Here is a 446,044-nt window from a genome sequence, read left to right as displayed (position 1 = left end):
GCCTTGATGAAGGCGAAGGAGATGCCGCTTGCCTTGGCCGCCGGCCAGTCAACCGAGGTCTGGTATTTGGAGACATCGGTGCCATGTACCGCATAGTTCCACGGCGCGCCGCTGTCCCATTCATGCGGCTTGGAATCCTCGAAACGGGGTGCACGCATCGCGATTGTCGGGTTGCTGGACGAGGATGGCGACAGCGGCGAGAGATCGTCCACGGTCGAGCAGGCGCCCAACAGCGTCAGCATGATGAGAGCCGCGAGACGGCGCATCTCTCTACTCCTGAGCCGGGTTCAGCCGGCCGCTGATGGGTCGTTTCTGCTGGTGCCCCTTCGATCTGGCCCCGCCGGACGATCACCCCACAGGATCGTCCGCCTTCCTCATGTGATCGCCGAACATGGTTGATATCAGGTTGACGGCGCTCGACAAGAACAGAGATTTTGCCGAAGCAATGTCGGCAAATCGATGACATAAATCGAGCGCGAAAACACCGGGGGATGAAAAAGATGCGGATCGTCGTCAAGATCGTTAAATGGCTGCTCAGCCTGATCGTGCTGGCGGTAGGCGCCCTGTTTGCCTGGCTCTATATCGCGCCGCCGGAATTGATCCGCGTCGGTTCGGGCTATTCGGCCAAGATCGTCTGCTCGAACGTCTTCATTGCCGGGCGCGACGCCAATGAAGTGCTCGCCGTCGACGTGCAAGCGCCGGGCCATCCGCTGCTCAGGCTGATGAAGGTGCAGGTCGACAAGGAACGCGGGATGGTTTCGGCAGGCTTGTTCGGTGTGCTCGGCAGAAGTGTCGCCGTTGCGCGTGACGGACTGGGCTGCGCGTCGGTTCCGGATGGCAACACCGGCAAAGCGAGGCAGGCGGTGACCTATGCCGAACCCGCCACCAGGCAGGATGCGCTGTGGCCGGAAGGCGAGCGAGTCGACGCCTCGCAGGCACCGGAAATCGCGAAAATACTGGACGACGCGGCCATGGTCGGCACCGGCATGCGGGCGGTGGTGGTGGTCAAGAACGGCCGCATTGTCGGCGAGCGCTATGGCGACGGCTTTTCGCAAAAGACGCCGCTGCTCGGCTGGTCGATGACCAAGACGGTCAACGCTGCGATCCTCGGCACGCTGGTCAAGGACGGCAAGATGGCGGTGACCAGCCAGGGCCTGTTCGAGCCGTGGAAAGCCGATGGCCGCGCTGCCATCAGCCTCGCCGACATGATGGCGATGTCGAGCGGGCTGGAGTTCAACGAGGACTATGGTGACGTCGCCGATGTGACGCGCATGCTCTATCTGGAACCGGACATGGCGGGCTTTGCTGAATCGAAGCCGCTAGCCGGTGAAGTGGGCAAGGTGTTCTCCTATTCGAGCGGCACCGCGGTGATGCTGTCGCGCCTCTGGCAGGATGCAGTTGGCGACAAGGACACTGCGCTGACCTGGCCGAGAACGGCACTGTTCGAGCCGCTCGGCATGCATAGCGCGGTGCTCGAAACCGACGAGCAGGGCACTTTCGTCGGCTCGTCTTATCTCTATGCCACGGCGCATGACTGGCGCGTTTCGGCCAGTTCCTGCTGCAGGGCGGGGTCTGGAACGGCAAGGACATCCTGCCGACCGGTTTCGTCGACTGGATGCGGGAGCCTGCACCGGCCTCGAAGGTCTATGGCAGGGGCCAAGTGTGGATCGAGGCACCGGGCGATGAGGAAAACCCCGGCGCCGGCGTCGCGACCGGCCTGCCCAAGGATACCTACTGGATGGAAGGGCATGACGGGCAGACCGTCGCCATCGTTCCCTCAGAACAGCTGGTGGTGGTGCGGCTCGGGCTGACGCCTGCCAAGCTCGGCTATCGACCGCAGACGATGCTGGGGGCGCTGGTCAAGGCGCTTCACTAGCCTTTTGGCTGCCGGATCACGGCGAGCCATGCGTAGCCGCGATAAAGCGTGCGAAAACGGAAGGTTGAATCGGTTCGTTCGGACTCCGATTCCAGGACGTCGCGCAGGGATTCGCGCGGCGCGACGTGGAATTTCCTCAGCCAGCCGCGCAACAAGGTCCGGAACCAGCCAGGCAGGCCTTCCTGCTGACCGAAATCGACGACGTGCAGCGAACCGCCAGGTGAAAGGGCGGCGAGTGCTGCCGACACTGTCTTCTCCCAGCCGGGGATCATCGACAGCGAATAGGACACGAAGATGCGGTCGAAACTCTCGATGCCGAACAGCGCCCTGGCGTCGAAATCGGTAGCGTCGCCCCGCGCCAGTGCGACGCAGTCGGACAGGCCTTCGCGGGCGATGGCTGCTGTGGCTGTTTCCAGCATCTCGGCCGAAATATCGAGGCCGAAGAAGCGGGCGTCGGGATAGCGGCGGGCGGCCAGCACGATGTTGCGGCCGGTGCCGCAGCCGAGTTCGAGCACCGTGCCAGCGGGCGGCACGTCCAGCCCTGCTATCAGCCGGTCGCGGCCGAGCAGATAGTATTTGCGGGTCAGGTCGTAGATATGGCGCTGCCAGCGATAGACGCCGTCCATCAGTTCGGCATGGTTGGCCGGCAGCTCGCTCGCGCTCATGCGGGCCGCTTCACATAGAGGTGGAAGCCGCCATAGATGGCCGAGCGGTCACGGGTCGAGAATTCGCGCGAGGCCTCGTCCTCGTAGCTCCACCGGTCGAGCAGCGAATTGGAGACGCGGCCAGGCAGCAGGCTGGGCTCGGCGGCGGTGCGGAATATGACGCGGGCGCCGATCGATGCCGTGCGCGTGATCTCGGCCCACAGCGCATTGAGCTGGTCGTCCGTCATCCAGTCCTGCGCATCGAGCAGGATGAAACGGTCGACCGTGCCGGCATCCTTGCCTGCAAGGAATTCGATCAGGTTGGCGTGGTGGATGGCGACACGATCGACATTGTTGCGGATCGTCGTGTAGTTGCGCTTTTCGAGATAGGCGGGAAGGGCGGCTTCCCCGGGCTCGGGATAGCGGCGGGCAAAGGCCTGCCAGGCGAAATAGTTGGTGTTCAGTGGAAAATCGCAGGCGAGCTTTTCCAGCCGGGCTTTCAGGACGCTCGCCATGGTGCCATCGCCGGAGGTGATCAACGAATCGTATTGCGCCGGCGGAATGCCCAGGCCGAACAGCGAGGCTTTTCGCGACGTCGCCCATTTCAGCAGCGGCTTTTCGAAGACCGGCGCCAGCTCCTCGTTGAAGAAGCGGCGCTGCTCGCCGATGTTCCTGGCCTGCATAATGCCAGCCGGGTCGACGCCGAAGAATTTGCCGACGCGGTGGCCCATGGCGATGAACAGGCCGAGCAGGCCGGTCTGGTAGAAATTGTGGTCGAAGACGGCAATGCGGCGGCGCCCGCGCCAGTTGCGGCGCTCCCAGTAGTGGCGGCTGACCGGATCGAGATGCGGCGCGATGAAACGGTCGTAGGCTTCCGAATTGTGACTGGTGTCGGCGGCGCCGAAGAAGCGGAACAGGTCGCCCTGCGACGGCAAATGCCGCACCGCCTCGAGCTTCATGTGGTTCAGCGCGATGTGGGCGGCGTTGAGGTCGACGGCATCGATCCGCTCTGGCGAGCGTGTGAGATAGGCCAGGATATTGCAGCCGCCGGACGCGATGGTGACGACGCGATGGCCGTGGCCAAGCTGCATGGCCTCCATGTCGACATCGGGGTCTTCCCAGATCTGCGGGTAGACGAGGCCGGAGAAGAGGAAAGCGAAGAGCCGCTCGGAAAGGCCGGCCTTCGACAGCGGGCGGTTCTGGTAGACGGCTTTTCCAACTTCCTTGCCGCGGCGAAAAACCAGATCTCCGGAAACGTCCGTCATGGCAAGGTGATTCCCCATTTGCGTTGGCGCAAGCGGGTAGCGCAGCGTCATGACAGCGCCGTGACAGGCTGTTGACGCCAAATCAGGCCTTGCCGAACCCGCCCGGCGTCGGCGTCGTCAGGACGACGGCCTCGCCGGCGTCGAGCACGGTCTGGTCGCAGGCCTTCAGCACCTCGACCGAGCCGTTGTTGCGGCGGACCTTGGTCGAGCCGGGCTCGCCGTCGCTACCGCCGTCCAAGCCTTGTGGCGGGCGGTTGCGGTGCGAGGACAGGATTGCGCATTCCATCTTTTCGAGGAAGCGGATGGTGCGCTTGGTACCGTCGCCGGCACCCCATTTGCCCTTGCCGCCGGAACCCTCGCGGATGTGAAAATCCTCGAGCAGGACGGGAAAGCGCAATTCCAGCACTTCCGGATCGGTGAGGCGCGAATTGGTCATATGGGTGTGGACGCCTGACGTGCCAGCGAAACCGCGGCCGGAATTCATCCGGCCAGCCGGCGAGCCGGAGCAGATCGTCTCGTAGTACTGATACTGCTTGTTGCCGAAGGTGAGGTTGTTCATCGTGCCCTGCGCGTTGGCCATCGCGCCCATGGCGCCGAACAACGCGTTGGTGACATGCTGCGAGGTCTCGACATTGCCGGCGACGACGGCAGCGGGGTAGGTGGGCTTCAGCATGCAGCCGTCTGGGATGATGATGTTGATGGGCCTCAGGCACCCGGCATTCATCGGGATCATGTCCTCGACCATGACGCGGAAGGCATAGAGCACGGCGGCGCGGGCGACCGGCTCCGGCGCATTGAAATTGTTCTTCATCACCGGCGATGTGCCGGTGAAGTCGACCGTCGCTTCGCGCTTTTGCCGGTCGACCGTGATCTTCACCTTGATCACCTGGCCGGTGTCGGTCGTGTATTCGTATCCGGAACTGTCGGGCAGCCGCTCCAGCACGCGGCGCACGCTCTCGGCCGCATTGTCCTGGACGTGGCCCATATAGGCCTCGACGACGTCAAGGTCGAAATGCGCGACCATCTTGCGCAGTTCGGCGACGCCCTTTTCGTTGGCGGCGATCTGCGCCTTGAGATCGGCGATGTTTTGGTGCGGATTGCGGGCCGGGTAGGGGTGGTCGGTGAGCAGCGTTTCCAACTCGGTCTCGCGGAATTTTCCGCGATCGACGATGCGGAGATTGTCGAACAGCACGCCTTCCTCGTCGACCGTTGTAGCGAGCGGCGTCATCGAGCCGGGAGCGGTGCCGCCGACATCGGCATGGTGGCCGCGCGACGCCGCCCAGAACAGGATTTCCTTCTTCGCGTCGTCGAACACCGGCGTCACCACCGTGATATCGGGCAGATGCGTGCCGCCATTGTAGGGCGCGTTGAGGGCGAAGACGTCGCCGGGGTGGATGTCGCCCGAGTTCAGGCGGATGATCGTTTCGACCGAGCGGTCCATGGAACCGAGATGCACCGGCATGTGCGGCGCATTGGCGACCAGCGCGCCATGGCGGTCGAACACCGCGCATGAAAAGTCCAGCCGCTCCTTGATGTTGACGGAATAGGCGGTGTTCTGCAGCGTCACGCCCATCTGCTCGGCGATCGACATGAAGAGGTTGTTGAAGACCTCCAGCATGACCGGATCGGCGGCGGTGCCGAGCGCCGCCTGGCGGCGCTTCTTCTCGATACGGCGCAACAGTACATGGTTCCTTGCGGTGATTTCGGCCTGCCAGCCGGGCTCGACGACGATGGTCTGGTTAGGCTCGATGACCAAGGCCGGGCCGGAAACCCTGTTGCCCGGCTTGAACACCTCGCGGCGGAAGACGCCGGTGTCGCGCCATTCGCCCTCGGCGAAGATCTTGCGGGTCTCGGAAGGACTTACGACAAGATCTTCCGTTTCTGATTCACCTTCATCGCGGCCGCCGCCGCCGGTATCGGTGCCTTCGACGCCAACGGACTCCACGATCATCGGCTTGTCCTCGTAGACGAAGCCGAACTGACCCTTGTGGGCCGCCTCGAAATCGCTTCTGGCTCGCGCAATCGAGCCGTGTTCGAAGTTCACCGGCAATGCCGTGTCGGTGCCGTCATAGCGGATCTGCAGTACCGGCTTCGAGGCGACGGCGTCTTCACCAATGCCTTGCGCGGCGAGCTCTTCGATGACGGCTTTTCGCAATGTCGCGATGAGGTCGTCGATAGCCGGCAGGGATTCTTCCGCCAGAGGCTGCAGCAGCGCCTGCTGGCGCGAGGCAAAGACTGACGACAGGCCGATGCCGTAGGCCGAGAGCAGTCCGGAGAAGGGATGCATCAGCACCGCCTCCATGCCGAGCGCGTCGGCGACGAGGCAGGCATGCTGGCCGCCGGCGCCGCCGAAGCAGTTCAACAGATATTCGGTGACGTCATAGCCGCGTTGAACGGAAATCTTCTTGATGGCGTTGGCCATGTTCTCGACGGCAATGATGACGAAGCCTTCGGCGACGGCTTCCGGCGAGCGGCCGTCGCCGATTTCGGCAGCGAGCGTGGTGAATCTTTTGCGCACGGTCTCGACGTCGAGCGGCTCGATCTGGCCAGGCCCGAAGATCGCCGGGAAGAAGTCGGGCTGCAGCTTGCCGAGCATCACATTGGCGTCGGTAACGGCGAGCGGACCGCCGCGCCGGTAGGCGGCGGGACCGGGATTGGCGCCGGCCGAATCCGGCCCGGCGCGGAAGCGACCGGCCTCATAGTGCAGGATCGAGCCGCCGCCGGCGGCTACGGTGTGGATGCGCATCATCGGCGCACGGATGCGTACACCGGCAACCTCGGTGTCGAAGGCGCGTTCGTACTCGCCGTCATAATGAGCGACGTCGGTCGAGGTGCCGCCCATGTCGAAGCCGATGACTTTTTCAAAGCCGGCGAGCTTCGCCGTCTCAACCATGCCGACAACACCGCCGGCCGGACCGGAGAGAAGCGCGTCCTTGCCCTGGAACATGTCGGCGGCGGTGAGACCGCCGGACGACATCATGAACATCAGGCGAGGGCCAGCGCCGAGTTCCCCCGCCACCCTTTGCACATACCTCGACAGGATTGGCGACAGATAGGCGTCGACGACAGCGGTGTCGCCGCGGCCGACCAGCTTGATCAGCGGCGACACCTCATGGCTGACCGAGACTTGGCCGAAGCCGAGCTTGCGGCAGACTTTTGCCACCGCCTTCTCGTGGTCGGGGTACTTCCAGGCATGCATGAAGACGATGGCCACTGCATCGATGCCATCGGCCTTCGCCTGCACGATGGCCGGGCGGCAAGCGGCAACATCGAGCAGTCGTTCTACGCGGCCATCGGCACGCACGCGCTCGTCGATCTCGATGACGCGCTCGTAGAGTTGTTCGGGAAGGATAATCTCCTTGGCGAAGATGTCCGGCCGCGCCTGGTAGGCGATCCTCAGCGCGTCGCGAAAGCCCTTGGTAATGAGCAGCAGAACACGGTCGCCCTTGCGCTCCAGAAGCGCATTGGTGGCAACCGTGGTGCCCATCTTGATGTCGCCGACCAGCCCCGACGGTATAGGTGCACCGGATTTCAGCCCGAGCAGGTCGCGAATGCCCTGGATGGCTGCATCGGCATAGGCTTCGGGGTTTTCCGAGAGGAGTTTTCTGGGATGCAGCCCGCCTTGCGGGTCACGGCCGATGACATCGGTGAAAGTGCCGCCGCGGTCGATCCAAAAGTCCCATTTTTCGGTCATCGCAGCTCCCGGCATTTCTCTTGTTTATCTGTTAGTTCGCCATTCGTCGGACGGCAATCACCAAGCTACCTGAAGATGTTACATGCGGAAACGCAACGTTACGAAACTCATGGCCAGCTGATGCATTCTCTCTTCGACCGCTCACAGGAACGTGAGCGTTTGGTGAAGGAGAGATGTGATGAAGAAACTCATTCTTGCGTCGCTTTCGGCGCTTGCCCTGCTTGGGGTGGCAGCGTGCAGCGACAGCGGCACAGACAACACCACAACGCAGAGCACAAATCCGCCGGCAGCCGAGCAGCCGATGCAGCCTGCCGCCCCGGCAGCTCCTGACGCTACGAAGCCTGCCGAACCGGCTCCGGCAGCACCTGCGCAGTAGTATGAGATGAGCGGAAAGGCCGGCATCAAGCCGGCCTTTTCCTGCCAGAATATCCGCATTGCGAGCGAGGGCGATAGCGCCCGGTTGCATGGCAAGGGTTGGGTTGTTTCGTCAGGCGTCCCGCAAATCGATCGGGCCTGCGGCACTGTCTTCGCTTGATAGCGGTGGGCGGTTCGCACTAAGAAGCCCTTATGTCGATTTGGGACCGCCTCGGCGACTTCATCACACGCGTTTCGTCTTCAGCGTCGTCAGGCGTCGCCGATGTCGTGGAGGCGGTGCGGACCGTTTTCTCCGGTGACCCGGATCTGCGGCGCCGCGTCGCCTTTTCGGTGGCGATGATCGCCCTGTCGGCCAAGATGGCCAAAGCCGACGGTATCGTCACCCAGAACGAGGTGCGCGCCTTCCAGGAAATATTCGAGGTTCCGCCGAAGGAGACGCGCAACGTGGCGCGTCTTTACGATCTGGCCAAGCGGGACGTCGCCGGGTTCGAAATCTACGCTGCGCGCATGGCGCAGTTGTGCGGCTCGGGCCATGCGAACTGCATGATGCTTGAGGACATACTCGACGGCCTCTTCCACATAGCCAAGGCCGACGGGCTGATCCACGAACGCGAAGGCCTGTTCCTGCACCGCATCGCCCAGATTTTCCGGATCGACGAGGCACATTACCAGAGTATCCTGGCGCGGCACGTCGATCTCGGTGCAGCCGATCCGTATGTCGTGCTCGGCATCGAGCGCGGAAAACCATTCGAGGAGATCAGGAAACGCTACCGCAAGCTGGTTTCCGACAATCATCCCGACCGGCTGATCGCACGCGGACTGCCGCAGGAATTCATCAAGATCGCCACGACCAGGGTCGCGGCGATCAACGCCGCCTATGAGATGATCGAGCGGGGTCTACGGCACGTATGAGCGGTTTCCTGCCCGACGAGCCGAGCGCCGAGGTCAGGGTATCGCCGAATTTCGGCCTGCGGCGCGACACGCTCAAGCCCGACATGATCGTGCTGCACTATACCGGCATGGCGACGGGGGCCGGTGCCGAGGCATGGCTGTGCGATCCGTCGAGCGAGGTTTCCGCGCACTATCTCGTCCATGAGGATGGCCGCGTCGTCCAGATGGTGAGGGAAGGAGACCGCGCATGGCATGCCGGCAAGAGCTCGTGGTTCGGGCGCACCGACATCAACTCCTGTTCGGTCGGCATCGAGATCGTCAATCCCGGCCATTCACTCGGCTATCCCGCTTTCCCAAAGCGGCAGATCACAGCCGTAACCGGCCTGTGCGCCGGGATCGTCCAGCGCCATTCCATTCCGGCGCAAAGGGTGCTGGCCCATTCCGACGTCGCGCCGGGGCGCAAGATCGATCCGGGTGAAAAATTCCCCTGGAGAGCCCTGTTCGCGGACGGTGTCGGCCACCTCGTCCCTGCGGCGCCGGTCAGGCGGGGTACAGTGCTCAAGGCAGGCGATAAGGGCCCGGAAGTCGAGGTGCTGCAGTCGATGCTGGCGGTCTATGGCTACGGGGTCGAGATATCAGGTGCGTTCGACCGGCAGACCGAGATCGTGGTCGAAGCCTTTCAGCGGCATTTCCGCCCGCGCCTTGTCGACGGCGTGGCCGACGGCTCGACGATCCGCACGCTGCAAAGGCTGCTGGCTTCCGCTAAGGCAATGCCGTCGAAGTAATCCTTTTTGAGTCGATAAGTTACAATCTGTCACGCAAAGTGACTTGCACCGCCTTCTTTGCCGCCAATTCGGCCCTCAAAGGCGAACCGTGCAAATTGTCGGACCTCTATCCCCCCGGATGTACCGATATTGATTGGTGTAGCCGCGTGAAGTTCTTCGCGCGGTTCAAACAGAACAGGACCCCATGCAGAAATTGACCGTTTTAACGGCAGCTGTTGCTGCCGGTGTAATGACTTTTGCCATCGGTGCGGCGAATGGCGCACCACTGAGCCAGAGGGCAGACCAGGGATTCTCCGCCGTACCCGCCAAGACTGCCCTGCCGAAAGCGGCTCAGGCAGCAAAAGCCAAGAGGACGGCCACTGCGAAGGTCGAAAAGGCAGCTGCGGTGAAGGCTCGAAAGTCGAAGGCCAAGCGGCATGTGAAGCGCAACAGGAAGAGCATCGACCTGACGACGACGGCATCGATCCGCCCGCAGAATGTCGCGGTGACTGCAGCGGCACCAGCCGAGACCGGCCAGTATTCGGCGATCATCGCCCGCTATGCGGCGGCCGAAGGCGTGCCGATGTCGCTGGCCAAGGCCGTGATCAAGATCGAGAGCAACTACCGGCCGAACATTGTCGGCGGCGCCGGCGAGATCGGCCTGATGCAGATCAAGCCGGCGACGGCGCGCATGATGGGCTATACCGGCTCGGTCAAGGGGCTGTTCAACCCCGACACCAACATCAAATACGGCATGAAGTACCTTGCCATGGCGCGGGGCCTCGGTGGCGGTACCACTTGCGGCACGATCCTGAAATACAATGCCGGTCACGCCGCCAAACGCATGAACCCGGTGTCGGCGGCCTATTGCAGCAAGGTGAAGGTGCAGATGGCCGCGCTTGGGACACCTGCGTGACCGGCCAGGCATAAGCTGCTTTTTTCGTTTGCGTTTTCAGGCGTGAACCCCTTTATACGCTCTGCCAGCTGGCCGGGCGGCCGCACCCGCGAAGCCGAAAGGCTGCGGGTGAGGAAAGTCCGGGCTCCATGGAGACACGGTGCCGGTTAATGGCCGGCGGGGGCGACCCCAGGGAAAGTGCCACAGAAAGCAAACCGCCACGGCATCCGGTGTCCGCAAGGCCACCGGGATCCGCGGCAAGGGTGAAAGGGTGGGGTAAGAGCCCACCGCGCGACTGGCAACAGGAGCGGCACGGTAAACCCCACCGGGAGCAAGACCGAATAGGGGCGGTGCGAGGGGAAACCCTCGAGGGCTGTTTCCGGCTCACCGTCCGGGTAGGTTGCGTGAGGCGCATGGCAACATGCGCCCAAGATGAATGGCCGCCACGTTCTCGCGCCGCAAGGCGCGAGGGCCATACAGAACCCGGCTTACAGGCCAGCTGGCAATTTCTCCGCAATTTCTTGGTTCAAACGAAATCCTTTTGATTTCGGTGGCTTGCGCCTTCGGGCGCAGCTGTCGCTACGTCGAAGCCGATGACGTCGGCTCGTAGTGGATTTGTCAATCGCGGATCCTGTCCAGCGATGCTTCGATCGCCTGCCAAAGCTCCTCCACCGGCTCGCAGCCGACCGACAGGCGCACGAAACCGGGAGGCACGGCGTCTCCGCGTTTGGCGCGCCGTTCGGCGGAGGTGTGAACGCCGCCGAAGGAGGTCGCCGCCTCAATCAGCGGGCAGTTGTTGATGAATGCCTCGGCCTTCTCGTCCGAGGCCAGTTCGAACGAGACGAGAAAGCCGAAGCGTTCCATCTGGGCGCGGGCAAGATTGTGCGACGGATCGCCTTCCAGCCCAGGAAAGCGCAGCCCGCTTACGGCGCGATGATCCTTCAGCCTTTGCGCGATGATCTCCGCCGAAGAACACATGCGGTCGAAACGCACGTCCAGCGTTTCGAGGCCGCGATGCACCAGCCACGCCTCGAACGGTCCAGGGATGGCGCCTGACATCTCTCGCCAGTTGGTCACGGCAGCGATGATGTCGTCGCTGCGGCTGGCGACGTGGCCGAACAGCACGTCGGAATGGCCGTTGGTCGCTTTGGTGTCGGCGGAGACGACGATGTCGGCGCCGAGGTCGAGCGGGCGCTGGCCGAAGGGCGTCATCGCCGTGTTGTCGGCAACGAGGATCGCGCCGGCTTCGTGGGCGGCCTTGGCGACAGCGGCGATATCGCAAATATCCAGTTGCGGGTTCGAAGGGGTCTCGACGAAAGCCAGGCGATAGCCGGCGAAGCCACCGTCGAGAAAGGTCGATGTCGGCCGCAGGTCATAGGCAACACCGAATGGCTTGAGGAAGCCTTCGGCCAGCGCTCGCGTGGCGTGATAGCCGTCCGATGGCAAAAGCACGCGGTCGCCGGACTTCAGAAGCGCGAAAAAAATCGCCGAGATCGCGGCCATTCCGGACGGGAAGCCGATGCATCGGGCGTTTTCCAGATGACCAAGGGCGTGCTCGACGGCATCCCACGTCGGATTGCTGTAGCGGCCATACTCATTGAAACCGGTCGCATCCCCTGGCGTGTGAAAGATGGCGGCCATGGTCAGCGGCAAGGGGATCGGGTCGCCCGTAGCGAATCCGCTGTTGCGCAAATGGGCAAGCGCCGCGGCGCGCGACCTGGCTGTTTCGGACATCGATCTCACACCTTGCTGCCGATGGAAGAAGACCGGGTGACGCTATGCGTGCCAACGGGTTGCAGCAAGCGCCCTCCAGTTGGGCCACGGGGCTCTAAACCCTTCGTTAGGCTTAATAGAGGATAAAGACGGGAGTGCCGTCACAGCTGCGTTCCCAGGGTGTCGCGCGCACGTTTGTGAAGCCTGTTCCCGTTGACGCCCATAGTGCCCCATGATATCCCATTTCGATACCAAAGCCTTCGTTCCGCGTCAGGGTGAAGCGTACGCCAATCGGGCAGCCGCTGCGGCTGCGCGTTTGCGGTTTTTTGCCTCGGTGGACGGAGCGAGTTTTCGGAAGGGACCGCGCTGCGGCGGTGCGGGCGAAACGATGGAGAGGGGTGCGGCGGCGGAAGCGGCTGTAGCGCGTAATGGATCGGTTTCTGTCAAGCGCGGTGAACAGGATCGATGCGAAGGGACGGGTCTCCGTTCCGGCGCATTTCCGCTCGGTCGTGCAGAAACGCGGCTATTCGGACCTCTATGCGTTGCGCTGCCTGGATATCCCGGCCATGGATGTCGGCGGCCTCGACCTGCTCGACCGCTACGAGCAGCGCATCGCGCAGGAGGATCCCTTCCTGCCGACCGCGGACGACATGTCCTTCTTCTGCCATGGCGACGGGTCGTTCCTGAAACTGGACCAAGACGGCCGTATCACGATGACCGATTTCATCCGCGAGCATACCGGCATTTCGGCGGAAGTGGCCTTTGTCGGTCGCGGCAACTTCTTCCAGATCTGGGAGCCGGGGCGGCTTGCCGCCTATGGAGCGCAGGCGCGCGCCCGGCTTTTGCAGCTTCGGCAGGGGACGAAGCCTGGGGAGCGACCGGAATGATGGTGGGCGACGGCGATGATCCTCACGCCGTTGGCGGACCAGTCCGTCACATTCCGGTCCTCCTTGCCGAAGTGCTGGAGGCGCTTTCGCCCAAAGCGGGCGACATGGTCGTCGACGGCACGTTCGGCGCCGGCGGCTACACCAAAGCCATTCTTGCGACCGGTGCCTCGGTCGTGGCCATCGACCGCGATCCCGATGCCATCGCGGCTGGTCGTGTTCTCGAACAGCAATCGGGTGGCCGGCTGCGGCTGGTGCAGGCGCCGTTCTCGACACTCGACGACCAAATCGAAAGCGCCGACGGCGTTGTCCTTGATATTGGCGTCTCTTCCATGCAACTCGACCAGGCCGAGCGCGGCTTCTCGTTCCGCAACGATGGGCCACTCGACATGCGCATGGCGCAGGCTGGGCTGAGCGCGGCAAACGTCGTCAATAGCTTCAAGGCCGGTGACCTTGCGCGCATCTTCGGCTTTCTGGGCGAGGAGCGTCACGCCGGCCGCATCGCCCGCATGATCGAGAGCCGCCGCGAAAAGCGGCCGTTCGAGCGCACGCTCGACCTCGCCGACGCCATCGAGACGCATATCGGCCGGGCGCCGAAGGACAAGATCCATCCGGCGACACGCGTCTTCCAGGCGTTGCGCATCTTCGTCAATGACGAGCTTGGCGAACTGGCCAAGGCGCTTTTTGCGGCCGAGCGTGCGCTTAAGCCCGGCGGGCGGCTGGCGGTGGTGACGTTCCATTCGCTGGAGGACCGCATCGTCAAGCGCTTCATCGCCGACCGCTCCGATGCGGCGAGCGGCTCGCGCCACATGCCGGAGGCGCAGGTGCGCCTGGCGACGTTTCGCAAGGCCGGCGGCGGCGTGACGGCGGGCGATGCCGAGATCGCAGCCAACCCGCGAGCACGTTCGGCCAGGCTGCGCGCGGCAATCCGCACCGAGGCGCCGGCGCGCGGCGACGATTTTTCGATTTTCGGCCTTCCAAAGCTTCCCGGCATCGACCTGCCGGGAGAGAGGTGAGCACGTGTTTCGTACCAGCGACATAGTCCTTATCGCGGTCATGGTCTCGGCGGCCGCTCTGACCTACAAGACCAAGCGCGAGGCCGAGGAACAATTGGCCGCGGTGCAGAAGATCCAGGCGCAGATCCACTATGAGGAGGACACGATCGACCTTCTGAAGGCGGACTGGAGCCTGCTCACCCAACCGTCGCGCCTGCAGAAGCTGGCCGAAATCTACAAGTCGCAGCTGGGACTCGAGCCGGTCAATGCGCGCCAGATCGTCGGCCTCGACGATCTTCCGGCAAAGCCGGTCAATATCGAGGACCTGTCGTCACAGCGGCTGGGTGGCTTGGCCGACAATTCCGGCAAAGGACCTTCCGGCGGCAAGGATCCCGTGGTGACCGGAGGCATCGTCCAATGATCGCCAGACTTCCAGCAATGGGCAAACTTCCAAGGATCGGCGGACTGCTGAAGCGTCGCGCCAGGCCCAGCGAAGACGGCTCGATCGTCGTCGAAGGTGCCCGCAAGTCGACCGGCGGCAAGGCCAGGACGCGCATCGTGATGACGATGGCGGTGTTCTTCGGCATCTATTCGGCCATCGCCGGCAGGCTGGTCTATCTCGGTTTCCAGAACCCCGACATGTCGGGTGGGCCGCAGAGCCGGGTGACTGCGTCGCGGCCCGATATCGTCGATCGCAACGGCGAAGTGCTGGCGACCGACATCAAGACGGCCTCGCTGTTTGCCGAGCCGCGCCGCATCGTCGACGCCGACGAGGCGATCGAGAAGCTGTCGACTGTGCTTCCTGAGATCGATTACGAACAGACCTATCACAAGCTGAAGAGCGGCGCCGGCTTCGTCTGGCTGCAACGGCAGCTGACACCGAAGCAGCAGGCCGACATCATGCAGCTCGGCATCCCCGGCTTTGGCTTCCGCACCGAAAAACGCCGCTTCTATCCTGCCGGCGAGACCTCGTCCTACATCGTCGGTCTCACCAACATCGACAACCAGGGTATCTCCGGCATGGAGAAATATGTCGACGAGCAGGGTCTGACCGACCTTCAGGCGTCGGGGCTGGCTGTGGCCAGGGACCTGAAGCCGGTGCAGCTCTCGATAGACCTGCGCGTCCAGCACATCGTGCGCGACGAGGTCGCCACCGGCATGGAACGCTTCCACGCCATCGCCGCCGGCGCCGTCGTGCTCAACGTCAAGACTGGCGAAGTGCTGGCGATGGCTTCGGTGCCGGACTTCGACCCCAACAATCCCTACAATGCCCAGGACAAGGACCGCTTGAACCGCATGTCAGCGGGTCTCTACGAGATGGGTTCGACGTTCAAGAGCTTCACCACCGCCATGGCGCTGGATTCGGGCAAGGTGACCCTGGAGAGCCGGTTCGACGCCTCGCGCCCGATCAGGATCGGCCATCAGACCATTCATGACTTCCACGGCAAGGGCCGCGTGCTGTCTGTGCCGGAGGTGTTCATTTACTCCTCCAACATCGGTTCGGCCAAGGAGGCCGAAGCGGTGGGCATCGAAGGGCATCGCGAATTCCTGCATCGCCTCGGCATTCTCGAGAAGATGCAGACCGAACTCCCCGAAGTCGCGCGTCCGACCGAGCCCAAGGTGTGGAAACAGGTCAATTCGATTACCATCGCCTTCGGCCACGGCGTGTCGACGACCCCGCTGCAGACCGCCGTCGGCTGCGCCGCGCTGATGAATGGCGGCTACCTTATCGAGCCGACATTCCTGCCGCGCACGCAGGAGGAAGCGATGACGGTGGCCAAGAAAGTGGTCAGCGAAAAGACCGTCGAGGGCATGCGCTATCTCTATGCGCTCAACGCCGAGAAGGGCTCGGGCAAAAGCGCCAGGGTCCCGGGCTATCGCGTTGGCGGCAAGACCGGAACGGCGGAGAAGGTCGTCAACGGCCGCTACTCGAAGGACAAGAATTTCAATGCCTTCGTCGCCGCTTTCCCGATGGACGATCCGCAATACATCGTGCTGACGATCGCCGACGAGCCGAAGCCGGAAAAGCCCGGCATGGGCGCCACCGCGGGCTCGAATGCGGGCATCATGGCGGGCAATATCATCCGGCGCGCGGCTTCAATGCTTGGCGTGAAGCCAGATTTCAGCCATGAAAATGGTGCAACGCTGGTTTCCTATCAGTGATTCTCGGGGCGCGCCGGCAACTGCGCGCTATTTTGTTGCGATGAACGGGTTTCGATGCAGCTGAAAGAACTAGCCGGTATCCTGCCTGTCGAGGGAACAGCTTCCCTCGACCTGGAGGTGACCGGGATCTCCTCGGATTCCCGCCAGGTAGAACCGGGCGTCGTTTTTTTCGCGCTCACCGGTACCAAGGCGGATGGCGCGGCCTATGCCGAGGATGCCGCGAAGCGCGGCGCAGCAGTGATCGTGGCGGCCAAATCCAGCGCCATTGCCGGGCTGTCGGTCCCGGTTCTTGCCGTCGACGACCCGCGCTTGGCGCTGGCGCTGAGTGCCGCCCGCTTCTTTGGCAGGCAGCCGGAGACCATGGTGGCGGTGACGGGCACCAGCGGCAAGACGTCGGTCGCCGCCTTCACGCGGCAGATCTGGGAGCAGGCCGGCCTTGCCGCCGCTTCGATCGGCACCACCGGCGTGGTGGCGCCCGGCCGCAACGACTATGGTTCGCTGACCACGCCCGACCCGGTGGCGCTTCACCAGCTGTTGCACGAACTTGCGGATGCCGGCGTCACCCACGCGTCGATGGAAGCCTCCAGCCATGGCCTTGACCAGCGCCGGCTGGACGGCGTCAAGCTCGCCGCCGGCGGCTTCACCAATCTCGGCCGTGACCACATGGACTATCACCCGACCGTCGAGGAGTATCACCAGGCGAAATTGCGCCTGTTCGACACGCTGCTGCCCAAGGGTGCGCCGGCGGTCATCTTCGCCGATGACCCGTGGTCGGCGCCGACGATTCATGCGGCGCGGGCGGCCGGGCTCGAGGTGCTGACGGTGGGTCGCCACGGCGATTTCCTCAGGCTGAAGCGGGTCGAGCATGAGCGCCATCGCCAGCGCGCCGAAGTCGAGGTCGACGGCGTACTGCACGAAATCGACCTGCCGCTGGCCGGCGATTTCCAGATCGCGAACGCGCTGGTTTCTGCGGGTCTGGCCATTTCTACTGGAACCCCGACCGCCAAGGCTCTGATCGCATTGGAGAAATTGAAGGGGGCCCCGGGCCGGCTCGATCTCGTCGGTACCACCGCCAATGGCGCACCTGTCTATGTCGACTACGCCCACAAGCCGGATGCGCTGGAGAACGTGCTCGCTTCGGTGCGGCCGTTCACCACCGGCCGCGTCATCGTGGTCTTCGGCTGCGGCGGTGATCGCGACCGGGGCAAGCGGCCGATCATGGGCGAGATCGCCACTCGCCTGGCCGATGTCGTCATCGTCACCGACGACAATCCGCGTTCGGAAGTCCCGGAAACGATCCGCGCCGCGATCCTGGCAGCCGCGCCCGGCGCCATCGAGATTGGCGACCGCCGCAAGGCGATCCACGAGGCGGTGGCGATGCTGCACGCCGGCGATACGCTGATCGTGGCCGGCAAGGGACATGAGGAAGGCCAGACCATCGGCACCGAGACGTTGCATTTCTCCGACCATGAGGAAGTCCGCTCGGCGCTGCGGGAGCGCGCCGCATGACTTTCCTGTGGTCCTCCGAAGCGCTGGTCGATGCCATGGGCGGCCGGCCGATCGGCCCGATGCCGGAGGGCATATCCGGCATTTCGATCGACAGCCGCAGCCTGCAGCCGGGAGACGCCTTCTTCGCCATCAAGGGCGAGGCGATGGATGGCCATGATTTCGCGACAGCCGCCGTCAAGGCCGGCGCCGGCGTGCTGGTCGTCGCCGAGGGCAAATTGCCGTCGCTGGGGCGCCTGACCGCGCCGATGATCGTCGTCCAGGACGTGCTTGCCGCGCTGGAAAAGCTTGGCATCGCGGCGCGCGCGCGCTCCAACGCCAGGATCATCGCGGTGACCGGCTCTGCCGGCAAGACGACCACCAAGGAAGCGCTGCGCCACGTGCTGTCGGCGGTCGGCAAGGTGCATGCCTCGGCGCAGTCGTTCAACAACCATTGGGGCGTGCCGCTGACGCTGGCGCGGATGCCCGCCGATTGCGATTATGCCGTGTTCGAGATCGGCATGAACCATCCGGACGAAATCCGGCCGCTGGTCAAGATGGTCCGCCCGCATGTCGCCATCGTCACGCTGATCGCGGCGGCGCATCTCGGCTTCTTCAAGAATCTCGACGAAATCGCCAAGGCAAAGGCCGAGATCTTCGAGGGGCAGGAACCGGACGGCGCCGCCCTGCTCAACCGCGACGACGGGCGCTGGAAACTGCTGGACAAGATGGCAAGGGCCGCCGGTGTCGAGCATGTCTTCGGCTTCGGCGAAAACGCCCGCTCGACCTTCAGACTGATCAAATGCGAACTGCATGCCGACCATTCCATGATCACCGCCAGGATCGGCGGGCAGGACGTCGCCGCCCGCATCGGTGCGCCCGGCCGCCACATGGTGCAGAACGTGCTGGCCGCGCTGGGCGCGGCGCAACTGGTCGGCGCCGATATCGGCACGGTGGCCTCGGCGCTGGCCAACCTCTCGGCTGAGCGCGGCCGCGGCAAGCGCCACATATTGCGCCATCCGAAAGGGCCGATCACGCTGATCGACGAAAGTTACAACGCCAATCCGGCCTCGATGCAGGCGGCGATGGCGCTGCTCAACGCAACGCCTGTGACGGGCGAGGGCAGGCGCATCGCCGTGCTCGGCGACATGCTCGAGCTCGGCGACCATTCGGCGAAGCTGCACGCAGCCCTTGCCGATCTGATCGTCGGCACCGAAACGCGCACGGTCTTTCTCGGCGGCCCTGAAATGCGGGCATTGGCGGACATCTTGCCCGACGATATCGAAACGGAGTATCGCGCCGGCGCCGAGGAGTTGAAGCCGCTGCTGCTGTCGGCGTTGAAGCCTGGCGACGTGGTGATGGTCAAATCGTCGAAAGGCATCGGTTTTTCAAAGCTGGTCGAGGCATTGCTCGGCAAATTTCCGGCGCAAGCCACAACCATTGAACAGACCTAAGGCCGGCCCGGGGGACGGAGTTTCATGTTCACATTGCTCGTCGATTTCGCGGACAAGATCTCGGTCTTCAACGTCTTCCGCTACATCACCTTCCGCACCGGCGGGGCGCTGATCACCTCGGCGCTGATCGTCTTCATCTTCGGGCCGACCATCATCAATTCGCTGCGCCTTCGGCAGGGCAAGGGCCAGCCAATCCGCGCCGACGGGCCGCAGACGCACTTCAAGAAAGCCGGCACGCCGACCATGGGCGGGCTGATGATCCTTTGCGGCATCATCGGCTCATCGCTTTTGTGGGCGAACCTCTCCAGCATCTATGTCTGGGTGGTGATGCTGGTGACGCTCGGCTTCGGCTCGATCGGTTTCTACGACGACTATCTGAAGGTGACCAAGCAGTCGCATCTGGGCTTTTCCGGCAAAGCAAGGCTGGCGCTCGAATTCATCATCGCCGGCATCGCCGCCTGGGTGATCATGCATAATGGCCAGGCGCCGTTCTCGTCGTCGCTGACCTTCCCCTTCGCCAAGGAATTCATCGTCAATCTCGGCTGGTTCTTCGTTCCGTTCTCCTGCTTCGTCATCGTCGGCGCCGGCAATGCGGTGAACCTGACCGATGGACTCGACGGACTGGCAATCGTGCCGATCATGATCGCGGCGGCCTCCTTCGGCGTCATCGCCTATCTCTCCGGCAATGCGGTGTTCGCCGAATATCTGCAGATCCATTTTGTCCCCGGCACCGGCGAACTGGCGGTCGTGCTCGGCGCGGTGATCGGCGCCGGCCTCGGCTTCCTGTGGTTCAACGCCCCGCCGGCGGCGATCTTCATGGGCGACACCGGCTCGCTGGCGATGGGCGGCCTGATCGGCACCGTCGCGGTGGCGACCAAGCACGAGATCGTCCTGGTCATCGTCGGCGGCCTGTTCGTGGTGGAGATCCTGTCTGTCATCATCCAGGTCGGCTACTTCAAGATGACCGGCAAGCGCGTGTTCCTAATGGCGCCGATCCATCACCATTTCGAAAAGCTAGGCTGGACCGAAAGCCAGGTGGTGATCCGTTTCTGGATCATCGCGGTGATCCTGGCGCTGGTCGGCCTGTCGACCCTCAAGCTCAGATAGGACGCCGCTTGATCCCCGCCTCATTTTTCGCAGGCAAGCGTGTCTCGCTCTTCGGGCTCGGCGGTTCGGGGATCGCCACCGCGCATGCGCTGATCGCCGGCGGGGCCGAGATCCTTGCCTGGGACGACAATCCGGACAGCGTCGCCAAGGCAGCGGCGGTGGGTATCGCGACGAAAGACCTGCGTGGCGCCAACTGGGTCGGGTTTTCCGCCTTCGTGCTGTCGCCCGGTGTGCCGTTGACGCATCCGAAGCCGCACTGGACAGTGGAGCTCGCACGCGGTGCAGGCGTCGAGGTGATCGGCGACATCGAGCTGTTCTGCCGCGAGCGGATTTTGCGTGCGCCTGAGGCACCGTTCATTGCCATCACCGGCACGAACGGCAAGTCGACGACGACGGCGCTGACGGCGCATATCCTGAAATCAGCCGGACGGGACACGCAGATGGGCGGCAATATCGGCCGTGCCATCATGACGCTCGATCCGCCAGGGGCGGGCCGGCATTACGTTGTGGAATGCTCGTCCTACCAGATCGACCTCGCGCCCTCAATCAATCCGACGGCCGGCATCCTGCTCAATTTGACGCCGGACCATCTCGACCGGCACGGCACCATGCAGCACTACGCCTCGATCAAGGAGCGGCTGGTGGCCGGCAGCGAGACCGCGATCGTCGGCGTAGACGATTCCTGGTGCGCCCAGATCGCCGACCGGCTGGAGCGGGCGGGCAGGCAGGTCATCCGCATTTCCAAGCGCCTGCCGCTGACCGACGGCTATTTCGCCGACGGCGGCAATCTGATGGAAGCAATGAATGGCCGCTACAGCCGCGTCGCCTTCCTCGACGGCATCGGCTCGCTGCGCGGCCAGCATAACGCGCAGAATGCACTGGCCGCAGTCGCGGCCTGCCTGAAGGTCGGACTGGAGCTGGGCGAGATCCAGGCCGGGCTGGAGAGTTTTCCCGGGCTGGCGCACCGCATGGAGCAGGTCGGCCGCAAGGGCCATGTGCTGTTCATCAACGATTCCAAGGCGACCAACGCCGATGCGGCCGCACCGGCACTGTCGAGTTTCTCGCGCATCTACTGGATTGCCGGCGGACTGCCCAAGGAAGGCGGCATCGAGCCGCTGCGCGGCTTCTTTCCGCGCATCGCCAAGGCCTACCTGATCGGCGAGGCAGCACCGGCCTTCTCGGCGACGCTCGGCGAGGCCGTGCCTTACGAGATTTCTGGCACGCTGGCGGCCGCGGTCGCGCATGCGGCCAACGACGCCGCGCGCGACGACGGCGGCGAGGCGGTGGTGCTTTTGTCGCCGGCTTGCGCCAGTTTCGACCAGTTCAAGAATTTCGAAGTGCGCGGCGAAGCCTTCAGGCAAGCTGCGAGCGCTATAGATGGTGTGAAACCCATCGGAGGGTCACGATAATGCAAAGCCGTCTCGACAAAAGTCCGGTTGCGACCTGGTGGTGGACGATCGATCGCTGGTTCCTGGCGGCGTTCCTGTCACTGATGGGGCTGGGCATCGTGCTGTCCTTCGCGGCAAGCCCAGCGGTGGCCGAGCGCATCGGCCTCGACAGCTTCCACTTCGCCACCAGGCAGATCATCTTCACCGTGCCGGCGCTGGGTGTGATGCTGGCCGTCTCCTTTCTGGAATCGAGGCAGATCCGGCGCACGGCGCTGGCGATGCTGTGCATCATGCTCGTGCTGATGGTCGTGGTGCTCTACATCGGCGTCGAGGTGAAGGGAGCCCGGCGCTGGATATCGCTTGCCGGGCTGTCGATCCAGCCGTCGGAATTCCTGAAGCCGGCCTTCGTCATCGTCTGTGCCTGGTTGTTCGCCGAACACAAGCGCCAGCCGGACATTCCCGGCAATCTGTTTGCCATGCTGCTGCTGATCCTGGTCATCTCGCTTCTGGTCGCCCAGCCGGATCTCGGTCAGACCATGCTGGTGACCGGCACCTGGGGCGTCATGTTCTTCATGGCAGGCCTGCCATGGATGTGGATCATTGCGCTTGGCGTCACCGGCGCCAGCGGTCTGTTTGCCGCCTACACCGTGTTCCCGCACGTCGCCGCCCGCATCGACAAATTCTTGACCGGCGAGGGCGATACTTTCCAGGTCGACATGGGGCGCGAGGCGCTGATCAATGGCGGCTGGTTCGGCGTCGGCCCGGGTGAGGGCACAGTCAAGCGGGTCATTCCCGACAGCCATGCCGACTTCGTCTTTTCGGTCGCCGGCGAGGAGTTCGGGCTGATCATGTGCTTCTTCATCATGTCGATCTTCGCCTTCATCGTGCTGCGCGGCCTCAACACGGCGCTGAAGGAACAGGACGATTTCACGCGCTATGCCGTCGGTGGACTGGTCACCGTCTTTGGCCTGCAGTCGGTCATCAACATGTGCGTCAACCTGCAGCTCATGCCGGCCAAGGGCATGACGCTGCCGTTCATCTCCTATGGCGGCTCCTCGCAGATCGCCATCGCGATCTCGATGGGCATGGTGCTGGCTTTGACGCGCAAGCGGCCGGAAAAGCGTAAGCAGATGGGCTTTGCCTTCTCTCAGCGCGCCATGCCGGCGGAGTGAGATGTCGAGGGGTGTGATCCTTCTGGCGGCCGGCGGCACGGGTGGTCATCTCTTCCCGGCCGAGGCGTTGGCGCACGAGCTGAACGAGCGCGGCTGGACGGTGCATCTGGCCACCGACCATCGTGTCGAGCGTTTTTCCAGCCATTTTCCGGGCGCCGTCCACCCGATCCAGTCGGCGACCCTGGGTTCGAAGAATCCCATCGCGGTCATCGGCGCCTTCTGGAAGATCTGGCGCGGGGTGCGGCAGGCTTCCGCCATCATCGCCCGGTTCAAGCCGGAAGCCGTCGTCGGCTTTGGCGGCTATCCGACGCTGCCGCCGCTCTATGCGGCGACAAGGCGCAAGGTGCCGACGCTGATCCATGAGCAGAACGCGGTGATGGGCCGCGCCAACCGGGCGCTGGCCGCCCGTGTCGACGCCATCGCCGGCGGCTTCCTGCGCGAGGACGAAAGTGCAGCGGGTGCCAAGACGGTGACCACGGGCAACCCGGTCAGGCCGCAAGTGCTGGAGGCAGCAAGGACGCCCTACATCGCCTCGGCTGGCGAACAACTCTTCCGGCTCCTGGTGTTCGGCGGCAGCCAGGGCGCGCAGTTCTTCTCCGATGCGGTGCCGGCGGCCATCGGGCTGCTGACGGAGCCTCAGCGCAAGCGGCTGGCGATAACCCAGCAGGCGCGCGCGGAGGATGTGGCGCGGGTCAAGTCGGCCTACGCCGCCCTTGGGGTCGACGCGCAGGTCTTGCCGTTCTTCACCGACATGGCGGCGCGGATGGCGGCGGCGCATCTGGTGATGTCACGCTCGGGTGCCTCCACGGTCTCGGAAATCGCCGTCATCGGCCGGCCGGCGCTGCTGGTGCCCTATCCGCACGCGCTTGACCATGACCAGGCGGCCAATGCGGCGGCCCTTGCGGCTGCAGGCGGGGCCGAGGTGCATCCGCAATCCACGCTTTCGCCCGACAGCATCGCTGCGCTCGTTGGCGGGCTGATGGACGATCCCGACAGGCTGACGGCCATGGCCGCGGCCGCCAGATCGGCCGGAAAACCGGACGCGGCGCGGTTGCTCGCCGATCTGACAGAGGCTATTGCGTCCAGGAAAACCGTTTCGGATTTCAGGAAGGGGACGCAAGCATGAAGATGCCGCAGACGATCGGCCTTGTGCATTTCATCGGCATTGGCGGCATCGGCATGAGCGGCATCGCCGAGGTGCTGCACAATCTCGGCTACAGGGTGCAGGGGTCCGACCAGGCCGACAGCGCCAATGTACAACGGCTGCGCGACAAGGGCATCGAATGCTTCGTCGGCCACAGGGAAGAAAACCTCGGCGACGCCGAAGTGGTGGTCGTCTCGACCGCGATCAAGAAATCCAACCCGGAGCTGAAGGCGGCGCGCGAGAAGCTGCTGCCCGTCGTGCGGCGCGCCGAGATGCTGGCCGAACTGATGCGCTTCCGTCAGGCGGTGGCGATCGGCGGCACCCATGGCAAGACGACGACGACGTCGATGGTGGCGACGCTGCTCGAAGCCGGCGGGCTCGACCCGACGGTCATCAATGGCGGCATCATCAATGCCTATGGCACCAATGCCCGCATGGGCGACGGCGAGTGGATGGTGGTCGAGGCCGACGAGAGCGACGGCACCTTCCTCAAGCTGCCGGCCGAGATTGCCGTCGTCACCAACATCGATCCCGAACATCTCGACCACTATGGCAGTTTCGACAAGGTGCGCGAGGCGTTTCGCCAGTTCGTCGAGAACGTGCCGTTCTACGGCTTTGGCGTGATGTGCACCGACCATCCGGAAGTGCAGGCGCTGGTGGGCAGCATCGAGGACCGGCGCGTCATCACCTATGGCGAGAATGCACAGGCCGACGTTCGCTTCACCAACCACCGCATGGCCGGCGCCATATCGGAGTTCGATGTGGTGATCCGCGACCGCAAAGGCCGCGGCCAGACGACGATATCAGGCCTGCGCCTGCCGATGCCCGGCCGCCACAATGTTTCCAACGCGACGGCGGCGATCGCGGTCGCGCATGAGCTCGGCCTGTCGGCAGAGGCGATCAAGAAGGGCCTGTCGTCCTTCGCCGGCGTCAAGCGGCGCTTCACCCATACCGGTTCGTGGAACGGCGTCGAGGTGTTCGACGATTACGGCCACCACCCGGTCGAGATCACCGCGGTGCTGAAGGCGGCGCGCAGCGCCACCGCTGGCCGCGTCATCGCCATTGCCCAGCCGCATCGCTTCACCCGGCTGCACGATCTGTTCAACGAGTTCTCGGTCTGCTTCAACGATGCCGATACGGTCATGGTGGCGCCGGTCTATGCGGCGGGCGAGGAGCCGATCGACGGCGTGACCTCGGAGGCGCTGGTGTCGCGCATTCGCGCCGGCGGCCATCGCGATGCGCGCTACATCGAAGGCCCTGCCGCCATAGCGCCGGTCATCCGCGAACTGGCCAAGCCGGGCGACTTCGTCGTCTTCCTCGGCGCCGGCAATATCACCCAATGGGCTTATACGTTGCCCAAGGAACTTGGCGGGACAGTCACATGATGCGCGGCCAGGCGTTGATCGATAAGCTTGGCGACCGGCTTGCCGGCCTGCGCGGCCGCATCACGCCCAATGCCGAGATGGACAAGATCACCTGGTTCCGCGCCGGCGGGCTTGCGGAGGCTCTGTTCCAGCCGGCCGACGAAGAGGATCTCGCTGAGTTCCTGCGGGCGGTTCCCGAAGACATTCCGCTGATGGTCGTCGGCGTCGGCTCGAACCTCCTGGTGCGCGACGGCGGCATTCCCGGCTTCGTCGTCCGTCTTTCGGCGAAAGGGTTCGGCGAGGCCGAAGTCATCGGGCCAACCTCCATCAAGGCAGGCGCAGCGACGCCGGACAAGCGGGTCGCCGCCGTCGCTTATGAGGCTGGCATTGGCGGCTTTCATTTCTATCACGGCATTCCCGGCGCCGTAGGCGGGGCACTCAGGATGAACGCAGGCGCCAATGGCGTCGAGACGCGCGAGCGCGTCGTCGAGGTGCGGGCGCTCGACCGCAAGGGCAATGTCCATACGCTCAGCAATGCCGACATGGGCTATGCCTACCGCCAGTCGTCGGCGCCTTCGGGCCTGATCTTCACTTCGGCGACTTTCGAAGGAACCTTGCAGGACCAGGCGGTGATCAAGGCGGCGATGGATGCCGTGCAGAACCATCGCGAGACGGTGCAGCCGATCCGCGAGAAGACCGGCGGCTCGACCTTCAAGAATCCGGAGGGCACTTCGGCCTGGAAGGAGATCGACAAGGCCGGCTGCCGTGGGCTGATGATCGGCGGCGCGCAGATGTCGCCGATGCACTGCAACTTCATGATCAACACCGGAACCGCCACCGGCTACGACCTCGAATATCTCGGCGAAACGGTGCGGGCGCGCGTGCTTGAAAATTCGGGCATCCGGCTGCAGTGGGAAATCAAACGCCTCGGCGATTTCCGGCCGGGCCATGCCGTGCAGGAATTTCTCGGGCAGCTGCTTTAAGGTGCATTAGCGCGAGCTGAAGTTCATGTGATGCATTAACTTCATGCGGCCCGAAATACCCGCGCAACCGTTGCCCTAAAGACTCACAACACGGTTTTCGCTGCCGTTTTCGCGGAAAGTGAATCTCTCGGATTCATAAGCACTTGCCAGCGAATCAACTCTCTGATTCTCTGCCCTAAAGCGTTTCCTGATTTGAGTCGTTCGACGCGTCACCCGCGTTTTCCGTCTGGGGGGCAACCTGCCGGGAGACTCGGACTCAATGTTGCGGAAATATTGGTTGCGGACCCGCCGTGGGAGGGGATGACGGGAAATGAAAAGTAAGCATGTGGCCGTCCTCCTGGGTGGATTCTCGTCGGAGCGGCCCGTGTCTCTGTCCTCGGGGAAAGCGTGTGCCGATGCGCTTGAGAAGGAAGGTTACGAGGTCACCTGCGTCGATGTCGCGCGCGATGTCGGTGCCGTGCTTGCTGCGCTCAAGCCCGATGTCGTCTTCAACGCGCTGCATGGTCCATTCGGCGAGGACGGCACCATCCAGGGTATCCTCGAATATCTGGCCATTCCCTACACCCATTCCGGCGTGCTCGCCTCGGCGCTTGCCATGAACAAGGAACTGGCCAAGAAGGTCGCCAAGGCGGCTGGCGTTCCGGTGGCGGAATCGAAAGTGACCAGCCGCTTCGCCATCCAGAACAAGCATCCGATGAAGCCGCCCTATGTGGTCAAGCCGGTCAATGAAGGATCGAGCTTCGGCGTCGTCATCGTGCATGAGGGGCAGTCGCATCCGCCGCAGGTCATCGGCTCGTCCGAATGGAAGTACGGCGATACCGTCATGGTCGAGCGCTACGTGCATGGGCGTGAGCTGACCTGCGCGGTGATGGGCGACGTGGCGCTCGGCGTCTGCGAGATCATCCCGACCGGCCATTCCTTCTATGACTACGATTCAAAATACGTCGCGGGCGGATCAAAACACGAAACCCCTGCTAAAATTTCACCGAATATTTACCAAAAAATACAGACACTGGCGCTCAAGGCTCACCAAGCTATCGGTTGCCGGGGCGTCTCCCGGTCGGACTTCCGTTACGACGACCGTCACTCCGAGAACGGCGAGGTTGTCTGGCTCGAGGTCAACACCCAGCCGGGCATGACGCCGACGTCTCTGGTGCCCGAAATCGCCGCGCATGCGGGGCATTCGTTCGGCGATTTGTTGAGTTGGATGGTGGAGGACGCTTCGTGTCTGCGTTGAGGTGGGGCCAGGGCAAGGGGGCGGGCGCGGCTGGGCCGACGCTGTTCGGCGTGCCGCTGTCGTTCGACCATTTCGTGCTGCCGCGGCTGCTTCGCCGGCCGGTGCGCGTACTTGCGCGCCTGGGCGAGGGCGAGTTCACTGTGTCGCCTTTCGCCGCCGCCATCCTGTCGGCCGTGCTTATCGGATCGGGCAGCGCTTACGGCGCCTATCTTGGCGGCTACACCGACAGCATCGTCCAGGGCATCACTGCCCGCACGGGCTTCGCCGTCGACCAGATCAAGGTGGTCGGCAATCGCGAAACCTCCGAGATCGACATACTGGACCGGCTTCAGCTCGATGGCTGGACCTCGCTGATCGGCTTCGACGCCGAAGCCGCGCGCGAGCGTATCGCGACGCTGCCCTGGGTCGAGGTCGCCGCGGTGCGCAAGGTCTATCCGCATACGCTGGAAGTGCGCATCGAGGAGCGTGAGCCGTTCGCGCTCTGGCAGCAGGGCAATACGCTTTCGGTCATCGAGCGGTCCGGCGAAGTGATTGCGCCGTACTCGGGCGGCAAGCAGGCCTTGCTGCCGCTGATCATCGGCACCGGCGCGCCGGCAAAGGCCCCGGATTTCCTGGCCAAGATCAAGAAGTATCCAGAACTGGCGGCACGGGTCAAAGGCTATATCCGTATCGGCGAACGGCGCTGGGACCTGAAGCTCGAGAACGGCATCACGATCAAGCTGCCGGAGGATGGCGAGGATCAGGCGATCGCCGATCTGGTCAGGATGGACCATGACAACGGGCTTTTGACGCGCGACATCGCCGCCGTCGACATGCGCCTGTCCGACCGTCTCGTCGTGCAGCTGACGCCGGAAGCGGCGACGCAGCGCGAAGCGGCGCTGAACGAAAAGCCGCAAAAGCTGAAGCGCAAGCCGGAGACGAAGATATGAGCTGGCTTGGCGGCAACAATGATGCCTCCTCGCGCCGCTCCGGCACATTGACGGTGCTGGATGTCGGTTCGAGCAAGGTTTGCTGCGTGGTGGCGAAGCTGAAGCCGCGCGACGACGGCAAGCTGTTGCGTGGGCGTTCGCACCGCATCCAGGTGATCGGCATCGGCCACCAGAAATCGCAAGGCGTGAAGTCGGGTGTCGTCGTCGATCTCGATCGCGCCGAGCATGCCATCCGTCTCGCCGTCGACGCCGCCGAGCGCATGGCGGGGCTAACGGTGGATTCGCTGATCGTCAACATGACGGCCGGCCGGCTGAAGAGCGAGGCCTTCTCGGCCACCATCAACCTTGGCGGCCATCAGGCCGACGAGGCCGATATCAAGCGCGTGCTGGCCGCCGGCGCCAAGCAGGCGCTCAAGACCGAGCGCGAGGTGATCCATTCGCTTCCCGTCGGCTTCTCGCTGGATTCCGAGCGCGGCGTGCGCGATCCGCGCGGCATGGTCGGTGAATCGCTCGGCGTCGACATGCATGTGCTGACCGGCGATGCGGCACCGCTGCGCAATCTGGAACTCTGCATCAACCGCTCGCATCTGTCGGTCGAGCGCATGGTGGCGACGCCCTATGCCAGCGGGCTTGCCGCCCTGGTCGACGACGAGCTCGAAATGGGCGCTGCCTGTATCGACATGGGCGGCGGCACGACGACGATCTCGGTGTTCTCTGAAGGCAAGTTCGTCCATGGCGACGCCATCGCCATCGGCGGCAACCATGTGACGCTGGATATGGCCAAGGGCCTGTCGACCTCGCTCGACGCGGCCGAGCGGCTCAAGGTGATGCATGGCTCGGCGCTGCCCGGCAGTGCCGACGACCGCGACCTGGTTTCGATCCAGCCGATCGGCGAGGAGGGCGAGATACCGCTGCAGGTGCCGCGTTCGATGATGACGCGCATCATCCGCGCCCGCATCGACGAAACGCTCGAGCTTTTGCGCGACCGGCTGAACAAGTCCGGCTACGGCAACGCCGTCGGCAAGCGCGTTGTGCTCACCGGCGGCGCCAGCCAGCTTTCCGGCCTGCCGGAAGCGGCGCGCCGCATTCTCGGGCGCAATGTGCGCATCGGCCGCCCGCTCGGCGTGGCGGGCCTGCCGGAAGCGGCGAAGGGGCCGGCATTCTCGACCCCGGTCGGGCTTCTGATCTATCCGCAGATGGCGAGCTTCGAGAGCCATCCTGCGAAAGGAATTTCCGGTCTCAGGATGACCGGGACGGGCGGAAAACTGCATCGCATGAGTCAGTGGTTGAGAGACAGTTTCTAAATTGACGGGGACAGCCCCATAGGCGGCCGCAGCGGCGAAGCGGCGGGAAAGGCAAAGGACGGAGACAATGACGATCAATCTGCAAAAGCCGGACATCACCGAGCTGAAGCCACGCATCACCGTGTTCGGTGTCGGCGGCGGCGGCGGCAATGCGGTCAACAACATGATCACCGCCGGCTTGCGCGGTGTCGAGTTCGTGGTGGCCAACACCGACGCCCAGGCATTGACCATGTCGAAGGCGGAGCGGCTGATCCAGCTCGGCGCGCATGTCACCGAGGGGCTCGGTGCCGGATCGCAGCCGGAAGTCGGACGCGCGGCGGCCGAGGAATGCATCGACGAGATCATCGATCATCTCTCCAACACCCATATGTGCTTCGTCACCGCCGGCATGGGCGGCGGCACCGGCACGGGTGCTGCTCCGGTGGTTGCACGAGCCGCGCGCGAAAAGGGCATCCTCACCGTCGGTGTCGTCACCAAGCCGTTCTATTTCGAAGGCCAGCGCCGCATGAAGACGGCCGACCTGGGCATCGAGGAACTGCAGAAATGCGTCGATACGCTGATCGTCATCCCCAACCAGAACCTGTTCCGGCTGGCCAATGACAAGACCACCTTCGCCGATGCCTTCGCCATGGCCGACCAGGTGCTCTACTCCGGCGTTGCCTGCATCACCGACCTGATGGTCAAGGAAGGCCTGATCAATCTCGATTTCGCCGACGTCCGTTCGGTGATGCGCGAGATGGGCAAGGCGATGATGGGCACGGGCGAAGCTTCGGGCGAGGGCCGCGCCATGGCGGCCGCCGAGGCGGCGATCGCCAACCCGCTGCTCGACGAGACCTCGATGAAGGGCGCCAAGGGCCTGCTGATCTCGATCACCGGCGGTCGCGACCTGACGCTGTTCGAGGTCGACGAGGCCGCGACCCGCATCCGCGAAGAGGTCGACCAGGACGCCAACATCATCCTCGGCGCCACGTTCGACGAAGAGCTCGAAGGCGTGATCCGCGTCTCGGTGGTGGCCACCGGCATCGACAAGTCGGCGGCCGAAATCGCCGCGGCGCCGATCTCGATCCGCGCTGCGCCGCAAAAGCCGGTCAGCCGCCCGGCAGCCGCGATCGCGGAAAGCCGTCCTGCGCCTGTCCAGCAGGCTGCCTACGAGCCGCGCGCGGTGGATCCGGTCGCCGAGGCCATCCAGCTTGCCGAGGCCAATGCGGCCGCCATGGCGCAGGCGCGCCCGGCGCCGATGGCGCATGCGGAAGATTTCCGTCCGCAGAGCAAGATCTTCCAGGCGCCGCCTGCCCAGCCGCAGCCGGTGGTTCAGCAGCAGATCGTGCAGCCCGCACCGCTGCGGGAAATGCCGCAGCCGGTTGCCGCCGCACCGCAGCGCATGCCGCGCGTCGAGGACTTTCCGCCGGTGGTGAAGGCGGAAGTGGAAGCCAAGAGTCGCCCGGCCGACCATGAGAATGGCGGACCGATGGGCCTGCTCAAGCGTCTGACCAACGGGCTGACACGTCGCGAGGAAGAGCCTGCACGGTTGCAGCCGGCGCAGCCGCGCGAGCCGAAGCTGCGCCAGGCGGCACCGGAAGTGCGCCGTCTTGCCAGCCAGGATCCGCAGCTCTACGCGCCGCGCCGCGGGCAGCTGGACGACCAGGGCCGGCTGACGCCGCAGAGCCGGGCTGTGCAGGAAGACGACCAGCTGGAGATTCCGGCTTTCCTGCGCCGTCAGGCGAACTGACCTGTTAACGGTCCGTAACAATTGTTAACAGGCAGACAAGCGATTGTTTGCCTGTTAACGCAAAAAGAAGTTGTAAAACAGAGTGTTACGAGAGGTGTCTCGCTCCAGGTCGCGGTTACAGCAGGAAAGAAACCGTGATTTGGAGTCTCCCAGCCGGACCACTATCTTCGCCCGGATTACCTTCGGTTTGCCGGGATTCGGGGAGTTGGCCCTGCCTGCCGATCACTTCAAGAGCCGCGCGCCCTCAGGGCTGATGAAGCGGACGACGGCAGTTTGGGCTTATGGGGTTTGTCTTGCAAGACTATCAGACGACACTTAAATCGCGTGCAACGCTTACGGGTACCGGCGTTCACAGCGGCAAGCCCGTTACCGTTCATTTCCTGCCCGCGGACGCCGACACAGGCATCCTCTTCCAGCTTACAAATGGCGGCGAGAGCCGCGAGTTCCGCGCCCTTGTCTCCGAAGTCGGCGCGACCGACCTCTGCACGATGCTGGGTGATCCGGCGGGTGAGCATATCGGCACCGTCGAGCATCTGATGGCGACGGTCTTCGGTCTTGGCCTCGACAATCTCATCATCGAGATCGACGGCCCAGAAGTCCCGATCCTCGACGGCAGCGCGATCGCGTTCGTGGAAGCCTTCGATCAGGCCGGCGTCGAAACGCTCCCGGTCAAGCGCCGCTATATAAGGGTGGTCAAGCCGGTTCGCATCGAGAACGGCGCGTCCTGGGCGGAGTTCCGGCCCTATGACGGCACCCGCTTCGAGATCGAGATCGATTTCGAAAGCCCGGCGATCGGTCGCCAGTTGTTCGCGTCCGACATCAACCCCGACATTTTCCGCCGCGACATCGCGCGCGCCCGCACCTTCGGCTTCATGAAGGATGTCGAGCGGCTGTGGGCGGCCGGCTATGCGCTCGGCTCGTCGCTCGAAAACTCGCTGGTGATCGGCGACGACAACCGCGTAATCAACATGGGCGGCTTGCGCTATCCCAATGAGTTCGCGCGCCACAAGACGCTGGATGCGATGGGCGACCTGGCGCTGGCCGGCGCCCGCTTCATCGGCTGCTTCCGCTCCTATCGCGGCGGCCACAGGATGAATGCGGCGGCTTTGCGGCGGCTTTTGTCCGACCGTTCGGCGTTCGAGATCGTCGAGACGACACGCCGCGAACGCGGCCGGAGCGCCGAGATGAGCGCCGTCAGCGCGCCCGTCTATGCGCCCTGGATGATCTGATTCTTAACGATTTTCTGGCTTGCTGGTGGCCAGCCTGTGTTGCATGGATGCATCACGGGTTGGTGAAATCATACGATCACGGGCCTACCGCCAAACCGCCACAAAAATGTGCGATTGGCCGGAGATAGCGTTGCCGGGCAAGGCGGTTATGGTTTATGGCTGCTGCCCCAGACCCGAAATGACGACTGAAATGACGCCGAAAGGGCGGAATCCGATCATGTTCTTCAAGCGAGTTGGTCAATCGAAAGCGCCGCATAGGGCTGTTTTCCTGGCGCTTTCGGTGGTTGTCCCATCGCTCTTCCTGTCGGCCTGCATGTCGTCCGAGAAAGACGTCGACCTGTCGACCTATGTCGATCAGACCGAACCGGCCGACGTTCTCTATAATCAGGGCCTGGCCAATCTGAACGCCGGCCGTCTGGACGAGGCGAGCAAGAAGTTCGACGCCGTCGACCGCCAGCACCCCTATTCGGAATTCGCCCGCAAATCGATGGTGATGGGCGCCTTCGCCGACTACCGCGCAGGCCACTATGACGAGGCGATCGGCTCGGCCAAGCGCTATCTGACGCTCTACCCGTCGACCGACGATGCGGCTTACGCGCAGTACATCATCGGGCTCAGCTACTACCGGCAGATCAAGGACGTCACCCAGGACCAGAAGGAAGCGCGGCAGACCGTGCAGACCATGCAGGATCTGGTGACGCGCTGGCCGACGTCCGAATATGTCGACGATGCCAAGGAAAAGATCCGCTTCGCCACCGACCAGCTGGCCGGCAAGGAGATGCAGATCGGCCGCTATTATCTCGAGCGCCGCGAGTACATCGCCGCCGTCAAGCGGTTCCGCAATGTGGTCGAGAACTATTCCAATACGCGCCATGTCGAGGAAGCGCTGGCACGCCTGACCGAGAGCTACTATGCGATGGGGCTGACGTCGGAAGCGCAGACCGCGGCGGCAGTGCTCGGCACCAACTATCCCGACAGCCAGTGGTACAAGGATTCCTACAAGCTCCTGCAGAGCAACGGGCTTCAGCCGCGTGAGAATGCCGGGTCGTGGATCTCCAAGGCCGGGAAGCTGATCACCGGCGCCTGATGCTTTCCAGGCTGTCGATCCGCGATATCGTTCTGATCGAGAAGCTGGACATCGACTTCCTGCCCGGCCTCTCCGTGCTGACGGGCGAAACCGGCGCCGGAAAATCCATCCTGCTCGACGCGTTGTCGCTGGCGCTTGGCGCCCGCGGCGATGCTTCGCTGGTTCGCCACGGCGCGGCACAGGGCCAGGTCATCGCGGTGTTCGACGTGCCGCGCAACCATCCGGCCCGCGCGCTGCTCGCCGAAAACGCCATTGAGGACGACGGCGACATCATCCTGCGCCGGGTGCAGACGGCCGATGGCCGCACGCGCGTCTTTGTCAACGACCAGCCGTCCAGCGTCACCCTGATGCGCGACATCGGCCATGCGCTGGTCGAGATCCACGGCCAGCATGACGAACGGGCGCTGGTCGATCCAGGCGCGCATCGCGACTTGCTGGACAGTTTCGGCGGCCATCTCGGTGCCGCCCGAGCGACGGGCGAGGCGTGGCGGTACTGGCGAAGCTGCGAGCAGGACTTTGCCAGGCACCGCGCCAAGGTCGAGGCGGCGGCGCGCGAGGCTGACTATCTGCGCGCCTCGGTCGCCGAACTGGCCAGGCTCGATCCCCAGCCCGGCGAAGAGACCGAGCTGGCGGAACTGCGCGCCACGATGATGCGGGCGGAGAAGATCGCCTCGGAAATCCATGATGCGCAGGACGTGCTGTCAGGGCCGTCCTCACCGCTGCCGCAACTGGCGAGCCTTCTGCGGCGGCTGCAGCGCAAGGTGAGCGAAGCGCCCGGCCTGCTCGACGATGTGGTCAAGTCGCTCGACGAGGCAATGCTGTCGCTCGACGCGGCGCAGTCGGGTGTTGAGGCAGCACTGCGCGCCACCGAATATGACCCGCAGCGGCTGGAGAAGGCGGAGGAGCGGCTGTTTTCGCTGCGTGCCGCCTCGCGCAAGCACAGCGTGGCGGTCGACGATCTGGCGCAGCTGCGTGACACGATGGCCGCCGACCTCGCGGATCTCGATGCCGGCGAAGAACGCCTGCATGGGCTGGAGAAGCAGGCCGCCGCCGCACGCGAGGCCTACGACATTTCCGCCGCACAGCTGTCCTCGCTTCGTCATGCCGCGGCGTCCGGGCTGACCAAGGCGGTGATGGCCGAATTGCCGGCGCTGAAGCTCGAACGGGCCGAGTTCATCGTCTCGATGGCCAGCGACGCCGAAAGCCGCATGGAAGAGGGCATCGACCAGGTCGAGTTCTGGGTGCGCACCAACCCCGGCACAAGGCCCGGCCCGATGATGAAGGTCGCTTCCGGCGGCGAGCTTTCGCGCTTCCTTTTGGCGCTGAAGGTGGCGCTGGCCGATCGCGGCTCGGCGCCGACGCTGGTCTTCGACGAGATCGACACCGGTGTCGGCGGTGCCGTGGCGGATGCGATCGGCCAACGACTGGCGCGGCTGTCGACGCGCGTTCAGGTGCTGTCCGTGACCCATGCGCCGCAAGTGGCGGCGCGCGCGGCGACGCATTTCCTGATCTCCAAATCCGGCGGCACCGACAAGGTTGCCACCGGCATCGCCGAAATGGACCGGGCGGCGCGCCAGGAGGAGATCGCGCGCATGCTGGCGGGCGCCACCATCACCGACGAGGCCCGCGCGGCGGCCGAGCGGCTGCTGCGCGAGAATACAGCCGCGGCTTAGCGAAGCGTAAAGTCCGGCACTCCGGACATGAGTCAGGATATGGCTCCATCCCGCTGTTCAGGAATGATTTTCCGTGCCTGGTCTCTCCCTCCTGGGAGAATCCTGTTCTATTGTGTCGCGCCACGTTCAGGGAAGAAAAACATGTCGGAAAAACCTGTCGATTCGCTCAGCGAAAGCGAGGCCGCCAGTGAGCTGGAGCGGCTTGCGGCGGAGATCGCCGAGCACGATCGGCGCTATCACACCGAGGACGCGCCGACGATCTCGGACGCCGAGTATGATGCGCTGGCGCGGCGCAACCTCGCCATCGAGGAACGGTTCCCCGGTCTAGTGCGCGAGGATTCACCATCGCGCAGGGTGGGCGCGCCGCCGGCGGAGGGCTTCGCCAAGGTGCGCCATGCGGTGCCGATGCTCAGCCTCGCCAAGGCCTACACCGACGAGGACGTCACCGACTTCATCGAACGCGGCCGGCGATTCTTCGACCGCGACAAGGATCTGGACATCGCCTTCACGGCTGAACCGAAGATCGACGGGCTGTCGGCTTCGCTGCGTTATGAAGGCGGCGTGTTCGTGCAGGGCGCAACGCGCGGCGACGGCGCCGTCGGCGAGGATATTACCGCCAATCTCAAGACGATCGCCGACATCCCCAAGACGCTAAAGGGCTCGGGCTGGCCTGAGACGATCGAAATACGTGGCGAGGTCTATATGACCTATGCGGAGTTCGAGGCGCTGAAGCAACGTTCGGCTGCGGCCGGTGGCCAGGACTACGTCAATCCGCGCAACACGGCGGCCGGGTCGCTGCGCCAGAAGGATGCTTCTGTTACAGCCAGCCGCAACCTCAAATTCTTCGCCTACGCCTGGGGCTATACGTCCGAGGATCCGGCTCCGACCCAGTATGGGTCGGTGCAAAAGTTCGCTGATTGGGGCTTCAAGGTCAGCCCGCTGATGGTGCGGGCAAAATCGGTCGAGGAGCTGGTCGCGCACTACCATTTGATCGAGGAGCAGCGCTCATCGCTCGGCTACGACATAGATGGCGTCGTCTACAAGGTCGACCAGCTGGAGCTGCAGCGCAGATGGGGTTTCGTCACCGGCGAACCGCGCTGGGCCGTCGCGCACAAATTCCCGGCCGAACAGGCAATGACGACCGTGCAGAAGATCGACATCCAGGTCGGCCGTACCGGCACGCTGGCGCCGGTTGCGCGACTTGCCCCCGTCACGGTCGGCGGCGTGGTGGTCGAAAACGTCACGCTTCACAATGAAGACTACATCAAGGGCCTGGATAGCACCGGCCAGCCGATCCGTGACGGCATCGATATACGCATCGGCGACACGGTGGTGATTCAGCGGGCGGGGGATGTCATCCCGCAAATCGTCAGCGTCGTTATCGACAAACGTCCGCCTGATGCCGAGCCTTACGAATTCCCGCATGTCTGTCCGATCTGCGGCTCACCCGCGACGCGCGAGATCAACGAGAAGACCGGCAAGGAAGATTCGCGCCGGCGCTGCACCGGCGAGTTGATCTGCGCCGCGCAGGCCGTGGAAGGATTGCGCCACTTCGTGTCACGCGGCGCCATGGATATAGAAGGGCTGGGCGCCGAGAACATCGACACCTTCTTCAACGCGGGATTGATCAAGACGGCCGCCGATATCTTCACGCTCAAGGATCGCCGTCCCGCCGTCACCAAGGCGCTGGCCGAGCGGCGCGAGGAGCAGGCAAGGCAGCGCGAGGCCGCGTCGGGCAAGACGCGCAAGAATGTGCGCAGCGTCGAGGACCGCAACTACGAAGGCCTCGACAAGCTCTTTGCAGCCATCGACTCCCGCCGCGAGCCGGAGTTCGACCGTTTCATCTTCGCGCTGGGCATCCGCCACATCGGCGATACGACGGCGTCCGTGCTTGCCCGGACCTTTTCGACCATCGAGGAGCTGATCCGCATCGGCAAGGAGACGGCAAAGGCTGACGATCCGCACAGCGTCTTCCCATCGATCAACGGCATCGGCGACACGGTGATCGGCGCGCTCCGCGATTTCTTCGGCAATGAACGCAATGACGAGGTGCTTGATGCGCTGCTCAAGCAGGTCAAGCCGAAACCGTACGTCGTGGATGTCTCGGCCGGCAGCGAAGTCGCCGGCAAGACGATCGTGTTCACCGGCACGCTGGAAAAGGTGACGCGCTCCGAAGCCAAGGCGATGGCCGAACGCCTCGGCGCCAAGGTCGCGGGCTCGGTTTCCGCGAAGACCGACCTGGTGGTGGCGGGCCCAGGCGCCGGCTCCAAGCTGAAGGTTGCCACCGATCTGGGCATCGAGGTGATCGACGAGGATACCTGGTTGCAACGGATCGGCAGGGGCGCCTGATGGCCGGCGCATTCAAGGGGTTCGGGCAGAAAGCTATTCCGTTCCTGAAGGCGCTCGATTTCCACCAGAGCCGGGAATGGTTCCAGGAGAACCGGGCGCTCTACGAAAGCGAACTCCACGAGCCGTTCTGCGATCTCGTCGAGACGCTCTCCGAGCGTTTCCTGGCGGCGGGGCTGGGTCTGCGCGGCGACCGCAAGAAATCGCTGTTCAGGATCAACCGCGATGTGCGCTTCTCCAAGGACAAGCGGCCCTACAACCAGCACCTTTCCGCGATCCTGTCGCCCGACGGCACCAAGATGGAGCAGGGCGTGTTCTTCGTCTATATAGGGCTCGACCGCTGCTTTGCCGGCGTTGCATGGTGGCAGCCCGGGCCGGAGCTGCTCCAGGCGATGCGCAAGGCCATCACGACGAAGCCGGCCGCATTCCGCGCCCTGGTGGCGGCGCTGAAGACGAACCGTCTCGAGATCGACACGGAAGGCTGCCTGAAACGCGCTCCGCGTGGGTTCGAGGATGTCACCGAAGCCGATCTTGCCCAGGCGATCCGCAACCGGCATTTCGCCGTTCGGCACAATTTCGATCCCGCGACGATCCATACGCCGGCGCTGGTCGACAACCTCGTCGATTTCACCTTGCGCGCCAAGCCGCTGCTCGACTGGGGCAGGGCGATCCAGGGCAAAGCTGGATAACACCACCACGCCCCGGCGATCATTTCCGCTGATCGTTTGGCTCAAGCGAATTGGTGTGACAAGGAAGCCGGCGCTCCCTACATACGGCCCTTCGGGAAGGAGTGGCCTATGGCTGTGGAAGCGATCTCCGAGGGCAGCGCGAAGAGCGAATTCTGGGACGGTGTGCGGCTGAGCATGCCGGTCGTGGTCGCGTCGGCGCCGTTTGCCGTGTTGTTCGGGGCGATTGCCGTCGACAACGGATTTTCCGTGCTGGAAGCCTTCCTGATGAGCGCCCTGGTCTTCGGCGGCGCCAGCCAGATGGTTGGCATCGAACTGTTCGGCCAGCATGTCGCACCCTGGCTGATCGTGCTGTCGATCTTCGCCGTCAATTTCCGCCATGTGCTCTATTCCGCCGGCCTTGGCAGACGCATCTCGCATTGGCCTGTCATCCAGCAGGCACTCGGCTATTTCATCATGACCGATCCGCAGTACGCCGTGGCCGAGGCGAGGGCGGCGTCAGGCAAGACGGTCAGCTTCGTCTGGTATCTGGGGCTCGGCCTGCCGGTCTATGTGTTCTGGGTGGTCGAAAGCGCGCTCGGCGCGGTGTTCGGCAAGCTAATCCCCGACACGCATGCGCTGGGCATCGATTTCCTGCTGCCGATCTATTTCCTCGGCCTGGTCATGGGCTTCCGCAAGCGGCCGCTCTGGCTGCCTGTGGTCATGGCCAGCGCCGTCGCCTCTATCATCGCCTACAAGACGGTGGGTTCGCCCTGGCACGTTTCGATCGGCGCGATCGCCGGCGTGCTTTTGGCGGTCATCCTGCCGCCGCACCATAGCGGCGTGGGGGAACGGCCATGAGCACCACCTTGTGGATCATCATCGCCGGCGCGATCGCGACTTATCTCACCCGCGTCGGCGGCCACCTCGTCATCTCGCGCTTCGAGAACGTTCATCCGCGCGTCGAGGCGGGCTTGAACGCCGTGCCCGCGGCGGTGCTGACGACATTGGTCGCGCCGGCGGCACTTGGCGCCGGGCCGGCTGAATGGGCGGCGCTGGTCGTCACCGCATTGGCGTCGCTGCGCGGCGGTCTGATGGCGATGTTCCTTGCCGGCGCCGCCGTGCTGATCCTGGCGCGGCAATTCGTCGGGTAGACATCAGATCTTCGCGTCGTGCGGCAGCGGTGCCGTAACCTTCTCCAGCCAGGCCAGCGTCTCACCCTCGAGCATCGGTCCGATCTCGGCCAGCACGCGCGCGTGGTACTCGTCGAGCCAGTGCAGTTCGTCGCGCGTCAAAAGGTCGGTGCGGATCAATCGCTTGTCGATCGGCGCCAGCGTCAGCGTCTCGAAATCGTGCATGGCGATGTCGCCGCCGTCTATCGGCGTGGCCGCGGTCACCAGCACGAGATTCTCGATGCGGATGCCGTAAGAACCTTGCTTGTAATAGCCGGGCTCGTTGGAGAGCATCATGCCGGCGAGCAGCTTTTCGGTCCCGGTGCGGGCGATGCGTTGCGGGCCCTCGTGCACGGCGAGATAAGAGCCGACGCCGTGGCCGGTGCCGTGGGCGAAGTCGCAGCCATGTTTCCACAGCGCCATGCGCGCCACCGCGTCAATCTCGGAGCCGCGCGTGCCGGCGGGGAAGCGCAGCATGGAAATGCCGATCATGCCCTTCAGCACCAGCGTGAAGCGCTCGCGCATCTCTTCGGTCGGCGTGCCGATCGGCACGGTGCGGGTGATGTCGGTGGTGCCGTCCTGGTACTGGCCACCGGAATCGAGCAGGAACAGCTCGCCATCGGCGAGTTTGCGGCTGGTGGCGTGGGACACGCGGTAATGCATGATGGCGCCGTTCGGGCCGGCGCCCGAGATGGTGTCGAAGGAGACGTCGCGCAGTGGCATCTGCGTTTCCTCGCCGGTCTGCCGGCGTGTCTCCTCCAGCCTGGTGACGACGGCGATCTCGTCGAGCGTGCCCGGCTTCTGGCGATCGAGCCAGCAGAGCAGCTTGGCGATGGCGGCGCCGTCGCGGCGGTGCGCGGCGCGGCTGCCATTGATCTCGGCCTGGTTCTTGGTGGCACGCGGAATGCGGGCGGGATCGGGCGCGGCAACGACAGTGCCGCCATTGCCCTCGACCAGCATCTTCAGCTTCTCCGCCGCCAGCACCGGGTCGAGCGCGATTTTTGCACCACCCTTGGCAAGGGCTGCGATCGCCGCTTCGAACTCGCCGGGTTCGTGCAGGTCGGCAAGCTGGGTCAGGTAGGCGGCGACGGTGCGCGAGAATTTGCGCTGGTCCATGAACAGCTGGTGCGAGCCATCGCCGGCAAGCACGGCAAAGCCGAGCGCCAGCGGCGTGTGCGGCACGTCGCCGCCACGAATGTTGAAGGCCCAGGCGATCGAGGAGGGATCGGTCAGCACCGCGTGCGTGGCGCCATCCTTGCCGATCGCAGCCGCCAACCGCACCAGCTTGTCCTTGGCCAGTTCGCCGGCAAAGCCGATCGGGTGGATCTCAACCGGCGCTCGCGGTGGTTCGGGCTGGTCCTTCCAGATGACGTCGATCGGGTTCTCCTCGAGCGGCACCAGAACCGCGCCGGATTGCTCAGCCGAGGTTTTCAGCGCCTTGACCTCGCTCAGCGTATGCAGCCAGGGGTCGAAGCCGAGCCTGGCACCCTTGCCGAGATTGTCCTTGATCCAGCTGGCGGGCGGGTTGTCGACGAGGCTCTCGATCGCAAAAATGTCGAGATCGACCTCGCTGCGCACCTGCAAGGTGTAGCGCCCGTCGACGAACATGAGGGCGCGGGCGGCAAGCACGATGGCGACGCCGGCCGAACCGCTGAAGCCGGTCAGCCATTTCAGCCGCGCCGAGCGGTCGGCGACATATTCGCCCTGGTGCTCGTCGGCGCGAGGCACGATGAAACCGTCCAGGCCATTGGCCGCCAGCCATTGGCGCAGCAGCGCCACACGCGGCTTGCCGACAGCCGGATCGCCAGCGGAATCAAAGGTCTGGAACATGGTGGCGTCTCCGTCGAATGCTTACCGCGACCGTAGCGCATAGGCCCGGAAACCGGAATCGATTTCAGCAGGGCCAGATGGGTCGGATCGGGTTGGATTACCGCTTGAGGTGGATCGTCACCCACCCTTCGCGGTGCAAGGTCCTGACGTGGCGGAACTGCTGCCCGACATAGGCCGAGACCACCGCGTCGCGCTGGCGGTCGAGAATGCCGGAGAGCACGATCGAGCCGCCCAGTGATATATGCCTGGCCATTTCCGGCGCCAGCCGCATCAGCGGCCGCGCCAATATGTTGGCGACGATGAGGTCGAAGGGCGCGCGCGCACCAAAGATCGGGTGGTGGAAGCCAGGCGCCGCCACCGTTTCGACCAGCGCCTTGACGTGGTTGAGGCGGGCATTGGCGGCGGCGACTTTGACGGCGACCGGATCGATATCGGTCGCCAGCACCGGAATATGCGCAAGTTTTGCCAGCGCGATCGCCAGCACGGCGCTGCCGGTGCCGAGGTCGAGCGCATTCGCCGGATGCTCGCGGCGCACGACCTTTTCGAGCATTTCCAGGCAGCCGGATGTGGTGCCGTGATGGCCGGTGCCGAAGGCAAGGCCGGCCTCGATCTCGATGGCGAGGTCGCCGCTGCGGCGCTTGTCGCGGTCATGCGCGCCATGGACGAAGAAACGCCCGGCGCGCACCGGCTTCAGCCCTTCCAGGGAGCGCGCCACCCAGTCGACATCAGGCAGCGTTTCGCGCTCGATCGGTTTTGTCAGGGCGAGCCCGGCAAGAATGTTTTTCACCCTTGCCTCGACCGCGTCGACGTCGCTGTCGGCATAGAGCGACACTTCGTGGATGTCGCGATCCTCGTCGACCTCGAGCACGGCGATTGGCAGGCCCTCATCTTCGAAGGTGGCGCCGAGCGCCGCGAAGATACGCTCGGCCTCGATCTTGCCGGTGGTGAAGTAGAGCCGCGTCTGCGTCATGACGTTGTTTCTTGCTTGAGCATGATCTTTTCCGAAAACCGGTTCCCACTTTTCGCTGACGCGGTCCTTCGGTTCGGGATCATGCTCTAGCCCGCCGCCAGCCGCTTCAGCTTGGCGATTGCCGTGTCCGGGCTTTCGCCATAGGCGATGGTACCGGAGAATTCACCCTTGGCATTCAGCAGCAGCACCGAGGCGGTGTGGTCCATCGTGTAGTCGCCGCCGCCGGTGTCGACCTTCTTCCAGTAGATGCTGAAGCCCTTGGCCATGGCATGGACCTTGTCCGGATCGCCGGTGATTCCGACGATGCGATCGGAGAAATTGCTGACATAGGTGTTCATCACCTCGGGCGTGTCGCGCTCCGGGTCGACTGTCACGAAATAGGCATTCAGGTTCTTGCCGCTGTCGCCCATCGTCTTCAGCCAGCCGGCCAGCTCAAAGAGCGTGGTCGGGCACACTTCCGGGCAATGGGTGAAACCGAAGAAGACGACGCTGGGATGGCCCCTGAACGCGGCTTCGGTGATCGGGGCGCCCTTCTGGTCGACCAGCGTGAACGGCGTCCCGAACGGCTCGCCGCCATAGTGGCCGCGATACCAGTCGAAGGTGAGCCAGCCGATGCCCGCCGCCATCAGGACGAGAATGCCGACCAGGATTGAACGCATCATCAATGGGTGTCCGTCGTGATTGTCGTGGCAGGCGCCGGATCGGCGCGGAAAGCCCTTGTTCGGTGAACAGTCTTAACGGTTTGGTGTGGCGCACGCAAAGATGTCTCGTTGCCGCAACCGGGCAAGAGGCGTGGAGACGATCTGCTTGCAAAGTCCCGCCGCCCGTCCCACCTGAGGTCGGCAAAACGCGAACCGCAGGAGGCTCATTTGCGAAAACTGATCGGCGGCGCCCTGGCCGCATGCCTTGTCCTTGGCGCCGGTGTGGCGGCTGCGGACGAAGTGGGCAAGGTCGGCGTCGACTGGCTCGGCAACGACATCATCGTCGAGGCGATCAAGGATCCGAAGGTGGAGGGCGTCACCTGTCACGTCTCCTATTTCGATCGCGGCGTCATCGACCGCCTGCAGAAGGGCAACTGGTTCGAAGATCCGTCCGATTCCTCGATCTCCTGCCGCCAGACTGGACCGATCACCATCGGCGACATCGACATGAGCGAGGGCGGCGAGGAAGTCTTCAAGCAAGGCATCAGCCTGATCTGGAAGAAGCAGGTGGTGAACCGCATCTACGACAAGGCGAACGAGACGCTGATCTATCTGTCGCATTCGCGCCAGGTCCAGGACGGTTCGGCGAAGATGTCCGTCACCACGGTGCCGCTCTACGGCCAGAACGTGGTGTGGACCAAAGGCAAGCCGAAATAGGCTCTGGCAACAGCTGACGGACGATTGGTCCCGCTTGCGGGACCAATCGTCCGGGCGTAAAGCCGCCGGTATGGACCGTGCCGAAAACGTCGTGCTGAAGGATCCCGAGCCGCGCATTCATCCGACCGCGGAGCTGAAGGCGTGCAAGCTCGGACGCTACGCCTCGATCGGCGAACGGGTCGTGCTGCGCGAGGTGACGGTCGGCGACTTCTCGTATTTCGAGCGCCATGCGGAAGCGATCTACACGACGATCGGCAAGTTCTGCTCGATTGCCGCCAACAGCCGCATCAATGCACTGGAACATCCAATCGAGCGGCTGACACAGCACAAGGTCAGCTACCGGCCGAACGAGTATTTCCGCTGGCTGGGCGTCGACGCGGGCTTCCGTGAGCGGCGGCAGGCAAAGTCAGTCAGCATCGGCCACGATGTCTGGATCGGCCACGGCGCGGTGATCATGCCGGGAGTGACGATCGGCAATGGCGCCATTGTCGGCGCCAACGCGGTGGTGACGCGCGATGTGCCGGCCTATGCGATCGTCGCAGGCGTTCCGGCGAAACCGCTGCGCCAGCGCTTCGCCCCCGGCATTGCGGCGCGGATCGAACGCCTGGCATGGTGGGACTGGGCGCCGGAGAGGCTCGCCCGGGCCGTGCCCGACATGCAGGTTTTGCCGATCGAGGCCTTCCTCGACCGCTGGGAAAACGACGCGCCTTGATGCTGGGGAATTAAACCCCTTCCGCCATGCGGGGGTGGCGCAGCGGAAGGGGCAGGAGGTAAACCCGCCGTAAGGCGGAAGGAACAGGCTTGCGACCTGCACCGGCACTATGGCAACAAACCCATAAGGTGGTTTTTCCCGGAGCCACGCTTTGCGCGTGTATCCGATTGTGGCCGGCGAAATGGCGCTGGGTGGGAACCGGAACAGCCGCCGTTAGTTTCTGATTGCGCAATGAATTCCGTCTCCAGCCGAACTCATGTCGCCAATCGTCGAGGTCTTTGGATGATCGAGAAGCTTTTCACCCGGATCGCCAACACGGTCGCGCATCTTGCCGGGCTGCCGCTGACATTTGCCGCCTGCTGCCTGATCATCGTCGCCTGGGCGGTGACCGGGCCGATCTTCGGCTTTTCCGACACCTGGCAGCTGATCATCAACACCGGCACCACGATCATCACCTTCCTGATGGTGTTCCTGATCCAGAACACCCAGAACCGCGACGGCGCGGCGATCCAGGCCAAGCTTGACGAACTGATCCGGGTCGGCCGGGCTCACAACACCTTCATCGGTATCGAGCATCTGACCGAATCGGAGGTCGAGGAAATCCGCGCCAAATGCGAACAGGCGGCAAAGCGGCATGACCGCAAAATCGCCGACATGGCCGCCAAGAAGGCGGTGGCCCAGAAGCGCGGCGCCAAAAGCCAGGCGGCGTGAACGTCAATCGTTCATGAATGCCGCGAAGGCGTCCTTGTGATCCGGGTGCCAGCGCGACAGAGCGGGGCGGTTTTCGATGATGTCGCCGATCGCCCAGGCCATGCGCTTTTCATCCGTCGGCCGCGCGACTTCGTTGTCGGGACAGAGGATGTAAAAGTCGCCGCGCTTGAGCGATGCCAGCATGAAATCGATGACCTGCTCGCCGGTCCAGGCGCCGGCCGGTTTTTCCACCGCGCCTTCGGTCAGGCCGGTAAAAGTAAAGCCGGGGATGAGCAGATGGGCCGAGAGCTTGGCGCCCGACTCATTGCGCAAGGCATGCGCGACGCCCTCGGTGAAAGTCTTCAGGCCTGATTTGGAGACGTTGTAGGCGAGGTTGCCGGGCGGCGTGGTTATGCCCTGTTTGGAGCCGGTGTTGACGATCAGGCCAGGCTTGCCCGATGCCAGCATGGTCGGCGCAAATGCCTCGACGCCATGGACGACGCCCCAGAAATTGATGTCGAGCAGCCGCTTCCAGGCATCGCGGTTTTCCCAGGGTTTTCCCGGATTGTCGCCGACGCCGGCATTGTTCATCAACAGCGACACGCCGCCGAAGACATCGAGCGCCTTCTGCGCCAGCCGGTCGACCTCGTCCGCCTTCGCGACGTCGGTGGCGACGGCGAGCACGGCATCCGCGCCGGCGATCGCGGCAACCGCGCGGGCGGCAGCGTCGAGGCGAGCGCCGCCGATGTCGGCCAGCACGATCTTCATGCCCATCGACGCCAGCCGCTTGGCCGCGGCAAGGCCGATGCCGCTGGCACTGCCGGTGATGACGGCGACATTGCCGGAGGCGAGGGCGGGCAAAGCGGTTTGGATTTCGGCGTCGCTGGTCATGATTTTGTCCTTGTTCGGGGTTGCGCCGAACTTAGCGTCCGATGCGGCCCAGGCAAGCCTTTTGCGGCGTCTTCGGGTTGACCACATCGGCACGCGCTGCGCATGTTGCGCGAACTGAGGAAGGATTTGCCGATTGACCGACTGGATCGAGATCCTGAAGGAGCAGACCGCCACCGGCGACCAGATGGGCCGCGAAGTGCCGCAGATGCTTGCCAATCCCGACATCAGCGAGGCGCAGGTGAAGACGCTGTTTTCGGCGCTGGAAAAACAGGCCGAGTTCGTCGAAAAACTGCGCATGGCGCTGGAAAAATTCGGCCATGATTTCCCGATCATCAAGGCGGCCGAACGGCTGGAGGAGCGCTATGCCGATCTTGCCGCGTCGGTCGCCGAAAAGCTGAAGGCGATGCGAAAATAGCGGCGGCTATTTTTCGATCAGCCTTTCGAAGCGCCTGTCCGGCACGAACCAGATCACCGCCACCGCCACGTAGATGGCGACGCCGATCCATTGATTGACGAAGGTAAGCAGCACGCCGGCGATGTAGAGCGCCAGCGAGATCTTGCCCTTGCTGTCGTGGCCGACTGCTTTTGCGAAGGTCGTATCGGCGCCGTGCAGGTGGCGCAGCTTGATGACGAGAATGGTGTAGGCGACCGCACAAAGCGCAAGGTCGAGGCCATAGACGGCGACAGGCACCGGCGCGAAGTGGTTCTCGCCCATGAACGCCGTCGTCACCGGCATCAGCGACAGCCAGAACAGAAGGTTGAGATTGGCCCACAGCACAAGGCCATCGACGCGCTGCACGGTGTGGAACATGTTGTGCAGGTTGTTCCAGTAGATGCCGACATTGATGAAGGACAGCACATAGCTGAAGAAGACAGGCCACAAAGGCGCCAGGACGGAGAAATCCTCGCCATGCGGCACCTTCAGCTCCAGCACCATGATGGTGATGATGATGGCGACGACGCCATCGGTGAACGCTTCGACTCGTCCCTTGCCCATGATTCCTCCCCTGCAGACTGGCGGAAGTTACGAGAGGATTTGGCCGAGCGCCATACTGCCAAAATTGTCAGGAGCGCGTTCGGCAACCGGAACGGCCATCCCCAAATAGGCGTTAGGCGAGTATCCCCCAAAAAGCAAAAGTAGAGGTCGAAATGACCATCGACGCTGAAACCATGACGAGAGACAACGAACTCGGCGGTGGCGCTGCAATCGCCGCTGTCGCTGCAATGATCGCGGTGCTTTTCGCTGGCAGCACGGCACTGACGCCGCTTTACGTCATCTACAAGCAAGCCTTCGGTTTCTCGCAGATCACGCTGACGCTGGTTTACGCCGTCTATGTGGTCGGCAATCTCGGAGCACTGCTGATGTTCGGACGATTGTCCGACGTCATTGGCCGCCGTCCTGCCGCGCTGGCGTCAATGGCGATTGCGGTGGTCAGCGCATCGTTGTTTTTGTTCGCCGAGAATGTCGCCTGGCTCGATGTGGCCCGGATCCTGAGCGGCCTCGGCGTAGGCATCGGCGCAGGAACCGGCACTGCCTGGCTCGCCGAGATGGTCGAAAGCGAGGACAAGTCGCGCGCCGCCATCATTGCTACCAGCACCAATTTCGTCGGGCTCGGGCTTGGCGCGCTGGTATCGGGCTTGCTGGCCGAATACGCACCCTGGCCACTGCGGCTGACATTCGCCGTCTATCTCGCCGTGCTTGTCGTGGTCTCGGCGCTGATCTGGCGCACGCGCGAGACCGTGGCGCGGCCGGGTCGGCTGGCCGATGTTTCGATGCGGCCTCGACTTTCCATCCCTGGTGATTTCCGCGCGGCTTTCGTGGCGCCCGCCGTGACCGGCTTCGGCGCCATGGCGTTGGTCGGCTTCTACGCGGCGTTGGCGCCTAGTATCCTGGCGCAGCAACTGCATGTGACCAGCCACGCGGAAGCCGGCGCGCTGTTCTTCGAATTGTCGATCGTGACCGCCGCGACCATTGTGGCGACGGCGCGGCTGCCGAGCCGCGCCAGCATGCTGGCGGCCCTGGTGCTGATGGTGCCGACGGTTGTGCTGGTGGTGGCGGCGCAGATACTTGCTTCCATGGCTGTGATGATCGCCGGAACCGCCCTGTGCGGCGTGGCGGCAGCGCTCGGCTATCGGGGCGGCCTGCAAGTGGTGAACCAGATCGCGCCGGCCGACCGTCGCGCCGAAGTGGTGTCGGCCTTCTTCGTCTGCTGCTTCTGCGGCAACGCATTGCCGGTCATCGGCATCGGCCTTCTGTCAAGCTGGACAAGTTCCACGACGGCAAGCCTCGCCTTCGCAGGCATGATCACCCTCTTCTCATTGGTGGCGTTGGGGTTTGGCGCAAAATACGCACGCTGAGCATCAACCGTTCGGCGTCTCTGGTGCCATGTTTGCGCGCTGGCGCGGCACGCCGAGGCCGGTGTCCGGCGGTTCGCCAGCGGCCGGCCTGTTCTCGATCATGTGCATGGTGCGCCAGCCGCCGAAGCGGTAATAGGCGGCGGCGAGCGCCAGCGAGGTGATCGAGCCGGCCGGAAAGCTCCACCACAGCGCTTCCTCGCCGATCACGCTTCGGAAGAAGTAGGCAAAGCCGGTGCGCACGATCAGCACCGAGATCACCAGGATGATCAGCGGCGGCATCACCGCACCGGTGGCGCGCACGGTGGCGAACAGCACGATGGTGACGCCGAAAAGGATGAACGACCAGGACGCGACATTGTTGATGTGGGCGGCGATGTCGATGGCCGCGCTGTCGGTGCTGAGGAACAGGCCGAGGATCGAGCGGTCGAACAGGAACAGCAGGTAGACCAGCGCGCCGGTCAGCACGAGGTTGAAGCCGACGCCGGAGGCGGCGATCCGGCCGATGCGATCCCAGCGCCCGGCGCCGACATTTTGCGCCGCCATCGAAGACACGGCGGCGCCGATGGCCAAAGCCGGCATCTGGATATAGGTCCAGAGCTGCGCGGCGATACCGTAGGCGGCGGCAACCCGCGAGCCGTATGAATTGACGATGCCCATCACTGTCAGCGCGGCGGCCGAGATAACGATCATCTGCAGGCCCATCGGCACGCCCTTGAAGACGACGATCCTGAGCAGCGCCGGATCCGGCCGTAGCAAAGCGAGGTTGGCGCCGGCGAGTCTCAGCGGATGCTTGCGGGCATAGAGCACGACGAGGATGGCGATCACGCTCACCGTCTGGCCGATCAGCGTCGCCGTGGCCGAGCCGGCGATGCCGAGTTCGGGGAGGGGGCCGATGCCGCGGATGAGCAGCGGGTTCAAGACGATGTCGAGCACGACGGCCAGCACCATGAAGAAGAACGGCGTGCGCGAATCGCCGGCGCCGCGCAGCACCGTAATGACGAAGGACAAGAGGTTCATCATCGGCACGGCAACGAAGATGATGCGCAGGTAGGATCGGGCGAGCGGCAGGGCGTCGGCCGGCGTGCCCAGCGTGTTGAGGATAGCGTCGACCCAGATCCAGCCGCAGACAGCTAACAGCACCGAGACGAGGAAGAAGAAGGTGGCGCTGGTGCCGACAATGCGCCGCGCTTCAGGCAGGTCGCGGGCGCCGACCGATTGCGCGACCAGGATGGTCGCCGCCATGCCGATGCCGAACACGGTGCCGAGGATCAGGAACAGCACCAGATTGGCATTGGAGGTGGCGGTCAGCGCCGCTTCGCCGAGGAAGCGGCCGACCCAGACGGCGTTGATCGAGCCGTTGAGCGATTGCAGCACGTTGGAGCCGAGCACCGGCAGGGCGAACAAGAGCAGCGTGCGCGGGATCGGGCCGCTGGTGAGATCGGCAGGGCGCCGGCGCGTGGGTATTTTTTCGTCCATGGCTGGCAACTCGGCGAAGGCATATCAGGGGCCGGTCCGCGACGATTGCCGATTCAACGGGACAGGTCGATGGGGCGCCGGAAAAGGTTGGCCTAAGGTCTTCTGGCGTGCCTCGATCTAATCATGTTCTCAAAGCTTCCGGAATGGGATACTGATCCTTGTGGCGTGGGGCCGCATCCTTACCAGACGTTATGGATAAGCCGGGGGGGTCATGTCCGAAAGTCCGCAGTTTTTTGAGTGCCTGAACCGGCGCTCGTTTCTCGGTGCATCCGCTTTGGGCGCGGCCTCCGTGGCTCTTTCGGCGTGCACCACGACGGACGTGGTCACGCCGCCAGTGCCAGCGGCGCCGCCGCCGAGCGACTCGGCTTTCGGCGCTGCCACAAACATGTATGCGGCGCGCGTCGACGAGGGCTATCAACTGCCGGCGATCCCGGTGGCCAAGCTCGATCCGAAGTTCGTGCGCCAGATCGTGCCCGACCCGACCGGAGAAAAACCCGGCACGATCGTCGTCGATACCTCCGAGCATTTTCTCTATCTGGTGCGCGATGGCGGCACGGCGATCCGCTACGGCGTCAGCCTCGGCAAGGCCGGTTTCGGATGGACCGGCAGTGCCGTGGTTCAGGCGAGGAAGAAGTGGCCGGTCTGGACGCCGCCGCCGGAAATGATCCAGCGCCGACCGGAACTGGCGAAATACAAGGACGGCATGCCGCCTGGCCCGCAGAGCCCGCTGGGCGCGCGTGCGCTGTATCTGTTCCGCGACGGCAAGGACACGATGTACCGGCTGCACGGCACGCCGGAGTGGGATTCCATCGGCAAGAACGCCTCGTCCGGCTGTGTGCGCTTCATGAACCAGGACATCATCGACCTCTACAGCCGGGTCAACGGCGTCGCGCAGGTCTACGTGCGCCCGAACCTGTCGGCCGCCGGGAAGATGACGGCAGTGTCGAACAGGACGGCCGAGCCGATCGATGCCGGTGTGCCAAGGGACGCGGAGATATTGAAGTAGGTGCCTTCACAGCATTGCCGACGTCGACAAACGACTTGAAGGCGGACGCGCTGATCGCGTCCGCCTTCAAGGATGCAGCTAGTTCGTGGCGAGGTTCGGCAGCGTGACCTGATAAACCAGGAACATGGTGTCGACGTCGGCGCCGTCCTCGGCCTTGTAGGGCGCGCCGACCTGGAAGCCGTCCTGGGTCATGAAGTCGTTGTCGTTGGCGACGAACAGGAAATAGTCGTCGGGCAGCTTTGGATCGAGAACGCTGACCAGCGACATCGCCTCCCACTTTTCCGAGAGGTTGTTCTTGTCGTTGGGCTTGCCATTGTGCAGGCCGAAGCGGCCGAGCTCGGCCTTGTCGTTCAGGTCGATGAACGGCGTCAGCTTGGCCGGCGTCACCGACGGGTCGAGCACGCCCTTGGGCGCCACCGGCTTGTCGGCGGCGTCGAACGGGCCGCCGGCGATGTCGGTTGCCGCCGAAAGATCGACGACATTGATCCTGCGCAGAAGCGACTCATCGCCCTTCACGCCCTGGCCGTTGCCGCTGTCGCGCGTCAGCATCAGGAAGGTCTTGTCCGACAGCGCGACGATCTCGCTCTGCGCCGCCACCTTGGTCTTGTCCTTGGCGTCCTTGAACACCGGCAGCGGCACGATGTATTCGTGCGCCAGCTTGAGGTGGGCGAGGTCGGAGGCGTCATAGACCAGCGCCCTGGTGTTCTGGCGCGTCGAACCGGAATCGCCGCCATCCTGGCGCGGCGCGGACTGCAGCACGGCGATCAGGAACTTGCCGTCCGGCGTCATCGCCATGCCTTCGAGGCCCTGGTTGTTCTGGCGGCCGGTCTCGGGATCCTTCGGATCGGGCTCGGCGGCACCAGGGCCGGGATTGTCCGAGGCGAAATTCGGCGCGCCGTGACGCATCGGCACGAGTGCGGCGGGCGGCTGCGTCGCCGATAGCAGATGGCCGTCGGCCGAGAAGCGGTAGATGTTCGGGCCGTATTCGTCGGAGATGAACATGGTGCCGTCGGGCAGGTGCACGATCGCTTCATTGTCCAGCGCCAGCTTGCCATTGTCGGCCTGCGGCAGGATCGGCATGTCGCCGGCGGCGGGACGCACGCCGTTAAGCGGGTCGAGGCCGGTGGCATCGGCGCCCTTGTCGTCGGTCAGCAGCATCGAGTCGGCGAGCGTCGCCTTGACGCCGGACTGTTCCTGGCCGGCGGCAGGTGCCGCGCCGGGTGCGGTCGGGGCAAGCTCGATGGAAATGGTGTTGAGGCGTGGCCGGTAGTCGGTGGTGCCGACGACGTTGTAGCCGCGGTCCGGCAGCAGCCAGAGCGAACCCTTGTAGCCGGTCGCGTCATGGGTCCAGCCCTTGACGTCGATCGACATGCCGGAGCCGGAGCCGAAGGTCTCGCCGAACTTGTCCTTCAGGTTGGCCGGCATGCGGCCGACGCCGACCAAGCCCTTGTTGACATAGGCGACGCCTTCGGCGAGCGCCGGCGTCAAGGCGGTGAACAGAGCGAGTGCCGCGCCGAGCGCGACGGTTCGGTTGAGATGTTTCATGGATATCCCCTTGTGACAAAGCAGCCCGGAGCAGGCGTCGCATCGGCGCCAGCACCTTTCCGCCAAGCGGTCTAGGACGCGAACATGATACTTGCGTGACAGGGCGGGGGCGCGCCTCTTCCTTCTCGCACAGAAGAAAGAGGCGTCCAGTTAGTCACTCTCCCGCGCAATCAACTCCAGCGGCCAGACCTCGCGCATGATGCGTGGGCCTTCCTCACCGGCGAAGGCGGGGAGCGAGGCCAGCAGCATTTCGGCCAGCCTTTGTCCCATCGGCTCCAGCGACGGGCGGAAGCCGGTCAGCGCCGGTGAGAAATAGCGGCAGAGCGGGGTGTCGACGATGACGATCACGGCGATGTCGTGGCCGGGCCTGATGCCCATCTCGGCCATCGCCTTGCAGCCGCCGAGCGCCATGGCGTCATTGTTGAAGATGATGGCGGTGGGCCGGTCCTTTGCGAGCATCACGCGCGGCGTCACCGAATAGCCGCCGGCCTCGTTGATGAAGCCGTCGGCGATCAGGTTGGGATCGACCTCGATGCCGTGCCGGCGCAAGGCCTTGCGGTAGCCGGCGAGGAACAAATGGCCGAAATTGAGGTCGAGGGACGGGCGGATGGCGGCGATGCGGCGGTGGCCGCGCGCGACCAGCCGGTCGACGGCATCGGCGCCGGCCTTTTCGAAGTCGAGGTCGAGCGAGGGATAGGCCGTGCCGCCGGAGCGGCTGCGCCCGAGCGTGGCGAACGGGAAGCCGGCCTCGGTCAGATAGTCGATGCGCTCGTCCTCACGCCGCGTCCAGGCCAGCACCACCGCGTCGGCACGGCGTGTCTCGACGACGCGGCGCAGACGCTCCTGCTGATAGTCGCCCGGCGCGCCCATCACCACGATGAGGTCGAGGCCGCTCTCGGCGAGCCTGGCCTGCAGGCCGGTGAGGAACGGAATGAAGAAGGGCTCGCCATACTGCTGGTCGCCCGGATGCGGCTGCAGCATGAAGGCAATCGAATGAGTCGAGCCGCGGCGCAGACTGCGGCCGGACTGGTTCGGCGAATAGTTCAGCTTCTTGGCCGCTTCGAGCACGCGCTGGCGCGTGTCGGCATTGACGTCGGCGCGGCCGTTGAGTGCTCGCGACACGGTGCCGATCGAAATGTTCAGGTGACGTGCAAGGTCGTGGATGCTGGACGCCAAAGACTTTCTCCCCCGACCTTCGCTAGCATTGGCCGGTGCTGAGGCCAAGGCGATAAGACTATTTTCGCGAGCGGCCAATTGACATTCTACTCCATCGGGTGTGTTGTCGTAAACGTTTACGGAAAAACGTTTACGGTGATGTCGTGGATGCCGTGGCTTCGGTCAGGAGGGACCGAACGGGAGGAGGAGCGCTGGATGATGAATGTCGTCCTCGTCGGCTGTGGCGCGATGAGCAAGCACTGGCTCGATGCCGTAGGGCAGATCGACGGGCTCGCGATTGTCGGCCTTGTCGATCTCGACGCCGAGCGGGCGAAGGCGAGGGCGCGCGAGTACGAACTCACCGGTGCCGTCATCGGGATCAGCCTCGACGCTGTGCTCGATCAGACCAGGCCCGACGCGGTGTTCGACGTCGTGGTACCCGCTGCCCGGCGCGAGGTTGCGCTATCCGCCTTTGCGCATAATTGCCATCTCTTGACCGAAAAGCCGCTGGCCGACAGCCCGGAGAATGCGCGCGCCATCGTCGAGGCCGCGCGCCGCGCTGGGCGTGTCCATGCCGTCGTGCAGAACCGTCGCTATGTCGCCAATGTCAGGCGCATCAGGCGCTTTCTGGACTCTGGCGCCATTGGGGCCGCGACCAGCATCCACGCCGACTTTTTCGTCGCACCGCATTTCGGCGGCTTTCGCGAGGAGATGGCGCATGTCCTGCTTTTAGACATGGCGATCCACACATTCGACGCCGCCCGCTACATGGTCGGCGGCGAGCCGGCCAGTGTCTTTTGCCAGGAATGGGAGCCGGCCAATTCCTGGTACCGGCAGGGGTCGTCGGCCAATGCCGTCTTCGACCTCGGCGGCGGCAAGGTCTTTACCTATGCCGGTTCCTGGTGCGCCGCAGGTTTCCGCACCAGTTGGGAGGGCAGCTGGCGCATCGTCGCCGAGCACGGCAGCCTGCTCTGGGACGGTCACGACGCGCTGACGGCGGAACTTGTGCTGCCTGTCCGCGACGGCCTTTTCGACAAAACCGAGCCGGTTGAAGTGCCGCCGCTCGACCCCGCTGACCGCGTCGACGGCCATCTCGGCATCATCAGGGATTTCATGCACGCCATTGAGACCGGCACCGAGCCGGAAACGCGGGGCGCAGACAACATCAAGAGCCTGGCCATGGTCTTCGGCGCGATAGAAAGCGCCGAAACCGGAGGCCGCGTGGCAATCACACAGGAAGCACAATGATGCCAAACCCGCTTCTCGACATCCGCATCGGCACCATGGTGCGGGCCAATCTCGACGACCCCGCGGCCTACATCAGAGAGATCCTGCCACTCGGTTTCGAGAGCATCCAGCCGTTCTTCTGGCAGACGCTGGGCGGCAAGGATCTGCCGCGGCTGGCCGGCCAGATCCGCGAGGCGATCGGCGAGGCCGACGCCACCGTGTCCTCGATCGGCGTGTTCGGCAATCCGCTGGAGAGCGGCGATGTCGATCTCGGTGTGCTGAAGGCCTGGGAAACGGTCATTGACAATGCGCATCTGTTCGGCACTTCCACGGTCAGCGGCTTCACCGGCCGCCTCCGCGGCAAGCCGCTGACGGACAGCCTGCCGCGCTACCGCGAAGTGTGGGGGCCGCTGGCCAAGCGTGCCGCCGACAAGGGCGTGCGCATCGCTTTCGAGAATTGCGCCATGGATGGCAACTGGGCTAGCGGCGACTGGAACATCGCCCACAATCCGGATGCCTGGGAGTTGATGTTCAACGAATTGCCAGACGACAATCTCGGCCTCGAATGGGAGCCCTGCCACCAGCTCGTCTATCTCATCGATCCGATGCCGCAGATCCGCAAATGGGCGCCGCGCATTTTCCATGTCCACGGCAAGGACGCGACGGTGCGCTGGGACGTGATCCGCGAGCATGGCGTGTTCGGCCGCCTGCCGTTCGTGCAGATGCGCACGCCGGGCTTCGGCGACAGCGACTGGACCAGGGTAATCAGCGAATTGCGGCTGGCCGGGTACAAGGGCGCCATCGACATCGAGGGCTGGCACGACCCGGTCTATCGCGGCGATCTGGAGATCACCGGGCAGGTCCGCGCGCTGGAATACCTCCAGCAATGCAGGGGAGGTGTCAGCTACCTGCCAAATCCAATGTGAGGATTGGTCGGCGGGAGGAGCCGGCCGGCCAGGAACTGCGGCGCCAAGCCGAAGCCATCGTCGAAAACCCCTCGGCTTGCGAGGGACCAAAAGGGAGGAACGTGCATGAGCATCGCGATGAGAACGACACTTCTGCGCTCGACCGTTGTGGCTGCCGCCACGGCGCTCGCCGCTGCAATCTCGACCTTGCCCGCGCAGGCGCTCGACGCCAAATGGTGCAAGGACGTCCACATCCGCTTCTTCGTCGGCGGCGCCGAGGGCGACGCTTTCGGCACCATCGTCTACAATGGCGCCAAGCAGGCCGAGGCCGATCTCGGGCCGAAGGTCGACTACATCTTCTCCGGCTGGGACGTCGAAAAGATGGTGCAGCAATTGCGCGAAGCGGTCGCGGTCAAGCCTGGTGGTATCGCCATGATGGGTCATCCGGGCGACGCCGCCATCATGCCGCTCGCCGAACAGGCGCATAAGGATGGCATCAAGATGATGTATCAGAACGTGCCGGTGCCGACGGTGACGGCGGCGTTCGGCGGCGGCTATGTCGGCGCCCAGCAGGAGCAGCAGGGCCGTGCGCTCGGCGCCGAGGCGTTCAAACTGGCCGGGCTGAAGGCCGGCGACAAGGCGATCATGATCGGCCCGTTCGAAAACGAGAGTCGGGGCGCACGCGAGCGTGGGACAGTCGCCGCACTGAAAGAGGCCGGCATCGAGGTCGTTCAAATCAATTCTCAAACCGAGTGGGCAGCCGATCCGAATCTCGCGATCCCGGTGATCACCGCCGCGCTGCTCAACAATCCCGCTGTCAAGGCCGTCGGTTATCCCGGCGGGCAGATGCTGGGCAACGTGCCGACATACATGCAGGCCGCAGGAAGGAAGCCCGGCGACATCTTCAACTTCGGCTTCGACACCAGCCCGCAGATCGTCGAGGCCTTCAAGGGCGGCTGGGTGCAACTGACGGCCGACCAGCAGCCGTTCCTGCAAGGCTATCTGCCGATCCTCAGCCTCTGCCAGCAAGTGGTGCTGGGCCTGGCGCCGATGAATGTCGACACCGGTGCCGGCTTCGTCACGCCGCAGAACTACGAGATCGTCTCCGAGCTCGCCAAGCAGGCGCTGCGCTGACCCGTAACCTCGGCATGCCGGTCGGATAGGCCCGACCGGCAGCCGGAACCAAGCGAGGACCGCCATGGCCGAACGCATCATCGAACTGCGCGACATCAGCAAATCCTACGGCCAGGTCTATGCGCTTGGTGGGGTCAATCTTAGCGTCGACCGCGGCGAGGTGGTCGGCCTGATCGGCGACAACGGCGCCGGCAAGTCGACGCTGATCAAGATCCTGTCCGGCGTGGTCAAGCCGACCAGCGGCGAAATCCTCGTCCGCGGCAAGCCGGTGACCGGATGGAGTGCCGCGCGCTCGCGCGACGCCGGCATCGAAACGGTGTTCCAGGACCGGGCACTGGCCGTGCAGCAGACCATCGTGCGCAACATCTTCATGGGCCGCGAACTCACCGGCTTTCTCGGTTGGCTGAAGGTCAACAAGGAGATCGAGGAGGCGAGCCGGCTGATGCGCGAGATCGGCTTCACCTCGAAAGTATTCACGCCGCATTCGATCGTCGGCCAGCTTTCGGGCGGCGAGCGCCAGGGTGTGGCGATCGCGCGCGCCATCTACAAGCAGGCGGAGCTGATCATCCTCGACGAGCCGACAACGGCGCTGTCGCTGACCGAAACCGCCAAGGTGTTTCACTTCGTGCGCCAGGTGCGGGCCAGCGGCCGCTCGATCCTGTTCATCGGCCACAACATCCATCATGTCTTCGACATCGCCGACCGTTTCGTGGTGCTCGATCGCGGCAAGGTGGCGCTGACCGCCGATCGCAGTGAGGTCAAGTCGGCCGAGGATCTGATCAACTTCATGGAAGACGTGGCACACCCAGGCGGGCTGGCGGGGCTGCATGACGCCGGCGAAACGGAGCAGCGAGTGCGATGAGCAAGACCATGGAACCCGATCTGCAGAATCCTCTCGGCCTGTCTCGCGGCGAACCGGCACGGACGGAGTGGAAGCACCCATCCGATCACTGGCTGCGCGGTTTCGTTCTCGACAACCGCGCCTCGCTCGGCACGCTCGGCGTGTTCATCGTCATGATGGCGGTGTTCATGATCGCCAACCCGACAGTCTTCACCACCTGGCACCTCTACAGGTCGGTGCTCACCACGCTGCCGGTGGCGCTGTTCGTGGTGGTGCCGCTGGTCTTCGTCGTCACCTGCGGCGAGATCGACCTGTCGTTTCCGGCGACGATGGGGTTTGCCTCCTGGGTCTTCGCCCTAGTGGTGCAGGCCGGCTACGATCCGTTCCTCGGCATTGCCGCCGCTATCGTTACCGGCACGCTGCTCGGCTTCCTGGTCGGGTCGCTGGTCGTCTATGGCGGGCTGTCGTCGCTGATCGCCACGCTCGGCATGAATTTCCTGCTGCGCGGCCTGATCCAGATCATCAACGAGGGCAAGTCGATGGCGCTGACCGGCCTGGCCGACAGCTGGGCCTACACGATCTTCTCCAGCCAGCTCTACGGCATCCCGGTGCAGATCTTCTGGGCCATCGCCTTCGTCGTGCTGTCGGCGATGCTCTACAACCGCCACCGCTTCGGCACGCAGGTGAGGGTGGTCGGCGACAACCCGGACAGCGCCCAGCAGATGGGCATCGACGTCAAGCGCGTGCGGGTGAAAGTGTTTGTCTTCGTCGGTATTGGGGCGGCGATCGCCGGCACGTTTTCGGTGATGATCAACTTCACCTGGTGGCCGACGGCAGGCGACGGCTATCTCTTGCCGGTGCTGGCCTCGGTGTTCGTCGGCGGCACGCCGACCTGGGGCGGCATCGGCACGGTGGTCGGCGGTGCGATCGGCGCTGTCACCGTGTCGTTCATCCAGACCGGCGTGGTGGCGGCGGGGTTGAGCGGCTTCTACGTGCAGTTCTTCAACGGGCTGATCATCATCCTGTCGCTGCTCGGCCACAAATGGAACCAGGCGCGCTATCGGTGAGCAAAACTCTGTAGCTCTGCGATTGCCAGGGATATCAGGGCCATACGGCTTGGTTGAAGAATTCCTTGCGCTCGTCTTCATCGAACAGGACGGCGAACCGACCAAGGTTGAACTGGCTTTTGCCCATTGCGATCACGGCGATGATGCATGAGACGAGCAACGACTCTTCGGCTGCATCAAGTTCCCGGAGACCGATCTGAACGAGGTGTCGCCATGCCTGCTGGTAGGGTTCTTGGAGATCGGCCGTCAGGACAGGGTTTTTCCCGATCTGCCGCGCCTCCTCAATCATCGCGACTAGAGCCTTTCACGTTTTGACGGAAGCGTATCCGGCGTTTGCGAAGTAGTTCTTGCATTCGCCGGGTTCGATGGTGGCGACGAGGTGGCCGATGTGGCGCCAAGTGTCCTCGACGGTGCGCTTCTGGGCTTGGCGCATCCAGTGTTTGATCTTGGCGAAGGCCTGCTCGATCGGATTGAGGTCCGGGGAGTAGGGCGGCAGGTACCAGAGCCTGGCGCCGGCAGCCTTGATCATCTGCCTGATGGCCGCCGACTTATGACTTCCGAGATTATCCACGACGACGATGTCACCGGGCCTCAGCACGGTGACAAGCTGCTGCTCGACATAAGCACGGAAGCATTGGCCGTTGATTGGTCCGTCGAAGACGCAAGGTGCCGCGAGCCGATCGCAGCGCAACGCGCCGAGGAAGGTCAGCGTGCGCCAGTGGCCGTGCGGAGCCAAGCCGCGCAGCCGCTTGCCCTTCGGCCCCCAACCTCGCAGCGGAGCCATGTTGGTCTTGATCCACGTCTCGTCGATGAAGACCAGACGCGCCGGATCGAGGCGACCCTGCCACGACCTCCAGCGCTGGCGGCGACGAGCAATGTCGGCACGGGCCTGCTCAAGGTCTAGTGCATATGTGTTCCAGTCAGGAACGCCTCGCTGCTCATGGATCCGGACCAAATGAGGGACGGCGGCGTAGGATGCCTCTCCGACGTCCCCTTGGTGATAGAGTTCGGTGGCCAATTCTTGCCAAGCGGCCTCGACGTCCTCTTCCAGTTCGAGAGACCGAAGCGCCTTTCGCGGATCATAGGGGACGCGATACCCGCCCAGGAAGAGCGTCCACCTTTCGTCATCAAGGTCCATGCCGGCGAAGCGGATAGGGCTAGTCATTGCGTGCCTTGATCAGGGCTGGATTACTCACACCGCCGCGACGAACCCGTCCAGCACGCGTTTCTGGCCGGCCTTGTCGAAGTCGATGGTCAGCTTGTTGCCGTCGATGGCCGAAATGTTGCCATTGCCGAATTTCTGGTGGAAGACGCGGTCGCCGAGCTTGAAGGCCGACGGGGTGTCGGCGACGGATTTGGCGACCAGTTCGCCGTCGATGGTGCGGCCTTTGACCGAGGTGCGGCCGGCGCCGTAGCCGCTATCGGTCTCGCCATAGCCAATGCGCTCGACCTGATGGCCGGAGCGCGAGCCCCAGTTGCGGTCGGTCGCCTCGGTGCGGTTGGCTTGCGCGCGCTGCCAGCCCGGCGTCGCATAGGTGTTGGAAAAACTCCCCGTCTTTTCCTCGCCGATGTTGTCGAAGCGCGAGGCACCGTAAGGGTTCTGTCTTCCTGCTCCCTGGCCGCCCCGTCCCGAGGCGAACGAGCCGCCGCCATAGGAATTGCCGTAGCCGCCGTAGGAGCTGCCGCTTTCGGCGACGTCGACATGGGCATCCGGCAGTTCCTCGAGGAAGCGGGACGGGATGGTCGATTGCCACAGGCCGTGGATGCGGCGGTTGGAGACGAACCAGAGGTGCAGGTTCTTCTTGGCGCGGGTCAGGCCGACATAGGCCAGCCGGCGCTCTTCCTCCAGCCCGGAGCGGCCGCCTTCATCCAGCGCGCGCTGGTGCGGGAACAGGCCTTCCTCCCAGCCGGGGAGAAACACGGTCTCGAATTCGAGTCCCTTGGCCGAGTGCAGCGTCATGATGTTGACGGCGTCGAGCTCGGCATTCTGCTCGGCGTCCATGACCAGCGCGACATGTTCGAGGAAGGAGCGCAGCGATTCATACTCCTCCATGGAGCGGATCAGCTCCTTGAGGTTTTCCAGCCGGCCCGGCGCTTCCGCCGAGCGGTCGTTCTTCCACATATCGGTGTAGCCGCTCTCCTCGAGAATGGTCTCGGCGAGTTCGGTGTGCGGCGTGGTTTCCAGCGCCTTCTGCCAGCGCTCGAAATTGGCGGCGACCTCGCGCAGTGCGGCGCGCGGCTTCGGCTTCAGTTCGTCGCTCTCGGCGAGCTTGGCGGCGGCCTCCAGCATCGGGATGCGTAGAGCGCGCGCCGTGTCGTGGATCTGGCGGATGGTGGCTTCGCCGAGGCCGCGCTTCGGCACGTTGACGATGCGCTCGAAAGCGAGGTCGTCGGCGCCTTGCGCGACGACGCGGAAGAAGGCCATGGCGTCACGGATTTCCAGCCGTTCGTAGAAGCGTGGGCCGCCGATGACGCGGTAGTTGAGACCGAGCGTGACGAAGCGGTCCTCGAATTCGCGCATCTGGAAGGAGGCGCGGACAAGAATGGCCATGTCGTTCAGCTTATGCCGATTCCCTTGCTTGTCGGGGCGCTGGTAGGCCTCGATGGTCTCACCGACGGCGCGGGCTTCTTCCTCGGAATCCCAGGCGGCATGGACATGCACCTTGTCGTCCTCGGGCTCGTCGCGGTCGGTGAACAGCGTCTTGCCGAAGCGGCCCTCATTGTGGGCGATGAGATGCGAGGCGGCACCGAGTATGTGCGCGGTCGAGCGATAGTTGCGCTCCAGCCGGATGATGGTCGCGCCAGGAAAATCCTTGTCGAAGCGCAGGATGTTGTCGACCTCGGCGCCACGCCAGCCATAGATGGATTGGTCGTCGTCGCCGACGCAGCAGATGTTTACTCTGTTGTCGCTCACGGGCTGTTCCGCGCCAGCCGGCGCGGGCCCTCCGCGGGGGCCTCGCAAAGGCTCGGACGCCCGGTTGGGCTTGCGGCCTGCGGCCGAAGCCTCCCATTCATAGGCGTGCTCTAGCGGCTCCTCTTCAGGAGCTGGTGGCCTGTAGTGGCCCGCTTCTGTCCTATCGACAGCCGCTGATTTGGGCGCACCGGGATGGCGACCGCCTGGAGAGCCGCTTCTTGGAGATTCGGGCCGTTGCGCCAGAAGCCGCAGCCACATGTATTGGGCGGTGTTGGTGTCCTGGTACTCGTCGACGAGGATGTATTTGAAGCGCTTGTGGTATTCCTTCAGCACGTCCGGATAGGCGCGGAAGATGCGGATCGGGTGGCACAAGAGATCGCCGAAGTCGCAGGCGTTCAGCGTCTGCAGCCGCTCCTGATAGGCCCTGTAGAGTTCGCGGCCCTTGCCGTTGGCGAAGCTGCGGGCATCGCCTTCGGGGATGTCGGCGGGGCCCTGCCCCTTGTTTTTCCAGCCGTCGATCATTTGGGCGAACTGCTTGGCCGGCCAGCGCTTGTCGTCCAATCCCTCGGCCTGGATGATTTGCTTGATCAGGCGCACGACATCGTCGGTGTCGAGGATGGTGAAATCGGATTTGAGCCCGGCGAGTTCCGCATGGCGGCGCAGCAGCTTGACGCCGATCGAGTGGAAGGTGCCGAGCCACGGCATGCCCTCGACATTGCCTTCGCCGATCAGGATGCCGATGCGCTGCTTCATCTCGCGCGCGGCCTTGTTGGTGAAGGTGACGGCAAGGATCTGTGAGGGGAAGGCCTTGCCGGTGGCAAGGATGTGGGCGATGCGGGTGGTCAGCACCCGGGTCTTGCCGGTGCCGGCCCCGGCCAGCACCAGAACCGGGCCTTCGGTGGTTTCCACCGCCAGCCGCTGCTCGGGGTTCAACCCCTTCAGATAGTCGGGCGCGCTGTTCTGACCGCTGCGGGCGGCCATGGCGCGCGCGGCGATGCCCGACGAGGCCGCGGGCCGCGCATTCGGTTCGTCAAAAAAGGGCATGTCTTCCGAAAAGCCGGACATTGCCCCCGAATGTAGTGATTCGGCAGCGAAAGGCCAGAAGTGTCTCCGTTTTGTTCTGGTTTGGAGGCGCAATTGCCGGGAGCCGTGCGAATATTGTCGCCCGGCGCCCGACAATCCGCACAAGGGCGCCCTTGCGGCCTACTTGGCGGCAACCCGCATCCGCTCGCTGATCTTGTCCGCCACATAACCGGCATCGCGTGCTGCGCCGTGGATCATGGTGGAAGACGTCGAGTGCTGGAAATGCAGGCCGCAGACATAGAGGCCGGGTTCGCCGTCCACGGCGCCGCGATACTGCTTCACCCGGCCGGTGTCGTCGAAGATCGGCAGCTTGATCCAATCCAGCCCGGCCCGGAAACCGGTGCACCAGATGACGTTCGAAACGTCGAGAAGCTGGCCGTCGTCGAGCATCGGCTTGCCGTCACGGACGCCGGCGACGCGGGAGACCCGGCGGACGCCGGCGGCATCCAGATCTTGCGGCTTGACCCGGATCAGCGGCAGGCCATGCGACAGCTGCTGCGGCTTGGCCCTACGGCCCATCGGCGTGTCGACCGTGAGCAGCCGATGGAAAACGATGCGGAGGACGACCGGCAGCACCAGACGCACGGCGAAATAGCCATTGTAGGCGACCGGGATGTGGCCCGGATGTCGGCCGGCCAGCCAGACCTGGTGCGTGGGCGCGAGATCCATGGCGATTTCCGCACCGGAATTGCTGGCACCAACCAGCAGCACGCTGCCCGGATTGAGCTGCCCAGGGTTCTTGTAGACGCCCGAGTGAAATTGCCGGATCGACGGATCGAGCGACGCCGCGAAATCCGGGATCTTCGGCTTCTGGTAGCTCGAGGCCGCGGCCACGACATGCCCGGCGACGTACCGGGTCTGGCCGGCAGTGACGACGTAGCGATCGCCGGAACGAGTCACCTCGTCGACCTTGACGCCAGTGCGTACCGGTAAGGAAAACTTCCTGGCGTAGGCTTCCAGGTAATCCGCCATTTCGTCCTTGGTCGGGAAGGAATAGCGGGCGGCGGGGAAGGGCATGCCGGCCAGCCCGTCAAAGCGTGCCGGCGTGAACAGGCGCAGCGAATCCCAGCGCGAACGCCAGATGTCGCCGACACGTTCGCGTGCCTCCAGGATGACGAACTTCACGCCCTTGCGGGCCAGATGGTAGCCGACGGACAGGCCGTTCTGGCCGGCGCCGATGACGACGACATCGACATGCTCTTCCCTGAGCGCGGGCCGCCTCTCGTCGCCCGATGGCGCTTGGCTGCCCGCTGCCTGCAGGGTGCCAGCCTCCAGTTGCATGAACGCCGCGCCTTGTTCCAGCAATGCGCCGGCGCGCACCCTGGTCTCGGTGATGCCGACGCGGCGGCCCTGCGGGTTCAGTGCGGGGCTTGAGGTCGGACGAGGTGTCGAAATCTGGTTCATGATCGCTCCATGCGGTTTTCGTCAGCCATGGAGCGAAAATAGCGATCCGGCGCGGCGGCGCTTCGGGGAGACACCCCACGACGGAAAAGAGGCGGCATGGGGATTTTCCCCCATGCCCACGTCGCATCGTCGTGCACGCGATCTTTCGGATGTCAGAGCAACCCGTTCTGGAAGGCGTAGGCTGTCGCGGCAGCGCGTGAATTGACCGCCAGCTTGTCGAAGATGTTGCTGACATGCCGGTCGACGGTCTTTTCGCTGAGACCGAGGTCTGTGGCGATCAGCCTGTTTGTCTTGCCGGTAGCGACAAGGCCGAGGACCTCGATCTCGCGCCGCGTCAGGCCATGCGAAGGTGAAGTTGTCGGTCGGATCAGCAGATCGACGCGGGCGAGGTCGGGCGCGGCGCCAAGTGCGGCGAAAATCGACTTGGCGGCCTCGAATTCCAGCTCGGCTCCGTCCTCGTCGCCAAGCATGCGGCAGGCTTGGCCGGCCAGCACGCGCAGACGCGCCTCAAGATAGGGAGCGCCGGCACGCTGCCAGGTCGTCAGCGCGGCGCGGAAGTGGCCAAGCGCGGCCGCGGCGTCACCTCCAGCCATTTCGATCTGGCCTCTCGCTTGCGAGGCCATCGCGACGAGGATCTCGGTAGCGAAGCAGCCGGCGATCGCCTCCAGCTCTGCGCAGGCTTCGCGCGCCTCGTCGACAGCGCCCGCGGCCATCGTGATCTCGACCAGTGCCGGCAGCAGACGGGCACGGCCGAGCGGAGCCTTGGTCGTGGCCAGCACACGGCGAATGGTTGCCGCCGCCTGTTCAGAGCGGCCCTGCATGAGGCGCAGCAGCGCCATGCCGGGCTGCGGCTCGAGTCCGAGCCGGCTGGCGGTGCGGTAGAGGTCCTCGGCGGCGGCGAACTCGCCGCGCAGCCGATGGATTTCGGCCTCCTGGTAAGCCGCCCCAGCTGCCGCTTCGTTGCTGGTGGTGTGGGCCAGCGACAGTGTCGCGCGGCGTGCCTCTGCGATGGACTCCTGCCAGGCGCCGTTCAACTCCATGATCTCGGCCCGATGCAACAGGCAGACGCCGTTGAACTGAACCAGTTGCGGCTGGGTTCCGCACCAGTTCGACAGCGCCTCGGTCCATTCGCGTGAACGCTCGAACGCATAGACCTGCCGGCATGCGGCGATGAGGTTGCAGTAGATGAGGCCGGTGACAATGGGTGACAGCTTGCCGTCGGCAGCCGGCAGCATGGCCTCGTCGAGCGAGGCGATGCCTTCCTCGACCCGGCCCTGCCGCACCAGCGCGCGGCCGAGATAGCATCTGGCGAAGGCGATCAGGTCGATGTCGCAACAGCGTTCGCCGATCGCCAGCGCCTGCCGCGCGAGCGTCTCCGATGCCGGGTCGTTGCCGGTCATGATTTCCTTTTGGGCCGCCAGCAGCATCAGATAGCCATGCGCCGCGCATTCGCGGCCAAAGCCATCCGCCAGGCGCTGCGCCTGCTGGATAATGGCGGTTGCGTGGCCTTCCTCGCCCAACGTCAGAAGCCGGAAGCCACGGAAGAACGCCCAATACGCCGCCTGGTCGTCACGGCCGGCTTCGATGTGCATGTTGAAGAGACGCTCGCCGGCGGCGAAGATATCCTGATCGCGGTCCAGCATGCCGGCCGTCCAGAGCAGCCGTTCGAGGTCTTCCACGCCGAGAGGCGTGATCTCGTCGGTCGCCCGCAGCAGCTCGAATGCATCCGCCCATGCCCGCTGTCCATAGGCATGGCGGGCCCGTTCGAGCAACGTGGCGGCATCGGCTTTCATAGGCAAGCATAGCATTGCCCGATAACCGGCAGAAGAATGGCAACCGGCATCCCGGTCATTTCGACGTGAGCAGCAACAGGACCGAAGCACATGCCAGAACGATGCCCGCGGTACCAAAACATACTGTCCTGCTAATTTGACACCTCGCGCGGCCGGGCGGAAAACTGCGGCGGCGAGATGAAACAGAATCGAAAGCGGGCTGCGTTTCCATTTCGTGACGGCGGTTTCCGGCCGCTCGCCTGCTGCGCTTGAAGGAGTGTCGTTATGGCAACCGTCCTCACCGCCGTGGTTCTTGCTCTCATCGGTCTGGTACTTGGCGGCGGCGGCATCTGGTTGGCGTCGCTCGGCGGCAGTTGGTACTACGTCATCACCGGTCTCGGCTTCCTGATCACCGCCTGGCTGCTCTACAGGCGCAAATCCATCGCGCTTTGGCTCTACGCGGCGATCGTCATCGGCACGCTGTGCTGGGCGGTCTGGGAAATCGGCTTCGACTGGTGGGAGCTCGGGCCGCGCGGCGGCATCATCGTGCTTCTGGCGCTATGGCTGCTGACACCCTGGGCGAGGCGAGGGCTCACCGGCCCCGACGGGCGGGCGCCGCTGATCCTGGCGGTGCTGGCCTCGCTTGCGGTGGCCGGCTATTCGATGACCGCCGATCCAAAGGACATCGCCGGTCAACTCAGCGCCGACAAGGTGACGCCGACGGCCGACCTTGGCGGCAATGTGCCTGAAGGCGAGTGGCACTTTTATGGCCGCACGCTCTATGGCCAGCGCTATTCGCCGCTCGACCAGATCACTCCGGACAATGTCGCTTCGCTGCAGCCGGCCTGGACCTACCGCACCGGCGACATAAAGGGGCCCGACGACATCGGCGAGACGACCTATCAGGTGACGCCGCTGAAAATCGGCGATGCGCTCTATGTCTGCACGCCGCACAATTTCGCCATCGCCATCGATGCCGCGACCGGCAAGGAGAAATGGCGCTACGATCCCAAGATCAAGCTGGACAAGGACCGCCAGCACCAGACCTGCCGCGGCGTGTCCTATTATGCCGACGCCAAGATCGCCGCCGGCCAGCCCTGCGCGGCGCGCGTCTACCTGCCGACCTCCGATGCGCGGCTGATCGCACTCGACGCCGCCAACGGCCAGGTCTGCCCGTCCTTTGCCGAAGGCGGCACGCTGAACCTGCTGACCGGCATGCCCTATCCCAAGTCGGGCTATTACTACTCGACCTCGGCGCCGCTGATATCGGGTGGCAAGATCATCGTCGGCGGCGCGGTCAACGACAATTATTCGACGGAGGAGCCATCCGGCGTCATCCGCGCCTTCGACGTCGACACAGGCGCTCTGCTGTGGAACTGGGATTCAGGCAATCCGGACCAGACGACGCCGCTGCCAACTGGCCAGACCTACACCAACAACTCGCCCAACATGTGGTCGACGCCGAGCGCCGACGAGAAGCTTGGCCTGCTCTATGTGCCGCTCGGCAACCAGACGCCGGACCAGCTCGGCATGGGCCGAAGCGCCAATGTCGAAAAATTCTCCTCCTCGATCACCGCGCTCGATCTCAACACCGGGCAATTGCGCTGGGTGCGGCAGACCGTGCATCACGACCTCTGGGACATGGATGTTCCGGCACAGCCGACGCTGGTCGATATCACCACGCCCAGTGGCGTCGTGCTGGCGCTGGTCGGGCCGACCAAGCAAGGCGACCTCTATGTACTCGACCGGCGCAGCGGCGAACCGATCGTTCCGGTCAAGGAAGTGCCGGCGCCGGGCGGCGCCATCGAGGGCGACCACGCATCGCCGACGCAGCCGGAATCGGATCTCTCCTTCAACCCGAAGCCGCTGACCGGTGCCGACATGTGGGGCATCACCATGTTCGACCAGCTGGCCTGCCGCATCGAATTGCAGGGCTTGCGCTATGAAGGCCGCTATACGCCGCCCTCCGTGCAGGGTTCGCTGATCTACCCCGGCAATTTCGGTACCTTCAACTGGGGCGGCGTCGCGGTCGATCCGGTACGCCAGGTGATGTTCGGCATGCCGACCTATCTGGCGTTCAAGTCGCAGCTCATTCCGCGCGACCAGGTGCCGCCGCCGGACGAAGGGCGCGGCAGCGAGCAAGGGCTCAACCGCAACGAGGGCGCGCCCTATGCGGTGGTGATGGGACCGTTCCTGTCGCCACTCGGCATTCCATGTCAGGCGCCGCCCTGGGGTTATGTGGCGGGCGTCGATCTCCGAACCGGCGAGATCGTTTACAAGCACCGCAACGGCACCGTCTACGACATGACGCCGCTGCCCTTGCCGTTCAAGGTCGGCGTGCCCGGCATTGGCGGGCCGATGATCACCGCCGGTGGCGTCGCTTTTCTGGGGGCCGCAGTCGACGACTATCTGCGCGCCTATGATCTGACATCAGGCAAGCAACTCTGGAAAGCCAGGCTGCCGGCCGGCGGCCAGTCGACGCCGATGACCTATACGGTCGCCGATGGGCGCCAGTTCGTGGTCATCGTTGCCGGCGGCCACGGCTCGGTCGGCACCAAGCCGGGTGATTATGTGATGGCCTATACACTCCCGAAATAGACGCTCGGACCGCGCTTGCGCGCCTCAAGGCTTTCGTGCCGAAACCAGCAGATAGGATTTTGAGACCGCACCGAAATATCCTGCGATGAGCCGGCAGACGGCGGCGCTGGCAAGCCTGGTGGTGAAGCTCATGGCGCCTTTGCGGTATTCCGACCCTGGCCATGCGACGAGGCTGCGGCGGAAGCCGCCGAGGCACTGATCGGTAGCGTCCTCGACGGCGATATCGGTGAAACCCAAGGCGTCGAACTGCGCCTTGTAGGACGGAATGTCGGCGACGAGATTGGCTTTTGGCACGCCGAGGCGGTCGGAAATTCCGGACGCGAGCCTCCGGAACAGGATGTCGGACAGGACAAGCGCGCCGCCGGGCTTGAGCACGCGATGGGCCTCCGCAAGGAAGGCCGCGCGGGTGTCGAAATGGAAAGCCGCCTCGACGCAGATCACCGCATCGAAGCTCTCGTCGGCAAAGTCGAGCGTGACGGCATCCATCTGCAGCACCGTCGCGCCTGGAGCATTTTGGCGGGCTGTCGCGACTTGAGCGGCCGAGATGTTGATGGCGGTGACCGCCTGCGGCGGATAGGAGAGCAGCAAATGCCTGGTCGAGGCGCCGAGCCCGCAGGCGACGTCCAGGATGGCGCCGCCCTTGCCTGGCAGCCGCGCCAGCAGCGTGTCGACCAACGCTTCGCTGGCCTCGCGCTGCGATGCCGCGCCGGTCGCCCAATAGCCGAAATTGTAGAAGCCGCTTCCGCCATAGTAGCGGCGCTGCTTGCTGCTTTTCATGACCCGGTCATAGATGCGGACCATGTTTTGCTGCGCGGTCATCGGCGGTTCCTATGTTAGCGCTGGAAGCGCGACCAGTTGGCGGAAGCGGCCGCGCGCCTGATCCGTACGGACAGGCTCACCGCGCTCTCGCATGATCACGTCGATGTTGCCAGTTGGCGCCAGTGTTATCCTGCTGCGATAAGCGATCCGCGCGGCGGGCGATAGCTCCACCGAACGCTTCGACAGGATGGTCGCCAGGGCGATCTTCATCATCTGCAGGCCGAAGGTGATGCCAGGGCACATATGGCCGCCGGCGCCGAAGACGGGGTACTGGAACGGCGACGGTTTGATCGAGGCCCAGCGTCCCGGATGAAAGCTGTCGGGGTCCGTATAGAGCGAAGCATCGCGGTTGATGGTGAGCGCGCTGATCAGCACGCCTTCGTTCAGGGCGATGGGCTCGCCGCCAAGCATCGTTGCCCGGGTCGCCTTGCGCATCATCAGCGGCACCGGGGGGAAAAGCCGCATCGCCTCCTTTATCGCTGCATCGAGCAATGGCAAGGTCCCGATCCGGTCCATCGTCGCAGGCCTGCCGCCGAGGGCGCCGTCTATCTCGGCCACCAGGCTTGCCATGGCGTTGGGGTGCTGGGTGAGCAGGATCAGCGTCCAGGCCAGCGCATTCTGGCATGTGTCGTAGGCGGCGCCGAAGACGAAGCTGACAATGCCGCCGATCAGCGCGACGGAAGGTGGGCGGCCCGCCTCGTCGGTGTTGTTGACCAGGATCGACAGGATGTCCTGCGCGTCCTTGTCGCCGCGCTTTTCCTCAGCCCAGGCCAGGATGGCGCGTTCCTGCGCCTCGGCTTCTCTAATCCAGCTGAAGAAGGCCGGACCCGGAACGATCCAGCTCGCCCGAATCTGGCGTGCGATCATCTCGGCGATTGGCATGGCGCGTTCGTGGTCGTCGCCGAACAGCAGGCCGATCGCCAGATGCTTGGCCATTGTCTTGGCGGCTTCGGTGAGCGCGAATGGCGTGCCGACCGGCCAGGTTGCGACCTGGTCGGCGGCTATGCGCGCCATTTCCGGGCTCATTGGCATGATTGCCGGGCGCTTGAGCGGTGGCGCGAACAGCTTGCGATAATGCTCGTGACGTTCGCCGCGCAGCCGCGTCATGCCATAGGAGAGCCGGTCCGACGCGTGTCCCCGTTTGCCGCGCGCATTGATCTGTATGTTGCGCCAGGTCTCGGTGTCGGACAGCATGGAGCGGTAGAGACCGGCGTCGGCGACCAAGAAGATGCGGCGCGGCTTTGCCGCGGTCGAATGCGGGTAGTCGACCTGGATGAATGGGCCGAAGGCGCTATGTGCGTTGTGTGCCGCCGCCAGCGGTTCGGCCGCGAAATGGGCCATCAGCCCAAGCGTGCGCCATTTCCCCACCCTGTTTGCCAGCATATCCCACCCAAGCTCGGCATAGCCGCAAGACTACGGCTGTTCCCCCACCTGCACCCTACAGCATCGTCTGCGAAAGTCGGAACCGATTTTCGCAGACGCAACGGGAGAATTGCCGGCCTTGGTTCAGGGTAGCCCAACTGACGTCCGGTTTACTGCGACAACCGCCTCACTGATCCGGGACTGGACCATGCCGGCCTCGACCCTATCTTGCGCAGCGAGGTCATACCGACGAGGAGCCTGCCATGACAAAATCCGCCACCAGCCCCGAAGCCGCCAGGCCAGCCATCACCCAGGCGATGATCGATGCCTATGACGAATACACGCACCTGACGCTCGACCGCCGCCGCTTCATGGAACAGTTGACCAGGCTTGCCGGATCGGGCGCCGCGGCCGCCACGATCGTGCCGCTGCTGGCGGCAAATTCCGCCCAGGCGGCGATCGTGGCCGAGGACGATCCGCGGGTGAAGGGCGAGGACATAACCTATCCCGGCAGCGGCGGCGAGATGAAGGGTTATCAGGTCAAGCCGGCGGACCAGGCCGGCAAGCTCGGCACCGTCATCGTGGTGCATGAGAACAGGGGGCTCAATCCGCATATCAAGGACGTGGCGCGGCGCGTGGCTCTGGACGGGTTCGTGGCGCTGGCGCCGGACTTTTTGTCGCCGCTCGGCGGCACGCCAGGCGACGAGGACAAGGCGCGCGACATGTTCACGAAGCTCGATGCGGCTGGGGTCACCGCCAATGCGGTGGCGACAGTCGCTTATCTCAAGGGCGACAAGGACGGCAACGGCAAGGTTGGCGCGGTCGGCTTCTGCTGGGGCGGTGGTACGGTGAACACGCTCGCTGTCAATTCGCCGGACCTCAGTGCCGGGGTCGCCTATTACGGCATGCAGCCGAAAGCCGAGGACGTGCCGAAGATCAAGGCGGCGCTGCTGCTGCACTATGCGGGGCTGGACGAGCGCATCGACGCCGGCATCGATGCCTACAAGAAGGCGCTCGATGCGGCTCACGTCGAATACACGGTCTACGTCTATGACGGCGTCAATCATGCATTCAACAACGACACCTCGGCGGCGCGCTACGACAAGAAGGCGGCGGATCTGGCCTGGGGACGGACGATTGCTTTCCTGAAGGAGAAGCTCGCGTAGCCGATTACTTTGGCGCCGGTCTGTGCAAGGCGACGCCGGCGACGACCAGCGTGATGCCGAGGCAGTCGGTGAGGCTGGGGATCTGGCGAAGCACGATGACGCCGATCAGTGTCGCTGTGACCGGCAGCAACGACAGCATCAGCGCGAAGCTCGCGCGCGGCAGTCGCGACATGGCGAGTTGGTCGCAGATGTAGGGGATGACCGACGAGCAGATGCCGACGCCGATGGCGGCCAACAGCAGTGGCGGCGACGAAAAGGCCGGCAGCGCGTCGGTGAAACCGATGGGCAGCACCATAAAGAAGGCGATCGCCATGGCCGCGCCAAGCGCAGCGATGCCGCCGCCAGCGCCTGAAGCGGCGATGCGGTGGCCGAGCACGATGTAGCAGACGAACAGCGCGCCGTTGAGGAAGGCCCAAAACAGGCCAACCGGATCATCGGACCATTTGACGTCGATCAGGAGCAAGGTGCCGATGACGGCCACGGCAAGCGCGGCGAGATTGCGCTGGCTGCGCAGGCCGACGAGCGCAACGCCGATGGTGCCGACGAATTCGATCGCCGCCACCAGCGAAATCGGCAAGCGGTCCAGCGCCAGGTAGAACGAACAGTTCATGACCGCCAGGCAGGCGCCGAAGGCCAGAAGCAGCAGCCGTGCCGACCGGTCGGCGCGGGCGAAGACCGACCACGGCCGGGTCAGCGGCGCAAAGACGAGGGCGGCGGTGGCCACGCGCAACCACGCCATGCCGAGCACGCCGACATGCGGGAAAAGCAGCACGGCAAAGGCCGGTCCGAGATAGTGGAACACGGCGCTGACGCCGAACCAGACATGTGGCGGCAGGGAGGCCGCCATCGTGCCGAAGGCAGGGCCGGCGAGGGCAGGGTGCGTGGCTGGAGCTTGCGTTCGATCTTTCATGGGATCAGTATCGCAGGCGGATTTTTCGATTTATATGGATGATGATCGACTTTCTCGATCATGATCTTTCTGGATGCAAGGAGTTTTCCTTGAAACGCCTTCGAAACGAAAATCCCGAGCTCGACGCGGCAGACCTGAAGATCCTGCGGCTACTGGAAAAGGATGCGCGCACCAGCACGGCCGAACTGGCGCGTGCCGTCGGCCTGTCGGCGCCGAGCGTGGCCGAACGCATCAAGCGGCTGCAGGAAAACGGCGTCATCGAGGCCTATACGGTCCGGATCAATCCGGCCGCCCTCGGCATGAAGCTATCGGCATGGCTGCGCATCAGGCCGGTGCCGGGGCAGTTGGCTGTCGTTGCCGACATCATCCGCGACCTACCCGAGATCGCGCAATGCGACCGGGTGACCGGCGAGGACTGCTTCATTGCGCTCGCCCATGTCGGCTCGGTGGCCGAGCTTGAACGGGTGATCGACCGCATCATCCCCTACGCGATGACCAACACCGCGATCATCCAGTCGTCGCCGGTGATAGCGCGTTCGCCCTTAGGAGCGCACAAGCGCTAGGACGTGGACTCGGGCAACAGCGCCTCGATCACGCGCCATTGGAAGTCGGTCAAATCATATCGGCTCATGCGAAGCCTGAATCAGATTCGCCGCAACATGAACAGTCGGAAAGCGTCCTCATTGCGGACATACGGGCCGGCAATTACAAAACTATGAAAGGCAGGACTATGACATGAGTTGGAAGACTGTTTCAGCGTTGATGTTCGCAATTCTCCCATTCTCTGGATGCAGCAACGACCCTGAGTCACCGGAGAACAAGCGTATATACTCTGTTCTCCAGTATCAGGAATCTAAGTTGCGTCAGGAGCATGAACGAGCCCCCTATGTTTATACCAAGCGAGTAATGGACACGGAGATCGATACAATCGCGTTCCCTCTCACGGGAGAGGCGAAAGGGTATGTCGTCTTCTATGCTACTCCTGAAGACGGGAGCTTAATTCGATCGGTTCCGGGGCAATATGACGATATCAGTCTGACGAAGCAGACGCTGGAAGATGTCGTCGATAAGGGCCTCATCTCAAGGCCGCTTGAAATGCATCTTGCGCCACTCGCCGACTGAGCGAATTCATCAAAAGCATCATTTGCGACGTCCGCCTTCCACCCCTCTCAGCCATTCTGCGTTTATGGGTTCACGGGCTAGTAATGACCTGACGCGTTTCGAAATGTAGTTCGTTCCATTGGCCGCTGCTACGACCAGTCACAGTGGGTTTGTTTCTCAAGCGTGCTTGCAAGCAGGACAGCGAAGCTTAACGATGTTAGCGTCAGCAAGCTGCACACGGCTGGTGATCTTGACCATAAGCTTCCTCGAGGCTGGCACTTGTGTGCTGCTTGGACGTCAGGACAAACAGGTTAAATTCACCGATGCCATAGCGGCGCCGGCAAAATCGCCAATTTCATTTACTCTAACCTAGACGTGCCCGCGTTTCATGCGCGCCTGCTTCAGGATGACGCGCCAGCGGATCATGTCGAACGGAATCGGCTCGTTGTTGTTGGCGATATGAAAGATCTCGTTATTGACGTTCTTGAGCGAGCGCCAGAAATCATAGTCGGTGATGCGTGGATCGGCCGCCAGCCTGTCCACCTCGACCTTGATGTCGGTTTTCATGCACGTTCCTCGAACCGCCTTGCCCGCCGCCGGTACCGCAACCCGATGCGTACGTTTTCAAACGCCTCACTGAGTCGTTCAACGACTCAATTGGCTTCTTCACGTTAAAACCTCGGTAAGGTTAACGTGGGCGCCAGGCAGCTTCAAGCAGTCTTGCGGCGAATCCCGATCGAGCGGCCGGCGCGTTCCGGCATCGGCAGCGCGGCATGGGCTGATCGCATCGCTTCCACCTTGGCAAACACGTCGGCCGGGAAGGGCGCCACCTTCGGCCCGGACATGTCGACATGCAGCGACAGCGATTCGGAGGTGGCGGCGAGCCAGCCGTCGACATGGCGGATTTCCTGGTAGACGCGGAGCCGCTTGTCGTCATGGTCGATGAGCTGGAAGGAGACCACGACCTTGTGCTCCAGGTGCAGTTCCTGGACGTAGCAGACATGGACTTCGGCCGTGTAGATGGTCAGCCGCCGCTCCTTGGCGTAGTTCGGCCCCATCCCCATCATCTCGAAGGCGTCGTCCGAGCAGCGGTCGAACAGCACGTTGTAATAGGCCATGTTGAGATGGCCGTTGTAGTCGATCCAGTCCTTCTCGATATCCATGGCCCGAGATACGAAAGGGGCGGGGTTTGGCATCTTGTTTTCCTTCTGGATAGCTGGACAGGGCGTGGCAGGTGAGACTACGCATCCATAGCTGCACAACAAGGGTGGCCGCTGGTCCATTCGCGGAGGAATTCATGGCTCTGAGCGACCTCAATCCGGTCGAGCGCAACGAGGAGGGCATTGCCGCGGTGCTCGGCATCCTCAAGCAGACGCTCGGCGAGCGCTTCCAGACCGGCGAGGCGATCCGCGCCCAGCATGCCCACACCACCACCTATATCCCGACGCAGGCACCTGATGGCGTCGCCTTTGTCGAGACGACTGCAGAAGTGCAGGAGATCGTGCGCGCCTGTGCCACGCACCGCGTGCCGGTGATCGCCTTCGGTGTCGGCTCGTCGCTCGAGGGCCACACCAACGCGCCGGGTGGCGGCATTTCCATCGACACGTCGCGGATGAACCGCATCCTTTCGGTCAATCCGCAGGATCTCGATTGCACCGTCGAGCCCGGCGTGACGCGCGAGGACCTCAACCGGCATCTGCGCGACACTGGCCTGTTCTTCCCGATCGACCCCGGCGCCAATGCCTCGCTCGGCGGCATGGCGGCGACACGGGCGTCGGGCACCAACGCCGTGCGCTACGGCACGATGCGCGAAAATGTGCTGTCGTTGACGGCGGTCATGGCCGATGGCGAGGCGGTGACGACCGGCAAGCGCGCCAAGAAAAGTTCGGCCGGCTACGACCTGACGCGGCTCTTGGTCGGCTCGGAAGGCACGCTTGGCATCATCACCGCGCTGACGCTGAAGCTGCAGGGCATTCCGCAGGCGATCTCCGGCGGCGTCTGCCCGTTTCCCAGCCTGGAAGCGGCCTGCAATGCGGTGATCGCCACCATCCAGATGGGCATTCCGGTGGCGCGCATCGAACTGGTCAACGCGTTGCAGATGCGGGCGATGAAAAATTACTCCAAGCTCGACTATCCGGAGAGCCCTTGTTTGTTCGTCGAATTCCACGGCAGCGATGCGGGCGTCGCCGAGCAGGCGGAGACCTTTGGGATGATCGCCGAGGAGAATGGCGGCGGGCCTTTCCTGTGGACCAGCGTCGCCGAGGAGCGGACGAAACTGTGGAAGGCCAGGCACGATGCCTATTGGTCGTCGCTGACGCTGCGGCCCGGCGCCAAGGGGCTGTCGACCGATGTCTGCGTGCCGATTTCGCGCTTTGCCGAATGCGTCACCGAGACCGAGGCCGATATCGCCGAGATGGGGCTGGTCGCGCCGATCGTCGGCCATGCCGGCGACGGCAATTTCCATGTGCTGGTGCTGATGGATGTCGACAACCCACAGGAGATCGCCTTGGCGGAGAAATTCGTCGCCAGGCTGAACATGCGGGCGATCGCCATGGAAGGCACCTGCACTGGCGAGCACGGCATCGGGCAAGGCAAGATCGGCTTCCTGCGCCACGAACTCGGCCACGGCGTCGACATCATGCGCACGATCAAGCAGGCGCTCGATCCGCTCAACATCATGAACCCGGGCAAGATATTGCCTGGCAAATAGGCAGCAGCGGGTGGCAATCGAATTGCCTCTTTATAGACACGCGGATGCGGGTAGAGTGCGGCTGATTTTCAATCAACCCAATCGGAGCAGATGCTCGCACGCCTGTTCGTGATCTTCGGTGGCCTTTTCGTGCTGGTGCTGTGCGCGGCGCTGGTGGTGCCGCATTTCGTCGACTGGACAGGCTACCGTGCCGATTTCGAGCGCGAGGCGAGCGCCATTCTCGGCCGCAAGGTCACCGTGCAAGGTGACGCCACGGCGAGGTTGCTGCCGTTTCCTTCGGTGACCTTTTCCAATGTCGCGGTTGCCGGCGGTCCAAACGGCCAGCCGGCGATGACCGTCGAGACGTTTTCGATGGATGCGGAGCTGGCGCCGTTCCTGAGCGGCGAGGTGCTGATCTTCGACATGCGGCTGGTGCGGCCGAAGGCGACCATCGATATCGCCGCCGACGGCACAATCGACTGGGCGATGCGGCCGAAGTCACCCTTCAATCAGATATCGATCGAGAAGCTGACGGTGACCGAGGGAGAGGTCGCGCTACGCCATGCCGCCGGCGGGCGCGATCATCTGATTTCCGAGATCAACTCGACCATCTCGGCCAAGTCGCTCGCCGGGCCATGGCGGATGGACGGTTCGCTGCGCTTCGACGGCCTGCGCACGGAGGTCATCGCGTCGACCGGCAAGGCGGAGGGCAATGGGCAGATGCGGCTGCGGCTCAAGGCCGATCCGGACGCCTATCCGCTGGTCATCGAGACCGACGGCAATGCCGGCATCGTCAAGGGCGCTGCGGTGTATTCGGGTCAGTTCAGGATATCGGCTGTCGACAAAAAAGGCTCCGACAAGAATGATGCCGACAAGAAACCGGCCGAGCCGCGTGGCACCGACGGCGAGACGGTGAAGGTCTCAACCGGCAAGCCGGATCCCGGCTTCCGGCTGAACGGCAAGTTCTCGCTCGATCACCACAAACTTTCTTTCGATGAGTTCCGCTTCGAGACCGGGCCGCTCGACAATCCCTATACCGCCGACGGCAAGGCTTCGGTCGATCTCGGGATCGATCCGCGCTTCTCGGTCGAAGCCAATGGCGCGCAGGTGCAGTTCGACGAGGCCGTGGGTGCGGCGGGTGCCGGGCTGACGTTGTCGCAGCGGGTCGACGCGCTGGAGCGGGCGCTGCTGCAAATGCCAAAGCCGACCATACCAGGCACCGTCGAGGTCAAGCTGCCGGCGGTGGTGGCTGGTGACACCACAGTGCGCGACGTCCATCTGTCGGCCGAGCCGACCGATGGCGGCTGGTCGGTGAAGTCGCTGGCCGCGACGCTGCCCGGCCGCGCCACGCTGGAGGCGAACGGCATGCTCAGCGTCCAGGATCATTTCGGTTTCACAGGCTCGCTGCTGCTCGCCGTGGCGCAGCCTTCGGGCTTTGCCGCCTGGCTGTCGAAGGATGTCGACGAGGCGATCCGCCGGCTGCCCGCCGCCGGCTTCAAGGCCAAGGTCGATCTCAGCGAGAAGCGCCAGGCGTTCAGCGATCTCGAACTGATCCTGGGCAAGGCGAAGTTTTCCGGCCGCATCGATTCCAGCCAGCCCGACGACGCCAGGCCGTCGGTGCTGATGCGGCTGGAGGGTGGCGAGCTCGACGTCGACGGGCTGACGGCCTTCGCCTCGATCTTCGTCAGCGACAAGGGTGCCAACCGCTTTTCAGACCGCGATCTCGATTTCCAGATCAAGGCCGGGCCGGTCAGCGCCGGCGGCCTGACCGCCGACACGGTCGATACGGCGCTGAGGCTGCGCCAGGGCCTGCTTGAAATCGATAGGCTGTCGGTGGGCGGCCTTGCCGGCGCCTCGATCAGCGCCACCGGCCGGATCAAGGATTTCCCGGCGAGCCCGACCGGCAAGCTCGACGCCTCGGTGGTCGCCGTCGATCTGAAGCCGCTGGTCGATGTCGCCACGCAGCACTATCCTGGCAATGAGGTGCTGAAGGGCCTGGCGGCCCGTGCGGCCGCCTATCCCGAGCTGTTCCAGGACGCCCGCATCGATCTGGTGACGAGTGCCGCGGACAATGGCGACGGCACGACGGGACTGGCGGTGAGCGCGCAGGGCAAGGCCGGCGGCTCGGCCTTTTCGGCATCGCTTTCCGGCAAGGGGGCGGCCGACAAGCTTCTCGAGGCGCCGGTGATGCTGACATTCAATGCCAGGAATGGCGACGCCACGGCACTGCTCGCGCTTTATGGCTTGCCGGCGCTACCGCTTGGCATGCTTGGCCAGGCAACCACCGATATCTCGGCGAAAGGCACGTTTGGCGGTGGCCTTGCGACGAGCTTCAACCTCACGGGTGATGATTTCAGGGCGGCGTTCGAAGGAACGGTTGCCGAGACGCCGCAGGGAGCGACCGCAAAGGGCAAGATCAGCCTCGACGCCGCCGACATCGAACCGTGGCTGATGACGACGGGCATCGGATTGCCAGGCATGGGCACCGGCATGTCGGCATCGCTGACGTCACAGGCCGACTATGGCAATGGTCTGCTGGTGCTGGACGAGCTCAGCGGTGCCCTCAACGAAGCGGCGGTTTCAGGCGACGTCAATGTCGACGTGAAGGACGGGGTGCCGCATCTGGCCGGGGCGCTGGTGCTCGACGAACTTGACCTCGACCCGATGGCGGTGGCGCTGTTCGGTGACCAGTCCTTCCTTGCCGACAGGAGTGCCTGGCCGACGGCGCCGTTCAGCCAGAAGTCCAACCTGCCGTTCACCGCCGATCTCGACCTTACCACCGCGGCACTTGCCGCCGGCCCGTTCGCCACCGCCTATGACGCAGCGCTGTCGCTGAAGCTCGACCAGGAGGGCATGCGCGTTTCCGATCTCAAGGCCAAGCTCTTCGGCGGCGCGCTGACCGGCCTGTTCGAACTGAAGAACAATGACGGCACCGGGCTTTTCTCCGGCCAGATGAAACTTGCCGGCGGCGATCTCTCGGCCGTGCTGCCGGGGGGCGGCTTGAGCGGCAGCGGCGATGTCTCGACGACGCTGTCGACCAGCGGCAAATCGGTCGATGCCATGGTGGCGGCGCTGTCCGGCTCCGGCACGGCAGCGCTGAAGGGCCTCGAAATCGCCGGCGTCAATCCCGATGCCTTCGGCGCCTTCATCGCCAAGGCCGATGCGATCGGGCGCGATATCGATGCGGCCAAGACCGCCGGCTTCGCGCATGAGATTGCCGCCGACGGCAGTTTTGCGGCGGGTGACACCGACATTGCCTTCACGCTTGCCGGCGGCATTCTGCGGGCGCCGCCGATCAGTCTCGAAAATCCGGCGGGGACACTATCCGCCGACATCTCCGCGGATCTGAACGCCAGCACCGTCGACGCAAGAGGGTCGATCATCTATCGACCCGGTGACGAGGCGCTGGTCGGCTCCGACCCGGCAGTGAACTTCAGCGTCGAGGGTCCGCTCGGCGCCGCCAAGCGCCAGTTCGACAGCGAACCGTTGGCGCAGTTCCTGACGCAGCGCGCGCTGGAGAAGGAGCAGCAGCGGGTCGAAGCGATGCAGGCGGCGCTGCTGGAGAAGCAGCGGCTGCGGCGCGAGGTGCGCTACTACGCCGCCCTGCAGACCGAACGCGACAGGGCAGCTGAGGAATTGCGGCGGCAAGAGGAAGAGGCACGGCTGCAGGCCGAGGCCAAGGCAAAGGCTGAAGCCGAGGCAAAAGCTCAGGCCGAAGCCGAAGCACAAGCCAAGGCGGAGGCTGACGCCAAGGCGCAAGCCGAAGCGGATGCCAAAGCCAAGGCCGATGCCGAAGCCCAAGCCCAAGCTGAGGCGGACGCGAAAGCCAAGGCCGATGCCGATGCGAAGGCCAAGGCGGAGCAACAGGCAGCCGAGGACGCGGCGAAGGTACAGGCCGCGCAGCAGGAACGCCGGAAAGCGGAGGAGGCGACGCGGATCGCTTCGGAAGAAAAGGCCAGGCTCGAAGCCAAACGCAAGGCCGCCGAGCAGGCGTCAAAGGTCGACCGCTCACTTCCCGGCGTCAATGACAATTCGGCCCCAGCGACACCGAAGCCCAAGGCCAATCCGTTCACGATCGACAATCTGCTGAAGTCGCTGGATGGTGGATGAAGCGGTTCAGCTTTGGATGGAATTGCCGACCCGCTCTAACTCTTTGTTTTAAGGCGAACCGCTCATCCCTCGCTTCGCCCAATCCAGCACATGGAGCCTGAGCGCCGAGGAGAGGTTGGCGTCACGGGGGCGGGTTTCGTCGATTTCGGCGACCAAAGCGGCAAGCGTCAGTTTGCGGGTCGCGGCGATGGCGACGAGATCGTCATAAAAAGGCTTTTCGAGCGAATAGCTGGTGCGGTGGCCGCGGATTGTCACCGAGCGTTTTTCGACCGGGCTCACGTGAACGCGCTCACTTGTCGTCGCGATTGCCGGGTGTTTCGCGGTGATGGCCGGCGATGAATTTCTCGGCCTTGTCGGCGGTCAACCGGTCACGCTGTCGATCGACCTTGGAACGGCCGTACAGCGCCCGGTTCTGCTCGGCCAGCCTTTCCTTCTCGGTCCGCGCTTTCTGTTTGCGGGCCTGGCGGAGATTGACGACGTCGCCCATGTCGCGCCGCCTTTCGGATCACTTCTTGCGGAAGGCGTCGAGGGATACGACGTCGGCGCCCTTGCCGGCGGCATCAGCCGCAGCAGGCTTCTTCTCGGCCTCGGCTGCAGCCTTTTTCTTCGACTCGGGCTTCTTCTCGACCACGGCGAGCGGTTCGGGAGCCGGTGCCGTCGGCTCGTCCTCTGCCGCACCATCCGTCTTGACGTCGAATTCGAGTTCGAAATTGACGGACGGATCATAGAAACCGCGCACGGCGGAGAAGGGGATCTCGAGTTTTTCGGGCACGTCGGAGAAAGATAGACCGACCTCGAAGCCGGTGTCGGTCACTTTCAGGTCCCAGTACTGGAACTGGATGACGATGGTCATCTGCTCGGGATAGCGCTCGCGCAGTCGCGAAGACACGCGCACGCCGGGCGCGCCGGTGAGGAACGTGATGAAGAAATGATGGTTGCCGGGAAGGCCGGTGCGCGCGACTTCGGCCAGGACCTTGCGCATGACGCCGCGCAACGCCTCCTGGGCCAGAATGTCGTAGCGGATGTGGTCGTCGGCCATGTGGCGATCAGGTTCCGTTGAATCGTCCGCCTAGCTGTAATCAAGCTTGAGCGCGGCGTAAACCGGATATAGATCGCAGCGGCCTCGAAGCGAAGGCCATTGGCGACGATTTGACGGCTCAGGCGCTGACGAGCGCGCTTCTTTTGGCTGGGTGGCTCGCACTCTTCTGTTTGCCGAAGGCGCTGAGGAAGGTGCGCACGCCGTTGGTGGCGGACTGAAGCACCTCTTCGTCCTCAGGCATGCCACCGAGCATGAAGGTTATCTGCAACTCGGCGTTGATCAGCGCGAGAAACTGGCGTGCCGCCACGTCGGGATCCTCAATCGCGAGGTGACCGGCATAGGCGAGACGGGCGAAGCGGGCGGCGAGCGCCGACCAGGTCCGGCCCGGTCCCTGTTCGCGCCATTCGGCAAAGAGCTCGGGATAGCGCTCGCCCTCGGTCTGGATCAGCTTGCGCAGGAACCTGCCGTCACGGTTGCAGATACAATTGCGGTTCATGCGCATGGCGAAGCCGATCAGATCGGCTTCGATGTCGCCGGGCTGGTCGGGAAAGGTGGCGATGGTGGCGAAGATGCCGGCGTTGCAGCGCTCGGTGAGGTCGCGGACCACGGCGACGAAGAGCTTTTCCTTGTCGCCATGGTGGTTGTAGACGGTCTGCCGCGACACGCCGGCTTCGGCCGCGATCAGGTCGATATTGGCGCCGGCAAAGCCCTCGCGGCAAAAGACCGAGGCAGCAGCCTCGACAACCGAAATGCGTTTTGCCTCGTGGCTGCGTGGCGGGAAAGTGTCAGGAGAAACGCCGAGCTTCATAAAAATCTATATAGCGGTGATTGACGAATTAGACAAGAGTGTCTAATTTTGTGGACATAACATAAGGACATTTCGCGCCTGAGAGACGAATGAATTCGCTCTAGAGACGAACGAGTTCGCTCTGAGGTGTCGGAGTGTCACGGGATGGAACGTCCTGGGGTTAGACGCCGGGTTCTCGGCGGCAACCAGATTCGAAAGAAGCCTTTATCATGAGTCCCAAATTCCTCCGCATCGCGGTCGTGCTTGGCCTGTTGTCCGCCATCGGCCCGTTCGCCATCGACATGTACCTCCCGGCGCTGCCTTCGATCGGCGAGGATTTGCACGCCGGCACTTCGGCCGTGCAGATGAGCCTGCTGATCTTCTTCCTGTCGATGGGCTTTGGTCAGATCCTGGTCGGGCCGATCTCCGACATGGTCGGGCGCAAGCTGCCGCTCTATGGCGGCCTTGCGCTGTTCATGGTCGGCGGCGTCGGCTCGGCACTGGCGCCCTCGATCGAGTGGCTGATCGCCTTCCGTTTCCTGCAAGGGCTCGGCGCCAGCGCCGGCATGGCGGTGCCGCGTGCTATCGTGCGCGACCTGCACACCGGCAACGAAGCCGCCAAGCTGATGTCCCTGCTGATGCTGGTGTTTTCGGTGTCGCCGATCCTGGCGCCGCTGACCGGCAGCCAGATCATCGAGACGTTCGGCTGGCGCGCCGTGTTCTGGACGGTGACCGGCGCGGCAGCACTCGCCACCATCCTGCTCGCGACTTCGCTTAAGGAGACACGCCCGGTCGAAGAGCGCGCCGGCTCCTCCTTCGGCACCGCTCTTTCCGGTTACCGCTTCCTGATGGGCGACCGCAACTTCCTTGGCCTGGTGGCGATCGCCGGCTTCGGCATTGCGAGCTTCTTCGTCTATCTGTCGAGCTCGTCCTTCATCCTGATCGACCATTACGGGCTGTCGCCTTCGGTCTACAGCGTGTTCTTCTCGATCAATGCGGTCGCCTTCATCGGCATGTCGCAGATGACCGGAATGCTGGCCGAGCGGTTTGGTCTTAGGCGCGTCGTGCGTGTCGCGGTGACCGGCTATGCAACGACCATGGTCTTGCTGTTCGCCATCATGGCGACGGGTGTCGACCGGCTCGACGTGATGGCGGCGCTGCTGTTCGTCGGCTACGGCTTCCTCGGCCTGGTCATCCCGACGACGTCGGTGCTGGCCATGGAGGAGCATGGCGAGATCGCCGGCACGGCCTCGGCGCTGATGGGCACGCTGCACTTTGCCATCGGCGCTCTTGCCATGGGCGTCGCCGGCCTGTTCTTCGACGGCACGCCGCTGCCGATGGTGGCCGGCATCACGCTCTGCGCGGTGATCTCGTTCACATTGGCAAAGGTCACGCTCGGCCGTTCGCGCGAAGCCGTCGAGGCACCGGCGGAATAACTGACATCCATGGAAACAAAGAGGCCGGGTCATTCCCGGCCTTTTTTGCGCCTGTCGCAGCAGTGTCTCATTCTGGCGCCAGGCGTGCGAAAGCCAAGCCAGAAAGGCCTTTGAGATGCATGTGCTGAGGGAGCGAAGTGGAGGTTTCTGTTGCCAGGTACCTCCGAACCCCGCCTAGAAGTGCGAACCTCTAGGGCTTGATTTGAAGCGTTCGCACTGCATTAAGCAGCGAGACGAGCTTCCGCATAGTTGTCGTTGGCAACTATAAGTTTAGCCCGATGACGGTGGTACAATGCCGGGCAAAAGTACGATCTTTACACCTTCGTCGATCCTATTTCGCCCCCAGCAAAAGCCGCTCTTTCGAAAGAGCGGTTTTTGGTGGAGGCGCCGGGTACCGCCCCCGGGTCCGAACGGCTTATTTCATCGCCCATTTATCGCCATAGTCGGTCAAGCCGACAAAACGAATATAGGGGCCGATCGTGGAAAATGAAAGGCCGCAATGTCCTTTCGTGCATGTGTCAAATTGGATCGTTGAGGGTTGACTTGCTTGCGCGCTCAACCGAAGCTTCCGAGCGGTGAGGAGTTTCAGCCTAGCGCACAAGTTGTTTCAGCGCGCCACAACCCTCATCGACCGGATCCGTGGCGCCGACGAGGGGAATTTTTCATGGCCGACTATCTCGCAGACGTGAAGAAGTACGACGCCGGCGCCAGCGCTGATGCGGTCGACAAGATCGTGAAGCATCTGGGCATTGCGCTGCGCAACCGGGATTCTTCGCTGGTGTCCTGCGCCGATCCCAAGGAACTGGAACGCGTCAGGGAGAACTGGGCCGCGAAGAAGCTCGGCGTCGCCGACGCCAGCAAAGCCGACGCATCGATCGAAAAGACCTGCAAGGCGATGGCCGCCGACAACACCAAGAGCCGGGTGACCTTCTACTATCTGGTCGCGAAAGATCTGGGCAAGCTCGGCGCCCTCTGATCGGTCACGCGTCAAATTGTGAAGGTTGGCGTCGCAGGGAAATCGCTTCAGTTTGAAGTTGCACCTCACCGGGCGCCGGCGCTCCCCTCATTGCCCTGCCGGGCATTTCTCCCCGTATAGTGACGGGGAGAAATGGGCTGGCTGCAATGCTGGCGTCCTACTTGCAACGCTGGTGCTTTGCGAAACCGTCGATGAGAGCGCCCCTCTCCCCGTCACTATACGGGGAGAGGATGCCGGCAGGCAGGTGAGGGGCAGCGCTGACGCCCACTGAAATGATGGGAGCAGCGACGCTTGTGCCGTTCTGGTGTGTTCGACAGGCTGTCTGGCGGCTATAATGCGTGCAATCCCGAATCGAGGCCAAGCTGATGCGCCAGTATCTCGACCTGTTGAAGCATGTGCTGGAAAACGGCGTCGATCGCGGCGACCGCACCGGCACGGGTACGCGTGGAGTGTTCGGCCACCAGATGCGCTTCGACCTCTTGCGCGGCTTTCCTGTCACCACCACCAAGAAGCTGCATCTGAAGTCGATCATCCATGAGCTTCTGTGGTTCCTGGCCGGCGACACCAATATCAAATACCTCAACGATAACGGCGTCTCCATCTGGGACGAATGGGCCGATGAGAATGGCGATCTCGGCCCGGTCTACGGCAAGCAGTGGCGCTCGTGGCCGAACGGCCATGGCGGCGAGATCGACCAGATTACGAATCTTCTGAAGGAGATACGCAAGAATCCTAATTCGCGCAGGCTGATCGTTTCGGCGTGGAACCCGGCCGAGGTGGAAGCGATGGCGCTGCCGCCCTGCCACTGCCTGTTCCAGTTCTACGTCTCGGAGGGCAGGCTCTCCTGCCAGCTCTACCAGCGTTCGGCCGATATCTTCCTCGGCGTTCCCTTCAATATCGCCTCCTATGCGCTGCTGACGTTGATGGTGGCGCAGGTGACGGGGCTGAAGCCCGGCGATTTCGTTCATACGCTCGGCGATGCGCATCTTTATTCGAACCATTTCGAACAGGCGCGCGAACAGTTGCAGCGCACGCCCAAGGCGCTGCCGACGATGTGGATCAATCCGGAGGTCAAGGACCTCTTCGCCTTCCGCTTCGAAGACTTCCGGCTGGAGAACTACTTCGCCGATGCGTCGATCAAGGCGCCGATCGCCGTCTAAGTATGTTGATATTCAGGTGATGCCGGCCTGCAAATGGCGACTTCCTGCGCTTCCGGTGCTCACGTACGAAAAGTACGCTCCGCTCCGGTTCTCGGAAGCCACCATTTTCGACTCGGCCTGACCTGAATCTCAACACACCTTAGGTCGCAATGTCGGGATACAGTCGCAGTCAGTCGATGCCGACCATGACGTCGGACGCCTTGATCACGGCATAGGCCTGCTTGCCTCTTTCGAGCTTGAGATCGTCCACAGCTTCGTTGGTGATCGAAGCGGTGACAACGGCGCCGCCGATGTCGATGCGGACATGCGAAGTGGTGGCTCCCTTGACGATCTCGATGATCGTTCCCTTGAGAGTGTTGCGGGCGCTGATCTTCACAGGAGGCTCCGTCGCTCTATCCGGTAAAGGTCATCGTAGGCCGAGAAACCCCCGGCATACAATGCCGTAGCCCGCAAAAGGCCTTTCCTTGTTATATTCATCCGGATATATCGACTGCAGCCTTTCAGCCGAACGGATTTTCAAACCCTGGGAGAATTTTCATGCTTGATTTCGGGTTGAAGGCAATCGCCATCGGCGGGCTGACGGCAACTTTGATGGCTGCGGTGCCGGCGGCTCACGCGGAAGACAAGGTCATCGTGTTTGCCGCGGCCAGCCTCAAGGGCGGCCTCGATGCCGTCAACAGGGCCTGCGCGGCCGATGTCGGCGAAGCGGCGACCATTTCCTATGCGGCAAGTTCGGCGCTGGCCAAGCAGATCGAGGGCGGCGCGCCGGCCGATGTCTTCATCTCGGCCGACCTCGACTGGATGAAGTATCTCTCCGACAAGAAGCTGACCAAGCCCGACACCGAAGTGAAGCTGCTCGGCAACCAGATCGTGCTGGTGGCGCCGAAGGATTCCAAGGCCGAGACCAAGATCGAAAAAGGTTTTGATCTCGCCAGGCTGATCGGCGACGGCAGGCTCGCCATGGGCGATATCAAGGCGGTGCCGGCCGGCAAGTATGGCAAGGCCGCGCTTGAATCACTCGGCGTGTGGTCCTCGGTCGAGGGCAAGGTGGCGCAGGCCGAGAACGTGCGGGCGGCACTCAAGCTGGTCTCGACCGGCGAGGCAGTGCTCGGCATTGTCTACGCCACCGACGCGCATGCCGACAAGGGCGTCAAGGTGGTCGGCACCTTCCCCGAGGATTCGCACCCGCCGATCGTCTATCCGGTTGCCCAGACCGCGGATTCGAAGGACAAGGACACACCGGCCTTCCTGAAATGCCTTGAGTCCGCCAAGGCGGCCGAGCTTTTCAAGGCGCAGGGTTTCACCATCCTGGCGCCGAGCAACTGAGGCACGACACCAAGGCATGAACTGGCTGCTGGACCTCACTCCCGACGAATGGAATGCGGTCCGGCTGTCGATCAAGGTGGCGACGGTGGCGATGATCGCGAGCCTGCCGCCCGGCATATTGATCGCGCTGGTGCTGGCGCGCGGCCAGTTCTGGGGCAAGACCCTGCTCAATGGGCTGGTCCACCTGCCGCTGATCCTGCCGCCGGTGGTGACCGGCTATTTGCTGCTTTTGACCTTCGGCAGGCGCGGTCCGGCCGGCGCATTCATGGCCGAGCATTTCGGCATTGTGTTTTCCTTTCGCTGGACGGGCGCAGCACTCGCCTGCGGCATCATGGGTTTTCCCTTGATGGTGCGGGCGATCCGACTGTCGGTCGAGGCGGTCGATCGCAGGATGGAAGCGGCGGCCGGCACGCTCGGCGCCAACCCGCTTTGGGTGTTCGCCACCATCACGCTGCCGCTGATCCTGCCCGGGCTGATCGCAGGCGCCATCCTCTCCTTTGCCAAGGCGATGGGCGAGTTCGGCGCCACGATCACCTTCGTCTCCAACATCCCCAATGAAACGCAGACGCTGCCGTCGGCGATCTACACCTTCACCCAGGTGCCAGGCGGCGATGAAGGCGCGCTCAGGCTGACGCTGATTTCGATCGTCATCTCGATGGCGGCGCTTGTCGCCTCGGAGGTGCTGGCACGGCGCGTCGGCCGGCGGATGGACATCGAATGACGGTCCTGGTCGACATCAGCCACCGGCTCGGCGCTTTCGCGGTCGACGCCAGTTTCGAGAGTGCCGGCCGGCTGACGGCCCTATTTGGGCCGTCAGGTTCCGGCAAGACGACGCTGATCAACCTGATCGCCGGACTGATCCGGCCCGACAGGGGCCGGATCGCGGTCGACGGCCGTGTGCTGGTCGACACCGATGCGGGCCTCTTCGTGCCGAAGCACAAGCGGCGCATCGGCATGGTGTTCCAGGATGCGCGGTTGTTTCCGCATATGAGCGTGGCCAGCAATCTGCGCTATGGCCGCTGGTTCACGCCGGCAGCGGAGCGCTATGCGGACTTCAATGCGGTGGTCGAGTTGCTCGGCATCGGCCATCTGCTCGACCGGCGGCCGGCAAAGCTGTCGGGCGGCGAAAAGCAGCGCGTGGCGATCGGCCGGGCGCTCCTTGCAAGCCCGAAATTGCTTTTGATGGACGAGCCGCTGGCTTCGCTGGACGAGGCGCGCAAGGCCGAGATCCTGCCCTATATCGAACGACTGCGCGACGAGACGAAGATCCCGATCGTCTATGTCAGCCATTCCGTCGCCGAAGTGGCGCGGCTGGCCAGCGACGTTGTGGTGCTGGCGCAAGGCCAGGTCGCGGCCTCAGGAGCGACCGGAGCAATCATGCAGCGGCTCGACCTTTTGCCCGCCGAAGAGCGCGGCGAGGGCGGTGCGGTGCTGGACACCAAGGTGCTGCGCCACGATGAGGCCTTCGGCATGAGCGTGCTTGGCTCGTTGGCGGGCGAGGTCCGTGTGCCGCGCCTGGCGGTGCCGGTCGGGGCGCCGGTCCGCATCCGCATTCGTGCCCGCGACGTCATGATTGCCACCGAACCGCCGGTTGGCCTCAGCGCGCTCAACATATTGCCGGGAACGATCGTGGCCGTCAGGCCGGGCATGGGGCCTACGGTGGAAATCGCTATCGATTGCAATGGCGCAATCGTGCTGGCGCGCATCACCGAGCAGTCGAAACACACGCTGCGGCTCAGGCTTGGCGGCAAGGTCTTTGCCGTGATCAAGACGGTGAGCTTCGACAGCGCGACCACCGGCGCCGGGCTGCCGATCGAGGCCGATGGGTGACCAAAGGACAATATCGCTATGTTGCTTTGGAATAGCGATATGGCCGCAGAAGGGCTAGTCTGGACGTGACAGCGGAGAACAGGACATGCCGTCGCTGAGTTTGCGCATAAACCTCGATCCGGATGGGCGCGTCGGGCCCGGCAAGATCGAGCTTCTGGAGCAGATCGCCGCCTTCGGCTCGATCTCGGCCGCGGCACGCCGCATGGAGATGTCCTACAAACATGCCTGGGATCTGGTCGAGGACATGAACCGGGTGTTCGGCAAGCCACTGGTGGCGGCGCAGACCGGCGGCAGGAAGGGCGGTGGCGCGCAGCTGACCGCGGTAGGGCTGGCGGTCGTCAGCCGCTTCCGGGCGATAGAGCGGGCGGCGACATCGGCTGCGGCGACGCATATGGAGGCGCTGCAGGCGGAAATCGACGCGGGCTGAATGGCCTGCAGGGGGCAGGTGAGGGGTGACCCGAAGGGCACCCCTCGTCCGACATTACTCCGAGAGCGTGAACGGAGCGGTGTACTTGTCGACATTGTCCTTGGTGATGAGCAGGCAGTCGAAGAGCTGCTTCTCGGTCGCAGCTCCGGTCTTGCCGGTCTTGATGAAGGAATCGGCCTGCTGCACGGCCTTGGCCGAGTAGACGGCCACCGGCTGCAGCACCGTATATTGCAGGTCGCCCGCCTTGATGGCGGCGACGGCGTCCGGCGAACCGTCGAAGCCGCCGACCTTGATGCTCGACAGCTTTCCGGCTTCCTTCAGCGCGGCGATCGCGCCGAGCGCCATTTCGTCATTGCCGCTGGTCACGCCGATGATGTCGGGGTGGGCCTGCAGCAGGCTCTGCATCTTGTCGTGGCCCTGGGTGCGGTCCCAGTTGGCGACTTCGGAGCCGACCTTCTTGAGATCGGGATACTGGCTGATCACGGTCTCGTAGCCGTTCGAGCGCGTGGCGGCATTGTTGTCGGAGGGCGCACCCAGCAGTTCGACAAAATTGCCCTTCTCGCCGATATCGGTCACCCATTGCTGGCCGCCGAGTGCAGCACCCTGTGCGTTGTTCGAGACGAGCTGCGCCTTGGCGAGACCTTCCTGGTTGATCTCGGCATTGACGAGGAAGACCGGGATGTTGGCGGCGATCGCCTTCTTCACCGCGCCGATCGAGCCGCTGGCGTCAGCGGGGTCGAGGATGATCGCCACGGACTTGTTGGTGATCGCGGTGTCGATCAGCTTGCTCTCGGTGTTGGTGTCGGCCTTCGAGGCGCCGACGGTCGCGGTGTAGCCAAGCTTTTCGGCTTCGGCCTTGGCGACGTTGCCTTCGGTGAGCCAGTAGGGGTTGGCGGGATCGATGACGATGATCGAGATCAGGCCTTCGGCCGATGCCGCGGTTACCGATCCGGCGAGGATCGGGGCGGCGAAGGCGAGCGTCGAGAGCATCAGAATTCGGGCACTGCGATACATGGAGTTCCTCCTTTGGTTGGCAATCGTGCCGGTCAACCGGCAGTCTTCTCGAGAGCGGGATCGGCCGTTTGGGCCTTGTCCTTTTGTGGAGAAGTTGGGGGGCTGCCGGCCGAGCTCGGGAGCTTGACGCGGCGGCGATACTGGATGGCGTTGAGCAGCACCGCCAACACGATGACCGCGCCGGTGAACACTGTCTGCCAGTAGGCGGAGACGCCGATGATGACGAGGCCGTCGGACAGGAAGCCGATGACGAAGGCGCCGACCAGCGTGCCGCGGATATTGCCGCGGCCACCGGTGAGCGCGGCGCCGCCGATGACGACGGCCGCAATGGCGGTGAGCTCGTATGAGGTGCCGGCGGTCGGTCCGGCCGAGGTCAGTTCGGACGACAGGATGAGGCCTGCCACCGAAGCGCAAATGCCGGAGAGCATGTAGACCGAGACCTGCACTCGCTTGACCGGCACGCCGGAGAGTTCGGCGGCACGCTCATTGCCGCCGGAGGCATAGAGCCAGCGGCCGAAGGCGGTGCGGTTGAGGATGATGCTGCCGATGAGGGCGATGACGGCCATGACCAGCACGCCGACGGGGATGTCGAGCAGTCGGTTGAAGCCCAGCCACTCGAAGCCTGTGTTGCCGAGCTCCGGCTTGCCGCCGAGATCGTTGTAGGTGAGGCCGTTGGTCATCAAAAGTGCGGCGCCGCGCACCACGTAGAGCATGCCGAGCGTGGCGACGAAGGCCGGCACCTTAAGCCAGGCGATGAGCACGCCGTTGACCAGGCCGACGAGCGCGCCAAGCACGCATACCAGCACCGCGACGACCCAGACCGGCGGGTAGAGGATGACGCCGAGCGCGGTCAGCTGGACGCCCTGCATGAAGAAACCGGCGACCACGCCGGAGAAGCCGAGCGTCGAGCCGACCGAGAGGTCGATGCCGCCATTGAGGATGACCAGCAGCATGCCGACCGCCAGGATGCCGAAGATGGCGACATGCGAGGCCATGGTCAGGAAATTGGCGACCGAGAAGTAATAGGGGGACAACAACGAGAAGACGATGATGATGGCGATCAGTGCGAAGAAGGCGCGGCCCTCCAGCAGCAGCTTGGCCAGACTGAAACCGTCGCCCGATGCCCTCGGACGGGAGCGGCTGCGATCGGGGCTAGCGTCGGTCACGGTGATGGCTCCTGTGTTCTTCATGGTCGGAGACCACGGCCTCGCCGGAAGCGGCCATGATCTCCTCCTTCGTGGCGTCGGCGCCGAACTCGGCCGAGATCCTGCCGCGACGCATGACGATGATGCGGTGCGCGATGCTCAGGCACTCGGTGACTTCCGAGGTCGAGAACACGACGGCGAGACCACGTGCTGCGCGCTCGCTGAGCAGCCGGAACACTTCCGCCTTGGCGCCGATGTCAATGCCGCGGCTGGGTTCGTCCAGCAGCATGACCTTGGGGCTGGTGGTCAGCATCTTGCCGATGACCACCTTCTGCTGGTTGCCGCCGGACAGCGATCCGATCGGCGCGCCGCCGCCCGCCGTCTTGACGCGCACGTCGCGGATGGAGCCATCCACCAGCGACCGCTCTTGCGAGCGGGACAGGAACATCCCCTTGACGAAGGCGCCGATGCTGGCGAGCGACAGGTTCGCACCGACCGACATCGTCTGGACGAGACCGTCGCGCTGGCGGTCTTCGGGCACCAGCACCAGCCCTCTGGCAATGCGCTCGGCTATGCTGAGGCGGGAGATGTTATTGCCTTCGAGCAGGATGCGTCCGCCAGCGGCTGACAGGCGCCCGGCAATGCATTCGAGCAATTCCGTGCGTCCGGCGCCCATCAGCCCGTAGATGCAGACGATCTCGCCGCTGCGGACATCGAGCGACAGCCTGTCGACGACCAGGCGTTCCGAACTCGAAACATCGGCGACGCTGACTTCGTCGACCGACAGGGCAATCTCGCCGAAGGCATGGTCGGTGGGCGGGGTACCGAGGTCGAAATTCTCGCCCACCATGTTGCGGACGATCCATTCGAGATTGATGTGCCTGGCATTGGCAGTCGCGGTGATCGATCCGTCCCGCAGCACCACGGCGTAGTCGGTGATCTGCAGCGCTTCTTCGAGGTGGTGCGAGATGTAAACGATCGAGACGCCGCGCGCCGTCAGGTCGCGGATCACCTTGAACAGCACTTCCACCTCGGTCGCGCTCAGCGCCGAAGTCGGCTCGTCCATGATCAGGATGCGGGAGTCGACCGATAGCGCGCGGGCGATCTCGACGATCTGCTGCTGCCCCAGGCGCAGGTCCTGCACCAGCGTCAGCGGATCGATGTCTTCCTCGAGGTCGGCCATCAGCTGTCGCGTCTGGCGGGCCTCCTCGGCGAAATCGACGCCGGTTGCGCCGGGTATCTCCCGGCCCATGAAGATGTTGTCGCGCACGCTCAGATTGGGGGCGAGGCTGAGCTCCTGATGGATGATCGAGATGCCGCGGTCGCGGGCATCGGAAGACGAGGAGAAGGTGACGGACTGGCCGTCGAGCTCGATACTTCCAGATGTCGGCGTCGTCACGCCGGACAGGATTTTCATCAATGTCGATTTGCCGGCGCCGTTCTCGCCGAACAGCGTCGTGACCTTGCCGCGGTGGATGTCGAAATTGACGCCCTTGAGGGCATGCGTGCCGCCATAGGTCTTAACGATGTTGCGGGCCGCAAGCACGGTGTCGCCGGCCGCAGGCTCGAATTCGGGCGCCGCATTCATTGGACGCTCAGCTTCACGGGCGTGACCAGCCAGCCCTTGGGATTGATCAGCTTGAAGACGCCGACGACCGAGATGGTCTTGCCGCTGAGCTTGGTGTTGTCGATGGTCGACAGCACCTGCTTCTTCATCTCGTTGTTCAGGGCCGAGCCCGCGTTCTGATACTCGATCTGGTTGATGAACTGGCCGAATGTGATAGCGCCGGTGGCGTCGCGAAGATCGGTGCCGTTGATCGCCGGGCCGGTCTGCACGCGAACGACCAGGGTATCTGGCACGTCGGCGACCTTGACGGTGTAGATGCCGGACTTTCCCTCGCCGACGACGCCTGAGAATTTGACCGAGAATTCGGTGCCGACATTGGCCGGCACGCCATATTGCTTCTCCGCAGCCGCCTTGTCCTTGGCGATGGCCGAAGCCAGAGTAGGGGCATCGATGGCACGCTGCTCGACAGCGGACTGGACGTTCGGGAATTCAGCCTTGCCGAACGCCTCCGGCGAAAAGGCGGCCTTGCGCGTGTCTTCGTCCGAGCCGATCGTGACGATTTTGGTGTCGAGGATCATCGCGGCGAGCACGACCAGCACACCGGCCGCAAGGACAAACCAGCGAACATTCGAGGCCGGTCGCCGGTTCATCGTGGGGGTGGCAGGCTGCGAACTCATGATGTGACGACCTGTGCTGTCGTGGCGGTCAGGGATGGCATTTCGCTGCGGTGGCGCGAGGCGCCGCTGAAGCCGCTATGCGGGCAGTGTGCATCGAAAACCTCCCACGCCGCGCACCCAAGACGCAATCGACCATACCGTGATGTTAAATTACCGTCAATGACTGTGATACTTTCCCAGCAATGTAACATATGCGTGAGTAATCCTCGATTGCAATCTGTCACAACATATTGTTTTTGTTTGCTTTTCATAAGTCGATGCAATATCTCACCAGCGCTGTGATGCTGCGGGCTTTGTGTCGCTGATGAGGCCATATCGTCCTCAGGCCTGTTTGGCTCGGTCGTCCGCGCTTCGCGCGTGGCGGTCGGGTTGCAGTCGCATCAAATTGTTGCCCCCGAGCTGGGCGACGACGGCATCGATTTCCTCGCTTGTCCGTTGCCGGTTCCAGCCGAGCGCCTGGCCGGCAACCGAGGCGATCTGCTGCAGGTCGCTTGTCGTCAGGGAACCGCTGATTGCCAGGGTCGTGCGCCGCATGACGATGTCAGCGAGATGTTCGACGAATTCGTTGCGAACGATGTAGTCGATCTCGGACAGGCTGTAGTCGTTCGAATCCGGCAAGCGGTCTGCATTGCTGGATGCGCTCCGGTGGCGCGCAATCAGGGATGCGCTTGCTCCATAGCGCGACAGCAGCTGGTCGAGGCGAGCCGTGTCGATACCGGACGTCGTGGCGGCATCGGCCAGCCAGGCCGCGCGCGCCGCGGCGTCCATCGGAAAACCCTTGCCGCCGCCGATCGGCATCGATTGCGTGCTCGCCTTGCGCTTGTTGCCCAGGCGGTCGAGCACGGTGTCGGCGACCTCCTCGGCAAAGCCGCGAAACGTCGTCCACTTGCCGCCGATCAGCGAGATGATCGGGAAGGGCCTCAAAAGATCCGGCTCGGCGACAGGGGCCGAATGATCCCGGCTGATCAGGCCGGGGATCGAGGAGTCGGATGAGGGCAGGGGCCTGATTCCGCTATAGGCATAGACGATCTGGTCGCGTTCGAAGCTCATGCCAGGCAGGAGCGTGCGCACGCTTTCGAGCAGGTAGTCGATTTCCTCGGGCTCGCAACGGACCTTGTCGGGGTTGTCGGCCGGAAGGTCCGTCGAACCGACGAGCGCTTTGCCGAGATAGTCGTAGACCAGGCAGATGCGGCCGTCGTCGGCCTCGAAATAGAGCATGCGCCCGGCTAGGCTCTTCACCAGCGCGTCGTGCTTCAGGAGGATATGCGAGCCCTTGGTTCCACCGATCATTTTCGACGGTGCGCCAAGTGCATCGTTGACGTGATCGATCCATGGGCCGGCGGCGTTGACGACCAGCTTCGGCCGCAGCGAAAAGGCGCTCCCATTGTCCCGTCTGAACGTCAGCACCCCGTTCGAAGAGGAGATCAGCGACGTGTAGTTGGCGGCGCTGGAGCCTGAATTGGCTTCCAGCCCGTCAGCGATCAGTTCGACCACCAGCCGCTCAGGGTGGCTGATCTTAGCGTCGTAGTAGGTGCCGGTGGCGACGATCGATGCGGTCAGCGCCGGCATGTCGCGCAGAGCCTTGCTTCGCCCGACCAGCCGGTGGCGCGGCATCACCCGGTGCCGTGAGCCGTAGAAGTCATAGATCATCAGGCCGATCTTGATCAGGATGGCGCCACGGCTGCGCGGCGCGCTGGTCGAGCCGAGAAGCGTGCGCAGCGCCGCCCACATGCCCTTGCCCCAGGAAAAGATCGGGATGACGGTGGGCAGCGGGCTGACATAGTGCGGCGCGTTCTTGAGCAGCAGATTGCGCTCCAGCGTCGACTGCGCCACCAGACCGAACTCGCCGGTTTCCAGATATTTCAGGCCACCATGGATCAGGCGCGAGGGCGCGGCACTGGTGCCCGAGCCGAAATCCGCCTTGTCGACGATAAAGCAGTTGACGCCTTGCGCGCAGAGATCGCGGAACAGGCCGGCCCCGTTGATGCCGGCACCGAGAATGACGACATCGACATCGCCGGCCTTGCCGGCCAGAGCATCCTCCCGGATTTCGTCGGGCAGCTTCATGGCGTCTTTGTCTTGACGATGCGCAGCCTGACGCCGGCCTGCTCAAGCGTTTGCGCGTGCTTGTCGCTTATGCCGTCAGTGACCAGGACCGCCTCGAAGCTGGTCAGCTCGTCGAGCACATGCAGGGCGACCTTGTCGAATTTGGAATGGTCGACAAGCAGCACGCGCTTGATCGCCGCGGCCATCATCGCCTGCTTGACCCGCACCACGTGCTGATCCTGGATGAAGGCCGTGGTGCCGCTGATCGCCGAAGCCGAGCAGATCAAAAGGTTGGCGCGCAGCCGCGAGATCGCGTTCTCGCAAACGATGCCGATATAGGCGTTGTAGGTGCGGTGGTACTGGCCGCCGAGGCAGATGAAGTCGATGTCGTCGACATTGGTCAGGAGTGCCGCGGTCGAGACGCTGTTGGTGATGACGGTCAGCGGCTTGACCTCGAGCAGCAGCGGCGCGACTGCGTTCGCCGTGGTCGAATCGTCCAGGATCACCGCTTGCCCAGGCTCGACATAGTCCATGGCGGCGCGGGCCAGCGCGTCCTTTTCGGCCCGGCCCACCGTCACCCGGTAACGGAAGGCGCTTTCATAGAGGCCGGACGGCTGGACGGTGACTGCGCCATGCAGCTTTCTGAGCACGCCCTGATGCGCCAGCTGGTCGATGTGGCGGTGGATCGTCATGCGCGAAACGCCGAAATGCTCGACCAGATCGTCGATGCGCACCTGGCCGAGCTTGATGACGTATTCGGCGATCTCTTCGCGCCGTTCGTCGGCCTTGATCATTCCGCACCCCCGATGCTTTGCCCCGCAAGGCTTTCGATCTCCGCCCATTTCGGCCTGAGCTGCTCGGCAATGCGGCCGTAAAGAGAGTACCGCTCGTCGAAAACGGCGCTACGCGCTGGGTCCGGCAGATACTGCCGGCTCACCGTGCAGGTCGCGCGCGCGCCCTCCTGAGGCGAGGCGAACAGGCCGACCGCAGCACCGGCGCAAAGTGCGGCGCCAAAGGCCGCCGCCTCATCGGTCGAGGTCACGCTGACCGGAACCTTGAGCACGTCGGCGAACATCTGTGCGAGGGCCGGATTGCGCGAGCCGCCGCCGGTCAGCCGCACCTCGCGGACGGCAAAGCCGTCGCGCAAGGCTTCGACATGGGTGCGGTGGTTGAAGACGATGCCTTCCAGCACCGCCTTCAGCATGTCGCCGCGGTCATGCCAGCCGCGCAGGCCGACGAAGCTGGCGCTGGCGGTGTTGCCGTAGGGCGAGCCGAACAGATAGGGGTGGAAGAGCAGGGTCGACGACTTCTTCAGCGCCGCATCGATTTCCGCCGCCAGCATCTCGTGGATGGAGCCGCCGGTGCTTTTGGCTTCCTCCTGCTCGGCACGGCAGAGCGTGTCGAGGAACCAGTCGTAATTGGCCGTCGAGGCCGGCGAGATCGACATGTTGTTCCAGCGCCCGGGATCGATGGCGTTGCGGCAGAACCAGCGCTGGTCGACCCTCGGTTCGCTGGAGACCACTTCGTTGATCGAATAGGTGCCTGCGACGATGCTGACCACACCGTCTTCATGACCGCCAATGCCGACCGCCGAGGCGGTGACGTCATGCAGGCCGCAGGCGACGGGCGTGCCTTCGGCGAGCCCGGTCAGTGCTGCCGCCTCGGCGGTGACGTAGCCGGCGATGTCGGCCGGATGCAGAGCCGGCGGCAAGGCCGCGAACAGCTCTTCCAGGCCGAAGACGCGCATCGCGTCGGGTGCGTAGTCTTGCGTGCGCACATCGGTGAACGAGGTGCTCGCTTCCGTCAGGTCGGTGGCGACGGCGCCGGTCAGGCAGAAGCGCAGCCAGTCCTTGCAGCCGACGATATGGCCGATCCGGTCGAAACGCTCCGGCGCGTGCTTTTTCAGCCATGCGAGCAGTGCCGAGGGCGCGGAGGCATGCGGGACCTGGCCGGTGAGGGCAAGCGCCTCGGAGAAGACCGGGCTCTTCGACCAAGCATCGACAATGTCGCCGGCGCGGCTGTCGAGCGACAATATGCCAGGGCCGAGCGGCCGGCGCTCCTTGTCGAGCAGATAGAGCCCGTCGCCATGCGCGGTCGCCGCCACCGCCTTGATGTCGCGAGCCGGCCGGCCGCTGAGCGCGATCGCTTCGCCTATCGCCTCTGCGGTCGCTTGCCAGAGGCCCGCCATGTCGCGCTCGACCCAGCGCGGCTGCGGCATCGACTGCGGCACGCGGCGCCGTGCCACCGACAGTTGCGAACCGTCGGCGTCGAAGACCATCGCCTTCGTCACCGTCAGGCCGTTGTCGATACCAAGCAGGCAGGCCATGATTTTTCTCGGTCAGCGCCTGCCCGCACGCATTGCGAATTGGTGCCGAACGATGGTGGCGCTGAACATCATGGAAATTATCCTCGCCTGGATTCGCGGCTGCGATCGCGACCGCCCAGTCAAACAGGGGTGGGATTCGAACCAACACAACTGACCATACAATTCTGTGAATTTAACGTCAATATGTGTGATATCTGCTGGAACGCCGCTCTCCGCGAGGCAGGGCTATGATTATCAAACCAGCATAAAGCGCTGTTTTTTCTGGCTCTTGCGAGTTGCCGACCCGTCTCGCCGATCATGTTACCCCGCGCGAGGCCGAGAGCTGGAGCAAGGGAGGGCTCTCGCTAGTTGTCCTGCGGCTCGCCGGGTTTGCGCAGCAGATAGGTGTCCATGATCCAGCCCTTTTCCGTTCGAGCCTTTTCCCGGACTTCGGCGATTTCCTTGCCGACATCGCCGAGGCGGCCGGACATGACGATCTCGTCGGGCGTGCCGAGATAGGCGCCCCAGTGGATGATCAGGTCCTCGTCATCCAGCGTGTTGAAGGCGCATTTGCCGTCGAGCATGACCAAGGTGCTGCCGGCGTTGTCCGGCATGCCTTCCTGTGTCAGGCGGCGGCCGGTGGTGATCAGGATGGGGTCGCCGATACGGTTCAGCGCCATTTTGTGGCTTGCGGCCAGCGCCTGCACGGCGGTGATGCCGGGAATGACCTCGAGCTCGAATTCGACATTGCCCCGCAAACGCACGCGTTCGAGGATGCGCAGCGCGCTGTCGTAGAGCGAGGGATCGCCCCAGATCAGGAAGGCGCCGCAGCCTCCATCGGAAAGCTCGTCACGAATCAGGCCCTCGTAGATCGCGGCGATCGCCTCGTGCCAGTCGTCCACGGTCGCGCGATAGGAGGGTGATGGCTCGGCCCGCACCGGCACGTCGAACTCGACGCGGCGCGAGTTGGGGTTGGTGACGAAGCGGTCGCAGATTTGCCGACGCAATTCGGCGAGATCGTTCTTCTTCGCGCCCTTGTCGGGAATGAACAGCACCTCGGCGCGGTTCAAGCCGTTGATGGCCTGGACCGTCATGTGCTCGGGATTGCCGGCGCCGATGCCGATGACGAGAAGCTTGCGCATGGCGAACTCCTGCCCGATCGGGACGCTGGTGTCCAGACAGCGTGGGACAAGCGTCCGCGGCTACGCGAATGGCTTTGAAACGCCACATTGAAACGGCTAGATGTGAAGCGCATCCGGGGTCATGCCTTGGATTGTCGCCGAAGGGGGGGTCCATGTTTCGCTATGTCCTGACCGCAGCGCTGGCGCTTTCGGCCGCGCCGGCCTTAGCCAACGAACTGTCGGACGACAGTGTCGGCGGCGAAGGTGGGAACGGCGGCTGATGGACATCGCGATCTATGTTGCCATCGCCGAAAACGGCGTGATCGGCCGCGATGGCGGGCTGCCATGGCGGCTGTCCACCGATCTCAAGCGCTTCAAGGCCGACACGATGGGCAAACCCATCATCATGGGCCGCAAGACCTATGAAGGCATCGGCCGACCGCTGCCTGGCCGTCTCAACATCGTGGTGACACGCGACAAGGCCTGGCGGGCCGAGGGCGTCGAAATCGCCAACTCGCTCGACGAGGCAATCAAGCTCGCCAATGTGCGCGGGCGCTGCATGGCCGGCGCCGACGAGATCTGCATGGTCGGCGGCGGCGAGATCTATGCCCAGGCGCTGCCGCTGGCCGACCGCCTGCATGTCACCCATGTGCTGGCTTCGGTCGACGGTGACGCGCATTTCCCGCCGATCGACCCCGAGACATGGGCCGTTGTCAGCGCCGAGGACGTTCCGGCCGGCGAGAAAGACAGCCACGCGACACGCTATACGGTCTATGAAAAGCGCCGCGGCACGCATTGAAGACAACAAAGGGTCGCGAAGGGCCCAAAACGGACGGCCGGGCAGCAGATCGCGTTGAAAGCGAGCCTTGGCGTCCCTATAGAAGAACAATATTGGATTTTGCGCCGTCAGGCTGGCGCCGAGGGAATTCCAAGCGAAAGGACATTCATGCCCTGGAACGACAAGAGCGGCGGCGGCGGCCCGTGGGGTGGCGGCGGCAATCAGGGACCCTGGGGGCAGGGACCCAAGGGACCGAGCGGCCCGCAAGGGTCACCTCCCGATCTGGAAGACATCATCCGCCGCGGCCAGGACAGATTGCGGCGCGCCTTGCCGGGCGGCGGTGGCGCCAGTCCGGCCGTATTCGCGCTGATCGCCGCGGCACTTGTGGTGCTGTGGGCGTTCAAGGCGGTCTATACCGTGCAGCCCGATGAGGTCGCGGTCGAACTGCGCTTCGGCAAGCCGAAGGCGGAGCTCTCGCAGCCCGGCCTGCATTTCCATTGGTGGCCGGTCGAAACAGTCGAGACCGCAAACATCGCCGAACAGCTCGTCGATATCGGCGGCGGCGGCGCGACGAGTGGCAACACGTCCGGCCTGATGCTTACCGGCGACCAGAACATCGTCAACGTGCAGTTCTCGGTGGCCTACCAGGTCTCGGATCCGAGGGCGTATCTGTTCGACGTCTCCGATCCGGACGGCATGCTGCGCCAGGTTGCCGAAAGCGCCATGCGCGAGGCCGTCGGCCGCCGGCCGGCCCAGGACATTTTCCGCGACGACCGCCAGGGTATTGCCGCATCGGTGCGCGAGATCATCCAGACGACGCTGGACGGCTACAAAGCCGGCCTCAACGTCAACGCTATTTCGATCGAGGATGCCGCGCCACCGCGCGAGGTGGCCGATGCCTTCGACGAGGTGCAGCGCGCCGAGCAGGACGAGGACAAGTTCGTCGAGCAGGCCAACCAATATTCCAACCAGAAGCTCGGCCAGGCGCGCGGCGAGGCAGCCCAGATCCGCGAAGACGCGGCCGCCTACAAGAACCGTGTCGTGCAGGAGGCCGAAGGCGAGGCGCAGCGCTTCATCTCGGTCTATGACGAATATGCCAAGGCGCCGGAGGTGACGCGCAAGCGGCTCTACCTGGAAACGATGGAGAGGGTGCTGAAGGATTCGAACAAGGTCATCGTCGAGCAGGGCAACGGGCAGGGGGTCATCCCCTACCTGCCGCTGCCGGCACTGCAGCAGAAGGCGCCGGCGCCGGCTCCCCTTGGCGCCACGACGGGAGGAACCCAGTGATGGCCAACCGTCTCCCCATCATCGCCGTCGTCGCGGCAGTCATCCTGTTCCTGCTCTATTCGTCGGTTTTCGTGGTCAATGCGCGCCAGCAGGCGCTCGTGCTGAGGTTCGGCGAGATCGTCGACGTCAAGAATGAACCCGGCATCTATTTCAAGGCGCCGTTCGCCTTCTTCGATGCCGACAGCGTGCAGCTGATCGAGAACCGTGTGCTGCGCTTCGATCTCGACAACATCCGCGTCCAGGTGTCGGGCGGCAAGTTCTACGAGGTCGACGCCTTCATCGCCTATCGCATCTCGGACCCGCGTGTGTTCCGTGCGGCGGTTTCGGGTCAGATCGAACTGGCCGAGGCACGGCTGCGGACGCGTCTCGATGCGGCACTTCGCCGTGTCTACGGTCTGCGCGATTTCGAAGCGGCGCTCTCGGAAGAGCGCGCCGTGATGATGCGCGAGGTGCGCGATCAGCTGCGGCCCGACGCCACGTCGCTCGGCCTGCAGATCGAGGATGTGCGCATTCGCCGGACCGATCTGACCGCCGAGGTTTCGCAGCAGACCTTCGACCGCATGAAGGCCGAACGCCTGGCCGAAGCCGAGCGGCTGAGGGCGCGAGGCAATGAGGCGGCACAGCGCATCAAGGCCCGCGCCGACCGTGAAGTGGTCGAGATCGTCGCCGAGGCGCAGAAGGAATCGGAAATCCTGCGCGGCGAGGGCGAAGCCCAGCGCAGCGCGACCTTCGCGGCAGCCTACCAGCGTGATCCGGCCTTCTTCGATTTCTACCGCTCGATGAATGCCTATGGTACGGCGCTGGACAACACCGGCACGACGATGGTGCTGTCGCCGGAATCCGAGTTCTTCCGCTACTTCCGCGATCCGAGCAGCAAGGAAGCACCGGCGACGCCAACGGCGCCGCAACCAGCGCCCGCGCCGGCGGCGCAGCCAGGCACCGGCCAGTAACGGCCGGTGCAGGATTTTCTGGCAGCCATAGGTCTGGTCCTCGTTGTCGAGGGCCTGATCTATGGCGGCTTTCCGAACCTCGCCAAGAGACTGGCCGGCGAGGTGCTGTCGATGCCCGAGAATGCGCTGCGCATAGCCGGGCTGGCGGCGATTGCCATCGGCGTCGGCATCGTCTGGCTGGTGCGCGGCTGACGATGGCGACATTGGTCATGGGTGTCGGGGAATGAGTCCCGGCGTAACGGAGGATTTATCCTCAGCCGATAGTCATAGCCGCAAACGTGCCGTATTTCTTGCCAACATGACGCGACGCGGCGTTTTTGCGGAAGCGCTCTTCTTTTCAGAAACACCCGGAGGCCCTCGATGACAACCAAGACCGTTCTGCGCGCTGCGAGGCGGACATTTGTCGCCGGCGCCGCCGCGCTTCTCGTCGGCTCGCTTGCCGTCCCGTCTTTCGTGACGCCGACGATCGCCGCCGACGGACCGGCTTCGGTCGCCGACCTGGCCCAGGGGCTGCTTGGCGCGGTGGTCAACATCTCGACGTCGCAGACGGTGAAAGGCTCGGAGGGACCGGGCGCGGTGCCGATGCCGCAATTGCCCGAAGGCTCGCCCTTCCAGGATTTCTTCGACGACTTCTTCAAGAACCGCGGCGGCGACAAGGATGGTGGCGCCCAGAAGGTGCAGTCGCTGGGCTCGGGCTTCGTGATCGACGCCGAGCAGGGCATCGTCGTGACCAATAACCACGTCATCGCCGATGCCGACGATATCGAGGTGAATTTCTCCGACGGCGTGACGCTGAAGGCGACGCTGGTCGGCACCGACACCAAGACCGACGTCGCGGTGCTGAAGGTCGATCCGAAGGGCCACAAGCTGACGGCTGTGAAGTTCGGCGATTCCACCAAGATGCGGGTCGGCGACTGGGTGATGGCGATCGGCAATCCGTTCGGCCTCGGCGGCACGGTGACGGTCGGCATCGTCTCGGCGCGAAACCGCGACATCAATTCCGGCCCCTATGACGACTTCATCCAGACCGACGCCGCCATCAATCGCGGCAATTCCGGCGGACCGCTGTTCAACAGCGTCGGCGAGGTCATCGGCATCAACACGGCGATCATCTCGCCATCGGGCGGCTCGATCGGCATCGGCTTCTCCATTCCGGCGCAGCTCGCCTCGGGCGTCGTCGACCAGCTTCGCCAGTTCGGCGAGACGCGGCGCGGCTGGCTAGGCGTGCGCATCCAGCCGGTGACGGACGACATTGCCGAAAGCCTCGGCATGGCGACCGCCAAGGGCGCGCTGGTGGCAGGCGTCATCAAGGGCGGACCGGTCGACAACGGCACCATCCTGGCCGGCGACGTCATCATCAAGTTCGACGGCAAGGACATCAACGAGATGCGCGACCTTCCGCGCGTCGTCGCCGAAAGCCCGGTCGGCAAGGCGGTGGACGTTATCATCGTGCGCAAGGGCGTCGAGCAGACTGTGAAGGTGACGCTCGGCCGGCTCGAGGACGGCGAGAAGCTGGCCAGCGGCGAGGACGGCAACACCGATCCGGGCAGTGGTGACGACAAGGCGCCGGCGGTTTCGACGGCGTCCGTGCTCGGCATGACCATCGGCGAGCTGAATGACGAGACGCGGACGAAATTCGGCATCGCCGCCGATGTGACGGGGGTCGTCATCACCGACGTCACCAAGGATTCGGCCGCGGCCGAACGCGGCATCCAGCCCGGCGAGGTGATCACCGAGATCGCGCAGGAATCTGTCGCGACCCCGAAGGACGTCATGGATCGGATCGGCGCGCTGAAGGAGCAGGGCCGCAAGAACGCGCTCTTGATGCTGGCGTCGAAGACCGGTGAGTTGCGGTTCGTGACGATCCGGATGGATTGAGTCCGGAAAAGCCAGCAATAGTCTGATTTGAAAAGGAAAAGGGCGGCTAGCTGGCCGCCCTTTTCCTTGCCTGCCAGTCTTGGCGCGACAACCGGTAAAGGACATGCCGCTTGAGCGAAGGGTGGCTGTCGGGAATGCCTGGATGATCGAAGTCGCTTGATGGGTCGGCGCGCATGCCGAGGCGTTTCATGACGGCGGTGGAGCGTTGGTTGTTGGCCACGGCGAAGGAGACGATCTCCTCGAGATCAAGCGTTTCGAAACCAAAGGCCAGCCAGGCCTCGGCCGCCTCTGCGACATAGCCCTTGCCCCAGAATTCGGGCGCCAGCCGCCAGCCGATCTCGATCGTGCCGGCCGGCAGGGAGGGCACATGGTCGGTGTCGAGGAGGCCGACAAAGCCGATGCACTCGCCGGTGGCCGCGATCTCGGCCGCGGAGAAACCGTAACCATCCTTTGCGATCCAGTCCCTGAATTCGTCCATCTTGGCATCCGCCGCCGCACGGTCGCGCCGAAACGGAAAGAACTCCATGACGCGTTCGTCGGAGTTGATGCGGTGGAACAGCGCGCGGTCGCGCTCCTCCCAGTTGCGCAGGATCAGGCGCTCGGTGCGCATCGGTTTCATTTGAGACCTCTTGATAATTCTACTCCGACGGACATCTGACGCAGCTTTCTGCGCTTCCGGTGCTCACGGACTCAAATGTCCGCTCCGCTCCGGTTCTCGACAGCCGCGCCACCTGTCTCGCCGGAGCGAATTCTTAAGAGGTCTCACAAGACAAACTCATCTTGCCGGTAGCCCTGCAGATAGAGCAGCGCGGTGAGGTCGGCATGATCGATGCGGACCTTGGCCTCCGCCGCTACGGTGGGCTTGGCGTGCAGGGCGACGCCGGTGCCGGCGAGGCGGATCATGTCGAGGTCGTTGGCGCCGTCGCCGACGGCGATGGCGTCGGCCGGCGTCAGGCCGAGACGGGCGGCAATTTCGAGCAGAGCTTCGGCCTTGGCGGCGCGGCCGAGGATCGGCTCGGCGACGAGCCCCATGAAGTGGCCATTCTCCTCGATCAGCCGGTTCGCGCGGTTTTCCTGGAAGCCGAGCATGGCGGCGATGCGGCTGGTGAAGACATCGAAGCCGCCGGAGACCAACGCGGTCCAGGCTCCGTTGGCGCGCATGGTCTGGACAAGCGCGCGCCCGCCGGAAGCCAGCGTCAGCCGGTTGGCGATGATGCGGTCGACGACCGCCGTGTCGAGACCCTTCAGCAGGCTTACGCGCTCGCGCAAGGCTGGCTCGAAGGCGATCTCGCCGTTCATCGACCGCGCCGTGATCGCCGCGACGCGATCCTTGACGCCGATCTCGTCGGCCAGCTCGTCGATGCATTCCTGGTCGATCATGGTCGAATCCATGTCGGCCAGCAGGATCTTCTTGCGCCTGCCGTCCGCCGGCTGGACGATCACGTCGACCGGCTCCGAGGCCAAAGCGAGGCGCAGGCCGGCGGTTATTTCAGCGGCCTCGGCGGTATCCGGCAAAACGAGATCGCAGGCGATGTCTTCGGCCAGCCAGTGAACAGCGCTTGCGCCGACCGAGTGTGAGGCCATATTCGCAAGCGTGGCCGACACGGCGCGGCCTTCGGGATGGGATACAAGCGTGGCGATCAGCGGCATCGAAAATTCCGGCGGGCAGGCGGGCGAGGGCCGCGTGAAGAACGCGATCCTGATAGCCGGGCCGACCGCCAGCGGCAAGTCGGCGCTTGCGCTCGATCTCGCCGAACGCAGTGGCGGCGTCATAGTCAACACGGATTCCATGCAGGGTTATTCCGTGCTTGACGTGCTGACGGCACGCCCGAGTGCTGCCGAGCTCGCCCGCGTACCGCATTTTCTCTACGGCCATGTTCATCCATCCGTCGCCTATTCCACCGGCGCCTGGCTGCGCGACGTGACGAAGCTGATCGAGGACGGCACGTTCTCCGAACGACCGGACGGCACGTTCTCCGAACGGCCGGACGGAACGTTCTCCGAACGGCCGGTGATTTTCGTCGGCGGCACCGGGCTTTACTTCAGGGCGCTTGCGGAAGGGATTTCGGACATGCCCGAGATTCCGCCAGCGATCCGCGACCGCTGGCGTTACGAATTGAAGGAGCAGGGCGCGGCCAGGCTGCACAGCATCCTGCTGCGCGAGGATTCGGCGGTCGCAATGCAGCTGAACCCGACCGACAGCCAGCGCATCGTGCGGGCGCTGGAAGTGCTCGACGCCTCGGGCCGCTCCATTGCGGAATGGCAGGCGGCGCGCGGCCGGCCGCTGATCGACCGCGACAGCGCGCGCTTCATGGTGATCGAGCCGGACCGGGCGGAACTGGTCGAGCGGATCGAGGCGCGGTTCGACTGGATGCTGGACAAGGGTGCGCTGGACGAGGTCAAGCGGCTGGTGGCTCTCGGCCTCGATCCGGATCTCCCGGCGATGAAGGCGATCGGCGTTCGCGAATTGCAGGCGGCAATGGCCGGGCAGATGGGTTTTCCCGAGGCGATCGAGCGCGCCAAGATCGCCACGCGGCAATATGCAAAGCGTCAGGCGACCTGGTTTCGGCATCAGCTGGGGCCCGAATGGCAACGACTGCATCCGTCCGACGGCGCGGCGCTGCCAGTTTGATGCCGCGTTCCAAATGCAATCAGAAAACTGAAAACAAAACCGGAGTTTCCCGCTCAGGTTGTTCTGATTAACCCTCCGTAAGGCGGCGGCATGTCATAAAGTCGATGGGCAGTTTTGCTACGGGGAGCAAATGCGTTTCCATAAGGCGGAATCCGCATTTTTCGTGTTTATTTTCGTGATCCTGGCCGCCGGCCTGGTGACGCTGCACGCCTATGGTCTTCTGCAAGGCATCGCGACCGACCTGGATACGGCCGCGCGCATCGAAAAGATCATCTATCTCAACAAGTTGTTGTTTGCGACCGGCGTGCTTCTGGCAACGGCGCTGTTCTTCGGCGTCTTCTTCATCTACCCGATGATCCGCGGTCAGGCGACGGAAGAAGGCAAGCTGCGCGCCATGACGGTCTCGCTCAGCGCGCGCTCGGAGACGCTGGAGCACGCGGCGCTCACTGACGGCTTGACCGGCATGCAGAACCGCCGCTATTTCGACGATGCGCTGAAGGAATATCTCGAGGAGTTCGGCCGTATCGAGAAACCGGTCGGACTGATGATCCTCGACCTCGACCACTTCAAGCAGGTCAACGACACGCATGGCCACGATGTCGGCGACGAAGTGCTGAAGGCGGTCGCCGGGTGCCTGAAGGGCATGACCCGCTATCACGACGTGGTGGCGCGGCTCGGCGGCGAGGAGTTCGCCGTTGTCACGCCGAACATGGACGCCGAACTGCTCTCCAAATTCGCTGAACGCATCCGCAAGGCGATCGCCAATATGGCCGTGCTGTCAGGCAATGTCCGCCTGAAGATTACCACCAGCGTCGGCCTTGCCGTCTGGGACCGCAAGGAAACGGCCGAGGATTTCTACCGCCGCGCCGACCGCCAGCTCTATGAAGCCAAGAGGCAGGGACGCAATCGCGTCTGCGCGTAAAATCCCGAAGAAGAATTCATGAGGCCGGCCGACTGACGCAGCTTTCTCGACTTCCGGTGCTCACGGACTGAATGTCCGCTCCGCTCCGGGTTCTCGAAAGCCACGTCATTCGATCCGGCCTGATGAATTCCCTTTCGGGATTTACCCACGCTGGCCAACGAAGCTGAACTCGTTCAGCTTAAAACCGTTCAGCAAAAGCCGTCGGCTCAATCGTTCTGCGGGCGCAGGCCGAACGTCGACGGCTTGAGGCCGTAGCGCAGGTCGAAATCGTCGTCCGGCTGCATGCGCGGGGTTGTGGCCGGCTTGCGGTAGTCGGGGTCGCCGGCCTGGCGGCCGCTATCGACGACCTCGGCGAAGGCCATCTGCTGCTGCGGTTTCGGCACGTTGCGCAGCCGTTCGACGATCGCCGCGAGATCGACGTCGTCGCCGGTCTCGGACGACGAGGCCTGCTCGCGCTTGCCTGTGCCGGGGATCAGATCCTGTGGCAGTTTTTCGAATTTCAGCCGCATCGTCGTCGCCACGCCCTCGCCGAAGGCGATTGCCTCGCGCTGGCCCATGGAAGACAGGAAGGCGAGCGTCGAGGCCGAGGAGTCGGCGATCGCCGAACGGATGATCGCCTGGTCCTGCTCATTGGCGAGCCGCATGGCGAAGAAGGTCGAGCATTGCGACAGGATGGTGGGATCGAGTTCGCCCGGACGCTGGGTGACGACCCCGAGATAGCAGCCGTATTTGCGGCCTTCCTTGGCGATGCGCGACAGCGCGTGCCTGGTCGGCGCAAAGCCGAGGCGCGGATCGGCTGGCATGTAGCGGTGCGCCTCCTCGCACAGCAGCAGCAGCTGCAGCTTGCCTTCACTCCACAAAGCGAGGTCGAAGGCCAGACGCGCCAGAACCGAGCAGACGGAGTTGACCACTTCTGACGGCATGCCGGCCATCTCGAAGCAGGTCACCGGGCGGCCATGGTGCGGCACGCGGAAGATGTTGCCGATCGTCTCGTGGATCGTGTCCTCGATCAGGCGCGAGTTGAACATGAATCGGTAGCGCGGATCGGACGCCGCCGATTCGATGCGCGTCTTCAGCGATTTGAGGATTGGGCGGTCGTTCTTGCTTTCCAGCATGCCAATGCGCTCGTCGATCTGCTTGATGAGATCGACGATACGGTAGGGCACCGGCGTATCGGCGGTCAGCGCGTCGCTGCCGCGCCTCAGATAGGTGCCAGAACCCGGATTGCGATAGAGGTTCTTGGCCGCGGGGATGAGATCGCGCAAGGCATCGACTTCTTCCGCCACCGTCTCACGGCCGCGAAACAGCACCTCGGCGAATTCCTCGAGCCTGAACATCCAGAAGGGCAGGTCCAGCGTCTTCGAATCGACCCTGACGCAATGTTCGGGCAGCGAGGCGGCAAACTCGTTGTGCGGGTCGAGAATGAGGATGCGCAGGTCAGGCCGGGCGGCGATCGACTTGCGCAAGAGCAGCGAGACGGCAGTGGATTTGCCGACGCCGGTGGTGCCGACAATGGCGAAGTGGCGCGCCAGCGTGTCGTCGATGGCGATGTTGGCGTCGATCGCCTCGTCCTGCGACAGCGTGCCGATGGTGATCGAATGACGCCCGGCGAGATCGTACACCGCCTGCAGGTCGCGACTGCGGATGCGGTGGGCGATGGCGCCGATATGCGGATAGGTGGTGATACCGCGATCGAAGACCGGCTTGGCGCCTGGCTCGGTGGCATCGCGCACTTCGCCGATGAGCTCGATGCTGACCTCGATCGGGTTCTGGCCCTCATTGCTCCAGGCGCGGTCCGACTTGCCGATTTCATAGACAAGGCCGACGGTTCGCGTCGAGCCGAGATTGATCGAGATCATCTTGCCGACCGTCCACAGGCCGGTGATCGCGCCTTCAATGTCGTCGGCATAGGCACTGATGGTGGCGCGCGCGCCGTCGCATTGCACGACGTTGCCCAGGATGCGCTTGTCGTTCTGTTCCGCGTGGCGGCGCTCCTGCGAGGTCGGTTCTCCGACGGAGGCTTCGCGTTCGACAAACATAAGCGGTCTGATCCCCATTCCCAGCAACATCCACCCTACACAAATGGGGTTAAAGCCGGGTGAGGTCGGATGGTGTAGGCGGCGTTAAGGCTGGCACGAAAATTCAATCTATCGGCCTCTTTTCCTCACGGTTGATTTCGGTATATTGAACGAATGAACGATATAGCGAACGACATTTCTTCCAGCATCGGCAAAAGGATACGCTCCGAGAGGGTTCTGCGCGACTGGTCTCTGGCGGAGTTGGCGGAACGGTCGGATGTCTCCAAAGCCATGCTCAGCACGATAGAGCGCGGCAAGACCAGCCCGACCGCGGCACTGCTGGTGCGCATCGCCGCGGCCTTCGGCATGACGCTTTCCACGCTCATTGCGCGTGCGGAACTGCAAGGCGGCGGCCTGTTGCGCGAAAGCGAGCAGCCGGTGTGGCGCGACCCCGCTACGGGCTATGTCCGGCGCCATCTCTCGCCGGTATCGGACATGCCGCTCGAATTGATCAAGGTGCGGCTGCCGGCCGGTGCCAGGGTCAGCTTCCCGGCAGCGTCCTATGCCTTCATCAGGCAGCAGATCTGGCTGATCGGCGGGCGGCTCGATTTCACCGAAGGTGACGTCGTGCACAATCTGCAGCCCGGTGACTGCCTGGCGCTCGGCGCGCCGTCCGACTGCACCTTCCACGCCACGGGACCGGAGGCAGCCGACTATGTGGTTGCGCTGGTCAGGGGGTGATCGCGTGGCTCGACGTCCCAAGCGCTCCGACAATGGCGGGCCGCCGCTCGACGACTATGACGGCCCGCCTTGGGGCAAGGGCGATGCCTTTGTTTTCCTCGCCTGGCAGGCAGCCCATGCGAAAGCCTGGAAAGCGCCGAGCCGCGAAATCATGCTGATGCGGCTGGACAAGGCCGAGCGGCGCGGTCTGACCTATGAGGAGTACACGCTCGAAATCCTCGAGCGCGGCCGGCACCTGCAGGAGGAGGATACCGAGCGCATCGCCGAGATCCGCCGGGCGCGGAAGCGAAGGCGCTTCAACCACTTCGAATGACGGCGACCTCGAACAGCTGTCTCGCCACGCCTCCGAACAATCGCTACTTGAGGGATACGTCACAGCTATGAGCCCCATCGAAATCAAGGTTCTGAGCCATGGCGCGAAAACCCTGAAAATGCTTGCTGACATGCTGGTCGAAACGGTTGCCGCCGGCGGGTCGGTCAGCTTCATGCATCCGCTGGCCCGACAGGCGGCGGAGGCGTTCTGGGACCAGTCCCTTGGGGCGGCGGCGCGCGGCGAAAGGGCTGTGCTGGGCGCGTGGGATGACAAAACTCTGGTCGGCACCGTCACCTTGCTGCTCGACTTTCCTCCCAACCAGCCGCACCGGGCCGAGATCGCCAAGCTGATGACCCGGCTCGCCCATCGCGGCAAGGGCGTGGCGACCCACTTGATGCGGGCCGCGGAGGACCTTGCCATTGAGAAGGGCCGGACCCTGCTGGTGCTGGACACGGCGACCGAGGAAGGCGCTTCCGGTCTCTATGAGAAACTCGGGTTCACGCTCGCCGGCGAAATCCCGGACTTTGCCTTGAAACCGCATGGCGGTCTGACCGGCACGCTTATCTACTGGAAGCGCATCGGCGGGCCGCGCTGACTTTACGTCGACGCCGCGCCGGCGAGACGCGACAAAAGCCACTGCCGGAAGTCTTGTTCGGCGCGCGTCAGCGGTGCGGCCGACGCTCGCGTCAGGAAATGCCCAGAGCTGCTCGAGAGTTCGAAGTCTGAAAGCCTCACCAGACGCTTGCTGGCGAGTGCGGCGTCGATCAATGGTCGCGAACCCAGCAGCACGCCGGCACCAGCCCTGGCTGCCTCCATGGCGGCGACGAAACTGTCGAAGCGATGCGAGCGCCTGGGGTGCCCCGGCACGCCGGCGGCGGCGAACCATTCCGCCCACATTTCACGTGCTCCAGCGACCAGAAGCAAAGGCAGCGAGGTCCAGTCGGCATTGCCGGCGAGGGCCGGGGAGGCCACCGGCACCAGCCGCTCGATGGTCAGCCTGTCGGCTTCGCGGCCGGGAAAGGCGCCGTTGCCGAAGCGAATGTCGAGCGCCAGGCCCGGCTGATCGTAATCCGTCGGCCGATGGATCGTCACCATGTCGAGCTGGATCTGTGGAAGCGCCTTCGCGAGATCGGGTAGCGAAGGCACCAACACCAGCAGCGCAAAGGAGATCGGCACCCGGACGGTGACGGTCTGAATTGCGCGCGGCTCGAACAGTTCCCGTGTGCTGTTGCCGATGGTGGCGAATGCCGACTGGATGTGGGGCAGGTAGGCAGCGCCCTCCGGCGAAAGGGCGACGCCACGGGCGAGCCGTGAAAACAGCCGGACCTTCAATCGTTCCTCGAGAGACCGGATGTGCTGGCTGACGGCCGCCTGTGTCAGGCCAAGCTCGGTCGCCGCGGCCGTAAAATTCGACAGCCGCGCCGCCGCCTCGAAACTGCGCAGCCAATCGAGAGGGGGCAAAGTCGGAGTTCGAGCCATTAGCTTTCTATGGCCATTGGCCAAAAAATCATAATTTGAATTATGCCTGTCAGGCGGCCAGCATGCAATCGAACCCTGCGGATCAAGCAATAGGAACGGGATACATGCTGACCCACGCGCTCATCGGCGACGAAGGAAGAACGATCGAACTTGGCTGGGAAGACGGGACGCGCACCCGCTTTCACGCAGTATGGCTGCGCGACAATGCACTCGACGACAAGACGCGTAGCGCCGGCAACGGCCAACGACTGATCACCATTCTCGACATTCCGGCCGATACGCGCATCGGCGCGGCTCAGATCAAGCCCGGTGCCCTGGAGCTCAGCTTCGCGCCCGAAGGAAAGGCGGTCAGCTTTCCCGCGGAATGGCTTGGCGCGCACGCCTACGACCGCGTCGAGTTGCGCAAAGAGGGCTGGACGAGCGATGCAATCGAGCGCTGGACCAAGGCCACCATGCAGGCTTCGGTGCCACGCGCCAACTACGCCGCCGCAAATCATGATCGCCAAACCCTGCGCGAATGGCTTTCGGCTGTGAGGCGCTTCGGTTTTGCGGTGATGGATGGCCTGCCGGCTGAATCCGGCGCGCTCTGCAAAGTGTCCGATTTGTTCGGCTATATCAGGGAGACCAATTACGGCCGCTGGTTCGAGGTGCGCGCCGAGGTCAATCCGAGCAACCTGGCCTACACCAATCTCGGCCTTCAGGCGCACACCGACAATCCCTATCGCGATCCGGTGCCGACGCTGCAGATCCTGGCCTGCATCGAGAACACGGTGGAGGGCGGCGAGTCCAGCGTCGTCGATGGCTTCGCGGTCGCCGAGGCACTGCAGACCGAGAACCCGGAAGGGTTCCGCCTGCTGAGCTCCTATCCGGCGCGCTTCGAATATGCCGGCTCGTCGGGCGTGCGGTTGCAGGCCAAGCGGCCGATGATCGAGCTTGGACCCGATGGCGAACTGCTCTGCATTCGCTTCAACAACCGCTCGCTGGCGCCGACGGTCGACGTGTCCTTCGCCGAGATGGGCAAATACTATGCAGCCTATCGCCGGTTCGCCGAACTGATCGAGGATCCCCGTTTCGAAGTGACGTTCAAGCTCGAAGCCGGGCAGGCCTTCATCGTCGACAACACCCGCGTCATGCATGCGCGCAAGGCGTTTTCCGGCACCGGCAAGCGCTGGCTGCAAGGCTGTTACGCCGACAAGGACGGCCTGCTGTCGACGCTTGCGGCGATCGAACACGGTTTCAGGGAGGCGGCGGAATGAGCGGCCAGGACCTGAACGCGGACAACATCGTCGAGTTCATCGCCGACATTTTTGAACGCCGGGGCGCCGAATCCTATCTCGGCGAGCCGGTGACGATGTCCGAGCATATGCTGCAAGGGGCGTGGCTCGCCGAGCAGGACGGCGCACCCGACGTCCTGGTGGCGGCCGCGCTGCTGCACGACATCGGCCACTACACCAGCGAGTTCGGCACCTACTCGCCCGACGATGTCGAGGACAAGCACCATGACGAGGCCGGCGGCGAAGTGCTGGCGCCGTTCTTCCCGCCGGTGATCGTCGAATGCGTCAGGCTGCACGTCTCGGCCAAGCGCTATCTCTGCGCCACCGATCCGACCTATTTCGGCAAGCTCTCGCAGGCCTCGGCCCACACGCTGTCGCTGCAGGGTGGGCCGATGAGCGCCGAGGAGCTGGCGGAGTTCCGCAAGAACCCGTTCCACGAAGAAGCGGTGCGCGTCCGCATCTGGGATGAGGGCGGCAAGGTCGCCAACATGAAGACACGGACCTTTCGCGATTACGTGCCGCTACTGCAGCGGGTCGTCCGCGAGTTCCGTGATCGCGCCTGACGCAACCCCCACTGGAGAAGACAGCCCATGTGCTTCTGCTTCGACGGCGAAAACGCGGTGACTGCATACCGGCCGGATGACTGCCGCGAGCGCCTGCCGGCCGCAAGCGATCGCGTCTCGCTGCCGATCGCTTCCCGCGGCGAGCCCGGCCGGCTCGCCGGCTCGTTCGAACCCATCGATGGCAAGCACGTTCGCCGTCTTGCTGTTGCGCTTGTTCCGATGTATTAGCCGCGCCAAATATGCGGCCTTCCTTTTCATTTGCCGCACCGTATCGACCACACTTTTGATGGAGGCGACGATGAGATCTTGTTCACACGTTTTGCGCCTCCGCGGCGGACGGTCGGCTGGCTCGCGCCACAGCGGGTTCCCCACCTCCTGACAATCTGACGACCGGCGCGCTGCGATGCGTGGTCATCGTCTGTACGCGGTTCGCCGTGTCGTAACGTTCCATCCAAACGGTGGGGAGCCGAGAGTTCTCCGCCGACGATGGCGGCTGCTCATAGGCCTGAGATGCGCTTTCGCAACACCCTCTCAGCCCATTGTAAACATTGAAAGAATGGCACTTGCGCCGAGTTTCATGCGAGCGTAGAGACGCCGCCCATTCCTAACCCGTCTTCCTGAAAGGAGACCCGTCAATGTCCCGACAATCCAGATCGACACAGACCGTGCCGACGCTGGAATTGCGTGCGGCTGACAGGGTTCCAATCAGGAAGAACGGCCATGGCAAAGTCCATGATCCAGCGCAGGCAGGACGCCGAGCGCGAACGCATTGAAGCATATGCCGCAACGCTGCGTCGGGTTTCCCACGTCGCGCGTCCCGCTCCGGATTTCGAGCGGGCGCTTGACGAGGCGCGCCGGGGCTTTGCCGGCGTCGCTATCCGCGATGGCGCGCTGTGGCGTCCGAAGCTGAAGACGCGCGACCGCGCGCGCCTGCGGCTGGCCGCGGCGCGCCATCTCTATGCGCGCTACCCGGTCTCGGTCGCGCTCGAGGCCGTCTGGCTGGACGCTTCGGGGCTGGATGCCAACGAGGTCGCGCTCCGCAAGGCCTGGTATGTCGCGGTCGCGCGTGGCGACTCGCTGTACAAGGCGGGCGCCAATGCATGGCTGTCGCGCAAGGAGGTGCATTGCTTCCTGAACGCGGCCGGCGATTTCACGTTCGACGAGGCGTTTTGGTTGGCGATCGTGCGGTCCTACACGGATGATCCCGGGTTGGCGGCCCGCCTTGCGCGGACCAAGATCGCGCGGACGCCACGTGGCGAGCTGGCCTTCTGGCGCGAGGTGACGCGGTTCTTCTGCGGGCATCCTGCCTCGAAGGAGGAGATCGACGATCTCTGCGACTATATCGGCGCCATGCACCAGCGCGATGCAGCCTACAGCCTGAAGGGCCGCACGCTCGCCTCGCTGCGCCGGCAGATGCTGGAATGGCACCGCGACATTGCCGCGATCGAACGCATCGAGGCAATGCGCCGCCGCGCTGCCGGGCGGGCTCCACGTACTGCCGGACCGCAGTCGGAGAGCCGCGCCTGGGACGGCTCGCGTCTCGAGGACTGGGAGTGGAAGCCGTCGGCCAAGGAGGCGAAGGCGCATGGCGAGCGCTTCTTCGTTCGCCAGCTGAAGACGGCCGAAGACCTGGTTGCCGAGAGCCGGGCGATGCATCACTGCGTCTCGATGTACGCGGCGAAATGCATCGCCGGCTACGCCTCGATCTGGGTGCTGCGGCGCACGGCGCTCGGCAAGATCGAGCGGTTGCTGACGATCGAGCTCGACCCGCAAAACTGTGCGGTGCAGGTGCGCGGTTTCGGCAATCGCGTCGCCACGCCGGAGGAGCGCAAGATCGTCGAGCGCTGGGCCAAGGCCAGGGGCGTGGTGCTCAGGGCCTGAAAACGGAAGACCCCGCGCGGCGGAAAACGCCGCGCGGGGTACGCCTCTTTGCGGGTAGCGGACTATCCCTTGTGGTGCGCCTGCTGTAGCCCGTAGACCGGCGTCGGGATGCCTTCATGCCGCGCCTTCAGTTGCAGCGACAGGAACTGCGAATAGTGGCGCGACTGATGCAGGTTGCCGCCATGGAACCACAGCGCTTCCTGCAGTGTCGGCTTCCACATGTTGCGCAATTCGCCTTCCCAGGGGCCCGGGTCCTTGGTGGTGCTGGAGCCGAGACCCCAGCATTTGCCGACCTTGTCGGCGACCTCTCGGGAGATGAGGTCGGCCGCCCAGCCATTCATCGAGCCGTATCCGGTGGCGTAGACGATGAGGTCAGCCGGCAGTTCCGATCCGTCGCTGAGCAGGACCGAATGCTCCTTGATCTCCTTCACTTCGACACCGCTCTTCAGCTTGATCGAACCGTCGATGATCAGGTCGGACGCGCCGACGTCGATATAGTAGCCTGAGCCGCGCCTGAGATATTTCATGAACAGGCCGGAATCGTCATCGCCCCAGTCGAGCATGAAGCCGGCCTTCTCCAGGCCCTTGTAGAACTCGGCGTCGCGCTTCTTCATCTCGGCATAGGCCGGGATCTGGAATTCATGCAGGATCTTGTAGGGCAAGGAAGCAAAGATGAGGTCGGCCTTGGCCGTGGTCATGCCTCCTTGCACGGCCTTTTCCGAATAAAGCGAACCGAGCCCGATTTCCATCAGCGTGTCGGATCTGGAGATATGGGTGGTCGAGCGCTGCACCATGGTGACATCGGCGCCGGCCTCCCAAAGCGCCGCGGCGATGTCGTGGGCTGAATTGTTCGAGCCGATGACGACGGTGCGCTTGCCGGCATAGGCATCGGGGCCGGGGTGCTGCGAGGAATGGTGCTGATCGCCCTTGAAGCTGTCCATGCCCTTGAAGTTCGGCATGTTGGCCTTGCCGGATTGTCCCGTCGCCAGCACCAACTGCTTCGGCTTCAGCGTGATGTCCTTGCCGTCGCGGTGGACGATGACGGTCCATTCCTTCTTCTTGTCGTCGTAGGTGGCGCTCTTGGCCTCGGTCGAGGACCAGTAATTCAGCTCCATGACCTTGGTGTACATTTCCAGCCAGTCGCCGATCTTGTCCTTGGGCGAGAAGACGGGCCAGTTCTTCGGGAAGTCGATATAGGGCAGATGGTCGTACCAGACCGGGTCGTGCAGGCAGAGCGACTTGTAGCGCCTGCGCCAGCTGTCGCCGGCGCGCTCGTTCTTCTCGACGATGATGGTCGGCACGCCGAGCTGTCGCAACCGGGCGCCGAGCGCGATGCCGCCCTGGCCGCCGCCGATGATCAGCGTGTGCGGCTGCGTCTTGAAGCCTAACTCGGCCGCCTCCTTCTCTCGCTCCTCCTTCCAGGTCGGACGGTTCTTGCCATGGCCATGCTTGGCGCCCATCGGCCGGGCGAAGCCGGCCGGCTCCTCGTGGCCCTTCAACTCGACCATGGTGGTGAGCAGCGTCCAGATCTTGCCGTCCTTCAGCCTGATGTGACCGAAGCCGCGCGCCGTTTCCGTCTCGAAGCTGATCCAGCCTTCGAGCAGCCCGTCGCTTTCCGTGGCATCCTCGCCTTCGGCGATCGCCCAGTTCGAGGGTTTCGTCTTCGCCAGTTGGCTGACCAGCATGTCGCGCACCTGGTCGCTACCTTCCATGGTCTTGATGTTCCAGGTGAAGGTGACGAGATCGCGCCAGTAGCAGTCGTCCTGAAAACAGGCGACTGCCGTGTCGATATCGCCGGCGGCGAGAGCCTTGCCGAATTTGTCGAGCAGGTCGGCAAGCTTCTTGTTCGGGGCCTTTTCCAGCATCAGTTTCCTCCGGGTCTTGGGGATCGCTTCTTGGGTGATGGCGTGGCGGGGGCATTGTCCGGCGCGGCGAAAGTATTTCGCCAAAACCGCCATCGCGTCACGCCCTCCAATAGTTTGGCGCGTTTTCAATGGTTTGATGGAACGCAGACGGTTTGCGCCGCTTCTTGTGGGCACCGGGCAGGCGGTGCTCGAAAACAGGATGAACGTCCTGTTGGTCGCGAGATCGTGATTGCCCTGTGCCGCAATGCAGCCACGCTGGGCGCTGACAACCGAGAGGCAGGGACGATGCGGGCACGGGGCGGTTCGTGAATGCGGAAACTCTGGAGCGCGTCATGCAAATGTCTTCGATCAACCAGGTCGCCTTGCGTGCACGCGCGGTGGCCATCGCCCTGGCCTTGGCGCTGGGCGGAAGCCTGGGCAGTCCGCTGTTCGTGTCGGCCTCCGAGGCGGCGCATGCAGCGGTGATCTCCGTGACCGTCCGGGAACGGCTCTCAAACTATGGTGGATGGCGAACCTCCAACCGCTTCGGTGAAGTGTGGGTTCCGTCCGTGCGGTCCGAATGGCGGCCCTACACCGAAGGCGGCTGGGTCTGGACCGACGACGGCTGGTATTGGGAGTCGGCCGAGCCGTTCGGCGACATCGTCTATCACTATGGCCGCTGGGCCTATGATCCGGAGTTCGGCTGGGTCTGGGTCGCCGGCTATGAATGGGCACCGGCCTGGGTGGTCTGGCGACAGGGCGGCGATGATATCGGCTGGGCTCCGGCGCCGCCGCGTGATGGCGATGTCGTGTTCAACGAGGACTGGTGGTGCTTCGCGCCGGTGGCGGCGATCGGCGCAGCCGACCTTGTAACCGTGGTTAGGCCCGTCAGGGAAACGTCACCATCATCCGCAACACGACGATCATCAACCAGACGGTGGTCGTGAACAATGCGCCGCGCGTTCGGCTCGGCAACCAGGTGGTTGCGATCAATGCCGGTCCCCGCCTGCAGCGGCTTCCCCAATCGGTGGTGACATCGATCAAGGCGGCGAAGGTGGTTCCGCCGCGCAAGGGCGTTATTGCCGAGGCCCGGCTCGATCCATCGAAGGGCGAGGCGATCAAGAAGCTGAACGGCAACCCGATGTCCGCGGCGCCTGCAATCGCCAACGCACCAAATGTTTCCGGCCAAGGGCCAAAAAAGCTGTCGGGCGGCAAGACGATTCCGCCTGCGGGTTCGGTTGCCGAGGCGACGCAATACCCGCATGACAAGAAGCGCAAGCGGATGACGGCCAGCAATAATGTGGAGGCCCAGATGCCGCAGACCAATGGCGGCGGCAAGCGCGTCACCGTGCAGTCGGCACGGAAAGGTGCCGCCGCTGCAGCGTCTGGCGCATGTGCCCCGGAAGCAGTTCAACCACCAGCAAATGCTGGCGATGCACGCGCCGCCGCATCATGGCCCGCAGAGGGGCGCGCCGCATCGCCCGCCGATGGCGAAGAAGGCGCAGAAATGCGATCCGCGCGTTTCGCGTTGCAAGCCGCCCCGATGATTGCCTCCCTTGACGGATGGCCCCGGCGGCCGGCGTCATTTTTGCCGTTGACAGGCCGGCTTTCCCGCCTCTAGTGTCCGCGACCATGAAAACGGCACTCATTCTCGTAGGAAAGCGCGTGGGCAAGGCGGTGTAACCGCCGGGCGAAAACCTCCCATGCGCAACACACAGGCTCCCTCGGGGGCCTTTTTTATTGCCCGAAACACGACTAAACGACCAGCAATCGCCAGATGGCGGACAGCACGGGACCAGACCGATGAGCAATGGACAGAGTGAGCGGCGCGAAATGACGGGCGCCGAAATGGTGGTGCAGGCGCTGAAGGACAACGGCGTCAAGCACGTCTTCGGCTATCCGGGTGGCGCTGTTCTCCCGATCTACGATGAAATCTTCCAGCAGGACGAGGTCGAGCATATCCTCGTCCGCCATGAGCAGGGGGCGGGCCATGCGGCGGAAGGCTATGCGCGCTCGACCGGCAAGGCCGGCGTCATGCTGGTGACCTCGGGGCCTGGCGCCACCAATGCGGTGACGCCGCTGCAGGATGCGCTGATGGACTCGATCCCGCTCGTCTGCCTGACCGGGCAGGTGCCGACTTCGCTGATCGGCTCCGACGCCTTCCAGGAATGCGACACCGTCGGCATCACGCGCCCCTGCACCAAGCACAACTGGCTGGTGAAGGACGTCAACGAACTGGCCGCGACCATCCACGAGGCTTTCCATGTCGCGACCACCGGGCGTCCCGGCCCGGTCGTGGTCGACATCCCCAAGGATGTGCAGTTCGCCAAGGGCATGTATGTGCCGCCGCAGACGGCGCCGCGCACCAGCTACCAGCCGAAGGTCCAGGGCGACCTCGACAAGGTCAAGGCAGCGGTCGAATTGATGGCCGGTGCCAAAAGGCCGATCATCTATTCGGGCGGCGGTGTCATCAACTCCGGCTCCGAGGCCAGCCATCTGCTGCGCGAACTGGTCGACCTGACCGGCTTTCCCATCACCTCGACGCTGATGGGGCTCGGCGCCTATCCGGCTTCCGGCAAGAACTGGGTCGGCATGCTCGGCATGCACGGCACCTACGAGGCCAACATGGCCATGCATGATTGCGATGTGATGATCTGTATCGGCGCGCGCTTCGATGACCGCATCACCGGTCGGCTCAACGCGTTCTCGCCGAATTCGAAGAAGATCCATATCGACATCGATCCGTCGTCGATCAACAAGAACGTCCACACCGACGTGCCGATCATCGGCGATGTCGGCCGGGTTCTGGAGGATCTGGTGCGGCTGTGGCGGGCAAGCGCCAAGGCCGACAAGAAGGCGCTGCACCCCTGGTGGGAGCAGATCGCCAAATGGCGCGCGCGGGACTCGCTCGCCTACAAGATGAATCACGACGTGATCATGCCGCAATACGCCATCCAGCGGCTCTATGCGCTGACCAAGGACATGGACACCTACATCACCACCGAGGTCGGCCAGCACCAGATGTGGGCGGCGCAGCACTATCATTTCGAGAAGCCGAACCGCTGGATGACCTCCGGCGGGCTGGGCACGATGGGCTATGGCCTGCCGGCCGCGCTCGGCGTCCAGATCGCGCATCCCAACGCACTGGTCATCGACATCGCCGGCGACGCCTCGGTGCAGATGACGATGCAGGAGATGAGCACGGCGGTGCAGTACAATGCGCCGATCAAGATCTTCATCCTCAACAACCAATATATGGGAATGGTGCGGCAATGGCAGCAGCTGCTGCACGGCAACCGGCTGTCGCATTCCTATACCGAGGCGATGCCTGACTTCGTCAAGCTGGCCGAGGCCTATGGCGGCCACGGCATTCGCTGCGACAAGCCGGACGAGCTGGACGACGCGATCAAGGAGATGATTTCGGTGAAGAAGCCGGTGCTGTTCGACTGCCGCGTGGCGACGCTCGCCAACTGCTTCCCGATGATCCCGTCGGGCAAGGCTCACAACGAGATGCTCCTGCCCGACGAGGCGACCGACGAGGCCGTGGCCAACGCCATCGACGCCAAGGGCAGGGAACTGGTGTGATATCAGCCGAGGCAGGGCTGTCGGAAGAAGCCGTGCGGAAACAGAGAATTAGCTCAAGAGTTTGAAATCGAGATTCATGTCATGAACGCACAGCTACAGCCGACCGGCTCCGCCTATTTCATCGCCAAGGAAACGGAAAAGCCCGAAAACCACACGCTTTCCGTGCTGGTCGACAACGAGCCGGGCGTGCTTGCCCGGGTCATCGGGCTGTTTTCCGGGCGCGGCTACAACATCGAGAGCCTCACCGTCTCCGAGACCGAGCACGAAAAACACCTGTCGCGCATCACCATCGTGACGCGCGGCACGCCGCATGTGCTGGAGCAGATCAAGCACCAGCTCGAGCGCATCGTGCCGGTGCACCGCGTCGTCGACCTCACCGTGCGCTCGCGCGAGCTTGGCCAGGAGCGGCCGCTGGAGCGCGAACTGGCGCTGGTCAAGGTCGCCGGCACCGGCGAGGCCCGGGTCGAGGCGCTCAGGCTCGCCGACGCCTTCCGCGCCAGCGTCATCGACGCCAACACCGAGCATTTCATCTTCGAGATCACCGGCAAGGGCTCCAAGCTCGACCAGTTCATAGCCATCATGAAGCCACTCGGCTTGGTCGAAATCTGTCGAACCGGCGTGGCGGCGATGAACCGCGGCCCGCAAGGGATGTAGAGCCCGGCGCTGGTCGCCGGCACACCGCTTTTCAAGTCCTGATTGCCTGGCCTGCCTGCCGCTCCGCGGTGGCCTTTGCGCGCCTGGCGAGAAAGGACAATATTGTTGACCTAATCTTGGGAGGAAGTCATGTCGTTCGAAGCGTTCCTGGCGCTTTTGGTCTATGCCTTCGTTACCTCGGTCACGCCCGGACCGAACAATCTCATGCTACTGGCCTCGGGCGTGAATTTCGGCTTTGTGAGAACCGTGCCGCACATGCTGGGCATCGGCATCGGTTTTCTCATTCTATTGCTTGCCGTCGGTTTTGGACTTGGCGCGGTGCTGACGGCGTTTCCCATGCTGCACACCGGATTGAAGATCGCCGGCGGCGTCTATTTGCTCTATCTCGCCTGGAAGATCGCCATGTCGCGCTCGATGGCCAGCAAGGGCGAGGCGCAGGCAAATCCGATGCGGTTCATCGATGCCGCCGCTTTCCAGTGGGTCAACCCCAAGGCCTGGGTGATGGCTGTCACCGCCATGGCCGTCTACACCAATCCCGATCATCCGTTCCTGTCGGTGGTGCTGATCTCGATGGCGTTCGCCATCGTCAACCTGCCTAGCGTTTCGGTGTGGGCTGGTTTCGGCACCGCGCTGCGCGGTTTTCTGTCGGATCCGATGCGGCTGAAATGGTTCAACATCGCCATGGGCGTGCTGCTGGCGGCGACGCTGTGGCCGATGCTGCGCTAAGGCGTGCTGATATTCAGGTGATGCCGGCCTGCAAATGGCGGTTTTCTGCGCTTCCGATGCTCACGGACCCGAATGTCCGCTCCGCTTCGGTTCTCGAAAACCACCATTTTCGGCTCGGCCTGACCTGAATCTCAGCACACCTTGGTTCAGTTGCTTCGTTATTGTGCAGTGCACATTAAATCTTCGTAATGCCGTGTTTTGGCCCTTTTCCGACAAAGGCGTGTCCTATCTATTCGGCGAATTCGCGGTGCGGAGCCGTGATTTGAGCTGGAACAAGACCACCGGGTTCGGCGTGTCGGATAAGAGGGCTTGTTGTCGATGCGCGCAAAAATCCTCCTTGCAGTGATTGCGGTTATCTGCCTGGCGGGGGCCGGTCTCTATCTCTCGCCCACGGCCATGGGCAAGGTCCAGCAACTGATTTCGGGCCAGCAGGCGGCGGCGACGGACAAGTCCGCCAAGGCATCGGACAAGCCGGCAGCCGGCGGCGCCCGCTCGGCTTCGATCGTTGCCGCGACGGCGACGATGTCGGACTTCCCCATCCGCCGCTATGCCATCGGCTTCGTGTCTTCGCCGGCGGTGGTCAGTATCAACGCCCGGGTATCCAGCCAGATCGTAGCGATCGCGGTCAAGGACGGCCAGATGGTGAAGGCCGGCGACCTACTGTTGTCGCTCGACGACCGTGCCTTGAAGGCACAGTTGGCCAAGGACCAGGCGACGCTCGTCAAGGACCAGGCGCTGCTCGCCAGCGCCACGGCGGATCTTCAGCGCGCCAAGGACCTTGTCGCCAAGCAGGCCGGCACGCAGCAGACCTACGATCAGGCACTGGCGGCGCAGAAGGCCGCGGCCGCAACCATCGATGCCGACAAGGCGACGATCGATGCCGATACCGTCCAGTCGAGCTACGCCACCATCTCGGCGCCGATCTCCGGCAGGCTCGGTGCCGTCAATGTCTCGGTCGGCGATCTCGTCACCACCAGCAACGGCGGCAGCACCACGACGCCGCTCGTCACCATCACGCAGATGGACCCGCTGCAAGTCAACTTCAACCTGCCTGAAAGCAACCTCGCCCTGCTGCACAAGGCCCTGGCCTCGCCGCAGAAGGGGTCCGTGACGCTGACCAAGGATGGCGACCCGACGCCGATCGGCAAGGGCACGCTGGATTTCGTCGATTCCAGCGTCGACACGGCGTCCGGCACCATCGCCACCAGGGCCAGCATACCAAACCCCGACCTTTCACTGTGGCCTGGCCAATATGTGAATGTCGTGCTCGACGCCGGCACGATGCCGCAAATGACCTCGGTTCCGACGGTTGCGGTGCAGCCCAGCCAGAAGGGGCCGTTCGTCTATGTGGTCAAGCCGGACAACACCGTCGAGATGCGGCCGGTGCAGGTGGCGCTGACCGAAGGCGACAACAGCGCCATCAGCCAGGGGCTGAAAAGCGGTGAGAGGGTTGTCACCGAAGGCCAGACCAGGCTGAAGGACGGCGCTGCCGTGCATGAAGGCAAGGCTTCGGCCGGCACCGGCGATCAGGCAGCTCCCAAGGTGGCGCAAGCCGACAAGGCGAGCGGTGCCGACAAGGCCGGCGAGGCGCGCCCATGATTTCCGAATTCTGTATCCGCAGGCCCGTCGCCACGCTGCTGATGTCGTTCGCCCTCGTGCTGGGCGGGCTGTTCGCCTACAAATTCCTGCCGGTTGCGGCGCTGCCCAGCGCCGAATTTCCAGTCGTCAACGTTTCGGCCCAGTTGGCTGGCGCCTCGCCGGAGACCATGGCGACCTCGGTGGCGACGCCGCTGATCAAACAGTTCGCCACCATTGCCGGCATCGATTCGATCTCGACCACCAACTCACTCGGCTCAACGTCGATCGCCATCCAGTTCGTGCTCAACCGCGATATCGACGCGGCGGCGGCCGACGTGCAAGCGGCGATTGCGCGCACCCAGAAATCGCTGCCGCCGCAGATGACGGCGCCGCCGAGCTATCGCAAGGTCAATCCGGCCGATGCGCCGATCCTGCTGATGTCGCTGGTCAGCGACACCGTTCCGCTGACCGACCTCGATGCTTTCGCCGAGAACGTGATCTCGCCGTCGCTGTCGACGATCGACGGCGTCGCGCAGGTATCCATTTACGGCCAGCAGAAATACGCAGTGCGCATCCAGATCGATCCGACCGCGCTTGCCGCGCGCGGCATCTCGATCGATCAGTTGCAGGCGGCGATAGCCTCGGCCAACAGCAACACGCCGCTCGGCGTGCTCCAGAACAACAAGCAGCAGCTGACCATCACCGCCAACACCCAACTGACCAACGCCGCGGGCTTCTCCAACCTCATCATCGCCACCAAAGACGGTCACCCGGTACGGCTGGGCGAGGTGACCCGCGTCGTCGATTCGGTGCAGACCACGACGACGGCGAGTTGGTATGACGGCACGCGCGCCATCATCATGGCCGTGCAGCGCCAGCCCGACGCCAACACCGTCGACGTCGTCGACAAGGTCAAGGCGATGCTGCCGTCCTTCGAGGACCAGATGCCGGCCGCCGCCAGCATCAAGTTGCTCAACGACCGTTCGACCTCGATCCGTCAGGCCGTCGACGACGTGCAGTTCACGCTGCTGTTGACCATCGCGCTGGTGGTCATGGTGATCTTCGTGTTCCTGCGCCGGGTGACGGCGACCATCATCCCGGCCGTGGCGGTGCCGATCTCGCTGATCGCCACGCTTGGCGCGATGTTCCTGTTCGGCTTTTCCATCGACAACATATCGCTGATGGGCCTGACGCTTGCAGTGGGCCTCGTCGTCGACGATGCCATCGTCATGCTCGAAAACATCTTCCGTCATATGGAGGAGGATGGGTTGTCGGCCTTCGATGCGTCGCTGAAGGGCGCGCGCGAAATCGGCTTCACCATCATTTCGATCTCGATCTCGCTGGTGGCGGTGTTCATCCCCGTGCTTCTGATGGGCGGCGTGATCGGGCGCATCTTCAACGAGTTCGCCGTCGTGGTGACGGTCGCCATCCTGGCGTCGATGTTCGTCTCGCTGACACTGACCCCGATGCTTTGTTCGCGGTTGCTTTCGGTGAGCAAGGCCGACCGCGAGGCGCACGGTGATGGCCACAGGCGCGATTTCATCACGCGGGGCTACGACCGGATCTTGAGCTTCTGCCTGCGGCACACCTTCCTGGTGTTCCTGGTCTTCATCGGAACCGCGGCAGCGTCGGTGTGGCTGATCCAGGTCTCGCCGAAGGGCTTCTTCCCGCAGGAGGATATCGGCCAGATATCGGTGACCACCATCGCGCGCCAGGACATCTCGTTTGACGCCATGGCGAAGCTGCAAGGGCAGGTGGCCAGCGTCTTCTCGCATTCGCCCTATGTCGACCATGTGGCGTGGTCGGCGGGCAGTGGCAACAATGCGCTCAACCAGGGGCAGCTCTTCGTGCAGCTCAAGGGCAAGGACCAGCGTCCCGACATCGAGAAGGTACTTTCGGATCTGAGGCGACAGCTGGCCGGCGTGGCGGGTATCGAGACCTACATGCAGCCGGTGCAGAACCTGAGGCTGGGTTCACGGTCGTCGGCCAGCGCCTACCAGCTTGTGGTTCAGGGCCTCGATACCGGCCAGACCGATATCTGGGCGCAGAAGATGAACGACGCGATGGCTGCCGACCATGCGACCTTCACCGACGTCACCAGCGACCTGCAGAACAATGCACTGCAGGCGACGCTGGTGGTGGATCGCGACAAAGCCGCCCAACTCGGCATCGACACCGACACGCTGCGCTCAGCCCTCTATGGCGGGTTCGGCACCGACCAGGTTTCGACGATCTTCGGTTCGGCCGACAGCTACGAAGTCATCACCGAGCTCGATCCCAAGATCGAATGGTCGCCCGAGCGGATGCTCGCCATCCAGATGAGGACGGCGAGCGGCAGCCTGGTTCCGCTTGGCGCCTTCGCCCGGGTCGATCGCACGGCCGGCGCCTTGACGGTCAACCAGCTCGGCCAGCTTCCGGCCGTGACCATCTCCTACAATCTGCCGCAAGGCGTGGCGCTCGGCGACAGCGTGACCCGCATCAACGCGCTGAAAGAGCAGATCGGCATGCCGAAGGCGATCTCGACCACCTTCGCCGGCACGGCCAAGACCTTCCAGGATTCGCTCGCCAATCAGGGCCTGCTGATCGGCGGCGCGATCCTGACCATCTATATCGTGCTCGGCATGCTCTATGAGAGCTTCATCCATCCGCTCACAATCCTGACCGGCCTGCCATCGGCGGTGCTCGGTGCGGTGGTCGCGCTGCGGTTTGCCGGCATGGACCTTTCGGTCATCGCGGTGATCGGCATCCTGATGCTGATTGGCATCGTGAAGAAGAACGGCATCATGATGGTCGACGTCGCGCTGGAACTCCGACGAGAAGGCATGTCGGCGACGGAGTCCATCCACAAGGCCTGCCTGATGCGTTTTCGTCCGATCATGATGACGACGCTGGCCGCGCTGATGGGCACGTTCCCGATCGCGCTCGGCACCGGCGCCAGCGCCGAATTGCGCCAGCCGCTCGGCGTCGCGGTCGTCGGTGGCCTGCTTGCCTCGCAGGCGCTGACACTATTCGTCACGCCGGTGGTCTATGTCTACATGGAGCATTTTTCCGGCTGGCTGCTCAGCTTCTTTTCGAAGAAAAGCCGACCGACGCTGCGGGCGGTCGAGGCTGTCGAGCAGCCGTCGCTGTTCGATCGCGACGAAGAACAGGACATCGAACCCCAGAAGGCGGCTGCCGAATAGTATCGACCGGGTGAAGAGGCGCTGGCCCAAGGCGTCGCGCTTGCGGCCGGGCTCCGGCGATCGTAGTTTGCGGTCATGTCCCATGATCATGACCACGACAACGAGCTCGATCCTTTTGCCGCGCGGGTGCGCGCGCTGGAAACGATCCTGACCGAGAAAGGCCTGATCGATCCGGCCGCCATCGACGTCATCGTCGACACCTACGAGACAAAAATCGGCCCGCGCAACGGCGCCAGGGTGGTGGCGAAGGCCTGGGTCGACCCGGAGTTCGCCGCCTGGCTGAAGCGCGATGCGACGGCGGCGATCGCCTCGCTCAGCTATACCGGCCGTCAGGGCGAGCACATGCAGGCGGTGTTCAACACAGAGGAGACGCACAACCTCGTCGTCTGCACGCTTTGCTCCTGCTATCCGTGGTCGGTGCTCGGCCTGCCGCCGGTCTGGTACAAGGCGCCGCCCTATCGCTCGCGCGCGGTGATCGATCCGCGCGGCGTGCTGGAGGAATTCGGCCTGACTTTGCCGTCCGACACAAAGATCCGCGTCTGGGATTCGACCGCCGAGCTGCGCTACCTGGTCGTGCCGATGCGGCCGAGAGGAACAGAAGGCTGGAGCGAGGAGCGGCTAGCCGAACTGGTGACGCGCGACGCGATGATCGGCACCGGCCTGGCGAGGGAACCGGCATGAACGGGCCGCACGACCTCGGCGGGCAGATGGGCTTCGGGCCGGTCGCGCCCGAAAGGGACGAGCCTTACTTCCATGCGGATTGGGAGAGGCGCGCGCTCGGCGTGACGCTCACCGCCGGCGCCATGGGCGCCTGGAATATCGACGAGAGCCGGCACGCGCGGGAATCGCTGCACCCGGCCGATTACTATGGCTCGAGCTACTATCAGATCTGGATCAAGGCGCTTGAGGTGCTACTGAAGCGCCACGGGTTCGTCAGCGAGCACGATCTGGCCGCGGGCAAGGCGCTCGATCCGGCAGCCACACCCAAAAGGGTGCTGAAGGCCGAGAAAGTGCCGGCGGCACTGGCCAGGGGCGGTCCCTGCGACCGGCCGGTTGCGACGCCGGCGCGGTTCAAGGCCGGCGACCTCGTGCGGACGAAGAATTTCAATCCGACCGGCCATACGCGGCTGCCACGCTATGCGCGCGGCAAGCAAGGCACCGTCGAGGCGGTGCGCGATGGCTTCGTCTTTCCCGACAGCAACGCGCATGGCCAGGGCGAGAACCCGCAATGGGTCTATACGGTGGTCTTTGACGGCGCCGAGATCTGGGGCGAGGGGGCCGACCCGACGCTGGCCGTGTCGATCGACGCCTGGGAGAGCTATCTTGAGGCGGCATGAGGGCGCCGCCGGATTGCCGGCGGGTTTCGACGAGCCGGTGTTCGCCGAGCCATGGCAGGCCGAAGCCTTCGCCATGACGGTGGCGCTGCACGAAAAAGGCCTGTTTTCCTGGAGCGAATGGGCTGATGCCTTGTCCGCCGAAGTCAAGAAGCCCGGCGCTGCAAATGACGGCCACGATTACTATGAGCACTGGCTGGCGGCGCTGGAAGGCCTGCTGTCGGCCAAGGGCGTTGCCGGCAAAGGCGATGTCGATGCGCTTGCCGCCGCCTGGGAACGCGCCGCGCATGCGACGCCGCATGGCAAGCCGATCCTGCTGGAGAATGATCCGGCCCCTGACCAATAGGCTGCGGCAATTTAGCCTTCTGTTATCCCAGTCCGGATTTCGCCCCGGCAAGCAGTTGTAAATATTGGGGCTACCAGCGACCATATCGTCATGATGGAAAAGCCTGCCGCGCCCTGGCCTTTGCTGCAAATTGCGATCGAGCCGAAATCGAAGGCCGATCAGGAGCGGCTGCTTATCGCGTTATCGAAGCTGGCGGACGAGGATGCTTTCTTCCGCGTCAAGCATGACGAGGAATCGGGCCAGACGATCATCGCCTTCATGGACGAAGTCGACCTCGACATCATCGTTGACCGCCTGCGCCACGTGTTTGAGGTCGGCGTGAATGTCGGTTCTCCACAAGTGGCCTATCGCGAGACGATCACCCGTACGCACGCGCAGGACTTCACGCACAAGAGACAGTCCGGCGGCACCGGCGAGTTCGCCCGCGTCAAGATCATGTTCGAGCCGAACCCGGACAAGGCGGACTTCGTGTTCGCGTCCAGGATCGTCTGCGATGCGCTTCCCAGCGAATACATTGCGGGTGTCGAAAAGGGGCTGCTCACCGTCCTGTCGGCGGGTCCGTTCGCGGGCTTCCCGATGATCCGCATCAAGGCGACGCTGGTGGACGGCGCCTTTCACGATACCGATTCCTCGGCTCGGGATTTCGAGGTCGCCGGCCGCGCCTGCATTCGCGAAGCTGCGCCACGGCTCGGCGTGCAGCTGCTCGAGCCGATCATGAGGGTCGAGGTGGTGACGCCTGGAGATTGTGCCGGCAACGTCATCGCCGAACTGCACAGCCGCCGCGGCCAGATCCGGGGTCAGGAAACCCGCGGCGTGGTCGTCGTCGTCAACGCGACAGTGCCGCTCGCAAACATGTTCAAGTTGGAGGATGCACTGCGGTCGCATTCGAAAGGACAGGCACGCCTGAGCGCCAGCTATGCCGGATACGCTCCCGTTCCTCTACCGCCCGACGACCGCGACCCGCCGGGCGCCATGGCCATTGCCTGACTTCCGCTTTCCACCCGAAGCCGAAATTCAAGCCGAGACGCAGTCGCCATGTTCTCTTTACGTTCTTGTCCGCGCCTGATAGCCTGAGCCGCAGGAGGCGCTGAGTTCGCCACCGGCGGCGGTCGATATGGTGGCGGCTGTCTTGTCTTTCCCTTGCGAATCCGGTCTTTCGCGCTGATGGAATTCTCTCCCCAACAGGATGATGCCCTGAAGGCGGTTGCGCGCTGGCTCAAGGAGGGCCGGCCGCAGCTGTTCCGGCTGTTCGGCTATGCGGGCACCGGCAAGACGACGCTGGCGCGCTATTTCGCCGAGCATGTCGACGGCCAGGTGCAGTTCGCCGCCTTCACCGGCAAGGCGGCGCAGGTGCTGCGCTCCAAGGGGGCGACCAACGCCCGCACCATCCATTCGCTGATCTACAGGCCCAAGGGCGAGGAATCGGTGTCGGACGAGGTGACCGGCAAGACGTCGATTTCGCCGACCTTCTCGCTCAACCGCCAGAGCCCGATCTCGAGGGCCAAGCTGGTCATCATCGACGAATGCTCGATGGTCGACGAACAGCTCGGCCGCGACCTGATGAGTTTCGGCACGCCGATCCTGGTGCTCGGCGATCCCGGCCAGCTGCCGCCGATCTCGGGCGGCGGCTTCTTCACCGACCACGAACCGGACGCGCTGCTCACCGAAATCCATCGCCAGGCGCGCGACAATCCGATCATCCGGCTGGCGCTCGACGTGCGCGAAGGCCGCGAATTCATGCGCGGCGACTACGGCACGGCGCAAGTCATCGGCAAGGAAGACGTCAACCAGGAACTGGTGCTGAAGGCGGACCAGGTGCTGGTCGGCACCAACCGCACGCGCCGGCGCTATAACCAGCGGCTGCGCGAATTGAAGGGTTTCAATGCCGACTATCCGCAAGCCGGCGACAAGCTGGTCTGCCTGCGCAACGATCCGGCCAAGGGCCTGCTCAACGGTTCGCTGTGGAAGGTCATGACCTCGTCGCGCGAGACGGTGAAGCCGGGCATCAACCTTCTGGTCTCGCCGGAAGAGGACGATCCGGACCGCGGCGTTGCCAAGATCAAGCTGCTCAAGGCGGCGTTCGAGGACCCGGATGCCGAGATTCCCTGGCAGCAGAAGAAGCGCTTCGACGATTTCGACTATGGCTACGCGCTGACCGTGCACAAGGCGCAGGGCTCGCAATGGAACGAGATCGTGCTGTTCGACGAAAGCTGGGCGTTCAAGGAAACCCGCCAGCGCTGGCTCTACACCGCGATCACCCGCGCGGCCGAACGGCTGACGATCGTCCGATGATCATGACGGCTTGGCCGGCCTGGCGCCGAGCCAGCGCCATGCCGCCGCTTCGTCCTCCCAGTCGAAATGCCTGAGTTCGAAAGGCGGCGGCTTGGCGAAGAATCCCTGCGCATAGGGGATCCAGTCCGGGTCGCCGACCGCGGCGCAGCGGCGGATATGCTCCAGGGCGTGGGCCGTGCCCTGTCTGGCGGTTTCGTCGGACACGTGGGGCCAGTCGACGCCGTCATGCTCGATCAGGCGCACCAGCACGTCCAGTTTCGGATGGAGCGCATAGGCCGCCTCCAGCAGTCCGAACAGGTTTTCCGCGTCGGCGGCCGCGACATGGCCGACGATATCGACAGCGAAAAGGTCTTCACGGTCGGTGTCGATGCGGCGCACCGCCGGCACGGCGTCGAGAAAATTCAAGGGCTGTTCCTTTCGCGGTTCATCCCCTTGGAACACCGGAAACCCTCTGTCTGTTCCCGACAAAGGCGCTATAGATGCGCCCCGTCTGTGAAACTGGACCCGAAGCCATGCCCGCAAAGCTCTCCGTCAATCTCAATGCCATCGCCATGCTACGCAACCGGCGCGACCTGCCATGGCCGAGCGTCATCGGGCTCGGGCGCCTCGCTCTCTCCGCCGGCGCGCATGGGCTGACGGTGCATCCGCGACCCGATGAGCGGCATACGCGGCACTCCGATTTGCCGGAGATCAGGGCCCTTATCGACGATGAGTTCCCCAAGGCCGAGTTCAACATAGAGGGCTATCCGTCGGAGGATTTCCTGGCGCTTGTGGAAAAGCACCAGCCGGAACAGGTGACGCTTGTGCCCGACGACCCGGCCCAGGCCACGTCGGACCATGGCTGGAACTTCGCAACGGACGCCGCATTCCTCACTCCGATCGTCAAACGCCTGAAAAAGGCAGGTGTGCGGGTGTCGTTGTTTTCCGATTCGGACCCGGACGGCGCCAGGATCGCGCGCGATATCGGCGCCGACCGGATCGAGCTTTACACGGGGCCGTATGGCAGCTGCCATTCCGATTCCGCCAAGGCGGCCAAGGAATTGGAAAGATTGGGACAAACCGCGGATGCAGCACTTGCGGCGGGCCTGCAGGTCAATGCCGGGCACGATCTCACGGTGAACAACCTGCCGGCGCTGGTCAAGCGCATTCCGGCGTTGGCCGAAGTGTCGATCGGACATGGGTTGACAGCCGATGCGTTGGAGTATGGCATGGCCGGCACGGTGGGGCGGTTTCTCAGGGCTTGCGGATGGTAAAGAGGCAGGCCCCGCGTTGCCGGCATGGAAGCCATAACGTTGGGGCACTTGATATTGCATTGCAGCAAGCGTAGAGCACCGCGCGATTATCGGAGTGTCGTTTATGGCCCTTGCCAACACTGGTAGTGAGGCAGAAACCGTCGACCAATCGAGCCATCCTGAAGTCGAGCAGCATAGCACCAAGGTGCTGATGCTGGGCGCGCTCGGCGTGGTCTATGGCGACATCGGTACCAGTCCGATCTATGCGTTTCGTGAGGCATTGCATGCGTCGTCCGGCGGCGATGTCGCCGAGCGCGGCGATATTCTCGGCGTGCTGTCGCTGATCATCTGGTCGCTGACGATCATCGTCACCATCAAATACATCATGTTCGTGCTGCGCGCGGACAACCGCGGCGAGGGCGGCGTGCTGTCGCTGATGGCGCTGGCGCGCGGCAGTTTCCCGACGCGGTCGGCGGTGATCCTCGGCGTCGGCATCGTCGGCGCCTCGCTGTTCTTTGGTGACGCCGTCATCACGCCGGCAATCTCGGTGCTTTCCGCGGTCGAGGGCATGAATGTCGTCACGCCGACGTTTCAGCCCTATGTGGTGCCGCTGACATTGCTCATTCTCGCCATGGTGTTCGCGGTGCAACGGTTCGGCACGGGCGGCGTGGGCCTGGTGTTCGGCCCGGTGACGGCCGTATGGTTCCTGGCCATCGGGCTTTCCGGCCTGAACCACATCATCGACGACCCGGAGATCCTGCTGGCGGTCAGCCCGCACTATATCGTCGCCTTCCTGATCAATTCGCCTGACGTCGCCTTCGTCACGATCGGTGCCATCTTCCTGGCCGTCACCGGCGCCGAGGCGCTCTATGCCGATCTCGGCCATTTCGGGCGCAAGCCGATCGTGCTCGCCTGGCTGGCGATCGTGTTCCCTTGCCTGCTGCTCAACTATGCCGGGCAGGGCGCGTTCGTGCTGGCGCATGGTGGCGTCGTCGGCCATCCGTTCTTCGAGATGAACCAGGGATGGACGCTTATCCCGATGGTGGTGCTGGCGACGGCGGCAACCGTGATCGCCAGCCAGGCGGTGATTTCCGGCGCCTTTTCGCTGACCAGGCAGGCGGTGCAGCTCAACATGCTGCCGCGGCTCGAAATCCTGCACACGTCGGAAAAACAATCCGGCCAGATCTACATGCCGCGCGTCAATCTGCTGCTGGCGCTGACGGTGATGCTGCTGGTCGTCGGTTTCGGCGAATCGAGCCGGCTTGCCTCGGCCTACGGCATTTCGGTCACCGGCAACATGCTGGTGACGACGGTGCTGCTCTATGCCGTCATGACCCGTATCTGGAAATGGCGGCTCTGGGTGGCAATCGCGATGACGGCGCTGTTCGCTTTCATCGATATAGGCTTCTTTGCCTCCAACATCGTCAAGGTCTTCGAAGGCGGCTGGGCGTCGTTGGCGGTGGCCTTCACCGTCGTGCTCGCCATGTGGACCTGGGTGCGCGGCAGCCGCTATCTGTTCGACAAGACCCGCCGCAACGAGATCCCGCTCGATTTCCTCGCCGGCAATCTGTTGAAGAAGAAGCCGCAGCTGGTGTCGGGCACGGCCGTGTTCCTGACCAGCGATCCGCTGAGCGCGCCGACCGCGTTGATGCACAGTCTGAAGCACTACAAGGTGCTGCACGAACAGAACGTCATCCTTTCTGTGGTGACGGCGCCGCAGCCGGTGGTGCCCGACAGCGACCGCGTCAAGATGGAAACGGTCAACGAGCTGTTCATGCGGGTGACGCTGAACTTCGGCTATATGGAACAGCCGAACATTCCGCGCGCGCTGGCGATCTGCCGCAAGCAGGGTTGGAAGTTCGACATCATGACGACGTCCTTCTTCCTGTCGCGGCGTTCGCTCAAGGCCTCGCCCAATTCCGGCATGCCGGTGTGGCAGGACAAGCTGTTCATCGGCCTGGCGCGCACGGCAGCGGATGCGACCGAGTATTTCCAGATCCCGACCGGGCGCGTTGTCGAGATCGGCACGCAGGTGGCGATTTGATGGGCTCAAACTAGATCATCGAGGAGGCGGGCATGAGCGGCGAATTGGTGCTTGTGTCCGGCGGATCGGGCTTCCTCGGCGCTCACTGCATCGTGGCTCTGCTGGATGCAGGCTACCGCGTGCGCACGACGGTGCGGTCCAGCAAGCGCGAAGCCGATGTTGTGGCGATGCTGAAGGCCGGCGGTGCCGAACCCGGCGATGCGCTCTCCTTTGCCCACGCCGATCTCATGGCCGACGCAGGCTGGCCGCAAGCCGTTGCCGGCTGCGACTATGTCCTCCATGTCGCCTCGCCGTTTCCGTCCGGCGTGCCGAAACACGAGGACGATCTGATCGTTCCTGCCCGCGAAGGCGCGCTGCGGGTGCTGCGTGCGGCGCGAGATGCCGGCGTCAGGCGCGTCGTGCTCACCTCCTCCTTTGCTGCCGTCGGCTATGGCCAGACGCCAATTGCCGGACGCCCGTTCACGGAGGAGAACTGGACCAATCTGGCTGACAAGGTGAGCGCCTATGTGAAATCGAAGACGCTGGCGGAGCGGGCCGCGTGGGATTTCATTGCCGGTCAAGGCGGCGCCTTGGAGCTGGCAGTCGTCAATCCAGTCGGGATTTTCGGACCGGTTCTGGGGCCCGACCATTCGACCTCAACAGAATTCATAGGACGCCTGCTGGATGGCGCGATGCCGGGTCTGCCGCGCATGCTATTCGGCGTGGTCGATGCGCGGGACGTGGCGGACCTGCATCTGCGCGCCATGACCAACCCCGCAGCCAAGGGCGAACGTTTCCTGGCCATCAGCGGGGATTTCATGACGATGCTGGAGATCGCACAGACGCTGAAAGCTCGGTTGGGCGATGCAGCGTCGCGCGTGCCGACAAGAGTGCTGCCGGATTGGCTGGTGAGGCTCGTCGGCCTGTTCGACGGGCAAGCAGCCCAGATCGTGACGGAGTTGGGCAAGGCAAGGAACGCAACGAGTGCGAAGGCCATGCGCCTGCTGGGCTGGGCACCGCGTTCGCGGGAAGACGCGCTGGTTGCGACCGGCGAAAGCCTGATCCGGCTGGGGCTGACCAAGACATCGAAATAGTGGTGCGGGAAGCCGACCTATCCGGCTTCCCGCACCACAGGCTTCAACTGGCCAAGGCGGATTTGTTCGCCTCGAGGAACTCTCTCAACGTTTGCGGCTTCCTGCCCGAAAGCGTCTCGATCGCGTCGGTGACCATGGCGATGCGGCCCGAGCGCGTGTTGGCATCGAACGAAACGATGACGCGCGCGAATTCGTCGGGAACGCCGGCCGCCTTCACGCCCTCGGTCAAGGCCTCGTCGGGCAGTTGGATGACGTCCAGCGGTTTGCCGGTGACTTCGCTGACCAGGGCGGCGATCTCGGCCGCCGTATGCGCCTGCGGGCCGGTCAGTGTGTAGGTCTTGCTTTCGGTCGAGCCGGAAGCGAGGCCGGCGGCGATGGCTGCCGCCATGTCGTCGCGCGCGCCATGGGCAATGCGGCCGTCGCCCGCGGACGTATACCACTTTCCCGAGGCGATTGCGTGTGGCAGCGCCATGAACAGGTTCTCCTGGTACCAGCCGTTGCGGAAGATCGTATAGGGTATGCCGCTGGCCTTGATCGCCTGCTCGGTGCCGTAGTGGTCGCCGGCAAACAGCACCGGCGATTCCGGCTCAGGGTTGGGCATCGAGGTGTAGAGCAGGTGCGAAACGCCGGCCTTTTTGGCCGCAGCGACGGCAGTCTCGTGCTGCTTCAGGCGCTTGCCGGTTTTGAGATCGAGATCGCCGGTCGAAATGATCAATACCCTGTCGGCGCCCTTGAAGGCGCTTTCCAGCGAGGCCGCGTCGCTGAAGTCGGCGGCCCTGACAACGACGCCGCGCGCCGCCAAATCGGCCAGGCCTTCGGGATTGCGCGTGGTGGCGATGATCCGCGCCGGCGCAACATTGTGCGCGTCCAGGAGATAATGGATGACACCGCGGCCAAGCTGGCCTGAGGCGCCGGTGACGAGAAGGGTTTCGGTCATCGGGGAGATCCTGATTTTGCGCCGAAGCGGCGGGTGCTGTGGCGGTCTCAAAAAGAGACCAGCACTAAAATAGGAATTGACCTGTTGCCGTAAAGAAGGCAGTTTTTCGGGAGGTAGGCACACGCAGGGAACCAGCGATGGACGGCAAGATCGTCAATCTGCAATCGAAGCTCGAGATCTACAAAGCCATGACGGATGGCGGCAATTTCGCTGATTGCCCGGTTCGCGACGTCATGCGGGGCATCAATGGCAAATGGAGCCCGTTGCTGGTCATGGCGCTGGCGGAAAAGCCCTATCGCTTCGGGGAGCTGCGCCGGCTGGTTCCCGACATCTCGCAGCGCATGCTCACGCAGACGCTGCACGAGCTGCAACGTGATGGCTACGTGCATCGCGAGGTGTTCCCGACCAAACCACCTGGTGTCGAATACAGCCTGACCGACCTCGGACGGTCGATGTTCCATCCCTTGTATCAACTCGTCCAATGGGCCGAGCTCAACCATGAGGCCGTGCGCGAAGCGCGCGCTACCTTCGACGCTGCTTAGGCCTGAACTCGTCTTTCGAAGCGTCAAAGCGCCGAGTTGATTTGGCGATCCCGCTGAGGGATTGTGCCCGCCGGTTGGGTTGGGCGGGCAATGGAAAAATCTCTCGACATCGCGATTGCCGGCGCCGGGCCGGCGGGGCTGGCCATGGCGCTCTACCTGAGACGCGCCGGGCACCGCGTCACCATCTTCGAGCGCTTCGACGAACCGAAGCCGGTCGGTTCGGGGCTGATCCTGCAGCCGACCGGGCTGAGCGTGCTCGCCGATCTCGGCCTGCTCGACGACATCCTGGCACTTGGCAGCCGCATCGATCGCCTGCATGGGGCGGATGCGACGTCAGGCCGCACCGTGCTCGCCGTCCGCTACGATGCGCAGCGTGGCCGCCGTTTCGGCCTGGCGGTGCACCGTGCCGCGCTGTTCGGCGTGCTGTTCCGTGCCGCCCAGCGCGAGGCGATCGCCATCGAAACCAGTGTCGAGATCGAGGCGCTGGAGACCGGCGAACGCGTGACGCTCGCCTGTGCCAACGGAAGAAGGATCGGACCCTTCGATCTGGTCGTCGACGCCAGCGGTTCGCGCTCGAAGCTGCGCCAGTGCCTGAGCGACCCAGGCGAGGTGCGCTCGCTGGCCTATGGCGCGTTCTGGGCCTCGCTCGGCTGGCGTGGCGAGGGCTTTGACGAAAACGCGCTGCTGCAGCGCTACGACAGGGCCAGCGTCATGGTCGGCGTGCTGCCGATCGGCCGGCCGGAACCCGGCGCGGAAAAGATGGCAGCCTTCTTCTGGAGCCTGAAGCCGGCGGACGCCGAAAGCGTGCGGGCCGCCGGGCTCGACGCCTGGAAGGCGAGGGTGGTCAGCCTGTGGCCCGAGTGCGAGGCCTTCACCAGCCAGATCGACAGTTTCGACCAGCTTTCTCTGGCGCGCTATGGCCATCATACGATGAGGCTGCCGGCCGGCCGTCGGCTGGCGATCATCGGCGACGCCGCGCATTCGACCAGCCCGCAGCTCGGGCAAGGGGCGAACATGGCGCTGCTCGACGCGGCGGCGCTCAGCCACGCGCTGGCACGGACGAAAGATGTCGACGAAGCACTGGAAGCCTATGCCCGCGCGCGGCGCTGGCATGTGCGGGTCTTCCAGGCGCTGTCGCTGGCGTTCACGCCTTTCTACCAGTCGGACTCCGCGGCGCTGCCATTCATCCGCGACAGGCTGGTGGCGACAATCGCAAGGATCCCGCCGGCGCCGCAATTGCTCGCTTCGATGGTGGCGGGGACCGTGATCGATCCGTTCAGGCGGATCGGGCTAGAGGAGGCGCGATGGTCGAGAATGAGCGATCGTGACGAACAGGTCACAAACCCCTAGCTGGTCGAGCGCTAGCGCTGCGCAAAACTATTGTTGAGGCACAACTGGCGGAACCGAATTCCAAAATACAGGATGTGCAGGCAGGAGCTGGCCACCGTTTTTGTGCACGAGTGTCAGTATCGAGTTTACGATCTCATGCGCCGGAACGCTTAGCAAATTGCATTGGATATGAGCTTCGTCGACTTTACGTCGCCGCAACAAGGGGTAGCCGAGCCGAAAGGATTTCGGCAAGGGTGCAGGCTCGCGCATCCGTAAGGACACTCCCCAATAGCCAGCCCCTCCCAATATTGGTTTTGCACTCAAAATGTCAGACCATTTAGCCAATAGACCGGAGCGACTATCCGACAAACCATCACTGTCAACAATCAAGGCTGGCTTTCCAAGGCCGGCGTCCAGGAAGGAGAATATGGCTGCCGCAGATAGAAACGGCACCCAATAAAGCCCGAACAGCTGCAGCAGCGCCATCGCCACCTTCTCGAATAGAGTGCGGCTGCCTTCGGGGTCACGGACAAAGAAGGTCAACAAGGGCAACAGCATCACCAGTGCGCAAAATGCCCAGAAAAGGCCCATCAAAATATACTTGCTACGGCTGCAACGAGCTGCAATCGGAAGCCGAACGGACAACGGGGGAACAACGGATTTTCGAAACGTTGGTATCCCCGGAATGAGGACGACGTCCTTTTTATCCACCAACATCGACGAATTCCGATTTCGCTTTGATTGGGTCGAGATCGTCTTCATAGAACGAAACTGATGAACGGTTTCATTTCATAGTTTTTCAAATGCCGCTTGTCTCCACGGCCAAAGGTCCGTCACAGACACCCGCTGCGATGCTCATGCGGACCGGACTCGCGGAAGCGCGGTGGCCTGATCGTCCTGCCGAATGAGTTTCGAGAGATAGGAAGCCTTGGCCCGCAGGAAGGCTTCGAGGCGTTGCGGATAGTCCGGGTCGACAGCCTGCTTGATAGATTGCCGCGCGCTCAATGCCTTGCGCCATGCCCGGGCAAGCGGCTTTCCGGCGAGAATGCCGAAATCGCCGATCCGGTCGAAGACGTCGAAATAGCGGAAGATCGGCCCGTATACGGCGTCGACGAGTGAGAAGCGCTCGCCGGCGAACCACAGTCCTGGGGCGGTGCGATCGGCCAGTTCGGCCTCGAGCCGATCGAACATCGCCGATAGGGTTTCGCTTTCGGCACGGAAGGCGGTCTCGTTGGCAGCGGAGTAGAACCGGCCGATGGCATTCAAGATGGCTGAGCCGAATTCGATCCAGGCGCGGTGCCGGGCGCGGGCATAGGGGTCGGCAGGGTGGAGCGGGTTGACCTCGGTCTCCTCCAGGAATTCGAGGATGACGGCGGATTCGAAGATCACCGTCTCCTCGCCATGTTGCCGGACGCGCAGCAGCGGGACCTTGCCGAGCGGCGAAATCGCCTTGAACCAGGCCGGTTTGTTGGCGAGGTCGATGGTGACGCGTTCGAACGGCACGCCTTTCTCGGCAAGCGAAATCGCCGCGCGCTGCACATAGGGACAGAGATGATGGCTGACCAGGATGAGCTTGTCGGTCGTCTTGGCGACCAGGCTGCCCGTATCCGGGATGTCGGCGTCCTTGCAGATTTCATGCTTCATCGGATTGTTTCCCAAGTCAATGCAGTTGCATCTATATAGATGCATGTGCTTCTATCGTCAAGCTTGATGCAACTGCATCTATCTTCTATGCTGCTCGCATGATCGAGAAGGCCACACCTTCGCCCGAGGCCATCAAGGCCTGGGCCCGCCTGATGCGCGTCTCGCGCCAGCTCGTGGAAAAGGCTGAGGATGCGCTAAAGGAGGGCGGCCTCCCGCCGCTCGCCTGGTACGACGTGCTGCATGAGCTTGCCGAAGCCGGCGAGGGCGGGTTGCGGCCGTTCCAGCTGATCGAGCGGACGCTGTTTGCGCAGTACAACATCTCGCGGCTGCTGGCGCGGCTCGAAGCCGACGGCCTGGTCGAGAAGCTGCCAGTTGCCGATGACGGCCGCGGCCAGACCATCCGCATCACCGACGAGGGACGCGAAACGCGCCGCCGCATGTGGGCCTTCTATGGCAAGTCGATCGCCGATCTGGTTGGCGCCCGGCTTTCGGCAGCAGACCTCGAGACATTGGCAGGCCTGCTCGGGCGGCTGCGCCATCCACCCGCCGACGACTGAGCCTGGCCGGCACCGATCGCCTATCGCGCCCCGTTCGCCCATCCGCCGTCGATTATTTCCATTTTGGCTCTTGCGTCGGCAAGCGCTTTGAGCAATATGCCGAACCGTAACGTACGGTACGCCTCGGGTGAAGCACCTAATCGTTGGGCAGGAAGAAAAAGATTGTTGCAGGCAAGCGTCGATATCGACACCAGCGAAGCGCTGACGGAGCGGCAGAAGGCCGTGCTGGATGCAGCGCTGCGCCTGCTGGTCGAGGAGGGCGATAACCTGACCATGACCGCGGTGGCGCGGCGGGCGAGCTGCTCCAAGGAAACGCTCTACAAATGGTTCGGCGATCGCGACGGGCTGCTGACGGCGACGGTGCAGTGGCAGGCCTCAAAGGTGCGTGTGGCGCCTGTCGACGGCAAGGGGCTCGGCCTCGCTTCGCTGACCGCGAGCCTGGAGCGCTTCGCTTCCGACTGGCTCAAGGTGATTTCGAGCGACACCTCGATCGCGCTCAACCGGGTGGCGGTCAGCCACGCCGGATCGGGCAAGGACAACCTTGGCGCCGTGGTGCTGGAGAATGGCCGCTTCGCTTTGGCCCGGCGCTTGAAGCCGGTGCTGGAAGCAGGTCGTCAGGCCGGGCTTCTCGACTTTTCGGATGCCGAGACGGCGTTCCGGAGCTTTTTCGGGCTGGTCGCCCGCGACGTGCAAATCCGTCTCTTGCTCGGCGACCGGCTGGAATTGACTGAGGCGACAATCGGCGGCGATGCCGCCCGGGCGACGCAACAGTTTCTCGCTCTTTTCGGAGCAAAAACCGGGCCGCAAGGCCTCTGATACCAAACGGGAAGGAAGACGAAATGCGTGTCTATTACGATCGCGATGCCGATCTCAACCTGATCAAGGGCAAGAAGGTCGCCATCATCGGCTATGGCAGCCAGGGCAGGGCGCATGCGCTCAACCTCAAGGATTCCGGCGCCAAGGACATCGCCATCGGCCTCAAGGCCGGCTCGGCGACCGCCAACAAGGTCGAGGCCGACGGTCTCAAGGTGATGAGCGTGGCGGAGGCCGCCAAATGGGCCGACCTGATGATGATGGCGACGCCCGACGAATTGCAGGCCGACATTTACAGATCGGAGATCGCGCCGAACATCCGCGACGGTGCGGCGATCGCTTTCGCGCACGGCCTCAACGTGCATTTCGGCCTGATCGAGCCGAAGGCGTCGGTCGACGTCGTCATGATCGCGCCGAAGGGCCCGGGCCACACGGTGCGCGGCGAATACCAGAAGGGCGGTGGCGTGCCGTGCCTGGTCGCGGTCAACCAGGACGCCTCGGGCAACGCGCTCGATCTGGCGCTCTCCTACGCCTGCGGCGTCGGCGGCGGCCGTTCGGGCATCATCGAGACCAATTTCCGCGAGGAATGCGAGACCGATCTGTTCGGCGAACAGGTTGTGTTGTGCGGCGGCCTGGTCGAACTGATCCGCGCCGGCTTCGAGACGCTGGTGGAAGCCGGCTACGCGCCGGAAATGGCCTATTTCGAGTGCCTGCACGAGGTCAAGCTGATCGTCGACCTGATCTATGAGGGCGGCATCGCCAACATGAACTACTCGATCTCGAACACCGCCGAGTGGGGCGAATATGTCTCGGGCCCGCGCATCATCACCGCCGAAACCAAGGCCGAGATGAAGCGCGTGCTGAAGGACATCCAGACGGGAAAATTCACCTCGGAATGGATGCAGGAATACCGCGCCGGCATGTCGCGCTTCAAGGGCATCCGCCGCAACAATGACAGCCACCAGATCGAGGAAGTCGGCGCCAAGCTGCGCGCAATGATGCCGTGGATTTCCAAGAACAAGCTGGTCGACAAGGCCAAGAACTAAAGTCCGGACTCAGTCGTACCTCAATCTGGCTCACTGCGAGTTGGTCGCAGTGAGCTAGTCGAGGCGATACACCAGCACATCGTGCGGGATCCCCAGGGGCGATCGTCGCTCGGGAGCGCTTCGATCAGACCAGTCGATAAACCGGCCTGATAAACATAGCGTTATCGTCGGCGGCGAAACGATTTCGCGGTGCCCTGGCCGGACAAAGAACAGTTCAGAAGAAGGCTGAGCCAGACGGAAACGGCGCCGCGAGGGGCGGCGCCGTCTGGAATGCATCAGTCCATCAGCTATAGGGCGACCAGCATAGCCGGCGCGGGCCGTTATAGGGTTGGAACGTGTTGTCCCAGGTGCGATACGACCGGTAACGATTGTAGCACCAGCGGACATGGGCGCTCGAACCGTTGTTGTAGTAGCGCCGGTTGTAGTAGCCCTGGTTGTAGTAGCCCTGGTTGTAGTAGCCCTGGTACAGGCTGCCAAGGCCGAACCCAAGGCCCAAACCGAGAAGCGCGGCGGCGCCGTTGTCGTCGTAGTAACGGCCGTTATAGCCGCCACCGTAGTAACGGCCGTAATTGCCGCCACCGTAGTACCGGCCACGATTATGGCGCCAGTGCCGCCCACCGTTCCAGTTGCCACGGTTCCAATTGCCACGGTTCCAATTGCCACGGTTCCAGTTCCGGGCTCCTGAGAAATTACGGCCACGCATCCAGACGTTATTATTGCCGCCAGCCCAGTCATCGCGCACCGGCACGATTTCGCGTGCCGCGGCAGCAGTTGGGAGCGGGGCGTCAGGCTGAATGGGCCCGGCCATGGAAGGCGCCGAGAGGCCGGAAACAAGACCCAAGGCCAACATGCCCGATCGAATGGTAGTCAAAAAGAGCGGTTTCATTTCACTCTCCGAAGATTCAGGCCCCACGCTCAGAGTAACCCTAATCATGGACCTTTGCGTCTGAACGGAAGATGAACGGAAAGGTTCCATCAACCATGAATGGGCATCGCCCAGCCCCCTTGTTTTCGGCTGCGCTTGCAGGCAAAGGTCACCGCATGTCGCTGCGCCTCGCCACCTTCAATGTCGAGAACCTGATGAACAGGTTCGATTTTTCCGGATACCGCAACCAGCTCAATGAAGACCGCACGCTAGCGCTCTTCGACATCCAGAGTGAGGCCGAATACAGGATGCTGGAGCAGGCGCGGGCGATCGCGCAATCCGACGACACGCGCCAGCTGACGGCACTGGCCATCGCGGCCACCCGCGCCGACATCATCTGCATGCAGGAGGTCGACAATGTCGAGGCGCTGAAGGCCTTCGAATACGGCTATCTGTTCAAGATGGTGGGGGAGGGCTACCGGCAGAAATACACCACGGCCGGCAATGATTCACGCGGCATCGATGTGGCCGTGATGATGCGCAGCGAGACCGCGCAGGGCCAGCCGATCGAATTCGTGCGCATGACCAGCCACGCCTACGTCACCTACGAGCAGTTCGGCCTGCACACGCCCGAACTGGCGGCACTCGGAAACCAGGCCAATGAGCGTATTTTCCGCCGCGACTGCCTCGAGATCGACGTGATTGTCGGCGGCGTGCCGCTGACGCTCTATCTCGTGCATTTCAAATCGATGGGCTCGCCACGCAATGGGCTCGACGGACGCGAGGCAACGATGCCGATCCGCATCGCCGAGGCGCAAGCGGTGCGCCGCATCATCGAGGAGCGTTTCGGCAAGGAGCATGCCGCCGACAAGCGCTGGGCGATCTGCGGCGACATGAACGATTACCGGCAGCGCGTGAAGATCGAGGGCGACAGTTTCGATGGCTACCGCTTCCAGGTGATCGACGAGAGCCAGTCCTGCATCAACGTTTTGACCGCCGGCGGCTTTTGCGAAAACGTCGTCGAGCGGCGGCCGGAGATGGACCGCTGGAGTTTCTACCACACGCGCGGGCCGCAGGAGCGGCATCTCTGCCAGCTCGACTACATCCTGTTGTCGAAGGGGCTGGCGGCGAAGAACGCGACAGCCGTTCCCGACATCATCCGCAGCGGTCAGCCCTGGCGCACAATCTTTCCGGCCGGCCAGGAGGTCGACCGCTTCCCGCGCGCCGGCTGGGACCGGCCGAAGGCGTCCGACCACTGTCCAGTGGCGATCACGCTGGACATGGCCTGAGGATCGCTCCGTTGAGCTTCGACCTGCCGCGCAATGTCATCCTGCCGGTCGACGCGGTCGACGTCCGGCTTGATCCCGGTGCGCATCCCTTCGAGCGCGACAATGCCGAGGCAATCGCCGAGAACTGGCGGCGCGAGATGGGCGCGAACCCAGCGCTGTTCGACGGCACGGTGGTGCTGCTCTCGGCGCTCGCCTACCGCCACAACCGGCTGGTCGGGCGCTGCCATGCGGTGAACTACTCGACCTTCATGCTGTGGCGGCAGAACCGCCAGGGGACCGGTGCCGAGCACGCCTATGCCCATGCGATGCTGGTCGCCGGCGACGATGCGCTGGTGGCGATCCGCATGGGGGCGCATACGGTCAATGCCGGCCGCGTCTATTTCGCCGCCGGCTCGTTTGAACCGATCGATTTCCGCGACGGTCTTGTCGATGTCGATTTCAACATGATCCGCGAGGTGGGCGAGGAGACCGGGATCGATCTGTCGGGAGTGCAACGCGGCCAGCGCTACTACGCGCTATCCACGCCGAGCGGCACGGTGATCTTCCGCCGCTATCGGGTTGCGGAGCCGGCCGACGAGATCGCACGGCGTATCTCAGCTTTCGTTGCCGCTGAAGCCGACCCGGAGATCGAGGGGCCGGTGATCATCCGCCATGCCACAGACCTGCCGCAAGGGTTGATGGGGCACATGAAGCCGCTCATCGAGTGGCACTTCGCGGGCAGCGACCAGGAGCCGAGCGGCGCCCCGTCGTTTCGTTGACTGCCTGAACGGACTACGGAAAGAGCGGCGGTAGGGCGTCGTGCGGCACGCGTTTGCCGCTGCGAGGTTCGCCGCCAAGGACCGCTGCTGGTTTCGGCCGGTTCGGAAGGCTTGGGCCGTCGTCCTTGTAGTAATAGCTGTAGCCGTTGATGGCCGGCGCGCCACCGAGATGCGCGTAAAGAACTCTTGAACCCTCGGGGAAGAAGCCTTTCCTGGTCAGATCGATCAGACCCTGCATCGACTTTCCCTCGTACACCGGATCGGTGATCATGGCCTCCGTGCGGGCTGCCAGCCGGATCGCGTCGTTCGTGGCGTCCGACGGGACGCCGTAGGCCGGATAGGCATAGTCGGGATTGATCACGATTTCGTCGTCGCGGACAGCGCGGCCCAGCCCGACGAGGGCGGCGGTGTCGTCGACGATGCGCCGAACCTGCGCGCGAGTCTGATCGGGCGTCCCGGAGGCGTCGATGCCAATCACCCGGTCGGCGCGGTCTTGCGCGGAGAAGCCGACGATCATGCCGGCCTGCGTCGAACCGGTCACGACGCACACAATGATGTAGTCGAAGGTGAAGCCGAGCTCGGCTTCCTGCCTGGCCACTTCCTCGGCGAAGCCGACATAGCCCAGACCGCCAAACTTGTGCACCGAGGCGCCGGCCGGGATCGGATAGGGCTTGCCGCCCGCGTCCTTAACCGACTGGATGGCGTCCTCCCAGCTCTTGCGGATGCCAATGTCGAAGCCTTCGTCGACAAGCCGGCTGTCCGCTCCCATCAGGCGCGTCATCAGGATGTTTCCGACGCGATCGTAGACCGCATCAAAGTGGGGCACCCATTTCTCCTGGATCACCACGCACTTCATGCCGATCTTGGCGGCTGTCGCGGCGACCATGCGCGTATGGTTCGACTGAACGCCGCCAATCGACACCAGTGTGTCGGCGCCGCATGCGATCGCGTCCGGCACGATGTATTCGAGCTTTCGCAGTTTGTTTCCGCCCATCGCCAGCCCGGAATTGCAATCGTCGCGCTTGGCGTAGATTTGCACTTTTCCGCCCAGCGCCGCGCTCAGCCGTGGCAAATGCTCGATCGGCGTCGGACCGAAGGTCAGCGGATAGCGTTCGAATTTTTCGAGAAGTGACATCGGTTTGTCTCCGCCGCGATCGTTTTTCGATGGGCGGATAATAAACGGAATGGCGCGAAAGGTGCTCTCGAACCTACCGCCCAAAAGCTTCGCATGCGGCGAAAATCTGCGATATTATTGATCTAATCGCCCACCGAGATCCATAGAAATGGAAGAATCTTCCACTCAAGTTTTCGACCGCATCGACATCAAGATCCTGCGTGCCCTTCAGGCTGAGGGACGGCTGACGAATGCGGAGCTGGCGACCCGCGTGAATGTCAGCGCCGCCACCTGCCATCGGCGCACGCAACGCCTGTTCGAAGAGGGCTACATCACCGGGGTTAGGGCGGAGATCGCACCCGCTGCGGTAGGACTGGGTGCGCTGGTGATGGTCGGCGTCGTGCTCGACCGCTCGACACCTGAAAGCTTCGCCGCTTTCGAGGAGGCCGTGCACAAGCTCAAGGAGGTCCTGGATTGCAATCTCGTGGCAGGCGACTTCGACTATCTGTTGAAGATAAGAGTTCGTGACATGGCGGATTTCAACAAGCTGCACGGGCAGAAGCTGATCGCGTTGCCTGGCGTTCGGCAAACCCGGACTTTCTTCGTCATGAAGGAGGTCAAAGAGAACGCGCGGCTAACGTTTTGACAGGCCGCTGGTCTCTGTTCTCATGTTTGGCTGACGGTCAGCCTTGCCCCTTGTCCTGCGCCGCCTTGCTGTCGTTGCGGGCGGCGACGACGAACAGGATGACGCCGAGACCCAGCAGCGCGCCCATCGCCATTCCCATGGTCTCACCGACGACCTGCTGGAATTCGGCGGTGACGCGATCGGGATTGGCCATGCCGTAGCGGGCGAGGTACAACCAGAGGCCCGCGAGGGCCGCCTCGATGATCACCAGCACCAGGACCAGCCGCGCCTTCTTGCTCATGTGCAATTCCTCCGCTCAAGGGTAAATGCACTACCATCGCGAGCCGTGCGGCGACAGTGGCGGCGCGGGGCGGAAACGTCAAAGCTTGTGCATAGCCGGATCGGAGCGCCGGGCACGTTTTCCGGCGCGGTCGCCCTATTCGTGCCTCAGCGCATCGATCGGATCGAGCCTCGCGCCGCGCAGGGCAGGGAAGAAGCCGAACACCATGCCGATCAGTGCCGAAAAGCCGACGGCGAGCAGGATGACCGCCGGGCTTGGCGCGAAGGGGATGGTCAGCGCCACCGAGGCGATGCCGGCCAGCGCCAGGCCGATGAGGATGCCGATGATGCCGCCGAGCAGCGACAGCACCGTTGCCTCGACCAGGAACTGGATGAGGATGTGCTTCTCATGCGCGCCGATCGCCAGCCTGATGCCGATCTCGCGGGTGCGCTCGGTCACAGAGACCAGCATGATGTTCATGATGCCGATGCCGCCGACCAGCAGGCTGACGCCGGCGACGGCACCCAGCATGCCGGTCATCGTCGTGGTGGCGCTGGCCATGGCGTCGGCGATCTGGGTCATGTCGCGGATCGAGAAATCGTCATCCCGGTCCGGCGTGATGCGGCGCGTGTCGCGCAAGATGTCCTCGACGCGCGGCTGCAACTCGCTGGTCGGCGTCCGGTCGTCGGCGGCGATGTAGATCGAATCGATGTCGCGGTTACCGGCGATACGGCGCTGGTAGGCGGCGAGCGGCATCAGCACGACATTGTCCTGGTCCTGGCCGAAGCCGGTGTAGCCCTTGGGCTCCAACAGGCCGATGATCTTGCAGGAGGTGCGGTTGACGCGGATGATCTCGCCTTCGGGGTCGCCGGCGCCGAAGAATTGCTGGCGCACCGTCTCGCCGACCAGGCAGACGCCGGTGCCCGAGCGGGTCTCGGAATCGCTGAACGGTCGGCCGGAAACCAGCTTCCAGTCGCGGGCATCGAGATAGGCGCTGTCGGTGCCGGTGACGCCCGAGGTCAGGCTCTCGGTGCCGAAGATGACGCGCACCTGTTTTTGCGAGGCGGGCGAAATGGCGCGCGCGCCGCTGAGATGCGCGACTAGTGCTACAAGGTCCTTTTCGGCGAGCGGCCGGACCACCTGGTCGAGCCCGCCCGGTCCGCCGGGCCCGGCCGGACGGCCGGAACGGACAACGAGCAGATTGCTGCCGAGCTTGGAGATGTCGGCCTTGACCTTTTCGGTGGTGCCCGAGCCGATGGTCAGCATGGCGATGACGGCGGCGACGCCAATGACGATGCCGAGCAGCGTCAGGAACGAGCGCAGCACGTTGCGGCGGATGGAGATCAGCGAGAGGCGGACGGTTTCCCAGATCATCGCTAGAGCCTGCCATCCCGATAGAGCCGGGATTGGGCTCTATCCTCTTGTTTGGCCATGATCTTGTCCGAAAACCGGTTTCCACTTTTCGGGATCATGGCTAGGCCACCTCGAGGTTCTTGCTGTCGGAGGCGACATGGCCGTCGAGGAAGCGGATGGTGCGCTCGGCATAGGCAGCGACATCGGCTTCGTGCGTGACCATGGCGACGGTCAGGCCAAGCTCGGCGTTCAGCCGTGTCAACAACTCCATGATCTCGTGCGTGCGGGCGGTGTCGAGATTGCCGGTCGGCTCGTCGGCGACAAGCAGCGTCGGCCTTGTGACGATGGCACGCGCGATCGCCACGCGCTGCTGCTGGCCGCCGGAGAGTTCGGCCGGCGTATGATGCTCGCGGCCGACAAGGCCGACCTCCGCCAGCGCCTGCATGGCAAGCGCGCGGCGCTCGCCTCTGGCCACGCCGCGATAGATCAGCGGCAGTTCGACATTTTCGGCCGCCGTGGTGCGCGGCAAAAGGTTGTAGCCCTGGAAGACGAAGCCGACATAGAGGTTGCGCAGCATGGCGCGGCGGTTGCGGTCGAGGCGCCCGGCGTCGATGCCTTCGAAACGGTAGGTACCCGCCGTCGGCGTGTCGAGGCAGCCTATGATGTTCATCGCCGTCGACTTTCCCGAACCGGAAGGCCCCATGATGGCGACGAACTCGCCCTTGCGGATGGCGAGATCGACGCCGGCCAGCGCATGCACCCGGGCCTCGCCCTGGCCATAGCTTTTCCAGACCTTGTCGAAGCTGATGAGGACGGAGCCTGACACAGCGTCAGCTCCGCAACTGCGAACCGGTTATGACCTCGGCGCCCTCATCCAGGCCCGAAATGATTTCGGTCAGTTCGCCGTCCGTGGAGCCGATCCTGACGTTGACGGCACGCGGCCGGCCGTTTTCCAGCACGTAGAGCGTGCGCGAGCCGTCGGTCGGGGTCGTCGTAGCCTGGCGCTGGCGGTTGCCGCCGGGGCGGCCCATGCGGCCGGTGAACAGGTCGCTCAGGCTCCAACTGCGGGCGTTGGCTTGCGCCGGCCGGTAGCGGAAGGCCGTGGACGGCACGGCAAGCACGCCCCTGGCCTGTTTGGTGACGACCGAGACAGTGGCGGTCATGCCGGGCCTGAGCAGAAGCTCGTTGTTGTCGACCTCGAGCCGCGCGTCATAGGTGACGACACCGTCGGTGGTGACGGAGGCGTAGGAGATGTCGCGGATCTCGGCATCGAAGGGCCGGTCCGGGAAGGCGTCGACGGTGAAGCGCGCATGCTGGCCGGTCTTGACCGCGCCGATGTCGGCCTCGTCGACAGCAGCCTTCAATTCCATGTGCCTGAGGTCGGCGGCGATGATGAACAGCACCGGCGCCTGCAGCGAGGAGGCGACGGTCTGGCCGGGATCGACCGAGCGCGTCAGAACGATGCCGTCTATGGGGGCATAGATGGTGCTCTTGGCCAGATCCGTCTGCTGTGCCTTGAGGTCGGCGTTGGCGATGGCAAGATTGGCTTCGGCGCTGTCGAGCGCCGCCTTGGAGCGGTCACGGGTTGCAGTCGCGGCCTCGAGCGACTGGTCCGTCGCCATGCCGCGCTTGGTCAGCGCCGCCGCGCGCACGAGCGCCTTTTCGTTCTCGGCCAGGGTTACGGTGGCGTCCTCGAGACTTGCCGCTGCTGCCTTGGCGGAGGCCTGGGCGCGCTCGATCTGGACCTCGAGCTTGGCGGTGTCGAGCGCCGCCAGCACGTCCCCCTTCTTCACCTGCTGGTTCTCGTTGACCGAGACCGAACGGACGACGCCGGACAATTCGCTGGAAATGTCGACCTGGGTGAGGGGCTGCAGCGTGCCGGTGGCCGAGACCGCGACGGTGAGGTCGGCAATGGCGGCCGGCACGGTCGTGTAGTCGATCTTGGCGGGCGCGCCGGCATACCATTGGTAGCCGCCGATGCCGGCGGCGACCGCGATCAGCGCCAGCAGCGCGTAGAGCCAGCCGCGGCGACGTTTCTTCCTCAGACCGCCTCGATCGAGCCCAAGCGCCGTCTCGATGGCGGAATCCGATTCCGCCTTTGGCGGATTGACAAGCTGGTCCAAGCTGGACCCCTATTGATGCGAAAGCGTCCCTATAAGTGTACAGATCAGGCCTATTGGTTCGGATTTCAAATTAAATTTCGCTCATGTTGGGATCAAGGCGGAGGACTTCTGGCATGCAGCCTCGGAATTACTTGCTCTATGACGTGTTTACGACCGAGCGGCTGGCCGGCAACCCGCTGGCTGTCGTGCTGGATGGCAAGGGACTGGACACGGCCGCGATGCAGGCCATCGCGCGTGAGTTCAACCTGTCCGAAACGGTCTTCGCGCTGCCGCCCGACAATCCCAAGCACCGTGCCCGCATCCGCATCTTCACGCCTGACTACGAAATGCCGTTCGCCGGCCATCCGACCGTCGGCTCGGCGATCGCGCTCGCCGAACGGGCCGGGGATGGGGAGGCCGCCGGCATCTTCGTGCTGGAGGAGAATATCGGTCCGGTGCGCTGCGCCGTTAGCAAGCACGACGGCGCTACCTTCGCCGAGTTCGACCTGGCGAAGCTGCCGGAGCGGCTGGAACTGTCCGCCGAGCCGGAGGCGATCGGCGCCGCCCTTGGCCTCGCGCCGCACGAGATCGGCTTCGAGAATCATCGCGTCTCGTTCTGGTCGGCGGGCGTGCCTTACGTGACCATCCCCGTCGCCAATCTGGAGGCAGCCGCCCGGATAAAGCTGGACAACCAGGCGTGGTCAGAACTGGCGCCGCGCAAGAGCGACTGGGCCTTCGCAAGCCCCTATGTCTACTGCCGCGAGACGGTGAACCACGAAAGCGCTTTCCATGTCCGCATGATCGTGCCCGGCAACCCGTCCTATGAAGACCCCGCGACCGGTTCCGCGGCCGCCGCCTTCGCCGGCGCCATCATGCATTTCGACGGCCCGACGGACGGCATTTCGCAGCTGTGGATCGAACAGGGGCTGGAGATGGGGCGGCCGTCCCGCATCCGCCTCGAACTCAATGTCGAAGGCGGAAAACTGGCGTCCGCCCGCATCGGCGGCCATGCCATCAGGGTGGCGGAAGGCAAGCTTTTGGTTTGATTACAAGCGGCTTGGTCGATTTGTCGGGAAATGATTCCGGCAGGGCTGGACATCCCCGGGATCGGCGGCTATATGCCCGCCGACGCCGGTTTTTCCGGCCGAGTGGGTGCGTAGCTCAGTTGGTAGAGCAGCTGACTCTTAATCAGCGGGTCCACAGTTCAATCCTGTGCGCACCCACCAAAGATTTCAAAGACTTAGGTGGATAGACCCTGGCCGCGAGCGATAGTGATTTCGCTCCGGCTAACGTACGGCTAACAAAAGTCCGCCACCGCGTGACATGGAATGCGACATGGGCGACGAACCACAAATTGAGGAAATGTATGGAAGAAGCCCGCTTCTGGCTTTCTCGCTTTACACCGTCGCTCAGTTGCAATCGCTCCAGCGAATACGCTCAGAGATCCTGGCGGCTATGGACCAGAGAGAGCCCGGGCCGGATCTGATGAAAGCATATGACTTCTTCTGGTTTTGGACTTTGGGTGCCTATGAAATCGTCCGAACGATGGACGAAAACAAGAGCTGTTTTTCCACCCCGGTCGCTGCAAGAATCAATGCTTTGAAACTGCGCCTGGCCCTTATCCGGATGCCATTTGCCAAACAGCTATTTGCCAATCAGGCTGGCCTACCAAGAGACCGCCCTATCGGCGGCGAAAATAGCATTGCGGATGTGGGGCAAGACCAATCTCTGATCTTCGAGATCGGTGGCGAGACGTTTGATTCTCGCAGCCTGATTGGCGAAGTGACAGAGTTCTTTGCGGGCATAAAACGCGAAGATATCCTGCGGGGGATGAAATGCCCGCCACCGTGAGGCAGCGGGCTTCAAGTGGAAATGTTTTCCGGTTGATCAGCCCTTGGTGCCCTCATGGGTTTCGAGGGCGTCATGCAACGGCGAGTGCATCTCAACCGCTAGCGCCATCAACCGGCCTATGGATGCGGTAGCGTCTGCCGACAGACTGCCGCCCTCGGCACCGTCAGTCACCGCTTTGACAAAGGTGCAGGATCGCAAGCAGATCGTAGCTGCATCCGGCCAATTGCGCGGCAGTCATGTCGCCTTGGTCAACGAAGCGGTTACGGCTCATAGTGACACCAGCACTTCCTGCGACTTGAGGTGCCGAGAATGGCGGCGGTGCTGGTGTGAGGCTGCGGAAGGCGAAGGGAGGGAGGAGCGGAATGAAGGAGGCTGGCAAGCAAGCCCATACCGGCTCGTGCCTGTGCGGCGCGGTGCGTTTCAAGACGAGTGGCGCGTTGCGCGGCGTCCACTATTGCCACTGTTCGCAATGCCGCAAGCAGTCGGGCCACTATTATGCCGCCACAAGCGCGGCTGACACCGAGCTTGACGTCACCGGCTCGGAAAACGTCACGTGGTACGAGTCATCTGATTTCGCCCGTCGCGGGTTTTGCAGGGTCTGCGGCTCCGCGCTGTTCTGGAAGCGCAACAAGTCGGAGGAAACATCAGTGATGGCCGGTGCATTCGACCAGCCGTCCGGACTGAGGGGCGAGAGTCATACTTTCGTCGGCGACAAAGGCGACTATTACGAGATCAATGACGATCTGCCACGCCATGCCCGGTATTAACGTTTTAAAGGTCCGCCCGCCCGTCATTGGCCTTGCCGTATGCGTTCGGCCGCGAGTCCGGCGTATAAATCAGCCCGACTCGTTTACCGCCGCACTTGGCGCATTTCAGCTTCGGAATGAGGTCATCGGCCATTGCCGGCGTGTCGGGTCCGAACCGATCGTGGCAGCGCGCCGTCACCGCCATCCGGCGTCTGGAGCGCCGACTCAAGGCGTGGCGCCTAATCTTAGTTCCAAAGCATTTTAGCAAAATTGAATATTCGAATGAACGGCCTATAATTTGCCAATCGGCAAACCTACCCCGTTCGCCGGCTAGGGAGGAAGTTATGGCAGACGTGACGCCTAGAAATCAGAACTCCGACCTCGTACGGCGCGGTTATGCGGCGTTCGACGCAGGAGACATGGACACTCTCACGCAAACGATCGACGAGTCCTGCACGTGGCATAGTCCGGGGAAGAGTTCGATCGCCGGAGACTACAAGGGCCACGAAGCGATTTTTGGTCACTTCGGCCGGTTGGGCAGCGAAACCCACGGGACCTTCAAAACCAATCTTTTGCACGTAACGGAGAGCGAGGACGGATCGGTGGTCGCCGTCCATCGCGATACCGCGGAGCGGAACGGCAAACGGCTGGATGTACTCACGTGCATCGTCTTCGACATCAAGAACGGCAAGGCGATAGACGGCCGGGAGTATATCTACGACCTCTACGCCTGGGACGCGTTCTGGGCATAAGCCTCGAAAGCGACCCAAAGCTGGTTAGTCCCCGACGACGACGAGGTAGCCGGGCCGCTACTAGCCCCACGAGCGCGCGTTTCGGCCGGCCGCTCTCCTACACCGGCGAAGCGCCTCGCGCGTCCTGGCGCCCGCCTGTGGCTTGGCTGGCCATGGTTTGCCCGCCATTTGCGCGGGCACAGTGATGTCACTGCGGAGCTTCGACGGTAATCTTGATCGCGGCATAGTAAGCCGCAGCATTGGCGATGTCTTCCTGGCTCAGGTTCTTGGTGACCGCCGACATCATTTGACTCTTGCGCTCTCCGGCCTTGTAAGCCATCAGCGCGTGGAGGAGATATTCGTACTTCTGCCCGGCGATATTGGGCGTGTAAGGCTGTCTGCTGAGGCCATCCTTGCCGTGGCACGCTTGGCATTGCACCATGACTTTCCGGCCGGCGGTGATGTCGCCTGCTGCCTGCGCAAATGACGAGGTGACCATGAGGGCAGCCAGGCCAAGGATCAAACCACGCGAGTAAGTATCTTTAATCATCGAAGTCCTCCCCTCGGGGACCAAACGGCCGGCGATGGCTGTTTCCGATATTCGCTGATGGCGGCAGCGCATTGTTCACGTGTGTCGAAAGAGCCGGGTAGGACGACCATTCCACCCTGCGGACCGGCGACTACCAGATACCAGACCAACGCTACGGTCGAAGCCATAGGAATTTCCTCGTCCCATAGGATTTGGAGCAGCGCACTCGGTCGTCAAGGGGTCGCTAATATTGCGAGACAGTGAGATCACACAGCGCCCTGGCCGCGCGGCTCGACACACCCACACAGGCGGGCGCCAGGACGCGCGAGGCGCTTCGCCGGTGTAGGAGAGCGGCCGGCCGAAACGCGCGCTGGCGGGGCTAATTCGACCATGGAAGATTCGCTATGCCGTCTCGCCGGGTGTAGGGTGCCTTGTCGTCCGATCCAAAAGGCCACGGACGCTTGAAAGAGTCGATCACGCTTTAGCCCTGCAATGCGTGCCGAACGCGTCACCTTTTGCCACAAACGGGTCGGCGGAGTAGCATCCTCAGAACGGCCACCATGCCAGCGCCATGACGACGCCAGCGGCAACGGTGAAAGGCGAGCCAGGCGCCCGTGATCATCGACATGCCGCCTCAAGTTCCTGCCGGATTTCCCACATCATCGGCCAATCTGCCGCCCAGGCCGTGCCATTTGCCCACACTGGCGGCTCCGGCCCGTCAACTTCGAGTGGATTCGGCTGCCATGGCTTAAGGTGCAAAGCATCGAAGAGAGCCGTGCGGTCACCGGCCTTGAACGCTTCGAGCGAGGCGGGAGTAACGCTGCGCTTGATGTCGCGGCGAAGTGGTGTGCGCTTTGTCGCCATTATGGCGCTCCAAATTCTTGCAGTGCCCAAGGTGTTTCGCGGGTGTCTGTCGGTTGCCAAGGCCCCAGGAAGGCGCCTCCCAGGCGCTTCCATGCCTCGGGGGCGGCGGCTTTAACTTCCGCGTCGGTCAACAGCCCAAACGGCTCCAGGTCATTGAAGAAATCGAACTCGCATGTGAACACGTCAGACCATGCGGCAAGCTCTGCCTCACTGCCGATTTGCCGGCGCCGCAGGGGCTTGCGTTTCGTTGCCATTTGCTAGCCTTCCCACCCGCCGCCGGATGGCCGGCCAGGCCCTGCGCGCACTGGCTCAAGATCCAGGCCTAACCGGGCCAGCGTGCGAATGCAGAGCGATCGCGCCGCCGTCTCGTGCTTCAAACCCGGATGATCCCTGAGCCCGGCCTTGGTGCGAATGACCGCGCCGTCAGTATCGATTTGCGCCTTCAGCGCCTCGGCTCGATCGAGCGCTTGGCAGCTCGTCAGCAAAAACTCGATCCCGGCAGCGTCCTCGATGCCGTATTGGCTATGCACCGACTGCCAGAGAGCCCGCCCGTGCTCGCCAAGCGGACGAGGTGGCGCCGGGCTCTTCGGCGGGTTGCTGGCTACTAGTTTGAGGTTTTTCGCCATTTATTTTTCCATCTCGTGAATGAAAAGCTCAATTTCATGAAAGTTAAGGTATGGGAGCCGGTCGCATGATTTGCTCGCCAGAATCGTCAAAGTCCCCCCCGGTGGGTCAGCCTTGGAGGAACGCGGTTAGGAAGCCGGCCGCGTAGTCAAAGGCCATGGCCTCGTCACCATCGAAGTCGGCTGTAGGCAGCCTCATGGATAGGAAGGCCGTATCGTCGTCGTCAGCGGTGTGTCCAGTCGCGCATACGTACTGGCCATCTTCCGACAGATCGACATCGACTTGCAGTATCGGGTTGCGGGCGATGTTCATTGAGCACCGCCTTTGACAGCCAGCGTCCACAGCTTGCCGTCGCCGGGCTCGCCGCCTTTGATGTCGACGTTCGCGTGCCACATGCCGCCTTTGTAGGTGACCAGAGAGCCGGCCTTGTAAGCTTGCTGCCGCTGCCACACGCCGCAGTACTTCACGCCAATGCCGTCCATCTCTGCGAGCCGCGCCTTGATCGGCGCCAGTTCCTTTTCGACGTAGCTCTTGACGACAGCCACGATGTCTTTGCCGAATGCTTTCCCGTCGAAGCTCATCCTGTTTGCCTCCGTTATGCCGGGCTGTCGGCGCTGTTGCCCCACGAGATGGACGTCTTCTCGATGACGGCGCCAGCGCGGAACACTTCGGCGCCGAAGTACGTGCGAGCCAGCAGCGCCTTCAGGTTCCGGGTCCACAAATTGACCAGTACTGTGGACGAGGTCGACGGCGAATCGGGCGCGGTGTCGAGTTGAACATCGGCGTGCCTGAAAACATCGAGCAAAACCGGGTCGCTGTTGCCCATGACGCCAGCGGCATCGACCAGCATCAGCTTTCCGGCCGCTACCTGGTCGCTGACGAGGAACGGCAGGTTCAAGATCGAGCCGCCTTGCGCCGACATCTGCGGAAAGACGAAGCTGCCGCTGTCGTAGAGTGCCGATGCGCGCTTTGCGACGTTCGTTGCGCCGATCCAATACAACCGCGATGCGGCGTTCGTGGAAATGTCGTCGAGCATAGTCCGGAGGTCATACGCGGCGGCGGTCGCGGTGCTGCCGATGCTCGCGGTGCTCGATGTTGCAGCCGCGCTCAGGATCGCGACGAATTGACGGTCGATAGCCTCGGCAACGCCGGCCTTCAGTTCGCGGTCGAGAAGCGCCACGGCGGCCGGCGATGCGATGCGCAGAAGTTCGTCGGAAACGATCACCAAGCAGACCGCTTCGAGCGGGTCTAGACCTTCGTTTTCGAGCGCCAAGCTGGTCAACTGCCTGGCGGAAGCTTCGCCGCGAACATAGCCGGTTGCGTTGCTGACGGTAATGGCCAAGCGCTCCCTCAACGGGATTTGCTTCACGCCGCCGGCAAGCAGTCTAAGGAAGATTGAGCTGTTCCGAACGCCTTCCAGGAATCCGTCGCTGGCGAGCTGATAATCGCCAGCGAGTTCGCCGCCCCAGGTGCCGGATGTCTGGCCGGAACTGATAGCCGCCTTTTGGATCGAAGCCAGGACGTTGCGCACTCGTTCCGGCGCGTTTTCCGTCTCAGCGATGGCCAATGCGCCGCCGTGTTCGTCTCGGCCGAGCATCATATATTTGGCGACGAGCCCGAGACTCTTGGTCTCGGCTGCTGTTGAAGGGATATGAACCGTGCCGCGCATCAAAATTTCTCCAGAAATTATTCGTGCCGGAAATTTCGCACGTTTCGCGGAGGCGTGATGCAACATGTTGCACTACAGATCGAACGTCGCAGGCTCGCCATCGGCGATGTAGGCCTCTAGCGCCTTCTGGATGGCCTGTTTGTCGTCGGCGAGATTCGGATCCAGGTAGCGAGCGCCGACGAGCAACGCGGACACATGAGCCTCATCGAGCCATAGCCCAAGGTGGATCAGGCCAGCACGCGCGTTTCGCCGGGACTTGGTGTATCGAGGGACAGGGGTTGCGGCGTCTGGCAAAAAAACTGCCGATTTCGCGGCGTCACGTGTTGCGCTGGGGGACTGGTCGGCGAAGTGATTGCCGGCAGGTCTCTGGCTACCCCCGGAGGTCGATGGGGATATGGTAGGTAAGGATGTCACGATTTCTATGACGGTTTGGTTCGGCAAAGGGCCGCTTTCGTCATAGTTTTGATGACGGCCTGTCATAGTTTTCATGACAGCCCCGCCTGTTTCGTCATAGTTTTGATGACAGGACCGTCATGGTTTCTATGACGGGGTTTTGTTTTTCCGTTGTGCCCGAGCGGGTTGTTCGAGCCGGTCATCTGCACATGGAAGTCGCGGCCCTCGCGCCACTCGCGATAGAGCTTCCGGCCGTCGCCGATCGAGCCCGGCATTTTCAACTCGGTGAGTTCATAGGCCGGCGACTTCGCGGCACCGTCTACACCGAGACAGGCTTGCTCGGTCTGGAATATGAAGCCCTTGCGCTGCAGGTCATGGAAGCCATTGGCGGCGGTCGTCGGCGTTACGCCCATGAGTTCGGCCGCTTGTCGGACACTCAGACGGATCTTGCCGTTGTTGTTGTTCTCAGGCCCATGCCATTCGAATTTCAGCCAGGGGTATAAAGCTTGCCCGACAGTGCACAGAGCCTTCCACGCGGGCTCCTCATGCGTGCGGCGGATTAGCTTGGTCCAATGCTCGAACGGCTGCTGCTTGCGTTTCGGAGGGCTCATATGGCGCCACCGACCTTGTCGATCACCTCGGCGAGGTCCAGCGCTTCGTATCGATGCGCCGCCGCCAGCGCGTCTTGATAGGTGACGAATGCGGTCGAGCGAACCGGATCGCCGCAATCGAAAACGGTGACCATGAAGCACTGTTCGTCCTGCCAAATTTCGACGCGGAAACAAGACGCCAAGACAGGCGGTTTCCGGCTCGGAAAGCGGATGACGTTGCTCATTTGGCGCCGCCTTTCCGCTTCGGCTTCAATGCGCGCCTATGGGTTTGGACATGATGCAACCTGCAAAGCCAGGTCACGTCAGCAGGTTTCTCATACGAAAAATGATGCCCATCCACATTGTCGGTCGTGCCGCAAACGCTGCAAGGTTGGCGCTTGACCAAGCCCCTACGGATGGCAGCGGCGAGGCAGGTATGCGCCCAGACGGCCCACTGGTTCCGGGCCTTCCACCGAGCTTGCGACGTGTCTTTCGCTTGCCGCTTCCGCGGGGTTTTGATAGGGTCGCTGCCGTTCCTATTTTCTATTTCGACCTTGCGAGCCTCGCCCTGTCCGGCGAGGTTTCGCGTTTCAGGAGGCGATCGCATTGGCGCCTCCACAATTGCGGATTCGCTGTGCGGTCCGGATCGCTTCACAAGCTTGCGCCGCCGTCAGGCCGAACCTGACTTTCATTTCAGGTACGATCGCCATGCCGGTCGGGTCACGTCCCTTAACTAGCCATTCCGCTGCGGCCTGAATCGCAACATCGGGTTCGAGGTCGATGGTCATGCCGCCTCGCTTTCCGACGAGGCGAGGGGACGGGAAGCCGTCCAGCAATCAATCTCCTCGTCTGACCAGACGCGAGTATTTGGCCCGAAATAGCGACCGGGCGGGAATCCTTCGTCCTTGATCCAGTCCAGCAACGTCGGCCAATTGGTGACGATGCCGCGAGCTTTCAGGTCTTTAAATCGGAGAAACGTGGTCATTAGGCGGTGTCCTCAAGTTAGCTGAGAACACTGCTAATAAGCCTGACTTAGCGCCGGATGGTCCTGATATTTAAATTTTAGGACGATCCGAAAAGTATCGGCCCGATACGGTTCCAAACCGTCTCAACAGCTTTGTAGTCCATATTCATGCGGTTAGCGATCAGGGCTTTCGAGACGACACGGCAGGCAGAGTTGTTATCATTGAGGGTGCTGTTGGTTGGAGCCAAACCAAATCGCTCATGAACCTCATGCACGGTGATCGCGATGACAATATCCCGGAGGATGTAATCCGCTTTCGACTTCCCCGGCAGTTTCCGAGGCGGAGCCACCTCAAGCAAGTTCTGATACTCTGACAACGGGCCAGGAAGGGGCTTCCCGGCCAGTACAATTTCTGTGATCAGGTTGCGCATTGCGGCATCGGCGAATTTCCAACCCTGGCTTGCATAATGTGCATAGTCGGCCAAAAGCTCCGGGTTGTTTCTGGCAAGGTTGGTCATCAACTCCTGCACCATGCGTTTGCTATCGTCCTTCGAGAGAAATCGCACCGGCGAGAGGCCGGGCCAGATTTCAATAGGCGTATCTCGGGCGGAGATGATCCGTTCTTTTGCAAACGCAATGGCATCGTCGGCGACGCTCATTGTGCGGCCTTCCTGATAGGCACCACGTTGGCGCTCGGGTCGTTCTTGATGATAGTATCGAGTAGGGCGCCCAGACGCTCCAGAGCGTCGCCCTTTTCGTCGCGGTAGGCGTGGCGATCATAGATCCCTTCCACGCCGGCAATGACGTGGCCCATGACGCGCTCTGCAATGTCGGGACGGACGCCAGCACGGGACATGAGCGACCGCGCCGTGCGCCTTAGATCGTGAACAACCCAAGGAGCGATCTTTGCTCGCTTGTCGAAGGCGGCTTTGGTCTTGGATATGCCGTTGAAGTGACCATCACCCCTACCAGCGAAAACGTATGGATTGGTGCCCATGCGGGTCTGACTGCGGACGATTTCTAGAGCAAGATCGGACAGCTTGAGGTCACCACCAGTTCCCTTTTCCCGGTCATCACTCGGCACGCGCCAGACGCCATCGACTGAAATGTCATCCCATTTCATCGTCATGAGCTTTTCGCGACGTTGAGCAGTAGCCAGGGCAAGCCGCACCATTGCGCCGAACGTGCCGCTGGTTCCGGTATGCTGCCAGACAGTCCTGAGTTCCTCGTCGGTCAGGATGCGTTCGCGGGCACGGTCTTTCGGAACAGTGCGGCGCATTCCCCGGACAATCGGCGAAAGGTAGTCATCATTCCGAGCGGCGAACCAGTTGCAGATTCCGCGAACGATCGCCAGCACCGCGTCAGCTTGCCGGGCGCCGTTCTCGTCCTCGATCTTGTCGAGCAGAGCGGCAACGTCGCCGCGCCGGATCGAGACGAATTCCCGCTTGCCCCACTGGGGAATGACATAGACATCGAGGCAGCGGCGGATTTCATGTTCTGAGAGCAAACCCTTGGCGACAACGTGGCGCTTCAGATAGCCGTCTGAGACGTCGTTGAAGGTCACGGGAGCGGCCTTTTGCTCGACTGGAGGCAAACCCTGGCGGATGCGCTCAATCGCTTCCCTTGCCAGCGTGCGCGCCTTCTCAATGCCCATCTTGTCAGCGGCGCCGATTGTCGCCCAAACCTGTTTGCCGTTTGGGTCGCGCGCCACGGCAACGAATGATTTCGCGCCGGACGGCATCACCCGAACGTAATGGCCGCGCAGCTCGGGATCGGGGGAAGTGTAGCGCGCTGCCTTGGGCTTCAGTGCCTCAACGCCTGTGTCGGAAAACTTGCGCCTGCGGGTCATTGGAAAACTTCCTCCGGCTAACGGCTGGCTAACAATCGGTGCCTGTAAGGGCAACTAAAGTCAGCTAAGCTGGAATGAAGTATTATGCCTTTTCAGTAGGTTATGCAACGGTTGCGTTAGCCCGGCTTAGCGCAGCTTAGCAATTATCCCCTGACTCTTAATCAGCGGGTCCACAGTTCAATCCTGTGCGCACCCACCAAATTTTTCAAAGACTTGGTGGAAAAGACCCCGGAACGATGGGGACGCGAGGCGGGTCGCGTCAGGGTGAGCGTTCTTGCTCAAAGGCCGCGTTTGCCGCGTCCAAAAACGCGGCATGATAGCCACCTGCGCAAACCGCGGTCGTTAACTTTAAGGTTAGGCAGTAAGGTTAATCGCACGTATGAGTTGCATACGGCAAGATTTGCTTTAAAAGTAGTGGCCGCGCTAGCCTTGGCGGGGCTTGGCTGGGTCCGAAAAACTAGCGCGACCTCTACCCGACCATACCTGCGTCGGATGTCTCAAATTAGGACAGCGTGGCTAACGAACGGTTAACGATGTTCTTGGCCCGTGATCCGCTGTCCACCGGACCTATTCATCCTGCGAAAGCGTGGTCGCGAGTAGAGCGGCCACGCTTGCTGTCTTCAAATGCATCGGCAGCGTTGAAACTCTGACCGGGTTTACTTTTCCGATACGCCAGCTTCCGCAAAGCTCGCCATTCGTGCATGGCACTCCAGCGCCGAGCGGACGATATTGACCGCAAGACACGCGCCAGAGCCTTCGCCAAGCCGCATGCCGAGGTCGAGCAACGGCGGCAGGCCGAGCGCTTCGAGCAGGCGGCGGTGGCCGGATTCGGCCGAGACGTGGGCGGCGATGGTGTGGGCGAGGCCGGTCGGGTGCAGCCGAGCCAAAGGTGCAGCGGCGGCGCTGCAGACAAAGCCGTCGAGCAGCACCGGCACATTGTTGTGGCGCGCGGCGAGCGTGGCGCCGAAGATGGCGGCAAGCTCGCGCCCGCCAAGCGTGGCGGCGATCTTCAGCGGATCGGCAAGCGCCGCGGCGTGGCGCTTCAGGCCGGCCTCAATGGCTGTGACCTTGCGCTTCAGGCCGGCATCGTCGACGCCGGTGCCGCGCCCGGTCCATTTCTCCGCACCGCCGCCGAACAGTGCGGCCGAAATCGCGGCCGCCGGCGTCGTGTTGCCGATGCCCATTTCGCCGAAGCAGACAAGGTCGATGTCATTCCTCACCGCATCGTAGCCGGCCGAGACGGCGGCGAGGAAAGCCGTCTCGTCCATCGCCGCCGCCTGCGTGAAATCGCCGGTCGGATGGTCCAGATCGAGCGGAATGACGTCGAGCTCGGCGCCGGCGATGCGGGCAAGCTGGTTGATGGCAGCGCCGCCGCCGGCGAAATTCGCCACCATCTGCACGGTCACTTCGGACGGAAAAGCCGAGACGCCCTGCGCGGTGACGCCATGGTTGCCGGCGAAGACGAAGACTTTCACGCGGTCGAGCTTCGGCATGTCGCGGCCCTGCCAGCGGGCGAGCCAAGCGGCTATGGTTTCGAGACGGCCGAGGCTGCCTTGCGGCTTGGTCAGCGTGTTCTGGCGGCGGGCGACGGCATTTGCCGCCGCATCACTGCCGGCGGGCAGGTCGAGGCAAGCGGCGCGCAGTTCATCGAGCGATTTGAAGGGCATGGGGGCAAAGTCTCCGAGGAAGAGTCAGGATAGGGAAACGGAAGCGACGAGCAGGATCGTGATCTCGCCCAGCTGCTGCAGGGCGCCGACCGTGTCGCCGGTCTGGCCGCCGATCTGGTTGAGGCAAAGGGCGCGGAACGCTGCAAACAGCAGGCCAAGCAGGATGACCGCGACAACAGCGCCTCCCGGCCCGAGCAAGAGCAGCGGGACCGCGCCGAGCACGGCACCGGCTATGGCGGTTTCGACCGAAACGGTGCCGGCGCCGGCCGAGAGGCCGTCGGACCGCGCTGAGGGCAGGAGATGCACGAAGGCGCCCAGCAACCCGCGTGAGGCGGCGTGCGCGGCAATGAGGGCGAAGAGCGCCTGTGTGGGGTCGACGAGTTCCGAAAGTGCGCTCCAGCGGATCAGCAGCGACAGAGCCAGCGCCGATGCGCCGTAGGCGCCGATGCGGCTGTCGCGCATGATCTCCAGTTTCAGGCCGCGCGTCTTGCCGCCGCCAAAGCCATCGGCGACATCGGACAGCCCGTCCTCATGCAAACAGCCGGTGGTGAGCAAGGTTGCCGCCAGGGCAAGTGCCGCCGCTGGACCCATGGCAAGGCCAAACCGTTCCGCCGTCGCGTAGACGACCGCGCCGATCAGGCCGACGGCAAGGCCGGCGACAGGCGCGGCCCAGATCGCGGCGGCCAGGCTGCGGCCGCGAAAGTCGAAGACGGGCAGCGGCAGTCTTGTGAAGAAGACCAGGCAAAGCGCGATGTCGTCGAGGATTTGCCGGGGCGAAAGGGTCAAATTCCGAAGCTTCATGCCCTAGCCCCTCGCAATGGCATGGAAGAACGTGCCGCTGACATGGCCGCGCCGGTAGCCGGAGGCGCCGAGCGGGTTACCCTGGCCGTCGGCAAGGTCGGCAAGCGGTTCGTCATTGCCGGCAGCAAGCATCTGCGCATAGTGGAACTCATGGCCACGGACCAGCGTGCCCTGGTCTCCCAGCGGACAATCGGCACGCAGCCGCGCCTCGCGGTAGCCGAGGTTCATCTTGCGCTTGGCGAAGCTGGTGGAGTGGCCGAGCAGGCCGAGCATTCTGTGCGTCTCGCCCGACGCGTCCTCCAGCGCTTCGCCGAGCACCATGAAGCCGCCGCACTCGCCGTGCACCGGCTTCGTTGCCGCGAAGCTCGCCATGCCGGCAAGGAAATTCCGGGCATCGGCAAGGCGGCCGGCATGAAGCTCCGGATAGCCACCCGGCAACCAGCAGACGTCGCAACCGGCGTCGGGCGCCTCGTCGGCCAGCGGCGAGAAGGGGACGATCTCGGCGCCGGCCTTGCGCCAGTAGGCGGCGACATGCGGGTAGAGGAAGGTAAAGGCGGCATCCTCCGCCAGCGCGATGCGCTGGCCGGGCGGCTGCAAGGCATCGCCGAAGCCGCCGGAAGCCGGGGTGAAGGGCGCGGCCAGCGCCATGATGGCGTCGAGATCGAGCGAGCGCTCGACCATGTCGGCCAAAAGGTCGAGATGCGCCATCAGGTTCTCATATTCGCCGGCCTGGACGAGGCCGAGATGGCGCTCCGGCAGGTTGAGCGTGGGATCGCGCAGGATGGCGCCGACGACGGGCAGGCCGAGCGCCTCGATGGCGTCGCCGCAGAGCCGGCGATGGCGTTCGCTGCCGAGCCGGTTGAGCACGACGCCGGCCATGCGCACATCGGGATCATAGGTGGCAAAGCCCTTGGCCACCGCCGCGGCAGTCGTCGACTGTCCGGATACGTCGAGCACCAGCAGCACCGGCAGGCCGTAGAGCCGGGCGAGATCGGCGGCCGAGCCGGAGCGTCCGGCAGGCGCGGGAATACCGTCGAACAGGCCCATGGCGCTTTCAAGGAAGATGAAATCGGCATCCTCGGTCGCGTTGCCGGCGAGCGCGTTGAGCAAGGCCGGCGACATCGCCCAGCTGTCCAGATTGACACCGGACAGACCCGTCGCGGCGGTGTGGAAGCCGGGGTCGATATAGTCGGGACCGGATTTGGCGCCGCGCACCTTGACGCCGCGCCGCGCCAGCGCGCGCAGGATGCCTATCGTGACGCTGGTCTTGCCGGAACCCGAGCGCGGTGCGCCGATGATGATGGCGCGGGTCATGGCTCGCCCGCCAGTGCCGAGCGCATGGCGACGATGCCGCCGACGACGATCAGCGCCGGCGCGGTGAGCCCGGCCGCCGCTGCCTCTTCGGCGATGGTGGCTAAAGTGGCGACGACGATGCGCTCCTGCGGTGTCGTCGCGGACACGATCACCGCGGCCGGTGTCGACGGCGTCAGGCCGCCGTCGAGGAGGGAGGCTGCGATGACGGGCAGATTGGCCATGCCCATATAGACGACTACGGGCTGGCCGGTGCGGGCGATTGCCGCCCAGTCGAGGTCGTCATCGGTGCCGGCGGCATGGCCGGTCGCCAGGATCACCGCCTTGTTGATGCCGCGCATGGTGGCAGGGATGCCGGCCGCGGCGAGCGCGCTGAGGCCCGACGTCAGGCCGGCCAGGACGCGGAACGGGATGCTTTCTCGCGCCAGCGCCAGCGCCTCTTCGCCACCACGGCCGAAAATATAGGGGTCGCCGCCCTTCAGCCGGACGACCCTGCGGCCCTCGCGCGCCAGACGCACCAGCAAAGCGGTGATGTCGTCCTGTTTCATCGACGGCCGGCCACCGCGTTTGCCGGCATAGAAAAGCTCGGCGCCTTCGGCGACGGCAACGACATCGGGCGAGACCAGCGCATCGTAGACAAGCGCGTCGCATTGCCCGAGCGCGGCCAGCACTTCCAGCGTCAGGCAGCCGGGATCGCCGGGGCCGGCGCCCGCCAGCCAGACGTGTCCGGGCGCCAACTCGCTCGGCCTGAATTTCAGCCGCGCGAGCGCCTGCTCGACCGTTGCGTTTCCGCTCTTATGCTTGGCGCTGCCGCTCACAATCCGTCCCGTCCGCGAAAACGCCGCTGGTAGTGGGCGTCGTAAAGTGAACTCTCGCCAAAATCCTGCGCCGCCAGCGAACTGCCGACGAAGATGATCGCCGTGCGCTCCATCGGATCGGCGGCCAGCTGCGCCTCGATGGTCGCCAACGTGCCGGTCAGCACGCGCTCGTCCGGCCAGGAGGCGCGGAAGACGACCGCCACCGGGCAGTCGGCGCCATAGAGCGGCGTCAGCTCGGCGACGACGCGGTCGATGGCATGGATGGCGAGATGGATGGCAAGCGTGGCGCCGGTGCGGCCGAAGCCGGCCAGCGTCTCGCCCGGCGGCATTTTCGAGGCGCGGCCGGAGACGCGGGTCAGCACCAGGCTTTGCGCGACTTCGGGAATGGTGAGTTCGCGGCGCAACGCTGCGGCAGCGGCGGCGAAGGAGGGCACGCCCGGCGTCAGCGTGTAAGGGATGCCGTGCTTCTCCAGCCGGCGGATCTGCTCGGCCACCGCGCTCCATACCGACAGGTCGCCGGAATGCAGGCGAGCGACATCGTGGCCAGCCTTGTGGGCGGCGACATATTCGGCCTCGATCTCGTCCAGCGATATCGGCGCGGTATCAATTATCTTTGTCCCGGGCGCGCAGTGCTGCAGCAATTCCGGTGCGACGATCGAGCCGGCATGGAGACAGACCGGACAACTGGCCAGCAGCCTTGCGCCGCGCAGTGTGATGAGGTCGGCGGCGCCCGGACCGGCGCCGATGAAATGGACAGTCATGGCGCATCTCCGCTGATGGCGATGGCGCAGGTGACCGGGCCGAGCACGGTGCGCGGCCCGAGCAGCTTTGCGCCTTTGCCGGCGGCGGCCAGCGCGGAGGCTTCGGAAACTGATGGCGTACCGGCATGCGCTTGTGACAGTTCGGAGCGGCTGAGCGTGCTGGATGATGCGGCCTTGAGGGCATCGTCCTCGACAACGACTACCGGAAGCGAGAGTTCGCGCCCGGCGGAGAAGATTGCCTCTTCGTCGCGTTTGAGCGGTGCGGTGGCCAACGCTGAAAGCGCCGTCATCGCCAGCCCGTGTGCTTCCAGCGCGGTCTCTATCGCCGCAAGCACCTCGCTTGCGTTGACGCCTTTGCGGCTGCCGATGCCCGCGACCATCATGGCTTCACCCAGCTCCATTGGATGACAGGCATGGCCGGCCGCCAGGCTTGCATCGCGCCGACCGGGGAGGCGCGGGATATGGCAATGCGGGTCAGATCGCCGCCGTGCCTGGTGTGCTGGGCGAGGAGCAAAGCCTCCATCTCCAGCGTCACGGCATTGGCCACCAGCCGACCGCCGGAGGGCAACGCCTTGATGGCTGCGCCGAGCACGCCGGTATCGCTGCCACCGCCGCCGATGAAGATGGCATCGGGTGTATCCAGTTTGGCTAGCGCCTTCGGCGCCGAACCTTCGACGACGACAAGGCCGGGGACGCCGCAAGCAGCAGCGTTGCGATGAATGCGGGCAGCGCGGGTCGAATCGGCCTCGATAGCGATGGCGCGCATCGAGGGGTGGGCCAACATCCATTCGATGCCGATCGAGCCGGAACCGGCGCCGATATCCCACAGCAGTTCGCCGCGCCGCGGCGCCAGCGCCGACAGGGTCATGGCGCGGACCTCGCGCTTGGTGATCTGGCCGTCATGCTCGAAAAGATGATCGGCCAGGCCCGATGCGAGCGGCAGGATTCGGGCATCCGGAGTTGAGTCAACTTCGATCGCCAGCACGTTGAGCGGGTTGATATTTTCGAGATTGAACGCGTCGGCGCGGGTCGAACGCGCGTTTTCGCCCGGACCGCCCAAGGCCTCCAGCACCGTCACCCGCGATGCGCCGAAGTCGAGTTCGGTCAGCAGCCGCGCGATCGCCGTCGGCGCATCGGCGTCGGAGGTCAGGGCAAGAATGCGGGTGCCGGGGTGCAGTAGCGGCCGGATCAAGTCGATCGAGTGGCCATGCAGGGAAATGGTCTCGATGTCCTGCAAGGCCCAGCCGAGGCGGGATGCGGCCAGCGAAAGGGACGATGGCGCGGGGATGACATGCATGTCCTGCGTCTTCACCTTGCGGGCGAGGGTGGCGCCGACGCCATGGAAGAACGGGTCGCCGGAGGCGAGCACGCAGACGTTCTTGCCGGCCAGCGCCAGCACGTCGCGCATGTCCGGGTCGAAGGGAGTCGGCCATGGGCGCGGCTCGCCCTTGGCCAGGGAAGCGACCAGCGCCAGATGCCGCTTGCCGCCGAAGATGACTTCGGCTTGCGCAATGCGCTGCTTGGCCTCGTCGCCGAGACCCGCTACACCGTCCTCGCCGATGCCGATGACAGTGAGCCATTTGGGCGTTGGCTGCTTGATTCTTGACATGCCGCGCCGCCCCTCATCCGCCTGCCGGCACCTTCTCCCCGTATAGTGACGGGGAGAAGAGAGAAGCTCCGACGCTGACGCCCCCCTCTCCCCGTTCTTCACGGGGAGACGGTAAGGGTGAGGGGCAGCGCCGACGCGGTTCAATATGGTGCCCATGAAGAAAATTCTGATCCTCGGCGGAACCACCGAAGCCCGGCAGTTGGCGGGAAAGCTGGCTCTTCGCGCCGATCTTTCGGTCACGCTGTCGCTGGCCGGCCGCACGGAAAGCCCGGTCGCGCAAGGCGTGCCGGTCCGCACGGGAGGGTTCGGCGGTGCGCACGGGCTGGCGGCGTATCTCAAGGAAGCTGGCACGGCTCTGTTGATCGATGCCACGCATCCCTATGCGGCGCAAATTTCGGCCAATGCGGCGGAGGCCGCGCGGCAGGCCGGCGTGCCGAGCATGGCGCTCAGGCGTCCCGGCTGGGAGCCTGTCGAGGGCGATCGCTGGACGCTGGTCGATATCGTCGCCGAGGCAGCCAAGGCGCTCGGCGGGGCGCCGCGTCGCGTCTTTTTGGCGCTCGGTCGGCAAGAGGTCGGTGCTTTCGAAGCGGCACCTCAGCATCATTATCTCATCCGCAGCGTCGATCCGGTCGAGCCGAGGCTGGCGGTGCCCGATGCGACCTATCTGCTGGCGCGCGGGCCGTTTCGGGAGGCCGACGAACGCGCCCTGCTTGCCGAGCACCGCATCAACGTCATCGTCTCCAAGAACAGCGGCGGCGAGGCGACTTACGGCAAGATCGCGGCGGCGCGAGCGCTCGGCATCGAGGTGATCATGGTCCGCAGGCCGGCGCTGCCGGACGTTCCGTCGGCTGAAACGGTCGAAGCGCTCGCCGCGATGGTCGATCATTTTCTCGAACCCGTGGCGGAGCGCGGCGTGTAGACCAGCGACGGCCGCTCACCGCGGCGGATGATCCTGGTTTCCGGAGAGCCGATGATGATGCAGGTCGCCATGTCGGCCTTTTCCGCGTCGGCGTCGGCCAGCAAGAAAACCTCGATGCGCTCGTCGGGCCGGCCGGCGGCGCGGCCGAAGATGACCGGCGTCGTGCCGGGCAGGATGGCGGCCAGGCATTCGAAAGCGCGGCCAAGCTGCCAGGGACGCGCCTTGCTGATCGGGTTGTAGAGCGCGATGACGAAGCCGGCGCCGGCAGCCGCCAGCAAACGCAGCTCGATCAGCTCCCAGGGCTTGAGATTATCGGACAGCGAAATGGCGCAGAAATCGTGGCCGAGCGGCGCGCCGATGCGGGCAGCCACTGCAAGCATGGCGGTGATCCCCGGCACGATCGCGACATCGACGGCGCGCCATTCGGCGGGGCCAGCCTCGATCGCCTCGCAGACGGCCGCCGCCATGGCGAAGACGCCGGGATCGCCGCCAGAGACGACGGCGACGTCATGGCCTTCGGCGGCTTTCACCAGCGCGTCCTTGGAGCGGGCGAGTTCTTCGCGATTGTCGGAGGCGACACGGGTCTGGTCCGGGCGCAGCTCGAGCCGGTCGAGATAGGGCTTGTAGCCGTAGAAGAATTTGGCTTCCGCCACGGCGCGGCTCGCCTCGGGGGTGACCTGGTCGGCATTGCCGGGCCCAAGGCCGATGACGGTCAGGCGACCGCTCATGGTTTGGCTCCCGACACGCCGGGCCGGGCCGACCAGCCGGCGACCAGCACGATGGCGAAATAAGGTGCCTTGTCGTCCTGCTTGTCGGCCAGCCGCATCGAGACGCTGCCCGGCATGGTGCCGCGCTCGACATAGACGGCCTTCGTCAGCTTGCCGGTGGCCTCCAGCGCCCGCCTGATCTTGGGCAGGTTGCGGCCAACCTTCATGATGACGGCGGCATCGGTGTCGGCAAGGCGGCGCGTCAGGTCGAACTCGCTCATCGTGCCCGGCAGGACGGTCAGCACGTCGTCGCCCTGAACGATCGGCAGTCCCGTTGCCGACCAGCAGCCGGACATGGCGGTGACGCCGGGAATGACCTCGGTCGGGAAGCGGTGCGCCAGCCTGACATGCAAATGCATATAGGAGCCGTAGAAGAGCGGGTCGCCTTCCGAGAGCACCGCGACCATCCTGCCGGCATCGAGGTGCCCGGCGACCGCCTCGGCCGATTGCTCGTAGAACTCGGTGATCTGCGAGCGATAGTCGTCGTGATCCTTGTCGATCTCCGTCGTCACCGGATAGAGCAGCGGCAGTTCCAGCATATCCGACCGGAAGTGCGCCTCGACGATGGCCCGCGCATTGCTGTTGTTGCCGCGCTTGGCGAAGTACGCCACGACATCGGCTTCAGCCAATGCCCGCGCGGCTTTCAGCGTCAGCAGTTCGGGGTCGCCGGGACCGGTGCCGACGCCAACCAGGCGGCCTTTTGCGAGCGCGTTCACAGGCCCGGCCTCGCCAATGCGTTGAGCGCGGCGGCGGTCATGGCGCTGCCGCCCAGCCTGCCGCGCACGATGGCGTAAGGCACGCCGTAGGAATTTTCGGCCAGCGCATCCTTGGATTCGGCAGCGCCGACGAAACCGACAGGCATGCCAATGATGGCGGCCGGCTTCGGCGCGCCGTCGCGCAGCTTCTCCAGCAGGTAGAAGAGCGCGGTCGGCGCATTGCCGATGGCGACGACCGAACCGGCCATGCGCTCGCCCCACAGGTCGATCGCGGCGGCCGAGCGGGTGTTGCCGATCTCCCTGGCGATCTCGGTTGTGCGCGGATCGCGCAGGGTGCAGATCACCTCGTTGCCGGCCGGCAGCCGGGCGCGGGTGACGCCATGCGAGACCATCTCGGCGTCGCAGAAGATCGGTGCTCCGGCAGATAGGGCGGCGCGCGCGGCGGCAACGAAATCACTGGAGAAAACGAAGTGCCGGGTAGCTTCCACCTGGCCGCAAGCATGGATCATGCGGATCGCGACATCGGCCTCGGCCTCCGAAAAGCGCGACAGGTCGGCCTCGGCACGGATGATGGCGAAGGAGCGCTCGTAGATCGCCGTGCCGTCGTGGATATAGTCGTAGGCGGCCATGCTCATTCCTGTCGGTAAGCTTCTGCGATGCCGGCCGCGCCAAGCCTTGCCAGGCAGGCGGCGGCGGTCTCGCCCCGAAGTCGTTCTTTGCGGATTGCCGCTGCAACGCCGCCGATGCCGCGCGCGGCGTCATAGCCCGGCCTGTATCCGGCAGGAAGAGCCTTTGCCGTCGCGTCCACGACAAGTCCGGCTCCGTTTTCGCCACCAACCAATGTCAGCGCTGCTTTGCCCGGATGCGCGCAGCCCTTGGCGCAGCCGGAAATGTGCAGCGTGAGGGAGGCGTCGAGGATGTCGGCGTTTTCCGCGGCGATGGTCTCGGCGATGTCGCGGGTGGCGATCTGGCCGGAGGCGCAGGCGGGGGTGCCAGGGCAAGCGGCGATCCTGGTGCGGGGGTCGGCGGGGGTTGTGACGAAGCTGAGGGTGGTGGCTGCTTCTTGGAGTGGCGGGCAGGCGGCCGGCGCTAGGCCAAGGAACAACAGAGCGCGGCCCGGCGCCAGGCGGATTTCGGTGGCACCAAGGGTGAGGGCCTGTTGCGTGAGATCGATGAGTTTCTGCGCTGGCATGCTGCCGTAGGGCAGGCCGATGCCGATGGAGTGACTGGCTGCGGCCAGATCGAAGATGCCGATGGGCGAGCGGGCCGAAGGTGTCAGAGGAAAGCGTTCCTTCGCGCCCCCAGGCAGGACAGAGGGGGGCGCGAAGGAATGCCAACTTGCGAGGGATACTAACTGCCGCTCCGACAAATCCCTTGCGTGTGCCTCGCGGCCCCTTTCGGCAACCATTCTTAGACACGCGATGGCAATATCGCGGGCAGCATCTTGATCAACAAAGCCAAGCAACCTCGCGCCCATAGCGTCGCCCGCAACAGACACCCGCCACTGGATTTCCGCATCGGTCCGCATTGCCGCAAGCCGCACATCGGCCGTCACCGAATCCAGATCAAGTTGCCCGCCGCCGTCGACAACGACCGAAACCTTCGGCCCCAGCCGCTGCGCCAGCCCGGCTTCGTCAAGTGCTGCGCGAATGTGCTCCGCCAACGACCGCGGGTCTGCGACCTCCTGCGGGTCGATGCCCGCCAGCGGTCCGGTCTCCACCGGTACACCGGTGCGCACGGCAATCCCTAATGCATCGACCTCTCCGGCCAGCCGCCGCGCGCTTTCAGCCGTCAATCCCCGGATCTGCAGGCTGCCGCGCGCGGTGACTTCCATGATGCCGTTGCCGTGGTGCAGTGCGGATTCGCAGAGTCCGATCAGCGACTTCGGCGAAAGTCCTCCAGCGACTGGATTGAGCCGCACCAGCAGTCCGTCGCCGGTCTGCATCGGCTTGCTGAGGGCAGGGCAGGCGCCACGGCGGGAGAAGGCGTTCATGCCGCCACCCCATGGGCTTCGGCGATCAGGGCGGCGAGGTCATCGTCGATCGAATTGCGCAGCGGATGCCAGAGGCCGCGCCGCCGTGCCGATTGGAACCGCTCGGCGATGACCTTGGCTGCCGCCGGGTTCTCGCGCAGGATGAAGGCGCGGACATCTGGATCGCCGAGATAGGCGTCATGCACGGCCTCGATCAGTGTGCCCGATATGGCCTGGGTGGTTTCGGCAAAGCCGACCAGCCGGTCGACCGTCTCGGCGAATTCCGAGGCGCCGCGCGGACCATGGCGCATCTGCCCGGCAATGAAGCGGGGATTGACCGCACGGGCCCGAACGACGCGAGATACGGCTTCCCCGACCGAGCGCGGCTTCGGTTTTTGCGGGTCCGTGGTGTCGAGAACGATGACGTCGGCGTTCTTGCCGAGGGCCGCAAGCGCTGCCGAAAAGCCGCCGATGAAGGCGACATCGGCGGAGCCTTCCAAAATGTCGCGGCCGGGGTCGTCGCTGGTGTGAACGAGGAGGTCGGCCTCGGCGATCCGGGTTTCGAAGGCTCCGGGCGCGGAGACCGCTTCGCCGTCGGCGCCGCCATAGGCGTGCGAGGTGGCGTCGAGATAGGCGCGGCCGATTTCTTCCCGCGCGGCCCAGTCGCCGCTCGACAAGAGATCCTCGACGCCGGCGCCATAGGTGCCGGGCGAGGTGCCGAAGATGCGCGGGCTGATCTTGCCCTCAATGCGGGTCCTGGCCGCCAGCGGGTTTTCCGAATCTTCCTCGTCGCGGGCGGCGACGGCATTGGCGGCGGCATCGATCAGGGCGATCTGGGTCGGGAACATGTCGCGGAACAGGCCCGATATGCGCCAGGTGACATCGACGCGCGGGCGGCCGAGCGTTGCCGGCGGCAGCACTTCGATACCGGTGACGCGGCCGGTCGCTGCGTCCCATTGCGGCCGGCAGCCCATCAGCGCCAGGCCCTGCGCGATCTCCTCGCCGCCGGTGCGCAGCGAGGCGGAGCCCCAGAGGTCGATCACCAAAGAGCGCGGCCAGTCGCCATGCGACTGCATATAGCTTCGCACCACTTCCTCGGCCGCCGCCTTGCCCAGATCGAAGGCGGTCGGAGTCGGCATGGTGCGCGGGTCCGAGGTAAACAGGTTGCGGCCGGTGGGCAGCACGTCGGAACGGCCGCGGGCCGGTGCGCCGGCCGGCCCGGCCCTGACGTGGTGGCCGTCGAGCGCCGCCAGAAGCGCTGACTTCTCGGCCGCCGCACTTTGCTTGCGCAGCGGATCGGCCTCGCCGTCAGGCGAGCGGCCATAGATATGCAGGCCGTCCTTGATGGCGAAATCCTTGAGGTCGCAGAGCCAGGCGTCGATGCGGCGCAGCGCTTCGTCGGGAGCGTCCGTCCTGGCGACACCGGCCTCGGCGGCAAGCCCGGTCTTCCGAGCGGTCTCGACGATCAGGCTCGCCAGCCGGTCGCGGCGGCGGCGGTCGAGACCGTCGGCCTGGGCATATTCGTCGACCAGGCGTTCAAGCTTGTGCTGGTTCTCGTCCAGCCCGGCGCCGGTCAGCGGCGGCGGCAGATGGCCAAGCGTGATGGCGGCAATGCGCCGCTTGGCTTGCGCCGCCTCGCCGGGGTTGGAGACGATGAAGGGATAGATGACGGGGAGTGCGCCGGTGACGATTTCCGGAAAGCAGGTCTCGCTGAGTGCGACGGTCTTGCCGGGCAGCCATTCCAGCGTGCCGTGGGCGCCGACATGGATGAGGGCATGGACGCCCAGCGATTTGCGCAGCCACAGGCCAAAGGCGATCAGGGCATGGCGCGGGGGGAGCGTCGGGTCATGGTAGTCGGCGCGGCGATCGGTTGACCGGCCGCGGTCGGGGGCGAGTGCTACGGTGATGTTGCCGAAGGTCGCGGCGCGGAAGGGGAAGTGCTTTTCGCCTATCGGCTGCGAAGGTTTGCATCCTGTCGCGCCCAGGACAGAGGGGGGCGAATTGACGTGCGCTTCGTCTTTAGCCTTGCCCCACGCCGCTTCAATCGCATTGCGCGCCGTTTCGGGCAGCTCCGCCGAAATGGGGAGGTAATCCTCCAAGGAAAGGCCATGGCCTCCCTTTTCCAGCACCTCCAGCAACTCGCGCGGCGATTGCGGAATCCCTTCAACGGCGTAGCCCTGTTCCCTGAGGTCGTGCAACATCGCCAGCACGCTGGAAGGCACGTCGAGGCCGACGGCATAGCCGGTGCGGCCAGGGGCGCTGGGATAGTCCGGGATCAGGATGGCGAGCTTGCGCGTCGCGCGCGGCGCGCGCTGCAGGCGGATGAAGGCTTCGATGCGGCTCGCCACCTGCGCCACGCGATCACCTTCCGGCCGGTTGGCGAAGGCGCGGAAGGCCAGTGCCGGATCGGTTTCGCTTTCACCCTTGAAGGAAATGGCGCCGGCGAGGATGCGGCCGTCGAGTTCGGGCAGCACGACATGCATGGCGAGGTCGGCCGGCGCCAGGCCGCGCTGGTTCTTTTCCCAGACGTCGCGGCGCGTCGTGGCGACGATGACCTGGAAGACTGGCACGCCGGCGCGGTCGAACAGGGTTTCGATACCGGGTTCGGCGCCGGAGGCGAAAGCGGTCGCCGTGACGATGGCGGCAGGGTTGAGCGCCGCGAGTGCCGTCTCGACAAAGGCGAGCGAGGCAGGGTCCTTGAGGCTCGACACGAAGATGGGCACGGGGGCCATGCCACGCGCTCTGAGCGCTTCAAAAAGGGCATCGATCGGCGCGACGTCGGCGGCAAGCAGCATCGAGCGGTAAAACAGGATGGGGATGACGGCGGCGCCGACATTCGAAAGGCCCGGCTTCTCCACGACGCCTCGTCCAGGCTCGTAAAATCCCGCCTTGGGCACCGCGACCGGCTGGGCGACTGCCGCATCCGATCCCGCCAACCGCGCCAGCCTCTGCATCAGCGCGCTCATGTTCTCCGGCCCGCCTTCGCGGAAATAGCCGAGCAACGCGTCCAACTCCGCACGCGGCAGCGTCGAGCCTTCGATCAGGCGAAAATCCTCGTCGTGGCTCTCGCCGGGCAGCAGCGCCAGTTTGATGCCGCGTTCGCGCGCGATTGCGGCGAGCTGGTCGCAGCCGTAGCGCCACCAGTCATAGCCACCGAGGATGCGGACGAGGATCACCCTGGCATGTCGCGCCACGCTGTCGATCCAGAGATCGACCGACATCGGATGGCGCAGGTCGCGAAGTGCGGCGAGCCGCATGGATGGCAGGCGCTCCGCCTTCCACGCCGCCGCCAGTCCGGAAAGATCGCTGTCGGTAAAGGACAGCGCCACGATATCCGCCGGCGTCTGCCGGAGATCGACAGGCTCGGCGAGGTCGTCGAGCGAGGCGGATGTTGTGGTGAGAATGTGCATCGCGGTTCGTTTTTTGCCTCAGCCGGCGAGGATACGCTCGATGGCCGGGCGGTTCAGCCCCTTCAGGCCGATGACGACGAGGCGCGAGCGGCGGTCATCTTGCGCCGTCCAGGCGCGGTCGTAATAGTGGTTGACGCGCGGTCCGACGGCTTGAAGCAACAGCCGCATCGGCTTGCCACCGACCTCGACGAAGCCTTTGACGCGCAGCACGTTCTCTTCCTCGGCGGCGGTGGCGACGCGTTTCGCCAGCTCATCGGGATTGGCGATCGAGGGAATGTCGACAATGAACGTGTCGAAGTCGTCATGCTCGTGGTCGAATGCGCCGTCATGATGGGACTTGCGGTTCTCGATGTCGTCTTCGACGGCGAGACCGAGGCCGAGCAGTACGGAGGGATCGACCTTGCCCTGGGAGGTCGGCACGATCTTGACCGCGCGCGAAAGGTGCTCGCCGATGAGGGCATTGGCGCGGGCCGAACCGGCGGCGTCCATCAGATCGCTCTTCGACAATATGATCAGGTCGGCACAGGCGACCTGATCCTCGAACACTTCCTCGACCGGGTCGTCGTGATCGAGCGTCTCGTCCTGGGCGCGCTGCGCCTGAAGGGCATCCATGTCGTTGGCGACGCGGCCTTCGGCCAGGGCCGGCCCGTCGACCACAGCAATGACGCCGTCGACCGTCACACGGCTTTTGACGCTCGGCCACTGGAAGGCCTGGACGAGCGGCTTGGGCAAGGCGAGGCCCGAGGTTTCGATCAGGATGTGGTCGACCTTCGGCGTGCGCGACAGAATCTGGTCCAGCGCCGGGACGAAATCGTCGGCGACGGTGCAGCAGATGCAGCCATTGGCCAGTTCGACGATGTTCTCCTCTGGGCACGTGTCGATGCCGCAACCCTTGAGGATCTCGCCGTCGATGCCGATGTCGCCGAATTCGTTGACGATGATGGCCAGCCGCTTGCCTTTGGCGTTCTCGAGCAGATGGCGGATCAGCGTCGTCTTGCCGGCGCCGAGGAAGCCGGTGACGACGGTGCAGGGGACGCGGGAGACAGAAGCGGTCATGGTCAGTCCTTCAGCAGATCAGGGGGAGGAATGCGGGCGACAAGGCCGCGCTTCAAGGAATCGGGGCGGCCGCGCCAGGGAATGAGGCCGTCGGTCGAGGTGGCGAAGAGCTTTGCGCCGGCGACGAGGTCGGCGCCGCTCGTCGTGGCCAGGTCGCCGAAGACGTAGCTCCAGCAACCGTCGCGCAGGATCGCGGCGCTGAGGCGGCGCTTGCAGTTGCCGAGGCATTCGACGGTACGGATATGGAGGTCTTCGCCCGAGGCGGCGCGGCGCGTGTCTTCGGCGAGCAGCGCGCCGGCACGGGGATGGGCGTCGGAGCCGGTTTCATCGCGGCAGGAGGCGCAGACGATGATTGTGACTCCCGCCAGGGATTCGTCCCTGCCGGACGATATGTCCGCTGTCTCAGCCGAAAAACTGCTGTCGCGCTCCAAATCAGGCTCCTTGCCCGGAAAACCCGCCAGGCGATCGGATTCTTTATGTCTCAGACGGCAGGTCTCCTGGCTCGCGGGTCATCGCCTTGGGTAGCCGCCTTCCCGGGAACATCCCAGTGGTTTTCGGCTGAGGCTCGTCGCTTACAGTTGCGGGGACAGCCGCGGATTTGAAATCTTGCGATCTCGCACCGCATTCCCTCTTGGCTCCTCCCTTTGCCGAGAGGAGACCGTCTGCAGCGGATTTAGGCTTGTAGGGACAGTCGTGTCAACGCGCGTCTACGACAGGTAGTGTCTCAGTTTGAAATCCAGAAAATTGTCGGTCGTGTTTGAAGCCCTAAGCGAAACCACCTACGCTTAGCGGAAAGCATGGGCCGGCGACATGGCGCGAGTTTGGAAGATTGTACGCCACGGGGCGCCCGAGCCATGGGAGGATTCCATCCCGGAGGCGTCACTGGCGGAAGGGCAATTAGCTGTGCTTCTCGGACGGCTGGCTGCTAGCCATCTGCCACCCGTCGCCACGACCTCATTGCCACGAAATGCTCCGCGATACACCACCTCGCTCACTGTCAAAAACGACCGCTTGGGCAACAAGTGCTTCACCGTCTACGCGAGCGGCAGCCGGGTCCACCACATAGCGACCTTAGAGGAGACGCCTTGAGGTGCGGATCAGGCGAGCGATTTGGATTTCTGTGGCGGTGTTGTCTTTTGGGACAATTGGCGCCTTGCTTGCCGTTATGCTGTTCTACCTGCTCTGGCCTCCGGTGGCGTTGTAGCGGTCCTTAATGGCTCAGAGCCATGATTTCAAACTGAGACACTACCCTACGACACGGCGATGTCGACAAGCGCCGGACCGAGATCGCCCGCTGGCATCGCTTCGATGCGCTCCAGCCCGAGCCAGTCTTGCATCTGCTTCAATTCCGCGAAGAGCTGAGCGGCGGTTTCGGGTCGTGCGCAGGCTTCGGCGTAGGCGGCGTGGACGCGCAGCACGCTGGCCGGGCGGTCGGCTTTGAGGTCGACGCGCGCGACGATCCTGTCGCCGAGCAGGAACGGCAGCACGTAATAGCCGTACTGGCGTTTTTCGGCGGGCGTGTAGATCTCGATGCGGTAGCGGAAGTCGAACAGCCTCTCCGCACGCGCCCGCTCGAATACGACAGGGTCGAAGGGAGCCAGCAGGGCGCGCGCCTCGATGCGGCGCGGCAAACGGGCGTCCTTGTGCAGGTAAGCCGGCTTGTCCCAACCCTCGACGCGCATCGGCAGCAGCTCGCCCGTTTCGACCAATTCCTCCAGCCGGCCCTTCATATCGGCTGGCGACAGGCGAAAGTAGTCGCGCAGGTCGCCGGCGGTTGCGACGCCATGGGCGCGCGCCGAGATGCGCAGCAATTCGCGGTGTGCATCCTCGGCCGCCGGCACCGGCAGGTCGAGGACAGCCTGCGGCAGGACGCGTTCGGGCAGATCGTAAAACCGCTCGAAGCCGCGACGCGACGCCGTGGTGATGCGGCCGGCCCAGAACAGCCATTCGAAGCCGTGTTTGGCGTGGCTCCAGCCCCACCAGCCGCCCGACCCCTTCTGGCCTTCCAGCGCGGAAGCGGCGATCGGGCCGCGATCGACGACCTCGCGGTAGATCTCTTCGATATAGCCGGCGTGTTCGCGGCCCCATTTGGCCAGCCCCAGATACATCTCGTCGCCGCGCTCGGCGCGCTGCATGCGCCAGCGCATCAGCGGGTATGTCTCGACCGGCAGGAAGGAGGCCTCGTGCGCCCAATATTCGAACACCGTGCGCTTGCGCGTCACGGCGGCATTGTCGAGCAAGGCGAGCGGGTAGGAACCAAGGCGTGAATAGAGCGGCATATAGTGGGCGCGCACCACCGCGCTGACGGAATCGATCTGCAGCAGGCCGGTACGGCTGAGCACGCGGGCCAGATGGCGGCGGTTGGGTGTTCCGCCCGGTCTCGGGTCGGTAAATCCTTGTGCTGCGAGCGCGATGCGCCGGGCCATGCCGAGCGAGATCTTTTCCTTCATGCAGACGTCGCCCTGATGCTGTTCAAGCCAAGCAAAAACCGATGATTCCTGGCCATGCTAGCAGGGTTTTGGCGGGATATATGTCAGGAGAGAAAAGTGGAGTAAAAAGTGAAGGAAATCAAACAAGAGCGGATCGGACCAGTTTTCCGGGATATGCCGTCCAGCACCGCGTTTTGAACAAGGTTTGACTTGCTTCGCCGAAAGCGCTGCGCTAACCCTCGCCGCGTTGCAGCATAGGCCACCTAAAACGGTTCAGCGGTTAATCTGTCACGCTTCCGCATTAAGGTTGGTTGCTGTAATCAAAGTGGATTGACCGCCAACGGAAAGCCGCAGCATGAACGCACTTTTGAGTTCGTACCTGCCCATAGTCCTCTTCATCGGCGTGGCGCTGGTCGTCGGCCTGGCGCTGATCATTGCGCCGTTCCTGGTGGCCTACCGCAATCCCGATCCGGAAAAGCTTTCCGCCTATGAATGCGGCTTCAACTCCTTCGACGATGCCCGCATGAAGTTCGACATCCGCTTCTACCTGGTGTCGATCCTGTTCATTATCTTCGACCTGGAAGTGGCCTTCCTGTTTCCCTGGGCGGTGTCCTTCTCGAAGATCGGCATGCTCGGTTTCTGGTCGATGATGGTGTTTCTGGCGGTGCTGACCATCGGCTTTGCCTATGAATGGAAAAAAGGAGCGCTGGAATGGGATTGAACGACAGTTCCGGCACGCTCGTCGCACCGAAGCCCAAGGGCATCATCGACCCCAATACCGGTCGACCGGTCGGTTCCGACGATCCGTTCTTCCTCGAGATCAACAACGAGCTGGCCGACAAGGGTTTTCTCGTCACCTCGACCGAGGCGCTGATCACCTGGGCGCGCAGCGGCTCGCTGATGTTCATGACCTTCGGTCTGGCCTGCTGCGCCGTCGAGATGATCCATACCTCGATGCCGCGCTATGACTCGGAGCGGTTCGGCGTCGCGCCGCGCGCGTCGCCGCGCCAGTCCGACATCATGATCGTCGCCGGCACGCTGACCAACAAGATGGCGCCGGCGCTGCGCAAGGTCTACGACCAGATGCCGGAGCCGCGCTACGTCATCTCGATGGGCTCCTGCGCCAATGGCGGTGGCTACTACCATTATTCCTATTCGGTGGTGCGCGGCTGCGATCGCATCGTGCCGGTCGACATCTATGTGCCCGGCTGCCCGCCGAGCGCCGAAGCGCTGCTCTACGGCATTCTTCTGTTGCAGAAGAAGATCCGCCGCACCGGCACGATCGAACGGTGACCCCATGAGCCAGTCGTTGAACGAACTCTCGACCTATCTGGGCGAGACGCTGGCCGGCAGGGTCGACAATGCCGTTCTGGCCTATGGCGAGCTTACCGTCTCGGTCGAGCCGCGCGACCTGATCGAGGTGGCGACCTTCCTGCGCGACGATCAGCGCTGCCAGTTCATCTCGATCATCGACGTCTGCGGCGCCGACTATCCGTCGCGGGCCAAGCGCTTCGATGTCGTCTATCATCTTTTGTCGCCGAAGCAGAATTTGCGCATCCGCATCAAGGTCCAGGCCGACGAGGAAACGATGGTGCCGTCGCTCACCGCCGTTTATCCCGGCGCCGACTGGTTCGAGCGCGAGACCTACGACCTCTATGGCGTGCTGTTTTCGGGCCATCCCGACCTGCGCCGCATCCTGACCGACTATGGGTTCGAAGGCCATCCGCTGCGCAAGGATTTCCCGCTGACCGGTTTCGTCGAAGTGCGATACGACGACGAGGCCAAGCGCGTCATCTACGAGCCGGTGGAATTGAAGCAGGAATTCCGCAATTTCGATTTTCTTTCGCCGTGGGAAGGGACGGATTACGTCCTGCCGGGGGATGAGAAGGCGAAACAGTGAGTAGGGAAGTAGTGAGTAGTCAGTAGGGAAGGAATTGGAAAAAAGGATCGAATCTTATCGTGACCTGTTGGTGTGGCAATCGGCGATGGTGCTTGCCGAAAATTGCTATCGCCTCACCAAGGGTTTTCCGAAAGAAGAGATTTATGGAATGACCTCCCAGATGCGCCGCTCGGCGGTTTCGATCGCCGCCAACATCGCCGAAGGGTATGGTCGTGAGAATAGAGGTTCGTTCGGTCAGTTTCTGCGCATGGCGCAGGGGTCGCTGAAGGAACTGGAAACGCACATACTGCTGGCATGCCGGGTCGGTTTGCTGGAAAGAGACAATGAGACTGAACTGCTGCTGCGATGCGAAGAGATTGGAAAAATGATGCGATCTCTCATCAGGACGGTGCAGGCAAAGCAGGCGGAATAAGTAGGCATTGAGATTGATGATCACTACTCACTACTCACTACTGACTCTTCGCCAGAGGCGCCAGAATGGCTGAAACCTCCGTCCGCAATTTTAACATCAACTTTGGACCTCAACATCCTGCAGCGCATGGTGTTTTGAGGTTGGTGCTTGAGTTGGACGGCGAAGTCGTCGATCGCGTCGATCCGCATATCGGGCTCTTGCATCGCGGCACCGAAAAGCTGATCGAGCACAAGACCTATCTGCAGGCGGTGCCTTATCTCGACCGGCTCGATTATTGCGCGCCGATGAACCAGGAGCATGCCTTCGCGCTCGCGGCCGAGCGCCTGCTCGGCATCGAGGTGCCGAAGCGCGGCCAGCTGATCCGCGTGCTCTATTCCGAGATCGGCCGCATCATGTCGCACATCCTCAATGTGACGACGCAGGCGCTGGACGTCGGTGCGCTGACGCCGCCGCTGTGGGGCTTCGTCGAACGCGAAAAGCTGATGGTGTTCTACGAGCGCGCCTCCGGCTCGCGCATGCATGCCGCCTATTTCCGCCCCGGCGGCGTGCACCAGGACCTGCCGCAGAAGCTGGTCGAGGACATCGGCAAGTGGATCGACCCGTTCCTGAAGTCGCTCGACGATCTCGATGCGCTGCTCACCGGCAACCGCATCTTCAAGCAGCGCAATGTCGACATCGGCACGGTCTCGCTGGCCGATGCCTGGGCCTGGGGTTTTTCGGGCGTCATGGTGCGCGGCTCGGGCGCGGCCTGGGACCTGCGCAAATCGCAGCCCTATGAATGCTATCCGGAGATGGATTTCGACATTCCGATCGGCAAGAACGGCGACTGCTTCGACCGCTACCTCGTGCGCATGGAAGAGATGCGCCAGTCGGCGAAGATCATGCGCCAGTGCGTCGATCTGCTGCTCGGCAAGGAGGGCACCGGGCCGGTGTCGAACCTCGACGGCAAGGTCGTGCCGCCCAAGCGCCAGGCGATGAAGCGCTCGATGGAAGCGCTGATCCATCACTTCAAGCTCTACACCGAGGGCTACCGCGTGCCGGCCGGCGAGGTCTATGCGGCCGTCGAAGCGCCGAAGGGCGAGTTCGGCGTCTATCTCGTCTCCGACGGCACCAACAAGCCCTACCGCTGCAAGCTGCGCGCGCCAGGCTTTGCGCATCTGCAAGCCATGGACTTTTTGTGCCGCGGCCACATGCTGGCCGACGTCACCGCCGTTCTCGGCTCCCTCGACATCGTGTTTGGTGAGGTCGATCGCTAAATGTCAGTCCGCCGTCTCGCAGAGCAAGCCGTCCAGCCAGCCTCCTTCGCCTTCAATCGGGCGAATGCGGCGGCGGCCAAGCAATGGATCAAGAAATATCCGAAGGGCCGCGAGCAGTCGGCCATCATCCCCTTGCTGATGCTGGCGCAGGAGCAGGAAGGCTGGGTGACGAAGGCTGCGATCGAGACGATCTCCGACATGCTTGGCATGCCCTATATCCGTGGCCTCGAAGTCGCGACCTTCTACACGCAGTACCAGCTGAACCCGGTCGGCACGCGTGCGCATATCCAGGTCTGCGGCACCACGCCCTGCATGCTGCGCGGCTCGGAAGCGCTGATGGATGTGTGCCGCTCGAAAATCCATCACGACCAGTTCCACACCAACGACAAGGGCACGCTATCGTGGGAGGAGGTCGAATGTCTTGGCGCCTGCGTCAACGCGCCGATGGTGATGATCTTCAAGGACACGTTCGAGGATCTGACGCCTGAGCGGCTGGCCGAGATCATCGACCTCTACGGCGCCGGCAAGGGCGCCACGGTGACGCCAGGGCCGCAGAATGGCCGCACAACGTCCGAGCCGATCACCGGCCTGACCACGCTGACCAGCGAAAAGGCGATCCTCAAGTCGACGCGCGACAAGGAAGCCAAGGCGGCAACAAAGGCCGCCAAGGCGGCGCCGGATGCGATCGTCGCTGAGCCCGTACCGGCGCCGGCTGCCGTCGTCGCACCGTCGAAGGCCAGCAAGCCGAAGACCGACGCGCCGGAAACCAGTCCGGCGTTGAAATCGCCTTCGCCGGTCAAGGTTGCGCCTGCCGTGGAAAAGGCAGCGAGCGTCTCGGCCCCGCTGCATTCGGCCGCCAACGCCAACAAGGCAGCGCCTGAAGTCGAAAAGGTTTCGAAACAGCGCAGCGGCCCCAAGTACAAAGCTGAGCCGGCGGCTGCCTTCAAGGCGCCGGAAGCCAAAGTGCCGGCGGCGAAACCCGCAAAACCCTCGCTCGAGGACAAGAACCGCCCCGCCGGCATCGCCAAGCCGGCGCTGGTCGACGATCTCAAGCTGATTTCCGGTGTCGGCCCGAAGATCGAGGGCACCCTGCATTCGCTGGGCATCTTCACCTTCGCGCAAGTCTCGTCCTGGAAGAAGGCCGAGCGCGAATGGGTGGACGGCTATCTCAGCTTCCACGGCCGCATCGAGCGCGACGACTGGGTCAAGCAGGCCAAGGCGCTCGCCAAGGGCGGTGTCGCCGAGTACATCCGCGTCTTCGGCAAGAAGCCGGTCTGAGGGACGAACAATGCTTCAGGACAAAGACCGCATCTTCAACAACATCTACGGCCGCTTCGACAAGTCGCTGGCTGGCGCGATTTCACGCGGCGCCTGGGACAACACGCCCGGCATCATCGCCAAGGGGCGCGATTGGATCGTCAACGAGATGAAGGCGTCGGGCCTGCGCGGCCGCGGCGGCGCCGGCTTCCCGACCGGGCTGAAATGGTCGTTCATGCCCAAGCAGAGCGACGGTCGGCCGAGCTACCTCGTCGTCAATGCCGATGAATCCGAGCCCGGCACCTGCAAGGACCGCGACATACTGCGCCACGACCCGCACACGCTGGTCGAGGGCTGCCTGATCGCCGGCTTCGCCATGGGCGCGATTGCGGCCTACATCTATGTGCGCGGCGAGTTCATCCGGGAGCGCGAGGCGCTGCAGCGCGCCATCGACGAGGCCTATGAGGCCAAGCTGATCGGCAAGAACAACATTTCCGGCTACGACTTCGACATCTACATGCATCACGGCGCCGGCGCCTATATCTGCGGCGAGGAGACGGCGCTGCTCGAAAGCCTCGAAGGCAAGAAGGGCCAGCCCAGGCTGAAGCCGCCATTCCCGGCCAATGTCGGCCTCTATGGCTGCCCGACGACCGTCAACAACGTCGAGTCGATCGCGGTGGCGCCGACCATCCTGCGCCGCGGCGCGGCCTGGTTCTCGTCCTTCGGCCGGCCCAACAATGTCGGCACCAAGCTGTTCTGCATCTCGGGCCACGTCAACAATCCGTGCACCGTCGAAGAGGCGATGTCGATCCCCTTCCGCGAACTGATCGAGACGCATTGCGGCGGCATCCGCGGCGGCTGGGACAATCTTCTGGCGGTCATTCCGGGCGGCGCTTCGGTGCCGCTGGTGCCGGCCGAGCAGATCATCGACACGCCGATGGATTTCGACGCGTTGCGCGACCTGAAGTCGGGCCTCGGCACCGCGGCTGTCATCGTCATGGACAAATCGACCGATATCGTGAAGGCGATCGCCAGGCTTTCCTACTTCTACAAGCATGAGAGCTGCGGCCAGTGCACGCCGTGCCGCGAAGGCACCGGCTGGATGTGGCGGGTGATGGAACGGCTGGTGCGCGGCGAGGCGCAGAAGCGCGAGATCGACATGCTGCTCGACGTCACCAAGCAGGTCGAAGGCCACACGATCTGCGCGCTGGGCGATGCGGCGGCATGGCCGATCCAGGGCCTGATGCGGCATTTCCGCGGCGAGGTGGAGCGCCGCATCGACGAGTTTTCGCGCAACGCGCACCGGGCGGAGCCGGTGATGGTGGCTGCGGAATAGAAATTGAAATGCGGGCGAGAGCCCGAGACGAGGATACCGGGCGGGGCATACGAAGAAACGACCAGGAGACGACCGATGGCGCCGTATTCGATACCCTACCCAATGATGCCCGACATGGACCAGTTCGAGAAGATGAACCAGGACTTGACCAGGATGATGCCGAAGGAGATGGCAAGTACCGTCAATCTCTTCGCTCATCCTGTCGCGAGCGCTGCGGCAATGTCGGCGCTCGGCTTTGGCTTTGCCAACCACGCTTTTGGCGTCTGGCTCGGCGCGCTAACCGGCGCGGCCGAGGCTTCGCAGCGGCTGTTCCAGCCGATCGTCGATGATTTCGAAGCAAGAAGCGAACAATTTTCGGATTCCGCCGAAAGCTCTTCCAAGGCGCACAAGGCGACCAAGACACTGATTGCCGAGGCACAGACCTTCGCCAGGGATGTGACCGACATTGCCGCCAATACCGTCGAGAAGGCGCAGGACAGCGCCGGCGCCGATACGGTGCAAGGCGGTGCGGCGACCGGGCTGATGCCCGAGGATTTCCGGCAGCCCAAAGCCATGGAGCGGCCGGCGAAGCCGTCCGATCTCAAGGCGATATCGGGCATCGGTCCGAAGCTGGAGAAGGTTCTCAACGGCCTGGGCATCTGGACCCATGGACAGATCGCGGCCTGGACGCCCGAAGAGATCGCCTGGGTCGAGGACTATCTGTCGTTGGCCGGCCGCATCGGCCGTGACGACTGGACCCGCCAGGCGGCTGCACTTGTGCTGGCCGCCAAGGCCAAGAGGCAGGGGTAGGGCATGGAGGTCCACGACAAGCGTGACGTTCTCGATGTTCGCAATGCCATCGTCGCCAATTCGAGCTTCGATGACGTGAACATGTCGAACACGCAGTTCCACAACGTCAACCTGTCGGCGGCCCGGATCCAGCGCACCAACCTGACCAACGCCAAGGTGGAAGACGCAAATCTCTCGAATACGTTTTTCACCAATGTGAACATGAGCAACGTGAAGATAGAAAACGCAGAAGTCGCCGGCATGATGATCAACGGCATCAGCCTTGGCGATCTCATCCAGGCATATGAGACGGCGAAGACCGCCGGGGGCAATTGATGGCAAAGCTCAAGGTCGACGGGAAAGAGATCACTGTACCCGACCACTACACGCTGCTGCAGGCGGCCGAGGACGCGGGCGCGGAAGTGCCGCGCTTCTGCTTCCATGAGCGGCTGTCGATTGCCGGCAATTGCCGCATGTGCCTGATCGAGGTGAAGGGCGGGCCGCCCAAGCCGCAGGCCTCCTGCGCCATGGGCGTGCGCGACCTGCGCCCGGGCCCCAATGGCGAGACGCCGGAAATCTTCACCAACACGCCGATGGTCAAGAAGGCCCGCGAAGGCGTGATGGAGTTCCTGCTGATCAACCATCCGCTCGACTGCCCGATCTGCGACCAGGGCGGCGAATGCGACCTGCAGGACCAGGCGATGGCCTTCGGCGTCGATTCCTCGCGCTATCACGAGAACAAGCGCGCCGTCGAAGACAAGTATATCGGCCCGCTGGTCAAGACGGTGATGAACCGCTGCATCCACTGCACGCGCTGCGTCCGCTTCACCACCGAGGTCGCCGGCATTTCCGAGCTCGGCCTGATCGGCCGTGGCGAGGATGCCGAGATCACCACCTATCTCGAAAGCGCGATGACCTCGGAACTGCAGGGCAATGTCATCGACCTTTGCCCGGTCGGCGCGCTGACCTCGAAGCCCTTCGCCTTCCAGGCGCGGCCGTGGGAGCTGACCAAGACCGAATCCATCGACGTCATGGATGCCGTCGGTTCGGCGATCCGCGTCGATAGCCGCGGCCGCGAAGTGATGCGCATCCTGCCGCGCGTCAACGAGGCGGTGAACGAGGAATGGATTTCCGACAAGACCCGCTTCATCTGGGACGGCCTGCGCACGCAGCGCCTCGACCGCCCCTATGTGCGCAAGAACGGAAAGCTGGCACCGGCAAGCTGGGCGGAAGCCTTCGCCGCGATCAAGGAACAGGTGTCGACGACGGCCCCGGAAAAGATCGGCGCCATCGCCGGCGATCTCGCCGCCGTCGAGGAGATCTATGCGCTGAAGCTTCTGATGGCCGCGCTCGGCTCGAAGAATACCGACTGCCGCCAGGATGGCGCAGCCCTCGATCCATCGCTTGGCCGTGCCAGCTACATCTTCAACCCGACCATCGAGGGCATCGAGCAGGCCGACGCGGTGCTGATCATCGGCGCCAACCCGCGCTTCGAGGCCTCGGTGCTCAATGCCCGCATCCGCAAGCGCTGGCGCATCGGCAATCTGCCGGTCGGCGTCATCGGCGAGGTCGGCGACACGCGCTACGACTATGAGCAGCTGGGCGCCGGTCCGGATTCCCTGAAGGACCTGGCCGACGGCAACGGCAAGTTCTTCGAGGTGCTGAAGAAGGCGACGCATCCGCTGATCATTGTCGGGCAGGGCGCTCTGGCGCGCGCCGATGGTGCGGCCGTGCTCGGACAGGCGGCGAAGCTGGCAGCCGCCGTCAATGCCGCCCGGGCCGACTGGAACGGCTTTGCCGTGCTGCACAACGCGGCTGGCCGCGTCGGCGGCCTCGACCTCGGCTTTGTGCCGAGCGAGGGCGGCAAGAACGTCGCCGGCATGCTTGGCGGGACGGATCTCCTGTTCCTGCTTGGCGCCGACGAGATCGACATGGGCAAGACCGGCGGCGCCTTCGTCGTCTATATCGGCACCCATGGCGACCACGGCGCACACCGCGCCAATGTTATCCTGCCGGCTGCCGCCTATACCGAAAAGTCGGGCACCTACGTCAACACCGAAGGCCGGGTGCAGCAGACCAACCGCGCCGGCTTCGCGCCGGGCGATGCACGCGAGGACTGGGCGATTCTGCGCGCGCTTTCGGATGTTCTGGGCAAGAAGTTGCCGTTCGATTCCCTGCCGCAGCTGCGCGCCAAGCTCTACGGCGAGTATCCGCACCTTGCCCGCATCGACCATGTCGACGCCGGCAGCGCCGACGATATCGCCAAGGTGGCCAAGCTCGGCGGGCGGCTGAACAAGGGCAGCTTCACCTCGCCGGTGAAGGATTTCTACCTGACCAACCCGATCGCGCGGGCCTCTGCCGTGATGGCGGAATGCTCTGCGCTGGCCAAGAGCGGCTTCAAGCAGGCGGCGGAATAAGCATGGACACGTTCTTCTCCATCTATGTACTGCCGGCGCTGATCATCCTTCTGAAGTCGGTCGTGCTGATCGTCGTGCTGCTGATCGCGGTCGCCTATCTGCTTTATGCCGACCGCAAGATCTGGGCGGCGGTGCAGTTGCGCCGCGGCCCGAACGTCGTCGGCCCCTGGGGCACGCTGCAGGCTTTCGCCGACCTGTTGAAGTTCGTCTTCAAGGAACCGGTGATCCCGTCCGGCGCCAACAAGGGCGTGTTCCTGCTGGCACCTTTGGTATCGGCGGTGCTGGCGATCTCGGCCTGGGCCGTCATTCCGGTCAACCAGGGCTGGGCGATCGCCAACGTCAATGTCGGCATCCTCTACGTCTTCGCCATCTCCTCGCTCGAGGTCTATGGCGTGATCATGGGCGGCTGGGCGTCCAATTCGAAATATCCGTTCCTCGGCGCGCTGCGCTCGGCAGCGCAGATGGTGTCCTACGAAGTCTCGATCGGCTTCGTCATCGTCACCGTGCTGCTTTGCGTCGGCTCACTCAATCTGTCGGACATCGTGCTGTCGCAGCAGGATGGGCTGGGCACGCGGGTTGGCCTGCCCAACACCTTCCTCGACTGGCATTGGCTGTCGCTGTTTCCGATGTTCGTGGTCTTTTTCATCTCGGCGCTGGCCGAGACGAACCGTCCACCTTTCGACCTCGTCGAAGCGGAATCGGAACTGGTCGCCGGCCACATGGTCGAATATTCGTCGACGCCGTTCCTGCTGTTCTTCCTCGGCGAGTATGTCGCCGTCGTCTTGATGTGCGCTTTAGCCACGATCCTGTTCCTCGGCGGTTGGCTGCCGCCCTTCGACTTCGCGCCGTTCACCTGGGTGCCGGGGCTGATCTGGTTCGTGCTCAAGGTCTGCCTGATGTTCTTCATGTTCTCGATGGTGAAGGCGTTCGTGCCGCGCTACCGCTACGACCAACTGATGCGGCTCGGCTGGAAGGTGTTCCTGCCGATCTCGCTGGCGATGGTGGTGATCGTCGCTGCCTTCCTCAAGATCACGGGGTTTGCGTGATGTCCGCTCTTTCCCAGGCCGCAAAATCGCTGCTGCTGCAGGAATTCGTCAGCGCCTTCTTCCTGTCGATGCGCCAGTTCTTCGCGCCGAAGGAGACGATCAACTATCCGCACGAGAAGGGGCCGATCAGCCCGCGCTTCCGCGGCGAGCATGCGCTGCGCCGTTATCCGAACGGCGAGGAACGCTGCATCGCCTGCAAGCTGTGCGAGGCGATCTGCCCGGCGCAGGCCATCACCATCGAGGCCGGCCCGCGCCGCAATGACGGCACGCGGCGCACCGTGCGCTACGACATCGACATGGTGAAGTGCATCTATTGCGGCTTCTGCCAGGAAGCCTGCCCGGTCGACGCCATCGTCGAGGGGCCGAATTTCGAGTTCGCGACGGAGACGCGCGAGGAGCTCTATTACGACAAGGACAGGCTGCTGGCGAATGGCGACCGCTGGGAGCGCGAACTGGCGCGCAACATCGCGCTGGACTCGCCCTACCGCTGACATTTGACGCATGGACGGGGCGAGGGGCCTCGTCCAGAGGATGATCCCGAAAAGTTGCAGACTTTTCGGACAAGATCATCCTCCGGAATGAAAGAGTGGCGCATGTTTCTTTCGATCGGGTCTTTCAACCCGATCGGAACATGCGCTAGGAACACGCGGCTTCGGCACCGGAGGCGGAACGAAGCCAGAGAGAACGAACAGGACGAACGTCCTGTTTCGGACAGGAACCCGGGGGGAACCCATGCTGAGTGGACTAGAGGCGGCCTTTTTCTACATCTTCGCCTTTGTCGCCGTGGCATCGGCGTTCATGGTCATTTCGTCGCGCAACCCCGTGCATTCGGTGCTGTTCCTGATCCTGACCTTCTTCAACGCCGCCGGCCTGTTCATGCTGACCGGGGCCGAGTTCCTGGCGATGATCCTGCTCGTCGTCTATGTCGGCGCCGTCATGGTGCTGTTCCTGTTCGTCGTCATGATGCTCGACGTCGATTTCGCCGAGATGAAGGAAGGCGCGCTGCAATATGCGCCGATCGGCGCGCTGGTCGGGCTGATCCTGGCGGCGGAACTGATCGTCGTGCTCGGCGGCTACTCATTCGCGCCGCAACTGGCGGCGACGGTCGCAAAACCCATTCCGGACCTCGCCACGCGCTCGAACACGGCAGCGCTCGGCGACATCCTCTATACGGACTACCTTTACTACTTCCAGATTGCCGGCCTCGTGCTCCTGGTCGCCATGATCGGCGCCATCGTTCTGACGCTGCGCCACAAGCCGGGCGTCAAGCGGCAATCGATCGCGGCCCAGGTCGGCCGAACGCCGGCAACGGGCATGGAAATCCGCAAGGTCAAATCGGGCGAGGGCATCTGAGATGGTCGTCGGCATCGCACATTACCTCACCGTATCGGCGATCCTGTTCACGCTCGGCGTGTTCGGCATCTTCCTCAACCGCCGCAACATCATCGTCATCCTGATGTCGATCGAACTGATCCTGCTCGCGGTCAACATCAACTTCGTCGCCTTCTCGGCGGCGCTCGGCGATCTCGTCGGCCAGGTGTTCGCGCTGTTCGTGCTGACAGTCGCTGCCGCCGAAGCGGCCATCGGTCTTGCCATTCTTGTCGTCTTCTTCCGCAACCGCGGCTCGATCGCGGTCGAAGACGTGAACATGATGAAGGGTTGACGGAAACCACCATGTACCAGGCCATCGTCTTCCTTCCGCTGCTCGGCTTCCTGATCGTCGGCCTGTTCGGCAATTCGCTCGGCGCCAAGGCCTCCGAATACATCACTTCCGGTTTCCTGGTGATCTCGGCGGTGCTGTCGTGGGTTGCCTTCTTCTCGGTTGGTTTCGGCGGTGGCGAGGTGTTCACCGTGCCGGTGTTGCGCTGGATCCAGTCGGGCGGGCTCGACGCCGCATGGGCGCTCAGGATCGACACGCTGACGGTGGTGATGCTGGTCGTGGTCAACACGGTGTCGGCGCTGGTCCACATCTATTCGATCGGCTACATGCACCACGATCCGAACCGGCCGCGCTTCTTTGCCTATCTGTCGCTGTTCACCTTCGCCATGCTGATGCTGGTGACGGCGGACAATCTGGTGCAGATGTACTTCGGCTGGGAAGGCGTCGGCCTGGCGTCCTACCTGCTGATCGGCTTCTGGTACAAGAAACCGTCGGCCAATGCCGCGGCGATCAAGGCCTTCGTCGTCAACCGCGTCGGCGATTTCGGCTTCGCGCTTGGCATCTTCGGCGTGTTCGTGCTGTTCGGCTCGGTCAATCTCGGCACCATCTTCGCCAATGCGGCGACATTCGTTCCGGCCGAAGGCGCAGAGCACGGCGCGGCCGTGCTCACCTTCCTCGGCTATGCGCTGGACAAGCACTCGGCGATGACCGTCGTCTGCCTGCTGCTGTTCATGGGCGCCATGGGCAAGTCGGCGCAGGTGCCGCTGCACACCTGGCTGCCGGACGCGATGGAAGGCCCGACGCCGGTTTCGGCGCTGATCCACGCCGCGACGATGGTGACCGCCGGCGTGTTCATGCTGGCCAGGCTGTCACCGCTGTTCGAGCTGTCGCATACGGCGCTGACGGTGGTGACCTTCATCGGTGCCTTCACCGCCTTCTTCGCGGCGACGGTCGGCCTCGTCCAGAACGACATCAAGCGCGTCATCGCCTATTCGACCTGTTCGCAGCTCGGCTACATGTTCGTGGCGCTCGGCGTTGGCGCCTATAGCGCGGCGATCTTCCATTTGTTCACGCACGCCTTCTTCAAGGCGCTGCTGTTCCTCGGCTCGGGGTCGGTCATCCATGCCGTTTCCGACGAGCAGGACATGCGCAAGATGGGCGGGCTGAGGACGCTCATTCCGAAGACCTACTGGATGATGGTGATCGGCACGTTGGCGCTGACCGGTGTCGGCATTCCGGTGACCGTCATCGGCACCGCCGGCTTCTTCTCCAAGGACGCCATCATCGAAAGCGCCTTTGCCAGCCACAACATGTTTGCCGGCACCGCTTTCGTGCTGCTGGTCGTCGCCGCCTGCTTCACCTCCTTCTATTCCTGGCGGCTGATCTTCATGACCTTCCATGGCGAGCCGCGCGCCAGCCACGAGGTCATGCACCATGTCCATGAATCGCCGCCGGTGATGCTGGTGCCGCTGTTCATCTTGGCGGCGGGCGCGCTGTTTGCCGGCATCATCTTCCATGGCGCCTTCATCGGCGAAGGCTATGCCGAGTTCTGGAAGGCGTCGCTGTTCACGCTGCCGGACAACCACATCCTGCACGATATCCACGAACTGCCGCTGTGGGTCGAACTGGCGCCGTTCTTCGCCATGCTCATCGGCTTTGGCGTCGCCTGGAAGTTCTATATCCGCTCGCCGGAACTGCCCCGGAGCGTCGCCGCCAACCATCGCCTGCTCTACGCTTTCCTGCTCAACAAGTGGTATTTCGACGAGCTCTACGACGTCCTGTTCGTGCGGCCGGCAAAGGCCCTCGGCAGGTTCCTGTGGAAGACCGGCGACGGCACGATCATCGACGGTCTCGGGCCTGACGGTGTTTCGGCGCGCGTCGTCGACGTCACCAACCGCGTCGTCAAGCTGCAGACCGGCTACCTCTATCACTATGCCTTCGCCATGCTGATCGGCGTTGCCGCACTCGTCACCTGGATGATGCTCTGATGACCGCCGTGCCAATCCTCTCGCTGGTCACCTTCCTGCCGCTGGTGGGTGTGCTGCTCATCCTGTTCATCAACGACGATAGCGAGAATGCACGCCGCAACATCCGCGCCATCGCGCTGTGGACGACGAGCATCACCTTCATCGTCTCGCTGTTCATCTGGACCGGCTTCGACAATTCGCAGGCCGGCTTCCAGTTCGTCGAGAAGTTCGCCTGGCTGGATTCCGGCATCTCCTACCATCTGGGCGTCGACGGCATCTCGATGCTGTTCGTCATCCTGACAACGTTCCTGATGCCGCTCTGCATCCTGGCTTCGTGGGAATCGATCGAGAAGCGGGTCAAGGCCTACATGATCGCCTTCCTGCTGCTCGAGACGCTGATGATCGGCGTATTCTGCGCGCTCGACATCGTGCTGTTCTATGTCTTCTTCGAGGCCGGCCTGATCCCGATGTTCATCATCATCGGCGTGTGGGGCGGCAAGCGGCGTGTCTATGCCTCGTTCAAGTTCTTCCTCTATACGCTGGCCGGCTCGGTGCTGATGCTGCTCGCCATCATGGCGATGTTCTTCCAGTCCGGCACCACCGACATCCCGACGCTGCTGACGCACCAATTCCCAGCCAGCATGCAGACCTGGCTATGGCTCGCCTTTTTCGCTTCCTTCGCGGTGAAGATGCCGATGTGGCCGGTGCACACATGGCTGCCCGACGCGCATGTCGAGGCGCCGACGGCAGGCTCGGTCATCCTGGCCGCCATCCTGCTGAAGATGGGCGGGTACGGCTTCCTGCGCTTCTCGCTGCCGATGTTCCCGCTGGCGTCCGAAATGTTCGCACCGCTGGTGTTCACGCTGTCGGTCGTGGCCATCATCTACACCTCGCTGGTGGCGCTGATGCAGGAGGACATGAAGAAGCTGATCGCCTATTCGTCGGTCGCCCATATGGGCTTCGTCACCATGGGCATCTTCGCCATGAACCAGGAAGGCGTGCAGGGCGCGATCTTCCAGATGCTCAGCCACGGCCTCGTCTCCGGCGCGCTGTTCCTGTGCGTCGGCGTCATCTACGACCGCATGCACACGCGCGACATCGACGCCTATGGCGGGCTGGTCAACAACATGCCGAAATACGCCACCGTGTTCATGGTCTTCACCATGGCCAATGTCGGCCTGCCCGGCACCAGCGGCTTCGTCGGTGAATTCCTGACCATGCTCGGTGTGTTCCGGGTCAACACCTGGGTGGCGTTCTTCGCCGCCACCGGCGTCGTCCTGTCGGCCGCCTACGCGCTCTGGCTCTATCGCCGGGTGATCTTCGGCGCGCTGACCAAGGAAAGCCTGAAGGGCCTGCTGGATCTTTCGCCACGCGAGAAGGCGATCATCTACCCGCTGGTCGTGCTGGTCATCTTCTTCGGCGTCTATCCCGCACCCGTCTTCGACGCGACGGCCGAATCGGTCAAGGCGCTCGTCACCAATGTCACCGCATCCATCGGCTCCGCGCAGACCGCGGCGGCGAACTGACCAGGGGTTTTGCGAACCATGACGCCGGACCTTTACTCCAGCCTTTCGCTCTCGACACCGGAGCTGATCCTCGCCATCGGCGCGTTGGCGCTCTTGATGGTGGGCGCCTATTCGCGCTCCGACAGCACCAATACGGTGACCGGCCTTGCCGTTGCCATCCTGGTGATTGCTGGACTATGGCTCGTCTCGTCCAGCGGGCAGGGCACCGCCTATGGCAGCGCCTTCGTCCAGGATCCGTTCGCGCGCTTCATGAAGATGCTGTCGCTGATCGGTTCGGCGGTGACGCTGGTCATGTCGATGCGCTTCGCCAAGCAAGAGCATTTCGACAAATTCGAATATCCGGTGCTGATCCTGCTCTGCACGCTCGGCATGATGCTGATGATCTCGGCCAACGGCATGATCGGGCTCTATCTCGGCCTCGAACTGCAATCGCTGGCGATCTACGTGCTGGCGGCGATCAATCGCGACAATCTGCGCTCGACCGAGGCCGGCCTGAAGTATTTTGTCCTCGGCGCGCTGTCGTCGGGCATGCTGCTCTATGGCATCAGCCTCGTCTACGGCTACACCGGCAACACCGGCTTCCAGGAGATCGCCACCGCACTCGGCAGCGGCGAGCGCCAGCTTGGCCTCGTCTTCGGCCTGGTTTTCGTGCTGGCCGGCCTTGCCTTCAAGATTTCGGCCGTGCCGTTCCACATGTGGACGCCCGACGTCTATGAGGGCGCGCCGACCCCGGTGACGGCCTTCCTGGCGGCGGCGCCGAAGATGGCGGCGATGGCGCTGATCGTGCGCGTCACCATGGGCGCCTTCAAGCCGATCGCGTCGGACTGGCAGCAGATCATCGTCTTCATCGCGATCGCCTCGATGGCGCTCGGCGCTTTCGCCGCCATCGGCCAGACCAACATCAAGCGGCTGATGGCCTATTCCTCGATCGGCCATATGGGCTACGCGCTGGTCGGCCTTGCCGCCAACAGCCAGGCCGGCGTGCGCGGCGTCGCCATCTATATGCTGATCTATCTGGTGATGACGCTCGGCACCTTCGCCTTCATCCTCGCCATGCGGCGCAAGGAAGGCAATGTCGAGCAGATCGGCGACCTCGCCGGCCTGTCGTCGACCAACCCGGTCATGGCGACGATCCTCACCATCCTGATGTTCTCGCTGGCCGGCATCCCGCCGCTCGCCGGCTTCTGGGGGAAGTGGTACGTCTTCCTCGCCGCCATCAACGCCAACCTCTATGCGCTGGCGATCATCGGCGTGCTGGCCTCGGTGGTGGGCGCCTACTACTACCTGCGCATCATCAAGATCATGTGGTTCGACGAGCCGGTCGGCGGCTTCGTGCCGATGGCCAGCGAACTGCGCCTCGTGCTCGGCGTCTCCGGCGCCTTCGTGCTGTTCTATGTGCTGATCGGCGGGCCGATCGGCACCTATGCCGAAGACGCCGCCAAGACATTCTTCTGACGGGATGGCATTTCGGCTGGCTCCAACGGCAGCGTCGGAAGGGTTCCGGCTCGAGGCTCATGACACGGTCGGCTCGACCAATGCGCTGGCGCTCGCCCATGCGCGGGCGGGTGATCCGGGAAAGCTCTGGGTCGTCTCCAAGAAACAGGACAGCGGGCGCGGTCGGCGCGGCCGCGTCTGGGCAACGCCGGAAGGCAATCTGGCGGCGACGCTGCTCATCGTCACCGGCGGTGAGCTTCGGCTTGCCGCGACGCTCGGCTTCGTTGCCGGACTGGCGCTGGCCGATGCGCTCGACGCCGTCGTGCCGCAAGGCAGGATCTCCATCGGCCTCGATGGCGCAAGCCAGGGGAAGAACCGCTTCGAGCTGAAATGGCCGAACGACGTGCTCGCTTCCGGCGCCAAGCTTGCCGGCATCCTGCTGGAATCGGCGATCCTCGACGGCGGCCGCTTCGCGGTGGCGGTCGGCATCGGCGTCAATGTGGTGGCATACCCCGAGGATTTGCCTTATCCCGCGACATCGCTCAGAACATTGGGGGCGACATGCGACGCCGAGACCTTGTTCCTGGCGCTGTCGGATGCCTGGAGCGAGAACGCCCGGCTGTGGAGCGAGGGGCGCGGATTGTCGGCGATCCGGCAGCGCTGGCTGGCGCGCGCGGCGGGTTTGGGCAGCCAGGTTGCTGTCAGAATTGACGGTAATGTGGTGCGCGGGACGTTCGAGACCATTGACGAGGACTGCCGTTTCGTGATCCGCGACGATGAGGGGACTGTTGTGACGATCGCCGCCGGCGACGTGCATTTCGGTGCCGTTGCGTCGGCAGCGGTTTGACCGGCCAGGAAGGGAAGATCATGGCGAAAGCGGAAAACGCCGAACTCGTCTTCGTGCCGCTTGGCGGCGTTGGCGAGATCGGCATGAACTTCGCCCTCTACGGCTACGGGCCGGCCAATGCGCGCGAGTGGATCGTCGTCGATGTCGGCGTCACCTTCCCCGACGCCGCGCATCCGGGCGTCGACCTGATCCTGCCCGATACGCGCTTCATCGAGGAGAACCTCGACGCCCTGCGCGGCATCGTCATCACCCACGCGCATGAAGACCACTACGGCGCGCTGCTCGACCTGTGGCCGAAGCTGAAGGCTCCGGTCTGGATGACGCCGTTCAGCGCCGGGCTGCTGGAAGCCAAGCGGCAAGGTGAGCAGGGCGCGCCCAAGATTCCGCTGACGATCTACCGGGCGGGCGAGACATTCACCGTCGGTCCGTTCGAGATCGAGGCCATTCCGGTCGCACACTCCATCCCCGAACCGATGTCGCTGGCAATCACCTCGCCGGCCGGCACCGTCATCCACACCGGCGACTGGAAGATCGATCCGGAGCCGACCATCGGGCCGAAGACCGACGAGGCGCGCTTTCGCGCCTATGGCGACAAGGGCGTGCTGGCGCTGATCTGCGATTCCACCAATGCGCTGAGGGAAGGGGAGTCGCCGTCGGAAGTGGCGGTGGGCGAGGGCCTCAAGGGTGTCATCCAAAGCGCCAAGGGCCGCGTCGCCGTCACCACCTTCTCCTCCAATGTCGGGCGCATCGTCTCCATCGCCAAGGCGGCGCGCGATGCCGGGCGCCAGTGCCTGGTGCTCGGCCGCTCGCTGAAGCGCGTCATCGATGTCGCCGGCGAACTCGGCTACATGGACGGGCTGCCGGAGTTCATCGCCGAGGAGGATTACGGCTTCATCCCGCGCGAGAACCTGGTCATCATCTGCACCGGCAGCCAGGGCGAGCCGCTGGCCGCACTCGCCAAGCTGTCGCGCGACGAGATGAAGTCGGTGTCGCTGACGGCTGGCGACACGGTGGTGTTTTCCTCGCGCACCATTCCAGGCAACGAGAAGGCGATCCTCGAGATCAAGAACCGCCTCATCGACCTCGGCATGAAGATCATCGAGGACGGCGACGCGCTGGTGCATGTCTCGGGGCATCCGCGCCGCAGCGAATTGCGCAAGATGTATGAATGGGTGCGGCCGCAGATCGGCGTTCCCGTGCATGGCGAGGCGGCGCATCTGGTGGCGCAGGGGTCGCTGATGTCGATGTCCGGCATCGGCCAGGTGGCGCAGGTGCGCGACGGCGACATGCTGAGGCTCTATCCCGGTGCTGCCACCATCATCGACCAGGTGCCTTTCGGCCGCATCTACAAGGACGGCCGCCTGATCGGCACCGACCAGGCGATGGGCATCCGCGACCGGCGCAAGCTGTCCTTCGCCGGCCATGTCGCGGTCAATGTCGTGCTCGACGATAAATACGAGCTGGCCGGCGATCCCGACCTGGTCGCCATCGGCGTCGCCGAGGCTGATGCCAGTGGCGAAACGCTGGAAGACCTGATGCTCGATGCGGCAGTCGGCGCGGTGGACTCCATCCCCCGCCAGCGCCGAAAGGACCTCGACCTCGTGCAGGAGGCGGTGCGCCGCGCCGTGCGCGGTGCCGCCAACGAAGCCTGGGGCAAGAAGCCGTTGGTGACGGTGTTCGTCACGCGATAGAGCGTGACGAAACCAATCGCTACACGTTCAGCTGATAGCTGACGGGAAGCCAGCGAAAAGAGCCGTTCGCCGATTCGATGTGACCCAGGCCTGGAAATGGCATGTGATGGCCCGCGATCAGCAGACGGTGCTCCGCGGCCATCTTAAGCAGACGCTTGCGGGTCTCGACGGCTTGGTCTTTGTGATCGTCGAAATCAGCGTGCCACTCCGGATGCTGGATCGACACGACATAGTGCAGGAAAGCGTCTGACCAAATTAGCAATTTCTGCCCGTCGCTTTCGACGAGAAATGCCAGCAGTCCGGGGGAATGACCGGCCGCGTCGATTGCGGTGATGCCCGGCAGAACCTCGTCTCCGGGCGCTATGAATGTTGCCTGGTCGGCAAGGTGGGCACAAACCCGCCTGAACAAATCACGGTTGCTCAATCTGGCCTCGCGGACCGCATTGCCCTCGGTCCAGAAGGCGAATTCCGCCGCACCGAAGACATAGCGTGCCCGTCCAAAAACGAGTTGGCCGTCCTTCACGAGCCCTCCGATGTGATCCGGGTGCCCGTGCGTGATAATCACAACATCGATATCGTTCGGCCCGAGCCCAAGGTCCTGCAAACATTCCAGGAGTGAACTGCCCTCGTCTCCGCATCCCGTGTCAAACAGGACCTTTTCGGAACCGGTGTCGATCAACGTCGGGATGAAGCAGTGCTCATATCGGTCGCGGTCGATAAAGTTCGAGGCCGCGAGTTCCTGCACCGTAGTTGGCGATTGTCCAGGTGCAAAAGCCGACGCGAGGTTGTCGCGAACATCGACGGCATCGAGCAAAGCAGCGATTTTGAAGGATCCAAGGCCGAAGGTGAAAACGCGTGCGCGAGCAGGCTGAGCATCGAACATTGCCGTTTGTACCTTCGCAATTGCCGATTGGAATAGCCTGGGTCGCGATTTTGTATTTTTGCCCGTTCGAGGGTCTCCCCGAAGCAAGGTGCGACAGTGCGCACCTCGTGAAAGGCTGTTGATGTTCGTTGATTTGACGTATGACGCCAGCCGTTGAGCCCAGAGGGGAAAGCCCGGACATGCTCGGACGCCTGAACCATGTCGCGCTTGCCGTGCCGGACCTGGCCGCGGCGACGGCGGCCTATCGCGATACGCTCGGCGCTCACGTGAGTTCGCCGCAGGCGCTGCCGGAGCATGGCGTGACGGTGGTGTTCGTTGATGTCGGCAACACCAAGATCGAGTTGCTGGAGCCGCTGGGCGCAGGTTCGCCGATCGCGGCATTCCTGGCCAAGAACCCGTCGGGTGGCATGCATCATGTGTGCTATGAGGTGGACGACATCCTGGCGGCGCGCGACAGTTTGCAGGCCAGCGGCGCGCGCGTGCTTGGCGACGGCAACCCCAGGACCGGCGCGCATGGCAAACCGGTGCTGTTCCTGCATCCCAAGGATTTTTTCGGCACGCTGGTCGAACTGGAGCAAGCATGAGCTGGGTTTCATTCACCGCTTTGTTCTTCGCCACCTGGTGGGTGGTGCTGTTCGCCGTACTGCCGTTCAGCGTGAAGACGCAGGACGACGACCATGATGTGACGCTGGGGACGGTTTCAAGCGCGCCGCGCGGGCCGCATATGCTGCGCGCCGTGATCAGAACGACGATCGCCACCGCGGTGCTGATGGGCATTTTCTACGGCCTTACAAGAGGGCTGGGGCTCAGCCTCGACGAAGTTCCGCACATCATCCCGGAAGCCGCGCAGGCGCCGTCGCAATAGGCCCCTGGACGACAGTTTCGTGACTGGCGGGTTGGGCATCGCCCCCGGTCAAGGCAACCGGCCCGGGATTGTGAGCCGGCGCATTGACGTAACGTCATGCAATTTGAGAGCTGTTTGCGCTAAGCAGATGTTTGCACAAAAAAAATGCAAGGCACGAGGCCTTGCAATTTAAACGCGTCCGATCTGTTTCCGGTGTCCGGCGGCAGCGAGTAACCGCGCCTAGATCGCATCCTCCCAAGACTTTGACCGCGTAGGAGAGCAGATTTTTCTCTGCCCTCTCGGTTATCGGGGCACACTAGCCTAAGCCGGATGAAAATGTCACGTAGAATTTTGCCCGGAAACAGGCAATCTCGTGCTGCACTGCACAATAGAATGGCATGCTTTGCTTGTAAATCGATCAACGCAGCCGGCTCAGCATTGCAGCAGCCGCGCATCCTTTGGCCGCGCCACGGACGCTCCAGCGCTTTGCATCTCCGTATCGCGCTTTCCGAACCGGAAGCCAGTGCGGCAAAAATCGATTCCCGATCGCGGGCCGAGGCGGCAGGTCGGGTTTCCATTCCGTCATGAAATAGCTATGAAGCCGGGGCAAGCAGCCTGCGTTGCGCCGATTCCGGCGCGGCCATCCTCTCTCACGGACCAGTCCATGCGTTTGTCGCGCTATTTCCTGCCTATTCTCAAAGAAAATCCGCGCGAGGCCGAGATCGTCTCGCACCGGCTGATGCTGCGCGCCGGCATGATCCGCCAGCAGGGGCAAGGCAGCTTTTCCTGGCTGCCGCTCGGCAAGCGGGTGCTGGACAAGGTTTGCCGGATCATCCGCGAGGAACAGGATCGGGCAGGGGCGCTGGAAATCCTGATGCCGACCATCCAGTCGGCCGATCTGTGGCGCGAAAGCGGCCGCTATGACGACTACGGCAAGGAGATGCTGCGCATCAAGGACCGGCAGGAGCGCGACATGCTCTACGGCCCGACCAATGAGGAGATGGTCACCGAGATTTTTCGCGCCTATGTGAAATCCTACAAGGACCTGCCGCTCAACCTCTACCACATACAGTGGAAGTTCCGCGACGAGGTGCGGCCGCGCTTCGGCGTCATGCGTTCGCGCGAATTCCTGATGAAGGACGCCTATTCCTTCGACCTCAACTATGAGGGCGCCAAGGCGGCCTATAACAGGATGTTCGTATCCTATCTCAGGACCTTCACCCGCATGGGCCTGCAGGCGATTCCGATGCGCGCCGACACCGGCCCGATCGGCGGCGATCTCAGCCATGAATTCATCATCCTGGCCGATACCGGCGAGAGCCAGGTCTACTGCCATCGCGACTATCTTTCGCTGGATGTGCCGGGCGCGAACACCGACTTTTCGAACGACGTCGAGATCGCCGACATCGTCAAGACATGGACGACGCCCTACGCCGCCACCGACGAGATGCATGACGAGGCGGCCTGGGAGAAGGTCGGCGACGGCGACAGGCTCTCGGCGCGCGGCATCGAGGTCGGCCACATCTTCCATTTCGGCGACAAATATTCGAAGCCCATGGGCGCCAAGGTGACCGGGCCCGACGGCAAGGATCATTTCGCCTCCAGCGGTTCCTACGGCATCGGACCCTCGCGGCTGGTCGCGGCGATCATCGAAGCCAGCCACGACGACAACGGCATCATCTGGCCGGAAGCGGTGGCCCCGTTCGATATCGGCCTGATCAACATGAAGGTCGGCGACGCCGACTGCGACCGCGTCAGCGGCGAGCTCTATGCCGCGCTCAGCGCTGCCGGCAAGGACGTGCTCTACGACGATACCGACCAGCGCCCGGGCGGCAAGTTCGCCACCGCCGACCTGATCGGCCTGCCGTGGCAGGTGATCGTCGGGCCGCGCGGCGTGGCCGCCGGCGAGGTCGAGATCAAGAACCGCAGGACCGGCGAGCGCGAGACGCTGCCGATGGCGGAGGCGAAGAAACGCCTCGGTGCTGTCGCATGAGCGAAACCGCAGCAGCGAAGTCTCCGGCCGCCGGCGCCTTTTCGGGCTTCGAGCGCATGGTGGCGTGGCGCTATCTGCGCTCGCGGCGCAAGGAAACGGTGATCTCGGTCATCGCCTCGATCTCTTTCCTCGGCATCATGCTGGGCGTCGCGACGCTGATCGTCGTCATGGCCGTGATGAACGGATTCAGAGCCGAACTGTTGACGCGCATTCTCGGCGTCAACGGCCATCTGATCGTGCAGCCGCTGGACTCACCGCTTGAGGACTATGCGCAGGTCGCCGGCCGCATCAACGGCGCGCCCGGCGTCAAATACGCCATTCCGCTGATCGACGGCCAGGTGCTGGCGCAAGGCAATGTCGGCGGCGGCACCGGGGCGCTGGTGCGCGGCATACGCGGTGACGACCTCGGCAAGATCGCCATCGTGGCCAACAACATCAAGCAGGGCTCCATCGCCGACTTCGACGCCGGCGAGGGTGTCGCCATCGGCAAGCGCATGGCCGAAAACCTTGGCCTTGTGCTCGGCGACACCATCACGCTGATTTCCCCCGATGGCGACGTGACGCCGCTCGGCACCACGCCGCGCATGAAGGGCTACAAGATCACCGCGATCTTCGAAGTCGGCATGTCGGAATATGACAGCTCCATCGTCTACATGCCGTTTTTGGAAGCCCAGCTTTATTTCAACATGGACGGGCGGGCGCAGACGATCGAGATCTATGTCGACAATCCCGACGATGTCGATGCGCTGAAGCCGCTGGTCGAGCAGGCGGCGCAGCGGCCGATCGACATCGTCGACTGGCGCCAGCGCAACGAGACGTTCTTCTCGGCGCTCCAGGTCGAGCGCAACGTGATGTTCATGATCCTGACGCTGATCGTGCTGGTGGCAGCGCTCAACATCATTTCGGGCCTGATCATGCTGGTGAAGGACAAGGGCCACGACATCGCCATCCTGCGCACCATGGGGGCTTCGCGCGGCGCCATCCTGCGCATCTTCCTGATGACGGGGGCGGCCATCGGCGTCACGGGCACCATCGCCGGCGTGTTGCTCGGCATCGTCATCTGCACGAACATCGAATCGATCCGCCAGTTCTTCTCCTGGATGACCGGCAGGATCCTGTTCAACCCCGAGCTCTATTTCCTCAGCCAGCTGCCGGCGAAGATGGATCCGCGCGAGACGACCTATGTCGTCATCATGGCGCTCGTGCTCTCCTTCCTGGCAACGGTGTTTCCGGCATGGCGGGCCGCCAGGCTCGATCCGGTCGAAGCCTTGAGGTACGAATGAAGGCCGAGACCCTTATCGAGCTGAAGAGCGTCGAGCGGCACTATGTCCAGGGACCGCGCAAGCTCACCATCCTCAATGGCGCCGATTTTTCGCTGAAGCGCGGCGAGATGGTGGCGCTGGTGGCGCCGTCAGGCACCGGCAAGTCGACATTGCTGCACACGGCCGGGCTTCTGGAGCGGCCTGACGCCGGCGACGTGATTCTTGCCGGGCGCGCGTGCGGCCGGCTTTCCGACGAAGAGCGTACGGCGATCCGCCGCAACGATGTCGGCTTCGTCTATCAGTTCCATCATTTGCTGCCGGAGTTTTCCGCCCTGGAGAACATCATGATGCCGCAGCTGATCAAGGGGCTGTCGCGCAAGGAAGCCGCCGAGCGGGCGGCGCAGCTGCTCGACTACATGCAGATCGGCAAGCGCGCGCATCACCGCCCGTCGGAACTCTCCGGCGGCGAACAGCAGCGCGTCGCCATCGCGCGCGCCGTCGCCAATGCGCCGCTGGTGCTTCTGGCCGACGAGCCGACCGGCAACCTCGACCCGGTGACCGCTTCCTACGTGTTCGAGGCGCTGGAAGCGCTGGTCCGGCAGTCGGGCCTGGCGGCGCTGATCGCCACCCACAACCACGAACTGGCATCGCGCATGGACCGCCGGGTGACATTGGCCGAGGGCAAGGTTGTCCCGCTTTAGGGTGCATTGATATTCAGGTGAGGCCGGCCTGCGGATGGCGGGCTCCTCCGCTTCCGGTACTCGCGTACCCAAGAGTACGCTCCGCTCAGGTTCTCGGAACCCACCGTTCTGGTCGCGTCTTCGACTCCGGCCCGGCCTGACCTGAGTCTCGACGCGCCCCGGCCGGAGCGGCGGTGAACAGCCACCACACTTGCCCGTCAACCTTTCCTTAACCCTGCCGATCTGATCGCCGGAGGTTCCATCCCGTGCCGGATTGCGGTCGTTGACATTCGAACAAAAATAGAACAAAATACGAACATACGAACAACTGGAGAGAGTTATGACCGATCTTGTTCAGGATGTTGTGTCGCTCGTGTGCATGAGCACGTTTCTGATTTCCATGGCGATCTGGATTGGAGCCATGTGAGGAGGGGGGTAAAGATGTGCGCCAACGCTGACGCCCCCTCTCCCCGTGAAGAACGGGGAGAGGGGGCGCCAGCGTGGAGCCAGGTCCTTCACCGACGTGCTGGCGCGGTCTTTTCCGGCAGGCGAGAATGGGGTTTTGCCGTTAAGCCTTTCTTGCCGCCCCGGACGCTAGGGTTCCTCGAAGACAGGGAGTAGCGTCACGTGTCGCCCATCGTCATGGCAATCCTGGTGGCCAGCAATCTCGGACTGATCTTTCTGCTGATGACCGTGCCGCTCGGGCTGCGCACGGTCAAGCTCAGCCGGCTGGTGGTGGCGGACCGCCACCGCCTCTGGCAGGCGCTGTGGCCGCTTGGCAAGCATGCCGGCTGGTCGGGCGAGATCATCTCCGCCGAGGCGCTCGACGAGCAGGGCACGGCCCGGATCGAGCTGTCCTGGGAAGGGCGCGACGGGCAGCCGATCGAGCGCAAAATCATGCTCGAGGATGTCGCGGAAGGAAGTCGCTTTTCCATGCGGGTCGTCGATGACGCGTCGCTCGATGCGTCGTTCTGGGCCGACTATCGCGAAACCACGGAACTCGTTTCAGAGGAAAGAGGGACGCGGATTGTTCTCAGCCAGACCGACCGCTATCGCGGCGTCGCCTTCCTGGTCTTCCGCTACTTCGCCATGCGGCGTGAACTCGGCAAGCTGCAGGTCTGGGCCAGGACCGGACAGTATCGCAAAGGCGGCTGGTTCGAGCATCCGCTGAGCCAGGTCGGCTTTGCCATCCTTTCGGCTTTCATCCTGTGGCCGTTCTTCGGTCTCAACCTCGGCGGCCTGGCGCTGGCATCGATCCTGACCTCCGTGGTTGCCCTGCACGAGCTCGGCCACATGGCGGCATTCCGCCTGATGGGGCATCGCAGGGCGCGGATGATCTTCATCCCGCTGCTCGGCGGCATCGCCATTGGCGGCAGGCCCTATGACAGCCGGTTCGAAGTCGCCTTCGTGGCGCTGATGGGCGCCGGGTTTTCGGCCTTCCTGGTGCCGGTGCTGATGGCCGCCAGCGGCTTTGCCAGGGGCGAGGGGCATTATCTCGCCGCGGCGCTGCTGGCCACGCTTGCCGGCTGCTCGGCACTCTTCAACATCGCCAATCTGGTGCCGGTGTGGAAATTCGACGGCGGTCAGGTGCTGCGCCAGATCTGCCCCGGTCCGCTGGTGTTGGCGCTGGCATCGTTCTTCCTGCTCTCGGCCTTGCTGGCGCTCGGCTGGCGGGCCGGCTTCTCGTCCGGTTTCCTGCTGGCGGCCGGCGCCGTCTTTTCCGCGCTCAGCCTGCTGACCATGGGCAGTGCGGTGAAGCCGCGCCACGAACTGAAGCCGATCCGCACCGTCGACCGTTTCGCCATGGCCGCGGCACTGCTGGCGGTGTTCGCCATCCACGGCTATGGCGTCCTGTGGGCGTCCGCGCTGCTGGCCTGAGCCGCGATCCCAGGGAAGACTTCAACCGGCCTTGCGGGCCGCCTCGACGCCCAAGGTCGTGGCCGGGCCGAACACCTCCTCGAAGGCGGATTTCAGCGCCAGGTCGAGATCGGCCATCGCTATGGGAAGGCCGAGGTCGACCAGGCTGGTGACGCCGTGATCCGAAACACCGCAGGGCACGATGCCGCTGAAGTGGCCGAGTTCCGGCTCGACATTGATGGCGATGCCGTGAAAGCTCACCCAGCGCCGCAGCCTGATGCCGATGGCGGCGATCTTGTCCTCGGCTGGCGACCCATCGGCAAGCGGCGGGCGATCCGGCCGCACCACCCAGACGCCGACGCGATCCTCGCGCCGTTCGCCGCGCACATTGAAAGCGGCGAGCGTGCCGATGATCCATTGCTCGAGCGCCGCGACGAAGGCGCGGACATCCTCTCGCCGGCGCTTGAGGTCGAGCATCACATAAGCGACCCGCTGGCCCGGGCCATGATAGGTGTATTCGCCGCCGCGCCCGGCGGCAAAGACCGGAAAGCGGCCGGGCTCGATCAGGTCCTCGATGCGGGCGCTGGTGCCGGCCGTGTAGAGCGGCGGATGCTCGACCAGCCAGACCATCTCGCCGGCAGCACCACTGCGGATCGCCTCGGCGCGCGCCTCCATGAAAGCGAGCGCGTCGGGATAGCCGGTCAGGCCAGGTTCGACGCGCCATTCGACCGGCGCGGAGCCGGGCAAAGGCAGGAACGACGTGGCGATCTGGCTGCGTTCTGTCATGGTCTATCTCGTCTGAAGCGTGCCTGGTTGAAGCTGCACTCCAGATGTTTGTCCGTGCCTGCCCGTGCCCCCAAAACTGCTCAGCGCTTGGGAGCAAAATGCATCAGCCCCTCATATGGCGGCAATCGGCACAAACGTCCAGTTGCCTGCATTTTCCGCAGCCGTGGAGCGTTGCGCCGATCCGCGGCGATTATTCCGCGCCGCGCACTTGTTTCGCCGGAAACGATTTGCTACAGGCCCCGAGCCGGTTCGTTCCGGCTCCTACCACGTGCGGTCGTGGCGGAATTGGTAGACGCGCAGCGTTGAGGTCGCTGTGGGGCAACCCGTGGAAGTTCGAGTCTTCTCGACCGCACCAAAACTCTCCGATTTGACCTCGGCTTGCCTCGGCGATAATCCGCGCCAGCGCGCAATGGCGTATCAAACTGCCCTTCGAAGCGCCGGCGCCGCAAAATGCGTGACTGGCAGTGTCGCGCTTGCCTATATGGCGCATGACAATTCCATCCAGGGGCATCGCGTATGTTGACTGACGTTCGTGCCGTGGTCGTCGGGGGCGGCTGTGTCGGCGCAGGCATTCTTTACGGCTTGGCGAAGCGCGGCTGGAGCGATGTCGCGTTGCTCGAGCGAACGCAGCTCACCGCCGGTTCGACATGGCATGCGGCGGGGCTCATACCCTCCTATGCGCGCAGCCTCAACGTCGGCCGCATGATCGCCAAATCCATCGAGATCTATGAGGGCCTCGAGGTCGAGACCGGCCAGAAGGTGGGTTGGCACAAATGCGGCCAGCTGCGCATTGCCAACACGCGCGACCGGCTCGATGAATACCGCAGCTACATGGACGTCGCGGAAGTCCAGGGCGTGCGGGCGCGGATCGTATCGCCGGCCGAGGCGCACGAGATCTGGCCGCTCCTCAACAACAGCGGCATGCTGGGTGCTCTCTACCATCCCGATGACGGCCACATCGCGCCCGCGGACGTGACCCAGGCCATGGCCAAGGGGGCGCGCGATCTCGGCGCAAAGATCCATCTCGGGACCGAAGTGACGGGTTTCGAGCGGATGCCGGCCGGCGACTGGAAGGTCAAAACCTCCCGCGGCGACATCGTCTGCGAGCACGTCATCCTTGCCACGGGCAATTATGCGCGCCAGACCGGCGCCATGCTGGGTCTCGACATTCCCGCAATCCCGATCGTGCATCAGTACTGGATCACCGACGCGGTGCCCGAGGTGGTGGAACGCAAGCGACAGGGCCTTCCGGAAATGCCGATCCTCAGGGACGAGGGTTACGAGGGCTATCTGCGCGAAGAGGGGGACGGGCTGATGTTCGGCCCCTACGAGCGCACCGAACAGCTCAAGCTGTTTGCCGAGAACGGCGTGCCGGAATGGTTCGGTGCCGACCTGCTCGATGAGGATTTCGACGCCGTTTCCTGGAACTGGGAGCGGGCAACGGAGCTGGTGCCGGCGCTCGGGCGCGCCGGCATAAAAAGGAATGTGCGCGGGCCTTTCCAGATGACGGCCGATGAGCTGCCGCTGATGGGGCCGGCCTGGGGACTTCAGAATGTCTGGCTCGCCGAAGGTGTACCGGGTGGCATCCTGTGGGGCGGAGCGATCGGCCACTATCTTTCCGAGCGGATTGTCGAAGGCGGCAACAGCATCGACACGGCCGAACTGGATCCGCGGCGCTTCGGCGACTATGCCAACAAGAGCTGGACCCGGGAGAAGGTGAGGGAAGCCTGGGGCACCCACGCGGCACAGCATTATCCGGGCCAGGACATGCCGGCGGCACGACCGCAGAAAACGGCTCCGTCCTACGACCGCCTGAGCCAGCTCGGCGCGGTGTGGGATGTGCTGAACGGCTGGGAAATGCCAAGCTGGTTCGCGCCCTCGGGCGTCGAGGCCCGCAACTCGTACAGCTGGCGCTGGACCACCAAGGGCAACTATGTCGGCGAGGAGGTTCAGGCCGTCCGGCAAGCCGTCGGCCTGGTCGAAATGACGCCGATGACGAAATTCGAAGTCAGCGGCCCGGGCGCCGAGCGCTGGCTCGACGGGATCCTCGCCAATCGCTTGCCGCGCCCCGGCCGCATCGCGCTCGCCCATCACCTGACGCCGGCCGGCGGCGTGCAGGCCGAATATGTGATGGCGCGGCTGCAGAGCGACCTGTTCTACCTCGTCTCGACGCCGCGCGCCGAGCGTTGGAACTACGACGACCTCAACCGGATGCTGCCGAAGGACGGCAGTGTGCAACTGCGCAACGTCACCAACGATCGCGGCAGCTTCACCGTGGTCGGGCCCAGGGCGCGCGAGGTGCTGCAGCCGCTGACCGAGATCGATCTGTCGAACGAGGCTTTCCCCTGGTTCAGCGTGCAGTCGGCGACCGTCGGCCTGGCCAGCGACGTGCGGCTGATGCGCGTCAACTATTCGGGCGAGCTCGGCTGGGAACTTTATCATCCGCTCTGCTATCAGCGGCACTTGCTGGATGCGCTTCTGGCATCAGGTGAGGCGCACGGGCTCAGGCTGGTCGGGCTGCAGGCGCTGGAATCGCTGCGTCTCGACAAGTCTTTCCGCGCCATGTACCGCGACATGAACCTCGAACTGTCGGCCTGGGAGAGCGGTCTCGACCGCTTCGTGAGGCTCGACAAGGGAGACTTCATTGGCCGCGCATCCCTGGCCGCGAAGCAAAAGCAGGGCACGGCACGCCGGATCGTCACGCTGTCCATCGATACAGACGGGGCGAGCGCCTTTGCCTATGAGGGCGTCTATCGCGATGGCAAGCTGGTCGGTCGCGTCACGTCGGCGGGTTACTCCTATACGTTTGGTCACGACATAGCGCTGGCGCTGCTGCCGCTGGAGCTCGGGACGCCAGGCACGGCGCTCGAGGTTTCAATCCTCGGCGAGCGCCGTCCGGCAAAGGTGATCGCCGACTCTCCCTATGACCCGGAGGGCGCGCGCGGGCGCATGTGAGGACCCAGAGCACAGGAGTTCAGGCCGCCTGCTGTCTAAAAGCTGACGACGGAGGCGCGGGGATCACGCCGCCTTCTTCGTCCGCGCCGTGGACGATCAGCCTCGGACGATGACGCGAGGTGACGTCGGTAGCTCGGCGAAAACCGGGCCTATCCCGTCCACCCAAGACCAGCCGAGATGCAATTGATCGATACGAGCAGGGCGTCAGTCGCCCGCTTTTGATCCGCCGTGCCGGTATTTGCCCGAACTTCACGCAGCAGATCGACCTGCAGCCGGTGAATGTCGTCCATCTGTCGCCGCAGATTGTCGAAACGTCGCTTGAACATTGGAAAGCGCGCGGAAAGATCGCCTCCCGTGAGGTCACCAATCAGGCGTCGCGTCAACTCGTATTCGGCGACGATGCGGGCGTAGATTCGTCGGGCCGCATCGCTGTCGGCCACCAGGCCGGCGTAGAGCCGCGCGATCTCCATGTCGGACTGGTAAAGTGTCTTCTCGGCCTCGTCGACGATCAGGCGGAAGAAGCGCGAGTGCTCGAACATGCGGGCCAGAAGTTCGCGCCCGGCCTCGCCGCGCACCGCGACGAAGGAGCTGAGTGCGCTGCCGATACCATACCAGCCGGTCAACAGATGACGGTTCTGGCTCCAGGCGAACACCCATGGAATGGCGCGCAGGTCGGCAATGCCACTGGCGCCGAAACGGCGATCCGGCCTTGAGCCCATCTTCAGGAGCGCCAGTTCCGCGACCGGGCTCGCCTGGTTGAAATAATCGAGGAAGCCGGGCTCGGCCATCAGCCTGGCATAGGATGCCTGCGACATGCCTGCCAGCGCTTCCAGCGCTTCGTCGAACTCCGGCGTTTCCTTCGGCTCGACATCACCGGGTGATCCGACACTGTGGGCCAGCACGCCGGCCGCGAGAACCTCGAGCTGGTGGAGGCCGGTGCCGCGATTGGCGAATTTCGACGATACGACCTCGCCCTGCTCCGTCACCCGCATGGTTCTGGCGACAGTGCCTTGCGGCTGTGCCGCGATCGCCCGGCCGGTCGGCGCGCCGCCACGGCTGACGGAACCGCCGCGACCGTGAAAGAAACTGATCCTGACGTTGTGCTTGCGCCCGACGGCGGCGAGGCGCTTTTGCGCTTTTGCCAGTTCCCAATTGGAGGCCAGGAAACCGCCGTCCTTGTTGGAATCCGAATAGCCAAGCATGATTTCCTGGCGCGCGCCGAAATCCCGCACCGTCCGCCTCACGAGCGAAACGCCGAGCAATCCATTCAGGATGCCAGGGGCTGCCTGTAAATCGGCGATGGTCTCGAACAATGGCACGATCCGCAGCCTGATTGTGCCGCCGCCACCGGGCGCGGTTGAAAGTCCGCAATATTGCGCCAGCAGATAGACCGCGAGCAGATCGTCGGCCGAGCGGGTCATGCTGAGAACGAAAGAGCCGACAGCGTCGGCATCCGAGCTCGAGATGTGCTCGCGGATGACGGAGAATGTCGAAAGCAGTTCACCTGCTTCAGGCGAGAGCCGGTCTGCGTCGATCTCCAGCCGCTCGCCCTGGCTGATGGCCGCGCGAATGCGCTCCGACCATTGCGGCGTGCCGACTGCGACCGGATCGGCGGGATTTGTCAGCGCAAAAACCTCGGCCAGCACCCTGTTGACGACCGTGGAGTTCTGCCGGATGTCGAGCGAGACTGTACGGAAGCCGAAGCTTCCGAGTTGCCAAAGCAGAGGCTGGACGAAACGCCCGGCTACCGCGCGCCCTCCGATCGCTTCGAGAACGCAAGTCAGCCCGTTCAGATCAGCACGAAACGCCTCCGCCGAGAGGTACGCCGCTGCACCGCCGTCTCGCGTGGCCACCAGCCGGGCAAGCAAGGCCGAAGCGAACTGGCGAAGCGGTTCGTCGGGGTTGCGGGCGGCGATCACGTGCGCCTGTCCGCTTTTATCAAGCGCCGTTTGCAGCACCGGCTTGAAGCTGGCCGGCAGGTCAATGACGTTCGAGCTGGCGCTGAGCACCGTCACCAGCCGCTGCATCTGCGTCAGATACCAGCCTATGGCGGCATTGCGGTATTCGGCCATGGCATGGGCTGTGACTGCGGCCGTCACATTTGGATTGCCATCGCGGTCGCCGCCGATCCACGACGCGTAGCGCATGAAGGAGGGAATTCTGACCGGCTCTCCCGGATAGTGACGCTCGAAGGCGCCTTGAAGCTTGCCATAGAGCTGCGGCGTTGCCTCGAAGATGACTTCGCGAAAGAAATGCAGGCCCCAGGCGATCTCGCGTTCGACCGTCGGGCGCTCCAGTCGCAGCTCGCCCGTCATCCACAGAAGCTCGATCTCGCTCTCCAGATCGGCGACCAACAGGTCGCGTTCGCGCGGCGCCCAGCGCGGCTGGTCGAGCTCGGTCAGCTTGCGATAGATACGGCGGTGGATCTCCAGCACCGTGACGCGTTTGGCCTCCGTCGGGTGCGCGGTCATCGTCGGGCCGACGCAAAGCTCGTCGAGCGCCGCCTGGACTCTCGCCGCTGAGTGGCCGTTCGCTGCCATTTGCGCGATCACGCTAGCGAAGGATCCGGGCACTTCGTCGACACCCGCGCCTTGTTCGAGTTCGCGACGCGCCCGCATGGCAAGCAATTCGTCGGCAATCGTCAGCAACTGGAACCATACGCCGCTCGCCTGAAGCGCCGGGATGCGCTGCTCGGCGGCGAGGGAGACAAGCGACCTGCGTCCGCTCAGAACGGCGGCGATCTCGGGCTCGCGCGCGCTTGCGACCTGAAGCAGCAAGCGCAACAAAAGGCTGCGCTCGTCCTCACGAAATCTGATGCGTCTGCTCTGTTCCAAACCGCTTTCCTATTCCGTCCGCATCGATTGCCGCCGTAGCCGCGCCCTGAATCGAGGGCGGCGATCACGCGGCCTTCTTCGTCCGGGACAGCGTTTCGGCCACGACCTCGCCGAAGGACGACGGCGTCGGCACGATGACGACGCCGGCCTCTTTCAGGATTTCGACTTTCTCCTGCGCCGACTCGCCAAAGGCCGAGATGATCGCGCCGGCATGGCCCATGCGGCGGCCTTTCGGTGCGGAGAGACCGGCAATGTAGGCGATCAAGGGCTTCCGCATATTGTCGCGCGCCCAGATCGCGGCTTCGGCTTCCTGCGGGCCGCCGATCTCGCCGATCATGACCACGGCGTCGGTTTCGTCGTCCTGTTCGAACAGTTTCAGAATGTCCTTGAAGGACGAGCCGTTGATCGGATCGCCGCCAATGCCGACGCTGGTCGAGACGCCGATGCCGAGCGCCTTCATCTGCGACGCGGCCTCGTAGCCGAGTGTGCCCGAGCGGCCGACGATGCCGACGCGGCCGGGTAGGTAGATGTTGCCCGGCATGATGCCCATCAGCGCCTGTCCGGGCGTGATCACGCCGGCGCAGTTCGGCCCGATCAGCCGCATGCGGTCCTCGAAGCGGTAGCGGAGCATGTAGCGCTTGACCTGCATCATGTCCTGCGAAGGAATGCCGTCGGTGATGCAGATGCAGAGCTTTATGCCGGCATCCGCGGCTTCCATGATGGAGTCGGCGGCAAAGGGCGGCGGCACGAAGACGATGCTGGCCTCGGCGCGCGTTTCGCGCACCGCACCCTTGACCGTGTTGAAGATCGGCAGGCCGAGATGCGTCTGGCCGCCCTTGCCGGGCGTGACGCCGCCGACGAGCTTGGTGCCATAGCGCTTCATGTCCTCGGCATGGAAACTGCCGATCTTGCCGGTGAAGCCCTGGACGATGACCCGCGTGTTGCGGTTGAGCAGGATTGCCATTTTTCTTCCCCCTCAGTTTGCTTTTTTCTTGGCGGCCGCGCGCCAGGCGGCGACGGCCTTTTCGGCGGCTTCCGCCAGCGTTTCGGCGACGATCACCGCCTCGCCGGAATCGGCCAGGATGCGACGTCCTTCCTCGACCTTGGTGCCGGCCAACCGCACCACCAGCGGTACGTTGACGCCGACCTCGCGGATCGCCTTGACGACGCCCTCGGCGACCCAGTCACAGCGGTTGATACCGGCGAAGATGTTGACGAGGATGGTCTCGACATTCTTGTCGCCGAGCACGGCGCGGAACGATTTCGCCACCCGCTCGGGCGAAGCGCCGCCGCCGATGTCGAGGAAATTTGCCGGCTCGCCACCGGCGATCTTGATCATGTCCATCGTCGCCATGGCCAGGCCGGCGCCGTTGATGATGCAGCCGATATTGCCGTCGAGGCCGACATAGGAGAGGCCGCGGTCGCTGGCGAAGGTCTCGCGCGGGTCTTCCTGGCTCTTGTCGCGCAGCTCGGAGATTTCCGGCCGCCTGAACAGTGCGTTCTCGTCGAACGACATCTTGGCATCGAGCGCGACGAGGTTGCCGTCGCGGGTGACCACCAGCGGATTGATCTCCAGCATCGAGGCGTCGTAGTCGCGGAACACCTGGTAGCAGCTGAAGATGGTTTCGGTCGCCTTGCCGATCAGGTTCTGGTCAAGGCCGAGCCCGAAGGCGATCTCACGCGCCTGGAAGCGCTGCATGCCGACGCCGGGATCGACGGTGGTGCGGATGATGGAATCCGGGGCTCTCTCGACGATGTCCTCGATCTCCATGCCGCCGGCGGCCGACGCCACGATCATGACGCGCTCCTCCTTGCGGTCGAGAACGAAACCGACATAGAGCTCCTGCGCGATGTCGACGGCTTCCTCGAGGTAGAGCCGCGAAATCAGCTTGCCGCGCGGGCCGGTCTGCTGGGTCACCAGCTTGCGGCCGAGCATGGCTTCGGCGGCGTTGGAGATCTCGTCGTCATTGGCGCACAGCTTGATGCCGCCGGCCTTGCCGCGGGCGCCGGAATGAACCTGCGCCTTCAGCACCCATTTGCCGCCGCCGATCTCCCTGGCGCGGTAGGTCGCCTGCTCGGGGCTGTAAGCGAGGCCGCCGCGCGGAACATGGACGCCATGCCGGGCGAGCAGTTCCTTGGCCTGATATTCGTGTATGTCCATTTTTTCCTCCCGTAAACGTCAGTGCGCGGCGAGGCGTGTCTGGCCGGCGCGTTCGATTGCTTCGTTGACCACCAGCACATTGCGCGCCATGCGTTCCGACGCCGCGTCGATCATCTTGCCGTCGAGCGCCGCCGCACCCTTGCCCAGCGCCTCGGCTTCCTTGAGCACTTCGAGGATGCGCCTGGCCCGGGCGACTTCCTTTTCCGGCGGCGAAAACACGCTGTTGGCAAGCTCGATCTGCGAGGGGTGGATCGCCCATTTGCCTTCGATGCCCAATGCCGCGGCGCGCCTTGCGCCGGCGATGTAGCCCTCCGGATCGGAGAAATCGCCAAACGGCCCGTCGATGGCGCGCAGGCCGTAGGCCCGGCAGGCAACCGTCATGCGCGACAGGGCGAAATGCCACTGGTCGCCGGGATAGTCAGGGTTGAGGCCGCCAATGTTGACGGTGCGCGCCTTGCAGCTTGCCGCATAGTCGGCGACGCCGAAATGCATCGCCTCCAGCCGGCCAGGCGTTGCGGCGATCGCCTCGACATTGGCCATGCCGAGTGCTGTCTCGATCAGCGCTTCGAGGCCGATGCGGGTTTTGAAACCCTTGGCCATCTCGATCTGGTTGACCATGGCCTCGACCGTGTAGAGGTCGGCCGGAACGCCGACCTTCGGCACTAGGATGGTGTCCAGCCGGTCGCCGGCCTGCTCCATCACGTCGACCACGTCGCGGTACATGTAATGCGTATCGAGGCCGTTGATGCGCACCGACACGGTCTTGCCCTTGGCGCGCCAGTCGATGTCGTTGAGGGCCTGGATGATGTTCTTGCGGGCCCGTTCCTTGTCCGGCGGGGCGACGGCGTCCTCGATGTCGAGGAAGACGAAGTCGGCGGCGCTGTTCGCCGCCTTGTCGATCATCTCCGGGCTGGAGCCTGGGACCGCCAGTTCGCTGCGCTGCAGCCTCAGTTTTTTCAGGTGGTTGATGGTGTGGCTCATGGTGCGCTCCGGGATCAGGCGGCTTCGGCGATGGCGGACTGCGGCGAGCGGCGGAAATGCGCGATCGCGGCACCGACGCCGGAGCCCGGCGCCAGCTTGACGCCGCAATCGAGCAGCGCCATCTCCGCCGCCGACAGCGAGGCCAGCACCATCACCTCGTTCAGCCAGCCGAGATGGCCGATACGGAAGACCTTGCCGAACACCTTGTTGAGGCCGCCGCCGAGCGAGGTCTGGTACTTCTGGTAGGCCTGCTTGACGACGTCGCCGCTGTCGATGCCTTCCGGCACGAGGATGGCGCTGACCGTGTCGGAGTGCCATTTCGGCGCCTTGGCGCAAAGCTTCAGGCCCCAGGCGTCGACGGCCTTGCGCACGCCTTCGGCGAGGCGATGGTGGCGGGCGAAGATATTGTCCAGCCCTTCCTCGGCGATCAGGTCGAGCGAGGCACGCAGGCCGCGCAGCAACTGCGTCGCCGGCGTGTAGGGGAAATAGCCGGCGTCGTTGGCGCGGATCATGTCCTCGAAGGAGAAGAAGCAGCGCCGGTGGGTTGCGGTCCGAGAGGCGACCAGCGCCTTCTTGCTGACCGACAGGAAGCCGAGACCGGCAGGCAGCATGAAGCCCTTCTGCGAGCCGCTGACGGCGCAGTCTACGCCCCATTCCTCCTGGCGGAAATCGATCGAGCCGATCGACGATACGCCGTCGACGAAGAGAAGGGCAGGGTGGTTCGCTGCGTCGAGCGCGGCGCGGCAGCCGGCGACGTCGCTGGTGACGCCGGTCGCGGTCTCGTTCTGCGTGCAGAAAACCGCCTTGATGCGGTGCGCCTTGTCGGCCTTGAGCCTCTCCGCATAGAGGTCGAGCGGGACACCGGTTCCCCACTCGCAGTCGATCACGTCGACCTCGAAGCCGAGGCGTTCGGCCATGTCGACCCACAGATGCGAGAACTGGCCGAAGCGCGACATCAGCACGCGATCGCCGGGGCTGAGCACATTGGTCATCGCCGCTTCCCAGGCGCCGGTGCCGGACGAGGGATAGATGAAGACGCGGCCGGTTTCGTTCTTGAAGACCTTCTTGATGTCCTCGAACAGCGGCAGGGTGAGATCGGGGAACGAGGCGGCGCGCATGTCCTCCATCGGAAGGTTCATCGCTTGCCGGACCTGTTCGGGGATGTTGGTTGGCCCCGGAATGAAAAGATGGGTGAAGCCGGCCATGCTGCGAACTCTCCTCTAATCCAGCAAAACTGATGAGGGGAGTCTCGTTTTTACGGCGGCCGGCAACAACACCTTGCCGGGTAAGATCTCGCCGCGCGCGGGTGGGGCAAGCCTACCCGGTTGGCCTACCCGGTTGGCCTACCCGAATGGCTGCTCTGACTGCGGCGCTTCTCGCTCGAATAGAGCGCGACGGCCATCGCCCGGTTGCGGACGTCGAGCTTGTCGTAGAGATTCTTGAGGTGATACTTCACCGTGTTCTCGGAAATCCCTGTCCGCGTTGCGATCTGAAGGTTGGTCCAGCCGTCGGAAAGCACCGCCAGCAGTTCGCGCTCGCGAACCGTGAGCTGCGAAAGCGGCGTGTCGTTGACCTTGTTGATGTCGATATAGGGGATGCAGATGCGGCCATGCGCGACCGCCAGGATCGTCTCGAAGATGATCGGCGGGTCGTCGAACTGGAAACAGTAGCCATGCGCGCCGAGCCGCACGCATTGCTTGAGGATGCCGATATCGTGGTCGTTGGAAAACACCGTGATCCGCACGTCGAGCCTGCGGCTCTGGATTTCCGCCAGGACATCGGCGCCGTCCATGTCGGCGAGCTTCCAGCCGATGACTGCGACGTCGAATTGCGGCTCTGCCGCCAGGTCCAGGAACTGCCTGCCGCTTTGGACGGAGCCGAAAAACGCGAAGCGCCCGTCGCATTCCAGCATTTCGCGCAGCGCCGATACCACGAGCGGATTGCGTTCGGCGACGACGACGCGAACGCGCCGCTCGCCGATTGCCTGGTTCGTTCTCTGCGACTTGATCTTCAAGGGCTTCCGGTTGCTCTGGACCAATTTGCGGACGTTGGCGGGTTCCGTCGCGTCTCTGGATCCCGCAACGGCAATTCTGCCCCAATGGCAAATGGGTGCTCTTTCCCCAGCGACATGCATTGTCGCGCTGCTTGAACCCGGTTCGCGTCACACGGCAGGCTATCGACCTTGGCCTGACGCCGCGGAAAATAGTTGGATTTCGCTGCGCAGCCTGGATCGCTCAGTAACCCAAATGTAAGGTCGACACGCTATTGCTGACCTGCAGCCTCCGGTCACGCATGTTCAATTTCGGCGGATCAGCATGTCCTTAACTTCTGAAGTCTCGGACTACAGTCCGGCCGGCAAATGGTCGGTGAGACTGGCCTTCTTCATCGGCACATATGTGCTGATCTCATTTTTCCTAAGTCCGCTGACTTTTCTCACTCTTGGCCAGATCTACGTCGACAAGTTCGCTCGTGCGGTCCCGATATTGCTGGTTGGCGGCGCCGCCGTCGCGGGGCTCCTTTTTGGCCGGGATGCGCCGACGAAATATGCGATCAACTGGGTTCGGACACGGTGGTGGAACTGCCTGCCGGTGCTCCTGTTCTTTCTCGCCGGCGTGACGGCGTTCTCCAACTTCAAGATCCTGATTCCGACGGTCCTTCCGTTTTACGCCGACGCCTGGTTTGCCGATCTGGACGAGTGGATACACGGGACGGCACCCTGGGAACTGGCGCATCGCCTCGACAATGAGCTGTGGGCGCTTATCACCTTCAATGCCTATGAGGTGCTTTGGTTCGCGCAATGGTTCGGCACGATCCTGTTGGTGGGCATGTGGTCGAACCCGATTGCACGCATCCGCTATCTTTGGGCAGTAGCCTTGACCATCTCGATCGTCGGCACCTTGCTGGCGCTCCTGCTTTCGTCGGCTGGTCCCATCTACTACGACCACTTTGTCGGCGGAGATCGCTTCAATGGTCTGCGGGTCGCCCTGTCCAGCCTCGAGTCCAGCGTCATCGTGCGCGAATATGCCGACTATCTTTTGATGCTCTATACGACAGGAAATACAGGCATGGGGGGTGGCATTTCGGCCATGCCCAGCCTGCATGTGGCCCTTGTTGTGTTGAATGCCTTTTTTCTGTCTTCCCTAAACCGTTGGGTCGGCGCTGCCGGCTGGATCTTCGCGGCCCTGATCATGTACGGGTCGGTATATACCGGTTGGCACTACGCTGTTGACGGCTACCTCGCCATCGCTGTGGTGTCGGTGATCTGGTGGGCGACCGGGCGCCTCGTGCGCGAATAGCAAGCGCCGCATTGCCGGTTTCGATACGCGCGGGGTAGGGCGCGTTTCGCTTGATATTCCCATGCGTTAGAGCAAAAGCTTCTCAAGCCGAATCGTGCCGCCGCCCTATCTTCTGTCCGAGCACCGGAATTTGCCAAAACCGGTTTCCACTTTTCGGGATCATGCTCTAGACCTGACAGGCACCCTTTCCGGAATCGTAATAGCGGGAGGCGCTTGTGGAAGGCCAGAACGAACAGGACGCCCGGTCTGTTGAGGACGCCGATATCTATGGCGAAGACGGCGCCCTGCAGTCGTCGTTCCTGGCGCAGATCGGCGCGGCGATCGCCGATCGCGACACGCTGACGCTGAAGCGCGAAGTCGGCGACCTGCACCAGTCGGAACTCGGCGATCTGCTTGAAGCGCTTCATCCCGAGCAGCGCCGCGCGCTGGTCGAGCTGTTGGGCTCCGATTTCGACTTTTCCGCGCTGACCGAAGTCGACGAGGCGATCCGCCTCGACATCGTCGACAATTTGCCCAACGAGCAGATCGCGCAAGCGGTGCAGGAGCTCGATTCCGACGACGCCGTCTACATTCTGGAAGACCTCGACCAGGAGGATCAGGACGAGATCCTGTCGCAGCTGCCCTTCACCGAGCGGATCAGGCTGCGGCGTTCGCTGGACTATCCGGAAGAGACGGCCGGCCGCCGCATGCAGACGGAGTTCGTCGCGGTGCCGCCGTTCTGGACCATCGGCCAGACCATCGACTACATGCGCGAGGACAAGAATCTTCCCGACCGCTTCAGCCAGATCTTCGTCATCGATCCGAGCTTCAAGCTGCTTGGCGCCATCGATCTCGACCAGATATTGCGCACCAAGCGCGCGGTGAAGGTCGAGGAGGTCATGCATGAGACAAGGCATGCCATTCCCGCCACCATGGACCAGGAAGAGGCGGCGCGGGAATTCGAACAGTACGACCTTCTCTCCGCCGCCGTCGTCGACGAGAACGAGCGGCTGGTCGGCGTGCTGACCATCGACGACGTGGTCGACGTCATCCAGCAGGAGGCCGAGGAGGACCTGCTGCGCATGGGCGGCGTCGGCGATGAAGAACTGTCGGATACCGTCGCGGCGACATCGCGCTCGCGCGTACCCTGGCTGCTGATCAATCTCGGCACGGCCTTCATATCGGCCTCTGTCATTAGCATGTTCGGTGCGACGATCGAGGAAATGGTGGCTCTTGCCGCGCTGATGCCGATCGTCGCCTCGCTGGGCGGCAATGCCGGCACGCAGACGATGACAGTGACCGTGCGCGCGCTCGCCACACGCGACCTCGATATCTACAATGCCGGTCGCGTCATTCGCCGCGAGGTCATGGTCGGCATGCTGAATGGTATGGTCATTGCGACGATCCTCGGACTGGTCGCCGGCCTCTGGTTTAACAATCCCGATCTCGGTCTCGTCATCGCCGCCGCCATGATCGTCAACATGCTGGCCGCGGCACTCGGCGGCATCCTCATTCCGCTGTTCCTTGACAAGCTCGGTGCCGATCCGGCGATTTCGTCATCGATCTTCACGACGATGATTACCGACGTTATCGGGTTCCTCGCCTTCCTCAGCCTTGCCACATGGTGGTTGCATCTGGGCGCCGGGGCGGGATAAGTCGCTCAATTGACTTTTACGTAAATGCCGTGCGAGGCTCGCGCGGGGTTCCATGCCGATTCCGGCACGGACGGGTTTGATTGGGATGGCAGGCGGCTGCGCATGGCGGGCGTCCCGGCCATTCGGCATTGGGAGCTAGAATGCGGGAATATTATTCGATCACCGAACTGACCCGCGAATTCGATGTGTCGACGCGGACGCTGCGCTTCTATGAGGACGAGGGCCTGGTGCAGCCGGTGCGGCGCGGCCGCACTCGGCTGTTTCGTCCGTCGGACCGGCATCTGATCCGTCAGATCATGCGTGGCAAACGACTCGGCTTCTCGATCAACGAGATCCGCGAAATCATCCAGATGTACAAGGAGCCGCCCGGCGAGGTCGGCCAGCTCAAGCTGATGATCAAGCGCATCGAGGAAAAGCGCGAGGATCTAAGGCAGAAGCGCCGCGACCTCGAGGAGACGCTGGCCGAACTCGACCAGGCCGAAGAGTCTTGCGTCGAGCGGCTGGTGGAGCTCGGCGTCAACACCTGAGCGCGGCCGTTTTGATAATTCTACTCCGGCGGCGACCTAGCGTGGTTTTCTGCGCTTACGATGCTCAGGTACCCAAATGTACGCTCCGCTCCGGTTCTCGAAAGCCGCTCTATCTGGCTCCCCAGAGCGAATTCTGAAAACGGCCTCGGCGAGCCCTGAACTCAAATCCAGCGCCGCACGCGTTTCGCGTAATCCCGGTATTTCTTGCCGAATTTAGCCGCCAGGATCTTTTCCTCCTTTTCGATCGCCAGTTTCTGCGTTGCGAAGGCAGCGATGAAGCCCATGAGCAGGAACCAGGCGATCCCCGTGATGAAGGCGACGCCGATCAAAAGCAGCGTGTTGGCGAGATACATCGGGTTGCGGCTGACGGAGAAGGGGCCGGAGGTGACCAGATGGTCCGGCACGGCATTCGGATTGAATGTCGTCTTCGCCCGCAGCATGACGCGGATGGCGGTGAACCACAGGGCGGCGACGCCGAACAGCGCTACCCAGCCGGCGGCGAAGAGGATCTCGCCCAGGAGATTGCCGATCCATGGCAGCGGATAGAGCAGGCCGAGCACGACGCTGATGATGATTGCCGCGACATAGATCAGCGGCGGCCATGGGATGAGCCCGGGTTTTGGCGTAACGTCGGTCATTGTTGGCCTCCCTCCATCAGCGTGCTGTCGGTCTTGGCGGTGCAGACACCGGCGAGATCGCCCAGATGTGCTTTGAATTCCGGGGTCTGGTCGCCGTTGTAGAGCCGGTCGAATGTCGCTTCGCTCTGCAGCGTATCGAGCATGCAGACACAATAGCCGGAGCAGAACTGCGTGTCGCGCTGCTGCTCGCAGGATATCTGACAGGATTTCAGGAAGCTCACTTCGCGCGTTTCGACCGGCGCCGGCGCGATCTGCGAAAACAGCCAGACGGCGCCGAACAGCAAGGGCTGGTGGATCAGATAGAAGGCGAGGCTGTGCCGGCCGATGAAGACCAGCGGGGTCGACCAGCGGCCGGGCGCAAGGTTGGCGAGCCGGGCAAGCAAGCCGGACGTTGAAGCAAGTTTCGCCGCGGCTATGCCCGCGAGGACGGCGCCGAACCATGGGAACAGCGGCACATAGTCGTTGGAGCGCGGATTGGTGGCCGAGAGGCCGACCCACCACAGCGCCGGATGGTCGAAGAATTCGGATCGCAGATAGAATGGCGCTGCAATGACGAGCGCCGCAACGACGATCGTCAGCAGCGCCGGCAGCCGCAGAAAGGCAAGGCCGAGCAGGCTGGCCAGCGCGATCTCATGCAGGATGCCGAAGAAGATGACGCCGCCCGGCGTAGCGAAGTGGGTGACGGCCGATATGGCGATCGCGGCCACGGCGACCATGGCGAAACGCTTCCAGAAACCCGGCCAGCGGATCTGCCTGCCATGGGCAAGGAGCAGGCTGACGCCGACCAGGAGCAGGAAGGTCGAAGCGATGCAGCGCGCATAGATCTTCCACCAGCCGAAGGCGGTGAGGCCGGGATCGGTATAGCCGAAATTCTCGAGATCCCAGGTGAAATGATAGCTCGCCATGGCCAGCAGCGCGATGCCGCGCACGATGTCGATGGTTGTGATGCGCCTCGGCTTCGACGGGTCCTGAACGGGTTCTGCCGGCGTTTGAAGGCTCATGGGCTTGCATTCCGATTCACTGGTGCCAAACGACTATCACGGTTGCACCGGGCAAAAGAAGCCGGGCCGGCGCATCTGCGTCAATTCCCCGTTTGGCTTTCCTCCTTCCGGTTCGAAGCCGCATCGGAATTCGCTTTAGGCCAGTGGCGGAAAGCCTTTGACCGGTTTCGCTTTTCGGCCTGAGCGGGTCGATTTCCTGCTACCGACCAACCGTCGTCAGGACCAGATTGACCGGCGATTCCACCGCCGGAGGGCCAATGTCCACTCATGTGCGCCATCCGATCTGGCTTCCGGCTCTCAGGCCGGCGGATGCGCGCACCTTCGCCTCGCTCTATGCGGTCGAATCCTTCGCGCGCGCCACGATTTCCAGCGTCATCCCGATCCAGGCCTACGAGATCCTGCACAACGAGCAGATCGTCTCGATGCTCTACACGATCGTGGCGCTGCTCGGGCTTTCGGTGACCTTGTTCATGCCGATGCTGATCCGCCGCTTTGCCCGGCGCTGGGTCTACACCGCCGGCGCCTGCCTGCTCGCCATCGGCTCGCTGTTCTTCGTCACGCATACGCTGACCGGGCAGCTCATCGGCATGCTCTGCCGCGTCATGGGTGCCAGTGCGCTGTCGATCACGCTCAACCTCTACATCATGGACCACATCCGCAAGACCGACTTCATGCAGGCGGAATCGCTGCGCATGGCTTGGTCGATGTTCGCTTGGACCGGCGGGCCGACGCTGGGAATCTTCCTCTACACAAGCTTCGGCATCTATGCAGCGCATGGCGCGGTCGTCGTCTTTGCCTCGGCGCTGCTGGTTCTGTTCTGGACCTACCGGCTCGGCGACAACCCGTCGATCCGCCCGGGCAAAAGCCGGCCGGCCAATCCGCTCGCCAATATCGGCCGCTTCGTCGCCCAGCCCAGGCTGAGGCTCGCCTGGCTCATCGCCTTCGGCCGCTCATGCTTCTGGACGACGTTCTTCGTCTACGGGCCGCTGTTCATGGTGATCACCGGAGAGGGCGAACTCGCCGGCGGTCTGCTGGTGTCGGCCGGCAATGCGCTTCTGTTCACGGCGATCTTCTGGGGCAAGGCCGGAAAGCGCTATGGCGGCCGGCGGACAATGACCTTCGCCTATTTCGCCATGTCGGCGATGCTTCTGGCGGCGGGTGCGGTCGGCGAAACCGCGCCGTTGCTCACCGGTGCCTTCCTGCTGTGCGGCGCCTTCTTCACCATCGCGCTCGACGCAATCGGCTCGACCGCCTTCATGCGCTCGGTCAGGTTCTATGAGAGGGCGCAGATGGCGGCGGTCTATCGCACCTATCTCGACTTCTCCGAGCTGACGCCGCCGCTGGTCTATTCGGTGGTGCTGGCGTTTTTCGGCCTGGGCTCGGTTTTCGCCACGCTCGGCCTGCTGGCTGCCGCCTGCGGTTTTGTTACCTGGCGCTATTTGCCCAAGTCACTTTGATTGCGTCACACGCGCCGCATGCCGTTCGCGCACCCACTCGTGAAAACGATGCAGGTCATACTCCTCGGGCATCAGCACGCCGGCCGCGTGGCGCAGCGAGCGCAGGCCTTTCTGGTTGACCTCGCAGATCGCTGCGTCTTCCTCCAGCACCTGTCGGCCGAAAGCAACGATGTTGTCGATGTCGGCCTGGGGCGCCGCCAGCGCTTCGGCTGGAAACAGCCATTCGGCGGTGAGCTCGGTCTGCTCCGGGCCGAGCGGCGCCAGCCGCACCGTGCGGACATAGTCGACATGGCCGACGATGAACATCGACGGCAGGTTGGTGGCGTAGGTCTGGCCGGCGGCGCGCTCGGCCGGAGTCAGGCCGGCAAAGACCGGACCATGGGCTTGGCCGTCGCGTGACCATGTCTCGGCTCCGGCGCGCAGGCCGCCGGAAAATTCCGGCGCGTCATTGTCGGCGTGACGGGCCCATTCGGGGTCGTCGTGCCTGCCCATCAGGCCGCGTCCATAGATCGGTACCAGCCGCGACAGGTCCTTGTGGACGCCGGGGCAGTGCAGGCACTCGTTGAAGTTTTCCCAAAAGATCTTCCAGTTGCAGTTCATCACCTTGCGCAGCACATGGCCGCTGACCAACGCCTCCAGCGGCCAGTTGGCGAGGTTGCCGGATGCTGGATCGAAGGAGGCTTCTGCCGAGCCGTCTGCATCTTCGGCCAGATTGATGAAGACAAAGCCGCGCCATATCGACAGCGCCACGCGGTAGAGCGGGTGATCGGCCCTGTCGAAACCTTCGGGCAGCGATTTCGACGGCACGCGCACGAGATCGCCGCGCAGCGAATAGGACCAGGCGTGGTAGGGGCAAGTGATCAGCCGCGCTTTGAGCCGCCCCTCGCTCTCCTGGCAAAGCTGCGAACCACGGTGACGGCAGGTGTTGTGGAAGGCACGCAATTCGCCGGTCTCGTCGCGCAGCACGACGATCTCCTGGGTGCCGACACGGAAGGTTCGGAACGCCAGCGGCTGGGCAAGGTCGGCCTCGCGGCAGACCAGCAGCCAGCTTTTGTACCAGATGGCGTCGAGATCGCGCTGGTAGGCCTCGACGTCCCAATAGGCGGAGGACGGCAGCGTCGGCTCGAGCCGCGTCAAGCCATTGTAGAGGTCGCGTTCGGTCTGATCGGGCTGCATGGCCGGCTCCCTGGATGGCGCAGCCGACACCCGGCCGGGGCCTTTGTCAATTGGCGCGCGCCGCCGCCATTGTGGCGCGCAATGGCGAACTTTAAGGTCGGTTCATCCCCCTCCGGCATTCCTGCCGGTCGCCCGAGGTCGCAGGTCATGCCGGCAAGAACGATGTCGCTCACGCAAGAGCTGGTCGCCCGCTGTTTTCGCGCGGTCGAGGATAGCGGACCGGACCCGGACGCCGCGCATCTGGACGACAGCGACTATGAGGCGATGGTGGACGCGCTGGAGGCGGAACTGCCTGCCACCGAGCCGCTCTGGTTGTTCGGCTACGGTTCGCTGATCTGGAAACCCGAAATCGACCATGTCGAGGAGCGGGTCGCGGTGGCGCGCGGCTGGCACCGCTCCTTCTGCATGAAGATGACACGCTGGCGCGGCACCAAGGATCAGCCCGGCCTGATGATGGCGCTGGATCGCGGCGGGCAATGCAAGGGCGTCGCCTTTCGGCTGGGCAATGACGATCGGCGCCAGCAGCTCGACAAGCTTTTGCGGCGCGAAGTGACGCTGAAGCCGACCAGCTACCATCCGCGCGTGCTCAGGGTGGCGAGCGACAGCGGCCCACTGCGGGTGCTGGCCTTCGTCATCAATCGCAAGGGCACCACCTATGCCGGGCCGCTCGACGAAGACGAGGTGGTCGAAAGGCTGGCGACGTCGTGCGGGCACTGGGGATCCGGCGCCGACTATCTCTACAACACGGTCAAGAACCTGGAGCAGCGCGGCATTCATGATTCCCGTCTGTGGCGGCTGCAGCACCTGGTGGCCGAGCGGATCGCCATGTCGGATCGCTGACCTACTGCATGTCGCCCAGAAGTGCGCAGCGGTTTTGGGAAAACGACATGCATAAAACAAAGACCTAAAGCGCGTCGGCTGAATCCGTTTCGGCGCGATGCGCTTTAGGTGGCGCATTCGCGCTGGTAACGGGCGGAATTTGGTTTGCCGGAGGCAGTGATTCTGCCTATAGTCGCGCCCTGTCGTCGGTTCCATTAGGGACCAAGAGGGAATGCGGTGAGGGCTGAATTGTTGCCCGATGCCGTGGCTGCCCCCGCAACTGTGTGCGGTAGTCCTCCCCATAAGCCACTGAAGATTTTTCTTCGGGAAGGTGGGGAAGGGTGCTGATCCGCGAGCCAGGAGACCTGCCGGCGACAGGGAACTGACTTCTGTGCCCTCGGGTGGAGGGCGAAAGGACAAGATATGAATACCGCTTCGGTCTCTCTCGGCGCTTCCGTCTCCTCGCAGTCGCGCCTCATGCAGCTCGTGCTTAGCGCGTTTCTGGGCATTTTCGTCATCGGCGTTGTCGGCTTCTCGCACATCGATGCGGTCCACAATGCCGCGCACGACTATCGCCATTCGATGGCGTTTCCCTGCCACTGACGAGGACCTGACATCATGAATCTGTTTCGCAACGTCGTGTTCATCGCGGCGATCGCAGGGCTCGTGGCCGGCGTCGTTCTCGCCTGCATGCAGGCCTTTGCCACCGTGCCGCTCATCCTGAAGGCCGAGGTCTACGAACAGGCCGGAGGCGGCCACCAGCATGAGCATGCCGCAGCGCCGGCAGCCCCAACCGGCAACGCTACGGATACCAATGCCATGAGTAGCGCCGCACCGGCGCCGGTTGAGGCGGCCGCTCCGGCGGAGGACGAAAGCTGGGCGCCGGCCGATGGCTTCGAGCGCTTCGCCTTCAGCGTGCTGGCCAACATCGTCACCGGCATCGGCTTCGCGCTGGTCCTGGTCGCGGTTTCGGAGTTTGCCGGCGGCATCGGCAATTGGCGCCAGGGCGTGTTCTGGGGGCTGGCCGGTTTTGCCGCGTTCACGCTGGCGCCGGGCCTTGGCCTGCCGCCGGAATTGCCGGCGATGCCGGCGGCCGACCTCACCGAACGCCAGATCTGGTGGTGGGCAACGGTGGCGGCGACGGCGGCCGGTCTCGGCCTGATCGCCTTCCGCAAGTCGCTGCCGCTGGCGATCCTGGCCGTGGTCCTGATCGTGGCGCCGCATATTGTCGGCGCGCCGCAGCCGGACAGCTTCGAGACGCCGATCCCCGAAGGTCTGCATCACCAGTTCGTGGTGGCGGTGACGGTGACCAATCTGGTGTTCTGGCTGGTGCTCGGCGCCGTCGTCGGCGTGGTGCGCGGACGCTTCACCGGTACGGCGACCAGCCTGCGCGACAGCTTTGCCTGATCGCAAAGGATTGACCTTCATCATCGGCGGTGCGCGCTCCGGCAAGAGCGCGCATGCCGAATCCTTGGTGACGGCAGGGCCGGCGCCCTGGACCTATATCGCCACTGCTGAAGCCTATGACCAGGAGATGCGCGAACGCATCGCGCTGCACCGCTCGCGGCGTGGCGAAGGCTGGACGACCATCGATGCGCCGCTCGACCTGGCCGGCGCGCTCGCAGCTCTGCCCGATGGCCGGCCGGTGCTGATCGACTGCCTGACACTGTGGCTGACCAACCATATGCTGGCTGAACACGATCTTGACGCCGAATGCCGGCAACTAGCGGACGCGCTGTCGCGGCCGCGCGGACCGTGGTTCGTGGTGTCCAACGAAGTTGGCCAGGGTATCGTGCCGGACAATGCGCTTGCCCGCCGGTTCCGCGACGCCGCAGGCCGCCTCAACCAGCAGGTCGCCGCAGTTGCCGACACGGTGCTGCTGATGGTGGCGGGGCTGCCGCTGAAGGTGAAATGAGATGACCGATATCGATCCCAAGGACGAGGAACGCCATCGCGCCAAGATGGCCAAGCGCAAGGCGGTGCAGGACGCCGAGGTGGCGGGCAAGACGATCGAGAAGGGGCTGCTGATCGTCAACACCGGTCCGGGCAAGGGCAAGACCACCGCCGCGTTCGGGCTGGCGCTGCGGGTGCTCGGCTACGGCAAGCGCGTCGGCGTCGTCCAGTTCATCAAAGGCAAATGGCATACCGGTGAAAAGGAGGCCTTTGCGGCGTTCGGCGACCGCGTCGTCTGGCATGCGATGGGCGAGGGTTTCACCTGGGAAACGCAGGACCTGAAGCGCGATATCGCCGCCGCCGAGGCCGCCTGGGCAAGGGCGCTCGAGCTGATGGCCGATCCGTCGATCAGCCTTGTGGTGCTCGACGAACTCAACATCGCGCTGCGCTACGACTATCTCGATCTCGACGGTGTGGTCGCGGCGCTGAAAGGCCGGCGTGAGGGCCTGCACGTCGTCGTCACCGGACGCAACGCCAAGCCGGCGCTGGTTGAGGCTGCCGACCTCGTCACCGAGATGGGCCTGACCAAGCACCATTTCGCTGCCGGCGTGAAGGCGCAGCAAGGGATCGAGTTCTGATATCTCAGAATGTCAGGTAAATGACGAGCGCCGACAGGATGCCGGACAGCCCGATCAGCAGATAGTCGGCGATCCGGTAGAGCGTCAGCGCCCGCCTGATATCGGTGCTGTCGGCTTCGCGCCGGCCGCCTTCGCCCATGAATGCATCCTCGACGACGACGCCGCCGTAGCTGCGCGGCCCGGCCAGCGCCAGACCGAGCGCGCCGGCCATTGCTGCTTCCGGCCAGCCGGCATTGGGCGAGCGGTGCTTTCTCGCGTCGCGCCGCACGGCCTGCCAGGCACTGCTCGGATCGGCGCCTTTGACGATGAAGGCGGCAAGCACGATCAGCAGCGCCGTCAGCCTGGAGGCCGGGAGGTTGATGAAATCGTCGAAACGAGCGGCCGCCCGACCGAAGCCCTCGTGGCGCGGGGTGCGGTGGCCGATCATCGAATCGGCGGTGTTGGCAGCCTTGTAGGCGACGCCGCCGGCCAGCCCGCAGACACCGGTCCAGAAGGCGGGTGCGACGATGCCGTCGGAAAAATTCTCGGCCAGGCTCTCGATCGCGGCACGGGCAATGCCCGGCTTGTCGAGCTTTTCCGGATCGCGGCCGACGATGCGCGAGACGGCGATGCGGCCGAGCGTCAGCCCGCCTGTATCGAGCGCATCGGCCACTGCCTCGACATGCTCGGCGAGGCTCTTCTGCGACAGAAGCGACGATGCCAGAATTGCCGTGATGAGCAGGCCGGCGGGAAAGATCTGCCAGAGCAGGATTTGCACGGCGAAAGCGACGGCCGCCGGCACCAGAACGATGACCAGCAATGCCTTGACGCCCCGGCGGCGACGCAGCGCGTCGGAATCAGTGGCGTGGTTGAGCCTGCGGTCGAGAAAGGATATCAGCCTGCCGAACCAGGTGACGGGATGGCCGATGGCGCGGAACAGCCCGTCCGGGTAACCCAGGGTGCGTTCAATGGCTAGCGACAGGAAGGCAATCAGGATCGACATGAAGCTTCTTGATGGAGCGATGGCTGCGGTGGATCATGGCGGAAGCCTTGGCCGGGCGAGCGCGCTCTTCCCTCACGCGCCACAGCCTTTCGTCGACCTCTCGACTGGTATCAATCCGCACTCCTATCCGCTTTTCGAATTGCCCGCTACCACCCTGTCACGGTTGCCTGAAACCGCGCGAGCCCGTGAACTGGCCGAGGTCGCGGCGCGCGCCTATGGCGCGCCGTCGGCGGCGTATGTGGCGGCGGCACCCGGCACGCAGATCCTGTTGCCGCGCGTCGCCTCGCTGGTGAGCCCCGGCAAGGCTCTGGTGTTCGGGCCGACCTATGCCGAGCACAAGCGGGCTGCGGCGATCGCCGGCCATGCGGCGGCCGAAGTCGACGATTTGGCAGCGCTTGCCGGGGCTGACCTCGCCATCGTCGTCAATCCCAACAATCCCGACGGGCGTGTCGTCGAGCGCGACCGGCTGCTGGAGCTTGCCGGAAGATTGCGCGCCAAAAGCGGGCTGCTGGTCGTAGACGAGGCCTTCATGGATGTCGGCCCACGCGCCGAAAGCCTGGCCGACGATGTCGGGCAGGGCGGCATCGTGGTGCTGCGCTCCTTCGGCAAGTTCTTTGGCCTTGCCGGCGTGAGGCTCGGCTTTGCCTTGGCCGACACGCTGACCGTCCAGACGCTAGAGGCGCAATTGGGCCCCTGGGCGGTCGCCGGTCCGGCGCTGGACTACGGCATCCGTGCGCTGGCCGACACGGATTGGCAGACCACCATGCGGCAGCGCCTGGCGCAGGATGCGGCGCGGCTCGACGCGCTGTTCGGCCGCTTCGATGTGCCTGTCGTCGGCGGAACGACGCTGTTCCGATATCTTCGTCTGTCCGATTCGGCCGAGTTGTTTTCGGCGCTTGGCGAGCGCGGCGTGCTGCTTCGGCATTTTGCCGACCGGCCACAGGTGCTGCGCGCCGGGCTGCCGGGTTCCGACGAGGAATGGCAGCGGCTCGAATCGGCGCTTGCCGACTGGGCCGCACGGCGCGACGATGGGCCGAAGGAGATCGCGCCATGATCCATGTCTGTTCGCTGGCGAAAGTCGAGGAGACCGTGGCAAGAACCGGCGCCGAGCGTCTGCTCTCGCTGCTTGCCGACGGCACCGAAGTGATACGCCCGGCCTCGATCGCCAGGGAGAACCATTTGCATCTGGTGATGCACGACATTGCGGTGGCCCAGGAAGGCATGACCATGCCGGGCGAGGAGCACGTGCGCAACCTGCTCCAGTTCGCGCGCCAATGGGATCGCGTGAAGCCCATGGTCGTCCATTGTTATGCCGGCATCAGCCGGTCGACCGCCTCGGCCTATATCATCGCGGCGGCGCTGGCGCCGAAGCGCGACGAGGTTGAGTTGGCTGAGACGCTGCGTGCGCTGTCGCCCTCGGCGACGCCCAACCCGCGGCTGATCGCCGTCGCCGACGCGCTGCTCGACCGAAACGGCCGCATGATCGAGGCGATCGAGGCGATCGGGCGCGGCGCCGACGCTTTTGAGGGCAAGCCCTTCGAGCTCAAGATCGATGGCTAACGCCTCGCAGGACTTTTCTAGTCTAGGCCAGCCAGTCGGCGAGCTTTGCCTTGCGGACATCCTTCAACAGGCTGATGAAACCGTCGACCTGATGCTCGGCGGTCAGCCGGCCTTTCTCGGCCGTGGCGATGCCGGCCTCGCCGACCACGCCGTTCGGGTTGAGGTCGCTGGCAATCCAGGCAAAGGCATGCGTGCCGGTGTGGCGCAGCAGCGCGAATTCCTTTTCGGCGCGGCTGACGTTGGAAACGAAATTGTCGGCCTTGCCCATGTCGACCAGATCCGGGCGGAAGTGCAGCATCAGCGAGGTCTCGACATCGCCGCCATGGATGCCGTGACGATCCTCGAGCTCGGTGTACATGCCGGCCGGGCGGCCAAAGCGCTGCCAGCTCGTCTTCACCGCCAGCATCCTGGCGCGCACGCGCAACTCGCGCGTGATGATGCCCATGATCTCCTCATTGCCACCATGCGAGTTGACGACGATCAGCTTTCTCACGCCGGCCCTGGCGACTGACAGGCCAAGCTCGGTCCAGGCATCGACCAGGGTCGTCGCCGGGAGGGTGAGCGTGCCTGGCGCATGCAAATGCTCGTTCGATTTGCCGACCGCCTGGACAGGCAGGATGCGCATGTCGAGATCAGCGGGAAGGCGGGCGATGACCGTTTCCAGCATGCCGTTCATGATCGAGGTGTCGGTCGAAACCGGCAGATGCGGACCGTGCTGCTCGATCGCCGCCACCGGCAGCACGGCGATCGTCGCCTCCGGGTCGATCGTGGCGTATTCGGTGGTCCGGTAGTCGCCCCACCAAACGCGTCTGTTTGCAACGGTCATGTTTGCCTCTTCATGTGACCGAGACCTAGCGCGCCAGACAGCGCATGTCGATCATCCTGCGGCAATGACCTCGATCTCGACCTTGAATTCCGGCCGGGCGAAGCCGGAGACGATCATCAGCGTCGAGGCCGGCGCCGGGCTGGCGAAGAGTCGGTCGCGGACGTCCATGTAGGGCCTGAGGAAGGCGCGGTCGGTGACATAGGCATTGATGCGCACGACGTCCTGAAGCCCGAGCCCGGCCTCGCTGAGGATCGCCGCTATGTTCTGAAAGCAGAGTTCGGCCTGGGCGCCGGCATCCTCCGGGATCTGGTCATCAGCGGTGATAGCGACCTGGCCCGAACACAGCACCAGCCGGCTACTGGCGGGCACTTCGACGCCATGGCTGTAGCGGGCGAAGGGTGGCTTGATCGACTTCGGCGTGAGGAATTTGAACATGGCAATCTCCGGTTTGCGGCCAGCCTAAGGCCGGAACGCATACCCCTTCAAGATGCGGTGCATGGCATCGGGGCGATTGTGGACAGGCGTTCAAAAAATAGGCACGATGCCTCCCATACAGCATGACCCGTCATGGCTTGGCGCACGCCTGCTGCGCAAGCGGACGGCCCCCGGCGGTGGCATGTGTCTTGCTTCTTGAATCAACGGTGTCGAGCCCGGCGCGCGGCGCGCCGGAGCAAACAGAGGGTGGTGTCGATGTACGGAAAAGAGAAGATCACGGCGGGCGCAATCGTCCTGCTTGCCGCCAGCACGCTTGGTGCTGCGGCGAACGAGAAAGTCACCTTCGGCACCAACTGGCTGGCCGAGCCCGAGCATGGCGGTTACTATCAGGCCGTAGCGGACGGCACTTATGCCGCCTGCGGCCTCGACGTCACCATTTCGCAGGGCGGCCCGCAGGTCAGCGGGCGGCCGTTGCTGCTCGCCGGCAAGCTCGATTTCTACATGGGCGGCAATTTGCTGTCGGCCTTCGACGCCGTGCAGCAGGGCATTCCCATGCGCGTGGTGGCCGCCGACTTCCAGAAGGATCCGCAGGTCATCATGTCCCAGCCGGGGCAGGGGCTGGACAAGTGGGAAGATTTGAAGAACGCCGAGCAGTACATCCTCGGCGACGAGGGCGCGCAGACCTTCTTCCAGTGGATGGTCACCGAGCTCGGCTTCGATGCCGCCAAGCGCGTGCCCTATACCTTCAACCCGGCGCCGTTCATCGCCAACAAGAAGTCGATCCAGCAGGGCTATGTCACCTCCGAGCCGTTCGCCGTGCAGAAGCAGGGCGGCTTCGTGCCGAACCAGTTCCTGCTCGCCGACTATGGCTGGGACACCTACGCGACGACAGTCGAGGTCATGCAGGACACGATCGACAAGCGGCCGGAGGTTGTTCAGTGCTTCGTCGATGGCTCGGCCAAGGGCTGGTACAACTACCTCTACGGCGACAACAAGGCCGCCAACGACATGATCAAGAAGGACAATCCGGACATGACGGATGAGCAGATCGCCTTCTCGATCGAGCAGCTGAAAAAATTCGGCGTGGTCGATTCCGGCGACACGGAAAAGCTCGGCATCGGCGCCATGACAGAAGCGCGCATCCAGAGCTTCTACGACAAGATGGTCAAGGCCAAGGTGGCGCAGCCCGGTATCGACATCAAGAAGGCCTATACGCTCGCCTTCATCAACAAGGGTGTCGGGCTGGACCTGAAGAAGTAATCGTGAAGCTGGAGACAGTGGCGCAGGCGCCTATGGCGGCATCGGGTGAAGGCCCGATGCTGCTGGCTTTGCGCAATGTCGGCAAGGTCTTTTCCAACGGCGTAACGGCGCTGAGCGACGTCGATTTGACCATCCGGGGCGGCGATTTCCTCAGCCTTCTCGGGCCGTCGGGTTGCGGCAAGTCGACGGCGCTGCGGTTGATCGCCGGCCTGTCGACGCCGACCTCCGGCGTACTCGACTGGCGCGGCCGCATTGGCGGCGATCGCACGAATATCGGCTTCGTCTTCCAGGAGCCGACGCTGCTGCCCTGGGCCAATGTCTTCGACAACATCTGGCTGCCGCTCAGGCTGAAAGGCGTATCGCGGGCCAAGGCGGCGCCGGCGGTGATGGAGATGCTGGCGCGCGTCCATCTTACCGGTTTCGAGTACGCCGTGCCGCGCGAACTTTCCGGCGGCATGAAGATGCGCGTCTCGATCGCTCGCGCCCTGGTGACCAAGCCGCGCATCCTCTTGATGGACGAGCCGTTCGCGGCCCTGGACGAGATCACCCGCTTCAAGCTCAACAACGATCTGCTGGAACTTTGGCAGGGCGAGCGCTTCACGGTCGTCTTCGTCACCCACAGCGTCTTCGAGAGCGTGTTCCTGTCAAATCGGGTGGTCGTGATGGCGGCGCGGCCGGGCCGGGTCTTTGCCGAACTTGCCGTCGATGCGCCCTATCCGCGCGACGAAGCGTTTCGCACCTCGCCCGACTATGCCGCGCTCTGTCGCCAGGCATCCGACGTGCTGGTGGGCGCCATCAACTCAACCGCTGGACCGCATCATGACGGCCATTGACGACAGCGCACTGAAGCTCGACCCCGAAGAGGCGCGCCGCGTGCGCCAGGAGCGGCTCGAGCGGATCGGCCGCTGGGTGCTGCCGCTGGCGATCATGATCCTGGCGATCTGGCTGTGGGATCGCGTCTGCGTCTGGAACGAGATTCCGAAATACATCCTGCCGCGTCCTGGCGTCGTGCTGCAGACGCTCTATGACGATGCCGGGCTGCTGTTCTCCTCGCTGCTGGTGACGCTCAGGATCACCTTCCTCAGCCTGCTTCTCGCCGTGATCGGCGGGGTCGGCCTGGCGGTGCTGTTCGCGCAATCGAAATGGGTGGAGATGTCGTTCTTCCCGTTCGCCATCGTGCTGCAGGTGACGCCGATCGTGGCGATCTTCCCGCTAATCAACATCTATGTCGACAACCAGACTGTGAAACTTCTGCTCTGCGCCTGGATCGTCGCCTTCTTCCCGATCCTGTCCAACACCACGCTCGGACTCAACTCCGTCGACCGCAATCTGCGTGACATGTTCAAGCTCAACGGGGCGACCCGCTGGCAGCAATTGCGCTATCTCAGGCTGCCGGCGGCAATGCCTTATTTCCTCGGCGGGCTGAAGATCGCCGGCGGCCTGTCGTTGATCGGCGCCGTGGTGGCCGAGTTCGTCGCCGGCGCGCAGGGGCAGTCGTCCGGGCTTGCCTCGCGCATCATCGAGGCCGGCTACCGGCTCAACGCGCCGCGCCTGTTCGCGGCGCTTATTTTGATTTCGCTGACCGGCATACTGATCTTCCTGGTGCTGTCGCTGGTGTCGCATCTCATTTTGCGGCGCTGGCATGAGAGCGCGCTGAAGCAGGAGCGATAGGGTGGTTGCTCGTGTCGCCCAGGAGGGTGGAATTTGATCCCGGACTCCGGCTCCTATCATCTCACCAACGTCCGGCTACATGCATCGCTGGCGCCGGGCTTGGCCGCGGCCTTCGATAGCGACGGATTTGCCCTTGCCAACCTCGCCGTCGCCGAAGGACGAATTTCGTCCATCGCGGCTGCCAGCCGATCAAAGACGCCGGCTGATGCCATCGACCTTGGCGGCCGTATCGTGCTGCCGTGTTTCGTCGACTGCCACACCCATATCGACAAGGGCCATATCTGGCCCCGCAAACCCAATCCCGACGGCACCTTCATGGGCGCGCTTAATGCCACCGGCGCCGACCGCGCCGCGCGCTGGAGCGCCGAGGATGTGGCGCGCCGCATGGATTTCTCGCTGCGCTCGGCCTACGCGCACGGCACCAAGGCGTTGCGCACCCATCTCGACAGCGTCGCGCCGCAGGAGGAGATCTCCTGGCCGGTGTTCGAGGCGATGCGCGAGAGATGGCGCGGCCGCATCGAATTGCAGGCGGCTTGCCTGCTCGGCATCGAAGGCGTGCGCGAGACAAAATGGTTCGAGAGACTGGCCAAACGAGTCGCCGCGGCCAAGGGCGTGCTCGGCGTCGTCACCTACATGGTGCCTGATCTCGAAGAGCTTCTCGACAAAGTGTTCGCCGAGGCGATCAAGCATGGGCTCGACCTCGATTTCCATGCCGACGAGACCGACGATGTCGCGGCGATCTCGCTGAAGAAGATCGCCGAGGCGGCGCTCTGGAGCGGTTTTGAGGGCAACATCCTGGTCGGCCATTGCTGTTCGCTGGCGCGCCAGCCGGATCTTGCTGTACTCGACACGCTGGACAAGGTGGCGAAGGCCGGTTTGGCGGTGGTGTCGCTGCCGATGTGCAATCTCTATCTGCAGGACCGGCGTGGCGACAACACGACGCCGCGCTGGCGCGGCGTGACGCTGCTGCACGAGATGAAGGCGCGCGGCATTCCGGTGGCGGTCGCCTCCGACAACACGCGCGATCCGTTCTATGCCTATGGCGATCTCGACATGCTGGAGGTCTACCGCATGGCGACGCGCATCCTGCATTTCGATCACCCGGTTGGTGACTGGCCGCAAGCCGTGGCTTCAACGCCGGCCAAGGTGATGCGGCTCGACGGTTTTGGAACGCTTGCCGCCGGTGGCAATGCCGACTTCATCGTCTTCAAGGGTCGCAGTTGGACCGAATTGCTGTCGCGGCCGGAATCGGATCGCATCGTCGTGCGCGATGGCAAGGCGATCGACCGCAAGCTGCCCGATTATGCCGAACTCGACGAATTGATGGTGGGATGATGGACATTGCGGCGCTGAAGCGCGACCTCGACGGACTGAAGATCGACGACCATCCGGCGATCGTCCAGCAGAAGAGCCGCGACTTCTACTGGTACAGCCCGGTGCTGAAGCAACAGCTCGACCATGTCACCGGCGACTTGATCGTGACGCCGAAAAGCGAGGACGAGGTCATCCGCGTGCTCGCAGCCTGCCATCGGCATGGCGTTCCGGTGACGCCGCGCGGCAGCGGCACCGGCAATTACGGGCAGGCGATGCCGCTGTCCGGCGGCGTGGTGCTCAACCTCGCCGAGATGAACGCGGTCAAGGTGATCGCATCGGGCCGCGTCGTGACCGGGCCGGGGGCGGTGCTGGCCGACATCGACAAGGCGACGCGGGCGCATTCCGCACAGGAACTGCGCATGTCGCCGTCGACCTACAACACCGCCTCGATCGGCGGCTTCGTCGCCGGCGGCTCGGGCGGTGTCGGCTCGATCCGCTGGGGCGGGTTGCGCGATCTCGGCAACGTCATCCGGCTCAGGACGGTGACGATGGAGGCCGAGCCGCGCGTCATGGAGCTCACCGGCGAGGACGTGCTGAAGGTCATGCACGCCTATGGCACCAACGGCATCATCACCGAAGTCGAGATGCCGCTGACGGCAAGCTATGACTGGATCGATGTCATCGTCGGTTTCGACGATTTCATGGACGCGGCCGGCTTCGGCAACGACCTCGCCATCCAGGACGGCATCTTGGCGAAGCTGATCACGCCGATCGCCGCGCCCATCCCTTACGATTATTTCAAGCGGCACCAAAAATACTTCCGGCGCGAGCAGAGTATCGTTGTGTGCATGATCGCGCCGCATGCGATGGACGCCTTTGTCGCCTTCGTCAGGAGCAGCAAGGGCGAGATCGTCTTTCGGGCCGACAAGGAGGCGGACCTCAAGGGACTGCCGCCGGCCTATGAATTGACCTGGAACCACACGACGCTACGCGCAATCAGGGTCGATCCGACGATCACCTACCTGCAGGCACGCTATCCTTCACCGGATCATCTCGCCCACGTCAGGGCGATGGTCGATCGCTTCGGCGACGAGGTGCCGGCGCATCTGGAATTCATCCGCTTCGATGGTGCGATCGGCGCGGCCGGCCTGCCGCTGGTCCGCTTCACCACGGCCGAGCGGCTGGACGAGATCATCCGCATCCATGAAGACAATGGCTGCTGGATCTTCAATCCGCACCGCTACACGCTGGAAGAGGGCGGCATGAAGCAGACCGACGAGGTGCAGCTTGCCTTCAAGCGCGAGACCGATCCGCAAGGACTGCTCAACCCCGGCAAGATGATCGCCTGGGAAAATCCTGATTATGACTACCGCTCGGGCAAGTCGTTCCTGTTCAAGGGACTGCAAAAGGCGGGCTGATGAAGATCCTGGTCCTCTACGCGCACCCCGTCGAGACCAGCTTCAATGCCGGCCTGCACCGGACGATCGTGGAGCGGCTGACGGCGGCCGGCCATGCCGTAGACGATTGCGATCTCTATGCCGAGGATTTCGACCCGCGGCTGACGCGGGCCGAGCGGCTCGGCTATCACGACCAGCGCGGCGAGGCCGACGCGGCCGCCTTCTATGTCGAGCGCCTGCTGCGGGCCGAGGCGCTGGTGCTATCCTATCCGGTCTGGAACTTCGGCTTTCCGGCAATGCTGAAAGGCTTTTTCGACCGTGTCTTCCTGCCCGGCGTGTCGTTCAGGCTGGTCGACGGCAAGGTGCAGCCGTCGCTGCACAACATACGCAAGATGGCCGCCGTCACCACCTATGGCGGCAGCCGTTTTCGCGCCATGCTGATGGGCGATCCGCCGCGCAAGCTCGTCAACCGCATGCTGCGCGCGACGATCAAGCCCGGTGCCTCCGTTTCCTATCTCGCGCATTATTCGATGAACCTGTCGACCGACGAAACGCGCCGGGCATTCATGGCCAAGGTCGGCGCCAACATGGACGCGTTCTGATGCGCGTGCTGGTGGTCTATTGCCATCCGGTGCCCGAAAGCTTCTGCGCCTCGATCCGCGACTGTGCTGTCGAGGTGCTGAAGGCGAGGGGCTGGGAGGTGCGGCTGCTCGACCTCTATGCCGAGAATTTCAATCCGGTGATGGGCTGCGACGAGCGGCGCTTCTACAATGAGCGCGCGCCGCAGGATCCGGCGCTCAAGCCGCATTTCGATCATCTTGGCTGGGCGCAGGCGATCCTGTTCGTCTATCCGACCTGGTGGTACGGGTTGCCGGCAATGCTGAAGGGCTGGCTCGACCGGGTGTGGGCGACCGACGTCGCCTTCAAGCTGCCGGCGGGAAAGGGGCGGATCAAGTCGCTGATGACGCATGTGACCAGGGTCGGCGTCATCACCACCTGCGGCGCGCCGACATGGTGGAGCGTCGTCGTCGGCCAGCCGGGTCGCAAGACCATCCTGCGCGGCATGCGGGCGCTGTGCGCCACGCGCTGCCGCACGTTCTTCCTGGCGCACTACCTCATGGATTCTTCGACGCCGGCGACCAGGGCGGCGTTTCTGGGCAAGGTGCGGCGGAAGCTGGAGCGGTTCTAGGCTTTTGCCGTATCAGCTGTGGGCCTTCGAACCTCACATCCCGAACCAGCGGGCGCGGCGGCTCGATCCAAAAACCTCCTTGTCCGCGCGCAAGGCAACCGACGGCTCGTGGTAGGTTCCGGTCGGCTTTGGGCCGGAGAAGAAATCCACCTCGACCTTGCCGATACGTCCGCCGCCGAACTCGATATAGCAGGTGCCAAAACCATCATACTGCGTTCCGCTGCCGATATTGCGCAGCCTGGCGATCAGGTCGCTGGCCACGGCGCGCGCGGCCCCTTCGGCGAACACACCGGCCTTCGGCGTGCCGGTGTTGGCGCCGTCGCCAACGGCGTAGACGCCGGCATATCGGGTTTCCAGTGTCCGCGGATTGACCGGGATCCAGCCGTTCTCGGCCATGCCGCTGTCGATCACGACGTCGGGCACGCGATGCCTGGGGACGCCGAGGAACAGGTCGAATTGCATCTCCACCCCGTCGTCGAGAATGGCGACCTTCCTGGCATTGTCGATCGAGGCGACACGGCGGCCCGGGATGAAGCCGATATTGCGCTCGACGAAGGCCGCCACCAGCGCACGGGAGGTTTCGGGCGAGGGTGGCACCGGGCTCGGCAGCGGCAGCACGAAGCTGATCTCGCAGGCACCACGAACACCGCTATTGACCAGATAGTCGTGCAACATAAGGGCGCATTCGCTTGGCGCCGGCGGGCACTTGTACGGCGCGCCGCAAACCCCGACCAGGGCCTTTCCGCTGGTGAAGCTGGGCAGCACGTCGCGCAGGCGCTCGGCGCCGGCGACCGTATAAAATTCGTTGGCGCCCGCCAGCCCCGGCGTGGCGTCGAAATCATAGTCGGCGCCGAGAGCCACGATCAGGAAATCGGCCTCATGGACGCCGCCATCGGTGGTGACCCGCCGCCTTTCGGCATCGATGGCGGTGACCGTCTGCCTGAGCAGGCGCACGCCCGGTTTCACGAAGTTGCGGTACGGCATGCGCACGGCATCCGCCGTCTTGTGGCCGAACATGACGTCGAGCTTGGAAAAACCGAAGACGAAGGCGTCGCTCTTGTCGATCAAGGTCACGTCGATGTCCGCACCGAAAGTCTCGGACAACAGGGTGGTGAGTTCGAGGCCGCCGAAGCCCGCCCCAAGGACAAGGACGCGCGGCTTGCTTGCTGTGTTCATTTTCCCCTCTCATTGTGTCGTCGCATGCGAAGCGCGGTCTTGTGGCCGCCCAGCGTTATGCGATGCCGGTTGGGGCCAGTGCCGCAGCGTAGCAGTCTCCTCGGCAAAGGTAAGGAACATTTCGATCGGCGTGGGGGCGTAGCCAGCCAGCGCGGCTACATCCGCACCCGTTCCGCCCTCGGGTCGTACATCGGTTTCAGCGCGGCTTCGGCGGCGAAGCGTTCGCCGGCGATCTCGATCTCGTAGGACGAGGCCAGCACGTCCGCCTCGCTCTCGCCCTTGCAGGGCACGTAGCCCAACCCCACGGCGCCACCGAGGTGATGCCCGTAATTGCCCGAGGTGATCGGGCCGACGATCTTGCCGTTGCGCAGGATCGCCTCATTGTGGAAGAGCAAGGGTTGCGAGTCTTTCAGACGGAACTGGACCAGCCGGCGGTTCAATCCAGCTTCCTTCTTCTTCAGCACGGCATCGCGGCCGATGAACTCGCCCTTTGCCGTCTTCACGGCGAAGCCGAGGCCGGCCTCCAGCACATTGTCCTCATCGGTGATGTCGTGGCCGAAATGGCGGAAGGCTTTTTCGATGCGGCAGGAATCCAGCGTGTGCAGGCCGCAGAGTTTTAACCCGACATCCGCCCCGGCATCGGCAATCTCCTCGAAGACGTGGGCTGCCTGATCGGTCGAGACATACAGCTCCCAGCCGAGTTCGCCTACATAGGTAACGCGATGGGCGCGGGCCAACCCCATGCCGATTTCTATCTCCTGAAACGTCCCGAATGGGTTGGTTTCGTTGGAGAAATCGTTGGGGCTCACCTTCTGAATCAGTTTTCGCGCATCCGGTCCCATCAGGCAAAGAACGGCTTCGGCAGCGGTGACGTCGGTGATGACGACGAATTCATCGGCCACGTGCTTGCGCAGCCAGGCGAGGTCGCGCTGCAGCGTGGCGCCAGGCACGACGAGGAAATAGGCGGTTTCGGACAGCCGCGACACGGTGAGGTCGCTCTCGATGCCGCCGCGCTGGTTGAGCATCTGCGTGTAGACGATCTTGCCCGGCGCGACGTCCATATCGTTGGCGCAAAGCCTTTGCAGCAAGTCGCAGGCGTCGCGGCCTTCGACGCGGATCTTGCCGAACGAGGTCATGTCGAACAGCCCGACGCCGTTGCGGACCGCGAGATGTTCCTCGCGCTGGTTGTCGAACCAGTTCTGGCGTTTCCAGGAATAGCGGTATTCGCGCACTTGTCCCTGACGTGCGAACCAGTTGGCACGCTCCCAGCCGGCAACCTCGCCGAACACGGCGCCGCGCGCCTTGAGATGTTCATGCAGCGGCGAACGCCTGACGTTGCGCGATGTCGCCATCTGCCGGTAGGGGAAATGGTCGGCATAGAGCAGGCCGAGCGTTTCGGAGACGCGTTCCTTCAGGTAGCGGCGGTTCTTCTGGAACGGCTGGGTGCGGCGGATGTCGACTTCCCAGAGGTCGAAAGGCGCCTCGCCATCGTTGATCCACTGCGCCAGCGCCATGCCGGCGCCGCCCGACGAAACAATGCCGATCGAATTGTAGCCGGTCGCCATCCAGTAGCCGGACAGTTCCGGCGCCTCGCCGAGATAATAGCGGTTGTCAGGCGTAAAACTCTCGGGACCGTTGAAGAACGTATGGATGCCGGCGGTCGCCAGCATCGGCATGCGGTTGACGCCCATTTCGAGGATCGGCTCGAAATGCTCCATGTCCTCGGGCAACTGGTCGAAGCAGAAATCCTCGCGGATGCCATCCATGCCCCACGGCTTTGCCACCGGCTCGAAAGCGCCAAGCATCATCTTGCCGGCGTCTTCTTTGTAGTAGGCGCATTCGTCGGGCACGCGCAGCACCGGCAGGCGGGAGAGGCCCGGAATTGGTTCGGTGACCAGATAAAAATGCTCGCAGGCGTGCAGCGGGATGGTGACGCCGTTCTGCGCCCCGAGCTCGCGCGCCCACATGCCGGCGCAGTTGACGACGATGTCGGTATCGATCGTGCCTTGCTCTTCGCCCTGCGCCCAGGACACGCCGGTGACGCGGCCGTTTTTGGTGTGGACCTTGGTGACCTTCACATTTTCGACAATGGTGGCGCCGCGCTGGCGCGCGCCCTTGGCCAGCGCCATGGCGATGTTGGCGGGGTCGCACTGGCCGTCGAGCGGCAGGTGGACTGCGCCAACCACGTCGGACACGTTGAGATGCGGATACATCTGTTTGACTTCATTGGGCGAAATCTCACGCACGTCGACGTCGAAGGCGCGGGCAAGCGACGCCTGCCGGTAGATCTCGTGCTTGCGCTCCTCGGTCAGCGCCACGGTGATTGAGCCGACGTGGCGCATGCCGGTGCCGACTTCGGTCTCGGCTTCCAGCTTGACGTAGAGGTCGGCCGAGTATTTCGCGAGCCGCGTCATGTTCTGCGAGCCGCGCAACTGGCCGATCAGGCCGGCGGCATGCCAGGTCGTGCCCGATGTCAGCTGCTTGCGTTCCAGCAGCACGATGTCGGTCCAGCCGAGCTTGGCCAGATGATAAGCAACCGAACAGCCGGAGACGCCGCCGCCGATGATGACCGCCCTTGCTTTGGTAGGGATGGCCTTGGTGGGAACACTCTTGGTCATGCGGCCTCGCGGCGGTAGCTGGACACGAAACGGCGCAGGCGCCGTGCTGCTTCCAGCAGCACCGGCTCGGGCTGGCAGAGGCTGATGCGAATGTGGCCGGCGGCGGCCTCGCCGAAGCTGGAACCGGGCATCACCCCGACCTTTTCCTCGTCGAGGAAGGCAAAGGCGAACTTCTCGTCGTCGGGCTCGATGGCCGATATGTCGAGCATGGCATACATGCCGCCTTCCGAACCGCGCACGGTGACGTCGTTCATGCCGCGCATGGCGTCGAGGAAGACGGTGCGCCGCGCCGCGTAGCGCTCGGCGATCTCCTTGACGCCATAGCCGTTTTCCAGCGCCTCGGCGCAAGCGATGCTGATGAAGGCCGGCAGGCCGTAGGTGGTCACCAGATTGAGGTTGACCAGCAGCGAGATCATCGTCTCCGGGCCGGTCAGCCAGCCCATGCGCCAGCCAGTCATGCCGTGGCTCTTGGACATAGAATTGATGACCAGTGTGCGCTCGGCCATGCCGGGGAGGGCGCGCGGCGACAAATGCTCGCCGCCACCCAGCGTCCAGTAAACCTCGTCGGACAGCAGCCAGAGGTCATGTTCGCGGCATATTTGCGCCAGCTCTTCGAGGTGCTGGCGTGAATAGACCGCGCCGGTCGGGTTGTTCGGCGTGTTGATGAGGATGGCGCGCGTGTTCGGCCGGATTGCCGCACGAATGTCGGCGGCATGCGGCTGGAAACCATCCTCGGCTGGCGTCTCGACGACGGTGAAGTCGGCGCCGGCCGCGCTGAAGGTGTTGGGATAGGTGGCGTAGTAGGGGGCGACCACGATGGCATGGTCGCCCTTGTCGAGCACGGCCTGCACGGCGGCATAGAGCGCTGCCTGCCCGCCCGGCGTGGCGATGACCTGGTCGGGACTTGTGGCTACGCCCGTGCAAGCTGTCGAGGCCACTGCCATCGCCTTGCGCAGGCGCGGCAGGCCGGGAAGCGGCGTGTAGTGGTGATTGCTGCCGCGAACCGCCGTCACGCAGGCTTCGATGGTCTGGTCCGGCGTATCGAAGTCATGGTCGCCTACCGACAGCATGATGATGTCCTCGCCGGCGGCCTTGCGTGTCCAGGCGGCGAAGTGAACCTCCCAGCCGTCCTTGCCCGAAGGCACGATGCCGGTAATGCGCGATGATGGTCTGGGCATTATGCAACTCCCGAGATCTGGTAGCCGGCCTGTTCGAGCCGGTCGCGCAAGGCGCCGATGTGGGCCGGCCCGACTTCGCAGCAGCCGCCGACGATTTGGGCGCCGGCCTCGACCCAGCCGATCACCTGCTCGGCATAGGCCGCCGGATCGAGGTCGTGGCGCGCATGCAGCACCTCGACCGTGCCGCCATGCTTCAGCGCCTCGACCGAGGTGAAACCGTTGGCATAGGCGCCGACCGGGCCGCCGAGCGCGATCAACTCGGGCAGCGCGGCGCTGACGGCTTCGGGCCGGCAGCAATTGATCAGCCGTGCGGCGAGCGGCAGACCGTCGAGCACGTCCGATGCGGTCGCGATCGCTTCGCCACTGCGCAGGCGCGGGGCGCCGTGATCGGCGAGCGTCCACGACACCCAGACGGGCTTGCCGCTTTCGGATGCCGCGGTGACGGCGGCGCGCGCCTCGTCGGCCGAGGCCATGGTTTCGCACAGGAAGAGATCGACGCCGTCGGCCTGCTCAGCGACGATGCGGCGATAGGTGTCGAGCGTCTCCTGGTAGGAGATGGTCAGTGCCGGCGCATAGCTGCCGAACAATGGCGACAGGCAGCCGGCGATGGTTGCCTCTCCGGCTTGCTCGCAAGCCTGCCTTGCCAGCTCGATGCCGCGCCTTTGCAGCGGCTTGAACAGGTCTTGTGCTCCTTCCCGCGCGAGCCGCTCCGGTGTCGCCGAATAGGTGTTGATGGTGATGACGCGGGCGCCGGCACGGATGAATTCCGCATGCAGGTCGCGCACCAGATCCGGCTCGTCGATCAGCACCCTGGCCGACCACAGCGGCGTCGGCTCGGACTTGCTGCGGCGGACCAGTTCCTGGCCCATGTCGCCATCGGTGAGGATGACTTTTTTCATGCGCGCAGCCTTTCGTTCTTGGCATCCCACAGCGGTTCGTCCTTCTGCACGACGGCCTTGAAGCGGTCGCCGAAGATCTCGACCTCGACAGCGGTGCCGGGCTCGGTCAGGTCGGCGCGCAGCATGCCGAGTGCAATCGACTTGTCGATGCGATGGCCCCAGCCGCCGGATGTCGTCTCGCCGACGATCTGGCCGTCATGCCAGAGCGTCGACATGTAGGGCGCGTCGCAATCGCCGGGGTTCTCGACGACCAGTGTGACAAAGCGCTTTTTTAAGCCCTGCTGCTTCTCGTTCAGGATTGCTGCCTTGCCGCGGAAGTCGGACTTTTCCCATTTGACGAAACGCTCCAGCCCGCCCTGCAGGATCGAATAGTCGGTCGACAGATCGCCCTTCCAGGCGCGGTAGCCCTTTTCCAGCCTGAGCGAATCCAGCGCGTACATGCCGAACGGTTTCAGGCCATGCTTGTGGCCTGCGGTCCAGACGGCGTCGAAGACAGCGGCGGTGTCGCCGACTTTGGTGTGGATCTCCCAGCCAAGCTCGCCGGCGAACGACACGCGCACCAGCTTCGCCCAGCGGCCGGCGATGCTGGTCTCCTGATGGGTGAGCCAAGGGAGCGAAAGGTCGGCGGCGCAGACCTCGGCCAGGATGTTGCGCGAGTTGGGACCGGCGAGGATCTGCGTCGAATATTCCTCGGTCCGGTCGATCAGCTTGAATGACGCATCCTTGGGCATGCGCGACTTCAGCCACTCGAAATCATGCCATTGCGCCACCGCCGCTGTGATCAGCGTCATCTGGTCCTCGCCGTGGCGGACGACCGACATTTCGGTGACGATGCGGCCCTTGTCGTCTGAGAAATAGACGAGGCCGATACGGCCTGGCTTCGGCACCGGGCCGGTGACCTGGAGGCTCAGCCAATCGGCGGCACCCGGACCTTCGAGGTTAAAGCGCGAGAAGCCCGGCAGGTCCAAAATGCCGGCGGCGTCACGCACCGCCAGGCACTCTTCGCGTACGCGGTGCTGCCAGGGTCCGTCGCGACGGAAGGTGAGCGTCGATTCTTCCGAGACGTCGTCGCCAGCTTGCGCATACCACGTCGCGCGCTCCCAGCCATTGTAGGCGTCGAAGCAGCCGCCAAGTGCCTTGATGCGATCATGCAGCGGCGACAGCTTGCGGTCGCGCCCGGCCGGCCAGGCATGGCGCGGGAACTGGATGGCGTATTCGTTGCCGTAGATCTCCATGCCCTTGGCGACGCAATAGTCGGGTGCGGCGGCAAAGGAGGTGAAGCGGCGCGGGTCGCAGGACCACATGTCCCATTCCGTCTGGCCTTGCGTCACCCATTCGGCCAGCACCTTGCCGGCGCCGCCGCCTTGCGCGATGCCGAAGGTGAAGACGCAGGCCTCGAAGGCGTTGGGCACGCCGGGCATCGGACCGATCAGCGGGTTGCCGTCCGGCGCGTAGGGGATCGGTCCGTTGATGACCTTGGACAGGCCGGCGGTGCCGAGGATCGGCACGCGGGCTACGGCGTCAGCGAGGTAGTGCTCGAGACGGTCGAGGTCGTCGGGGAACAATTGGAAGGAGAAATCCTCCGGCATCGGATCGTTGTGGGTCGCCCAATGCGCGCGGCAATTGCGCTCATAGGGGCCGAGATTCATGCCGGTCTTTTCCTGGCGCAGATAGTAGGAGGTGTCGACGTCGCGCAGCAGCGGCAGTTTCTTGCCTTGCTCCTTCGACCAGGCGGCGAGCTCGGGGATCTCCTCGAACAATATGTACTGATGGCTCATCACCATCATCGGCACTTCGCGGCCGAACATTTTTCCGACCTCGGCGGCACGGTAGCCGGCGGCGTTGACGACGATCTCGCAGCGGATTTCGCCCTGCGCGGTTTGAACCACCCATTCATCGTTCTCCCGGCGCACGCCGGTGACCGGGCAGAAGCGGATGATTTTCGCGCCCATGTCGCGCGCGCCTTTGGCTAGCGCCTGGGTCAACTGCGCCGGATCGATGTCGCCATCGCTCGGGTCGTAGAGCGCGCCCTTCAGTTCATGCGTTTCGATGAACGGGTAGCGGCGCTTGATCTCGTCGAGGCCGACCACGTCGATGTCCATGCCCTGGTAGCGGCCCATGCCCTTGGCGCGCTGGAACTCCTGCATGCGCTCTTTGGTGTGGGCGAGCCTGAGCGAGCCGGTGACGTGGTAGTTCATGGGATAGTCGACCGCGTCGGCCAACCCGCGATAGAGCTCGGTCGAATAGCGCTGCATGTTCATCAGCGACCATGACGAGGAGAAGGTCGGCACGTTGCCGGCGGCATGCCAGGTCGAGCCGGAGGTCAGCTCGTTCTTTTCCAGCAGCATGCAGTCGGTCCAGCCCGCCTTGGCGAGGTGGTAGAGCGAAGAGGTGCCGACGACACCGCCTCCGATGATCACCACGCGTGCCGTGGTCGGCAAACCGGCCATGTTGCTCTCCCAAATATCCACTCAATAAACAGGTGGCGAAACCACCCAGATGACCACTGCCGGCTCGGCGCCGGGATTGCGCCAGCGGAACGGCTTGCCGTCGAAGCGAAAGGAGTCGCCCTCGGCAAGGCGGTGCCAGACGCCCGATATTTCGATGTCGAAGGTGCCGGACGCGACATAGCCGGCTTCCTCCGTCGGCCGACGCGCCTCGGTCTTCAATTCCGCACCCGGTGCGAAGACCGAACGCAGCATCTCGAAGCTACCGCCGAGATCGGGTGACAGAAGCTCCTCCACCAGTCCGGAATCGCTTGTGCCAAGCCTGCGGCGGTTGCCGGCGCGCACGACCACGCCGCGCTCCTTTTCGATCGGCACGTCGTGGCTGAAGAACAGACTGACCGGGACGCCGAACAGGTCGGCGAAGGCCCTGAGGTCACCGAGCGAAGGGACCGACAGGCCGCGCTCGACCTGGCTGACCCAGCCGACGGAACGGCCGAGCCTGAGGCCGATCTCGGCCAGCGTCAGCCCGCGCGCCTTGCGCAGCGCGCGGATATCGCTGGCCAGCAGCCGTTCGCTGCTCTCCTGCTCCGATCTGACGGCGATTGAGGCCAAGCCATTCTCTCGATGAAAAATCCCAGACAAATTTCATCAGAGGTCAGCTCCATGAAAAAATCAAGGAGATTTTCACAAGACCACAAGATTTGCTTGCGCCGTTTTGACGGTTCATGCAAAGGCTCGGCCACGAACGGCGGGTGGGGACGTCCGGTCGAGGACCAGGTATTTGGAATTCGCGCATGGGTCCTATCCGGAAGCCGGTCCCGGTTTCCAAGGCCATGCGTCAAGGGACGGCCCATGCTGGAAAACAACGCTCGGATTGCCGAGGACGCGGCGATCGTAGACGAGGCGATCACGTCGCGCCGCTCGGTTCGCGCCTTCCTGCCCGACATGGTCGACGACGAGACCATCCGCGCCGTTCTCGCGGTGGCCGCCCGCGCGCCTTCGGGCACCAACATGCAGCCCTGGCGGGTCTATGTGACCAAGGGCGAGATCAAGCAGCGCATAACCGACGCCATCCTCAACTCGGGCATCCGCGCCGAGAAGGCCGAGTGGGACGAGTACCGCTATTATCCGACCCAGTTCTTTGAGCCCTATCTCACCCGTCGGCGCGCCAACGGTTTCGGCCTCTACGGGGCGCTCGGCATCGGCCGGCGCGAGGTCGACAGGATGCGCGCCCAGCACGACCGCAACTTCGTCTTCTTCGACGCGCCGGTCGGCATGATCTTCACCATCGACCGGCGGCTGAACCAGGGCTCCTGGATCGACTACGGCATGTTCCTGCAGAACATCATGGTGGCGGCGCGGGGCAGGGGCCTGCACACCTGTCCGCAAGCCGCTTTCGCGCCCTATCACCGGCAGATCAGGCCGGTGCTCAACATTCCCGACGAAGAGATCGTCGTCTGCGGCATGGCGCTTGGCCATGAGGACACGTCCAAGCCCGAAAACGAATTCCGCACCGACCGCGTGCCGCTGGAAGAATGGGTAACGTTCAGCTGAGGCAAGTCGTCACCAATGGCGACGGCTTCCATTTTCATTCCGTATTCAGCGGCGCTCCGTGGCCGCTGACATGGGCCCCGTCCTGCGGCGACAGCCCGAGATAGGCTAACTGCCAAGCGGACAGCCTTCATTGCACTTCGTAGCCGACTTCCTCGCTCGCATGGCAGAGCGCCTTCCAGAACGAACGGGCGAAGGAGCGGAACACATAGATGTCGAACTGGTCGGCGCCGGTGCGCTGGATCTGGGCAAAGACGTCGTGATGGGTGGTCGATCGGCCGGCGCCGATCGGGAAGGCCGGCAGGGCGAAGTCGATGGCGAAGAATTTCGCCAGCACCCATTCCGCCTTCGGGCCGGCGATGCGGATGGCGCTGCGGCCATGCGACAGGTCGGTCACGGTGCCGATGGCCGGCGTGACGACGCTGGCAAAAGCCGCCGCCAGCCCTTCGGCCTCGTCGACCACGGTAAACTTTCCCGGCGCGAAGCCGAACACAGCCTTGACGCCATCGGTGACGCCGCCACCGGCGCCGTCGGGCAGGGCAAGGCCGGTGACGGTGCGGATTCCCGCCATCAGATGCTTCTCCTCGCCCGGCCATGCGGCAAGCTGCAGGATCGAGCCGGGCCTGGTCTCGGTCAGGATGATTTCGACGCCATGCTCGAAATTGCCGTGCGAGCCGGCATGCAGTTCCGGCTCAAGCGGTGATTGGCGTTCAACCATGCATGCGGCTCCCGTCTGGATCGTAGAAGTGGTTGGAGACGATCTCGATCGGCCCGAACCGGTTGCGCAGCGGATCGGAGACAAAGGCGCGCGTGCCGTGCCGTGCCTTGCCGCCGCTGACCAGCGCCAGCGCGATGTGCTTGCCGAGCGCCGGCGAATAGCAGCAGGCGGTGATATGGCCGATGGAGCTGTGCGGATTGGCTTCGTCCAGTTCCTCGACGATATGCGCGCCGCCGTTGAGCGGCCGGTTGTCGAGCGAAACCAGGCCGACCAACTGCAGCCGGTCGGGGGCGATCAGACCCTCGCGGTCCATCATCGCCGAGCCGATGAAAGGCTTTTTCTTGGACAGCATCCAGTCGAGATGCAGGTCGCGCGCCGTGGTGCGGCCGTCGATCTCGGCGCCGGTGACATGGCCTTTCTCGATGCGCATCGTGCCCAGCGCTTCGAGCCCGTAGGTGACCAGCCCGAACGGCTTGCCGGCCTCGATCAAGGCTTCCCAGACATGGGTGCCGTAGCCGGCGCCGGAATAGACCTCGAAGGCCATTTCGCCGGAGAAGGAGAGCCGGCAGATCATGACGGGCACGCCCGCTATCTCGCCGCGTACGATGCCCATGAAGGGCAAGGTGGCGTTGTCGACTGCGGTCCCCTTGACGCAAGCGGCAAGGATCGCCCGCGCGTTCGGGCCGCCGATGGCAGCGCCCGCCCATTCGTCGGTGACCGAGGTGACTGTGACCTTCAGCTCCGGCCAGATGACATCGAGGAAATATTCCAGATGCTGCATCACCTTGCCGGCATTGGCCGTGGTGGTGGTCATCAGGAAATCCTGCTCGCCGAGCCGCCAGGTGGTGCCGTCGTCGAAGGCCAACCCGTCCTCGCGCAGCATCAGTCCGTAGCGGGCCTTGCCGACGGCGAGCGTCGAGAACATGTTGGTGTAGACGCGGTCGAGGAACTCGGCGGCGTCCGGCCCTTGCACGGCGATCTTGCCCAGCGTCGAGACGTCGACGATGCCGGCGCTGTCGCGGGTCGCCTTGGCTTCACGCACATAGGCCTGCTCGATCGTCTCGCCGGCAAGGCCGTAGATCATCGGGCGGTACCAGAGGCCGGCCGAATACATGGTCGCGCCATTGGCGATGTGCCAGTCATGCATCGGCGTCAGGCGCTCGGGCTTGAGATCGCCGAAGCGTTCGGCAGCAAGAGAGCCAATCGACACCGCGGAGTAGGGCGGACGAAAGCGCGTGGTGCCGACTTCGGGGATCGGCTTGCCGAGCGCCTCGGCCATGATGGCGAGGCCCGGCACGTTGGAGCTTTTGCCCTGGTCGGTCGCCATGCCGAGCGTGGTGTAGCGCTTCAGGTGCTCGACCGAGACGAAGCCTTCGCGATGCGCGAGCCGCACATCTTCGGCCGTCACGTCGTGCTGGAAATCGACGAAGCTTTTGCCCTTGGCCTTGATCTCGAACACCGGCGCCGGATCGGGATCGCCGGGGGCGGCTTCCACGACCGGCAAGGCTGCGGGCGCGCCCGTTGCCCCGGCGGCGGAAAGCCCGGCGGTGCGGCCCTCGGCAATGGCCTCGGCGGTGGAGAAGCTGCCGGTGAAGGCGCCGGCGCCGACCCATTTCTGCGTCGGCTTTGGCGGCAGGAAGGCCTGGCGCTCGGCGTCCCACTCTGCCTTGGCGCCGGCCTGACTGGCGAGGTGGATGGTCGGCGACCAGCCGCCCGACATCAGCAGGCAGTCGGCATGGATGCTGCGCGCATCGCCGGTCAGCGCGCCGCTCACCATGTCGAAACGCTGCACCTTGAGACCGGAGAGCGCCTTGCCGCCTTCTGTGGCGACCACGGCATGACCGGACAGGATCTCGGCTTCGGCCTCGGTGGCCAGCTTGCGCATCTCGCTCGTCAGGTCCTGGCGGACGTCGATGATGGCGACGATCGCAGCGCCAGCCGTCTTCAGTGCCAGCGCCGAGCGATAGGCGCTGTCATTGTTGGTGAACAGCGCAATCCTGTCGCCGGGCAGGACGCCATACTCGTTGGCGTAGCGCTCGGCGGCATGCGCCAGCATGACACCCGGCCGGTCGTTGCCGGGAAACACCAGCGGCCGCTCGAAGGAGCCGGTGGCCAGCACCACCGATTTGGCACGGATCGTCCAGTAGCGATGACGCGGCTCGCCCCTGGCCGGGGCTTCCTTGTGGTCGGTGACCCGCTCCAGCGCGGCCAGCGTGTTGCCGTCATAGTAGCCCCAGACCGTGGTGCGCGGCAGCAGGCGGACATTGTCATGGCCCTCGAGCTGGCCGACGGCGCGTGCCGCCCAGGCGGCCGCCGGCATGCCGTCGATGGTCTCGCCGGACCAGTTGGCCGAGCCGCCGAAATTCGGCTCCAGCTCGCAGAGGATGACGCGCTGGCCTTGATCGGCGGCGGCCCTGGCGGCCATCAGCCCGGCCGGGCCGGAGCCGACCACCAGCACGTCGCAGAAGGCGTTCATGCGCTCGTAGCGCGACGTGTCGGCAGTGACGCCCGCCTTGCCGAGGCCGGCGGCGCGGCGGATGAAGTGCTCGCAGAACATCCAGAAGCGGGTGCCCTTCAACGGGCCGATCACCGGGCCCATGAAGGTCTTGTAGTAGAAGCCGGCCGACAGGATCTTGCCGCCGAGCTGGTTGATGGCGTTGACGTCCCAGGCAAGCGACGGGAAGCGGTTCTGGCTGACGGCTACCAGCCCGTCATAGATCTCGACCATGGTCGCGGCGATGTTCGGTTCGCGAACCTCGCCGCGCAGCACCGTCACCAGCGCGTTCGGCTCCTCGACGCCAGCAGTCAGTACGCCGCGCGGGCGATGATATTTGAACGAGCGCCCGAACAGCGTGACGCCATTGGCGAGCAGCGCCGAGGCCAGCGTGTCGCCGGCATATCCGGTGTAGGGCGCGCCGTCGAAGGTGAAGCGGATGGTGCGCAGCCGGTCGACACGGCCGCCGGTTTCGGTACGGCGCGGGCTCACGACTTGGCCTCCAGCTTGTGCCGGGCGGCCTTGTGGCCGCCACGCGCGAAGCCGCTGCTCGAGATTTCATGCGTCAGCGTGTTGCGCACGACCCTGAGATGGGCGCGGCAGCCGCCGGAGTGCTGCCAGATTTCGTTGTGGTCGCCGGCCGGGTTCAGCCGGTCGTAGACATAGGCATTCCAGGCGTCGAGATCCTGCGAGGCAGGCTGCGGGCGCTGGCGGTTGCCGTCGCCCTGATAGGTGAATTCGATGACGTCGCGCGGGCCGCAATAGGGGCAAGTGATCAGCATCTTATTTGGACCCTAATGCAGCCGAGGGGTGGCGCCCTGGCCTTTGTCGTCGATGACAAGGCCGCGATGGAAACGGTCGAGCGTGAAGGGCGCGTTGAAGTCGTGTGGCTCGTCCTTGGCGATGGTCCAGGCAAAGCACCAGCCGGAGGCCGGCGTCGCCTTGAAGCCGCCGTAGCACCAGCCGCAGTTGAGATACATGCCGGGCAACGGGCCGGTGGTGATGATCGGCGAACCGTCCATCGTCATGTCGCAGACGCCGGCCCAAGAGCGCAGCATGCGCACACGGGCAAGACCCGGGAACAGCGCCAGCATCTCGCTCATCACTTCGTCAACGATCGGCAGATTGCCGCGCTGGGCATAGCTGTTGTAGCCGTCGAGATCGCCGCCATAGACGAGGCCGCCCTTGTCGGACTGCGACATGTAGAAATGGCCCATGCCGAAGGTCAGCACCGTGTCGATGAAGGGTTTCAGCGATTCCGTCACGAAGGCCTGCAGCACATGGCTCTCGATCGGCATTTGGTCGATGCCGGCAAGCTGCATGACCCGCCCGGTGCTGCCGGCAACGGCCAGCGCCACCTTCTTGGCGCGGATCTCGCCGCGCGTCGTCGAGACGCCGGTGATGCGGTCGCCGTCGCGCAGGAAACCGGTGACCTCGCAGTTCTCGATAATGTCGACGCCGCGCCGGTCGGCGCCGCGCGCATAGCCCCAGGCGACGGCGTCGTGGCGGGCGGTGCCGGCGCGCGGCTGCATCAGCCCGCCGAAGATCGGGAAGCGCGCCGAGGCGGAAACGTCCAGCGCCGGCACCAGTCGCTTGATCTCGGCTACCGTCATCAGTTCGGCATCGACGCCGAGATGGCGCATGGCGTTGCCGCGGCGGGCATAGTCATCGAACTGGGCGGGGGTGTGCGCGAGGTTCAGGCAGCCGCGCTGCGAGAACATGACGTTGTAGTTGAGATCGTGCGAGAGGTTCTCCCACATCTTCATCGAGTGCTCGTAGAACCGCGTGTTGGACGGCAGGAGATAGTTGGAGCGGACCGCCGTGGTGTTGCGGCCGACATTGCCGGAGCCGAGCCAGCCCTTTTCCAGCACCGCGACATTGGTGATGCCGTGCTCCTTGGCGAGGTAGTAGGCCGTCGACAGCCCATGCCCGCCACCGCCGATGACAATGACGTCGTAGGACGCCTTCGGGTCCGGCTTGCGCCAGGCGGGCTTCCAGTCCTTGTTTCCGGTGAAAGCGTTCTTGAGGAGCGAAAAGGCGGAGTATTCGGCCATTCTTTTGGAGCCTGTCATGAGGTTCGGATGGGCCGCGCTGCAGCCATCCGTTTGTGCGATGCGGCAGACTATAGAGCAGGCCGCTGCCGCAAAGCCAAGATTGCGCCATCGCTTTTCGACTGGCCGACTCCGAAAGCGCGCCGCCCGGGATGGCTTGCCCCATCATATCAGCGTCTTTATCAAGGATGGGTTTTCAGAACCGGCCTTTGCCGCGAGTCGCCAGACAACAGATGTTTTTTCGATTGCTCCGCCTGATCCTGATCCTTGCGCTTGTCGTCGCGGCGCCGCCGTCGTTCGACGCGATGGCGCAGGCGATCGGCCAGGGCGCGGCCGGTTTGATCACCGACCAGCAGAAGGCCATCCAGGACCTGACCGCCAAGACCGACGGTCTCGAGAAGAAAATACAGCAGGACGGCGAGGACGATGCCACGCTGGTGGAAATCCGGCTGCAGCTGGAGGAAATGTCTCGGGCGGCGCTGACCAGCGCGCTGGCTTTCCGTTCGCGCCTCACCGACATCAACAACCGGATCGAGACGCTGGGGCCGCCGCCGGCCGCGGGGCAGCCGCAAGAGCCCGACATCGTCACCGGCGAACGCCAGGCGCTGGCGTCGGAAAAGGCCGAGATCAATGCCGTCATCGCTTCCGCGCAGAACCTGTCGATCCGCATCAGTGGCCTGATCGACAAGATCGGCAACATGCGCAGCGAACTGTTCCGCAACCTTTTGACCAAACGCTATCAACTCTCCGACGCGCTGAGCCCGCAGGTCGTTTCCGACGCCCAGGACGAATACGCCAACTTTTACAGGGCCGTGTCGTCCTGGCTGGGCTTTGCCTTCAAGTTCAAGTTCAAGGCGATGCTTGCGGCGACCTTCATGGCGCTCGCGCTCGCAGTGGTGCTGCTGGTCGGCGGCCGCCGCCTGTTCGGGCACATCTTCGAAGCCGATGCGTCGGTCGAGGATCCTTCCTATCTCAGCCGGTTGTCGGTGGCGTTCTGGTCGACATTGTTGCCGACGTTGGCGGTCGGCGCCTTCCTCGCTTCGACGGTTTTCCTGTTCAACTATTACAATGTCCTGCGCGGCGATATCGGCGTCTTCCTAAACGCGCTGGCTGCCGTCATCGCGGTGGTGTTCTGCGTCAACCGGCTGACCAATGCGGCGCTGGAACCGCGGCTGCCGAACTGGCGCCTGATACCGGTCGAGACGGGTCCGGCGCGTTGGCTGGTGCGGCTGACGACAGCCATGGCGATTGTCATCGGCGTCAACAATTTCCTGTCGGTGGTCAACGACAAGATGGGCTCGCCGCTGTCGGTCACCATCGTCAGAAGTTTTGTCGCCACGATCATCTTCGGCGTCATCCTGATCCTGATGGCATTGCTGAAACCGTTCAAGGGGCGCGACGAAAGCTGGCGTCCCTGGCCGGTATGGCTGCGCTACACTGCCATTGCGCTCGGTCTTTTCACCATCGCGGCGGCGCTGTTCGGCTATATCGGCCTGGCCCTTTTCGTCGCGCTGCAGGTCGTCGTCACTGGCACCATATTGATCACCGCCTATATCGGCTTTCTTTCGGCGCGAGAGATCGGCGAGGAAGGCGGTTTCGCCGGCACCTCGATCGGGCGCTGGCTTTCAACCAATTCCAGCTATGAGGAAACCGCACTCGACCAGCTTGGCCTGGTCGTCAGCATAGCCATCAACCTGATGATCGTGCTGGTGTTCCTGCCGCTGATCCTTTTGATGTGGGGTTTCCAGCCCGGCGACATCCAGGCCTGGGCCTACAAGCTGGCGACCGGCGTCTCCATCGGTTCGGTGACCATCTCGTTCCTTGGTATCCTCAGCGGCATCGTCGTTTTCGTCATCGGCTATTTCCTGACGCGCTGGTTCCAGGGCTGGCTCGACGGCTCGGTGATGGCGCGCGGCCGGGTCGACACCGGCGTGCGCAACTCGATCCGGCTGGCGGTCGGTTATGCCGGCGTCGCACTAGCAGCTCTCGTCGGCGTCTCGGCGGCGGGCATCGACCTGTCCAACCTGGCGCTTGTTGCCGGCGCGCTTTCACTGGGTATCGGCTTCGGCTTGCAGAATGTCGTCTCCAATTTCGTTTCGGGCCTGATCCTGCTCGCCGAGCGGCCGTTCAAAGTCGGCGACTGGATCGTTGCCGGCGAAATCAGCGGCACCGTCAAGAAGATCAGCGTGCGCGCCACCGAGATCGAGACGTTCCAGCGGCAGTCGGTGATCCTGCCCAATTCGAACCTGATCAACAACGCGGTCGGCAACTGGACGCACCGCAACAAGCTCGGCCGCGTCGATATCAAGGTCGGCGTCGCCTATGGCAGCGACGTCAAGCGGGTGCACGCCCTCCTGCTCGACATTGCGCGCAGCCATCCGCTGGTGCTGAAGAATCCGGAGCCGTTCGTGCTGTTCACCAATTTCGGCGCGGCGGCGCTCGAATTCGAGATCCGGGTCTTTCTTGCCGATGTGCTCAACGGCGCCATCGTGCAGAACGACATCCGCTTCACGGTTCTCGATGCTTTCGACAGCGAGCATATCGAGATCCCCTCGACGCCGCGCGCCGAGGTCAAGAGGCACCAGGCGTGGCCGATCGACGACGACAAGACCGAGGCCGAGTTCGCCGAGCGCGAGGAGGCGGAAGCCGCAGCCGCGGCCGAGAGGGAACGCCTGGCGAAGTCGAGGCGCAAGAGCCGCAAGCCCGACCCGGATTAGGCCCATTGATCCCGGCCCGCGAGCCCGCCTTCTCGTGCCGCGAAACCAATTGCGGCATGAATGCGGCATTCAGTTGCGGTTCAGCTTGCAAGTCATATAAGCTCGCATGCAAAGGGCGAGAATGCCTTGCAAAATGCAACCAGAGGCGGTGTGGAAACACCGATATTGCAAAATGTGGAAGTCTGTCGTCGCCGCCATCGCTTTTCTTGCCGTGGACGGTTCGGCTTTCGCCGCCAGCGCGGTCAACAAGGACGCCGAGACCCGGACGCTGATCGTGACCGAGGGCGGCGGCAAGACGGAGCTGGCGCTGGCCGCCGGCGAAACCGTGGAATTCTGCCCGAACGGCTGTTTCGTCACCTTGCCGAATGGTGACCTCGAAGCCCTGACCGGCTCCGAAACGGTCGAGATCTCGGGCGGCGTCGCCCGCATCAAGTAAACTTGCGGTAGCAACTCTTGCGAAGGCCGGGTAGTGCCCGGCCTTTTATTGTTTCCGGTAGTACTTGTTTAACAATGACGCGGGAAATACCACCGCGCCGCTCGGCCACAACCGGGCGTTTTAACGATCGTTACGTCATCTCCCGCTATATCCGATGCGAAGACGCCGAAACATGGCGCGGGTGTATCTGCACATGACCTCATCCGGACCGGCATTCGGTGTCATGCGCTTCAGGCAGGGCAGGAAAAAATGGACGCGAGGTCGGACAGGAACGCGATCCCTCTTGCGGTCGATCTCGACGGCACGCTGATTGCAACGGACCTTTTGTGGGAAGGCCTGTTCACCCTTCTCAAGAAGAATCCGCTCTATATTTTCCTGGTGCCGTTCTGGCTGGCCGGCGGCCCGGCCCGGCTGAAACAGGCCATCGCCGACCGCATCGACATCGATCCGGCCTCGCTGCCCTACCGCGAGGTCCTACTCGAGCGGCTGCGCAAGGAGCATGGCGAAGGCCGCAAGATCGTGCTGGCGACAGGCACGCCGCGCAAATTCGCCGAGGCGATCGCCGCGCATCTCGGCATTTTCGATCGCGTGCTGGCGACCGACGGTCCGCACAATATGACGTCAGGCAGGAAGCGTGCCTCGCTTGTTGCCGCCTATGGCGATGGCGGTTTCGACTATGCCGGCAACAGCCGGCACGATGTCAGGGTGTTCGACGCCGCGCGCAGTGCGATCGTCGTGGCGCCCGACCGTCGCGCCGCGCGCTGGCAGGCCGCCCATGGCGCCGAGATGGTACCGACGCCGAAACCGACCCTCAAGACCTTCGTCAAGATGCTGCGCGTGCATCAGTGGCTGAAGAACGTGCTGATCGCGGTGCCGATGGTGCTGTCGCACGAATATTTCAACATCGACATGATCTGGGAATGCGCGGTGGCGTTCGTCTCGTTCTGCGCGGTGGCGTCCGCCATCTACATCCTCAACGATTTCTTCGACCTCGCGCTCGACCGCAGGCATCCGACCAAGCGCAACCGGCCTTTCGCCAGCGGCGCGCTGTCGATCCCGTTCGGCATGGGAGCGATCCTGGCGCTGCTCTCGATCGGCATCGCCGCGGGCCTTTTCCTGTCGCTCGAATTCCTTGGCGTGCTCGGCGGTTACATAGTCGTCACGACGGCCTACTCGCTGTCGTTCAAACGCATGCTTCTGGTCGACGTGCTGACGCTGGCCGGCCTCTATTCGATCCGTGTGCTGGCGGGTGCGGCGGCGACCGGCGTCGACGTCTCGTTCTGGCTGCTCGCCTTTTCGATCTTCTTCTTCCTGTCGCTGGCGCTGGTGAAGCGCTATGTCGAATTGCGCACCACCGCCATTCCGGTCGGCGAGCGCATCGCCGGCCGTGGCTACCGCACCGAAGATCAGGAGATCGTCGCCCAGGCCGGCATGGCCTCGGCCTTTTCCTCCGCCCTGGTGCTGGCGCTCTATATGGACAGCGTCTCGGTGCGCGAACTCTATCCGCATCCCTGGCTGGTCTGGCCGCTGGCGCCGATCGTGCTCTATCTCACCATGCGCGTCTGGATCCTCGCCCGCCGCAACGAAATGCATGACGATCCTGTCGTCTTCATCATCCGCGACTGGCGCAGCCAGATCGTGGTGCTGATTGGTGCGGCGCTGCTGGTCGCCGGAGGCTGGTAGGGATGGCGGCGGAGCGCTTCGGAAGTTTCGGCCGCGCCACGCCGCCGGCGCCGCGCGCAATTGCGGCTGATGAGGCCATCGCGCTGCTCAAGGGCCGCGCGGCGAAGAACGGCTCGCTGCTCGGCTATGGCAATGGCCGTTCCTATGGCGATTCCTGCCAGAACGAGACGGGCTCGGTTGTCGACATGCGGCCGCTGAACCGCATCCGCCCCTTCAATGCCGAGACCGGTGTTCTCGAAGCAGGCGCTGGCGTGCTCCTGTCCGATATCATCGCCCATGCCGCGCCCTACGGCTTCTTTCCGGCAGTGGTTCCCGGCACGCAGTTCGTCACGCTCGGCGGCGCCATTGCCAATGACGTTCATGGCAAGAACCATCATCGGCGCGGCACGTTCGGCTGCCATGTCGCTTCCTTCACGCTGCTGCGCTCCGACGGGCGCAGCTACCGCTGCTCGGACGCAAGCAATGCAAGGCTGTTCCAGGCGACGATCGGCGGCATGGGGCTGACCGGCCTGATCCTGTCGGCCTCGATCCGGCTGATGCGGGTGCCTTCGATCGACATCGTCGAGAAGGCGACGCCGTTTCGCGATCTCGGCGAATTCTTCGACCTGGCGGAAGCCGCCGACCAGGCCAATGAATATGCCGTCGCCTGGATCGACCAGCTTGCCGGCGGCCATGGCCGAGGGCGCGGCCTCTTGCTCACCGGCAACCATGCCGAGCATGGCTCCCACAAGGCTTCTCGCGCCGGCGGACGCCTTTCGGCGCCGTTGCAGCCGCCGTTCAATGTCCTCAACCGGCCATTCCTGACCGCCTTCAACACCGCCTATCGCTGGAAAAAGGGCCGCTCGCCGGCGCCGCGCCAGGTCGGCTACCAGGGCTTTTTCTTTCCGCTCGACGGCGTCGGAGACTGGAACCGGCTCTATGGTCCGAAAGGGCTGTTCCAGCATCAGAGCGTGGTGCCGGAAGACGTTGCCCGCCAAGCCGTGCCGGCGCTGCTGGAGGCAGCGAGACTGGCCGGGCAGGGATCGTTCCTCACCGTGCTAAAGCGCTTCGGCGCTGTCCGATCGCCTGCGCTGCTTTCGTTCCCTCGACCGGGTTATACGCTGACGCTGGATTTCCCCAACCGGGGTGAAAAGACGCTGAATCTGCTCAGGGAACTCGACCGTATCACCATCGAGGCGGGCGGCGCGGTCAATCCTTACAAGGATGCCCGGATGGGCGCCGAGACCTTCGCGGCGTCGTTCCCGGAATGGCAGCGGCTGGAAGCGCTCCGCGACCCTGCCTTCATGTCCGATTTCTGGGCGCGGACGGCGAAGAAACTGGATGTGCGGCGAGGAACGGTCGAGGCGGCGGAATAGATAGAACGTCAATAAATCTTGGTAAATGAAACGTAAATACCAAGATTTACTCAAAACTTTCTCGCGACTTCACGAAATCTTTGCAGGTTTGTAATAGGACCGCTGCAGGGCGGGTGGCAACCATGAAATACATCGTCTTCATTCTCTTTACGGTCATGACCAATGCCGCGGCGCAGCTGATGCTGAAGCAAGGCATGATGTCGCTCGGGCCGATTTCGTTCGAAGGCACCAATCCGCTTTTGAAGCTGCTGCAGATCGTCTTCAGCCCCTGGGTGTTCTTTGGGCTGTGCACCTTCGTCATCTCGATGGCCTCGCACCTCTATGTGCTGTCCAAGGTCGAGCTCAGCTTCGCCTATCCGTTCCTCAGCCTTGCCTATGTCGCGGTCGCGATCTTCGCCTATTTCGTCTTCCGCGAAGACCTCAATGGCTGGCGCATTGCCGGCATCGCCTGCATCTGCGTCGGCACGGTGCTGATCGCGCAGAGTGGGCGCGGGCATGAGGAGGAAACGGCTTCCCTTTCGTCCGAAAAGATCCAAGCAAACGAGATCGTTCGATGAGACATGTGATTTTCGGCGGCGACGGTTTCGTCGGCCGTCATCTTGCTCCCAAGCTCGTGGCCGACGGCGAGGAGGTGGTCGTCGCCGACATCGTCAAGAGCGACCTGCCGCACTACCGCTTGGTCCGTTTCGTCAAATGCGACGTCACCGATCCGGCCTCGGTTGCCGCGGTCGGCCTCAAGGGCGACGACATGGTCTACAACCTTTCGGCGAAAATGCTGTCGCCGATCCAGGTGCGCGCCAAGCGCCACGATTTCTTCTTTCCGGTGAATTTCCACGGCACCGAGCACATCATGCAGGCCATGGACAAGGCCGGCGCCGCAAAGCTGGTCCACTACACGACCGACATGATTTACGGCCATACGGTGACGATGCCGATGACCGAGGAGCACCCGGTCGCGCCGCTCGGTGAATATGGCTGGTCGAAGCAGAAGACCGAGGAACTGGCGGCCGAATGGCGCAAGCGCGGCATGTCGATCTCGCTGTTCAGGCCGCGCCTGATCATCGGCCCCGGCCGACTTGGCATCCTCGAAAAACTGTTCAAGCTGATCGACTGGAATTTTCCGGTGCCGATGATCGGCTCGGGCAGGAACCCCTATCAGTTCATCTCGGTGTTCGATTGCGCCGAAGCCGCGCGCGCCGCCTGGAAGGCCGGCGTGCCGAACGAGGCCTATAATCTGGGTTCGCTCAACCCGCCGCCGGTGAAGAAATTGCTCGGCGACCTGATCAAGCATGCCGGGTCGAAATCGCTGCTGATCCCGACACCGGGCTGGGCCGTCAAGCGCACGCTAGACCTGCTCGACCTCATGAACCTGCCGATCATGGATCCTGAACAGTACCTCATCGCCGACGAGGAGTGCGTGCTCGACGTGTCAAAGGCCGGGCGCCAGCTCGGCTGGGTGCCGCAATATCGCGACGAGGACATGCTGATCGCCGCCTACAGCGAATACCGCGCCAAGAAGGACGGCCACGCCGTCGCCGCCAGCCATGTGCCCGCCGAATAACGGGCTCCGCCGAACAGAGGATTTTTGAGATGACCGTCATGGCCAAACCCGAGCACACGAACGCGCGCACAATGGTCGCCGCGCCATCGCTGTCGCCCGCCACCATCGCCAAGCCCGACCTGATCAGCGTCGAGCAGGCGAAGACGATGGACGTGGCGCGGATGACAGACCTGTTCAAGGCGCATCTCAATCCGGGCCAGCTGCATTTCATGAAGCTGCTCGGCTTCCACAAGATCAAGATCGAGCGTGCCGAAGGCATGTTCTACATCGACCAGAACGGCCGAAAGATCCTCGATTTCTTCGGCGGCTTCGGCTCCCTGGCCTTTGGCCACAACCACCCGCGCATCCTCGAAGCGCGCCGCAAATTCCAGGAGGAAAAGCGCCAGGAAATCGCCATCGCCTTCATGTCGCAATATGCGGCGGCACTGGCGCACAACATCGCCAAATGCTCGCCCGGCGACCTCGACATGGTGTTCCTCGGATCGTCCGGCTCGGAAGCGATGGAAGCGGCGGTAAAGCTCGCCGAGCGCGCCGCCGGGCCGAAGCGGCCGAAGGTCGTCTATGCCGAGAATTCCTTCCACGGCAAGACCAAGGGCGTGCTGGGCATCACCGACGGCCAGCTCTACCGCGCCGAGTTCAAGATGGCGGACAACACGGTCCGCATCCCCTTTGCCGACATCGAGGCGGTCGAGCGTGCCTTCCGCAGCGATCCCGAGATCGGCGTCGTCGTGCTCGAGACCATCCAGGGCGGCGGCGGCATCATCCAGGCGCCGGCCGAATACTGGCAGAAGCTGCGAGCGCTGTGCGACCAGTATGGCGTGCTGTGGGTCGCCGACGAGGTCCAGTGCGGCTATGGCCGTTCGGGGCGCTTCTATGCCTTCGAGCACTACGGCGTCATTCCCGACGTGACGGCGCTGGCCAAGTCGCTCGGCGGCGGCAAGGCGGCGGTCGGCGCCATGATCGCCCGGCGCGAGATCTACATGAAGGCCTATGGCACGCCCAAGACGGCGATGATCCATGCCATGGCCACCTTCGGTGGCATGGGCGAGGCCTGCGTCACCTCGATCGAGGCGCTCAACGTGCTCTATGACGAGGGGCTGATCGATAATGCCGCCGCCACCGGCGATTATCTGCTGCAGCGGCTGCAGGCGCTGAAGGAGAAATATCCGAAGATGATCAAGGACGTGCGCGGCAAGGGCCTGATGGTCGGGCTCGAGTTCCACGACTTCTCGCAGACCTTGCCGATGGTGCTGCGGCCTGTGGTCAGCGTGCTCGACGACAAGCTGAAGGGTTCGCTGTCCGGCTTCGTCGGTGCGCTGCTGCTGCGTGACTATGACGTGCTCGTCGCCTTCACCGAATACAACCGCAACGTCATCCGTCTCGAGCCACCGCTGATCTGCCAGCGCGAGCATGTCGATCGTTTCGTCGATGCCTTCGACAGCCTGCTGTCGCGCGGCATCGTGTCGATCGTCAAGGATTTCGTCAAAAGCCAGGTTCGCTGAGTTCGACAATGCTGACCAAGTCGCCCGTTCCGAACAACCCGCTCGACCGGCTCACCGAAGCCGGTCTGGCGTGGGGCGAGGGGACCTATGCACGGTTCGCAGCACGCATCGGGGCCGTTGCCTTTTCGCTTTACATCCTGCTGACGGCGATGATGGCGTGGATCATGCCCGACGCCAACTGGGACATGCTGCCCTATCTGGCGATCGCCGAGGAAGGCAACTATCCCGACCCGCAGGCCTTGCACGACTATGCCTACAGCACGGTCAAAGCCGGCGTCTCGGCGGCCGACTACAAGATGCTGATCGATGATGGCGGCGGCTACCGCAGCCACATGGCGGAGAACGCCGCCGATTTCCATTCGCTGCTCGGCATGTACCGGATCAAGTTCCTCTATGCCGAAATCCTGTCGACCATGAGCTCGGTCATGTCGCCGGTAGAGGCGATGCGGGTGCTACAGGTATTCTCGGTGCTGTTGTTTGGCACTGTTGCGCTGCTCTGGTTGCGCTCTGAACGCGCGCTGGCACTGGCGCCGGTCGTCGGCGCGGTGCTGATCATGGCCGAATTCGGCGATGCGGCGCGGGCATCGACGCCGGACCTGCTGTGCTCGGCGCTGTTCCTCGGCGGGCTGCTTGCCTATGTGCGGGGACGCGAGGCGGCAACCGCAATCCTGCTTTTCCTCGCCTTCATGGCGCGGCCGGACAATATTGTTTTCCTTGCCATTTTCGCCGTGCTGCTGGTGGTCTTCCAGCAGAGGGCGTGGGGCGCGCTGGCCGGCTTTGCCGTCTCCTTCGTCGCCTATTTCGCCATCTCGCACTGGGCTCATCATCCCGGCTGGTGGCCGCATCTGTGGTTCTCCAGCATAGAGCAGCACTACAATATGGACGGTTTCGAGCCGCCATTTTCGCTCGCCGCCTATCTCAAGGCGTTCGCCGCCTCACTGCTTCGCGCCGTCGACATGAACAGCTGGGTTGGCGTCTCGGTGCTGGCCCTGGCCGGATGGTATGGGCTGGGCCGTGCCGGTTTCCGGCTCGACCGTCGCGCCGGCATCCTGTTCGCGGCACTGGTGCTCGGCGTGCTGGCGAAGTTCGCGGTCTTCCCGATCCACGACACGCGTATCTATTTCCCCAATCTGCTGCCGCCTTACCTGCTGCTGGCCGGCCCGCTGATGGCGTTGTGGGCATCGGCGAGTCCTCGCAGTGCCGCACTCCACGCAATTCCCGGAGACAAGCCATAGGTTCGATGTCCAGCCTGGACAGTACGCTTTGTCGCTCGGCTTGTCCGCTGGGCTTCTCGATCGCGGACCGTCGCTGCGCGGCACGAAGTTCCTGGCCACGGCGGCGCTGAAGGCGCGCTTCTGAGGCGGCAGACCGTTCCAGACGGTCAATGTCGGCGCCTGCAAAGCCTCTGACAGCGAGCTTGTGGGCAGGGTCGCGCCGTACCTGCGGCGTGTCGCAAACAGGCGGTAGCTCAACCGCCGTCCTCTGCATATTGTGCGCCAATCGAACGGGCGCCGGCGCGCCCGCATGTCATCTTGGAGTCGCGGGCAATGGCAGGGTTTCCGGAAAAGGCGAAGGTCGTCATCGTCGGGCTGGGCGGGATCGTGGGCGCATCGGTGGCCCATCACCTGATCGAGCGCGGCTGGACCGATATTGTCGGCATCGACAAATCCGGCATCCCGACCGACATCGGCTCGACGGCGCACGCCTCCGACTTCTGCTACACGACCAGCCATGACTTCCTGTCCTGCTGGACGACGCTCTACTCGATCGATTTCTACGAGAAGATGGGCCACTACGCCCGCATCGGCGGTCTCGAGGTCGCGCGCGTCGGTGACGACGGCCGCATGGCCGAGATCAAGCGCAAGATCGCTTCGGCCAAGGCCTTCGGTACCCGCGCCCGGCTGATCGAGCCGGCCGAGATCAAGCAGAAGTTCCCGCTGATCGAAGAAGAGATGGTGCAGGGCGGCCTGTGGGACCCCGATGCCGGCCTGGTCATCCCGCGCTCGCAGACGGTGGCCGGCAAGCTAGTCGACCAGGCGGAAGCGTCCGGCAAGCTCAAGGCGTTCGCCAACACCTCGGCCAGGTCGCTCATCGTCGAGAATGGCCGCATCAAGGGCGTGGTGACCGACCGCGGCACGATCATGGCCGACTATGTCGTCGTCTGCACCGGCATATGGGGCCGGCTGACCGCCGAAATGGTGGGCGAGGACTTGCCGGTGATGCCGATCGACCATCCGCTGACCTTCTTCGGCCCGTACACGGAATTTGCCGGCACCGGCAAGGAGATCGGCTGGCCGCTGCTGCGCGACCAAGGCAATTCGGCCTATATGCGCGACACCGGCGACCCCAAGACCGCCGAAGGCGGACAGATCGAGTGGGGCTACTACGAAGAGACCAATCCGCGCCTTTGCCATCCGCGCGACCTGCTGGAGAAGGACCAGGCGCGGCTGTCGCCCTCGCAGCGTGACCTCGACATGGAGCAGATCCTGGCGCCGCTCGAACGCGCCATGGAGCTGACGCCGATCCTTGGCGAACTCGGCTACAATGAAAGCCATTCCTTCAACGGCCTGTTGCAGGTGACGACCGATGGCGGCCCGTCGATGGGCGAGAGTCAGAAGGTGAGGGGCCTCTGGTATGCCGTCGCCATCTGGGTCAAGGACGGCCCGGGCATGGGCAAGCTGATCGCCGACTGGATGACCGACGGCCGCACCGCGATCGACCACCACGCCATCGACTATTCGCGCTTCTATCCGCACCAGACGACAGAGCAGTTCATCTGGGACCGCTGCACCGAGACGGCGATGAAGGTCTACAATCCGGCGGTGCATCCGCGCGAACCCTTCTCCAAGGCCCGCAACATCCGCCGCTCGCCGTTCTGGGAGCGCGAGAAGGAACTCGGCGGCTACTTCATGGAGCTCGGCGGCTGGGAGCGCGCGCACGGCTATGCCGCCAACGAGCATCTTCTGGAGAAGTATGGCAACCGCGTTCCGGTGCGCCAGGACGAGTGGGACAACCGCCATTTCTGGCGCGTCTCCAATGCCGAGCATCTCGCCATGAGCGAGGATTGCGGCATCGTCAACCTGTCGCATTTCTCCATGTACGACGTCGAAGGTCCGGACCATGTCGCGCTGCTTGAGTGGCTGTGCGCGGCCAAGGTCGGCGGCGACAACAACATCGGCAAAGGTATCTATACCCACTTCCTCGACGAGGAGGGCATGGTGCGGGCCGACTTCACGGTGATCCGCATGGCCGACCGCTGCCGAGTGATCGACGGCGCCGACGCCGGGCCGCGCGACTTCCAGTACATGCGCCGCACCGCGCAGGATAAGGGCTTTGATGTCACCATCACCGACGTGACGGAAAAATTCGTCACCATCGGCATCTGGGGCCCGAACGCGCGGGCGACCCTGCAGAAGGTGGTCGAGAATCCGGACGGGCTCTCGATCGAAAATTTCCCATTCGCCGCGATCAAGCCGGTTAAAATCGGGGGCAAGGACGTCACCGCCTTCCGCATCTCCTATGTCGGCGAGCAGGGCTGGGAGTTGCATATGCGCTACGAGGACGGGCTCGCCGTCTGGGACGCGCTGCGCTCGACCGGCGTCATGCCCTTCGGCGTCGAGACCTACGCCAACACCCGCCGCATGGAAAAGAGCCTGCGGCTGCAGAACGCCGATCTTCTGACCGAGTACAATCTGCTGGAAGCCGATCTCGCGCGCCCGAAGGTCAAGGAGAATGATTTCAGCGGCAAAGCCAAGCATGTGGAGTATCGTGCCCGCGCGCATCAGCCGGCCATGCTGTGCACGCTGGTGATGACGGATAATACCGATTCCAGGGGCGTTGCCCGCTATCCCGTGGGGACCCTGCCGGTGATGGATCCGGACACAGGCGAGACGCTCGTCGACGAGCTGGGCCGCCGGTCCTTCACCACATCGATCGCCTATGGCCCGACGATCGGCAAGAACATCGCGCTCGCCTATTTGCCATGGACGTTTTGCCAGGAAGGTCGCAAGCTCAAAGTCGAGTATTTCGGCGAGACCTATCCGGTCGAGGTCGCTTCCGTCGGCTACAAGCCGCTCTACGACCCGGAGAACCTCAAGCCGCGCAACTAGTTTCTTAGAGTTCCGGCAAAGTTTCCAAATACAAAAGGTCCGGCAGAAGCCGGGCCTTTTTGCTTTGTTCAGGAGCGATTCTCGCCTACCGTTGCCTTGGGGGAGGACGGCAATTGCGTCTCTTGAGCTGGGACAAGAAGAATGATGCGCTGGTGTTTTGGCTGCGCGGCGACATACCTGTTCGCATCTCCTGGACCTTTGCGATTCCTGTTGTTTTGCCTTTCGTCTATGAGTGGCGGACAAGCCCGCTGGAAGCGGTCACTCATACGCTCATTTTCGGAGCGCTGTTGTTTCTGTCGGTGTTCCTGCATGAGCTTGCGCATATGTGGGCCGCGCGTCGGCTAGGCATAGGGACCGAGCGGATAGAGTTGTATCTGTTCGGCGGGCTGACACATTTCAAATCCACCCGGTCCGTGAAACCGCAGCCCTATATGTGGGCGCGGATCGCATTCGCAGGTCCTCTGACAAACTTCATATTGGCAGTGACGTTTGCTGCATGCTGCTATCTGGCCTTTGGGTCTTTCCGCCCGCTTGCTTCGGATCAGCCCGTTGGTTGGCTGGCTTTAAACCCGATCAGTCCTCTGGCATGGACATTTTGGCTCGGCGCGCTGTTGAACCTCGTCCTTGCCGTGCTCAACATTCTGCCGGCTTTTCCGTTGGATGGCGGCACGATCGCCAGGGACTTGCTTTTGCCTCGCTTCGGCGTGCGTCGGGCGGCGCAGATCGTCGGCATCTCCGGCATGGTACTGTCGGTTCTTCGCTTCGCCATAATCCTGCCAGCGGCAGCCGCCGGTGTTCTGTTGTGGTTTCCCCCGTCATTCAAACCGAACTGGACAGCTGTTCGCGGCCAAGTCGGGAAGAGGCGCATCGTGCGTTCGTCTGCCAAGGCTGGCGAAGCCAAACCGGACGAGGCCGAGCCTGTCGATTGGAGGGGTAAGGGCGGCTGGCCAGTCAACAAACGATGATCAGCGGAAGTGCGTGGTCGCAAAAGCCCGATCCGTTGTCGGGCTTTTTGCTTTGTTGATGGGCGATTCTCGCTTACCGTTGCGTCATGTCCGCTTCTGGCCATGCAGGATATTTGCTTTCGAGCGCCGCCGCATTGGCGCTGTTGCTTGGCCTGACCTCGCGAACCCTCGCCGCGGAACTCGTCGACATCGAGCTGGTGCTGGCCGTCGATGTTTCGCTGTCGATGTCGCCGGACGAACTCGAAATCCAGCGCCACGGCTATTCGGCGGCGTTGACGCATGACAGCGTTCTGAAGGCCATTGCCGACGGCGCCCATGGCAAGATCGCCGTCACCTATGTCGAATGGGCCGGCGCCACCTGGCAGCAGGTCGTCGTGCCATGGACGGTGATCGCCAGTCGTGCCGACGCCGAGCGGGTGGCCGCGCAGCTTTCCGCTCATCCGCCGGGCAGCGCCCGGCGCACATCGATTTCCGGCGCGCTGCAGTTCGGCAGCGACCTTTTCGCCGAAAGCGGCTTCCAGGGCGCCAAGCGCGTCATCGACATTTCCGGTGACGGTCCCAACAACCAGGGCGCACCGGTCAATTTCATCCGCGACCAGGTGGTCAGGCAAGGCATCACCATCAACGGGCTGCCGCTGATGACGCGAGGCGGTTTCAGCGGTGCCTATGACGTCAACAATCTCGATCGCTATTACAGCGATTGTGTCATCGGCGGCCCCGGCGCCTTCATGATTCCGGTCAATGACTGGACGCAGTTTCCCGAAGCGATCCGCCGCAAGCTGGTGCTGGAACTTGCCGGCCCGGCCTCGCCGCAATGGGCGGCGGAAGAAGCTGATCATCCGCCTGTTGTCTTGGCGCAGGACATACCAGTCGCGGATTGCCAGGTGGGTGAGAAAATGTGGCGCGATCGCAGCTGGATGTTCGACGCCCGATAGCGCGCAGAGCGGACACGCTCAATCTGGGCAATTTCCTTTCTTGGCTGATGCTTTGGGTTGCCTGTTTGGCCTGCGCAATGGCAAACTCGCATGCGCCGGGCGAGATCAGGCCGCTGGCGGCAAATGCGGTTTGAGGAGAAGAATGCTTATGAAGAAGCTTGTCATCCTGACGGCTATTGCCTCGGTGCTTTGTGCCGGCACTGCCAGCGCCCAATATGAGGGTGAGACCGGCTGCGTCATGTTCGAGCATGCAAATTTTCGCGGCCGCGCGATTGAGATGGGGTCCAACGACTCGGTGAGTTTTCGCGGCGGCCAGTTTTGGAACGACCGCGTATCGTCGGCGATCGTGCGCCGCGGCTGCACGCTTGTCGCCTATGAGGATTCGAGGATGGGGGGCCAGTCGATCGAGCTCAATCGCAGGGTCCGTAATTTCGGCAACAGCGGCTGGAACGACACCATCTCGTCCGCCGAGTGTTATTGCGAGGAGCGGTACTGAGCCGGGCCGCCTCAAGGGCGAACCCGGCAATGGTCTGACAGGGTAGAGCGGTTCATCGTTTCACGGAAACGCTCAACCGCTCTATCTGTTTGTTTGACGCAATTCCGGACGGAAAACCGCTTCACACTTTTCCTGGAATTGCTTAGGCCGCCAGTAGCTGCTTGCGGTCGACGCGCTCCTGCTGTGGCGAGCGGGCATAGAGCTCGCGGTAGCATTTGGAGAAGTGCGATGCCGAGACGAAGCCGCAGGCGACCGCGACTTCGACCACCGGCAGCGACGACTGGATCAAAAGGTGGCGGGCGCGGTCGAGCCGGATCTCCAGATAGTAGCGGGCAGGCGAACGGCCCATCTCGGTGCGGAACAGGCGCTCGATCTGCCGGCGCGACAGGTCGACATGGTCGGCGATCTCGATCAGCGACAGCGGCTCGGACAGGTTTGCTTCCATCAGTTCGATGATGGTCAGCACCTTGGAGTTCTGCACGCCGAGGCGGGCGCGCAGCGGCAGGCGCTGGCGATCAGTCGGGCTGCGCACGCGGTCGGTCAGCACCTGCTCGCACACCCGGTTGACGAGACTTTCGTCGAAATCGTCGCCGATCAGCTTCAGCATCATGTCGAGGGCGGCGGTGCCGCCGGCACAGGTGTAGATGTTCTGGTCGATCTCGAACAGGTCGGCAAACACATTGGCCTTGGGGAAGGCCTCGGAAAAGCCGGGCAGGTTCTCCCAATGGATGGCGCAGCGCTTGTTCGACAGCAGGCCGGCGGCGGCCAGGATGTGCGCGCCGGTGCAGAGCCCACCGACGGCGACGCCGCGATTGTATTCCTCGCGCAGCCACGCAAAGGCCGACTTGTTCTGATAGCGCTCGACGTTGACGCCGCTGCAGACGATCGCCATGTTCGGCCGATCCGGCCCAGCCATCTTCTTGCGCTCTTCCTCGAGCGAGGTGTTGACCGCGCATTCGACGCCGTTCGAGGCGCGCACCGGCTTGCCGTCGATGCTGGCGAGACGCCAGCGATAGGCTTCGTAGCCGAGCATCCGGTTGGCCGACCGCAACGGGTCGAGCGCCGTCGCAAAGGCGATCATGGTGAAATCGGGGACAAGGAAGAATACAAACGATCTTCTGATCGGATGCTTTACGGCATTCACGGGAAACCTCGCGCGGCCATGACGCGAACAGGATGTCGCGAACAGCATAGCGTCATCAGGAAAAACCATTCCTGTCAATCGGGTAGAGGGCTTTGCGGCAACTAAATTTGCGACATGGGTCGCAAATGGGCAATTGTCTTACGCGACGGGCAGGCCGCGCCAGCGGATCGGGCAATTGCCGAACCGACTGGACGAAATAGAACGCCGCCCCGGCAGAACCGAAGCGGCGTCAAACTCGAAGCAGCGGCAGGGAGCGCTGCATTTGAAGTCGGTATCTCAGGCGACGAAGCCGAGGCGCGCCGCATTCATGGCGCCGGTCTGGCCAGGCATGGTCTTGGCAAGGCGCTGGCGCTCGAGAGCGGTCGTCAGGTTCATCTCGCGACGGGCGAAGAGGCGGGCAAAAAGCTTCATGTTCATCTCCATTCGGTTGCTCAGACGGGTCGCCTTCGCTTGATGGAGTGGGGCAGCTCGTTTGCTGGCGCTTATATAGGCTTGTGTGAGCAAAAACTAAATCGCAAATGCGAAGCACTTGATATGAAAAGCGACGCGGGTTGCGACATTGTTGGGCAAGCTGCCCAGAATTTACGATTATTTACAGTGCGTTAATTCGAAAAATGGGCTGCTATGCAAGTGCCTCATATGCGTCATGCAGCGGCGGCATGGCTGCAGAAATCATTTGAACGCAAATAAAAAGGCCTGCCGGGTCTGGGCGGCAGGCCTTCAGACTTTGATACACACGATTTACTTCGCTCCAGCCCAGGATCCAACGCCGCTGCGTGCACCGGTCCTGGTGTCGGCGGCTTCGGGCCAGCCGATGTCCTTCTGCAGTTCGATCGGCAGCGAGCGGATGGCGCGTTCGGTCTGGTAGCGGGTGCGGGCTGCGCTGAATTCGGTCGCGAGGCGACCAATGGACGACAGGATGGACATTTTCATTCTCCTTCGTGTTGGGGCCGGAGCGGGCCGGCATGTTTCAACTTCATTTCATGTCGATTGCAGGTCTGCGTGGTGGTCGTTTCGTGACCGCTTTCGATGCCTGCTGCTTCGATGGAGTTGACTATCCTCCCAAAGTGATGTTCAATCAAACGAAATGGAATGATCGTTCACATCAGAAAAATTGAAGGTCGATCCCGATGAACGCCCCACTCAATCATCCACTGCCGCTGCTCGATCTCGATGTCCTGCGCACGTTCGTGGCCATTGCCGAGACCGGCAGCTTCACCACGGCCGCCAATGCGGTGTTCCGCACGCCGTCGGCCGTCTCCATGCAGATCAAGAAGCTCGAAGACATTCTCGGCCGCTCCGTATTCGCGCGCGACGCGCGTTCGGTGACGCTGACCACGGATGGCGAGATACTGCTCGGCTATGCCCGCCGGCTGCTGTCGATCAACCGCGAGGTGGTGTCGAAGTTCATCATCCCAGACATTGTCGGCGTGGTGCGGCTAGGCTCGCCGGACGATTATGGCGAGCGCGTGCTGCCGCATGTGCTTAAGCGTTTCGCGCAGTCGCATCCGTCGATCGCGGTCGACGTCACCATCGACCAGAGCGTCAATCTGCGCCGGCGCATGGACGACCGTGCGCTCGACATCACGCTGCTCACCAACTCCTACAAGACCAGCGCACTCGGCGCCGAGGTCCTGCTCACCGAGCCGATCGTCTGGGCCGGCGCCAAGGGCGGCTGCGCGCATCTGCGCGAACCACTGCCGGTTTCGTTGTGGGAAGAGGGCTGTGCCTGGCGGGCAGGGGCGCTCGAGGCGCTCGGCCGCGAGGGCCGCAACTATCGCATCGCCTATATGAGCGCGCACACGGCCGGCCAGCGCGCCGCCATCATGTCCGACCTGGCGGTGGCGCCGCTGCCGAAATCCTTCCTCGGCAACGACATGGTCGAGCTTTGCCCGAAGGACGGCATGCCCGATATCGGCACCTACAATCTCGCCATGGTGGTGGCGCCGGATGCCAGCGCGCCGGTGAAGGCCGTCGCCGACCACATCCGTGCGACTTTCGAAGTGTTCAGGGAAACCGGCAAGTTCTGAATTTTGCGCTGCTATGAAAAAGCCCGCCTCGGCTCGATCGGGGCGGGCTTTTTGTCAAAATGGTAACCTGGACGACGCGGTTGGCCCGTGATGGTCAGGTCGCGGCCTGACCCTGCAGCGACCATTGCCCGGCTTTCGCCCGCCGTGTCCTGGCCTCGCCGGCCAAAAACTTCACGATACTGTCCCTGGCGCGCCGCGCTTCGGGCATCTCGATCAGCGGCCAGACGTGGAACATGCCTTCCTCGTAGACGACTTCGACCTCGACGCCGGCGGCACGCGCCTTCTCGGCGAAGATCAAATTGTCGGGGCTGAGCAGGTCGTGCGAGCCGGTCAGGAGCAGCGTTTTCGGCAAGACCGAGAGGTCGCCGTAGAGCGGGCTGATGTGCCAGTCGCTGCGGTCGATGCCGGCGCTGTAGAGCCGGACTGCCTCCATCCCGCCCGAAATGCCGAGCCAGGGATCATTGTGCTCGGCCTCGAACACTTCGGGGTTGGAGAGCGACATGTCGAGCCCGGGCGAGATCAGCACGTGGCGCGAGGGCAGGGGAAGGCCCTCTTCTGCGGCCATCATGGTCAGCACAACGGCCATGTTGCCGCCGGCAGAATCGCCCATGAAGACGATGTCCTCGACGTTGGTCTCGTCCAGCATCCGCCGGTAAACGTCGCCGACCATGCCGAACATGGCGTGGAAATCGTGCTCGGGTGCGATGGGGTAGATCGGCACGGTAATGCCAAAACCAAGCCGCTCAGCCATCTCGGCGATCAGCCCCCAGTGATAGGAGGTGATCTGGAAGACATAGGCGCCGCCATGCAGATAGAGGATCCGCTTGTGCTCGCCAGCCTTGGGCGCGATGTCATAGACGGGGAAGCCGTTGACGCTGCGCTCGGCAATGTCGAAGCGGTGGTGCAGCGATGCCGGCGGATGGTGGTCCTCGGTCTTGCGCGCGTAAGCGATCCAGCGCTGCAGGTTTTCCGGGCTGGAAAAAGCCTTTTTGCGGCTATGCCTGAGGACAAAGGAAACGACGTGGCTTTTAAAACTGGGCATGCGGATACACGGACTTCGGCCGGAGCCGACTAAGAGAAATCCCCCACTCATCCGAAGATCGTCTCTGCGCGAAAAATGTCAAGATTTGCGCCGGAACAACACGGTGGTGTGATCCAGTCCGCGGCAACACTCAGCGCCGCGGCAGCAGCGCCGCGCGCAGCTTGTTGATGCTGGCCGCCGAGGCCGCGGAACGGCCCCGGCGGGTGCCGAGCAATTTGCATTTGTCGGCGAAGGTCATCAGCGCGCCGAACCCAGGAGCAGAGCCGAAAGGGTGGCCTGCGCGTCATTGCGCGGCGAGATCGGCCAGCCGATGTCCTTCTGGATTTCGGGCGGCAGGCTGTTCAGTGCCCGGACCGACTTGCTCCTGCTGTGTGCATGCTTGATGGCTGCGCCATAGCGGCCGAGGCTTTCGAACATCGACATCTTCATCTCCCCTGGAGCGTTGCGGCGGCTGAAAGACATTTCCTGCCTGCCGTTCGATGCCGGTTGTATGCCCCGTGCGTGTATCTGGTGGATTTCACGAAAATGGCGGTTTGTTTCAGCTCGAGCTGATCCGGAAACATTCGCATGCAACTGAAATTGAACGGACCTGCCAGCTTAAGGCAGACGGCTTATTCCCGCCCGCGCCGTGCAGCGTGGCCTTCGCGCGAACGCCGGCGCGGCGTGGCGTCGCCGGCAACCCCGTCTTCGCTCACCGTCTTGCGCGGTGGCAGCTTGACCGCCGCCGACAGCTTCGGGAACGGGTCGACCTTGTTCGGCAGCGCCATCGCGTAGACGAAATGCTCCTGGAATTTCGGCTCCAGCGCGGTCTCGATCTTCTCGATGCGGCTCACCGTTTCCTCGATCTCGCGGCGGTAGCCGCGGTTGAGCAGCGCCATGCGGGCGCCGGCGCCGGCGGCATTGCCGACGGCCGAAACCTTGTCGAGGTCGCAGTCGGGGATCAGGCCCAGCACCATGGCGTATTTCGGATCGATGAACGAGCCGAAGGCGCCAGCGAAATGGATGCGGTCGACATGGTCGGCGTTCTGCTTTTCCATCAAAAGCTTGGTGCCGGCATAGAGCGCGGCCTTGGCAAGCTGGATGGCGCGCACGTCGGTCTGGGTGATGGTGATCTTGGGTTCGCCTTCCTTCAGCACGAAGGAGAAGGTGCGGCCATTGGCGACCACGCGCGGCGAGCGCGCACCCAGCGACCCGTCGACGACGCCATCCTCGGAGATGATGCCGGCGAGATACATCTCGGCCACCACTTCGATGATGCCGGAGCCGCAGATGCCGGTGACACCGGTCGCCTGCACGCTGTCGAGGAAGCCGGGTTCGTCGGACCACAGCTCCGAGCCGATGACGCGGTATTTCGGTTCCAGCGTTTCGGGATCGATGCGCACGCGCTCGATGGCGCCGGGGGCTGCGCGCTGGCCACCGGAGATTTCGGCGCCCTCGAAGGCGGGGCCGGTGGGCGAGGAGGCCGCCACCACGCGTGTCTTGTTGCCGAGCACGATCTCGGCATTGGTGCCGACATCGACGATCAGCATCATCTCGTCCTGGCGGTGCGGGCCTTCCGACAGCGTGACGGCCGCCGCATCGGCGCCGACATGGCCGGCGATGCAGGGCAGCATATAGAGACGCGCGCCCTGATTGAGCTTCAGGCCGATGTCCGACGCCTTGATGCGCACCGCGCCCGAGACGGCGAGTGCGAAGGGCGCGCCGCCGAGCTCGGTCGGGTCGATGCCGAGGAACAGATGGTGCATGATCGGATTGCCGACGAAGACAGAATCCAGGATGTCGCCGCGCTGCACATTGCCTTCGGCGCAGACCTTGTCGACAAGGCCGGAGATCGCCTCGCGCACTGCCACCGTCATGCCTTCGCGGCCGTCCGGGTTCATCATCACGTAGGAGACACGGCTCATCAAATCCTCGCCGAAGCGGATCTGCGGATTGGAGGTGCCCGACGAGGCGGCGACACGGCCCGACAGCAGCGACACAAGGTGCATGGCGATGGTGGTCGAGCCGATGTCACAGGCGAGCCCATAGGCCTCGTTCTTGAGGCCGGGCCAGAGTGCTATGACGCGGGCGATGTCGCTGTCGGCATCCTTGTGGATGGCGGCGGTCGCGGTCCAGTTGCCCTTGCGCAAAATGCCCTGCACCTGCGGCAGCAGGTAGAAGTCGAATTCGAGGCTCTTGAAACCCCAGTCCTTCATCAAAGCGATCTTGAGGCGGTCGAGATCGCCGAGCGGCTTGTGCATGTCGGGCTCTTCGATTTCGACATAGCACATGCGGATCGCCGAATCGCGGGCGATTACCCTGGTGTCGGCGTCCTTGCGGATGGTCTGCGCATTGATGACCGTGTCCTGCGGCACGTCGATGACGAGGTCGCCGAGGATCTGCGCCGAACAGGACAGGCGGCGCCGTTCGGGCAGGCCGCGGACGCGCTCATAGCGCTCTTCCTTGGCGCCCTTGGGCGAGATGTGGTCGTTGGAGGAGGTGATCTTGTGCTTGGCGAAATTGCCTTCCTGCACCTCGATCTGACAGCGCCCGCAAGTGGCGCGCCCGCCGCACACGCTCTCGACATAGACGCCGAGCTGGCGCGCGGCATCGAGCACCGGCGTGCCGACCGGAAACCGCCCGCGCTTGCCGGACGGCATGAACAGCACGAGCGGATCGGTGATGTTGGCAGGTGAGTTCATTGGTTTTGCCGTTCAGCCGCCCGTCGTGTCGATTGTTAATTTGAAGTAAACGGTAAGAGCAGCAAACGCTACGAGATTGAAAGCAACGAAAAATCTGACGAAATACTTTGCGTATCTCAAGTGCGGGGGAAGAATCTTAGGCACTCTAATGGCCCATATGACAAAGAGTGAAAAGAGCAGGGTATCTATCCAGAAAACATAAGTTCCCCACCTTAAAACGCCGGCAGAAAACAATGCGAAATCCTGCCTCTCGGGGAAAACGAAGAATCGGGTTATGCAGAAAAGGACAATGCCCGGAACCGAGAGGATTCCAAGTAAAAGAAGTTGGACTTTGCCTATTGAAATTCGTCGGTCTTCCATTTTAGACCAAGATCCTTCATCTCTGTCTGCGAAGCGCCTTTCTATCCCCTGGCCATGCGGGCTTCACGGCCGCCGCGCCGGCGTCCGCCATTGCCGCCGCCCTCGCCCGGAGCGTTGACCGCGGTGGGCGCTGCGACCGCCTGGCCGCCTTCGGCCGGCTTGTAGTCCTTGTAGGTCCTGATCCAGTTGGTGCAGTTCTCGTCAGTGCCGTTCAGCACATTGGCGCCGCGCACGGCTTCCATTTCCTGCGGGCGCACCGGGTTCATGATCGCCGAGGTCATGCCGGCGCCGATCACCATCGGGATGAAGGCGGCGTTGATGCCGTGGCGATGCGGCAGGCCGAAGGAGATGTTGGAGAGGCCGCAAGTGGTGTTGACCTTGAGCTCTTCGCGCAGACGGCGCAGCAGCGCGAACACCTGGCGGCCGGCATCGCCCAGCGCGCCGATCGGCATGACCAGCGGGTCGACGACGACGTCATGCGCCGGAATGCCGAAATCGGCGCAGCGCTGAACGATCTTCTTGGCGACGGCGAAGCGGACGTCCGGGTCCATCGAAATGCCGGTCTCGTCGTTGGAAATGGCGACGACCGGGACGTTGTACTTCTTGACCAGCGGCAGGATGGCTTCGAGCTTTTCCTCCTCACCGGTGACGGAATTGACCAGCGGCCGGCCCTTGGCGACCTTGAGCGCCGCTTCGATGGCCGCGGTGACCGAGCTGTCGATCGACAGCGGCAGGTCGACCAGGCCCTGGACGATCTCCAGCGTCTGCACCAGGAGCCCGGGTTCGGTCTCATTCGGGTTGACCGAGGTTACGCCGGCATTGACGTCGAGCATGGTGGCGCCGCAGGCGGCCTGTTCGAGCGCGTCCTTGATGACGGTCTCGAAATTACCGACCACCATCTCGGCGGCCAGCTTTTTGCGGCCGGTCGGGTTGATGCGTTCGCCGATCACGCAGAAGGGCTGGTCGAAGCCAATGATGATTTCTCGCGTCGCCGAGGCGACGATGGTGCGGGTCATGAAATCTCTCCGTCGTGATATAAAGAGTTCTTTATATCGTTATCTGATTTCGTTCAAGCGAATGGTGATCGTTGGCGCCGTCAATGCGCCGTCTTCACCATATCCACCTGGGTTTCGGTAATCTCGTCGTGCAGTATGTGGCCGAGCCGGTCGGCGACCATCTGGTCGTCGCGGCGGATTTCTCGCTTCCATGGCTGGCGGCCCTTGAGCACGCCCGATTCATCGACGATCTCGGCGACATATTCCTCCTGGCGGTAGGCCATCACATGGACGCCGGAAATGCCGGGAATTTCCTTCACCTCGTTGATGATGTCGATGCAGAGCTGCTTGCCTTCCTTCTTCTGGTCCTGGGCGCCTTCCAGGCGCTTGATGATCGCGTCGGGGATATGGATGCCCGGTACGTTGTTGCGGATCCACTTGGCCGTCTTGGCCGAGGCCAGCGGCCCGACGCCGCACAGGATGAAGACCTTTTCGGTGTGGCCGAGATCGCGCGCCTTCTGCATGAAGGTTCTGAACATCGGCACGTCGAAACAGTACTGCGTTTGGACGAACTGCGCGCCGGCGGCGATCTTCTTGCCGAGATGGATCGGGCGGAAGTCGAAGGGCGGCGCGAACGGATTGACGGCGGCGCCGAGGAAAATCTGCGGCGGCGTCGTCAGCTTGCGGCCGGACAGGAACTTGCCGTTGTCACGCATGATGCGGCAGGTCTCGAGCAGCGACATGGAATCGAGGTCGAACACCGGCTTGGCACCGGGCTGGTCGCCGGCCTGCACGCCGTCGCCGGTCAGGCACAGCATGTTGGCGACGCCCATCGCAGCACCACCCAGCACGTCGCCCTGGATGGCGATGCGGTTCTTGTCGCGGCAGGCGATCTGCATGATCGGCGCATAGCCCATGCGGGTCAAAAGCGCGCAGATGCCGACCGAGGACATATGGCAGTTGGCGCCGGAGGCATCGACGGCATTGATGGCGTCGACCCAGCCGTCGAAGATCTTGGCGCGGTTGTAGACGTCCTCCGGATCGGCGCTGTCGGGCGGGTTGAGCTCGGTCGTCACCGCGAACTCGCTGCGCCGCAGCACGCGCTCCAGCCGGCCGCGCGAAGAGTGGCCGGGCAGGGGATCGAGCGGCAGGTGGATGCCGGCCGGGTTCTCGTCGGGCTGGCGGGCGATCATGCCGAGGCTCCGGTCTTGGGCGCCTGGGCGGCTTCACGCGCGGCGGCCGCCTGTGCGGTCACCCGCAGCCAGGCGGAGGTCTCGCGCAGCGACTGGTCGACGGGCTTTTGCACGTCGAGGATCTTGTCGCCATGGACCATGTTCTGCGAGCCTTCCCAGGCCTTGACCCAGACGCAGGGCATGTCGGGCTCGACCTCGCAATTGCCGTTGGCGCGCACGCCGCCGCAAGGGCCGTTGCGCAGCTGCTTCGGGCAGTTCATCGGGCAGGACATACCGGTCGAGGACAACACGCACTGGCCGCACATGCGGCAGTCGAACATGAAACCCTTGACGCGCTTTTCGACGAACTTGATCGGGGCTTCGACGCGGCCGTAGCCTATGCCCTTCCACAGAGGGTGGAGCAGCAGGAACATGTCGGCAAAGCGGGAATAGAACCATTCGAGCAGGCGTGAATGGCGGATCGACCACAGCCGCACCGCAAACGAGCGCTGCACGCGCCGCTGCGGCGACACGTCGGCCGGCTTGTAGTCGGACTTCGGCGCTGCCTTCTTGACCAGAGTGGCCTGGGTAACCGGCTGGGTGACCCCTGGGCCATCCTTGACAGGAACAGTTTCAGACATGTTCTTTCCCGCCCGCCTTGACCAGAGCGACCAGCCGCTCACGGTCGTATTTCGCATCGAGCTCCTGAAAAGCCTTTTCGACCTCGGCTTCGAGATCGTCGCCGACCGGTACCGGATCGGCCTTGCGCCATTCAGCCAGGTAATCGTCGGTCCCGCCGGCGCCGGTGCGCATGGCGCACATGTCGATCGCCTCGGTGAAGCGCAGCGGCAGTTCGCGCTTGGCGTTCTGCCGGCCCTTCCTGACGATGACCTGGGCAGGAATGTCGCGCCAGTACACGACGATCAGATCGGCCATGAAATTCTCACTCCTCTAAGCATCGAGCATTGCCGCATGCGCATTGGGCCTGCTTGTTATGGGACGACGCGCGCGCATTCAAAAGCGACGCTATTGAATGCCGCAGAGGAAAGGCGAAATTCTTGGGAGTGATGTGGCTACCAGACCCGCTTGGTCACGCCGGTCCACAGATAGAACCAGATCGTCGGATGGTACCATTGTTTCGAGGGCAGGCTCGGATCTGACGTGGCAAGCTTTCCCGCCAGCGCGTCGCTGATCGCCTCTACACAGATGTCGCGCGAGAAAGCTGCCTGGCGCAGCGCATTGCTCGAGATGGTGTCGCCCGGCTCCGGCTTGCCGCGCGCTTGTTTCAGCACGCCGCCGGTGTCGACGCCGGCATCGACCAGATGCACGGTCGTGCCGAAGTTTTGCGCATCGCCCGAGGCCAGCGCCCAGTAGCCGCCATTCATGCCGCGATATTTCGGGGCGATGCCGGCATGATAGTTGAGAACCGGGCAAGGCATCTTCGCCAGCGTCTGCCTGGACAGTAGCCGGCAGCCGGCAAGCAGCACCACGCCCGGCTGGATGTCAGTAATCGCCTGCAGGCATTCCGGCGCGTTTGCCGACGGAACGTTGATGATCGTCTGGCCGGGCTTCGGTTCGGTCTGGAGCTTCTGGTCGGCAATCAATCGCGCCGCATGGCTGGCGAAAAAACGCTTGCCGAGCCGCGTCAGCAGCATCGTGCCGAGTTGGCCGATGGCCTGTAACCAGCCTTGGCGGCGCGCCCGCCCCAGAAGCAATTGCTTTTTGGATTCAGGTGTTTCGAGGATGACGCTGACAGGGCCAAGCCGCTCGGCGATGGCGTTTATGATGGCCCAGATGTGCGGTCCGCCTTCTGTGACGACGACGATCGGCCGTGGGTTTGCTTTCGACGGTTCCATGGTTTTCGACGTGCCTGGGGATGACCTGCTATCGGCAGGCGGGATGCTAGGCCGTTCGGGTTAATCCTTGGTGATCGCCACCCACCACGGGGTCGCGTCGCCGATCAGCGCTTGAATTCCATGATGTCGAGCTTCGATTCGTAGTAAGGCGCGGGGAACTCGATGCGCCATTCGCTGGCGCTGTTGCGGAAGGCATAGCCGACCTGGTCGCTTTGCGGACCGCTGCCGTAGGGCTTTGCCGGATCCTCGTTGACGGTGAAGGAGCCGAGATAGATGGCGCGCTTCTCGCCATCGTCGAAGAAGCGGCCCTTGGTGCGCTGCGAACCGCTCACCTTTTCCAGCCTCCAGCCGGCGCCATCGTCGCTCACCTTGCATTTGAACCAGCCATAGATGACGAGCGGGCTCAGCCCACCGGCCTTGATGGTGCGGCACTTCCAGTTGCCGGTCAGGTCCTTGTCGGAAAACGCCACCAGCGGCTTTGCCAGCAGTGCGTCGAGCTGCTTGACCTCGGCGGGTTCGCCGGCCTTGGCCTCATCGAGGGCTGCCTTGCGCGTCTCGCCATATTTGTCCAGCCGCGTCTTGTCGGCCGCGGTGATCAGTTTTTGCACCTCGCCGTCGGCAAGGGCAGGCAGGACAGCACAGACGCTCAGGCACAGAGATAGAAGCAACGGCCGAACAGACATGGAATCTCCCCTCTTGGTCAGTGTCTCAGGCGACTGCTGATGCCTCTGCCAGCTCTTTCGTCAGATCGCCATAGCCTGTCGAGCGACGCTCATAGGCAAGGCCGAGCATCTTGGCGGCTTTCTCGGCAACCTTGTCGAGCTCCGGATCGTCGGTCTGGGCGATATAGACCAGCTTCTCGTAATTGCCGAAATAGTCCTTGATCAGCTCAGGGTGCTTGTCGAGGCCGAGCGGCTTCATGAAGAAGGCGTCGAACTGCCGGCACAGGAAGTCGGTCATGTAGAACGACATCATGTCGTCGTCGGCGACTTTCGCGTAGGCGTCCATGCCCTGGTAGAAGGCGAAGCAATGCGGGCCGGCCATGCGCGCGACACCGTGCTTCTCGCAGACGCGGTCGAGCAGGCCGCCGGTGCCGCAATCGGCATAGCCGACGAATATGTGTTCGTAGCCGTCCGCCTTGGCCTTCTCGATCGCCTTGTCCATGGCCGGCGGGATACGGTCCGGATAGAAATGGAACTCCGCCGGCAGGCAGGTCAACTCGAGATGATCCAGTTTGAGCTGTTCCTTGACGGCCAGAACTTCGCGCGCAATCATCCCGCAGGCGATGACGAGCAGCCTGTCCGTTTGATTCGGTTTCGTTTTTTGCGTCTTGGCCATGGAACCAGTCGAGCCGGCCTTCGTTGCTGTGGGGCTAATTTATCTGTTGAGGGAGACACCGTCCATGAAACTGCTACGCATCGCGCCGATTGCCATCCTTGCCTGCGCGCTGGCGCTTGCGGCCTGCGCGAACACTGTCCGTGGCGTCGGCAAGGATGTGAAATCGACGGCCAAGGCGGTCGAGGACACCGTCACCAAGCCCTGATCTTTCATCAAGCCCTGATCTTTCATCATCTGGGAACAAAAAAGCCGCGCTGCAAGGCGCGGCTTTCTTGTTGTCCGTGCCGGATTGGCCGTTCAGGCAGACGCGCGCACATTGTGCTTGCGCTTCATGAAATCCTTGGCGGTCTCGACCGCCACCGCCGCGTCGCGGCAATAGGCGTCGGCGCCGACGGCCTTGCCGAATTCCTCGTTGAGCGGCGCGCCGCCGACGAGAACGACATAGTCGTCGCGAATGCCCTTTTCCTTCATCGTGTCGATCACGACCTTCATGTAGGGCATGGTGGTGGTCAGCAGCGCCGACATGCCGATGATGTCGGGCTGGTGCTGCTCGATTGCGTCGAGGTATTTTTCGACCGCGTTGTTGATGCCGAGATCGATGACGTCGAAGCCGGCGCCCTCCATCATCATGCCGACAAGGTTCTTGCCGATGTCGTGGATGTCACCCTTGACGGTGCCGATCACCATCTTGCCCTGCTTCGGCGCGCCGGTGGCAGCAAGCAGCGGACGCAGGATGAACATGCCGGCCTTCATGGCGTTGGCGGACAAAAGCACTTCCGGCACGAACAGGATGCCGTCGCGGAAATCCTCGCCGACGATGCGCATGCCTTCGACCAGCGCCTCGGTCAGGACCTTGTAGGGCGCCCAGCCGCGTCCGAGGAGGATCTGTGTGCCTTCCTCGATCTCTTCCTTCAACCCGTCATAAAGATCGTCGTGCATCTGCTGCACCAACTCGTCGTCGGAAAGCTCGGAAAGGATGATCTCGTCGTCGGACATTTTTATCCAGCTCCTCACGGCATCGCGACTGCGTCGCAAGGCACAACATATTTGCGTCCATACCTAACCCGCTAGGGGCGGGTATCCATAGCTGATTTGCGACTTCCCGCAAAAGGAAAGCGACCGCAAATCTATTGGAATTCTTGTCGATTTTGCGACAGGCGTTGGCGCTGGCTGGCCGTTTCGAATAGGGTGCATGGCTACGATCCGGGCAGGAGCGGCACGATGCGGCCGCAGCGGATTTCAGACAAGAACAGATTCAGGGAAGAACCACCATGAGCAAACACGCGGCAGTCGACCAGGAAGCGTCAAACGCGCGGCGCGGGCGCGGCGCCAGCGGCGGAGCGGCTGCCCGGCGGGCGGCGCGCTCGGGCGGCGGCCCAGGCACCCAGCTCACCTACATCAAGCGCAAGATCAACCTCTATGAGGTGCTGGACGAAGAAGGCCTGGCGCTGATCGAGAAGAACACCGACACGGTGCTGGAAGAAATCGGCATCATCTTCCGTGATGACGCCGAAGCACTGCAGCTGTGGAAAGAGGCCGGCGCCGACGTCAAGGGCGAGCGCGTGCATTTTCCCAAGGGGCTTTGCCGCTCGCTGCTCAAGACCGCGCCGTCGATCTACACCCAGCATGCCCGCAACCCCGAGCGCTCGGTGCAGATCGGCGGCAATGCCACCGTCTTCGCGCCGGTCTACGGGCCGCCCTTCGTGCGCGACCTCGACGGCAACCGCCGCTACGCGACGATCGAGGATTTCCAGAATTTCGTGAAGCTCGCCTATATGGCGCCGTCGATCCACCATTCGGGCGGCACGGTGTGCGAGCCGGTCGACGTGCCGGTCAACAAGCGCCATCTCGACATGGTCTACAGTCACATCAAATATTCCGACAAACCGTTCATGGGCTCGGTGACGGCGCCGGAGCGGGCCGAAGACACGGTGGCCATGGCCAAGATCGTGTTCGGCGACGATTTCGTCGAGAACAACACGGTGCTGACCAGCCTGATCAATGCCAATTCGCCGATGGTGTTCGACGAGACGATGCTCGGCGCGCTGAAGGTCTATTCGCGCCACAACCAGGCCTGCATCGTCACGCCGTTCATCCTGGCCGGTGCGATGAGCCCGGTTACGGTCGCCGGCACGCTGACGCAGGTGCTGGCCGAGGTGCTGGCCGGCGCCTCGTTCACGCAGCTGATCCGTCCCGGCGCGCCGGTGCTGTTCGGCACCTTCGCCTCGTCGATTTCGATGCAGTCGGGCGCGCCGACCTTCGGCACGCCGGAACCGTCTCTCGTGTCCTATGGCGCCGCGCAGCTTGCGCGCAGGCTCGGCCTGCCGTTCCGTACCGGCGGCTCGCTCTGCGCCTCGAAGATCCCGGACGCGCAGGCCGCCTATGAAAGCGCCAACACGCTGAATTCGACCATCCTTGCCGGCACCAACTTCGTGCTGCATTCGGCAGGCTGGCTCGAGGGCGGGCTCGCCTCGTGCTACGAAAAGTTCATGATGGACATCGACCAGCTCGGCATGACGCAGAAGTTTTCCGAAGGCGTCGACCTGTCGGAAAACGGCCAGGCGATGGACGCCATCCGTCAGGTCGGTCCGGGCAGCCACTATCTCGGCTGCGACCACACCCAGGCCAATTTCCAGACCGCTTTCTACCGCTCCAGCATCGCCGACAACAATTCCTACGAACAGTGGCTGGCCGAGGGCCAGAAGAGCGCGCCGCAGCGCGCCAATGAGCTCGCTCGCCGCTGGCTGGAGACTTATGAGGCGCCGCATCTCGATCAGGGCATCGATGACGGACTGAAGGACTTCATCGCCAGGAAGAAGGGGTCGATGCCCGACGCCTTCACCTGAAAGGAGCCCGAGTCAGGCGGGGCTAAAGTCGCCAACATCATCCACAAGGAAGTCTGGCGGAGCGCCTTCTCCGAACCGGACAAGAAGGGATGATGTTTGCGCGGCAAGATCGACAGCATCGTATCGGCGCTGGCGCGTGATGGCCTGATCCTGCGCGGCGGCTTCATCTTCGCCGATGGCGAGGAGGCCGCTTCCGGTCCGACAAGCCTGCCGGCCAGATCCGTCCTGCTGGTGGGGCAGGCGGGTGCCGAGCCATGGCCGCATTTTCTGTGTTGGCGGGAGAAGCAACCTCAGACGATGGCCAACCCGCTCGACACCTGGTCGCGCGATGTGCTCGGCGCGGTGGCGGAAGGATTCGGCGCGCGTGCCGTCTCGCCTTCCGACCGGCCGTATCTGCCGTTCCAGCAATGGGCGATGCGGGCGGAGGGGCTGAAGCCGTCGCCGCTCGGCATCCTCATGCATCCGCAATACGGGCTATGGCATGCCTATCGCGGCGCGCTGCTATTCGAGGATGAGATCGCGCTTCCGGAAGCTCAGGACGCGATTCACCTTTGCGACGCATGTGTCGAGAAGCCTTGCCTGAAATCCTGTCCGGTCGACGCCTATTCGCTGGATGGCTTCGCCTATCAGGCTTGTCTTGCACATGTCCGGGGGCAGGGCGTGCCATGCCGGACGGGTGGCTGCCTCGACCGTAATGCCTGTCCGTATGGCATGGCCTATCGCTATCCTCCCGACGTTCAGGCCTTTCACATGGCGAGTTTCGCCGGCCTGTAGAGCAGAAGCCGGTTGCCGCACGAAATCTTGAATGGGACGGCCAGCTTACGACTTGCCGTGAAGGCCCGCGCGGATATGTATCGCGCAACAAGGCAACGGAGCCCGTGATGGCGAAGCAGGACATTGAGATCAAGACACAGGACGGCACGGCCGGAGCGGGGCTGTTTCGCCCGGCGGCTCCAGCCAAAGCCGGCGTCATCCTCTATATGGATGTCTTCGGCCCGCGTCCGGCGCTCGACCAGATGGCCGAGCGCCTCACCGGGCATGGCTATGCCGTGCTGGTGCCCGATCTCTTCTATCGCAATGTGCCCTATGGCCCTTTCGACCCCAAGACGGCTTTTGGCGAGGAAAAGAGCAACGCTGCGCTGTCGGCGTTGAGCGGTGGGACGACGCAAGACATGACCATCCGCGACGGTGGCGCGTTTCTCGATGCGCTGGCCGCCGAGGACGTCACAGGACCAATAGGCGTTGTCGGCTATTGCATGGGCGGCGCGCGAGCGCTGAACGCGGCGGCGACCTATCCGGACCGCATCGCTGCCGCGGCCAGTTTCCATGGCGGCAATCTGGCCAGCGATGCCGCCGACAGCCCGCACCGCAAGGCGGCGTCGATCGAGGCGCGTGTCTATGTCGGCACATCCGGCATCGACCGCAGCTTCCCGCCGGAACAGTCGGCGCGGCTGGTCGAGGCGCTGCGGGTGGCGGAAGTCGACCATGTCATCGAGAACTATGTCGGCATGGCGCATGGCTGGTGCGTTCCGGACCATAGCGTCTATGATGCTGCCGGCGCCGAGCGCCACTGGAAGCGGCTGACAACGCTGTTTGCGGAGACCCTTGCCTAGTCGCGCTATCGCGCGCGGCCTGTCTCACCGCGCTCGCACCGACGTGTTCAAGGCCACTGCGGCGCGGATGAGCGCCTTCAGTGCTTCCTCGTTGATCGTCTCGCCTTCATGGAAGTCGATGGCGCGCCTGGTGTTGCCTTCGAGGCTGGAGTTGAAGAGACCGGATGGGTCTTCCAACGAGGCGCCCTTGGCGAAGGTCATCTTGACGACAGCCTTGTAGGTCTCGCCGGTGCAGATCATGCCGGCGTGCTCCCACACCGGAACGCCCCGCCATTTCCATTCCTCGACCACTTCGGGATCGGCCTGCTTGATGAGCGTTCGCAGCCTGGCGAGCGTCTCGCCTCGCCAGTCGCCCAGCTCGATGATTCTCGTTTCGATGAGCTGGGAGGGAGATTTCCCTCCGGTTCCTTCCGTCGAGCCGCTCTTCTTCATGGTGTCGTCGTTTCCTCCTTTGTTGTCGTGCCGCTCACATTCGTTCGCCGGGCAATTGGCTGGCTTGCTTCACCCAGGCGGTGAACTGGGCTTCGTCGAGCTCGTCGTCCTCATGGATGTCGAGGTAGCGCGTGTCCTTGGTCTTGGAGGCACCAGGCGGAACAGGATGTAGCGACGCGCCACGGAAGAAGGCCACCTTGACGTATTTCGTGAAGCAATGGAGACCGAGGAACCAGCCCTGGCCATCGATGCCATAGAGCGGCGAGTTCCATTTGACTGCCTTGTGCACGCCGGGAACGGTGCGCTCGATGAGCGCATCGAGACGGCGCCCGACGTCGCTTTTCCAGCCCGGCATGGCCGCGATGTAGGCCTGCACGGGGGCGTCGCCATAGGCCTTCGCGATCTGCGGATTGCCGCCCGAAAGCAGGGCCGGCTTCGTGGCGACCTGCTCGGGAAGCGTCGATTTCCCGTGCGCCTTGGCCATCGTGCCTCCTATCCGCCCGCGCGTTGCTCGTCGCGCGACCTGGCGACATATGGCAGCACGAACATGTACAGGCCAGACAACAGCATCAGGAAGAGCGGCAGGAGCGGCGAATAGACCACCCAGGCGGGAGGCTCCCCTATTGCCATGGCGACGAAGTTGGCGATGACGGTCACCGTAAAGATGATCGACAGCCAGCGGTGAATCTGGCGAATCCACTTGCTAAAGTTCAATGCGACCTCCTCTGAAAGAAACGAACGTCGGGCCCGCCTACCAGTGCGCCAGCTGGGTGATCTGGACGAGATTGCCGCAGGTGTCGTTCAACTGGGCGATGGTCGAGCCGGTGACCTCGGTCGGCGGCATGGCGAAACCCGCGCCGCGCCCCTTGATGCGCTCGTCGTCGCCCTTGATGTCGTCGGTAAAGAACATCACCGCGGGCTGGCCCTGCTTGAATTTGGCTTGCTGGTAGGCCATGGCTGCCGGGTTGTCGTTGAGCGCCAACTGCAGCTCGGTTCCTTCAAGCTCGTCGGGCGAGGCCACAGTCAGCCAGCGAAACGGCCCATTGCTGAAATCGGCTTTCTTGGTAAGGCCCAACACGTCGGTGTAGAAGCCCAAAGCTTTTTCCTGGTCGTCTACGTAGACGCTGGTCAGCTTGATCTTCATCGTCTTTCCTCCATTGCTCTCGTGAGCGGTGTACCGCTTGGTTGAACACGGGCGTGGTCTGAGTTGCGCCGGCAGATTTCAGTCCAGCCGGGCGAGGACCTGCTCCAGGGCTGCAAAGAACCTCTGCCACCCGACCGTGGCGCCCTGGTAATATGGCCGTTGATCCGGCCGGAAGCCCGTCTGCTCCATGCGCAGGCGTGTCCCCGTGCTCGTGGGCGTGAGCGTCCAGGTGACCACGCTCTCGAGATCCTTGGTGTCCCACGTGTAGGACAACGTCTTGTTGGGCTCGACTGTCTGGACCTGGCAGTCAACGGCGCCCCAGTCTGCGCTAAGACTGAAACGGTGGTCCACGACTGGCTTGAAGCTGTTCTTCATGAGCCACTCCTCGATAAGGTGCGGTTGGGTGAGCGCGCGCCAGATCTTTTCCGGCGGAAAAGGGATTTCACGTTCGACAATGACGGCGCGGGTTTCGGTCGCAGTATTGGTCATTGGTCCATTCTTTTAAGCAGATCCTCGAGGTCGTCGAACCGGGTTTCCCAGAACCCGGCCATCCGGTTTGTCCAGTCGATCAGCGGGGAAAGCGCGCCGAGCTGCGCGCTATAATGGGTCTGTCGTCCTTCATGGCGGTCGCGCACCAGGCCTGCTTGCCTCAGAACGCCGAGATGCTTTGAGACGGCCGGCTGCGAGACCCCGGACTGGGATGTCAGTGCCCCGACCGTCTGCTCGCCTTCCCGGCACAGGCGCTCGAATATAGCGCGCCGTGTCGGATCGGCGAGGGTTCTGAAGAGCACATCGTGAGCGTTCGGCATCTGGGATCGATAACCTTCTGGCTATTGATTGACGTATAACTGTCGGGATATGGATGAGTCAAGCCGGAACCTGCTCTGGGATGGCCACGGACACGATCCGATCGCTTTCCGAAAAAAATCTTTCCATCACCCCAAGGAATCGCCATTAGCCTGCGTCCAACAGGCAAATGATGGCGATGATGCTCGACGAAAGCGAAGCCTCCGACGCCGAGTTGATCGGGCGGGCGAAGGGCGGAGACAGAGGTGCTTTCGGCAAATTGCTCGAAAGGCACTACGGCTTCGTCTATCGCGCCGCCTATCGCTGGTGCGGCAGGAAGGCCGACGCCGAGGACATCGCCCAGGAAGTCTGTGTCAGGCTCGGCCGCGCGATCCGCGACTATCATGGCCGCGGCGCCTTCACGACATGGCTCTACACCATGACGCTGAACGCGGCGCGTGACATGATGCGCAAGACCGCCCGCGACACCGCCAAGACCGAAGCCTATGGGGTGCACGCGCTGATCTCGGGCGAGGCCGAAGCCGAGCCGGAGGATCCGGCCGAGGCGCTGTGGACGGCGGTGCGCAAGCTGCCGGACAAGCAGCGCGACGCGGTGCTTCTGGTCTATGGCGAAGGCTTGAGCCACGCGGCCGCCGCCGAGGCGATGGCGATCTCGGAGACGACGGTTTCCTGGCACATCCATGAAGCGAAGAAACGGCTGAAGACGTTGATGCGTTCAGCCGGGGAAGTGTGACCATGGTCGACGACAACGAACTCGAGAGGCTGCGCGACATCGCAGCACCGGCACCCAGCGAGGATGCCAAGGCGCGCGCCTTCGCGGCCGCCATGCGCGCCTATGACCTCGAAGAAAAAACTTTTGCCCCCGCCCAAGGATCGGTTGGCGGGCTTCGTCTCACAGAGCGAGCACAAAAGCTCTGGAGAGAGATCATGCAAAAGAAACTCATCGCCACGCCGGCCATTGCCGGGCTCGTCGCCCTGCCGATCGCTGGATACGCCACTTTCCATATGCTGAGGGAACAACCATCGACATTCGCCGGCGACGAGAAGATCACCGAAACGCTGGCCGACAAACCAGCGACCAACGGGCCGGCGACGGTCAAGTCGGTGCCTGCCGAGGCCGACAAGCTGAAGAAGGACACCGACAGCGAAAGCCGCGACGCCGCGGAAGCACTGGTCGCGCCGGCTTCGCCGCCGAAATCCGAAGCGCAGGAAGTGGGTGGCCCGGTGCGGCAGGACGCGCTTCAACGCACCGAGCCGGCGCCCGCGCCGACGGCCAACGGCGTGGTTGCGCTGGACGGCGGCGCTGCAGCCCCCGCGGATGCCGCGCGGGGCCGCATGCCCGGCACGGCGGCCGAATCCAAGCTGATGGTGCAGCCTTCGACCGCGCCCGTAGACCAGTTGCTGCCGCAACAGGAAAACAACGATCGTGTCGAGGACTTCAAGACCAATCCGGTGCATGCCGCACTCGAGGATCCGGTTTCGACCTTCTCGATCGACGTCGACACCGCCTCTTATTCGTTCGTGCGGCGCTCGCTGAAGGAAGGGTACCTGCCGCAGGCCGATACGGTGCGCGTCGAGGAGATGGTCAACTACTTCCCCTACGACTGGAAGGGGCCGGACTCTGCATCGACGCCGTTCAACTCGACCGTCAGCGTCATGCCGACGCCGTGGAACGGGCACACCAAGCTGATGCACGTCGCCATCAAGGGCTTTGACGTCAAGCAGGTCGAGCAGCCCAAGGCCAATCTGGTGTTCCTGATCGACGTGTCGGGCTCGATGAACGAGCAGGACAAGCTGCCGCTTTTGCAGTCGGCCTTCAGGCTCCTCGTCAACAAGCTGAAGCCCGACGACACGGTCTCGATCGTGACCTATGCGGGCGAAGCCGGCACCGTCCTGGAGCCGACCAAGGTTGTCGAGAAGGACAAGATCCTTCAGGCCATCGACACCTTGACGCCCGGCGGCAGCACAGCGGGCGAGGCGGGCATCAAGGAAGCCTACAGGCTGGCGCAAAAGTCCTTCGTCAAGGACGGCATCAACCGTGTGATGCTCGCCACAGACGGCGACTTCAATGTCGGGCAGACAGATGACGACGACCTGAAGCGATTGATCGAGCAGGAGCGCAAGACCGGCGTCTTCCTGTCGGTGTTCGGCTTCGGCCGCGGCAATTTGAACGATCAGATGATGCAGACCATCGCCCAGAACGGTAACGGCACCGCTGCCTATATCGACACGCTCGCCGAGGCCGAGAAGGTCTTGGTCGAGGATGCATCCTCGACGCTGTTCACCATCGCCAAGGACGTGAAGATCCAGGTCGAGTTCAACCCGAACAAGGTCTCGGAATACCGGCTGATCGGTTATGAAACCCGGGCGCTTAGCCGCGAGGATTTCAACAACGACCGCGTCGATGCCGGCGATATCGGCTCCGGCCATTCGGTGACGGCGATCTACGAGATCACGCCGAAAGGCAGCGGCGGCGAGCAGATCGACCCGCTGCGCTACGGCCAGGCAACGGTGAACAATGGCGGTGTCGCCAATGCGGACGAATATGCCTTCGTCAAGATCCGCTACAAGCTGCCCAACGAGGACGTTTCGAAGCTGATCACGACGCCGGTGACGTCCGCCAACGAGGTTGCGTCCTTCGACCAGGCCGGCACCGACCAGCGCTTCTCCGTGGCGGTCGCCGCCTTCGGCCAGAAGCTGCGCGACGAGGATGCCACCGCGAAGTTCGGCTACGACAAGATCATGGAGATTGCCACCGCCGCCCGAGGAGCCGACCCTTTTGGGTACAGGTCGGAATTCCTGTCGCTTGTGCGCCTTGCCTCGGCGCTGGGCGGTAACCGGTAGTGGCAATGACGGCCGGTTCCATTCAGACGGGATCGTTCTGATAGGGGGAGCCGGCCTACGGGCGGGTGAGGCAGGCCGGCGGGGGTTCTTCCCTTGCCGGCCTTTTTTCGACTGGCGCTGCCGGCAATCGTTAAATTGCGCGGCTTTTCCGGAACAGGATCGCAATCCCCTCTTGTTATGCAGGGCTAATGTACGGGCTTGTGGGGGCCGGAATTGCTGATCAGAGACATGGCGACTTCAATGCCTGCTGCACGGGACGTTCAGTCGACCGCGTCGCAGGCGCCTTCGCCGGAAGCCAGACGCATCATGGACGACGTCGATGCGGCGCGTAACACGGCGAAGTCGGCGCTGAACAATGATCGCTTCCGGGTCATGCTGGAGCAGATCAGCGACCCACAGTCGTCGGGAGCCCTGATGACAATGCGCAGCGATGCGGCCGGGACGGACTTCAAGTCGGCCCAGTCAAGCTACGCCGAAAACAGCGAATAGCCGAAACAGAAAACGGTCGGATCGAGATCGGGTCAGGCCCGGCCGCGACGGCGTTCGCGGCGGGCTTCGCTGGTCTCGGCGGTGTTTGCCGTCGCCACCTTGTTGCGCATTGGGCCGATGCGCTCGACGATCGTCTCGACGGTCGGCCGATCCGCCTTGGTGTGCGCGTCCAGCGCCTTGCGCATGGCGGCAAGGTGCTGGAACGAGGTGCCGCAGCAACCGCCGACGATCTTTGCGCCGGCATCGACGGCGAGCCGGACATAGTCGGCCATCAGCTCCGGCGTGCCGGAATAGTGGATCTCGGTGCCGCGGAATTCCGGGATGCCGCAATTGCCCTTGACGATCACCGTTGCCTCCGGCTTCGCCTCGGTCATGTCGAGCAGCGACGCCAGGATGTCGGACGCGCCGACACCGCAATTGGCGCCAACGCCAAGCGGGCTTTGCGAAAGTCCATCGACGACGCCGTGGATGTCCTTCGGCAGCAGGCCCATCATGGTGCGGCCGGCGGTGTCGAAGGAGCCGGTATAGGTGTATGGCAGGCCGACGCGGATCGCCGCTTCGGCGGCGGCGCGGATTTCGTCCGGCGCCGACATCGTCTCGATCCAGGCGACTTCGGCGCCGCCGGCCTTGAGGCCCTCGATCTGCTCGGCGAAGGCGTCGACCGCCTCGTCATAGGTCATGGCGCCGAGCGGCACCAGCAATTCACCGGTCGGGCCGACCGAGCCGGCGACGATCACCTTGCGGCCGGCCTTGTCGGCAACCGCGCGGGCGATCTCGGCGGCGCGTTTGTTCAGCGCATGCACCCGGTCCTGCGCATGATGCAGCTTCAGCCGGTGGCGCGTGCCGCCGAAGGAGTTGGTCAGGATGATATCGGCGCCGGCATCGACAAAGCTCTGGTGCAGGCTGGTGATGGTGGCGGGCGCGGTTTCGTTCAGCAGTTCCGGCGCCTCGCCGGCCTCGAGCCCCATCGCGAACAAATTGGTGCCGGTGGCGCCATCGGCGAGCAGAACGCCTTTTTCGGCAAGCAGCGCTTCGATCGGATTGGTCATGATGACATACGCTTTCCGGGATATCTGTGAGATAACGATATAAAGAACTCTTTATATGTCGTCAATGTAGAAGCAGGCCGCTTGCCATCAAAATCGCATGTCGGCCAGCCTTTGCGCGAAGGCAGCCGATTCATGGGCATTGATGTCGGCGGCGCGGATCAGATTGTCGAAATGGCTGGTCAAGGTGCGGATCGGCTGTGTTGCGTTCAGCACCAGATACATGTCGCCGACATAGATAGCGGCGCGATAGGGCCCGAAAATGGTGTAGGGGATCGAATAGCGCATACGCCCGTCGTAGAGGAACAGTCGGAAGGTGGGATAAAGGTCGTCGAGCAGCGTCGCCATATGCAGGAGCTGCTGGCGGCGGTCTGTCTCGGGGAAGCGATCCCACACGCCAAGACCGCGCGCGAAGATCTCCAGCGTGTGGCGCGGCATGCAGACTTCCATGTCGGTTTCCGGGCGGCGGTTGTAGTCGATGCGGTACTGGGTCTCGCCGGCCTGCGCCTCGCGGCTCTTGTTGGTGATGCCAGCCTCGTACTCGACCAGCGCTTCGGTGCGCAGCAGGTCCGGAATGCCCGCAGGCACATAGCGTATCTTGGTGCCCGCGGCCTCGGCATGCCATTTGGCGAGCAGCGTGCGGTCGAAGCCGTCGGGCGCCTCCTCGATCTCCAGGCTTTCGCGGATTTCACCGGTGACGCCCTCGTCCTGGCTGAGCCCGAGTAGCCAGTCCAGCGACACTTTGAACTCGGCGGCGATGTTGAGCAGCGTCTCGGCACGGGGCAGGCGGGTCGAGGCACCTGAGAGGAGCTGCGACAGCGCCGAACGGTCGATGCCGACCGCGGTCGCGAAGGCCGACTGGTTCAGATCGGACCGTGTCAAGAGCATTTTCAGGCGCTCGCGGAAGATCGTCGACAGGTCACGTTTGTCCATAGTTTCGCTCCAGTAAGTGGGAGAAAAAAATTGCTCTGAGGCCGCCGGGATCAGGGCTCAGGCGTAAATGAATCCTCGCTGCTGTTTACAAAACATAACATATGCGGCTGAAAATGCGCAATCGCAACAGTTTGTGCGCATTGTCGCGTTGCTGCAACGCGACACTCCTGACACAATGCTGTCAGGAATCAGAGGGGTTCCGGCGACTGAAAGGCAGTGGTCGATCGCATGACGAGCATAAACAAGAAACGCAGCAGTGCACCGGCCATCGAATGGCCGACCGTGTTTCTCACCTTCTTCTGCTACAGTGTCTGGCTCGTCGCTGGCTTCCTTGTCTGGCCGTCCTATCCGATCCTGTCCCTCGCCATCCTGGCTTTTACCGCCGCACTGCAATCATCAATCATGCACGAAGTGTTGCACGGTCATCCGACGCGCAACGCACGGATCAACGAGGCCTTCGTCTTCCTGCCGACCGGCCTTGTCTGGCCATTTCGCCGGTTCAAGACCATTCATCTGCGGCATCATGCAGACGAGCGGCTGACCGATCCGCTGGACGATCCCGAAAGCTATTACAAGGCGCTCTGGCACCACGACGACTTGCCGCCGGCGATGAAATTCCTGCTGAAGATCAACAACACCATGGTTGGCCGTTTTATCCTTGGCCCCTGGCTGTCCTGTATCGGCTTCTTCATCGACGATGCCAAGCAGATTGCTGCCGGCGACAAGGCGATCCGCAAAGCCTGGCTGCTGCACGCCATCGGCCTCGCCGTAGTGTTGCCGGTCGTCCAGTTCGGCTTCGGCATTCCGCTGTGGCTCTACATTCTGCTGCCGGTGTGGCTCGGCCAATCGCTGATCTCGATCCGCACTTATGCCGAACACCAGTGGTCGGAACATCCCGAGGGACGCACGGTGATCGTCGAACGGTCGCCGCTGTCCTTCCTGTTCCTCAACAACAATCTGCATTTCGTCCATCACAAGAGCCCGACAGTGGCCTGGTACCGGCTGCCGAAGCTGTTCCGCGACCGTCGCGACGAGTGGCTTCGGATGAACAATGGCTATGCCTATCCGAACTATTTCGCGCTGCTCAAGGCGCATGCCTTCAAGGCCAAGGAGCCGATCGTTCACCCGGTGCTCAGGCGCGCGCCTGAGCCGGGCCGGGCGTTCAAGCCACGCATCAGGGCGCGCAGTGTCTCCGGACTTGGCAGCGCGCCGGTTCCCGCCGAGCCGCCGAAGGAATGATTTTTGCGGCATTGCCGGCGGCGATGCCAGGCGGCTCGCACCCATGATCTTGTCAGTTTCCAACAATAGCGGTCCAATCCCGGCATGAGCGAATTCGTTGCGGCCTTGCCGATGTATGATTGGACGTAAGGCCCGGAAAAGAGCCGTTTCCGTGGGCATGTTGTACTTTTGTCGTACGCGCGGCTGTGCGCCCTGACCTTGGCGGCAAGCTCGCGGTGGGCGGCCTAGGGTTCACGATCGGGCTGGCGCTGCCGGGGTGCCGGGGCCGCTATCTTTGCCCTCAGCAGATGACGTTAGGCAAAGACTCAGCTAGGACGACCTGTAAGCGCGGTGGACTCCTATGCCGCCTGGCCGGCGCCTTTTCAGGCAACCTCCAGCGAGCGGCGCCGGCCATCTTCATCGCCTCATCGCCGAGAACGGCGGCGGCGCTGCCGCCAGGTGGAGGAAGTAGCTGACCTATGACTTCTGGGAAGCAAGCGATCAGCGATGCGGTCGACAGTGCGATACGCAAGCGCGTGCGCTTTACCGTTTATGGCCCGAATGACTTGTATTCGTGGGTGTGGTCAGCGTGGGCGCACCGCAACTCGTTCTACCTTATGCCGACGGGTTTGGAGCAGGCGCAAAAGGTAAGCCTCCATGCCGACCACAAATTCCGGCTGGCTTTCGACAGACATGATGTCGAATACCTTCGCTCACGCAACAGCAGAGGGTTTATTGATGAGCGCGCAACCGTGGTCTGGGAAAAACCCATTTTGCCAGAAACAGGCGCCGTCGAGGTTTTGTCGCTCACTATCCCCGCAAAGCATCTTGCCCTTGGTAAGCAAGTAGGAAAACCGGGAAAGGGTCTATTTGCTTTTGGCATAACGAATTACGAGCACGCCGCGCAATTCCATTTCTTCATGTCCAAAGAGCCAGCCGCGTCCCTCGAGCCGAAATTGAGCGTGGTGGGGACGCCAACATTTTTCTTCGATTTGGACAATGGCGAGAACGTTAGCATGGTTGTGCGCGAGGTGCTGTTCAGTCCGCCCACCATGACATCGCCGCACGGTGTTCCGCGGATGGATTTTCCAGCAGATATGCAGGATGGACTGACCGGCCTCCACGCGTTGCTGCACTCCCACCCACCGGATGGGGGTTCTCTTCACATTTTGGAAGTCGGGGGCGTCTCGCTGGATATGAACGGGCGTCGCCTTGCCATCAGTCCGTCTGGGAAACCAGATTAAGGCGCGGCGCGGCCGCGCCTATCAACGCCGCTGCTCTGGCGTCCTTGAATGGTTGGTGAAAGTCAGGTTGCGATCAGGGCGCCCCGCATCACGGCACGGCTGGCAAAACAGCACCTTGATCAGATCCCAGTGCAGGCACCCATAGTCTTCGCCCAGGCGGTCGACGAGCGCCTTGACGTCGAGTTTCACATGCCGGTGGCATGTCAAGCAGTCGACGGAAAGCCCTGATCCAATCTGCAGTTTCTTGCCTAGTGTGTCCTCGACGAAGGGGAATTTCATGGTCATGAGACAGGCGATCTCCGTTGAGGGTCGCCGCAACGGAGAGGATTATATTCCTTGTCGCCACTTGGCGCTATCGTTTTAGAACGGACAGGGAACAAAAACCTTGTGGGAAAGGGCAGCCACAGCGGGCGCGGGAGTCACTTCCCTTGTAGATTGGATGGTGCTGGCTGGAGTTTGCGGCGTCTCTGACAAAGACAAGTGCCGCAAACTCCGCGTGCCAGTATGTATGGCGCTATGCCCGCGGGCCGGAGGCGGTTACCGCCGTCTCCGGTTCGGGTGTAACCACCTTGGTGACGTTTCGCGATTTTCGCAACTCAAATTCAACCGTTAAGCGATTCGTCCACCGTCTGTTGATCTGCAGGATCCTTGACTGCCCGAACTGGTCAGATACGTTTGTCTCGTGCCTTGAGAGAACCGGCGCCGGGCACCTTGGTTAGCCGCTTGATAACCGACGATGGGGGAGCCCTTACGTCGTAGACAACGAGCAGCACGGCTGCCCAACACAACTCCCACAAAACATCAACCTGGCTCGCCGCCCGCAAAAAAGGGCGTTTGCGGCCTCAGGAATGTAATGGAGGAACGTATGGAGGTTCAAAGTGGTTACTGGTGGGCGATCAGCATCCGGCGGGACGACGACCAGCCCGAAATCATCGATGTACGCGGCGAACAGGCGCAACGCATCATAGGAGAAGGAGATCCGTACGATCTCTTTGAATTCGAACTTATTCGACACGTAGATACAGGCGGCTGGCCGAGCGAACGGGGCCTGGACGGTCGGGAGGTCGATCCAGCCACCATCAAAGATGGCTATTGGTGGGCTTTCCACATCTTGGAGGAGCAGCCCGAGATCATTCGCGTCGGCCAGGACGAAGTTGCGCGCAGCAAGTCCGCCTATCGCGCAGATTCCGACGGCGAGTTCGATCTCTCGGAGTTCGAATTCCTGATGTCGATCGACACGAGTGGCTGGCCGAAAGGATAATGCGGAAAGCAGTCGCCGGTTTGGCTATGGCCGCGCCCGCGCCCTCAAAGGCTAGCGGGGCGCGGGCCGATTGGGTCACCCCCAACATGCAGCACCGGTTAGAGGCCGATGCTGCTATGCGAACAGTGATCGATACGTGCGATCAGTTCAACCGAGCCAGGGCTCATCCGATTTGAGGGTGGGGAACGTGCCCAATAAGGCGAGGGCGGCCTATGGTTCGCCAGCCGGCGAAACCTACCCCGTTTTCCGGTTAGGCCCGGCGGTCGAACCCCCAAGCCACCCCCAGCCCCCGGCCGTCGGGCCGCTGAACGTGGTAGAATCCTCTACGGCTGGTAGCGCTGGCTCGCCTTGCGTCTTTGTGCCCATCGACTTTGGGCATGAGCCGCGACCATCTAGCGAGGCTTATAGCGGATGAGGGTCATGGCGACCAAACCGCCGTAACCAAGCGGCGCGGTGTGAGCCCGCGCTATCCCGGCTCTTCCCAGAAATCCTGCAGCGAGGCATGGCGAAGGCCTTCCTCGCCCCGTAGGTGCTTCACGCGGCCGATCAGCCCTGGCCTGACCCATTGCGTTGCCGGCCGCTTCATCCCCTTCGGCGCCGTGCCCGCATGCTGCTGAACGCGCTCCCAGAGGCGCTCGCGCAACTCCCGGTTTAAGGTGATGAAAGCCGAGCCGACGTAGCGCCCGGTCGTCCGATCGGCCATCAGCGCAAAGGCCGGTTTCCCTGCCTCCCTTTCGACGCCAAGCCGGATTCGACTCCAGGTCCGGTCAATCTTGCGGCTAGGGGAACGGAACCTGATCATTTTACTAAATTAGTTGCAACTAATGAAGTCGACCACAATTAACTCCCAGCCGGCGAACGTCCCCCGCCCGCCGGTGAGGCCCGACGGCCGACTGGTCCCCCCATAGGCTGCCGGGGCGCCACAAAGCCGCCCACCGCAACCAAGCGTGCCAGCCAGCGTTCACTCTCTCATGACAAAGGTATCTCAACTCGGCGTTTGGTACCGGAAACGTAAGCCCGCTTAGAGCGGTTTCCTGCCGTACGTCTCGCTGACCGGAACGAGCACGTTGCGCCAGTTCCGGACATTGGCCGCTTGTGCCAACGAATAGGGATCTAGGCCCCGAGCGAGCCCTCAGGAACCCCTTCAGAGTCGATCCGGAATGAAGCTACGACAAACCCGCACAACGGGCGCCTTCTCTGATCGCAGTAATGGCGACAGGATTGGTGACCGGATAGGTGCTGATGAACACCTCGGGGGTGAAGTCCGGAAACTCGTCCGCCAGTCGCGCAGTGATCTTGGCGACCTGAGGCGTTTCATCAAGCATAGCATGAGCCATCGCAACGAACAGAAGCGTGGCAGGGGAGTCGGGCGCAGATTGGCGCAGCGCGACCAGCGACTCTCGGTGGAGGCCAAGGACGAAGCTGCAACGCCCCAGCATTCCAAAGTACCACGGAGTATGGGGATTTAGCCGAATCGCTCGCTTGGCCAATTCGTAGCCCTGCTTCGGGTTGCCAGCAACAAGAGCCAGACTTCCCGCAAGTAAGGCAAGTGAGTCAGCGTCGTTTGGAGCCGCCGCCAAGACGCGGTCATGCTCTTCAACAGCAGCGTCGATATCGCCCTGCAATGCCCGAAGATCAGCAAGCATTATGCGTGCGTGAATGTCGGCCGGATCGAGCGCCAGCGCTTGCTTGACACATGTGCTCCAGCTCTCGATCGAGGCGGAAACGTCGTTTGTAAAGCCGTTGCAAGCATCCACAGCATGCCCAAGAGCCAGCGCGGTCCAGGCTCTAGCAAGACCCGGATCGAGTTCGACCGCACGCGCCAGCAGCCGTATAGCCTCCTTGTTCGACGCACGGGTGAAAAGGTGCTTCTGCTCAAGGCCAAGCAGGTAGCAATCATAGGCCTGCAAACTTGCTGGAGGCTTCCGACGCACTGCATCGCGTCGCAGGTTGGCGAGCTTGCCGTGGCAAGTTGCGAGGACATTGATGACGTTTTCGGTCACGCTGTCCAGCATCGCAAACAGATTCTCCGCTGACCGATCGTAACGCACTGTCCAGAGATCAACCCCCGTGTGGGCGTCGACGAGTTGCACGCAGATGCGCACCCGCTGCCCCTCCGCTTGCAAGGTTCCCTCTATCACGTAGTCAGCATTCAACTCTCGTCCGATGGATGGCACGTCATCGCGCCGTCCCTTGTAAGAAAGCATTGTCTGGCGGGCGATCACGGCAAGGTCGCGGAAACGGGCGAGATCAACCATGATGTCCGCCGACAAACCATCGGCGATACGAGTCCAGCGTTCTTCTCCGCTTAGATTGTCGAACGGGAGAACCGCGACGACTGGCGGCCCCGACTCGTCCGTCGAAAGGCCTTCGGATCGCGCCTGGCCGAGGTCCTGCTGGCGGTGATCCGCAAGCAACGTTGCAAGCGCCACTTTGCTGCGAACGTCGAGTTTCCGATAGATCGCCGACAGATGGGTCCGAACGGTGGCAGGCGCTATGAAAAGCGTCTCGCCGATTTCGCGATAGGTCATCCCCTCAGCGAACTTTGCCGCGACCATCCGCTCCCGATCCGACAGGCCGGTCAAGGGATTGCCTACGACGGGAAGCATCTCCTCAAATCTCCGATCCGCTGCGAGCTGTCGCCGAGAAGCCCAGGATCTCGCGGCAGGCCGAAAATACAACAGATGCGAGGCCAAAAACACTGCATTTGCATGATTCCGTTTAGCGGCCAGCGATCCTAGCCTCTGTCTATCGGCGGGCTCTCCTCGGTTGGCGCCAGGGTCCAATCGAGGAGCAGGAGGCATTCATGACGAAGTCATCCATCTTGGCCGCGCTGGTATTGGCTTTGTCGGCCGGACCATGCTTGTCCGAAGCCACGCAAAGTGACGGCAAGGTGATTTCCGAAAATGCCGTGAGAGCTGCCAGCGCTGGGTTGTACTCCGATATCCTGAGCCGCGCATGCAGGAACGGATGGCGGTATCCTCGACCCCAAATCGAGAATGGCTTCAAGCGGCACCTCGAGGAGCTGAAATTGCAGCTCATCGATCAGGGTTACACTGTCGTGCCCGACACGATCGCGAATGACCCCCATGTCCAACGAATGATATATGGGACCAAACGCCAGCTCGTTGGGTCGCGCCAATTCGGCTGTTCCCGCCCATACTGGCTCGATGAATGACCTTCCAGGCCAACGATATGCAATTCGAAAGGCTGAATTGAGTCAGGGTCCGTCGTAAGACGTAAGACTTCATGAAACGAAGGTCCGGATCGGGTCATCGGCGTGAGTTCAGCCGAGAGCGTGCGAACTTCCGCTTGGGGGGTCGTTGCCAGCCGTTCAATGCGGGCACCAAGCGTCAGGTCTTCACCACTGGCACGGTTGCGCGGTCGCGCCGCGGCGCGTTTGGTGGTGGTCATTGAGGGATCCTTTTAGGGACTTAGAAGTGAAAGGCGGACTCGTCCGCAGTCTCGTACATGCTAAGACCAGAGGCGCCCGCCACGGCTCGACCGCTCGACATAATCGCACTGACGGCCGGATCGATCCGGTCGGCTGCGCGCGCCTTGTTCGGCCTGCGGTTGCCCGATTGGTCCGCCATCATCACAACGTTGCCGATTGCCCACCGGAGACAGGGGTTGCCGTCGTGCACAACAGTCCGCGTCAGCATCAGTTGTTCGAAGTCATCGACGGGCTTGGCGAAGTTCGCCAATGTCTGCGGGAAGGCGGCGACAGGGATGCCGTCCGCCTCGAGATTCTCCATAATCTCCCTCGCCAGATACTGGTCAAAGGCGACTTCCTGCACGTCGAGAAGTCCGCACAAGAACCGGATATGATCCTCGACAATACCGCGGCCGACGATGTCGCCAGGACATGCAGTAAGCCAGCCTTGGTCGCGCCATAGGGAATAAGGAGCACTGTCGTTGTCCGCTCGCCGTCTGATGCCTTCCTCTGGCGCGAACGACTGCACATGCAGGGCATAGTTGCCATCCTCAAGCTCGATGGTGGCGGCCACTGCGCAGAGGTCGGTACGCTTGGCGAGGTCGACTGCAAGCCATGCACGCTTGCCCTTCAGTGACGTAAGATCCACGTCGCCAGCGCATTCGTCCCAAATGCCCAGATCCCATTCGGGATTTGCCGCGCCGTCCTGCCAGATGTTGAGGTGCAGTTGTTGGAACATGGCACGGTCGGCTGGCCGGTGCTCTGCTTCCCGCACCATCTGGCGCATGCCGTCAATGTCAGGGTATGGCGGACTGCAGGACAGGCCGGGATTCACACGGTGCCATGCAGCCTCGTCGCGCCAGTCTTCGTCCTTGTCGGCCTCGAATAGGATTGGCAAGAAGGCATCATCTTCAATGGCACCGGACGCCACTTGCCGCGCATAGGAGTACATGTCGTAAGCGATATTTTCGCGACCAATGCCAGCCGTGGTAGTGACGACAAGCAGCGAGCCCGGCGTCTTTACCAGCCCGGTCTTAATGGCGTCCCAAAGGTCTCGCTTTTTCCAGGCATGCAGTTCATCGACCAAAGCGAACACAGGCGTTCTGCCGTGCGCTGTGGCTGCATCCGCGGACATCGCGCGATAGAACGCGCCGCTCTTACGGTGCGTTATGCGGTTCTTGGTGTCCTGAATTTGGAACGCCTCTTCAAGGCGAGGATGCGCCCGAATGACACCGGTCATCTCCTCAAGCGCAATGCGCGCCTGGTCACGGTCGACAGCCGCCGACACGACTTGGCTACGCGGGATGCGCTCGGGTCCAAGGTGCAGCATGGCTAGTGCAGCGCCGAGGGTAGTCTTACGATTGCCGCGGGGGATTAATGCGAAGACGGTCTTGATGCGGCGCGTGCCGTCCGGCTTGGTGTCGCCGTAGACGCGGCGGATGATGCGCTCCTGCCAGCGGTCCAACTGGAAAGCATTTCCCGGAAGATTTGACTTGGGGTGGCGGAGCGCTTTGACGAAGCGGACTGCACGTTCGCCTTTGCCGTGCGGGTCGGGGATTGGGCTGTCATCGAATATCCACGCATTAAATGTCTCCGAGATCGTCGGCGTCGTCGTTTCCAATGGCGCCTCCCTTGTTTTTGCTCCTTGATGCTGGTGCCAAACCAAGGGCGTCCGCGAGACGTGCAAGCGTCGCGTGGTACTCTTTAAGCAATGTGGTTTCGGGTCGGCGCTTGGTCTCACCGGACGGCGAGACCATCGTTAATCCGTGCTCGGCAATCGCTACCTCGCACGCGCCTATGTGAGCCACGACGCGGCAATAAGCGTCGACAAGGGGCAACTCATGATCCGCAATCTTTCGCTGCTCCACCAGCACGCCGAGCACCTTGCGCCATTCCTTAGCGGCGCGTGCCGGCATGTCTTTAGGTGCTGCTGGCACTTTCGATAGCGCACCGTCCAACGACGTAACCGTTGCTTTTCGCCCACGCATTGTTCGTTTTCCCTGCCATCAAAACGTGTAGTTCCGGCGCTCGCGAACGATGTCCCACATGCCGAGCGGAAGTTCGCCGGGAACGTCGCCTGAGGTGGCTTCGCGGTTTTCGTACCAGCTAGCCGCCAACTGCATGACTGCCCCAGTTAAGTCAGATGGGACAGTCGCGAATTCGGTCTCGATTTCATATCCGAGTAGCTGCTCAAGATGAGCTTGGGCCGCGTATATTTGATCCTCTATGAGTGCATCGTCGTCATTGAAGTCGACGCGCATGTGCGCTTTCTGGTCGGCAAGTGAGACGATAGCCATCAGTTCAAATTCCTATTTGCGGATTATTGCGAATTGTTGGGCACGCGTGGTCAGGGAATGGCGGGAAGAAGTCGATTTCCCGGTGGGGGTAGTTGCCGATTGGGCGGCTTGTATAGCTGTTGGAAGTTGCTACACTCATTAGTACTGGCTAATTCTAGTCGTGGAGGCTGACATGCTGCGCAGTGCCGTAATATTTTCGCTCGTGGTCTTCTCTTTTGGCTTACAGTTGTCCATCGCGACAGCTTCCGAAACTCTTGCGTTTGCTTCTTTGAAGGATTCTGGAAATCAGTCTCCATCTCTGAGTGAAAAGAAGGGACAGCAATTTGCACAAAGCTGCACCGTTGCGAGCCGCTGGACCGAAAATTACACGTGTCCTCAAGGGAAAGTTAAGAGCGTGCAATGCTGGCAGTGTGTAAGTATAAATGGCCAACCTGGCTTGAAAGAATGCCAGACTAAAACATGTAACCTCGGCGACTAACGCCCAAACCCGCCTTCTGCCCTGATGTTCTTCCGCCTGTTGCATAGCCCATTGTAAGGCTGCCAGTTGGTGCGGTCCCAAAACAAGGACATGTCGCCTTTCGGCGCCTTGATATGATCGACCATGTTAGCTGGCCTACCGCATCCGCATGCGCATAGTGGCGCGCCCATTGCGGCTAGGAACGCTTTGCTTTCGCGTGTCCATTCGGCTGTGTAACCACGGTCTGCGGCGCTGCCACGGGCTGCGTCGTTGGTTGCCTGGCGTTGCTTGGTGTCGCGTTGTTGGCATGGGCAAGGTTGGCCTTTAGGCATGCTGTAGCCACAAGCACAGATGCGATTTGCCACCGGTTAATCTCCGAAGCCATTGACTTTTAAGTAAAAATGGTGTAACATAACCTTGTAGAATATAGAGACAATCCTGTCTCTCACTATCCTACGGTGGAGATATCGACGTGATATTTTTTAGATTAATGGAGGTGTCTCATAGACAAAAGGAATAAATACAATATTAGAGCATTTAGACTACGATAATTTAGTCGTATATATTAAAATCGCCATTGAACTCTACAAAATTGGAAAGGAATTTTACGACCGAAATAAAAAGCGATAAGCATTTGAAAATTTAGAATATGGGGAGGTCGGCGCAAATGCCGCCTCCTTTTTTATTTGAAAGCGGATGGCAGCGCGAAGCATGCCACCCGCAGTTGACCCTTAGCCGCGGAGATAAGGACGGCTGGTATCTGGACTGTATAGCCTTGACCCGATCATTGAACTTTGTGGTGGGCGGGAGGCTACTTCACACGTTATCCGGCAAGCCCGCAAGCCACGCTAGAAGCATGGCAGTGCCGTCAATGTCCCCCACCTGAATTTAAGCCGAGAACACGCCGCATGCCCCGCCCGCGACGCGGGTGAAGCGATAGGTGCCAGGTGCTGAGATCAGAGTACTTGGGGCATAGGAGGTAATCTGCCCAACAACGTTGTAAGCAGCCGCATCGTCCTTCAGGTAGATATAGACCTGAGCTTTTGCATCGTAGCCCTTAAGGCCAACCGTCAGCGGAGTGCCTGCGGCAACCGTTACGTCGGCAGAATCCGCAGCAGTGCCGGCGGTCGAAAGTATCTGCGCGGCTGCCATTACGCCACCGGCTTGCTTGCCGCTCTACCCTTGACGACGACCGCACCGGCAGCAATCGACGTGCCGCTGTTCAGAGTCAGAACGGTCCGCAGATACCGGCGATTACCGATGTAGCCGACCTTGTAGACCGAGGCAGCCGCAAGAGCGGCAGGGAACGTGCCAACCAGATCGGCGGCCGCAATGTCCGTGAAATCGCCCGAAGTCGTAGTGTCGGATTCCTGCAGCTTCGGCGTGAAGTTGCCGCTGCCAGCGATAGCACCAGTGTTGATGATAACAGCGGCGCTATTAAAGCCGAGTAGATCGATAGCTGCAGAGGTGTTGGTCGCAGTAAGCACGGCAGGCGCAACAGACTGAACCGCGCCAATGTTATTCGCGAGATCGCGCATGATTTAATCCTTGTGAAAAGAGAGTGGGCGGCCACTAGAGGACCGCCCTGTATCGCTTAGGCCGAGACCTTGAGCTTGCGGAAGGCTTCGGCCTGCGTATTGGCGCCACCAACGCGTCGGCGAGCATGGAAGCGAACCTTGCCGGAAGTTGCCTGGCTATACGGATCTCGCAGGATTGACATGGCAACACGGTCATAGATGCGGTACCGCGTGAAATCACCGAAGATAACCGGGAACGTACCGGCCGCAATGTCGGGCATATCTGGGGCCTCAACGATCGGACGGCCAAGCAATGTTGCAGGTTCACCTGCCTGGATGCTGGGCTGCCAGATATATTGCTTCGTAGAGTCTTTCAGGCGCCTTAGCGCCGCGATCGTGGTGCCATTGGCCATCCACACGCCATTAGCCCGGTAGGCGGGCTTGAGCGCATACATCAGGTTGATGAGGCCATCCGCGGTGCCGTCTGGGTCGCTGATAACGGCGGCCGAACCAGAGACGGTAAACGGAATGCCGGCGTCCGTCATAAAGCCGGTGGGCTTCTTAAAGCCGTCGCCATTGACGAACGCAACAGCCTCGAGGCGCCCGAACTCTTCGGCCAGATCCATGGCCACTTCAGACTCGACATTGACGGCTGCGTCTTCCAGCAGTTGCAGCGAAACATCGACGTAGCAGGCCGCTTCATTGACCGGGATTTCGATCTGTCCATAAGCGCTTTCAGTCGAACTGCGCGTTTCGGTTTCGCCGACCCAAGACGCTGTGGGCGTCCCAGTACGCTTCGGCAAGATAACCGATGGTGACGCAGTGCTGCCCACGCGTGCGGCCTGACGCACTGGCGAAAACTGCACGATGTTCTTGATCACTTCGGCCTGGAATTCGGCCGGTGCCAGGTAGCCGCCGCGGGTGTCGTCGGAAACGACAAGCGACTTGGCTTCCTCGCCAGGCATGCGTTCCGGACCATATTTCAGGAACGACTTGAACGCCTTGCGCTCGGCACTCGGCTCGTTGTCATTGTCGCCCTTGATGATAGCCGGGCGATTGAGCCTCGTCTCAACGGCGGCAAGCCGGTCGACAAGCTTAGTGTTGTCGTTCGCAGCCGTCTTGGTCTCGACGGCCTTCAGCCGATCATCAACGGACTTCTTAAGCTCGTCCAGCGCCTGGGTGACGATAGAGTCAACGGCGTCGTCTTCACCCTTGAGAACAAGGGCGGTTTTTGCATTACGCATATTTGGAATATTCCTAAGTTCGGATCGCTGCAGCGAGCCTGTTGATAGCCGCCGCAATTTCAAGCGCGCGCACGGCGGATTTGGCGGAAGTGACCTTCGCGCCAGGATGCATGGCGAGAGTCACAAGACTCGCCTCCAGCAATTCAAGTTGTGAAATGGTTCGGCCGCCGCCCTTGCGAGCGATGGCCTTGCGGGTCACAAACCCAATACTTATGCCGCGGACGGCACCAGCTTTAACGAGTGCCCGCACCTCGTCTGCGCGGCGCACCTCACCCACAAGCAGCCTGCCTTTAAGGCGCAAACCGTCAGTGGCTTCGGTCGCATCCGTCCAGGCGCCCAAGGGGTCGTTCTGGTCATGGCCGAATAGAATAGGCATCGGCATCTTAGCGTCGGCAAAGGCGCCTTTTTCAATAACGTCGCCCACTCGGTCGGGCGTGCCGAACGGCCACGCAAGCGCCTCGATTGCGCCAGCATCGCCGGCAAGAAACTTAGTTTCGAAGAATAGGCGCTCCATTAGGCGGCTGCCTTTACAGGTTGATTGTCGTTGGCTGGCTTGGTGCCTGTGTTCGGATTTTCGTAGACGTCGCCGCCGTCACGAGGCGGCATACCAAGCCAGTCGCGCGCCTCGTTGCTGTTGAGAACTTTGGCGGTAATGAGCGTGCTGATAGCCGTGGCTCGAGCCGTGATGTCAGCCTGCGTGAAGTCGTCAAGATCGAAGCAGAAGCGATACTCGCCGCGCTCCTCGTCGGTAAGCAGCGCACGGTTGAACGCCGACTCCAGAACGCGAAGCCATGGCAGCAAGGTGAAGGTCAGATATTCCTTCGCAGCCTGCTCGGATGTCGACCACGTAGCGCGGTCAAGCTTGCCGATCATGTGTTGGGGAATCGAAAATGCCCTGGCTATTTCGGCGAGCTGGTACTGCCTATTCTCAAGGTATTGTGCGTCTGTGCTATTGAGAGTCATTTGCTCCCAAGTCGCGCCGTCCCAAAGAATCGCAGTAGAGGCTGCGTTGGCAGAACCTGAATGTGCTGCCTGCCAGCCGGCCTTCATCTTGGCCAAGGCGGTGTCGCCCAGCTTCACGCCTTGTGGCATGGTGATGACCCCGGAGGGTTTGCAACCGGCAGTCCACAGCTTGGCCGCGTACGCCTCCATGGCCTTCGCGACGCCTATGGCTTCGGAGCACTGTGTCAACGGGCACTTTGAGAATGCGCCGCGGACGTGAATTACGTCCGACGCAGGAACCACCTTGCCGCTCAACCGGTACGTCGGCTCGCCGGTCACCGGGTCATACTGAACGTCGATGACGGACGACTCGTAGCGGATAATCTCCGTTGGCTGGCCGCTTGGACGGTTGACCCAAGCTAACCCGCCGCGGTCCTGCGTTAGCGCCTGGCTGACTAGATCACGGATCAGCTCATAACCAGACGTCCAACTATTTGCCTGGCCGGTCAGAAGCTTTAGTGCCGGGAAATCGGCAGCGTCCGTCTCCTCATCGCCAACCTTGCGCTTGACTATCAGGCACATGGTTGCGGCGCTTTCGGCAATTACAGAGACGGCATTGCGAACGCCTGGCACCGTAAGGGCTACGCTGGCGGATACTGCGGCTGTGCCCGTGACGGTGGCGCCCAAGATGGCGAGCAATTCCGCGTCGGGTTCGGCTAGTGATTTGGTTTCGCTGATGACGTTCCCGTGTGGAACATCCTTTTGCTTACGGTCAAACGGCCACATCGGCAGACTCCAGTTCTGCGCAACGCGCGATGATGTCGGCTGAAATTGTGCCGATCGGTATGAGTATTTTTGATTTGTCTACCGCCAAGCGTTCTACATCGCGGTCGGAAATGATGCGGCCCGATGCCGACGAAACAGAGATGACGTCGACCACCAAAACGGCATCCGTCGCGGGTGGCGTCTGGAGGTGTTCGAACGCTTGAGCTATCGCCGTCAGCCAGTTGCGGCCAGCGCGCTCCAGCTCGTAGCCGACGCGCAAAATGCAGATGTCTTGTGGGCTAAACCAACGCCTATCGCCGCGCCGCTCGCTAAAGAGAACTTCTGCGTCACGGATGCGGTGCACCCACGCATCCAACGTGCCACGCCGCAAGCCGGCCATGGCAGCGGCCTCGGCGACCGTAAAGTCGCGCGCGGTCCAATCGGCCATAGTGGCCTCCTTACGATGATAAGATTGTGATTTGGGCAAATAGAAGAGCCGCGCCCGTCATCGCGTCACGCGGACAAGCACGGCCAGACACCAGCGTCACGCTGACAATATTCTCATACATATACGCTACAACGCGCCACGATTTGGCACATCATGCAGCGATATTTTTCTTTCCGTTGTTGTCGTTCATCGCAACAAGCATCTTGGCGGTATCAAGCAATGCTCGCTTCCCGGCCTGGTCAGCGTACTGAGGGCCGTATCCCAGCCGCACGCCAAGGGACTTCAACGAACCGCCTGCAGCCACTTCGTCCAACACCTCACCAGCCTCGCCCTTGGGCTTCTCTGGCGCATCCCAAACGCCTACGGTGCCTGCGTTGGTCCCCTGTTTCGGACGCGAGATGCCGCCGAAGAAATAAGCACCCTTCGCCGTGATCGTCGGGCATTTCATGACTGGTGGCGCGTCGTCCATAAGTCGGGCTAACTCTTTGCGAGCCTCTTCGACACCGGGAAGCGGATCATAAAACGTGCCGTTGCCACCTGCACCAGCAGGCAGGCATGCCACGCGTTCCAGTCCGATCGCGGCGCCAGGAAGTGGCGTTGTTGGACGGACCTTCAAATAGCCAGCGGCATTGCGCTTGTTCTTGCCGTTGCCTCTCACGTCGTCCTTCGGCTTAAGCTTCTTTCCCGCCTTGGTCTGCCCCCATTCTTTGAGTGCGCCTCTGTAGAAGGTGAGGTCGCCCAAAAACTGCCATTCATCGTCTCGATAGGTCTTGCCTGCTAGGCGTCGATAACCCTTTCCGACATGCCGCACGCCACCACGCACATAGACACGGAAAGCATCGCTAGCCGCCCGCAATAACTCGCCGACGGTCGGACGCATTTCGCGATCGAGTTCATCTGCGGTTGCGTCGACGGATGGTTTCATGTCCACAAGCGCGCGCGCGACGGCCTGGACAGAATCCACGTCATTTTTCCTAAGCCAGTTCAATAGCGGAAGAGTTCCACGATATCGGTTGGTCTGGTTCATTCTGCTTTTCCCTTGATCCGCCACACGCTGCTTTCAATAATCGGGTAGATTTCGCCGCCGGCATCGAGTTCGACAAGGACGACGAAACTCAGGTTCTCGTTGTCGTCTTCGGTTGCCGTCACCCCAACGACTTCAAGCTCACGACCATCGGAGTCCTTCGCCCTGAAGGCCTTGATTGGAAGAAAGAACCGCGGACCATTGACTAAGCCCGTTTCGTCCTCCGCCATCTTCTCGGATAAGACGCTGCGCATGATCTCCTCGAACTGTTCGGGTTCCATCACGCGGCCTCCGCCAAGTCTTTGGGTTCGCGCACTTGATTGTCGGCGGTGATCAGGATTCGGCGACCAACAAAATCGTCCGCATCGAGACCCTTTCCGATGAAGATCCCGCACGCATTGGCCAGGCTGACAAATTCGGCCATACCCGCTTCCTGCATTTCCGGTCTGCGGTGTTTCACACAGATTTGGCGAGGACGGCACAAGCCATCTTCCACGCCGCGCATCATCAACTTCAGGATTTCGCCGAACCGGTCCGGCTCGATATGCGCCTTTTCGATGATGTATTCCTGGTCGCGTTTCGATGGTGGCGGGGTGACTTCGTCTACCACCTCATTGTCGTTGTCGGCCTCGACTTCTTTCGCCTTTGGTTTTGCGGGCTTAGTCGGCTTTTCCGCCAACTTGCGGTCGGCCTCGTCGTACTTCTCTGCAGCAAGCCATTTTTCAAGAGGCATTCGACCCTTGCCTGGCTTTGCGCTGGCCGCCCATGACGCAGCGCGGGCTGCGATGTGGTTGGCAAAAGTCTCGTCTGGAGCAATAAGAGCATAGGCTTCCCGAGAGGCAGTCTTGTTCCCGTGCTTGCCGTATGCCTTCCACACATCTTCGAAACCCGCTGCCGCCGTGGCGGCCGAAAGGCCAGCCAAACGCGGGGCTGCGGATACATCTTTACTGTCTACTTCTAACCCGGTCTTAAGCCGGGTAGAAGTAGACAGGTCTTCGTCTACCTTATGGGATACGCAAGAGCCTTTAGCGTTTACCTCTAGGGATACGCTCGCGTTTCCCACGGGGGATACGCTAGAGTTTTCATCGTTAGCGTTTACCTCTAGGGATACGCTAGGCGGGAAACGGCCCTCGCTGGCTTCGGTCAGCAAATCCCAATTGATACTGAATCGCGACGCGTTGCGGCCAGCGCCTTTGTCGATTTCGGTGATATATCCGCGCTTGCACAGGGCGCGATTGCCTTCGTTAATGTGGCGTTGTGAGAGCGGGGACTTTCCGTTCGGGCTACGGTCGGCCAGGACCATATGGATGGTTCGAACGCCCGCCAGTGAAGTGTGGCCATACCTTTTGTCAGACCAGCCGAGGTGAAAATCCCAAAGGATACGGTCTCGGCGCGATGCCTCTTTGTCGTATTGCATCAAGACGGAAAGCTTGCTTTTCGCCAGAAGGCCATGCGGGTCGTCAACGTCTTTCGTCCAATATGACGGGCCGATCTCAGTGTACTTCATTGAGCAACGGCCCCTGCAACGCGGCAAGAGCGGCGCTGGAAATCTCTTTCACCAAAGTCGGGGAGAACGTCACGACGCGTCCTGCGCCGCCCTGGCCGTTCGGGGCGAACACTGAAAAGCCGCCACCAGCGCGTCTCGAGACGCGAAGGCCGAAGAATTTGATGTCGTCATTGAATTGAATATCGACCTGCGCGACTGCGCTGCCCGCACCATTGGGTGCAGGTCTTATGGAAATGACTTTCAAGGTGGTGTTTCCTGTGGGGTTTTTAGCAAAAATGCCGCTTGCCGCGGTCTTGTTCTGAAATGGAAGTCCCGCGCCCCGGCGCTTGCCGGATGGGTTTCGGTCGACGCTGGGCCGAGGCGCGGGGTAGGTGGCTATGTCTTCGGCCAGCCGTCTTCGCCGAATTCAACCTTCGACTTCGTGCCAGGCTGGTATTCGTCCCGCAGCGGGCCTTCCTCGATAACAGCCTCTACAGCGGCGATTGCGCCCTGTATTTCGGCAAGCTGGCGAAGATGGTCGTCGGTCCAGCCACTTCCTCGAACCATGGAGTCCATAAGGCTCGTGCGGTTCATCTTGAGTTCTTCAAGCATCCCACCGAACCCTCTCATGCTGCCACTCCCATCGCCCTAACATTGTCGTTCGCGTGGTCGTAAACAGCCGTCCGCCGCTGCGCGGAAAGCCAGTTTTCCAAGTCGGGGAGGGCGTAGCGCACGGCGCCTCCGAGCTTCATATAGACTGGGCCGCAGCCCGCCATGCGGGACTTGTTCAGCCAACTCGGCGATTTGCCGATATGTGCCGCCGCTTCTTTTGTGGAAATTAGCACTTGCAGCCCCCTTGAATCAGTGTTATGTATTTAGCGGAGGGTGGAATTTGCGATCAGTGAATCGCAGTCCGATTTATAGGCGTTTTCGCCTTGAATGTCAATCCCGGTCAGCCGTTTTCCGGCTTTGCTATGATTTCCAGCCATTTCCAACCCGCCCACTTGTCGCCGGTCTCGCGGATGTGAGTGTAGCGCTGCAGGTTTTGCCAAGAGCGGTGGCCAGACACCGACGCCACCTGCGGTATCGTACGACCAAGCTCGAATAGTCGCGACACGCCTTCGTGGCGCAAATCATGAAACTTCAAGTCCGCGATGCCGAGCATGTTGCAGGCGTTGCGCCATGCGAAGTTTATGGTGTCGCCCTTGTACGGGAAGATCAGTTCTCCTGTCTTCGGCGTGGCCTTGATGATCGCCAGAGCCTCTGGCGTTAGCTCTGTCCAGATGTTGTTCCCCGAAGATCCGCGTGGATCCTTGGTGTCACGAACCAAGATACGGGAGTGCGCCTCGTCTAAGTCATCCCACCGGATGCGGACTATCTCTCCCTCGCGGCGCGCGCTGTACAACGCGAATGCCGCAATTCGCTCCATAGGCAGGCTTCGCTCGGTACGGGCGGCGAAGAAATCCATAATGCGATTCATCTCAGCAACGGTCGGGCGCCGATCGCGCTGATTGGAGCGGCCAGTCATCTCAAGTTTAGACGCTACCGTGGTCGCGTCCGTCATTGCCTTTTCGTCTAGTGGATAGCCCCACGCGGGCCGCGCAATCTTGAACACGCCGGATAGGAACGTGAGATACCCCGCAACCGTCGACGGGCGTCGAGTTTTTGCAAGTTCGCGCGCCAGAGCCACTATATGATCAGAGCGTATCTCGGAGCACCGTTTGGAAGCGATGTCGAATTCCTTTAGGCTCTTTAAGACCGCTGCCTTTGTGCGGCCGAGCCTCTTGGCTTCGCGTTCGTACCGGCCAATGGCTTCGCCAAGGGTCGGGTCTTCCTTCTTGATTTCATCAACGGCGCCAGGCTTGGAGAGTTCGCCCTCGCGGTATGCTCCCCATGCCGCAGCCTCACGCCGCTTGGGGAAGGTTTTGTTTTCGCGATGCAGCGTCTTGCCGTCGCGCTTGATGACAATTTGCGCCAGGAAGGTCGGCGTGCCGTCCTTCCGCTTTCGCTCTATGATGCTCGCCATGTCGGTACAACACGCCTCCGTTTCGGTACGACATGTTGTACAACAAAAGAAAATGGCTGCAATAGGCGGAAAACTGATGACACGCCATGACACGCTAACGTATTGATTTGAAAGAAAAAGATAATGAAATCAATTGCGGCCTTGCCGATGTATGACTGGCCCGAAATGCGGGGCGAGGTCGACGCGCAATGGGCGTTGCTGCGCGACGCCTTCCGCAAAAAGGGCATCGACGCGCCCGAAGCGCTTGTCCGCGTCAATGGCGACCTGCCGCCAGTGCCGGGTGGTATCCGCGACGGCGAGGGCAAGATCATCGCGCCTGATCCGGTGACGCTGCCGCCGGACGAACTCGACTTTCACCGGCTCTGGCTGCACCCGGCGCTGCTCTTCGGGCAGACCTGCTGGGGACCGATGGACCTCGGCCTGTCCGCGCATGTCCAGGTTGTCGCCCAGCCGAGCTACGATGCCTATGAGGGCGGGCAGGGCGAGCTCTATTCCAGCGCGCTGGTGATGCGGGCGGATGGCGGGCCATCGGTTTCGTCGCCAGTTGACGGCGCTCCGCTGATCACGCTCGACCTCCTGCGCGGCAAGCGCTTCACCTTCAACGACACCGGTTCCATGTCCGGCTTCCTCGGACTGAAGCGCGATCTGGAGGCTATGGGCGAAAGCCTCGACCTCTTCGCGTCGCGCAGCCCGAGCGGCGGCCACCGGTCCTCGATCGTCGCCATCGCCGAAGGCAGGGCGGATGTCGCGGCTATCGACTGCGAGAGTTGGGCGCTGGCGCAGCGCTTCGAGCCGGCGGCGCGGCAGGTGAAGATCGTCGGCTGGACAGGCCGGCGCAAGGGCCTGCCGTTCATCACCGCCAGGACGACGCCGGACAAGACGGTGGCCGCCTTGCGGGAAGCCGTCGCGGGTCTCGGATAGGCTCAGCCCAGCAGGCGCTCGTCGAGCGGATAGGTCGAAAGCTGCTCGTTGCCGGTCTCGGTGATCAGGATCTGCTCCTCGATCTTGACGCCCTCGTGCCCGCCCAGCCGGCCGATATAGCTTTCGACGCACAGCACCATACCGGGTTCGAGCACGCCATCCGGCGTATCCGCCGTCCAGTCGCTGGCGTGCGGCAGCGTTGGATACTCATCGGCCAGACCGACGCCGTGGTAAAGCACGCCGTAGCGGGTCGGGAAGCAATCGCCCGGCGGCACCGCCGAGCGTTCGACGAGGTCGCGGAAGGACGTGCCCGGCTGCATCAGCGCGGTGTTGTGAGCGATCTGGTCGGCGGCGATGCGGTAAAGATCACGCTGCTCGTTCGTCGGTCTCCCGTCGCCGCAGAGCCAGGTGCGCGACAGGTCGGCGCAGAAACCGTAAGGGCCGATCAGGTCGGTGTCGAAGGCAACGAGGTCGCCGGCCTCGATGATGCGCGACGAGCTTTCCTGGAACCAGGGATTGGTTCGCGGACCGGATGACAGCAGCCGGGTCTCGATCCATTCGCCGCCGCGCGCGATGTTGCCGCGGTGCAGTTCGGCCCAAAGTTCGTTCTCGGAAATGCCCGGCTTCAGCGCCTGTTCCATTTCGCCCATCGCCGCTTCGCAAGCGATGATCGCCCGGCGCATGGCGAGAATCTCGTCCGGCGATTTGATCAGCCGCGCATTCTCCATCACGGCCTCGCCATTGCCGATCGTCACGCCGAGGCGGGCGAGTTCCTCGACGCCTTCGGGATTGATGTGGTCGACAGCGATGCGGCTGTTGCCGCCGCCATGTTCCCTGACCAGATCGGCGATGCCGGCGGCCCAGCGGCGCACTTTTAGTTCGGTCAGTTCACCGCTGTAGAGATACATCCACGACACGGCCGGCCGTACCTCGTCGACGACGCCGGAATGGTCGGACAGGTGCTCGCAGGAAAAATAGTCGAACAGAACCACCGGGCCTTCGGTGGCGACGAAGCAGTGGCGGGTCGGGTTGTGTGCGACCCAGAGCTGCATGTTGGTCGAGTCGGTGGCGTAGCGGATGTTGATGGGGTCATAGAGCAGGGCTCCGGCATAGCCGCGGCGCTTCAGCTCGGCGCGGACGCGCTCGAGCCGGTATTTGCGCATCGCAGCCAAGTCGGGCGCGGCAATGCCTGCTGCTGCCCACTCGCCTTCGGCAGTCGCACCGTAGCCAAGAACATGCTGGTTGAGCGAAGCCGCCTTCTGGCGCGAGCCCTCGCGCAGCGCCTCGATCGAGCCGGGTTCGAACGGCATGATCTTGCGATGACGGCCAAAGCTGCCCTTTGGCACCGCGCTGTCCATGGTCGAACCTCAGGTCCGCATCTTCTCGCCGCTCGGATCGAAAGGCGCTTCGACATTAATACGGGCCGGACGGCGATGGCCAAGGATCTCGATCTCGAACAGGCCGGCACTTTCATCCTCGGCAAGGGCTGCCGGCACATAGCCTTGCGCCATCGACTTCTGCACATAGTGCGCATAGCCGCCCGAAGTGACCCAGCCGACCACGCGCCAGTCGCCATCGACGATGCCGCGCACGGCGGAAGCGCCTTCAGCGGCCTTCGAGCCGCGCACTTCCTTGCCTGTCGTGTCGAAGCGCGGCGCGCCGTAGCCATGCGGCTTTTCCACCGTGCCATAGTCCTTGCTGACCTTGGCCCAGATCGGCTCGTCGCCCATCACGTCGGCGTCGGCCGCATCGACGATGAAGGAGACGCGGCGCAGTTTCGGCCCTTCGGCGTGCTCCTTCGCCGATGCCTCGCGACCGATGAAGTCGTTCTTCTCCAGCTTGATGAAGCGGTCCATCGAACCCTCGAACGGTCCGTAGATCGGGCGCAGTTCGCGGAACCAGGTCGGGAAGTTCTTCTCAAGGCGCATCGAGAGCAAAGCGCGCATGCCGAAATCTACCAGACCGAATTCCTCGCCGGCGTCTTTGATGGCCTTGTAGACCAGGCGCTGGTAGGCCGGCGCCATCCAGATCTCGTAGCCGAGGTCGCCGGTGTAGGTGATGCGGTTGACCATGCAGGGCGCGCCGCCGACCGCCATTTCGCGGAAATCCATGAAGCGGAAGGCCTTGGTCGAGATGTCGACATCGACCAGATTCTGCAGCAAGTCGCGGGATTTCGGCCCGGCGATCGACAGGCCGACCAGCGACTGGTCGAAGCGGTGGATGCGGACGGAACCATCCTTCGGCAAATGCTTCTCGAACCAGCGCATGTGGTATTTCTGCGCGGCCGACGAGCCCCAGATCATGAAACGATCTTCGCCCGCCTTGGCGATGGTGAAGTCGCCGATCAGCTTGCCGAATTCGTTGACCATCGGCGTCAGCACGATGCGGCCGGTCTTCGGCATGCGATTGGTCATCAACCGGTTGAGGAAATCCTCGGCCACTGGTCCCGACACTTCGTATTTGGCGAAGTTGGCGATCTCGGTGACGCCGACCCTTTCACGGGTGGCGCGCACTTCCTCGCCGATCGGGCCGAAGTCGTTCGAGCGGTGGAAGGAGACAATATCCTTCGGCTCCTTTCCCTTCGGCGCGAACCAGAGCGGGGTTTCCAGACCCCAGCTGTCGCCCATCACCGCGTTGTTGGCGAGCATGGTGTCGTAGAGCGGCGTCGTCTGGGCGGGCCGAGCGGCAGGCAGCTCCTCGTTGGGGAAACGGATCGAGAAACGGCGCGAATAGTTTTCGCGCACCTTGGCGTTGGTGTAGCGCAGGCTCGCCCATTCGCCGAAGCGCGCAACGTCCATGCCCCAGACATCGAAGCCCGGATCGCCATGCACCATCCAGTTCGACAGCGCGAGGCCGACGCCGCCGCCCTGGCTGAAGCCGGCCATGACGGCGCAGGCGCACCAGAAATTGGTCAGGCCCTGCACCGGGCCGACCAGCGGGTTGCCGTCGAGCGCGAAGGTGAAGGGGCCGTTGATGATCTGCTTGATGCCGGCCTTCTCGATGCCGGGGAAATGCTTGAAGCCGATCTCCAGCGACGGCGCGATGCGGTCGATGTCGGGCTGCAGCAGCTCATGGCCGAAATCCCACGGCGTGTTGACCGGCGACCACGGCTTGCAAGCTTTTTCGTAGGTGCCGAGCAGGATGCCGTTGCGCTCCTGGCGGGTGTAGATCTCGCCTTTGAAATCGAGCACGCCGATCATCTCGCGACCGGTCGACTTGTTGAATTCCTCGACCTCCGGCATCGGCTCGGTGAGCAGATACATGTGCTCCATGGCCAGCACCGGCAGTTCGACGCCGACCATGCGGCCGATCTCGCGTGCCCACAGTCCGCCGCAGTTGACGACATGCTCGGCCTTCACCGTGCCTTGCTCGGTGACGACGTTCCAGGTGCCGTCGACCTCCTGCGTCAGTTCGACGACGCGATTGCGCAGCACGATCTCGGCGCCGAGCTTCTTCGCCGCCTTGGAATAGGCGATGGTGGTGCCGGAGGGGTCGAGATGGCCTTCGACCGGATCCCACATGGCGCCAACGAAATTGGTCTCGTCCATCAGCGGGAACATCGCCTTGGCTTCGGACGGCGTGATCAGTTCGGTGTCCATGCCGAGATAGCGGCCCTTGGCGTGGGCCAGCCGCAGGAAATCCATGCGCTCGGGCGTATCGGCCATCATCACGCCGCCGGTCAGGTGCAGCGAGCAGGACTGGCCGGAGATCTCCTCGATCTCCTTGTAGAGCTGCACCGTATAGGCCTGCAGCTTGGCGACGTTGGGGTCGCCGTTCAGCGTGTGGAAGCCGCCCGCCGCGTGCCAGGACGAGCCGGACGTCAGCTCCGAGCGCTCGATCAGCATGATGTCGGTCCAGCCGGCCTTGGCCAGGTGGTAGAGCACCGAGCAGCCGACGACACCGCCGCCGATGACTACCGCTTTTACATGAGATTTCATGAAGATAGATCCGTCTTTGCGTAAACTGAATCAGATGATTGGTCAGCGATGAGCCCGCGCCTCGACACGGAAGTCAATGCGCCGCTGCTTGTCGGTCAGAAATCGGTCGGCGCGCCGCCTTCGGCGCGGCGCTTGTCGACGAAGTCGTTGAGTTCCTCGCGGATCGCCGGGTCGATGTAAGGCTCCTCATAGGAAGCCAGCCGCTCCTTCCAGACCTTGTTTGCCTTCTCGATCGCCGTCGGCGACCCGGCTTCCGCCCAGGTTTCGAAATTGCGCCAGTCGGAAAGGATCGGCGAATAGAAGGCGGTCTTGTAACGGTCCTGCGTATGCTGGGTGCCGAAGAAATGGCCGCCCGGGCCGACCGACTGGATGGCGTCGAAGCCAAGGGCCTCCTCGGACAGGTCAAGAGGGGTCAGAAATTCGGCCACCATCTGCAACAGGTCGATGTCGAGGATGGTTTTTTCGTAGGAGCAACGCAGGCCGCCTTCGAGCCAGCCTGCCGCATGCATCATCAGATTGCCGCCGCCCTGGATGGCGCCCCACAGCGAGAACACGCTTTCATAGGCGGCCTGCGCGTCGACCGTGTTGGCGGCGCAGGTGTTGGAGGTGCGGTAGGGGATGTTGTAGCGGCGGGCAAGCTGGCCGCCGACCAACTGGGCCTTCATGTATTCGGGCGTGCCGAAGGCCGGCGCGCCGGACTTCATGTCGACATTGGAGGTGAAACCGCCATAGCCGACAGGCGCGCCCTTCCTCACCATCTGCGCGAAGGCGATGCCGGACAATGCCTCGGCGTTCTGCTGCACCAGCGCGCCGGCGATGGTCACCGGGGCCATCGCGCCGGAGAGCGTGAACGGCGTGACGATGACGACCTGGCCCTTGCTCGACATCTGGATGATGCCTTCCATCATCGGCACGTCGAGCTTGAGCGGCGAATTGGTGTTGATGATGGTGAAGACGGAGGGCTCTTCGAGCAACTGCTCGTGGCTGACGCCGCGGGCGATCCTGGCAATCTCGATGCCGTCGACATTGCGCTCCTTGCCGAGCGAATAGATGTGGAACACCTTGTCGGTGAGCAGGCTGAGGTCGCGGACGCATTCGAGGTGGCGGACCGACGGGTGGATGTCGATGGGCTCGACCGGGTAGCCGCCGGTGCAGTTCAGGATGTTGTGCATCTGCGTAAGCCGCAGGAAGTTGCGGTAGTCCGCCTGGTTGCCCGGCCGGCGGCCGCGATCGAGGTCGGAGCAATTGGGCGCCGATGCCATCATCGAGATGATCAAATTGTTGCCGCCGAAGCGCACATTGTGCGCCGGGTTGCGGGCGTGGATGGTGAATTCCGGCGGGCAGTGCGAAACCAGGTCGAGGATCATATCGCTGTCGAAGCGCACCCGCTCGCTGCCTTCGCGCACATCGGCGCCATGCGCCTTCATGATGCGCCGGGCTTCGTCGTGCAGCACGTCGACGCCGATCTCCCTGAGCACCCGCAAGGAGGCGAGGTGGATCGATTCCAACTCGTCGTCGGACACCAGCTTGGTCGGCGTCAGCGGGTTTTTGAGCTGGCGGTAAGGCGGCTGCTCGAACGCCGCCGATCCGCCAGCGCGCTTTCCCGCGCGGCCGCCGCGACGGGCGCGGTCGGTTGCCAATGCCGGTTCGGCGGGGTGAAGGGCGGCGGTCATGATAGGCCTCATGGAATGCGAAAGTGGGCGGCATAATGGACCGGCGGCAAAGCTGCCGGTACGGAGGCGGCGACCACTAGGGCGAGGGAAGCGACATGCCGGAAGAGGGCAGATTGCTGGTACCCGCGCCGCCCGGATGACTTGGCGCAGCGGATTTGCCGGTGCGGCCTTCCTTTTCCCGGATCGAACCGCTAGCCGGATAGCATGCCGACCGCAGGGTGGGCGTTTTCACACGGATGGACAATGGTCGCGACCGATTCGAGCGATGGCGAGGCGGCGACGCAATGGTCAGCCCTTGCCGGCGTCACCGCGGCGCTCGCCATGTTCGGCGCCGCGCAAGGGTTGAGCTATCCGCTGTTCACGCTCTTGATGCAGCGGCAAGGCATGTCGCCGGCGCTGATCGGTCTTTCCGCCGCGATGATGCCGGTTGGCCTGATTCTCTCAGCGTCGTTCGTGCCGGCTGCCGTGCGACGCTTCGGCGCGCGCAATCTCGCCGTCGGCTGCTCGCTGGCCGGGGCGCTGTGCTTCCTGGCGATCGGCTACCTGCAGGACTGGGTCGCCTGGTTCGTCCTCCGCTTTCTCGTCGGCGTGGTCATCAACCCGCTCTATGTGCTTGGCGAGGTCTGGGCGCTGTCGCTGGCGCCGCCGTCGCGCCGCGGGAGGGTGATGGGGGTGTTCAATGCGCTGATGGGCGCCGGCTATGCGGCGGGGCCGCTGATCCTGATCACCGTCGGCGCCTCTGGATGGCCTCCGTTCATCGCTGCGATGGCAGGCTTTGCGCTTTGCGCGCTGATCCTGCGCGCTGTGTCGTCGAAGCTGACCGGTTTCGAGGAAGACGGCCAGGCTTCCGGCGGACTTGTCGGCTTTGCCAGGCTGGCGCCGGCGCTGCTGCTGGCGGTGCTGGTTTCGGCGGCGGTGCAGCAAAGCACCTATGCTTTGATCCCGGTCTTCGGCGCTGGCTATGATCTACCAGAGGCGAGACTGGCGGCGCTGGTGACGGCGCTGTCGGCTGGCAACATCCTGCTGCAGATCCCGCTTGGACTGATGGCCGAACGCTTCGGTGGCCGAGCGATGATCGTCTTTTGCGCGCTGGCGACGGCGGCTTGCGCGCTCTCGCTGCCGGTGCTGATCACGACGCCGCTGGTCTGGCCGGTGCTGGTGGTGATGGGCGCTGTCGGCTACGGCGTCTATACGATGGCCCTGGTCGAGCTCGGCGGCCGGTTCAGGGGAACAGCACTTGTCGCCGGCAACGCCGCCTTCGCGCTGATGTGGGGCGCCGGCGGCATTGTCGGCCCGCCCGGCGCAGGCGCGCTGATGCAGGCGATCGGCCCGCTCGGCCTGCCTGTGGTGATCGCCGGGCTCGATGCGCTGCTGGTGGCGTTCGCGCTCTACCGCTCGGCCAGGCGCAAAAGCTCCTGACAGGCGTTGGCTGGAGCAAGCGGTTTTCGCCGGCGGGACTAACGGCCGTCGAGGCAACCCGCTAAGGCTGCCGCCATGGATCTGGCGGAAGCAAGCCGAGACGAACCGATGCAATGGGCAGCGATCACCGGCGTGATCGCGACCGTTTCGGTGTTCGCCATCGCGCAAGGGCTTTCCTATCCGCTGCTCAGCTTCATCCTACAGCGCCAGGGCATCTCGCCGGCCATGATCGGGCTTTCGGCGGCGATGACGCCGGTCGGCTTCATCCTGTCGTCACCGCTGATCCCGGCGCTGGCGCGGCGGTTCGGGGCAGGGCGGACCGCACTGACCTGCGCTGCACTGTCGGCAATCGTGCTGGCGCTGATCGGTTGGACGCAGAATATCTATCTGTGGTTTCCACTGCGCTTCCTGATCGGCGTGGTCACCAACCCGCTCTATGTGCTGAGCGAAATCTGGGTGATCGCACTGGCGCCGCCATCACGGCGCGGTCGCGTCATGGGCGTCTATTCGACGATCATTTCGGCCGGCTTCGCCGCCGGTCCGCTCTGCCTGCTTGCCGTCGGCACCGAGGGCTGGCCGCCGTTTCTGGTAGGAATTGCCGCCTTCGTCTTTTGCGGCGGCTGCCTGGCGCTGGTGCTGCCTCGGTTGCCTAAAGTCGATGAGGCCGGGCGCCGGGTTTCGGTCATGGGATTCATACCCCTGGCATGGCTGCTGCTGTCGGCGGTGGTCGTGGCCGCAGGCTTTGAACAGGGCGTGCTGGCGCTGCTGCCGGTCTATGGGACCCATTACGGCATTGCGGAAGCGCGCATGTCTGCGCTGCTGTCGATGATGATTGCCGGCAACATCGCCATGCAGGTGCCGCTGGGCTTGCTGGCGGAGCGGCTGACGGCACGGCTCGTGCGTTTCATCTGCGTGTCGCTGACCGTGCTCGGCTGCGCGCTGCTGCCGCTGCTCATCGAGACGCCGCTGATCTGGCCGTGCGTCTTCATTTGGGGCGCGGTTTCCTACGGCATCTACACGATGTCGATCATCGAACTCGGCGAACGTTTCACTGGCTCGGCACTGGTTGCCGGCAACGCCGCCTTCTCGCTGATGTGGGGCGTCGGCGGCATCCTCGTGCCGCCGCTCACCGGCGGCGTCATGGATGTGATCGGCGCGTCCGGCCTGCCGGTCACGCTCGGTGTCATCTGCGCGGCACTGACGGCGGCAACCGTCATTCGACGGCGTGTTGTGTAAGGCAGCAGGGATTCCCGCAGCAGCTCCTAGTAGGCCTGCCTTCTGAAGATTGCCCAGAGGTCACAGTCGGCGTGCCGTTCCTCGGGGTGTGTTTTGTACAACAAACCTTGAATCTCCACGGCGCGATTAAAGTCGTCTATCAGCCCAACACAGGACAGCTCTTCATTTGCGAAGACGTCGGGGAAGCCGCCGCAATTGGTCAACGCGCTGATGTCGACATTCTTGTCGAGCAGATCAAAGCCCATGAAGGTGAACCCGTCCCAACCGAGTGAGCACACGTCTGCCGAAGGCCTTCGGATCACGCCAAGGATGTTGAGGTTGCTCGTATCGGTCAATTCCGAAAGCAGGAACTCCAGATCCACGAAGAAATTCAGCATAAAGTCTTCGTTCACGATGTGAGGCCAGTAGCTATCCTTTATCTCCGCAAGTGCCGTCGGACAGAGCATACCGTCGAGAGAGACGACCTCTGTCAATTGGGTGAGGCCCGACCACTCTATGTACTTGCCCCATCCCGTGCCGTGGGATGGATCAAACTTCTCAGTTGCAATGTACAGACGTTGCATGAGGTTCCTCGCAGTCCATGCAGAGACCCTTACCATGGCGATCTTCGACCATTCGTATTTACGTGTTCCAATTGAATGTCGGTAGCGTCATGCCGATGTTTGTGGCACCGAGCGTGACGAATTTTTCGGAGACCCCATGACCAAGTCGATCGCACAGAACCGGCCAGGTTCAGTTGAGACCCAAGACCCCTTCCTCTGGCTGGAGGACCGGAACGGCAAAGAGGCGCTCGACTGGGTGCATCGCCAGAATGAGGTCACGATCGGCGAATTGCAGGGCGATCCGTCCTACCAGGCCGCGTTCGAAACCGCGCTCGACCTGATGACGGCCGAGGACAACATCGCCGTCGGCGCCGCGCTCAATGGCCATGTCTACAATTTCTGGCAAGACAAGACCAATGTGCTGGGCCTCTGGCGCCGCACGACGGTCGCCTCCTACAAGACTGACAAGCCCGAATGGGAAACGATCATCGACTTCGACGTGCTCTCGGCCAAGGAGGGCGTCAAATGGGTGTTCAGCGGGGCGAGCCGCCTCTATCCCGAGTTCAATCTCTGCCTAGTCTCGATGTCGCCGGATGGCGGCGATGCCAGCGAGATGCGCGAGTTCGACATCGCGGCGAAATCCTTCGTCGAGGACGGCTTTCGCGCGCCGGCCTCCAAATCGGGTTTTTCCTGGCTGGACAAGGATACGGTGATCGTCTCGGCCGCCTTCGAGGAGGAGGACAAGACCCAGTCCGGCTATCCGCGCGTGGTCAAGCTCTGGCGGCGCGGCACGAAACTGCAGGACGCGACGCCGATCTTCGAGGCTGAGAAGCAGGATCTCGCGGCCGGCGGCGGGCTCGAGATCGACGGCGACAGGCGGCACCTGTTCCTTGCCCGCACCATCGACTTCTTCTCCTCGCACAGCTTCCTGCGCCTGCCTTCAGGCGAGAACAGGCGCATCCCGCTGCCGGACGACGTCACCGACACGGCGATCTTCAAGGGGCAGCTCATCTTCGGCGTGCGCAGCCCGTGGACCGCGCCGGACGGCACGCGCTGCCTGCCCGACGCTCTCTATTCGGTGGATTTCGAGCGCTGGATCGAAACCGGCGCGCTGGGGCCTGTCGAAACCGTGCTCGAGCCAGCGCACCGGGTCTCGATCGCCGGGCTCGCGCGCACAGAGGCGCGACTGTTCATCAACCTGATGGACAATGTGCGCGGCAAGGTCATTGCCTGCGACCGCGTGGGCAGCGGTTGGTCGCTCAAGCCCGTCGCTCTGCCGGAAAACGGCAATGTCGGCATCAGCCATGCCGAGCATTTCGGCGACAGCGTGTCCTTTTCCTTCACCGATTTCCTGACCCCGAGCTCGATCGTCTGGTCGGACAACGATGGCGAGACGCTGGCGACGGTGAAGTCGCAGCCGGCGCGTTTCGATGCATCGCCCTATGTCTCCGAGCAGTTCGAGGCGCGCTCGAAGGACGGTACCATGATCCCGTATTTCGTCGTCCGGCGGCGCGACCAGAAAGGGCCGGTGCCGACGCTGCTCTACGGCTATGGCGGGTTCGAAGTGCCGCTGCTGCCCGGCTATGCCGGCGTGCGCGGCAGGCTGTGGCTGGAGAAGGGCAATGCCTATGTGCAGGCCAACATCCGTGGCGGTGGCGAGTTCGGCCCGGCCTGGCACCAGGCGGCGCTCAAGGGCAACCGTCAGAACGCCTTCGACGATTTCGCCGCAGTGGCACAGGACGTCGTCGGGCGCGGGGTCGCCACCGCGGCTTCGCTCGGCATCCAGGGCGGCTCGAATGGCGGCCTGCTGACCGGCGTCTCGCTGACGCAGCGCCCGGAGCTGTTCGGCGCCGTCATCATCGACGTGCCGCTGCTCGACATGTTGCGCTACACCGAATTGCCGCCCGGCGCTTCGTGGATGGCCGAATATGGCGATCCCACGAAGCCGGAAGAGGCGGCCTGGCTTGGCGCCTATTCGCCCTATCAGCATGTCAAGGCCGACGCCGCCTATCCGCCTGTGCTCTTGACCACCTCGACCGCTGACGACCGCGTCCATCCCGGCCATGCCCGCAAGATGACGGCGCGGCTGCAGGCCGCCGGCCATGCGAAAGCGCTGTTCTTCGAGGAGACCGAGGGCGGGCATGGCGGGCGCGGCGACCGCCGGCCGCAGGCGGCGCAGGCAGCGATGCGCTACGTGTTTCTGCAAAGGGCACTGGAGCATCGGACCGAAAAGTGAAATCGGTTTTCGGATGATCCGATGCTCCTTCGAAAGACTTGGCACGGCTTGAACACAAGGCCTCAGGCGGCTTAAGGTGCCGCCATGGCTCTGATGAAGACATCCAGCGCATTCGGGGTGGCGGTGACGCCGTCACCGCGCACGCTGCGTGCCGAGCTTCTGCGCCTGTGCGCCCGCATCGGCTATTCGCCTCCGGCTCTCCTCTGACGAATCCGCCCCCGGCAGCTTGCCGGATTGATTCAAGAGGAAAGACCAAATCCATGACCTATCAGAACTATTCGCTGAAGCAGCTTCAGCAGATCGACGCCGCGCATCATCTGCATCCGTTCACCGACCACAAGGAACTGCGCGAGGCCGGCTCGCGCATCATCACCCATGCCAACGGGCCGTTCATTTACGACGCCGACGGGACCGAAATCCTCGACGGCATGGCCGGGCTATGGTGCGTCAATGTTGGCTACGGCCGCGACGAACTGGCCGAAGCGGCCTACGCCCAGATGAAGGAGCTGCCCTACTACAACTCCTTCTTCAAATGCTCGACGCCGACGCCGGTGCTCTTGTCCAAAAAACTCGCCGAGCTGGCACCCAAGGGCGTCAGCCAGGTGTTCTACGGTTCCTCCGGCTCGGAGGCCAACGACACGGCGCTGCGGCTCGTGCGCCACTACTGGGCGCTGGAAGGCAAGCCGGAGAAGAACCGCATCATCTCGCGCAAGATGGGCTATCACGGCTCGACCATCGCCGGCACCTCGCTCGGCGGCATGGAGCCGATGCACAAGCAGCTCGGCGGCGCGGTGCCCAACATCGTGCATGTGATGATGCCCTATGCCTATGAGCTGGCGCTGCCCGGCGAGAGCGACCATGATTTCGGTCTGCGCGCCGCCAAGGCGGTCGAGGACGCCATCCTAGAAGCCGGCGCCGACAAGGTTGCCGCCTTCATCGGCGAGCCGGTGATGGGCGCGGGCGGGGTAAAAATCCCGCCGATGAGCTACTGGCCGGAAGTCCAGCGCATCTGCCGCAAATACGATGTGCTCTTGATGCTGGACGAGGTCATCACCGCCTATGGCCGCACCGGCGAGTGGTTCGCGGCACAGACCTTTGACATCGAGCCCGACACCATCACCACGGCCAAGGCGCTGACCTCAGGCTACCAGCCGCTGTCGGCGCTGCTGGTCGGTGAGCGCATCGCCGCGACGCTGGTCGAGAAGGGCGGCGAGTTCTATCACGGCTATACCTATTCCGGGCACCCCGTGGCCTGCGCCGTGGCGCTGAAGAACATCGAGATCATGGAGCGCGAAGGCTTGGTCGACCGCGTCAGGAACGACACCGGGCCTTACTTCGCGCAGGCCTTGCAGGAGCGCATCGCCGGGCACCATCTGGTCGGCGAGGTGCGTTCGATCGGGCTGATGGGTGCGATCGAGATCGTCAAGGACAAGGCGAGCAAGGAACGCTTCCTGCCGGCGGGCAGTGCCGCGGTGGTCGTGCGCGACCACGCCATCGCCCAAGGCATGATGCTGCGCGCCACCGGCGATACGATGATCCTGTCGCCGCCGCTGATCTGGACGCGCGAGACCGTCGACATGGCCTGCGAACGCATCGCCAAGGCGCTCGATCTGGCGGAAGCGGATTTGCGCAAGCGGTAAGCGAACAATCGTCTGGCGCCTTCGGTGGGGGCGCCAGATGTTCTGGCTCGCGAAGCAGTGTTGCCAAACGCAAAAACCGCGCCCCACCGGGAACGCGGCTTTGCCAGATACGCATGGCGTTTCGCTACACGAACACTTGCGAAACTTACGGGCTCCGGTACGCGAGACCTGATCCGGAGCGCCGGGCGGATGCGATATGTCCGCCTCGCTGTCCGTTTTATAGGCACATCGTTACCGGCCGGTTATCGAGAACTTAAGCAAATCTAAATTTGCGCTCCTTCCGTCGGAAAAAGCGAAAAAAGCGCTGTGAAATTCGAAACTTAATTAGAATTGCCGCGCAGGAAATTTATGATGCCGGAAAAATCGGCGCCGGCATTCCCTTGCGCATTGAACAGCGCGTAGAGCTGCGTCGCCTCGGCGCCGAGCGGCGTCACCGCGCCGGCGCCTTGGGCGGCCTCCTGTGACAGCTTCAGGTCCTTCAGCATGAGTGCGGCGGCAAAGCCGGGCTTGTAATCGCGGTTGGCAGGCGACGCCGGCACCGGGCCGGGCACCGGGCAGTAGCTGGTCAGCGACCAGCATTGGCCCGACGAGGTCGAGGCGACGTCGAACAGCGCCTGGTGCGAAAGCCCGAGTTTTTCCGCAAGCACGAAGGCCTCCGCGACACCGACCATCGAGATGCCGAGGATCATGTTGTTGCAGATCTTGGCCGCCTGTCCGGCGCCGTCGCCGCCGCAATGAACGATGCGGCCGGCCATCGGCTTGAGGACCGGCTCGGCCGCCGCGAATGCGTCGTCCGAGCCGCCTGCCATGAATGTCAGCGTGCCGGCCGTGGCGCCGCCGGTGCCGCCGGAGACCGGCGCGTCGATCGACGCCAGCCCATGCTTGCTGGCGATGGCATGAGCCTTGCGCGCCGACTCGACGTCGATGGTCGAAGAATCGATGAACAGCGCGCCTTTCTTGGCCTTGGGCGCGATATCCTCATAGACCGACAGCACATGCTTGCCGGCCGGCAGCATGGTGATGACCGCATCGGCCTCCTTCACCGCGGCAACCGCATTGGCCATGATGACGACGCCATGCTCCCTGGCGATGGTCAGGTTCTCCGGCATCAGGTCGAAGCCGTGCACGGTATGCCCCGCCTTGACCAGATTGGCGGCCATCGGATTGCCCATGTTGCCGAGGCCGATGAAGGCGATGGCGGTCATCGAAATGTCTCCGGTTCTGCTCAGCGGCCGATCAGCGCGCGGGCGATGATGACCCGCATGATCTCGTTGGTGCCTTCGAGGATCTGGTGGACGCGCAGGTCTCGCACCAGCTTCTCGACGCCATAGTCGTGGAGGTAGCCGTAGCCGCCATGCAGTTGCAGGGCGTCATTGGCGACATTGAAACCGGTGTCGGTGACGAAGCGCTTGGCCATCGCCGACCATTTGCCGGCGTCCGGCGCCTTGCGGTCGAGTTTCGAGGCGGCAGTGTAGAGGAACATCCTGGCCGCCTGCAGTTCGGTCTCCATGTCGGCGAGCTTGAACTGCAGCGCCTGGAACTGGTTGATCTTCGAACCGAAGGCTTTGCGCTCCGCCGTGTAGGCCAGCGCCTTGTCGAGCGCCGATTGCGCGCCGCCCAGCGAGCAGGCGGCGATGTTCAACCGGCCGCCATCGAGGCCGGCCATGGCGATGCCGAAACCGGCGCCTTCGCCCGAAAGCAGGTTCTCAGCCGGCACCTTGCAGTCCTCGAAGATGACCTGGCGGGTCGACTGCATGTGCCAGCCCATCTTGTGCTCGTTGGCGCCGAAGGAAAGGCCTGGCGCATCCTTCAGCACGACGAAGGTGGAAATGCCCTTCGGTCCATCGGCGCCGGTGCGCGCCATGACGACATAGAGGTCGCTGTCGCCGGCGCCGGAGATGAACTGCTTGGCGCCGTTCAGCACATAGTCGCCGCCATTCTTGACCGCGCGCGTCTTCAGCGCCGCGGCATCCGAACCGGAACCAGGCTCGGTCAGGCAGTAGCTTGCCAGCCATTCCATAGACGTCAGCTTCGGCAAAAAGCGCTGTCGCTGCTCCTCGTTGCCGAAGCGGTCGATCATCGAGGCCACCATGTTGTGGATCGAGATAAAGGATGAAAAGGCCGGATCGGCGCGTGACAGCGCCTCGAAGATCAGCACGGCGTCGAGCCGCCCGAGCGCCGAGCCGCCGACATCGTCGCGGACATAGATGCCGCCAAGGCCGAGCGGGCCGGTCTCGCGGATCACATCGGCGGGGAAATGTTTCGCCCTGTCCCAATCGAGCGCGTTGGGTGCGACGCGGTCGGCGGCGAAGGCTTGCGCCATCTCCTGGATGGCACGCTGCTCCTCGTTGAGTTCGAACTGGCTGGTGCTCGCATCGACCGCGGCGTCCATGGCGTGCTCCCTTATGTCCTTGGCCAGCCAGTCTGCTGGCCTGTCGTTTTTGGCTTTGCGCGCCGCTCAATCTAGACCAATGATGCCGCCGCGCAACCCGACGATCGGCGAAGCGGCTGTGCGCGAGTGGATCAGCGGAGCATAGAGTGCCGACAAATTTCGATGACCTCCTCGATGGCTTCCATGAGTATCTGGATACGGTGGACAGCTCGCTGGTGCGTGACGCCGTGGCGCAAATCGACTGGGACATGCCGGCCCGTGCGCTCGCGCCGTATGCGCTGCCTTGCCTTGACCAACTCGACCGTATCGTCGAGCTTGCTCCGGCCAACGCCAGGCCGCTGGTGCGGCTGCTGGCCCGGCGCCGGAACGAATTTCGCTGGGGGCAGACCTATAATGTGACCGATTTCGGCGCGGAATTCCTGGAAAAATATGGCTGGCTGGAGGTGTTCGGCACGCGCGGCCATTTCATCAATGCCGAGGTCGCGGCCGGGCTGCTGATCCTCGGGCCGGGCATCGTCTATCCCGACCACCATCACATTGCCGAGGAGATCTACGCACTGCTGACCGGCGGCACTGAATGGCGCATCGGCGAGGGTGGCTTTCGCGTGCGCGAGGCGGGCGAAGTGATTCATCACGCGTCCGACGTCAGCCATGCCATGCGGACGGGCAAGGAACCGCTGCTGGCGCTCTATATCTGGCGCGGCGGGCCGCTGGCGCAGAAGTCGACCATTCCCGGCACCGTCGCGCAGGGCAGGGCGTGATGGCCAGAGCGATCATGTTGCAAGGCACGGGCTCGGATGTCGGCAAGACGGTGCTGGTCGCGGGCCTGTGCCGCGTGGCGAAGAAGCGCGGGCTGAAGGTGCGGCCGTTCAAGCCGCAGAACATGTCCAACAATGCCGCCGTCGCCGAGATTCCCGGCGACAACCGTGCCGTCGGCGGCGAGATCGGCCGTGCGCAGTGGCTGCAGGCGATCGCCTGCGGTGTCGCGCCGTCGGTCCACATGAACCCTGTGCTGCTCAAGCCGCAGAGCGATATCGGCTCGCAGGTGGTGGTGCAGGGCAAGGTGTTCGGCGAGGCGCGGGCGCGCGACTACCAGGCGATGAAGGGCCGGCTGATGGATGCCGTGCTGGAGTCTTGGGCGAAGGTCGGCGAGGGCGCGGACCTCGTCATCGTCGAGGGCGCGGGCTCGCCGGCCGAGATCAATCTCAGAAGCCGCGACATCGCCAATATGGGTTTTGCGACGCGCGCCAACGTGCCGGTCATCCTGGTCGGCGACATCGATCGCGGCGGCGTCATCGCCTCAGTCGCCGGCACGCATCTGATCCTGCCGGAAGAGGACCGGCGCATGATCGCCGGCTACCTCATCAACAAGTTCCGCGGCGACGTCTCGCTGTTCGACGACGGCATTCAGGCGATCGAAAAATTCACCGGCTGGCGCTGCTTCGGCGTCGTGCCGTGGCTGAAGGCGGCGGCGCGGCTGCCGTCGGAGGATTCGGTGGTGCTCGAAAGACTGGCGTCCGGCGAGAAGCGTGCGCTGAAGGTGGCTGTGCCGATGCTCGGCCGCATCGCCAATTTCGACGACCTCGATCCGCTCAAGGCCGAACCGCAGGTCGAGGTCGTGTTCGTGCCGCCCGGCCAGCGGCTCCCGGAAGACGCCGGGCTGGTGGTCATTCCCGGCTCCAAGTCGACGATCGGCGATCTGCTGAAATTCCGCGACAATGGCTGGGATCGCGACCTTCTTGCGCATCGCAAACGCGGTGGCCATGTCGTCGGCATTTGCGGCGGCTTCCAGATGCTGGGTCGCATGGTGCGCGACCCCGACGGCATCGAAGGCAGTGTCACCGAGGCAGAAGGCCTCGGCCTGCTCGACTTCGAAACGGTGATGGAGCCGGAAAAGATCGTGCGCAATTCCAGCGCCCGCTCGCTGCAGTTCGATCTGCCGCTCGAAGGCTACGAGATCCATCTCGGCCGCACCACCGGTCCCGATATGGCGCGGCCGTCGGCGATCATCAATGGCGTCGAGGACGGAGCGGTCTCCGCCGACGGCAAGGTGGTCGGCACCTATCTGCACGGGCTGTTTTCCGCCGACGCCTTCCGGACGAAATTCCTGGAAAGCCTTGGCGTCAGGGGTGGCGGCATCGACTATCGCGCCGAGGTCGAACGGGCGCTGGACGAGGTCGCGGCCGAACTGGAAACCCATCTCGACTGCGACGCGATTTTTGCGCTGGCTCGTTAGCTGCCTACGCCTTTTCGCCGGCCTTCGGCCAGTAGGTGCCGAAGGACCAGACATTGCCTTCGGGATCGCGGCAGATGAATTCGCGGCTGCCGTAATCGCGGTCGACAAGTTCCTGGATGATCGTGGCGCCGGCGTTCTTTGCTCGGACATAAGCGGCGTCGGCATCCTCGACGGCGACATAGATCGACTTGCCGCCGCCCGAGCCCGGCTCGCCGACCATCTTGCCGTAATCGTCGTCGCGCGCGGTGCCGAGCATGATCATCGACGAGCCGAAGACGAGCTCGGCGTGGTGCACAATGTCGCCCTCGCCATAGCGGGCGCGGACGGTGAAGCCGAAAGCATCGCCGAGCCAGTCGATCATTCTTGCCGCGTTCTTGTAGCGCAGGGCAGGGTAGAGCCGGGGCGCTTCGCTGGTCGTGGGCATCGGGGAACCTCCTTCAATTAGGGTTGGTCGATAACCCAGTCTGGGCGAAGGTCGCTGCGGCGTCTTGAAGAAATGTTACCAGGCGGCGATTGCGGTCGGCGTCTCGCCGGCCAGATCACGGAACTCGCGCACCAGATGCGCCTGGTCGGCATAGCCGCAATCGGCGGCGATGTCGGCCCAATCGCCGTTGTCCTGTCTCGACAGGCCAAGCGCGCGGTTGAAGCGGACGATGCGCGACAACGTCTTCGGGCCGATGCCGACCGCATCGTAGAATTTCCCCGCAAGGTGCTTGCGGCTCCAGCCCAGCCTTCCAGCCAGCGTGGCGACGCGCATGCGCCCGCCGGAGGCGATGATGCTGTCATAGGCCCAGCCGATTTCGGCCTGCATGGGATACGTCGAGGCAAGCCGGGAAGAGACGAAACACTCGGCAATGGCAAAGCGTGCGTTCCAGTCACGCGCATTGCCGAGCTTTTCGCGCAGCGCGATGCCTTCGATACCGAGCACGTCGTCGAGGCCGACCATACGGTCGGTCAATTCGCTCATCGGCTGGCCGAAGAAGCGGCGAGCGCCGAGCGGCGTGAAATTGATCTGCACGCAGCAGGCGCCGCCGAAGGATTTGATGACCACCGGCCCGGCAAAAAGGCCGGCGGCAAAACTGGCGAAGCGGTCATTGTCGCCGGGATCCTTGCCCAATCCGATGGCGAAGGGCTCGGCAAAGCTGATGACCAGCGGCACGGTCAGCGAGGCATATTCGACGTTGCGGAAATGGCCCGAGATCGTCTCGCGGTAGCCGCACATGTCGGTGACCACGCCCTGGAGTTGCGGGCCGGGCGGGCGACGCACCATCTCGAACCGGCTCGGATCAGGCTGTTCGCTATCGGCGGCCACGGCGTCTCCTTCGGCAAGGAACCTAGCAGACCATGTGCCAAAATCAAAAGCGCCGGCTTGGGACCGGGCGCTTCGGTTACCTGAGATCTTGAAGTGCTTGAAGCGCGTGGCGTCCAAAGAGATTCATGCGACGCGCTTCAAGCCTATGTTTTCATGCATGTGGTTGTCCCAAAACCGCTGCGCACTTTTGGGCGACACGCATCAGGCGCCGCGCATCATGCAGCCGCCGGCAAGCACGATGTAGGCGATGAGCACAATCCAAACTGATGCGAGGGGAATGAACGCAAGAACGCCAAGAGCAGCGAGAACGCCGATGATGGCGATGACAAGGGCAATAATGAAAATAAGCTGAGTAGGTGCACTAAGATTCATGTGTGGTCCTCCAACATGATTCGTACGTCGGCATTCTATCAGGCGCGCAGTCATTCACCAATCAAGGTGCGCAGCGGATTCGCCGGGTTGGCCAGGCGCGTTGTCGCCAGCGCCACGCGGGGCGAGGAGGGTTTCGACTGGGAAGAAAATTGCGCGCGTTCGACGACGGCTACCCGTTTGCGCAAAGGCGATTCCGCGCTAACTATTGGACAGGAATTGGAAAGGGGCTCTGATGGCGTTCGCATTGCTTGACCAGATACGCTCGATTTTCGAAGGCGATCCCGGCGTGCGCAAGGTCGCTGACGACCCGGTGCTGTCAGCGGAACTCTTGATGCTGTTTCGCATGATCCTGGCCGACGGCTCGGTCAGCGAGAGCGAAATGGTCGCCTTCCGCCGCATCTGCAAGGAGGCCTTTGGCATTCCCGAGGCCAGCATCGACAACGTCATCGAATATCTCAACGAGTTCGGCTACGAGACCAATGGCTCGCAGGCCGTTGCGTTGTTCCGCGACCTCGACGTCGAGCGGCGCAAGCTGCTCGCCCGACACATGGCCGAGATCGCCAAGGCCAACTCGCAACTGGCCGAGAGCGAGGTGCGGCTGTTGCGGCGTACGCTGGATCTGCTCGACATCAGTCCGGTCGATGTGGTGAAGCCGGAAGAATAGGCCAGCATCGACGGCGGCTCACCCCTGTTCCTGCAGCCGCCGCGCGATTGCCCGATGCAAATCCGGGGCTGCCGCGACCAGGGCCTTGGCCGCCTCCGATTGCGGATGATCCAGCACCTCGCTCGTCTTGCCGCGCTCGACGATCCTGCCGTCATGCATGACCTGCACCTCGTCGGTGATGGCGCGGGCGACGGTCAGGTCGTGGGTGATGAACAGATAGGCGATGCCGAGCTTCTGGTTGAGCTCGGCGAACAGGTCGAGGATCTGGGCGCGGATCGAGACATCGAGCGCCGAGACTGGTTCGTCGGCAACCACCAGCTTCGGCCGGGTGATGATGGCGCGGGCGATCGACAGGCGTTGGCGCTGGCCGCCGGAAAACTCATGCGGGTATTTGTCCATGTCGCGCGGGCTGAGGCCGACCTCGTGCAGCGCATGCGCCACCATCTCGCGGCGCTCCGCAGGCGCTGGCTTCTTGTCCAGCACATGCAGCGGTTCGGCCACGAGTTTCTCGACCTTCTGGCGCGGGTCGAAGGAGCCGTAAGGATCCTGGAACACCACCTGCATGTCGCGCCGCGCCGGCTTGAGTTCCGCCTCGCTCTTGCCAGTGATGGTCTCGCCGCGAAAGCGGATCGTTCCTGAAGTCGATTTGTCCAACGCCAGGATCATGCGGGCGAGCGTGGACTTGCCGCAACCGGAGCGGCCGACCAGCGCCACCGACTGGCCGGGCGCTATCGACAAGGACACGTCGTCGACGGCGCGGACCGGTGTGGCGCGCTTGAACAGCGAGCTGCGGCGCCCATGATAGTCGCGCGTCAAGCCTTCGACCTGAAGCAGTGGCTTGGCCGAGCCAGCAGCGTGCGTTCTGGGGCGGGCCGGCACATGCATCGAGGCCTGCGCCAATTGGCGCGTGTAGGGGTGGAACTGTTCCGACAGTGTGCGCGCGGTATCGCCGGCCTCCATCACCTCGCCATGCCGCAGGATGGTGATGCGGTCGGCCATCTCGGTCACCACCGCGAGATCGTGCGAGATCAGCAGCAGGCCCATGCGGTTTTCCGCGACGAGATCGCGCAGCAGGTTGAGGATCTGCGCCTGCAGCACCACGTCGAGTGCCGTCGTCGGCTCGTCGGCGATCAAAAGCTTCGGCTTCAGCGCACAGGCGATGGCGATCACGACGCGCTGACGCTGGCCGCCGGAGAGCTCGTGCGGATAGCAAGACAGCGGGAATTGTGCTGCCGGTAGGCCGACCCGGTCGAGCATTTTTCGCGCCCGGTCCTCGGCCTCGGCGCGGCTTGACCTTGTGTGCCAGCGGATGCCTTCGGCAACCTGCTCGCCGATGGTCTTGACCGGGTTGAGCGCCGTCATCGGCTCCTGGAACACCATGCCGATGTCGTCGCCGCGCAGCGCGCACATCTGGTCTTCGCTCGCGGCAAGAATGTCGATGCCGTCGAAAGTCACGCGTCCGGTGGCGCGCGCCGCGAACGGCAGAAGCTGCATCACGGTCAGCGCCGTCATCGACTTGCCGGAGCCGGATTCGCCGACCAGCCCCATCACTTCGCCAGGCGCGACAGAGAGGTCGACTCCCTTCAGGATCGGCGTGTCGCCGATCGCCAGCGACAGGTTCTCGATCTCGAGCAGGCTCATCGCTGCCGCCGCGATTTCGGGTCGAGGATGTCGGCGATGCCGTCGCCGAGCAAATTGAGGCCGAGCACGGTGACGACGATCGCCATACCCGGGAAGATTGCCATCCACGGCGCCACCACCATGCGGGTCTGGGCGTCGAACAGCATGCGGCCCCAGCTTGGCATCGGCGGCTGGGCGCCGAGGCCGACATAGGAAAGCCCGGCCTCCGCAAGGATGCCAAGCGCAAACTGTATCGTGCCTTGCACCAGCAGCAGCGTGGCGATGTTGGGCAGGATGTGTTCGATGGTAATCAGAGTGTTGCCCTTGCCGGCGGCGCGCGCGGCGAGGATGAATTCGCGCGGCCAGATCGCCAGCGCGCCGGCACGGGCGACACGCGCAAACACCGGAATGTTGAAGATGCCGATGGCGATGATGGCATTGATGGCGCCAGGTCCGAAGATGGCGGTGATCATGATCGCCGAAAGCAGAGCCGGGAAGGCGAAGACGAGATCGTTCATGCGCATCAGCACTTCGTCGACGAGGCCGCCGCGCGCCGCGGCAAAGGCGCCGAGCGGCACGCCGGCGCCCATGCCGATGCCGACCGCGACCAGCGCCACCGCAATCGAGTTGCGGGCGCCGACCATGATCATCGACAGGATGTCGCGGCCGAAATGGTCGGTGCCGAACCAGTGCGCCAGCGACGGGCTTTGCGTCTTGTTCGATATCACCAGTCTGGTGACGTCGTAGGGCGTCCAGACATAGGAGAGGATCGCCACCGCCGCCACCAGAGCTGTGATGACGAGGCCGATCAGGAACGATCGATTGCGGAACGCCTTGGCCAGAATACCGGCAAGGGTCCCTTCGGGGATGTCGACGTGCAGCGTCATTGCCGGCTTCTCAGGCGCGGATCGACAACCGCATAGGAGAGGTCGACGAGGAGGTTGACGGCGATGACGGCGGCGACCAGCAGCATGACGACGCTTTCGACGACGATCAGGTCGCGCTGGGTGATCGCCTGGAACACCAGGCGTCCCAGGCCAGGCAGATAGAAGACATTCTCGATGATGATGGTGCCGGCGAGCAGGAAAGCGAATTGCAGCCCGAGAATGGTCAGCACCGGGATCATGGCGTTGCGCAGCGCATGCCGCCACAGCACCGCGCGATAGGGCAGGCCCTTGGCGCGGGCGGTGCGGATATAGTCCTCGTTGAGCACCTCGATCAGCGCCGAGCGGGCGACACGCGCCAGGATCGCCGCCTGCGGCAGAGCGAGCGCGACGGCCGGCAAAAGCAGCGACTTCAGTGCCGGCCACACACCGGCGCTCCAGCCCGGAAAGCCGCCCGCCGGCACCAGCCGCAGCCAGACGGCAAAGAGATAGATCAGCATCAGCGCGAACCAGAAGTTAGGCACGGCGACGCCGAACTGCGTGGCGCCCATGGCAATCGCATCGCCGGCCCGCCCGCGCCGGCTGGCGGAGTAGAGCCCGACCGGAATGGCAATGATTGTGGAGAGAGCGAGCGCGATCAGCGCCAGCGGCAGCGAGACGACGATGCGCTCGCGCACGAGATCGATGACCGGCACCGAATAGGTGTAGGAGCGGCCGAAATCGAGGCTGAGCAAGCCGCCGGCCCAGTGCAGGTAGCGAATGGCGAGAGGCGCATTGAGGCCCATCTGGTCGCGCAGCACCTCGATCTGGTCGGCGCTGGCATTCAGGCCCAGCATCAGCCGCGCCGGATCGCCGGGGATGATCTCCAGCACGGCGAACACCACCATCGAGGCCAGTACTAGCGTGGCGAGAGCGATGGCGAGGCGTTTGAGGAGGTAGGCGGTCATGGGAGACGCGGGACTGCTGTTCGGCCTGGTGCAACGAGCGGGCAAAGGTAGCGTTCCCGCCCACCCCCCTCTGTCCTGCCGGACATCTCCCCCGCAAGGGGGGAGATCGGCAGTTCGAGCGCTGGCGCTAATGCAGCGTTGAAAATTGGCGAAAGCAGCGGCGAGAGCTCAATCTCCCCTGCGGGGGAGATGTCCGGCAGGACAGAGGGGGGTGTGACAGAGCGCAAGCGTCGCCTTTTGGCCAACAGTCTCACTCGCTCCACTTCACCTTGGTCAGGTCATTCGCCTGGATCGGCGCATTCTCCCAGAGCCCCTCCAGCTTGGCATCCCACACACCAACCTTCGGCAATTCGTAGAGGAAACCGACCACCGCATCGTCGGCCAGGATCTTCTGCGCCTGTCCCAGCAACTCCTTGCGCTTGGCCTCGTCGGAGGTGAGGTTGAGGTCGGCGATGATCTTGTCGAAGGCCGGATTGTCGTAGTTGAAGTAGTAGTCCTTGCGCGAATAGATATCGATGTCGTTGGGCTCGGTGTGCGAGACGATGGTCAGGTCGTAGTCCTTCTTGGTGAACACCTGATCCAGCCACTGCGCCCATTCGACCGGAATGATCTCGAGATCGATGCCGACGTCGCGAAGCTCCGAGGCGATGATCTCGCCGCCGAGCCGCGCATAGGAAGGCGGCGGCAATTTCAGCGTTGCCTTGAAGCCGCTTTCCAGGCCTGCCTCCTTCAAGAGTTCCTTGGCCTTGGCGACATCATGCGGATAGCGGCCGGTGAGGTCGACATAGTCCTTGTTGGCTGGTGACATGTGCGAGCCGATCGGCACGCCGAGCCCGGCCGAGGCACCGTCGATGATCGCCTTGCGGTCGAGCGCGTAGGAGATCGCCTGCCTGACCTGCAGCTTGTCGAAGGGCGGTTTCTTGTTGTTGATCGACAGGATGGTCTCGCCCTCGGTCGAGCCGATCACCACCTTGAAGCGCGGGTCGTCCTTGACCTGGGCGACGCTGTCGGGATCGAAGAACGGAAAGGCCTGGATGTCGCCGGAGAGCAGCGCCGGCACGGCGGCCGCGGCGTCCGGCACGATGCGGAACTCGGCCTTGTCGAGGGCCACGGGCGCGCCCCGGTAATTGTCGGATTTCACCAGCGTGATCGACGAGCCCTTGGCCCAGCTCTGGAACTTGAACGGGCCGGTGCCGATCGGCTTTTCCTTGTTGGTGTCGGCGGATTCCGGCGCCACCATCACCGCGTCGCCCCAGCCCATATTGTAGAGGAAGGACCCTTGCGGGTTCTTCAGTGTCACCTTCACGGTCGCCGGGTCCACCACCTCGACCTTGTCTATGGCCGCGAACAGACCCTTCTGCGCATTGACGGAATTGTCGGCGCGGGCGCGGTCGAGCGAGAATTTCACGTCGTCCGCGTTGAAGTCGGTGCCGTCGTGGAATTTCACGCCGGTATGCAGCTTGAAGGTGTAGACCTTGCCGTCATCGGAAATGGCCCAGCTCTCTGCGAGATCAGGCAGCACCTCGCCGTTCGGACCGATGCGGGTCAGGCCCTCGAACACATTGGCGTAGAGCACCTCGTCGATCGCCGCCGCGGCACCCGCGGTCGGGTCGAGATGCGGCGGTTCGAGCGGGATGCCGATGACCAGATCGGTGCGCGCGGCAAATGACGAGGTGCTGGCGGCAAGCGCCAAGGCCGCAGCGGCAAGAATGGTTTTCCACAATTTCATCGTGCAACTCCCATATGCTCAAACCGGGTGGATAGAAGCGTGATTTCGAGGTGGAGTAAATTGCGTTTCGTGCTGCCGGGTAGCGCCAGGGGGAATGTTTTTCCTGAATCGCGTGGTCGATTGGCGCTGACCTCTTTGTTGGCGGATTATCCCGCGACCGTGCCGCGCAGCAGCACGTTGAGTCCGATTGCCATCACCTTGGCCGATTCCACCATATCGGCGATGCCTACCCATTCGTCGGGCCGGTGGGCGAGGTCGAGAATGCCCGGGCCATAGGCGATGCAGTCATAGATGTGGCCGATGCGGGCGATGTGCTTCTGGTCGTAGGTGCCGGGCGAAATCACATAATCCGGTTCACGATCGAAGATTGCCATGATCCCTTGTGCTACCGCCTTCACAACCGGCGCGTCACGCTCGGTCATCAGCGGTAGCACCTCCATCAGGTCGCGGATCTCGTAGTCGAATTTCTTGCGCTCGCGCTTCAGCCGCTCGAGGATGCCGGTCACCTCGCTTTTGACCGTGGCAAGGTCCTCTTCGAGCAGGAAGCGGCGGTCGATGGTCAGCCGGCAGGAATCGGGCACGTTGGGCGAGGGCAGACCAGGGCGGAAATCCTCGGTCTGGCCGCCATGAATCGAATTGATGTTCATGGTCGAGCGCCTGGCGCCCTCGGGCACGACCGGCATGCGCGTTATCTTGCGATCGAGGGCCGGAAACAATTCGTCCTCGAAAGCCTGCAGCACAGCGCCCATGTGGCGCACGGCATTGTCGCCGAGAAACGGCATCGAGCCATGCGCGATCTCGCCCTTGGTTTCGATCTCCGCCCACCAGACGCCGCGATGGCCGAGGCAGATGCGGTCCTTGTTCAGCGGCTCCGGGATGATGACGTGGTCGACCTTGGGTTTCGAGAAATAACCGAGCTTCGCCAGATGGGCGACGCCGCCGAAGCCGCCGGACTCTTCGTCGACCGTGCCTGATATCTCGATGGCGCCGGGAAAATCCGGGAAGACCTCCATGAAAGCCTCGGCGGCGATGATGGAGGAGGCCAAGCCGCCCTTCATGTCGCAGGCGCCGCGGCCGTAGACCTTGCCGTCCTTCACCAGGCCGGCGAAAGGATCGACGCTCCAGCCTTCGCCGGCCTCGACCACGTCGATATGCGAGTTGAAATGCACGCAGGCGCCGGGCGAGCGGCCGTCGAAGCGGGCGACGACATTGACGCGCGGATAGCGGTCGGTGTCGCCGGGCGTGCCTTCGGCGCGGATGAACGCGGTTTCGAAGCCGCGCTTCCTCAGCCGCGCGCCAATGTATTCCGCGCACGGCCTGTAGGCCTCACCCGGCGGATTGATGGTCGGAAAGCGGATCAGCTCGGCGGTCAGCGCAACCAGGTCGTCGACGCGCTCGTCCACGGCCTTGAGGAGTCGTTCGTTCATTCCGGGATTTGAGCAGCGAACCGGGTCACTTTGCAAGCGTGATGCTGAAGCCGCTGCAATTGCGTGTCGCCGCGGCAACTATGACGGGAAAATCGTTCAAATGCGCTGCTTTAGCTTGGCTATTTTATCAATGAGTGTGTGTTACTTCATTCACCTGCCATTAAAAGCATGAAAAACAGCGTGATGGCAGCGGGCAAGGGCGTCAAAGGGGTTTGATCGCATGAAAAAGACCGTTCTCATGGCGGCAATACTGGCAACGGCGCTGTTCGGCACTTCGATCGAGAGCAAGGCAGCCGCTCTCGTCGCCAGCATCGACATATCTTCGCAGACGATGACCGTCAGCCGCTATGGGCAGGTGGTTTACCGGTGGAGCGTATCCACCGCCCGCAGGGGCTACATTACGCCGCGCGGCAACTACCGGCCGCAATGGACTGCCCGGATGTGGTATTCGCGCAAATACGATATGTCGCCGATGCCGTATTCGGTGTTCTTCCGTGGCGGCTACGCCATCCACGGCACCGGCGCGGTGAAGTATCTCGGGCGTCCGGCGTCGCATGGCTGTGTGCGCCTGCACACCTCCAATGCTGCGACCTTCTATTCGATGGTGAAGGAAGTCGGCTACGGCAACACGCGGATCGTCGTCACCGATTAAGCCCGGTTCGACGCTAGAGCGGTTCGTCGTTTCACGGAAACGCAGAACCGCTCTATCTGTTTGTTTTGACGCAATTCCTGACGGAAAACCGTTCCACACTTTTCCTGGAATTGCTCTTGTGGCTACTGGCGGGCAGCGTCCATTGCCCGCCCGCGCTGGCGGCGACGCCGGCCGCTGATTTCCCACCTCTTGTGGAACCACATCCACTGTCCCGGATCCTCGCGCACCCAGCGCTCGACCACATCGGCGAGGAGCTGGGTGGTGGCCGGCACGTCGACGCTGCCACTTTTGGTGCGCGGCAAGGCCAGCTTGTCCTCGATATCGAGCCGGAACCGGTTGCCCGGTAGCCGCACGCAGCGCGCCGGATAGACGTCGCAATCATAGTGGCGGGCAAGCATGCCCAGCACCGGATTGCTCTGGCACGGGCGGCCGAAGAAGGTCGTTTCCAGCCCGCTCGAGAATTTCTGGTCGACCAGCACGCCGATATTGCCGCCATTCTCGAGGATCGCGGCGAGCGCGAATGAAGCGCCGGTGGAAGAGGGCAGCAAGGCCCCCATCGTCGAACGGCGGGTCGAATGGATGTAGTCGGCCAGATAGGGATTGTTGGGCGGGCGAAACAGCGCTGTGATCTTCATGCCGAAGGTGGCGGCGGCCACCGGCAGCAGTTCGAAATTGCCGAGATGGCCGGTGAACAGGATGTGCGGCTTTTCCTCGCTGGCGATCTCAAGGAAATGCTCGACGCCGCGAACCTCGACCCGGCCCGGCGTCGTCGCTTTCGGGTCGTAGTCGAAGAGCGCATCGAGGAAGATATATTCGGCGGCAAGGCGCGCCATGTTGCCCCACATGTCCAGGGCGATGGCTTCGATCTCGGCATCGCTTTTCTCAGGATAGGCGAGACGCAGATTGCTGGTCGCGACGCGATGGCGCCCGACCAGCGGGCCGATGCGGCGGGCGACGCGGTCGGCGAAGTTGAGCGCACTGTCGGGCGGCAAGAGGCGCAGCAGCGAGATGATCGTCATCGCGACGCGCGCGACCAGCCAGTGCTCCATCTGGCGAAGCCGCCGGCCGTAGCGAAACGCCAGGTCCCTACGGACTTTCTTGAAGGCTCTGCCGACCATTCCTAGTCGACGCGCAGGATGATCTTGCCGAACACGTCACGGCCTTCCATGCGCTTCAGCGCAGCGTCGATGTCGTCGAAGCCGACTTCGGTGTCGATCACCGGTGCGACCAGGCCCGCCGCCATCTTCTGCATGGCGTCGGCCATGTTTTCCATGCGGCAGCCGAAGGAGCCGAGCAGCTTCAGCTGCTGCTGGAAAAGCTGCATCAGGTTGATTTGCGTCGACACACCCGAAGTCGAGCCGCAGGTCACCAGGCGGCCACCGCGCTTCAGGCACAGCATCGAGGCAGCAAAGGTATCGGCGCCGACATGTTCGAACACGACGTCGACGCCCTTCTTCTTGGTCAACTTGCGCACCACGCCCTCGAAACGGTCGTCGCGGTAGTTGATGACATGGTCGGCGCCAAGCGCCTTCGCCTTGTCGATCTTGTCGTTCGAGCCGACCGTTGTGATCACGGTGCAGCCCATCTTCTTCGCCAGTTGGATGGCGGCGGAGCCTATGCCCGAGCCGCCGGCATGGACGAGGATCGTCTCGCCGGGCTGCAGCCTGGCATTATCGAACAGCATGTGCTCGACCGTGCCAAAGGTCACCGGCGCGACAGCGGCGCCGATCTCGCTGACCCCGGGCGGAGCGGGGACCAGAAGCCGCGCCGGCAGGTTGATCTTCTCCTGGGCAAAGCCGTCGAGGTGGAAGCCGTGAACGCCGGAAACGTGCTCGCAGAGATTGTCGCGGCCTTCGCGGCAGGCGCGGCAAAGGCCGCAGGTGCGTGCGCCATAGATCGACACCAATTGTCCGGGCAGAAGGCTGGAAACGCCGGGACCGACGGCTTCGACTTCGCCCGAGGCTTCGGCGCCGACGACCAGCGGTAGCTTGCGCTTGGCGAAGGCCATGCCGCGCCAGCCCCAGACGTCGATATGGTTCAGCGCCACGGCCTTGATGCGCAGCGTCACCTCGCCGAGCGAGGGCGGCGGGGGAGGCGGCAGGTCCACCGTTTCAAGACGGCGGTCCTCGATAAGTTGCAGTGCGCGCATGGAGCCTGTCGGATCTGTTGAGCGGAAAGCGCTCGCTTAGACCGGTTCCCGCGCCATGACAAGGCAAGTGTTCTGGCCGCCGAAGCCGAAGGAATTCGACAAGACGGTGCCAACCTCGGCATTGCGCTTCTTGTTCGGCACCACGTCGAGCACGATCGCCGGATCGGGATTGTCGTAGTTGATGGTAGGCGGAATGACGCTTTCGCGCATGGTCATCAGCGAAAATGCCGCCTCGACCGCGCCGGCCGCCGACAGTGTGTGGCCGATCATCGACTTGTTCGAAGAGATCGGCATCGAGCCGATGCGCTCGCCGAACACGGTCGACAGCGACAGATGCTCCATCTTGTCGTTTTCCGGCGTCGAGGTGCCGTGGGCGTTGACATAGTCGATCTCGTCTTCGCCAAGGCCGGCATCGGCGAGCGCGGCGCGCACCGCGGCGATTGCCGGCGACCCGTCGGGCTTGGAGCGGGTGCGGTGGAAATCGTCGGCCTTCTCGCCGCAGCCGCGCATGATGCCGAGAATAGTGGCGCCGCGGGCAAGGGCGGCCTCCAGCGATTCCAGCACCAGCGCGCCGGCGCCTTCGGCAAGCACAAACCCGTCGCGATCCTTGGAGAAGGGTTTTGAGGCCTTTTCGGGGATGTCGTTGTGGGTGGACAGCGCCGACAGCAGTGAGAAGCGGATCAGCGCCTCGGCAGTCGCCGAGCCGTCGGCGCCGATCGACAGCGCCTTGTCGCACTCGCCGCGGCGGATCGCCTCGACGCCGAGCTGGATCGCCGTGGCGCCGGAGGCGCAGGCGGTCGACAGCGTGATCGGCAAGCCGCGCGTGCCGAAGCTGTCGGCCAGCCGGTCGGCGATCGAGCCGAACTGCGTGGTCTCGAAGATATCGAGTTCCTTCAGGGCGCGCGCGACGCGCAGCAGCCTTTCGGCGCCGGCGTCCTGCTTGTCGGAATTGTAGAGCGAAAAGCGGTCGGCCCAGTCGAGTTCGACCGGCGGCGAGGCGAGGAAAAGCGGTCCGCCGAAATCGCCGGAATCGAGACCGGCTTCCGCGACGGCTTCCCGCGCGGCGGTTTCGGCCAGCTCATAGGTGAGGGGGCTGGAACCCTGCGAGCTCGACGGCAGGAAGTCGACCATGCCGGAGATGCGGGTGTTCAGGTGATCGACTGGAAAGCGGGTGATCGGATGGATGCCCGATTTGCCCGATGTGAGCGCCGCCCAGTTGTCGGCCGTGCCGACGCCGAGCGACGTCACCACGCCGATACCGGTAACGGCGACGATTGGCCTGCCCATGTGATCGTTCAGATTGGCCATGTTTTGTCCTGACAGCCCTGGTCGGATATTTCTTGCTGGACCATGATCTTATCCAAAAACCGGATTCCACTTTTTGGGATCATGGTCTAGGCCGCTTTGATCAGCCCCATGCCCTCGAATTGGTGATAGCCGATCGCCGTTGCAAGCACTGACCTGGGAACGCCAGCGAACGGCTTTTCGACCGTGGCATCGAAGGCGGGATAGGCGGCCTTGCGGTCGACGGCCAGCGCTGCCAGCGCCACGGCGAAGGGGAACTGCGCTTCCTTCATGTGGCCGGTCAGCGTCGAGAACGCGCGCACGGCAATCGTCGGATGGGCGTCCAGCACGGCCTTCTCAGCGGCGGTAGCGGCATGGGCGCCGGAAGCGCCTGAGATCGCGAGCAATTCACCGTCAGGCAATGCAGCCTGGCTGAGCAGCGTGGCGATCTCGGCATCGAGTTCGCCGAGCCGCCGCCTGGCGCGTCCGGACACGACCGGACCGAGTTCGGCGTAGATCTTGCGTCCACGGCTTTGCGCGTGCTCGCGCTGCTCAAGCACCAGGAAGGCGCCGCCGGAGCCGGTCACCACGCCGCCGCCTTCGCCGCCCTGTCTTTGCCAGACCGGCTTCCAGGCGCCGCGATGCAAATAGCCGGCCAGTTCATAGCCAAGCAGCATGTCGGAATGTTCGGTCTGGAAGGCGCCGCCAACCAGCACATGCGTCGACTGTCCGGAGCGGATGCGCGCGGCGGCCGTCTCGACGGCGGCGACGCCGGCACCTTCCTCGCCCATGAAGGTGCGGGACGAGCCGGTGACCTTGTGGACGATGGAGATGTTGCCGGCGAGCAGGTTGGACAATTGCGCCAGGAACAAGGTCGGGCGCAATTCCGTGGTCAGCTTCTCGTTGAGCAGCACGTCGCGGTCGTTGCGGCTTTCCGAGGCGGCGAGGATCGCGGCATCGACCGCCTCGTCGCGCTCGCCACCACCTGCGGCCACCACCATGTCCATGGTCGCGCAAAGCTCGTCATTGCCCTTGATGCCGGCATCGTCCAGCGCAAGGCCGGCGGAATAGGTGCCAAGCCTCTGCCAGGTCTCCATCTGCCGCTGGTCGCCGCGCTTGGCGATCTGCAGGTTCCAGTCGATCTCGGGCAGCGGGTGGATGGTGTAAGGCGCAAAGCGCGCGGCCTCCAGCACCGGCTGCAGGCCCGGCTGGGCGAGCTTTAGCCAGTGCGCATCCGGACCTTCTCCCAGCGAAGAGACAAGGCCGATGCCGGTGATGACGACGTCGCGGGGGCTGTTCATGGGCGGCTTTGTGGGTCAGGCGGCAGAGCGCGTCAAGGTCACGCGCTCAGCAGACGTCAGGCGTTCTTGGCGGCGACCAGCGCGTCGATCTTGGCGCACAGGTTCTTCATGACGAAGTAATCGTCGGTCGAGGCCTTGCCGTCATTGACTTCCTGCGTCCACTTTTCCAGCGGCACCTTGATGCCGAATTCCTTGTCGATGGCAAAGACGATGTCGAGGAAATCGAGGCTGTCGATGCCGAGATCGTCGATGGTGTGGCTTTCGGGCGTGATCGTCTCGATATCGATCTCACTGGTGTCGGCGATGATCTTGGCGACTTTGTCGAACGTGGTGGACAAGGGCTCTTCCTTCGGTTGCGGGCGGAATCTGTCCGCATCTTGTTTGGGCGCTGTCTAATCGGTTTTTCCGGGCAGGAAAAGGCCTGATACGCCGGGCGCAGATGGGATGCCTCCCTTGCAAAGACAAGAAGGGCCGCCGGTTTGCCCGGCGGCCCTTCCCATTTGACGTCAGGTCAGCTCAGTCGCGGAGCTTGACCAGGTCGTTCAGCAGCCCGCCCGTGCCGTTGTGGACGGTCAGCCGCTCGACCTTGCCGGCGATGGTCTCCAGAGCCTCGAGCTCCTTCAGACGCAGCATCACCGGGTTCTCGGCCATCACCCGGGCCGTGTTGAGGAGGGAACGCGTCGCGTTCGTCTCCTCGCGGCGGCGGATGACGTTGGCCTCGGCCTGCTTTTCGGCCGAAACCACCTGGTTGAGGATTTCGCGCATCTCGCCCGGCAGGATGACATCCTTGAGCGCGATATCGCTGACCTCGACCCCGATCTCGGCCATGTCGGCGCGGACCTTGGCCGCCGCTTCCTCGTCGATCGTCACCTTCTTCTCGAGGATCTGATCGAGCGTCAGCGCGCCAAGCGTCTTGCGGAAGGCGTACTGCAGGGCGCGGTAGAGGGCTTCGGCGAAGTCCTTCACAGCGCTCACCGCCTTGACCGGATCGACGACCCGGTATTCGGCAGCGATGTTGACGCGGATCGTGACGCGATCCTTGGTCAGCACTTCCTGCCCGGCGACATCGAGCGACTGGCGCTTGAGGTCGACGACCTTCACCTGCACCATGCGTCCGACATTCCAGAACGCATGCACGCCCGCCGTGAGCGTCCGCACAAGGACACCATCGACGAACAGCAGTCCGGCCTGGCCGTCGACGACCGGATGGACGGACATCAGTTCCGTCTTCCGGGCCTGGCCGAGCCGGCGCATGACCGCCGGATCAATCGCAAGATCGGCCGAGGTGTCGACCATCGTGACCTTCCACGGTCCGGCATCCGTCCACAGCACGAGCTTGCGGTCCGGCGCCAGGACGGCATGGAGATTGCCGTCACGCTCGATGACGGCGACATCCGTGCGCCCGGTGCGAACGACGGTGAAATGACGCGCGGCCACATCCGGGAGCTTGTCGAACAACGCCTTCTCGTACGCCGAAACGAATTCCGGGTTCTTCAGATCGTGCCGCGCGACTTCAAGGCTCTGGCGCCGGTTGGCGAGCCAGTGTTCGCCCGGCATCAGGACAGCCTTGATCTCACCCTTGTAGAGGGTGACGGCACGCTCGTTTTCCTTAACAAGGACGCGCTCGCGTCCAAGAACCTTATCGAGAATGGTCATTGTGTTACTCCTGTCGGGCATGGCCCCATGCGAGGCGTCAAGTCATGCGTCGATCTTCCTTTTCGTTTCTCGTTTCACGTCGTCTCTTGCTTCACGTCCCGGCACGAATGATCCGGGGACCGGTGGCACCAATCCGCGGCGGACCTTCGGGAGCGGATCGCGAGGCAGCGAAGCGGGCGCCGGAGGCCTTGGCCTCCCTTGCCGGCGACGCTGCGCCTTGACCGTCACCGCGGGCCTGGCCGCGAGCCGATGGCGTCAGACCTTTCGATACGGCCCGCGCCCGAAGGCTTGGGCCGTCCGTCAGGTCTTCAGCATTCCGGTCCCCGGACCGTTTTTTCAGATAACACCGTGAAAGGGTGGTGGCCTGTCAGCCAGTGGAGAAGGATTCGAACCTTCGACCGTCAGATTATGAGTCTGATGCTCTACCCAAACTGAGCTATCCGTGGTGCAGATGAAGGGACTCGAACCCCCGACCTCCGGACCCAAATCCGGCGCTCTCCCCCCTGAGCTACATCCGCGGCCCCAATCCCCGAAACGGCGCCGTACACAGGGCGGCAAAGCCACCTGCGCGGGCGGAGGCGAAAGCTCCAGCCGTTGTGCTCGCTTCGGTTTTCGTGACCGGGAGCGCGCCTATAGCCCCTGCGACGGGTTGTCGCAAGCGGCATTGTCGCGGCTAATTTGCGGCTTCTTTCGATGGTGGCATTTCGGCAACACTTGCTCGGCGCCCGGCGGGGGCTTCGGTGCCGTCAGAAGGTGACGCGGCCGAGCACGCGCAGGCCGTCGCCTTGCGGCTCGACCACCACCGCTTCGCCCTCGCGCGGCGACACGCCGGTGAGAGCGACAATGTTCTCCAGATGGGTGACCAGGACCAGATTGTCGGACCCGGAATAGCCGCGGATCTCGGTCATCACCGCCGCTAGCTGCGCGGCTTTCTCCGCCGGATCGGTCTTCAGCAGATCAAGCGGCGCGAAGGGCTCGGGTTCGGCCTCGAAGGCGATGCGGGCGGTGTCGAGGCAGCGACAGTAGCGGCTGGAGAGCACGCGCTCGATCGGGGCGGCGCGAGCGGCGAACAGCGCGCCGATCCGGCTTGCCTGCTGCTGGCCGCGCGCCGACAAATTGAGCTGGGTCGGGCATTTGGCGATGTCGAAATTGGCCGGATCCGCGGTACCGGTGACCATGGCGTGGCGGAGCAGCACGACATGCCCGCCGTCGCGCAGCAGCGCCCAGCCGGCATCCGTGGCGTGGGCCGCGGCGGGAACGACAAGCAGGAGCAGCGCCAGCAGAAATCGAACCATCAGTTATCTTTCTCCCGGTCGCCGGCAGGTGGTCCGGTGACCGGCATATAGGGACGGCAAAGCCGGCTGAAAGACAAGTACGGGTCAAAGGGCCCGTTTCCGCGCCAATGCGGTTTGGAAGGGCAGGGCGATTGCGCCGCACTCAGGGCTCGCCTATCACGGGAAAAATGTCTCCGCTCACCGAAACCGTCCTCTTTGTCTTCAGCCTTGTCGCGCTCGGCTATCTGGCCGGGCTCACCGGCTATCTCAAGCCGGCGAGCGGCGAGGGCATTTCCGAATTCGCCATCAACGTGGCGATGCCGCTGCTCTTGCTGCAGACAATGGTGAAGTCGGACTTCCATGGCGTGGCGCCATGGTCGCTGTGGGGCGCCTATTTCACGGCGTTCGCCATCACCTGGGCCGCCGGCCATCTGGTCACCACGCGAATATTCGAGAGAGACGCCCGCGCCGGCGTGGTCGGCGGCGTTTCGTCGGCCTATTCCAATGTGGTCCTGCTGGGAGCCCCCTTCATCCTCGGCATTTTTGGACAGGACGGGTTCGAGGTATTGTCGCTGCTGGTTTCCATTCACCTGCCGGTCACGATGGCGGCCTCGATCATCCTGTTCGAGATGTTCGGCCGCGGCGGCAACGAGCCTGTGCATCCGCTGCGCGTCATCCAGAGCTTCTTATGGCGGCTGTTCGTCAATCCGCTGATCATCGGCATCCTGGTGGGGCTTGCCTGGCGCATCACTGGGGCGCCGCTGCCCGATCTGGTCATGCGGCTGGTCGATGCGCTGGCCGCCACGGCAGGGCCGGTCGCGTTGTTCGCGATGGGGCTCAGCCTGCGCCGCTTCGGCATCTCCGGCAATGTCCGGCCGGCGCTCGCTTTGTCGGCGTTGAAGCTGTTCCTGATGCCGGGGCTGGTGCTCGGCCTGGTCTGGCTGTTCGGCATGCCGCCATTGACGGCGAAGGTGGCGGTCCTGGTGGCAGCGCTGCCGTCCGGCATCAATACCTATCTCATCGCCGTACAGTTCAACACCGGCCAGGCTCTGGCGTCGAACCAGATGACCATCGCCACCGCGAGCGCGGTGGTCACCACGGCGTTTTGGCTGACCGTAGTCGTCCACATTTTCGGGTAGGATCGTGTTCCCGGACGGGAGCCTGGGGAGCGCTGCTCTCGCCTTCTCTGGCCTAACCCCTATATGCCATATTGCGATTGCTTGCGGGGCTTGCCCTAGGTAAAGAGCAGTGCCCCAGCGTGCCGGCTTCGAGGCCATTGCGCACGCTCCACCGAAGAATCCAGCGACCGGCCCGCCACTTGCGCCGAACGGAGGTTAGACCATGCTTCAGAAAACCAGCCATTTCATGCGGCAGGCCAATCTCATCAACGGCGAATGGGTGCAGGCCGACAGCGGCCAGACGCTCGACGTCAACAACCCGGCCACCGGCCTCAAGATCGGCACCGTGCCGAAGTCGGGCAAGGCGGAGACCCGCCGCGCCATCGAGGCCGCCCATGAGGCCTTCAAGACCTGGCGCAAGACCACCGCGCTCGAGCGCTCGAAGCTGCTGCGCAAGCTGCACGATGCGATGATGGACAATCAGGACGTGCTGGCCGAACTCCTGACCATCGAGCAGGGCAAGTCGCTGTTCGAATCCAAGGGCGAGATCGGCTCGGCCGCGTCCTATATCCTCTGGTTCGCCGAGGAAGGCCGCCGCACCTATGGCGACGTCGTGCCGTCGCCGTGGGCGGACCGCCGCATCCTGGTGACCAAGGAGCCGGTCGGCGTCATCGCCGCCATCACGCCGTGGAATTTCCCGTCCTCGATGCTCGCCCGCAAGCTCGGCCCGGCGCTGGCCGCCGGCTGCACCGCCGTGGTCAAGCCGGCGACGCAGACGCCCTATTCCGGCCTGGCCTGGGGTGCGCTCGCCGAGGAAGTCGGCTTCCCCAAGGGTGTCGTCAACATCCTGACCGGTGCTGCCGCCGAAATCGGCGACGAGATCTGCGCCAATCCGCTGGTGTCGAAGATCACCTTCACCGGCTCGACCGAGATCGGCAAGATGCTCATCCAGAAGTCGTCGGTGACCGTCAAGAAAGTGTCGATGGAACTCGGCGGCAATGCGCCGTTCATCGTCTTCGACGACGCCGATATCGAGCGTGCCGTCGCCGGCGCGATCACTGCCAAGTACCGCAATTCGGGCCAGACCTGCGTTTGCACCAACCGCTTCCTGGTACAGGCCGGCGTCTATGACAAGTTCGTCGAGAAGCTGGCGGCCGCCAGCGACGGACTGAAGGTCGGTTCCGGCCTCGAAGAGGGCGTGCAGCAGGGGCCGCTGATCGACGAGAAGGCGGTCGAGAAGGTCGAGGAGATGATCGCCGACGCGACGTCCAAGGGCGGCAAGGTCGTCGCCGGCGGCAAGCGCCATGCGCTGGGCGGCTCGTTCTTCCAACCGACGGTGATCGCCAACGCGACGCCGAAGATGCGCTTCATGAAGGAAGAGATCTTTGGGCCGGTCGCGCCCGTGTTCAAGTTCGAGACCGAGGAAGAGGCCGTCGCTCTGGCCAACGACACCGAATTCGGCCTTGCCTGCTATTTCTACACCGGCGATCTCGGCCGCGCCTTCCGGGTCATGGAAGGGCTGAAATACGGCATGGTCGGCGTCAATGAGGGTCTCATCACCACGCCGGAAGCGCCGTTCGGCGGCGTCAAGGAATCGGGCCTCGGCAAGGAAGGCGGACATCAGGGCATCGAGGACTATCTCGACACAAAATATGTCTGCATCGGCGGCCTCGGCCTCTGATGGCCATCGGAAGAGTGGGGCAGGCGTAAGCCTGCCCTTTCGATACGTCAAACCCGGCCGAAAGACGACAACCGGCCGAAGTCGATAGATCAACGAACTGACTTTCGGGCATGACGATGAAGGACGGCGAGGTCTTCGGTACGACGCAGGCGGGCGACGCCGTCCGCCGCTTCACCATCCGTGGCGGCGGCCTCACCGCCAACATCATCGGGCTTGGCGCAATCATCCAGGATCTGCGTCTCTCCGGACACGATGCGCCGCTGGTACTGGGCTATGACCGTTTCGAGCCGTACGAGACCGACAGGGCGTTCTTCGGCGCGGTCGTCGGGCGCTTTGCCAACCGCATCCGCGACGGCCGCTTCACCATTGCCGGCAATCGCTACCAGACGGAGCGCAACTTCCTCGACAAGCACACGCTGCATGGCGGCTCGCAAGGCTATTTCCACCGGCCATGGACCGTCTCGCTGCATGGTAGGGATTTCGTCACACTGACCCTGCACGACCCCGACGGTACGATGGGCTTTCCGGGCGCGCTCGACGTGACCTGCACCTACCGGCTGAAGATCCCAGGGACGCTTAGCGTCGAACTGACCGCGACCTGCGAGGAGCCGACACTGTGCAATCTCGCGCAGCACTCCTATTTCAACCTCGACGATGGCGGCGACGGCGACATCCTCGACCACCGGCTGATGCTCAATGCCGGCGCCTACACGCCGATCGATGGCGAGATGATCCCGACCGGCGCGGTCAAGCCGGTGGACGGCACACCCTTCGACTTCCGCCAGGCGCGACCGCTGCGCATGGAAAGCGAGGGCGAGCAGCTTCCCTACGATTTGAATTTCTGCCTCGCTCCGACACGCGGCCCTTTGAAGCAGGCTTCCTGGGCGCAAGGGGCGACTTCCGGCGTCGAGATGGAGGTCTGGACCACGGAGCCCGGCCTGCAGCTCTATACCGGCCAGTACCTGACGCCGTCCTCGCAAGGGCTGGACGGGCGCCAGTACAAGGCTTTCTCGGGCTTCTGCCTGGAAGCACAGGTCTGGCCGGATGCGCCGAACCGGCCCTATTTCCCGCAAGCCACGCTGTGGCCGGGCCAGATCTACCATCAGGTGACGGAATACCGGTTCCGTTTGCCTTAGGTTGCGAAAGCAATCCTTAGGGTCTCGAATGGTGCCAGTGCGCCGCGCACTTGCACGACGGCGGCGGCGACGCGATGCGCGCGTTGTGCAGCCGCTTCGGGAGCGTGGCCGGCGAGCCGAGCAGCGAGGTAGCCGCCATTGAAGGAATCGCCGGCGCCGGTCGTGTCGACAGGGGTTGCGACATGCACCGCTGGAACCAGCTGAAAGGCTCCGTTCGTCGCGATAAGCGCCGCTTCCTCGCCGTTCTTGACGACGACTTCGCCAACCAGCTTTCCCAGCCGCTCAGCGGTCGCCTGCGGCGTGGTATCGCCAAACAGCATCTGCTCGTCGGGAAAGGTCGGCAGGGCGATGTCGGTGACGGCAAGCGCTTCGAGGATTGCGGCCTGCGCGTCCTCGCGATTGCGCCACAGGCGTGGCCGGTAATTGGGATCGAAGGCGACGAGCGAACCGGCAGCGCGGGCCTTGGCCACCGCCGCCAGCAATGTCTTGCGCGCGGCATCGTCCAGAATTGCGAGGGTGATTCCAGAAAAGTAGACAAGCGCCTGATCTTCAAGGCTTTTTGCCAGTGCGGCCGGATCCGAGGCAAGCTGCCTGGCGGCAGCGTCGGCGCGCCAGTAGGTGAAGGCACGTTCGGCGCCGGTCAGTGTGATGGCATAAAGGCCGGGCCGGGCGCCCGCGATGACCGGGCTCTGGCCGATGCCGATGCCATTTTCGGCGAAGAAAGCGATCTGCCCCTGCGAGAACGGGTCGTCGCCGAAGGCAGAAACGTAGGTTGCTGGTCGGTCGCTGCTCAGCGCATGCAGCGCCCATAGCGTGTTGAACGTGTCTCCGGCAAAGCCCAAGCGCCAGTTCGGCCCCGCCTGGCCCGACAGCTCGAGCATGCACTCACCGACCGAGGCGATTCCCGCCATGTATCTCTCTCCAGATAATTTTGCTGCTGTAGCTTTTTGCGACCGGCAGCGCCATGCTTGGCGCAGGCCGTTTTTTGCGCCAGAAGCGTTTTCCCACAGCGGTGGGGACGCGATCCGCCCGCTACAACGTTGTCTTGGAAAAGGAACCGGTTTGGCATCCCTATGGCGTTATCTTCTCGCGGGCCTCGGTCTGGCCGCCTTGCTGGTCGGCATACTGGCGATCGTCTACCTGACCGCCCCGCAGACGGCGCCGGGTGCCGACACGTCGCGCTCGAAGACGACGGCGAACGGGCTGTTCGTCGCCAGTTTCCAACCGGAGCGCGGCGTCGTCAGGCAGGGCGAACTGCAATCCTGGCTGCTGACGCTGAAGACGGTCAAGGGTGTGCCGGTGGAGGGTGCTGCGATCACGGTTTCCGGCGGCATGCCGCTGCACAGTCACGGCCTGCCGACCAGCCCGCAGGCGACCGACTATCTGGGAGAGGGGCGCTACCGTATCGATGGGCTGAAATTCACCATGAGCGGCTGGTGGCAATTGCGTTTCGCCATTTCCGCGGCGGCCGGCTCCGATACGGTCGTCTTCAATTTGGTGCTGTGAACTAGATGAACCGCCGTCTCTTGTGTCTTCTCGTGCTGGCGGTGATGGCCATGATTGCCGGCTGCGGCAAGCCGGAGTTTTCCGATGCCGAGAAGAAAACCATTGCCTCGCTGGCGTTGAACACGTTGCCGGCGCTGAAGCCCGACACCACCAACCGTTTTGCCGACGTTCCAGCTGCCGCCGCACTTGGCTCGACGCTGTTCTTCGATCAGGGCATGAGCCGCGACGGCACGGTCTCCTGCTCGACCTGCCACAAGATCGACCGCCAGTTCCAGGACGACCTGCCGCAAGCAGTCGGCGTCGGCCGCACCAACCGCCGCACCATGCCGCTGGCCGGTGTCGCGCGCGATCCCTGGTTCTTCTGGGATGGGCGGCGCGACAGCCTGTGGGCTCAGGCGCTGACGCCGCTGGAAAATCCGCTTGAGCATGCGGGCAACCGCGCCGCCTTCGCGCATTACATCAAGAAGCGTTTCGGCGAGCGCTACGAGCGCATCTTCGGGCCGCTGCCTGATCTTTCGAGCGTGCCTGCCAATGCCAGCCCGCTCGGCACCGATGCCGAGAAGGCGGCATGGAAAACCATGCCCGCCAGCCAGGCCGAGGACGTCAATCGTGTCTTCGCCAATATCGGCAAGGCGATCGCCGCCTTCGAGCGATCCATCGAGCCGCCGCCGACACGCTTCGACCGCTTTGCCATCGACCTGTCATCGGGGGCAAAGCCGCAAGGCGACGACGCCTTTTCGGCGGAGGAGATCCTTGGGCTGAAACTGTTCATCGGCAAGGCCAATTGCGTGACCTGCCACAACGGCCCGCGCTTCAGCGACAACAGCTTTCACAACACCGGCGTGCCGCCGGTCGCGGACCTGCCGCCGGATCGCGGCCGCATCGATGCCGTGTCGCAGGTCGAGGCCGATCCGTTCAACTGCTTCGGCGCCTTTCGCGACGGCGACGACAACGCCTGTCGCGAGCTGCGCTTCATGGTCAAGACAGGGCCGGAACTGATCCGCGCCTACAAGACGCCGTCTCTGCGAGGTGCAGCGACGCGACCGCCCTATATGCATGCCGGGCAGTTTTCCTCGCTCGAGGAGGTGGTGGCGCATTATTCGAAGGCGCCGGCAAGCGTCGAAGGCACGTCCGAAGTCCACCCGCTTGAGCTTTCGGACCGTGAACGAGCAGCACTGGTGGCGTTTTTGAAGACGCTGGCCGAGTGAGTCAGCGGTCCTTGACAGTCTCCATCGCCACGAAGGTCGAGGTCTGGGCGACGTGGGGGAGCGCCGAGATGCGCTCGCCGAGCACACGGCGATAGGCGGCGATGTCGGTGGTGCGGACCTTGAGAAGATAGTCGAAGCTCGATGCCATCATGTGGCACTGTTCGATCTCCGGCACCGCCTGTACGGCGCGGTTGAAGGCGTCGAGGGCAGCTGAACGCGTGTCCGACAATTTCACCTGGACAAAGGCGACATGGCCTTCGCCCATGCGCTCGCGGTCGATGATCGCCTGATAGCCCCTGATGAAGCCATCCTTCTCCAGCCGCTTGACCCGCGCCTGGACCGGTGTCTTCGACAGGCCGACCTTTGCCGCGAGTTCCGACATGGAAAGCCGGCCGTCACGCGCCAGCGCCGACAGGATATTCCGGTCGATGCGGTCCAATTGATCTTCGGTCATCGATTTCGCGGTCAAATTGGTGGGATACTGGCGCAAATGATAGATCAATCGATCTGCCTTGTCGATTTCTTTGGACCGACCGAAATCCTCAACTGTGCTAGTTTGCGCCATTCGGTCCGGTGACCGCCGGTCCGCTTCCTCTTGCTCGTTCACAGGACCGCCATGCCAGCGCTCGATGCCATCCGCCAGCAGATCCGTGCCAACTATCTGCCAGACGAAGATCAGGCGGTGAAGCGGCTGGCCGAGGCGACAGAACTGTCGACGAAGGACCGCAACGCGATCTCGACCCGTGCCGCCGATCTGGTGCGGGCGGTGCGCGGCTCGTCCGATCCCAGGCTGATGGAAGTCTTTCTCTCCGCCTATGGCCTGTCGACCAAGGAAGGCGTGGCGCTGATGTGCCTGGCCGAGGCGCTGCTGCGGGTGCCCGACACCGAGACGATGGACGACCTCATCGCCGACAAGATCGCGCCGCACGACTGGTCGGCGCATTCGGGTGGCTCGAGTTCGATCTTCGTCAATGCCTCGACCTGGGCGCTGATGCTGACCGGGCGCGTGCTCGACGAAGGCGAGGGCGGCATCGAAGGCACGCTGCGCGCCATGGTGCGCCGGCTCGGCGAACCGGTCATCCGCAAGGCGGTCGCTGCTGCCATGCGCGAAATGGGCGAGCAGTTCGTGCTCGGCCGCAGCATCGCCGAGGCCGTCAAGCGTGGCCGGCCGATGACGCAGAAAGGTTATCTCTATTCCTTCGACATGCTGGGCGAGGCGGCCCGTACCGAGGCCGACGCGCTGCGCTATCATAAGGCTTATGCCGACGCCATTTCCTCGCTCGACTCCGGCTCCAATGGGCCGGACATCCGCCAGAACCATGGCATCTCGGTCAAGCTGTCGGCGCTGCATCCGCGCTACGAGGTGGCGCAGAAGGAAAAGATGCTGCCGGTCATGGCCGAGCGGCTGTTGTCGCTGGCGCTGGCGGCGCGGCATTCGCGCATGGGCCTCAACATCGACGCCGAGGAGGCCGACCGCCTCGATCTGTCGCTCGACGTCATCGAGCGCGTGCTGGCAGAGCCGGAGCTCGCCGGCTGGAACGGCTTTGGCGTCGTCGTCCAGGCCTATGGCCCGCGCGCGGCTTTCGTCATCGACTGGCTCTATGCACTGGCCAGGAAATACGACCGCACCATCATGGTGCGGCTGGTCAAGGGTGCCTATTGGGACACCGAGATCAAGCGGGCGCAGACGCTCGGGCTCGACGGCTATCCGGTCTTCACCCGCAAGGCCAACACCGACGTCTCCTACATTGCCTGCGCGAAGAAGCTGCTGTCGATGACCGACCGCATCTATCCGCAGTTCGCCACCCACAATGCCCATACCGTGGCCGCCATCCTGTCGATGGCGACGAACCGCGATGCCTTCGAGTTCCAGCGCCTGCACGGCATGGGCGAGGCGCTGCACGAGACGGTACGCCAGGCCGAAGGCACGCGCTGCCGCATCTATGCGCCGGTCGGCGCCCATTCCGACCTTTTGGCATATCTGGTCCGCCGGCTGCTGGAGAACGGCGCCAATTCGTCGTTCGTCCACCAGCTCACCGACGAGGAGGTCGAGCCCGAGGACATCGCCCGCGATCCGCTCGAAACGGTGGCGAGGCAGGGTCCGGCCGCCAATCCGGCAATCGCCCGGCCTTTTGCCATCTTTGGGGGTGGACGCCGCAACTCCAGGGGATTCGATATCACCGATACGGTGACGCTGGCCGCGATCGAAAAGGCGAAGGCGGAATTTGCCGGATCGGACCGCTGGCATGCCAAGCCGATCACCCGCGCCGCCGGCTACGGCAAGCAGCGCCCCGTTGCCAATCCAGCAAAGCCGGACGAAGTAGTGGGCTCTATCCACGAGGCAGACGCCAAGCAGGTCGCGACCGCCGTGCGCATCGCCGTGGAGGCGCAGCCGGCATGGGCGAAACGTCCCGTCGCCGAGCGCGCCGCGATCCTCAACCGCGCTGCCGATCTCTATGAGGCCAATTCCGTCGAGTTCTTCGCGCTCGCCACTCGCGAGGCGGGCAAGTCACTCGCCGACGGCGTTGCCGAAGTGCGCGAGGCGGTCGACTTCCTGCGCTATTACGCCGCTGAGGCGGTCAATGCCGAGAGCGGCACGCAGGCGCGTGGCGCGATCGTCTGCATTTCGCCGTGGAATTTTCCACTCGCTATCTTCACCGGCCAGATCGCAGCCGCGCTGGTGACCGGCAATTCGGTGATCGCCAAGCCGGCCGAGCAGACACCGCTGATCGCCTTCCGCGCCGTCGAAATGCTGCGTGAGGCCGGCGTGCCTGAAGATGTCATCCAGCTGCTGCCGGGCGATGGTCCGTCGGTCGGCGGACCGCTGACCGCCGATCCGCGCATTGCCGGCGTCTGCTTCACTGGCTCGACCGAGGTCGCCAAGCTGATCGAGAAGCAGCTGGCCGAGACCGCCGCGCCCGACGCCATGCTGATTGCCGAGACCGGCGGGCTGAACGCCATGATCGTCGATTCCACCGCACTGCCCGAACAGGCGGTGCGCGACATCCTCGCCTCGGCCTTCCAGAGCGCCGGTCAGCGCTGCTCGGCCTTGCGTGTGCTCTATGTGCAGAAGGACGTCGAGAAGAAGATGCTGGAGATGCTGAAGGGCGCCATGGAAGCGCTCAACCTCGGCAATCCGTGGCAGATTTCGACCGATGTCGGCCCGGTCATCGACGACGAGGCGCAGGCCTCGATCCAAGACTATTGTACGAAAATGGGCCAGCAGGGCCGGCTGATCGCCAAGCTCGAAGCGCCGACGAGCGGCCGCTTTGTCGCGCCGCATGTGTTTCGGGTCAAAGGCATCGAGGAGATGGAGCGCGAGGTGTTCGGGCCGGTGCTGCACGTCGCGACGTTCGACGCCGACGAGATCGACGCCGTCATCGCCGCCATCAACCGCAAGGGCTATGGCCTGACTTTCGGCCTGCATACTCGCATCGAGGGCCGCGCCCAGCATTTCGTCGACGGCATCCATGCCGGCAACATCTATGTCAACCGCAACCAGATCGGCGCCGTGGTCGGCTCGCAGCCCTTCGGCGGCGAGGGGCTTTCGGGCACTGGGCCGAAGGCCGGCGGTCCGCATTATCTGAGGCGCTTCCGCAAGGGGCCGGAGGCTGGCACGCATTTGGAGGAAGGCCATAAGGTGACGGCGACCGAGCTTGCCGACAATCTGCCCGATCCGACGCTTGGCGGCTGGTCGACGCGGCCTGACCGCGTCGCCATCCTGCGCAAGCATCTGCGCGGCAAGGGTGCTGCGGCCATAGGTGCTGCCGCCAGCATCGATTTCGGCCAGGTCGACCTGCCCGGGCCGACCGGCGAAGCCAACACGCTGTCGCTGTCGCCGCGTGGTCGGGTGCTCTGCCTGGGGCCGGATGCCGATACGCTGCTGGCCCAGACGATCCAGGCGCTTGCCGCCGGCAACGCCGTGCTTGCGGTAGCGCCCGGTGCGCCGGCGGCACTGTCGGCGCTGACCGGCAAGGGCCTGCCGCTGGCGGCCATAGACGGCCGCCCTGATCCGGTCGAGGCGCGTTCGCTGCGCGTCGACGTCGTCGCCTTCTCCGGCACGCCCGAGGCCGCGCGCATCGTGCGCAAGGTCATCGCCGAGCGCAGCGGCCCGATCGTGCCTTTAGTCAGCGAGGTGCTCAACCCGGCGGCCTATGCGCATGAAAGGGCTGTCTGCGTCGACACCACGGCGGCGGGCGGAAATGCCAGCCTGCTGGCGGCCGCCTAGGTTTTCGTACTTCGCTCGCCTGCGTCGAGTTGCAAAGCAAAAGCAGCCGGATGAAACATGGGTGGCAATTCGAGCGGGCGAGGCCGATCAGATGGAAGACACGTCTCCACCGTTTGAGCTGCCGCGCGTGGCGGTGGTCATCACCTGCTACAATTACCGCCGATACGTCGAACAGGCGATCCGCTCGGTGTTGGCGCAGACCTACCGGAACTGGGACTGCGTCATCGTCGACGATGCCTCGACCGACGGCTCGGCCGAACATGTCCGAGAACTCCTCCAGGCGATTGGCGACCCGCGCCTGCGGCTGCTCGCGCGCTCGGAGAATGGCGGGCAGATCGCGGGATTTCGCGATGGCTTTGCCGCGACCGACGGGCCTTTCGTTGCATTCCTCGATGCCGACGACATCTGGCTGCCGAATTTCTTGCTTGCGCATCTGTCGGCGCATCTCAACGCGACGCGATCGGCGTCGCTATCCAGCTCCGATGTTTTCTTCGTCGATAGCGAGCGGACCTTGCTCGCGAGCACCTATGTCGTGCTGCGCAAACCGCGATCGGAACCGGAGGCGGCCGGGATCGGCATTCCGGCCTTCAGGCAGCTTGGCGCGATGGCTGGCGAGCTTGCCTATCAATCGGACCATCCGGTGACCTATTTCGGACCCGGCGCCTATGGCTGGATGTGGGCGCCGACCTCGTCGATGGTTTTCCGGCGCGGTGCGCTGGAACCGGTTCTGGCGTTCCCGTTTCGGGTGACGATAGGGACCGACTATTTTGCCGCGACATGCGCGCATCTGGTTGCTGGCAGCCTGATCCTGTCCGAGAGCCTCGGCCTCTACCGTCTGCATGGCGCCAACGCATCGGCCGGCACTGCCTATGCCGGCGGCCATGTCCAGCAATCGCCGACCTATCTTGCCCTTGAAGCGACCATGGGCGCGGATGTCCTCGACTATGTGCTGGCCCATGCGGAGCGGCTGCGCGCCATCAACGGCAGGGATTTCGTGCCCGGGTTCCTGACGCAGCATGTCAGGCGGTTCGGCACTCTGGCCGCCGATCCCCGGCTGACGCCGTTTCTCGGTCGCAAGGACCGCCGGCGACAGCTGCGCAAGCGCTTCACGCGGAGGGTGCGGCGGCTGTTCGGTTGGGCGCCACGCTGACACCGTTGCCCGGCGAAGCTTCAGATCTCTTCGGGTGCGCAGCCGAATTTCAGCAAATTGCCGTGCGGGTCCCGGACGTAGAACTCCTTCATGTTCCATGGCCGCACGGTGAACGGGCTGAGCTTCTCGACGCCGCGCGCCGAAAATTCGGCGTGCAGCGCCGGCACCTCGCTACCCCTGATGTAGCAGGATGAAACTTCGGGTAGTTTGCGGTCGTCGCTCTTCCAGAAATGGATCTCGATTTCGCCGCGGCGAACGATCAGATAGTCGTCCATCCCCGGCCCGACGATGCCGAAACCGAGCTCGTCGCAATAGAAATCGCGCGTCGCCGCGATGTCGGGCGAGGGCAGGACCGGGATGCTGCGGGCCGGGTCGGCCGCGAGCGATGCCATCTCAGGCGCCCTCGACGACGGAAAAGCCCTCGAATTGCGGATGGCCGAGATAATGCACCTTCGATGTGCCGGCGTTGCGGTGCGCGGCGCGGAAATTCTCGGACTTGGTCCAGGCGATGAAATCCTCATGGCTCGCCCACACTGTGTGCGAGGCAAAGAGCGTGTAGCCTTCCGCTTCGTTGGCCGGGCCGCGCAGCAGATGAAATTCCCTGAAACCTTTCATCTCGGACAGGCTGGAATCGCGGTTCCTCCAGACGTCCTCGAAGGCGGTTTCCGAGCCGTTCTGGACCTTGAAGCGGTTCATGGCGATGTACATTGGGTTCCTTTCGGGATTGCGAATTGTTATGTTTGATGGAGGTCTGAAACGACGAGGTCGAGGCTCTTAAAACGGACCGATCCGCGCTTTGAACACCCAACTTGACCTGCCGGTCTCGGGTGGAATGGGAGGGAACGGTGCTTGCTGGCGCACCAATGTCAAAGCGAATTGATCAAGCTCGGCAGAACCTGAACTTTCGGCAAGCTGCAAGTCGCTGATGCTGCCGTCGGCCATGACAACGAAAACGACCCTGGCATTGTTGCGAGCCTTCGCCTGCACGGATTTCGAAACGCGACGATTGGCGCGGGCAAGCTTCTTCTGAATTTCACCGCTGTAGCGGGATTCCATCGCATTGCCTGCCGCGGCCCGCTTTTTGCCTTTGCTGGAAATCACCGCCTGATCGCGTTCCTCGCCATCTGCCGCGCCACGCGAATCGTTTGTTTTGCTTGTTCCTCCAAGCCCGGCTGTTGCGCTTGGCCTCGCGCTCGGGACCGGTGGCTGCCCGATATCGGCTGGCGGCGCCTCGGTACTTTGCGTCTGGATCGCAGGCGATGCCGGTGGTTCGCCGGTTGCAGCGACATTCTGGTCGTCCTGGCGCGGGGTGGCGGCCGTCAGTATGTCCGGAGCGTGCGTTGGTTGCTTGGCGGCTTCCGACGGCGGCTTAGGCGCGGCCGCCTCCTTTGCTGGTTGAGGTGTGTCGGTTGGCGGCGTGGATTGAACGGCCACAGGCTTGGCTGGCCGCGGGTCGGGCACCAAGGTAACGTCCATCACGCCCGGTGCCTTGCCATCCAGGGCGCTGCCGACCACGTCAGCGCCTGATTGATCGGTGCCTTCGGCCTGTACTTCATCCCTGGAATCGAATGTCCCGGCGGGTGTGATCATAAATACCGCCGCAGCAGCGGCATGGAGCAGGCAGGAGGCGATGATCGCCATCGTCCATTTGCGGTTCCAGGCTGATGGCCGCGCGGGTGCAATCGGCTCGGCCGGCGGGATCGCCAGCTCGCTGCCGGCGTTGGGGAGGGGGCTGATGTCCTGCATGTCTCGCGGCGAGAACTGCCGCGAGCGACGTGGTATTGTCAAATCAAGATCAATTGCCGCACGTGGCTGGGCAAAGAAGCCGGGCAGCGGCCATCAGCGCACGATGCCGAGCGGCAAGGTGAACGCCCAGCTCGATCGGCCGGCATCCGCCGGGATGGGGGGGAAGGGGGCTGCGCGGCGTATGACCGCGAGTGCAGCCGCGTCGAGTTCAGTCGACCCGGAACTGCGTGCGACGCGGATGCCACCGACCCCGCCACTGGCGCTGACGACGAAGGTCACCTGCACATCGTTGCGCGCCTTCGCCCGCGCGGAACTAGGCATGCCGCGCAACGCGCGCCGCAGTTTGGCGGCCACTTTGCCCGGATAGTTGGACACGGACGCATTGCCAACGCCGGATTTCCCGCCCTGGCTTTTGCTCGTTGTCCTGCCGTCGGCCTCACCCTCGGCAACGCCGCGCCTGGCGTCGGCCGCATTCTGGCCGCCGGAGCCGGACTTGACCTGTTTGGCAGCCGCCTTTTCCGCATTCTTCTGCTCGCTAGCCTGTTTCTTTTGTGCTTCAGCCTTCTGCGCCTTCTTGGTCGGCTTTTTCGCAGGCTCGGCTTTCCTGGGCTTCGCAGGCGGGGGCTTCTTTTCCGCAGGCGCCGGTTGCGGCTCCGTCTCAGCCGGAACCTTTTCGGAGGTTTCGACGGGTGGCGTTTTCTCGGGGGGCGTTTCGGTTGCCTCGACTGTCGTCGTCGACGGTTCCGCGGGCCTCTGAACGGCGTTGTCGTCTTCGACCGGCTGCAGCCGATCGACCACCAGGATCTCGGGCAGGGGATTGACGATCGCGGCCGTCGCCGGCTCGTCGGGGACAGGATCGACTCGGTCGGGTGTGATTGCGGGCCGATCCGGTGTCTCTCGCAGAGGCTCCAGCGTCGCCGTGTCCGGCGTCTCTGCTTCGGTGACCGGCTGGGTCGTTTCGATCGCGACCGGTTGCGCTTCCACAGTCTGCACTGGCTTTGGATCGAGCATGGTGACCAGCGTCACCTTGGTCGCCTCCAGCGGGGCTTCCGTCATGTCGCCGGCCGCCGACTGGTCCTCCGGCGCGTTGCCGAGCAACATGATGCCGGACTGGTCGGCGCCCTCGATCAGAACGGGCTCATCGCCTGTGGCAAGGAACGCCATTGCCGCCGCCGCGTGAAGGACGCAGGAGAAAACCACAGCGGCTTTCCATTTGCGCCTTGGCTGCCGTGTCCGCTTGACGCCCAGCGGCTCGGCCGGTGTCGTGGTCAGCTCACCGCTGGTATCGGCGATATAGTTTTTCTCCGGCGTGTCGCGCAGCGAAGACTGCAGCGAGCCGTGCGGAATGGTGAAATCGGGATCGTCCGGCTCCTGCGGCAAAACAAAAGGCCCGGCCAGGGGCCAGGCCATGGTGTTTTGCGAGAATGCCGGTTCCAGCCCCAACGTCGCACCCTCTCACAGGCCGAAGGCGATGCCGGTCTTGGTCGTGGTCTTCAGGCTGCGCAGGCATGTGGCCGGCTCGACGCCGGCGCCCACGCACTCCGTCGCACTGTTGATCAGCACGCGGCCGAGCTTGGCGCAGTCGGTGCCGGCGAGATCGAAACGCGTCACCTTGGTCTTGCTGGCCGGCAGATCCTTGAAATCAAGGACGGTCAGCCGGTCGACCACGCCTGCATCGTTGAACAAGGCGATCTCGAACGCCGCCTTGGAAAGGTCGGCGCCGAGATTGTTGGCAACCACGAAGGTCAGCCGGCAACCTTTGTCGGAGGGTTGCGCGCCGTTGAGCTCGAGGGAGAGCCCCTGGCCCGGCGCGGTGCCCTCGGCATGCGCTGGGCCGACCACGGCGGCGACGACAGTCGCCGCGCTCAGGAAGTGCGTCATAGCCGCCGTGATTTTCATCATTCTCACCAGTCCAGTTGTTTTGCCAATGTCAGCTTGAAGGTTCGGCCCTTGGCGTAGTCGAGCGCCAATGCGTCGCGGTAGTAGGCGTTGAAGATGTTGTTGATGCCGAACTGCGCCTGCCAGCCCTCGAACTGGCCGGATTGCGGCTTCCACGAAGTGAAGACGTCCACAATGGTCCAGGCATCCGCCGTCTTCGGCAAAGCGACCGTGCCCTGAATGCTGTTTGGAGTCTCGAATGCGTGGGTCACGCGGCCGCCGAACTCCAGGTCGCGATCCGGCAAGCGTCCGCCCAATGAAAACACGATCTTATGGGAGGGGATGGTCGTGAGCGGGTTGCCGTAGGTCGAGCCGGGCACCAAGTTCTCTCGCACCCAGTACGAGCCTCTGCAGCAGGGTCACGCGCCCCTTTTTTTCCGCTTCGTTCGTCTGCGTTTCCTGGGCTTTTGCGCCATGCATCCCAACAAATACCGTCACCGCCGCTCCGCTTAGCAGAGCAGCCATATTCCTTGCCACCGGCCCCATCACCCCAACTCCAAATCCAGGTTCAATGCTGGCTGGCGCGGCGCTCGCTGGCATTTCTCATCGTGTCCGGCATCTTAAATGTTGACTCATTTAGTCCTGTATTGCACTGACTAGTAAACATGATTATTAGAGTCAAGAAATGAATCGGCATTTTACGCAGGCGCCCGGCCAGGTGGCCGGCACAGGAAGGGACCGAACAGATGAACACGCATAATCCCAGTGACTTTCGCTATCGCGTCCGCCGTTCCGACGACAGTTCTGTCCGCTATGACCGGGTTCCATTGGCGGTGAGGACGTTGTCCAGCAACACGCTGTTCCAGGGCGAGCACGAGATCGGCATCGAACATCACGGCGCGCTCTACCGGCTGAAGATCACCCGCCAGGGCAAGCTGATCCTCAACAAGTAGGTTTCAGGAAAAGTAGGGGGCTAGGACATGGATCAGCGCGTGAAACCGTCGCCGTATGAAATCCGGCGAGCGCGGGAAGACAATCCCAAAACGCGCGAGCGCGATCTCGCCGCCCAGCTCGGCATTTCCGAGGCCGAGCTCGTCGCGGCGCATTGCGGCGACGGCGTCGTGCGCGTCGAGCCGCGTGTCAACGATCTTCTGACCGGCCTCGAGGCCGTGGGCGAGGTGATGGCGCTGACCCGCAACGAAAGCGCGGTGCACGAGAAGATCGGCATCTACGACAAGGTCGTCACCGGCAACCACAATGCCATGGTGTTGGGCGAGAACATCGACCTGCGCATCTTCCCGAAAATCTGGGCACACGGCTTTGCCGTCGAAAAGCGCGACGGTGGCGACATCCGTCGCAGCCTGCAGTTCTTCGACGCGGCAGGCGAGGCTGTGCACAAGGTGCATCTCAGACCCGCATCCAACCTCTACGCCTATCAGAAGCTGGTGGCAGGGCTGGAATCGTCGAACCAGGAACCGACCGTGGCGGTCTCGGCAAGCGGCGCCGAGGAGGAGAACGAGGTTCAGGGCGCCGTGGCCAGTGTCGACGATCTGCGCGACCGCTGGAGCAGGCTGACCGACGTGCACCAGTTCTTCGGCATGCTGAAGACGCTCAAGCTCAGCCGTCGCCAGGCGGTGCGCATGGTCGGCCAGGACTATGCCTGGCTGGTCGACAATGACGCCGTCGGCGCCATGTTCCACCACGCCGCCGCCGGTGAATTGCCGATCATGTGCTTTGTCGGCAATCGCGGCTGCATCCAGATCCATTCCGGCCCGGTCAGGTCGATCAAGCCGATGGGCCCGTGGATCAACGTACTTGACGAGACCTTCCATCTGCATCTGCGAACCGACCACATCCACGAGGTCTGGGCAGTGCGCAAGCCGACCAAGGACGGGCATGTCACCTCGCTCGAGGTTTATGGCGCCGACGGCAGGATGATCATCCAGTTCTTTGGCAAGCGCCATGAAGGCGAGGGCGAACGCGACGACTGGCGATTCCTGGCCGAGAACCTGCCACGCATTCCAAGCCCGACCGCAGCCTGAGGACGACGATAATGGCTTTGTTTCCCAGGCTCTCGGGTTTGCTCAGGCTGACGATCGGATCGGTGATCGGTCTGACGCTGGTCATGGCTCCGCCGTCGGCTCGCGCCGGCGAAAGTACAGGCGTCTTTGCCGATACATCGAAGATCGCGGCAATCGGCGGCTCCATCACCGAGATCGTCTATGCGCTCGGCGAGCAGAGCCATCTGGTCGCCCGCGATTCGACCAGCTGCTATCCGGAGGCCGCACTCCAGCTGCCTGACGTCGGCTATATGCGCCAGCTGTCGCCGGAAGGCGTGCTGTCGGTCAATCCGTCGGGCATCCTGGCATTGCACGGCAGCGGCCCAAAGGAAGCCCTCGACGTGCTGAAAAAGTCGAGCATCCCCTTCATCGAGGTGCCCGATCGCTATGACCATGAGGGCATCCTCGAAAAGATCCGTATCGTCGGCAAGGCGATCGGCGCCGATGCCAAGGCCGCCGAACTGGCGGTCGAGACCGATGCCAAGCTGAAGGCAGCGGAAAAGCAGACCGCTTCGATCAAGGACCGCAAGCGCATCCTGTTCGTGCTGTCGATGCAAGGCGGCAAGATCCTGGCATCAGGCACCGACACCGCCGCCGACGGCATCATCAAGCTCGCCGGCGGGGTCAACGCGATCGGCGGCTTTTCCGGCTACAAGCAAATGTCCGACGAGGCTGTCATCACCGCGAAGCCGGATGTGATCCTGATGATGAACAATGCCGGGCGTGCCACGCCAGACGAAGAACTGTTCGCCAATCCGGCCATTTCGTCAACGCCGGCCGGTGCCGCGCGCAGGCTGATCCGCATGGACGGCGGCTATCTGCTCGGCTTCGGGCCGCGCACGGCCAACGCCATCCACGACCTTGCCGTCTCGCTCTATGGCAGCCAGGTCACGGACTGAGCGGGTCATCATGGGCGATCAGTCAATCGTCGCTGCGGCGGGAACGATGGCGGCTGCAACAGACGGAGACCGGTCACGACGCGCCCGCTTCGTGATCCTTTTGCTCTGCCTGGGGCTTGTCGTTGCCATGCTGTTGTCGCTGACATCAGGCGCTTCCGACGCGTCGGCCATCGGCGTCATCGGCGACTGGCTGTTCGGCGCGGTGCCGGGCGACCCGGCGCTGAGCGCCCGCGACCGTCTCATCGTCTATGACATCCGTCTGCCGCGCGTCATCCTGGGCGTGCTGATCGGGGCAGCACTCGCCGTGTCCGGCGCGGTGATGCAGGGGCTGTTCCGCAATCCGCTGGCCGACCCCGGCCTGATCGGCGTCTCGGCGGGGTCGAGCCTCGGTGCGGTGGCCGTCATCGTGCTTGGCGCGACGGTGCTGGCGCCGCTCACGCTGGCATTCGGCACGCTCGCCTTGCCGCTGGCAGCCTTCTGCGGCGGGTTGGCGACGACCTTGCTGCTCTATCAGGTCGCGACACGGCAAGGCCGAACCTCGGTCGCAACCATGCTGCTTGCCGGCATCGCGCTGGCGGCGCTTGCCATGGCGCTGACCGGCATCCTGATCTTCATGGCCGACGACCGACAGCTGCGCGACCTGACCTTCTGGCAACTCGGCTCACTGGCCGGCGCGACCTGGCAGAAGATCGGTTCCGTCGGGCCGGTCATCGTGCTGGCGCTGGCGGCGATGCCGTTCCTGGCGCGTGGCCTCAATGCGCTGGCGCTCGGCGAAGCGACCGCCGGCCATCTCGGCATTCCGGTCCAGCGGCTGAAATACACCGCGATCGTCGGTGTCTCGGCAGCAGTCGGCGCATCCGTCGCGGTCAGCGGCGGTATCGGTTTCGTCGGCATCGTCGTGCCGCATCTGTTGCGCCTGCTGATCGGCCCCGACAATCGCTACCTGCTGCCGGCGTCGGCGCTGCTCGGCGCGTCGCTGCTGCTGCTGGCCGACGCCGTCGCGCGCACCATCGCGGCGCCCGCGGAACTGCCGATCGGCATCGTCACCGCGGTTGCCGGCGCGCCGTTCTTCCTCTGGATCCTGCTGCGCAAGCGCGGCGTCATCGACCTGTGAGTGCGCAATGATAGAAGCACGCGATGTCTCGGTGGCGATCGGCGGCAAGCGTATCGTGGCCAATGTCGATTTTGCCACGCGGCCGGGCGAGATCGCGGCCATCGTTGGCCCCAATGGATCTGGCAAGACGACCTTCCTCAAGGCATTGTCCGGCGATCTTGCCTATTCGGGCGCGGTCGCCATCAATGGTCGCGACTTGTCCGCGATGAAGCCGGTCGAGGCAGCGACGCTGCGCGCCGTGCTGCCGCAGGCAACGACGCTGTCCTTTCCCTTCACGGTGCGCGAGATTGTCAGGCTCGGCCTCCTCGGCGGGCGTTCGGGCGGGCTGCCCGGCGAGGACGATCGCCTGCCCGAGCGGGCGCTGGCGCGGGTCGACCTCGAGGGTTTTGCCGGGCGTTTCTACCAGGAGCTTTCGGGCGGCGAGCAGCAGCGCGTTCAGCTTGCGCGCTTGTTGTGCCAGGTCTGGGCGCCGGTGCTGGACGGCAAGCCGCGCTATCTGTTTCTCGACGAGCCGGTTTCCAGCCTCGACGTCAAGCACCAGCTGATCATCATGAACATCGCCCGCGACTTCGCCAGACGCGGCGGCGGCGTGATCGCCATCCTGCACGACCTCAATCTGACGGCCATGTATGCAGACCGCATCCATGTCATGCATGGCGGACGGCTCGCCGCCGCCGGCGCGCCGCAAGACGTGCTCAGCGACGAGTTGATCGAGAAGGTCTTCGATTGCCGGCTGAGGGTCGGCGTGCTGCCGGCCGCGAATATGCCGTTCGTTCTGCCGCAGTCTGCGGCCTAGCCAAGCGAAATCAGGCGGCTGGCGCGCGGCGCTCCAGCATGTCGATGCCGAGCAGATGCCGCACGTTCGGGCGCGCGGCCACCAGGTCGGCAATCGTGTAGCGCGACAGCACCGCAAAGAAGGCGTTGAGCGCCTCGCGCAGCGCCGAATTCAGCGCGCAGCTGTCGACCAGCGGGCATTCGGCCGCGTCGTTCTCGAAGCACTCGGCCATGGCGAAGCTCTCTTCTGTCACCCGCACGACGTCGAACAGGCTGATCTGCTCGGCGGCGCGGCCTAGCCTGACGCCGCCATTCCTGCCACGTACCGTCTCGACCAGGCCATTCTCCACCAGCGGCTGCAGGATCTTGAACAGGAAAAGCTCCGACACCGAATAGGCAGCTGCGATCTCGGGGATGCGGCTCAGCCGATCGGAGTTGGCGGCGCAATACATCAGGATGCGCATGGCGTAATTGGTCTGGCGCGTAAGCCGCATTTTGTCCTCACGAAGCAGTAGCTTGGGTTCAATATGGCCTATACCTTGGAACAATTCCAGACTGGCGGCGCATAATAGATGAATAACCTCGTCAACTTTATGTGCATGACCGGGCGGACTTGTGACCCGGATGCCGTGTCGCGGGCATTTGGCCGGGACCGATCCTAAATAAGATCGCAACACCGATCAGGAGCGGCTCGACCCATGTCACCACCAGTCCAGGTTCTTGCACCGGCTGCCGCCGTTCGCATCGACATCGATGCCGAAACGAAGCTCTCAGCGCTGAGACGCACCAAGTTCGCGGCCACCGCAGCGCTCGTGCTCTGCGTCCTCATCTTCGCCCTGGCCAAGTCGTTCGAGGGCACCTACCCATGGCTTGGGTTTGTCGCTGCCTTTGCCGAGGCGGCGACCATCGGCGGGCTGGCCGACTGGTATGCGGTGGTGGCGCTGTTCAAGCGGCCGCTCGGCCTGCCGATCCCGCACACCGCCATCATCCCCGAAAATCAGAACCGCATCGCCGACAATCTCGGCCGCTTCATCGAGGTCAATTTCCTGGCGCCTGAGCCGGTGCGCGAGAAACTGGCCGAAGTGGACTTTTCCGCGCTCGTCGCCGACTGGCTGGCCGATGCCGAACGCGCGGCCGGCCTGTCGCGCTTCGTCGCCCGGCTGGTGCCGCAAACGCTCACAGCGGTCGAGCAATCCGGCCTGCGCGGCTTCGTCACCAGCCGCATGCTGGAGCAGATCGACAAGGTGCCGCTGGCGCCGCTGGCGGCCGAGTTGCTATCGGCGCTGACCGACGACCGCCGCCACCAGAAACTGTTCGACGAATTCACGAGGGTGATCGGCCGCTTCCTCAACGACGAGGAGGCGCTGGCAACCATGCGCGAGAAGATCCGCGAGGAACTGCCGTCGCTGTTCAACCTGTTTCGTGCCGACGCCTATCTTTTGAAGAAGATCGTCGCGTCCGCCGGCTCGCTGCTCGACGAGGTGCGGGCCGATCCCGATCACCTGATGCGCGCCGAATTCGACCGTTTCGCGCGGACCTTCATCGAGCGGCTGAGGACGTCAAAGCAATATGCCCGGCGTGCCGAGCAGTTGAAGCGCGATTTCCTGGCCCGGCCAGAGGTGAAGTCACTGGCCGGCGACATGTGGGAGAGCCTCAGCCGGTTCATCGAGCAGGACGCCAAGGCGCCGAATTCGATGATCCGCGCCCATCTCGCGGCCATGTTCGTCGAGGTCGGCCGCCATCTGGCCAGCGACGCGCAGATCAGGGCCGATATGAACCAGGGGTTCGTCGTGGCGCTGTCGTCCTTCGTCGAAAGCCAGAAGAGCGGCGTGTCGAAATTCATCGCCGACCAGGTCAGGCGCTGGGATCTTGCCCAGCTCACCCGGCTGATCGAAATGAACATCGGTCGGGATCTGCAATACATCCGCTTCAACGGCATGGTCATCGGCGGATTTGCCGGCATAACGCTTTATACGATCGAGCGATTGTTCCTCGTCAATTGACGCGGGCGCGTCATGCTCTATTCTTCCAAGAGGGTTAGTATTCGCGGCAGACTGGGGAGCAAACGACTATGGCAAAACAACCGGAATCCGACTCATTCCTGGACATGTTCAGCAGATTCGGCCGTGACCTGAAGGTGCCGAATGTCGACATAGAAGCGATCCTCAGCCACCATCGCAAGAACCTCGAAGCGCTGGAGAAGTCGGCCAGGGCGGGTGCGGCCGGGGCGACCTCGCTGCTCTCCAGGCAGCGCGAGATGCTGCAGGACACGCTGCGCGAAGTCGCCGATATGGCGCAGAACTACCGGGCGCCGGGCAATCCGCAGGAGCTGATGGCAAAGCAGGCGGAGTTCGCGCGGAAATCCTTCGAGGCCGCGCTGAAGAATGCCGGCGAGGTGTCCGAACTGGTCCGGAAATCCGGCACCGAATCCGTCGAGATCCTGCGCGAGCGCATCAAGGAAGCGATGGCGGAAATCCGCTCCGGCTATGAGAAGAAATAGTCGGTTCCGTACCAAAGCCGTTTTCCCTGGTTCGCCCTTGAAGCTGGGGATGAAGACCATCGAGCAGCTGGAAATGTTCAGCCGCAGGCTTTTCGTGCGTCGAAATGAATCCTGACGCGGCCTGAGGATGTTGAAGTGGAATCGCTCGCGGCGAATTGACAGAGACTGCCGGTTCGTGGTCCGGAGACAGGCGGAACGATCGGGAATGCAGGAATGACGGAAACACGGCCGAGGACGCCGCCGACCTTCGAGCAGCTGCGGACGATGGCCGGGCAGGAGCTTGGCGTGTCGGAGTGGACGACGGTCGACCAGCACCGCATCGACCAGTTCGCCGAATGCACGGGCGATCATCAGTGGATCCATGTCGACCCTGAAAGAGCGAAACGGCAAAGCCCGTTCCGCACCACGATCGCGCACGGCTATCTGACGCTGTCGATCATCGGTGCGTTGGCGCTCGGAATGGGCATCGTGCCCGAAAACACGCAGGCCGCCTTCAACTACGGCTTCGACAAGGTGCGCTTCCTGGCGCCGGTCCGGGTCGGCGCGCGCATCAGGCTGCGCACGACGCTGCTGTCGATGGAGGACAGGGGTCCCGGCCAATATCTGATGAAGGCCGCCAACACGGTCGAGATCGAGGGCGAGCAGAAGCCGGCTTTGACCGCCGAGACGCTGGTCATGCTCTACGAGCGCCGCAAGCGGGCAGGGGCCTGAGCCCCTATGCCTGCTTCTGACGCTTCGCGACGGTGCGCCAGGAGAACACCGCGAGACCAAGCGCGACCAGCGCAAGCACCGTGGCCGTCTGGAAGGTGATCTGCATGCCCCGGGCAGCTTCCGCGGGCGCCAATATCGCATCGCCCGAGCCTCCAGCCGATGCGACGGCGAAGACGGCGCCCATCAACGATGCGCCGGTGATCAAGCCAAGATTGCGCGACAGGTTGAGCAGGCCGGAAACGACACCACGCTCGCCAGCACCGACACCGGTCATAGCGGCTGCATTGTTGGACGTCTGGAACAGCGCGTAGCCGACGCAGGTGACGCTGATCGGAACGACATAGCTGGCGATGCCGAGTTTCGTCATGGCCAGCGACAGCAGGAAAGTGCCCGTGGCGAGGACGAGCAGGCCGGCGACCATCATCCTGTGTGCTCCAAAGCGATCGGCAAGGCGTCCGGCCACCAGCGCCGACAGGGTCGAGATCAGCGGGCCGGTCGACACCACGAGACCGACCATTGCGGCATCCAGCCCGAGCCCACGAGACAGATAGAATGGCGCAACCACCAGGGTCGCCATTATCACGGTGGCAACGATGAGGCTTGTGGTGAGGCTGGTGCTCAGCTCGAGATCACGAAAGCTGGCGAGCTGGATCAACGGGCTTTTCACCTTCGTTTGTGCTCGGGCGAACAGAATGATGCCGATGCCGGCCGCTGCCAGCAGGCCGATATTGAGTGAGCCGAAGCTGCCTCTGCCAAGCGTCATGGTCAGCGCATACGCGGCCAGCGTCAGGGCAAGCAGGATGGTGCCTATCGCATCGAATTCGCCTCGATCGGCTTGCGCGGTCTTAGCGCGGGCCGGCAGGGCACGCCAGGCTAGAGCGAAGGTCAGGATCCCCAGGGGGACATTGATGAGGAAAATTGCCCGCCAGCCGAAGCCGCCGATCAAAAGGCCGCCGAGCGACGGGCCGAGTGTCGTGCCGATCGCCGACATGGCGCCGAGCAGGCCCATGGCGCTGCCGGTTCTGGCCTTGGTCACCGTTTCCGCGACAAAAGCCAGCGTCAGGGCCATCATCAGCGCCGCGCCAAGCCCCTGCATGGCCCGTGCGGCAATCAGCAGCCAGAGGGTCGGCGCCATGCCGCACAGCACCGAGGCGAGCGTGAATAGCGCGATGCCGCCAAGCAGCAACGGCCGGCGACCGAACATGTCGGCCAGCCGTCCGGCACTGACGATCAATGTGGTGATGGCGAGCAGATAGGCGAGAACCACCCATTGCACGGCCTGGAACGATGCGCCGAACGTTTGCATCAGCGAGGGCAGGCCGACGCTGGCGATGCTGGTTCCGAGCGAGGACAGCAGCGTGGCAAGCGAAAGGCTTGCCAGCGCCCAGCCTGCGGATTGGGTCTGTTGCGACGCCGCTACGCGCTCGTCCCGATTTTGCTCAGCGATTGCCAAGGCGATCTCCTTTCTGTTCGCTCCAGAACCGGAGCTTTCAGAGATCTAGTCTTTTGACTGATATGGCGGAAGGCGCAGCATTTGCATCTTATTCATGCACAGAACGCCATGTCACGTGCTATGGTCCGCCGATGGCATCGCCCGATCTCAATTTGATCTTCGCTCTCGACATTTTGTTGGCCGAAGGCAGCGTGGCGCGCGCCGCCCAGCGGCTGGGCCTCAGCCCCTCGGCAATGAGCCGGACGCTGGCGCGCCTGCGCGAGGCAACGGGCGATCCATTGCTGGTCCGCGCCGGCCGCGGCCTAGTGCCGACGCCGCGGGCACTGGAATTGCGCCAGCAGACAGGGCGTGTCGTTCAGGACGCGGAAGCGTTGTTGCGTCCGGCGAGGCTGCTCGACCTTTCACGTCTCGACCGGACGTTCACGCTGCGCACCAATGAAGGTTTCGTCGAGGAGTTCGGGCCTCGTCTTGTCGCCCGCATCGAAGCGGATGCGCCTGACGTGCGGCTGCGTTTTGCACCAAAGTCCGACAAAGACGTCACCTCGTTGCGCGAAGCGGCGATTGACCTGGAGATCGGCGTTGCCGGCGAAACCGGGCCTGAGGTGCGTATCCAGGCGCTGTTCCGCGATCGCTTCATCGGTGCGGTACGAAAAGGCCACCCTCTCAGCGAGGGGATCGTCACCGCCGAGCGTTATGCGGCCGGCCGCCATATCAGCGTTTCCCGGCGTGGCCGCGAAAGAGGGCCGATCGACGAGGCCTTGAGCCAACTCGGATTGCAGCGGACTGTGGTGTGCATGGTCTCCGGCTTTTCGGCCGCACTTGCCATGGCGCGCGCTTCCGATCTGATCGCCAGCGTCCCTGAGCGGCATTCGCACGGGGCACGTGCCGGCATGTTCAGCTTTCCCCTGCCGGTCACCACCTTGGAGGTCACCATCTCCATGCTCTGGCATCCGCGTCTCGATGCCGATCCGGCGCAACGCTGGCTGCGGGATTGCGTGCGGGAGGTTTGCGCGTCTTCTCGCTGACTGGTGACGACTAAATCAGCGTGACATCGCCGCTTCGAGCGTGGTGAAAATCCGCTCGTCTCCGCATTGGGCAACATTGAAACGGAGGAAACGGCTGGCGGTCTGCGACAGGCTGAACGCATTGCCGGGCGCCAGCACGATGTTGGTGGCCAAGGCGCGGCGGGCCACTTCTGTCGCATCCACCCCATCCGGCAGGCTGCACCACAGGAACAGGCCGGCCGGCTGCTCGATCCAGGGCGTGATGCCGATCGCCTTCAGGCGGGCGCTCGTTTCGCCCATGGCGCGCGAAAGCCGCGCCCGCAGCAAGTCCATGTGCTTGCGATAGCTGCCGTCCTTGAGCAGCGTCAGCACCAGCTCGGCCGCGAGCCGGCCGCCGCCGAAGGTCGTGGCGATCTTGAGGTCGGTCAGTTGTTCGATCCAGTCGCGGGGCGCCGAGATGTAGCCGCAGCGTACCGACGCCGAAAGCGTCTTGGAGAAGCTGCCGATATGGACGACCCGGCTAAGGCCATCGAACGCCGCGAGGCGCGGGGCAGGCGTGTGCTCGAAATCGGCGAAGATGTCGTCCTCGACGATTGTCAGATCCGACTGGTCGGCGAGCTTCAGCAGCCGATGCGCGGTGACTGGCGACAGGATCGCGCCGGTCGGATTGTGGATGGCGGAATTGGTGATGTAGAGGCGCGGCCGGTGCTCGGCCAGCGCCTGGGCGAACAGCTCGATATCAGGTCCTGACGGCGTGTAGGGAACGCTGACGACCTTGGCCCGGTGGGCGCGCAACAAGGCATGGAAGTTGAAATAGCAGGGGTCGTCGACCAGCACCGTGTCGCCGGGTTCGAGCAGGAAGCGGCAGAGGAGGTCGATGGCCTGCGTGCCCGATTCCGTCAGCATGATCTGCTCTGGCGACGCCTCGATGCCGTGCCCGGCCATGCGCCGCGCGAGCAGATGGCGCAGAACCGGCAAACCGAGCGGCGTGCCGTAGTCCGCCAGCGTGACATCGTCGGCCCGCGCCACTGTGCGCAGCGCCCGGCGCAGTCCGGTCTGAGGCATCCACGAGGCCGGCAGCCAGCCGCAGCCAGGTTTGAGGGTCTCGTCGCCGGCCTCCAGCGACTGGCGCGAAACCCAGAGCGGATCGACGGCCCGGTCGAGCCGAGGGCCGATCTCGGCCAGCGACAGTGGCGCCAGCGGTCCGGCGGCGTAGAAGCCGGAGCCCGGCCGCGAGCGGATCGTGCCTTCTGCGGCGAGCCGTTCATAGGCCTCGACCACGGTCGACTTTGACACCTGCATCGTGCCGGCGAAGGCCCGGATCGACGGCAGCCGCGCCCCAGGCGTCAGGGTGCGCGCGGCAATCCTGTGCCTGATCGCCGCCATGACCGCTTCGACAAGCGTTCCTTCGCTACCGGTTTTTGGATCTGATGTGTCCATCTGTACTTCTCGATGAGCCATAACAGTTTTGCCGAACTGTACCGTATTGTCTCTGGCAGCGCCATGCCCCGAACCTGTACGGGAGGGTAAACGGAGCAGATCATGGACAAGAGTTTGAACGGCTGGGTGAACGGCTTCGTCGGCGTGCTGATTTTCAGCGGCTCGCTGCCGGCGACGCGCGTGGCGGTGATGGATTTCGATCCGACATTCCTGACGTCGGCCAGAGCGGCGATTGCCGGACTGCTTGGTCTGGCATTGCTGCTCCTGTTCCGCCAGAAACGTCCGGAGCGCGGCGATCTGCTGTCGCTGGTGATCGTGGCGTTGGGTGTGGTGGTCGGCTTTCCCTTGCTGACCGCTCTGGCGCTCAAGCACGTAACCTCGGCCCATTCCATCATCTTCGTCGGCCTGCTGCCGCTGGCGACCGCGATCTTCGGCGTGCTGCGCGGTGGCGATCGGCCAAGGCCGGCCTTCTGGCTGTTCTCCTGCCTCGGCAGCGCGCTTGTTGTCGGCTTTGCCCTGAGCCAAGGCGTGTCCGCCTCACCGACCGGCGATCTCCTGATGCTGTCGGCAATCATCGCCTGCGGGCTGGGCTACGCCGAGGGCGCGGCGCTGTCGCGCAAGCTCGGCGGCTGGCAGGTGATCTGCTGGGCGCTGGTGCTGTCGCTGCCGATCATGCTGGTGCTGACATTTGCGACGATGCCGCCATCCTTTGCCGACGTCGGCTCCGGCGCTTGGATTGGCTTGGCCTATGTCTCGCTGTTCAGCATGCTGATCGGCTTCGTGTTCTGGTATCGCGGCCTGGCGCAAGGCGGCATTGCAGCGGTGGGGCAGTTGCAGTTGCTGCAGCCTTTCTTTGGTCTCGCGCTGGCGGCAACGCTGCTGCACGAGCAGGTAAGCCCGCTGATGCTTGTCGTTACGCTTGGCGTGGTGCTTTGCGTCGTTGGCGCCAAGAAATTCGCGAAGCAGGATTTGCCGCGCCGCGCGGCTGCGTAATGACGGAGTTGTCCGTCACGAGAACTTCGTCACCACACCGATGCCGATGCCTTCGAAGCCGCCCATCGCCATCAGTGCGGCGGGTGCCTCCTCGAGGCTGATCTTCTTGCCGACCAACTGTTCCGGCTTCAACTTGCCGGTGCGGATCATCTCCATCATCGCCGGGTAGCGGTAGGCCTGCATGCCGTGGCTGCCGAGGATCTCGAGCTCGAAGGCGATCACCTTGTCCATCGGCACCTGCGGGCGTGCGTGCTCGGCCAGCATCAGGCCGACCTGCACGTGGCGGCCGCGGCGGCGCAGATTGGCAATCGAGTTGAACGAGGTGGTCGGGTGGCCGAGCGCGTCCATCGACATATGCGCGCCGCCATTGGTGATCTGCTTGACCGCCTTGACCACATTCGGCGTCGTTGCGGCGTTGATCGTCGCCACCGCGCCGATCTTCTTGGCGAACTCCAGCTTCTCGTCGGTGAGGTCGATGGCGATGACATTGGCGCCCATCGAGCTGGCGATCATGATCGCCGACAGGCCGACGCCGCCGCAGCCATGCACGGCCACCCATTCTCCCGGCTTCACCCGGCCCTGGTCGACAATGGCGCGGAACGAGGTGACGAAGCGGCAGCCGAGGCTGGCAGCGGTGGCGAAGTCCATCTCGTCAGGCAGGCGTACGAGGTTGGTGTCGGCATGGTCGATGGCGACATATTCGGCGAACGAGCCCCAGGCGGTGAAACCCGGCTGCGTCTGGTGCTCGCAGACCTGGTGGTTGCCCGAGTTGCATTCGAAGCAGCGGCCGCAGCCGACGGCGAACGGTACGGTGACGCGCTCACCGGCCTTCCAGCGGGTCACCCGCTTGCCGACGGCAACGACGACACCAGCCAGCTCGTGGCCCGGCACATGCGGCAGGGTGATGCCGTCGTCATGGCCCATCCAGCCGTGCCAGTCGCTGCGGCAGAGCCCGGTCGCCTCGACCTTGATGACGACGCCTTCCGGCGCCGGCTTTGGATCGGGCACGGTCTGGATCGTCGGCGCTTCGCCGAATTTTTCGAAGACTACGGCTTTCATCGGCAACTCCCTGTGCTCTGTCCCGATCTTGCGGCTATTCCGCGTCTATCTGATTCTCAGGCGCCGCCTTCTGGAAGGCTGGCAGCGCCATGCAGGCGGAATGAATGCGCGAGATAGTGGGGTACGGCGTCATGTCGACGCCGAAGCGGGCGTTGTTGGTGACCTGGGCGACCAGGCAGATGTCCGCCAGTCCGGGCGTATCGCCGTGGCAGAATGTACCACTCTGCGGCGATGAAGCCAGAATTTTTTCAAGCGGCTGGAAACCTTCGTTCACCCAGTGCCGGAACCAGTTGACGACGTCCTGGTCGCCGGCGCCGAACAGGGTGCGCAGCGAGGTCAGCACACGCAGATTGTTCACCGGATGGATGTCGCAGGCGATCATCTGCGCCAGCATTCGGACGCGCGCCCGGCTGAGCGCATCCTTCGGCAGCAGCGGCGGTTCGGGCTTCGTCTCGTCCAGATATTCGATGATCGCCAGCGACTGCGTCAAAAGCGTACCGTCGCCCAGGATCAGCGCCGGCACCAGCCCCTGCGGATTGACGGCGAGATAGGCTGCTTCCAGATGCTCGCCGTGGCGCAGATGATGCGGCACGTAGTCGTAGGTCAGGCCCTTCATCTCCAGCGCGATCCGCACCCGGTAGGAGGTGGAGGAGCGGTAGTAGTTGTGAAGGACGAGGTCGCTCATCGGATCACGCTGTCGCCTGGCCGATGGTCAGTTCGATCGTGCCTATGCCGTCGACACCGCCGGTGATCGTCTGGCCCGGCCCGACCGCGCCGACGCCGGCGGGCGTGCCGGTGAAGATCAGGTCGCCGGGCTCCAGCTCCAGCGCCTCGCTGCAGATCGACACGATGTCGGCGATCGGCCAGATCAGTTCGGCAAGGTCGCCGTCCTGCCGGACCGCGCCGTCGACGGCCAGCCAGATGCGACCTTTCTCGGGATGGCCTGAGGCCTGTGCCCGAACCAGCGGGCCGCACGGGGCCGAGCGGTCAAATGCCTTAGACCAATCCCAGGGCCGCGCCGCCTTCTTGGCCTCGTCCTGAAGGTCGCGGCGGGTGAGGTCGACGCCGACGCCGTAACCCCAGACATGGTCGAGGGCCTGCGTGCGCGGAATGCGGAAGCCCGCCTTGCCGATCGCGGCGACTAGCTCGATCTCATGGTGCAGGTTGCTGGTCAGCGGCGGGTAGGGGATCGTCGTGCCCGAATCGACCACCGCATCGGCCGGCTTGGTGAAGAAGAAGGGCGGGTCGCGCTCGTCATTGCCGAGTTCGCGGGCATGCGCCGCATAGTTGCGGCCGACGCAGAAGATGCGGCGTACCGCAAAACGTGCCTCAGAGCCCGCGACGGCCACCGAAGGGGTTGCGGGCAAGGGGAGGACGAATTCTGTCATGCACGGTCTCTGCCAAAGCTATGGTTTTGTTCGCCGGCACATTCGACCGATTTGGACGGCCGAGCAAGCGCCGGCCAAATATGGCGATGTACTATCTTGCAATAATCTGGCCATGGTCGCGGGATTATCCTATTCTGAGCGAAGTGAAGCGACCTCACCATGACCGCAGTCAACGATCGCGCCAGATTTCTGATCATCGACGACCATCCGCTGTTTCGCGAGGCGCTGCATAGCGCCGTGCAAATGGCCTATCCGGACGTCGATACGGTCGAGGCGCGCTCGATCGCCGAGGCGCTCGATCTTCTGGCCGGCACAAAACTGTTCGACCTTGCGCTGCTCGACCTCAGCATGCCCGACGTGCATGGCTTCGACGGGCTGCTGCAGCTCAGGACCCGCCATCCGCGCCTGCCGGTGGTCATCGTCTCGGGCTATGAGGAGCCGAGGATCATTTCCGAGGCGCTGTCCTATGGCGCTGCCGGCTTCATCCCGAAATCGGCGCGCAAGAGCGATCTTGCCGCCGCCATCCGTTCGGTGATGGATGGCGCCATCTATGTGCCCGAAACCTATGAAGGCCAGCCGCCGGACGCCGACAGCGCCGATCGCGCCGATATGCTGCAGCGCCTGTCCAGATTGACACCGCAGCAACTCAGGGTGTTGCAGATGCTGCGCCAAGGCATGCTGAACAAGCAGATCGCCTATGAGTTGCAGGTCGGCGAGACCACGGTGAAGGCACACGTCTCGGAGATCCTGCGCAAGCTCAACGTGTATAGCCGTACCCAGGCGGTGATCGAAGTGTCGAAGCTGGATAATGCCGAGCTGTTTCGGGATCAGGCTGGGTTTTAGCGCCACCTGAAAAGTGCACTGTCACCATAATTCAGGCTGAAGGCGCACTGTCACTGTAATTCGCGGATAAAGAGCATGGAAGGTCATAAATTACTGCTTATCAAGGTCTAAATATGCCGAATTGAGCGTAATATTACGGTCTAATACAACGATGCTACACTCGTAGTAAATAAATGAAGTGATCGGATTTTGCTCCGGCTCATTGACTCCGGTACTATATACCACTTTAAATATTTTTCGAATCATCCGCCTGTCGAGCCAGTTATCGTATTCCTTCGGCATGTTTTCTTCATCAGGTCGACCAAGATACGCCCAAACGTCACTTCTTTTTATCGCCTTTATGTTGCCGAATTGCTCCGTCAATTTTTCGGGCGACAGCGCATCCTCCCATCTCGATGAAGGGTCAGTGATCTGATGGTAAAATACCAGCAGAAGTACCATAGCAGTTGCAACACTCAGCGTTACTGACAAAAATATAGAATGTTTGCCGATGCTCATTTGTATGGGTTCCCCAGCACCAATGCTTCCAAAATCACCAGAAACTGTCGGAGCTTGGCCATTAGCATTCAGACTTCCCGTGTAAACGGCCGTATGCCCGTATTACGGTGACAGTGCGCTATTTCTTCACTTGCCGGTGTAGGCAGGTAGACTACCTCGCGAACTTCCGCGCCATCTGCCTGCTTTTCTGACTCGCCCATTTCGAATCTCTGATCGTGGCGAGTGAACTCTTCAGCATGCCAAGCTCTGCGTCATCGAGAAAGGGAAGCCAGGTCACGGCAAGGTCTGTCCATGGCCTAGATCCGGACTCAAAAGCTGCGGCGACGACTTTCCAGGCCGGGAATCTGTCGATTGAACCGGCGCTTTTCGCAAGCTCATTGAGCAACGGTCTGACCTCCGGAAGCGGGCGCTCCAGGAGGAACCAGACTCTGAAGGAATCTTTGGGCTCATCGAGATAGGCCGTGCCGTTTGACCATGAGACGTACCAACGTCCTGCCTCGTCGATTGCCAAATCCGTTCCGTCTGTGATCGCCAGCCTCATCACCTGACTCACGACACCGCTTCAGCGCGAGCCAGCGACACCCTTTTTATCCGATCCGCATGAGCGTGATACAAGATATGTATTGAATGATGCGCCTCGTCGAAGCGGTCCCAAGGGCCGAATTCACCCAAAAAAGGATCAGTCCGTGCGGCGCCGCTTTTTGAGGGCACGCCGAACATATTCAGCACGTCGCTGCGACTGGATGAAAAGGGAATGGCAAGGAGATCGCGATCCAGATTGTCGGCTTCTATGAATATGGTGTCTATCTTTTCATCGCTATCGCAGATGAAGGAAAATTTGTTACGCGCAGAAACGTAATCTATGCGGATTTCCGGAAGATTGTGATCTACGGTTCGTTTGAATTTCCAGGATACAAACGGCGATGACGTCAACAGGGATGACGCCGGCTTTTCCAGGTAATCAAACAACGCGTTAGCCATTCGCTAAGCCAGCAGATGCGCCAGCAGCGCCCTCAACTGCGCCGGCTGCAGCGGCTTGCGCATCAGCTCGATGCCGTCGGCGCGGGCGGCTTTGGCGACAATTTCTGAAGCGTCGGCGGTGACGATCAGCGCCGGAACCGGGCGGCCGAGATAGTCGCGGACCTCGGCGATGGTGGCGGTGCCGAGGTCGCCGCCGTCGAGATGCTGGTCGGCGATGACGATGTCCGGCACCCAGTCCGTATCGCCAAGCATGTCCAGCGCGTCGTCGGTCGAGGTCGCCGCCCGCACCACGCATTGCCAGCGCTCGAGCAGGGACGTCATCGCTTGCAGCACATCGGCGTCGTTCTCGACCAGCAGCACCTTGGTGCCGAACAGGCCGTAGCCGCGCGGCCGTTCCATGTCGGCGGCGGCGGCGATGCCGTCGGCCGAAGCGCCGATGCCGACCGGCACGTCGATGTGAAAAATGGTGCCGCGGCCGACCTTCGACGAGAACGTCACGGGATGGCCAAGTGCTGCCGCCATGCGGCGCACGATGGCGAGGCCCAGTCCCAGCCCGCCGCCGGAAAGCCCGGTATCGGCGAGTGTCGTGCCGCCGCGGTGGAATTCCTCGAACACCGCCTCGCGCTGGTCGTCGGGGATGCCGCAGCCGGTGTCGGCGACATCGATGCGGATGATGTCGCCACGATGCCTGGTGCCAACGAGCACGCCGCCGGAGCGGGTGTAGCGTAGCGCATTGGACAGGATGTTCTGCAGGATGCGGCGCAGCAGGGTGCGGTCGGACCGCACGACGGCGTTGACCGGCCGGAATTTCAGCGACAGCCCCTTCATCTCGGCCACAGGGAGAAAATCCGAGCGCAGCGAGGAGAACAGCGTCTCCAGGCTGACGTCGCCTGTATCGGGCTGCACGACGCCGGCGTCGAGCTTGGAAATGTCGAGCAGCGTGCGCAGCAGATCTTCCATCGTCTCCAGCGAGCGCTCGACCTGCCGCACCAGTTTCTTGCCTTCGTCGCTGGTCTGCAGTTCGGCCAGCGCCGAGACGGAGAGGTGGGCGGCGTTCAGCGGCTGCAGCACGTCATGGCTCGCGGCGGCCAGGAACCTGGTCTTGGACAGGTTCGCCAGTTCGGCGGTTTCCTTGGCGGCGCTGAGGTCGATGTTCGACTGTTCGAGCCGGCGCAAGGTCGAGTGCAGTTCCTCGGTGCGCGTGCGCACCCGGTTCTCCAGCGAAATCGCGGTCTGGAACAGCGAGAAGGCATTGCCCTGCTGGTCCATCGAGCGCTCGACGCGGCTGACCAGCGCCGCGTTGATCTTCTTCAGCTTCTCCAGATCGTTGATGTCTCTCAGCGGCATGAAGAAAAGATCCTATTCCGCCGCCTGGCGCTCGCCGAAGGCGATGCCGGTAAAGGTCTGGTTGAGGTGCATCGACCGGTACTGTTCGCCATAGGTGCCGAAGCCGATGACGTTGTTGACCCGGTAGAGCTCCGAAATGTCGCGAAAGACCTGGCGGTTGCGGGCGTCGAGCCTTCGCAGCACGCAGTCGAAACCGAGGATCATGTCGATGCCGCCCAGCTTTTCCTCGACGTCCCTGAGGGCTGCGCGCGTTGCTTCCACCATGTTCTTCGGCTGGGCGATGGAGAGCACGACGCCATCGTCGATGGCGCAGAAGAACGACAGCGAGCCGTCGGCATGCATCCTCTGGATCGAGCGGCAATAATATTCGCCGCCGACCTTCACCACCACCGGGTGCGAAGCGAAGCTGAGCGGCGTCAGCGTCTGCGGGATGATACCGACCGAAGCGGCATACTCCTCCGCGGCGTTGGTGGCGTTGAATTCGCGCACGATGCGGTGATCGGGATCGGACGCGGTCACCACCAGCTTCTCGTCGGTGGGGATGAAATTGTCGGTCTTGAAGACGTGGAACGGAATTTCCGTGGTGATCAGCACGATGATGGCGCTGTCTGAGGCGACCTTGCCGTTCGAGATCAGCCTGGTCGTCTCGAACTTCAGATCGTCGCCCGCCGAGCCGCCGATCAGCGGAATGTCGTCCAGCCCCCAATGGATGGCCGAGGTCACTGCTTCCTCGGCATAGGAGAGCCCGTCGATGAAGCAGAGCGCGAAGGTGCCCTTGGCCAGTGCGTGGCCGACGCGTCCGCGCAGCAGGCGCCTCAGCGCGGCGACTTCGCCGGTGATCCTGTCCATGCCCGACGAGGAGAGGTTGTCGACCATGATGCTGACCGTCGAAAACGACGCCGAAGGCAGCAGCAAGGCAAGGACGTGGCCTTCCTCCAGACCTTGCGGCGTGATCTCGCCGGCGGTCGAACAGCCGGCATAGGCAAGCGACGGCGCATGCGCCTTCAGCGCCTGGGACAGGGCTGTCGCGTCGACCAGGCTCTGGGAGAAAAACAGCAGCGCGAAGCCGGCGTCGATCGCTGCTGCTTCCGCCGCGATGGCCTGCGCGAAAGCATTGGTGTCGGGCTCATCCGTGGTGAGCGCCGAGAGGCCGCATGCGTAGCGCGTGCTCGAACTGGCCAGCTGCCTTCCTCCTGCAGGTCCTCCAACGCTGTTCTTGTGCGTGTCCGGCACGCGGGGCGTTGCAGGGCATTGTTGTCTTCGGGGGTCGCTTTGGCAATGGGCCGGCCCCCTCAGGCGTGACCGAAAGTACAATATGCGGCGTTTCGGACGAACTGCATTCTCGCGTCGTGGAGGGCGCAAGGCACTTTTTCCCGTGCTTTGTGCGGTATAGGAATAGGCCGATAGCCGCAGCGTCCGGGCAACACCGGTGCCGGGACGACCAAGGTAAATTACCCAGGGAGGTTTCATGTCGGACGTATCGTTGATGGTGAACGGCAAGCGGGTCAGCGGCACTGCCGAAGACCGGACGCTGCTGGTTCATTTCTTGCGGGAAAATCTCGGCCTCACCGGGACGCATGTCGGCTGCGACACCTCGCAATGCGGCGCCTGCGTCGTGCATGTCGACGGCAAAGCGGTGAAGTCGTGCTCGATGCTCGCGGTGCAGGCCTCCGGGTCGAGCGTCGTGACGATCGAAGGGCTGGCAAACGGCGCAGACCTCCATCCGGTGCAGGCGGCGTTCAAGGAACATCACGGCCTGCAATGCGGCTTCTGCACGCCCGGCATGATCATGACCGCGACCGACATGATCGCGCGCCACCCGGAAGGCCTCGACGAGGCGACCGTGCGCGCCGAACTGGAAGGCAATATCTGCCGCTGCACCGGCTACCACAACATCGTCAAGGCGATCCTCGCCGCATCGAAGACGATGGCCAAGGGAGCCAAGGGCAAGGCGAAACAAGCTGCTTGAGGTGAAGTGAGTAGCGAATAGTGAGTAGCGAGTAGTCGGTGTCCGTCTGGCCGAGTTGCAACTCACCACCATTCACTACTCACTAATCGCTACTCACTATTTCGGGAGGAATTTCTGCGATGGGCATTGAAGGTGTTGGCGCTCGGGTCGCGCGCAAGGAAGACAAGAGGTTCATCACCGGCGCCGGCCGTTATGTCGACGACATGGTGGTTCCCGGTATGAAGCATGCGGCCTTCGTGCGCAGCCCGCACGCGCATGCGCAGATCAAGAAGATCGACGTCAAGAAGGCTCAGGCCATGCCCGGCGTCATCGGCGTCCTGACCGGCAAGGAGCTCAAGGCCGACGGCATCGGCAACCTCATCTGCGGCTGGATGATCCATTCCAAGGACGGCTCGCCGATGAAGATGGGCGCCTGGTCGCCGCTCGCCGTCGACAAGGTGCGCTACGTCGGCGACGCAGTCGTCATCGTGGTCGCGGAAACCAAGGGCCAGGCGCGCGATGCGGCCGAGGCGGTGGAGATCACCTACAAGGAACTGAAAGCCGTCGTCGATGCGACGAAGGCGCTCGAAAAGGGTGCGCCGCAGCTCCATCTGGAGGCCGAGAACAACCTCATCTTCGACTGGGGGCTGGGCGATGCCGCCGCCACGGACGCGGCAATCGCCAAGGCCGCGCATGTGACGAAAATGCACATCGTCAACAACCGGCTGGTTCCCAACGCAATGGAGCCGCGCACCGCACTCGGCCATTACGACAAGGCCGAGGACCACTACACCTGCTGGACGACCTCGCAGAACCCGCATGTGGCGCGGCTGGTGATGAGCGCCTTCTACAATGTCGCGCCGGAGAACAAGCTGCGCGTCATCGCGCCCGACGTCGGCGGCGGCTTCGGCTCGAAGATCTTTATCTATCCGGAAGAGATCGTCTGCCTGTGGGCCTCGAAGAAGACCGGCGTGCCGGTCAAATGGGTGGCCGACCGCACCGAGAGCTTCCTCACCGACGCGCATGGCCGCGACCATGTCTCGGAAGTCGAGATGGCCTTCGACAAGGACCACAAGATCATCGGCCTCAAGGTCGACACCATTGCCAATCTCGGCGCCTACATGTCGCTGTTGTCGTCGGCGGTGCCGACCTACCTCTATGCGACGCTCTTGTCGGGGCAGTACGTCATCCCGGCGATCCACTGCAACGTGCGCGCCGTCTACACCAACACCGCGCCGGTCGACGCCTATCGCGGGGCAGGCCGGCCAGAGGCCGCCTATTTGATCGAGCGCGTCATGGAGACGGCGGCGCGCGAGCTCGGCGTCTCGCCGGCCGAACTCAGGCGGAAAAACTTCATCACGGAGTTCCCGTACCAGACGCCGGTCATCATGAACTACGACGCCGGCGACTACGAGGCTTCGCTCAACGCGGCGACCAAGGCTGCCGACTGGGCGGGCTTCCCCGCCCGCAAGGCGGCAGCCGCCAAGCGCGGCAGACTGCGTGGCATCGGCATGAGCTGCTACATCGAGGCCTGCGGCCTCGCGCCGAGTGCCGCGGTCGGCTCGCTCGGCGCCAGCGTCGGCCTGTGGGAATCGGCCGAGGTGCGGGTCAACGCGGTCGGCACGATCGAGGTCCTGACCGGCTCGCAGAGCAGCGGCCAGGGCCACGAGACGACCTTCGCCCAGCTGGTTACCCAGCGCTTCGGCGTGGCGCTCGACTCGGTGTCGATCGTGCATGGCGACACCGACAAGGTGCAGATGGGCATGGGCACCTCCGGCTCGCGCTCGGCCGCGGTCGGCATGAGCGCGGTCGCCAAGGCGCTCGACAAGGTCGAGGCCAAGGCCAAGAAGATCGCCGCCCATTTGCTTGAGGCCGACGAGGGCGACATCGTCATCGAGGACGGCGCGCTGAAAGTCGCCGGCACCGACAAGCAGGTGCCGTGGTTCCAGGTGGCGCTGGCCGCCTACACCGCGCACAATCTTCCCGGCGGCATGGAGCCCGGCCTGAAGGAGACGGCGTTCTACGATCCGTCCAACTTCACCTTCCCGGCCGGCTGCTACATCTGCGAGGTCGAGGTCGATCCGGAAACCGGCATGACCGAGATCGTCCAGTTCGTGGCGGCCGACGATTTCGGCAACATCATCAACCCGATGATCGTCGAGGGGCAGGTGCATGGCGGTATCGCCCAAGGCATCGGCCAGGCATTGCTGGAAGGCGCCCACTATGACGCCAGCGGACAATTGCTGACGGCAAGCTACATGGACTACACTATGCCGCGCGCCGACGACCTGCCTTCATTCAAGGTCTCGACCTCGAACACGCCGTGCCCGTCCAATCCGCTCGGCGTCAAGGGCTGCGGCGAGGCCGGCGCGATCGGTTCGCCACCCGCGGTGATCAATGCGATCACCGATGCCATCGGCACTAACGATCTTGCCATGCCAGCATCGCCGTCCACGGTCTGGGCTGCGATCCGCGCGACGACGAAGCACTGAAACAGGAGTGGGTAGGAAGTAGTGAATGGTGAATAGAAGAGCGCTTTACCAAGGCGGCACCTGACCATTCACTACTGACTACTCACTATTCACCAAGCACTCTTCATCCAGGGGAGAATCCCATGTACGCAGTCAACTACCACCGCGCCACCTCGGTCGCCGATGCCGCCAAGCTGTTGAAGAGCGGCGATGCGAAGCTCTTGTCTGGCGGCATGACGCTGATCCCCGCCATGAAGACGCGGCTTGCCGCACCCACGGACTTGGTCGATGTGTCGCGCATCAAGGAGTTGCAGGGCGTCAAGGTGTCGGGCAAGACCGTGACCATCGGCGCCGCCACCACGCATTGCGATGTCGCCAACGACGAGAAGCTGAAGAAGGCTTGCCCGGCGCTCGCCCACATGGCGTCGCTGATCGGCGACCCGGCGGTGCGCCACAGGGGAACGATCGGCGGTTCGATCGCCAACAATGATCCGGCCGCCGACTACCCTGCAGCGCTGCTGGCGCTGGGGGCAACAATCGTCACCAACAAGCGTCAGATTGCCGCCGACAAGTTCTTCAAGGGTCTGTTCGAGACCGCTTTGAAGGATGGCGAGATCATCACGGCGGTGAGCTTCAGCGCGCCGGCCAAGGCTGCCTATGAAAAGTTCCGCAATCCGGCATCGCGCTATGCGATCGTCGGCGTGTTCGTGGCCAAGGGCAAGGATGGGGTCAGTGCTGCCGTCACCGGTGCCGGTGATGACGGCGTGTTCCGCTCGAAGGAGATCGAGGCGGCGCTGGCGAAAAATTTTGCCGCATCGGCGCTCGACGGCGTGAAAGTGCCGGCCAAGAATTTGATGACCGACATTCATGCCTCGGCGGACTATCGCGCCAATCTGATCGCGGTGATGGCCAAGCGCGCGGTGGCTGCAGCCAACGCCTGAGCGCTTGCAGGTCATGAATCGAGAAGGGGCCTTCACGGCCCCTTTTCTTTGGTTCAGGCTTGCGCAGTGCGATCAGGCCGCCCTGCTATTTTTCTGCTTGGCAAGATAGCGGCGCAGGCCGGCCTCGCCACGCGGCGTGGTCCAGCGATGGTTCCAGGCAAAGGCGTGGCGCAGGATCGGTGCCAGCAGTTTCAGGATCGGCCTCAGCACCGTCACCTGCCAGATCAGCTTGACATGGGTGCCGGTCCCGGACGGCGACAGTTCCGCCCGCCAGAGCCCGTCGAAATCGCCAAAAGTCTTGACCACCACCAGCCGGCCAGGTTGGAGTTCGGCGGCCTCGACGATGAAGTTCAACTCGTAGGGCAAGGCGCCTCGGGCCCGGGCTCGTGCCCGCGAGCCGACGATGCCCTTGCCCTTCCTGTCGAGCGGCGCAACCTCCTTGTAGACATCGCCCCACCAGAGCGGCAGCAGTTCGGCATCGGAGAGCACCTCCCACACCTCTTGCGGCGTCGCCTCGGGAATGTCCCAGCTCTCGTCGAAGCGGAAGACGTTGCTCGGCATGGTGTTTCGCCCCCGGCTGGCGGAAGCAATTACATTAGCCTTGGCTTGTTTACAGCGCCAGTGCAGTTCACTGGCGGGTTAGCGGCCGATCTGTCGGGCGTAGTAGCGTACGGCCTTCTTGCCGCCATGGATCACGGCATCGCCGACCTCGGCAAAGCCGAGCGCGGCATGGAAGGCATCGGAGGCCGGGTTGGGCGGGTCGGCATTCACCTCGCAGGTGACGATGGTGTGGCCGGCGCGCGAAACCTGGTCGAACAGATCCTCGTAGAGTCGGCGCGCATGGCCACGGCCGCGCGCTTGGGCCGCGACGACCACCCGGTCGACATAGACGAAGCGCCGATAGCGCTCGCGGAACCAGAGGAAGTTCGGGCTGTCGTATTGGGCATCCTGGTCGAAGGTCATGATGAAGGCTTCGAGCGCGCCGATGCGGCGCGCGTAGAATGCTTCGCCGATCAGGAAGGACAGCCGCTCGGGCTCGAGCCACGACAGTTCGGCCGCATGCTCGTTGTTGAGCGCCAGGATGGCGGGTTCGTCCTCGGGCAAGACCCGGTCTATCGGCAAAGATGCGCTCATCGTCACGCCCTGGCAGCCGCGATGGTCGCCGCCACCAGTGCCTTGTCGGTGATGGTGGTGCGGTATTCGCGATCGAGGTCGGTGCCGCCCATGCCGACATGCGGATTGCGGTAGCGCATTAGGCTCGGCACGTCGGAGAGCGCGGCGAAATGCATTTCGCTCAGGCCGGTTTTTTTGAGCACCTCGGCGATGTTGTCGGGGGCGAGCGCACCGCAACCGAGGATGATGATGCGGTCGCCAGCCTGTCGGACAAGATCGGCCAGCAGGTCCGCCCCCTCCAGCGCCGTGTCGCGCTGGCCGCTGGTCAGCACGCGGCCGACCTTGCAGCGGATCAGGGCTTCAAGTGCCTCGGCCGCATCGCGCGTCATGTCGAAGGCGCGGTGGCAGGTGACGTTGAGCGAACCGGCCGCCTGCACCAGACCGCTCATGCGCTGCTCGTCGATGGTGCCGTCCGCATTGAGGCAGCCGACCACGACACCGGCGGCGCCGAGATCGCGGAGCGCGCCGACATCGGCCAGCATCGAACGGTATTCGGTCTCGCTATAGAGAAAGTCACCGCCGCGCGGCCGCACGATGACATGGAACGGAACGGTCGCAAGCTCGAGCGCGGCGCGCACCGTGCCGAGGCTCGGCGTGATGCCGCCTTCGACCAGGCTGGAGCAGAGTTCGACCCGGTCGGCGCCGGCGGCTTGCGCGGCGAGCAGCCCGTCAATGCCTTCGACGCACAGTTCGATCAGGGGCAGGCGTGCATTTCTGGCCAAGGGGCGATCCATTCATGATTGCAGACGGCCAGCCCTAGCATCGGGCCTGTCGTCGTTAAAGCAGCAATGATCGGTCCAACACGCGACAGGGGGCGCCTGGTCAGGGCCAGGCCATGCTTGACATATCCATAACTGAAGAGTTATGTATAACCCATAGCTGACGGGTTATTGGTTGCGTGACCGACGACCGTCCACCCGAAACAAATTGGAAGGAGACCGATCATGCAAGCACGACTGAAAAACCCGGTGATGCTCATTCCCGGCGCATTGCAGGCGCTGCTGGCACTGGACAAGTCGACGGAGGCCGCCGACGTGCCCTATGTGACGCGCAAGCTCGTTCACCTGCGTGCCAGCCAGATCAATGGCTGCAGCGTCTGCGTCGACATGCATGCGCGCGAACTGAAGAAGGCCGGCGAAAAGGACGAGCGTGTCTTTGCCGTCTCCGCCTGGCGCGAAACGCCTTATTTCAACGATGCCGAACGCGCAGCCCTTGCGCTGGCTGAAGCCACGACCCGGCTGAGCGACCGGGCGGATGCGGTGCCCGACGATATCTGGGACGAGGCCGCCCGGCACTATGATGAGAAGGGGCTGGCCGCGCTGGTCGTCCAGATCGCGCTCATCAATGCGTTCAACCGCCTCAACGCCGCCACCAGGCAGCCGGTCGGCGCCTGGGGTTGAAGCAGTTCCAGGAAAAGTGCGCAGCGGTTTTCCGTCCGGAATTGCGTGAAAACAAACCTTTGGAGCGGTTCGCCGCTCCAAGTGCGGCTACTGGCGCAGCACTGTGTTCTTGGCGCCTTGCTCGACCTGGTCGATGACCAAAAGCTTGACCGGGCCGTCGCCGACATTGGTGGCCTGGTGCCACTGGCCGATCATCTCGACGATGAAATCGCCCGTCTTGTAGGTGTTGCTCTTGCCGGTCTCGACATTCGTGACTTTGAGCGTCCCGGCCTCGACATAGGCATAGCGGGGAAACGGATGCTTGTGCACCGGCAAGGTCGCGCCCACCGCAATGTCGAAGGTCGAAACCAGGACCTGGACGTTTTTTTGCGGCAGCGTGATCGGCTGGCCGGAGGCCGTCTCCGTGCGATCGGCAAGCGGCGTCACGACAACCGGAGTTGCGCTGCTGTCCAGCGCCTCGGCGGTGTTTGCACAAAGCGCGGCGCAAAGCAGCAGCGCCGATGCCAGGATGTTTCGCATGGTTCCTCCCGAAGACACTGTCGCACCATTGCCCGGCAGGCATGCGCGTGCAAGCGCATCTCGCAGAGCCGAACAGGATAGGGGTCGCAGACCCACCGTCGGGCGGAATGGCAGCGGATCCGGAATCTGAAAATCGATGCGATCGATTGATCGCTGCTTTTTCGAGGATGGCCGGCGCCGCAGGGGGCGGGGAGATTGGGGTTGCCTGGTGGCGCCGGCCACGCGGCGTCAAGTCCGCCGCTGAGCCAAGCATAGCAAAGTCCGCCGGATTGATTATTGCGCGATCGCGTAAGCCGGCCCTTCGGCCCTTGCGCAGCATCATAGGGTGTCGGTCAAATCATTGTTCGTTTTGCGTGCCCGGCGCCCTCAGGCCTCGATCCCTTCGCCGGTACTCGGCATTGTCGCTCGTGGCATTGATGTGCTGCGCTACTCTTTGGGAGGAGGGGCGCTCAATCGCCGGTAGGGGACACCGTCGAAGACTGCCGTCACGAAGTCAGCAACCGACATCTTGCGTTTGCGGCCGTCGCTGCATTTGTAGACCGGCCAACCGTCATCGCTGCATTCGCTGGCGGCGCAGATGCGGGCCAGGCAATTTCCGGTCGTCAGCCGAAAGCCGCCCGTGCCAGCAAAACCCTGCAACAGGCTGCCGTCCGCCGCCCGCCATGTCCGCGCACGGAATTCCGCGCGCAGGAGCCTTGGCTCGAGAGGGACCGCAAGGTCGTTTTCGCCACCCCGCGCCGTCAGATTGAGACGATTGCGCGCCATTCCCGTCGTGTAGGCGGTTACCAGGTCCGATTCGCCTGCATAGGCTCTCGCCATGTCGGAGCGGTCGAGCAGATGGGAGATGCGCGCGGCTGCCTCGACCGGCTTCGTCGCGTCATTGGCGCGACCATCGGAGATGAACGCGTGAGCAGCCAAGAGAGCCAGGGCGTGCCCTGAAAACCGATTCCTTGCCATGGTCCAATGCCCCCATTGCATCCATTTGACATGGATTTCGGCCAATAGTTGCAGGAAACCGCCAGGAATCAAGGATTGCTTATGTCCGGCCGGCCAAAGGCACCATGCGTGCATATGCCGTACGCAACCGAATAGTCGTCGGTTAGCCAGGTCTCTTAAGCCTTTGGAAAGATTGGCTCCCCGGGCCGGATTCGAACCAGCGACCAACCGGTTAACAGAGGGTTTCTAGGGCGATTTCCTGCATCGGCGTGCGACAGCTTGAAATTCTATAATTTCTAACAATAACAATTGATTAGCGGTTCACCTCGTCGCTACATGTCGCGGCCGGTATCGACAAGGCGCATGGTTTTGTGTAGATCATCCTGTAGATCACTCACGGAACCCCGGGCAAACCGGTTGTAGCAAGGTTGGTCGCTGGACAAATGCCGAAACTCGAACTCACCGACAAATTCTGCCAAGCCGCGAAGGCCGGTTCCGGCCGAAAAGCCGACTATTTCGATACGACCGCCAAAGGTCTGGTGTTGCGCGTCTCGGCAGGTGGGCAAAAGAGCTGGTTCGCGGTTTACGGGCCGCCGAACAAGCGGCAGTGGTTGAAGCTTGGCACCTATCCCGAGGTACCGCTCGGCACCGACAAAGGTGCTCGCCAGAAAGCCAAGGATACGCGTGCCAGCGTCCAAGACGGCGGAAATCCCGTGGCCGCCAAGAAGGCGCATGCCGCCTCGATGACTGTCTCTGATCTGGTCGAGAGCTATCTCATCCGCCGGGCATCATCGCGGCGGTCGGTCGATGAGATCGCGCGCAGGCTGCGTAAGAATGTGTCCGGCTATGACGCTGACGGAAAAAAGATCGAGAAAGCATCATCAGGCTGTATCGGCGACCTCAAGCTCGCGGAGCTGCATCGTCGCGACATCACCAAGGCGATCGACGCGGTGAAAGACCGGGGAGCGGCTGTCGAGGCAAACCGGGTGTTCGAGGATCTTCGCGCCATGATCCGATGGGGGCGCGGTCGTGGCGATCTGGATAGCAACTTGACCGAAGGCATGGCGAAGCCCACCGAAACGGTCGAGCGCGACCGTGTCTTGTCCGGCGACCAGATCAAGACCGTTTGGACGGCGTTGGCGGGCGCCGAGATGCGCGAATCTACGCGCCGAGTCATTCGCCTGTGCCTTGTCACAGCACAACGCGTCGGCGAGGTCGCCGGTATGTCGATCGATGAGTTGGATTTCGATGCGTCGGTGTGGACCATTCCGTCGGCGCGTTCAAAGAACAAGCGTGAGCACATCGTACCTCTATCTGAAATGGCGATCGACATCATTCGTGACCAACTCGCCGACGTGAAGGCACTTGCGGAACGGAAGAGCAGGGCTGTGCCGCTCTTCGTATTTCCTGGGCCGGGCGCGCGGTCTGCCGTTACGGGCGCTGCCGTCGCAAAGGCAATCAAGCGCGAGGAGGTAGTGAAGCGTGACGCGGCGAGCATACTAGGCGTTGAACCCTGGACAGCGCACGATCTTCGTCGCACCGCCGCAACACACATGGAAGAGCTTGGTGTCTCACCCTTCATCATAGGCCACGTCCTGAACCATGTCAGCGCAACTAAGGCCAGCATCACCAGCCGCGTTTATGCCCGCTACGACTACATGAGGGAAAAGCGGGATGCCCTCGCCCATTGGGCCAATCGGCTTGCGGGGATTGTCGCGAGCGGCGCCGACGTTGTTGCGCTTCGTGGGAGGGCATAGTGCTCCCTTCGGTGGCCAGCAGCACCATGATGACCGATGCGCAACGCCGATTCAGTCAACGGATGAAAGAGGTGCGATGGTGCGCCAAGTTTCCCGCGCCGGACGCGGTTGAGATGCTGGCCGCACGAAGTATCGACGTCCGGCAGCTTCCAATTCTTGTCGACTGCCTCGCCATGGTCGGTCGCTCGTGGGACTTTCGGGAAAGCAAGCAGATGGTCGACGACGAGAGCTTGATCGCTATTCGTGCCCGAGAGTTGATCGAACTTCTCGGGCGGATCGATCACGACAATGGTTGGCGCCATGTTTGGGACATGGACTATGAGAAGATCGAATCCAGCGTCGAGATAGATCAGCTTGTCGACGACCTGGAAGCTCTGGCTCGAAGTGCCAGCCAGCGGCTCGAGGAAATTAGGGTCGAGAAGATCTTCGGCCTTCAACCCCAATCGGGGAAAGTTCGATATTTCTATTGGATGTCACTAATCACATTCTGGAATTTCGTGCTTTCGCGCGAGGTAAAGGCGTCCGACAACGGAAAGAACAGGCCGAGCGGCCCTCTTGTTGCGTTCGTCTCAATCATGTCGGCAGGAATGAAGGGACCGACTGTCACGCCAGGCGCCATTCGAAAATTCGTCAAGAGACATCGCTTCGACATCGACAAGTTCGCCAGAAACTTCCTTCCGCAGAGTGTGGTCCAATTACACTATTTCGCGAGCGGACGGTACCTGCCGAAAAATTTTTGAAGCGTCCATTTAGACAATAGCGCCGAGTTGGGCTTCGTTGAGGGTCGCTGGAACATGGAGCGACACTATGGAGAACAATACCCAGCAGGCACTCAGCGATGATGATCTGGTTGATGAGGCTTGCGCCGCCACCGGTTGGTGTTCGGTCCAACTTTCAAAGGCTTGGAATAGCGACCAGCATTGATGCCGCGCCACAGAGTCGAGCGGTGGATCGGCGAGTTCCCACCGCCAATAATGCGGCAGGCGGCGTCGTCAGCCTGCTCACAGGGTCGCGTCCAAGGTGACGGGTTCGCGCCGTTTGCTTCAGTCCGCGCCGAAATCCCGCCCCCCGAATTCGAAGCCGGAGAAAATCCAAAGGATCATAGCCGCTATCCACTCCATCGCCGGCAACGGCCTCGACGTCAAACCGCAGGATGTTTTGTCGGCGAGCGACAGGGAGGGGAGGCGGGCAACCTTGTCTGGATCGGCGCGTCAAGCGCGCGACTGGCTAAATCTTCTGCTGGTTGAGCCCAACCCTACGCCGTCAACTTCCACATCAGCAGAATGAAGAAGGATACTGACGGTCACGGAAGAAATCGGCTTCGTTGGACGGTGAACACACACAGGCACTCGAAATGGATCGCGTCGAGCGACAGCCGGAACAAGGAGCCTAATCATGGGTATGGACGTTTTTGGCGTGAAACCGACATCTAGGTGTGGCAGCATTTTCATGCGTCCCGCATGGGCATGGCACGCGCTCGCCGGCTGTGTGATCACGCTTGCTGCTGTCGAAACCAGCAGCTGCCGAGAGTGGCACTCCAACAGTGGAGACGGACTTGACGCCGCACAATCGATCAAGCTCGCCGACAAGCTCGACGCGCTGATCGAAAGCGGTGCAGTCCCCAGGTACATCGGGAAATTCGGCAAGAAAGTCAAGGTCGTTCAATTTGCCGACGAGCTCGAGGCGGCGTTCAGGGGCGAGCAGTCGGTGGAGCTTGCCGATGAGCTCGAAGCGGCGTTCAAGTGCGCGCAGTTGATGGACTTTGCCGACGAGCTCCGCGTCGAAGACGTGTGCGAGTTTTCTGCGTTCTGCCGTGCCAGCGGTGGCTTTGAGATCCACTCACAATGAGCAATGCGCCTACCCTAATCGACATCACCCACGCGCTCGGTGGCGAGGCCCGGAATGGGCGCGGCTACTGTCTGGGGCTCGGCCATTGGGAATTCAACAAGTCGCTTTCCGACACCTTCGACAACAACGGCAAGGTGCCTCCCCATTCGTCTAGCCATCAGGCGCAGGTCCAAACAAATGGGCTTCGATGACATCCGATGGGCTCGCGACGTTTTAGGACTGGATGAACCAATGCCTCGGTTTCTGCTGCTATTGATTGCGACCTACACCGGCGCCGGACCTTCGGCCAATTCTCGCCCCGGACGCAGACACGATCGACCGGTTTGTTTTGCGTTGCGTTCGAGATTGGCCCGCCAGATGGGCGTTTCGCTCCGCATGCTCGATCGGCACATCGCAACTCTGAAAACCGCCGGGTTGATCCGCAGTGTACAGGTCGGTCGAGGCCCGGCGGAGATCACATTGCTTCGCCACCCAGATGGCGAGGCAAATGTAGCTTCGGTTCGCCATCCAGACGACGAAGCAAAAGAAGTCTCGGTTCGTCACCTAGATGGCGAAGCAAAAGCAGATCTTGGTTCGCCACCGGAGACCGGCTTGCTTCGCCAACAGGATGGCGAACATACAGCCCTTAAAGCCCACTCGACGCCGCCGACGCCGTCGGAGCAGCCTGTCAACAGGGCAAGTTGACGACGGCGTCTCGTGCAAACCCTCCGTCCCGGATATCTGTTTTGAGCAAAAAGCTGCTGGCGCGGTCTCGGCGTCGCGAGGCTCGCCCGGCCGCTTAGATGGCGGCTCGCTCGCTCCGCCTTCGGAGAGGTTGAAGCAGTCGGAGCCAGATACATCGGGGCCTGATGACCAGATCCCGTTCCAGCGGCGGCCGATCGCCCACGACAATGAGCGCAATGCGCCGCCACCACCGCCGATCAATCGCAAGCCAATCCTGCCACCGATCGTGGATCGGGAACTCTATGACCGTCTCACCCGGTCGGCTCGGGGCTCGGATGCGGAAAATTCAGTGCCCGACATCTCGCCAAACCAACAATCGGGAAGACGTCCGAAACGCTAATCCGGCGATCTCAAGTCGCAACCGGCGCCCGGCGGATCCGGGCAAATATGGAGGTAGCAATGGAACTCGAAAACCCGAAGACCAAGACCTCAAGCGTGTCGGGGCGGGAAGACGCGCTGCCCGCACTACGGCGCACGCCTAAGTTTTCCTAGGCCAAGCTGCATCTAGCCGCAAGAGAGACCGACGTCTGTCGGTCGTGAACACCTTCCGAAGTGCGGACCGTATCGGTCAAGTATAGGAGAAAACTGCCATGAGTTACGATATAAACGGAAGACGTCCCGACGCACGAGCAGGCGAGCGCTTCGAGCACAGGGGGAACTGGGAGACGATCGTCAATTGTGTGCGCCGGCTCGTCCCGGCCGAAACGCATGCCTATGAAAACTGGCACTTCAATAACGGCGACGGCCTCGATGCCGAACTTAGCATAGCTCTCGCCGATCGACTCGAGCGCTGCCTGGCGGAGGGCGTCGTGGAGAGCTATGTCGCCGAGCGTGACGCCTACCTGGCTCAGCATCCGCGCCGCGAATGCCACGTTTGCGACGGTACCGGCATTCGCTGCGACGAGGCAGGTCGCAAGGCTGGATATCCAGACAGGATCGTCGCCGACGAGCCAAAGGGCAATCCGCGTGCTGGGAAAGTTGGATGGTGCGACCGCTGTGATGGATGGGGCACACTGAAGGAATATGGTTCGTACAGAGATCTGTATGTGAGCGACGTGCGCGAATTTATCGAATTCTTGCGCCACTCTGGCGGGTTTGCGATTTGGTGACAAGGTATCCCTTTAGAAGCGGTCGGAGCAACAGACGTGCGCTTTGCTCCTCACTGCGGTATTCTTGACCTATGTCGATCCTTCAAAACCCGCGCCACGATCGTTTTGCACAAGGTCTAGCCAAGGGCCTCACCGGAAAGGCGGCTTATGTCGAGGCGGGCTATCGCGGACAGGGACATGTCGGCGAGGCCTTCGCTTCGTCCTTGGACGTCAACATGTCCTGCCCGCGCCGATTGTCGCTGAACCGATAGACCACGCAGGTGATGGGCGCGGGTGTGGCGGTTGTGAACGCGCCGAGGGCGCAATACTCTATTTGGCGGCGCGAAGTTGAAAACTGGTCACGCCGGCTGCAACGTTTAGGCCGGTCTGCGCCTGGAGACTGAGTGGCTGCAAGGTATAGGTCCTGTTGGATCCTCCAACCAGAAGATTGGCACCGCCGCCTACCACGACCGTTGCTTCGGCGCTGACGCCGCTGTAGTTGCCGGCCAGCACGCCAGGCGCATAGACGTTACCAGTTGGCGCGAGCACCCGCCACCGCAGCACCGTCTTGCTCGTCGGGCCGACGTCCAGCCCGAACTTCTTGATGACCCCGACATATGTTTCGGGTGCGACCTTCTTGTTGGCCGAGGTGAAGGTGCATATCAGAGCTTTTTGCGAGCCGATGATGAAGCCTGTGCCGCCTTCGACAATGCAGTCGAGCAGGCCGAACGTCGTGTTGGCCTCCTGAGCCGCGCTGGGCACAATGGACGCGGCGATCGCGACAAGAGTGATGGCTGCGAGACGTTTACGCATTTTGGTTTCTCCCTGTGAGATGTTCAAGACTTCCCTGGAGGTGTGAGCGCTCCTTTTCAGCATACCTACAAAAGGAGACTATCCGCATTTTGTTCCGGAACCTGTTGGCCTCTGGCAATTGGGGCAGGTCGGCGTCTCGCCCGGGGGCATCACCGGACGCATCTCGGCCAATGGCGGCAGCCAGCTGATTGAGTTTAACTTTCTGTGGCGTTAGGAAAGCGACTGCGGTATCCTGACACCACAATGCCCATCACCAAACTGAACATGCGGCAGGAGCGGTTCTGCCTTGGCGTCGCCGAAGGCCTTCCCCAGTCACGAGCCTATATCGCGGCTGGCTATGCTGCGCGCGGCAACGCCGCCGAGGTGGAGGCCTCAAAGATGGTCAGGTTGCCTAAGGTGGCCGCCCGCGTTGCCGAGTTGCAGGCCAAGGCCGCAAGGCGCTCGGAAATCACGGTCGACAGCCTCGTCGCCGAATTGGAAGACATGTTGCAGTTGGCCACGAGGGTCGGTCAGCCGTCAGCTGGTGTGAGCGCGATCATGGGCAAGGCGAAACTTTTGGGCTTGGTCATTGACCGTACCGAAGTCGAAAGCACCCTCAGAAAGCCCTCGCGGACACCGACGACCGACAAATCGATATCTATGGACGACTGGGTCAGAAGGTTCGCGCCGAAGCGTGTCAACTAGGCGGGCCGCCCAGACGCGCATCCGTTGCGCCCGGTGTCGAGGGCCGACTAAGGCGTTCGATCAACTGTGCGCCCTTCCTTGGCCCGGTCAGTTCGCTCGTGGCCAAAGCGGGAGGCTGCCGCTGGCACCCGCTCCGCACTGCGCCGCTACTGACCAATATGCGACGCTGCCGACATTAGCTCTTGCGTATTCGGAGCGCCGAACAGGCCGCCATCGAGAACCTCGGTGGAGGTCCAGCGAACGACACCGTCGCGGTCGAGCAGGAACTGGCCGACGAGCTGCCCCATGCCGGTGGCCATCAACTGTTGATCCGCTTCCGTGATATCGTAGCTGTCCTTCTTGTTCAGATATTCGAGCGCCGCAAACGGGTCCATCGGCTCCGGCATCTCGCCCGGCAAGTCGACCCGCATCGACTTCGCATCGCCCATCGAAACCTTTTGCGGCCATGCGCTCTCGTCTTCGGTGATCTGCATATTCGGCAATCCAAAGGCGCGGTGTGAAGTCCGCTCCGGATCGGATGCCGCGAGCAGGCCGAGCATCGGATGGTACCGCAGATAGAGGCGCGCCCGCTCGATGGGCGTGTTGACCACTGTCAGGCTTTCGATGCCCTTCTCGTTGAGGGCTGGGGTGAGCAGCGAAATCGTCGCGATATGACGCCTGCAAAAAGGACAATGGAGACCTCGATACAGCCCAACCAGCACTGGTTTCTCGCCACGGAAATCGTCGATAGCGATTGTGCCCTCGCGGGTAATCGTGTCGAGCACGAAATTGGGCGCACGTTCGCCCAGTTGCAGAGGGCCTACGTCGGTGCGGTCAGACATGCTTGATCCTCCTCGCGGGTCAATCCAGTAACGGAAGCGCGGCGGTACTTCCGGCTCCAGCCCGTGTTCGGCACATACTTCCTGTGCTGTTGAAATTGCAATGTAGCACAGAGATGGCGGACGTTGGGGCGCTACCTTAGTGTCGGCACTTTCCGAGCTTGATTTCCGGCCATTTTCGCGCCAAGATTTGTCAAATGCTGAAGCAAACGATATGATCAATGGGCGGCAAGCTATGAGTGATAAGGCTTTGAGGCAGGCTGTGGCCTATCTTCGTACCTCATCCGCAGCCAACGTCGGCGCCGACAAAGACAGCGAAAGGCGCCAGCGCGAGGCCATCGAAGCATTTGCCCGCTCAGCCGGCTTTGAAGTCGTTGAGACCTACTACGATGCAGCGGTAAGCGGCGCAGATCCGGTTACCGCGCGCCCTGGCTTTTCTGCCATGTTGGAGCGACTGCTCTCCAACGGCGTACGCACCATCTTGGTCGAGACCGCCTCCCGCTTTGCCCGCGATCTGATCGTTCAAGAGACCGGCTATGAGATGCTGAAATCACGCGGGATCGAGTTGATAGCTGTCGACAGTCCCGACAGTTTTGTCGGCAACACCCCGACGGCGAACCTGATTCGCCAAGTGCTCGGCGCGGTCTCTGAGTTCGAGAAGGCGATGCTGGTGGAGAAGCTCAAAGGTGCCCGCGAGCGCAAGCGCCGCGAGACCGGCAAGAAAGTCGGTGGGCGCCGAAACTATGCCGAGATTGATGGCGGACTTGAGCTGATTGCGCTGGCGAAGAAGCTGCACCGTTATCCGGTCAATGGTCGCCAGCGCACCTTGGCCGACGTTGCGAAGGCGCTGGCGGACACGGGGTATCTGTCGAGTGCTGGAACGCAGTACACACCGACTGCAGTCTCGCGAATGCTGGCGTCAAGCGGAAGCGCGCTGGCGAGGCAACGAAAGGTGGAGACCAAATCATCGCCCTCGGCGCTTGAACCAGCCGCTGCAGAGTTGCAACAAGAGGTCGCCGAGCTCGCAATGCGGACACCGCTCGGCTCGCGCTGGTAGCCGGCCCGCGGCACCCCCCCGGCTTTGTCGGCGGCGGGGGCGGGGGTGGCTTGTGGGGCCCCTATCAGGCGTGCCCGCCTCATTCAGGTTCATCATAGCCGCCTCTCTCGCCCCCAAAACCCAAATAGCTCCGAAAGACGGAATTTCGAACCCAACGGTGACCTTCATTGTCCGCGTTGTGAATGGCAGCTTTGCGCCGCATGTCGGCCATAGAGACGAACTTTGCCTCCGCCCGGAAGCAGTCATCGCGGGTGGCCATGCTGGAGGTCGCGGTCGCGCCAGTTTCTGACCTTCATGTCATCATCGCAGGCAAACGTCTCGGAGGGGTCACATCTTCGCGTTGCGCTACGACGCGATCGCGCCAATTCCCGACATAGGCAATCTCGCGAGTGTCACGATCCGACCTATCAGCAACTTTCCTTTTGGGGACTCAAATGGCGAGTTGGCCCGAAGCAGACTCGCTATCGAGTCGTTTTGGCCCTAGGATTCGGCGATCGGAGCATCGTAGTCGCCGGGGGCAACCTGCAATGGAACGCCGGCTCGCCGCAATCCTCGCCGCGGACGTGGTCGGGTACAGCCGCCTTATGGAGCAAGATGAGGCAGGCACCTTCACGCGCTTGCGCGCGCACCGCAAGGAATTGTTCGAGCCTGAGATCGAAAAGCACAATGGCCGCATCTTCAAGCTGATGGGCGACGGCCTTTTGGCCGAGTTCGGCAGCGTCGTCGATGCGGTTGAGTGTGCTGTCGTCCTCCAAAAAGGCATGGCGGAGCGTAACGCTGACGTCCCAGCGCATCAGCGCATTCTCGAGCGCATCGGCGTGAACCTAGGCGACGTGATCGTTGAAGGTGAGGATCGCCATGGCGACGGGGTCAACGTCGCTGCACGGCTGCAGCAGGTAGCCGATGCGGGCGGCATCTGCGTGTCTCGGACCGTCGCCGAAACCGTGAAACACAAGCTCTCGTTGCAGTTGGAGTCGCTTGGCGAGCATCGCGTCAAGAACATTGCCGAGCCGATATCGATGTATCGGGTGGTGCTCGACGGAAAGGCGGCACGACCGCGGCCGCTCAGGTGGCCGATACGCAGGTTTGGGCGATGGTCGGCCGCTGCGGCGACCGCATTCGTATTGGCGATCATTACCGCCGCAGTCGCTTGGAACGGCTATTGGCGCGAACCCGCATGCGCTTTAGCATCGGAGAAGCCATCGATCGCGGTGCTTCCATTCGACTATGTCGGCGAGGACCCAAAGCGGTTGCGCATCGCCGATGGGCTCAGCGAGGATGTCATTGGGAATCTGTCGCGTTTAGGTGACCTCTTTGTCATCGCAGGAAACTCCACCCGGATTTACAAAGGTGGTGGTATCGACGTCGCGGAGGTCGGTTGTGACCTCGGCGTCACTTACGTCCTCCAGGGCAGCCTGCAAGACTCTGGGGCCAGGATTCTCGTCAAGCCACAGTTGGTCGAAACCACCAACAAGCGCCTTGTCTGGTCGGAGACTTTCGACCGAAGCCCAGAAGATGTCATCCGCGTCCAGGACGAACTGACCGCAAGCATCGCCACAAGGGTTCTTGGCTACGAACTGCCCGAAGAGAAAAGAAACAAGCTCCAGCGCAAGCCGCCAACCGACAACCTTGAGGCTTACGACTACTATCTGCAAGCCGAAACACTGGGCCGCGGTTGGGGTACGACCCAGAATAAGGCTCTCGCACTCTACCAGAAGGCGATCGCGCTCGATCCGAAATTCGCCGACGCCTATGCCGGCTATGCCCGGATCGTTGCCGATGTCTGGCTCTATCAAATCGAAACTGTCCGACCGATCCCGGTCGCTCGCAAGGAGGCCTACGAGTCTGCTAGCCGGGCACTGGCGCTGGATGCCGAGAACCCGAAGCCCTATTTCATCTTGAGCACCCTGCAATCAGCGGACGGCCGGCACGACCAAGCCATAGACTCCGCACGCCAAGGCATTTCGCTCCAGCCTAACAACGCCGAGGGTTATGCTTATCTCGCCGGCGCCCTGACCGTCGCAGGGCGACATTCCGAAGCGCTGGCAGCGATGGAAGCTGCGCTCCGAACCGATCCGAAACCCCATCCGCATTTCCGCGCCGATTTCGGCTGGGTTCTCTTTTACAATCACGACTATGAGAGAGCGCTACAAGAGCTGGAGAAGGCTCGCGAGGGCGGCGTGCGCTATCTCGACGTCATAGCCGCGGTCTACGTCAAGCTCGGCCGGCCGGCCGATGCGCGCGCCACAGTGAGAGAAATGCTCGCGTTCGACGATTCGTTAAACCTTGAACTCCTTCGGGTGCGAAATTCCCACTTCAGGCGCAAGGAGGACCTGGATCACTTGATCGACGCCCTGCAGGAGGCCGGAGTGTCGGAGTGGCCGTACGGCTATCGTGGACGCCCGGAACTCCGTCTCGACGCCAGCGAGGTCACGGCCTTGACCTTCGGCCGGAAGTGGAAAGGCGAGCGCCTTCGCGTTGGTCCGTTCGTGCAGGAGGTCAGCCGGAACGGGACGCTTGCATACCGTGACAGAGCCAGTCTGGTAACGGGTAGCGCTTCGGTAGAAGGGGACGGGCTTTGCCAGCGAAGTGAGGCCGTGCTCATGGACCGCAAGCATTGTGGCAGTGTATACCGAAATCCCTATGGAACGCCCGAGACGAAAGACGAGTACGTGTACGCGAGTCCCCGCGGTATCTACAGATTTTCAGTAATGAAGTAGCTTTCAAACCCACCGCAAGCGATAGCGGTCGGCTAGTCGGTCAGGTGGGCCTTAATGACCCCCCACTGGGAGTCCGCCTTTTCGATTTCGTCGGCAGCATTGCTTTCCCACTCCAGAAGCACCTCTTGCGAGGCATTAAGGTAGAGCTTGCCCTCGACGATCCGCCAGGCTTCGGGGTTGGCGTTGGCCGTGAACCCATCGACCATGGCGTCTGAACAATACCCGCCATATTGAGGAGCATATTTGACCGGATCGGACGCAAACAGATCGCGGTGCTTGGCGCTGGCAAAGTGCCAAGTGGCGCCGAGCCATGTGTAGCTGAATTCATCCGATCCTTTGACCGCCGTGGCATCGGTGAAATAGGCAACCGTATCATAGCCCCGGATCGCAGTCCCGTCTGAGGACTGATTGATCAAATCCTTCGCGCGAGCCAGACCGGGCACGGCGAGCAGGCCAACAAACAGCGCCAGAAGCGTTGGCGCCAGAATCAGGCGACACGAAGCCTTTAGAGAGGGGCGTGACACTCCCAATCGCCGCTCTGAGTTCAGCGATCTACCAGCGTAGCAGACATGTGCCATGCTCGAAGTATGCTCCGCTCGCGCGGGTAAATCAATTGACCAGTGAACAGCACCACCTCCATGATAGTTTGTGTAAGGCGGAGGTACTGGAATGGTTCCCTATTCGGGTGCGGTGTGAGACGTGCGGCGCGCGGGCGTGCTGCTGGCGCGATTGAGTCGCTTCAGCGACCATGCTGAACTGCAGGATCCCCCATCCGTGCCGGACCTTCGTCGGGTAGTCAGCAAGGTCAGCAACGGGTCAGGTCATGACGATGCCCACGCCGCCCATAATGTCCGCTTGAAGATTCGCAGCCTGAAGCTGCCAGTCCGCTTGCGGCCTAATCGACGTCATTCCGGATCAAACCTCGGACGAAGCCGCTTAGAATTTTATCGGGCAGTTTTCGCCGCGATGGCGGCGCGTTTAATTAGCCACAATGTTAACATTAGTTGCCCACCAGTTCATGCAGCTTCCCACACTTGATTCAGTATCCTCGCTGCCAGGGCAGCTTTGTCCTGGGGCAAGAAGCGGCCATAGTGCTTAGCCACCATGTCGGGAGTGTCCTGAATCGCGTAGCTCGCCTGCTCGTAGGACCCAGTCTGCTTGAGAATGTGGGTCGCAAGCCCGAGCGCGCAAAGTCCGCTCTTGGCCGGTTTCGTTGAAAAAGTTCGCGACTGAGCCCGCGGTGACACTCTCTAAAATGTCGTTCCCGAAGAGTCCGTTGGCGCCACCGCAATACGGGGTTTGATCCGCCTGTCCGGTGGGGCACCCATCTCTCGCTCAAAGCGGAGCTCACAATCTCTGTGTCGTCGAAACACGCCGAAGTGCCAGATCCAGTGGCTTTGCAGAGCGCTTCATGTGGCGTTCAATGGCCCTCTCGTCCCCTCGAACGGAATGCCGAGATCGGGGCCTGCGCCGGTTCGACCACAAGCCCGCTCTCCGTGAAGAGCAGGCTGCCCACGTTTTAACTACCAACTCGCGATCGATGCGCCAGCATGGCAGCGCTATTCCGGCAGCCCCGCCTTTCGCAAACCTTCTGAAAGCAGAGCCATATCGGCCGCACGGATGATTGAAACGACGTCGGCGAGATTGGAAATTCGTTGGCTAGGATCGAGGGCGAGAATTCGGCTCACCACCTTTTGCGCATCCTCGGTTCGGCCGGCGTGAGCATAGCTTGCAGCCGCAATGCGCAACGACGGCAAAAAGTCCGGCTTTTCCCGCAACGACCTTTCAGCCCAAGATGATGCCTCCTCAAATCGACCAGCGAAGAGATGAGCCACTGCAACCGCAATCTGCATATCGAAAATGAGCGGGTCGACTGGGCTCATGCGTATCGCAGTCGCCAGGTGCTGGAGTGAGGTTTCCGTATCACCGAGGTCGGCTCTGACCCAGCCGCTGAATAGCCACGCAGTGGCCAGGTTCGGATTGAGCGCAAGCGCACGATCAATGAACGCTGCCCCGCTATTGTTGTCGCCCACGACGAAGGCGAGCGCGCTCCCGCCGCGTGCGAGCGCAACCGCGTCATCCCTCCCCAAATCCACTGCCTTCAGAGCCAGGCGTTCCGTCTCGGCGGTTTCTTGCTTGCGATCCGTCATCCAACCGTTCGCCTTGCGTATGACGGCACACCAGGCGGCCATGCCGTATGCCGAGGCGAATTCGGGGTCGAGTTCGATGGCTTTGTAAAACAACTGGAGGGCGTTTGCGGTGAATTCCCTGGTCAACTGGTGGAGGCTTGCTATCCCGCGCAGATAGTAGTCGTAAGCGTCAAGGTGCTCGGTCGGCTTGCGCTTGGCCCGCTCGATCTCTGCCTCTTCCAGCTTCGGAGCGATCGCTCCGACGACGCTCCTGGTCACTTCCTCCTGCAGGTCAAAAACGTCCTCCAGCCCGCCGTCGAAACGGTCGGCCCATAGATGTGCACCCGTTGTCGCATCGATAAGCTGCCCGGTGATGCGCACCCTGCTCGCCGCCTTGCGCACGCTCCCTTCAAGCACGTAGCGCACACCAAGCTCGCGTCCAACCTGCCTAATGTCCACTGCCCGGCCCTTGTAGGTAAAGCTCGAGTTGCGCGCGATGACGAACAGCCAGCGCGTCCGGGACAGCGCGGTGATGATCTCCTCCACCATGCCATCAGCGAAGTAGCCCTGCTCGGGGTCGCCACTTAGGTTGTCGAATGGCAAGACCGCGATGGACGGTTTTTCGGGAAGCGTCAGCGTATCCCTTGTCGAGAATGCCGAAGTGGGTTTTGCTCGACTGACCCGATAGGCGCGCACCGCCGCCACGATGTTGTGGACCTGATGGCTACCGAGGTCGGTGTAGGCGTAGTCTAGTTTGCCTTTGACCTGCTCGTAGACGTTGCTCGCGACGCAGACGCTGCCAGGTTCTGCAAGCTTCTCGATCCGCGCGGCGATGTTCACGCCATCACCGTAGATCGTATCGTCCTCTGCAATCACGTCGCCCAAATTCACGCCCATGCGGAAAGTCATGCGCTTTTCTTCGGGCAAACTTGCATTGTGAGCGGCCAATCCCTCCTGGGCTTCGACCGCACACTGCACCGCGTGGACTGCGCTGGCGAATTCGACAAGAAGGCTGTCGCCAGCGGAACCGACGATGCGTCCGTGCGACTCTGTGATCTTGGGCTCGATCACTTCGGCGCGAAGCCTCCTCAGCTGTGCGAGCGTGCCAACCTCGTCGGCTCCCATGAGGCGGCTGTAGCCGACGACGTCGGCAGCAAGGATTGCGGTGAGGCGTCGCTCCATACTTGTGTCCTGCCTCTTTCATAGGTCGAAGCTCCGGGCGGCGAGCGTATTCTAGTCCTGCCTCGGATGCGAGCGTGCAGTGCCGGCGCCAGCACAGATCAACTTACCACGTCGCTTTGGCCATTCCTCACATGGCGTGGTTTATGGTCCGATCGCGGGTGCTGCCGGAGGGCTATTTTAGGGTCAGCTCACGACATCAGACCTTGGAGGTTGAACGTCCGCTATCGTCACTCCCTAGCTACAAGCGGACCTACTGCTCTCGGCCCAAGAACGCGACGTCCGAGTAGTGGCTTGGTAGTTGGCGCAACGTGCCCGTTCTGGCTGTTGAGCCGAACGGCAACTTCCCATTCACCTCGGCCATCGGCGGCAGCCAGTTGGTAGAGTTTGACTCTAGACTAGAACGCCAGCGGGTGAGATCGCCGCCGCCGGGACGGCCGGTCGCCGGCACCCGCCTCCGGGGTTTGTCCTGTAGCGGGGTGGGGGTGGTTTGTGGAGCCTCAAATCTGCTCGATCTCACACCCCCCAAACTTCAACCACGAGGAGAAAACTTGCCGAAGTGCAATCGTTTTTGTTAAACTGATCTGTGCATCCAGAGAGGGCTTCGGCCCCGCCAACCAGCCTGACCGGCAACGGTGGTGAAGACGATGTGGCCCTGAACGGGGCAACAGTAGGTCGCCAGCCCTCCAGATGCGTGCGAAACGATGGAGGGCATTTTCATGAAGGGGAGGGTACTTCGCGCGAATTGCAGGCGATGATCGCAACCCATGTGACCGCCTATGCCGCGCTCCATCGAGCAGTTCATCGAGCGGGCAGCAGCTGGCACGACCGCAAGATGGCAGACCGAGTTGAACAGGAAGCATTGCTGGACATCTGTTCCTATCCTGCGATCAGCCGGGACGACCGCCGAGCCAAGGCCGAGTACCTGTTGACTGTTGAGGCACGAGGCGAGCTCGACCTGGAAGAGCACATGCAGGCCATCTTGCACTCCATGATACGGGGTTGACTGCTGCGGGTTGACGCGGAAGGCCGATCAAGCTTCGCAAAGTCCAAGCCCGCTGCGAATGCCCACTTAGGTCAGTACCGGTTGTCAACGAACGTCCGATTCGGGCCGGGAGCAGTAGGTCCGCTTGTGGTGCAGGGAAGAACGATAGCGGACGTTAAATCTCCAGGATCCGATGTCCTGAGTTGACCCAAAGCGGCCTCCCAATACCGCGCTCGTTTCGGAGGATTGTGGCGCACCAACTGCAAGCTTCTGAAGCGGACAGTAGCCCCAAGATCGGGCCTTGCCGGACGACATCGAACAGAAAACTCACTTACGCGTCTGATGGTCCCGCGAGGGCTTTGGCGATAGCAGAAAGCAAAAGCTTGGCTGCGAATGGTTTGTGCAGATATGCAAGGCAGCCTGCTGCAAGCGCCTGCGCTTCAAGAGTGTCGTCGTCGACGGCAGTGATGAAGATAACCGGTAAGCTAGAGCCTGAATCGGTTAGCCAATGGCGCAATTGGATGCCGGACATATTGCCAAGATGAATGTCGAGCACCAGGCAAGCTATAGTGCTGGAAGCATCGCGTTCGAGAAATCTTTCTGCCGAATCGTTACCCCATGGTTTTGTAACCGTGTGCGTATAGCAACCGTTCGATGCTTCTTCGCATGCTCGGATCATCTTCCACGACAGCCACTGTCCATGGCGGGCTTTCCAAATTCGTTCCTCGAAGGGCTGACGGGCATGAGCGTTTCGAACGGGATTGTGAGCCGAGTTAATGTCGCTGGATATTGGCCTTTGGTGAAGAATCGGGCGTTGGATTTGGGACTATGGGCGTTGGCTCGATGCGCCCTAGTCGCTCGGCGATAGACACCATCTCGGCCAGCGAGGTCACGCTTAGCTTTTCCATGATGCTGTGCCGGTGCGCCTTGATCGTTCGCTCGGATGTGTTCAAGTCATACGCAACCTGCTTGTTCCGCTTGCCGCGAACAACAAAGTCGAAAACCTGGATTTCGCGGGGCGTAAGATTTGACACCTTGGCCTGAAGCACCTGAATCTGATCGTGTCCGGCGCGCCGCTTCTCGTTCTGCACCAGCGCGCGCTCGATCGCCGCTCGCAAGATTTTCGACGAGACGGGTTTCTCCAGAAAATCATCGGCGCCTGCCTTCATCGCCTGGACGCTGGCTGCGATGGTGCCTTGGCCCGTCAAAAAGACGATGGGAAGCAGCGGCACCGCCTGCGCGAGCCTTTCCTGCAGCTCCGGGCCGCTGAGCCCGGGCATACGCAGATCCAGCAGGATGCATCCGGCTTCGGATTCAGGCACCCGAGCCAGGAAATCCTCGCCCGACTCGTAGCAGTTGGCCCGATAGCCCGAAACTTCGACGATCCGACCGAGCGCCGTTCGAAACGACGCGTCGTCATCGATGATGTGGATGATCGGTTCCATGGTCAGGCAGCTTGGGCGAGTGGCAGGACGAAACGGAATACGGCGCCGCCACCGGCACGATTGTCCGCCCAGATCTTTCCGCCGTAGGTTTCCACGATGGCGCGGGCGATTGAGAGCCCAAGCCCGGTGCCAGTGGATTTGGTCGTGTAGAACGCATCGAACACACTGTCGAGGCGGTTTTTCGGAATGCCGTGCCCAGTGTCGGAAATCGACAGCTCTACCTTCGCGTCATCATGCAGCGCGGCGTGAAACGTCAGCTTGCGATCGATGGTAGAGGCATCAGTCATGGCGTCCATCGCATTGGTTGCCAGGTTCAGAATGACTTGCTGAAGATGAACCCTGTCGGCCCTGACCGGTAGTCGATGGCCCGGTTTTTCGGCGCTGACAACGACGCGAACGTCCACCGAACGACGCCGTTGCGGTCGAGCAGGAACTGACCCATGAGCTGGCCCACGCCGGTCGCCATCATTTGCTGGTCCGCTTCAGTGATATCGTAATTGTCTTTTTTGTTCAGATATTCGAGCGTGGCAAACGGATCCATCGGCTCAGGCATTTCGCCCGGCACGTTGACCCGCATCGCCTTCACATCGCTCATTGAGACCTTGTGCGGCCATACGCTCTCGCCCTCGGTGATCTGCATATTGGGGAGCCCAAAGGCGCGGTGTGAAGCCCGCTCAGGATCAGACGCCGCGAGCAGAGCCGGCATCGGATGATAACGGAGATAAAGGCGTGCCCGTTCGATGGGCGTGTTCACCACCGTGAGGGTTTCGATGCCCTTTGCGTTAAGGGCTGGTGTGAGCAGCGAAACCGTCGCGATATGACGCCTGCAAAAAGGACAATGGAGACCTCGATACAGTCCGACCAGCACTGGCTTCTCGCCGCGGAAATCGTCGATAGCTATCTTGCCCTCGCGAGTAATCGCGTCGAGCACGAAATTGGGCGCCGTTTCGCCCAGTTGCAGAGGGCCTACGTCGGCGCGGTCAGACATGCTTGATCCTCCTCGCGGGTCAATCCAGCAACGAAAGCGCGGCGCTACTTCCGGCTCCAGCCCGTGTTCGGCACATACTTCCTGTGCTGTTGAAATTGCAATGTAGCACAGAGATGGCGGACGTTGCGGCGCTACCTTAGTGTCGGCACTTTCCGAGCTTGATTTCCGGCCATTTTCACGCGGCGACAAACTATGAATAGTAAGGCCTTGAGGCAGGCTGTGGCCTATCTTCGTACCTCATCCGCAGCCAACGTCGGCGCCGACAAAGACAGCGAAAGGCGCCAGCGCGAGGCCATCGAAGCATTTGCCCGCTCAGCCGGCTTTGAAGTCGTTGAGACCTACTACGATGCAGCGGTAAGCGGCGCAGATCCGGTTACCGCGCGCCCTGGCTTTTCTGCCATGTTGGAGCGACTGCTCTCCAACGGCGTACGCACCATCTTGGTCGAGACCGCCTCCCGCTTTGCCCGCGATCTTGTCGTCCAAGAAACTGGCTACGAGATGCTTAGGTCGCGTGGGATTGACCTGATCGCTTTCGATAGCCCGGAGAGCTTCGTAACTGATACGCCGACTGCAAACCTGATCCGCCAAGTGCTCGGCGCCGTGGCGGAATTCGAAAAGTCGATGCTTGTGGAAAAACTCAAAGGTGCCCGTGAGCGTAAACGTTTGGCGACGGGCAGGAAGGTCGGCGGTCGCAGGAACTATTCTGAGATCGACGGCGGGCTTGCAATGATTGCGCTCGCAAAGAAGCTGCACCGTTATCCGGTCAATGGCCGCCAGCGCACCCTGGCCGACGTTGCGAAGGCGTTGGCGGACGCGGGGTATCTGTCGAGTGCTGGAACGCAGTACACACCGACTGCAGTCTCGAGAATGCTGGCATCCACAAGTAGGCGTGGCAAGCCACTCAAGGGCGAGGCGAGATCATTGTCTTGGCCCCTTGACCCAGTTGCTGCCGAGCTCAAGGACGATATGACCGAGACTGCGGATCCCGGAATGCGGACACCGCTTGGTTCGCGCTGGTAGCCATGCGACAATCTCTTTGATTTTTGGGGGCAGGAAATGGCTTTGCAGCTTTGGATAAATGATTGCGGTCACTTTTTCGTCGACACCACGCTTGGCGGCATCCAGGTTGGCCAAACTTGGTGCACGCCCTATGGCGACTGGACAGTTGAAGTCAACAATGAGGAGCTTTCCGCCCCCGACTTTGAGGCTGCAAAGCGGCTGTTTGTCGACTTATATGATCCATCCCGGGTAATGGTGAGCCCATTCGCTGTCTCGGCCGAAGGTGACGACTTGGAGGCGGATTTCAAGATTATCGACCTCCGCCGATAATAGCGCACTGGCAAATTACCATGGCGCCCCCAGCACCGCCCCGCCGGGGTTCGTCGGTGGCGGGGGGTGGGGGTGGCTTGTGGGGCCCCTATCAGGCGCGCGCTACCGACACCCTCGTTCACATTTCGGGAACTTCTTATGGCCGGCCGCTCTCATCCCCAAAACCCAAATCACTCTGAACGACCGAGTTCGACCCTTTTGCGGTCGTTCGTTCGCGAGTGTCGCATGACACGATCTGACCCTCAGCTGCCGTTCGGCAAAGTTGGTCCGACGGCAGCCCATGGGCGCTTATCGGAAGTTTCGTGGGCCGATCTGAAAGCGTCGTTTAGCAGCTAGCCAACGTGACATGGATGAACGCGCTCGCCGCCGGTAACCTCATGAGCGCTGAGGGAAAAGATCCGGTCATGGAAAAATGGCAGGCAACGCTGCCCGCCATCTCCGACTTCCGGCTGCGTTTACTGGTGGCCAACCATCGTGCAGAAGTCGCCATGCCCCTGGTCATCAGTGGCTATGTCGCCGCATTCCTGCTTTATCGCGGCGCGATCCTCGTCTTTCAACCCCGTCCAAGCGGCCTTGAAGTCGGCTTCCGACTTTAAGGTCTTCATATCGGCAGCGGTGTAGAAGGGCGCCATTTTCGTCGGCTCGTCGAGGGCGCCGCCGTGCTCGGCAAGTGCGGCGCCGGCCATCATCGAAAGCGCCATCGCGCCCATGCAAAGCATCTTGATGTTCATGGTCATTTCCTCTCTTGGTTGCTTTGATTTCGTGCTCGTGCGGGATCGGCACGGGTCGGGCCTACCCCTAGGTCAACCATAGGAGAGCACTTGGCTCCGCGATATTGTCCTTTAGGGAACTTGCGGTGGAGTCTCGTCGCCCAATTACCGGCAGCCGGAAGCGCCACCGTCACGCCCTCGATCGAGGTCCATCCCGAGCACCTGCCCAAGCGCCTGATGATCCACAAACCGATAAAGGTCGACGGGAGAACCGTCTGGCGCACTGAGCGGTTTCGCGGATGAGGCCCGTCCCAATCGGTCTCTGGTGATCGCGTTGCACCCCGCGCTGAAGAATACTGACGCGTTTCACGCTGGCGCTGAGTCTTGACGAGGCGTAATTCGCCAGCGGACACCATGGTTCTCGGAAGATCGCTGGCATTCATAGCCTCGCCGGAACCCGGAGCCGATTAGTTTGCCGGTGGCGAAAGGCTTTCCAATTGTTGCAGGCGGTTCATCGCCTCCATCGCCGCCAGCGAGTTGTAGTTGATACCCGCCGCGTTCAAGCTGCTCCCCTCCTGGAAGGGAAACTGCGGCAGCGTCATGAGGAAGGTTTTGAGCTTCTGCTGAACGGGCACGAAGAGCCAGATGTTATCGGCATACCAGCGCAGATAGAGGCCTGATTCCCGCGGTGCCTTCTCGTAGGGGTCGGCCCGGAGATTGACGATCTCAGGCCAGCCTGGCACATCGCGAGTGCCGGTGGCAATGTTGCCATTCACGACGGCAAACGAAACCTTCCAGACGTTCCAGCGCACAGCATTCAGTTCACCGCCCTGACCAAAATAGAATATCTCTTCGCGCGGACCTTTCGGGACCTCGCCCTTGAAGTAGGGCAGGAAGTTGTAACCGTCCAGGTGAACCTTGAATGTCTTGCCATTGGCTGCGTAACCCTCCTTCAACTTCTCGACGATGTTGGGTTCGCCGCAGCAGCCAGAAATGTCGGGAGCCAGTCCTCCTGCGAGAAGATGTCGTTGATGATGGTGCCCGGCTGGTGACGCCCGGCCAACGGACGAGCATCGGCACGCGGAAGCCACCTTCCCACGTAGTGCCTTTTTCGCCGTGAAACGGTGTGGTGCCGCCGTCCGGCCACGACCCGGTTTCCGCGCCGTTGTCGGTGCCATAAACCACAATGGTGTTGTCGGCGATCCCGAGATCGTCAAGCTGCTTCAGCACTTGGCCGACCATGTCGTCATGCTCGACCATGCCGTCGGGATAAAGACCGATACCGGTGCGGCCCTCGGCGGATTTCTTCAGATGCGTCCAGACATGCATGCGCGTGGTGTTGAACCAGACGAAAAATGGCTTGTTATCCTTCGCCGCCTGCGCAACGAACTTCTGCTCGGCATCGAGGATTCCCTCATCCACCGTTTCCATCCGCTCGCGGGTGAGCGGCCCGGTATTTTCGATTTTCTGGCCGCCCTTGCCATCTGCCCAAGTATGCAACACGCCGCGCGGACCGAAATTTTTCTTAAACTCGGGGTCCTTCGGATAGTAATAGGTCTCCGGTTCCTCCTCCGCGTTCAGGTGATAAAGATTGCCGAGGAACTCATCGAAGCCATGCACCGTCGGTAGATGCGAGTCTTGGTCGCCGAGATGGTTCTTGCCAAATTGGCCGCTGGCGTAACCTTGCACTTGGAGAAGGTCGGCAATGGTCGGTGCCCATTCGGGAATCCCCTGCGGCGAACCCGGCATCCCGATGGTCAGCAGCCCGGTGCGAAATGGATGCTCTCCTGTGATGAAAGACGCGCGACCTGCCGTGCAGCTCTGCTGGGCGTAGGCGTCAGTGAAGAGAGCGCCTTCCTTGGCTATGCGGTCGATGTTCGGCGTTTTGTAGCCCATCAGGCCGAGGTTATAGGCACTGATATTGTCAATGCCGATGTCATCGCCTCAGATGACGAGGATGTTGGGCTTTTTCGAAGTCTGAGCCAGAGCTTTTGGCACGGCCGGCAGCATTGATGCTACCAGCAACGAACAGCCGCTGAGCAATAGGTCGCGCCGTTTCATCCGTCCGCCCGTTTGCTGCACTCCGTGCCGGCGATCACTACCATGATTACCACTCATGACGAGCTTCCCATCTCTTGTTCACGCCTGCCATGCCAAGCAGTACTGTCAAAGCTGGCATCAAAAAAGTGTTGGCGGTATTGCCCTTTGGGGCAAAATATTCTGAACAGAACCGCTCTGCGACTTCTTCAACCAGCCAGCCTGGTACTTTTTCATCCAGGGGTAAGTTAGCAATAGGGTCCGCTCGCAGTGCGTGCGCGAGGCCCTTCGCGAAAATCTCATGCCTCAATGGGCGCGCGCTCAGCCTAGGACCCGCGTCCTCTGCGGCCCCCAGCGTTGTGCGACCAGTCGTTCCTCAATCAGTCGCCGTCAAGGTGACGGTGGTGACACCACCCGCTATGTTGATGCCTTGCTGACCCTCGACGGAGATCGGCTGCAAGGAGAGCGAGCGGTCGCTGCCGCCGACGAGAATATTGGCGCCAGCGCCGGCGCCGAACGATGCGTTGGCGCCCACACCGGCATAGGTGCCCGCCAGCGCGCCCGCCGGGAGGCCGCTTGTCGCCGCCGCCACGCCCCAGATCAAATGCCCATTCTTAACCTCGCCGAGTTCCACGCCGAACTGATCAATTGAACCGGCATAGTTTTCGAGCTTGCCGCTCTGGTCTTGGAAAACGCAGGCAAGTGTCTGCTTTTCGACCACGAACATGCCGATCCCGCGTGACACGTCGCACGACAATGTGCCGACCTGTGTCGAGTTCTGGGCAGTCGCAGCGAGGGGGATCGATACTACGAAGAGCGCAAAACATGCGCTGCGAAGGTAGGCCATTGTCATGTCTCCCTTTGAATTGATGTCGCTTCTCGCGATGGCCGCTCCCTGGGGAGCGAGCCACCAAATGTTGGAAGTGCCATTTCCTCCTAGTAGCACGGTGGATAGGGATAGTACCCGCACTGGTCCCCGTAGCCGTAGCGGTAAGGAGCGGTCGCCGCGGCTCCAATGGCAGCGCCGGCCACGACGCCCGCTGCAACGCCTGCGCCGCCATACCAGGCTCCATGGTAAACCGGAGCGTGCCAATAGCCGCCCCCGCCATAGCCCCCGCCATGCCATCCGCCGACGTGGGCGAAGGTGGCGTCACCGACATGCGCGTAGCCGCCGTGGAAGCCACCGCCATGGAAGCCGCCGCCAAAATTGTCGATGAAGACCGCCGCCGGCCCATCAGTGCCGTCCAGATTTCCTTCCAGGACGGCAACGTCGAACGTCAGCGTTGTTCCTTCCAGCTTCGGAGTTTTCAGGGTCACGACCACATCGCTTACATCCGATCCATCGCCGCCGAGCACCGAGACGGTCGCATTCGGGGGGTCGATGGCAAAGTTGTCCTTGCCTTCATCCCACTGCATGATGAATTGCTCGGTGGTGACATGCCCTGCGGCCCGGACCGGCCGGTCGGCGAATACAATCGCATTCTTGGCTACGCCTGTCAGGACCAGTTTGCCGCCCTCCAGCTTGGCGCCGTCCGAGTTGACGACGGCGAGCGATGGCACCGGACCGGTCGGCGTAACCTCGCCGATGGTCTTTTCGAGCGGCACATGCGGCTTCTTGGCGGCGTCCTGGGCCATTGCCCCGGTGGCTGCCACGGCCAAACCTCCAGCAAAAGCCATCAGGCTCGTGATGCGAATCCTATTCATTGCATTTGTCCTTCGCGTTTGAGTTTGCCGGTACTGTCCTTGCGTCTGCTTTCACCCTGATCGAAACCACGAAACCGTGGTCCTACTTCCCTGGAAAAATCTGTTTCCAGTCGGTCTTCATGCTCACCACCGTCCATTGGTTGATCGCCGCGGCATCGAGTGCGAGGTCGAGGCGGCCGAAATCAGTGTCGCGATCGTAGGCGTATTCACGTTCCGCATCGGTGTGATGGACGATGAGGCCGAAACGGGGCTTGGTGTCCATTCCGTTGGCTAGCGTCGTCCATTGCAGCATTTCAAGATCGCCGTCGGAATTGCCGAACGCGGCTATCGGGCGCCGGCCGATATATTCGTTGATGCCGACCGGCTTGCCGGCCTTGTCGTCGATGAAGTTGACCGCCGGCAGACGAAACAGGGTCGGTGCCCCGTCCTTGATCTCGAACCGCGTCTTGATCGATGAGCCGATGACCTGCTCCGGCGGGACGCCGTAGACTTGTTCCGTCCAGGGGCGCATGAACTCAATGCCGCCACCGGACGCGATGAAGGTCTTGAAGCCGTTGGCGCGAAGATAGGCGAGCAGTTCGAGCATCGGCTGATAGACGAGTTGCGTATACGGGCGTTTGAACCGTGGGTCGCGTGCGGTGGCGATCCAGTCTGTAACGATCGACTGGAACTGTGCGCTGGTCATACCGGCATGGGTCGCCATGATGAGCTCGACGAGCCCTTTTTCGCCCGACGCGGCGAGAGTCTTCATGTCGCCTTCAAGGACCGCCTGGAACGGTTGGGTCGTCTTCCATTCGAGATGAGACGACGCCTCGGCCTTGACGCGGTCGAGCGCGAAGGCGAGCTGGACGTACATGGGATGCTCGACCCACAGCGTGCCGTCATTATCGAAGACCGCGAGGCGTTCGGGCTCCGGCACGAAGTCCGGCGAGTCTTGCTTGCTCACCTTCTCGACGAAGGCGACGATGGCCGCCTTCGGCGCGCTGTCGTTCCACGACGGGAGTGGATCCGTGTTGCTGGTGCTTGCCGCGGCGGCCGGCACCGCCCGTGCGGCGAGCACCGAGATGGCCGAGAGCTTCAACAGAAGCCGTCGTGAGATGTTGGTCATTGTCCGCTCCTCCCCGCGGTTAAAAGTGGTGTCATCAGGATAGGGGTGCGGCCACGGAGATGGCCGCGCCGAGGTGGGCGACCATACCGGCCGCCCACCTCCGCATCGCACGCCAGATGGCGGTCAGTCGTGACCTGTCTTCATGCTCCGGACCTGCGCCATCACTTGCTCCAGATTGTAGCTTGCAGGGTCCTGGAGCGGCGGGAAGGCGACGTAGGTCTCGAGATGCTTCAGCCACAACTGCTGGCCGATGGGCAGGATGTTCCAGTCATAGACGTAGGCGGTGGACGGTGACGCGATGGAGCCGCCCATACCGAAGAGCGTCTTGATCTGCTGCCCAACGGAAGTCTCGAAAGGATCACGCTTGATGTTGACGACCTGGGTCCAGGCATAGGGCATTACACCGCTAATGAACCCGGCTGGGTCATCCGAAACCATCGCGAAGTACATCTTCCAGTTCTTGTAGCGGACCGCCGACGGCTCCTTGCCGGAATAGTACAAGAAAGTGTCGCGCGCGGATGGCGACTTCCCTTCCAGGAAGTCGCGCTGATCGATGCCGTCGAGAGTGGTCTTGACGACATTCGGATATTTGCCCGCTTCGATCTCCTTCTTCAATCCATCACCCTTCGGGCCGCCTGCGATGTTCACGAGCGTCGGCAGCCAGTCGAGCGCCGAGAACATGTCGTTCTTGACGATGCCGGCCTCGATGTGCCCCGGCCAGCGAACGACCAGGGGGGCACGCATGCCGCCTTCCCAGGTGCTGAGCTTGCCGCCCTTGAACGGGGTGGTGCCGCCATCCGGGAAGGTGATCGTCTCGGCTCCGTTGTCGGTGGTGAAGACGACGATGGTGTTGTCGAGCTGGCCCATGTCTTCCAGCTTCTTCAGGACGACGCCGATGTTGTCGTCCATCTGCTTCATGCCGGCTTCGTTCATGCCCCAGTCCTTGCCGCCGGGCTCGCCGATCATATTCAGATATTTGTCAGGCAACACCGTCGTGATGTGCATGCGCGCCGGGTTGTACCAGACGAAGAACGGCTTATCGGTCTTCTTCGGGTCGTTTCGGTCGAGGAAGTCGACGACCTTGGCAGAGATTTCCTCGTCAATGGTCTTTGACCGCTCCAGCGTCAGCGGACCCGCGTCCTTGCAGGATTGATTTGCCGGGGATCCGTCGGAGGATGTGCACGCGAGCATTGGACGCGGTGGCGTCAGGCAGGTCGTAGTCTTCGGGTCCACGGCCGCCGGGTCTTCCGCTAAGCCGGGAATCGGCGTGTTCTTGCAAGCGGGCGCGATCCCCTGCTCGGTAGGCGACTTGTTGATGTCGGGGAAGCTCACCCCTTGCATGGCGTCGAGGTGATAGAGGTAGCCCCAAAATTCCTGGAACCCGTGTGCCGTCGGCAGGGATTCGGTGGTATCGCCGAGATGGTTCTTGCCGAACTCACCCGTCGAGTAGCCGAGATCATTCAGGAACCTGGCGAGGTGAGGCGTGCCGGCCCGCAGGTAGGACGGGCTTCCGGGAATTTCCGGCAGGACCATGCCGACGCGCACCGGCTGCATGCCGGTGATGAAGGCGGTACGCCCGGCAGTGCAGCTCTGCTCGGCGTAGTAGGTCATGAATTTCGCACCCTCCTGGCCGATTCGATCGATGTTGGGCGTTTCGCCGACCATCAGGCCCTGATGATAGATGCTGGGTTGCATCCAGCCGATATCATCGCCCATGATGAACAGAATGTTGGGCTTTTGCGCTTCCTGGGCCTGTGCCGGCGGCGCAAGCGCGCCGCAAAGGCCGACGGCAGCGGTCAACATCCCGATACCGTAACGAAGGATCCTGCGACTCATTTTCAGCTCCTGTTTGCTGGAGGACTTCGAAAAACTGTTCGAATTGGAACGGCTCCAGGCCTGAGTGTCGGTTGCGACTTGCGAAAAGACGCCCGGGCCTGACATGACGGTAGCTATCGGCCGGCCTCGGCGATATTGTCCTTTGGGGAAGTGCCGCGTGTAGAGATGGCTCGTCGGCCTCGCAGACCCGAGGCGTATTTTTAGATGTCCAGGTCTCTCGTGATCAGTGCCGCCCCATGGAGCGGCAATCGTAGCTGCTCTACGTCCAGCAAAGTTGGAGATGGTGAAGTTGCCGTTCGGCTCATCTGCCAGAACGAGCATGTTGCGCCAGAAGCAAACGATCAATCGCAGACGTTGCAATATCCGCCTACAGAAGGAAAGCGGCAAACTTGCGAGCTCTAAGGTCAAACCCAATCGCCTGAACCGACCGCACCGTGTCTTGATGAGGGACGTTTTGCCCACAAGGACAATATGAGTTGATCGGGATTTCAGTTAGCGGTGAGATGCAGTCTGCGGACGAACTCAACCAAGCAGGAGGAACGATCATGAAAATCAGGATTATTTGCATCGGTGTATTGGCGCTTTCAATGACGACCGGCGCCGCCCTTTCTCGGAGAGGGGACGGCACTTCGGCGCTCGACGAGGCGACGACATGGCGCCCTTCTACACCGACGCCAGCATGACGACCTTGAAGCCGGAAGCGGACTTCACTGCCGCGTGGAAAGCGCTGAAGGACGAGGATCGCACCGATATGATAGGGGATTGCGGCGACGACGCCTTGAAAGCCAAGCATGGCGATTTCTGCAACATGGCCAATCAACTCGGCGGTCACCAATAGAGGCAGAAACCCTCCCGATGACTGGGCTGTATCTCTTTTGGCTGACCCCGATCTTTTTTGCGAAAACCGGTTCCACCTTTCGGGATCATCACCAACATATACCGATTCGGACTCGCGAAAAGTAAAGTCCGGTTCGGGATCTCTGCTGCCATTTAAAGCCCACTGTTGCCGCTACGCACTTGTCAACCTTGATTGAACGCACGACGGTATCGACCGAAACGTCTTCAGGGAGTGTCGTATGATTTCTGTTCGCGTTGCATCGACCGCCGCGGCGATTGCTCTGACCGCAGCCTTGGCAGGGCCATCGCAGGCCGAGGACAACGCCGAGGATCTCGCCAAGAAGCTCTCCAATCCGATCGCCTCGCTGATCAGCGTGCCATTCCAGTTCAACTGGGACCAGGGCTATGGTCCCAACGACGGCGACAAGGGCTATGTCAACATCCAACCGGTCATCCCGTTCTCGCTCAACGACAACTGGAACCTCATCTCGCGCACCATCCTGCCCATCGCCTACCAGAACGATATTGCCGGGCCCTCCGGCAATCAGTTCGGCCTTGGCGACATCACCCAGAGCCTGTTCTTCTCGCCCAAGAAACCGACCGCAAACGGCATCATCTGGGGCGTCGGACCGGCCTTTCTCATTCCGACGGCGACCGACGACCTGCTCGGCAGCGAAAAATGGGGAGCGGGTCCGACCGCCGTTGTGCTGAAGCAAATCGGCCCTTGGACGGTCGGCATGCTGGCCAACCACATCTGGTCGTTCGCCGGCGACGGCGCCGACGTCAATTCCACCTTCCTGCAGCCTTTCGTCTCGTACACGACGAAGGACGCCTGGACCTTCTCGCTGAACACCGAGAGCACCTACAATTGGGAAGCGCGCCAGTGGTCGGTTCCGATCAACTTCCAGGTCGCGAAACTTATACGCATCGACAAGCAACCTATCAGCCTATTCGCAGGCGTGCGATATTGGGCGGAAAGCCCTGACAGCGGACCGGACGGTTTCGGCGTGCGCACGGGAATTACGCTGCTGTTTCCGAAGTAGGGCGGCCGTGCAAGCGGACGTTGCAGCGTCTGCCGTTGATCGTTCGCTTCTGGCGCTACTTGCTCGTTCCGATCGACGAGACGAATGCAAGGTTTGACCTTAAGCGGTCCCTGCCGTGGTGGAATTCGATGTCGTCTCTCTTGGCGGAGCGGACTTGCCTGACGGCGTGACCACAGCAGCGTTCGGTTCGGCTTTCCACAGGACGCTTGGCGTTGACGATAGGGAGGATGCCTCCGTCATTGACGTGGTGCAACAAGGGCATACTGCGACATGCCGATGCGCCTTGCTGTATATCGGGACCAGAGCCGGCCTTTCATCCTTCCGGGCCAGGCAGCCCGTCAGAGGCGCGGTGACCCGAACCTGCCAGAGACTGCCGCCTCGCGAACCGCAGGACCACGCCCAACGATGCAGCGATCGGTATCGCCAACAACAATCCGATGAAGCCGAACAGCCATCCAAAGGCGAACAACGCAAACATCATCCAGACTGGGTTGAGTTTGACGCGACGACCGATGATGCGCGGCGACAGCACATAGTCGGCAAGCATTTCTCCAACGATGAAGATGCCCCCCACAACAGCGACGGGTGCCCAATTCGGCCAGAACTGGGCCATGGCAACGCACACCGACACCAAGATACCGGTGGCGGCCCCGAGGTAGGGTATGAAACTGATGAGGCCTGCCGCGATGCCGATCAAAATGGCATGGTTGAGCCCAGTCACCTTCAGGGCTGTCGCATAAAGCGCGGCGAGAACGAGACAGATGACGATCTGCCCACGCACGAAGCCGGCGACCGTATCGTGGATCTCGCGCCCAAGCGCCCGAATATCGTCGCGGTGCGCCGGGGGAAGCCAGCCATCGACCGTCGCAATCATTCGTTGCCAGTCAATTGCGAGATAGATGGCGATGATCGGCGTGACGATGAGCAACGAGAGAAGGGAGAACAAGGCCCGTCCGCCCGACCATAGCGAGCGAAGGAAGTCATCGAGCCAGGCGCTGCCCATCGTCCTCGCGACATCGGCGGAGGATTGCTCGATATGAAGCTCGTCGCCCATGACACTGTGCAGCCAAGGCCCGCTTGCATCGGTCACCAGCGACTGGAGTCGTGTGACGTAGCGGGGAAATTCCTCAACAAAAAATCTGACCTCGCCGATGATGGCCGGGAGCATCACCAGGAGGAAGGCGAGAAAACCCGCAACCAGCGGCAGGAAGACGGCCATAGCTGCAAACGAACGACCAATCCCGAACCGCTCCAACCGGTCGACTGCCGGAACGAGCAGATAGGCGAGCAATGCACCGACGACGAACGGCAGCAGGATTTGGCGCAACAGCACCAACGCAACCAAAGCGACCACAGAGACCACAATCCAGAACGTGGCTGGTTGCGCAATTCTCATCGAGTTTCTCCGCTCGTTCGGTTGCGAGCTCAACTGCCGGCTTAGCTGCCTCCCAGCGCACTGATCCTCGAACCCAAGAGAGAGTTGCGATGGTACAGATCCTATTTCAATTTTCTATCAAGCTGGCGAACGCGATCTCACCATCGGTAACGTAATGATTGACCTTTCCGGTCTGCAAACGTGAACCACATTGGTGCAACGCGATATCCCCGATCACTCGCTTTGCTCTCAACTCACCCACTATGTGGTCGCGCTCGGCATTCGTATCCGAATCGGTAGCATGTGTAACTTGGAACGTCAGCCAGGTCAGAGAAAATCCGGTATCTCTGGTGCCCGCCCCAACCCATAGTACACGCTCGTCGGCCGACGGTTTGTCCGTATTGAACCAGAAGCTCGCTGCGCTCATATCCTCCCCGGAATGGTCGAGGCTGAGAGCCCAAAAACGGATGTGATGGCGCTTGCGCGGGCTGTTATCGATGGGCTGCTGGAACCCAATGTCCTGCCGTCGCCCAAAGAGATACAGAGTGCTGAAAGGCGCGGTGGGATAGGCAGAGTTCAGCAGAAACGCTCGTATCATCCGCCACGAACTTGCCATCCCCAAACGGTCGGCCGTGGACCAACCCGCTGTTGCAAAGGCTTCGCAGAGTTGTTGAAGAGTGCCGATGAGGACGAGATTTACAGGATCACCGGGCAGACCATCTCCGGTGATCGTGTACCTAGGGATGAGTTTGCGATGAAGAACCTTCAGGCCCATTCGGACCACGTTTGGCAAAATAACATAGGCGGCCAAGCCGTACGTAAGACTCACTGCCAGGAGCCATGGAAGTCTGTGGTCCGCAGTATCGAAAACGACGAAGACTATCAGCCAAACGCTGACTACGCCCAGAAAGAAAACCAGGATCCTCTGGCAAAGGCGCGTCAGCAATCTCAAAATACTCTCTCCCGTCTAGCGCCGGATGAGCTCGCCATCGTGGCGTCGTTCCTCGTCATGGACCAATTTTCGCTAGGCCGGTAAGGTGGCGCACCAGACGTCGCCCAACGTCCAGCCGAACCAGCCTACTATCCGTTACGTTTTGAGGCGATCGATCTTCCCGCTGAAGACCCAGTAGACTCCGATCGTGTAGGCGACGATCACCGGCAGGACGACGATCCCTCCATAGGAAAAGAACTGCAGGGACGCTTCGGGAGCTGCGGCATCAGCGATGGTGAGCGAATAGGGGATCATAAACGGCCACATCATAAATCCAAGAGTCAGATAAGCGGCGACAAAGAATGTAACCGCCAATGCGAACGGAAGAATGTCGATGCGTGCCCGTCTGCTCAACGCAACACCAGCAATCGCGCCTACACAAATCAGCGGGAAGATGAGCGTCCAGCGTTCTAGGCGCATTCTGCCCAGGGCCAGGCCAGAGCTAATATCAACCGTTACTGAAACCAGGAAACACAGGGCCAGAACGGCCAGGGTGGCAACAGCAAGCCGTGCAAGGCGCAAATAGGCCCAGTCGCGAAGGGCGCCGTCGTTCTTTACGATCAGCCAACCTGCACCGAGCAGCATGTAGCCCAGCACTAACCCGATACCTGTTAAGATGGGAAACGGATGCAACCAGCTAAAGGATCCACCCGCGTACTGGTAGTTCGCAACCGGAATGCCGCGCATAAGTCCCCCAATGGCTGCGCCTTGAGCGAAGGCGACGAGCAGGGAACCTACGAAGAAGCCGGCATCCCAAAGTGGGCGCATTCGCCCACTTCGATAGCGAAACTCGAACGCAATTCCGCGAAATATCAGCCCAATCGGCATCAACAGAACGGGGATGTAAAAAGCTCCTAGAAAGACGGCATAAACCGCTGGAAACGCCGCGAAGAGACTTGCGCCGATCACGACTAGCCAAGTCTCGTTGCCATCCCAAAATGGTGCCAAGCTCGACATCATCCGGCTGCGCATTTCCTCGTCCCGGGTAGTACCAAACAGGATACCGACGCCCAGATCGAAGCCATCGAGGATGACATAGACGAGGATCGAGGTGGCGATAACTGCTGCCCAAAACAGGGCCAAGTCGCTCGCTCCTGTCATCTCACGCGCTCCCTCTGGCCGCCGGTAGCGCTCTCGGCATCGTCAGCGAATGCCAATGGGCGGCTCGGCGTGGCGTTCGGGATGACGTCTGCCGCATTGGCGGGGCCATCGCGCAGCAGCTTGTAAATGTAGTAGGTGCCGAAGCTTACAAAAACGCTGTAGGCCAGCACGTAGATGATCAGCGAGACGACCAAGTCGCTGGTCTGCAGCGACGGCGTCACAGCGTCTTTGGTGCGCAGAACTCCATAGACAACCCAAGGTTGGCGACCGACTTCGGCTGTGTACCAGCCAGTCAGGATTGCGATGAACCCAGTCGGAAAGGACAGGAACGTAGCCCACAGGAACCATCGGGACGATTCCAGCCTGCCGGTGAATCGCAGCAAGTTGCCGAACCACGACACCGCCAGCATGATCAATCCCATGCCGACCATGATGCGGAAGCCGAAAAAGGGGATCAGCACCGGGGGGCGATCTTCGACGGGAAAGGCATCCAACCCGGTCTCGCGGGCGGTCCAGTTGCCCGAGGCGATGAAGCTGCCGAGCTTGGGGATCTCGAGGGCAAAAAGATTGCGCCTACTAGCCGAATCCGGCCAGGCGATCAGCACCTCGGAAGCTGGTTGTTGCGTCTGCCAGCGCGCCTCTATTGCGGCAAACTTCGCAGGCTGATGCTTGAGGACATAAAGGCCGGTTAGGTGGCCGAAGAATAACTGGATCGGAATAAGCACAGCTGCCAACCCAAGTCCCCAGTGCAGCATGACTCGGGCTTCGGCATTGTGGATGCGCCGCAGCACGTACCAAGCGCCCGTCGCGGAGATGCACATCGCACTCGTCAGGAACGCCGCCAGTAGCATATGAGGCCAGCGCACCATCATCACGGATCCGAGCACGATCTCTCGCCAATCCGCAGGAACAATCCGCCCGTCGACGATCTCGTGGCCGACCGGGACTTGCATCCACGAATTGTTGGCCAGAATCCAAAACGACGAAAACATGGTGCCGAGGGAAACCATGCAGCAGGCAAAGAAGTAGAACCCTGGGCGCACCCGGTCTCGGCCGAGCAGCAAGACGCCGAAGAAGCTCGCTTCCAGCATAAATGCCGTAAAGGATTCGTAGCCGAGCAGCGGACCCTGGATCGAGCCGGTCTTCTCGGCCAGCACGCCCCAGTTGGTGCCGAACTGGAACGCCATGACAACCCCGGTAACCACTCCCATGCCGAAGGACACTGCGAATATCCTGAGCCAGAAGTCGAATATCCGCCGATAGACTGGATTGCCTGTCGCCAGCCTCATCCCCTCGATAGTGGCCAGCCAAGCTCCTAGCCCGATTGTGAAGGCCGGGAAGATGATGTGGAAGCTGATGACAAACGCGAACTGGATACGCGACAGGATTACCGGGTCGAGTTCCATGCATAGCATCCGATCTTCGTCCTAATCATCCCCGGGCGCCCTCGCTTGGGTGCCGGGGTCCGCGGGCCTCATTGGGCCGTCACGGCGCCGTCGAGCCCGAGGACGACCACCTTGGCGGTAGTGATCTTCGTCGGCCACATCGGCGAGGTGAAGCCGGCGGCCACCGCGACCTTCTGCTTACCGTCGGCGGTGTAGGTGATGACGCCGCCGCCGATCCCACCGCCGATATGCTCATTCCAGAGTTTCTCGCCGTTCGCTGCATTGAGCGCGTAGAAATTGCCGTCGACGTCACCGAAGAAAACGACGCCGCCCGCCGTCGGGGTCATGCCGCTGAGGACCGGGTAGTTCAGCTTGGCCCGCCAAGCCCACTGGCCAGTATCGGCGTCGATCGCGTAGACCCAGCCATGCCACTCTTTGTCGCCCTCAAGGGGGTGGCCGAAATCGTTGAACGGATTCAGCGCCGACATCCCCGACCAGGGGACCCCCATCGGCGCCGTCTCGAGCTTGTGCGTGTCCTCGAGCGTTACGGCATAGCACCAGTCGACCTCGCCAACCAGGATGAGATTGGTCGACGGATCGAAGGCCGGGCTGTTCCATTCCGCGCCGCCCACCGAGCCGGGGCAGAACCGCACCGGCTTGCCCACGACGAAGGGAGCCTCGGCGTTCGCGATCTGCGTCGCCGGGACCTTGTAGAGTCGCTTACCGGTGGCGCGGTCGATGCCGTAGACGTGCCCGTCCTTCGGTGCGACCACCACCATATCCTTGCCGCCCTGGCTCCTGACAAGGATCGGCGGGTTCGACACATCCCAGTCGTGCCAGTCATCGGGGCTGATGTCGTAGTGGTCGCGGTAGTCGCCGGTCTTGGCGTCGAGGACGACGACCGAGCCGGAATAGAGGTTCGCTGCCTCTCCGGCGACGCCCTCGCGCACCCCGACCGCGAAGTCCGGCGCGGGGTTGCCGCCGGGCACATAGAGCGCCCCGGTCGCCGGGTCGAGCGTGGTCGACGTCCAGGTGGCGCCGCCGCTGATCGGAATGCCGGGCTTGGTATTCCAGGTCGCATCGGTGAGCGGCGACTTCCCGAGAGGGCCGCGGAACCGGGTCGCCTTCGGCATAGGGCACGAGGTAGAATTCCCAGGCGATCTTTCCAGTCTTGGCGTCGAGCCCGTACATGCGGCCCTTCACGCCTTTGTAGTCGCCGCCGGCTTGGCCGACGTACACCATGCCGTCCCAGGCGATCGGGGCGGCAGGCACCGTCTCGCCGATGCTCGGATCGGCGATCGTCGTCTGCCACAGCCGCTTGCCCGTCTTGAAGTCATAGGCCAGCACCTGTCCGTCCTGGGTACCGCGAAACAGCATGCCGTCCCAGTACGATGCGGCCAGCAACTGCCGCTGTCGTGAAACGGTGACCACTTTGAGGCTCTTCTATAGCTGGACTTGCGCGCATTTGTGGCTCCCCCGATGACACTGTCTGGCTAACCTGTTAGTAGTTCCCGGCTTTCGGATGCAAAGGGATGCTCAGAATGGTGCGCGATCTGAAGGTTCGATCGCGTCGCCGCGTCCAAAGTACGGTCTTAGTTTTTTTCGTTTTTCTGTTTGCGATCTTTCTGAGCGAGACAGTTGCGCTGGGGGAGATCGTCAACCGGTCGCCGCGCGTGCTCATCCTCCATCCCTACGACGAGAGGCTTCCCGCGACGGTCATTGTCGGAGAGACAGCAAGAAATCGATTGCTGGAAGCGACAGCAGGCAAGATCGATCTGTTCTCGGAATTTCTCGATCTGTCCAGATTCCCCGAGAAGTCCCACATCGACCGCATGGCGCGATATCTCGCCGAGAAGTACGCGGATCACCGCCCGGATGTGATCATCGCTGTCGGCGAGGCAGCGACCAGCTTCATTGTCAACCATCGCGACAGGATCGCCCCCGAGGCGAAGATAATCTTTTGCTGTTACGACAGCGCTTCGAAAATGAACTTACCCAGCGATGTGGTCGGGGTTTTCAGCGAATTAGACATCACGAAAATACTCGAAATGGCTCGAGGCCTCCAGCCGAACGCAAGGCATCTTTTCATCATCGGGGGATCGTCGACCTTCGACCGTTCATGGCTCGCATCGGCCCGTGCTGATCTTGCCGTTCCCGCCAAGGACTATGAAACGACCTATCTGGATGATTTGACGATCGATGAATTCGTCGAACGCGCCGCACATTTCCCGGCAGACAGCATTGTTCTGTTCCTGACCGTTGCAATGGATCGCACTGGCCGTAACTTCATTCCGCGGCAAGCACTCGAACAGATCGCGGCCACGGCCAGCGCGCCAATTTACGGCCCTTATGACACTTACATCGGCCACGGCGTTGTCGGTGGCAACGCTGTCACCTTTGAATCGATAGGGCGTACCGTGGCCGGCATCGCGGTCGATGCCCTTGCCGGAAAGCCGATCGCAAATATCGACGTGCCACAGACCTATTTCGTCGACGCAAGACAACTGAAGCGCTGGGGGTTGTCCGAGAACGCCCTTCCGCCCGGAACCGTCCTGAGTTTTAAGGAAAAGACCCTATGGGAAGAACATTGGCAGGCGATCCTCGGCGTGCTCGCCGTCGTCGCGCTGCAGGGCATCGTCATCACCGGGTTGTTGATCGAGCGTCGGCGCCGCTTTGCCGCGCAAGGGGAATCTGGCCTGCGTCTCCTCGAACTGGTGCATATGAATCAATCCGCGACCGCAGGCGCGTTTTCGGCATCGATCGCACATGAGCTGAACCAGCCTCTGGGCGCCATCCGCAGCAACGCAGAAGCCGCGGAAGCCATACTCCAGAGGAAGACACCGGATTTGCAACTCATTCAGCAGATTCTCGTCGATATCCGCGAAGACAATCAGCGCGCCGGCGATATCATTGCCAAGCTGCGAGCATTGCTGAAGAAGCGAAGCGAGATCGACTGGCAGGAGTTCGACCTGAACGACGTCGTCAGCAGCGCGATCACCATCCTGCACGCTGAAGCCGAAAAAAGGAGCGTCGTCGTCAGTGCCGGTAAAGCGGTACAGAGATTGCTCATCAGGGCCGACAAAGTGCATATGCAGCAGGTCATTCTCAATCTCGCCATCAATGCGATGGACGCCATGCTCGACGCGGCGGCGCCGGAGCGCAAGCTGATGTTTCAGACGATGTTGACAGAGGAATCGGAGGTCCAGGTTTCGGTTTCCGATACCGGGGGCGGCATCCCTAACGATCAGCTCGGCACTGTTTTCGACCCTTTCTACACAACCAAGCCGGCCGGCACCGGACTGGGCTTGTCCATCGCTCGCGCCATAGTCGAGACCTATGGCGGCAAGATATGGGCCGACAATCGTCCGGAAGGCGGCGCTGTATTTCGCTTCGTTTTGCCGCTTGCCAATCGCGTATGAACCCATGCAACCGATCGTTCACATCGTCGATGACGACAAGTCGTTTCGCACAGCGGTCGGACGGGTAATGGAGGCCTCGGGCTTCCGAGTCGCCTCTTGTGGGTCGGGCGACGAAAATTCTGACACGTCTACCAAGCTCCAAACCCGGCTGCATTCAGTCCATGCGCAGGCAAAAGGGTGGCGCTTCCCCTTAGGACAATATGCGCGGTCCTGTCTTGGACCTAGGATAGGGTCGATTGGAGTGCGCATGTCTGCGCTGGCTGAGGAAGTCACAAATTGGAACGTGCCCCACGCACCGTGGCTGTCGTGGAAGACGATCCCAGCATGCGCAGGAGCGTCGAGCGATTACTGAACGCACATGGTTTCGTGACGGAGGGATATGCGTCGGCCGAAGCCTTTCTCCACCGTGACACCAAGAGCCGGATCGGCTGCCTGGTGCTCGATATCCATCTTCGCGGCATGTCAGGCATCGAACTACGGCACCAATTGAAAAGCGCCGGTTCCAAGCTCCCGGTTGTCTTCATCACTGCGGTTGATGACAAGGCACTCGAACTGCAGGGCGCCCAGGCAGATTGCGTCGCCTATCTGCACAAGCCATTCCCGGCCGTCTTGTTGATCGACGCTGTCAACAAGGCACTGGGAGCGGCGTCAACCGATTGAACGGCTGAAGGCGTTCTTGATGTCCTTTGAGGCAATTCGGCTTGGATGTCCTCAGTTGGCACGACCTGCTCGTTCGGCACACAAGGTCACTTCCAACAGCGACCACCGTCAAAGGACGCGTCCAACACCACGGTAATGGGGGGGTCAGGCCATATCATTTGGATGCTTAACACGGGTTTAGGCTCGTCAAGCAATAGCCAAACCCCTGATCTCGTAGCAACTATGTCGTAGTAGCTGCCGCCCACATCGTAAGGAGAGTAACGCAAGGCATTAGCGTCACCTTCGACAGTGATGGCGACGGGCATCCTGCCTTCCCAACTACACCGGAACTGCATTGCTGCTTCCGCACCCGAAGGCACGAGGAGTACCCCCAATGCAAACAATCCAGTGAGTGCCGGTCTCATCTTCAAACGCCCTCCCAACGGTTGCCGGAAGCTTACATCATCTGCGACGATCAAGGGGGGAGAACTTGGCAATTGGTTACTTGATTGGGAAGTCGAGATGAGCCGCATCTAGCGGCTCTCGCGGGGTTGATCATTTGCTGCCAATCGTCGCGCGACCACAGCACCACGGAAATCCGGGAGGTCTTCCGTGGTTCATGCAGTGTACGAAAGCCCCGTTCTTCGAGCTTGGTTACACCTGCCCGGTCATTTTCATCACTGCCGTCGATGATGACGCGCGAAAACCGCAGGCGACCCAACTGGGGTGGGTGCAGGCGGCGCCAATGTCGACTGGGATATCACAGCCGCACTTGGTTACCGCATCAACGACCGCTTTTCGGCTGTTGCCAGCTATCGTGCGCTCGGCGTCAACCACAACAATGACGGCTTCATCTTTGATGTCGTCCAGGAAGGCCGATCATGGGACTGCTAATCCGTCTCTGAGATTCGGATCCGGTAGGCAGGGGGCAGGCCGAGCAAACGGGCGAACCGGCCGATTGCCGGTACCAGCGAGCTGCGCAGTTCTTTTGTCCGGGTGGGCGCGGTGCGAAAAAGCGGCGGGTCTATGGGTAAAGCCGGGGTTGACCGGTCGCGTCAAGCAGCTACGCGGCAAAGAGAAGCTGCGCCACGCATCACTGCTGGATTTCCGGGATGAGATTTGAGGTTTTGCCCAGGCCTAGCGGGCACCGGCTGTCAGTTCTTCAATTTCAATCCACTCGTTCTTTTTCGCATGCCACCGAGAGAAACCGAAAGTGCCCAACTCGTAGGATTTTCAGCGCCTCTGTGCGGAGCTCATCGAGATTGGAGTAGAGGCTCCTTGGGTCGTGGCGGCTGTCAGTGCTCGTCTAGCAGTCTAGGGCAAAAGAACCTAAATGCGGATTTATAGCATCGTTCTCCCTGGGGAGGGCGCGTCGGTTGGCATTGGGATGGCCGGCACGACCTGACGATCGGACGCGCTTCAAGCACTGGAGCGATTGTTAGGCCGATGGCCCACGCGGGCACCGAACCACTTGGCTAGAAATATTCGCACGATGCAGGGTACCCTCTGATCGTTAACGCGGCGATCCGATCAGAACCGAAATCTGGCGCCGATGATTGGTCCCTGCATCGCTACGTCATACACAAATCCGTCGTTGTTGTAGTCTACGGCAAGGTAGCGATAGCCGGCTTCCAGCGTGACCGTATCGCTGTAGCGATATTGAAGTGTGCCCTGCACCTGCCAGTCAATGTCGGCGCCAACACCGAAGCCACCGACATCCGCCTCGCCATGGAGCCCGAATCCGTTGCCGAGAGCAACATCGCCGGACGCACCAATCAGCGGGTCGACCCAAGTCTTGCTGCCGCTGGCCTGCCCCAGAACGCCGCCGAGAGGGCCAGTAACGGTCAAATCCGTGTCGATATTCCAGAGCCGTCCGCCTGCCAGAACGTCCAAGGTCGCGGTGCCATTGTCGAGAACCTATAAGAGCCGCCGAAGGTCCACAGCACTATCTTCATGTTCGCTTATCGGGACCGCAGATTGCGGATTTGCGCTAAGTGTTTGATTTATCTGGTACGCCCAAGTGGAATCGAACCCCTGTTACCGCCGTGAAAGGGCGTTGGGCGGTACTGAAATTCGTGCAAAGCCATCCTATCACGCCGATCGCGGCAATCATCAGATCAGGCCCATAGCGAGACCAGATTCTGTAGATATGCTGTAGATCAGCCGTTTTCCGGAGATTTTTGGGATCGGCTAAGTCTTTGAAAATGTTGGCTCCCCGGGCCGGATTCGAACCAGCGACCAACCGGTTAACAGCCGGTTGCTCTACCACTGAGCTACCGGGGAACAGCGCTCTCATGTGAGTGGCGCAGCCTATAGCAAACCCGTTTCGCCTTTGCAAAGAAGCATTTCGTATTTTTTCCGGGCTTTTTTGCATGACGATTTCTGGCAATCGCCGGCGAGGGCCCTCATATGAGCGGTTCTGCTCACTGCCGTGGAGCGAAAAGGCGGTTGCGGCATTTACCGGCGGGTGTCTTTAATCACAGGAACTGGGTTCTGGCTTCGATATGACTGCAGCAGGCGAACACGCACCGGCGCGGAAGATCACGGTCTTTGGCCGTGAATTCACCATGCCGCGCTCGCGCGCGCTCAGAATCGTCATCGGCGTCGTCCTGATCCTGGGCGGCATCCTCGGCTTCCTGCCTATCCTGGGCTTCTGGATGATTCCGATCGGATTGCTGGTGCTTTCCTATGAATTTGCGCTGGTGCGCCGCCACCGGCGCCGGCTTGTCGTGTGGTGGGAGCGCCGGCGCCGGCCGGATTGACCTGGCCAGCGGACCTTTCCAGATCAGCAGAAGGCGTATCGAGCCCCGACGAGGAAAGCGTCGGGAATGACGTGCGAGCGCTTGACGACTTTCTGCCGCCAACATATTGAGTCCGCTCGGAACGCCGGGAGCAACGAGGCCTCGTGGCGGAGTGGTTACGCAGAGGACTGCAAATCCTTGCACCCCGGTTCGATTCCGGGCGAGGCCTCCAGTTGCCCGGGCTCCCTTTGGAGCAGGGGTTCCGGTCGAATGAGCCGCGGTCCTGGCGCGGCAAGCGCATTGGTTTTGGGCGCATTGGTTTGGGCGGATTGGTTGGAACATGAGCGCTGATTTCTCCGAACGACGCGTGAAGATGGTCGACGGCCAGATCCGCACCACGGACGTGACCAGCGCGCCGCTGCTCGATGCCATGCTTTCCGTGCCGCGCGAGGCCTTTGTCGGCGCGAACCAGCGCGATCTCGCCTATATCGACGAGGACATCCGCATTTCCGACGGCGCCAATGGCGGCGCGCGCTACCTGATGGAGCCTTCGCCGCTCGCCAAGCTGCTGCAGCTGGCCGAAATCGGCGCCGGCGAATCGGTGCTCGATGTCGGCTGCGGCACGGGCTATTCCTCGGCCCTGCTATCGCGGCTGGCGAGATCGGTTGTCGCTCTGGAGAGCGATCCGGCGCTGGCGGAAGCCGCCGGGTCGACGCTGTTGGCGCTGGGCTGCGACAATGTGGCCGTGGTCACCGCGCCGTTGGCGCAAGGTCATGCCGCCAAGGCACCTTACAACGTGATCTTCATCGGCGGCAGTGTCGAGGACGTACCGGTCTCGCTGTTCGACCAGCTTTCCGAGGGCGGGCGTCTTGTCGCAGTCGAGGGACAGGGCAATTCGGGCGTAGCCCGGCTTTTTTTCAAATCCGGGGGGGTTGTAACCGGAAGACGCGCATTTAATGCGGCAATTAAGCCACTACCCGGATTTGAACGTATTCATGCGTTTGAATTCTGAGCGGTTTTGCCTTGCAGCGAAGGCGATGTCATGATCGCTTGCATTTGAACAATCGTTGCTGATTTGCATAACCGGGTATTTTGGGGGCAGTCAGCGGGGGAACGATATAAAAGCGCGGCGCCAGTTAATCGGAAGAGAGCTGGTGTGGCGTAGTTCCCATGCAAAACGAATGAGGGATATCACGTGCCGTCCGTACGCAAGAGTGTTTTAGCCGCCATCCTCGTTTCCGCGACCGCGCTTTCGCCATTGAGCGCCTCCGCGGAAAGCATGACCGGCGCGCTTGCCAAGGCCTACCAGAACAATTCGCAGCTCAATTCCGCCCGTGCCGGCGTCCGCGTCACCGACGAGGGCGTGCCCATCGCCAAATCGGGCTGGCGCCCGACGATTAACGGTTCGGCGAGCATTGACTACTCCAGCAGCCATCTCAATGGCACCAACCAGAGTGTGCGGCTGACCACCGGCAATTTCGGCGTCCAGATCGACCAGATGCTGTTCGACGGCTTCCAGACCAAGAATAATGTCGCGGCCGCCGAAGCGCAGGTTCGGGCCTCGGTCGAGAGCCTGCGCAACAACGAAGAGAACACCCTGTTCAACGCGGCAAGCGCCTACATGGATGTGATCCGCGACCGCCAGGTGGCGGTGCTGACGGAGCAGAACCTGCAGTTCCTGACCGAGCAGGCGCGCGCTGCGCGCTCGCGCTTCGAGGTCGGCGAGGGCACGCGCACCGACGTCGCCCAGGCCGACGCCTCGCGTTCTACCGCCGTGGCGCAGCTGAGTGCGGCCCGCGCGCAGGCGCTGGCCAGTGCCGCGACCTACCGCCAGATCGTCGGCGACGAGCCGGGCAAGCTCAAGGCAGCCTCGCCGCTGGCGAGGCTTTTGCCGTCGAGCCTCGACGCGGCGATCACCATCGCGTCCGCCGAGCACCCGGCCATCCTTGCCACCCAGCATCTGGTCGATGCGGCGGGTTTTTCGGTGAAGTCGCAAGAGGGTGCGCTGCTGCCGCAGCTTTCGGCCAATGCCGGCGTTTCCAGCGCCTATCGCAACACCGTTCCCGGCGTCCTGAGCACGCAGGACGGCACGACCAATTCGGCCAGCATCGGCGCGACGCTGACCATCCCGATCTATTCGGGCGGCCGCACCTCGGCACTGGTTCGCCAATCGAAGGAATCGCTCAGCCAGGCACGCATCGAAGTCGATGTGAGCCGCGACCAGGTGCGTCAGGCCGTGACCTCGGCATGGACGCAGTATACCGCCGCGCAGCAAAGCGTCGCCGCCAACAGGCAGGTCATTGCTGCCGCGCAACTGGCGCTCAACGGCGTCATCGAAGAGCGCAATGTCGGCCAGCGTACCACGCTCGACGTGCTGAATGCGCAGAACGCCGTCATCAGCGCCAAGATCAACTTTGCCGCCTCCGAGCGCGACGTGGTGGTGGCGAGCTACGCCATCCTGTCGGCAGTGGGGCGACTGTCGGTCGATCGCCTGGCGCTGAACGTGGTGAAGTACAAGCCGGAAGAGCACTACAACGCCGTCAAGGACAAGTGGATCGGCCTGCGCACCCCGGACGGGCGCTGAGGCACATCACAGCCGGGATTTTGGGAGCGCCGCGTATCCATGGATACGCGGCGCTTTTTCTTTGTTGAGCCCCTTGCCCAGCCGGCGGTCTTTCCAGTTGGGCGCGCGAGCTAATCTGTTGAAATCCAACATCTCCCCAGAATGGGGATTCTCGAATGACGATCCGTCGGTTACCCTGTCGCCATGATTCGAATCCGGCTTTGCCGGAACGGAAATCGAGAACGGGTCACAAGGGCGGCGGATGTGACGATGGCAACGGCAAGCAGCGCTCAGCGCGAACCTTCCATGGAAGAAATACTGGCTTCCATCAGAAGGATCATCGAAGACAGCGACACCGGCCGCAAGCAGCCCGGTGATGCCGGCGAGCTGCGGCAGGATCTCCAGCCTGCGCCGGCGGCGCCGGATGTGGATGCGTTCCGCGCCGAGCTGCGCGCCGAAGCGGACACCAGGAAGCCGGTTTCGCTGGCGGAGGTGCAGGCGCAGCTGGCGGCCGAGCCGGTCATAGCCCGCATGGAAACGGCCCGCATGGAAACCAGGGTGCGCCCAGAGGCGACTCCACCGGTCACGCCGAAGGCGCCGACGACGCTTGCCGAAGTGAGCGCCAGCATCGCTGCCGAGCCGAGGTCGGCCGAGCCGGCTTCTGTCGCCGAGACCAGCGATGCCATCGTAGCCGACTGGCGGCGCGAAATCGCCGCCGTGGGCGAAACGGCGAAGGCTGCGGGCACCGCCAGAACGGACACGGTCGAGGCGCGGACGTTTGACGCCGTACCGGAGGTCGAGATCGCCGAGGACGAACTCGCAGATGAACCTTTTTTCGAACCTGCCGCTTCCAGCGGCGGCATGCCCCGCCAGTCCGATGCCGTTGCCGCCCGTCCGGCGATCCTTTCCGAACACGCGGGCCGTCAGGTCGCCGCCGCCTTCGGCGAGCTTTCCGATGCCTTTGCCAGCCGCAGCAAGAAGACCTTCGACGAGATGGCCGAGGACATGCTGCGGCCAATGCTGCAGGACTGGCTGGACAACAATTTGCCGACGCTGGTCGAGCGGCTGGTCCGCGAGGAAATCGAGCGCGTCGCGCGCGGCGCGCAATAGTCTGTCGGGTTGCTCGAAGTGACAGGCGCTGCCTTTGGGCGGCGTTTTGTCAGTTGGGTGCCCCCGCATTTCGTTGGGAGCAGGTGCCTGCTACCCATACTCGATGAGCCGCAAACGAGTTTACAGCTTCAGGTTGGGCGCAGAGGTGCCGATGCTGAGCGACGAAGAACATGCCGACGTCGTGCGTGATGCGCATGAAACGATAGATGCAGTCATGGCTTACCGCGCCAAAACCGGTGCATCCTTGGATGAGGCGCAAAAGGCGCTGCCTCATCCCTCTGCCGATCGATACCACAAGCTTACCGGTTTCAAATTGTGGACCGCCTATGACGTGTTCTATGTCCGCCGTTCCGACTATGGCCGCGATTGCCCGGACTGCGGCAAACCATACCGGACGCCAAAGGCAAAATTCTGCGCCGAATGCGGGCATGGACTTCCCGCAAAGTAACAGAACTCATTAGGCCAACTCAGGTGGAACAAACGCGCGGCGCTTGCGGTTGACTCGGCCCAGACCTTCCGATTTACACCGGACCCAGCAAATCCCGACAGCCCGGACCGCTTTCCATGCTTGAAAAAACCTACGACGCCAAAACCGTCGAGCCGAAGATCGCCAAAATCTGGGAAGAGGCCGACGCCTTCCGCGCCGGTGCGGGTGCGGAGGAGGGGGCGGAGGCCTTCACCATCGTCATCCCGCCGCCGAATGTCACCGGCTCGCTGCATATGGGCCACGCGCTCAACAACACGCTTCAAGACATATTGGTGCGCTTCGAGCGCATGCGCGGCAAGAACGTGCTGTGGCAGCCAGGCATGGACCATGCCGGCATCGCCACGCAGATGGTGGTCGAGCGCCAGCTGATGGAAAAGCAGATCCATCGCCGCGATCTTTCGCGCGAGGACTTCATCGAGAAGGTCTGGGAGTGGAAGGCCGAATCCGGTGGCGCGATCTTCAACCAGCTGAAGCGGCTCGGCGCCTCCGCCGACTGGTCGCGTGAGCGCTTCACCATGGACGAGGGCCTGTCCAAGGCCGTCCTCGAAGTGTTCGTGACGCTCTACAAGGAAGGGCTGATCTACAAGGACAAACGCCTTGTGAACTGGGATCCGAAGCTGCTCACCGCGATTTCCGACCTCGAGGTCGAGCAGCAGGAGGTCAACGGCAATCTCTGGCATTTCCGCTATCCCATCGAGGGCGTGGCCTTCGATCCGGAAAACCCGAAGACCTACATCACCGTGGCGACGACTCGTCCCGAGACGATGCTCGGCGACACGGCGGTGGCGGTGCATCCGGACGACGAGCGGTTCCGGCATCTGGTGGGAAAAAATGTCGTGCTGCCGATCGTCGGGAGAAAAATCCCGGTTGTGGCGGACGAATATTCCGATCCGGAAAAGGGCTCGGGCGCGGTCAAGATCACGCCGGCGCATGATTTCAACGATTTCGAGGTCGGCAAGCGCCACAAGCTGCCGGCGATCAACATCCTGACCGCCGAGGCGGCTGTGACGCTCAAGGACAATGAGGATTTCCTCGCCGGCCTCGAGGTGACGCCGGAGCGCCAGGCCCTCTGGGACGAGCTCGACGGCCTCGACCGTTTCGTCGCGCGCAAGAAGGTCGTCGAACTGATGGAGGCCGGCGGCTTCCTCGACAAGATCGAGCCGCATCGCCACACCGTGCCGCATGGCGACCGCGGCGGCGTGCCGATCGAGCCGTTCCTGACCGAGCAGTGGTATGCAAATGCCGGCGAGCTCGCCAAGCCGGCGATCGCTTCGGTGCGCGAGGGCCGCACCAACTTCGTGCCCAGGAACTGGGAGAAGACCTATTTCGACTGGATGGAGAACATCCAGCCCTGGTGCATTTCGCGCCAGCTGTGGTGGGGCCACCAGATACCGGCCTGGTACGGGCCGGACGGGCGCGTCTTCGTCGAGAAGACCGAGGAGGAAGCGCTCGCCGCGGCAATCGAGTATTATCTGGCGCTGGAAGGGCCCTGGAAGGCCTGGGTCGAGGACAAGCTCGAGAACTTCAAGCCGGGCGAGATCCTGACCCGCGACGAGGATGTGCTCGACACATGGTTTTCCTCGGCGCTGTGGCCGTTCTCGACGCTGGGCTGGCCGGATCAGACGCCAGAGCTCAAGACCTACTACCAGACCGACGTCCTGGTCACCGGCTTCGACATCATCTTCTTCTGGGTCGCCCGCATGATGATGATGGGCCTGCATTTCATGGACGAAGAGCCGTTCCACACCGTCTATGTCCATGCGCTGGTGCGCGACAAGAACGGGCAGAAGATGTCGAAGTCGAAAGGCAACGTCATCGACCCGCTCGATCTCATCGATGAGTATGGCGCCGATGCGCTGCGCTTCACCCTGACGGTGATGGCGGCGCAAGGCCGCGACGTGAAGCTCGACCCGGCCCGTATCGCCGGCTACCGCAACTTCGGCACCAAGCTGTGGAATGCGACGCGCTTTGCCGAGATGAACGAGGTCGCGCGCAATGACGATTTCTGGCTGAACGACGCCAAGCTGGCGGTCAACCGCTGGATCCTGACCGAGCTGACGCGCGCCGCACGCGAGATCACCGACGGTATCACCTCATACCGCTTCAACGATGCGGCGGGTGCTGCCTATCGTTTCGTCTGGAACCTGTTCTGCGACTGGTACCTGGAGTTACTGAAGCCGGTGTTCATGGGCACGGACGAGGCCGCCAAGGCCGAGAGCCGGGCCTGCGTCGCCTTCGTGCTCGACGAGATCTACAAGCTCCTGCATCCGATGATGCCGTTCATGACCGAGGAACTGTGGGCCGAGACCGCAGGCGAAGGCAAGGAGCGCGCCTCGCTGCTTTGCCACGCCGCCTGGCCGTCGCCGGACTTCGAGGACGCGGCCGCCGCCGCCGACATCAACTGGCTGGTCGATCTCGTCTCCGGCATCCGCTCCGTGCGGTCGGAAATGAATGTGCCGCCGGCGGCGATCGCGCCCCTGGTGGTGGTCGGCGCCAGCGAGGAAACGCACCAAAGGCTCGAACGCCATGCCTCCGCCATCCAGCGGCTGGCGCGGGTCGGCGACATTTCGCTGCAAGATGCCGCCCCCAAGGGCTCGGCGCAGATCGTGCTCAACGAGGCGACGATCTGCCTGCCGCTCGGCAGCCTGATCGACCTGACCGCCGAGGCGGCGCGGCTGCAGAAGGAACTGGCCAAGGTGACCGAGGAGATCGCCCGCCTGCACAAGAAGCTGTCCAACGACAGATTCGTTGCCAGTGCGCCGGCCGAGATCGTGGAAGCCGAGCGTGAAAAACTCGCGGAATATCGCGAGGCGCAGGAGAAGCTTTCGGTGGCTCTCGCTCGCGTCCGCGATGCCGGCTGAGCGGCAGATTCGTGCCGTGCTCGAACGGCCTTGGCCGGCCGTTCGCTGCCTTAAAAACAGACATTCCGCTACGTTAATATTGACGTAAACGGAATGTTTTAGCCCCATTGTTGCCATAATGTAACAATTGGGCCAAATGCCCGCAAAAATGCCTGTTTTTGGGTCTTTTCGGGCCAATCTTTCAAATTTTTTCGGCCGATTTGGGTCGGTGAGACCATTTTAGGCCCCTGCCGTAAGGTCCATCACTTTGTCGAAAATGCGTTTGGCAAGGGTGTACATGTACGCCCCGCGAATTCGTTGTTGCGCCGTTAACCCGAATTGGTTCTAGCTTGATGCACCGGTATTTTCGGGGAGGGAATTCATGAACTATTTGCGTCTCAAAGCACTGCTGGGGGCAGGGTGCTTTTCGATGGCTTTGATTGGGACGGTGGTGGTGCCGGCACATGCCGGCGGTATCGAGCGCGGTGGCTACGACATCGATCTTCTATTCGATCCGGCGCCGTTCGCCACGGAGGCCGAGGCCACCTTTGTGATGCCGCAACGCAAGCTCAAGAACGCGGTGGATACCGATCCGTTCAATGGCACCCTGACGGGTATGAGCACGGCCGATGACAGCGAGAGCTATTGGGTGCCACGCATCGGAGCCAAGGCAACCATCGGCTATGGCGTCGACTGTATGGTGGACTATTCCCAGCCGTGGGGGGCGCACACCGCACCCGGTCGGTGGAATGGCGCCCAGTCCAACATGGAAACCGATATCAAGAGCGACAACTACGCCGCGACCTGCTCCTACAAGATGGATGCTGGCAAGGGCCAGCTTCGCTTCATCGGCGGCGTCTTCTATCAGGAAGTCTATGGCTTCAAGGAAAGCCTTGTGTCGCCGCTGGTGCCCGATTTCGGCGGCACCGGTCGTGTCGATCTCAAGGGCACAGGCTGGGGCTGGCGCGCTGGCCTAGCTTACGAAATCCCAGAGATCGCGCTGCGCGCCAGCCTCGTCTACAACTCGCAGGTCAAGCTCGACAACCTCTCCGGTACGCTCGACCTGACGAATGTCGGCTCACTTGGCTTCCCGATCTATGGCAGCGCCTCGATGCCTGACTCGGTGGAAATGAAGCTCCAGTCCGGCATCGCACCTGGCTGGCTCGCCTTTGGGTCGATTAAGTGGGTGAACTGGAGCGTGTTGCAGAGCATTCCGATTTGTTCGCAGGCCTCCAAGGGTCTCGCGCCCTGCACGACGGTTTCCCCCTTTCCGGTTAGGATGACATCGCTTGATCTGATGTATCGCGACGGTTGGACGGTCACCACCGGCATCGGCCACAAGTTCAACGACCAGTGGAGCGGTGCAGCCCAGATTTCATGGGATCGTGGTACCTCACACGGCGTTGGCTCCCAGAGCGATACCTGGACTCTGGGTGGCGGTGTCGCCTATACGCCGAGCCCGAATGTCGAAATTCGCCTGGCCGGCGCGATCGGTGTGCTGACCAGCGGCCATTCCGGAACCTTGACCGACGAGAACGGCTATGTGGCCGGCACGGACGTCAGTTACGACTTTGGCAACGATCTGGTCACGGCCATTTCGGGCGGCGTCAAGATCAAGTTCTAAGTCTCTGGAAAGTCACATAAAAGGCCGGGCATCGCCCGGCCTTTTATGTTTGAAGTGGTGACGCTGGACAGTGCCGGCAAGCGCCTGCGTTGCTTATAAGTCGCAGCATCGCCACCTCCTACGATTGTGACGTTTTAGCAACAGTTTATGAACAACCCCCGCGCTACAGTTCCGGTCGGAGGAATTGCCTATTTCCCGCCATAAACCCGGCGCACCTCGAATATGTCTCGGGACACGCGCCAAAAGGCTCGGCGATGGGGCAGGCCGCGCCGCCCGCGGCAAGGACGAGTATGGACGCCAAAGTAATCTCCAAGGCCAAGCTTCCCAGTCGCTACGTGACCGTCGGTCCGGCGCGTGCGCCGCACCGTTCCTACCTCTATGCGATGGGGCTGTCGGCGGCCGAGATCGCGCAGCCTCTGGTCGGTGTCGCCAGCTGCTGGAACGAGGCGGCGCCGTGCAACATTTCATTGATGCGCCAGGCGCAGGTGGTCAAGAAGGGCGTCGCGGCCGCCAGCGGCACGCCGCGCGAATTCTGCACCATCACCGTCACCGACGGCATCGCCATGGGCCACCAGGGCATGAAGTCGTCGCTGGTGTCGCGCGAGGTCATCGCCGATTCCGTCGAACTCACCATGCGCGGCCATTGCTATGACGCGCTGGTCGGCCTCGCCGGCTGCGACAAGTCGCTGCCCGGCATGATGATGGCCATGGTGCGGCTCAACGTGCCGTCGATCTTCATCTATGGCGGCTCGATCCTGCCCGGCAGCTATCGCGGCCGGCAGATCACGGTACAGGACGTGTTCGAGGCCGTCGGCCAGCATTCGGTCGGCACGATCAGTGACTCAGAACTGCTCGAGATCGAACAGGCCGCCTGTCCTTCGGCCGGTTCCTGCGGCGCCCAGTTCACCGCCAACACCATGGCCACGGTTGCCGAGGCAATCGGGCTGGCGCTGCCCTATTCCTGCGGCGCGCCGGCGCCCTATGAGATGCGCGACCGCTTCAATTTCGCCTCCGGCGAAAAGATCATGGAACTGATCGCCAAAAACATCCGGCCGCGCGACATCGTCACGCTGAAGGCGCTGGAGAATGCGGCGACCGTGGTTTCGGCCACTGGTGGTTCGACCAATGCGGCGCTGCACCTGCCGGCGATCGCGCATGAGGCCGGGATCAAGTTCGACCTGTTCGACGTCGCCGCGATCTTCGAGAAGACGCCTTATATCGCCGACCTCAAGCCGGGCGGCAAATATGTCGCCAAGGACATGTTCGAGGCTGGCGGCATTCCGCTCTTGATGAAGACGCTGCTCGACCATGGTTATCTGCATGGCGATTGCCTGACGGTGACTGGCCGCAC

At 63.2% G+C, this 446,044-nt stretch carries 426 protein-coding genes, 6 tRNA genes, 2 other RNA genes, 8 pseudogenes and 3 riboswitches (2 of these 445 cut by a window edge); of the genes and pseudogenes, 226 read left to right on the top strand and 216 right to left on the bottom strand.

Features of this window, described 5'->3' with window-relative positions:
* Positions 1-266, bottom strand: partial view of a glycoside hydrolase family 25 protein gene (locus tag ACSQ3Z_RS17160; RefSeq protein ID WP_436172505.1) — the 5' end (the start) only. Its footprint begins 535 nt before the window's first position; only the first 266 of its 801 coding nucleotides appear in the window; the start codon lies at positions 264-266; its stop codon lies beyond the left edge, outside the window.
* A 234-nt stretch (positions 267-500) separates the two neighbouring features.
* Here ACSQ3Z_RS17160 and ACSQ3Z_RS17155 point away from each other — a divergent pair.
* Positions 501-1,876 (top strand): annotated as a pseudogene (locus ACSQ3Z_RS17155) (serine hydrolase domain-containing protein).
* Here ACSQ3Z_RS17155 and ACSQ3Z_RS17150 read toward each other — a convergent pair.
* From ACSQ3Z_RS17150 to ACSQ3Z_RS17140, 3 genes are read right to left on the bottom strand one after another with little or no spacing between them, the layout of a single operon-like run.
* Positions 1,873-2,541 (bottom strand): class I SAM-dependent methyltransferase, encoded by a 669-nt coding sequence (locus ACSQ3Z_RS17150; RefSeq protein WP_436172504.1) that lies wholly within the window; start codon positions 2,539-2,541, stop codon positions 1,873-1,875. The pseudogene ACSQ3Z_RS17155 and the gene ACSQ3Z_RS17150 overlap by 4 nt on opposite strands.
* Positions 2,538-3,836 carry a DUF3419 family protein gene (locus ACSQ3Z_RS17145; RefSeq protein WP_436172503.1) on the bottom strand — a complete coding sequence of 433 codons (1,299 nt, stop codon included), beginning with the start codon at positions 3,834-3,836 and terminating at the stop codon, positions 2,538-2,540. The genes ACSQ3Z_RS17150 and ACSQ3Z_RS17145 overlap by 4 nt, the downstream gene beginning before the upstream one ends.
* Positions 3,837-3,867: 31 nt before the next feature.
* Positions 3,868-7,479, bottom strand: coding sequence for a hydantoinase B/oxoprolinase family protein (locus ACSQ3Z_RS17140; RefSeq protein ID WP_436172502.1), 3,612 nt, complete (start codon positions 7,477-7,479; stop codon positions 3,868-3,870).
* A gap of 178 nt (positions 7,480-7,657) precedes the next feature.
* Here ACSQ3Z_RS17140 and ACSQ3Z_RS17135 point away from each other — a divergent pair, with 178 nt between their 5' ends.
* The 5 genes from ACSQ3Z_RS17135 (at position 7,658) to rnpB (ending at position 10,911) form a co-directional block, all read left to right on the top strand.
* Entirely contained in the window at positions 7,658-7,855 is a 198-nt protein-coding gene (locus ACSQ3Z_RS17135; protein ID WP_436172501.1) for a hypothetical protein, read from the top strand.
* A 191-nt stretch (positions 7,856-8,046) separates the two neighbouring features.
* A complete protein-coding gene (locus tag ACSQ3Z_RS17130) occupies positions 8,047-8,766 on the top strand; it encodes a TerB family tellurite resistance protein (RefSeq protein WP_436172500.1) in 720 nt (239 codons plus the stop codon).
* Positions 8,763-9,530: an N-acetylmuramoyl-L-alanine amidase gene (locus ACSQ3Z_RS17125; protein ID WP_436172499.1), complete on the top strand. Its 768-nt coding sequence runs from the start codon at positions 8,763-8,765 to the stop codon at positions 9,528-9,530. The genes ACSQ3Z_RS17130 and ACSQ3Z_RS17125 overlap by 4 nt, the downstream gene beginning before the upstream one ends.
* Positions 9,531-9,714: 184 nt before the next feature.
* Positions 9,715-10,425 carry a lytic transglycosylase domain-containing protein gene (locus ACSQ3Z_RS17120; protein ID WP_436172498.1) on the top strand — a complete coding sequence of 237 codons (711 nt, stop codon included), beginning with the start codon at positions 9,715-9,717 and terminating at the stop codon, positions 10,423-10,425.
* A 64-nt stretch (positions 10,426-10,489) separates the two neighbouring features.
* An RNA gene (rnpB, locus tag ACSQ3Z_RS17115) (RNase P RNA component class A) lies at positions 10,490-10,911 on the top strand.
* Between the two features lie 111 nt (positions 10,912-11,022).
* Here rnpB and ACSQ3Z_RS17110 read toward each other — a convergent pair.
* A complete protein-coding gene (locus ACSQ3Z_RS17110; protein ID WP_436172497.1) occupies positions 11,023-12,138 on the bottom strand; it encodes a cystathionine gamma-lyase in 1,116 nt (371 codons plus the stop codon).
* A 407-nt stretch (positions 12,139-12,545) separates the two neighbouring features.
* Between ACSQ3Z_RS17110 and mraZ the strand changes: the two genes are divergently transcribed.
* The 23 genes from mraZ to ACSQ3Z_RS16995 all read left to right on the top strand — a co-directional run bounded on the left by mraZ (position 12,546) and on the right by ACSQ3Z_RS16995 (position 39,609).
* A complete protein-coding gene (gene mraZ / locus ACSQ3Z_RS17105) occupies positions 12,546-13,004 on the top strand; it encodes a division/cell wall cluster transcriptional repressor MraZ (RefSeq protein WP_436172496.1) in 459 nt (152 codons plus the stop codon).
* Positions 13,001-14,017, top strand: a complete 1,017-nt coding sequence (gene rsmH, locus ACSQ3Z_RS17100; RefSeq protein WP_436172495.1) for a 16S rRNA (cytosine(1402)-N(4))-methyltransferase RsmH — start codon at positions 13,001-13,003, stop codon at positions 14,015-14,017. The genes mraZ and rsmH overlap by 4 nt, the downstream gene beginning before the upstream one ends.
* 4 nt (positions 14,018-14,021) lie before the next feature.
* On the top strand, positions 14,022-14,417 hold the full coding sequence (gene ftsL / locus ACSQ3Z_RS17095; protein ID WP_436172494.1) for a cell division protein FtsL: 396 nt from the start codon (positions 14,022-14,024) through the stop codon (positions 14,415-14,417).
* Positions 14,414-16,159, top strand: a complete 1,746-nt coding sequence (locus tag ACSQ3Z_RS17090; protein ID WP_436172493.1) for a peptidoglycan D,D-transpeptidase FtsI family protein — start codon at positions 14,414-14,416, stop codon at positions 16,157-16,159. Before ftsL ends, ACSQ3Z_RS17090 begins: the two co-directional genes overlap by 4 nt.
* A gap of 54 nt (positions 16,160-16,213) precedes the next feature.
* Positions 16,214-17,668, top strand: a complete 1,455-nt coding sequence (locus tag ACSQ3Z_RS17085) for a UDP-N-acetylmuramoyl-L-alanyl-D-glutamate--2,6-diaminopimelate ligase (protein ID WP_436172492.1) — start codon at positions 16,214-16,216, stop codon at positions 17,666-17,668.
* Complete coding sequence (locus ACSQ3Z_RS17080; RefSeq protein ID WP_436172491.1) at positions 17,665-19,098, top strand: UDP-N-acetylmuramoylalanyl-D-glutamyl-2,6-diaminopimelate--D-alanyl-D-alanine ligase; 1,434 nt, start codon at positions 17,665-17,667, stop codon at positions 19,096-19,098. The genes ACSQ3Z_RS17085 and ACSQ3Z_RS17080 overlap by 4 nt, the downstream gene beginning before the upstream one ends.
* 24 nt (positions 19,099-19,122) lie before the next feature.
* Positions 19,123-20,205: a phospho-N-acetylmuramoyl-pentapeptide-transferase gene (gene mraY, locus ACSQ3Z_RS17075; RefSeq protein WP_436172490.1), complete on the top strand. Its 1,083-nt coding sequence runs from the start codon at positions 19,123-19,125 to the stop codon at positions 20,203-20,205.
* Positions 20,206-20,213: 8 nt separating this feature from the next.
* Entirely contained in the window at positions 20,214-21,614 is a 1,401-nt protein-coding gene (gene murD, locus ACSQ3Z_RS17070; RefSeq protein ID WP_436172489.1) for a UDP-N-acetylmuramoyl-L-alanine--D-glutamate ligase, read from the top strand.
* Positions 21,614-22,765: a putative lipid II flippase FtsW gene (gene ftsW / locus ACSQ3Z_RS17065; RefSeq protein WP_436172488.1), complete on the top strand. Its 1,152-nt coding sequence runs from the start codon at positions 21,614-21,616 to the stop codon at positions 22,763-22,765. The genes murD and ftsW overlap by 1 nt, the downstream gene beginning before the upstream one ends.
* A 1-nt stretch (position 22,766) precedes the next feature.
* Positions 22,767-23,891, top strand: coding sequence for an undecaprenyldiphospho-muramoylpentapeptide beta-N-acetylglucosaminyltransferase (murG, locus tag ACSQ3Z_RS17060; RefSeq protein ID WP_436172487.1), 1,125 nt, complete (start codon positions 22,767-22,769; stop codon positions 23,889-23,891).
* The gene (gene murC / locus ACSQ3Z_RS17055) at positions 23,888-25,294 is read left to right on the top strand and encodes a UDP-N-acetylmuramate--L-alanine ligase (RefSeq protein ID WP_436172486.1); all 1,407 of its coding nucleotides are present in this window, start codon (positions 23,888-23,890) and stop codon (positions 25,292-25,294) included. Before murG ends, murC begins: the two co-directional genes overlap by 4 nt.
* The gene (murB, locus tag ACSQ3Z_RS17050) at positions 25,291-26,256 is read left to right on the top strand and encodes a UDP-N-acetylmuramate dehydrogenase (protein WP_436172485.1); all 966 of its coding nucleotides are present in this window, start codon (positions 25,291-25,293) and stop codon (positions 26,254-26,256) included. The genes murC and murB overlap by 4 nt, the downstream gene beginning before the upstream one ends.
* A 310-nt stretch (positions 26,257-26,566) precedes the next feature.
* Entirely contained in the window at positions 26,567-27,493 is a 927-nt protein-coding gene (locus tag ACSQ3Z_RS17045) for a D-alanine--D-alanine ligase (RefSeq protein WP_436172484.1), read from the top strand.
* Positions 27,481-28,422: a cell division protein FtsQ/DivIB gene (locus ACSQ3Z_RS17040; RefSeq protein ID WP_436172483.1), complete on the top strand. Its 942-nt coding sequence runs from the start codon at positions 27,481-27,483 to the stop codon at positions 28,420-28,422. The genes ACSQ3Z_RS17045 and ACSQ3Z_RS17040 overlap by 13 nt, the downstream gene beginning before the upstream one ends.
* A complete protein-coding gene (gene ftsA, locus ACSQ3Z_RS17035; RefSeq protein ID WP_436172482.1) occupies positions 28,419-29,726 on the top strand; it encodes a cell division protein FtsA in 1,308 nt (435 codons plus the stop codon). The genes ACSQ3Z_RS17040 and ftsA overlap by 4 nt, the downstream gene beginning before the upstream one ends.
* A gap of 67 nt (positions 29,727-29,793) precedes the next feature.
* Entirely contained in the window at positions 29,794-31,455 is a 1,662-nt protein-coding gene (gene ftsZ / locus ACSQ3Z_RS17030; protein ID WP_436172481.1) for a cell division protein FtsZ, read from the top strand.
* A gap of 281 nt (positions 31,456-31,736) precedes the next feature.
* Positions 31,737-32,684, top strand: a complete 948-nt coding sequence (lpxC, locus tag ACSQ3Z_RS17025; RefSeq protein ID WP_436172480.1) for a UDP-3-O-acyl-N-acetylglucosamine deacetylase — start codon at positions 31,737-31,739, stop codon at positions 32,682-32,684.
* A 217-nt stretch (positions 32,685-32,901) separates the two neighbouring features.
* Positions 32,902-33,771 carry an outer membrane protein assembly factor BamD gene (locus ACSQ3Z_RS17020; RefSeq protein WP_006204873.1) on the top strand — a complete coding sequence of 290 codons (870 nt, stop codon included), beginning with the start codon at positions 32,902-32,904 and terminating at the stop codon, positions 33,769-33,771.
* A complete protein-coding gene (gene recN / locus ACSQ3Z_RS17015; protein ID WP_436172479.1) occupies positions 33,771-35,444 on the top strand; it encodes a DNA repair protein RecN in 1,674 nt (557 codons plus the stop codon). Before ACSQ3Z_RS17020 ends, recN begins: the two co-directional genes overlap by 1 nt.
* Positions 35,445-35,585: 141 nt before the next feature.
* Positions 35,586-37,793 (top strand): NAD-dependent DNA ligase LigA, encoded by a 2,208-nt coding sequence (gene ligA / locus ACSQ3Z_RS17010; RefSeq protein ID WP_436172478.1) that lies wholly within the window; start codon positions 35,586-35,588, stop codon positions 37,791-37,793.
* The gene (locus tag ACSQ3Z_RS17005; RefSeq protein ID WP_436172477.1) at positions 37,793-38,479 is read left to right on the top strand and encodes a DUF2461 domain-containing protein; all 687 of its coding nucleotides are present in this window, start codon (positions 37,793-37,795) and stop codon (positions 38,477-38,479) included. The genes ligA and ACSQ3Z_RS17005 overlap by 1 nt, the downstream gene beginning before the upstream one ends.
* A gap of 108 nt (positions 38,480-38,587) precedes the next feature.
* Positions 38,588-39,316 (top strand): AzlC family ABC transporter permease, encoded by a 729-nt coding sequence (locus tag ACSQ3Z_RS17000; RefSeq protein WP_436172476.1) that lies wholly within the window; start codon positions 38,588-38,590, stop codon positions 39,314-39,316.
* Complete coding sequence (locus ACSQ3Z_RS16995) at positions 39,313-39,609, top strand: AzlD family protein (protein WP_436172475.1); 297 nt, start codon at positions 39,313-39,315, stop codon at positions 39,607-39,609. The genes ACSQ3Z_RS17000 and ACSQ3Z_RS16995 overlap by 4 nt, the downstream gene beginning before the upstream one ends.
* A 3-nt stretch (positions 39,610-39,612) precedes the next feature.
* On the opposite strand, the gene ACSQ3Z_RS16990 is transcribed toward ACSQ3Z_RS16995, so the two are convergent.
* The 3 genes from ACSQ3Z_RS16990 to ACSQ3Z_RS16980 all read right to left on the bottom strand — a co-directional run bounded on the left by ACSQ3Z_RS16990 (position 39,613) and on the right by ACSQ3Z_RS16980 (position 43,089).
* Positions 39,613-41,457, bottom strand: a complete 1,845-nt coding sequence (locus tag ACSQ3Z_RS16990) for an aminopeptidase P family protein (protein ID WP_436172474.1) — start codon at positions 41,455-41,457, stop codon at positions 39,613-39,615.
* A gap of 97 nt (positions 41,458-41,554) precedes the next feature.
* A complete protein-coding gene (locus ACSQ3Z_RS16985) occupies positions 41,555-42,427 on the bottom strand; it encodes a 50S ribosomal protein L11 methyltransferase (protein ID WP_436172473.1) in 873 nt (290 codons plus the stop codon).
* An 86-nt stretch (positions 42,428-42,513) separates the two neighbouring features.
* Positions 42,514-43,089, bottom strand: coding sequence for an SCO family protein (locus ACSQ3Z_RS16980; RefSeq protein WP_436172472.1), 576 nt, complete (start codon positions 43,087-43,089; stop codon positions 42,514-42,516).
* Between the two features lie 207 nt (positions 43,090-43,296).
* Between ACSQ3Z_RS16980 and ACSQ3Z_RS16975 the strand changes: the two genes are divergently transcribed.
* The 3 genes from ACSQ3Z_RS16975 (at position 43,297) to ACSQ3Z_RS16965 (ending at position 45,208) form a co-directional block, all read left to right on the top strand.
* The gene (locus tag ACSQ3Z_RS16975) at positions 43,297-43,785 is read left to right on the top strand and encodes a CreA family protein (protein WP_436172471.1); all 489 of its coding nucleotides are present in this window, start codon (positions 43,297-43,299) and stop codon (positions 43,783-43,785) included.
* A gap of 70 nt (positions 43,786-43,855) precedes the next feature.
* Positions 43,856-44,497 (top strand): DapH/DapD/GlmU-related protein, encoded by a 642-nt coding sequence (locus tag ACSQ3Z_RS16970; RefSeq protein WP_436172470.1) that lies wholly within the window; start codon positions 43,856-43,858, stop codon positions 44,495-44,497.
* 282 nt (positions 44,498-44,779) lie between these two features.
* Complete coding sequence (locus ACSQ3Z_RS16965; protein WP_436172469.1) at positions 44,780-45,208, top strand: low affinity iron permease family protein; 429 nt, start codon at positions 44,780-44,782, stop codon at positions 45,206-45,208.
* A gap of 3 nt (positions 45,209-45,211) precedes the next feature.
* Here ACSQ3Z_RS16965 and ACSQ3Z_RS16960 read toward each other — a convergent pair whose 3' ends face one another.
* A complete protein-coding gene (locus tag ACSQ3Z_RS16960) occupies positions 45,212-46,078 on the bottom strand; it encodes an SDR family NAD(P)-dependent oxidoreductase (protein WP_436172468.1) in 867 nt (288 codons plus the stop codon).
* Positions 46,079-46,211: 133 nt separating this feature from the next.
* Here ACSQ3Z_RS16960 and ACSQ3Z_RS16955 point away from each other — a divergent pair, with 133 nt between their 5' ends.
* Positions 46,212-46,493: a hypothetical protein gene (locus tag ACSQ3Z_RS16955; RefSeq protein ID WP_192180865.1), complete on the top strand. Its 282-nt coding sequence runs from the start codon at positions 46,212-46,214 to the stop codon at positions 46,491-46,493.
* Positions 46,494-46,499: 6 nt separating this feature from the next.
* On the opposite strand, the gene ACSQ3Z_RS16950 is transcribed toward ACSQ3Z_RS16955, so the two are convergent.
* Positions 46,500-47,075, bottom strand: coding sequence for a TMEM175 family protein (locus ACSQ3Z_RS16950; RefSeq protein WP_436172467.1), 576 nt, complete (start codon positions 47,073-47,075; stop codon positions 46,500-46,502).
* Positions 47,076-47,227: 152 nt separating this feature from the next.
* Between ACSQ3Z_RS16950 and ACSQ3Z_RS16945 the strand changes: the two genes are divergently transcribed.
* The gene (locus tag ACSQ3Z_RS16945) at positions 47,228-48,436 is read left to right on the top strand and encodes an MFS transporter (RefSeq protein ID WP_436172466.1); all 1,209 of its coding nucleotides are present in this window, start codon (positions 47,228-47,230) and stop codon (positions 48,434-48,436) included.
* 3 nt (positions 48,437-48,439) lie between these two features.
* Here ACSQ3Z_RS16945 and ACSQ3Z_RS16940 read toward each other — a convergent pair whose 3' ends face one another.
* Positions 48,440-49,912, bottom strand: a complete 1,473-nt coding sequence (locus ACSQ3Z_RS16940) for an MATE family efflux transporter (protein ID WP_436172465.1) — start codon at positions 49,910-49,912, stop codon at positions 48,440-48,442.
* Between the two features lie 211 nt (positions 49,913-50,123).
* On the opposite strand from ACSQ3Z_RS16940, the gene ACSQ3Z_RS16935 reads away from it, so the two are divergent.
* Complete coding sequence (locus ACSQ3Z_RS16935; protein ID WP_436172464.1) at positions 50,124-50,918, top strand: L,D-transpeptidase; 795 nt, start codon at positions 50,124-50,126, stop codon at positions 50,916-50,918.
* A 78-nt stretch (positions 50,919-50,996) separates the two neighbouring features.
* Here the strand turns inward: ACSQ3Z_RS16935 and ACSQ3Z_RS16930 are convergent, their stop codons facing one another.
* Together ACSQ3Z_RS16930 and ACSQ3Z_RS16925 are read right to left on the bottom strand one after the other, a co-directional pair.
* Positions 50,997-52,463, bottom strand: coding sequence for an esterase-like activity of phytase family protein (locus ACSQ3Z_RS16930; protein WP_436172463.1), 1,467 nt, complete (start codon positions 52,461-52,463; stop codon positions 50,997-50,999).
* 150 nt (positions 52,464-52,613) lie between these two features.
* Positions 52,614-53,639: a LacI family DNA-binding transcriptional regulator gene (locus ACSQ3Z_RS16925; RefSeq protein ID WP_436172462.1), complete on the bottom strand. Its 1,026-nt coding sequence runs from the start codon at positions 53,637-53,639 to the stop codon at positions 52,614-52,616.
* Positions 53,640-53,834: 195 nt separating this feature from the next.
* Between ACSQ3Z_RS16925 and ACSQ3Z_RS16920 the strand changes: the two genes are divergently transcribed.
* The 5 genes from ACSQ3Z_RS16920 to ACSQ3Z_RS16900 all read left to right on the top strand — a co-directional run bounded on the left by ACSQ3Z_RS16920 (position 53,835) and on the right by ACSQ3Z_RS16900 (position 58,792).
* Entirely contained in the window at positions 53,835-54,866 is a 1,032-nt protein-coding gene (locus tag ACSQ3Z_RS16920) for a Gfo/Idh/MocA family protein (RefSeq protein WP_436172461.1), read from the top strand.
* Positions 54,863-55,771, top strand: coding sequence for a sugar phosphate isomerase/epimerase family protein (locus tag ACSQ3Z_RS16915; RefSeq protein ID WP_436172460.1), 909 nt, complete (start codon positions 54,863-54,865; stop codon positions 55,769-55,771). The genes ACSQ3Z_RS16920 and ACSQ3Z_RS16915 overlap by 4 nt, the downstream gene beginning before the upstream one ends.
* A 105-nt stretch (positions 55,772-55,876) precedes the next feature.
* Positions 55,877-56,884 carry a substrate-binding domain-containing protein gene (locus tag ACSQ3Z_RS16910; RefSeq protein ID WP_436172459.1) on the top strand — a complete coding sequence of 336 codons (1,008 nt, stop codon included), beginning with the start codon at positions 55,877-55,879 and terminating at the stop codon, positions 56,882-56,884.
* 64 nt (positions 56,885-56,948) lie between these two features.
* Entirely contained in the window at positions 56,949-57,746 is a 798-nt protein-coding gene (locus tag ACSQ3Z_RS16905; protein WP_436172458.1) for an ATP-binding cassette domain-containing protein, read from the top strand.
* A complete protein-coding gene (locus tag ACSQ3Z_RS16900) occupies positions 57,743-58,792 on the top strand; it encodes an ABC transporter permease (protein WP_436172457.1) in 1,050 nt (349 codons plus the stop codon). The genes ACSQ3Z_RS16905 and ACSQ3Z_RS16900 overlap by 4 nt, the downstream gene beginning before the upstream one ends.
* A gap of 34 nt (positions 58,793-58,826) precedes the next feature.
* Here ACSQ3Z_RS16900 and ACSQ3Z_RS16895 read toward each other — a convergent pair whose 3' ends face one another.
* The 5 genes and pseudogenes from ACSQ3Z_RS16895 to ACSQ3Z_RS16875 all read right to left on the bottom strand — a co-directional run bounded on the left by ACSQ3Z_RS16895 (position 58,827) and on the right by ACSQ3Z_RS16875 (position 65,986).
* Positions 58,827-59,081, bottom strand: coding sequence for a hypothetical protein (locus ACSQ3Z_RS16895; RefSeq protein ID WP_436172456.1), 255 nt, complete (start codon positions 59,079-59,081; stop codon positions 58,827-58,829).
* Between the two features lie 15 nt (positions 59,082-59,096).
* Positions 59,097-59,693: pseudogene (locus tag ACSQ3Z_RS16890) on the bottom strand (IS630 family transposase); the annotation flags it as partial.
* Positions 59,694-59,984: 291 nt separating this feature from the next.
* Positions 59,985-62,771, bottom strand: a complete 2,787-nt coding sequence (locus tag ACSQ3Z_RS16885) for an ATP-dependent helicase (RefSeq protein ID WP_436172455.1) — start codon at positions 62,769-62,771, stop codon at positions 59,985-59,987.
* 138 nt (positions 62,772-62,909) lie between these two features.
* Positions 62,910-64,193, bottom strand: a complete 1,284-nt coding sequence (locus tag ACSQ3Z_RS16880; protein ID WP_436172454.1) for a flavin-containing monooxygenase — start codon at positions 64,191-64,193, stop codon at positions 62,910-62,912.
* 152 nt (positions 64,194-64,345) lie between these two features.
* Positions 64,346-65,986, bottom strand: a complete 1,641-nt coding sequence (locus tag ACSQ3Z_RS16875) for a LuxR C-terminal-related transcriptional regulator (protein ID WP_436173921.1) — start codon at positions 65,984-65,986, stop codon at positions 64,346-64,348.
* A gap of 264 nt (positions 65,987-66,250) precedes the next feature.
* Here ACSQ3Z_RS16875 and ACSQ3Z_RS16870 point away from each other — a divergent pair, with 264 nt between their 5' ends.
* Positions 66,251-68,563, top strand: a complete 2,313-nt coding sequence (locus tag ACSQ3Z_RS16870; RefSeq protein ID WP_436172453.1) for a glucose/quinate/shikimate family membrane-bound PQQ-dependent dehydrogenase — start codon at positions 66,251-66,253, stop codon at positions 68,561-68,563.
* Between the two features lie 24 nt (positions 68,564-68,587).
* Here the strand turns inward: ACSQ3Z_RS16870 and ACSQ3Z_RS16865 are convergent, their stop codons facing one another.
* Together ACSQ3Z_RS16865 and ACSQ3Z_RS16860 are read right to left on the bottom strand one after the other, a co-directional pair.
* Positions 68,588-69,382 (bottom strand): methyltransferase domain-containing protein, encoded by a 795-nt coding sequence (locus ACSQ3Z_RS16865; protein WP_436172452.1) that lies wholly within the window; start codon positions 69,380-69,382, stop codon positions 68,588-68,590.
* A 9-nt stretch (positions 69,383-69,391) separates the two neighbouring features.
* Positions 69,392-70,765 (bottom strand): cytochrome P450, encoded by a 1,374-nt coding sequence (locus ACSQ3Z_RS16860; RefSeq protein ID WP_436172451.1) that lies wholly within the window; start codon positions 70,763-70,765, stop codon positions 69,392-69,394.
* A 242-nt stretch (positions 70,766-71,007) separates the two neighbouring features.
* On the opposite strand from ACSQ3Z_RS16860, the gene ACSQ3Z_RS16855 reads away from it, so the two are divergent.
* Positions 71,008-71,910: a dienelactone hydrolase family protein gene (locus ACSQ3Z_RS16855; protein WP_436172450.1), complete on the top strand. Its 903-nt coding sequence runs from the start codon at positions 71,008-71,010 to the stop codon at positions 71,908-71,910.
* 4 nt (positions 71,911-71,914) lie between these two features.
* On the opposite strand, the gene ACSQ3Z_RS16850 is transcribed toward ACSQ3Z_RS16855, so the two are convergent.
* Positions 71,915-72,820, bottom strand: a complete 906-nt coding sequence (locus ACSQ3Z_RS16850; protein WP_436172449.1) for an EamA family transporter — start codon at positions 72,818-72,820, stop codon at positions 71,915-71,917.
* 89 nt (positions 72,821-72,909) lie between these two features.
* Here ACSQ3Z_RS16850 and ACSQ3Z_RS16845 point away from each other — a divergent pair, with 89 nt between their 5' ends.
* Together ACSQ3Z_RS16845 and ACSQ3Z_RS16840 are read left to right on the top strand one after the other, a co-directional pair.
* Positions 72,910-73,383: an Lrp/AsnC family transcriptional regulator gene (locus tag ACSQ3Z_RS16845; protein ID WP_436172448.1), complete on the top strand. Its 474-nt coding sequence runs from the start codon at positions 72,910-72,912 to the stop codon at positions 73,381-73,383.
* A gap of 172 nt (positions 73,384-73,555) precedes the next feature.
* Positions 73,556-73,942 carry a hypothetical protein gene (locus tag ACSQ3Z_RS16840; protein ID WP_436172447.1) on the top strand — a complete coding sequence of 129 codons (387 nt, stop codon included), beginning with the start codon at positions 73,556-73,558 and terminating at the stop codon, positions 73,940-73,942.
* A 348-nt stretch (positions 73,943-74,290) separates the two neighbouring features.
* Here the strand turns inward: ACSQ3Z_RS16840 and ACSQ3Z_RS16835 are convergent, their stop codons facing one another.
* Positions 74,291-74,488, bottom strand: a complete 198-nt coding sequence (locus tag ACSQ3Z_RS16835; RefSeq protein WP_436172446.1) for a hypothetical protein — start codon at positions 74,486-74,488, stop codon at positions 74,291-74,293.
* Between the two features lie 143 nt (positions 74,489-74,631).
* On the bottom strand, positions 74,632-75,117 hold the full coding sequence (locus tag ACSQ3Z_RS16830) for a thioesterase family protein (RefSeq protein ID WP_436172445.1): 486 nt from the start codon (positions 75,115-75,117) through the stop codon (positions 74,632-74,634).
* 101 nt (positions 75,118-75,218) lie between these two features.
* Between ACSQ3Z_RS16830 and ACSQ3Z_RS16825 the strand changes: the two genes are divergently transcribed.
* Positions 75,219-76,631 carry an FAD-binding oxidoreductase gene (locus tag ACSQ3Z_RS16825; protein WP_436172444.1) on the top strand — a complete coding sequence of 471 codons (1,413 nt, stop codon included), beginning with the start codon at positions 75,219-75,221 and terminating at the stop codon, positions 76,629-76,631.
* Positions 76,632-76,721: 90 nt separating this feature from the next.
* Complete coding sequence (locus ACSQ3Z_RS16820) at positions 76,722-80,720, top strand: AsmA family protein (protein WP_436172443.1); 3,999 nt, start codon at positions 76,722-76,724, stop codon at positions 80,718-80,720.
* Positions 80,721-80,768: 48 nt separating this feature from the next.
* Here ACSQ3Z_RS16820 and ACSQ3Z_RS16815 read toward each other — a convergent pair whose 3' ends face one another.
* The 4 genes from ACSQ3Z_RS16815 to ACSQ3Z_RS16800 all read right to left on the bottom strand — a co-directional run bounded on the left by ACSQ3Z_RS16815 (position 80,769) and on the right by ACSQ3Z_RS16800 (position 82,567).
* Positions 80,769-80,999, bottom strand: a complete 231-nt coding sequence (locus ACSQ3Z_RS16815; RefSeq protein WP_436172442.1) for a ribbon-helix-helix domain-containing protein — start codon at positions 80,997-80,999, stop codon at positions 80,769-80,771.
* A 10-nt stretch (positions 81,000-81,009) separates the two neighbouring features.
* Positions 81,010-81,207 carry a DUF4169 family protein gene (locus ACSQ3Z_RS16810; RefSeq protein ID WP_436172441.1) on the bottom strand — a complete coding sequence of 66 codons (198 nt, stop codon included), beginning with the start codon at positions 81,205-81,207 and terminating at the stop codon, positions 81,010-81,012.
* 18 nt (positions 81,208-81,225) lie between these two features.
* On the bottom strand, positions 81,226-81,759 hold the full coding sequence (locus tag ACSQ3Z_RS16805; protein WP_436172440.1) for an SspB family protein: 534 nt from the start codon (positions 81,757-81,759) through the stop codon (positions 81,226-81,228).
* Positions 81,760-81,877: 118 nt separating this feature from the next.
* The gene (locus ACSQ3Z_RS16800; protein WP_436172439.1) at positions 81,878-82,567 is read right to left on the bottom strand and encodes a TetR/AcrR family transcriptional regulator; all 690 of its coding nucleotides are present in this window, start codon (positions 82,565-82,567) and stop codon (positions 81,878-81,880) included.
* 209 nt (positions 82,568-82,776) lie between these two features.
* Here ACSQ3Z_RS16800 and ACSQ3Z_RS16795 point away from each other — a divergent pair, with 209 nt between their 5' ends.
* Positions 82,777-83,982, top strand: a complete 1,206-nt coding sequence (locus ACSQ3Z_RS16795; RefSeq protein ID WP_436172438.1) for a multidrug effflux MFS transporter — start codon at positions 82,777-82,779, stop codon at positions 83,980-83,982.
* A gap of 136 nt (positions 83,983-84,118) precedes the next feature.
* Here the strand turns inward: ACSQ3Z_RS16795 and ssrA are convergent.
* Positions 84,119-84,478, bottom strand: a transfer-messenger RNA (tmRNA) gene (ssrA, locus tag ACSQ3Z_RS16790).
* 168 nt (positions 84,479-84,646) lie between these two features.
* Here ssrA and ACSQ3Z_RS16785 point away from each other — a divergent pair.
* Positions 84,647-84,958 (top strand): DUF2853 family protein, encoded by a 312-nt coding sequence (locus ACSQ3Z_RS16785; RefSeq protein WP_436172437.1) that lies wholly within the window; start codon positions 84,647-84,649, stop codon positions 84,956-84,958.
* Positions 84,959-85,323: 365 nt separating this feature from the next.
* Positions 85,324-86,118 (top strand): thymidylate synthase, encoded by a 795-nt coding sequence (locus tag ACSQ3Z_RS16780; protein WP_436173920.1) that lies wholly within the window; start codon positions 85,324-85,326, stop codon positions 86,116-86,118.
* Positions 86,119-86,287: 169 nt separating this feature from the next.
* On the opposite strand, the gene ACSQ3Z_RS16775 is transcribed toward ACSQ3Z_RS16780, so the two are convergent.
* Positions 86,288-86,494 carry a TOBE domain-containing protein gene (locus ACSQ3Z_RS16775; protein ID WP_006204920.1) on the bottom strand — a complete coding sequence of 69 codons (207 nt, stop codon included), beginning with the start codon at positions 86,492-86,494 and terminating at the stop codon, positions 86,288-86,290.
* Between the two features lie 161 nt (positions 86,495-86,655).
* Between ACSQ3Z_RS16775 and modA the strand changes: the two genes are divergently transcribed.
* From modA to ACSQ3Z_RS16755, 4 genes are all read left to right on the top strand, one after another.
* Positions 86,656-87,444, top strand: coding sequence for a molybdate ABC transporter substrate-binding protein (gene modA / locus ACSQ3Z_RS16770; RefSeq protein WP_436172436.1), 789 nt, complete (start codon positions 86,656-86,658; stop codon positions 87,442-87,444).
* Between the two features lie 16 nt (positions 87,445-87,460).
* Positions 87,461-88,165, top strand: a complete 705-nt coding sequence (modB, locus tag ACSQ3Z_RS16765) for a molybdate ABC transporter permease subunit (protein ID WP_436172435.1) — start codon at positions 87,461-87,463, stop codon at positions 88,163-88,165.
* On the top strand, positions 88,162-89,274 hold the full coding sequence (modC, locus tag ACSQ3Z_RS16760) for a molybdenum ABC transporter ATP-binding protein (RefSeq protein ID WP_436172434.1): 1,113 nt from the start codon (positions 88,162-88,164) through the stop codon (positions 89,272-89,274). The genes modB and modC overlap by 4 nt, the downstream gene beginning before the upstream one ends.
* A gap of 85 nt (positions 89,275-89,359) precedes the next feature.
* Positions 89,360-89,701, top strand: coding sequence for a winged helix-turn-helix domain-containing protein (locus tag ACSQ3Z_RS16755; protein WP_006204924.1), 342 nt, complete (start codon positions 89,360-89,362; stop codon positions 89,699-89,701).
* Between the two features lie 54 nt (positions 89,702-89,755).
* Here ACSQ3Z_RS16755 and ACSQ3Z_RS16750 read toward each other — a convergent pair whose 3' ends face one another.
* The 7 genes from ACSQ3Z_RS16750 to ACSQ3Z_RS16720 form a co-directional block, all read right to left on the bottom strand.
* On the bottom strand, positions 89,756-90,715 hold the full coding sequence (locus ACSQ3Z_RS16750; RefSeq protein WP_436172433.1) for a D-ribose ABC transporter substrate-binding protein: 960 nt from the start codon (positions 90,713-90,715) through the stop codon (positions 89,756-89,758).
* A 32-nt stretch (positions 90,716-90,747) separates the two neighbouring features.
* Positions 90,748-91,905 (bottom strand): ABC transporter permease, encoded by a 1,158-nt coding sequence (locus tag ACSQ3Z_RS16745; RefSeq protein WP_436172432.1) that lies wholly within the window; start codon positions 91,903-91,905, stop codon positions 90,748-90,750.
* Positions 91,868-93,448: a sugar ABC transporter ATP-binding protein gene (locus tag ACSQ3Z_RS16740; RefSeq protein WP_436172431.1), complete on the bottom strand. Its 1,581-nt coding sequence runs from the start codon at positions 93,446-93,448 to the stop codon at positions 91,868-91,870. Before ACSQ3Z_RS16740 ends, ACSQ3Z_RS16745 begins: the two co-directional genes overlap by 38 nt.
* Positions 93,445-94,104, bottom strand: a complete 660-nt coding sequence (locus tag ACSQ3Z_RS16735) for a DUF2291 family protein (RefSeq protein WP_436172430.1) — start codon at positions 94,102-94,104, stop codon at positions 93,445-93,447. The genes ACSQ3Z_RS16740 and ACSQ3Z_RS16735 overlap by 4 nt, the downstream gene beginning before the upstream one ends.
* A 321-nt stretch (positions 94,105-94,425) precedes the next feature.
* Complete coding sequence (locus tag ACSQ3Z_RS16730; RefSeq protein ID WP_436172429.1) at positions 94,426-96,171, bottom strand: glycerol-3-phosphate dehydrogenase/oxidase; 1,746 nt, start codon at positions 96,169-96,171, stop codon at positions 94,426-94,428.
* Positions 96,168-96,944 carry a DeoR/GlpR family DNA-binding transcription regulator gene (locus tag ACSQ3Z_RS16725; RefSeq protein WP_436172428.1) on the bottom strand — a complete coding sequence of 259 codons (777 nt, stop codon included), beginning with the start codon at positions 96,942-96,944 and terminating at the stop codon, positions 96,168-96,170. Before ACSQ3Z_RS16725 ends, ACSQ3Z_RS16730 begins: the two co-directional genes overlap by 4 nt.
* Positions 96,941-98,476, bottom strand: coding sequence for an FGGY-family carbohydrate kinase (locus tag ACSQ3Z_RS16720; protein WP_436172427.1), 1,536 nt, complete (start codon positions 98,474-98,476; stop codon positions 96,941-96,943). Before ACSQ3Z_RS16720 ends, ACSQ3Z_RS16725 begins: the two co-directional genes overlap by 4 nt.
* On the opposite strand from ACSQ3Z_RS16720, the gene ACSQ3Z_RS16715 reads away from it, so the two are divergent.
* Positions 98,475-98,630: a hypothetical protein gene (locus ACSQ3Z_RS16715; RefSeq protein ID WP_436172426.1), complete on the top strand. Its 156-nt coding sequence runs from the start codon at positions 98,475-98,477 to the stop codon at positions 98,628-98,630. The two genes, ACSQ3Z_RS16720 and ACSQ3Z_RS16715, sit on opposite strands and share 2 nt — an antisense overlap.
* Before the next feature lie 190 nt (positions 98,631-98,820).
* Here the strand turns inward: ACSQ3Z_RS16715 and cobF are convergent, their stop codons facing one another.
* Entirely contained in the window at positions 98,821-99,597 is a 777-nt protein-coding gene (gene cobF / locus ACSQ3Z_RS16710; protein ID WP_436172425.1) for a precorrin-6A synthase (deacetylating), read from the bottom strand.
* Between the two features lie 259 nt (positions 99,598-99,856).
* Between cobF and ACSQ3Z_RS16705 the strand changes: the two genes are divergently transcribed.
* The 5 genes from ACSQ3Z_RS16705 to ACSQ3Z_RS16685 all read left to right on the top strand — a co-directional run bounded on the left by ACSQ3Z_RS16705 (position 99,857) and on the right by ACSQ3Z_RS16685 (position 104,469).
* Positions 99,857-100,375 carry a dihydrofolate reductase gene (locus ACSQ3Z_RS16705; protein ID WP_436172424.1) on the top strand — a complete coding sequence of 173 codons (519 nt, stop codon included), beginning with the start codon at positions 99,857-99,859 and terminating at the stop codon, positions 100,373-100,375.
* 147 nt (positions 100,376-100,522) lie between these two features.
* Positions 100,523-101,641, top strand: a complete 1,119-nt coding sequence (gene hflK, locus ACSQ3Z_RS16700) for an FtsH protease activity modulator HflK (RefSeq protein ID WP_436172423.1) — start codon at positions 100,523-100,525, stop codon at positions 101,639-101,641.
* A complete protein-coding gene (gene hflC, locus ACSQ3Z_RS16695) occupies positions 101,641-102,591 on the top strand; it encodes a protease modulator HflC (RefSeq protein WP_436172422.1) in 951 nt (316 codons plus the stop codon). The genes hflK and hflC overlap by 1 nt, the downstream gene beginning before the upstream one ends.
* A gap of 6 nt (positions 102,592-102,597) precedes the next feature.
* Entirely contained in the window at positions 102,598-102,783 is a 186-nt protein-coding gene (locus ACSQ3Z_RS16690; protein WP_006204937.1) for a DUF2065 domain-containing protein, read from the top strand.
* Between the two features lie 168 nt (positions 102,784-102,951).
* Positions 102,952-104,469 carry a DegQ family serine endoprotease gene (locus ACSQ3Z_RS16685; protein WP_436172421.1) on the top strand — a complete coding sequence of 506 codons (1,518 nt, stop codon included), beginning with the start codon at positions 102,952-102,954 and terminating at the stop codon, positions 104,467-104,469.
* A gap of 46 nt (positions 104,470-104,515) precedes the next feature.
* Here ACSQ3Z_RS16685 and ACSQ3Z_RS16680 read toward each other — a convergent pair whose 3' ends face one another.
* A complete protein-coding gene (locus ACSQ3Z_RS16680) occupies positions 104,516-105,088 on the bottom strand; it encodes a GNAT family N-acetyltransferase (protein ID WP_436172420.1) in 573 nt (190 codons plus the stop codon).
* 143 nt (positions 105,089-105,231) lie between these two features.
* Positions 105,232-106,119 (bottom strand): phosphoserine phosphatase SerB, encoded by an 888-nt coding sequence (serB, locus tag ACSQ3Z_RS16675; RefSeq protein WP_436172419.1) that lies wholly within the window; start codon positions 106,117-106,119, stop codon positions 105,232-105,234.
* Here serB and miaA point away from each other — a divergent pair.
* Both miaA and ACSQ3Z_RS16665 read left to right on the top strand, forming a co-directional pair.
* Positions 106,109-107,101, top strand: coding sequence for a tRNA (adenosine(37)-N6)-dimethylallyltransferase MiaA (miaA, locus tag ACSQ3Z_RS16670; RefSeq protein WP_436173919.1), 993 nt, complete (start codon positions 106,109-106,111; stop codon positions 107,099-107,101). The genes serB and miaA overlap by 11 nt on opposite strands.
* Positions 107,102-107,231: 130 nt before the next feature.
* Positions 107,232-108,023 (top strand): GGDEF domain-containing protein, encoded by a 792-nt coding sequence (locus tag ACSQ3Z_RS16665; RefSeq protein ID WP_436172418.1) that lies wholly within the window; start codon positions 107,232-107,234, stop codon positions 108,021-108,023.
* A gap of 206 nt (positions 108,024-108,229) precedes the next feature.
* Here ACSQ3Z_RS16665 and ACSQ3Z_RS16660 read toward each other — a convergent pair whose 3' ends face one another.
* On the bottom strand, positions 108,230-110,062 hold the full coding sequence (locus ACSQ3Z_RS16660) for an ATP-binding protein (RefSeq protein WP_436172417.1): 1,833 nt from the start codon (positions 110,060-110,062) through the stop codon (positions 108,230-108,232).
* 153 nt (positions 110,063-110,215) lie between these two features.
* On the opposite strand from ACSQ3Z_RS16660, the gene ACSQ3Z_RS16655 reads away from it, so the two are divergent.
* From ACSQ3Z_RS16655 to ACSQ3Z_RS16645, 3 genes are all read left to right on the top strand, one after another.
* Positions 110,216-110,782: a helix-turn-helix domain-containing protein gene (locus ACSQ3Z_RS16655; protein ID WP_436172416.1), complete on the top strand. Its 567-nt coding sequence runs from the start codon at positions 110,216-110,218 to the stop codon at positions 110,780-110,782.
* Between the two features lie 4 nt (positions 110,783-110,786).
* Entirely contained in the window at positions 110,787-111,095 is a 309-nt protein-coding gene (locus ACSQ3Z_RS16650; RefSeq protein WP_436172415.1) for a hypothetical protein, read from the top strand.
* Positions 111,096-111,162: 67 nt separating this feature from the next.
* Positions 111,163-111,690 (top strand): GNAT family N-acetyltransferase, encoded by a 528-nt coding sequence (locus ACSQ3Z_RS16645; RefSeq protein WP_436172414.1) that lies wholly within the window; start codon positions 111,163-111,165, stop codon positions 111,688-111,690.
* 2 nt (positions 111,691-111,692) lie between these two features.
* On the opposite strand, the gene ACSQ3Z_RS16640 is transcribed toward ACSQ3Z_RS16645, so the two are convergent.
* Positions 111,693-112,574, bottom strand: a complete 882-nt coding sequence (locus tag ACSQ3Z_RS16640; protein WP_436172413.1) for a LysR family transcriptional regulator — start codon at positions 112,572-112,574, stop codon at positions 111,693-111,695.
* Between the two features lie 104 nt (positions 112,575-112,678).
* Here ACSQ3Z_RS16640 and tmpA point away from each other — a divergent pair, with 104 nt between their 5' ends.
* The 4 genes from tmpA (at position 112,679) to ACSQ3Z_RS16620 (ending at position 116,292) form a co-directional block, all read left to right on the top strand.
* Complete coding sequence (gene tmpA / locus ACSQ3Z_RS16635) at positions 112,679-113,830, top strand: 2-trimethylaminoethylphosphonate dioxygenase (protein ID WP_436172412.1); 1,152 nt, start codon at positions 112,679-112,681, stop codon at positions 113,828-113,830.
* Positions 113,827-114,411, top strand: a complete 585-nt coding sequence (gene tmpB, locus ACSQ3Z_RS16630) for a (R)-1-hydroxy-2-trimethylaminoethylphosphonate oxygenase (RefSeq protein ID WP_436172411.1) — start codon at positions 113,827-113,829, stop codon at positions 114,409-114,411. Before tmpA ends, tmpB begins: the two co-directional genes overlap by 4 nt.
* A 27-nt stretch (positions 114,412-114,438) precedes the next feature.
* Positions 114,439-114,639, top strand: a complete 201-nt coding sequence (locus ACSQ3Z_RS16625; RefSeq protein ID WP_436172410.1) for a hypothetical protein — start codon at positions 114,439-114,441, stop codon at positions 114,637-114,639.
* Positions 114,640-115,131: 492 nt separating this feature from the next.
* Positions 115,132-116,292: a PcfJ domain-containing protein gene (locus ACSQ3Z_RS16620; RefSeq protein ID WP_436172409.1), complete on the top strand. Its 1,161-nt coding sequence runs from the start codon at positions 115,132-115,134 to the stop codon at positions 116,290-116,292.
* A 62-nt stretch (positions 116,293-116,354) separates the two neighbouring features.
* On the opposite strand, the gene ACSQ3Z_RS16615 is transcribed toward ACSQ3Z_RS16620, so the two are convergent.
* Positions 116,355-118,157, bottom strand: a complete 1,803-nt coding sequence (locus tag ACSQ3Z_RS16615; RefSeq protein WP_436172408.1) for an NAD(P)/FAD-dependent oxidoreductase — start codon at positions 118,155-118,157, stop codon at positions 116,355-116,357.
* A 332-nt stretch (positions 118,158-118,489) separates the two neighbouring features.
* On the opposite strand from ACSQ3Z_RS16615, the gene ACSQ3Z_RS16610 reads away from it, so the two are divergent.
* The 12 genes and pseudogenes from ACSQ3Z_RS16610 (at position 118,490) to ACSQ3Z_RS16555 (ending at position 131,833) form a co-directional block, all read left to right on the top strand.
* Positions 118,490-119,083: a DUF6600 domain-containing protein gene (locus tag ACSQ3Z_RS16610; RefSeq protein ID WP_436172407.1), complete on the top strand. Its 594-nt coding sequence runs from the start codon at positions 118,490-118,492 to the stop codon at positions 119,081-119,083.
* Positions 119,080-119,757 (top strand): hypothetical protein, encoded by a 678-nt coding sequence (locus ACSQ3Z_RS16605; protein ID WP_436172406.1) that lies wholly within the window; start codon positions 119,080-119,082, stop codon positions 119,755-119,757. The genes ACSQ3Z_RS16610 and ACSQ3Z_RS16605 overlap by 4 nt, the downstream gene beginning before the upstream one ends.
* A 182-nt stretch (positions 119,758-119,939) precedes the next feature.
* On the top strand, positions 119,940-121,721 hold the full coding sequence (locus ACSQ3Z_RS16600; RefSeq protein ID WP_192180915.1) for an acetolactate synthase 3 large subunit: 1,782 nt from the start codon (positions 119,940-119,942) through the stop codon (positions 121,719-121,721).
* 81 nt (positions 121,722-121,802) lie between these two features.
* Positions 121,803-122,375, top strand: a complete 573-nt coding sequence (gene ilvN, locus ACSQ3Z_RS16595) for an acetolactate synthase small subunit (protein WP_436172405.1) — start codon at positions 121,803-121,805, stop codon at positions 122,373-122,375.
* Between the two features lie 129 nt (positions 122,376-122,504).
* Entirely contained in the window at positions 122,505-123,101 is a 597-nt protein-coding gene (locus tag ACSQ3Z_RS16590) for a LysE family translocator (RefSeq protein ID WP_436172404.1), read from the top strand.
* Positions 123,102-123,419: 318 nt separating this feature from the next.
* A complete protein-coding gene (locus tag ACSQ3Z_RS16585; protein WP_436172403.1) occupies positions 123,420-124,700 on the top strand; it encodes an efflux RND transporter periplasmic adaptor subunit in 1,281 nt (426 codons plus the stop codon).
* Positions 124,697-127,861, top strand: a complete 3,165-nt coding sequence (locus tag ACSQ3Z_RS16580; protein WP_436172402.1) for an efflux RND transporter permease subunit — start codon at positions 124,697-124,699, stop codon at positions 127,859-127,861. Before ACSQ3Z_RS16585 ends, ACSQ3Z_RS16580 begins: the two co-directional genes overlap by 4 nt.
* Before the next feature lie 75 nt (positions 127,862-127,936).
* Complete coding sequence (gene nthA, locus ACSQ3Z_RS16575; RefSeq protein ID WP_436172401.1) at positions 127,937-128,542, top strand: nitrile hydratase subunit alpha; 606 nt, start codon at positions 127,937-127,939, stop codon at positions 128,540-128,542.
* On the top strand, positions 128,539-129,198 hold the full coding sequence (gene nthB, locus ACSQ3Z_RS16570) for a nitrile hydratase subunit beta (RefSeq protein WP_436172400.1): 660 nt from the start codon (positions 128,539-128,541) through the stop codon (positions 129,196-129,198). Before nthA ends, nthB begins: the two co-directional genes overlap by 4 nt.
* Positions 129,185-129,541 (top strand): nitrile hydratase accessory protein, encoded by a 357-nt coding sequence (locus ACSQ3Z_RS16565; protein ID WP_436172399.1) that lies wholly within the window; start codon positions 129,185-129,187, stop codon positions 129,539-129,541. Before nthB ends, ACSQ3Z_RS16565 begins: the two co-directional genes overlap by 14 nt.
* Before the next feature lie 87 nt (positions 129,542-129,628).
* Positions 129,629-130,528, top strand: a pseudogene (gene fusA / locus ACSQ3Z_RS16560) (elongation factor G); the annotation flags it as partial.
* A gap of 177 nt (positions 130,529-130,705) precedes the next feature.
* A complete protein-coding gene (locus ACSQ3Z_RS16555; RefSeq protein WP_192181048.1) occupies positions 130,706-131,833 on the top strand; it encodes an ATP-dependent DNA helicase in 1,128 nt (375 codons plus the stop codon).
* Here ACSQ3Z_RS16555 and ACSQ3Z_RS16550 read toward each other — a convergent pair whose 3' ends face one another.
* On the bottom strand, positions 131,834-132,238 hold the full coding sequence (locus ACSQ3Z_RS16550; RefSeq protein WP_436172398.1) for an STAS/SEC14 domain-containing protein: 405 nt from the start codon (positions 132,236-132,238) through the stop codon (positions 131,834-131,836). It lies immediately after the preceding gene.
* 107 nt (positions 132,239-132,345) lie between these two features.
* Here ACSQ3Z_RS16550 and ACSQ3Z_RS16545 point away from each other — a divergent pair, with 107 nt between their 5' ends.
* The 3 genes from ACSQ3Z_RS16545 to ACSQ3Z_RS16535 all read left to right on the top strand — a co-directional run bounded on the left by ACSQ3Z_RS16545 (position 132,346) and on the right by ACSQ3Z_RS16535 (position 136,182).
* The gene (locus ACSQ3Z_RS16545) at positions 132,346-133,086 is read left to right on the top strand and encodes a pyridoxine 5'-phosphate synthase (RefSeq protein ID WP_436172397.1); all 741 of its coding nucleotides are present in this window, start codon (positions 132,346-132,348) and stop codon (positions 133,084-133,086) included.
* Between the two features lie 103 nt (positions 133,087-133,189).
* Positions 133,190-135,109: a potassium transporter Kup gene (locus ACSQ3Z_RS16540; RefSeq protein WP_436172396.1), complete on the top strand. Its 1,920-nt coding sequence runs from the start codon at positions 133,190-133,192 to the stop codon at positions 135,107-135,109.
* A 32-nt stretch (positions 135,110-135,141) separates the two neighbouring features.
* Positions 135,142-136,182, top strand: coding sequence for an SDR family oxidoreductase (locus tag ACSQ3Z_RS16535; RefSeq protein WP_436172395.1), 1,041 nt, complete (start codon positions 135,142-135,144; stop codon positions 136,180-136,182).
* A 43-nt stretch (positions 136,183-136,225) separates the two neighbouring features.
* Here the strand turns inward: ACSQ3Z_RS16535 and ACSQ3Z_RS16530 are convergent, their stop codons facing one another.
* The gene (locus tag ACSQ3Z_RS16530; protein WP_436172394.1) at positions 136,226-137,119 is read right to left on the bottom strand and encodes an SDR family oxidoreductase; all 894 of its coding nucleotides are present in this window, start codon (positions 137,117-137,119) and stop codon (positions 136,226-136,228) included.
* Positions 137,120-137,256: 137 nt separating this feature from the next.
* Here ACSQ3Z_RS16530 and ACSQ3Z_RS16525 point away from each other — a divergent pair, with 137 nt between their 5' ends.
* Positions 137,257-137,661 (top strand): winged helix-turn-helix transcriptional regulator, encoded by a 405-nt coding sequence (locus tag ACSQ3Z_RS16525; protein ID WP_436172393.1) that lies wholly within the window; start codon positions 137,257-137,259, stop codon positions 137,659-137,661.
* 90 nt (positions 137,662-137,751) lie between these two features.
* On the top strand, positions 137,752-139,011 hold the full coding sequence (locus tag ACSQ3Z_RS16520) for an FAD-dependent oxidoreductase (protein ID WP_436172392.1): 1,260 nt from the start codon (positions 137,752-137,754) through the stop codon (positions 139,009-139,011).
* Positions 139,012-139,038: 27 nt separating this feature from the next.
* On the opposite strand, the gene ACSQ3Z_RS16515 is transcribed toward ACSQ3Z_RS16520, so the two are convergent.
* Both ACSQ3Z_RS16515 and ACSQ3Z_RS16510 read right to left on the bottom strand, forming a co-directional pair.
* Positions 139,039-139,707 carry a hypothetical protein gene (locus ACSQ3Z_RS16515; protein ID WP_436172391.1) on the bottom strand — a complete coding sequence of 223 codons (669 nt, stop codon included), beginning with the start codon at positions 139,705-139,707 and terminating at the stop codon, positions 139,039-139,041.
* A gap of 138 nt (positions 139,708-139,845) precedes the next feature.
* A complete protein-coding gene (locus tag ACSQ3Z_RS16510) occupies positions 139,846-140,634 on the bottom strand; it encodes a glutathione S-transferase family protein (RefSeq protein WP_436172390.1) in 789 nt (262 codons plus the stop codon).
* A gap of 98 nt (positions 140,635-140,732) precedes the next feature.
* Here ACSQ3Z_RS16510 and ACSQ3Z_RS16505 point away from each other — a divergent pair, with 98 nt between their 5' ends.
* From ACSQ3Z_RS16505 to ilvC, 3 genes are all read left to right on the top strand, one after another.
* Complete coding sequence (locus ACSQ3Z_RS16505; RefSeq protein ID WP_436172389.1) at positions 140,733-141,191, top strand: MarR family winged helix-turn-helix transcriptional regulator; 459 nt, start codon at positions 140,733-140,735, stop codon at positions 141,189-141,191.
* Positions 141,192-141,356: 165 nt separating this feature from the next.
* Positions 141,357-142,007 (top strand): TetR/AcrR family transcriptional regulator, encoded by a 651-nt coding sequence (locus ACSQ3Z_RS16500; RefSeq protein ID WP_436173918.1) that lies wholly within the window; start codon positions 141,357-141,359, stop codon positions 142,005-142,007.
* Positions 142,008-142,030: 23 nt separating this feature from the next.
* A complete protein-coding gene (ilvC, locus tag ACSQ3Z_RS16495) occupies positions 142,031-143,050 on the top strand; it encodes a ketol-acid reductoisomerase (protein WP_436172388.1) in 1,020 nt (339 codons plus the stop codon).
* 283 nt (positions 143,051-143,333) lie between these two features.
* Here the strand turns inward: ilvC and ACSQ3Z_RS16490 are convergent, their stop codons facing one another.
* Positions 143,334-143,936 (bottom strand): BA14K family protein, encoded by a 603-nt coding sequence (locus ACSQ3Z_RS16490; RefSeq protein ID WP_436172387.1) that lies wholly within the window; start codon positions 143,934-143,936, stop codon positions 143,334-143,336.
* Positions 143,937-144,091: 155 nt separating this feature from the next.
* On the opposite strand from ACSQ3Z_RS16490, the gene ACSQ3Z_RS16485 reads away from it, so the two are divergent.
* Positions 144,092-145,204 carry an endonuclease/exonuclease/phosphatase family protein gene (locus ACSQ3Z_RS16485; RefSeq protein ID WP_436172386.1) on the top strand — a complete coding sequence of 371 codons (1,113 nt, stop codon included), beginning with the start codon at positions 144,092-144,094 and terminating at the stop codon, positions 145,202-145,204.
* 11 nt (positions 145,205-145,215) lie between these two features.
* Positions 145,216-145,962 carry a hypothetical protein gene (locus ACSQ3Z_RS16480; protein ID WP_436172385.1) on the top strand — a complete coding sequence of 249 codons (747 nt, stop codon included), beginning with the start codon at positions 145,216-145,218 and terminating at the stop codon, positions 145,960-145,962.
* Positions 145,963-145,975: 13 nt separating this feature from the next.
* On the opposite strand, the gene ACSQ3Z_RS16475 is transcribed toward ACSQ3Z_RS16480, so the two are convergent.
* Complete coding sequence (locus ACSQ3Z_RS16475) at positions 145,976-147,097, bottom strand: 1-aminocyclopropane-1-carboxylate deaminase (protein WP_436172384.1); 1,122 nt, start codon at positions 147,095-147,097, stop codon at positions 145,976-145,978.
* A 148-nt stretch (positions 147,098-147,245) separates the two neighbouring features.
* On the opposite strand from ACSQ3Z_RS16475, the gene ACSQ3Z_RS16470 reads away from it, so the two are divergent.
* Positions 147,246-147,722 carry an Lrp/AsnC family transcriptional regulator gene (locus ACSQ3Z_RS16470; RefSeq protein WP_436172383.1) on the top strand — a complete coding sequence of 159 codons (477 nt, stop codon included), beginning with the start codon at positions 147,246-147,248 and terminating at the stop codon, positions 147,720-147,722.
* Between the two features lie 37 nt (positions 147,723-147,759).
* Here ACSQ3Z_RS16470 and ACSQ3Z_RS16465 read toward each other — a convergent pair whose 3' ends face one another.
* The 4 genes from ACSQ3Z_RS16465 to ACSQ3Z_RS16450 form a co-directional block, all read right to left on the bottom strand.
* Entirely contained in the window at positions 147,760-148,002 is a 243-nt protein-coding gene (locus ACSQ3Z_RS16465; RefSeq protein ID WP_436172382.1) for a hypothetical protein, read from the bottom strand.
* Positions 148,003-148,137: 135 nt separating this feature from the next.
* On the bottom strand, positions 148,138-149,355 hold the full coding sequence (locus tag ACSQ3Z_RS16460; protein ID WP_436172381.1) for an ABC transporter permease: 1,218 nt from the start codon (positions 149,353-149,355) through the stop codon (positions 148,138-148,140).
* Between the two features lie 100 nt (positions 149,356-149,455).
* Positions 149,456-150,160, bottom strand: a complete 705-nt coding sequence (locus ACSQ3Z_RS16455; RefSeq protein ID WP_436172380.1) for an ABC transporter ATP-binding protein — start codon at positions 150,158-150,160, stop codon at positions 149,456-149,458.
* Positions 150,161-150,164: 4 nt separating this feature from the next.
* Positions 150,165-151,457 carry an efflux RND transporter periplasmic adaptor subunit gene (locus tag ACSQ3Z_RS16450; protein WP_436172379.1) on the bottom strand — a complete coding sequence of 431 codons (1,293 nt, stop codon included), beginning with the start codon at positions 151,455-151,457 and terminating at the stop codon, positions 150,165-150,167.
* Between the two features lie 113 nt (positions 151,458-151,570).
* Here ACSQ3Z_RS16450 and ACSQ3Z_RS16445 point away from each other — a divergent pair, with 113 nt between their 5' ends.
* From ACSQ3Z_RS16445 to ACSQ3Z_RS16430, 4 genes are all read left to right on the top strand, one after another.
* Positions 151,571-152,482, top strand: coding sequence for a PhzF family phenazine biosynthesis protein (locus ACSQ3Z_RS16445; RefSeq protein WP_436172378.1), 912 nt, complete (start codon positions 151,571-151,573; stop codon positions 152,480-152,482).
* A 104-nt stretch (positions 152,483-152,586) separates the two neighbouring features.
* Positions 152,587-152,662: transfer RNA gene (locus ACSQ3Z_RS16440), tRNA-Lys, on the top strand.
* A gap of 109 nt (positions 152,663-152,771) precedes the next feature.
* The gene (locus ACSQ3Z_RS16435; protein WP_436172377.1) at positions 152,772-153,287 is read left to right on the top strand and encodes a hypothetical protein; all 516 of its coding nucleotides are present in this window, start codon (positions 152,772-152,774) and stop codon (positions 153,285-153,287) included.
* A gap of 362 nt (positions 153,288-153,649) precedes the next feature.
* Positions 153,650-154,054 (top strand): GFA family protein, encoded by a 405-nt coding sequence (locus tag ACSQ3Z_RS16430; protein ID WP_436172376.1) that lies wholly within the window; start codon positions 153,650-153,652, stop codon positions 154,052-154,054.
* 4 nt (positions 154,055-154,058) lie between these two features.
* Here ACSQ3Z_RS16430 and ACSQ3Z_RS16425 read toward each other — a convergent pair whose 3' ends face one another.
* Positions 154,059-154,238 carry a hypothetical protein gene (locus ACSQ3Z_RS16425; RefSeq protein ID WP_436172375.1) on the bottom strand — a complete coding sequence of 60 codons (180 nt, stop codon included), beginning with the start codon at positions 154,236-154,238 and terminating at the stop codon, positions 154,059-154,061.
* Between the two features lie 139 nt (positions 154,239-154,377).
* On the opposite strand from ACSQ3Z_RS16425, the gene ACSQ3Z_RS16420 reads away from it, so the two are divergent.
* Positions 154,378-154,785, top strand: a complete 408-nt coding sequence (locus ACSQ3Z_RS16420) for a nuclear transport factor 2 family protein (protein WP_436172374.1) — start codon at positions 154,378-154,380, stop codon at positions 154,783-154,785.
* A gap of 187 nt (positions 154,786-154,972) precedes the next feature.
* Here ACSQ3Z_RS16420 and ACSQ3Z_RS16415 read toward each other — a convergent pair whose 3' ends face one another.
* The 21 genes from ACSQ3Z_RS16415 to cbiE all read right to left on the bottom strand — a co-directional run bounded on the left by ACSQ3Z_RS16415 (position 154,973) and on the right by cbiE (position 169,213).
* Positions 154,973-155,314, bottom strand: a complete 342-nt coding sequence (locus ACSQ3Z_RS16415) for a c-type cytochrome (protein ID WP_436172373.1) — start codon at positions 155,312-155,314, stop codon at positions 154,973-154,975.
* Positions 155,315-155,911: 597 nt separating this feature from the next.
* Positions 155,912-156,157 (bottom strand): hypothetical protein, encoded by a 246-nt coding sequence (locus tag ACSQ3Z_RS16410; protein WP_436172372.1) that lies wholly within the window; start codon positions 156,155-156,157, stop codon positions 155,912-155,914.
* Positions 156,157-156,411 carry a hypothetical protein gene (locus tag ACSQ3Z_RS16405; RefSeq protein WP_436172371.1) on the bottom strand — a complete coding sequence of 85 codons (255 nt, stop codon included), beginning with the start codon at positions 156,409-156,411 and terminating at the stop codon, positions 156,157-156,159. The genes ACSQ3Z_RS16410 and ACSQ3Z_RS16405 overlap by 1 nt, the downstream gene beginning before the upstream one ends.
* Positions 156,412-156,414: 3 nt before the next feature.
* On the bottom strand, positions 156,415-156,783 hold the full coding sequence (locus ACSQ3Z_RS16400) for a hypothetical protein (RefSeq protein WP_436172370.1): 369 nt from the start codon (positions 156,781-156,783) through the stop codon (positions 156,415-156,417).
* Positions 156,784-156,889: 106 nt separating this feature from the next.
* Positions 156,890-157,093, bottom strand: a complete 204-nt coding sequence (locus ACSQ3Z_RS16395; protein WP_436172369.1) for a hypothetical protein — start codon at positions 157,091-157,093, stop codon at positions 156,890-156,892.
* Positions 157,090-157,362 carry a hypothetical protein gene (locus ACSQ3Z_RS16390; protein ID WP_436172368.1) on the bottom strand — a complete coding sequence of 91 codons (273 nt, stop codon included), beginning with the start codon at positions 157,360-157,362 and terminating at the stop codon, positions 157,090-157,092. The genes ACSQ3Z_RS16395 and ACSQ3Z_RS16390 overlap by 4 nt, the downstream gene beginning before the upstream one ends.
* A 14-nt stretch (positions 157,363-157,376) precedes the next feature.
* Complete coding sequence (locus ACSQ3Z_RS16385; RefSeq protein ID WP_436172367.1) at positions 157,377-158,450, bottom strand: phage major capsid family protein; 1,074 nt, start codon at positions 158,448-158,450, stop codon at positions 157,377-157,379.
* Positions 158,451-158,522: 72 nt separating this feature from the next.
* Positions 158,523-158,645: a hypothetical protein gene (locus ACSQ3Z_RS16380; protein ID WP_436172366.1), complete on the bottom strand. Its 123-nt coding sequence runs from the start codon at positions 158,643-158,645 to the stop codon at positions 158,523-158,525.
* Positions 158,646-158,935: 290 nt separating this feature from the next.
* Complete coding sequence (locus ACSQ3Z_RS16375; protein ID WP_436172365.1) at positions 158,936-159,256, bottom strand: hypothetical protein; 321 nt, start codon at positions 159,254-159,256, stop codon at positions 158,936-158,938.
* Between the two features lie 194 nt (positions 159,257-159,450).
* Entirely contained in the window at positions 159,451-159,678 is a 228-nt protein-coding gene (locus ACSQ3Z_RS16370; RefSeq protein ID WP_436172364.1) for a hypothetical protein, read from the bottom strand.
* Positions 159,679-160,023: 345 nt separating this feature from the next.
* Positions 160,024-160,221 carry a hypothetical protein gene (locus ACSQ3Z_RS16365; RefSeq protein WP_436172363.1) on the bottom strand — a complete coding sequence of 66 codons (198 nt, stop codon included), beginning with the start codon at positions 160,219-160,221 and terminating at the stop codon, positions 160,024-160,026.
* Positions 160,218-160,418, bottom strand: a complete 201-nt coding sequence (locus tag ACSQ3Z_RS16360; protein ID WP_436172362.1) for a hypothetical protein — start codon at positions 160,416-160,418, stop codon at positions 160,218-160,220. Before ACSQ3Z_RS16360 ends, ACSQ3Z_RS16365 begins: the two co-directional genes overlap by 4 nt.
* A 77-nt stretch (positions 160,419-160,495) precedes the next feature.
* Positions 160,496-161,056 (bottom strand): hypothetical protein, encoded by a 561-nt coding sequence (locus ACSQ3Z_RS16355; RefSeq protein ID WP_436172361.1) that lies wholly within the window; start codon positions 161,054-161,056, stop codon positions 160,496-160,498.
* Positions 161,053-162,300, bottom strand: coding sequence for a tyrosine-type recombinase/integrase (locus ACSQ3Z_RS16350; protein ID WP_436172360.1), 1,248 nt, complete (start codon positions 162,298-162,300; stop codon positions 161,053-161,055). Before ACSQ3Z_RS16350 ends, ACSQ3Z_RS16355 begins: the two co-directional genes overlap by 4 nt.
* 602 nt (positions 162,301-162,902) lie before the next feature.
* Positions 162,903-163,913, bottom strand: coding sequence for a nicotinate-nucleotide--dimethylbenzimidazole phosphoribosyltransferase (gene cobT / locus ACSQ3Z_RS16345; RefSeq protein ID WP_436172359.1), 1,011 nt, complete (start codon positions 163,911-163,913; stop codon positions 162,903-162,905).
* A 24-nt stretch (positions 163,914-163,937) separates the two neighbouring features.
* Positions 163,938-164,714: an adenosylcobinamide-GDP ribazoletransferase gene (locus tag ACSQ3Z_RS16340; RefSeq protein WP_436172358.1), complete on the bottom strand. Its 777-nt coding sequence runs from the start codon at positions 164,712-164,714 to the stop codon at positions 163,938-163,940.
* A gap of 3 nt (positions 164,715-164,717) precedes the next feature.
* Positions 164,718-166,028, bottom strand: coding sequence for a cobyrinate a,c-diamide synthase (locus ACSQ3Z_RS16335; protein ID WP_436172357.1), 1,311 nt, complete (start codon positions 166,026-166,028; stop codon positions 164,718-164,720).
* Positions 166,025-166,843, bottom strand: a complete 819-nt coding sequence (cobA, locus tag ACSQ3Z_RS16330) for a uroporphyrinogen-III C-methyltransferase (RefSeq protein ID WP_436172356.1) — start codon at positions 166,841-166,843, stop codon at positions 166,025-166,027. Before cobA ends, ACSQ3Z_RS16335 begins: the two co-directional genes overlap by 4 nt.
* On the bottom strand, positions 166,840-167,604 hold the full coding sequence (gene cobM / locus ACSQ3Z_RS16325; RefSeq protein WP_436172355.1) for a precorrin-4 C(11)-methyltransferase: 765 nt from the start codon (positions 167,602-167,604) through the stop codon (positions 166,840-166,842). The genes cobA and cobM overlap by 4 nt, the downstream gene beginning before the upstream one ends.
* Positions 167,601-167,987: a cobalamin biosynthesis protein gene (locus ACSQ3Z_RS16320; protein ID WP_436172354.1), complete on the bottom strand. Its 387-nt coding sequence runs from the start codon at positions 167,985-167,987 to the stop codon at positions 167,601-167,603. The genes cobM and ACSQ3Z_RS16320 overlap by 4 nt, the downstream gene beginning before the upstream one ends.
* Complete coding sequence (cbiE, locus tag ACSQ3Z_RS16315) at positions 167,984-169,213, bottom strand: precorrin-6y C5,15-methyltransferase (decarboxylating) subunit CbiE (RefSeq protein ID WP_436172353.1); 1,230 nt, start codon at positions 169,211-169,213, stop codon at positions 167,984-167,986. Before cbiE ends, ACSQ3Z_RS16320 begins: the two co-directional genes overlap by 4 nt.
* Positions 169,214-169,367: 154 nt before the next feature.
* Between cbiE and ACSQ3Z_RS16310 the strand changes: the two genes are divergently transcribed.
* The gene (locus ACSQ3Z_RS16310) at positions 169,368-170,132 is read left to right on the top strand and encodes a cobalt-precorrin-6A reductase (protein ID WP_436172352.1); all 765 of its coding nucleotides are present in this window, start codon (positions 169,368-169,370) and stop codon (positions 170,130-170,132) included.
* On the opposite strand, the gene ACSQ3Z_RS16305 is transcribed toward ACSQ3Z_RS16310, so the two are convergent.
* The 8 genes from ACSQ3Z_RS16305 to ACSQ3Z_RS16270 form a co-directional block, all read right to left on the bottom strand.
* Positions 170,096-170,860, bottom strand: coding sequence for a precorrin-3B C(17)-methyltransferase (locus tag ACSQ3Z_RS16305; protein WP_120013048.1), 765 nt, complete (start codon positions 170,858-170,860; stop codon positions 170,096-170,098). The two genes, ACSQ3Z_RS16310 and ACSQ3Z_RS16305, sit on opposite strands and share 37 nt — an antisense overlap.
* Positions 170,857-171,615 carry a precorrin-2 C(20)-methyltransferase gene (locus ACSQ3Z_RS16300; protein ID WP_436172351.1) on the bottom strand — a complete coding sequence of 253 codons (759 nt, stop codon included), beginning with the start codon at positions 171,613-171,615 and terminating at the stop codon, positions 170,857-170,859. The genes ACSQ3Z_RS16305 and ACSQ3Z_RS16300 overlap by 4 nt, the downstream gene beginning before the upstream one ends.
* Positions 171,612-172,244: a precorrin-8X methylmutase gene (locus ACSQ3Z_RS16295; RefSeq protein WP_436172350.1), complete on the bottom strand. Its 633-nt coding sequence runs from the start codon at positions 172,242-172,244 to the stop codon at positions 171,612-171,614. Before ACSQ3Z_RS16295 ends, ACSQ3Z_RS16300 begins: the two co-directional genes overlap by 4 nt.
* Before the next feature lie 2 nt (positions 172,245-172,246).
* The gene (cobG, locus tag ACSQ3Z_RS16290; protein ID WP_436172349.1) at positions 172,247-173,608 is read right to left on the bottom strand and encodes a precorrin-3B synthase; all 1,362 of its coding nucleotides are present in this window, start codon (positions 173,606-173,608) and stop codon (positions 172,247-172,249) included.
* Positions 173,605-176,997, bottom strand: coding sequence for a cobaltochelatase subunit CobN (cobN, locus tag ACSQ3Z_RS16285; RefSeq protein WP_436172348.1), 3,393 nt, complete (start codon positions 176,995-176,997; stop codon positions 173,605-173,607). The genes cobG and cobN overlap by 4 nt, the downstream gene beginning before the upstream one ends.
* An 18-nt stretch (positions 176,998-177,015) precedes the next feature.
* Positions 177,016-178,053, bottom strand: a complete 1,038-nt coding sequence (gene cobW, locus ACSQ3Z_RS16280; RefSeq protein ID WP_436172347.1) for a cobalamin biosynthesis protein CobW — start codon at positions 178,051-178,053, stop codon at positions 177,016-177,018.
* A 2-nt stretch (positions 178,054-178,055) separates the two neighbouring features.
* Positions 178,056-178,484, bottom strand: a complete 429-nt coding sequence (locus tag ACSQ3Z_RS16275; RefSeq protein WP_436172346.1) for a DUF1636 family protein — start codon at positions 178,482-178,484, stop codon at positions 178,056-178,058.
* A 39-nt stretch (positions 178,485-178,523) separates the two neighbouring features.
* Positions 178,524-178,731: riboswitch (cobalamin riboswitch) on the bottom strand.
* A gap of 572 nt (positions 178,732-179,303) precedes the next feature.
* Positions 179,304-180,503, bottom strand: a complete 1,200-nt coding sequence (locus tag ACSQ3Z_RS16270; RefSeq protein ID WP_436172345.1) for a winged helix-turn-helix domain-containing protein — start codon at positions 180,501-180,503, stop codon at positions 179,304-179,306.
* Between the two features lie 334 nt (positions 180,504-180,837).
* Between ACSQ3Z_RS16270 and ACSQ3Z_RS16265 the strand changes: the two genes are divergently transcribed.
* The 19 genes from ACSQ3Z_RS16265 (at position 180,838) to ACSQ3Z_RS16175 (ending at position 199,999) form a co-directional block, all read left to right on the top strand.
* Positions 180,838-181,203: an NADH-quinone oxidoreductase subunit A gene (locus ACSQ3Z_RS16265; protein WP_006203254.1), complete on the top strand. Its 366-nt coding sequence runs from the start codon at positions 180,838-180,840 to the stop codon at positions 181,201-181,203.
* Positions 181,194-181,775, top strand: coding sequence for a NuoB/complex I 20 kDa subunit family protein (locus ACSQ3Z_RS16260; RefSeq protein ID WP_006203252.1), 582 nt, complete (start codon positions 181,194-181,196; stop codon positions 181,773-181,775). The genes ACSQ3Z_RS16265 and ACSQ3Z_RS16260 overlap by 10 nt, the downstream gene beginning before the upstream one ends.
* A 4-nt stretch (positions 181,776-181,779) precedes the next feature.
* Entirely contained in the window at positions 181,780-182,382 is a 603-nt protein-coding gene (locus ACSQ3Z_RS16255) for an NADH-quinone oxidoreductase subunit C (RefSeq protein WP_436172344.1), read from the top strand.
* 34 nt (positions 182,383-182,416) lie between these two features.
* On the top strand, positions 182,417-182,794 hold the full coding sequence (locus tag ACSQ3Z_RS16250) for a four helix bundle protein (RefSeq protein WP_436172343.1): 378 nt from the start codon (positions 182,417-182,419) through the stop codon (positions 182,792-182,794).
* 65 nt (positions 182,795-182,859) lie between these two features.
* Positions 182,860-184,050: an NADH-quinone oxidoreductase subunit D gene (locus ACSQ3Z_RS16245; RefSeq protein ID WP_192180959.1), complete on the top strand. Its 1,191-nt coding sequence runs from the start codon at positions 182,860-182,862 to the stop codon at positions 184,048-184,050.
* On the top strand, positions 184,051-185,328 hold the full coding sequence (locus ACSQ3Z_RS16240) for an NADH-quinone oxidoreductase subunit E (RefSeq protein ID WP_436172342.1): 1,278 nt from the start codon (positions 184,051-184,053) through the stop codon (positions 185,326-185,328).
* Positions 185,329-185,338: 10 nt separating this feature from the next.
* Entirely contained in the window at positions 185,339-186,643 is a 1,305-nt protein-coding gene (gene nuoF / locus ACSQ3Z_RS16235; RefSeq protein ID WP_192180961.1) for an NADH-quinone oxidoreductase subunit NuoF, read from the top strand.
* A gap of 75 nt (positions 186,644-186,718) precedes the next feature.
* On the top strand, positions 186,719-187,432 hold the full coding sequence (locus tag ACSQ3Z_RS16230; protein WP_436172341.1) for an NADH-ubiquinone dehydrogenase: 714 nt from the start codon (positions 186,719-186,721) through the stop codon (positions 187,430-187,432).
* A 3-nt stretch (positions 187,433-187,435) separates the two neighbouring features.
* Entirely contained in the window at positions 187,436-187,747 is a 312-nt protein-coding gene (locus ACSQ3Z_RS16225; protein ID WP_436172340.1) for a pentapeptide repeat-containing protein, read from the top strand.
* A complete protein-coding gene (nuoG, locus tag ACSQ3Z_RS16220; protein ID WP_436172339.1) occupies positions 187,747-189,828 on the top strand; it encodes an NADH-quinone oxidoreductase subunit NuoG in 2,082 nt (693 codons plus the stop codon). The genes ACSQ3Z_RS16225 and nuoG overlap by 1 nt, the downstream gene beginning before the upstream one ends.
* Before the next feature lie 2 nt (positions 189,829-189,830).
* Positions 189,831-190,874: an NADH-quinone oxidoreductase subunit NuoH gene (gene nuoH / locus ACSQ3Z_RS16215; RefSeq protein ID WP_404275708.1), complete on the top strand. Its 1,044-nt coding sequence runs from the start codon at positions 189,831-189,833 to the stop codon at positions 190,872-190,874.
* Complete coding sequence (gene nuoI, locus ACSQ3Z_RS16210; RefSeq protein WP_436172338.1) at positions 190,874-191,365, top strand: NADH-quinone oxidoreductase subunit NuoI; 492 nt, start codon at positions 190,874-190,876, stop codon at positions 191,363-191,365. The genes nuoH and nuoI overlap by 1 nt, the downstream gene beginning before the upstream one ends.
* Before the next feature lie 241 nt (positions 191,366-191,606).
* A complete protein-coding gene (locus ACSQ3Z_RS16205) occupies positions 191,607-192,227 on the top strand; it encodes an NADH-quinone oxidoreductase subunit J (protein ID WP_436172337.1) in 621 nt (206 codons plus the stop codon).
* Position 192,228: 1 nt separating this feature from the next.
* Positions 192,229-192,537 (top strand): NADH-quinone oxidoreductase subunit NuoK, encoded by a 309-nt coding sequence (nuoK, locus tag ACSQ3Z_RS16200; protein ID WP_023798863.1) that lies wholly within the window; start codon positions 192,229-192,231, stop codon positions 192,535-192,537.
* Between the two features lie 11 nt (positions 192,538-192,548).
* A complete protein-coding gene (nuoL, locus tag ACSQ3Z_RS16195) occupies positions 192,549-194,522 on the top strand; it encodes an NADH-quinone oxidoreductase subunit L (RefSeq protein WP_436172336.1) in 1,974 nt (657 codons plus the stop codon).
* On the top strand, positions 194,522-196,027 hold the full coding sequence (locus ACSQ3Z_RS16190; RefSeq protein WP_436172335.1) for an NADH-quinone oxidoreductase subunit M: 1,506 nt from the start codon (positions 194,522-194,524) through the stop codon (positions 196,025-196,027). The genes nuoL and ACSQ3Z_RS16190 overlap by 1 nt, the downstream gene beginning before the upstream one ends.
* 18 nt (positions 196,028-196,045) lie before the next feature.
* Positions 196,046-197,482 carry an NADH-quinone oxidoreductase subunit NuoN gene (gene nuoN / locus ACSQ3Z_RS16185; RefSeq protein ID WP_436172334.1) on the top strand — a complete coding sequence of 479 codons (1,437 nt, stop codon included), beginning with the start codon at positions 196,046-196,048 and terminating at the stop codon, positions 197,480-197,482.
* Between the two features lie 4 nt (positions 197,483-197,486).
* Positions 197,487-198,308, top strand: coding sequence for a biotin--[acetyl-CoA-carboxylase] ligase (locus tag ACSQ3Z_RS16180; RefSeq protein ID WP_436172333.1), 822 nt, complete (start codon positions 197,487-197,489; stop codon positions 198,306-198,308).
* Positions 198,309-198,328: 20 nt separating this feature from the next.
* On the top strand, positions 198,329-199,999 hold the full coding sequence (locus ACSQ3Z_RS16175) for a ribonuclease J (RefSeq protein ID WP_436172332.1): 1,671 nt from the start codon (positions 198,329-198,331) through the stop codon (positions 199,997-199,999).
* A 19-nt stretch (positions 200,000-200,018) separates the two neighbouring features.
* Here ACSQ3Z_RS16175 and ACSQ3Z_RS16170 read toward each other — a convergent pair whose 3' ends face one another.
* Complete coding sequence (locus tag ACSQ3Z_RS16170) at positions 200,019-200,882, bottom strand: MBL fold metallo-hydrolase (RefSeq protein WP_436172331.1); 864 nt, start codon at positions 200,880-200,882, stop codon at positions 200,019-200,021.
* 179 nt (positions 200,883-201,061) lie between these two features.
* On the opposite strand from ACSQ3Z_RS16170, the gene mce reads away from it, so the two are divergent.
* The 6 genes from mce to ACSQ3Z_RS16140 all read left to right on the top strand — a co-directional run bounded on the left by mce (position 201,062) and on the right by ACSQ3Z_RS16140 (position 207,539).
* The gene (gene mce, locus ACSQ3Z_RS16165; RefSeq protein ID WP_436172330.1) at positions 201,062-201,466 is read left to right on the top strand and encodes a methylmalonyl-CoA epimerase; all 405 of its coding nucleotides are present in this window, start codon (positions 201,062-201,064) and stop codon (positions 201,464-201,466) included.
* The gene (locus ACSQ3Z_RS16160; protein ID WP_436172329.1) at positions 201,463-201,747 is read left to right on the top strand and encodes a DUF1467 family protein; all 285 of its coding nucleotides are present in this window, start codon (positions 201,463-201,465) and stop codon (positions 201,745-201,747) included. The genes mce and ACSQ3Z_RS16160 overlap by 4 nt, the downstream gene beginning before the upstream one ends.
* Before the next feature lie 643 nt (positions 201,748-202,390).
* Complete coding sequence (proS, locus tag ACSQ3Z_RS16155; RefSeq protein ID WP_436172328.1) at positions 202,391-203,719, top strand: proline--tRNA ligase; 1,329 nt, start codon at positions 202,391-202,393, stop codon at positions 203,717-203,719.
* Entirely contained in the window at positions 203,716-205,002 is a 1,287-nt protein-coding gene (locus ACSQ3Z_RS16150; protein ID WP_436172327.1) for a lipoprotein-releasing ABC transporter permease subunit, read from the top strand. The genes proS and ACSQ3Z_RS16150 overlap by 4 nt, the downstream gene beginning before the upstream one ends.
* On the top strand, positions 204,999-205,682 hold the full coding sequence (locus ACSQ3Z_RS16145) for an ABC transporter ATP-binding protein (protein WP_436172326.1): 684 nt from the start codon (positions 204,999-205,001) through the stop codon (positions 205,680-205,682). Before ACSQ3Z_RS16150 ends, ACSQ3Z_RS16145 begins: the two co-directional genes overlap by 4 nt.
* A 606-nt stretch (positions 205,683-206,288) precedes the next feature.
* Positions 206,289-207,539 (top strand): site-2 protease family protein, encoded by a 1,251-nt coding sequence (locus ACSQ3Z_RS16140; protein WP_436172325.1) that lies wholly within the window; start codon positions 206,289-206,291, stop codon positions 207,537-207,539.
* A 21-nt stretch (positions 207,540-207,560) separates the two neighbouring features.
* On the opposite strand, the gene lipB is transcribed toward ACSQ3Z_RS16140, so the two are convergent.
* Positions 207,561-208,304: a lipoyl(octanoyl) transferase LipB gene (gene lipB / locus ACSQ3Z_RS16135; protein ID WP_436172324.1), complete on the bottom strand. Its 744-nt coding sequence runs from the start codon at positions 208,302-208,304 to the stop codon at positions 207,561-207,563.
* Between the two features lie 270 nt (positions 208,305-208,574).
* On the opposite strand from lipB, the gene ACSQ3Z_RS16130 reads away from it, so the two are divergent.
* Positions 208,575-208,659: transfer RNA gene (locus tag ACSQ3Z_RS16130), tRNA-Leu, on the top strand.
* Positions 208,660-208,820: 161 nt separating this feature from the next.
* Positions 208,821-211,259 carry a GcvT family protein gene (locus ACSQ3Z_RS16125; protein ID WP_436172323.1) on the top strand — a complete coding sequence of 813 codons (2,439 nt, stop codon included), beginning with the start codon at positions 208,821-208,823 and terminating at the stop codon, positions 211,257-211,259.
* A gap of 149 nt (positions 211,260-211,408) precedes the next feature.
* Here ACSQ3Z_RS16125 and ACSQ3Z_RS16120 read toward each other — a convergent pair whose 3' ends face one another.
* The 6 genes from ACSQ3Z_RS16120 to ACSQ3Z_RS16095 form a co-directional block, all read right to left on the bottom strand.
* Positions 211,409-214,093, bottom strand: coding sequence for a phosphoenolpyruvate carboxylase (locus ACSQ3Z_RS16120; RefSeq protein ID WP_436172322.1), 2,685 nt, complete (start codon positions 214,091-214,093; stop codon positions 211,409-211,411).
* A 64-nt stretch (positions 214,094-214,157) separates the two neighbouring features.
* On the bottom strand, positions 214,158-215,057 hold the full coding sequence (gene sucD / locus ACSQ3Z_RS16115) for a succinate--CoA ligase subunit alpha (protein WP_436172321.1): 900 nt from the start codon (positions 215,055-215,057) through the stop codon (positions 214,158-214,160).
* A gap of 12 nt (positions 215,058-215,069) precedes the next feature.
* Complete coding sequence (locus ACSQ3Z_RS16110) at positions 215,070-216,254, bottom strand: malate--CoA ligase subunit beta (protein WP_404275739.1); 1,185 nt, start codon at positions 216,252-216,254, stop codon at positions 215,070-215,072.
* 18 nt (positions 216,255-216,272) lie between these two features.
* Positions 216,273-217,235 (bottom strand): HpcH/HpaI aldolase/citrate lyase family protein, encoded by a 963-nt coding sequence (locus ACSQ3Z_RS16105; protein WP_436172320.1) that lies wholly within the window; start codon positions 217,233-217,235, stop codon positions 216,273-216,275.
* A gap of 14 nt (positions 217,236-217,249) precedes the next feature.
* Positions 217,250-218,440, bottom strand: coding sequence for an aminotransferase class V-fold PLP-dependent enzyme (locus ACSQ3Z_RS16100; RefSeq protein WP_436172319.1), 1,191 nt, complete (start codon positions 218,438-218,440; stop codon positions 217,250-217,252).
* A gap of 125 nt (positions 218,441-218,565) precedes the next feature.
* Complete coding sequence (locus tag ACSQ3Z_RS16095; protein ID WP_436172318.1) at positions 218,566-219,249, bottom strand: LuxR C-terminal-related transcriptional regulator; 684 nt, start codon at positions 219,247-219,249, stop codon at positions 218,566-218,568.
* A gap of 352 nt (positions 219,250-219,601) precedes the next feature.
* On the opposite strand from ACSQ3Z_RS16095, the gene ACSQ3Z_RS16090 reads away from it, so the two are divergent.
* From ACSQ3Z_RS16090 to ACSQ3Z_RS16080, 3 genes are all read left to right on the top strand, one after another.
* A complete protein-coding gene (locus ACSQ3Z_RS16090) occupies positions 219,602-220,531 on the top strand; it encodes a phosphatase PAP2 family protein (protein ID WP_436172317.1) in 930 nt (309 codons plus the stop codon).
* 215 nt (positions 220,532-220,746) lie between these two features.
* Positions 220,747-222,165, top strand: a complete 1,419-nt coding sequence (mgtE, locus tag ACSQ3Z_RS16085; protein WP_436172316.1) for a magnesium transporter — start codon at positions 220,747-220,749, stop codon at positions 222,163-222,165.
* Between the two features lie 140 nt (positions 222,166-222,305).
* A complete protein-coding gene (locus ACSQ3Z_RS16080) occupies positions 222,306-222,692 on the top strand; it encodes a MerR family transcriptional regulator (RefSeq protein WP_006203215.1) in 387 nt (128 codons plus the stop codon).
* A gap of 161 nt (positions 222,693-222,853) precedes the next feature.
* On the opposite strand, the gene ACSQ3Z_RS16075 is transcribed toward ACSQ3Z_RS16080, so the two are convergent.
* Together ACSQ3Z_RS16075 and ACSQ3Z_RS16070 are read right to left on the bottom strand one after the other, a co-directional pair.
* A complete protein-coding gene (locus ACSQ3Z_RS16075; protein WP_436172315.1) occupies positions 222,854-223,330 on the bottom strand; it encodes a methyltransferase family protein in 477 nt (158 codons plus the stop codon).
* Positions 223,327-224,331 carry a heparan-alpha-glucosaminide N-acetyltransferase gene (locus ACSQ3Z_RS16070; RefSeq protein ID WP_436172314.1) on the bottom strand — a complete coding sequence of 335 codons (1,005 nt, stop codon included), beginning with the start codon at positions 224,329-224,331 and terminating at the stop codon, positions 223,327-223,329. The genes ACSQ3Z_RS16075 and ACSQ3Z_RS16070 overlap by 4 nt, the downstream gene beginning before the upstream one ends.
* 257 nt (positions 224,332-224,588) lie before the next feature.
* On the opposite strand from ACSQ3Z_RS16070, the gene ACSQ3Z_RS16065 reads away from it, so the two are divergent.
* Positions 224,589-225,788: an MFS transporter gene (locus tag ACSQ3Z_RS16065; RefSeq protein ID WP_436172313.1), complete on the top strand. Its 1,200-nt coding sequence runs from the start codon at positions 224,589-224,591 to the stop codon at positions 225,786-225,788.
* On the opposite strand, the gene ACSQ3Z_RS16060 is transcribed toward ACSQ3Z_RS16065, so the two are convergent.
* The gene (locus ACSQ3Z_RS16060) at positions 225,780-226,964 is read right to left on the bottom strand and encodes an aromatic ring-hydroxylating oxygenase subunit alpha (protein WP_436172312.1); all 1,185 of its coding nucleotides are present in this window, start codon (positions 226,962-226,964) and stop codon (positions 225,780-225,782) included. The genes ACSQ3Z_RS16065 and ACSQ3Z_RS16060 overlap by 9 nt on opposite strands.
* Before the next feature lie 147 nt (positions 226,965-227,111).
* Here ACSQ3Z_RS16060 and ACSQ3Z_RS16055 point away from each other — a divergent pair, with 147 nt between their 5' ends.
* The 5 genes from ACSQ3Z_RS16055 (at position 227,112) to cobO (ending at position 230,314) form a co-directional block, all read left to right on the top strand.
* Positions 227,112-227,804, top strand: coding sequence for a gamma-glutamylcyclotransferase (locus tag ACSQ3Z_RS16055; RefSeq protein ID WP_436172311.1), 693 nt, complete (start codon positions 227,112-227,114; stop codon positions 227,802-227,804).
* Positions 227,805-227,973: 169 nt separating this feature from the next.
* Positions 227,974-228,170: riboswitch (cobalamin riboswitch) on the top strand.
* A 36-nt stretch (positions 228,171-228,206) separates the two neighbouring features.
* Positions 228,207-228,386, top strand: coding sequence for a CbtB domain-containing protein (locus ACSQ3Z_RS16050; protein ID WP_436172310.1), 180 nt, complete (start codon positions 228,207-228,209; stop codon positions 228,384-228,386).
* A gap of 15 nt (positions 228,387-228,401) precedes the next feature.
* A complete protein-coding gene (locus ACSQ3Z_RS16045) occupies positions 228,402-229,190 on the top strand; it encodes a CbtA family protein (protein WP_436172309.1) in 789 nt (262 codons plus the stop codon).
* The gene (gene cobU, locus ACSQ3Z_RS16040) at positions 229,183-229,698 is read left to right on the top strand and encodes a bifunctional adenosylcobinamide kinase/adenosylcobinamide-phosphate guanylyltransferase (RefSeq protein ID WP_436172308.1); all 516 of its coding nucleotides are present in this window, start codon (positions 229,183-229,185) and stop codon (positions 229,696-229,698) included. Before ACSQ3Z_RS16045 ends, cobU begins: the two co-directional genes overlap by 8 nt.
* Position 229,699: 1 nt before the next feature.
* Positions 229,700-230,314, top strand: a complete 615-nt coding sequence (cobO, locus tag ACSQ3Z_RS16035; RefSeq protein WP_436172307.1) for a cob(I)yrinic acid a,c-diamide adenosyltransferase — start codon at positions 229,700-229,702, stop codon at positions 230,312-230,314.
* A 4-nt stretch (positions 230,315-230,318) separates the two neighbouring features.
* On the opposite strand, the gene cbiB is transcribed toward cobO, so the two are convergent.
* Positions 230,319-231,296, bottom strand: a complete 978-nt coding sequence (gene cbiB, locus ACSQ3Z_RS16030; protein ID WP_436172306.1) for an adenosylcobinamide-phosphate synthase CbiB — start codon at positions 231,294-231,296, stop codon at positions 230,319-230,321.
* On the opposite strand from cbiB, the gene cobD reads away from it, so the two are divergent.
* Both cobD and ACSQ3Z_RS16020 read left to right on the top strand, forming a co-directional pair.
* A complete protein-coding gene (cobD, locus tag ACSQ3Z_RS16025) occupies positions 231,295-232,350 on the top strand; it encodes a threonine-phosphate decarboxylase CobD (RefSeq protein WP_436172305.1) in 1,056 nt (351 codons plus the stop codon). The genes cbiB and cobD overlap by 2 nt on opposite strands.
* Positions 232,347-232,856: a tyrosine phosphatase family protein gene (locus ACSQ3Z_RS16020; protein ID WP_436172304.1), complete on the top strand. Its 510-nt coding sequence runs from the start codon at positions 232,347-232,349 to the stop codon at positions 232,854-232,856. The genes cobD and ACSQ3Z_RS16020 overlap by 4 nt, the downstream gene beginning before the upstream one ends.
* A gap of 22 nt (positions 232,857-232,878) precedes the next feature.
* On the opposite strand, the gene ACSQ3Z_RS16015 is transcribed toward ACSQ3Z_RS16020, so the two are convergent.
* Positions 232,879-233,682, bottom strand: a complete 804-nt coding sequence (locus ACSQ3Z_RS16015) for a creatininase family protein (protein WP_436172303.1) — start codon at positions 233,680-233,682, stop codon at positions 232,879-232,881.
* Between the two features lie 51 nt (positions 233,683-233,733).
* On the bottom strand, positions 233,734-234,117 hold the full coding sequence (locus tag ACSQ3Z_RS16010; protein WP_436172302.1) for a RidA family protein: 384 nt from the start codon (positions 234,115-234,117) through the stop codon (positions 233,734-233,736).
* Positions 234,118-234,372: 255 nt separating this feature from the next.
* Here ACSQ3Z_RS16010 and ACSQ3Z_RS16005 point away from each other — a divergent pair, with 255 nt between their 5' ends.
* Genes ACSQ3Z_RS16005 through ACSQ3Z_RS15975 form a run of 7 tightly spaced genes read left to right on the top strand, consistent with a single transcriptional unit; the run spans position 234,373 to position 240,948 of the window.
* On the top strand, positions 234,373-235,377 hold the full coding sequence (locus tag ACSQ3Z_RS16005; RefSeq protein ID WP_436172301.1) for an ABC transporter substrate-binding protein: 1,005 nt from the start codon (positions 234,373-234,375) through the stop codon (positions 235,375-235,377).
* A 2-nt stretch (positions 235,378-235,379) separates the two neighbouring features.
* On the top strand, positions 235,380-236,210 hold the full coding sequence (locus ACSQ3Z_RS16000) for an ABC transporter ATP-binding protein (protein ID WP_436172300.1): 831 nt from the start codon (positions 235,380-235,382) through the stop codon (positions 236,208-236,210).
* Complete coding sequence (locus tag ACSQ3Z_RS15995; protein WP_436172299.1) at positions 236,197-237,048, top strand: ABC transporter permease; 852 nt, start codon at positions 236,197-236,199, stop codon at positions 237,046-237,048. The genes ACSQ3Z_RS16000 and ACSQ3Z_RS15995 overlap by 14 nt, the downstream gene beginning before the upstream one ends.
* 33 nt (positions 237,049-237,081) lie before the next feature.
* Entirely contained in the window at positions 237,082-238,383 is a 1,302-nt protein-coding gene (locus tag ACSQ3Z_RS15990; protein WP_436172298.1) for a cytosine deaminase, read from the top strand.
* Entirely contained in the window at positions 238,380-239,780 is a 1,401-nt protein-coding gene (locus tag ACSQ3Z_RS15985) for an FAD-binding oxidoreductase (RefSeq protein ID WP_436172297.1), read from the top strand. The genes ACSQ3Z_RS15990 and ACSQ3Z_RS15985 overlap by 4 nt, the downstream gene beginning before the upstream one ends.
* Positions 239,780-240,361, top strand: coding sequence for an NAD(P)H-dependent oxidoreductase (locus ACSQ3Z_RS15980; RefSeq protein ID WP_436172296.1), 582 nt, complete (start codon positions 239,780-239,782; stop codon positions 240,359-240,361). Before ACSQ3Z_RS15985 ends, ACSQ3Z_RS15980 begins: the two co-directional genes overlap by 1 nt.
* On the top strand, positions 240,361-240,948 hold the full coding sequence (locus tag ACSQ3Z_RS15975; protein ID WP_436172295.1) for an NAD(P)H-dependent oxidoreductase: 588 nt from the start codon (positions 240,361-240,363) through the stop codon (positions 240,946-240,948). Before ACSQ3Z_RS15980 ends, ACSQ3Z_RS15975 begins: the two co-directional genes overlap by 1 nt.
* 33 nt (positions 240,949-240,981) lie before the next feature.
* Here ACSQ3Z_RS15975 and ACSQ3Z_RS15970 read toward each other — a convergent pair whose 3' ends face one another.
* The 6 genes from ACSQ3Z_RS15970 to ACSQ3Z_RS15945 form a co-directional block, all read right to left on the bottom strand.
* On the bottom strand, positions 240,982-242,124 hold the full coding sequence (locus ACSQ3Z_RS15970; RefSeq protein WP_436172294.1) for an NAD(P)/FAD-dependent oxidoreductase: 1,143 nt from the start codon (positions 242,122-242,124) through the stop codon (positions 240,982-240,984).
* Between the two features lie 155 nt (positions 242,125-242,279).
* Entirely contained in the window at positions 242,280-244,742 is a 2,463-nt protein-coding gene (locus ACSQ3Z_RS15965) for a GcvT family protein (RefSeq protein ID WP_436172293.1), read from the bottom strand.
* On the bottom strand, positions 244,739-245,920 hold the full coding sequence (locus ACSQ3Z_RS15960) for a pyridoxal phosphate-dependent aminotransferase (protein WP_436172292.1): 1,182 nt from the start codon (positions 245,918-245,920) through the stop codon (positions 244,739-244,741). Before ACSQ3Z_RS15960 ends, ACSQ3Z_RS15965 begins: the two co-directional genes overlap by 4 nt.
* Complete coding sequence (locus ACSQ3Z_RS15955; protein ID WP_436172291.1) at positions 245,920-246,819, bottom strand: homocysteine S-methyltransferase family protein; 900 nt, start codon at positions 246,817-246,819, stop codon at positions 245,920-245,922. The genes ACSQ3Z_RS15960 and ACSQ3Z_RS15955 overlap by 1 nt, the downstream gene beginning before the upstream one ends.
* The gene (locus ACSQ3Z_RS15950; RefSeq protein ID WP_436172290.1) at positions 246,816-249,269 is read right to left on the bottom strand and encodes a GcvT family protein; all 2,454 of its coding nucleotides are present in this window, start codon (positions 249,267-249,269) and stop codon (positions 246,816-246,818) included. The genes ACSQ3Z_RS15955 and ACSQ3Z_RS15950 overlap by 4 nt, the downstream gene beginning before the upstream one ends.
* Positions 249,270-249,290: 21 nt before the next feature.
* On the bottom strand, positions 249,291-249,878 hold the full coding sequence (locus tag ACSQ3Z_RS15945) for a helix-turn-helix domain-containing protein (RefSeq protein ID WP_436172289.1): 588 nt from the start codon (positions 249,876-249,878) through the stop codon (positions 249,291-249,293).
* 240 nt (positions 249,879-250,118) lie between these two features.
* Between ACSQ3Z_RS15945 and ACSQ3Z_RS15940 the strand changes: the two genes are divergently transcribed.
* A complete protein-coding gene (locus tag ACSQ3Z_RS15940; protein WP_436172288.1) occupies positions 250,119-250,820 on the top strand; it encodes a nitroreductase in 702 nt (233 codons plus the stop codon).
* A 127-nt stretch (positions 250,821-250,947) separates the two neighbouring features.
* On the opposite strand, the gene ACSQ3Z_RS15935 is transcribed toward ACSQ3Z_RS15940, so the two are convergent.
* Genes ACSQ3Z_RS15935 through ACSQ3Z_RS15920 form a run of 4 tightly spaced genes read right to left on the bottom strand, consistent with a single transcriptional unit; the run spans position 250,948 to position 256,083 of the window.
* Positions 250,948-251,535: a sarcosine oxidase subunit gamma gene (locus ACSQ3Z_RS15935; protein ID WP_436172287.1), complete on the bottom strand. Its 588-nt coding sequence runs from the start codon at positions 251,533-251,535 to the stop codon at positions 250,948-250,950.
* Positions 251,528-254,521, bottom strand: coding sequence for a sarcosine oxidase subunit alpha (locus ACSQ3Z_RS15930; protein ID WP_436172286.1), 2,994 nt, complete (start codon positions 254,519-254,521; stop codon positions 251,528-251,530). The genes ACSQ3Z_RS15935 and ACSQ3Z_RS15930 overlap by 8 nt, the downstream gene beginning before the upstream one ends.
* Complete coding sequence (locus ACSQ3Z_RS15925) at positions 254,518-254,811, bottom strand: sarcosine oxidase subunit delta (RefSeq protein ID WP_436172285.1); 294 nt, start codon at positions 254,809-254,811, stop codon at positions 254,518-254,520. The genes ACSQ3Z_RS15930 and ACSQ3Z_RS15925 overlap by 4 nt, the downstream gene beginning before the upstream one ends.
* Positions 254,812-254,823: 12 nt before the next feature.
* Positions 254,824-256,083 carry a sarcosine oxidase subunit beta gene (locus ACSQ3Z_RS15920; RefSeq protein WP_436172284.1) on the bottom strand — a complete coding sequence of 420 codons (1,260 nt, stop codon included), beginning with the start codon at positions 256,081-256,083 and terminating at the stop codon, positions 254,824-254,826.
* A 230-nt stretch (positions 256,084-256,313) separates the two neighbouring features.
* On the opposite strand from ACSQ3Z_RS15920, the gene ACSQ3Z_RS15915 reads away from it, so the two are divergent.
* The 12 genes from ACSQ3Z_RS15915 to ACSQ3Z_RS15860 all read left to right on the top strand — a co-directional run bounded on the left by ACSQ3Z_RS15915 (position 256,314) and on the right by ACSQ3Z_RS15860 (position 271,839).
* Complete coding sequence (locus ACSQ3Z_RS15915; RefSeq protein WP_436172283.1) at positions 256,314-258,797, top strand: mechanosensitive ion channel domain-containing protein; 2,484 nt, start codon at positions 256,314-256,316, stop codon at positions 258,795-258,797.
* Positions 258,798-258,969: 172 nt separating this feature from the next.
* Complete coding sequence (locus tag ACSQ3Z_RS15910) at positions 258,970-259,233, top strand: hypothetical protein (RefSeq protein ID WP_436172282.1); 264 nt, start codon at positions 258,970-258,972, stop codon at positions 259,231-259,233.
* Positions 259,234-259,482: 249 nt separating this feature from the next.
* Positions 259,483-260,916 carry a UbiA family prenyltransferase gene (locus ACSQ3Z_RS15905; RefSeq protein WP_436172281.1) on the top strand — a complete coding sequence of 478 codons (1,434 nt, stop codon included), beginning with the start codon at positions 259,483-259,485 and terminating at the stop codon, positions 260,914-260,916.
* 2 nt (positions 260,917-260,918) lie between these two features.
* Complete coding sequence (locus ACSQ3Z_RS15900) at positions 260,919-262,271, top strand: FAD-binding oxidoreductase (RefSeq protein WP_436172280.1); 1,353 nt, start codon at positions 260,919-260,921, stop codon at positions 262,269-262,271.
* A gap of 122 nt (positions 262,272-262,393) precedes the next feature.
* Positions 262,394-262,828, top strand: coding sequence for an EamA family transporter (locus tag ACSQ3Z_RS15895; protein ID WP_436172279.1), 435 nt, complete (start codon positions 262,394-262,396; stop codon positions 262,826-262,828).
* On the top strand, positions 262,825-263,832 hold the full coding sequence (locus tag ACSQ3Z_RS15890) for an NAD-dependent epimerase/dehydratase family protein (RefSeq protein WP_436172278.1): 1,008 nt from the start codon (positions 262,825-262,827) through the stop codon (positions 263,830-263,832). Before ACSQ3Z_RS15895 ends, ACSQ3Z_RS15890 begins: the two co-directional genes overlap by 4 nt.
* A gap of 29 nt (positions 263,833-263,861) precedes the next feature.
* On the top strand, positions 263,862-265,334 hold the full coding sequence (locus ACSQ3Z_RS15885) for an aspartate aminotransferase family protein (protein WP_436172277.1): 1,473 nt from the start codon (positions 263,862-263,864) through the stop codon (positions 265,332-265,334).
* 8 nt (positions 265,335-265,342) lie between these two features.
* The gene (locus tag ACSQ3Z_RS15880; protein WP_436172276.1) at positions 265,343-266,569 is read left to right on the top strand and encodes a hypothetical protein; all 1,227 of its coding nucleotides are present in this window, start codon (positions 265,343-265,345) and stop codon (positions 266,567-266,569) included.
* Positions 266,570-266,881: 312 nt separating this feature from the next.
* Positions 266,882-269,443 carry a GcvT family protein gene (locus tag ACSQ3Z_RS15875; RefSeq protein ID WP_436172275.1) on the top strand — a complete coding sequence of 854 codons (2,562 nt, stop codon included), beginning with the start codon at positions 266,882-266,884 and terminating at the stop codon, positions 269,441-269,443.
* A 113-nt stretch (positions 269,444-269,556) separates the two neighbouring features.
* Entirely contained in the window at positions 269,557-270,408 is an 852-nt protein-coding gene (locus ACSQ3Z_RS15870) for a site-2 protease family protein (protein ID WP_436172274.1), read from the top strand.
* Between the two features lie 86 nt (positions 270,409-270,494).
* Entirely contained in the window at positions 270,495-271,343 is an 849-nt protein-coding gene (locus ACSQ3Z_RS15865) for a DUF1194 domain-containing protein (RefSeq protein WP_436172273.1), read from the top strand.
* A 148-nt stretch (positions 271,344-271,491) separates the two neighbouring features.
* Positions 271,492-271,839 (top strand): peptidase inhibitor family I36 protein, encoded by a 348-nt coding sequence (locus ACSQ3Z_RS15860; RefSeq protein WP_436172272.1) that lies wholly within the window; start codon positions 271,492-271,494, stop codon positions 271,837-271,839.
* A 142-nt stretch (positions 271,840-271,981) separates the two neighbouring features.
* On the opposite strand, the gene ACSQ3Z_RS15855 is transcribed toward ACSQ3Z_RS15860, so the two are convergent.
* The 3 genes from ACSQ3Z_RS15855 to ACSQ3Z_RS15845 all read right to left on the bottom strand — a co-directional run bounded on the left by ACSQ3Z_RS15855 (position 271,982) and on the right by ACSQ3Z_RS15845 (position 273,910).
* Positions 271,982-272,920 carry a GlxA family transcriptional regulator gene (locus ACSQ3Z_RS15855; RefSeq protein ID WP_436173917.1) on the bottom strand — a complete coding sequence of 313 codons (939 nt, stop codon included), beginning with the start codon at positions 272,918-272,920 and terminating at the stop codon, positions 271,982-271,984.
* A 339-nt stretch (positions 272,921-273,259) separates the two neighbouring features.
* Entirely contained in the window at positions 273,260-273,394 is a 135-nt protein-coding gene (locus tag ACSQ3Z_RS15850; RefSeq protein WP_081482193.1) for a hypothetical protein, read from the bottom strand.
* Between the two features lie 330 nt (positions 273,395-273,724).
* Positions 273,725-273,910, bottom strand: a complete 186-nt coding sequence (locus tag ACSQ3Z_RS15845; protein WP_436172271.1) for a hypothetical protein — start codon at positions 273,908-273,910, stop codon at positions 273,725-273,727.
* A 38-nt stretch (positions 273,911-273,948) separates the two neighbouring features.
* On the opposite strand from ACSQ3Z_RS15845, the gene ACSQ3Z_RS15840 reads away from it, so the two are divergent.
* Together ACSQ3Z_RS15840 and ACSQ3Z_RS15835 are read left to right on the top strand one after the other, a co-directional pair.
* On the top strand, positions 273,949-274,101 hold the full coding sequence (locus ACSQ3Z_RS15840) for a hypothetical protein (protein WP_192181026.1): 153 nt from the start codon (positions 273,949-273,951) through the stop codon (positions 274,099-274,101).
* Positions 274,102-274,113: 12 nt separating this feature from the next.
* A complete protein-coding gene (locus tag ACSQ3Z_RS15835) occupies positions 274,114-275,013 on the top strand; it encodes a LysR substrate-binding domain-containing protein (RefSeq protein ID WP_436172270.1) in 900 nt (299 codons plus the stop codon).
* A 94-nt stretch (positions 275,014-275,107) separates the two neighbouring features.
* Here ACSQ3Z_RS15835 and ACSQ3Z_RS15830 read toward each other — a convergent pair whose 3' ends face one another.
* From ACSQ3Z_RS15830 to ACSQ3Z_RS15785, 10 genes are all read right to left on the bottom strand, one after another.
* Positions 275,108-276,055 (bottom strand): alpha/beta hydrolase fold domain-containing protein, encoded by a 948-nt coding sequence (locus tag ACSQ3Z_RS15830; protein WP_436172269.1) that lies wholly within the window; start codon positions 276,053-276,055, stop codon positions 275,108-275,110.
* Between the two features lie 237 nt (positions 276,056-276,292).
* Positions 276,293-276,478, bottom strand: a complete 186-nt coding sequence (locus ACSQ3Z_RS15825) for a hypothetical protein (RefSeq protein ID WP_436172268.1) — start codon at positions 276,476-276,478, stop codon at positions 276,293-276,295.
* A 188-nt stretch (positions 276,479-276,666) separates the two neighbouring features.
* Positions 276,667-278,736: an ASKHA domain-containing protein gene (locus ACSQ3Z_RS15820; protein ID WP_436172267.1), complete on the bottom strand. Its 2,070-nt coding sequence runs from the start codon at positions 278,734-278,736 to the stop codon at positions 276,667-276,669.
* Positions 278,737-279,137: 401 nt separating this feature from the next.
* On the bottom strand, positions 279,138-280,112 hold the full coding sequence (locus tag ACSQ3Z_RS15815) for a methyltetrahydrofolate cobalamin methyltransferase (RefSeq protein WP_006203333.1): 975 nt from the start codon (positions 280,110-280,112) through the stop codon (positions 279,138-279,140).
* A gap of 80 nt (positions 280,113-280,192) precedes the next feature.
* Positions 280,193-281,284, bottom strand: a complete 1,092-nt coding sequence (locus ACSQ3Z_RS15810; RefSeq protein ID WP_436172266.1) for a methylenetetrahydrofolate reductase — start codon at positions 281,282-281,284, stop codon at positions 280,193-280,195.
* Positions 281,281-281,904, bottom strand: a complete 624-nt coding sequence (locus ACSQ3Z_RS15805; protein WP_436172265.1) for a methylenetetrahydrofolate reductase C-terminal domain-containing protein — start codon at positions 281,902-281,904, stop codon at positions 281,281-281,283. Before ACSQ3Z_RS15805 ends, ACSQ3Z_RS15810 begins: the two co-directional genes overlap by 4 nt.
* Positions 281,897-282,199 carry a virulence factor gene (locus ACSQ3Z_RS15800; RefSeq protein WP_436172264.1) on the bottom strand — a complete coding sequence of 101 codons (303 nt, stop codon included), beginning with the start codon at positions 282,197-282,199 and terminating at the stop codon, positions 281,897-281,899. The genes ACSQ3Z_RS15805 and ACSQ3Z_RS15800 overlap by 8 nt, the downstream gene beginning before the upstream one ends.
* A 137-nt stretch (positions 282,200-282,336) precedes the next feature.
* A complete protein-coding gene (locus ACSQ3Z_RS15795) occupies positions 282,337-283,119 on the bottom strand; it encodes a formyl transferase (protein WP_436172263.1) in 783 nt (260 codons plus the stop codon).
* 104 nt (positions 283,120-283,223) lie between these two features.
* Positions 283,224-283,802: a DUF4893 domain-containing protein gene (locus ACSQ3Z_RS15790; RefSeq protein ID WP_436172262.1), complete on the bottom strand. Its 579-nt coding sequence runs from the start codon at positions 283,800-283,802 to the stop codon at positions 283,224-283,226.
* Positions 283,803-283,827: 25 nt separating this feature from the next.
* The gene (locus ACSQ3Z_RS15785) at positions 283,828-284,457 is read right to left on the bottom strand and encodes a DUF1638 domain-containing protein (protein WP_436172261.1); all 630 of its coding nucleotides are present in this window, start codon (positions 284,455-284,457) and stop codon (positions 283,828-283,830) included.
* A gap of 64 nt (positions 284,458-284,521) precedes the next feature.
* On the opposite strand from ACSQ3Z_RS15785, the gene ACSQ3Z_RS15780 reads away from it, so the two are divergent.
* Complete coding sequence (locus ACSQ3Z_RS15780; RefSeq protein ID WP_436172260.1) at positions 284,522-284,662, top strand: EncA/B family entericidin; 141 nt, start codon at positions 284,522-284,524, stop codon at positions 284,660-284,662.
* A 92-nt stretch (positions 284,663-284,754) separates the two neighbouring features.
* On the opposite strand, the gene ACSQ3Z_RS15775 is transcribed toward ACSQ3Z_RS15780, so the two are convergent.
* Positions 284,755-285,453 (bottom strand): corrinoid protein, encoded by a 699-nt coding sequence (locus ACSQ3Z_RS15775; protein ID WP_436172259.1) that lies wholly within the window; start codon positions 285,451-285,453, stop codon positions 284,755-284,757.
* A gap of 275 nt (positions 285,454-285,728) precedes the next feature.
* Here ACSQ3Z_RS15775 and ACSQ3Z_RS15770 point away from each other — a divergent pair, with 275 nt between their 5' ends.
* From ACSQ3Z_RS15770 to ACSQ3Z_RS15760, 3 genes are all read left to right on the top strand, one after another.
* Positions 285,729-287,303 (top strand): trimethylamine methyltransferase family protein, encoded by a 1,575-nt coding sequence (locus ACSQ3Z_RS15770; RefSeq protein WP_436172258.1) that lies wholly within the window; start codon positions 285,729-285,731, stop codon positions 287,301-287,303.
* 96 nt (positions 287,304-287,399) lie between these two features.
* Positions 287,400-288,077: a hypothetical protein gene (locus tag ACSQ3Z_RS15765; protein WP_436172257.1), complete on the top strand. Its 678-nt coding sequence runs from the start codon at positions 287,400-287,402 to the stop codon at positions 288,075-288,077.
* Positions 288,078-288,184: 107 nt separating this feature from the next.
* A complete protein-coding gene (locus ACSQ3Z_RS15760) occupies positions 288,185-288,916 on the top strand; it encodes a dienelactone hydrolase family protein (protein ID WP_436172256.1) in 732 nt (243 codons plus the stop codon).
* Positions 288,917-288,940: 24 nt separating this feature from the next.
* Here the strand turns inward: ACSQ3Z_RS15760 and ACSQ3Z_RS15755 are convergent, their stop codons facing one another.
* From ACSQ3Z_RS15755 to ACSQ3Z_RS15730, 6 genes are all read right to left on the bottom strand, one after another.
* A complete protein-coding gene (locus ACSQ3Z_RS15755; RefSeq protein ID WP_436172255.1) occupies positions 288,941-289,348 on the bottom strand; it encodes a DUF1801 domain-containing protein in 408 nt (135 codons plus the stop codon).
* Positions 289,349-289,382: 34 nt separating this feature from the next.
* The gene (locus ACSQ3Z_RS15750; RefSeq protein WP_436172254.1) at positions 289,383-289,832 is read right to left on the bottom strand and encodes a DUF1801 domain-containing protein; all 450 of its coding nucleotides are present in this window, start codon (positions 289,830-289,832) and stop codon (positions 289,383-289,385) included.
* Positions 289,833-289,840: 8 nt separating this feature from the next.
* Positions 289,841-290,062 carry a hypothetical protein gene (locus tag ACSQ3Z_RS15745; protein WP_436172253.1) on the bottom strand — a complete coding sequence of 74 codons (222 nt, stop codon included), beginning with the start codon at positions 290,060-290,062 and terminating at the stop codon, positions 289,841-289,843.
* Between the two features lie 37 nt (positions 290,063-290,099).
* On the bottom strand, positions 290,100-290,492 hold the full coding sequence (locus ACSQ3Z_RS15740; protein ID WP_436172252.1) for a VOC family protein: 393 nt from the start codon (positions 290,490-290,492) through the stop codon (positions 290,100-290,102).
* Positions 290,493-290,570: 78 nt separating this feature from the next.
* A complete protein-coding gene (locus ACSQ3Z_RS15735) occupies positions 290,571-290,981 on the bottom strand; it encodes an SRPBCC family protein (RefSeq protein WP_436172251.1) in 411 nt (136 codons plus the stop codon).
* Positions 290,978-291,301, bottom strand: coding sequence for an ArsR/SmtB family transcription factor (locus tag ACSQ3Z_RS15730; RefSeq protein ID WP_436172250.1), 324 nt, complete (start codon positions 291,299-291,301; stop codon positions 290,978-290,980). Before ACSQ3Z_RS15730 ends, ACSQ3Z_RS15735 begins: the two co-directional genes overlap by 4 nt.
* Before the next feature lie 170 nt (positions 291,302-291,471).
* Between ACSQ3Z_RS15730 and ACSQ3Z_RS15725 the strand changes: the two genes are divergently transcribed.
* The 3 genes from ACSQ3Z_RS15725 (at position 291,472) to ACSQ3Z_RS15715 (ending at position 294,632) form a co-directional block, all read left to right on the top strand.
* Positions 291,472-292,032, top strand: coding sequence for an RNA polymerase sigma factor (locus tag ACSQ3Z_RS15725; RefSeq protein WP_436173916.1), 561 nt, complete (start codon positions 291,472-291,474; stop codon positions 292,030-292,032).
* Positions 292,033-292,034: 2 nt separating this feature from the next.
* On the top strand, positions 292,035-294,143 hold the full coding sequence (locus tag ACSQ3Z_RS15720; RefSeq protein WP_436172249.1) for a vWA domain-containing protein: 2,109 nt from the start codon (positions 292,035-292,037) through the stop codon (positions 294,141-294,143).
* A gap of 306 nt (positions 294,144-294,449) precedes the next feature.
* A complete protein-coding gene (locus ACSQ3Z_RS15715; RefSeq protein ID WP_436172248.1) occupies positions 294,450-294,632 on the top strand; it encodes a hypothetical protein in 183 nt (60 codons plus the stop codon).
* Positions 294,633-294,664: 32 nt separating this feature from the next.
* On the opposite strand, the gene bmt is transcribed toward ACSQ3Z_RS15715, so the two are convergent.
* Both bmt and ACSQ3Z_RS15705 read right to left on the bottom strand, forming a co-directional pair.
* On the bottom strand, positions 294,665-295,681 hold the full coding sequence (gene bmt / locus ACSQ3Z_RS15710) for a betaine--homocysteine S-methyltransferase (RefSeq protein ID WP_436172247.1): 1,017 nt from the start codon (positions 295,679-295,681) through the stop codon (positions 294,665-294,667).
* 87 nt (positions 295,682-295,768) lie between these two features.
* Positions 295,769-296,611, bottom strand: coding sequence for a helix-turn-helix domain-containing protein (locus ACSQ3Z_RS15705; protein WP_436172246.1), 843 nt, complete (start codon positions 296,609-296,611; stop codon positions 295,769-295,771).
* A gap of 228 nt (positions 296,612-296,839) precedes the next feature.
* Here ACSQ3Z_RS15705 and ACSQ3Z_RS15700 point away from each other — a divergent pair, with 228 nt between their 5' ends.
* Both ACSQ3Z_RS15700 and ACSQ3Z_RS15695 read left to right on the top strand, forming a co-directional pair.
* Positions 296,840-297,850 (top strand): fatty acid desaturase, encoded by a 1,011-nt coding sequence (locus ACSQ3Z_RS15700; RefSeq protein ID WP_436172245.1) that lies wholly within the window; start codon positions 296,840-296,842, stop codon positions 297,848-297,850.
* Between the two features lie 458 nt (positions 297,851-298,308).
* A complete protein-coding gene (locus ACSQ3Z_RS15695) occupies positions 298,309-299,073 on the top strand; it encodes a hypothetical protein (protein WP_436172244.1) in 765 nt (254 codons plus the stop codon).
* A gap of 21 nt (positions 299,074-299,094) precedes the next feature.
* On the opposite strand, the gene ACSQ3Z_RS15690 is transcribed toward ACSQ3Z_RS15695, so the two are convergent.
* A complete protein-coding gene (locus ACSQ3Z_RS15690) occupies positions 299,095-299,358 on the bottom strand; it encodes a hypothetical protein (RefSeq protein ID WP_436172243.1) in 264 nt (87 codons plus the stop codon).
* A gap of 580 nt (positions 299,359-299,938) precedes the next feature.
* Between ACSQ3Z_RS15690 and ACSQ3Z_RS15685 the strand changes: the two genes are divergently transcribed.
* The gene (locus ACSQ3Z_RS15685) at positions 299,939-300,334 is read left to right on the top strand and encodes a hypothetical protein (RefSeq protein ID WP_436172242.1); all 396 of its coding nucleotides are present in this window, start codon (positions 299,939-299,941) and stop codon (positions 300,332-300,334) included.
* Positions 300,335-300,800: 466 nt separating this feature from the next.
* Here ACSQ3Z_RS15685 and ACSQ3Z_RS15680 read toward each other — a convergent pair whose 3' ends face one another.
* The 18 genes from ACSQ3Z_RS15680 to ACSQ3Z_RS15595 all read right to left on the bottom strand — a co-directional run bounded on the left by ACSQ3Z_RS15680 (position 300,801) and on the right by ACSQ3Z_RS15595 (position 315,973).
* Positions 300,801-301,037, bottom strand: a complete 237-nt coding sequence (locus ACSQ3Z_RS15680; protein ID WP_436172241.1) for a hypothetical protein — start codon at positions 301,035-301,037, stop codon at positions 300,801-300,803.
* 463 nt (positions 301,038-301,500) lie between these two features.
* On the bottom strand, positions 301,501-302,943 hold the full coding sequence (locus tag ACSQ3Z_RS15675; protein WP_436172240.1) for a LuxR C-terminal-related transcriptional regulator: 1,443 nt from the start codon (positions 302,941-302,943) through the stop codon (positions 301,501-301,503).
* 442 nt (positions 302,944-303,385) lie between these two features.
* Complete coding sequence (locus ACSQ3Z_RS15670) at positions 303,386-303,748, bottom strand: hypothetical protein (protein WP_436172239.1); 363 nt, start codon at positions 303,746-303,748, stop codon at positions 303,386-303,388.
* Between the two features lie 20 nt (positions 303,749-303,768).
* Entirely contained in the window at positions 303,769-305,388 is a 1,620-nt protein-coding gene (locus tag ACSQ3Z_RS15665) for a terminase large subunit (RefSeq protein ID WP_436172238.1), read from the bottom strand.
* The gene (locus tag ACSQ3Z_RS15660) at positions 305,351-305,755 is read right to left on the bottom strand and encodes a phage terminase small subunit P27 family (protein WP_436172237.1); all 405 of its coding nucleotides are present in this window, start codon (positions 305,753-305,755) and stop codon (positions 305,351-305,353) included. Before ACSQ3Z_RS15660 ends, ACSQ3Z_RS15665 begins: the two co-directional genes overlap by 38 nt.
* An 18-nt stretch (positions 305,756-305,773) precedes the next feature.
* Positions 305,774-306,064 carry a head-tail connector protein gene (locus tag ACSQ3Z_RS15655; RefSeq protein WP_436172236.1) on the bottom strand — a complete coding sequence of 97 codons (291 nt, stop codon included), beginning with the start codon at positions 306,062-306,064 and terminating at the stop codon, positions 305,774-305,776.
* Between the two features lie 1,345 nt (positions 306,065-307,409).
* Positions 307,410-307,673, bottom strand: a complete 264-nt coding sequence (locus tag ACSQ3Z_RS15650) for a hypothetical protein (RefSeq protein WP_436172235.1) — start codon at positions 307,671-307,673, stop codon at positions 307,410-307,412.
* Entirely contained in the window at positions 307,673-308,059 is a 387-nt protein-coding gene (locus ACSQ3Z_RS15645) for a hypothetical protein (protein WP_436172234.1), read from the bottom strand. The genes ACSQ3Z_RS15650 and ACSQ3Z_RS15645 overlap by 1 nt, the downstream gene beginning before the upstream one ends.
* 56 nt (positions 308,060-308,115) lie before the next feature.
* A complete protein-coding gene (locus tag ACSQ3Z_RS15640) occupies positions 308,116-309,282 on the bottom strand; it encodes a phage major capsid protein (protein ID WP_436172233.1) in 1,167 nt (388 codons plus the stop codon).
* A gap of 13 nt (positions 309,283-309,295) precedes the next feature.
* Positions 309,296-309,796 (bottom strand): HK97 family phage prohead protease, encoded by a 501-nt coding sequence (locus ACSQ3Z_RS15635; protein ID WP_436172232.1) that lies wholly within the window; start codon positions 309,794-309,796, stop codon positions 309,296-309,298.
* A complete protein-coding gene (locus ACSQ3Z_RS15630) occupies positions 309,796-311,010 on the bottom strand; it encodes a phage portal protein (RefSeq protein ID WP_436172231.1) in 1,215 nt (404 codons plus the stop codon). The genes ACSQ3Z_RS15635 and ACSQ3Z_RS15630 overlap by 1 nt, the downstream gene beginning before the upstream one ends.
* Entirely contained in the window at positions 310,997-311,437 is a 441-nt protein-coding gene (locus ACSQ3Z_RS15625; RefSeq protein ID WP_436172230.1) for a hypothetical protein, read from the bottom strand. The genes ACSQ3Z_RS15630 and ACSQ3Z_RS15625 overlap by 14 nt, the downstream gene beginning before the upstream one ends.
* A gap of 151 nt (positions 311,438-311,588) precedes the next feature.
* Complete coding sequence (locus tag ACSQ3Z_RS15620) at positions 311,589-312,464, bottom strand: hypothetical protein (RefSeq protein WP_436172229.1); 876 nt, start codon at positions 312,462-312,464, stop codon at positions 311,589-311,591.
* Complete coding sequence (locus ACSQ3Z_RS15615) at positions 312,461-312,742, bottom strand: hypothetical protein (protein WP_436172228.1); 282 nt, start codon at positions 312,740-312,742, stop codon at positions 312,461-312,463. The genes ACSQ3Z_RS15620 and ACSQ3Z_RS15615 overlap by 4 nt, the downstream gene beginning before the upstream one ends.
* Positions 312,742-313,968 (bottom strand): hypothetical protein, encoded by a 1,227-nt coding sequence (locus tag ACSQ3Z_RS15610; protein WP_436172227.1) that lies wholly within the window; start codon positions 313,966-313,968, stop codon positions 312,742-312,744. The genes ACSQ3Z_RS15615 and ACSQ3Z_RS15610 overlap by 1 nt, the downstream gene beginning before the upstream one ends.
* Positions 313,955-314,212, bottom strand: coding sequence for a hypothetical protein (locus tag ACSQ3Z_RS15605; protein ID WP_436172226.1), 258 nt, complete (start codon positions 314,210-314,212; stop codon positions 313,955-313,957). The genes ACSQ3Z_RS15610 and ACSQ3Z_RS15605 overlap by 14 nt, the downstream gene beginning before the upstream one ends.
* 131 nt (positions 314,213-314,343) lie before the next feature.
* A complete protein-coding gene (locus ACSQ3Z_RS15600) occupies positions 314,344-314,559 on the bottom strand; it encodes a hypothetical protein (protein ID WP_436172225.1) in 216 nt (71 codons plus the stop codon).
* Between the two features lie 340 nt (positions 314,560-314,899).
* Positions 314,900-315,973: a site-specific integrase gene (locus ACSQ3Z_RS15595; RefSeq protein WP_436172224.1), complete on the bottom strand. Its 1,074-nt coding sequence runs from the start codon at positions 315,971-315,973 to the stop codon at positions 314,900-314,902.
* A gap of 123 nt (positions 315,974-316,096) precedes the next feature.
* On the opposite strand from ACSQ3Z_RS15595, the gene ACSQ3Z_RS15590 reads away from it, so the two are divergent.
* A complete protein-coding gene (locus ACSQ3Z_RS15590) occupies positions 316,097-316,894 on the top strand; it encodes a phosphate/phosphite/phosphonate ABC transporter substrate-binding protein (protein ID WP_436172223.1) in 798 nt (265 codons plus the stop codon).
* A gap of 2 nt (positions 316,895-316,896) precedes the next feature.
* Here ACSQ3Z_RS15590 and ACSQ3Z_RS15585 read toward each other — a convergent pair whose 3' ends face one another.
* The 3 genes from ACSQ3Z_RS15585 to ACSQ3Z_RS15575 form a co-directional block, all read right to left on the bottom strand.
* Positions 316,897-318,252: a M24 family metallopeptidase gene (locus tag ACSQ3Z_RS15585; RefSeq protein ID WP_436172222.1), complete on the bottom strand. Its 1,356-nt coding sequence runs from the start codon at positions 318,250-318,252 to the stop codon at positions 316,897-316,899.
* A gap of 9 nt (positions 318,253-318,261) precedes the next feature.
* Positions 318,262-320,832, bottom strand: coding sequence for a GcvT family protein (locus tag ACSQ3Z_RS15580; RefSeq protein WP_436172221.1), 2,571 nt, complete (start codon positions 320,830-320,832; stop codon positions 318,262-318,264).
* A 95-nt stretch (positions 320,833-320,927) separates the two neighbouring features.
* Positions 320,928-322,505 carry a trimethylamine methyltransferase family protein gene (locus ACSQ3Z_RS15575; RefSeq protein ID WP_436172220.1) on the bottom strand — a complete coding sequence of 526 codons (1,578 nt, stop codon included), beginning with the start codon at positions 322,503-322,505 and terminating at the stop codon, positions 320,928-320,930.
* A 243-nt stretch (positions 322,506-322,748) separates the two neighbouring features.
* Between ACSQ3Z_RS15575 and ACSQ3Z_RS15570 the strand changes: the two genes are divergently transcribed.
* Positions 322,749-323,924, top strand: coding sequence for an MFS transporter (locus ACSQ3Z_RS15570; protein WP_436172219.1), 1,176 nt, complete (start codon positions 322,749-322,751; stop codon positions 323,922-323,924).
* A gap of 75 nt (positions 323,925-323,999) precedes the next feature.
* Complete coding sequence (locus ACSQ3Z_RS15565) at positions 324,000-325,160, top strand: MFS transporter (RefSeq protein ID WP_436172218.1); 1,161 nt, start codon at positions 324,000-324,002, stop codon at positions 325,158-325,160.
* A 26-nt stretch (positions 325,161-325,186) separates the two neighbouring features.
* Here the strand turns inward: ACSQ3Z_RS15565 and ACSQ3Z_RS15560 are convergent, their stop codons facing one another.
* Positions 325,187-325,723 carry a hypothetical protein gene (locus ACSQ3Z_RS15560; RefSeq protein WP_436172217.1) on the bottom strand — a complete coding sequence of 179 codons (537 nt, stop codon included), beginning with the start codon at positions 325,721-325,723 and terminating at the stop codon, positions 325,187-325,189.
* 136 nt (positions 325,724-325,859) lie between these two features.
* Between ACSQ3Z_RS15560 and ACSQ3Z_RS15555 the strand changes: the two genes are divergently transcribed.
* The 3 genes from ACSQ3Z_RS15555 to ACSQ3Z_RS15545 all read left to right on the top strand — a co-directional run bounded on the left by ACSQ3Z_RS15555 (position 325,860) and on the right by ACSQ3Z_RS15545 (position 329,578).
* The gene (locus ACSQ3Z_RS15555) at positions 325,860-327,938 is read left to right on the top strand and encodes a prolyl oligopeptidase family serine peptidase (protein WP_436172216.1); all 2,079 of its coding nucleotides are present in this window, start codon (positions 325,860-325,862) and stop codon (positions 327,936-327,938) included.
* Positions 327,939-328,022: 84 nt separating this feature from the next.
* Positions 328,023-328,145: a capsid protein gene (locus ACSQ3Z_RS15550; RefSeq protein ID WP_436172215.1), complete on the top strand. Its 123-nt coding sequence runs from the start codon at positions 328,023-328,025 to the stop codon at positions 328,143-328,145.
* Positions 328,146-328,198: 53 nt separating this feature from the next.
* Positions 328,199-329,578, top strand: a complete 1,380-nt coding sequence (locus ACSQ3Z_RS15545) for an aspartate aminotransferase family protein (protein WP_436172214.1) — start codon at positions 328,199-328,201, stop codon at positions 329,576-329,578.
* Between the two features lie 320 nt (positions 329,579-329,898).
* Here ACSQ3Z_RS15545 and mmsB read toward each other — a convergent pair whose 3' ends face one another.
* Positions 329,899-330,783: a 3-hydroxyisobutyrate dehydrogenase gene (mmsB, locus tag ACSQ3Z_RS15540; RefSeq protein ID WP_436172213.1), complete on the bottom strand. Its 885-nt coding sequence runs from the start codon at positions 330,781-330,783 to the stop codon at positions 329,899-329,901.
* A 20-nt stretch (positions 330,784-330,803) separates the two neighbouring features.
* A complete protein-coding gene (locus tag ACSQ3Z_RS15535; RefSeq protein ID WP_436172212.1) occupies positions 330,804-331,970 on the bottom strand; it encodes an isobutyryl-CoA dehydrogenase in 1,167 nt (388 codons plus the stop codon).
* A 146-nt stretch (positions 331,971-332,116) separates the two neighbouring features.
* Here ACSQ3Z_RS15535 and ACSQ3Z_RS15530 point away from each other — a divergent pair, with 146 nt between their 5' ends.
* Together ACSQ3Z_RS15530 and ACSQ3Z_RS15525 are read left to right on the top strand one after the other, a co-directional pair.
* Positions 332,117-332,731, top strand: coding sequence for a dimethylsulfonioproprionate lyase family protein (locus ACSQ3Z_RS15530; RefSeq protein WP_436172211.1), 615 nt, complete (start codon positions 332,117-332,119; stop codon positions 332,729-332,731).
* Positions 332,731-334,206, top strand: coding sequence for a cobyric acid synthase (locus tag ACSQ3Z_RS15525; RefSeq protein ID WP_436172210.1), 1,476 nt, complete (start codon positions 332,731-332,733; stop codon positions 334,204-334,206). Before ACSQ3Z_RS15530 ends, ACSQ3Z_RS15525 begins: the two co-directional genes overlap by 1 nt.
* 4 nt (positions 334,207-334,210) lie before the next feature.
* Here ACSQ3Z_RS15525 and ACSQ3Z_RS15520 read toward each other — a convergent pair whose 3' ends face one another.
* The 3 genes from ACSQ3Z_RS15520 to ACSQ3Z_RS15510 all read right to left on the bottom strand — a co-directional run bounded on the left by ACSQ3Z_RS15520 (position 334,211) and on the right by ACSQ3Z_RS15510 (position 335,890).
* Positions 334,211-334,630: a VOC family protein gene (locus ACSQ3Z_RS15520; RefSeq protein ID WP_436172209.1), complete on the bottom strand. Its 420-nt coding sequence runs from the start codon at positions 334,628-334,630 to the stop codon at positions 334,211-334,213.
* A gap of 75 nt (positions 334,631-334,705) precedes the next feature.
* The gene (locus ACSQ3Z_RS15515) at positions 334,706-335,476 is read right to left on the bottom strand and encodes a helix-turn-helix domain-containing protein (protein WP_436173915.1); all 771 of its coding nucleotides are present in this window, start codon (positions 335,474-335,476) and stop codon (positions 334,706-334,708) included.
* 243 nt (positions 335,477-335,719) lie between these two features.
* Positions 335,720-335,890 (bottom strand): hypothetical protein, encoded by a 171-nt coding sequence (locus tag ACSQ3Z_RS15510; protein ID WP_006203375.1) that lies wholly within the window; start codon positions 335,888-335,890, stop codon positions 335,720-335,722.
* 232 nt (positions 335,891-336,122) lie between these two features.
* Here ACSQ3Z_RS15510 and ACSQ3Z_RS15505 point away from each other — a divergent pair, with 232 nt between their 5' ends.
* Positions 336,123-336,554 (top strand): TerB family tellurite resistance protein, encoded by a 432-nt coding sequence (locus tag ACSQ3Z_RS15505; RefSeq protein WP_436172208.1) that lies wholly within the window; start codon positions 336,123-336,125, stop codon positions 336,552-336,554.
* Between the two features lie 18 nt (positions 336,555-336,572).
* On the opposite strand, the gene ACSQ3Z_RS15500 is transcribed toward ACSQ3Z_RS15505, so the two are convergent.
* The 5 genes from ACSQ3Z_RS15500 to ACSQ3Z_RS15480 all read right to left on the bottom strand — a co-directional run bounded on the left by ACSQ3Z_RS15500 (position 336,573) and on the right by ACSQ3Z_RS15480 (position 343,161).
* Positions 336,573-338,195, bottom strand: a complete 1,623-nt coding sequence (locus tag ACSQ3Z_RS15500) for an ABC transporter ATP-binding protein (RefSeq protein WP_436172207.1) — start codon at positions 338,193-338,195, stop codon at positions 336,573-336,575.
* A complete protein-coding gene (locus ACSQ3Z_RS15495) occupies positions 338,192-339,061 on the bottom strand; it encodes an ABC transporter permease (protein ID WP_436172206.1) in 870 nt (289 codons plus the stop codon). Before ACSQ3Z_RS15495 ends, ACSQ3Z_RS15500 begins: the two co-directional genes overlap by 4 nt.
* Positions 339,058-340,005 (bottom strand): ABC transporter permease, encoded by a 948-nt coding sequence (locus ACSQ3Z_RS15490; protein ID WP_436172205.1) that lies wholly within the window; start codon positions 340,003-340,005, stop codon positions 339,058-339,060. The genes ACSQ3Z_RS15495 and ACSQ3Z_RS15490 overlap by 4 nt, the downstream gene beginning before the upstream one ends.
* Before the next feature lie 250 nt (positions 340,006-340,255).
* Complete coding sequence (locus ACSQ3Z_RS15485) at positions 340,256-341,734, bottom strand: ABC transporter substrate-binding protein (protein WP_436172204.1); 1,479 nt, start codon at positions 341,732-341,734, stop codon at positions 340,256-340,258.
* Positions 341,735-341,880: 146 nt separating this feature from the next.
* Positions 341,881-343,161 (bottom strand): acetylornithine deacetylase/succinyl-diaminopimelate desuccinylase family protein, encoded by a 1,281-nt coding sequence (locus ACSQ3Z_RS15480; protein ID WP_436172203.1) that lies wholly within the window; start codon positions 343,159-343,161, stop codon positions 341,881-341,883.
* A 220-nt stretch (positions 343,162-343,381) separates the two neighbouring features.
* Here ACSQ3Z_RS15480 and ACSQ3Z_RS15475 point away from each other — a divergent pair, with 220 nt between their 5' ends.
* Complete coding sequence (locus ACSQ3Z_RS15475; protein ID WP_436172202.1) at positions 343,382-343,813, top strand: L,D-transpeptidase; 432 nt, start codon at positions 343,382-343,384, stop codon at positions 343,811-343,813.
* Positions 343,814-343,935: 122 nt separating this feature from the next.
* Here ACSQ3Z_RS15475 and ACSQ3Z_RS15470 read toward each other — a convergent pair whose 3' ends face one another.
* The 9 genes from ACSQ3Z_RS15470 to ACSQ3Z_RS15430 all read right to left on the bottom strand — a co-directional run bounded on the left by ACSQ3Z_RS15470 (position 343,936) and on the right by ACSQ3Z_RS15430 (position 351,498).
* Positions 343,936-344,931, bottom strand: a complete 996-nt coding sequence (locus tag ACSQ3Z_RS15470; protein WP_436172201.1) for a lipid A biosynthesis lauroyl acyltransferase — start codon at positions 344,929-344,931, stop codon at positions 343,936-343,938.
* Positions 344,932-344,933: 2 nt separating this feature from the next.
* A complete protein-coding gene (locus ACSQ3Z_RS15465) occupies positions 344,934-345,962 on the bottom strand; it encodes a zinc-binding dehydrogenase (RefSeq protein WP_192183558.1) in 1,029 nt (342 codons plus the stop codon).
* A gap of 36 nt (positions 345,963-345,998) precedes the next feature.
* Positions 345,999-347,270, bottom strand: a complete 1,272-nt coding sequence (locus ACSQ3Z_RS15460) for a beta-ketoacyl-ACP synthase (RefSeq protein ID WP_436172200.1) — start codon at positions 347,268-347,270, stop codon at positions 345,999-346,001.
* An 86-nt stretch (positions 347,271-347,356) separates the two neighbouring features.
* On the bottom strand, positions 347,357-348,547 hold the full coding sequence (locus ACSQ3Z_RS15455; protein ID WP_436172199.1) for a beta-ketoacyl-ACP synthase: 1,191 nt from the start codon (positions 348,545-348,547) through the stop codon (positions 347,357-347,359).
* A 56-nt stretch (positions 348,548-348,603) separates the two neighbouring features.
* Positions 348,604-348,885, bottom strand: coding sequence for an acyl carrier protein (locus tag ACSQ3Z_RS15450; protein ID WP_126054139.1), 282 nt, complete (start codon positions 348,883-348,885; stop codon positions 348,604-348,606).
* 178 nt (positions 348,886-349,063) lie between these two features.
* A complete protein-coding gene (locus ACSQ3Z_RS15445; RefSeq protein WP_436172198.1) occupies positions 349,064-350,203 on the bottom strand; it encodes a slipin family protein in 1,140 nt (379 codons plus the stop codon).
* Positions 350,204-350,578: 375 nt separating this feature from the next.
* Positions 350,579-350,645, bottom strand: a tRNA-Met gene (locus ACSQ3Z_RS15440).
* Position 350,646: 1 nt separating this feature from the next.
* Positions 350,647-350,721 (bottom strand) — tRNA-OTHER (locus ACSQ3Z_RS15435).
* Between the two features lie 228 nt (positions 350,722-350,949).
* The gene (locus tag ACSQ3Z_RS15430; RefSeq protein WP_436172197.1) at positions 350,950-351,498 is read right to left on the bottom strand and encodes a histidine phosphatase family protein; all 549 of its coding nucleotides are present in this window, start codon (positions 351,496-351,498) and stop codon (positions 350,950-350,952) included.
* A 167-nt stretch (positions 351,499-351,665) separates the two neighbouring features.
* On the opposite strand from ACSQ3Z_RS15430, the gene ACSQ3Z_RS15425 reads away from it, so the two are divergent.
* From ACSQ3Z_RS15425 to ACSQ3Z_RS15415, 3 genes are all read left to right on the top strand, one after another.
* Complete coding sequence (locus tag ACSQ3Z_RS15425) at positions 351,666-352,616, top strand: AEC family transporter (RefSeq protein ID WP_436172196.1); 951 nt, start codon at positions 351,666-351,668, stop codon at positions 352,614-352,616.
* 202 nt (positions 352,617-352,818) lie between these two features.
* Entirely contained in the window at positions 352,819-354,276 is a 1,458-nt protein-coding gene (locus ACSQ3Z_RS15420; RefSeq protein ID WP_436172195.1) for an NAD-dependent succinate-semialdehyde dehydrogenase, read from the top strand.
* A 110-nt stretch (positions 354,277-354,386) separates the two neighbouring features.
* A complete protein-coding gene (locus ACSQ3Z_RS15415; RefSeq protein WP_436172194.1) occupies positions 354,387-355,412 on the top strand; it encodes an aldose epimerase family protein in 1,026 nt (341 codons plus the stop codon).
* On the opposite strand, the gene ACSQ3Z_RS15410 is transcribed toward ACSQ3Z_RS15415, so the two are convergent.
* Positions 355,409-356,323 carry a sugar kinase gene (locus ACSQ3Z_RS15410; RefSeq protein WP_436172193.1) on the bottom strand — a complete coding sequence of 305 codons (915 nt, stop codon included), beginning with the start codon at positions 356,321-356,323 and terminating at the stop codon, positions 355,409-355,411. The two genes, ACSQ3Z_RS15415 and ACSQ3Z_RS15410, sit on opposite strands and share 4 nt — an antisense overlap.
* A 151-nt stretch (positions 356,324-356,474) precedes the next feature.
* Here ACSQ3Z_RS15410 and ACSQ3Z_RS15405 point away from each other — a divergent pair, with 151 nt between their 5' ends.
* Entirely contained in the window at positions 356,475-356,918 is a 444-nt protein-coding gene (locus ACSQ3Z_RS15405) for a FixH family protein (protein WP_436172192.1), read from the top strand.
* Between the two features lie 5 nt (positions 356,919-356,923).
* Positions 356,924-358,126: a cytochrome-c peroxidase gene (locus ACSQ3Z_RS15400; protein ID WP_436172191.1), complete on the top strand. Its 1,203-nt coding sequence runs from the start codon at positions 356,924-356,926 to the stop codon at positions 358,124-358,126.
* Position 358,127: 1 nt separating this feature from the next.
* Here ACSQ3Z_RS15400 and ACSQ3Z_RS15395 read toward each other — a convergent pair whose 3' ends face one another.
* A complete protein-coding gene (locus tag ACSQ3Z_RS15395; RefSeq protein WP_008876371.1) occupies positions 358,128-358,580 on the bottom strand; it encodes an Lrp/AsnC family transcriptional regulator in 453 nt (150 codons plus the stop codon).
* A gap of 162 nt (positions 358,581-358,742) precedes the next feature.
* Between ACSQ3Z_RS15395 and putA the strand changes: the two genes are divergently transcribed.
* Positions 358,743-362,354 (top strand): bifunctional proline dehydrogenase/L-glutamate gamma-semialdehyde dehydrogenase PutA, encoded by a 3,612-nt coding sequence (gene putA, locus ACSQ3Z_RS15390; protein ID WP_436172190.1) that lies wholly within the window; start codon positions 358,743-358,745, stop codon positions 362,352-362,354.
* Positions 362,355-362,415: 61 nt separating this feature from the next.
* Positions 362,416-363,504, top strand: coding sequence for a glycosyltransferase (locus ACSQ3Z_RS15385; RefSeq protein WP_436172189.1), 1,089 nt, complete (start codon positions 362,416-362,418; stop codon positions 363,502-363,504).
* Between the two features lie 20 nt (positions 363,505-363,524).
* Here ACSQ3Z_RS15385 and ACSQ3Z_RS15380 read toward each other — a convergent pair whose 3' ends face one another.
* From ACSQ3Z_RS15380 to ACSQ3Z_RS15355, 6 genes are all read right to left on the bottom strand, one after another.
* Positions 363,525-363,896 (bottom strand): bleomycin resistance protein, encoded by a 372-nt coding sequence (locus ACSQ3Z_RS15380; RefSeq protein ID WP_436172188.1) that lies wholly within the window; start codon positions 363,894-363,896, stop codon positions 363,525-363,527.
* A 1-nt stretch (position 363,897) separates the two neighbouring features.
* A complete protein-coding gene (locus ACSQ3Z_RS15375) occupies positions 363,898-364,212 on the bottom strand; it encodes an antibiotic biosynthesis monooxygenase family protein (RefSeq protein WP_436172187.1) in 315 nt (104 codons plus the stop codon).
* 66 nt (positions 364,213-364,278) lie between these two features.
* The gene (locus ACSQ3Z_RS15370) at positions 364,279-365,250 is read right to left on the bottom strand and encodes a TonB family protein (protein ID WP_436172186.1); all 972 of its coding nucleotides are present in this window, start codon (positions 365,248-365,250) and stop codon (positions 364,279-364,281) included.
* A 93-nt stretch (positions 365,251-365,343) separates the two neighbouring features.
* Positions 365,344-366,660: a TonB family protein gene (locus ACSQ3Z_RS15365; protein ID WP_436172185.1), complete on the bottom strand. Its 1,317-nt coding sequence runs from the start codon at positions 366,658-366,660 to the stop codon at positions 365,344-365,346.
* A 45-nt stretch (positions 366,661-366,705) separates the two neighbouring features.
* Positions 366,706-367,149: a hypothetical protein gene (locus ACSQ3Z_RS15360; protein ID WP_436173914.1), complete on the bottom strand. Its 444-nt coding sequence runs from the start codon at positions 367,147-367,149 to the stop codon at positions 366,706-366,708.
* Between the two features lie 5 nt (positions 367,150-367,154).
* Positions 367,155-367,508, bottom strand: coding sequence for a hypothetical protein (locus ACSQ3Z_RS15355; RefSeq protein WP_436172184.1), 354 nt, complete (start codon positions 367,506-367,508; stop codon positions 367,155-367,157).
* Positions 367,509-367,874: 366 nt separating this feature from the next.
* Here ACSQ3Z_RS15355 and hemP point away from each other — a divergent pair, with 366 nt between their 5' ends.
* Genes hemP through ACSQ3Z_RS15330 form a run of 5 tightly spaced genes read left to right on the top strand, consistent with a single transcriptional unit; the run spans position 367,875 to position 371,997 of the window.
* On the top strand, positions 367,875-368,081 hold the full coding sequence (gene hemP / locus ACSQ3Z_RS15350) for a hemin uptake protein HemP (RefSeq protein ID WP_436172183.1): 207 nt from the start codon (positions 367,875-367,877) through the stop codon (positions 368,079-368,081).
* Between the two features lie 27 nt (positions 368,082-368,108).
* Entirely contained in the window at positions 368,109-369,170 is a 1,062-nt protein-coding gene (locus ACSQ3Z_RS15345) for a hemin-degrading factor (RefSeq protein WP_436172182.1), read from the top strand.
* A gap of 11 nt (positions 369,171-369,181) precedes the next feature.
* Positions 369,182-370,087, top strand: a complete 906-nt coding sequence (locus ACSQ3Z_RS15340) for a heme/hemin ABC transporter substrate-binding protein (RefSeq protein WP_436172181.1) — start codon at positions 369,182-369,184, stop codon at positions 370,085-370,087.
* A gap of 10 nt (positions 370,088-370,097) precedes the next feature.
* Positions 370,098-371,201: a FecCD family ABC transporter permease gene (locus ACSQ3Z_RS15335; protein ID WP_436172180.1), complete on the top strand. Its 1,104-nt coding sequence runs from the start codon at positions 370,098-370,100 to the stop codon at positions 371,199-371,201.
* A gap of 7 nt (positions 371,202-371,208) precedes the next feature.
* Positions 371,209-371,997: a heme ABC transporter ATP-binding protein gene (locus ACSQ3Z_RS15330; protein ID WP_436172179.1), complete on the top strand. Its 789-nt coding sequence runs from the start codon at positions 371,209-371,211 to the stop codon at positions 371,995-371,997.
* A 10-nt stretch (positions 371,998-372,007) separates the two neighbouring features.
* On the opposite strand, the gene rirA is transcribed toward ACSQ3Z_RS15330, so the two are convergent.
* Positions 372,008-372,469: an iron-responsive transcriptional regulator RirA gene (gene rirA, locus ACSQ3Z_RS15325; protein ID WP_436172178.1), complete on the bottom strand. Its 462-nt coding sequence runs from the start codon at positions 372,467-372,469 to the stop codon at positions 372,008-372,010.
* A 204-nt stretch (positions 372,470-372,673) separates the two neighbouring features.
* Here rirA and ACSQ3Z_RS15320 point away from each other — a divergent pair, with 204 nt between their 5' ends.
* The 3 genes from ACSQ3Z_RS15320 to ACSQ3Z_RS15310 all read left to right on the top strand — a co-directional run bounded on the left by ACSQ3Z_RS15320 (position 372,674) and on the right by ACSQ3Z_RS15310 (position 375,186).
* Positions 372,674-373,978 carry a DUF445 domain-containing protein gene (locus tag ACSQ3Z_RS15320; RefSeq protein WP_436172177.1) on the top strand — a complete coding sequence of 435 codons (1,305 nt, stop codon included), beginning with the start codon at positions 372,674-372,676 and terminating at the stop codon, positions 373,976-373,978.
* Positions 373,979-374,046: 68 nt separating this feature from the next.
* The gene (locus tag ACSQ3Z_RS15315) at positions 374,047-374,475 is read left to right on the top strand and encodes a phasin family protein (RefSeq protein WP_436172176.1); all 429 of its coding nucleotides are present in this window, start codon (positions 374,047-374,049) and stop codon (positions 374,473-374,475) included.
* Positions 374,476-374,688: 213 nt separating this feature from the next.
* Positions 374,689-375,186 (top strand): MaoC family dehydratase, encoded by a 498-nt coding sequence (locus tag ACSQ3Z_RS15310; RefSeq protein WP_436172175.1) that lies wholly within the window; start codon positions 374,689-374,691, stop codon positions 375,184-375,186.
* A gap of 4 nt (positions 375,187-375,190) precedes the next feature.
* On the opposite strand, the gene ACSQ3Z_RS15305 is transcribed toward ACSQ3Z_RS15310, so the two are convergent.
* Positions 375,191-376,639: an MFS transporter gene (locus tag ACSQ3Z_RS15305; RefSeq protein ID WP_436172174.1), complete on the bottom strand. Its 1,449-nt coding sequence runs from the start codon at positions 376,637-376,639 to the stop codon at positions 375,191-375,193.
* Between the two features lie 131 nt (positions 376,640-376,770).
* On the opposite strand from ACSQ3Z_RS15305, the gene ACSQ3Z_RS15300 reads away from it, so the two are divergent.
* The gene (locus tag ACSQ3Z_RS15300; protein WP_436172173.1) at positions 376,771-377,664 is read left to right on the top strand and encodes a LysR family transcriptional regulator; all 894 of its coding nucleotides are present in this window, start codon (positions 376,771-376,773) and stop codon (positions 377,662-377,664) included.
* Positions 377,665-377,679: 15 nt separating this feature from the next.
* On the opposite strand, the gene ACSQ3Z_RS15295 is transcribed toward ACSQ3Z_RS15300, so the two are convergent.
* On the bottom strand, positions 377,680-379,083 hold the full coding sequence (locus tag ACSQ3Z_RS15295; protein ID WP_436172172.1) for a PLP-dependent aminotransferase family protein: 1,404 nt from the start codon (positions 379,081-379,083) through the stop codon (positions 377,680-377,682).
* 102 nt (positions 379,084-379,185) lie between these two features.
* Between ACSQ3Z_RS15295 and ACSQ3Z_RS15290 the strand changes: the two genes are divergently transcribed.
* Positions 379,186-380,076 carry a DMT family transporter gene (locus tag ACSQ3Z_RS15290; protein ID WP_436172171.1) on the top strand — a complete coding sequence of 297 codons (891 nt, stop codon included), beginning with the start codon at positions 379,186-379,188 and terminating at the stop codon, positions 380,074-380,076.
* Positions 380,077-380,091: 15 nt separating this feature from the next.
* Here ACSQ3Z_RS15290 and ACSQ3Z_RS15285 read toward each other — a convergent pair whose 3' ends face one another.
* The 3 genes from ACSQ3Z_RS15285 to ACSQ3Z_RS15275 are packed head-to-tail and all read right to left on the bottom strand — an operon-like array spanning position 380,092 to position 382,523.
* Complete coding sequence (locus ACSQ3Z_RS15285; RefSeq protein WP_436172170.1) at positions 380,092-381,135, bottom strand: zinc-dependent alcohol dehydrogenase family protein; 1,044 nt, start codon at positions 381,133-381,135, stop codon at positions 380,092-380,094.
* A gap of 34 nt (positions 381,136-381,169) precedes the next feature.
* The gene (gene maiA, locus ACSQ3Z_RS15280; protein WP_436172169.1) at positions 381,170-381,820 is read right to left on the bottom strand and encodes a maleylacetoacetate isomerase; all 651 of its coding nucleotides are present in this window, start codon (positions 381,818-381,820) and stop codon (positions 381,170-381,172) included.
* Positions 381,821-381,824: 4 nt separating this feature from the next.
* Entirely contained in the window at positions 381,825-382,523 is a 699-nt protein-coding gene (locus ACSQ3Z_RS15275; protein WP_436172168.1) for a fumarylacetoacetate hydrolase family protein, read from the bottom strand.
* Positions 382,524-382,682: 159 nt separating this feature from the next.
* On the opposite strand from ACSQ3Z_RS15275, the gene ACSQ3Z_RS15270 reads away from it, so the two are divergent.
* Entirely contained in the window at positions 382,683-383,366 is a 684-nt protein-coding gene (locus ACSQ3Z_RS15270; protein ID WP_436172167.1) for a response regulator, read from the top strand.
* Between the two features lie 90 nt (positions 383,367-383,456).
* Here ACSQ3Z_RS15270 and ACSQ3Z_RS15265 read toward each other — a convergent pair whose 3' ends face one another.
* From ACSQ3Z_RS15265 to ACSQ3Z_RS15245, 5 genes are all read right to left on the bottom strand, one after another.
* On the bottom strand, positions 383,457-383,864 hold the full coding sequence (locus ACSQ3Z_RS15265) for a hypothetical protein (RefSeq protein ID WP_436172166.1): 408 nt from the start codon (positions 383,862-383,864) through the stop codon (positions 383,457-383,459).
* 151 nt (positions 383,865-384,015) lie between these two features.
* Entirely contained in the window at positions 384,016-384,405 is a 390-nt protein-coding gene (locus tag ACSQ3Z_RS15260; protein ID WP_436172165.1) for a hypothetical protein, read from the bottom strand.
* 8 nt (positions 384,406-384,413) lie between these two features.
* Positions 384,414-384,845 (bottom strand): hypothetical protein, encoded by a 432-nt coding sequence (locus ACSQ3Z_RS15255; protein WP_436172164.1) that lies wholly within the window; start codon positions 384,843-384,845, stop codon positions 384,414-384,416.
* 3 nt (positions 384,846-384,848) lie between these two features.
* Positions 384,849-386,192, bottom strand: a complete 1,344-nt coding sequence (locus ACSQ3Z_RS15250; protein WP_436172163.1) for an ATP-binding response regulator — start codon at positions 386,190-386,192, stop codon at positions 384,849-384,851.
* Between the two features lie 12 nt (positions 386,193-386,204).
* Positions 386,205-387,425 (bottom strand): FIST N-terminal domain-containing protein, encoded by a 1,221-nt coding sequence (locus ACSQ3Z_RS15245; RefSeq protein ID WP_436172162.1) that lies wholly within the window; start codon positions 387,423-387,425, stop codon positions 386,205-386,207.
* A 235-nt stretch (positions 387,426-387,660) separates the two neighbouring features.
* Here ACSQ3Z_RS15245 and ACSQ3Z_RS15240 point away from each other — a divergent pair, with 235 nt between their 5' ends.
* From ACSQ3Z_RS15240 to ACSQ3Z_RS15230, 3 genes are all read left to right on the top strand, one after another.
* Positions 387,661-388,161, top strand: a complete 501-nt coding sequence (locus tag ACSQ3Z_RS15240; RefSeq protein WP_436172161.1) for a (2Fe-2S)-binding protein — start codon at positions 387,661-387,663, stop codon at positions 388,159-388,161.
* A 119-nt stretch (positions 388,162-388,280) separates the two neighbouring features.
* Positions 388,281-390,632 (top strand): xanthine dehydrogenase family protein molybdopterin-binding subunit, encoded by a 2,352-nt coding sequence (locus tag ACSQ3Z_RS15235; protein WP_436172160.1) that lies wholly within the window; start codon positions 388,281-388,283, stop codon positions 390,630-390,632.
* Between the two features lie 122 nt (positions 390,633-390,754).
* On the top strand, positions 390,755-391,552 hold the full coding sequence (locus tag ACSQ3Z_RS15230) for an FAD binding domain-containing protein (RefSeq protein WP_436172159.1): 798 nt from the start codon (positions 390,755-390,757) through the stop codon (positions 391,550-391,552).
* Between the two features lie 72 nt (positions 391,553-391,624).
* Here ACSQ3Z_RS15230 and ACSQ3Z_RS15225 read toward each other — a convergent pair whose 3' ends face one another.
* From ACSQ3Z_RS15225 to ACSQ3Z_RS15215, 3 genes are all read right to left on the bottom strand, one after another.
* Complete coding sequence (locus ACSQ3Z_RS15225; RefSeq protein WP_436172158.1) at positions 391,625-392,113, bottom strand: SRPBCC family protein; 489 nt, start codon at positions 392,111-392,113, stop codon at positions 391,625-391,627.
* Positions 392,114-392,191: 78 nt separating this feature from the next.
* The gene (locus tag ACSQ3Z_RS15220) at positions 392,192-392,686 is read right to left on the bottom strand and encodes a GNAT family N-acetyltransferase (RefSeq protein WP_436172157.1); all 495 of its coding nucleotides are present in this window, start codon (positions 392,684-392,686) and stop codon (positions 392,192-392,194) included.
* Between the two features lie 2 nt (positions 392,687-392,688).
* Positions 392,689-393,459, bottom strand: coding sequence for a copper homeostasis protein CutC (locus tag ACSQ3Z_RS15215; RefSeq protein ID WP_436172156.1), 771 nt, complete (start codon positions 393,457-393,459; stop codon positions 392,689-392,691).
* Positions 393,460-393,669: 210 nt separating this feature from the next.
* Here ACSQ3Z_RS15215 and ACSQ3Z_RS15210 point away from each other — a divergent pair, with 210 nt between their 5' ends.
* On the top strand, positions 393,670-394,125 hold the full coding sequence (locus tag ACSQ3Z_RS15210; protein WP_436172155.1) for a carboxymuconolactone decarboxylase family protein: 456 nt from the start codon (positions 393,670-393,672) through the stop codon (positions 394,123-394,125).
* An 87-nt stretch (positions 394,126-394,212) separates the two neighbouring features.
* Here the strand turns inward: ACSQ3Z_RS15210 and ACSQ3Z_RS15205 are convergent, their stop codons facing one another.
* The gene (locus tag ACSQ3Z_RS15205; RefSeq protein WP_436172154.1) at positions 394,213-394,644 is read right to left on the bottom strand and encodes a cupin domain-containing protein; all 432 of its coding nucleotides are present in this window, start codon (positions 394,642-394,644) and stop codon (positions 394,213-394,215) included.
* Positions 394,645-395,070: 426 nt separating this feature from the next.
* Positions 395,071-395,601 carry a hypothetical protein gene (locus ACSQ3Z_RS15200; RefSeq protein WP_436172153.1) on the bottom strand — a complete coding sequence of 177 codons (531 nt, stop codon included), beginning with the start codon at positions 395,599-395,601 and terminating at the stop codon, positions 395,071-395,073.
* Positions 395,602-396,023: 422 nt separating this feature from the next.
* Between ACSQ3Z_RS15200 and ACSQ3Z_RS15195 the strand changes: the two genes are divergently transcribed.
* From ACSQ3Z_RS15195 to ACSQ3Z_RS15170, 6 genes are all read left to right on the top strand, one after another.
* The gene (locus ACSQ3Z_RS15195) at positions 396,024-397,337 is read left to right on the top strand and encodes a tyrosine-type recombinase/integrase (protein ID WP_436172152.1); all 1,314 of its coding nucleotides are present in this window, start codon (positions 396,024-396,026) and stop codon (positions 397,335-397,337) included.
* Positions 397,337-398,077, top strand: coding sequence for a hypothetical protein (locus ACSQ3Z_RS15190; protein WP_436172151.1), 741 nt, complete (start codon positions 397,337-397,339; stop codon positions 398,075-398,077). The genes ACSQ3Z_RS15195 and ACSQ3Z_RS15190 overlap by 1 nt, the downstream gene beginning before the upstream one ends.
* A gap of 655 nt (positions 398,078-398,732) precedes the next feature.
* The gene (locus ACSQ3Z_RS15185) at positions 398,733-399,185 is read left to right on the top strand and encodes a hypothetical protein (RefSeq protein WP_436172150.1); all 453 of its coding nucleotides are present in this window, start codon (positions 398,733-398,735) and stop codon (positions 399,183-399,185) included.
* The gene (locus tag ACSQ3Z_RS15180; RefSeq protein ID WP_436172149.1) at positions 399,182-399,376 is read left to right on the top strand and encodes a hypothetical protein; all 195 of its coding nucleotides are present in this window, start codon (positions 399,182-399,184) and stop codon (positions 399,374-399,376) included. The genes ACSQ3Z_RS15185 and ACSQ3Z_RS15180 overlap by 4 nt, the downstream gene beginning before the upstream one ends.
* Before the next feature lie 40 nt (positions 399,377-399,416).
* Positions 399,417-399,869, top strand: coding sequence for a hypothetical protein (locus ACSQ3Z_RS15175; protein WP_436172148.1), 453 nt, complete (start codon positions 399,417-399,419; stop codon positions 399,867-399,869).
* Between the two features lie 629 nt (positions 399,870-400,498).
* Positions 400,499-401,017 carry a hypothetical protein gene (locus tag ACSQ3Z_RS15170; RefSeq protein WP_436172147.1) on the top strand — a complete coding sequence of 173 codons (519 nt, stop codon included), beginning with the start codon at positions 400,499-400,501 and terminating at the stop codon, positions 401,015-401,017.
* 309 nt (positions 401,018-401,326) lie between these two features.
* On the opposite strand, the gene ACSQ3Z_RS15165 is transcribed toward ACSQ3Z_RS15170, so the two are convergent.
* Positions 401,327-401,809, bottom strand: coding sequence for a DUF992 domain-containing protein (locus tag ACSQ3Z_RS15165; RefSeq protein WP_436172146.1), 483 nt, complete (start codon positions 401,807-401,809; stop codon positions 401,327-401,329).
* A gap of 243 nt (positions 401,810-402,052) precedes the next feature.
* Between ACSQ3Z_RS15165 and ACSQ3Z_RS15160 the strand changes: the two genes are divergently transcribed.
* A complete protein-coding gene (locus ACSQ3Z_RS15160) occupies positions 402,053-402,493 on the top strand; it encodes a terminase small subunit (RefSeq protein WP_436172145.1) in 441 nt (146 codons plus the stop codon).
* A 146-nt stretch (positions 402,494-402,639) separates the two neighbouring features.
* Here the strand turns inward: ACSQ3Z_RS15160 and ACSQ3Z_RS15155 are convergent, their stop codons facing one another.
* Positions 402,640-403,314: a peroxiredoxin-like family protein gene (locus ACSQ3Z_RS15155; protein WP_436172144.1), complete on the bottom strand. Its 675-nt coding sequence runs from the start codon at positions 403,312-403,314 to the stop codon at positions 402,640-402,642.
* A 139-nt stretch (positions 403,315-403,453) separates the two neighbouring features.
* Between ACSQ3Z_RS15155 and ACSQ3Z_RS15150 the strand changes: the two genes are divergently transcribed.
* Both ACSQ3Z_RS15150 and ACSQ3Z_RS15145 read left to right on the top strand, forming a co-directional pair.
* Complete coding sequence (locus ACSQ3Z_RS15150) at positions 403,454-404,368, top strand: recombinase family protein (RefSeq protein ID WP_436172143.1); 915 nt, start codon at positions 403,454-403,456, stop codon at positions 404,366-404,368.
* A 527-nt stretch (positions 404,369-404,895) separates the two neighbouring features.
* A complete protein-coding gene (locus ACSQ3Z_RS15145) occupies positions 404,896-407,088 on the top strand; it encodes an adenylate/guanylate cyclase domain-containing protein (RefSeq protein ID WP_436172142.1) in 2,193 nt (730 codons plus the stop codon).
* 32 nt (positions 407,089-407,120) lie between these two features.
* Here ACSQ3Z_RS15145 and ACSQ3Z_RS15140 read toward each other — a convergent pair whose 3' ends face one another.
* Both ACSQ3Z_RS15140 and ACSQ3Z_RS15135 read right to left on the bottom strand, forming a co-directional pair.
* The gene (locus ACSQ3Z_RS15140; protein WP_436172141.1) at positions 407,121-407,666 is read right to left on the bottom strand and encodes a YHS domain-containing (seleno)protein; all 546 of its coding nucleotides are present in this window, start codon (positions 407,664-407,666) and stop codon (positions 407,121-407,123) included.
* 981 nt (positions 407,667-408,647) lie between these two features.
* Positions 408,648-410,399 carry an adenylate/guanylate cyclase domain-containing protein gene (locus ACSQ3Z_RS15135; protein ID WP_436172140.1) on the bottom strand — a complete coding sequence of 584 codons (1,752 nt, stop codon included), beginning with the start codon at positions 410,397-410,399 and terminating at the stop codon, positions 408,648-408,650.
* A gap of 580 nt (positions 410,400-410,979) precedes the next feature.
* A riboswitch (SAM-I-IV-variant riboswitch) is annotated at positions 410,980-411,078 on the top strand.
* Between the two features lie 63 nt (positions 411,079-411,141).
* Between ACSQ3Z_RS15135 and ACSQ3Z_RS15130 the strand changes: the two genes are divergently transcribed.
* Complete coding sequence (locus ACSQ3Z_RS15130) at positions 411,142-411,402, top strand: hypothetical protein (RefSeq protein ID WP_436172139.1); 261 nt, start codon at positions 411,142-411,144, stop codon at positions 411,400-411,402.
* A 310-nt stretch (positions 411,403-411,712) separates the two neighbouring features.
* Here ACSQ3Z_RS15130 and ACSQ3Z_RS15125 read toward each other — a convergent pair.
* The 4 genes and pseudogenes from ACSQ3Z_RS15125 to ACSQ3Z_RS15110 form a co-directional block, all read right to left on the bottom strand.
* Positions 411,713-412,049 (bottom strand): annotated as a pseudogene (locus ACSQ3Z_RS15125) (response regulator transcription factor).
* Between the two features lie 105 nt (positions 412,050-412,154).
* Positions 412,155-412,826 (bottom strand): response regulator transcription factor, encoded by a 672-nt coding sequence (locus ACSQ3Z_RS15120; RefSeq protein WP_436172138.1) that lies wholly within the window; start codon positions 412,824-412,826, stop codon positions 412,155-412,157.
* A gap of 2 nt (positions 412,827-412,828) precedes the next feature.
* Positions 412,829-413,239 (bottom strand): annotated as a pseudogene (locus ACSQ3Z_RS15115) (sensor histidine kinase); the annotation flags it as partial.
* Entirely contained in the window at positions 413,140-413,814 is a 675-nt protein-coding gene (locus tag ACSQ3Z_RS15110) for a peroxiredoxin-like family protein (RefSeq protein ID WP_436172137.1), read from the bottom strand. The gene ACSQ3Z_RS15110 and the pseudogene ACSQ3Z_RS15115, both read right to left, overlap by 100 nt.
* A 219-nt stretch (positions 413,815-414,033) precedes the next feature.
* On the opposite strand from ACSQ3Z_RS15110, the gene ACSQ3Z_RS15105 reads away from it, so the two are divergent.
* Positions 414,034-414,834, top strand: coding sequence for a recombinase family protein (locus tag ACSQ3Z_RS15105; protein WP_436172136.1), 801 nt, complete (start codon positions 414,034-414,036; stop codon positions 414,832-414,834).
* A 36-nt stretch (positions 414,835-414,870) separates the two neighbouring features.
* Complete coding sequence (locus ACSQ3Z_RS15100) at positions 414,871-415,143, top strand: hypothetical protein (protein ID WP_436172135.1); 273 nt, start codon at positions 414,871-414,873, stop codon at positions 415,141-415,143.
* Between the two features lie 455 nt (positions 415,144-415,598).
* On the opposite strand, the gene ACSQ3Z_RS15095 is transcribed toward ACSQ3Z_RS15100, so the two are convergent.
* The 6 genes and pseudogenes from ACSQ3Z_RS15095 to ACSQ3Z_RS15070 all read right to left on the bottom strand — a co-directional run bounded on the left by ACSQ3Z_RS15095 (position 415,599) and on the right by ACSQ3Z_RS15070 (position 422,505).
* Positions 415,599-415,874 (bottom strand): hypothetical protein, encoded by a 276-nt coding sequence (locus ACSQ3Z_RS15095; protein ID WP_436172134.1) that lies wholly within the window; start codon positions 415,872-415,874, stop codon positions 415,599-415,601.
* 446 nt (positions 415,875-416,320) lie between these two features.
* A pseudogene (locus ACSQ3Z_RS15090) lies at positions 416,321-417,788 on the bottom strand (arylsulfatase).
* Between the two features lie 478 nt (positions 417,789-418,266).
* Positions 418,267-418,737, bottom strand: coding sequence for a DUF992 domain-containing protein (locus tag ACSQ3Z_RS15085; protein WP_436172133.1), 471 nt, complete (start codon positions 418,735-418,737; stop codon positions 418,267-418,269).
* An 89-nt stretch (positions 418,738-418,826) separates the two neighbouring features.
* Complete coding sequence (locus ACSQ3Z_RS15080) at positions 418,827-419,594, bottom strand: hypothetical protein (protein ID WP_436172132.1); 768 nt, start codon at positions 419,592-419,594, stop codon at positions 418,827-418,829.
* An 82-nt stretch (positions 419,595-419,676) separates the two neighbouring features.
* Positions 419,677-420,702 carry an HAD family hydrolase gene (locus tag ACSQ3Z_RS15075; protein WP_436172131.1) on the bottom strand — a complete coding sequence of 342 codons (1,026 nt, stop codon included), beginning with the start codon at positions 420,700-420,702 and terminating at the stop codon, positions 419,677-419,679.
* Positions 420,703-420,825: 123 nt separating this feature from the next.
* Positions 420,826-422,505: an arylsulfatase gene (locus ACSQ3Z_RS15070; protein ID WP_436173913.1), complete on the bottom strand. Its 1,680-nt coding sequence runs from the start codon at positions 422,503-422,505 to the stop codon at positions 420,826-420,828.
* Between the two features lie 685 nt (positions 422,506-423,190).
* Here ACSQ3Z_RS15070 and ACSQ3Z_RS15065 point away from each other — a divergent pair.
* Entirely contained in the window at positions 423,191-423,376 is a 186-nt protein-coding gene (locus tag ACSQ3Z_RS15065) for a hypothetical protein (RefSeq protein WP_436172130.1), read from the top strand.
* A 238-nt stretch (positions 423,377-423,614) separates the two neighbouring features.
* Positions 423,615-424,418, top strand: a complete 804-nt coding sequence (locus tag ACSQ3Z_RS15060) for a transporter (RefSeq protein ID WP_287320233.1) — start codon at positions 423,615-423,617, stop codon at positions 424,416-424,418.
* A gap of 313 nt (positions 424,419-424,731) precedes the next feature.
* Here ACSQ3Z_RS15060 and ACSQ3Z_RS15055 read toward each other — a convergent pair whose 3' ends face one another.
* From ACSQ3Z_RS15055 to ACSQ3Z_RS15030, 6 genes and pseudogenes are all read right to left on the bottom strand, one after another.
* Positions 424,732-425,814, bottom strand: coding sequence for an AI-2E family transporter (locus ACSQ3Z_RS15055; RefSeq protein WP_436172129.1), 1,083 nt, complete (start codon positions 425,812-425,814; stop codon positions 424,732-424,734).
* 106 nt (positions 425,815-425,920) lie between these two features.
* Complete coding sequence (locus ACSQ3Z_RS15050; RefSeq protein ID WP_436172128.1) at positions 425,921-426,745, bottom strand: LssY C-terminal domain-containing protein; 825 nt, start codon at positions 426,743-426,745, stop codon at positions 425,921-425,923.
* 135 nt (positions 426,746-426,880) lie between these two features.
* Positions 426,881-427,867, bottom strand: a complete 987-nt coding sequence (cydB, locus tag ACSQ3Z_RS15045) for a cytochrome d ubiquinol oxidase subunit II (RefSeq protein WP_436172127.1) — start codon at positions 427,865-427,867, stop codon at positions 426,881-426,883.
* A 14-nt stretch (positions 427,868-427,881) separates the two neighbouring features.
* Positions 427,882-429,291 (bottom strand): cytochrome ubiquinol oxidase subunit I, encoded by a 1,410-nt coding sequence (locus ACSQ3Z_RS15040; RefSeq protein WP_436172126.1) that lies wholly within the window; start codon positions 429,289-429,291, stop codon positions 427,882-427,884.
* Positions 429,292-429,359: 68 nt separating this feature from the next.
* On the bottom strand, positions 429,360-430,403 hold the full coding sequence (locus ACSQ3Z_RS15035; protein ID WP_436172125.1) for an outer membrane protein assembly factor BamB family protein: 1,044 nt from the start codon (positions 430,401-430,403) through the stop codon (positions 429,360-429,362).
* 19 nt (positions 430,404-430,422) lie between these two features.
* A pseudogene (locus tag ACSQ3Z_RS15030) lies at positions 430,423-430,647 on the bottom strand (outer membrane protein assembly factor BamB family protein); the annotation flags it as partial.
* A gap of 164 nt (positions 430,648-430,811) precedes the next feature.
* Between ACSQ3Z_RS15030 and ACSQ3Z_RS15025 the strand changes: the two are divergent.
* The 4 genes and pseudogenes from ACSQ3Z_RS15025 to ACSQ3Z_RS15010 all read left to right on the top strand — a co-directional run bounded on the left by ACSQ3Z_RS15025 (position 430,812) and on the right by ACSQ3Z_RS15010 (position 434,222).
* Positions 430,812-432,689 (top strand): sensor histidine kinase, encoded by a 1,878-nt coding sequence (locus ACSQ3Z_RS15025; protein ID WP_436172124.1) that lies wholly within the window; start codon positions 430,812-430,814, stop codon positions 432,687-432,689.
* Positions 432,690-432,693: 4 nt separating this feature from the next.
* Positions 432,694-432,844: pseudogene (locus ACSQ3Z_RS15020) on the top strand (DNA-binding response regulator); the annotation flags it as partial.
* Between the two features lie 169 nt (positions 432,845-433,013).
* A complete protein-coding gene (locus ACSQ3Z_RS15015) occupies positions 433,014-433,349 on the top strand; it encodes a response regulator transcription factor (RefSeq protein WP_436173912.1) in 336 nt (111 codons plus the stop codon).
* A gap of 705 nt (positions 433,350-434,054) precedes the next feature.
* Entirely contained in the window at positions 434,055-434,222 is a 168-nt protein-coding gene (locus ACSQ3Z_RS15010; RefSeq protein WP_436173987.1) for a hypothetical protein, read from the top strand.
* 636 nt (positions 434,223-434,858) lie between these two features.
* Here the strand turns inward: ACSQ3Z_RS15010 and ACSQ3Z_RS15005 are convergent.
* Both ACSQ3Z_RS15005 and ACSQ3Z_RS15000 read right to left on the bottom strand, forming a co-directional pair.
* Positions 434,859-435,221 (bottom strand): YfaZ family outer membrane protein, encoded by a 363-nt coding sequence (locus ACSQ3Z_RS15005; protein WP_436172123.1) that lies wholly within the window; start codon positions 435,219-435,221, stop codon positions 434,859-434,861.
* Positions 435,222-435,536: 315 nt separating this feature from the next.
* A tRNA-Asn gene (locus ACSQ3Z_RS15000) sits at positions 435,537-435,611 on the bottom strand.
* Between the two features lie 221 nt (positions 435,612-435,832).
* On the opposite strand from ACSQ3Z_RS15000, the gene ACSQ3Z_RS14995 reads away from it, so the two are divergent.
* From ACSQ3Z_RS14995 to ilvD, 9 genes are all read left to right on the top strand, one after another.
* Entirely contained in the window at positions 435,833-436,090 is a 258-nt protein-coding gene (locus ACSQ3Z_RS14995) for a PGPGW domain-containing protein (protein ID WP_006203446.1), read from the top strand.
* A 137-nt stretch (positions 436,091-436,227) separates the two neighbouring features.
* Positions 436,228-436,301 (top strand) — tRNA-Cys (locus ACSQ3Z_RS14990).
* Positions 436,302-436,409: 108 nt separating this feature from the next.
* On the top strand, positions 436,410-437,081 hold the full coding sequence (locus ACSQ3Z_RS14985) for a protein-L-isoaspartate O-methyltransferase family protein (protein WP_436172122.1): 672 nt from the start codon (positions 436,410-436,412) through the stop codon (positions 437,079-437,081).
* 183 nt (positions 437,082-437,264) lie between these two features.
* A complete protein-coding gene (locus ACSQ3Z_RS14980; RefSeq protein ID WP_436172121.1) occupies positions 437,265-438,653 on the top strand; it encodes a TolC family outer membrane protein in 1,389 nt (462 codons plus the stop codon).
* A gap of 249 nt (positions 438,654-438,902) precedes the next feature.
* On the top strand, positions 438,903-439,742 hold the full coding sequence (locus ACSQ3Z_RS14975; protein ID WP_436172120.1) for a DUF2497 domain-containing protein: 840 nt from the start codon (positions 438,903-438,905) through the stop codon (positions 439,740-439,742).
* Between the two features lie 151 nt (positions 439,743-439,893).
* Positions 439,894-440,190: a hypothetical protein gene (locus ACSQ3Z_RS14970; protein ID WP_436172119.1), complete on the top strand. Its 297-nt coding sequence runs from the start codon at positions 439,894-439,896 to the stop codon at positions 440,188-440,190.
* A 116-nt stretch (positions 440,191-440,306) separates the two neighbouring features.
* Complete coding sequence (locus ACSQ3Z_RS14965; protein ID WP_436172118.1) at positions 440,307-443,090, top strand: valine--tRNA ligase; 2,784 nt, start codon at positions 440,307-440,309, stop codon at positions 443,088-443,090.
* 361 nt (positions 443,091-443,451) lie between these two features.
* Positions 443,452-444,693 (top strand): OmpP1/FadL family transporter, encoded by a 1,242-nt coding sequence (locus ACSQ3Z_RS14960; protein ID WP_436172117.1) that lies wholly within the window; start codon positions 443,452-443,454, stop codon positions 444,691-444,693.
* 290 nt (positions 444,694-444,983) lie between these two features.
* Positions 444,984-446,044 carry the 5' portion of a dihydroxy-acid dehydratase gene (ilvD, locus tag ACSQ3Z_RS14955; RefSeq protein WP_436172116.1) on the top strand. It continues 664 nt past the right edge of the window, so the window shows 1,061 of its 1,725 coding nt (coding positions 1-1,061); its start codon is at positions 444,984-444,986; its stop codon lies beyond the right edge, outside the window.

The sequence above is a fragment of the Mesorhizobium sp. LjNodule214 genome (assembly GCF_964252735.1).
Lineage (GTDB): Bacteria > Pseudomonadota > Alphaproteobacteria > Rhizobiales > Rhizobiaceae > Mesorhizobium.
The sequence above is the reverse complement of the archived record's forward strand: the minus strand, read 5'-3'. Positions and strand labels throughout refer to the sequence as shown.

Excerpts from the sequence above, each read along its gene's own strand:
- ACSQ3Z_RS17150 (WP_436172504.1), bottom strand. The coding sequence starts at position 2,541 with ATGAGCGCGAGCGAGCTGCCGGCCAACCATGCCGAACTGATGGACGGC.
- ACSQ3Z_RS17145 (WP_436172503.1), bottom strand. The coding sequence starts at position 3,836 with ATGACGCTGCGCTACCCGCTTGCGCCAACGCAAATGGGGAATCACCTT.
- ACSQ3Z_RS17140 (WP_436172502.1), bottom strand. The coding sequence starts at position 7,479 with ATGACCGAAAAATGGGACTTTTGGATCGACCGCGGCGGCACTTTCACC.
- ACSQ3Z_RS17135 (WP_436172501.1), top strand. The coding sequence starts at position 7,658 with ATGAAGAAACTCATTCTTGCGTCGCTTTCGGCGCTTGCCCTGCTTGGG.
- ACSQ3Z_RS17130 (WP_436172500.1), top strand. The coding sequence starts at position 8,047 with ATGTCGATTTGGGACCGCCTCGGCGACTTCATCACACGCGTTTCGTCT.
- ACSQ3Z_RS17125 (WP_436172499.1), top strand. The coding sequence starts at position 8,763 with ATGAGCGGTTTCCTGCCCGACGAGCCGAGCGCCGAGGTCAGGGTATCG.
- ACSQ3Z_RS17120 (WP_436172498.1), top strand. The coding sequence starts at position 9,715 with ATGCAGAAATTGACCGTTTTAACGGCAGCTGTTGCTGCCGGTGTAATG.
- ACSQ3Z_RS17110 (WP_436172497.1), bottom strand. The coding sequence starts at position 12,138 with ATGTCCGAAACAGCCAGGTCGCGCGCCGCGGCGCTTGCCCATTTGCGC.
- mraZ (WP_436172496.1), top strand. The coding sequence starts at position 12,546 with ATGGATCGGTTTCTGTCAAGCGCGGTGAACAGGATCGATGCGAAGGGA.
- rsmH (WP_436172495.1), top strand. The coding sequence starts at position 13,001 with ATGATGGTGGGCGACGGCGATGATCCTCACGCCGTTGGCGGACCAGTC.
- ACSQ3Z_RS17090 (WP_436172493.1), top strand. The coding sequence starts at position 14,414 with ATGATCGCCAGACTTCCAGCAATGGGCAAACTTCCAAGGATCGGCGGA.
- ACSQ3Z_RS17085 (WP_436172492.1), top strand. The coding sequence starts at position 16,214 with ATGCAGCTGAAAGAACTAGCCGGTATCCTGCCTGTCGAGGGAACAGCT.
- ACSQ3Z_RS17080 (WP_436172491.1), top strand. The coding sequence starts at position 17,665 with ATGACTTTCCTGTGGTCCTCCGAAGCGCTGGTCGATGCCATGGGCGGC.
- mraY (WP_436172490.1), top strand. The coding sequence starts at position 19,123 with ATGTTCACATTGCTCGTCGATTTCGCGGACAAGATCTCGGTCTTCAAC.
- ftsW (WP_436172488.1), top strand. The coding sequence starts at position 21,614 with ATGCAAAGCCGTCTCGACAAAAGTCCGGTTGCGACCTGGTGGTGGACG.
- murG (WP_436172487.1), top strand. The coding sequence starts at position 22,767 with ATGTCGAGGGGTGTGATCCTTCTGGCGGCCGGCGGCACGGGTGGTCAT.
- murC (WP_436172486.1), top strand. The coding sequence starts at position 23,888 with ATGAAGATGCCGCAGACGATCGGCCTTGTGCATTTCATCGGCATTGGC.
- murB (WP_436172485.1), top strand. The coding sequence starts at position 25,291 with ATGATGCGCGGCCAGGCGTTGATCGATAAGCTTGGCGACCGGCTTGCC.
- ACSQ3Z_RS17045 (WP_436172484.1), top strand. The coding sequence starts at position 26,567 with ATGAAAAGTAAGCATGTGGCCGTCCTCCTGGGTGGATTCTCGTCGGAG.
- ftsA (WP_436172482.1), top strand. The coding sequence starts at position 28,419 with ATGAGCTGGCTTGGCGGCAACAATGATGCCTCCTCGCGCCGCTCCGGC.
- ftsZ (WP_436172481.1), top strand. The coding sequence starts at position 29,794 with ATGACGATCAATCTGCAAAAGCCGGACATCACCGAGCTGAAGCCACGC.
- lpxC (WP_436172480.1), top strand. The coding sequence starts at position 31,737 with ATGGGGTTTGTCTTGCAAGACTATCAGACGACACTTAAATCGCGTGCA.
- ACSQ3Z_RS17020 (WP_006204873.1), top strand. The coding sequence starts at position 32,902 with ATGTTCTTCAAGCGAGTTGGTCAATCGAAAGCGCCGCATAGGGCTGTT.
- recN (WP_436172479.1), top strand. The coding sequence starts at position 33,771 with ATGCTTTCCAGGCTGTCGATCCGCGATATCGTTCTGATCGAGAAGCTG.
- ligA (WP_436172478.1), top strand. The coding sequence starts at position 35,586 with ATGTCGGAAAAACCTGTCGATTCGCTCAGCGAAAGCGAGGCCGCCAGT.
- ACSQ3Z_RS17005 (WP_436172477.1), top strand. The coding sequence starts at position 37,793 with ATGGCCGGCGCATTCAAGGGGTTCGGGCAGAAAGCTATTCCGTTCCTG.
- ACSQ3Z_RS17000 (WP_436172476.1), top strand. The coding sequence starts at position 38,588 with ATGGCTGTGGAAGCGATCTCCGAGGGCAGCGCGAAGAGCGAATTCTGG.
- ACSQ3Z_RS16995 (WP_436172475.1), top strand. The coding sequence starts at position 39,313 with ATGAGCACCACCTTGTGGATCATCATCGCCGGCGCGATCGCGACTTAT.
- ACSQ3Z_RS16990 (WP_436172474.1), bottom strand. The coding sequence starts at position 41,457 with ATGTTCCAGACCTTTGATTCCGCTGGCGATCCGGCTGTCGGCAAGCCG.
- ACSQ3Z_RS16985 (WP_436172473.1), bottom strand. The coding sequence starts at position 42,427 with ATGACGCAGACGCGGCTCTACTTCACCACCGGCAAGATCGAGGCCGAG.
- ACSQ3Z_RS16980 (WP_436172472.1), bottom strand. The coding sequence starts at position 43,089 with ATGATGCGTTCAATCCTGGTCGGCATTCTCGTCCTGATGGCGGCGGGC.
- ACSQ3Z_RS16970 (WP_436172470.1), top strand. The coding sequence starts at position 43,856 with ATGGACCGTGCCGAAAACGTCGTGCTGAAGGATCCCGAGCCGCGCATT.
- ACSQ3Z_RS16965 (WP_436172469.1), top strand. The coding sequence starts at position 44,780 with ATGATCGAGAAGCTTTTCACCCGGATCGCCAACACGGTCGCGCATCTT.
- ACSQ3Z_RS16960 (WP_436172468.1), bottom strand. The coding sequence starts at position 46,078 with ATGACCAGCGACGCCGAAATCCAAACCGCTTTGCCCGCCCTCGCCTCC.
- ACSQ3Z_RS16950 (WP_436172467.1), bottom strand. The coding sequence starts at position 47,075 with ATGGGCAAGGGACGAGTCGAAGCGTTCACCGATGGCGTCGTCGCCATC.
- ACSQ3Z_RS16945 (WP_436172466.1), top strand. The coding sequence starts at position 47,228 with ATGACCATCGACGCTGAAACCATGACGAGAGACAACGAACTCGGCGGT.
- ACSQ3Z_RS16940 (WP_436172465.1), bottom strand. The coding sequence starts at position 49,912 with ATGGACGAAAAAATACCCACGCGCCGGCGCCCTGCCGATCTCACCAGC.
- ACSQ3Z_RS16935 (WP_436172464.1), top strand. The coding sequence starts at position 50,124 with ATGTCCGAAAGTCCGCAGTTTTTTGAGTGCCTGAACCGGCGCTCGTTT.
- ACSQ3Z_RS16930 (WP_436172463.1), bottom strand. The coding sequence starts at position 52,463 with ATGAAACATCTCAACCGAACCGTCGCGCTCGGCGCGGCACTCGCTCTG.
- ACSQ3Z_RS16920 (WP_436172461.1), top strand. The coding sequence starts at position 53,835 with ATGATGAATGTCGTCCTCGTCGGCTGTGGCGCGATGAGCAAGCACTGG.
- ACSQ3Z_RS16915 (WP_436172460.1), top strand. The coding sequence starts at position 54,863 with ATGATGCCAAACCCGCTTCTCGACATCCGCATCGGCACCATGGTGCGG.
- ACSQ3Z_RS16910 (WP_436172459.1), top strand. The coding sequence starts at position 55,877 with ATGAGCATCGCGATGAGAACGACACTTCTGCGCTCGACCGTTGTGGCT.
- ACSQ3Z_RS16905 (WP_436172458.1), top strand. The coding sequence starts at position 56,949 with ATGGCCGAACGCATCATCGAACTGCGCGACATCAGCAAATCCTACGGC.
- ACSQ3Z_RS16900 (WP_436172457.1), top strand. The coding sequence starts at position 57,743 with ATGAGCAAGACCATGGAACCCGATCTGCAGAATCCTCTCGGCCTGTCT.
- ACSQ3Z_RS16895 (WP_436172456.1), bottom strand. The coding sequence starts at position 59,081 with ATGATTGAGGAGGCGCGGCAGATCGGGAAAAACCCTGTCCTGACGGCC.
- ACSQ3Z_RS16885 (WP_436172455.1), bottom strand. The coding sequence starts at position 62,771 with ATGTCCGGCTTTTCGGAAGACATGCCCTTTTTTGACGAACCGAATGCG.
- ACSQ3Z_RS16880 (WP_436172454.1), bottom strand. The coding sequence starts at position 64,193 with ATGAACCAGATTTCGACACCTCGTCCGACCTCAAGCCCCGCACTGAAC.
- ACSQ3Z_RS16875 (WP_436173921.1), bottom strand. The coding sequence starts at position 65,986 with ATGAAAGCCGATGCCGCCACGTTGCTCGAACGGGCCCGCCATGCCTAT.
- ACSQ3Z_RS16870 (WP_436172453.1), top strand. The coding sequence starts at position 66,251 with ATGGCAACCGTCCTCACCGCCGTGGTTCTTGCTCTCATCGGTCTGGTA.
- ACSQ3Z_RS16865 (WP_436172452.1), bottom strand. The coding sequence starts at position 69,382 with ATGACCGCGCAGCAAAACATGGTCCGCATCTATGACCGGGTCATGAAA.
- ACSQ3Z_RS16860 (WP_436172451.1), bottom strand. The coding sequence starts at position 70,765 with ATGCTGGCAAACAGGGTGGGGAAATGGCGCACGCTTGGGCTGATGGCC.
- ACSQ3Z_RS16855 (WP_436172450.1), top strand. The coding sequence starts at position 71,008 with ATGACAAAATCCGCCACCAGCCCCGAAGCCGCCAGGCCAGCCATCACC.
- ACSQ3Z_RS16850 (WP_436172449.1), bottom strand. The coding sequence starts at position 72,820 with ATGAAAGATCGAACGCAAGCTCCAGCCACGCACCCTGCCCTCGCCGGC.
- ACSQ3Z_RS16840 (WP_436172447.1), top strand. The coding sequence starts at position 73,556 with ATGAGTTGGAAGACTGTTTCAGCGTTGATGTTCGCAATTCTCCCATTC.
- ACSQ3Z_RS16835 (WP_436172446.1), bottom strand. The coding sequence starts at position 74,488 with ATGAAAACCGACATCAAGGTCGAGGTGGACAGGCTGGCGGCCGATCCA.
- ACSQ3Z_RS16830 (WP_436172445.1), bottom strand. The coding sequence starts at position 75,117 with ATGCCAAACCCCGCCCCTTTCGTATCTCGGGCCATGGATATCGAGAAG.
- ACSQ3Z_RS16825 (WP_436172444.1), top strand. The coding sequence starts at position 75,219 with ATGGCTCTGAGCGACCTCAATCCGGTCGAGCGCAACGAGGAGGGCATT.
- ACSQ3Z_RS16820 (WP_436172443.1), top strand. The coding sequence starts at position 76,722 with ATGCTCGCACGCCTGTTCGTGATCTTCGGTGGCCTTTTCGTGCTGGTG.
- ACSQ3Z_RS16810 (WP_436172441.1), bottom strand. The coding sequence starts at position 81,207 with ATGGGCGACGTCGTCAATCTCCGCCAGGCCCGCAAACAGAAAGCGCGG.
- ACSQ3Z_RS16805 (WP_436172440.1), bottom strand. The coding sequence starts at position 81,759 with ATGGCCGACGACCACATCCGCTACGACATTCTGGCCCAGGAGGCGTTG.
- ACSQ3Z_RS16800 (WP_436172439.1), bottom strand. The coding sequence starts at position 82,567 with ATGAAGCTCGGCGTTTCTCCTGACACTTTCCCGCCACGCAGCCACGAG.
- ACSQ3Z_RS16795 (WP_436172438.1), top strand. The coding sequence starts at position 82,777 with ATGAGTCCCAAATTCCTCCGCATCGCGGTCGTGCTTGGCCTGTTGTCC.
- ACSQ3Z_RS16785 (WP_436172437.1), top strand. The coding sequence starts at position 84,647 with ATGGCCGACTATCTCGCAGACGTGAAGAAGTACGACGCCGGCGCCAGC.
- ACSQ3Z_RS16780 (WP_436173920.1), top strand. The coding sequence starts at position 85,324 with ATGCGCCAGTATCTCGACCTGTTGAAGCATGTGCTGGAAAACGGCGTC.
- modA (WP_436172436.1), top strand. The coding sequence starts at position 86,656 with ATGCTTGATTTCGGGTTGAAGGCAATCGCCATCGGCGGGCTGACGGCA.
- modB (WP_436172435.1), top strand. The coding sequence starts at position 87,461 with ATGAACTGGCTGCTGGACCTCACTCCCGACGAATGGAATGCGGTCCGG.
- modC (WP_436172434.1), top strand. The coding sequence starts at position 88,162 with ATGACGGTCCTGGTCGACATCAGCCACCGGCTCGGCGCTTTCGCGGTC.
- ACSQ3Z_RS16755 (WP_006204924.1), top strand. The coding sequence starts at position 89,360 with ATGCCGTCGCTGAGTTTGCGCATAAACCTCGATCCGGATGGGCGCGTC.
- ACSQ3Z_RS16750 (WP_436172433.1), bottom strand. The coding sequence starts at position 90,715 with ATGTATCGCAGTGCCCGAATTCTGATGCTCTCGACGCTCGCCTTCGCC.
- ACSQ3Z_RS16745 (WP_436172432.1), bottom strand. The coding sequence starts at position 91,905 with ATGAAGAACACAGGAGCCATCACCGTGACCGACGCTAGCCCCGATCGC.
- ACSQ3Z_RS16740 (WP_436172431.1), bottom strand. The coding sequence starts at position 93,448 with ATGAATGCGGCGCCCGAATTCGAGCCTGCGGCCGGCGACACCGTGCTT.
- ACSQ3Z_RS16735 (WP_436172430.1), bottom strand. The coding sequence starts at position 94,104 with ATGAGTTCGCAGCCTGCCACCCCCACGATGAACCGGCGACCGGCCTCG.
- ACSQ3Z_RS16730 (WP_436172429.1), bottom strand. The coding sequence starts at position 96,171 with ATGAAGCTGCCCGACGAAATCCGGGAGGATGCTCTGGCCGGCAAGGCC.
- ACSQ3Z_RS16725 (WP_436172428.1), bottom strand. The coding sequence starts at position 96,944 with ATGATCAAGGCCGACGAACGGCGCGAAGAGATCGCCGAATACGTCATC.
- ACSQ3Z_RS16715 (WP_436172426.1), top strand. The coding sequence starts at position 98,475 with ATGATTTTTCTCGGTCAGCGCCTGCCCGCACGCATTGCGAATTGGTGC.
- ACSQ3Z_RS16720 (WP_436172427.1), bottom strand. The coding sequence starts at position 98,476 with ATGGCCTGCCTGCTTGGTATCGACAACGGCCTGACGGTGACGAAGGCG.
- cobF (WP_436172425.1), bottom strand. The coding sequence starts at position 99,597 with ATGCGCAAGCTTCTCGTCATCGGCATCGGCGCCGGCAATCCCGAGCAC.
- ACSQ3Z_RS16705 (WP_436172424.1), top strand. The coding sequence starts at position 99,857 with ATGGACATCGCGATCTATGTTGCCATCGCCGAAAACGGCGTGATCGGC.
- hflK (WP_436172423.1), top strand. The coding sequence starts at position 100,523 with ATGCCCTGGAACGACAAGAGCGGCGGCGGCGGCCCGTGGGGTGGCGGC.
- hflC (WP_436172422.1), top strand. The coding sequence starts at position 101,641 with ATGGCCAACCGTCTCCCCATCATCGCCGTCGTCGCGGCAGTCATCCTG.
- ACSQ3Z_RS16685 (WP_436172421.1), top strand. The coding sequence starts at position 102,952 with ATGACAACCAAGACCGTTCTGCGCGCTGCGAGGCGGACATTTGTCGCC.
- ACSQ3Z_RS16680 (WP_436172420.1), bottom strand. The coding sequence starts at position 105,088 with ATGAAACCGATGCGCACCGAGCGCCTGATCCTGCGCAACTGGGAGGAG.
- serB (WP_436172419.1), bottom strand. The coding sequence starts at position 106,119 with ATGCCGCTGATCGCCACGCTTGTATCCCATCCCGAAGGCCGCGCCGTG.
- ACSQ3Z_RS16665 (WP_436172418.1), top strand. The coding sequence starts at position 107,232 with ATGCGTTTCCATAAGGCGGAATCCGCATTTTTCGTGTTTATTTTCGTG.
- ACSQ3Z_RS16660 (WP_436172417.1), bottom strand. The coding sequence starts at position 110,062 with ATGTTTGTCGAACGCGAAGCCTCCGTCGGAGAACCGACCTCGCAGGAG.
- ACSQ3Z_RS16655 (WP_436172416.1), top strand. The coding sequence starts at position 110,216 with ATGAACGATATAGCGAACGACATTTCTTCCAGCATCGGCAAAAGGATA.
- ACSQ3Z_RS16645 (WP_436172414.1), top strand. The coding sequence starts at position 111,163 with ATGAGCCCCATCGAAATCAAGGTTCTGAGCCATGGCGCGAAAACCCTG.
- ACSQ3Z_RS16640 (WP_436172413.1), bottom strand. The coding sequence starts at position 112,574 with ATGGCTCGAACTCCGACTTTGCCCCCTCTCGATTGGCTGCGCAGTTTC.
- tmpA (WP_436172412.1), top strand. The coding sequence starts at position 112,679 with ATGCTGACCCACGCGCTCATCGGCGACGAAGGAAGAACGATCGAACTT.
- tmpB (WP_436172411.1), top strand. The coding sequence starts at position 113,827 with ATGAGCGGCCAGGACCTGAACGCGGACAACATCGTCGAGTTCATCGCC.
- ACSQ3Z_RS16625 (WP_436172410.1), top strand. The coding sequence starts at position 114,439 with ATGTGCTTCTGCTTCGACGGCGAAAACGCGGTGACTGCATACCGGCCG.
- ACSQ3Z_RS16620 (WP_436172409.1), top strand. The coding sequence starts at position 115,132 with ATGGCAAAGTCCATGATCCAGCGCAGGCAGGACGCCGAGCGCGAACGC.
- ACSQ3Z_RS16615 (WP_436172408.1), bottom strand. The coding sequence starts at position 118,157 with ATGCTGGAAAAGGCCCCGAACAAGAAGCTTGCCGACCTGCTCGACAAA.
- ACSQ3Z_RS16610 (WP_436172407.1), top strand. The coding sequence starts at position 118,490 with ATGCAAATGTCTTCGATCAACCAGGTCGCCTTGCGTGCACGCGCGGTG.
- ACSQ3Z_RS16600 (WP_192180915.1), top strand. The coding sequence starts at position 119,940 with ATGAGCAATGGACAGAGTGAGCGGCGCGAAATGACGGGCGCCGAAATG.
- ilvN (WP_436172405.1), top strand. The coding sequence starts at position 121,803 with ATGAACGCACAGCTACAGCCGACCGGCTCCGCCTATTTCATCGCCAAG.
- ACSQ3Z_RS16590 (WP_436172404.1), top strand. The coding sequence starts at position 122,505 with ATGTCGTTCGAAGCGTTCCTGGCGCTTTTGGTCTATGCCTTCGTTACC.
- ACSQ3Z_RS16585 (WP_436172403.1), top strand. The coding sequence starts at position 123,420 with ATGCGCGCAAAAATCCTCCTTGCAGTGATTGCGGTTATCTGCCTGGCG.
- ACSQ3Z_RS16580 (WP_436172402.1), top strand. The coding sequence starts at position 124,697 with ATGATTTCCGAATTCTGTATCCGCAGGCCCGTCGCCACGCTGCTGATG.
- nthA (WP_436172401.1), top strand. The coding sequence starts at position 127,937 with ATGTCCCATGATCATGACCACGACAACGAGCTCGATCCTTTTGCCGCG.
- nthB (WP_436172400.1), top strand. The coding sequence starts at position 128,539 with ATGAACGGGCCGCACGACCTCGGCGGGCAGATGGGCTTCGGGCCGGTC.
- ACSQ3Z_RS16555 (WP_192181048.1), top strand. The coding sequence starts at position 130,706 with ATGGAATTCTCTCCCCAACAGGATGATGCCCTGAAGGCGGTTGCGCGC.
- ACSQ3Z_RS16545 (WP_436172397.1), top strand. The coding sequence starts at position 132,346 with ATGCCCGCAAAGCTCTCCGTCAATCTCAATGCCATCGCCATGCTACGC.
- ACSQ3Z_RS16540 (WP_436172396.1), top strand. The coding sequence starts at position 133,190 with ATGGCCCTTGCCAACACTGGTAGTGAGGCAGAAACCGTCGACCAATCG.
- ACSQ3Z_RS16535 (WP_436172395.1), top strand. The coding sequence starts at position 135,142 with ATGAGCGGCGAATTGGTGCTTGTGTCCGGCGGATCGGGCTTCCTCGGC.
- ACSQ3Z_RS16530 (WP_436172394.1), bottom strand. The coding sequence starts at position 137,119 with ATGACCGAAACCCTTCTCGTCACCGGCGCCTCAGGCCAGCTTGGCCGC.
- ACSQ3Z_RS16525 (WP_436172393.1), top strand. The coding sequence starts at position 137,257 with ATGGACGGCAAGATCGTCAATCTGCAATCGAAGCTCGAGATCTACAAA.
- ACSQ3Z_RS16520 (WP_436172392.1), top strand. The coding sequence starts at position 137,752 with ATGGAAAAATCTCTCGACATCGCGATTGCCGGCGCCGGGCCGGCGGGG.
- ACSQ3Z_RS16515 (WP_436172391.1), bottom strand. The coding sequence starts at position 139,707 with ATGTTGGTGGATAAAAAGGACGTCGTCCTCATTCCGGGGATACCAACG.
- ACSQ3Z_RS16510 (WP_436172390.1), bottom strand. The coding sequence starts at position 140,634 with ATGAAGCATGAAATCTGCAAGGACGCCGACATCCCGGATACGGGCAGC.
- ACSQ3Z_RS16505 (WP_436172389.1), top strand. The coding sequence starts at position 140,733 with ATGATCGAGAAGGCCACACCTTCGCCCGAGGCCATCAAGGCCTGGGCC.
- ilvC (WP_436172388.1), top strand. The coding sequence starts at position 142,031 with ATGCGTGTCTATTACGATCGCGATGCCGATCTCAACCTGATCAAGGGC.
- ACSQ3Z_RS16490 (WP_436172387.1), bottom strand. The coding sequence starts at position 143,936 with ATGAAACCGCTCTTTTTGACTACCATTCGATCGGGCATGTTGGCCTTG.
- ACSQ3Z_RS16485 (WP_436172386.1), top strand. The coding sequence starts at position 144,092 with ATGTCGCTGCGCCTCGCCACCTTCAATGTCGAGAACCTGATGAACAGG.
- ACSQ3Z_RS16475 (WP_436172384.1), bottom strand. The coding sequence starts at position 147,097 with ATGTCACTTCTCGAAAAATTCGAACGCTATCCGCTGACCTTCGGTCCG.
- ACSQ3Z_RS16470 (WP_436172383.1), top strand. The coding sequence starts at position 147,246 with ATGGAAGAATCTTCCACTCAAGTTTTCGACCGCATCGACATCAAGATC.
- ACSQ3Z_RS16465 (WP_436172382.1), bottom strand. The coding sequence starts at position 148,002 with ATGAGCAAGAAGGCGCGGCTGGTCCTGGTGCTGGTGATCATCGAGGCG.
- ACSQ3Z_RS16460 (WP_436172381.1), bottom strand. The coding sequence starts at position 149,355 with ATGATCTGGGAAACCGTCCGCCTCTCGCTGATCTCCATCCGCCGCAAC.
- ACSQ3Z_RS16445 (WP_436172378.1), top strand. The coding sequence starts at position 151,571 with ATGCAGCCTCGGAATTACTTGCTCTATGACGTGTTTACGACCGAGCGG.
- ACSQ3Z_RS16435 (WP_436172377.1), top strand. The coding sequence starts at position 152,772 with ATGGGCGACGAACCACAAATTGAGGAAATGTATGGAAGAAGCCCGCTT.
- ACSQ3Z_RS16430 (WP_436172376.1), top strand. The coding sequence starts at position 153,650 with ATGAAGGAGGCTGGCAAGCAAGCCCATACCGGCTCGTGCCTGTGCGGC.
- ACSQ3Z_RS16425 (WP_436172375.1), bottom strand. The coding sequence starts at position 154,238 with ATGGCGGTGACGGCGCGCTGCCACGATCGGTTCGGACCCGACACGCCG.
- ACSQ3Z_RS16420 (WP_436172374.1), top strand. The coding sequence starts at position 154,378 with ATGGCAGACGTGACGCCTAGAAATCAGAACTCCGACCTCGTACGGCGC.
- ACSQ3Z_RS16415 (WP_436172373.1), bottom strand. The coding sequence starts at position 155,314 with ATGATTAAAGATACTTACTCGCGTGGTTTGATCCTTGGCCTGGCTGCC.
- ACSQ3Z_RS16410 (WP_436172372.1), bottom strand. The coding sequence starts at position 156,157 with ATGGCGACAAAGCGCACACCACTTCGCCGCGACATCAAGCGCAGCGTT.
- ACSQ3Z_RS16405 (WP_436172371.1), bottom strand. The coding sequence starts at position 156,411 with ATGGCAACGAAACGCAAGCCCCTGCGGCGCCGGCAAATCGGCAGTGAG.
- ACSQ3Z_RS16400 (WP_436172370.1), bottom strand. The coding sequence starts at position 156,783 with ATGGCGAAAAACCTCAAACTAGTAGCCAGCAACCCGCCGAAGAGCCCG.
- ACSQ3Z_RS16395 (WP_436172369.1), bottom strand. The coding sequence starts at position 157,093 with ATGAACATCGCCCGCAACCCGATACTGCAAGTCGATGTCGATCTGTCG.
- ACSQ3Z_RS16390 (WP_436172368.1), bottom strand. The coding sequence starts at position 157,362 with ATGAGCTTCGACGGGAAAGCATTCGGCAAAGACATCGTGGCTGTCGTC.
- ACSQ3Z_RS16385 (WP_436172367.1), bottom strand. The coding sequence starts at position 158,450 with ATGCGCGGCACGGTTCATATCCCTTCAACAGCAGCCGAGACCAAGAGT.
- ACSQ3Z_RS16375 (WP_436172365.1), bottom strand. The coding sequence starts at position 159,256 with ATGGGCGTAACGCCGACGACCGCCGCCAATGGCTTCCATGACCTGCAG.
- ACSQ3Z_RS16370 (WP_436172364.1), bottom strand. The coding sequence starts at position 159,678 with ATGAGCAACGTCATCCGCTTTCCGAGCCGGAAACCGCCTGTCTTGGCG.
- ACSQ3Z_RS16365 (WP_436172363.1), bottom strand. The coding sequence starts at position 160,221 with ATGACCATCGACCTCGAACCCGATGTTGCGATTCAGGCCGCAGCGGAA.
- ACSQ3Z_RS16360 (WP_436172362.1), bottom strand. The coding sequence starts at position 160,418 with ATGACCACGTTTCTCCGATTTAAAGACCTGAAAGCTCGCGGCATCGTC.
- ACSQ3Z_RS16355 (WP_436172361.1), bottom strand. The coding sequence starts at position 161,056 with ATGAGCGTCGCCGACGATGCCATTGCGTTTGCAAAAGAACGGATCATC.
- cobT (WP_436172359.1), bottom strand. The coding sequence starts at position 163,913 with ATGCCCTTCAAATCGCTCGATGAACTGCGCGCCGCTTGCCTCGACCTG.
- ACSQ3Z_RS16340 (WP_436172358.1), bottom strand. The coding sequence starts at position 164,714 with ATGAAGCTTCGGAATTTGACCCTTTCGCCCCGGCAAATCCTCGACGAC.
- ACSQ3Z_RS16335 (WP_436172357.1), bottom strand. The coding sequence starts at position 166,028 with ATGACCCGCGCCATCATCATCGGCGCACCGCGCTCGGGTTCCGGCAAG.
- cobM (WP_436172355.1), bottom strand. The coding sequence starts at position 167,604 with ATGACTGTCCATTTCATCGGCGCCGGTCCGGGCGCCGCCGACCTCATC.
- ACSQ3Z_RS16320 (WP_436172354.1), bottom strand. The coding sequence starts at position 167,987 with ATGATGGTCGCGGGCATCGGCAGCCGCAAAGGCGTCAACGCAAGCGAG.
- cbiE (WP_436172353.1), bottom strand. The coding sequence starts at position 169,213 with ATGTCAAGAATCAAGCAGCCAACGCCCAAATGGCTCACTGTCATCGGC.
- ACSQ3Z_RS16310 (WP_436172352.1), top strand. The coding sequence starts at position 169,368 with ATGAAGAAAATTCTGATCCTCGGCGGAACCACCGAAGCCCGGCAGTTG.
- ACSQ3Z_RS16305 (WP_120013048.1), bottom strand. The coding sequence starts at position 170,860 with ATGAGCGGTCGCCTGACCGTCATCGGCCTTGGGCCCGGCAATGCCGAC.
- ACSQ3Z_RS16295 (WP_436172350.1), bottom strand. The coding sequence starts at position 172,244 with ATGGCCGCCTACGACTATATCCACGACGGCACGGCGATCTACGAGCGC.
- cobG (WP_436172349.1), bottom strand. The coding sequence starts at position 173,608 with ATGAACGCCTTCTCCCGCCGTGGCGCCTGCCCTGCCCTCAGCAAGCCG.
- cobN (WP_436172348.1), bottom strand. The coding sequence starts at position 176,997 with ATGCACATTCTCACCACAACATCCGCCTCGCTCGACGACCTCGCCGAG.
- cobW (WP_436172347.1), bottom strand. The coding sequence starts at position 178,053 with ATGACCGCTTCTGTCTCCCGCGTCCCCTGCACCGTCGTCACCGGCTTC.
- ACSQ3Z_RS16270 (WP_436172345.1), bottom strand. The coding sequence starts at position 180,503 with ATGAAGGAAAAGATCTCGCTCGGCATGGCCCGGCGCATCGCGCTCGCA.
- ACSQ3Z_RS16265 (WP_006203254.1), top strand. The coding sequence starts at position 180,838 with ATGAACGCACTTTTGAGTTCGTACCTGCCCATAGTCCTCTTCATCGGC.
- ACSQ3Z_RS16260 (WP_006203252.1), top strand. The coding sequence starts at position 181,194 with ATGGGATTGAACGACAGTTCCGGCACGCTCGTCGCACCGAAGCCCAAG.
- ACSQ3Z_RS16255 (WP_436172344.1), top strand. The coding sequence starts at position 181,780 with ATGAGCCAGTCGTTGAACGAACTCTCGACCTATCTGGGCGAGACGCTG.
- ACSQ3Z_RS16245 (WP_192180959.1), top strand. The coding sequence starts at position 182,860 with ATGGCTGAAACCTCCGTCCGCAATTTTAACATCAACTTTGGACCTCAA.
- ACSQ3Z_RS16240 (WP_436172342.1), top strand. The coding sequence starts at position 184,051 with ATGTCAGTCCGCCGTCTCGCAGAGCAAGCCGTCCAGCCAGCCTCCTTC.
- nuoF (WP_192180961.1), top strand. The coding sequence starts at position 185,339 with ATGCTTCAGGACAAAGACCGCATCTTCAACAACATCTACGGCCGCTTC.
- ACSQ3Z_RS16230 (WP_436172341.1), top strand. The coding sequence starts at position 186,719 with ATGGCGCCGTATTCGATACCCTACCCAATGATGCCCGACATGGACCAG.
- ACSQ3Z_RS16225 (WP_436172340.1), top strand. The coding sequence starts at position 187,436 with ATGGAGGTCCACGACAAGCGTGACGTTCTCGATGTTCGCAATGCCATC.
- nuoG (WP_436172339.1), top strand. The coding sequence starts at position 187,747 with ATGGCAAAGCTCAAGGTCGACGGGAAAGAGATCACTGTACCCGACCAC.
- nuoH (WP_404275708.1), top strand. The coding sequence starts at position 189,831 with ATGGACACGTTCTTCTCCATCTATGTACTGCCGGCGCTGATCATCCTT.
- nuoI (WP_436172338.1), top strand. The coding sequence starts at position 190,874 with ATGTCCGCTCTTTCCCAGGCCGCAAAATCGCTGCTGCTGCAGGAATTC.
- ACSQ3Z_RS16205 (WP_436172337.1), top strand. The coding sequence starts at position 191,607 with ATGCTGAGTGGACTAGAGGCGGCCTTTTTCTACATCTTCGCCTTTGTC.
- nuoK (WP_023798863.1), top strand. The coding sequence starts at position 192,229 with ATGGTCGTCGGCATCGCACATTACCTCACCGTATCGGCGATCCTGTTC.
- nuoL (WP_436172336.1), top strand. The coding sequence starts at position 192,549 with ATGTACCAGGCCATCGTCTTCCTTCCGCTGCTCGGCTTCCTGATCGTC.
- ACSQ3Z_RS16190 (WP_436172335.1), top strand. The coding sequence starts at position 194,522 with ATGACCGCCGTGCCAATCCTCTCGCTGGTCACCTTCCTGCCGCTGGTG.
- nuoN (WP_436172334.1), top strand. The coding sequence starts at position 196,046 with ATGACGCCGGACCTTTACTCCAGCCTTTCGCTCTCGACACCGGAGCTG.
- ACSQ3Z_RS16180 (WP_436172333.1), top strand. The coding sequence starts at position 197,487 with ATGGCATTTCGGCTGGCTCCAACGGCAGCGTCGGAAGGGTTCCGGCTC.
- ACSQ3Z_RS16175 (WP_436172332.1), top strand. The coding sequence starts at position 198,329 with ATGGCGAAAGCGGAAAACGCCGAACTCGTCTTCGTGCCGCTTGGCGGC.
- ACSQ3Z_RS16170 (WP_436172331.1), bottom strand. The coding sequence starts at position 200,882 with ATGTTCGATGCTCAGCCTGCTCGCGCACGCGTTTTCACCTTCGGCCTT.
- mce (WP_436172330.1), top strand. The coding sequence starts at position 201,062 with ATGCTCGGACGCCTGAACCATGTCGCGCTTGCCGTGCCGGACCTGGCC.
- ACSQ3Z_RS16160 (WP_436172329.1), top strand. The coding sequence starts at position 201,463 with ATGAGCTGGGTTTCATTCACCGCTTTGTTCTTCGCCACCTGGTGGGTG.
- proS (WP_436172328.1), top strand. The coding sequence starts at position 202,391 with ATGCGTTTGTCGCGCTATTTCCTGCCTATTCTCAAAGAAAATCCGCGC.
- ACSQ3Z_RS16150 (WP_436172327.1), top strand. The coding sequence starts at position 203,716 with ATGAGCGAAACCGCAGCAGCGAAGTCTCCGGCCGCCGGCGCCTTTTCG.
- ACSQ3Z_RS16145 (WP_436172326.1), top strand. The coding sequence starts at position 204,999 with ATGAAGGCCGAGACCCTTATCGAGCTGAAGAGCGTCGAGCGGCACTAT.
- lipB (WP_436172324.1), bottom strand. The coding sequence starts at position 208,304 with ATGACAGAACGCAGCCAGATCGCCACGTCGTTCCTGCCTTTGCCCGGC.
- ACSQ3Z_RS16125 (WP_436172323.1), top strand. The coding sequence starts at position 208,821 with ATGTTGACTGACGTTCGTGCCGTGGTCGTCGGGGGCGGCTGTGTCGGC.
- sucD (WP_436172321.1), bottom strand. The coding sequence starts at position 215,057 with ATGGCAATCCTGCTCAACCGCAACACGCGGGTCATCGTCCAGGGCTTC.
- ACSQ3Z_RS16110 (WP_404275739.1), bottom strand. The coding sequence starts at position 216,254 with ATGGACATACACGAATATCAGGCCAAGGAACTGCTCGCCCGGCATGGC.
- ACSQ3Z_RS16105 (WP_436172320.1), bottom strand. The coding sequence starts at position 217,235 with ATGAGCCACACCATCAACCACCTGAAAAAACTGAGGCTGCAGCGCAGC.
- ACSQ3Z_RS16100 (WP_436172319.1), bottom strand. The coding sequence starts at position 218,440 with ATGGCCGGCTTCACCCATCTTTTCATTCCGGGGCCAACCAACATCCCC.
- ACSQ3Z_RS16080 (WP_006203215.1), top strand. The coding sequence starts at position 222,306 with ATGCGGGAATATTATTCGATCACCGAACTGACCCGCGAATTCGATGTG.
- ACSQ3Z_RS16075 (WP_436172315.1), bottom strand. The coding sequence starts at position 223,330 with ATGACCGACGTTACGCCAAAACCCGGGCTCATCCCATGGCCGCCGCTG.
- ACSQ3Z_RS16070 (WP_436172314.1), bottom strand. The coding sequence starts at position 224,331 with ATGAGCCTTCAAACGCCGGCAGAACCCGTTCAGGACCCGTCGAAGCCG.
- ACSQ3Z_RS16065 (WP_436172313.1), top strand. The coding sequence starts at position 224,589 with ATGTCCACTCATGTGCGCCATCCGATCTGGCTTCCGGCTCTCAGGCCG.
- ACSQ3Z_RS16060 (WP_436172312.1), bottom strand. The coding sequence starts at position 226,964 with ATGCAGCCCGATCAGACCGAACGCGACCTCTACAATGGCTTGACGCGG.
- ACSQ3Z_RS16055 (WP_436172311.1), top strand. The coding sequence starts at position 227,112 with ATGCCGGCAAGAACGATGTCGCTCACGCAAGAGCTGGTCGCCCGCTGT.
- ACSQ3Z_RS16050 (WP_436172310.1), top strand. The coding sequence starts at position 228,207 with ATGAATACCGCTTCGGTCTCTCTCGGCGCTTCCGTCTCCTCGCAGTCG.
- ACSQ3Z_RS16045 (WP_436172309.1), top strand. The coding sequence starts at position 228,402 with ATGAATCTGTTTCGCAACGTCGTGTTCATCGCGGCGATCGCAGGGCTC.
- cobO (WP_436172307.1), top strand. The coding sequence starts at position 229,700 with ATGACCGATATCGATCCCAAGGACGAGGAACGCCATCGCGCCAAGATG.
- cobD (WP_436172305.1), top strand. The coding sequence starts at position 231,295 with ATGAAGCTTCTTGATGGAGCGATGGCTGCGGTGGATCATGGCGGAAGC.
- cbiB (WP_436172306.1), bottom strand. The coding sequence starts at position 231,296 with ATGTCGATCCTGATTGCCTTCCTGTCGCTAGCCATTGAACGCACCCTG.
- ACSQ3Z_RS16020 (WP_436172304.1), top strand. The coding sequence starts at position 232,347 with ATGATCCATGTCTGTTCGCTGGCGAAAGTCGAGGAGACCGTGGCAAGA.
- ACSQ3Z_RS16015 (WP_436172303.1), bottom strand. The coding sequence starts at position 233,682 with ATGACCGTTGCAAACAGACGCGTTTGGTGGGGCGACTACCGGACCACC.
- ACSQ3Z_RS16010 (WP_436172302.1), bottom strand. The coding sequence starts at position 234,117 with ATGTTCAAATTCCTCACGCCGAAGTCGATCAAGCCACCCTTCGCCCGC.
- ACSQ3Z_RS16005 (WP_436172301.1), top strand. The coding sequence starts at position 234,373 with ATGTACGGAAAAGAGAAGATCACGGCGGGCGCAATCGTCCTGCTTGCC.
- ACSQ3Z_RS15995 (WP_436172299.1), top strand. The coding sequence starts at position 236,197 with ATGACGGCCATTGACGACAGCGCACTGAAGCTCGACCCCGAAGAGGCG.
- ACSQ3Z_RS15985 (WP_436172297.1), top strand. The coding sequence starts at position 238,380 with ATGATGGACATTGCGGCGCTGAAGCGCGACCTCGACGGACTGAAGATC.
- ACSQ3Z_RS15980 (WP_436172296.1), top strand. The coding sequence starts at position 239,780 with ATGAAGATCCTGGTCCTCTACGCGCACCCCGTCGAGACCAGCTTCAAT.
- ACSQ3Z_RS15975 (WP_436172295.1), top strand. The coding sequence starts at position 240,361 with ATGCGCGTGCTGGTGGTCTATTGCCATCCGGTGCCCGAAAGCTTCTGC.
- ACSQ3Z_RS15970 (WP_436172294.1), bottom strand. The coding sequence starts at position 242,124 with ATGAACACAGCAAGCAAGCCGCGCGTCCTTGTCCTTGGGGCGGGCTTC.
- ACSQ3Z_RS15965 (WP_436172293.1), bottom strand. The coding sequence starts at position 244,742 with ATGACCAAGAGTGTTCCCACCAAGGCCATCCCTACCAAAGCAAGGGCG.
- ACSQ3Z_RS15960 (WP_436172292.1), bottom strand. The coding sequence starts at position 245,920 with ATGCCCAGACCATCATCGCGCATTACCGGCATCGTGCCTTCGGGCAAG.
- ACSQ3Z_RS15955 (WP_436172291.1), bottom strand. The coding sequence starts at position 246,819 with ATGAAAAAAGTCATCCTCACCGATGGCGACATGGGCCAGGAACTGGTC.
- ACSQ3Z_RS15950 (WP_436172290.1), bottom strand. The coding sequence starts at position 249,269 with ATGGCCGGTTTGCCGACCACGGCACGCGTGGTGATCATCGGAGGCGGT.
- ACSQ3Z_RS15940 (WP_436172288.1), top strand. The coding sequence starts at position 250,119 with ATGCTGGAAAACAACGCTCGGATTGCCGAGGACGCGGCGATCGTAGAC.
- ACSQ3Z_RS15935 (WP_436172287.1), bottom strand. The coding sequence starts at position 251,535 with ATGGTTGAACGCCAATCACCGCTTGAGCCGGAACTGCATGCCGGCTCG.
- ACSQ3Z_RS15925 (WP_436172285.1), bottom strand. The coding sequence starts at position 254,811 with ATGCTGATCACTTGCCCCTATTGCGGCCCGCGCGACGTCATCGAATTC.
- ACSQ3Z_RS15920 (WP_436172284.1), bottom strand. The coding sequence starts at position 256,083 with ATGGCCGAATACTCCGCCTTTTCGCTCCTCAAGAACGCTTTCACCGGA.
- ACSQ3Z_RS15915 (WP_436172283.1), top strand. The coding sequence starts at position 256,314 with ATGTTTTTTCGATTGCTCCGCCTGATCCTGATCCTTGCGCTTGTCGTC.
- ACSQ3Z_RS15910 (WP_436172282.1), top strand. The coding sequence starts at position 258,970 with ATGTGGAAGTCTGTCGTCGCCGCCATCGCTTTTCTTGCCGTGGACGGT.
- ACSQ3Z_RS15905 (WP_436172281.1), top strand. The coding sequence starts at position 259,483 with ATGGACGCGAGGTCGGACAGGAACGCGATCCCTCTTGCGGTCGATCTC.
- ACSQ3Z_RS15900 (WP_436172280.1), top strand. The coding sequence starts at position 260,919 with ATGGCGGCGGAGCGCTTCGGAAGTTTCGGCCGCGCCACGCCGCCGGCG.
- ACSQ3Z_RS15895 (WP_436172279.1), top strand. The coding sequence starts at position 262,394 with ATGAAATACATCGTCTTCATTCTCTTTACGGTCATGACCAATGCCGCG.
- ACSQ3Z_RS15890 (WP_436172278.1), top strand. The coding sequence starts at position 262,825 with ATGAGACATGTGATTTTCGGCGGCGACGGTTTCGTCGGCCGTCATCTT.
- ACSQ3Z_RS15885 (WP_436172277.1), top strand. The coding sequence starts at position 263,862 with ATGACCGTCATGGCCAAACCCGAGCACACGAACGCGCGCACAATGGTC.
- ACSQ3Z_RS15880 (WP_436172276.1), top strand. The coding sequence starts at position 265,343 with ATGCTGACCAAGTCGCCCGTTCCGAACAACCCGCTCGACCGGCTCACC.
- ACSQ3Z_RS15875 (WP_436172275.1), top strand. The coding sequence starts at position 266,882 with ATGGCAGGGTTTCCGGAAAAGGCGAAGGTCGTCATCGTCGGGCTGGGC.
- ACSQ3Z_RS15865 (WP_436172273.1), top strand. The coding sequence starts at position 270,495 with ATGTCCGCTTCTGGCCATGCAGGATATTTGCTTTCGAGCGCCGCCGCA.
- ACSQ3Z_RS15860 (WP_436172272.1), top strand. The coding sequence starts at position 271,492 with ATGAAGAAGCTTGTCATCCTGACGGCTATTGCCTCGGTGCTTTGTGCC.
- ACSQ3Z_RS15855 (WP_436173917.1), bottom strand. The coding sequence starts at position 272,920 with ATGATCGCCTTTGCGACGGCGCTCGACCCGTTGCGGTCGGCCAACCGG.
- ACSQ3Z_RS15850 (WP_081482193.1), bottom strand. The coding sequence starts at position 273,394 with ATGAAGCTTTTTGCCCGCCTCTTCGCCCGTCGCGAGATGAACCTGACG.
- ACSQ3Z_RS15845 (WP_436172271.1), bottom strand. The coding sequence starts at position 273,910 with ATGTCCATCCTGTCGTCCATTGGTCGCCTCGCGACCGAATTCAGCGCA.
- ACSQ3Z_RS15840 (WP_192181026.1), top strand. The coding sequence starts at position 273,949 with ATGTTTCAACTTCATTTCATGTCGATTGCAGGTCTGCGTGGTGGTCGT.
- ACSQ3Z_RS15835 (WP_436172270.1), top strand. The coding sequence starts at position 274,114 with ATGAACGCCCCACTCAATCATCCACTGCCGCTGCTCGATCTCGATGTC.
- ACSQ3Z_RS15830 (WP_436172269.1), bottom strand. The coding sequence starts at position 276,055 with ATGCCCAGTTTTAAAAGCCACGTCGTTTCCTTTGTCCTCAGGCATAGC.
- ACSQ3Z_RS15825 (WP_436172268.1), bottom strand. The coding sequence starts at position 276,478 with ATGTCGATGTTCGAAAGCCTCGGCCGCTATGGCGCAGCCATCAAGCAT.
- ACSQ3Z_RS15820 (WP_436172267.1), bottom strand. The coding sequence starts at position 278,736 with ATGAACTCACCTGCCAACATCACCGATCCGCTCGTGCTGTTCATGCCG.
- ACSQ3Z_RS15815 (WP_006203333.1), bottom strand. The coding sequence starts at position 280,112 with ATGACCCGCACCATCGTCGCCTCGGCGACGCGAGAAATCATCATTGGC.
- ACSQ3Z_RS15810 (WP_436172266.1), bottom strand. The coding sequence starts at position 281,284 with ATGATCGCCCGCCAGCCCGACGAGAACCCGGCCGGCATCCACCTGCCG.
- ACSQ3Z_RS15805 (WP_436172265.1), bottom strand. The coding sequence starts at position 281,904 with ATGTCTGAAACTGTTCCTGTCAAGGATGGCCCAGGGGTCACCCAGCCG.
- ACSQ3Z_RS15800 (WP_436172264.1), bottom strand. The coding sequence starts at position 282,199 with ATGGCCGATCTGATCGTCGTGTACTGGCGCGACATTCCTGCCCAGGTC.
- ACSQ3Z_RS15795 (WP_436172263.1), bottom strand. The coding sequence starts at position 283,119 with ATGGAACCGTCGAAAGCAAACCCACGGCCGATCGTCGTCGTCACAGAA.
- ACSQ3Z_RS15790 (WP_436172262.1), bottom strand. The coding sequence starts at position 283,802 with ATGTCTGTTCGGCCGTTGCTTCTATCTCTGTGCCTGAGCGTCTGTGCT.
- ACSQ3Z_RS15785 (WP_436172261.1), bottom strand. The coding sequence starts at position 284,457 with ATGGCCAAGACGCAAAAAACGAAACCGAATCAAACGGACAGGCTGCTC.
- ACSQ3Z_RS15780 (WP_436172260.1), top strand. The coding sequence starts at position 284,522 with ATGAAACTGCTACGCATCGCGCCGATTGCCATCCTTGCCTGCGCGCTG.
- ACSQ3Z_RS15775 (WP_436172259.1), bottom strand. The coding sequence starts at position 285,453 with ATGTCCGACGACGAGATCATCCTTTCCGAGCTTTCCGACGACGAGTTG.
- ACSQ3Z_RS15770 (WP_436172258.1), top strand. The coding sequence starts at position 285,729 with ATGAGCAAACACGCGGCAGTCGACCAGGAAGCGTCAAACGCGCGGCGC.
- ACSQ3Z_RS15760 (WP_436172256.1), top strand. The coding sequence starts at position 288,185 with ATGGCGAAGCAGGACATTGAGATCAAGACACAGGACGGCACGGCCGGA.
- ACSQ3Z_RS15755 (WP_436172255.1), bottom strand. The coding sequence starts at position 289,348 with ATGAAGAAGAGCGGCTCGACGGAAGGAACCGGAGGGAAATCTCCCTCC.
- ACSQ3Z_RS15750 (WP_436172254.1), bottom strand. The coding sequence starts at position 289,832 with ATGGCCAAGGCGCACGGGAAATCGACGCTTCCCGAGCAGGTCGCCACG.
- ACSQ3Z_RS15740 (WP_436172252.1), bottom strand. The coding sequence starts at position 290,492 with ATGAAGATCAAGCTGACCAGCGTCTACGTAGACGACCAGGAAAAAGCT.
- ACSQ3Z_RS15735 (WP_436172251.1), bottom strand. The coding sequence starts at position 290,981 with ATGACCAATACTGCGACCGAAACCCGCGCCGTCATTGTCGAACGTGAA.
- ACSQ3Z_RS15730 (WP_436172250.1), bottom strand. The coding sequence starts at position 291,301 with ATGCCGAACGCTCACGATGTGCTCTTCAGAACCCTCGCCGATCCGACA.
- ACSQ3Z_RS15725 (WP_436173916.1), top strand. The coding sequence starts at position 291,472 with ATGGCGATGATGCTCGACGAAAGCGAAGCCTCCGACGCCGAGTTGATC.
- ACSQ3Z_RS15720 (WP_436172249.1), top strand. The coding sequence starts at position 292,035 with ATGGTCGACGACAACGAACTCGAGAGGCTGCGCGACATCGCAGCACCG.
- ACSQ3Z_RS15715 (WP_436172248.1), top strand. The coding sequence starts at position 294,450 with ATGGACGACGTCGATGCGGCGCGTAACACGGCGAAGTCGGCGCTGAAC.
- bmt (WP_436172247.1), bottom strand. The coding sequence starts at position 295,681 with ATGACCAATCCGATCGAAGCGCTGCTTGCCGAAAAAGGCGTTCTGCTC.
- ACSQ3Z_RS15705 (WP_436172246.1), bottom strand. The coding sequence starts at position 296,611 with ATGGACAAACGTGACCTGTCGACGATCTTCCGCGAGCGCCTGAAAATG.
- ACSQ3Z_RS15700 (WP_436172245.1), top strand. The coding sequence starts at position 296,840 with ATGACGAGCATAAACAAGAAACGCAGCAGTGCACCGGCCATCGAATGG.
- ACSQ3Z_RS15695 (WP_436172244.1), top strand. The coding sequence starts at position 298,309 with ATGACTTCTGGGAAGCAAGCGATCAGCGATGCGGTCGACAGTGCGATA.
- ACSQ3Z_RS15690 (WP_436172243.1), bottom strand. The coding sequence starts at position 299,358 with ATGACCATGAAATTCCCCTTCGTCGAGGACACACTAGGCAAGAAACTG.
- ACSQ3Z_RS15685 (WP_436172242.1), top strand. The coding sequence starts at position 299,939 with ATGGAGGTTCAAAGTGGTTACTGGTGGGCGATCAGCATCCGGCGGGAC.
- ACSQ3Z_RS15680 (WP_436172241.1), bottom strand. The coding sequence starts at position 301,037 with ATGGCCGATCGGACGACCGGGCGCTACGTCGGCTCGGCTTTCATCACC.
- ACSQ3Z_RS15675 (WP_436172240.1), bottom strand. The coding sequence starts at position 302,943 with ATGCTTCCCGTCGTAGGCAATCCCTTGACCGGCCTGTCGGATCGGGAG.
- ACSQ3Z_RS15670 (WP_436172239.1), bottom strand. The coding sequence starts at position 303,748 with ATGACCACCACCAAACGCGCCGCGGCGCGACCGCGCAACCGTGCCAGT.
- ACSQ3Z_RS15660 (WP_436172237.1), bottom strand. The coding sequence starts at position 305,755 with ATGCGTGGGCGAAAAGCAACGGTTACGTCGTTGGACGGTGCGCTATCG.
- ACSQ3Z_RS15655 (WP_436172236.1), bottom strand. The coding sequence starts at position 306,064 with ATGGCTATCGTCTCACTTGCCGACCAGAAAGCGCACATGCGCGTCGAC.
- ACSQ3Z_RS15650 (WP_436172235.1), bottom strand. The coding sequence starts at position 307,673 with ATGGCAGCCGCGCAGATACTTTCGACCGCCGGCACTGCTGCGGATTCT.
- ACSQ3Z_RS15645 (WP_436172234.1), bottom strand. The coding sequence starts at position 308,059 with ATGCGCGATCTCGCGAATAACATTGGCGCGGTTCAGTCTGTTGCGCCT.
- ACSQ3Z_RS15640 (WP_436172233.1), bottom strand. The coding sequence starts at position 309,282 with ATGCGTAATGCAAAAACCGCCCTTGTTCTCAAGGGTGAAGACGACGCC.
- ACSQ3Z_RS15635 (WP_436172232.1), bottom strand. The coding sequence starts at position 309,796 with ATGGAGCGCCTATTCTTCGAAACTAAGTTTCTTGCCGGCGATGCTGGC.
- ACSQ3Z_RS15630 (WP_436172231.1), bottom strand. The coding sequence starts at position 311,010 with ATGTGGCCGTTTGACCGTAAGCAAAAGGATGTTCCACACGGGAACGTC.
- ACSQ3Z_RS15625 (WP_436172230.1), bottom strand. The coding sequence starts at position 311,437 with ATGGCCGATTGGACCGCGCGCGACTTTACGGTCGCCGAGGCCGCTGCC.
- ACSQ3Z_RS15620 (WP_436172229.1), bottom strand. The coding sequence starts at position 312,464 with ATGAACCAGACCAACCGATATCGTGGAACTCTTCCGCTATTGAACTGG.
- ACSQ3Z_RS15615 (WP_436172228.1), bottom strand. The coding sequence starts at position 312,742 with ATGGAACCCGAACAGTTCGAGGAGATCATGCGCAGCGTCTTATCCGAG.
- ACSQ3Z_RS15610 (WP_436172227.1), bottom strand. The coding sequence starts at position 313,968 with ATGAAGTACACTGAGATCGGCCCGTCATATTGGACGAAAGACGTTGAC.
- ACSQ3Z_RS15600 (WP_436172225.1), bottom strand. The coding sequence starts at position 314,559 with ATGCTTGAAGAACTCAAGATGAACCGCACGAGCCTTATGGACTCCATG.
- ACSQ3Z_RS15595 (WP_436172224.1), bottom strand. The coding sequence starts at position 315,973 with ATGGCGAGCATCATAGAGCGAAAGCGGAAGGACGGCACGCCGACCTTC.
- ACSQ3Z_RS15590 (WP_436172223.1), top strand. The coding sequence starts at position 316,097 with ATGAAATCAATTGCGGCCTTGCCGATGTATGACTGGCCCGAAATGCGG.
- ACSQ3Z_RS15585 (WP_436172222.1), bottom strand. The coding sequence starts at position 318,252 with ATGGACAGCGCGGTGCCAAAGGGCAGCTTTGGCCGTCATCGCAAGATC.
- ACSQ3Z_RS15580 (WP_436172221.1), bottom strand. The coding sequence starts at position 320,832 with ATGAAATCTCATGTAAAAGCGGTAGTCATCGGCGGCGGTGTCGTCGGC.
- ACSQ3Z_RS15575 (WP_436172220.1), bottom strand. The coding sequence starts at position 322,505 with ATGACCGCCGCCCTTCACCCCGCCGAACCGGCATTGGCAACCGACCGC.
- ACSQ3Z_RS15570 (WP_436172219.1), top strand. The coding sequence starts at position 322,749 with ATGGTCGCGACCGATTCGAGCGATGGCGAGGCGGCGACGCAATGGTCA.
- ACSQ3Z_RS15565 (WP_436172218.1), top strand. The coding sequence starts at position 324,000 with ATGGATCTGGCGGAAGCAAGCCGAGACGAACCGATGCAATGGGCAGCG.
- ACSQ3Z_RS15560 (WP_436172217.1), bottom strand. The coding sequence starts at position 325,723 with ATGCAACGTCTGTACATTGCAACTGAGAAGTTTGATCCATCCCACGGC.
- ACSQ3Z_RS15555 (WP_436172216.1), top strand. The coding sequence starts at position 325,860 with ATGACCAAGTCGATCGCACAGAACCGGCCAGGTTCAGTTGAGACCCAA.
- ACSQ3Z_RS15550 (WP_436172215.1), top strand. The coding sequence starts at position 328,023 with ATGGCTCTGATGAAGACATCCAGCGCATTCGGGGTGGCGGTGACGCCG.
- ACSQ3Z_RS15545 (WP_436172214.1), top strand. The coding sequence starts at position 328,199 with ATGACCTATCAGAACTATTCGCTGAAGCAGCTTCAGCAGATCGACGCC.
- mmsB (WP_436172213.1), bottom strand. The coding sequence starts at position 330,783 with ATGACCGCCATCGCCTTCATCGGCCTCGGCAACATGGGCAATCCGATG.
- ACSQ3Z_RS15535 (WP_436172212.1), bottom strand. The coding sequence starts at position 331,970 with ATGGACGCCGCGGTCGATGCGAGCACCAGCCAGTTCGAACTCAACGAG.
- ACSQ3Z_RS15525 (WP_436172210.1), top strand. The coding sequence starts at position 332,731 with ATGGCCAGAGCGATCATGTTGCAAGGCACGGGCTCGGATGTCGGCAAG.
- ACSQ3Z_RS15520 (WP_436172209.1), bottom strand. The coding sequence starts at position 334,630 with ATGCCCACGACCAGCGAAGCGCCCCGGCTCTACCCTGCCCTGCGCTAC.
- ACSQ3Z_RS15515 (WP_436173915.1), bottom strand. The coding sequence starts at position 335,476 with ATGGTGCGTCGCCCGCCCGGCCCGCAACTCCAGGGCGTGGTCACCGAC.
- ACSQ3Z_RS15510 (WP_006203375.1), bottom strand. The coding sequence starts at position 335,890 with ATGAATCTTAGTGCACCTACTCAGCTTATTTTCATTATTGCCCTTGTC.
- ACSQ3Z_RS15505 (WP_436172208.1), top strand. The coding sequence starts at position 336,123 with ATGGCGTTCGCATTGCTTGACCAGATACGCTCGATTTTCGAAGGCGAT.
- ACSQ3Z_RS15500 (WP_436172207.1), bottom strand. The coding sequence starts at position 338,195 with ATGAGCCTGCTCGAGATCGAGAACCTGTCGCTGGCGATCGGCGACACG.
- ACSQ3Z_RS15495 (WP_436172206.1), bottom strand. The coding sequence starts at position 339,061 with ATGACGCTGCACGTCGACATCCCCGAAGGGACCCTTGCCGGTATTCTG.
- ACSQ3Z_RS15490 (WP_436172205.1), bottom strand. The coding sequence starts at position 340,005 with ATGACCGCCTACCTCCTCAAACGCCTCGCCATCGCTCTCGCCACGCTA.
- ACSQ3Z_RS15485 (WP_436172204.1), bottom strand. The coding sequence starts at position 341,734 with ATGAAATTGTGGAAAACCATTCTTGCCGCTGCGGCCTTGGCGCTTGCC.
- ACSQ3Z_RS15480 (WP_436172203.1), bottom strand. The coding sequence starts at position 343,161 with ATGAACGAACGACTCCTCAAGGCCGTGGACGAGCGCGTCGACGACCTG.
- ACSQ3Z_RS15475 (WP_436172202.1), top strand. The coding sequence starts at position 343,382 with ATGAAAAAGACCGTTCTCATGGCGGCAATACTGGCAACGGCGCTGTTC.
- ACSQ3Z_RS15470 (WP_436172201.1), bottom strand. The coding sequence starts at position 344,931 with ATGGTCGGCAGAGCCTTCAAGAAAGTCCGTAGGGACCTGGCGTTTCGC.
- ACSQ3Z_RS15465 (WP_192183558.1), bottom strand. The coding sequence starts at position 345,962 with ATGCGCGCACTGCAACTTATCGAGGACCGCCGTCTTGAAACGGTGGAC.
- ACSQ3Z_RS15460 (WP_436172200.1), bottom strand. The coding sequence starts at position 347,270 with ATGGCCAATCTGAACGATCACATGGGCAGGCCAATCGTCGCCGTTACC.
- ACSQ3Z_RS15455 (WP_436172199.1), bottom strand. The coding sequence starts at position 348,547 with ATGAACAGCCCCCGCGACGTCGTCATCACCGGCATCGGCCTTGTCTCT.
- ACSQ3Z_RS15445 (WP_436172198.1), bottom strand. The coding sequence starts at position 350,203 with ATGACCATTCTCGATAAGGTTCTTGGACGCGAGCGCGTCCTTGTTAAG.
- ACSQ3Z_RS15430 (WP_436172197.1), bottom strand. The coding sequence starts at position 351,498 with ATGGTTCGATTTCTGCTGGCGCTGCTCCTGCTTGTCGTTCCCGCCGCG.
- ACSQ3Z_RS15425 (WP_436172196.1), top strand. The coding sequence starts at position 351,666 with ATGTCTCCGCTCACCGAAACCGTCCTCTTTGTCTTCAGCCTTGTCGCG.
- ACSQ3Z_RS15420 (WP_436172195.1), top strand. The coding sequence starts at position 352,819 with ATGCTTCAGAAAACCAGCCATTTCATGCGGCAGGCCAATCTCATCAAC.
- ACSQ3Z_RS15415 (WP_436172194.1), top strand. The coding sequence starts at position 354,387 with ATGACGATGAAGGACGGCGAGGTCTTCGGTACGACGCAGGCGGGCGAC.
- ACSQ3Z_RS15410 (WP_436172193.1), bottom strand. The coding sequence starts at position 356,323 with ATGGCGGGAATCGCCTCGGTCGGTGAGTGCATGCTCGAGCTGTCGGGC.
- ACSQ3Z_RS15400 (WP_436172191.1), top strand. The coding sequence starts at position 356,924 with ATGAACCGCCGTCTCTTGTGTCTTCTCGTGCTGGCGGTGATGGCCATG.
- ACSQ3Z_RS15395 (WP_008876371.1), bottom strand. The coding sequence starts at position 358,580 with ATGACCGAAGATCAATTGGACCGCATCGACCGGAATATCCTGTCGGCG.
- putA (WP_436172190.1), top strand. The coding sequence starts at position 358,743 with ATGCCAGCGCTCGATGCCATCCGCCAGCAGATCCGTGCCAACTATCTG.
- ACSQ3Z_RS15380 (WP_436172188.1), bottom strand. The coding sequence starts at position 363,896 with ATGGCATCGCTCGCGGCCGACCCGGCCCGCAGCATCCCGGTCCTGCCC.
- ACSQ3Z_RS15375 (WP_436172187.1), bottom strand. The coding sequence starts at position 364,212 with ATGTACATCGCCATGAACCGCTTCAAGGTCCAGAACGGCTCGGAAACC.
- ACSQ3Z_RS15370 (WP_436172186.1), bottom strand. The coding sequence starts at position 365,250 with ATGCAGGACATCAGCCCCCTCCCCAACGCCGGCAGCGAGCTGGCGATC.
- ACSQ3Z_RS15365 (WP_436172185.1), bottom strand. The coding sequence starts at position 366,660 with ATGGCCTGGCCCCTGGCCGGGCCTTTTGTTTTGCCGCAGGAGCCGGAC.
- ACSQ3Z_RS15360 (WP_436173914.1), bottom strand. The coding sequence starts at position 367,149 with ATGAAAATCACGGCGGCTATGACGCACTTCCTGAGCGCGGCGACTGTC.
- hemP (WP_436172183.1), top strand. The coding sequence starts at position 367,875 with ATGAACACGCATAATCCCAGTGACTTTCGCTATCGCGTCCGCCGTTCC.
- ACSQ3Z_RS15345 (WP_436172182.1), top strand. The coding sequence starts at position 368,109 with ATGGATCAGCGCGTGAAACCGTCGCCGTATGAAATCCGGCGAGCGCGG.
- ACSQ3Z_RS15340 (WP_436172181.1), top strand. The coding sequence starts at position 369,182 with ATGGCTTTGTTTCCCAGGCTCTCGGGTTTGCTCAGGCTGACGATCGGA.
- ACSQ3Z_RS15335 (WP_436172180.1), top strand. The coding sequence starts at position 370,098 with ATGGGCGATCAGTCAATCGTCGCTGCGGCGGGAACGATGGCGGCTGCA.
- ACSQ3Z_RS15330 (WP_436172179.1), top strand. The coding sequence starts at position 371,209 with ATGATAGAAGCACGCGATGTCTCGGTGGCGATCGGCGGCAAGCGTATC.
- rirA (WP_436172178.1), bottom strand. The coding sequence starts at position 372,469 with ATGCGGCTTACGCGCCAGACCAATTACGCCATGCGCATCCTGATGTAT.
- ACSQ3Z_RS15320 (WP_436172177.1), top strand. The coding sequence starts at position 372,674 with ATGTCACCACCAGTCCAGGTTCTTGCACCGGCTGCCGCCGTTCGCATC.
- ACSQ3Z_RS15315 (WP_436172176.1), top strand. The coding sequence starts at position 374,047 with ATGGCAAAACAACCGGAATCCGACTCATTCCTGGACATGTTCAGCAGA.
- ACSQ3Z_RS15310 (WP_436172175.1), top strand. The coding sequence starts at position 374,689 with ATGACGGAAACACGGCCGAGGACGCCGCCGACCTTCGAGCAGCTGCGG.
- ACSQ3Z_RS15300 (WP_436172173.1), top strand. The coding sequence starts at position 376,771 with ATGGCATCGCCCGATCTCAATTTGATCTTCGCTCTCGACATTTTGTTG.
- ACSQ3Z_RS15295 (WP_436172172.1), bottom strand. The coding sequence starts at position 379,083 with ATGGACACATCAGATCCAAAAACCGGTAGCGAAGGAACGCTTGTCGAA.
- ACSQ3Z_RS15290 (WP_436172171.1), top strand. The coding sequence starts at position 379,186 with ATGGACAAGAGTTTGAACGGCTGGGTGAACGGCTTCGTCGGCGTGCTG.
- ACSQ3Z_RS15285 (WP_436172170.1), bottom strand. The coding sequence starts at position 381,135 with ATGAAAGCCGTAGTCTTCGAAAAATTCGGCGAAGCGCCGACGATCCAG.
- maiA (WP_436172169.1), bottom strand. The coding sequence starts at position 381,820 with ATGAGCGACCTCGTCCTTCACAACTACTACCGCTCCTCCACCTCCTAC.
- ACSQ3Z_RS15275 (WP_436172168.1), bottom strand. The coding sequence starts at position 382,523 with ATGACAGAATTCGTCCTCCCCTTGCCCGCAACCCCTTCGGTGGCCGTC.
- ACSQ3Z_RS15270 (WP_436172167.1), top strand. The coding sequence starts at position 382,683 with ATGACCGCAGTCAACGATCGCGCCAGATTTCTGATCATCGACGACCAT.
- ACSQ3Z_RS15265 (WP_436172166.1), bottom strand. The coding sequence starts at position 383,864 with ATGAGCATCGGCAAACATTCTATATTTTTGTCAGTAACGCTGAGTGTT.
- ACSQ3Z_RS15260 (WP_436172165.1), bottom strand. The coding sequence starts at position 384,405 with ATGAGGCTGGCGATCACAGACGGAACGGATTTGGCAATCGACGAGGCA.
- ACSQ3Z_RS15255 (WP_436172164.1), bottom strand. The coding sequence starts at position 384,845 with ATGGCTAACGCGTTGTTTGATTACCTGGAAAAGCCGGCGTCATCCCTG.
- ACSQ3Z_RS15250 (WP_436172163.1), bottom strand. The coding sequence starts at position 386,192 with ATGCCGCTGAGAGACATCAACGATCTGGAGAAGCTGAAGAAGATCAAC.
- ACSQ3Z_RS15240 (WP_436172161.1), top strand. The coding sequence starts at position 387,661 with ATGTCGGACGTATCGTTGATGGTGAACGGCAAGCGGGTCAGCGGCACT.
- ACSQ3Z_RS15235 (WP_436172160.1), top strand. The coding sequence starts at position 388,281 with ATGGGCATTGAAGGTGTTGGCGCTCGGGTCGCGCGCAAGGAAGACAAG.
- ACSQ3Z_RS15230 (WP_436172159.1), top strand. The coding sequence starts at position 390,755 with ATGTACGCAGTCAACTACCACCGCGCCACCTCGGTCGCCGATGCCGCC.
- ACSQ3Z_RS15225 (WP_436172158.1), bottom strand. The coding sequence starts at position 392,113 with ATGCCGAGCAACGTCTTCCGCTTCGACGAGAGCTGGGACATTCCCGAG.
- ACSQ3Z_RS15220 (WP_436172157.1), bottom strand. The coding sequence starts at position 392,686 with ATGAGCGCATCTTTGCCGATAGACCGGGTCTTGCCCGAGGACGAACCC.
- ACSQ3Z_RS15215 (WP_436172156.1), bottom strand. The coding sequence starts at position 393,459 with ATGGATCGCCCCTTGGCCAGAAATGCACGCCTGCCCCTGATCGAACTG.
- ACSQ3Z_RS15210 (WP_436172155.1), top strand. The coding sequence starts at position 393,670 with ATGCAAGCACGACTGAAAAACCCGGTGATGCTCATTCCCGGCGCATTG.
- ACSQ3Z_RS15205 (WP_436172154.1), bottom strand. The coding sequence starts at position 394,644 with ATGCGAAACATCCTGGCATCGGCGCTGCTGCTTTGCGCCGCGCTTTGT.
- ACSQ3Z_RS15200 (WP_436172153.1), bottom strand. The coding sequence starts at position 395,601 with ATGGCAAGGAATCGGTTTTCAGGGCACGCCCTGGCTCTCTTGGCTGCT.
- ACSQ3Z_RS15195 (WP_436172152.1), top strand. The coding sequence starts at position 396,024 with ATGCCGAAACTCGAACTCACCGACAAATTCTGCCAAGCCGCGAAGGCC.
- ACSQ3Z_RS15185 (WP_436172150.1), top strand. The coding sequence starts at position 398,733 with ATGGGTATGGACGTTTTTGGCGTGAAACCGACATCTAGGTGTGGCAGC.
- ACSQ3Z_RS15180 (WP_436172149.1), top strand. The coding sequence starts at position 399,182 with ATGAGCAATGCGCCTACCCTAATCGACATCACCCACGCGCTCGGTGGC.
- ACSQ3Z_RS15175 (WP_436172148.1), top strand. The coding sequence starts at position 399,417 with ATGCCTCGGTTTCTGCTGCTATTGATTGCGACCTACACCGGCGCCGGA.
- ACSQ3Z_RS15170 (WP_436172147.1), top strand. The coding sequence starts at position 400,499 with ATGAGTTACGATATAAACGGAAGACGTCCCGACGCACGAGCAGGCGAG.
- ACSQ3Z_RS15165 (WP_436172146.1), bottom strand. The coding sequence starts at position 401,809 with ATGCGTAAACGTCTCGCAGCCATCACTCTTGTCGCGATCGCCGCGTCC.
- ACSQ3Z_RS15160 (WP_436172145.1), top strand. The coding sequence starts at position 402,053 with ATGCCCATCACCAAACTGAACATGCGGCAGGAGCGGTTCTGCCTTGGC.
- ACSQ3Z_RS15155 (WP_436172144.1), bottom strand. The coding sequence starts at position 403,314 with ATGTCTGACCGCACCGACGTAGGCCCTCTGCAACTGGGCGAACGTGCG.
- ACSQ3Z_RS15145 (WP_436172142.1), top strand. The coding sequence starts at position 404,896 with ATGGAACGCCGGCTCGCCGCAATCCTCGCCGCGGACGTGGTCGGGTAC.
- ACSQ3Z_RS15140 (WP_436172141.1), bottom strand. The coding sequence starts at position 407,666 with ATGGCACATGTCTGCTACGCTGGTAGATCGCTGAACTCAGAGCGGCGA.
- ACSQ3Z_RS15135 (WP_436172140.1), bottom strand. The coding sequence starts at position 410,399 with ATGGAGCGACGCCTCACCGCAATCCTTGCTGCCGACGTCGTCGGCTAC.
- ACSQ3Z_RS15120 (WP_436172138.1), bottom strand. The coding sequence starts at position 412,826 with ATGGAACCGATCATCCACATCATCGATGACGACGCGTCGTTTCGAACG.
- ACSQ3Z_RS15110 (WP_436172137.1), bottom strand. The coding sequence starts at position 413,814 with ATGTCTGACCGCGCCGACGTAGGCCCTCTGCAACTGGGCGAAACGGCG.
- ACSQ3Z_RS15100 (WP_436172135.1), top strand. The coding sequence starts at position 414,871 with ATGGCTTTGCAGCTTTGGATAAATGATTGCGGTCACTTTTTCGTCGAC.
- ACSQ3Z_RS15095 (WP_436172134.1), bottom strand. The coding sequence starts at position 415,874 with ATGAACATCAAGATGCTTTGCATGGGCGCGATGGCGCTTTCGATGATG.
- ACSQ3Z_RS15085 (WP_436172133.1), bottom strand. The coding sequence starts at position 418,737 with ATGGCCTACCTTCGCAGCGCATGTTTTGCGCTCTTCGTAGTATCGATC.
- ACSQ3Z_RS15080 (WP_436172132.1), bottom strand. The coding sequence starts at position 419,594 with ATGAATAGGATTCGCATCACGAGCCTGATGGCTTTTGCTGGAGGTTTG.
- ACSQ3Z_RS15075 (WP_436172131.1), bottom strand. The coding sequence starts at position 420,702 with ATGACCAACATCTCACGACGGCTTCTGTTGAAGCTCTCGGCCATCTCG.
- ACSQ3Z_RS15070 (WP_436173913.1), bottom strand. The coding sequence starts at position 422,505 with ATGTTGACCGCTGCCGTCGGCCTTTGCGGCGCGCTTGCGCCGCCGGCA.
- ACSQ3Z_RS15065 (WP_436172130.1), top strand. The coding sequence starts at position 423,191 with ATGGCGCCCTTCTACACCGACGCCAGCATGACGACCTTGAAGCCGGAA.
- ACSQ3Z_RS15060 (WP_287320233.1), top strand. The coding sequence starts at position 423,615 with ATGATTTCTGTTCGCGTTGCATCGACCGCCGCGGCGATTGCTCTGACC.
- ACSQ3Z_RS15055 (WP_436172129.1), bottom strand. The coding sequence starts at position 425,814 with ATGAGAATTGCGCAACCAGCCACGTTCTGGATTGTGGTCTCTGTGGTC.
- ACSQ3Z_RS15040 (WP_436172126.1), bottom strand. The coding sequence starts at position 429,291 with ATGGAACTCGACCCGGTAATCCTGTCGCGTATCCAGTTCGCGTTTGTC.
- ACSQ3Z_RS15035 (WP_436172125.1), bottom strand. The coding sequence starts at position 430,403 with ATGCCGAAGGCGACCCGGTTCCGCGGCCCTCTCGGGAAGTCGCCGCTC.
- ACSQ3Z_RS15025 (WP_436172124.1), top strand. The coding sequence starts at position 430,812 with ATGGTGCGCGATCTGAAGGTTCGATCGCGTCGCCGCGTCCAAAGTACG.
- ACSQ3Z_RS15015 (WP_436173912.1), top strand. The coding sequence starts at position 433,014 with ATGCGCAGGAGCGTCGAGCGATTACTGAACGCACATGGTTTCGTGACG.
- ACSQ3Z_RS14995 (WP_006203446.1), top strand. The coding sequence starts at position 435,833 with ATGACTGCAGCAGGCGAACACGCACCGGCGCGGAAGATCACGGTCTTT.
- ACSQ3Z_RS14985 (WP_436172122.1), top strand. The coding sequence starts at position 436,410 with ATGAGCGCTGATTTCTCCGAACGACGCGTGAAGATGGTCGACGGCCAG.
- ACSQ3Z_RS14975 (WP_436172120.1), top strand. The coding sequence starts at position 438,903 with ATGGCAACGGCAAGCAGCGCTCAGCGCGAACCTTCCATGGAAGAAATA.
- ACSQ3Z_RS14970 (WP_436172119.1), top strand. The coding sequence starts at position 439,894 with ATGCTGAGCGACGAAGAACATGCCGACGTCGTGCGTGATGCGCATGAA.
- ACSQ3Z_RS14965 (WP_436172118.1), top strand. The coding sequence starts at position 440,307 with ATGCTTGAAAAAACCTACGACGCCAAAACCGTCGAGCCGAAGATCGCC.
- ACSQ3Z_RS14960 (WP_436172117.1), top strand. The coding sequence starts at position 443,452 with ATGAACTATTTGCGTCTCAAAGCACTGCTGGGGGCAGGGTGCTTTTCG.